Annotated in this window: 393 protein-coding genes, 3 tRNA genes, 25 pseudogenes and 1 riboswitch (2 of these 422 running past the window's edge); of the genes and pseudogenes, 249 read left to right on the top strand and 172 right to left on the bottom strand. The window is 72.0% G+C overall.

Translation table 11 applies throughout. The annotated features are described in order from the left end of the window. The 3 genes from D9753_RS13865 to sucD all read left to right on the top strand — a co-directional run. A protein-coding gene (locus D9753_RS13865) for a vWA domain-containing protein (protein WP_394346706.1) crosses the window boundary here: on the top strand, nt 1–1,266 show its 3' portion. It extends 135 nt beyond the left edge of the window; only the last 1,266 of its 1,401 coding nucleotides appear in the window; the start codon falls outside the window, past its left edge; its stop codon occupies nt 1,264–1,266. Nucleotides 1,267–1,579: 313 nt separating this feature from the next. Continuing rightward, nucleotides 1,580–2,758 (top strand): ADP-forming succinate--CoA ligase subunit beta, encoded by a 1,179-nt coding sequence (gene sucC / locus D9753_RS13860; protein WP_121787309.1) that lies wholly within the window; start codon nt 1,580–1,582, stop codon nt 2,756–2,758. Between the two features lie 25 nt (nt 2,759–2,783). After that, the gene (gene sucD / locus D9753_RS13855) at nt 2,784–3,668 is read left to right on the top strand and encodes a succinate--CoA ligase subunit alpha (RefSeq protein WP_121787308.1); all 885 of its coding nucleotides are present in this window, start codon (nt 2,784–2,786) and stop codon (nt 3,666–3,668) included. A 193-nt stretch (nt 3,669–3,861) separates the two neighbouring features. On the opposite strand, the gene D9753_RS13850 is transcribed toward sucD, so the two are convergent. After that, entirely contained in the window at nt 3,862–4,818 is a 957-nt protein-coding gene (locus D9753_RS13850; RefSeq protein ID WP_205614143.1) for an RNA polymerase sigma factor, read from the bottom strand. A gap of 96 nt (nt 4,819–4,914) precedes the next feature. On the opposite strand from D9753_RS13850, the gene D9753_RS13845 reads away from it, so the two are divergent. Then, nucleotides 4,915–6,714 (top strand): cell division protein PerM, encoded by a 1,800-nt coding sequence (locus D9753_RS13845; RefSeq protein ID WP_240468147.1) that lies wholly within the window; start codon nt 4,915–4,917, stop codon nt 6,712–6,714. Between the two features lie 45 nt (nt 6,715–6,759). Here D9753_RS13845 and D9753_RS36535 read toward each other — a convergent pair whose 3' ends face one another. Beyond that, nucleotides 6,760–7,776 carry a hypothetical protein gene (locus D9753_RS36535; RefSeq protein ID WP_163010698.1) on the bottom strand — a complete coding sequence of 339 codons (1,017 nt, stop codon included), beginning with the start codon at nt 7,774–7,776 and terminating at the stop codon, nt 6,760–6,762. 158 nt (nt 7,777–7,934) lie between these two features. On the opposite strand from D9753_RS36535, the gene purN reads away from it, so the two are divergent. The 14 genes from purN to D9753_RS13770 all read left to right on the top strand — a co-directional run bounded on the left by purN (nt 7,935) and on the right by D9753_RS13770 (nt 22,238). Beyond that, a complete protein-coding gene (gene purN / locus D9753_RS13835) occupies nt 7,935–8,720 on the top strand; it encodes a phosphoribosylglycinamide formyltransferase (protein WP_240468146.1) in 786 nt (261 codons plus the stop codon). Beyond that, nucleotides 8,717–10,279, top strand: coding sequence for a bifunctional phosphoribosylaminoimidazolecarboxamide formyltransferase/IMP cyclohydrolase (gene purH, locus D9753_RS13830; RefSeq protein WP_121787305.1), 1,563 nt, complete (start codon nt 8,717–8,719; stop codon nt 10,277–10,279). The genes purN and purH overlap by 4 nt, the downstream gene beginning before the upstream one ends. 335 nt (nt 10,280–10,614) lie before the next feature. Further along, complete coding sequence (locus D9753_RS13825) at nt 10,615–11,556, top strand: 3-oxoacyl-[acyl-carrier-protein] synthase III C-terminal domain-containing protein (RefSeq protein WP_121787304.1); 942 nt, start codon at nt 10,615–10,617, stop codon at nt 11,554–11,556. Between the two features lie 75 nt (nt 11,557–11,631). Next, entirely contained in the window at nt 11,632–13,041 is a 1,410-nt protein-coding gene (locus tag D9753_RS13820) for a preATP grasp domain-containing protein (RefSeq protein ID WP_121787303.1), read from the top strand. A 2-nt stretch (nt 13,042–13,043) separates the two neighbouring features. Beyond that, complete coding sequence (locus D9753_RS13815; protein ID WP_121787302.1) at nt 13,044–14,327, top strand: type III PLP-dependent enzyme; 1,284 nt, start codon at nt 13,044–13,046, stop codon at nt 14,325–14,327. 27 nt (nt 14,328–14,354) lie between these two features. After that, complete coding sequence (locus D9753_RS13810) at nt 14,355–14,633, top strand: acyl carrier protein (RefSeq protein WP_121787301.1); 279 nt, start codon at nt 14,355–14,357, stop codon at nt 14,631–14,633. Nucleotides 14,634–14,743: 110 nt separating this feature from the next. Next, nucleotides 14,744–15,565 (top strand): hypothetical protein, encoded by an 822-nt coding sequence (locus D9753_RS13805; protein ID WP_240468145.1) that lies wholly within the window; start codon nt 14,744–14,746, stop codon nt 15,563–15,565. 7 nt (nt 15,566–15,572) lie between these two features. Further along, on the top strand, nt 15,573–16,526 hold the full coding sequence (locus D9753_RS37900; RefSeq protein ID WP_240468144.1) for a hypothetical protein: 954 nt from the start codon (nt 15,573–15,575) through the stop codon (nt 16,524–16,526). Beyond that, nucleotides 16,523–17,683, top strand: coding sequence for an acyl-CoA dehydrogenase family protein (locus D9753_RS13795; protein ID WP_121787299.1), 1,161 nt, complete (start codon nt 16,523–16,525; stop codon nt 17,681–17,683). The genes D9753_RS37900 and D9753_RS13795 overlap by 4 nt, the downstream gene beginning before the upstream one ends. Before the next feature lie 32 nt (nt 17,684–17,715). Then, nucleotides 17,716–18,432, top strand: a complete 717-nt coding sequence (locus tag D9753_RS13790; RefSeq protein WP_240468143.1) for a 4'-phosphopantetheinyl transferase family protein — start codon at nt 17,716–17,718, stop codon at nt 18,430–18,432. A gap of 163 nt (nt 18,433–18,595) precedes the next feature. Continuing rightward, nucleotides 18,596–18,982: a hypothetical protein gene (locus D9753_RS37895; RefSeq protein WP_240468142.1), complete on the top strand. Its 387-nt coding sequence runs from the start codon at nt 18,596–18,598 to the stop codon at nt 18,980–18,982. Next, nucleotides 18,960–20,813: an MMPL family transporter gene (locus tag D9753_RS13785; RefSeq protein ID WP_240468141.1), complete on the top strand. Its 1,854-nt coding sequence runs from the start codon at nt 18,960–18,962 to the stop codon at nt 20,811–20,813. The genes D9753_RS37895 and D9753_RS13785 overlap by 23 nt, the downstream gene beginning before the upstream one ends. A gap of 236 nt (nt 20,814–21,049) precedes the next feature. Continuing rightward, entirely contained in the window at nt 21,050–21,340 is a 291-nt protein-coding gene (locus D9753_RS13780; protein WP_121787298.1) for a response regulator transcription factor, read from the top strand. Between the two features lie 136 nt (nt 21,341–21,476). After that, nucleotides 21,477–22,238, top strand: coding sequence for an AfsR/SARP family transcriptional regulator (locus D9753_RS13770; protein ID WP_240468140.1), 762 nt, complete (start codon nt 21,477–21,479; stop codon nt 22,236–22,238). A gap of 66 nt (nt 22,239–22,304) precedes the next feature. Here D9753_RS13770 and D9753_RS37890 read toward each other — a convergent pair whose 3' ends face one another. The 3 genes and pseudogenes from D9753_RS37890 to D9753_RS13765 form a co-directional block, all read right to left on the bottom strand. Continuing rightward, nucleotides 22,305–23,948: an alpha/beta fold hydrolase gene (locus D9753_RS37890; protein ID WP_240468139.1), complete on the bottom strand. Its 1,644-nt coding sequence runs from the start codon at nt 23,946–23,948 to the stop codon at nt 22,305–22,307. A gap of 94 nt (nt 23,949–24,042) precedes the next feature. Beyond that, nucleotides 24,043–24,378: pseudogene (locus tag D9753_RS38685) on the bottom strand (AMP-binding protein); the annotation flags it as partial. A gap of 124 nt (nt 24,379–24,502) precedes the next feature. After that, nucleotides 24,503–29,569 (bottom strand): annotated as a pseudogene (locus D9753_RS13765) (amino acid adenylation domain-containing protein); the annotation flags it as partial. A gap of 184 nt (nt 29,570–29,753) precedes the next feature. Here D9753_RS13765 and sbnA point away from each other — a divergent pair. From sbnA to D9753_RS13685, 15 genes and pseudogenes are all read left to right on the top strand, one after another. Beyond that, nucleotides 29,754–30,819: pseudogene (sbnA, locus tag D9753_RS13760) on the top strand (2,3-diaminopropionate biosynthesis protein SbnA). A gap of 150 nt (nt 30,820–30,969) precedes the next feature. Beyond that, nucleotides 30,970–38,865: a non-ribosomal peptide synthetase gene (locus D9753_RS13755; protein ID WP_121787296.1), complete on the top strand. Its 7,896-nt coding sequence runs from the start codon at nt 30,970–30,972 to the stop codon at nt 38,863–38,865. After that, nucleotides 38,862–46,352, top strand: coding sequence for a non-ribosomal peptide synthetase (locus D9753_RS37885; protein WP_240468137.1), 7,491 nt, complete (start codon nt 38,862–38,864; stop codon nt 46,350–46,352). The genes D9753_RS13755 and D9753_RS37885 overlap by 4 nt, the downstream gene beginning before the upstream one ends. A gap of 48 nt (nt 46,353–46,400) precedes the next feature. Next, nucleotides 46,401–46,607: an MbtH family protein gene (locus tag D9753_RS13740; protein ID WP_121787295.1), complete on the top strand. Its 207-nt coding sequence runs from the start codon at nt 46,401–46,403 to the stop codon at nt 46,605–46,607. 2 nt (nt 46,608–46,609) lie between these two features. Beyond that, complete coding sequence (locus tag D9753_RS13735) at nt 46,610–47,575, top strand: ATP-binding cassette domain-containing protein (RefSeq protein WP_121787294.1); 966 nt, start codon at nt 46,610–46,612, stop codon at nt 47,573–47,575. After that, the gene (locus tag D9753_RS13730) at nt 47,572–48,435 is read left to right on the top strand and encodes an ABC transporter permease (RefSeq protein WP_121787293.1); all 864 of its coding nucleotides are present in this window, start codon (nt 47,572–47,574) and stop codon (nt 48,433–48,435) included. The genes D9753_RS13735 and D9753_RS13730 overlap by 4 nt, the downstream gene beginning before the upstream one ends. Nucleotides 48,436–48,634: 199 nt before the next feature. Further along, complete coding sequence (locus D9753_RS13725) at nt 48,635–48,886, top strand: acyl carrier protein (protein ID WP_121787292.1); 252 nt, start codon at nt 48,635–48,637, stop codon at nt 48,884–48,886. A gap of 5 nt (nt 48,887–48,891) precedes the next feature. After that, nucleotides 48,892–50,148: a beta-ketoacyl-[acyl-carrier-protein] synthase family protein gene (locus tag D9753_RS13720; protein ID WP_121787291.1), complete on the top strand. Its 1,257-nt coding sequence runs from the start codon at nt 48,892–48,894 to the stop codon at nt 50,146–50,148. Next, nucleotides 50,145–51,272 (top strand): beta-ketoacyl synthase N-terminal-like domain-containing protein, encoded by a 1,128-nt coding sequence (locus D9753_RS13715; protein ID WP_121787290.1) that lies wholly within the window; start codon nt 50,145–50,147, stop codon nt 51,270–51,272. Before D9753_RS13720 ends, D9753_RS13715 begins: the two co-directional genes overlap by 4 nt. Next, entirely contained in the window at nt 51,269–51,997 is a 729-nt protein-coding gene (fabG, locus tag D9753_RS13710; RefSeq protein ID WP_121787289.1) for a 3-oxoacyl-ACP reductase FabG, read from the top strand. Before D9753_RS13715 ends, fabG begins: the two co-directional genes overlap by 4 nt. Further along, nucleotides 51,997–53,715, top strand: a complete 1,719-nt coding sequence (locus tag D9753_RS13705; protein WP_121787288.1) for a phytoene desaturase family protein — start codon at nt 51,997–51,999, stop codon at nt 53,713–53,715. Before fabG ends, D9753_RS13705 begins: the two co-directional genes overlap by 1 nt. A 145-nt stretch (nt 53,716–53,860) precedes the next feature. Next, on the top strand, nt 53,861–54,904 hold the full coding sequence (gene sbnB / locus D9753_RS13700) for a 2,3-diaminopropionate biosynthesis protein SbnB (RefSeq protein WP_121787287.1): 1,044 nt from the start codon (nt 53,861–53,863) through the stop codon (nt 54,902–54,904). 128 nt (nt 54,905–55,032) lie between these two features. After that, complete coding sequence (locus D9753_RS13695) at nt 55,033–55,488, top strand: MaoC family dehydratase (protein WP_121787286.1); 456 nt, start codon at nt 55,033–55,035, stop codon at nt 55,486–55,488. Between the two features lie 199 nt (nt 55,489–55,687). Next, a complete protein-coding gene (locus tag D9753_RS13690; protein ID WP_121787285.1) occupies nt 55,688–57,010 on the top strand; it encodes a sensor histidine kinase in 1,323 nt (440 codons plus the stop codon). After that, nucleotides 56,974–57,618 (top strand): LuxR C-terminal-related transcriptional regulator, encoded by a 645-nt coding sequence (locus tag D9753_RS13685; RefSeq protein ID WP_121787284.1) that lies wholly within the window; start codon nt 56,974–56,976, stop codon nt 57,616–57,618. Before D9753_RS13690 ends, D9753_RS13685 begins: the two co-directional genes overlap by 37 nt. 81 nt (nt 57,619–57,699) lie before the next feature. Here the strand turns inward: D9753_RS13685 and D9753_RS13680 are convergent, their stop codons facing one another. Next, entirely contained in the window at nt 57,700–58,305 is a 606-nt protein-coding gene (locus D9753_RS13680; protein WP_121787283.1) for a hypothetical protein, read from the bottom strand. A gap of 240 nt (nt 58,306–58,545) precedes the next feature. Here D9753_RS13680 and D9753_RS13675 point away from each other — a divergent pair, with 240 nt between their 5' ends. The 10 genes and pseudogenes from D9753_RS13675 (at nt 58,546) to D9753_RS13625 (ending at nt 71,081) form a co-directional block, all read left to right on the top strand. Beyond that, nucleotides 58,546–59,400, top strand: coding sequence for a bifunctional methylenetetrahydrofolate dehydrogenase/methenyltetrahydrofolate cyclohydrolase (locus D9753_RS13675; RefSeq protein ID WP_121787282.1), 855 nt, complete (start codon nt 58,546–58,548; stop codon nt 59,398–59,400). Continuing rightward, on the top strand, nt 59,390–59,863 hold the full coding sequence (locus D9753_RS13670; protein WP_121787281.1) for a DUF3017 domain-containing protein: 474 nt from the start codon (nt 59,390–59,392) through the stop codon (nt 59,861–59,863). Before D9753_RS13675 ends, D9753_RS13670 begins: the two co-directional genes overlap by 11 nt. A gap of 141 nt (nt 59,864–60,004) precedes the next feature. Beyond that, on the top strand, nt 60,005–61,732 hold the full coding sequence (locus D9753_RS38680) for a helix-turn-helix domain-containing protein (RefSeq protein ID WP_121787280.1): 1,728 nt from the start codon (nt 60,005–60,007) through the stop codon (nt 61,730–61,732). Nucleotides 61,733–62,068: 336 nt separating this feature from the next. Next, nucleotides 62,069–63,058 (top strand): malate dehydrogenase, encoded by a 990-nt coding sequence (locus D9753_RS13660; protein WP_121787279.1) that lies wholly within the window; start codon nt 62,069–62,071, stop codon nt 63,056–63,058. Nucleotides 63,059–63,135: 77 nt separating this feature from the next. Then, nucleotides 63,136–63,208: transfer RNA gene (locus tag D9753_RS13655), tRNA-Gly, on the top strand. Nucleotides 63,209–63,725: 517 nt separating this feature from the next. Continuing rightward, nucleotides 63,726–65,246 (top strand): aldehyde dehydrogenase family protein, encoded by a 1,521-nt coding sequence (locus D9753_RS13645; RefSeq protein ID WP_121787277.1) that lies wholly within the window; start codon nt 63,726–63,728, stop codon nt 65,244–65,246. A gap of 42 nt (nt 65,247–65,288) precedes the next feature. Further along, on the top strand, nt 65,289–66,821 hold the full coding sequence (locus D9753_RS13640; RefSeq protein WP_121787276.1) for a GMC family oxidoreductase: 1,533 nt from the start codon (nt 65,289–65,291) through the stop codon (nt 66,819–66,821). Further along, nucleotides 66,818–67,895: pseudogene (locus D9753_RS13635) on the top strand (quaternary amine ABC transporter ATP-binding protein); the annotation flags it as partial. The gene D9753_RS13640 and the pseudogene D9753_RS13635, both read left to right, overlap by 4 nt. A 284-nt stretch (nt 67,896–68,179) precedes the next feature. Further along, entirely contained in the window at nt 68,180–70,126 is a 1,947-nt protein-coding gene (locus D9753_RS13630; protein WP_205614142.1) for an ABC transporter permease, read from the top strand. Between the two features lies 1 nt (nt 70,127). Next, nucleotides 70,128–71,081, top strand: coding sequence for an ABC transporter substrate-binding protein (locus tag D9753_RS13625; protein ID WP_121787274.1), 954 nt, complete (start codon nt 70,128–70,130; stop codon nt 71,079–71,081). Nucleotides 71,082–71,087: 6 nt separating this feature from the next. Here D9753_RS13625 and D9753_RS13620 read toward each other — a convergent pair. Beyond that, a pseudogene (locus D9753_RS13620) lies at nt 71,088–71,818 on the bottom strand (isocitrate lyase/PEP mutase family protein). A 65-nt stretch (nt 71,819–71,883) separates the two neighbouring features. After that, the gene (locus D9753_RS13615) at nt 71,884–72,384 is read right to left on the bottom strand and encodes a carboxymuconolactone decarboxylase family protein (protein WP_121787273.1); all 501 of its coding nucleotides are present in this window, start codon (nt 72,382–72,384) and stop codon (nt 71,884–71,886) included. Between the two features lie 46 nt (nt 72,385–72,430). Between D9753_RS13615 and pdxR the strand changes: the two genes are divergently transcribed. Further along, a complete protein-coding gene (gene pdxR / locus D9753_RS13610; protein WP_121787272.1) occupies nt 72,431–73,831 on the top strand; it encodes a MocR-like pyridoxine biosynthesis transcription factor PdxR in 1,401 nt (466 codons plus the stop codon). Between the two features lie 22 nt (nt 73,832–73,853). Here pdxR and D9753_RS13605 read toward each other — a convergent pair whose 3' ends face one another. Beyond that, nucleotides 73,854–74,681 (bottom strand): DMT family protein, encoded by an 828-nt coding sequence (locus D9753_RS13605; protein WP_121787271.1) that lies wholly within the window; start codon nt 74,679–74,681, stop codon nt 73,854–73,856. Between the two features lie 119 nt (nt 74,682–74,800). Between D9753_RS13605 and D9753_RS13600 the strand changes: the two genes are divergently transcribed. The 6 genes from D9753_RS13600 (at nt 74,801) to D9753_RS13575 (ending at nt 80,445) form a co-directional block, all read left to right on the top strand. Next, a complete protein-coding gene (locus D9753_RS13600; RefSeq protein ID WP_121787270.1) occupies nt 74,801–75,205 on the top strand; it encodes a hypothetical protein in 405 nt (134 codons plus the stop codon). Nucleotides 75,206–75,216: 11 nt separating this feature from the next. Beyond that, a complete protein-coding gene (locus tag D9753_RS13595) occupies nt 75,217–76,401 on the top strand; it encodes a glutathionylspermidine synthase family protein (RefSeq protein ID WP_121787269.1) in 1,185 nt (394 codons plus the stop codon). A 79-nt stretch (nt 76,402–76,480) separates the two neighbouring features. After that, nucleotides 76,481–76,942, top strand: a complete 462-nt coding sequence (locus D9753_RS13590; protein WP_121787268.1) for a nuclear transport factor 2 family protein — start codon at nt 76,481–76,483, stop codon at nt 76,940–76,942. 76 nt (nt 76,943–77,018) lie between these two features. After that, nucleotides 77,019–77,108, top strand: a riboswitch (ZMP/ZTP riboswitch). Between the two features lie 32 nt (nt 77,109–77,140). Further along, complete coding sequence (locus tag D9753_RS13585; RefSeq protein WP_121787267.1) at nt 77,141–78,595, top strand: glycine hydroxymethyltransferase; 1,455 nt, start codon at nt 77,141–77,143, stop codon at nt 78,593–78,595. Nucleotides 78,596–78,696: 101 nt separating this feature from the next. After that, nucleotides 78,697–79,710: a tryptophan--tRNA ligase gene (gene trpS / locus D9753_RS13580; protein WP_121787266.1), complete on the top strand. Its 1,014-nt coding sequence runs from the start codon at nt 78,697–78,699 to the stop codon at nt 79,708–79,710. A 150-nt stretch (nt 79,711–79,860) separates the two neighbouring features. Further along, the gene (locus tag D9753_RS13575) at nt 79,861–80,445 is read left to right on the top strand and encodes a 2'-5' RNA ligase family protein (RefSeq protein WP_121787265.1); all 585 of its coding nucleotides are present in this window, start codon (nt 79,861–79,863) and stop codon (nt 80,443–80,445) included. Between the two features lie 26 nt (nt 80,446–80,471). On the opposite strand, the gene D9753_RS13570 is transcribed toward D9753_RS13575, so the two are convergent. Further along, nucleotides 80,472–81,227: a decaprenylphospho-beta-D-erythro-pentofuranosid-2-ulose 2-reductase gene (locus D9753_RS13570; RefSeq protein ID WP_121787264.1), complete on the bottom strand. Its 756-nt coding sequence runs from the start codon at nt 81,225–81,227 to the stop codon at nt 80,472–80,474. Nucleotides 81,228–81,312: 85 nt separating this feature from the next. Here D9753_RS13570 and D9753_RS13565 point away from each other — a divergent pair, with 85 nt between their 5' ends. Next, on the top strand, nt 81,313–82,221 hold the full coding sequence (locus D9753_RS13565) for a YihY/virulence factor BrkB family protein (protein WP_121787263.1): 909 nt from the start codon (nt 81,313–81,315) through the stop codon (nt 82,219–82,221). On the opposite strand, the gene D9753_RS13560 is transcribed toward D9753_RS13565, so the two are convergent. Then, nucleotides 82,169–83,404, bottom strand: coding sequence for a D-alanyl-D-alanine carboxypeptidase family protein (locus D9753_RS13560; RefSeq protein WP_338057977.1), 1,236 nt, complete (start codon nt 83,402–83,404; stop codon nt 82,169–82,171). The genes D9753_RS13565 and D9753_RS13560 overlap by 53 nt on opposite strands. 91 nt (nt 83,405–83,495) lie before the next feature. Between D9753_RS13560 and D9753_RS13555 the strand changes: the two genes are divergently transcribed. Both D9753_RS13555 and D9753_RS13550 read left to right on the top strand, forming a co-directional pair. After that, a complete protein-coding gene (locus D9753_RS13555; RefSeq protein ID WP_121791057.1) occupies nt 83,496–83,735 on the top strand; it encodes an SCO4848 family membrane protein in 240 nt (79 codons plus the stop codon). Nucleotides 83,736–83,910: 175 nt separating this feature from the next. Then, the gene (locus tag D9753_RS13550) at nt 83,911–85,455 is read left to right on the top strand and encodes an ABC transporter substrate-binding protein (protein ID WP_121787261.1); all 1,545 of its coding nucleotides are present in this window, start codon (nt 83,911–83,913) and stop codon (nt 85,453–85,455) included. On the opposite strand, the gene D9753_RS13545 is transcribed toward D9753_RS13550, so the two are convergent. From D9753_RS13545 to D9753_RS13510, 8 genes are all read right to left on the bottom strand, one after another. Beyond that, nucleotides 85,456–86,193, bottom strand: a complete 738-nt coding sequence (locus tag D9753_RS13545; RefSeq protein WP_121787260.1) for a TetR/AcrR family transcriptional regulator — start codon at nt 86,191–86,193, stop codon at nt 85,456–85,458. It lies immediately after the preceding gene. 61 nt (nt 86,194–86,254) lie between these two features. Continuing rightward, nucleotides 86,255–86,701, bottom strand: a complete 447-nt coding sequence (locus D9753_RS13540; RefSeq protein WP_121787259.1) for a VOC family protein — start codon at nt 86,699–86,701, stop codon at nt 86,255–86,257. 88 nt (nt 86,702–86,789) lie between these two features. Next, complete coding sequence (locus D9753_RS13535; RefSeq protein ID WP_121787258.1) at nt 86,790–88,163, bottom strand: FG-GAP and VCBS repeat-containing protein; 1,374 nt, start codon at nt 88,161–88,163, stop codon at nt 86,790–86,792. A gap of 122 nt (nt 88,164–88,285) precedes the next feature. After that, on the bottom strand, nt 88,286–89,065 hold the full coding sequence (locus D9753_RS13530) for a succinate dehydrogenase iron-sulfur subunit (protein WP_121787257.1): 780 nt from the start codon (nt 89,063–89,065) through the stop codon (nt 88,286–88,288). After that, nucleotides 89,065–90,819 carry a succinate dehydrogenase flavoprotein subunit gene (gene sdhA / locus D9753_RS13525; protein ID WP_121787256.1) on the bottom strand — a complete coding sequence of 585 codons (1,755 nt, stop codon included), beginning with the start codon at nt 90,817–90,819 and terminating at the stop codon, nt 89,065–89,067. Before sdhA ends, D9753_RS13530 begins: the two co-directional genes overlap by 1 nt. 19 nt (nt 90,820–90,838) lie before the next feature. Beyond that, nucleotides 90,839–91,333, bottom strand: a complete 495-nt coding sequence (locus D9753_RS13520; RefSeq protein ID WP_121787255.1) for a succinate dehydrogenase hydrophobic membrane anchor subunit — start codon at nt 91,331–91,333, stop codon at nt 90,839–90,841. 8 nt (nt 91,334–91,341) lie between these two features. After that, on the bottom strand, nt 91,342–91,722 hold the full coding sequence (gene sdhC / locus D9753_RS13515) for a succinate dehydrogenase, cytochrome b556 subunit (RefSeq protein ID WP_121787254.1): 381 nt from the start codon (nt 91,720–91,722) through the stop codon (nt 91,342–91,344). Nucleotides 91,723–91,912: 190 nt separating this feature from the next. Beyond that, complete coding sequence (locus D9753_RS13510) at nt 91,913–92,461, bottom strand: 2-oxo-4-hydroxy-4-carboxy-5-ureidoimidazoline decarboxylase (protein WP_121787253.1); 549 nt, start codon at nt 92,459–92,461, stop codon at nt 91,913–91,915. Between the two features lie 208 nt (nt 92,462–92,669). On the opposite strand from D9753_RS13510, the gene D9753_RS13505 reads away from it, so the two are divergent. The 8 genes from D9753_RS13505 (at nt 92,670) to D9753_RS13470 (ending at nt 101,474) form a co-directional block, all read left to right on the top strand. Continuing rightward, nucleotides 92,670–94,292, top strand: coding sequence for a beta-N-acetylhexosaminidase (locus D9753_RS13505; RefSeq protein ID WP_121787252.1), 1,623 nt, complete (start codon nt 92,670–92,672; stop codon nt 94,290–94,292). A 141-nt stretch (nt 94,293–94,433) separates the two neighbouring features. Further along, a complete protein-coding gene (locus tag D9753_RS13500; RefSeq protein ID WP_121787251.1) occupies nt 94,434–95,048 on the top strand; it encodes a hypothetical protein in 615 nt (204 codons plus the stop codon). 131 nt (nt 95,049–95,179) lie between these two features. Beyond that, on the top strand, nt 95,180–95,605 hold the full coding sequence (locus tag D9753_RS13495; protein ID WP_240468136.1) for a hypothetical protein: 426 nt from the start codon (nt 95,180–95,182) through the stop codon (nt 95,603–95,605). 151 nt (nt 95,606–95,756) lie between these two features. Further along, nucleotides 95,757–96,398: an RNA polymerase sigma factor gene (locus D9753_RS13490; RefSeq protein WP_240468135.1), complete on the top strand. Its 642-nt coding sequence runs from the start codon at nt 95,757–95,759 to the stop codon at nt 96,396–96,398. 153 nt (nt 96,399–96,551) lie between these two features. Next, nucleotides 96,552–97,367, top strand: coding sequence for a hypothetical protein (locus D9753_RS13485; protein WP_121787249.1), 816 nt, complete (start codon nt 96,552–96,554; stop codon nt 97,365–97,367). Nucleotides 97,368–97,660: 293 nt separating this feature from the next. Beyond that, entirely contained in the window at nt 97,661–98,323 is a 663-nt protein-coding gene (locus D9753_RS13480; protein WP_121787248.1) for an RNA polymerase sigma factor, read from the top strand. Beyond that, entirely contained in the window at nt 98,323–99,579 is a 1,257-nt protein-coding gene (locus tag D9753_RS13475) for a hypothetical protein (RefSeq protein WP_121787247.1), read from the top strand. The genes D9753_RS13480 and D9753_RS13475 overlap by 1 nt, the downstream gene beginning before the upstream one ends. 314 nt (nt 99,580–99,893) lie before the next feature. Further along, the gene (locus D9753_RS13470; RefSeq protein ID WP_121787246.1) at nt 99,894–101,474 is read left to right on the top strand and encodes an acyl-CoA mutase large subunit family protein; all 1,581 of its coding nucleotides are present in this window, start codon (nt 99,894–99,896) and stop codon (nt 101,472–101,474) included. Between the two features lie 113 nt (nt 101,475–101,587). Here the strand turns inward: D9753_RS13470 and D9753_RS13465 are convergent, their stop codons facing one another. The 3 genes from D9753_RS13465 to D9753_RS13455 form a co-directional block, all read right to left on the bottom strand. Next, nucleotides 101,588–102,778, bottom strand: a complete 1,191-nt coding sequence (locus D9753_RS13465; protein ID WP_121791056.1) for an acyltransferase family protein — start codon at nt 102,776–102,778, stop codon at nt 101,588–101,590. 203 nt (nt 102,779–102,981) lie between these two features. Then, complete coding sequence (locus D9753_RS13460; protein WP_121787245.1) at nt 102,982–104,316, bottom strand: alpha-2,8-polysialyltransferase family protein; 1,335 nt, start codon at nt 104,314–104,316, stop codon at nt 102,982–102,984. Then, nucleotides 104,313–105,290, bottom strand: coding sequence for a glycosyltransferase family 2 protein (locus tag D9753_RS13455; protein ID WP_121787244.1), 978 nt, complete (start codon nt 105,288–105,290; stop codon nt 104,313–104,315). The genes D9753_RS13460 and D9753_RS13455 overlap by 4 nt, the downstream gene beginning before the upstream one ends. A 198-nt stretch (nt 105,291–105,488) precedes the next feature. Between D9753_RS13455 and D9753_RS13450 the strand changes: the two are divergent. The 12 genes and pseudogenes from D9753_RS13450 to D9753_RS13390 all read left to right on the top strand — a co-directional run bounded on the left by D9753_RS13450 (nt 105,489) and on the right by D9753_RS13390 (nt 119,926). Then, a pseudogene (locus D9753_RS13450) lies at nt 105,489–106,827 on the top strand (DUF6716 putative glycosyltransferase). A 23-nt stretch (nt 106,828–106,850) separates the two neighbouring features. Then, nucleotides 106,851–108,122: an acylneuraminate cytidylyltransferase gene (locus tag D9753_RS13445; RefSeq protein WP_121787243.1), complete on the top strand. Its 1,272-nt coding sequence runs from the start codon at nt 106,851–106,853 to the stop codon at nt 108,120–108,122. An 11-nt stretch (nt 108,123–108,133) separates the two neighbouring features. Next, entirely contained in the window at nt 108,134–109,072 is a 939-nt protein-coding gene (locus tag D9753_RS13440) for an N-acetylneuraminate synthase family protein (protein WP_121787242.1), read from the top strand. Between the two features lie 46 nt (nt 109,073–109,118). After that, nucleotides 109,119–110,270, top strand: coding sequence for a hypothetical protein (locus D9753_RS13435; protein ID WP_121787241.1), 1,152 nt, complete (start codon nt 109,119–109,121; stop codon nt 110,268–110,270). 619 nt (nt 110,271–110,889) lie between these two features. After that, entirely contained in the window at nt 110,890–112,125 is a 1,236-nt protein-coding gene (locus tag D9753_RS13425) for an amidohydrolase (protein ID WP_205614141.1), read from the top strand. Nucleotides 112,126–112,417: 292 nt separating this feature from the next. Next, nucleotides 112,418–113,472: pseudogene (locus tag D9753_RS13420) on the top strand (BMP family lipoprotein). Between the two features lie 199 nt (nt 113,473–113,671). After that, complete coding sequence (locus D9753_RS13415) at nt 113,672–115,198, top strand: ABC transporter ATP-binding protein (RefSeq protein WP_394346807.1); 1,527 nt, start codon at nt 113,672–113,674, stop codon at nt 115,196–115,198. Next, nucleotides 115,195–116,319 (top strand): ABC transporter permease, encoded by a 1,125-nt coding sequence (locus D9753_RS13410; protein ID WP_121787238.1) that lies wholly within the window; start codon nt 115,195–115,197, stop codon nt 116,317–116,319. Before D9753_RS13415 ends, D9753_RS13410 begins: the two co-directional genes overlap by 4 nt. Continuing rightward, entirely contained in the window at nt 116,319–117,605 is a 1,287-nt protein-coding gene (locus tag D9753_RS13405) for an ABC transporter permease (RefSeq protein ID WP_121787237.1), read from the top strand. Before D9753_RS13410 ends, D9753_RS13405 begins: the two co-directional genes overlap by 1 nt. Beyond that, nucleotides 117,602–118,009 carry a cytidine deaminase gene (locus D9753_RS13400; protein WP_121787236.1) on the top strand — a complete coding sequence of 136 codons (408 nt, stop codon included), beginning with the start codon at nt 117,602–117,604 and terminating at the stop codon, nt 118,007–118,009. Before D9753_RS13405 ends, D9753_RS13400 begins: the two co-directional genes overlap by 4 nt. Before the next feature lie 77 nt (nt 118,010–118,086). Continuing rightward, nucleotides 118,087–119,366, top strand: a pseudogene (locus tag D9753_RS13395) (thymidine phosphorylase). A gap of 182 nt (nt 119,367–119,548) precedes the next feature. Then, nucleotides 119,549–119,926: an STAS domain-containing protein gene (locus tag D9753_RS13390; protein WP_240468134.1), complete on the top strand. Its 378-nt coding sequence runs from the start codon at nt 119,549–119,551 to the stop codon at nt 119,924–119,926. Here D9753_RS13390 and D9753_RS13385 read toward each other — a convergent pair. Together D9753_RS13385 and D9753_RS13380 are read right to left on the bottom strand one after the other, a co-directional pair. Then, nucleotides 119,810–120,823 carry a sigma-70 family RNA polymerase sigma factor gene (locus D9753_RS13385; RefSeq protein ID WP_121787235.1) on the bottom strand — a complete coding sequence of 338 codons (1,014 nt, stop codon included), beginning with the start codon at nt 120,821–120,823 and terminating at the stop codon, nt 119,810–119,812. The genes D9753_RS13390 and D9753_RS13385 overlap by 117 nt on opposite strands. A gap of 107 nt (nt 120,824–120,930) precedes the next feature. Beyond that, a complete protein-coding gene (locus D9753_RS13380) occupies nt 120,931–122,220 on the bottom strand; it encodes an MFS transporter (protein ID WP_205614140.1) in 1,290 nt (429 codons plus the stop codon). A 62-nt stretch (nt 122,221–122,282) separates the two neighbouring features. Here D9753_RS13380 and D9753_RS13375 point away from each other — a divergent pair. Then, a pseudogene (locus tag D9753_RS13375) lies at nt 122,283–123,245 on the top strand (LysR family transcriptional regulator). Nucleotides 123,246–123,293: 48 nt separating this feature from the next. Here D9753_RS13375 and D9753_RS13370 read toward each other — a convergent pair. Next, on the bottom strand, nt 123,294–124,058 hold the full coding sequence (locus D9753_RS13370) for a prolyl oligopeptidase family serine peptidase (protein WP_163010696.1): 765 nt from the start codon (nt 124,056–124,058) through the stop codon (nt 123,294–123,296). A 134-nt stretch (nt 124,059–124,192) separates the two neighbouring features. On the opposite strand from D9753_RS13370, the gene D9753_RS13365 reads away from it, so the two are divergent. Together D9753_RS13365 and D9753_RS13360 are read left to right on the top strand one after the other, a co-directional pair. Next, nucleotides 124,193–125,380: an adenosine deaminase gene (locus D9753_RS13365; RefSeq protein WP_121787234.1), complete on the top strand. Its 1,188-nt coding sequence runs from the start codon at nt 124,193–124,195 to the stop codon at nt 125,378–125,380. A gap of 150 nt (nt 125,381–125,530) precedes the next feature. Next, nucleotides 125,531–125,914, top strand: coding sequence for an ATP-binding protein (locus tag D9753_RS13360; RefSeq protein ID WP_121787233.1), 384 nt, complete (start codon nt 125,531–125,533; stop codon nt 125,912–125,914). Nucleotides 125,915–125,997: 83 nt separating this feature from the next. Here D9753_RS13360 and D9753_RS13355 read toward each other — a convergent pair whose 3' ends face one another. The 5 genes from D9753_RS13355 to afsQ1 all read right to left on the bottom strand — a co-directional run bounded on the left by D9753_RS13355 (nt 125,998) and on the right by afsQ1 (nt 130,048). After that, entirely contained in the window at nt 125,998–126,198 is a 201-nt protein-coding gene (locus D9753_RS13355) for a PspC domain-containing protein (protein ID WP_121787232.1), read from the bottom strand. Between the two features lie 110 nt (nt 126,199–126,308). Further along, nucleotides 126,309–126,872 (bottom strand): VanZ family protein, encoded by a 564-nt coding sequence (locus D9753_RS13350; protein WP_121787231.1) that lies wholly within the window; start codon nt 126,870–126,872, stop codon nt 126,309–126,311. 319 nt (nt 126,873–127,191) lie between these two features. After that, a complete protein-coding gene (locus D9753_RS13345) occupies nt 127,192–127,794 on the bottom strand; it encodes a hypothetical protein (RefSeq protein WP_121787230.1) in 603 nt (200 codons plus the stop codon). Next, nucleotides 127,791–129,374, bottom strand: a complete 1,584-nt coding sequence (locus tag D9753_RS13340; RefSeq protein WP_163010695.1) for a sensor histidine kinase — start codon at nt 129,372–129,374, stop codon at nt 127,791–127,793. The genes D9753_RS13345 and D9753_RS13340 overlap by 4 nt, the downstream gene beginning before the upstream one ends. Next, on the bottom strand, nt 129,371–130,048 hold the full coding sequence (afsQ1, locus tag D9753_RS13335) for a two-component system response regulator AfsQ1 (protein WP_030830243.1): 678 nt from the start codon (nt 130,046–130,048) through the stop codon (nt 129,371–129,373). The genes D9753_RS13340 and afsQ1 overlap by 4 nt, the downstream gene beginning before the upstream one ends. A 240-nt stretch (nt 130,049–130,288) precedes the next feature. On the opposite strand from afsQ1, the gene D9753_RS13330 reads away from it, so the two are divergent. Next, the gene (locus D9753_RS13330) at nt 130,289–131,083 is read left to right on the top strand and encodes a SigE family RNA polymerase sigma factor (RefSeq protein ID WP_121791050.1); all 795 of its coding nucleotides are present in this window, start codon (nt 130,289–130,291) and stop codon (nt 131,081–131,083) included. 151 nt (nt 131,084–131,234) lie between these two features. Here the strand turns inward: D9753_RS13330 and D9753_RS13325 are convergent, their stop codons facing one another. Then, nucleotides 131,235–131,837: a uridine kinase family protein gene (locus D9753_RS13325; RefSeq protein ID WP_121787229.1), complete on the bottom strand. Its 603-nt coding sequence runs from the start codon at nt 131,835–131,837 to the stop codon at nt 131,235–131,237. Between the two features lie 160 nt (nt 131,838–131,997). On the opposite strand from D9753_RS13325, the gene D9753_RS13320 reads away from it, so the two are divergent. Beyond that, entirely contained in the window at nt 131,998–132,399 is a 402-nt protein-coding gene (locus D9753_RS13320; protein ID WP_121787228.1) for a hypothetical protein, read from the top strand. A gap of 129 nt (nt 132,400–132,528) precedes the next feature. Here D9753_RS13320 and D9753_RS13315 read toward each other — a convergent pair whose 3' ends face one another. The 3 genes from D9753_RS13315 to deoC are packed head-to-tail and all read right to left on the bottom strand — an operon-like array spanning nt 132,529 to nt 135,858. Continuing rightward, complete coding sequence (locus D9753_RS13315; protein WP_121787227.1) at nt 132,529–133,419, bottom strand: aldehyde dehydrogenase family protein; 891 nt, start codon at nt 133,417–133,419, stop codon at nt 132,529–132,531. Beyond that, nucleotides 133,412–134,863, bottom strand: a complete 1,452-nt coding sequence (locus tag D9753_RS13310) for an aldehyde dehydrogenase family protein (RefSeq protein ID WP_121787226.1) — start codon at nt 134,861–134,863, stop codon at nt 133,412–133,414. The genes D9753_RS13315 and D9753_RS13310 overlap by 8 nt, the downstream gene beginning before the upstream one ends. A gap of 5 nt (nt 134,864–134,868) precedes the next feature. Next, nucleotides 134,869–135,858: a deoxyribose-phosphate aldolase gene (deoC, locus tag D9753_RS13305; protein WP_121791049.1), complete on the bottom strand. Its 990-nt coding sequence runs from the start codon at nt 135,856–135,858 to the stop codon at nt 134,869–134,871. Nucleotides 135,859–136,015: 157 nt separating this feature from the next. Here deoC and D9753_RS13300 point away from each other — a divergent pair, with 157 nt between their 5' ends. After that, a complete protein-coding gene (locus D9753_RS13300; protein WP_121787225.1) occupies nt 136,016–136,726 on the top strand; it encodes a PH domain-containing protein in 711 nt (236 codons plus the stop codon). A gap of 273 nt (nt 136,727–136,999) precedes the next feature. Here the strand turns inward: D9753_RS13300 and D9753_RS13295 are convergent, their stop codons facing one another. The 3 genes from D9753_RS13295 to D9753_RS13285 form a co-directional block, all read right to left on the bottom strand. Then, nucleotides 137,000–138,646: a phospho-sugar mutase gene (locus tag D9753_RS13295; RefSeq protein ID WP_121787224.1), complete on the bottom strand. Its 1,647-nt coding sequence runs from the start codon at nt 138,644–138,646 to the stop codon at nt 137,000–137,002. Between the two features lie 262 nt (nt 138,647–138,908). Next, nucleotides 138,909–139,733, bottom strand: coding sequence for a purine-nucleoside phosphorylase (locus tag D9753_RS13290; protein ID WP_121787223.1), 825 nt, complete (start codon nt 139,731–139,733; stop codon nt 138,909–138,911). A 158-nt stretch (nt 139,734–139,891) separates the two neighbouring features. Further along, nucleotides 139,892–140,329 carry a gamma-glutamylcyclotransferase gene (locus D9753_RS13285; protein WP_121791048.1) on the bottom strand — a complete coding sequence of 146 codons (438 nt, stop codon included), beginning with the start codon at nt 140,327–140,329 and terminating at the stop codon, nt 139,892–139,894. A 96-nt stretch (nt 140,330–140,425) separates the two neighbouring features. Here D9753_RS13285 and D9753_RS13280 point away from each other — a divergent pair, with 96 nt between their 5' ends. Then, the gene (locus tag D9753_RS13280) at nt 140,426–141,874 is read left to right on the top strand and encodes an NAD(P)H-quinone dehydrogenase (RefSeq protein WP_121787222.1); all 1,449 of its coding nucleotides are present in this window, start codon (nt 140,426–140,428) and stop codon (nt 141,872–141,874) included. Nucleotides 141,875–142,077: 203 nt separating this feature from the next. Beyond that, nucleotides 142,078–142,974: a DeoR/GlpR family DNA-binding transcription regulator gene (locus D9753_RS13275; protein ID WP_240468132.1), complete on the top strand. Its 897-nt coding sequence runs from the start codon at nt 142,078–142,080 to the stop codon at nt 142,972–142,974. A 154-nt stretch (nt 142,975–143,128) separates the two neighbouring features. Here D9753_RS13275 and D9753_RS13270 read toward each other — a convergent pair whose 3' ends face one another. Continuing rightward, nucleotides 143,129–144,901: an acetyl/propionyl/methylcrotonyl-CoA carboxylase subunit alpha gene (locus tag D9753_RS13270; RefSeq protein ID WP_121787220.1), complete on the bottom strand. Its 1,773-nt coding sequence runs from the start codon at nt 144,899–144,901 to the stop codon at nt 143,129–143,131. Nucleotides 144,902–145,265: 364 nt separating this feature from the next. Between D9753_RS13270 and D9753_RS13265 the strand changes: the two genes are divergently transcribed. Then, nucleotides 145,266–145,850, top strand: coding sequence for a hypothetical protein (locus tag D9753_RS13265; protein WP_240468131.1), 585 nt, complete (start codon nt 145,266–145,268; stop codon nt 145,848–145,850). On the opposite strand, the gene D9753_RS13260 is transcribed toward D9753_RS13265, so the two are convergent. The 4 genes from D9753_RS13260 to D9753_RS13245 all read right to left on the bottom strand — a co-directional run bounded on the left by D9753_RS13260 (nt 145,822) and on the right by D9753_RS13245 (nt 148,517). Then, nucleotides 145,822–146,439 (bottom strand): Maf family protein, encoded by a 618-nt coding sequence (locus D9753_RS13260; protein WP_121787219.1) that lies wholly within the window; start codon nt 146,437–146,439, stop codon nt 145,822–145,824. The two genes, D9753_RS13265 and D9753_RS13260, sit on opposite strands and share 29 nt — an antisense overlap. Nucleotides 146,440–146,471: 32 nt before the next feature. After that, nucleotides 146,472–146,600, bottom strand: coding sequence for a morphogenic membrane protein MmpB (gene mmpB, locus D9753_RS38675; protein ID WP_121787218.1), 129 nt, complete (start codon nt 146,598–146,600; stop codon nt 146,472–146,474). Nucleotides 146,601–146,669: 69 nt separating this feature from the next. Then, a complete protein-coding gene (locus D9753_RS13250) occupies nt 146,670–146,879 on the bottom strand; it encodes an acyl-CoA carboxylase epsilon subunit (RefSeq protein WP_121787217.1) in 210 nt (69 codons plus the stop codon). A gap of 24 nt (nt 146,880–146,903) precedes the next feature. Further along, nucleotides 146,904–148,517 (bottom strand): acyl-CoA carboxylase subunit beta, encoded by a 1,614-nt coding sequence (locus D9753_RS13245; RefSeq protein ID WP_121787216.1) that lies wholly within the window; start codon nt 148,515–148,517, stop codon nt 146,904–146,906. A gap of 110 nt (nt 148,518–148,627) precedes the next feature. Here D9753_RS13245 and D9753_RS13240 point away from each other — a divergent pair, with 110 nt between their 5' ends. From D9753_RS13240 to hutH, 5 genes are all read left to right on the top strand, one after another. Next, nucleotides 148,628–149,488: a biotin--[acetyl-CoA-carboxylase] ligase gene (locus tag D9753_RS13240; protein WP_121787215.1), complete on the top strand. Its 861-nt coding sequence runs from the start codon at nt 148,628–148,630 to the stop codon at nt 149,486–149,488. Between the two features lie 556 nt (nt 149,489–150,044). After that, the gene (locus tag D9753_RS13235) at nt 150,045–151,169 is read left to right on the top strand and encodes an adenylate/guanylate cyclase domain-containing protein (RefSeq protein ID WP_121787214.1); all 1,125 of its coding nucleotides are present in this window, start codon (nt 150,045–150,047) and stop codon (nt 151,167–151,169) included. Between the two features lie 899 nt (nt 151,170–152,068). After that, entirely contained in the window at nt 152,069–152,863 is a 795-nt protein-coding gene (locus D9753_RS13225) for an enoyl-CoA hydratase/isomerase family protein (protein WP_121787213.1), read from the top strand. A 183-nt stretch (nt 152,864–153,046) separates the two neighbouring features. Next, on the top strand, nt 153,047–154,189 hold the full coding sequence (locus D9753_RS13220) for a GGDEF domain-containing protein (RefSeq protein ID WP_121787212.1): 1,143 nt from the start codon (nt 153,047–153,049) through the stop codon (nt 154,187–154,189). An 88-nt stretch (nt 154,190–154,277) separates the two neighbouring features. Then, nucleotides 154,278–155,816: a histidine ammonia-lyase gene (gene hutH, locus D9753_RS13215; protein WP_121787211.1), complete on the top strand. Its 1,539-nt coding sequence runs from the start codon at nt 154,278–154,280 to the stop codon at nt 155,814–155,816. Nucleotides 155,817–155,886: 70 nt separating this feature from the next. Here the strand turns inward: hutH and D9753_RS13210 are convergent, their stop codons facing one another. After that, entirely contained in the window at nt 155,887–156,678 is a 792-nt protein-coding gene (locus D9753_RS13210; RefSeq protein WP_240468130.1) for a hypothetical protein, read from the bottom strand. A 42-nt stretch (nt 156,679–156,720) separates the two neighbouring features. Next, entirely contained in the window at nt 156,721–157,062 is a 342-nt protein-coding gene (locus D9753_RS13205; protein WP_121787209.1) for an LAETG motif-containing sortase-dependent surface protein, read from the bottom strand. Between the two features lie 109 nt (nt 157,063–157,171). Between D9753_RS13205 and D9753_RS13200 the strand changes: the two genes are divergently transcribed. The 5 genes from D9753_RS13200 to D9753_RS13175 all read left to right on the top strand — a co-directional run bounded on the left by D9753_RS13200 (nt 157,172) and on the right by D9753_RS13175 (nt 164,875). Then, nucleotides 157,172–157,516 carry a hypothetical protein gene (locus D9753_RS13200; protein WP_121787208.1) on the top strand — a complete coding sequence of 115 codons (345 nt, stop codon included), beginning with the start codon at nt 157,172–157,174 and terminating at the stop codon, nt 157,514–157,516. A gap of 213 nt (nt 157,517–157,729) precedes the next feature. Next, entirely contained in the window at nt 157,730–158,980 is a 1,251-nt protein-coding gene (locus tag D9753_RS13195) for a L,D-transpeptidase (protein WP_121787207.1), read from the top strand. Between the two features lie 133 nt (nt 158,981–159,113). Next, on the top strand, nt 159,114–160,580 hold the full coding sequence (locus D9753_RS13190) for an ABC transporter permease (protein WP_121787206.1): 1,467 nt from the start codon (nt 159,114–159,116) through the stop codon (nt 160,578–160,580). A gap of 59 nt (nt 160,581–160,639) precedes the next feature. Next, nucleotides 160,640–161,323 (top strand): ABC transporter ATP-binding protein, encoded by a 684-nt coding sequence (locus tag D9753_RS13185; RefSeq protein ID WP_121787205.1) that lies wholly within the window; start codon nt 160,640–160,642, stop codon nt 161,321–161,323. Nucleotides 161,324–161,626: 303 nt separating this feature from the next. Further along, nucleotides 161,627–164,875, top strand: coding sequence for a S8 family peptidase (locus tag D9753_RS13175; RefSeq protein ID WP_121787204.1), 3,249 nt, complete (start codon nt 161,627–161,629; stop codon nt 164,873–164,875). Between the two features lie 84 nt (nt 164,876–164,959). Here the strand turns inward: D9753_RS13175 and D9753_RS13170 are convergent, their stop codons facing one another. After that, nucleotides 164,960–165,871, bottom strand: a complete 912-nt coding sequence (locus D9753_RS13170) for a helix-turn-helix domain-containing protein (RefSeq protein ID WP_121787203.1) — start codon at nt 165,869–165,871, stop codon at nt 164,960–164,962. A gap of 169 nt (nt 165,872–166,040) precedes the next feature. Here D9753_RS13170 and D9753_RS13160 point away from each other — a divergent pair, with 169 nt between their 5' ends. Continuing rightward, on the top strand, nt 166,041–167,081 hold the full coding sequence (locus D9753_RS13160) for an NAD(P)-dependent alcohol dehydrogenase (RefSeq protein WP_121787201.1): 1,041 nt from the start codon (nt 166,041–166,043) through the stop codon (nt 167,079–167,081). Nucleotides 167,082–167,292: 211 nt separating this feature from the next. Continuing rightward, nucleotides 167,293–167,805, top strand: coding sequence for a peptide-methionine (S)-S-oxide reductase MsrA (gene msrA / locus D9753_RS13155; protein WP_121787200.1), 513 nt, complete (start codon nt 167,293–167,295; stop codon nt 167,803–167,805). Nucleotides 167,806–167,869: 64 nt separating this feature from the next. On the opposite strand, the gene D9753_RS13150 is transcribed toward msrA, so the two are convergent. Then, complete coding sequence (locus tag D9753_RS13150; RefSeq protein ID WP_121787199.1) at nt 167,870–168,988, bottom strand: hypothetical protein; 1,119 nt, start codon at nt 168,986–168,988, stop codon at nt 167,870–167,872. Between the two features lie 185 nt (nt 168,989–169,173). Here D9753_RS13150 and D9753_RS13145 point away from each other — a divergent pair, with 185 nt between their 5' ends. Then, on the top strand, nt 169,174–170,328 hold the full coding sequence (locus D9753_RS13145) for a cystathionine gamma-synthase (RefSeq protein ID WP_121787198.1): 1,155 nt from the start codon (nt 169,174–169,176) through the stop codon (nt 170,326–170,328). A 10-nt stretch (nt 170,329–170,338) separates the two neighbouring features. On the opposite strand, the gene D9753_RS13140 is transcribed toward D9753_RS13145, so the two are convergent. The 3 genes from D9753_RS13140 to D9753_RS13130 form a co-directional block, all read right to left on the bottom strand. Beyond that, complete coding sequence (locus D9753_RS13140) at nt 170,339–170,587, bottom strand: hypothetical protein (protein WP_121787197.1); 249 nt, start codon at nt 170,585–170,587, stop codon at nt 170,339–170,341. Nucleotides 170,588–170,612: 25 nt separating this feature from the next. Next, nucleotides 170,613–171,116, bottom strand: coding sequence for a sigma factor-like helix-turn-helix DNA-binding protein (locus D9753_RS13135; RefSeq protein WP_121787196.1), 504 nt, complete (start codon nt 171,114–171,116; stop codon nt 170,613–170,615). A gap of 160 nt (nt 171,117–171,276) precedes the next feature. Beyond that, nucleotides 171,277–171,783 (bottom strand): MarR family winged helix-turn-helix transcriptional regulator, encoded by a 507-nt coding sequence (locus D9753_RS13130; protein WP_205614390.1) that lies wholly within the window; start codon nt 171,781–171,783, stop codon nt 171,277–171,279. A 163-nt stretch (nt 171,784–171,946) separates the two neighbouring features. On the opposite strand from D9753_RS13130, the pseudogene ilvA reads away from it, so the two are divergent. Next, nucleotides 171,947–173,156 (top strand): annotated as a pseudogene (ilvA, locus tag D9753_RS13125) (threonine ammonia-lyase). Nucleotides 173,157–173,302: 146 nt separating this feature from the next. On the opposite strand, the gene greA reads toward ilvA, so the two are convergent. Together greA and D9753_RS13115 are read right to left on the bottom strand one after the other, a co-directional pair. Beyond that, a complete protein-coding gene (gene greA / locus D9753_RS13120; protein WP_121787195.1) occupies nt 173,303–173,800 on the bottom strand; it encodes a transcription elongation factor GreA in 498 nt (165 codons plus the stop codon). A 210-nt stretch (nt 173,801–174,010) separates the two neighbouring features. After that, a complete protein-coding gene (locus D9753_RS13115) occupies nt 174,011–174,409 on the bottom strand; it encodes a DUF4307 domain-containing protein (RefSeq protein ID WP_121787194.1) in 399 nt (132 codons plus the stop codon). Between the two features lie 101 nt (nt 174,410–174,510). On the opposite strand from D9753_RS13115, the gene mca reads away from it, so the two are divergent. Continuing rightward, the gene (gene mca / locus D9753_RS13110; RefSeq protein WP_121787193.1) at nt 174,511–175,392 is read left to right on the top strand and encodes a mycothiol conjugate amidase Mca; all 882 of its coding nucleotides are present in this window, start codon (nt 174,511–174,513) and stop codon (nt 175,390–175,392) included. Continuing rightward, nucleotides 175,385–175,633, top strand: coding sequence for a hypothetical protein (locus tag D9753_RS13105; RefSeq protein ID WP_121787192.1), 249 nt, complete (start codon nt 175,385–175,387; stop codon nt 175,631–175,633). The genes mca and D9753_RS13105 overlap by 8 nt, the downstream gene beginning before the upstream one ends. A 206-nt stretch (nt 175,634–175,839) precedes the next feature. Here D9753_RS13105 and D9753_RS39335 read toward each other — a convergent pair. Beyond that, nucleotides 175,840–175,908, bottom strand: a pseudogene (locus D9753_RS39335) (Uma2 family endonuclease); the annotation flags it as partial. Between the two features lie 179 nt (nt 175,909–176,087). On the opposite strand from D9753_RS39335, the gene D9753_RS13095 reads away from it, so the two are divergent. Further along, the gene (locus tag D9753_RS13095; protein ID WP_121787191.1) at nt 176,088–178,121 is read left to right on the top strand and encodes a thioredoxin domain-containing protein; all 2,034 of its coding nucleotides are present in this window, start codon (nt 176,088–176,090) and stop codon (nt 178,119–178,121) included. A gap of 40 nt (nt 178,122–178,161) precedes the next feature. Here the strand turns inward: D9753_RS13095 and D9753_RS13090 are convergent. From D9753_RS13090 to trhA, 3 genes and pseudogenes are all read right to left on the bottom strand, one after another. Continuing rightward, a pseudogene (locus tag D9753_RS13090) lies at nt 178,162–178,895 on the bottom strand (Mut7-C RNAse domain-containing protein). A 33-nt stretch (nt 178,896–178,928) separates the two neighbouring features. Further along, nucleotides 178,929–179,582 carry a TetR/AcrR family transcriptional regulator gene (locus D9753_RS13085; protein WP_121787190.1) on the bottom strand — a complete coding sequence of 218 codons (654 nt, stop codon included), beginning with the start codon at nt 179,580–179,582 and terminating at the stop codon, nt 178,929–178,931. Nucleotides 179,583–179,712: 130 nt separating this feature from the next. Beyond that, nucleotides 179,713–180,426 carry a PAQR family membrane homeostasis protein TrhA gene (trhA, locus tag D9753_RS13080; protein WP_121791045.1) on the bottom strand — a complete coding sequence of 238 codons (714 nt, stop codon included), beginning with the start codon at nt 180,424–180,426 and terminating at the stop codon, nt 179,713–179,715. A gap of 280 nt (nt 180,427–180,706) precedes the next feature. Here trhA and D9753_RS13075 point away from each other — a divergent pair, with 280 nt between their 5' ends. Beyond that, on the top strand, nt 180,707–182,530 hold the full coding sequence (locus D9753_RS13075; protein WP_121787189.1) for a phosphoenolpyruvate carboxykinase (GTP): 1,824 nt from the start codon (nt 180,707–180,709) through the stop codon (nt 182,528–182,530). Between the two features lie 322 nt (nt 182,531–182,852). Here D9753_RS13075 and D9753_RS13070 read toward each other — a convergent pair whose 3' ends face one another. Both D9753_RS13070 and D9753_RS13065 read right to left on the bottom strand, forming a co-directional pair. After that, the gene (locus D9753_RS13070) at nt 182,853–183,272 is read right to left on the bottom strand and encodes an SCO4983 family protein (RefSeq protein ID WP_121787188.1); all 420 of its coding nucleotides are present in this window, start codon (nt 183,270–183,272) and stop codon (nt 182,853–182,855) included. Nucleotides 183,273–183,386: 114 nt separating this feature from the next. Beyond that, nucleotides 183,387–184,598: a pyridoxal phosphate-dependent aminotransferase gene (locus D9753_RS13065; RefSeq protein ID WP_121787187.1), complete on the bottom strand. Its 1,212-nt coding sequence runs from the start codon at nt 184,596–184,598 to the stop codon at nt 183,387–183,389. Nucleotides 184,599–184,723: 125 nt separating this feature from the next. Here D9753_RS13065 and D9753_RS13060 point away from each other — a divergent pair, with 125 nt between their 5' ends. Together D9753_RS13060 and D9753_RS13055 are read left to right on the top strand one after the other, a co-directional pair. Next, complete coding sequence (locus D9753_RS13060; RefSeq protein WP_121787186.1) at nt 184,724–185,479, top strand: hypothetical protein; 756 nt, start codon at nt 184,724–184,726, stop codon at nt 185,477–185,479. A gap of 221 nt (nt 185,480–185,700) precedes the next feature. After that, a complete protein-coding gene (locus D9753_RS13055) occupies nt 185,701–186,588 on the top strand; it encodes a S1 family peptidase (RefSeq protein ID WP_121787185.1) in 888 nt (295 codons plus the stop codon). 17 nt (nt 186,589–186,605) lie between these two features. On the opposite strand, the gene D9753_RS13050 is transcribed toward D9753_RS13055, so the two are convergent. Together D9753_RS13050 and D9753_RS13045 are read right to left on the bottom strand one after the other, a co-directional pair. Then, entirely contained in the window at nt 186,606–188,216 is a 1,611-nt protein-coding gene (locus D9753_RS13050; protein WP_121787184.1) for an N-acyl-D-amino-acid deacylase family protein, read from the bottom strand. 11 nt (nt 188,217–188,227) lie between these two features. Beyond that, nucleotides 188,228–189,523 (bottom strand): alanine racemase, encoded by a 1,296-nt coding sequence (locus D9753_RS13045; protein WP_121787183.1) that lies wholly within the window; start codon nt 189,521–189,523, stop codon nt 188,228–188,230. 179 nt (nt 189,524–189,702) lie between these two features. On the opposite strand from D9753_RS13045, the gene D9753_RS13040 reads away from it, so the two are divergent. From D9753_RS13040 to D9753_RS13020, 5 genes are all read left to right on the top strand, one after another. After that, nucleotides 189,703–190,704, top strand: a complete 1,002-nt coding sequence (locus D9753_RS13040) for a sugar kinase (RefSeq protein WP_276209461.1) — start codon at nt 189,703–189,705, stop codon at nt 190,702–190,704. Continuing rightward, nucleotides 190,701–191,465, top strand: coding sequence for an IclR family transcriptional regulator (locus D9753_RS13035; RefSeq protein ID WP_121787182.1), 765 nt, complete (start codon nt 190,701–190,703; stop codon nt 191,463–191,465). Before D9753_RS13040 ends, D9753_RS13035 begins: the two co-directional genes overlap by 4 nt. Next, a complete protein-coding gene (locus D9753_RS13030) occupies nt 191,462–191,872 on the top strand; it encodes a RidA family protein (RefSeq protein ID WP_121787181.1) in 411 nt (136 codons plus the stop codon). The genes D9753_RS13035 and D9753_RS13030 overlap by 4 nt, the downstream gene beginning before the upstream one ends. A 115-nt stretch (nt 191,873–191,987) precedes the next feature. Then, entirely contained in the window at nt 191,988–193,466 is a 1,479-nt protein-coding gene (locus tag D9753_RS13025) for a GntP family permease (RefSeq protein ID WP_121787180.1), read from the top strand. A 37-nt stretch (nt 193,467–193,503) separates the two neighbouring features. Beyond that, nucleotides 193,504–194,151: a hypothetical protein gene (locus D9753_RS13020; protein WP_121787179.1), complete on the top strand. Its 648-nt coding sequence runs from the start codon at nt 193,504–193,506 to the stop codon at nt 194,149–194,151. 3 nt (nt 194,152–194,154) lie between these two features. Here D9753_RS13020 and D9753_RS13015 read toward each other — a convergent pair whose 3' ends face one another. From D9753_RS13015 to D9753_RS12990, 6 genes and pseudogenes are all read right to left on the bottom strand, one after another. Beyond that, entirely contained in the window at nt 194,155–195,495 is a 1,341-nt protein-coding gene (locus D9753_RS13015) for a M14 family metallopeptidase (protein WP_121787178.1), read from the bottom strand. Nucleotides 195,496–195,820: 325 nt separating this feature from the next. Further along, nucleotides 195,821–196,390 (bottom strand): lamin tail domain-containing protein, encoded by a 570-nt coding sequence (locus D9753_RS13010; RefSeq protein ID WP_121787177.1) that lies wholly within the window; start codon nt 196,388–196,390, stop codon nt 195,821–195,823. 553 nt (nt 196,391–196,943) lie between these two features. Continuing rightward, nucleotides 196,944–197,399: a hypothetical protein gene (locus D9753_RS36530; protein ID WP_163010694.1), complete on the bottom strand. Its 456-nt coding sequence runs from the start codon at nt 197,397–197,399 to the stop codon at nt 196,944–196,946. A gap of 372 nt (nt 197,400–197,771) precedes the next feature. After that, nucleotides 197,772–202,107 (bottom strand): annotated as a pseudogene (locus D9753_RS39330) (putative T7SS-secreted protein); the annotation flags it as partial. Nucleotides 202,108–202,763: 656 nt separating this feature from the next. Then, on the bottom strand, nt 202,764–203,279 hold the full coding sequence (locus D9753_RS12995; RefSeq protein WP_240468129.1) for a hypothetical protein: 516 nt from the start codon (nt 203,277–203,279) through the stop codon (nt 202,764–202,766). 148 nt (nt 203,280–203,427) lie between these two features. After that, on the bottom strand, nt 203,428–205,149 hold the full coding sequence (locus tag D9753_RS12990; protein WP_121787175.1) for a chitinase: 1,722 nt from the start codon (nt 205,147–205,149) through the stop codon (nt 203,428–203,430). Between the two features lie 283 nt (nt 205,150–205,432). On the opposite strand from D9753_RS12990, the gene D9753_RS12980 reads away from it, so the two are divergent. The 14 genes from D9753_RS12980 to D9753_RS12915 all read left to right on the top strand — a co-directional run bounded on the left by D9753_RS12980 (nt 205,433) and on the right by D9753_RS12915 (nt 216,747). After that, nucleotides 205,433–206,308 (top strand): hypothetical protein, encoded by an 876-nt coding sequence (locus D9753_RS12980; protein WP_121787174.1) that lies wholly within the window; start codon nt 205,433–205,435, stop codon nt 206,306–206,308. Between the two features lie 63 nt (nt 206,309–206,371). After that, a complete protein-coding gene (cpaB, locus tag D9753_RS12975) occupies nt 206,372–207,076 on the top strand; it encodes a Flp pilus assembly protein CpaB (protein ID WP_121787173.1) in 705 nt (234 codons plus the stop codon). A 9-nt stretch (nt 207,077–207,085) separates the two neighbouring features. Then, nucleotides 207,086–208,318: an AAA family ATPase gene (locus D9753_RS12970; protein ID WP_121787172.1), complete on the top strand. Its 1,233-nt coding sequence runs from the start codon at nt 207,086–207,088 to the stop codon at nt 208,316–208,318. A 106-nt stretch (nt 208,319–208,424) separates the two neighbouring features. Continuing rightward, nucleotides 208,425–208,754 carry a pilus assembly protein gene (locus D9753_RS12965; RefSeq protein ID WP_163010693.1) on the top strand — a complete coding sequence of 110 codons (330 nt, stop codon included), beginning with the start codon at nt 208,425–208,427 and terminating at the stop codon, nt 208,752–208,754. Between the two features lies 1 nt (nt 208,755). Beyond that, nucleotides 208,756–209,130: a TadE/TadG family type IV pilus assembly protein gene (locus D9753_RS12960; protein WP_121787170.1), complete on the top strand. Its 375-nt coding sequence runs from the start codon at nt 208,756–208,758 to the stop codon at nt 209,128–209,130. Then, a complete protein-coding gene (locus D9753_RS12955) occupies nt 209,127–210,464 on the top strand; it encodes a CpaF family protein (protein WP_121787169.1) in 1,338 nt (445 codons plus the stop codon). Before D9753_RS12960 ends, D9753_RS12955 begins: the two co-directional genes overlap by 4 nt. A gap of 4 nt (nt 210,465–210,468) precedes the next feature. Beyond that, entirely contained in the window at nt 210,469–211,413 is a 945-nt protein-coding gene (locus tag D9753_RS12950; RefSeq protein WP_121787168.1) for a type II secretion system F family protein, read from the top strand. Between the two features lie 10 nt (nt 211,414–211,423). Further along, nucleotides 211,424–212,311: a DUF5936 domain-containing protein gene (locus tag D9753_RS12945; protein ID WP_121787167.1), complete on the top strand. Its 888-nt coding sequence runs from the start codon at nt 211,424–211,426 to the stop codon at nt 212,309–212,311. 8 nt (nt 212,312–212,319) lie between these two features. Next, nucleotides 212,320–213,813, top strand: coding sequence for a sensor histidine kinase (locus D9753_RS12940; protein WP_121787166.1), 1,494 nt, complete (start codon nt 212,320–212,322; stop codon nt 213,811–213,813). 11 nt (nt 213,814–213,824) lie between these two features. Beyond that, on the top strand, nt 213,825–214,589 hold the full coding sequence (locus D9753_RS12935; protein ID WP_121787165.1) for a response regulator: 765 nt from the start codon (nt 213,825–213,827) through the stop codon (nt 214,587–214,589). Nucleotides 214,590–214,714: 125 nt separating this feature from the next. Next, on the top strand, nt 214,715–214,912 hold the full coding sequence (locus tag D9753_RS12930; protein ID WP_121787164.1) for a Flp family type IVb pilin: 198 nt from the start codon (nt 214,715–214,717) through the stop codon (nt 214,910–214,912). Beyond that, nucleotides 214,909–215,514, top strand: a complete 606-nt coding sequence (locus D9753_RS12925) for a pilus assembly protein TadG-related protein (protein WP_121791042.1) — start codon at nt 214,909–214,911, stop codon at nt 215,512–215,514. Before D9753_RS12930 ends, D9753_RS12925 begins: the two co-directional genes overlap by 4 nt. 20 nt (nt 215,515–215,534) lie before the next feature. After that, nucleotides 215,535–216,116 carry a hypothetical protein gene (locus tag D9753_RS12920; RefSeq protein WP_121787163.1) on the top strand — a complete coding sequence of 194 codons (582 nt, stop codon included), beginning with the start codon at nt 215,535–215,537 and terminating at the stop codon, nt 216,114–216,116. Between the two features lie 7 nt (nt 216,117–216,123). Continuing rightward, nucleotides 216,124–216,747, top strand: a complete 624-nt coding sequence (locus D9753_RS12915; RefSeq protein ID WP_121787162.1) for an OmpA family protein — start codon at nt 216,124–216,126, stop codon at nt 216,745–216,747. 13 nt (nt 216,748–216,760) lie between these two features. Here the strand turns inward: D9753_RS12915 and D9753_RS12910 are convergent. Further along, nucleotides 216,761–217,160: pseudogene (locus D9753_RS12910) on the bottom strand (DUF192 domain-containing protein). Nucleotides 217,161–217,509: 349 nt separating this feature from the next. Here D9753_RS12910 and D9753_RS12905 point away from each other — a divergent pair. The 6 genes from D9753_RS12905 (at nt 217,510) to D9753_RS12880 (ending at nt 224,688) form a co-directional block, all read left to right on the top strand. Beyond that, a complete protein-coding gene (locus tag D9753_RS12905; RefSeq protein ID WP_240468128.1) occupies nt 217,510–218,385 on the top strand; it encodes an LLM class flavin-dependent oxidoreductase in 876 nt (291 codons plus the stop codon). Nucleotides 218,386–218,424: 39 nt separating this feature from the next. Then, complete coding sequence (locus tag D9753_RS12900; protein WP_121787160.1) at nt 218,425–218,904, top strand: GNAT family N-acetyltransferase; 480 nt, start codon at nt 218,425–218,427, stop codon at nt 218,902–218,904. Nucleotides 218,905–219,507: 603 nt separating this feature from the next. Continuing rightward, complete coding sequence (locus D9753_RS12895) at nt 219,508–220,281, top strand: isoprenyl transferase (protein WP_121787159.1); 774 nt, start codon at nt 219,508–219,510, stop codon at nt 220,279–220,281. A 401-nt stretch (nt 220,282–220,682) separates the two neighbouring features. Then, on the top strand, nt 220,683–222,008 hold the full coding sequence (locus D9753_RS12890) for a PhoH family protein (protein ID WP_121787158.1): 1,326 nt from the start codon (nt 220,683–220,685) through the stop codon (nt 222,006–222,008). Nucleotides 222,009–222,405: 397 nt separating this feature from the next. Beyond that, nucleotides 222,406–223,119, top strand: a complete 714-nt coding sequence (locus D9753_RS12885) for an aggregation-promoting factor C-terminal-like domain-containing protein (RefSeq protein WP_205614138.1) — start codon at nt 222,406–222,408, stop codon at nt 223,117–223,119. A 138-nt stretch (nt 223,120–223,257) separates the two neighbouring features. Then, nucleotides 223,258–224,688, top strand: coding sequence for an AI-2E family transporter (locus tag D9753_RS12880; RefSeq protein WP_240468127.1), 1,431 nt, complete (start codon nt 223,258–223,260; stop codon nt 224,686–224,688). Nucleotides 224,689–224,712: 24 nt separating this feature from the next. Here D9753_RS12880 and D9753_RS12870 read toward each other — a convergent pair whose 3' ends face one another. Together D9753_RS12870 and D9753_RS12865 are read right to left on the bottom strand one after the other, a co-directional pair. Beyond that, the gene (locus tag D9753_RS12870) at nt 224,713–225,246 is read right to left on the bottom strand and encodes an alkyl hydroperoxide reductase (protein WP_121787156.1); all 534 of its coding nucleotides are present in this window, start codon (nt 225,244–225,246) and stop codon (nt 224,713–224,715) included. 3 nt (nt 225,247–225,249) lie between these two features. Then, a complete protein-coding gene (locus D9753_RS12865; RefSeq protein WP_121787155.1) occupies nt 225,250–225,804 on the bottom strand; it encodes a peroxiredoxin in 555 nt (184 codons plus the stop codon). A 132-nt stretch (nt 225,805–225,936) separates the two neighbouring features. Here D9753_RS12865 and D9753_RS12860 point away from each other — a divergent pair, with 132 nt between their 5' ends. Continuing rightward, a complete protein-coding gene (locus tag D9753_RS12860; RefSeq protein ID WP_121787154.1) occupies nt 225,937–226,893 on the top strand; it encodes a LysR substrate-binding domain-containing protein in 957 nt (318 codons plus the stop codon). A gap of 68 nt (nt 226,894–226,961) precedes the next feature. Here the strand turns inward: D9753_RS12860 and D9753_RS12855 are convergent, their stop codons facing one another. The 5 genes from D9753_RS12855 to D9753_RS12835 all read right to left on the bottom strand — a co-directional run bounded on the left by D9753_RS12855 (nt 226,962) and on the right by D9753_RS12835 (nt 231,753). Beyond that, complete coding sequence (locus tag D9753_RS12855) at nt 226,962–229,295, bottom strand: ABC transporter permease (RefSeq protein ID WP_121787153.1); 2,334 nt, start codon at nt 229,293–229,295, stop codon at nt 226,962–226,964. Continuing rightward, a complete protein-coding gene (locus D9753_RS12850) occupies nt 229,292–229,981 on the bottom strand; it encodes an ABC transporter ATP-binding protein (protein ID WP_121787152.1) in 690 nt (229 codons plus the stop codon). Before D9753_RS12850 ends, D9753_RS12855 begins: the two co-directional genes overlap by 4 nt. After that, complete coding sequence (locus D9753_RS12845; protein WP_121787151.1) at nt 229,978–230,502, bottom strand: PadR family transcriptional regulator; 525 nt, start codon at nt 230,500–230,502, stop codon at nt 229,978–229,980. The genes D9753_RS12850 and D9753_RS12845 overlap by 4 nt, the downstream gene beginning before the upstream one ends. 94 nt (nt 230,503–230,596) lie before the next feature. Then, entirely contained in the window at nt 230,597–230,863 is a 267-nt protein-coding gene (locus tag D9753_RS12840) for a hypothetical protein (protein ID WP_121787150.1), read from the bottom strand. Then, nucleotides 230,860–231,753, bottom strand: a complete 894-nt coding sequence (locus D9753_RS12835; RefSeq protein ID WP_121791041.1) for an SPFH domain-containing protein — start codon at nt 231,751–231,753, stop codon at nt 230,860–230,862. Before D9753_RS12835 ends, D9753_RS12840 begins: the two co-directional genes overlap by 4 nt. Nucleotides 231,754–232,025: 272 nt before the next feature. On the opposite strand from D9753_RS12835, the gene D9753_RS12830 reads away from it, so the two are divergent. After that, nucleotides 232,026–234,374 carry a transglycosylase domain-containing protein gene (locus tag D9753_RS12830; protein WP_121787149.1) on the top strand — a complete coding sequence of 783 codons (2,349 nt, stop codon included), beginning with the start codon at nt 232,026–232,028 and terminating at the stop codon, nt 234,372–234,374. Nucleotides 234,375–234,452: 78 nt separating this feature from the next. Here the strand turns inward: D9753_RS12830 and D9753_RS12825 are convergent, their stop codons facing one another. The 4 genes from D9753_RS12825 to D9753_RS12810 form a co-directional block, all read right to left on the bottom strand. Next, nucleotides 234,453–236,546 carry an ATP-binding SpoIIE family protein phosphatase gene (locus tag D9753_RS12825; protein WP_121787148.1) on the bottom strand — a complete coding sequence of 698 codons (2,094 nt, stop codon included), beginning with the start codon at nt 236,544–236,546 and terminating at the stop codon, nt 234,453–234,455. Between the two features lie 307 nt (nt 236,547–236,853). Next, complete coding sequence (gene fomD / locus D9753_RS12820) at nt 236,854–237,543, bottom strand: cytidylyl-2-hydroxypropylphosphonate hydrolase (protein ID WP_121787147.1); 690 nt, start codon at nt 237,541–237,543, stop codon at nt 236,854–236,856. An 84-nt stretch (nt 237,544–237,627) separates the two neighbouring features. Beyond that, on the bottom strand, nt 237,628–239,025 hold the full coding sequence (locus tag D9753_RS12815; protein ID WP_121787146.1) for a class II fumarate hydratase: 1,398 nt from the start codon (nt 239,023–239,025) through the stop codon (nt 237,628–237,630). 165 nt (nt 239,026–239,190) lie between these two features. Beyond that, the gene (locus tag D9753_RS12810; RefSeq protein WP_121787145.1) at nt 239,191–240,861 is read right to left on the bottom strand and encodes a fumarate hydratase; all 1,671 of its coding nucleotides are present in this window, start codon (nt 240,859–240,861) and stop codon (nt 239,191–239,193) included. A 213-nt stretch (nt 240,862–241,074) separates the two neighbouring features. Between D9753_RS12810 and D9753_RS12805 the strand changes: the two genes are divergently transcribed. Together D9753_RS12805 and D9753_RS12800 are read left to right on the top strand one after the other, a co-directional pair. After that, on the top strand, nt 241,075–241,776 hold the full coding sequence (locus tag D9753_RS12805) for a DUF1707 SHOCT-like domain-containing protein (protein ID WP_121787144.1): 702 nt from the start codon (nt 241,075–241,077) through the stop codon (nt 241,774–241,776). Nucleotides 241,777–241,899: 123 nt separating this feature from the next. Further along, entirely contained in the window at nt 241,900–242,274 is a 375-nt protein-coding gene (locus D9753_RS12800) for a WhiB family transcriptional regulator (protein ID WP_121787143.1), read from the top strand. Nucleotides 242,275–242,753: 479 nt separating this feature from the next. Here the strand turns inward: D9753_RS12800 and glpX are convergent, their stop codons facing one another. Next, on the bottom strand, nt 242,754–243,788 hold the full coding sequence (glpX, locus tag D9753_RS12795) for a class II fructose-bisphosphatase (RefSeq protein ID WP_121787142.1): 1,035 nt from the start codon (nt 243,786–243,788) through the stop codon (nt 242,754–242,756). 128 nt (nt 243,789–243,916) lie between these two features. On the opposite strand from glpX, the gene D9753_RS12790 reads away from it, so the two are divergent. After that, nucleotides 243,917–244,447 carry a DUF4245 domain-containing protein gene (locus D9753_RS12790; RefSeq protein ID WP_163010692.1) on the top strand — a complete coding sequence of 177 codons (531 nt, stop codon included), beginning with the start codon at nt 243,917–243,919 and terminating at the stop codon, nt 244,445–244,447. Nucleotides 244,448–244,511: 64 nt separating this feature from the next. Here the strand turns inward: D9753_RS12790 and D9753_RS12785 are convergent, their stop codons facing one another. From D9753_RS12785 to xseA, 3 genes are all read right to left on the bottom strand, one after another. Continuing rightward, the gene (locus D9753_RS12785; protein ID WP_121787140.1) at nt 244,512–245,102 is read right to left on the bottom strand and encodes a malonic semialdehyde reductase; all 591 of its coding nucleotides are present in this window, start codon (nt 245,100–245,102) and stop codon (nt 244,512–244,514) included. Between the two features lie 298 nt (nt 245,103–245,400). After that, nucleotides 245,401–245,670 (bottom strand): exodeoxyribonuclease VII small subunit, encoded by a 270-nt coding sequence (locus tag D9753_RS12780; RefSeq protein WP_121787139.1) that lies wholly within the window; start codon nt 245,668–245,670, stop codon nt 245,401–245,403. Then, on the bottom strand, nt 245,667–246,875 hold the full coding sequence (gene xseA, locus D9753_RS12775) for an exodeoxyribonuclease VII large subunit (RefSeq protein WP_121787138.1): 1,209 nt from the start codon (nt 246,873–246,875) through the stop codon (nt 245,667–245,669). The genes D9753_RS12780 and xseA overlap by 4 nt, the downstream gene beginning before the upstream one ends. A gap of 202 nt (nt 246,876–247,077) precedes the next feature. Between xseA and D9753_RS12770 the strand changes: the two genes are divergently transcribed. Next, nucleotides 247,078–248,094 carry a 4-hydroxy-3-methylbut-2-enyl diphosphate reductase gene (locus tag D9753_RS12770; RefSeq protein ID WP_121787137.1) on the top strand — a complete coding sequence of 339 codons (1,017 nt, stop codon included), beginning with the start codon at nt 247,078–247,080 and terminating at the stop codon, nt 248,092–248,094. Nucleotides 248,095–248,123: 29 nt separating this feature from the next. Beyond that, complete coding sequence (gene ppgK / locus D9753_RS12765; protein WP_121787136.1) at nt 248,124–248,870, top strand: polyphosphate--glucose phosphotransferase; 747 nt, start codon at nt 248,124–248,126, stop codon at nt 248,868–248,870. A 42-nt stretch (nt 248,871–248,912) separates the two neighbouring features. Here ppgK and D9753_RS12760 read toward each other — a convergent pair whose 3' ends face one another. Then, nucleotides 248,913–249,479 carry a DUF6542 domain-containing protein gene (locus D9753_RS12760; RefSeq protein WP_205614137.1) on the bottom strand — a complete coding sequence of 189 codons (567 nt, stop codon included), beginning with the start codon at nt 249,477–249,479 and terminating at the stop codon, nt 248,913–248,915. A 183-nt stretch (nt 249,480–249,662) separates the two neighbouring features. Between D9753_RS12760 and ychF the strand changes: the two genes are divergently transcribed. After that, nucleotides 249,663–250,751, top strand: coding sequence for a redox-regulated ATPase YchF (gene ychF / locus D9753_RS12755; protein WP_121787134.1), 1,089 nt, complete (start codon nt 249,663–249,665; stop codon nt 250,749–250,751). 289 nt (nt 250,752–251,040) lie between these two features. Then, nucleotides 251,041–251,856, top strand: a complete 816-nt coding sequence (locus D9753_RS12750) for a sulfite exporter TauE/SafE family protein (protein ID WP_121787133.1) — start codon at nt 251,041–251,043, stop codon at nt 251,854–251,856. A gap of 92 nt (nt 251,857–251,948) precedes the next feature. Here the strand turns inward: D9753_RS12750 and D9753_RS12745 are convergent, their stop codons facing one another. From D9753_RS12745 to D9753_RS12685, 14 genes and pseudogenes are all read right to left on the bottom strand, one after another. Continuing rightward, nucleotides 251,949–252,311: a glutamate ligase domain-containing protein gene (locus D9753_RS12745; RefSeq protein WP_121787132.1), complete on the bottom strand. Its 363-nt coding sequence runs from the start codon at nt 252,309–252,311 to the stop codon at nt 251,949–251,951. Continuing rightward, the gene (locus D9753_RS12740; protein ID WP_240468126.1) at nt 252,311–252,859 is read right to left on the bottom strand and encodes a C39 family peptidase; all 549 of its coding nucleotides are present in this window, start codon (nt 252,857–252,859) and stop codon (nt 252,311–252,313) included. The genes D9753_RS12745 and D9753_RS12740 overlap by 1 nt, the downstream gene beginning before the upstream one ends. 12 nt (nt 252,860–252,871) lie before the next feature. Then, on the bottom strand, nt 252,872–253,963 hold the full coding sequence (locus D9753_RS12735) for a D-alanine--D-alanine ligase family protein (RefSeq protein ID WP_121787131.1): 1,092 nt from the start codon (nt 253,961–253,963) through the stop codon (nt 252,872–252,874). Beyond that, complete coding sequence (gene dapF, locus D9753_RS12730) at nt 253,960–254,760, bottom strand: diaminopimelate epimerase (protein WP_121787130.1); 801 nt, start codon at nt 254,758–254,760, stop codon at nt 253,960–253,962. The genes D9753_RS12735 and dapF overlap by 4 nt, the downstream gene beginning before the upstream one ends. 55 nt (nt 254,761–254,815) lie before the next feature. Next, a complete protein-coding gene (locus tag D9753_RS12725; RefSeq protein WP_121787129.1) occupies nt 254,816–255,061 on the bottom strand; it encodes a hypothetical protein in 246 nt (81 codons plus the stop codon). Between the two features lie 82 nt (nt 255,062–255,143). Beyond that, nucleotides 255,144–255,686 (bottom strand): NUDIX domain-containing protein, encoded by a 543-nt coding sequence (locus tag D9753_RS12720; protein WP_121787128.1) that lies wholly within the window; start codon nt 255,684–255,686, stop codon nt 255,144–255,146. After that, nucleotides 255,683–256,066 carry a hypothetical protein gene (locus D9753_RS12715; protein WP_121787127.1) on the bottom strand — a complete coding sequence of 128 codons (384 nt, stop codon included), beginning with the start codon at nt 256,064–256,066 and terminating at the stop codon, nt 255,683–255,685. Before D9753_RS12715 ends, D9753_RS12720 begins: the two co-directional genes overlap by 4 nt. A gap of 92 nt (nt 256,067–256,158) precedes the next feature. Further along, complete coding sequence (locus D9753_RS12710; protein WP_338058010.1) at nt 256,159–256,749, bottom strand: DUF5753 domain-containing protein; 591 nt, start codon at nt 256,747–256,749, stop codon at nt 256,159–256,161. A gap of 57 nt (nt 256,750–256,806) precedes the next feature. Beyond that, nucleotides 256,807–257,004: pseudogene (locus tag D9753_RS38980) on the bottom strand (helix-turn-helix domain-containing protein); the annotation flags it as partial. 28 nt (nt 257,005–257,032) lie between these two features. Further along, entirely contained in the window at nt 257,033–257,545 is a 513-nt protein-coding gene (locus tag D9753_RS12705) for a DUF6879 family protein (RefSeq protein ID WP_205614136.1), read from the bottom strand. Next, complete coding sequence (locus D9753_RS12700; RefSeq protein ID WP_240468125.1) at nt 257,523–257,792, bottom strand: hypothetical protein; 270 nt, start codon at nt 257,790–257,792, stop codon at nt 257,523–257,525. Before D9753_RS12700 ends, D9753_RS12705 begins: the two co-directional genes overlap by 23 nt. Before the next feature lie 233 nt (nt 257,793–258,025). Further along, complete coding sequence (locus D9753_RS12695; RefSeq protein WP_121787125.1) at nt 258,026–258,412, bottom strand: RNA polymerase sigma factor sigma-70 region 4 domain-containing protein; 387 nt, start codon at nt 258,410–258,412, stop codon at nt 258,026–258,028. Then, nucleotides 258,409–258,756, bottom strand: a complete 348-nt coding sequence (locus D9753_RS12690) for a hypothetical protein (RefSeq protein WP_121787124.1) — start codon at nt 258,754–258,756, stop codon at nt 258,409–258,411. The genes D9753_RS12695 and D9753_RS12690 overlap by 4 nt, the downstream gene beginning before the upstream one ends. After that, entirely contained in the window at nt 258,753–259,646 is an 894-nt protein-coding gene (locus D9753_RS12685; RefSeq protein ID WP_240468124.1) for a hypothetical protein, read from the bottom strand. Before D9753_RS12685 ends, D9753_RS12690 begins: the two co-directional genes overlap by 4 nt. A gap of 125 nt (nt 259,647–259,771) precedes the next feature. On the opposite strand from D9753_RS12685, the pseudogene D9753_RS39325 reads away from it, so the two are divergent. Both D9753_RS39325 and D9753_RS12680 read left to right on the top strand, forming a co-directional pair. Continuing rightward, nucleotides 259,772–259,897 (top strand): annotated as a pseudogene (locus D9753_RS39325) (hypothetical protein); the annotation flags it as partial. An 80-nt stretch (nt 259,898–259,977) separates the two neighbouring features. Next, complete coding sequence (locus D9753_RS12680; RefSeq protein ID WP_240468123.1) at nt 259,978–260,901, top strand: hypothetical protein; 924 nt, start codon at nt 259,978–259,980, stop codon at nt 260,899–260,901. Between the two features lie 13 nt (nt 260,902–260,914). Here the strand turns inward: D9753_RS12680 and D9753_RS12675 are convergent, their stop codons facing one another. The 4 genes from D9753_RS12675 to D9753_RS12660 form a co-directional block, all read right to left on the bottom strand. Continuing rightward, nucleotides 260,915–261,322, bottom strand: coding sequence for a PIN domain-containing protein (locus D9753_RS12675; RefSeq protein WP_121787123.1), 408 nt, complete (start codon nt 261,320–261,322; stop codon nt 260,915–260,917). After that, nucleotides 261,319–261,594 carry a hypothetical protein gene (locus D9753_RS12670; protein WP_014048106.1) on the bottom strand — a complete coding sequence of 92 codons (276 nt, stop codon included), beginning with the start codon at nt 261,592–261,594 and terminating at the stop codon, nt 261,319–261,321. Before D9753_RS12670 ends, D9753_RS12675 begins: the two co-directional genes overlap by 4 nt. A 78-nt stretch (nt 261,595–261,672) precedes the next feature. Further along, entirely contained in the window at nt 261,673–261,942 is a 270-nt protein-coding gene (locus D9753_RS12665; protein ID WP_121787122.1) for a type II toxin-antitoxin system RelE family toxin, read from the bottom strand. Further along, nucleotides 261,935–262,204, bottom strand: coding sequence for a type II toxin-antitoxin system Phd/YefM family antitoxin (locus D9753_RS12660; RefSeq protein ID WP_121787121.1), 270 nt, complete (start codon nt 262,202–262,204; stop codon nt 261,935–261,937). The genes D9753_RS12665 and D9753_RS12660 overlap by 8 nt, the downstream gene beginning before the upstream one ends. 240 nt (nt 262,205–262,444) lie before the next feature. Between D9753_RS12660 and D9753_RS36525 the strand changes: the two genes are divergently transcribed. From D9753_RS36525 to sbnB (D9753_RS12650), 3 genes are all read left to right on the top strand, one after another. Further along, nucleotides 262,445–262,777 carry a hypothetical protein gene (locus D9753_RS36525; RefSeq protein ID WP_163010690.1) on the top strand — a complete coding sequence of 111 codons (333 nt, stop codon included), beginning with the start codon at nt 262,445–262,447 and terminating at the stop codon, nt 262,775–262,777. A 12-nt stretch (nt 262,778–262,789) separates the two neighbouring features. Then, on the top strand, nt 262,790–263,098 hold the full coding sequence (locus D9753_RS12655) for an AzlD domain-containing protein (RefSeq protein WP_121787120.1): 309 nt from the start codon (nt 262,790–262,792) through the stop codon (nt 263,096–263,098). A 189-nt stretch (nt 263,099–263,287) separates the two neighbouring features. Next, complete coding sequence (gene sbnB / locus D9753_RS12650; RefSeq protein WP_121787119.1) at nt 263,288–264,286, top strand: 2,3-diaminopropionate biosynthesis protein SbnB; 999 nt, start codon at nt 263,288–263,290, stop codon at nt 264,284–264,286. A gap of 92 nt (nt 264,287–264,378) precedes the next feature. Here sbnB (D9753_RS12650) and D9753_RS12645 read toward each other — a convergent pair whose 3' ends face one another. Next, a complete protein-coding gene (locus tag D9753_RS12645) occupies nt 264,379–265,605 on the bottom strand; it encodes a serpin family protein (protein WP_121787118.1) in 1,227 nt (408 codons plus the stop codon). 439 nt (nt 265,606–266,044) lie between these two features. On the opposite strand from D9753_RS12645, the gene D9753_RS12640 reads away from it, so the two are divergent. From D9753_RS12640 to D9753_RS12620, 5 genes and pseudogenes are all read left to right on the top strand, one after another. Further along, the gene (locus D9753_RS12640; RefSeq protein ID WP_121787117.1) at nt 266,045–266,797 is read left to right on the top strand and encodes a GntR family transcriptional regulator; all 753 of its coding nucleotides are present in this window, start codon (nt 266,045–266,047) and stop codon (nt 266,795–266,797) included. 453 nt (nt 266,798–267,250) lie between these two features. Continuing rightward, nucleotides 267,251–267,442, top strand: coding sequence for an SPOR domain-containing protein (locus D9753_RS12635; RefSeq protein ID WP_121787116.1), 192 nt, complete (start codon nt 267,251–267,253; stop codon nt 267,440–267,442). 30 nt (nt 267,443–267,472) lie between these two features. Beyond that, nucleotides 267,473–267,871: pseudogene (locus tag D9753_RS12630) on the top strand ((deoxy)nucleoside triphosphate pyrophosphohydrolase); the annotation flags it as partial. Between the two features lie 541 nt (nt 267,872–268,412). After that, the gene (locus tag D9753_RS12625; RefSeq protein ID WP_205614135.1) at nt 268,413–268,820 is read left to right on the top strand and encodes an ATP-binding protein; all 408 of its coding nucleotides are present in this window, start codon (nt 268,413–268,415) and stop codon (nt 268,818–268,820) included. A 268-nt stretch (nt 268,821–269,088) separates the two neighbouring features. Beyond that, nucleotides 269,089–271,677 carry a SpoIIE family protein phosphatase gene (locus tag D9753_RS12620; RefSeq protein WP_121787113.1) on the top strand — a complete coding sequence of 863 codons (2,589 nt, stop codon included), beginning with the start codon at nt 269,089–269,091 and terminating at the stop codon, nt 271,675–271,677. A gap of 65 nt (nt 271,678–271,742) precedes the next feature. Here the strand turns inward: D9753_RS12620 and D9753_RS12615 are convergent, their stop codons facing one another. Further along, on the bottom strand, nt 271,743–273,530 hold the full coding sequence (locus tag D9753_RS12615; RefSeq protein WP_240468122.1) for a serine/threonine-protein kinase: 1,788 nt from the start codon (nt 273,528–273,530) through the stop codon (nt 271,743–271,745). 80 nt (nt 273,531–273,610) lie between these two features. Here D9753_RS12615 and D9753_RS12610 point away from each other — a divergent pair, with 80 nt between their 5' ends. After that, on the top strand, nt 273,611–274,831 hold the full coding sequence (locus D9753_RS12610; RefSeq protein ID WP_240468121.1) for a hypothetical protein: 1,221 nt from the start codon (nt 273,611–273,613) through the stop codon (nt 274,829–274,831). A gap of 31 nt (nt 274,832–274,862) precedes the next feature. Here D9753_RS12610 and D9753_RS12605 read toward each other — a convergent pair whose 3' ends face one another. Genes D9753_RS12605 through D9753_RS12590 form a run of 4 tightly spaced genes read right to left on the bottom strand, consistent with a single transcriptional unit; the run spans nt 274,863 to nt 278,728 of the window. After that, on the bottom strand, nt 274,863–275,633 hold the full coding sequence (locus D9753_RS12605) for a succinate dehydrogenase/fumarate reductase iron-sulfur subunit (RefSeq protein WP_121787112.1): 771 nt from the start codon (nt 275,631–275,633) through the stop codon (nt 274,863–274,865). Continuing rightward, nucleotides 275,630–277,561, bottom strand: coding sequence for a fumarate reductase/succinate dehydrogenase flavoprotein subunit (locus D9753_RS12600; protein ID WP_121787111.1), 1,932 nt, complete (start codon nt 277,559–277,561; stop codon nt 275,630–275,632). The genes D9753_RS12605 and D9753_RS12600 overlap by 4 nt, the downstream gene beginning before the upstream one ends. Nucleotides 277,562–277,586: 25 nt before the next feature. Next, nucleotides 277,587–278,408, bottom strand: a complete 822-nt coding sequence (locus D9753_RS12595) for a hypothetical protein (protein ID WP_121787110.1) — start codon at nt 278,406–278,408, stop codon at nt 277,587–277,589. Between the two features lie 29 nt (nt 278,409–278,437). Beyond that, nucleotides 278,438–278,728: a hypothetical protein gene (locus D9753_RS12590; RefSeq protein WP_121787109.1), complete on the bottom strand. Its 291-nt coding sequence runs from the start codon at nt 278,726–278,728 to the stop codon at nt 278,438–278,440. A 314-nt stretch (nt 278,729–279,042) separates the two neighbouring features. Here D9753_RS12590 and D9753_RS12585 point away from each other — a divergent pair, with 314 nt between their 5' ends. The 7 genes from D9753_RS12585 to D9753_RS12555 all read left to right on the top strand — a co-directional run bounded on the left by D9753_RS12585 (nt 279,043) and on the right by D9753_RS12555 (nt 290,168). Next, nucleotides 279,043–281,271 (top strand): ABC transporter family substrate-binding protein, encoded by a 2,229-nt coding sequence (locus tag D9753_RS12585; RefSeq protein ID WP_121787108.1) that lies wholly within the window; start codon nt 279,043–279,045, stop codon nt 281,269–281,271. Between the two features lie 192 nt (nt 281,272–281,463). After that, on the top strand, nt 281,464–283,371 hold the full coding sequence (gene typA / locus D9753_RS12580) for a translational GTPase TypA (protein ID WP_121787107.1): 1,908 nt from the start codon (nt 281,464–281,466) through the stop codon (nt 283,369–283,371). A gap of 564 nt (nt 283,372–283,935) precedes the next feature. Beyond that, nucleotides 283,936–284,970 carry an ABC transporter permease gene (locus tag D9753_RS12575; protein ID WP_121787106.1) on the top strand — a complete coding sequence of 345 codons (1,035 nt, stop codon included), beginning with the start codon at nt 283,936–283,938 and terminating at the stop codon, nt 284,968–284,970. A gap of 75 nt (nt 284,971–285,045) precedes the next feature. Then, nucleotides 285,046–286,854: an ABC transporter substrate-binding protein gene (locus tag D9753_RS12570; protein WP_121787105.1), complete on the top strand. Its 1,809-nt coding sequence runs from the start codon at nt 285,046–285,048 to the stop codon at nt 286,852–286,854. 86 nt (nt 286,855–286,940) lie between these two features. Then, nucleotides 286,941–287,921: an ABC transporter permease gene (locus D9753_RS12565; protein WP_121787104.1), complete on the top strand. Its 981-nt coding sequence runs from the start codon at nt 286,941–286,943 to the stop codon at nt 287,919–287,921. Between the two features lie 10 nt (nt 287,922–287,931). Beyond that, on the top strand, nt 287,932–288,996 hold the full coding sequence (locus D9753_RS12560) for an ABC transporter ATP-binding protein (protein WP_121787103.1): 1,065 nt from the start codon (nt 287,932–287,934) through the stop codon (nt 288,994–288,996). A gap of 29 nt (nt 288,997–289,025) precedes the next feature. Continuing rightward, nucleotides 289,026–290,168, top strand: a complete 1,143-nt coding sequence (locus D9753_RS12555; protein ID WP_121787102.1) for an ABC transporter ATP-binding protein — start codon at nt 289,026–289,028, stop codon at nt 290,166–290,168. Nucleotides 290,169–290,187: 19 nt separating this feature from the next. On the opposite strand, the pseudogene D9753_RS37865 reads toward D9753_RS12555, so the two are convergent. From D9753_RS37865 to D9753_RS12540, 3 genes and pseudogenes are all read right to left on the bottom strand, one after another. After that, nucleotides 290,188–290,872: pseudogene (locus D9753_RS37865) on the bottom strand (glycosyltransferase family 39 protein); the annotation flags it as partial. A gap of 9 nt (nt 290,873–290,881) precedes the next feature. Next, nucleotides 290,882–291,424, bottom strand: coding sequence for a DUF1707 domain-containing protein (locus tag D9753_RS12545; protein WP_121787101.1), 543 nt, complete (start codon nt 291,422–291,424; stop codon nt 290,882–290,884). Continuing rightward, nucleotides 291,421–292,185 carry a class I SAM-dependent methyltransferase gene (locus D9753_RS12540; RefSeq protein ID WP_121787100.1) on the bottom strand — a complete coding sequence of 255 codons (765 nt, stop codon included), beginning with the start codon at nt 292,183–292,185 and terminating at the stop codon, nt 291,421–291,423. The genes D9753_RS12545 and D9753_RS12540 overlap by 4 nt, the downstream gene beginning before the upstream one ends. A 791-nt stretch (nt 292,186–292,976) precedes the next feature. Between D9753_RS12540 and D9753_RS12535 the strand changes: the two genes are divergently transcribed. The 4 genes from D9753_RS12535 (at nt 292,977) to lepB (ending at nt 296,401) form a co-directional block, all read left to right on the top strand. Continuing rightward, nucleotides 292,977–293,504, top strand: coding sequence for a MauE/DoxX family redox-associated membrane protein (locus D9753_RS12535; RefSeq protein WP_121787099.1), 528 nt, complete (start codon nt 292,977–292,979; stop codon nt 293,502–293,504). A gap of 167 nt (nt 293,505–293,671) precedes the next feature. After that, a complete protein-coding gene (locus tag D9753_RS36520; protein WP_163010688.1) occupies nt 293,672–294,082 on the top strand; it encodes a hypothetical protein in 411 nt (136 codons plus the stop codon). A gap of 1 nt (nt 294,083) precedes the next feature. Continuing rightward, nucleotides 294,084–295,946, top strand: a complete 1,863-nt coding sequence (locus tag D9753_RS12525) for an ABC transporter ATP-binding protein (RefSeq protein WP_121787097.1) — start codon at nt 294,084–294,086, stop codon at nt 295,944–295,946. Beyond that, on the top strand, nt 295,943–296,401 hold the full coding sequence (gene lepB / locus D9753_RS12520; protein ID WP_121787096.1) for a signal peptidase I: 459 nt from the start codon (nt 295,943–295,945) through the stop codon (nt 296,399–296,401). Before D9753_RS12525 ends, lepB begins: the two co-directional genes overlap by 4 nt. Nucleotides 296,402–296,718: 317 nt before the next feature. On the opposite strand, the gene D9753_RS12515 is transcribed toward lepB, so the two are convergent. The 5 genes from D9753_RS12515 to D9753_RS12495 all read right to left on the bottom strand — a co-directional run bounded on the left by D9753_RS12515 (nt 296,719) and on the right by D9753_RS12495 (nt 302,843). Beyond that, the gene (locus D9753_RS12515) at nt 296,719–297,762 is read right to left on the bottom strand and encodes an ABC transporter ATP-binding protein (protein ID WP_121787095.1); all 1,044 of its coding nucleotides are present in this window, start codon (nt 297,760–297,762) and stop codon (nt 296,719–296,721) included. A 26-nt stretch (nt 297,763–297,788) separates the two neighbouring features. Beyond that, on the bottom strand, nt 297,789–298,826 hold the full coding sequence (locus tag D9753_RS12510; protein ID WP_121787094.1) for an ABC transporter ATP-binding protein: 1,038 nt from the start codon (nt 298,824–298,826) through the stop codon (nt 297,789–297,791). A gap of 70 nt (nt 298,827–298,896) precedes the next feature. Further along, nucleotides 298,897–299,877 carry an ABC transporter permease gene (locus D9753_RS12505; RefSeq protein WP_121787093.1) on the bottom strand — a complete coding sequence of 327 codons (981 nt, stop codon included), beginning with the start codon at nt 299,875–299,877 and terminating at the stop codon, nt 298,897–298,899. 101 nt (nt 299,878–299,978) lie between these two features. Then, nucleotides 299,979–301,733 carry an ABC transporter substrate-binding protein gene (locus D9753_RS12500; protein WP_121787092.1) on the bottom strand — a complete coding sequence of 585 codons (1,755 nt, stop codon included), beginning with the start codon at nt 301,731–301,733 and terminating at the stop codon, nt 299,979–299,981. Between the two features lie 81 nt (nt 301,734–301,814). After that, a complete protein-coding gene (locus D9753_RS12495; protein ID WP_205614133.1) occupies nt 301,815–302,843 on the bottom strand; it encodes an ABC transporter permease in 1,029 nt (342 codons plus the stop codon). A gap of 492 nt (nt 302,844–303,335) precedes the next feature. Between D9753_RS12495 and D9753_RS12490 the strand changes: the two genes are divergently transcribed. Genes D9753_RS12490 through D9753_RS12470 form a run of 5 tightly spaced genes read left to right on the top strand, consistent with a single transcriptional unit; the run spans nt 303,336 to nt 308,933 of the window. Beyond that, nucleotides 303,336–304,967 (top strand): peptide ABC transporter substrate-binding protein, encoded by a 1,632-nt coding sequence (locus D9753_RS12490; protein ID WP_121787090.1) that lies wholly within the window; start codon nt 303,336–303,338, stop codon nt 304,965–304,967. Between the two features lie 6 nt (nt 304,968–304,973). Next, nucleotides 304,974–305,900, top strand: a complete 927-nt coding sequence (locus D9753_RS12485) for an ABC transporter permease (RefSeq protein WP_121787089.1) — start codon at nt 304,974–304,976, stop codon at nt 305,898–305,900. Then, a complete protein-coding gene (locus D9753_RS12480) occupies nt 305,893–306,900 on the top strand; it encodes an ABC transporter permease (RefSeq protein ID WP_121787088.1) in 1,008 nt (335 codons plus the stop codon). The genes D9753_RS12485 and D9753_RS12480 overlap by 8 nt, the downstream gene beginning before the upstream one ends. A 7-nt stretch (nt 306,901–306,907) precedes the next feature. Beyond that, nucleotides 306,908–307,882 (top strand): ABC transporter ATP-binding protein, encoded by a 975-nt coding sequence (locus tag D9753_RS12475; protein ID WP_121787087.1) that lies wholly within the window; start codon nt 306,908–306,910, stop codon nt 307,880–307,882. Beyond that, nucleotides 307,875–308,933, top strand: coding sequence for an ABC transporter ATP-binding protein (locus tag D9753_RS12470; protein ID WP_121787086.1), 1,059 nt, complete (start codon nt 307,875–307,877; stop codon nt 308,931–308,933). The genes D9753_RS12475 and D9753_RS12470 overlap by 8 nt, the downstream gene beginning before the upstream one ends. An 84-nt stretch (nt 308,934–309,017) precedes the next feature. On the opposite strand, the gene D9753_RS12465 is transcribed toward D9753_RS12470, so the two are convergent. After that, nucleotides 309,018–311,177 carry a S9 family peptidase gene (locus tag D9753_RS12465; protein ID WP_121787085.1) on the bottom strand — a complete coding sequence of 720 codons (2,160 nt, stop codon included), beginning with the start codon at nt 311,175–311,177 and terminating at the stop codon, nt 309,018–309,020. Nucleotides 311,178–311,343: 166 nt separating this feature from the next. Between D9753_RS12465 and D9753_RS12460 the strand changes: the two genes are divergently transcribed. The 9 genes from D9753_RS12460 (at nt 311,344) to D9753_RS12420 (ending at nt 320,066) form a co-directional block, all read left to right on the top strand. Next, nucleotides 311,344–311,538, top strand: coding sequence for a hypothetical protein (locus tag D9753_RS12460; protein WP_121787084.1), 195 nt, complete (start codon nt 311,344–311,346; stop codon nt 311,536–311,538). A gap of 46 nt (nt 311,539–311,584) precedes the next feature. Next, nucleotides 311,585–312,439, top strand: coding sequence for an N-acetyl-1-D-myo-inositol-2-amino-2-deoxy-alpha-D-glucopyranoside deacetylase (gene mshB / locus D9753_RS12455; RefSeq protein ID WP_121787083.1), 855 nt, complete (start codon nt 311,585–311,587; stop codon nt 312,437–312,439). Then, entirely contained in the window at nt 312,436–312,852 is a 417-nt protein-coding gene (locus D9753_RS12450; RefSeq protein ID WP_121787082.1) for a DUF6113 family protein, read from the top strand. The genes mshB and D9753_RS12450 overlap by 4 nt, the downstream gene beginning before the upstream one ends. Before the next feature lie 198 nt (nt 312,853–313,050). Then, a complete protein-coding gene (locus D9753_RS12445; protein ID WP_121787081.1) occupies nt 313,051–315,549 on the top strand; it encodes a hypothetical protein in 2,499 nt (832 codons plus the stop codon). 67 nt (nt 315,550–315,616) lie between these two features. Further along, nucleotides 315,617–316,446, top strand: a protein-coding gene (locus D9753_RS12440) for an IS5 family transposase (protein ID WP_394346806.1) whose coding sequence is annotated in 2 segments (ribosomal slippage) — nt 315,617–315,952 and nt 315,955–316,446 — 828 coding nt in all. Because the reading frame shifts where the segments join, the coding sequence is not laid out codon by codon here. Between the two features lie 152 nt (nt 316,447–316,598). Then, nucleotides 316,599–317,528 carry an ABC transporter ATP-binding protein gene (locus D9753_RS12435; protein WP_205614132.1) on the top strand — a complete coding sequence of 310 codons (930 nt, stop codon included), beginning with the start codon at nt 316,599–316,601 and terminating at the stop codon, nt 317,526–317,528. Beyond that, nucleotides 317,525–318,265, top strand: coding sequence for an ABC transporter permease (locus tag D9753_RS12430; RefSeq protein ID WP_121787079.1), 741 nt, complete (start codon nt 317,525–317,527; stop codon nt 318,263–318,265). The genes D9753_RS12435 and D9753_RS12430 overlap by 4 nt, the downstream gene beginning before the upstream one ends. Continuing rightward, nucleotides 318,262–319,455 carry a sensor histidine kinase gene (locus D9753_RS12425; protein ID WP_240468120.1) on the top strand — a complete coding sequence of 398 codons (1,194 nt, stop codon included), beginning with the start codon at nt 318,262–318,264 and terminating at the stop codon, nt 319,453–319,455. Before D9753_RS12430 ends, D9753_RS12425 begins: the two co-directional genes overlap by 4 nt. Next, nucleotides 319,452–320,066, top strand: coding sequence for a response regulator transcription factor (locus D9753_RS12420; protein ID WP_121787078.1), 615 nt, complete (start codon nt 319,452–319,454; stop codon nt 320,064–320,066). Before D9753_RS12425 ends, D9753_RS12420 begins: the two co-directional genes overlap by 4 nt. 35 nt (nt 320,067–320,101) lie before the next feature. Here the strand turns inward: D9753_RS12420 and D9753_RS12415 are convergent, their stop codons facing one another. Continuing rightward, entirely contained in the window at nt 320,102–320,968 is an 867-nt protein-coding gene (locus D9753_RS12415) for a transglutaminase family protein (protein WP_121787077.1), read from the bottom strand. Between the two features lie 79 nt (nt 320,969–321,047). After that, on the bottom strand, nt 321,048–322,169 hold the full coding sequence (locus D9753_RS12410; RefSeq protein WP_121787076.1) for a GNAT family N-acetyltransferase: 1,122 nt from the start codon (nt 322,167–322,169) through the stop codon (nt 321,048–321,050). 140 nt (nt 322,170–322,309) lie between these two features. Here D9753_RS12410 and fdxA point away from each other — a divergent pair, with 140 nt between their 5' ends. After that, nucleotides 322,310–322,630 (top strand): ferredoxin, encoded by a 321-nt coding sequence (gene fdxA, locus D9753_RS12405; protein WP_121787075.1) that lies wholly within the window; start codon nt 322,310–322,312, stop codon nt 322,628–322,630. A 151-nt stretch (nt 322,631–322,781) separates the two neighbouring features. Continuing rightward, a complete protein-coding gene (locus tag D9753_RS12400; protein ID WP_121787074.1) occupies nt 322,782–323,879 on the top strand; it encodes a bifunctional succinyldiaminopimelate transaminase/glutamate-prephenate aminotransferase in 1,098 nt (365 codons plus the stop codon). A gap of 197 nt (nt 323,880–324,076) precedes the next feature. On the opposite strand, the pseudogene D9753_RS12395 reads toward D9753_RS12400, so the two are convergent. Beyond that, nucleotides 324,077–324,520, bottom strand: a pseudogene (locus tag D9753_RS12395) (ATP-binding protein); the annotation flags it as partial. A gap of 287 nt (nt 324,521–324,807) precedes the next feature. Continuing rightward, complete coding sequence (locus tag D9753_RS12390) at nt 324,808–325,800, bottom strand: heavy metal transporter (RefSeq protein WP_205614131.1); 993 nt, start codon at nt 325,798–325,800, stop codon at nt 324,808–324,810. 95 nt (nt 325,801–325,895) lie between these two features. Between D9753_RS12390 and dapE the strand changes: the two genes are divergently transcribed. Beyond that, nucleotides 325,896–326,975: a succinyl-diaminopimelate desuccinylase gene (gene dapE, locus D9753_RS12385; RefSeq protein WP_121787072.1), complete on the top strand. Its 1,080-nt coding sequence runs from the start codon at nt 325,896–325,898 to the stop codon at nt 326,973–326,975. Between the two features lie 93 nt (nt 326,976–327,068). Then, entirely contained in the window at nt 327,069–327,827 is a 759-nt protein-coding gene (locus tag D9753_RS12380; protein WP_121787071.1) for an LOG family protein, read from the top strand. Between the two features lie 76 nt (nt 327,828–327,903). Here D9753_RS12380 and folP read toward each other — a convergent pair whose 3' ends face one another. Then, nucleotides 327,904–328,764, bottom strand: coding sequence for a dihydropteroate synthase (gene folP, locus D9753_RS12375; RefSeq protein ID WP_121787070.1), 861 nt, complete (start codon nt 328,762–328,764; stop codon nt 327,904–327,906). Between the two features lie 137 nt (nt 328,765–328,901). On the opposite strand from folP, the gene D9753_RS12370 reads away from it, so the two are divergent. Together D9753_RS12370 and D9753_RS12365 are read left to right on the top strand one after the other, a co-directional pair. Continuing rightward, complete coding sequence (locus tag D9753_RS12370; RefSeq protein WP_121787069.1) at nt 328,902–329,258, top strand: DivIVA domain-containing protein; 357 nt, start codon at nt 328,902–328,904, stop codon at nt 329,256–329,258. Then, on the top strand, nt 329,255–329,842 hold the full coding sequence (locus D9753_RS12365; protein WP_121787068.1) for a DNA-3-methyladenine glycosylase I: 588 nt from the start codon (nt 329,255–329,257) through the stop codon (nt 329,840–329,842). Before D9753_RS12370 ends, D9753_RS12365 begins: the two co-directional genes overlap by 4 nt. 21 nt (nt 329,843–329,863) lie before the next feature. Here the strand turns inward: D9753_RS12365 and chcB are convergent, their stop codons facing one another. Beyond that, complete coding sequence (gene chcB / locus D9753_RS12360) at nt 329,864–330,667, bottom strand: 2-cyclohexenylcarbonyl CoA isomerase (RefSeq protein ID WP_121787067.1); 804 nt, start codon at nt 330,665–330,667, stop codon at nt 329,864–329,866. A gap of 375 nt (nt 330,668–331,042) precedes the next feature. Between chcB and D9753_RS12355 the strand changes: the two genes are divergently transcribed. After that, the gene (locus D9753_RS12355; protein WP_018544333.1) at nt 331,043–331,210 is read left to right on the top strand and encodes a DUF3117 domain-containing protein; all 168 of its coding nucleotides are present in this window, start codon (nt 331,043–331,045) and stop codon (nt 331,208–331,210) included. A 148-nt stretch (nt 331,211–331,358) separates the two neighbouring features. Here D9753_RS12355 and D9753_RS12350 read toward each other — a convergent pair whose 3' ends face one another. Then, nucleotides 331,359–332,054: an O-methyltransferase gene (locus D9753_RS12350; RefSeq protein ID WP_121787066.1), complete on the bottom strand. Its 696-nt coding sequence runs from the start codon at nt 332,052–332,054 to the stop codon at nt 331,359–331,361. Between the two features lie 235 nt (nt 332,055–332,289). Here D9753_RS12350 and sigE point away from each other — a divergent pair, with 235 nt between their 5' ends. The 4 genes and pseudogenes from sigE (at nt 332,290) to D9753_RS12330 (ending at nt 335,519) form a co-directional block, all read left to right on the top strand. Beyond that, nucleotides 332,290–332,994, top strand: coding sequence for an RNA polymerase sigma factor SigE (sigE, locus tag D9753_RS12345; RefSeq protein ID WP_121787065.1), 705 nt, complete (start codon nt 332,290–332,292; stop codon nt 332,992–332,994). Then, a complete protein-coding gene (locus tag D9753_RS12340) occupies nt 332,991–334,040 on the top strand; it encodes a zf-HC2 domain-containing protein (RefSeq protein ID WP_163010687.1) in 1,050 nt (349 codons plus the stop codon). Before sigE ends, D9753_RS12340 begins: the two co-directional genes overlap by 4 nt. Nucleotides 334,041–334,161: 121 nt before the next feature. Further along, complete coding sequence (locus D9753_RS12335; protein WP_121787064.1) at nt 334,162–334,611, top strand: sec-independent translocase; 450 nt, start codon at nt 334,162–334,164, stop codon at nt 334,609–334,611. A gap of 241 nt (nt 334,612–334,852) precedes the next feature. Further along, nucleotides 334,853–335,519: pseudogene (locus tag D9753_RS12330) on the top strand (hypothetical protein). A 260-nt stretch (nt 335,520–335,779) separates the two neighbouring features. Here the strand turns inward: D9753_RS12330 and D9753_RS12325 are convergent. Genes D9753_RS12325 through D9753_RS12315 form a run of 3 tightly spaced genes read right to left on the bottom strand, consistent with a single transcriptional unit; the run spans nt 335,780 to nt 338,841 of the window. Beyond that, entirely contained in the window at nt 335,780–336,913 is a 1,134-nt protein-coding gene (locus D9753_RS12325; protein WP_121787063.1) for an Mrp/NBP35 family ATP-binding protein, read from the bottom strand. A gap of 43 nt (nt 336,914–336,956) precedes the next feature. Further along, nucleotides 336,957–337,562, bottom strand: a complete 606-nt coding sequence (locus D9753_RS12320; protein ID WP_121787062.1) for a DUF1003 domain-containing protein — start codon at nt 337,560–337,562, stop codon at nt 336,957–336,959. Further along, nucleotides 337,552–338,841 (bottom strand): magnesium transporter MgtE N-terminal domain-containing protein, encoded by a 1,290-nt coding sequence (locus D9753_RS12315; protein ID WP_121787061.1) that lies wholly within the window; start codon nt 338,839–338,841, stop codon nt 337,552–337,554. Before D9753_RS12315 ends, D9753_RS12320 begins: the two co-directional genes overlap by 11 nt. Nucleotides 338,842–339,046: 205 nt before the next feature. Between D9753_RS12315 and D9753_RS12310 the strand changes: the two genes are divergently transcribed. Further along, the gene (locus D9753_RS12310) at nt 339,047–339,799 is read left to right on the top strand and encodes a hypothetical protein (protein ID WP_205614130.1); all 753 of its coding nucleotides are present in this window, start codon (nt 339,047–339,049) and stop codon (nt 339,797–339,799) included. Nucleotides 339,800–340,072: 273 nt separating this feature from the next. Here the strand turns inward: D9753_RS12310 and D9753_RS12305 are convergent, their stop codons facing one another. Continuing rightward, complete coding sequence (locus D9753_RS12305) at nt 340,073–340,588, bottom strand: hypothetical protein (protein WP_121787060.1); 516 nt, start codon at nt 340,586–340,588, stop codon at nt 340,073–340,075. A gap of 33 nt (nt 340,589–340,621) precedes the next feature. Further along, on the bottom strand, nt 340,622–341,746 hold the full coding sequence (locus D9753_RS12300) for a magnesium and cobalt transport protein CorA (protein WP_121787059.1): 1,125 nt from the start codon (nt 341,744–341,746) through the stop codon (nt 340,622–340,624). A gap of 489 nt (nt 341,747–342,235) precedes the next feature. Between D9753_RS12300 and D9753_RS12295 the strand changes: the two genes are divergently transcribed. Continuing rightward, a complete protein-coding gene (locus D9753_RS12295) occupies nt 342,236–342,820 on the top strand; it encodes a suppressor of fused domain protein (protein WP_121787058.1) in 585 nt (194 codons plus the stop codon). Nucleotides 342,821–342,899: 79 nt separating this feature from the next. Here the strand turns inward: D9753_RS12295 and D9753_RS12290 are convergent. Then, nucleotides 342,900–343,033: pseudogene (locus tag D9753_RS12290) on the bottom strand (MFS transporter); the annotation flags it as partial. Nucleotides 343,034–343,202: 169 nt separating this feature from the next. Between D9753_RS12290 and D9753_RS12285 the strand changes: the two are divergent. From D9753_RS12285 to D9753_RS12275, 3 genes are all read left to right on the top strand, one after another. Then, entirely contained in the window at nt 343,203–343,844 is a 642-nt protein-coding gene (locus D9753_RS12285; protein WP_121787057.1) for a DUF6758 family protein, read from the top strand. A gap of 240 nt (nt 343,845–344,084) precedes the next feature. After that, complete coding sequence (locus tag D9753_RS12280) at nt 344,085–344,942, top strand: PHP domain-containing protein (protein WP_121787056.1); 858 nt, start codon at nt 344,085–344,087, stop codon at nt 344,940–344,942. A 70-nt stretch (nt 344,943–345,012) separates the two neighbouring features. Beyond that, a complete protein-coding gene (locus D9753_RS12275; RefSeq protein WP_121787055.1) occupies nt 345,013–345,618 on the top strand; it encodes a MarC family protein in 606 nt (201 codons plus the stop codon). 76 nt (nt 345,619–345,694) lie between these two features. Here the strand turns inward: D9753_RS12275 and D9753_RS36515 are convergent, their stop codons facing one another. Further along, on the bottom strand, nt 345,695–345,847 hold the full coding sequence (locus D9753_RS36515; protein ID WP_163010686.1) for a hypothetical protein: 153 nt from the start codon (nt 345,845–345,847) through the stop codon (nt 345,695–345,697). 217 nt (nt 345,848–346,064) lie between these two features. Between D9753_RS36515 and D9753_RS12270 the strand changes: the two genes are divergently transcribed. Beyond that, on the top strand, nt 346,065–346,961 hold the full coding sequence (locus D9753_RS12270; RefSeq protein WP_121787054.1) for an NYN domain-containing protein: 897 nt from the start codon (nt 346,065–346,067) through the stop codon (nt 346,959–346,961). Nucleotides 346,962–346,998: 37 nt separating this feature from the next. On the opposite strand, the gene D9753_RS12265 is transcribed toward D9753_RS12270, so the two are convergent. Beyond that, nucleotides 346,999–347,889: an alpha/beta fold hydrolase gene (locus D9753_RS12265; protein ID WP_121787053.1), complete on the bottom strand. Its 891-nt coding sequence runs from the start codon at nt 347,887–347,889 to the stop codon at nt 346,999–347,001. Nucleotides 347,890–348,270: 381 nt separating this feature from the next. Then, nucleotides 348,271–350,904 (bottom strand): DEAD/DEAH box helicase, encoded by a 2,634-nt coding sequence (locus D9753_RS12260; protein ID WP_240468119.1) that lies wholly within the window; start codon nt 350,902–350,904, stop codon nt 348,271–348,273. Nucleotides 350,905–351,406: 502 nt separating this feature from the next. Between D9753_RS12260 and D9753_RS12255 the strand changes: the two genes are divergently transcribed. Beyond that, the gene (locus D9753_RS12255; protein ID WP_121791033.1) at nt 351,407–352,153 is read left to right on the top strand and encodes a ferritin-like fold-containing protein; all 747 of its coding nucleotides are present in this window, start codon (nt 351,407–351,409) and stop codon (nt 352,151–352,153) included. Between the two features lie 133 nt (nt 352,154–352,286). Here the strand turns inward: D9753_RS12255 and D9753_RS12250 are convergent, their stop codons facing one another. The 4 genes from D9753_RS12250 to D9753_RS12235 form a co-directional block, all read right to left on the bottom strand. After that, on the bottom strand, nt 352,287–352,556 hold the full coding sequence (locus tag D9753_RS12250; protein ID WP_121787051.1) for a hypothetical protein: 270 nt from the start codon (nt 352,554–352,556) through the stop codon (nt 352,287–352,289). 170 nt (nt 352,557–352,726) lie between these two features. Continuing rightward, a complete protein-coding gene (locus D9753_RS12245) occupies nt 352,727–352,954 on the bottom strand; it encodes a DUF3107 domain-containing protein (protein ID WP_163010685.1) in 228 nt (75 codons plus the stop codon). A 149-nt stretch (nt 352,955–353,103) separates the two neighbouring features. Beyond that, a complete protein-coding gene (locus D9753_RS12240) occupies nt 353,104–353,745 on the bottom strand; it encodes a TetR/AcrR family transcriptional regulator (RefSeq protein WP_121787049.1) in 642 nt (213 codons plus the stop codon). Between the two features lie 156 nt (nt 353,746–353,901). Continuing rightward, nucleotides 353,902–354,126: a hypothetical protein gene (locus tag D9753_RS12235; RefSeq protein ID WP_121787048.1), complete on the bottom strand. Its 225-nt coding sequence runs from the start codon at nt 354,124–354,126 to the stop codon at nt 353,902–353,904. A gap of 198 nt (nt 354,127–354,324) precedes the next feature. On the opposite strand from D9753_RS12235, the gene D9753_RS12230 reads away from it, so the two are divergent. The 11 genes from D9753_RS12230 (at nt 354,325) to moeZ (ending at nt 368,823) form a co-directional block, all read left to right on the top strand. Next, nucleotides 354,325–355,380, top strand: coding sequence for an alpha/beta fold hydrolase (locus D9753_RS12230; RefSeq protein WP_121787047.1), 1,056 nt, complete (start codon nt 354,325–354,327; stop codon nt 355,378–355,380). A 698-nt stretch (nt 355,381–356,078) separates the two neighbouring features. Further along, the gene (locus D9753_RS12225; protein WP_394346703.1) at nt 356,079–357,104 is read left to right on the top strand and encodes a DUF3152 domain-containing protein; all 1,026 of its coding nucleotides are present in this window, start codon (nt 356,079–356,081) and stop codon (nt 357,102–357,104) included. A gap of 56 nt (nt 357,105–357,160) precedes the next feature. After that, nucleotides 357,161–357,256: an Ms4533A family Cys-rich leader peptide gene (locus tag D9753_RS38975; protein ID WP_338057974.1), complete on the top strand. Its 96-nt coding sequence runs from the start codon at nt 357,161–357,163 to the stop codon at nt 357,254–357,256. 179 nt (nt 357,257–357,435) lie between these two features. Beyond that, a complete protein-coding gene (locus D9753_RS12220) occupies nt 357,436–359,154 on the top strand; it encodes an ABC transporter substrate-binding protein (protein ID WP_121787046.1) in 1,719 nt (572 codons plus the stop codon). Nucleotides 359,155–359,158: 4 nt separating this feature from the next. Continuing rightward, nucleotides 359,159–360,223: an ABC transporter permease gene (locus tag D9753_RS12215; RefSeq protein ID WP_121787045.1), complete on the top strand. Its 1,065-nt coding sequence runs from the start codon at nt 359,159–359,161 to the stop codon at nt 360,221–360,223. Then, nucleotides 360,220–361,218, top strand: a complete 999-nt coding sequence (locus D9753_RS12210) for an ABC transporter permease (protein WP_121787044.1) — start codon at nt 360,220–360,222, stop codon at nt 361,216–361,218. Before D9753_RS12215 ends, D9753_RS12210 begins: the two co-directional genes overlap by 4 nt. Next, the gene (locus D9753_RS12205) at nt 361,215–362,843 is read left to right on the top strand and encodes a dipeptide ABC transporter ATP-binding protein (RefSeq protein WP_121787043.1); all 1,629 of its coding nucleotides are present in this window, start codon (nt 361,215–361,217) and stop codon (nt 362,841–362,843) included. Before D9753_RS12210 ends, D9753_RS12205 begins: the two co-directional genes overlap by 4 nt. A gap of 254 nt (nt 362,844–363,097) precedes the next feature. Continuing rightward, complete coding sequence (locus tag D9753_RS12200; RefSeq protein WP_121787042.1) at nt 363,098–364,795, top strand: DUF3492 domain-containing protein; 1,698 nt, start codon at nt 363,098–363,100, stop codon at nt 364,793–364,795. Nucleotides 364,796–365,286: 491 nt separating this feature from the next. Beyond that, nucleotides 365,287–366,366, top strand: coding sequence for a hypothetical protein (locus D9753_RS12195; protein WP_121787041.1), 1,080 nt, complete (start codon nt 365,287–365,289; stop codon nt 366,364–366,366). Between the two features lie 169 nt (nt 366,367–366,535). After that, nucleotides 366,536–367,495: an NAD-dependent epimerase/dehydratase family protein gene (locus tag D9753_RS12190; RefSeq protein ID WP_121787040.1), complete on the top strand. Its 960-nt coding sequence runs from the start codon at nt 366,536–366,538 to the stop codon at nt 367,493–367,495. 149 nt (nt 367,496–367,644) lie between these two features. Further along, nucleotides 367,645–368,823, top strand: coding sequence for an adenylyltransferase/sulfurtransferase MoeZ (gene moeZ, locus D9753_RS12185; protein WP_121787039.1), 1,179 nt, complete (start codon nt 367,645–367,647; stop codon nt 368,821–368,823). Nucleotides 368,824–369,104: 281 nt separating this feature from the next. Here the strand turns inward: moeZ and D9753_RS12180 are convergent, their stop codons facing one another. The 3 genes from D9753_RS12180 to D9753_RS12170 all read right to left on the bottom strand — a co-directional run bounded on the left by D9753_RS12180 (nt 369,105) and on the right by D9753_RS12170 (nt 375,479). Then, the gene (locus tag D9753_RS12180; RefSeq protein WP_121787038.1) at nt 369,105–370,658 is read right to left on the bottom strand and encodes an alpha/beta hydrolase; all 1,554 of its coding nucleotides are present in this window, start codon (nt 370,656–370,658) and stop codon (nt 369,105–369,107) included. Between the two features lie 213 nt (nt 370,659–370,871). Next, complete coding sequence (locus D9753_RS12175; protein ID WP_121787037.1) at nt 370,872–372,416, bottom strand: alpha/beta hydrolase; 1,545 nt, start codon at nt 372,414–372,416, stop codon at nt 370,872–370,874. 96 nt (nt 372,417–372,512) lie between these two features. Then, entirely contained in the window at nt 372,513–375,479 is a 2,967-nt protein-coding gene (locus tag D9753_RS12170; RefSeq protein ID WP_121787036.1) for a lysylphosphatidylglycerol synthase domain-containing protein, read from the bottom strand. A gap of 186 nt (nt 375,480–375,665) precedes the next feature. Between D9753_RS12170 and D9753_RS12165 the strand changes: the two genes are divergently transcribed. The 5 genes and pseudogenes from D9753_RS12165 to nudC all read left to right on the top strand — a co-directional run bounded on the left by D9753_RS12165 (nt 375,666) and on the right by nudC (nt 386,138). After that, nucleotides 375,666–376,052: an MGMT family protein gene (locus D9753_RS12165; protein WP_240468117.1), complete on the top strand. Its 387-nt coding sequence runs from the start codon at nt 375,666–375,668 to the stop codon at nt 376,050–376,052. Between the two features lie 257 nt (nt 376,053–376,309). After that, nucleotides 376,310–379,762 (top strand): ATP-dependent helicase, encoded by a 3,453-nt coding sequence (locus tag D9753_RS12160; RefSeq protein WP_121787035.1) that lies wholly within the window; start codon nt 376,310–376,312, stop codon nt 379,760–379,762. Between the two features lie 137 nt (nt 379,763–379,899). Then, a complete protein-coding gene (locus D9753_RS12155; RefSeq protein ID WP_121787034.1) occupies nt 379,900–383,568 on the top strand; it encodes an ATP-dependent DNA helicase in 3,669 nt (1,222 codons plus the stop codon). A 61-nt stretch (nt 383,569–383,629) separates the two neighbouring features. Continuing rightward, complete coding sequence (locus D9753_RS12150; RefSeq protein ID WP_121787033.1) at nt 383,630–385,033, top strand: dipeptidase; 1,404 nt, start codon at nt 383,630–383,632, stop codon at nt 385,031–385,033. A gap of 156 nt (nt 385,034–385,189) precedes the next feature. Continuing rightward, a pseudogene (gene nudC / locus D9753_RS12145) lies at nt 385,190–386,138 on the top strand (NAD(+) diphosphatase). Nucleotides 386,139–386,405: 267 nt separating this feature from the next. Here the strand turns inward: nudC and D9753_RS12135 are convergent. Continuing rightward, a complete protein-coding gene (locus tag D9753_RS12135; protein WP_121787032.1) occupies nt 386,406–386,663 on the bottom strand; it encodes a mycoredoxin in 258 nt (85 codons plus the stop codon). Between the two features lie 345 nt (nt 386,664–387,008). On the opposite strand from D9753_RS12135, the gene D9753_RS12130 reads away from it, so the two are divergent. From D9753_RS12130 to D9753_RS36510, 5 genes are all read left to right on the top strand, one after another. Continuing rightward, on the top strand, nt 387,009–389,204 hold the full coding sequence (locus D9753_RS12130) for an ATP-dependent DNA helicase UvrD2 (RefSeq protein WP_276209432.1): 2,196 nt from the start codon (nt 387,009–387,011) through the stop codon (nt 389,202–389,204). 165 nt (nt 389,205–389,369) lie between these two features. Continuing rightward, nucleotides 389,370–389,693, top strand: coding sequence for a hypothetical protein (locus tag D9753_RS12125; RefSeq protein ID WP_121787030.1), 324 nt, complete (start codon nt 389,370–389,372; stop codon nt 389,691–389,693). A 174-nt stretch (nt 389,694–389,867) separates the two neighbouring features. Next, nucleotides 389,868–390,236, top strand: a complete 369-nt coding sequence (locus D9753_RS12120; RefSeq protein ID WP_121787029.1) for a WhiB family transcriptional regulator — start codon at nt 389,868–389,870, stop codon at nt 390,234–390,236. Further along, the gene (locus D9753_RS12115; RefSeq protein ID WP_121787028.1) at nt 390,233–390,556 is read left to right on the top strand and encodes a hypothetical protein; all 324 of its coding nucleotides are present in this window, start codon (nt 390,233–390,235) and stop codon (nt 390,554–390,556) included. The genes D9753_RS12120 and D9753_RS12115 overlap by 4 nt, the downstream gene beginning before the upstream one ends. Before the next feature lie 138 nt (nt 390,557–390,694). Continuing rightward, nucleotides 390,695–390,907: a hypothetical protein gene (locus D9753_RS36510; protein ID WP_163010546.1), complete on the top strand. Its 213-nt coding sequence runs from the start codon at nt 390,695–390,697 to the stop codon at nt 390,905–390,907. Between the two features lie 206 nt (nt 390,908–391,113). Here D9753_RS36510 and D9753_RS12110 read toward each other — a convergent pair whose 3' ends face one another. Both D9753_RS12110 and D9753_RS12105 read right to left on the bottom strand, forming a co-directional pair. Continuing rightward, the gene (locus D9753_RS12110) at nt 391,114–392,484 is read right to left on the bottom strand and encodes an ABC1 kinase family protein (RefSeq protein WP_121787027.1); all 1,371 of its coding nucleotides are present in this window, start codon (nt 392,482–392,484) and stop codon (nt 391,114–391,116) included. Then, nucleotides 392,477–393,690, bottom strand: a pseudogene (locus D9753_RS12105) (TOMM precursor leader peptide-binding protein). Before D9753_RS12105 ends, D9753_RS12110 begins: the two are co-directional and overlap by 8 nt. 332 nt (nt 393,691–394,022) lie before the next feature. Here D9753_RS12105 and D9753_RS12100 point away from each other — a divergent pair. The 4 genes from D9753_RS12100 to D9753_RS12085 all read left to right on the top strand — a co-directional run bounded on the left by D9753_RS12100 (nt 394,023) and on the right by D9753_RS12085 (nt 397,923). After that, nucleotides 394,023–394,628 (top strand): M48 metallopeptidase family protein, encoded by a 606-nt coding sequence (locus tag D9753_RS12100; RefSeq protein WP_121787026.1) that lies wholly within the window; start codon nt 394,023–394,025, stop codon nt 394,626–394,628. Nucleotides 394,629–394,764: 136 nt separating this feature from the next. Then, nucleotides 394,765–396,456 (top strand): TerD family protein, encoded by a 1,692-nt coding sequence (locus D9753_RS12095; protein WP_121787025.1) that lies wholly within the window; start codon nt 394,765–394,767, stop codon nt 396,454–396,456. A gap of 11 nt (nt 396,457–396,467) precedes the next feature. Beyond that, on the top strand, nt 396,468–397,148 hold the full coding sequence (locus D9753_RS12090) for an AIM24 family protein (protein WP_121787024.1): 681 nt from the start codon (nt 396,468–396,470) through the stop codon (nt 397,146–397,148). A gap of 19 nt (nt 397,149–397,167) precedes the next feature. Further along, nucleotides 397,168–397,923 carry an AIM24 family protein gene (locus D9753_RS12085; RefSeq protein ID WP_121787023.1) on the top strand — a complete coding sequence of 252 codons (756 nt, stop codon included), beginning with the start codon at nt 397,168–397,170 and terminating at the stop codon, nt 397,921–397,923. 51 nt (nt 397,924–397,974) lie between these two features. Here the strand turns inward: D9753_RS12085 and D9753_RS12080 are convergent, their stop codons facing one another. Both D9753_RS12080 and D9753_RS12075 read right to left on the bottom strand, forming a co-directional pair. Then, entirely contained in the window at nt 397,975–398,496 is a 522-nt protein-coding gene (locus D9753_RS12080; protein ID WP_121787022.1) for an NUDIX hydrolase, read from the bottom strand. Then, nucleotides 398,493–399,962 carry a zinc-dependent metalloprotease gene (locus tag D9753_RS12075; protein WP_121787021.1) on the bottom strand — a complete coding sequence of 490 codons (1,470 nt, stop codon included), beginning with the start codon at nt 399,960–399,962 and terminating at the stop codon, nt 398,493–398,495. Before D9753_RS12075 ends, D9753_RS12080 begins: the two co-directional genes overlap by 4 nt. 189 nt (nt 399,963–400,151) lie before the next feature. On the opposite strand from D9753_RS12075, the gene D9753_RS12070 reads away from it, so the two are divergent. The 4 genes from D9753_RS12070 (at nt 400,152) to D9753_RS12060 (ending at nt 403,336) form a co-directional block, all read left to right on the top strand. Next, nucleotides 400,152–401,264: an SDR family oxidoreductase gene (locus tag D9753_RS12070; protein WP_121787020.1), complete on the top strand. Its 1,113-nt coding sequence runs from the start codon at nt 400,152–400,154 to the stop codon at nt 401,262–401,264. Nucleotides 401,265–401,403: 139 nt separating this feature from the next. After that, entirely contained in the window at nt 401,404–401,865 is a 462-nt protein-coding gene (locus D9753_RS12065; RefSeq protein ID WP_121787019.1) for a molybdenum cofactor biosynthesis protein MoaE, read from the top strand. A gap of 149 nt (nt 401,866–402,014) precedes the next feature. After that, nucleotides 402,015–402,182, top strand: a complete 168-nt coding sequence (locus tag D9753_RS36505) for a hypothetical protein (RefSeq protein ID WP_163010683.1) — start codon at nt 402,015–402,017, stop codon at nt 402,180–402,182. 56 nt (nt 402,183–402,238) lie between these two features. Then, entirely contained in the window at nt 402,239–403,336 is a 1,098-nt protein-coding gene (locus D9753_RS12060; RefSeq protein WP_205614129.1) for a YlbL family protein, read from the top strand. A 69-nt stretch (nt 403,337–403,405) separates the two neighbouring features. On the opposite strand, the gene D9753_RS12055 is transcribed toward D9753_RS12060, so the two are convergent. Continuing rightward, the gene (locus D9753_RS12055) at nt 403,406–403,948 is read right to left on the bottom strand and encodes a PPA1309 family protein (protein WP_163010682.1); all 543 of its coding nucleotides are present in this window, start codon (nt 403,946–403,948) and stop codon (nt 403,406–403,408) included. Nucleotides 403,949–404,111: 163 nt separating this feature from the next. On the opposite strand from D9753_RS12055, the gene D9753_RS12050 reads away from it, so the two are divergent. The 4 genes from D9753_RS12050 (at nt 404,112) to D9753_RS12035 (ending at nt 409,817) form a co-directional block, all read left to right on the top strand. Further along, the gene (locus tag D9753_RS12050; protein WP_121787018.1) at nt 404,112–407,018 is read left to right on the top strand and encodes a UPF0182 family membrane protein; all 2,907 of its coding nucleotides are present in this window, start codon (nt 404,112–404,114) and stop codon (nt 407,016–407,018) included. 41 nt (nt 407,019–407,059) lie between these two features. Further along, nucleotides 407,060–407,133, top strand: a tRNA-Met gene (locus D9753_RS12045). A gap of 205 nt (nt 407,134–407,338) precedes the next feature. Beyond that, complete coding sequence (locus D9753_RS12040; protein WP_205614128.1) at nt 407,339–409,177, top strand: tetratricopeptide repeat protein; 1,839 nt, start codon at nt 407,339–407,341, stop codon at nt 409,175–409,177. Nucleotides 409,178–409,743: 566 nt separating this feature from the next. Next, a tRNA-Met gene (locus D9753_RS12035) sits at nt 409,744–409,817 on the top strand. Between the two features lie 118 nt (nt 409,818–409,935). On the opposite strand, the gene D9753_RS12030 is transcribed toward D9753_RS12035, so the two are convergent. Further along, a complete protein-coding gene (locus tag D9753_RS12030) occupies nt 409,936–410,352 on the bottom strand; it encodes a Fur family transcriptional regulator (RefSeq protein WP_121787016.1) in 417 nt (138 codons plus the stop codon). A gap of 145 nt (nt 410,353–410,497) precedes the next feature. On the opposite strand from D9753_RS12030, the gene D9753_RS12025 reads away from it, so the two are divergent. Beyond that, the gene (locus D9753_RS12025; protein WP_121791028.1) at nt 410,498–411,952 is read left to right on the top strand and encodes a catalase; all 1,455 of its coding nucleotides are present in this window, start codon (nt 410,498–410,500) and stop codon (nt 411,950–411,952) included. A 67-nt stretch (nt 411,953–412,019) separates the two neighbouring features. Here D9753_RS12025 and D9753_RS12020 read toward each other — a convergent pair whose 3' ends face one another. Then, the gene (locus tag D9753_RS12020; RefSeq protein WP_121787015.1) at nt 412,020–412,415 is read right to left on the bottom strand and encodes a CBS domain-containing protein; all 396 of its coding nucleotides are present in this window, start codon (nt 412,413–412,415) and stop codon (nt 412,020–412,022) included. Nucleotides 412,416–412,588: 173 nt separating this feature from the next. Further along, nucleotides 412,589–413,392 carry a histidinol-phosphatase gene (gene hisN, locus D9753_RS12015; RefSeq protein ID WP_121787014.1) on the bottom strand — a complete coding sequence of 268 codons (804 nt, stop codon included), beginning with the start codon at nt 413,390–413,392 and terminating at the stop codon, nt 412,589–412,591. Nucleotides 413,393–413,633: 241 nt separating this feature from the next. Between hisN and D9753_RS12010 the strand changes: the two genes are divergently transcribed. Next, the gene (locus tag D9753_RS12010) at nt 413,634–414,239 is read left to right on the top strand and encodes a TetR/AcrR family transcriptional regulator (protein ID WP_121787013.1); all 606 of its coding nucleotides are present in this window, start codon (nt 413,634–413,636) and stop codon (nt 414,237–414,239) included. A 54-nt stretch (nt 414,240–414,293) separates the two neighbouring features. Here D9753_RS12010 and D9753_RS12005 read toward each other — a convergent pair. The 4 genes and pseudogenes from D9753_RS12005 to D9753_RS11990 all read right to left on the bottom strand — a co-directional run bounded on the left by D9753_RS12005 (nt 414,294) and on the right by D9753_RS11990 (nt 417,793). Beyond that, a pseudogene (locus tag D9753_RS12005) lies at nt 414,294–414,618 on the bottom strand (DMT family transporter). Nucleotides 414,619–414,702: 84 nt separating this feature from the next. After that, entirely contained in the window at nt 414,703–415,713 is a 1,011-nt protein-coding gene (rsgA, locus tag D9753_RS12000; RefSeq protein WP_121787012.1) for a ribosome small subunit-dependent GTPase A, read from the bottom strand. Nucleotides 415,714–415,725: 12 nt separating this feature from the next. After that, a complete protein-coding gene (aroA, locus tag D9753_RS11995) occupies nt 415,726–417,042 on the bottom strand; it encodes a 3-phosphoshikimate 1-carboxyvinyltransferase (RefSeq protein WP_121787011.1) in 1,317 nt (438 codons plus the stop codon). 28 nt (nt 417,043–417,070) lie between these two features. After that, nucleotides 417,071–417,793 carry a M50 family metallopeptidase gene (locus D9753_RS11990; protein WP_121787010.1) on the bottom strand — a complete coding sequence of 241 codons (723 nt, stop codon included), beginning with the start codon at nt 417,791–417,793 and terminating at the stop codon, nt 417,071–417,073. A 106-nt stretch (nt 417,794–417,899) separates the two neighbouring features. On the opposite strand from D9753_RS11990, the gene D9753_RS11985 reads away from it, so the two are divergent. The 10 genes and pseudogenes from D9753_RS11985 (at nt 417,900) to D9753_RS11940 (ending at nt 427,851) form a co-directional block, all read left to right on the top strand. Further along, the gene (locus tag D9753_RS11985; RefSeq protein WP_121787009.1) at nt 417,900–418,715 is read left to right on the top strand and encodes an SOS response-associated peptidase; all 816 of its coding nucleotides are present in this window, start codon (nt 417,900–417,902) and stop codon (nt 418,713–418,715) included. A 1-nt stretch (nt 418,716) separates the two neighbouring features. Then, nucleotides 418,717–419,346 carry an alpha/beta hydrolase family protein gene (locus D9753_RS11980; RefSeq protein WP_121787008.1) on the top strand — a complete coding sequence of 210 codons (630 nt, stop codon included), beginning with the start codon at nt 418,717–418,719 and terminating at the stop codon, nt 419,344–419,346. 256 nt (nt 419,347–419,602) lie between these two features. Continuing rightward, nucleotides 419,603–420,298 carry a sigma-70 family RNA polymerase sigma factor gene (locus D9753_RS11975; protein WP_205614127.1) on the top strand — a complete coding sequence of 232 codons (696 nt, stop codon included), beginning with the start codon at nt 419,603–419,605 and terminating at the stop codon, nt 420,296–420,298. Next, nucleotides 420,295–420,606 (top strand): mycothiol system anti-sigma-R factor, encoded by a 312-nt coding sequence (gene rsrA / locus D9753_RS11970; RefSeq protein ID WP_121787006.1) that lies wholly within the window; start codon nt 420,295–420,297, stop codon nt 420,604–420,606. The genes D9753_RS11975 and rsrA overlap by 4 nt, the downstream gene beginning before the upstream one ends. Before the next feature lie 112 nt (nt 420,607–420,718). Beyond that, nucleotides 420,719–422,023 carry an HD-GYP domain-containing protein gene (locus D9753_RS11965; RefSeq protein WP_121787005.1) on the top strand — a complete coding sequence of 435 codons (1,305 nt, stop codon included), beginning with the start codon at nt 420,719–420,721 and terminating at the stop codon, nt 422,021–422,023. Next, a complete protein-coding gene (locus tag D9753_RS11960; RefSeq protein ID WP_121787004.1) occupies nt 422,020–423,312 on the top strand; it encodes an HD-GYP domain-containing protein in 1,293 nt (430 codons plus the stop codon). Before D9753_RS11965 ends, D9753_RS11960 begins: the two co-directional genes overlap by 4 nt. Before the next feature lie 99 nt (nt 423,313–423,411). After that, nucleotides 423,412–424,394 (top strand): annotated as a pseudogene (locus tag D9753_RS11955) (tetratricopeptide repeat protein). Between the two features lie 65 nt (nt 424,395–424,459). Continuing rightward, a complete protein-coding gene (def, locus tag D9753_RS11950; protein WP_121787003.1) occupies nt 424,460–425,110 on the top strand; it encodes a peptide deformylase in 651 nt (216 codons plus the stop codon). Nucleotides 425,111–425,398: 288 nt separating this feature from the next. Next, complete coding sequence (cyc1, locus tag D9753_RS11945; RefSeq protein ID WP_121791027.1) at nt 425,399–426,484, top strand: epi-isozizaene synthase; 1,086 nt, start codon at nt 425,399–425,401, stop codon at nt 426,482–426,484. After that, complete coding sequence (locus D9753_RS11940) at nt 426,481–427,851, top strand: bifunctional albaflavenone monooxygenase/terpene synthase (protein WP_121787002.1); 1,371 nt, start codon at nt 426,481–426,483, stop codon at nt 427,849–427,851. Before cyc1 ends, D9753_RS11940 begins: the two co-directional genes overlap by 4 nt. 21 nt (nt 427,852–427,872) lie before the next feature. Here the strand turns inward: D9753_RS11940 and D9753_RS11935 are convergent, their stop codons facing one another. Further along, the gene (locus D9753_RS11935; protein WP_121791026.1) at nt 427,873–428,835 is read right to left on the bottom strand and encodes a GlxA family transcriptional regulator; all 963 of its coding nucleotides are present in this window, start codon (nt 428,833–428,835) and stop codon (nt 427,873–427,875) included. A 93-nt stretch (nt 428,836–428,928) separates the two neighbouring features. On the opposite strand from D9753_RS11935, the gene D9753_RS36500 reads away from it, so the two are divergent. Beyond that, nucleotides 428,929–429,171: a hypothetical protein gene (locus D9753_RS36500; RefSeq protein ID WP_163010545.1), complete on the top strand. Its 243-nt coding sequence runs from the start codon at nt 428,929–428,931 to the stop codon at nt 429,169–429,171. Here D9753_RS36500 and D9753_RS11930 read toward each other — a convergent pair. The 6 genes from D9753_RS11930 to nagB all read right to left on the bottom strand — a co-directional run bounded on the left by D9753_RS11930 (nt 429,084) and on the right by nagB (nt 436,737). Continuing rightward, nucleotides 429,084–430,097 carry a ribonucleotide-diphosphate reductase subunit beta gene (locus D9753_RS11930; RefSeq protein WP_121787001.1) on the bottom strand — a complete coding sequence of 338 codons (1,014 nt, stop codon included), beginning with the start codon at nt 430,095–430,097 and terminating at the stop codon, nt 429,084–429,086. The two genes, D9753_RS36500 and D9753_RS11930, sit on opposite strands and share 88 nt — an antisense overlap. Continuing rightward, entirely contained in the window at nt 430,097–432,454 is a 2,358-nt protein-coding gene (locus tag D9753_RS11925) for a ribonucleoside-diphosphate reductase subunit alpha (RefSeq protein WP_121787000.1), read from the bottom strand. The genes D9753_RS11930 and D9753_RS11925 overlap by 1 nt, the downstream gene beginning before the upstream one ends. A 490-nt stretch (nt 432,455–432,944) precedes the next feature. Next, the gene (gene mctP, locus D9753_RS11920; RefSeq protein WP_121786999.1) at nt 432,945–434,555 is read right to left on the bottom strand and encodes a monocarboxylate uptake permease MctP; all 1,611 of its coding nucleotides are present in this window, start codon (nt 434,553–434,555) and stop codon (nt 432,945–432,947) included. Continuing rightward, nucleotides 434,552–434,827: a DUF3311 domain-containing protein gene (locus tag D9753_RS11915; RefSeq protein WP_205614126.1), complete on the bottom strand. Its 276-nt coding sequence runs from the start codon at nt 434,825–434,827 to the stop codon at nt 434,552–434,554. Before D9753_RS11915 ends, mctP begins: the two co-directional genes overlap by 4 nt. Nucleotides 434,828–434,951: 124 nt before the next feature. Next, nucleotides 434,952–435,716, bottom strand: a complete 765-nt coding sequence (locus D9753_RS11910) for a GntR family transcriptional regulator (RefSeq protein ID WP_121786997.1) — start codon at nt 435,714–435,716, stop codon at nt 434,952–434,954. Between the two features lie 235 nt (nt 435,717–435,951). Further along, on the bottom strand, nt 435,952–436,737 hold the full coding sequence (gene nagB, locus D9753_RS11905; protein WP_121786996.1) for a glucosamine-6-phosphate deaminase: 786 nt from the start codon (nt 436,735–436,737) through the stop codon (nt 435,952–435,954). 607 nt (nt 436,738–437,344) lie between these two features. Between nagB and D9753_RS11900 the strand changes: the two genes are divergently transcribed. After that, on the top strand, nt 437,345–438,811 hold the full coding sequence (locus D9753_RS11900) for a sensor histidine kinase (protein ID WP_205614381.1): 1,467 nt from the start codon (nt 437,345–437,347) through the stop codon (nt 438,809–438,811). 213 nt (nt 438,812–439,024) lie between these two features. Here D9753_RS11900 and D9753_RS11895 read toward each other — a convergent pair whose 3' ends face one another. Then, nucleotides 439,025–439,282, bottom strand: coding sequence for a WhiB family transcriptional regulator (locus D9753_RS11895; protein WP_003992873.1), 258 nt, complete (start codon nt 439,280–439,282; stop codon nt 439,025–439,027). A gap of 318 nt (nt 439,283–439,600) precedes the next feature. Beyond that, nucleotides 439,601–440,569 carry a diacylglycerol/lipid kinase family protein gene (locus D9753_RS11890; RefSeq protein WP_121786995.1) on the bottom strand — a complete coding sequence of 323 codons (969 nt, stop codon included), beginning with the start codon at nt 440,567–440,569 and terminating at the stop codon, nt 439,601–439,603. Between the two features lie 136 nt (nt 440,570–440,705). Between D9753_RS11890 and D9753_RS11885 the strand changes: the two genes are divergently transcribed. Beyond that, nucleotides 440,706–441,158 (top strand): hypothetical protein, encoded by a 453-nt coding sequence (locus tag D9753_RS11885; protein ID WP_121786994.1) that lies wholly within the window; start codon nt 440,706–440,708, stop codon nt 441,156–441,158. A 45-nt stretch (nt 441,159–441,203) separates the two neighbouring features. On the opposite strand, the gene D9753_RS11880 is transcribed toward D9753_RS11885, so the two are convergent. The 3 genes from D9753_RS11880 to D9753_RS11870 all read right to left on the bottom strand — a co-directional run bounded on the left by D9753_RS11880 (nt 441,204) and on the right by D9753_RS11870 (nt 443,340). After that, nucleotides 441,204–442,352 carry an RNA polymerase sigma factor SigF gene (locus tag D9753_RS11880; RefSeq protein WP_394346701.1) on the bottom strand — a complete coding sequence of 383 codons (1,149 nt, stop codon included), beginning with the start codon at nt 442,350–442,352 and terminating at the stop codon, nt 441,204–441,206. Between the two features lie 17 nt (nt 442,353–442,369). After that, nucleotides 442,370–442,786 (bottom strand): ATP-binding protein, encoded by a 417-nt coding sequence (locus D9753_RS11875; RefSeq protein ID WP_009190566.1) that lies wholly within the window; start codon nt 442,784–442,786, stop codon nt 442,370–442,372. Nucleotides 442,787–443,079: 293 nt separating this feature from the next. Continuing rightward, nucleotides 443,080–443,340: a UBP-type zinc finger domain-containing protein gene (locus D9753_RS11870; protein ID WP_121786992.1), complete on the bottom strand. Its 261-nt coding sequence runs from the start codon at nt 443,338–443,340 to the stop codon at nt 443,080–443,082. Between the two features lie 61 nt (nt 443,341–443,401). Between D9753_RS11870 and D9753_RS11865 the strand changes: the two genes are divergently transcribed. Continuing rightward, entirely contained in the window at nt 443,402–444,985 is a 1,584-nt protein-coding gene (locus D9753_RS11865; RefSeq protein ID WP_121786991.1) for a Na+/H+ antiporter, read from the top strand. Here D9753_RS11865 and D9753_RS11860 read toward each other — a convergent pair. After that, a complete protein-coding gene (locus tag D9753_RS11860; RefSeq protein ID WP_121786990.1) occupies nt 444,982–445,896 on the bottom strand; it encodes a 1-aminocyclopropane-1-carboxylate deaminase/D-cysteine desulfhydrase in 915 nt (304 codons plus the stop codon). The two genes, D9753_RS11865 and D9753_RS11860, sit on opposite strands and share 4 nt — an antisense overlap. 630 nt (nt 445,897–446,526) lie before the next feature. After that, the gene (locus D9753_RS11855) at nt 446,527–447,120 is read right to left on the bottom strand and encodes an N-acetylmuramoyl-L-alanine amidase (RefSeq protein ID WP_121786989.1); all 594 of its coding nucleotides are present in this window, start codon (nt 447,118–447,120) and stop codon (nt 446,527–446,529) included. 305 nt (nt 447,121–447,425) lie between these two features. Here D9753_RS11855 and D9753_RS11845 point away from each other — a divergent pair, with 305 nt between their 5' ends. The 4 genes from D9753_RS11845 (at nt 447,426) to D9753_RS11830 (ending at nt 450,944) form a co-directional block, all read left to right on the top strand. Beyond that, complete coding sequence (locus tag D9753_RS11845) at nt 447,426–448,832, top strand: family 2B encapsulin nanocompartment shell protein (protein ID WP_121786988.1); 1,407 nt, start codon at nt 447,426–447,428, stop codon at nt 448,830–448,832. A 112-nt stretch (nt 448,833–448,944) separates the two neighbouring features. Next, nucleotides 448,945–450,090 (top strand): family 2 encapsulin nanocompartment cargo protein polyprenyl transferase, encoded by a 1,146-nt coding sequence (locus D9753_RS11840; protein WP_121786987.1) that lies wholly within the window; start codon nt 448,945–448,947, stop codon nt 450,088–450,090. Nucleotides 450,091–450,344: 254 nt separating this feature from the next. After that, nucleotides 450,345–450,554 (top strand): hypothetical protein, encoded by a 210-nt coding sequence (locus D9753_RS11835; protein ID WP_121786986.1) that lies wholly within the window; start codon nt 450,345–450,347, stop codon nt 450,552–450,554. 57 nt (nt 450,555–450,611) lie between these two features. Next, nucleotides 450,612–450,944, top strand: coding sequence for a DUF952 domain-containing protein (locus D9753_RS11830; protein WP_121786985.1), 333 nt, complete (start codon nt 450,612–450,614; stop codon nt 450,942–450,944). 58 nt (nt 450,945–451,002) lie between these two features. On the opposite strand, the gene D9753_RS11825 is transcribed toward D9753_RS11830, so the two are convergent. From D9753_RS11825 to D9753_RS38670, 4 genes are all read right to left on the bottom strand, one after another. Beyond that, nucleotides 451,003–451,419 (bottom strand): VOC family protein, encoded by a 417-nt coding sequence (locus tag D9753_RS11825; RefSeq protein WP_121786984.1) that lies wholly within the window; start codon nt 451,417–451,419, stop codon nt 451,003–451,005. Nucleotides 451,420–451,453: 34 nt separating this feature from the next. Continuing rightward, nucleotides 451,454–451,855, bottom strand: a complete 402-nt coding sequence (locus D9753_RS11820; protein WP_121786983.1) for a helix-turn-helix transcriptional regulator — start codon at nt 451,853–451,855, stop codon at nt 451,454–451,456. A gap of 310 nt (nt 451,856–452,165) precedes the next feature. Then, nucleotides 452,166–452,693 (bottom strand): hypothetical protein, encoded by a 528-nt coding sequence (locus tag D9753_RS11815; RefSeq protein ID WP_121786982.1) that lies wholly within the window; start codon nt 452,691–452,693, stop codon nt 452,166–452,168. Nucleotides 452,694–452,712: 19 nt separating this feature from the next. Then, a complete protein-coding gene (locus tag D9753_RS38670) occupies nt 452,713–452,835 on the bottom strand; it encodes a hypothetical protein (RefSeq protein WP_276209431.1) in 123 nt (40 codons plus the stop codon). A gap of 100 nt (nt 452,836–452,935) precedes the next feature. Here D9753_RS38670 and D9753_RS11810 point away from each other — a divergent pair, with 100 nt between their 5' ends. Beyond that, nucleotides 452,936–453,550 carry a hypothetical protein gene (locus D9753_RS11810; RefSeq protein ID WP_121786981.1) on the top strand — a complete coding sequence of 205 codons (615 nt, stop codon included), beginning with the start codon at nt 452,936–452,938 and terminating at the stop codon, nt 453,548–453,550. Nucleotides 453,551–453,617: 67 nt separating this feature from the next. On the opposite strand, the gene D9753_RS11805 is transcribed toward D9753_RS11810, so the two are convergent. From D9753_RS11805 to D9753_RS37100, 3 genes are all read right to left on the bottom strand, one after another. Further along, entirely contained in the window at nt 453,618–454,973 is a 1,356-nt protein-coding gene (locus D9753_RS11805) for a NucA/NucB deoxyribonuclease domain-containing protein (protein WP_121786980.1), read from the bottom strand. Between the two features lie 523 nt (nt 454,974–455,496). Then, on the bottom strand, nt 455,497–456,066 hold the full coding sequence (locus tag D9753_RS37105) for a peptide deformylase (RefSeq protein ID WP_205614125.1): 570 nt from the start codon (nt 456,064–456,066) through the stop codon (nt 455,497–455,499). Further along, nucleotides 456,063–457,037, bottom strand: coding sequence for a helix-turn-helix domain-containing protein (locus D9753_RS37100; protein WP_121786978.1), 975 nt, complete (start codon nt 457,035–457,037; stop codon nt 456,063–456,065). The genes D9753_RS37105 and D9753_RS37100 overlap by 4 nt, the downstream gene beginning before the upstream one ends. Before the next feature lie 148 nt (nt 457,038–457,185). Here D9753_RS37100 and D9753_RS11790 point away from each other — a divergent pair, with 148 nt between their 5' ends. The 5 genes in view from D9753_RS11790 to D9753_RS11770 are tightly spaced (at most 47 nt apart) and all read left to right on the top strand, a layout consistent with a single transcriptional unit that may run on beyond the window. Further along, nucleotides 457,186–458,337 (top strand): glycosyltransferase, encoded by a 1,152-nt coding sequence (locus tag D9753_RS11790; protein WP_121786977.1) that lies wholly within the window; start codon nt 457,186–457,188, stop codon nt 458,335–458,337. After that, nucleotides 458,334–459,038: a hypothetical protein gene (locus D9753_RS11785; RefSeq protein ID WP_121786976.1), complete on the top strand. Its 705-nt coding sequence runs from the start codon at nt 458,334–458,336 to the stop codon at nt 459,036–459,038. Before D9753_RS11790 ends, D9753_RS11785 begins: the two co-directional genes overlap by 4 nt. After that, on the top strand, nt 459,035–460,264 hold the full coding sequence (locus D9753_RS11780; protein ID WP_121786975.1) for a glycosyltransferase: 1,230 nt from the start codon (nt 459,035–459,037) through the stop codon (nt 460,262–460,264). Before D9753_RS11785 ends, D9753_RS11780 begins: the two co-directional genes overlap by 4 nt. Continuing rightward, on the top strand, nt 460,265–461,131 hold the full coding sequence (locus D9753_RS11775) for a glycosyltransferase family 2 protein (RefSeq protein WP_121786974.1): 867 nt from the start codon (nt 460,265–460,267) through the stop codon (nt 461,129–461,131). It begins immediately after the preceding gene. A 47-nt stretch (nt 461,132–461,178) separates the two neighbouring features. Further along, nucleotides 461,179–461,373 carry the beginning of an AAA family ATPase gene (locus D9753_RS11770; protein WP_121786973.1) on the top strand. 333 nt of this gene lie beyond the right edge of the window, so 195 of the gene's 528 nt are visible here — the first part of the coding sequence; it begins with the start codon at nt 461,179–461,181; its stop codon lies beyond the right edge, outside the window.

Below are 461,373 nucleotides of genomic sequence, written 5' to 3'. Positions count from 1 at the left end.
GCGGCGACCGAAGTGGTGACCGGACCCGCGGTGACCGGAGTGGCGGTGACCGGACCCGTGGCGACCGGAGCGGTGGTGACCGGACCCGGGGTGACCGGAGTCGTGGTGGCCGGGCTGTCCGATCCGGTGCGCGAGCGGCTGCGGCGCTGGCGGCTGGTGCTCGGCGGGGGCCAGGCCGACGGCACGGGCTGCGCCCTGTCCGGCCGGGATGCGGCGATGGACGGCACGCTGGCCGCCCTCTACGGCAGGAGCGACACGGCACAGGCGGGCCGGGAGCGGTCGGCGGGACTCGGCGCCTCGGCACCGTCCGTGGCCCGCTGGCTCGGGGACATCCGCACCTACTTCCCGTCCTCCGTCGTCCAGGTCATGCAGCGCGACGCCATCGACCGGCTCGGCCTCGCCTCCCTGCTGCTGGAACCGGAGATGCTGGAGGCGGTGGAGGCCGACGTGCACCTGGTCGGCACGCTGCTGTCGCTCAACAAGGCGATGCCGGAGACCACCCGGGAGACAGCCCGCGCGGTGGTGCGCAAGGTGGTCGAGGACCTGGAGGGACGGCTCGCCACCCGCACCCGGGCCGCCGTCACCGGCGCCCTGGACCGCAGCGCCCGGGTCACCCGCCCGCGCCACCACGACATCGACTGGAACCGCACCATCGCGGCCAACCTCAAGCACTATCTGCCCGAGTACCGCACGGTCGTACCGGAACGGCTCATCGGCTACGGGCGGGCCGCGCGGTCGGTGCAGAAGGAGGTCGTCCTGTGCATCGACCAGTCCGGGTCGATGGCGGCGTCCGTGGTCTACGCGTCCGTGTTCGGGGCGGTCCTCGCCTCCATGCGGTCGGTCAGCACCCGGCTGGTCGTCTTCGACACGGCGGTCGTCGACCTCACCGACCGGCTGGAGGACCCCGTCGACGTGCTCTTCGGTACGCAGCTCGGCGGGGGTACGGACATCAACCGGGCGCTCGCCTACTGCCAGTCGCGGATCACCCGTCCGGCCGAGACCGTGGTCGTGCTGATCAGCGACCTGTACGAGGGCGGCATCCGGGACGAGATGCTCAAGCGGGTCGCGGCGATGAAGGCGTCCGGGGTGCAGTTCGTGACACTGCTCGCGCTGTCGGACGAGGGGGCGCCCGCCTACGACCGTGAGCACGCGGCGGCGCTGGCCGAGCTGGGCGCGCCGGCCTTCGCCTGCACGCCCGACCTGTTCCCGGAGGTGATGGCAGCGGCGCTGGAGAAGCGCCCGCTGCCGATACCCGGCACGGCCTGACGCGTGGGCGCTCGGGGCCTCACCGGGTCGGTCCCGGCCCGGTGAGGCCTGGCGGATCACCTGTCCGGCGCCCATACCGGCCAGCGCTCCGGCACCCCGTGCCAGGAATCCCGGCATCATGTGACAGGTATCACCGCTCAGGTGTGACCCGCGATTTAGAGGGCCCCCGTAAGCAGCGATAACCTGCGAGACGGACATGCCGCGCGCTCGGACACCGTGTGCGCTTCCCTAGTGACAGCGGACGTCACGTTGCCCTTCGCGGCACGCCCACGCATCCAACGAACCGCGAGATCACTGATAGGGACGGAAGCGCGTGGACCTGTTCGAGTACCAGGCGAGGGACCTCTTCGCCAAGCACGATGTACCGGTGCTGGCCGGTGAAGTCATCGACACGCCTGAGGCGGCGCGCGAGATCACCGAGCGGCTGGGCGGCAAGTCCGTCGTCAAGGCGCAGGTGAAGGTCGGTGGTCGTGGAAAGGCCGGCGGCGTCAAGCTGGCCGCCACCCCGGACGAGGCCGTCGCCCGCGCGACGGACATCCTCGGCATGGACATCAAGGGCCACACGGTCCACAAGGTCATGATCGCCGAGACCGCTCCGGAGATCGTCGAGGAGTACTACGTCTCCTTCCTCCTCGACCGTGCCAACCGCACCTTCCTCTCCATCGCGTCCGTCGAGGGCGGCATGGAGATCGAGGAGGTGGCGGCCACCCGTCCGGACGCCGTCGCCAAGATCGCGATCGACGCCATCGACGGCGTGGACGAGGCCAAGGCCCGCGAGATCGTCGAGGCCGCCAAGTTCCCGGCCGAGGTCGCGGACAAGGTCGCGCACGTCCTGATCAAGCTGTGGGACACCTTCATCAAGTCGGACGCCCTCCTCGTCGAGGTCAACCCGCTCGCGAAGGTCGCCTCCGGTGACGTCATCGCCCTCGACGGCAAGGTGTCGCTGGACGAGAACGCCGAGTTCCGTCACCCCGAGTACGAGGAGCTCCACGACAAGGACGCCGCCAACCCGCTCGAGGCGGCCGCCAAGGCGAAGGGCCTCAACTACGTCAAGCTCGAGGGCGAGGTCGGCATCATCGGCAACGGCGCGGGTCTCGTCATGAGCACCCTGGACGTCGTCGCGTACGCCGGTGAGAAGCACGGCGGCGTCAAGCCCGCCAACTTCCTGGACATCGGTGGCGGTGCCTCCGCCCAGGTGATGGCGAACGGCCTGGAGATCATTCTGGGCGACCCGGACGTCAAGTCCGTCTTCGTGAACGTCTTCGGCGGCATCACCGCCTGTGACGAGGTCGCCAACGGCATCGTGCAGGCCCTGAAGCTCCTCGAGGACCGCGGCGAGAAGGTCGAGAAGCCGCTCGTCGTCCGCCTCGACGGCAACAACGCCGAGCTGGGCCGGCAGATCCTCACGGACGCCGACCACCCGCTGGTGCAGCGCGTCGACACCATGGACGGCGCGGCCGACAAGGCCGCCGAGCTGGCCGCCGCCAAGTAAGCACGAGGACGAGGACTCACACACCATGGCTATCTGGCTCAACAAGGACAGCAAGGTCATCGTCCAGGGCATGACCGGCGCCACCGGCATGAAGCACACCAAGCTCATGCTCGGAGACGGCACGAACGTCGTGGGCGGCGTGAACCCGCGCAAGGCGGGTCAGACCGTGGACTTCGAAGGCACCGAGGTACCCGTGTTCGGGACCGTCAAGGAAGCCGTCGAGAAGACCGGCGCCGACGTCTCCGTCATCTTCGTGCCGGAGAAGTTCACCAAGGACGCGGTCGTCGAGGCCATCGACGCCGAGATCCCGCTGGCCGTCGTCATCACCGAGGGCATCGCCGTGCACGACACGGCGTCCTTCTGGGCGTACGCCGGCAAGAAGGGCAACAAGACCCGGATCATCGGCCCGAACTGCCCCGGCATCATCACCCCGGGCCAGTCGAACGTCGGCATCATCCCGGGCGACATCACCAAGCCGGGCCGCATCGGTCTGGTGTCGAAGTCCGGCACGCTGACGTACCAGATGATGTACGAGCTGCGGGACCTCGGCTTCTCGACCGCCGTCGGCATCGGTGGCGACCCGATCATCGGCACCACGCACATCGACGCGCTCGCCGCGTTCCAGGCCGACCCCGACACCGACCTGATCGTGATGATCGGTGAGATCGGCGGCGACGCCGAGGAGCGCGCGGCCGCGTTCATCAAGGAGAACGTGACCAAGCCGGTCGTCGGTTACGTCGCGGGCTTCACGGCGCCCGAGGGCAAGACCATGGGCCACGCGGGTGCCATCGTCTCCGGTTCCTCCGGCACCGCGCAGGCCAAGAAGGAGGCCCTGGAGGCCGCGGGTGTCAAGGTCGGCAAGACGCCGACCGAGACGGCCAAGCTGGCGCGGGAGATCCTCAGCGCCTGAGTCTCCCCGCCGCATGCCGGCAGGCCCGCTCCCGTTGTCCGGGGCGGGCCTGCCGCCGTTCTCCGTCCGACACGCCGCCCGCCCCACGCCATGCCGTCCGCCGGCCCGACGCCATGCCGTCCGCCCCCGGGGCACCCCGCGTGTCCGGCCTCACCCGGCGCGTCGGCGCGTCCCGCCTCACGTCGGCCCGTGTTCAGTGTGGCTCCGGCAGCAATCTCTCCGGGCCGCTCGCCTCCGCCCGGTGCAGCTTCGCCCGCAGGACCAGTTCGGTCCGGGACAGCGGGCCCATCCCCGCCGGTGGCGGGACTCCCTGGACCGCCTGCGCCGGGGCGACCGGTGCCTCGTACCGCGTCGGTGCCGTGCGCAGCGTCAGCGTCGTCGCGCCGATGATCGTCACCGTGAAGGCGATGGCCGCCCGGGTCCAGAACACGTTCCGGCGCTCGCAGCCGGTCCGTACGGTCGTCGGCCGGGGCGCGCGCGGCCGTTCGGTCGAGGCCAGTTCGAGCAGACGGCGGTGGAGTGCGGCCGCGTCGGCCAGTTCGGGCAGCAGCGCGACCACCTCCTGGCGGGCGTGGGTCAGCCGTTTGGCGGCGGCCGGTGTGCTCGCCTCCGTCTCCGCCGCCGTCTCCGGCAGGTCGAGGCCGACACCGTCGTAGAGGACGAGCGTGCGCCGGTAGGACGGCGGGAGCTTGAGCAGGGCGTGCAGCAGCGCGCGGTCGGCGGGGTCGGCGGGCGGTGGTTCCGGATGCCGGTAGCGGGGGCGGAAGCGGTGCCAGGGGGAGAGCGCGCAGTCGTACGCCACCGCCCGCACCCAGCCGGCCGGGTCGCGGTCCCGGGCCACCTCGGACCAGCGCTGCCAGGCCAGATAAAAGGCGCGCTCCACGGCCTCGCGGGCCAGCTCCCGGCGCCCGGTCAGCAGATACGTCTGGCGTACGAGGGCGGGGGCACAGAAGGCGTACAGCGCGTCGAAGGCCTGAGAGGGCGTCAGGGGCTGGGATTCGGGTGTGAGGGACGCGAGGGCGGGCCCGTCCTGGCCCGCCTTTCCGGACGCCTGCACGGTGAGCTGAGCCGGTGTCAGTGACCTGCGCCGGCGCGAGCGTCGGCGTCCGTTCGGCGGTGGCAGCGGGCTGGCAGGGCTCTGCGTCGTCACCGTGCACCCTTTCGTACGAAAAAGAACATAAACGTATATTGAGCGACACAGCGGAGGTTCGCCTGTTACGACCGGAAAGCGCGTGTCGTTGGGAGCATGGCGTGCGTGATCCAGATGACCGCGCGCCGCTCGTCGTCGCCACCCCTGCGCACCCGGATGCGCGACCGCTCACCCGGCCTGGCCGCGAGCCTGCTGGGCGGGGCCGTCGCGGCCGGACTCGGACTCGGTTCGTCCGCCGTACTGGTGACGGTGCTGTGGATCAGCTCGCCGTACCCCGACAGCGGTCCGGACGGTGCGCTGCACATCGCCGCCGCCCTGTGGCTGCTGGCGCACGGCGTGGAACTGGTCCGCACCGGCACCCTCTCCGGCGCGCCCCTGCCCGTCGGCATCACCCCGCTGCTGCTGCTCATGCTGCCGGTATGGCTGGTGTACCGGGCGGCGCGGGACGCCACCGACGCGTCGGCCGAGCCGGACGGGCCGCCACCGGTGCCCGCGCGTACGGCGTGGACCGGCGTGGTCCTCGGCTATCTGACCGTCGGCGCCGCGGCGGCGCTGTACGACGCCGGCGGCGAACTGCGTCCCGAGTGGCCCTGGGTGACGACATGTCTGCCGCTCGTCGTGGCCGGCGCGGCGGGCCTCGGGGTGTGGTCGGCGTACGGCTGTCCGCGCGAACCGGTGCTGCGCGCGCTGGTGGTCGTACCGGCGCCGGTAAGGCGGCTGGTGTTCGGCGGCGACGCGCGGGCGCGGCTGGGAACGGCGCTGCGCGCCGCCGGTGCCGCGACGGCCGTGCTCCTCGGCGGCGGGGCGCTGCTGGTCGGCGTGTCAATGGTGTGGCACGGCGAACCGGCGCGGGCCTCGTTCGTGCAGTTGACGGACGGCTGGACGGGGCGGTTCGCGGTGCTGCTGCTCGGCATCGCGCTGATCCCCAACGCGGCGGTATGGGCCGCGTCGTACGCCCTCGGCCCCGGCTTCGTCCTCGGCACCGGGCACCTGGTCCACCCGTTCCTGTCCGATCCCGCCCCGCTGCTGCCGCCGTTCCCGCTGCTGGCGGCGGTGCCGGACCCGGGTCCGGGGATGCAGCACAACTGGGCGGCCGGGCTGGTCCCGGCGGTGGCCGGGGCGACGGCGGGGTGGTTCGTGGCCCGGGCGGCCGTGGGGTCCCCCAGGCCGGGGGAACCGGCACCGGCTGGCTGGCCGGCCGCCCGGACCACCGGGGTGGTCCTGCTGACGGCGGCGGTCTGCGCGGTGATCCTCGCCCTGTTCGCCGCGCTGTCCGGCGGCCCCCTGGGCGTGGCCGTACTGGCCGGCCTCGGCCCGGTGTGGTGGCAGACCGGGGCGGCGGCCGGGGTCTGGACGCTGACGTTCGCGCTGCCGGTGGCGCTGACCGTGCGGGCCTGGCGGCTGCGGGTGAGGCGCGGGCGGGGCGAGGCGCTCCCGGAGCAGGACACGCGGTCGGGGACCACGGCCGCGACGGGCGGCAAGGGCTCGGGGAATCCGTCGGATGCGGTGCGGGCGGGGGACGCGGCCCACGAGGGCGAGACGTCCGCCCGGGCGGCGGCCACGCCCCGTACGGCCGCAGCCGCCGAGGCGGACCTCTACGACTTCCTCCCCGCCGAGGACCCGTTCCCGACCCCGTTCAGCGAGCCCACGGAATGGCACAACGACGTCGCCCGCGCCTCCCGCTGGGCGGCCCTGAAGGAGGCGGCCACGGCCCGGGAGGCCCCCGAGGACACCGAGGCCGACGGCGACACCGACAGCTACACGGAGGCCGACACCGGCACCGGCACGGAGGCCGCGGAGGTCACGGAGGGCATGGACGGCGCCGACGGCACGGCGGGCACGGACGGCACGGGTGATCTGCCCCCCGCCCGCCGTCCGGACGCCCCCAAGCCGTGAGGTGCCCCGCGCCGGCCCGCCAACGGTGCCGGCGGCGCGACGGACTCAGCCGTTCTCCACGCCCAGGACGCCGCGCAGCCGATGCGGCAGCAGGGTCTCGCAGGACTGCTTGGCCTCGTGGGTAAGGGCGTCACCGACGCAGGTGTAGTAGTCGCGGTAGACCAACTGGACGGTGAAGGTCGAGGCGACCATGACCAGGGCCAGGGACGCCGTGACCAGACCGCTGACGGCCGCTGTCGTCTGGGGCCGGCCGTTGGTGGCCGCCGGGGTGTGCGGCGCGCCCGGGGTGTCCGGCGCCGGTCGGCGCGGCTTGGCGCGCAGGGCGCTGCTGCCCCAGTACAGGGCCAGCACGCCCAGCAGCAGAGCCACGTACGGCCAGCTGAACAGGACGAAGAAGACCGCCCACATGCCGGAGAGCAGGGCGTACCGCGCGCGGCGCTGGGCCGGGTCCGCCGGGTCCCAGCGCTTGCCGGTCCCGGCCGGTCCGCCGGGGCCCTGGGGGCCGCTGCCGGGTCGCTCGCCGAAGTTGCCGGGGGAACGGCCGGGCTGGCGGTCGCTCCAGTGACTCCCCGAGGGAGAGCCGCCCCCGGGCCCCTGCCCCTGCCCAGGACCCGGGCCCTGTCCCTGCCCGGGACCCTGTCCCCAGCCCGGACCATGCCCCGGACCCGCGCCTTGGCCCCAGCCCGGACCCTGCCCCGGACCCGGAGCGTGACCGTGTCCGTGGCCGGACGGGCCCCCGGGGTGCCGGGGCTGCCACGGCCGGTCCGGCGCGCCCTCCGGCGGCGGCGCGAACGGATTGTCGTCCTGCGACCCGCCGTTCCGCCCGGAACCGTCCGGCCCGGAGACGCCGGTGCCGGCACCGGAACCACTCCGGCCGGAACCGCCCTGCCCGGAACCCCACTCCCCGGAGTCGCCGGGGCCCGAGTCGCCGTGGTCGGAACCGTTGCGGGGTGTGCCCGTCGGGGGCGGGGTCGGCCGGTCCCGCAGCAGTGCGGCGCCAGCCACGCCTCCCTGGACCGGGCGCGGCGGGAACGTGAGGAGTCGCAGGCTGCGATCGGGCATCAAAAGAGCGTCTTCCCCTAGATGGCTACGGCTGTCCGACGTGAGCTTCCACCCCGTGAACGCACCGCACGACGACCGCGTTCCCGGGGCTGCTCCTTCGTGGCTCCTGGCGAACGCTACCGTCCGCCCCGCCACCCGTACCGAGGGGCCCTTCCGAAGTGCCGGTATCGTTGCTGACGGTCGGCCGCTTCGTAGACTTCCCCGTATCCGGGGGCGCGATGCATTCGTACGACCGTACAAACCGTCCGGCCGGGAACGGCCGGACCCGTCGCTTCCCGAGAAAGGGCCCCACCGTGGCCGCCACCACTCCCGGCCCAGCTCCCGGCCCAGCGGTCAGGCGCCTCGTCGTGCTGGTCTCCGGTTCCGGTACCAACCTCCAGGCGCTGCTGGACGAGATCGAGCGCACCGGAGCCGAGGCGTACGGTGCCCGGATCGTCGCCGTCGGGGCCGACCGCACCGGCACCGAGGGGCTCGACCGGGCCGAGCGGGCCGGGCTGCCCACCTTCGTGTGCCGGGTGAAGGACTTCGGCTCCCGTGAGGAGTGGGACGCCGCCCTGGCCGGGGTCGTGGCATCGTACGAGCCCGACCTCGTCGTGTCCGCCGGGTTCATGAAGATCGTGGGGAAGGAGTTCCTCGCGAGGTTCGGCGGGCGGTTCGTTAACACCCACCCCGCCCTGCTGCCCAGTTTTCCGGGGGCCCACGGGGTCCGTGACGCACTCGCGTACGGCGCCAGGGTCACCGGCTGCACCGTCCACTTCGTCGACGACGGCGTCGACACCGGGCCGGTCATCGCCCAGGGCGTGGTCGAGATCCGGGACGAGGACGACGAGAGCGCGCTGCACGAGCGCATCAAGGAAGTCGAGCGAAGGCTGCTCGTCGAGGTCGTGGGGCGGATCGCCCGCAACGGCTATCGCATTGAGGGACGAAAGGTAGTTATCCAGTGACCGCGGAGAGCAACAAGCGGGCCATCCGTCGCGCGCTCGTCAGCGTCTACGACAAGACCGGTCTCGAGGACCTCGCGCGCGGGCTGCACGAAGCCGGTGTGGAGCTGGTCTCCACGGGGTCCACGGCCGGCCGGATCGCCGCCGCCGGTGTTCCCGTCACCAAGGTCGAGGAGCTGACCGGCTTCCCCGAGTGCCTGGACGGCCGGGTGAAGACCCTGCACCCGAAGGTGCACGCGGGCATCCTCGCCGACCTGCGGCTGGACAGCCACCGCGAGCAGCTCGCCGAGCTGGGCGTGGAACCGTTCGATCTGGTGGTCGTCAACCTCTACCCGTTCCGTGAGACGGTCGCCTCCGGTGCCTCGCCCGACGAGTGCGTGGAGCAGATCGACATCGGCGGGCCGTCGATGGTCCGCGCCGCCGCCAAGAACCACCCGTCGGTGTCCGTGGTCACCAGCCCGCTGCGGTACGCCGACGTGCTCGCCGCGCTGAAGGACGGCGGCTTCGACCTCGCCGCCCGCAAGCGCCTGGCGGCCGAGGCGTTCCGGCACACGGCGGAGTACGACATCGCCGTCGCGTCCTGGTTCGCGTCCTCCTACGCCCCCGCCGACGACTCGCAGTTCCCCGGCTTCCTCGGCACCACCCTGGAGCGCGCCCACACCCTGCGCTACGGCGAGAACCCGCACCAGCCCGCCGCCCTCTACACCTCCGGCGAGGGCGGGCTCGCGGCGGCCGAGCAACTGCACGGCAAGGAGATGTCGTACAACAACTACACGGACACGGACGCCGCCCGCCGTGCCGCGTACGACCACGACGAGCCGTGCGTCGCGATCATCAAGCACGCCAACCCGTGCGGCATCGCGATCGGCACGGACGTCGCAGAGGCGCACCGCAAGGCCCACGCCTGCGACCCGGTCTCCGCGTACGGCGGTGTGATCGCCGTGAACCGGCCGGTCAGCAAGGAGATGGCCGAGCAGGTCGCGGACATCTTCACCGAGGTCATCATCGCGCCCGACTACGAGGACGGCGCGCTGGAGGCCCTCACCAAGAAGAAGAACATCCGCGTGCTGCGCTGCCCCGACGGCCCCACCCACCCGGTCGAGGTCAAGCCGATCGACGGCGGCGCGCTGCTCCAGGTCGCCGACCGGCTGCAGGCCGACGGCGACGACCCGGCCAACTGGACGCTCGCCAGCGGTGAGGCGCTCTCCGCCGAGGAGCTGCGGGAGCTGGCCTTCGCCTGGAAGGCGTGCCGTGCGGTGAAGTCCAACGCGATCCTGCTCGCCAAGGGCGGCGCCTCGGTCGGCGTCGGCATGGGCCAGGTCAACCGCGTCGACTCCTGCAAGCTGGCCGTGGAACGGGCCGGCGAGGAGCGGGCCCGCGGCGCCTACGCGGCCTCCGACGCCTTCTTCCCCTTCCCCGACGGCCCGGAGATCCTCATCGGCGCCGGCGTCCGGGCGATCGTCCAGCCGGGCGGCTCGATCCGTGACGAGCAGGTCGTGGAGGCCGCCACCAAGGCGGGCGTGACCATGTACTTCACGGGCACGCGCCACTTCTTCCACTGACCCGCCGCCCGGCCCGCTCGCCGCACCGCCCGGCACCCGGCCCGCTCGCCGCGCCGGGCGGCCACCGTGCCGCTCGGTGCGCCGGGCGTCCGCCGTCGCCGTCCGTCCGATCCCGTCCGTCGTCCGACGGGCGGGATCACGCGTATCCAGCCCCTGCCGGCCGGGCCCTGTCCGTCCGTCCCGGACCCGCCCGTCCTGGCCGCCCCGCCGGCCGGATCCCGGCCGTCCGGGCACCGCCCGCCCCGGCCCTGCGCATCGCGGCCCGGACCGTCCGGAGCGGGAGTCGGCGCAACGGTCAGCAATGTTTCAGTCCCTCGTCAGCGCTGGACGCGAGGGTGGTGGGCATGACGTCGATCGTGGCAGTCTCCACCTGTCTTCCCGACACCATCCCGATCGCCGGCTTCCACCGTGAACTCGGCCTCACAGACGTACAGTTGCGCCGCTACCAGCGCTTCTACGGGCTGTCGGAGGTGTGTCGCGACCCGCAGGCCGACGAGACGCGGCTGCTGCTGCGCGCCGTCGCCGAACTCGCCGAGCTGCGCGGGCAGGAACAGCGGGTCAGATACGTGGTGCAGGCGCGCACCATGCCCGCGCCACTGCCGTACCCGCGGACCTCGCTCGGCCCGATCCAGGACGAGCTGGGGCTGCGCCACGCCACCGGATTCGTCGTCTCCCAGCACGCCTGCGCCTCCGGCATGCTCGCCGTCGACCTGGCCGGCACCCTGCTCGCCGCCGACCCCGACCCGGACGCCCTCGCCCTCGTGCTGACCGGCGAGAAGGCCGGCACCAGCCACAACCAGTCGATCCCGGACGTCACCGTCATGGGCGAGGGCACCGCCGCGCTGCTGGTCAGCGCCGACCGCACCGGCCGCAACCGGATGCTCGGCTACGCCGCCCGCACGCACAGCCGCTTCGGTGACCGGTTCATCATGGACGACGAGGCCGCCGCGGACTTCCAGGACCGGTACGGGCCCGGTCTGTGCGAGGTGATCACCGCGGCCCTGGAGGAGGCCGGCTGCGCCCTCGACGACCTGGCCCTCGTCCTGCCGCACAACGTCAACCGGCTGTCCTGGATCGGCGTGTGCCGCACCCTCGGGCTGCCCCTGGACCGGGTCTTCCTCGACCTGGTGCCGCACACCGGGCACTGCTTCTGCGCCGATCCCTTCATCAACCTCCAGCACGCCTGCGAGGCGGGCCGGCTGCGCCCCGGCGACCGCTACCTGATGACCAGTGTCGGTCTGGGCGCGACCTTCGCCGCCATGGTCTTCGAGCACTGAGCCCGCGAGCCCGCGCCGCACCGGGGTGCCCGCCCGACGCCGGCCGGTGCCCACCCGAGAGATCAAGAGGTCGATATGCAATCACCACCCCCCGGCTTCAACGGACGCCTCAAGCGCGCGGTCACCGGTGACGCCGGCACGCCGCTGGTGTTCCTCGGCAACTTCGAGGTGGAGAACCAGTGGGCCCTCGGGGAGCCCGCCCTGCCCCGGGTCGCCGCGCACGCGGGCAGCGCCGTCGTCAACCGCATGGACGAGTTCGCGCTGCTGCTCGGCGGCAAGGACGACCACGTCGTCCTCAAGACCGCCCTGGACGACGGCTACCGCGCCTACCTGGAGGGACTCGGACTCGCCCTGCCCACCGTGCACGTGGCCGCCGGGCAGCGACCGCGGCGCACCGTCAGCGAGGACGCCCTCGCCGACCCGGAGCTGCTGCGCACCCTGACCGCCCTGGCCGCCGACGGCGCCCGGCTCACCGCCCACGGCATCTCCACGGTGGAGGAGGAGCTGGCCGGGCGGACCGGACTGCGGCTCGCGGCGCCGCCCGCCGACCGGTGCAAGCGCGTCAACAGCAAGGTGTACAGTCGCCGGCTCGCCGACGAGCTGGGCATCCGGCAGGCGCGCGGCTGGGCCTGCGAGACCCTGGAGGAGCTGGCGGCGGCCGTCGCCGCGGCCGGTGAGCTGCTGGCCGCCGGGCACCGGGTCGTCGTCAAGGACGCGTTCGGGGTGTCCGGCAAGGGCATCGTCGTCGTCGACAACGAGCGGACGCTGGCCCGGCTGCACCGCATGGCCGCCGCCCAGGCCGAGCGCACCGCCCGGGCCGCCGGCACCGCCGTACGCACCGCGCTGGTCATCGAGGAGTGGGTGGCCAAGCGGGCGGACCTCAACTACCAGTTCACCGTGGGCCGCGACGGTGGTGTGCACTTCGACTTCGTCAAGGAGCTGCTCACCGAGGGCGGTGTGCACAAGGGTCACCGCATGCCCGCCCGGCTCAGCGAGGCCCAGATCACGGGCATCCGGGACAGCGCGCACCGGATCGGTGAACGCCTGTCCGCCGACGGTTACTTCGGCGTCGTCGGCGTCGACGCGATGGTCGACCCCGACGAGGGCCTCTACCCGGTGGTGGAGATCAACGCCCGCAACAACATGTCCACTTACCAGGCCGTGGTGCACGAGGTGCTGGCCGGCCCGGACGCCGTCGCCGTCGCCCGCCACTTCCCGATCCGCCCGCACCGCCCGCTGCCCTTCGCCGAACTGCGCGACGCACTCGGCCCGCTGCTGCTCACGCAGTCCGGCGGACGCCCGTACGGCCTGTTCGTGAACAACTACGCCACGGTCAACGCCGCAGCCGCGGAGGACGCCGGCGCCGGTGAGGGCGGCTTCGAGGGCCGGCTGTACGGCGTGCTGCTCGCCGACTCCGACGAGCGGATCGAGGCCCTCGCCACGGACATCACCCGCCGCCTCGCGGCCCTGACGGAACGGAGCTGAACATGAGCGTCGCCTTCGATGTGCAGGGCCTCGGCGTCACCCGGCTCGCCGAGGAGTTCGGCACCCCGCTGTACGTGTACGACGGCGAGGAGATCACCGGCCGCTTCCGTGACCTGCGCGAGCGCCTGCACCCCGCCCTGGAGGTCTTCTACTCCCTCAAGGCCAACCCCAACGTCTCCGTGTGCGCCCTGCTGCACCGCAGCGGCGCCCGCGCCGAGGTGTCCTCGCTCACCGAACTGGTCACGGCCCGGCGCGCCGGCGTCGCCCCGCACGACATCATCTTCCTCGGCCCCGGCAAGAGCACCGCCGAACTGGCCGCCTGCCTGGACGCGGACATCCACGCCATCGTCTGCGAGAACCTCGGCGAACTCGCCCTCATCGACGAGGCGGCCCGGCAGCGGGGCGTCACCGCGCGGGTGATGCTGCGCGTCAACCCGGCCTTCTCGGTGAAGGGTTCGGGCCTGACGATGGGCGGCAAGCCCCGCCAGTTCGGCATCGACGAGGAGCAGCTCCTCGCCGCGGGACCCGCACTCGCCACCCGGTACGAGGCCGTACGCCTCATGGGTGTGCAGGTGTACCTGGGCACGCGCATCCTCGGCGAGGACACCGTCGTGGACAACACCCGGCGCATCCTCGGCCTCGCCGAGCGGCTCTCCGAGCGGATCGGCTTCCCGCTGGAGACCGTCGACGTCGGCGGCGGCCTCGGCATCGCCTACTTCGACAACGAGAAGGACCTGGACCTCGCCGAGCTGACGGCCCGCCTCAACCCCGTCGTCGGCGCCTTCCACAGCCGCCACCCCGGCACCCGCATGATCATGGAACTGGGCCGGTTCCTGGTCGCCGCGTCCGGCACCTACGTCACCCGGGTGCGCTACACGAAGACCTCGATGGGCGAGAACTTCGCGGTCACCGACGGCGGGACCAACCACCACATGGCGGCGGTCGGCATCGGCTCGTACGTCAAGCGCAACTTCCCGATGGCCGCGCTGGAACGCCTCGACGAGCAGCCCACCGAGCCGTGGAACATCACCGGGCCGCTGTGCACCCCGAACGACGTCATCGGCAAGAAGGTGCCCATGCCGCCGCTGCGCGAAGGTGACCTGGTCGGCGTGCAGCGCTCCGGCGCGTACGGGCCGACCGCCTCGCCCGTGCACTTCCTCAGCCACGGCTACCCGGCCGAGGTCCTCGTCCTGGACGGCACCGCCCATCTGATCCGGGAACGCGACGACTCCGAGACCATGCTGGCCCGCCAGCGGCTGTACGACGCCGCTCCCGGCGTCCGCTGAACTCCCACCACCCACAAGGAGAACGACATGACCGAGAACACCGCGGCCACCCTCACCGACCGCGCCCGCTACCTGGACGCGGTGCGCCAGGGCCTGACGGAGGTGCTGAACAAGGACGTCACCGGCGCCGAGGAGGGCGCCCGCCTCTTCGACGACCTGGGCCTGGACTCCAGCAGCGCCCTGGAACTGCTCATCACCATCGAGGAGATCCTCGACGTGCAGTTCGACGCCGACGAGCTGGAGATGACCCACTTCGAGACGGTCGGCTCCCTCGCCGACTTCGTGGCGGCGGAAGCGGGCGCCTGAGCATGTTCCGCGCGACAGCGCCCGTACGGTCCGCGGCCCCGGCGGCGGACGGGACGACGGGCGACGCGGCGGGTGGCCGGGGGGACGGTCCGGCGGACGGGCCTGCCCGTGTGCCGCGGCTGGTACGGGCCGGCCGGTACGCGCCGGCCGGGCCCGGGACGCCGTACGTACCGGCCGCGGACCGGGAGGGGTTCTACCGGCAGCTCGGCGACCCGCACGGGGTGCCGTTCGACCGGGCGGGGTTCGCCGGCGCGCCCCGCCGCACCTCCGTGGAGCTGGCCCGGTGCGCGCTCGCGGAGCTGGGACCGCTGACCGCCGAGGACAGCCCAGACCTGGTCGTCGTGGCCTACGCGGCCCCGGACTTCGAGCACAGCCAGTTGGTCGCGTCCTGTGTGCAGGAGCTGCTGCCCGGTGAACCGCTGGCGTTCGCCCTGTCCGACCAAGGGGTGCTCGCACCGTTCAGCGCGCTGAGGACGGCGGTGGAGTACGCGCGGCGCTGCGGGTTCCGCCGGCTGCTGATGCTGGCCGTCGACCAGAGCAGCCAGCCGTTCGCCGTGCCGGCGGGGCATCCGGGCGCCGTCCGGGCCGACGCGGCGGTCGCGTTGCTGTTCGAGTGGAGCGGCGCGGCGGCACCGGTGCGCGGCATGGGGCAGCACTCCTGGCCGGCGCCCGGACCGGCCGCGCCGTGGGACGCGGAACTGCCCCTCGTGGCCGGCGCCGGGGTGCGGACCGCCGTACCCGGGGTGTGGCCCTGGGCGACCTGGGCCGGGCCCGGGCAGCCGGCCACCGCGGTGTGGTCGGCGCTGGCGGACCTCGTGGGCGGCGGACCGGCCCGGGTGGTCGTCGCCGACCACGATCCGGAACGCGAGATGCTGGCGCACTGCACGCTCGACCTCGGCGCGCCGGCACCACGGACGAGTACGGGGGAGTGAGGAGACGATGACGGTTCCGCCCGATGTACGCCGGCACTGCCGGCAGGCCCGGACGAGCGCCCGCACGGACGGCCTGGTCCCCGCGCTGACCCTGCTGCTGCGGGCCCTGTCCCCGAAGACCCCGCCCCGTGGCCCACGCGGCCACGCGATCCTGCCCCGTGAACTCCTCGAGGAGTTCGCGGCGGAAGACGCGGCAGCGGCAGCGGCAGCGCACGCCGAAGAATCCCGCCACGCCGGGGACGCGGGGCATGCCGGTGCCGCGGGAGCCGCCGAAGGAGCGGGACCCACTGATCACCCGGAGCACGTCGAGGGCGACACCCCAGCAGGCGCCCCCGGCACTCCGCCGGCCGAGACTGTCACCGGTGCCGGTGCCGGTGCCGGCGGTGCCACCCCCGCCGAGGGCGTGCCCGGTGCCCACGGTGGCGTCCGGGCCGAAGCTGTCACCGGTGTCCACGACGGCGCCCGTGTCGCGGGCGTCGTCCCTGCCGAGGCCGTCGGGCTTCTTCCCGGGCTCGCCCTGTCGCGGTCGGGGGATGGGGAGGGAGCGGCGCCCGAGTGGGGGTGGGCCGTCGCCTGGTTGCGGCTCGGGATGTCGGAGCGGTTGCGGGACGCCTGCCTGGCCCATCTCGCCTCCCGGCACGCCGACGGCGCCCCGCTGCTGATGCAGCAGATGGTGAAGGGCACGCTGGCCGAGGTGCTGCTGGAGCACCTGGAGATCGAGGGTGTCCTCGACGACGTCTGCACCGGCCTGGCCGGGCCGCTCGGCCCGCTGCGGCCCACGGACGACCGTCGGCTGGCCGCCCTCCAGGAGCAGATCACCCGGGCCGACCGCACGCTGCTGCGGCTGCTCGGCGCTCACGGTTTCACGGCGGACGGTCCGGGCGCCGGCGCGCACGCCTCCGAACTGCTCGCCGACGCCTACGGCCCGGCGGCCCCCCTCACCGGAGGGGAGGACGCGTGATCAGCCTGCCCGCCTCGCTGGCCACGGCCCACCGCGTGGTGCGCCACTGGGCCGACGACCTCCGGCAGGGTGCCCTGGAGCTGGACCGGGACCCGGACGCCATCCACCGCTACCTGGACCTGCCCGCCGTACGGTTCCTCGCCGGACACGAGGTGCCGCCCGACTGGGACCGGGCCTGCACGGCGCCGGGCAGCGGGCCCGCGCACGGGCTGCCCACCCTGGAACGGGTGCTGGTGAGCGAGGAACTGGCCCGCGGTGACGCCGGGATGATGCTGGCCTCGCCGGGCCCGTCGATGTGCGGGGTGCTGCTCGGCGTGCTGGGCGGCCCGGAGCAGCGGGAGTGGGTCCACGGCCGGCTCGCGGAGCGGCCCCGCTGGACCTGCTTCGCGCTGACCGAGCCGGAACGGGGTTCGGCCATCGGGGAGATGACGAGCACGCTCACCCCGGTGGGCGACGGCTCCTACGTCCTGGACGGCGAGAAGCGGTACGTCGGCAACGCCGCCCGGGCCGACCTCGGGGCCGTGTTCGCGCGGGTCGCCGGCACCGAGCGGCTCGGCGTGCTGGCGGTGCTCGTGGACACCGCCGACCCCGGCTTCCACGCCGAGCCGTTGCCCACGGTCGGGCTGCGCGGCGCCCAGCTCACCCGGATCCGGCTGGACGGGGTGCGGGTGCCGGCCGAGCGGGTGCTCGGCGCGCATCTGCCGCCCACCCGCCGGGGGATGTGGAGCATCGTCAGTGTCTTCAACCAGCTCCGGCCGAGTGTCGCCGCCATCGCCCTGGGTATCGCGCGGGCCGCCCACGACTACGTCGGCGAGCACCGGCGGCTGCTGCGCGGTCCGGAGCGGGAGACGTACGAGGAGCTGGGCCGCCGGATCGACGCGGCCCGGTCGCTGACGTACCGGGCGGCCCTCGCCGTGGACCGCAGGCCGTCCGCCGGCCATCTGGCGTCGGCGGCCAAGGCCAGGGCCTGCGAGGTCGCCGAGGAGGTGACGCTGCGCGCGCCGGGCTTCTTCGGCCCGGGTGCCCGGCTGGACCAGCCGCTGCTCGACAAGTGGGCGCGCGACGCGCGGGGCGTGGAGTTCATGGAAGGCACCCGGAACATCCAGAAACTCAATCTGTTCCAGGGTTTGCACACGGGAAAGGTGGGCCGGAACTGACGACGCCGATCAGCGCGACGGATGCCGACGAGGTGGAGATCTGGCGAATTCCGCTGGACTCCGGCGCGGAAGCGGATCCGGAGGGATATCCCCCGGAACTCGAGGACATCCTCGACGAGGACGAGAGGGAACGCGCGCGGCGGGGCCGGGAACCCGGAATGCGGCGGCGTTTCGTCGTCGCGCACGCCGCCGTGCGGATCATTCTCGGGGCGCGGCTGGGCCGTGCCCCGGCATCGCTGTGTCTCACGCGGGGCCGCTGGGGAAAACCGCGGCTCGCGCACGTGCCCGGTCCGCACTTCAGCCTGTCGCACTCGGGTGAGCTGGCCCTGCTCGCCCTCGCGCCCCGGCCGGTGGGCGTCGATGTGGAACTCTCCCGCGCCGGACTGGACACGATGCGCCTGGCCACACGGTTCTTCCCGGCCGAGGAGTGCGCCTGGGTGGCCCGGGACGGTCACCGTGCCTTCGCCCGCCTGTGGACCAGGAAGGAGGCGTGTGTGAAGGCGGCCGGCGGGCGGCTCACCCAGGGGATGGCGCTGCCCGTCGCCCGGGGCGCCGGACAGCGCACCGTCCGGGACCCCACGGGATGTCTCGCCGGTCCCTGGCGCGTGCAGGACGTACCGCTTCCCGGTCCGTACGCGGGGGCCGTCGCCCTTCTCGGCGACGGCCCCTTTTCCGTGTCCAGCCGGATGTGGTATCACATCCGGCCAGAAGAACCAGACTCCGTGTGGAACACGCTGGGTGTCAAGTAGAAGAAACTCCCCCCACATCGGAGTACTTGTACCCGTGATCGCGCTCCGGGCCGTCACTAGTTTTCTGTTCGCGAGGAGCGCGCCCATGTACCGGCCGGATGGCGAGAACCCCGGCCCGTTTCCCGTGATCCGGGTATTTTTTTACGAGAAGGGGAGAGCAGACGTGGCAGGCAGGAACCTGATCACCAGGGCCGCCCGGTGGAGCGCCGTCCACCCGTGGTGGGCGATGACGCTCTGGGTGGTGTTCGTGCTCGGCGCCCTGACGGTGGGCGGTATGACGGGCACCCGGTCCGCCACCGACTCGGATCTGGCCATCGGGCAGTCGGGCCGGGCCGCGGCCCTGTCCCGCAGCGGCGGCCTGGAGAGCCGCGCGGTGGAGAACATCCTCGTCACCCCCTACCGGGGCACGCTGGACCGGTCGGCCGCGAACCGGGCGCTGGGCGAGGCCGTCGACGCCGTGAAGGGCGTCGGGGGCGTCGCCGCCGTCGGCCGGCCCGTGCCCGCCCCCCGACGGTTCGGCCCTGCTCGTGCCCGTGACCCTCGCGGGTGACCCGGAGACCGCGGACGCCCGGGTCGGGCCGCTGCTGCGGAAGGTGGCCGCGGTCCGGGACGCGCACACCGACGTCCGCGTGGAGCTGGTCGGCGCCGGCTCCATCAAGGCCGGTCTGAACGACATGCTCGACCGGGACCTGAGCAAGGCCACCGTGCTGAGCCTGCCGGTGACGCTGCTCGTGATGGTCTTCGTGTTCGGGGCGATCGTCGCCGCGAGCGTCCCGGTGCTGCTCGGCATCTCCTCGGTGCTCGCCGGCCTGGGCCTGTGGGGTGTCGCCTCCCAGCTCGTGCCCGACCCCGGTCCGGTGACCCACATCATCGTCCTGATGGGCATGGCCATCGGCGTCGACTACTCGCTGTTCTATCTCAAACGCCAGCGCGAGGAACGGGCGTTGGGGGCGAACAACATCGACGCCATCGAGATCGCCGCCGCCACCTCCGGGCACTCGGTGATGATCTCGGGCCTGGTCGTGATGGCGTCCATGGGTGCCCTCTACCTCGCCGGGCACATCGCCTTCGAGTCGATGGCCACGGGCGCGGTGCTGGTGGTGGGCATCGCGATGCTCGCCTCGCTGACCGTGCTGCCGGCGATGCTCTCCAAGTTCGGCCGCTACCTGGACAAGCCGCGGGTGCCGCTGGTGTGGCGGCTCACCCAGAAGGGCGGCGTCAAGCCCCGGCTGTGGTCGGCGATGCTCAAGCCGGCCCTGCGGCACCCGGCCCTGGCGCTGATCCTCTCCGTCGGCGCCCTGCTGGCCCTCGCGGTGCCCGCCCTCGACCTGCGCCTGAAGGCGACCGGCATCGACGACCTGCCCCGGTCGATCCCCGCGATGCAGGCCAACGAGCGGCTGACGCGGTCCTTCCCGAGCCAGGCGGACACGCACATGGTCGCCGTGCGGGTGCCCGTGGGTCACGGCGGGGAGTTGACGCGGGGGGTCGACGCCCTCGTCGACCGGGTGCGGCACGACGGACTGTTCGTGCACACGCCGCCGCCCGAGGTGCGGACCTCGCGGGACGGGCGGGTCGCGACGATCGCCGTCGGCACCCGTTTCAACAGCAGTTCCCGGCAGGCCCAGGACTCCCTGTTCCGGCTGCGGGACGACATCGCCCCGGCCACGCTCGGCCGGATCGCGGGCGGCGAGTACGCGGTGGGCGGCAGTGACGTCGCGTACGACGTGGACTACCGGGCGAACGTCGTGGACAAGATGCCGTGGGTGCTGCTGGTGGCCCTGGTGTTCACCTTCCTGGTGATGGCCCTGGCCTTCCGGTCGCTGGTGCTCGCCGCGATCACCGTGGTGCTGAACGTGCTGTCCGCGGTGGCCTCCTTCGGTCTGCTGGCGCTGATCTTCCAGCGGACGTGGGCGGAGAGGATCCTGGACTTCGAGTCCACCGGGCGGGTGGTGGCGTGGCTCCCGCTGCTGCTGTTCGTGATCCTGCTGGGCCTGTCGATGGACTACCACGTGTTCGTGATCAGCCGGATCCGGGAGGCGGCGCGCGGCGGGCTGAACATCAGGGAGGCGGTGGAGCAGGGCATCACCCGCACGGCCGGTGTCGTGACGAGCGCGGCGGTGGTGATGGTCTGTGTGTTCGGACTGCTGGCCTCGCTCAACTTCATCGAGATGAAACAGTTGGGCGTGGGCATGGCCTGCGCGGTGCTGCTGGACGCCACTCTCATCCGGATCGTCGTGCTGCCCTCGGTGGTCATGCTGCTGGGCTGGAAGACCTGGTGGCCCTCGCGCCTGGCCCACCAGGACGAGACCCGGCCGGTGCGTGTGCCGGCCCCGCTGGCGGTGGCGGCCGACGACGTGGTGAGGGTGCGCGCCCGCCGGTGATCCCGGGAGGCCGGGGCCGTGAACCCCGCCGGGTGGCGCACCACCCGGCGGGGGTCACGGCCCCTTTCACGTGTCACCGACACCCGTGGGCGGTGAATTCCGGCGAGAAAGTCCATTCTCTGCGACGGCGGTAGTGAGAGCGCTACACTCGGTCCCGCGTTCGACGGAATCAAGCCGACCGAAGGTTTCCGGCGCGCGTTGACGGGGGATGCGGGGCGATCACGGGGAGTGGCCCTATGGACGGTGACGACGGCCTGCCGTCGACTCGTTGGCAGTACCAGCTCACCCAGGTGGAGTTCCTCTCGGAGCGGGAGAGTCAGGTCTTCTCACTGCTCGGCGCAGGCTTATCGAATCGCGCCATCGCGTCCAGGTTGCGGGTGACCGAACGCACGGTGAAGGCGCATGTCGCGAATATCCTGGCGAAGCTGAAAGTGGAATCCCGTCTTCAGGTGGGCCTCGTCGCTCAGGCCCATCTGCTCATGTACGAAGGTACAGTGCCTAACCGGCCAGATGTGATTGATAATTGATCAGTTCTGACTCCCAGATGTTTCCCTGTGTCGGGCGCTGTGCATAGCACACTGCCCACTCACGGTTCCGTGGCCGCCCCGTAGGTCGCGAGGCGGGAGCTTGTGACCGGTTTTTATGAGTAGGGACGGGAATTTGGTGCACATCTCCATACTGGGTCCGCTGCTGATCGGGGACGGACAAAAGACCATCGGTGTGCGGGCCAAGAAGATTCGCGTGATGCTGACCATGCTCGCGCTGAATCCGAGTCAAGTGGTCGCCTTCGACGAACTGATCGACGAACTCTGGGGCGAAGCCCCGCTGAAGAACACCCGGAACGCTCTTCAGGCGAATGTCCGCCGCATGCGGAAGTCGCTGGCGGAGCTGGGTTTCGCGGACGGTGAGGACGGGCTCATCCGCACCGTCGACAACGGCTACACACTGGACGTCGCCGAGGACGCTCTCGACGCCTACCGCTTCCTGCGCCTGGCCGAGCGGGGCGCGAGCCTGGTCAGCCGGGAGCCGCACGAGGCCATCGGGCTGCTGCGGCGGTCCCTCGCCATGTGGCGCGGGCCCGCCCTGCTCGACGTGAGCGACGGACCGCGCTGCCGGGCCGTGGCCCTGCGGCTGGACGAACAGCGCAAAAGTGCACGGGAAGACCTGATCCAGGCGCAGCTCCAGGCCGGCGAGGCGGGGGTCGTCGTTGCCGAGCTGAAGCAGCTGCTGGCTCAGTATCCCGAACGTGAGCGGTTCAGCGAGCAGTTGATGATCGCGCTCTACCGGTGCGGACGCCAGTCCGAGGCCGTCGACATCTTCCACCGCACCCGCAAGTGGCTCGACGACGAGCTGGGACTCAAGCCCAGCCAGCGGCTGCACACGCTCTACCAGGCGATCCTGATGCAGGACCCGTCACTGCTGTGACCCGGTGAGGGACGGTGAAGCGCCGGTGGCCTCCCAGGGCCGCCGGCGCTTCAGCCGTGCCCGCGTTCACGCCTCGCGCAGGGCGCTGTCGGTGAGCGTGCCGATCCGCCGTACCGCCGCGCCGCCCAGCATCTCCTCGTGACCGCAGGCGATGTCGTGCACGGTGAGCGGGCCGTCCAGGTGGGGCCGCCAGCGCGCGGCCAGTTCCGCGGTGGGTGCCGGCTGCCCGTGCGCCGCCACGAACAGTGTCAGCGGGCCCGTGAACCGGCCGGGGGTGAACTTCCGCGCGATGTCGGTGTGATGGCGCATCACCGTCATCAGCCGGTCGAGGTCCTCCGCCGCGATCGCCGTGCCGCGCGCGTGGTGGGCGAGGAAGGCGGACCGGATCTCCTCGTCGGTGGGGTTCGGGTCGCCGGGTGCCACCGGGAAGGCGTCGAGGGCCGCGAGGAACGCCACGCGCTCGCCCGCCGCCTGGAGCCGTACGGCCATCTCGTGGGCGACCAGCCCGCCGAAGGACCAGCCCAGCAGGTGGTACGGCCCGTGCGGCCGCACCTGCCGCAGCCGCTCGACGTACACCGCCGCCAGCGAGGGCACGTCCGCGGGCCGCTCCCAGGTCCCCGGCTCCGCCGCGACGCCGTCGGACTGGAGCGCGTACACCGGCCGGCCGGGGTCGAGGTGCGCGGCCAGTTCCGCGAACGGCAGCCCGAAGCCGACCCCGCCGTGCACACAGAACAGCGGCGCGTCCGTCCCGTGCGGCCGGATCGCCAGCAGTGGCACGGTGGCCGGTGCCCGCGGTCCGGCCGTGGCCGAGGCCGCCGCCAGTGCCGCCGGCGTGCGGTGCGCGAAGACGTCGGACAGGGCCAGCGTCAGCCCGGCCTTGGCGGCCCGGCTCACCACCTCCACCGAGCGCAGACTGTCCCCGCCCAGCGCGAAGAAGTCCCCGTCGGCGTCGACCTCGTCCAGGCCGAGCACCTCGCAGAACACCTCGGCGAGCGCCTGCTCGGCCGGGGTGCGCGGGGCGCGGCCCGCACCGGAGGGCGCCGGGGTGCCGGGCGCGGGCAGGGCCCGCACGTCGAGCTTGCCGTTCGGGGTCAGCGGCAGCGCGGGCAGCGACACCAGCGCCGTGGGCACCATGTGCGCGGGCAGCGACTCGGCGAGATACGCCGTCAGCACGGGCACGTCCACGGCGGCCACCCCCGGTACGGGGACCACGTACCCGGTGAGCCGGCCGCCGCCGTCCGCCGGGGTCAGCACCACGGCGGCCTGCGCGATCACCGGGTGCCGGGTGAGCGCGGACTCGATCTCGCCCGGCTCGATGCGGAAACCCCGCAGCTTGATCTGCTGGTCGGCGCGGCCGGCGTAGTCCAGGGTGCCGTCCGCCCGCCGGCGCACCAGGTCCCCGGTGCGGTACATGCGGGTGCCGGGCGGCCCGTAGGGGTCGGCGACGAACCTCTCGGCGGTGGTGGCCGGACGCCCCCGGTAGCCGTGCGCCAGACCGGCACCGGCGATGTACAGCTCGCCGGTGATGCCGTCCGGCACCGGCGCGAGGGCCGCGTCCAGGACGTACACCCGCACGTTGTCCAGGGGGCCCCCGATCGGCGGCCGGCCGCTGTCCGGGGTGAGCGGGGCGCTGAGGGTGGCGGCCACCGAGATCTCGGTCGGCCCGTAGGCGTTGCGCAGCGTCACATGGCCGGCGGTGCGTTCCACCACGGTGGGGCGGGCAGGCCTCCCCGCCGACCACCAGGCACAGGCCGCCGGGCAGGGCGGCCGGATCCGGGAAGCGGCCGACGACGGTCGGCGGCAGGATCGCGTGGTCGATCCGCTGCCCGGCGAGCAGTCCGGCGAGCAGCGGCGCGGACAGCCGGCTCTCGGCGGTCGCCGGCACGAGGGTGCCGCCGGAGAACAGCGAGGCCGCAAGTTCCCACACGGTCGCGTCGAAGCTGAACGAGGCGAACTGGAGCACCCGCGTGCCCGGCCTGGTCCCCAGGTGCTCCCGGTGGTGGGCGACCAGGTTGGCCGCGCCCCCGTGCGGCACCGCCACCCCCTTGGGCCGGCCGGTCGAGCCGGAGGTGTAGATGACGTACGCGGTGTCCCGCGCCGACAGCGGGGCGGATCCGCTCGGCGTCGGTGAGGTCGGCACCGGACAACGTGCCGGTGAGGTCCGCGGTGGCCGGGTCGTCCAGCACCACCCGTGCCAGGCCGTCCGGCACCCGGCCGGCGGCCTCCCGCGTGGTCAGGACGGCGGCCGGGCCCGCGTCGCCGAGCATGTACGCGATGCGCTCGGCCGGGTAGTCGGGGTCGACGGGCAGATAGGCCGCGCCGGTCTTCAGGACCGCCAGCAGGGCGGTGACCGTGAGTGAGGAGCGGGGAAGGAGGAGGGCGACCACGGCACCCGGCCCGGCCCCGCGGCCGAGCAGCAGCCGGGCGAGCCGGTTGGCGTCCGCGTTCAGCCGCCCGTACGACACCTCGCCCTCTCCGGGCACGTCGAGCGCCGCACGTTCCGGTCCCGCCGCCGCGTGGGCCTCGAACAGCGCCGGGAGCGTACGGGCCGGGCGGGCGCGGACCGTGCCGTGCCGCCCCGTCAGCAGGGTGCGGCGCTCCTGTGGGGTGAGCAGGGCGAGGGCGCTGAGCGGCGCGCCGGGCGTCCGGGCCGCGTCGGCGAGCAGCACCGTCAGCGCGCCGGCGAGCCGGTCGGCCGTCACCCGGGTGAACAGGTCCGCGCTGTACTCCAGGCGGACATCGAGCCCGGCCGGCCGCCCGGCCGCGGTGACGCGCTCCGTCACCTCGAACGCCAGGTCGAACTTGGCCGTGTGCGAGGGCACCGGCTCCAGGCCGGCCGTCAGTCCCGGCAGCGCGGGCAGCGACTCGCCGCCCGGGGTGACGGACAGCACCACCTGCACCAGTGGGTGCCGGGCCAGCGACCGCTCCGGCTTCAGCTCGTCCACGAGATGCTCGAACGGCAGCTCCGCGTGCGCGTACGCGGTCAGGTCCGTCTCGCGCACCCGGTCCAGCAGCGCCGCGAACGACGGGTCGCCGGAGGTGTCGGTGCGCAGCACCAGCGTGTTGACGAAGCAGCCGACCAGATCGCGCACCGCGTGGTCGGTCCGCCCGGCGACCGGGCTGCCCAGCGGCAGGTCGGTGCCCGCGCCGAGCCGGGTCAGTACGGCGGCCAGGCCCGCGTGGACCGCCATGAACAGGCTGGCACCGGCGTCCCGGGCCAGCTCGGCGAGCCGGGCGTGGGCCCCGGCGGGCACCGTACGGGTCACCGCGCCGCCGCGCTGGGAGGAGCGGGCCGGGCGGGGGAAGTCGGCGGGCAGCTCCAGCTCCTGCGGCATTCCCGCCAGCACCTCGCTCCAGTGGGCGAGTTCGGCCGACAGCAGGCTGTCCGGGTCGTCCTTGGCGCCGAGCAGCTCGCGCTGCCAGCGGGCGTGGTCGGCGTAGCGCACGGGCAGCGGCTCCAGGTCCGGTGCGCGGCCCGCCCGGCGTGCCGCGTAGGCCGCGGTGAGGTCACGGGCCAGCGGCCCGAACGACCAGCCGTCGGCAGCGATGTGATGGAGCGTCAGTGCGAGCACGTGTGTCTCGTCCCCGAGCGCGAACAGCCGTGCCCGCAGCGGGACCCGGGCGGACAGGTCGAACGGCTCGGCCGCCTCCGCCGCCAGCGCCGCGGCCAGGGCCGCCTCGTCCGGCACCGGTACGACCTCCAGGCCGGCGCCCGCACCGGCCGCCTCCTCCGGGGAGAGCACCAGCGGCGCCACCCCGGCGCCGGCCGCCACGAACAGCGTCCGCAGCGTCTCGTGCCGGGCGGCCACGTCCGCCACCGCCGCGCCCAGCGCACCGGTGTCGAGCGGGCCGGAGAGCCGCACCGCCAGGGGGATGTTGTAGCCGGCCGCCGCGCCCATGCGGTCCAGGAACCACAGCCGCTCCTGCGCGTACGACAGCACCACCGCCGCGCCGGGTGCCGCCGCCCGCAGCACGGGCCGGGCCGGTCCCCGGGCACCCTCCGGCGCCGTGGCGCCGGCCGTGGTGCCCGCCGTACCGTCCCCCGGTCCGGGCAGGGTGCGGGCCAGCGCCTCGGCGGAGCGGGCGTCGAACAGGGCGCGTACCGGGACCTCCGCGCCCAGCTCGGCCCGCAGCCGGTTGGTGACGCGGATCGCCGACAGCGAGTGCCCGCCGAGCGCGAAGAAGTCGTCGTCGGCACCCACCCGGTCCACCCCGAGGACCTCGGCGAAGACACCGCACAGCAGCTCCTCGCGCGGCCCGGCGGGCGGCCGGCCCGTGCCCGCCCGCCGCTCGGCCGGAGCGGGCAGCGCCTTGCGGTCCACCTTGCCGTTGGGGGTCAGCGGCAGCTCGTCCAGGAGGACGTACACGGCGGGGACCATGTGCGTGGGCAGCACCGCGGACGCGCGCTCCCGCAGCCGGTCGCGGTCGGTCCCCGCCGGTACGACATAGGCGACCAGGCGGGTGTCCCCGCCCTGGTCGGTGCGGGCGGTGACCACCGCCCGCTCGACGCCGGGCTGCGCGCCCAGCACGGACTCGATCTCCCCCAGCTCGATCCGGTGCCCGCGGATCTTCACCTGGTGGTCGGTACGGCCGCCGTACTCCAGGGCCGTGCCGTCCGGCGACCAGCGCACCACGTCGCCGGTGCGGTACATCCGGGTGCCGGGCGGCCCGAACGGGTCCGCGACGAAACGCCCCGAGGTCAGACCCGGGCGGCCCAGATAGCCGCGGGCCAGCCCTGACCCGGCGAGGTACAGCTCGCCGAAGCAGCCGTCGGGCACCGGGCGCAGCGCCGCGTCCAGCACGTACACCCGGGTGTTGGCGATGGGCCGGCCGATCGGCGGGGGACCGGCCGGTACGGCGGGCACGGGCGCCGCCGTCGACCAGATCGTCGTCTCCGTGGGGCCGTAGACATTGGTCACCGACGCGCAGTGCGCGGCCAGCGTACGGGCCAGCGGCTCCGGCAGCGCCTCCCCGCCGACCAGCGCGCGCACGGTGGCGAGGACCGGGGCGTGGCCGGCGGTGAGCGCCTGCCACAGGCTCGGGGTGGCCTGGAGCAGCGTCGCACCGCAGGCCGACACCAGCGCGGCGAGGGCGGCGGGGTCGCGGACGGTCTCCCGGCCGGCGACGACCAGCTCGGCGCCCGCCGCGAGCGGCACGAACAGCTCCAGGTTCGCGATGTCGAACCCGAACGTGGTCACCGCGAGGAACCGGTCCGCCGAGGTCACCGCAGAGCGCCGGACCATGTCGGCGACCAGGTTCACGAGCGCGCCGTGCGGAACGACGACCCCCTTCGGCCGGCCGGTCGAGCCCGAGGTGTGGATGACGTAGGCCGGGTGATCGGCGCACGGAGGAACGGGGACGGGAACGGGCGGTGCGGGCGGTGCGGGCGGTGCGGGCGGTGCGGCGGCGGACGGTGGCGTGGCGAGGCGCCGGGGGGTCTCGTCCAGGACCCACAGGTCACCGGTGAGCGCCGTGCCCATCCCGTCGAGCAGGGGGCGGATCCGGCGGTGGGTGAGCGTGACCACGGGGGTGGCGTCCGCCAGCATGTTCCGCAGCCGCTCGGTCGGGTGGTCGGGGTCAAGAGGGAGGTAGGCCGCGCCCGACTTCAGGACGGCCAGCGCCGCGACCACCAGGTCGGCGGACCGGTCCAGGGCGAGCGCCACCAGCCGCTCCGGGCCCGCGCCCGCCGCGGTCAGCTCCGCCGCCAGTCCGTCCGCCCGGTCGTGCAGCTCCCGGTACGTCAGCCGCTCGGCACCGCAGGTCAGCGCCGGGGCGTCGGGCGTGCGATCCGCCCACCGGGCCAGCAGCGGGGCCAGCCACGGCCCCGGCACCCGCGCTTCCGTGCGGTTGCGGTCCGCCACGACGCGGGCGGCCTCGTCGGCGTCCAGCAGGTCCAGCCGGCCGCACGGCTCGTCCGGCCGGCGCACCGTCTCCGCCAGCAGCCGTACGAGACACCGTCCGACCCGGCGGGCCTCGTCCCGCGCGACCAGCGCCGGCACATGGTCGACGGCCAGTCCGAACGGCTCACCGGGGAACACCGTCACGGTCAGCGGATAGTGCGTGGCGGACCGGATGTCCACGCCGGTCACCCGGGGCTCATCCGTGCCCGGCACCGACTCCGGGCCGCCCATCGGATAGTTCTGGAACAGCAGCACCGTGTCGAACAGCTCCCCGCGCACCGCGGTCCGCTGCTGGATCTCCGCCAGCGGCAGATGCTCGTGCGTCAGCAGCTCCGTGCGGGCCCGCTGCACCCCGGCGAACAACTCCGCCGGGGTCATCCGGGGATCGACGTCGACGCGCACCGGCAGGGTGTTGGCGAACAGGCCCACCATCCGCTCGACGTCCGGTAGCTGGGCGGGCCGCCCGGAGGCGACCGTCCCGAACACCACGGTGTCCTGCCCCGTCAGCCGGGACAGCAGCAGCCCCCAGCAGCCCTGCACCACCGCGCTGACGGTCAGCCCCCGCGCACGCGCGAAGCGGGCCAGGCCGGCGGCCAGCTCGGACCCCACCTCGACCTCGACCCGCCGGGGCAGCGCGGCGCCGGCGGCCACGGCCGGGACCGGAACTTCGTCCGCCGCCGCACCGCCGCCCGCGTCCTTCACCGCGTCCCCGGCCGTACCGACGCCCGTGTCCCCGGCTGCGCCTCCCGTCGCCGGTGCCAGGCGGGTCGGTTCCGTCACTCCGGTCAGTGCGTGGCGCCAGGCCTCGCGCGCGGCCTCCCGGTCCTGGGTCCCGAGCCAGGCGAGGTACGCCTGGTACGGGGGGCCGGCCGGTCCCTCCGGTGTCCTCCCGGCGCGGAAATCGGTGAAGAGGGCGCCCAGTTCACGCGTCAGCGTCGCCATCGACCAGCCGTCGACGAGGATGTGGTGCACCGTCCACAGCAGCCGGGCCCGCCCGTCGTCCGCCCGCAGCAGCGTGAAGCGGTGCAGCGGCGGCCGGGCCAGGTCGAAGCGGTGCAGCCGCTCCTCGCCGGCCACCCGGTCGAACCCGGCAACGGGCAGCCGCAGTTCCTGCCACGGCAGCTCCACGGTGCGGGGCAGCACCTGCACGGCTTCGCCGCTCCTTCGGTGCCGGAAGCACGCCTTCAGGTTCGGGTACCGGTCGAGCAGCGCGCCCGCCGCGTCCCGCAGTGCCACCGCGTCGGCGTCGGTCACGTCCGCGAGGTCGAGCACCAGTTGCAGCGCGTAGACATCCGTGGCGTCCCGGTCGTACGCGGAGAGGAACAGCAGACCCTGTTGCAGCGGCGACAACGGGAGGACTTCACTGATGGCGGATTGCCGGTTCAAGCCGTGCTCCTCACGGAAGAGCGGGACGGGCGCGGGAACTTCCACGGCCCGCGCGATTCCAACCGGACGACGATTTCACGAGCACGCTGACGCACAACTGACCGTCGGCTGACGGTTCTTGCCACGGTGGACGGCGCCGGTGCGCGTCAGCAAACCGTCAGTCCACGGTCAGCGCACGCCGACAGGCTTGCCGGCGACGCCCATTCGCTGCCGTAGGCCAGGAGTGCCAGTGCCGGTCATCACCGCGTCGTCGCATGAATTCGATGTCAGCGACCTCTTCGTGAATCTTCAGCCGCTGTTCGGGCGCCGGCTGTTCCTGAAGGTCGAGGGATTCAACTTCGCCGGATCCATCAAACTGAAAGCCGCCCGGGAGATGGTCGCCCAGGCAGGCGGAGGCCGCGGGCCTGCTCCGCCCGGGTTCCACCCTCGTGGAGTCCTCGTCCGGCAACATGGGCGTCGCCCTCGCCCTGCTCGCGGCGAGCCGCGGCTACCGGTTCCTGTGCGTGACCGACACCCGCTGCAACGCGGTGACCCGGCGCACCATGGAGTCCCTCGGCGCCGAGGTCCACGTCGTCACCGAACCGCACGAGAGCGAGGGGTTCCTCGGCGCGCGGATCCGCCACGTCAGGGCGCTGCTCGCCGCCGACGACTCCCGGGTGTGGCTGAACCAGTACCTCAGCCCCGGCAACTGGATGGCCCACTACCGCACCACGGCCCCCGCCATCGCCCGCCAGTTCCCCGACCTGAACGTGCTGTTCGTCGGCGCCGGCACCACCGGCACCCTGATGGGCTGCGCCCGCTGGTTCCGGGAGCGGCGGCCCTCGGTACGCGTGGTGGCCGTCGACAGCATCGGCTCCGTCACCTTCGGCGGGCCCGCCGGCACCCGGCACATCCCCGGCCTCGGCACCAGCGTGCGGCCGGCGCTGCTCGACGAGGACCTGGTCGACGCCGTGGTCCACGTCCCGGAGGCGGCCACCGTGCGCACCTGCCGGGATCTGATGCGGCACGGCTTCCCGGTCGGCGGTTCCACCGGGACCGCGGTGACCGGCGCCCTGCGCTGGCTGGAGCAGCACTACGGCGACGGCACGGGCGGGGTCCGTGAGCAGGTCACCGCGGTGACCATCTCGCCGGATCTCGGCGACCGCTACATGGAGACCGTCTACCACGACGAGTGGGTGCGCGGCGCCTTCGGCCCCGACGTGCTGGTGGAGCCGGCGGCGGACCGGGCGGACCGGGCGGAGCAGGACGGCGTGAGCGACCCGACGCCGGCCGCGGCAGCCGCCGCCGCTGACTGAACGAGCCAGGCGCGGCAGCCGCCACCGAGAACCGAACGAGCCGGACGCGGCAACCACCGCCGCGGACCGAACGAGCGGGTCGCGGCGACTGCCGCTGAGGACCGAACGAGCCGGGCGCGGCCGAATTCGAGAATGACGGAGAGCAAAGCGATGACGACAAACCGAGGCGCCGTCCTCCCGCTCACCGCGGCGCAGGCCGAGATCTGGTTCGACGAGCAGTTCGCCACCGGTCCCCTCGCCTACAACATGGCCGACTACATCGACCTGCGCGGCCCCCTCGACACCGCGCTGCTGGAGCGGGCGCTGCACCGCCTGGGGCACGAGGCCGAAGGGCTCCGCGTGCAGTTCGTGGAGGAGGCGGGCACCCCGGGCCAGATCATCCGGCCGCTCGCCCGACTGCCGCTCAGGGCGATCGACTTCAGCGCCGAGCCCGACCCGTCGGCCGCCGCCGTACGGTGGATGCGCGCGGACCACGCCGAGCCCCTGACGATCACCGACTTCCCGCTGTTCCGCGGCGCCCTGCTCACTCTCGGCCCCGAGCACCACCTGCTCTACCTCTGCATGCACCACATCCTGGCCGACGGCTTCAGCCGCGCCCTGCTCTACCCCAAGCTCGCCGCCCTCTACGCCCGGCTGGCCGCGGGCCACGACGACGCGGCCCTGGACGCCGACGCCATCCCGGCCTTCCACCACCTGCTCGACGGCGAACGCCGCTACCTGGACTCCCGGCAGGTCGAACGGGACCGCGCCTACTGGACCGGGCGCCTCACCTCCTCCGGGCACGGTGCGGCCCCCGAACTCGTCTCGCTCTCCGACCGCGACCCGGCCCCCGGCCGCAGCGCCCTGCGCCACACCACGCGGCTCACCCCGCAGGCCACCGACGCGCTGCGTGACCTCGCCCGCGCGGGCAAGGTCACCCTGCCGGTCCTCATGGTCGGCGCCATGGCCGCCTACACGCAGCGGGTCACCGGCGTCACCGAGCCGCTGCTCACCCTCCCGGTGACCGGCCGCACCGGTGCCGTCACCCGCGAGATCCCGGGCATGCTCGCCAACTACCTGCCGCTCGCCGTGCGCGTCCGCCCCGAGCTGACCGCCCCGCAACTGCTCCGGCAGGCCTGGAAGGAGGTCTCCGGCGCGCTCCGGCACCAGCGGTACCGCGGTGACCGCATCCGCCGCGACATCGGCCTGCGCACCGACGACCGGCGGGTGTTCGGCCCCTTCATCAACGTCCTCAACCAGGACCCGGCGCTGGTCTTCGGCGACTGCCGGGGCACGGTGGTCAACCTGTCCACCGGCATCGTCAACGACCTCATCGTGACCGTCCTCAACACCGTCGACGGCACCATGGAGATCCACCTCGACGGCAACCCCGAGCTGTACACGGACGTCGAACTCGCCGGCCACCTGGCCCGGTTCGAGGCGTTCCTGGCCGACCTGGCCGCGCTCCCCGCCGACCGGCCCCTCGCCCGCGTCGGCCTGCGCGCCCCCGGCGAGCCGGTCGGCCTGCTGGGCGGCTGGGACCCGCACACCGAGCGCGCCGGGTACGAGGGTCTGGTGGAGCGGGTGCGCTCGGTGGCGGCCCGTACCCCCGACGCCGTCGCCGTGGCCGACGCCACCGACCGCGTCACCTACCGGCAGCTTCTGACCCGGGCCGCCGGTGTCTCCGCCCGTCTGTCGGCGGCCGGTGCCGGGACGGGTGCGGTGGTGGCGATGCTGGCCGATCCGGGGGTGTCGTTCGTGGCGGGGGTGCTGGGTGTGCTGGGTGCGGGCGGGGCGTATCTGCCGCTCGATCCGGCGGCCCCGGCGGCCCGCAACGCCTCCCTGCTGGCCGACAGCGGCGCCCGGTACGTGCTCACCGGGGACGCGTACGAGGCCCCGGCCCACGACGGCCAGGCCGTCCTGCCGCTCACCGACCCCGCCGACCTCACCGCCACCGCCGAACTCCCGAACGCCGGCGGTGGCCTGGATCTGGCGTATGTGATGTTCACGTCGGGGTCGACGGGTCGTCCCAAGGGGGCGATGGTGCAGCGTTCGGGGATGGTGAACCATCTGTGGGCGAAGGTCGGTGACCTGGAGCTGGTGGCGGGGGAGGCGGTGGTGCAGAACGCGCCGCTGACCTTCGATGTGTCGGTGTGGCAGATGCTGGCTCCGTTGCTGGTGGGCGGGACGGTGCGGGTCGCGGGGGAGCTGGCGGCGGATGCGTCGGGGCTGTTCGCGATGGTCGCCGGTGAGCGGGTGGCCGTACTGGAGGTGGTGCCGTCGCTGTTGCGGGCCGCGCTGGACGCCTGGGACATCGAGGGGGATGCGCCGGAGCTGGCGGATCTGCGGTGGCTGATGGTGACGGGTGAGGCGCTGCCCGCGGATCTGTGCCGGCGCTGGCACGAGCGGTATCCGCGTGTGCCGCTGATGAACGCCTATGGTCCGACGGAGTGCTCGGACGACGTGACCCACGCGGTGATCCGGGCGGGTGAGGAGCTGGGGGCCCGCGTCCCGATCGGTTCGGCTGTGCGCAACACGCGGTTGTATGTCCTGTCGGACGAGTTGCAGCCGGTTCCGGTGGGTGTGCCGGGTGAGCTGTATGTGGGTGGCGCGGGTGTCGGCCGGGGGTATCTGCACGATCCGGCGCGTACGGCGGGTACGTTCCTGGCCGATCCGTTCGGTCCCGCGGGGACGCGGATGTACCGGACCGGGGACCGGGTCCTCCAGCGTGCCGACGGGCAGTTGGAGTTCATCGAGCGACGCGACCACCAGGTCAAGATCCGCGGTCGCCGGGTCGAGACGGGCGAGATCGAGGCCGTCATCCGGAACCTGGACGCGGTCACGGACGCCGCGGTCGCCGTCCTGCCCGACGCGTCCGGCAACCCGCGCCTCGTCGGCTACCTCACCGGCCCGGGGGTGGACGCCGCCCGCATCCGTGCCGAGCTGGCCCAGCTACTGCCGGCGTACATGATTCCGGCGTCCTGGCTGGTGCTGGAGGCGCTGCCGCTGACGCCCAACGGCAAGCTGGACCGCAAGGCGCTGCCGCAGCCGGCCCTGGCCGGTCAGGAGACCAGGCGGGCCGCGGCCGATGACCGCGAGCGGGTGCTCACGGACATCTTCGCCGACGTCCTCGGGGTCAGCGAGGTCGGCGTCGACGAGGACTTCTTCGCGCTCGGCGGTGACAGCATCCGGTCGATCCAGGTGGTCAGCCGGGCCCGTGCCGCCGGACTCGCCCTGACCACCCGCGACGTCTTCGAGCACAAGACGGTCACCTCCCTCGCGCGGGCGGCCGGCAGCTCGGACCGGGCCGCCGGGACCGCGCCGACAGCGCAGGACGACGGGGTCGGGCCGTACGAACTCACCCCGATCATGGCCCAGCTTCACGAGGAGACCGGCACGCTGGCCGGGCCCGTCGTCAAGTACAGCCAGCACATCGTCGTCAGCGTCCCCGCCGGACTCGACGCCGCGCTGCTCGACGCCGCCCTGCACGCCGTCGCCGACCACCACGACGCCCTGCGCACCCGGGCCACCGAACCGGCGCCGGGCCTGTGGCACATGGAGGTCCTCCCGCCCGGCGCCCTGACCGGTGTGCCGCTGGCCGGCACCGCGGAACCGGACGCCACGGGCGACCCGGCCCGCGCCGAGCGGCAGGCCGCCGCGGCCCGGGCCCGACTCGATCCGGCCCGTGCCGTCATGATCCAGGCCGTACTGCTCACCGCCCCGCCCGGAGCGGACACCGGCCGGCTGGTGCTGTGCGCCCACCACCTCGTCGTGGACGGTGTGTCCTGGCGCGTCCTGCTGCCCGACCTCGAAGCCGCCTACCGTGCCCTCGCCGAGGGCCGCGCCCCGGCACTCGACCCGGTCGGCACGTCGTACCGCGCCTGGTCCGCGCTCCTCGCCGAACAGGCCCGCACCCAGGTCCGCGGCGCCGAACTCGCCGTCTGGCAGCGGCAGCTCGAGGGGCCGGACCCGTTGGTGGGCACCCGCCGCCCGGACCCCGCCCGCGACGTCCACGGCACCCAGCGCGCCCTCCGCCTGGAACTGGGCCCCGCGGCCACCGCGCCCCTGCTGACCGAGGTGCCCGCCGCCTTCCACGCCGAGATCAACGACGTGCTGCTCACCGGGCTCGCCCTCGCCGTCGCGGACCTGCGCCGCCGGCACGGTCACGCCCAGTACGCGCAGACCCTGATCGAACTGGAGGGACACGGCCGCGAGCAGCTCCGGGACGAACTGGACCTGTCCCGTACCGTCGGCTGGTTCACCAGCGCCTTCCCGGTCCGCCTGGACGTCGGCACCCCCGACTGGGAGGAGCTGTGGGCGGGCGGCCCCGCCCTCGCCGGTGTCCTGAAGCGGATCAAGGAGCAGTTGCACGCCCTGCCCGGCCGCGGTGTCGGCTTCGGCCTGCTGCGCTACCTCAACCCGCACGCCGCCCGCGTCCTGGCCCGCCACCCGCGGCCCCAGATCGGCTTCAACTACATGGGCCGCTTCGACGCCCGCGAGGACCGGCCGTGGCAGCCCGTCGGCGGTGACGGCGTCGTCGGCACCGGAGCCCACCCCGGCATGCCGCTGCCGCACCTCATCGACGTCACCCCGGCGACCGAGGACCGCCACGACGGACCGCACCTGATCGCCAACTGGGCGTGGGCCGGGACCGCGGTCGCCGAGGAGGACGTGCGGGACCTCGCCGAGACCTGGTTCCGCGCGCTGGAGCTGCTCGGCCGGCACGCACCCGGCGCGGGCGGCCTCACCCCCGGCGACCTGCCGCTGGCCGGCCTGGACCAGGAAGAGATCGAGGCGTACGAGGCCGAACTCGCCGGCGCCGGGAGCCGACTGGCCGACGTCCTGCCCATCACCCCGCTCCAGCAGGGCATGCTCTTCCACGCCGACTACGACACGTCGGCCGACGGCGGCACCGACGTCTACACCCTCCAGATCGTCGCCGAGATCGAGGGCGACCTCGACCCCGCCACCCTGCGCGCCGCCGGCCAGGCGCTCCTGGACCGGCACCCGAACCTGCGCGCCTCCTTCCGGGCCCGGCCCGCCGGCGCCCCCGTCCAGCTCGTCCCGGACCGGGCGGAACTGCCCTGGCAGGAGATCGATCTGCGCGACCTGCCGGAACCGGAGCGGAGCGCAGAACTGGACCGGATCACCGAGGCCGAGCGCGGCCACCGCTTCGCCCTGGACCGCCCGCCGCTGCTGCGGTTCACGCTCGTCACCCACGGCGAGGGACGCCACCGCTTCGTCTGGACGAGCCACCACATCCTGGTCGACGGCTGGTCGATGCCGCTGCTGGTGCGGGAGCTGTTCACACTGGGCCGGCCCGGCGCCGACGGCACCGCGCTGCCCGCCCCCGTCCCCTACCGCTCCTACCTCGCCTGGCTGGCCCGGCAGGACGGCCAGGCCGCCCGCGCCGCCTGGCGGGAGGCGCTCGCCGGTCTCGACGGTCCGACGCTCCTCGTGGACGCCGGCCCCGACCGGACGCCGGTGCTGCCCGAGGCCCTGCAGGTCGACCTGCCCCGCGAGCTGACCGAGGCCCTCACCCGCTGGGCCCGCACCCGCGGGCTGACCCTCAACACCGTGCTCCAGGGCTGCTGGGCGCTGCTGCTCGGCCGGCTCACCGGCCGCCAGGACGTCGTCTTCGGCGCCGTCACCTCCGGCCGGCCCGCCGAGGTCCCCGGCGTCGAGTCGATGATCGGCATGTTCCTCACCACCGTGCCCGTACGGGTCCGGCTGCACCCCGGCACCCACCTCGCCGAACTGCTGCGCACCCTCCAGGAGCAGCAGACGGCACTGCTGCCGCACGAGCACCTAGGGCTCTCCGAGATCCACCGGGCCGCCGGCCTGACCGGCGAGGTCTTCGACACCGTCGTCCTCTTCGAGAACTTCCCGCTCGACGCCGCCGACCCGGCCACCGGCACCGGCGGCCCCCGTGTGCTGCGCACCGAGGCCCGGGACGCCCGCCATCACCCGCTCAGCATGGCCGTGTTCCCCGGCGACACCCTGACCCTGCGCTTCGACTACGCGCCCGACCTGTTCACCGGGGCCGACGCCGAGCGGATCGCCGTCATGGTCCGGCATCTGCTGCGGACCGTCGCCGACGGCGGCGACCTGCCGCTCGCCCGCGTCGACGTCACCGCCCCGGCCGTCCTCGGCCGCCCCGGCCGGCCCGGCGAACTCGGCGGCGTGCTCGGCTCCTGGGACCCCGCCCTGCCCGAGGAGAGCCTCGGCGTCGTGGAACGCGTCCGGGCCGTCGCGGCCCGTACCCCCGACGCCGTCGCCGTGGCCGACGCCACCGACCGCGTCACCTACGGCGACCTAGTCGAGCGCGCCGGAGGCCTCTCCGCCCGTCTGTCGGCGGCCGGTGCCGGGACGGGTGCGGTGGTGGCGATGCTGGCCGATCCGGGGGTGTCGTTCGTGGCGGGTGTGCTGGGTGTGCTGGGTGCGGGCGGGGCGTATCTGCCGCTCGATCCGGCGGCCCCGGCGGCCCGCAACGCCTCCCTGCTGGCCGACAGCGGCGCCCGCTGTGTGCTCACCGGGCGCGCGTACGAGGCCGAGGCCCGCGCGCTCGCCGGCGACACCACCGTCCTCTGCCTGGAGGACGCCCTCCACGACCACGCGCTCCCACCCGCCCTCGGCGGTGGCCTGGATCTGGCGTATGTGATGTTCACGTCGGGGTCGACGGGTCGTCCCAAGGGGGCGATGGTGCAGCGTTCGGGGATGGTGAACCATCTGTGGGCGAAGGTCGGTGACCTGGAGCTGGTGGCGGGGGAGGCGGTGGTGCAGAACGCGCCGCTGACCTTCGATGTGTCGGTGTGGCAGATGCTGGCTCCGCTGCTGGTGGGCGGGACGGTGCGGGTCGCGGGGGAGCTGGCGGCGGATGCGTCGGGGCTGTTCGCGATGGTCGCCGGTGAGCGGGTGGCCGTACTGGAGGTGGTGCCGTCGCTGTTGCGGGCCGCGCTGGACGCCTGGGACATCGAGGGGGATGCGCCGGAGCTGGCGGATCTGCGGTGGCTGATGGTGACGGGTGAGGCGCTGCCCGCGGATCTGTGCCGGCGCTGGCACGAGCGGTATCCGCGTGTGCCGCTGATGAACGCCTATGGTCCGACGGAGTGCTCGGACGACGTGACCCACGCGGTGATCCGGGCGGGTGAGGAGCTGGGGGCCCGCGTCCCGATCGGTTCGGCTGTGCGCAACACGCGGTTGTATGTCCTGTCGGACGAGTTGCAGCCGGTTCCGGTGGGTGTGCCGGGTGAGCTGTATGTGGGTGGCGCGGGTGTCGGCCGGGGATATCTGCACGATCCGGCGCGTACGGCGGGTACGTTCCTGGCCGATCCGTTCGGTCCCGCGGGGACGCGGATGTACCGGACCGGGGACCGGGTCCTCCAGCGTCCCGACGGGCAGTTGGAGTTCATCGAGCGACGCGACCACCAGGTCAAGATCCGCGGCAGGCGGGTCGAGACGGGCGAGATCGAGGCCGTCATCCGGAACCTGGACGCGGTCACGGACGCCGCGGTCGCCGTCCTGCCCGACGCGTCCGGCAACCCGCGCCTCGTCGGCTACCTCACCGGCCCGGGGGTGGACGCCGCCCGCATCCGTGCCGAGCTGGCCCAGCTACTGCCGGCGTACATGATTCCGGCGTCGTGGCTGGTGCTGGAGGCGCTGCCGCTGACGCCCAACGGCAAGCTGGACCGCAAGGCGCTGCCGCAGCCGGCCCTGGCCGGTCAGGAGACCAGGCGGGCCGCGGCCGATGACCGCGAGCGGGTGCTCACGGACATCTTCGCCGATGTCCTCGGGGTCAGCGAGGTCGGCGTCGACGAGGACTTCTTCGCGCTCGGCGGTGACAGCATCCGGTCGATCCAGGTGGTCAGCCGGGCCCGTGCCGCCGGACTCGCCCTGACCACCCGCGACGTCTTCGAACAGCGCACCGTCACCGACCTCGCCCGGACCGCGACCGAGGCGTCCGCCGACGAGACCGCCGCCGCACCCGAGGCCGCCGACGCCCTCATCACCCTCTCCGCCGACGAACTCGCCGACCTGGAACTCGAGTTGAGTGAGGACCTGTCGTGACCGACACCAGCACCGGGTCGAGAATCAGTGCGGTCCTGCCGCTCTCGCCGCTGCAGCAGGGGCTGCTCTTCCTGTCCTCGTACGACCGCACGGCGACCGACCACTACGTCCTGCAGTTCACCGCGGACATCGAGGGTGACGGCACGGACCTGGAACGCAGGCTGCGGGCCGCCTCCGCCGCGCTGCTGCGCCGGCACCCGAACCTGCGGGCCTGCTTCCGGCACCGCAAGAACGGCGAGCCGGTGCAGCTCGTCCTGCGCGCGGACGACGTCGAACCCGACTGGGCGCTGCACGACCTCACCCACCTGCCCGCGGGGGAACGGCCGGCCGCGGCGGACCGGCTCGCGCGGGAGGACCGGCGGCGCCGGATCGACCCGGCCCGGCCGCCGCTCATGCGGTTCGCCCTCGTCCGGCTCGGCGAGCGCAGCCACCGGCTGGTGTGGTCCGTGCACCACATCCTCGTCGACGGCTGGTCCCTGCCCCTCGCGGTACGCGAACTGACCCTGCTGGCCGGGGAACCGGGCACTCCCGCCCGGACGGACGCGAGGGACGGCACGGCCGCCGACACCGACACCGGACAGGACCGCGATCCGCTGCCCGCGCCCGCGCCGTTCGGCTCCTTCCTGGCCTGGCTGGGCACCCGCGACAGGACCGCGGCGCGGGCCGCCTGGGCCGAGCTGTTGCGAGGCCTCGACGGCCCCGTCCGGGTCGCCCCGGACGCCACCGGCACCGGGGAGCCGCCCGCCGAGGCCGAGGCCGTGCTGCCCCGCGCGCACACCGCCGCGCTGCTCGGCTGGGGCAGGGCACAGGGACTCACCCTCAACTCCGTCGTACAGGGCTGCTGGGCGCTGTTGCTCGGCCGGCTCACCGGCCGCGAGGACGTCGTCTTCGGCGCCGTCACCTCCGGGCGGCCCGCCGAGGTCCCCGACGTCGAGTCCATGATCGGGCTGTTCGCCAACACGCTGCCCGTACGGGCCGACGTACGGCCGGAACGGCCCGCGAGCGAACTGTTCCGGGGACTCGCCCGGCAGCAGGTCGCGATGATGCCGCACGAGCATCTGCCGCTGGCCGAGGTGCAGGCCGCCTGCGGCATCCAGGGGGAACTCTTCGACGCCGTACTCGCCTTCCAGAACTACCCGCTCGACGAGGAGGAACTGCGCCGGCACTCCGGGGGCACCGTCTCCGCCGCCCGGGTGCACGCGGCCACGCACTACCCCCTGCACCTCACCGTGCTGCCCGGCGACAGCCTGCGGCTGCGGCTGTCGTACCGGGCGTCGCCGCCGGGGGATGGCCTCGGTGCCGCGCGGGGCCTGCTGGACCGGCTGGTGCGCATCCTCGGTGAGGTGGCCGACACCCCGGACGCGCCCCTCGCCCACCTCGGCGCCCTCACCCCGGCCGAGGAGCACCGCATCCTCACCGAGTGGAGCAGCCCGCACCCCACGGCCCCGCTCGCCGACAACCCGACCACCCTCGACGAGACCGGTGGCCGGTCGGACACCATTCCCGGCCTCTTCGCCGGCCAGGTCGCCCGTACGCCCGACGCCGTGGCCGTCACCGGGCCCGGTGGGGTGCGGCTCACCTACCGTGAGCTGGACGAGCGGTCCGACCGGCTGGCCCGGGTGGTCGCCGGGCACGGGGCCGGGCCGGAGTGCCTCGTGGCCGTCGCCCTGCCGCGCGGTGCCGAGCTGATCGTCGCGGTCCTCGCCGTGCTCAAGGCCGGCGCCGCCTATCTGCCGCTGGAGCCCACGCACCCGGCCGAGCGCCTCGCCCACACCCTGCGGGACGCCCGCCCCGCGCTGTTGCTCACCACCACGGACACCCGGCTGCCCGCCCCGGCGGCGGACCACCCCGGCCCGCTCCGCATCGACCTCGACACGGACGCCGTCGACGCCGCGCCGGCCACCGCGCCCCCGCCCGTTCTCACCCCCGACCACCCGGCCTACGTCATCTACACCTCGGGTTCCACCGGCCGGCCCAAGGGCGTCGTCGTCCCGCACCGGAACGTCGTCCGGCTGCTGGACCGTACCGACCGGTGGTTCCGCTTCGGCCCGGACGACGTGTGGACCCTCTTCCACTCCATCGCCTTCGACTTCACCGTGTGGGAGCTGTGGGGCGCACTGCTGTACGGCGGGCGCCTGGTCGTCGTCCCGCACGGCGTCGCCCGCTCACCGGACGCCTTCCTGGACCTGCTGGCGGCCGAGCGGGTCACCGTGCTGAACCAGACGCCGTCCGCCTTCTACCAACTGATGCGCGCCGACGCCGACCGCCCGCGCGAGCTGGCGCTGCGGCACGTCGTGTTCGGCGGCGAGGCGCTGGACGTCGGCCGGCTCACCGACTGGTACGCCCGGCATCCGCACACCCCGCGCCTGGTCAACATGTACGGCATCACGGAGACCACCGTGCACGTGTCGTACCAGGAACTGGACCGGGAGCCGGCCGCGGCCGGCGGGGGCGGTGCCATCGGGCGGGCGATACCCGACCTGCGGGTGTACGTCCTGGACAGCGCGCTGCGGCCGGTGCCCGCCGGGGTGCCCGGTGAGCTGTACGTGGCCGGTCCCGGCCTGGCCCGCGGCTACCTGGGCCGGTCCGCGCTCACCGCCGGACGGTTCGTGGCCTGCCCGTACGGGGCGCCCGGCGAGCGGATGTACCGCACCGGTGACCTCGCCCGCTGGCGGCCCGACGGCACCCTCACCTACCTGGGCCGCGCCGACGAACAGGTCCAGCTACGCGGGTTCCGCATCGAACTCGGGGAGATCGCCACCGTCCTCGGCCGGCACCCCCGGCTCGCCGAGGTGGCCGTGGTGGCCCGCGAGGACCGACCCGGCGACCCACGCCTGGTCGCCTACGTCGTCCCACACGAGCCGGCCACCGTCCCGCACGGACCGGACGCCGTCCCGCAGGGACCGGATGCCACCCCGCACCAGCCGGATGCCACCCCGCACCAGCCGGATGCCACCCCGCACCAGCCGGATGCCGCCCCGCACCAGCCGGACGCCGTCCCGCACCGGTCCGGCGTCGTCCCGCACGAGCCGGACGGCGGGCTGTCCGACCGCGAACTGGGCGCCGAACTGCGGGCGTTCGCCGCCGAGCGGCTGCCCGACTACATGGTGCCCGCCGCCGTCGTACGGCTGCCGGCCCTCCCCCTGACCGCCAACGGCAAGCTCGACCGGCGAGCCCTGCCCGCACCCGCGTACACCACCTCCGCCCGCGCCCCCCGCACCCGCGAGGAGGGCGCCCTGTGCGCGGTGTTCGCCGCGGTCCTCGGGCTCGAACGCGTCGGAGCGGACGACGACTTCTTCGCCCTCGGCGGCCACTCGCTGCTCGCCACCCGCATCGTCAACCGGGTCCGCGCCGAACTCGGCGCGGAACTGGAGGTCCGCGACCTGTTCGAGGCGCCCAGCCCGGCCGCGCTCGCCGGCCGGCTGCGCGCCGCCGCGCCGGACCGGCCCGCGCTGACCGCCCGGCCGCGCCCGGCGGCCGTCCCCCTGTCCTACGCCCAGCAGCGCCTGTGGTTCATCGAGCGGCTCGGCGCGCCCGGCGGGCTCTACGTCATCCCCCTCGCGGTCCGGCTCACCGGCCCGCTCGACGTCCCCGCGCTCCACGCGGCGCTGCGCGACCTCGTCGCCCGCCACGAGGCGCTGCGGACCGTGTTCCCGGCGCGCACCGGCCCCGGTGCCGCCGCCGGCCCCGGTGCCGGTCCGGTGGGGAGCGTCGGCCCGGCCGAGCAGCGCGTGCTCGCGCCGGCCGACGCCCCCGTGCCCCTGCCCGCCGACCGCGTCACGGAGGCCGGGCTGCCCGCGGCCCTGGCCGCGGAGGTGGCCCGCGGTTTCGACCTGGAGACCGAGCTCCCGCTGCGGGCCCGGCTGTTCACGCTCGGCCCCGACGCGCACGTCCTGCTGCTCGTCCTGCACCACATCGCCGGCGACCGCTGGTCCCTCACCCCGCTGGTCCGGGACCTGACCGACGCCTACGCGGCCCGCAGCGCCGGCCACGCGCCCGCGCCGGCGCCGCTGCCGGTGACGTACACCGACTTCACGCTCTGGCAGCGCGACCTCCTCGGCGACGAGGACCGGCCGCACAGTGAACTCACCCGCCAGCTCGCGTACTGGACGGCGGCCCTCGACGGGCTGCCCGAGGAGCTGGCGCTGCCCCGGGACTTCCCGCGCGGCGCCCGCACCAGCCACCGGGGCGGCACCGTGCGCGCCACCCTGTCCGAGCGGCTCACCGCCGGGCTGCGGCGGCGCGCCGCCGAGTGGAACGCCAGCCCGTTCATGGTGCTCCAGGCGGCCCTGGCCGCCCTGCTCACCCGGCTCGGCGCGGGCACCGACATCCCGCTCGGCACGCCCGTGGCGGGCCGCGGCGACGAACGGCTCCACGACGTCGTCGGCATGTTCGTCAACACCCTCGTGCTGCGCACCGACACCTCCGGCGACCCCGGCCTGCGCGACCTCGTGGAGCGGGTGCGCGAGGGGGACCTGGCCGCCTACCGGTACCAGGACGTGCCGTTCGAGAAGCTGGTGGAGGTCCTCGCCCCGGAGCGCTCGATGGCCCGGCACCCGCTGTTCCAGGTGATGTTCGCCTTCCAGCAGGAGACGCCCGCCATGCCCGCCGGCCCCGCCGGGCTCACGGTACGGCCCGAGGAGGTGCCGTCGGCCACCGCCAAATGGGACCTGTTCTTCCAGTTCTCCGAGGCGGGCCCGCGCGTGGAACTGGCCCTGGAGTACAGCGCCGACCTGTTCGCGTCCGGCACCGCCCGGCGCATCGCCGACGCCTGCGTCCGGCTGCTCGGCGCCGCGCTGGCCGACCCCGGGCGCCCGCTGTCCCGGCTGGACCTGCTCGGCGCCGACGAGCGGGACGCCCTCCTGGCCCGCGGCACCCGCCGCACCGGCACCCCGGCCACCACGGTCACCGCACTCGCGGCCCGGCGGGCCGCCGCCACCCCGGACGCCGTCGCCCTGGTCCACCGGGACGCGGCCGGCCGCCTCACCCGCACCGGCCACGGCGAACTGCACCGCGCCGCCGGCCGGCTGGCCCACCTGCTGGCCGCCCGGGGCGTCGGCCGCGGCGACCTGGTCGCGCTCTGCCTGGAACGCGGCCCGGACACCGTGACCGCGCTGCTCGCCATCGCCCAGACCGGCGCCGCCTACCTGCCCCTGGACCCCGCCTACCCGGCCGAGCGGATGCGGGACATGCTCACCGACGCCGGGGCCCGGCTGCTGCTCACCCAGGACTCCCTGGCCGCCCGCTGCGCCGAGGCCGCCGGACCCGGCACCGAGCCGCTCGTCCTGGACGCGCCCGCCACCCGGGCCGCCCTGGCCGCCCTGCCCGGCCACGCGCCGGACGTGCCCGCACCCCGCCCCGACGACCTGCTCTACGTCATCTACACCTCCGGCTCCACCGGCCGCCCCAAGGGCGTCGCCGTCACCCACCGGGCCGCCGTACGCCTCGTGCACGGGCTGCCCGAGCTGGAGTTCACCCCCGACGACACGTTCCTGTACTTCGCGCCGGTCGCGTTCGACGCGTCCACCTTCGAGATCTGGGCGCCGCTCGTGCACGGCGCCCGGCTCGCCGTCTGCCCGCCGGGGCCGGCCGACCCCGAGGCGCTCGGCGCGTTCCTGCGGGAGGCCGGGGTGACCGTCGCCTTCCTCACCACCCAGTTCGTCAACGCCGTCGCCGACACCCGGCCGCGCGCCCTGGCCCCGCTGCGGGCCCTGCTCACCGGCGGCGAGGCACACTCCCGGGACCATCTGGACCGGCTGCGGGCCGCCCTGCCGGACACCACCGTGTACAACGTGTACGGCCCGACGGAGACCACCACCTTCGCCACCCTCCAGGACACCGCGGACGCCACGGACGCCCCGGTGGGCGTCCCCGTCGGCCTGCCCGTCGGCGACACCTGTGCCTACGTCCTCGACGAGGCCCTGCGGCCGGCGCCGCAGGGCGTGGTCGGCGAGCTGTACCTGGCCGGTCCCGGCCTGGCCCGCGGCTATCTGGGCCGGCCCGCACTGACCGCCGAGCGGTTCACCGCCTGCCCGTACGGGGAGCCCGGCGCGCGCATGTACCGCACCGGCGACCTGGTCCGCTGGGACGTCCGCGGCCGGCTCGACTACGTGGGCCGCGCCGACCAGCAGGTGAAGATCCGCGGCTACCGCATCGAACCCGGCGAGATCGAACGCCGCCTCACGGCCCACCCGGCGGTCGCCCGGGCCGCCGTCATCGTCGCCGGTGGCCCCGGCGCCCCCGCCGGCCGGCAGCTCGTCGCCTACGTGGTCCCCGCGCCCGGCGGTTCCGCACCCGGGCCCGAGGAACTGCGCCGGCACCTGTCGCGGGCGCTGCCCCCGTACATGGTCCCGGGCGCGTACGTGCCGCTGCCGGACCTGCCGAGGACCGTCAACGGCAAGCTCGACGTGGCCGCCCTGCCGCCCGCCCCGGACCGCCCCGCCGGTCCCGCCGCCCGTGCGCCCCGTACCGATGCCGAACGACTGCTGTGCGCGGCCGTCACCGAGGTGCTCGGCGTGCCGGCCGGCCCGGACGACGCGTTCTTCACGCTCGGCGGGGACAGCCTGAAGGCGATCCGGCTGGTCAACGCCGCCGCCCGCGCCGGGCTGCGGATCGGCCTCGCCGCCGTCTTCGAACACCGCACGCTGGAGTCGCTGGCCGCGAGCGCCGACGCCGACGGCGGCACCGTCGACCTGCTCGGACCCGTGCTGCCCCTGCGCACCGCCGGCAGCCGGCCGCCGCTGTTCTGCGTGCACGGCGGGCTCGGCTTCGGCATCCCGTTCGCGGCGCTCGCCGAACACCTGGACCCCCAACAGCCCGTGCACGCCCTCCAGGCCCGCGGCCTCGACGGCACCGGCCCGCTGCCCGGCACCGTCACCGAGGTCGCGGCCGACTACCTGACCCGGATCCGGGCCGTCCAGCCGCACGGCCCGTACCACCTGCTGGGCTGGTCCTACGGCGGCATCGTCGCCCACGAGATCGCGGTCCGGCTGCACGCGGCCGGCGAGGAGGTCGCCTACCTCGCCAACCTGGACGCCTATCCCCACGACGGGCGCGGCGTCCACCCCACCGACGCGGAGTTCCTCGCCGACTTCCTCACCGAGGCCGGCGTCGACGCCACCGGCCCGGACCGGCTCGACCCGCCGGCCGTCGCCGCCCACCTCCAGCGCACCGGCGGCCCGCTCGCCGGCCTGGGCCGGGCCACCCTGGAGCGGCTGCTCGCCGTCATGCGCAACCACCTCGACCTGGTCCAGCGGCACACCCCCAGCCGCTTCGACGGCTGCCCGATGACGCTGTTCCTGGCCGCCGACGGGCTCACCGGGGAGGAACGCGCTCTGAAGGCCAAGAGCTGGGAGCCGTACCTGGACCGGCCCGCCGAGATCCACGAGGTGCCCTGCGGCCACCAGCGGATGCTGCGGCCGGCCCCGGCCGCGCTCATCGGCGCCGCCGTGGAACACCGGCTGCGCGCCCTGGCCGCCACCCGCTGACCCTGCCGCCGACCGTCCCACCCACCGTCCGAGATCAGGAGACCCGCCATGGCCAATCCCTTCGACAACGAAGACGGCACCTTCCTCGTCCTCGTCAACGACGAGGGGCAGCACTCCCTGTGGCCGTCCTTCGCCGCGGTGCCCGACGGCTGGCGCGTGGCCCTGGACGCCACCGACCGCGCCACCGCCGTCGCCCACGTGGAGAGCCACTGGACCGACATGCGCCCGCTCAGCCTCCAGCGGCAGGCGGACTGACCGTGGCCGTGTCCGACACCGCGATCCTCGCCGAGGGGCTCAGCAAGACCTACCGCACCCACACCGCGCTGCACGGCATCGACCTGGCGGTGCCCGCCGGCACCGTGCTGGGGGTCCTCGGACCCAACGGCGCGGGCAAGACCACCACCGTCCGCATCCTCGCCACCCTGGACCAGCCGTCCGGCGGGCGGGCCGTCGTCGCCGGGTACGACGTGCTGCGCGAGGGCCGCGAGGTGCGCCGGCGCATCGGCCTGGCCGGGCAGTACGCCGCCGTCGACGAACTCCTCACCGGGCGGGAGAACCTCGTCCTGCTCGCCCGGCTGCTCAGGTTCGGGCGGCGCGGCGCCGTCCGCCGGGCCGCCGAACTGCTGGACCGGTTCGAGCTGACCGAGGCCGCCGACCGGCCCGCGGGCACCTACTCGGGCGGCATGCGCCGCCGGCTCGACCTGGCCACCTGCGTCCTCGGCGACCCCGAGGTGCTGTTCCTGGACGAACCCACCACCGGCCTCGACCCGGCCAGCCGCAACGTCCTGTGGGACGTGGTCCGCGACCTGGCCGCCGGTGGCGTGACCATCCTGCTCACCACCCAGTACCTGGAGGAGGCCGACCAGCTCGCCGACCGCGTCGCCGTCATCGACGCCGGCCGGGTCATCGCCGAAGGCACCCCGGACGCCCTGAAACGGCAGGTCGGCACCGACCGGCTGGAGGTGACCGTGGCCCGCCCCGAGCACCTCGCCGACGCCGCCGCCGCACTGGCCGTGCTCGGCGGCCCGGCCCCCGTCACCGACGAGGCCGCCCGCCGGGTCTCCGTACAGCTCGGCGCGGACGGCCTGGACGACCTGGCCCGCGCCGCGCAGGCCCTGCGCGACAAGGGCGTGCCCACCGTCGACTTCGAACTGCGCAAGCCCACGCTCGACGACGTCTTCTTCGACCTCACGGGTACGGGCCGGAAAGAGGAGCCCCAGTGACGGCCACGGCCACCACCCCGACCGCCACCGAACGGCCGGCCGCCCGCCCCGGGCCGGCCGGCCCCGTCCGCGGCCACCTCGGCGACACGCTCGCCCTGGCCGGCCGCCACCTGACCCACCTGCGCCGCTCACCGGGCCGGCTGGTGCTGGTCACCATGAACCCGCTGGTGATGCTGATCGCCGTCGGCTATCTGTTCCGCAGCTCGATGCACATCCCCGGCGGCGTCGCCTACGAGGACTTCATCATGGCCGGCATCGCCATCCAGGTCGGCCTGACCGGGGTCGGCCCCACCGCCATCGGGGTCGCCCTGGACCTGCGGCACGGACTGGTCGACCGGTTCCGTTCGCTGCCGATCGCCCCGTCGTCCGTGCTCCTCGGCCGCACCCTGTCCGACCTGCTCGTCGGCGCCGTCAGCCTGACCGCGGTCAGCCTCGTCGGGCTCGGCGTGGGCTGGCGCCCGCACGAGGGCCCGCTGCGCACCGCCGCCGGCTTCGGCGTGCTGCTCGCCTTCGTGTACGTGATGACGTGGGTCGGCATCCTGCTCGGCACCACCCAGCGCAACGTCGAGGCCATCGACGGCACCGGCGCCCTGGTGCTGGTCATCCTCAGCTTCCTGTCCAACGCCTACGTGCCCGTCAGCGGCCTGCCCGGCTGGCTGCGCCCCGTCGCCGAGTGGAACCCCGTCACCTCGGTCGTCACCACCTGCCGGCAACTGTGGGGCAACGATCCCGGGGTGGCGGCCTCCGGTGGCTTCCCCACGCACCACCCGGGCCTGGTGAGCGCCGTGACACTGACGGCGCTGCTGCTCGCCGCGGTGTGGGGCAGCGTCCGCGGATTCCGCCGCGCGGGCAGCCGCTGACATCGGCGGATCCGTCGGGCAACCGTCGTCAGCGGTCCGTCAGTTGACGGTCACTGGGCAGTCATCGGCGCTGACTAGGTTTCTGACCGAGCCGCTTCGCTGCCCCTTCTTCCGCGCAGCCGCACCGCTCGTCCGCACCGCTTCTCCCGCCTTCTTCCGGCGTCACCGACCGGCAATTTCGAAAACGGAGGACCGAGCCATGACCACGGCCGCTCCCGAGCGCCTCACCCGTATCCGGGAAATCATCGCCGAGAACATCGACGTCGACCCCGAGCGTCTTTCCGACACGGCGCTCTTCATCGACGAACTCGGCGCCGACAGCCTGAAGCTGATCGACGTCCTCAGCGCGCTGGAGATGGAGTACTCCATCGTCATCGACATGAACGAACTGCCGAACATGGTCAACGTCGAGGCCACCTACCGGGTCGCCGCCGCAGCCGCCGGCTGGTGACGCCGATGTCCACAGAGCAGTCCACGGACCGGCCCGGCCACCGGCGGGTCGTCGTCACCGGCTTCGGGGTGATCTCCAGCATCGGCACCGGGGTCGAGGAGTACACCGCGGGCCTGCGGGCCGGCCGGTCCGGCGCCCGGCCGATCACCCGCTTCGACACCGAGGGCTTCGGGCAGAACACCGCCTGCGAGGTCCCCGACTTCGAGCCGGAGCGCTGGATCCGCAACCTGCCCCTCGACCACGTGGGCCGCGCCGGCCAGTTCGCCGTCGCCGCGGCCCGCATGGCCGTCGAGGACGCCGGGCTGGACGAGGCCGCCCTCGCCGACCGGGCCGCCGTCATCACCGTCGGCACCACCGACGGCGAGTCCCACGACATCGCCGTCCTGCTGGAGCAGGAACTCGCCGCCGGTGACCCGGAGGCGATGGACCCGGTCCGCGCCCGCCGCATCAACGCCGGCCGGCTGTCCACCGCGATCGCCCGGGAACTGCGCATGCCGAACGTGGAGGCGACCACCGTCACCACCGCGTGCGCAGCCGGGAACTACTCGATCGGCTACGGCCTGGACGCCATCCGCTCCGGCGACGTCGACCTGGCGCTGTGCGGCGGCGCGGACGCCGTCAACCGCAAGGCGTTCGCCCTGTTCAAGCGGTTCGGGGCGCTCAGCCCGGACGTGGTGCGGCCCTTCGACAAGGACCGCCAGGGCATCCTCACCGGCGAGGGCGCCGGCATCCTCGTCATGGAGAGCCTGGAGTCGGCCCTGGCCCGCGGCGCGCGCATCCACGCCGAGGTCCTCGGCTACGGCCTGAGCTGCGACGCCGCCCACCCCACCGCACCCGACCGGGAGGGCATCGCCCGGGGCATCCGGCTCGCCCTGGACGACGCGGGCGTCAAGGAGCGGGAGGTCGACTTCATCTCCGCCCACGGCACCGGAACCCGGGCCAACGACAGCACCGAGACCGCGGCCATCCTCGACGTGTACGGGGACGCCCCGCCGCGCACGGTCGCCGTGAAGTCGATGCTGGGCCACTCGATGGGAGCCGCCAGCGCGCTCGGCGCGATCGCCTGCGGCCTCGCCATCGAGCACGGGTTCATCCCGCCCACCATCAACCACCGCGAGACCGACCCGGAGTGCCCCCTCGACGTCGTACCCAACAAGGCGGTCGAGGCCGACGTACGGATCGTGCAGAACAACTCGAGTGCCTTCGCCGGCAACAACGCCGTGCTGATCCTGGGCACCTACGGGGAGAAGGTACGGCCATGAGCAACGCAACTGCCGTCCCGCGGGCCGCGCTGCCCCCGGACACGCCCGTCATCACCGGCTGGTCGGCGGTGTCGCCGTACGGCGTGGGCCGTGCGGCGTTCGCGGCCGGCGTGCGCGCCGGAGCGAAGACGGCGGTGAAGGCGGACGCCGGTCTCGGCACCCTGCCGTCGCCGGAGGTGTGCACCGTGCCCGGCTTCGACATCCAGGAGCTGCTCGGCAAGCGCGGCACCGCCAAGATGGACCGGCTCACCGCGCTCGCCCTGGTCGCCTCCGACGGGCTGCTGCGCGACGCCGACGGCGCGCCCGCGGTCGCCACCGACGACCGCACCGGCGTCGTCCTCGGCATCACCATGGGCAGCCTGGAGAACGTCACCGACTTCCTGCGCCAGTCGTACACCAACGAGCGGCCCTTCTACGTCGACGCGGGCCGCATCCCGTTCGGCAGCCTCAACCACGCCGCCGGCGCCTGCGCCATCCGGCACGGACTGAAGGGCCCCAACACCACCGTCGCGGGCGGCCGGGCCTCCGGACTGCTCGCCCTGAACTACGCCCGCCGGCTGCTCGCCCAGGGCCGGGCCACCAAGTACGTGGCCGGCTCGGCGGAGGAGTTCTCCGCCGCGCACGCCTGGTACGAGGCGACCGCCGCCCCGCCCGGCGACCCGGCGCCGCTGCTCGGCGAGGGCTGCGGACTGTTCCTCGTCGAGCCGGCCGGTCGCGCCGAACGCCCGCCGCTGGCGGCCGTGCTGGCCATCGAGACCCGCGTCGACATCGACGACGACCCGTTCGCCGCGGTCGGCGCCTGCGCCCGCCGCGCCCTGGAGCGGGCCGGGGTCGGCGCCGACGAGGTCTGGGCGGCCGTACCCTGCGCGGCGCCGAGCGCCGCCGGCCGGGCCGAGCACGAGGCGCTCGCCGCGCTGGTGCCGGCCGCGGCACTGGGCCGGGTGCCGTCGATGGAACTGCTCGGCGACACCAGCGCCGCCTCCGCGTCCTTCCAGATCGCGGCGGTGCTGTCCGTCGCCGCGGCCGAACCGGACTCCCGGGGCCGGACCGCGCTGGTGACCGCCGTGGACCGGGACGGCGCCGTGGCCGCGGCCGTGCTGCGACTGCTCGGGGAGGACGCGTGACAGCCCTGGTCAGCGGCGGTTCCCGGGGGATCGGCCGGGCCGTCGTCCTGCGGCTCGCGCAGGACGGTCACGACGTGTCGTTCTGCTACCGCTCCCGGCAGGACGCCGCAGAGGAACTCGCCAAGGAGGCCGCCGAGGCGGGCACCCGGGTGCTCGCCGTGCGCTGCGACGTGGCCGACCCGGCGGACGTACGCGAGTGGTACACGCGCACCGAAGCCGAACTCGGTCCCGTCGACGCCGTCGTCACCTCCGCGGGCATCACCCGCGACCGGCCGCTGGTGCTGATGGGCCAGGACGACTGGGACGGGGTGCTGCGCACCAACCTCGACGGCGTCTACCACGTGTGCCGGTCCGCCGCGTTCTCCATGAGCAAGCGCCGCACCGGCGTCATCGTCAACCTGTCCTCCGTGGCGGGGATCCACGGCAACACGGGCCAGGCCAACTACGCGGCGTCCAAGGCCGGGATCATCGGCTTCACCAAGTCCCTCGCCCGGGAGCTGGGCCCGCGGGGCGTGCGCGCCAACGTCGTCGCCCCGGGCCTGATCGAGACCGACATGGTCGGCGGCATGCCTCAGGCGGCCCGCGAACGCCAACTGAAGAGCGTGCCGCTCGGCCGGCTCGGCCGCGCCCAGGAGGTGGCCGACCTGGTGTCGTTCCTGGTGTCCGACCGGGCCGCGTACATCACCGGGTCGGTCGTGGAGATCCACGGGGGCGGCGTCTTCTGATGGGGGAGCAGCTGCGGGGCACGGGGGCAGGGCCGGCGGAGCAGCGGTACGACGCCGTGGTCGTCGGCAGCGGTGTCGGCGGCCTGGTGACGGCCGGCTATCTGGCCGCCGACGGCCGCCGGGTCCTCGTCCTGGAACAGCACGACGTGGCGGGCGGCAACGCCCACGTCTTCCGCCGCCGGCGCAGGTACGAGTTCGACGTGGGCACGCACTACCTCGGCGACTGCGGCCCGGACGGCCTGCTGCCCTCCGTCCTGTCCGGCCTGGGCGTCGCCGGCCGGGTGCGGTTCCGGCCGCTGGACAACGTGGGCGGCTTCGACCGGATCATCACGCCGACCGCCCTGGTCGACGTGCCGGCCGGCTGGGACCGCTACCGGGACCGCCTCGCCGCGGCCCTGCCCGCCGAGGCCGACGCCGTGCACCGCTTCGTCGACCTCGCCACGGCCGTGGCCGGCGCCGGCCGGGCCAGCCTGCTCGGCACCCCGATGGTCGAGCTGTTCCGCCGGTCGCCGCAGACCATGCGCTGGAACCGGCGCACACTGGGCCAGGCCCTGGACCACTGCGGGCTGTCCGCCCGGGGCCGCACCCTGCTCGCCGCGCAGGCCGGCAACTACGGCGCCATGCCGGACGACGTCGGCCTCGCCGAACACGTCACGATGATGGACCACTACCTGCGCGGCGCCTACTACCCCGAGGGCGGCGGCCAGGCCCTCGTCGCCGCGTTCGTGGAGGCCCTGGAGGCGTACGGCGGCGAACTGCGCACCCGCTGCGAGGCACGGCGCATCCTGATCGAGAAAGGTCGCGCCACCGGGGTCGAACTCACCGACGGCACCCGCGTCCTGGCCCCGCTGGTGGTGTCCAACGCCGACTACCGCAGCACCGTCCTCGACCTGTGCGGCGGCGAGGAGGCCTTCCCCGCCGACCTGGTCGCCCGGACCCGTGCGGCCACCATGCGGGACGCGGTCGTCGCGGTGTACGTCGCCCTGGACACCGAGCTGCCCGACCTGCCCAACGCCAACATCTGGTGGCACGCCACCGACGACATGGAGGGCGCGCACGCCGAGATGCTGGACCACTACGCCCGCACCGGCACCCTGGACCGCATCCCCCAGCTCGCCTTCTCCTTCGCCTCCGTGAAGGACGCCGGCTCGCCCGCGGTGTGCCCGCCGGGGCACAGCAACTTCCAGCTCATGACGATCCTGCCGTCGGGGGAGGGGTTCTGGGGCACCGGTGGCGGCCCCCTCGCGGGCGGGCCGTACCGCCGCCGCCCCGCCTACCTGGCCCGCAAGCGGGAGGTCACCGAGCTGGTCCTGGACGCCGCCGAACAGGTCCTCGGCCCCTTCCGGGACCGCATCACCCACGTCGAGACGGCCACCCCGCTCACCAACGAGCGCTACATCCGCGCCAGCGGCGGGACGCCGTACGGCATGGCGACCTGGGGCGCGGGGCGGCAGCGGCCCGATGTGCGCACCGAGGTCGAGGGGCTGTACGTGGTCGGGCAGAACACCCGGCACGGCAGCGGCATGGCCGGGGTCGCCGCCGGCGGCATGGCCGCGGTCTCCCACATCCTGGGCCGGCCCCTGCTCTCCGAGGTGTTCGCCGGCACGGTGCTCGGCGACCCGGCCCGGCTGCCCCGGCGCGAGGCCGGCTGGGACCCGCTGCGGGTGTCGCGGGGACGGGCCCGGCAGCACGCCAAGGGCCTGGCCCGCATCGGCTGACCGAGCCACGCACCGGCCCGGCCCGCACCGGCCGGGCGTTCCACCACCGGCCCGGCTCGCACCGGCCGGCCGAGCGGCCCGCCACCGCCGGTTCGCGTACCGGCCGGTCCCCACCCTCCCGTACTCGCATCGGAGCAGTGTTCCCATGACCCCACAGGTGTCCCAGGTCCCGTCCTTCTCCGTGATCTCCGGTGCCCAGGTGCACCAGGTGCTCGACGGCGCCGAGGACGAGGTCGTCTCGACGGTCGAGGCCGCCTACCGGCTGCACGGCGAGGCGCGGACCGTCAACCCGGACTCGTATTTCCTGCGCTTCCCGGACCGGCCGTCCTCCCGGATCATCGCGCTGCCCGCCTCGGTGGGCGGCGACGTCGACGTGCACGGCATCAAGTGGATCTCCAGCTTCCCGGAGAACGTGGCCACCGGCCTGCCGCGCGCCTCGGCCGTCCTCGTCCTCAACGACGCGGCGAACGGCTACCCGTTCGCCTGCCTGGAGTCCTCCATCATCAGCGCCGCGCGCACCGCCGCCTCCGCGGCCCTCGCCGCCGACCGGATCAGCCGGGCGCGCGGCACCCGGCCCACCCGGGTCGGCTTCTTCGGCACCGGCCTGATCGCCCGCTATCTGCACACCTACCTGGCGGCCACCGGCTTCGCCTTCGACGCCGTCGGCGTGCACGACCTGTCCGCCGAGCACGCCGAGGGTTTCACCGGGTACCTGCGGCGCGCGGCCGGGGACGGGGTGGAGGTCACCGTGTACGACAAGCCGGAGGACCTGATCCGCTCCAGCGACCTCGTCGTGTTCGCCACCGTCGCCGGCGAGCCCCACGTGAGTGATCCCGGATGGTTCACGCACAACCCGCTGGTGCTGCACGTGTCGCTGCGCGACCTGGCCCCCGAGGTCATCCTGACCGCGTGGAACGCGGTCGACGACATCGACCACTGCCTGAAGGCCGGCACCTCGCCGCATCTGGCCGAACAGCTCACCGGCAGCCGGGAGTTCCTCGCCGGCACCCTGTACGACGTACTGACCGGCGCCATCACCCCGCCCGCCGACCGGCCGGTGGTCTTCTCGCCGTTCGGGCTCGGCGTGCTCGACCTGGCGGTGGCCAAGTACGTCTACGACCGGGTCCGCGACACCGGCGAACTGCACACCGTGCCCGGCTTCTTCCACGAGCTGAAGCGCTACGGCTGACCTCGTGCGCGCCGGAGCCGGCCCGGCCCGGCGCGCACTGACGAACGGATGACGACCCGCTGACCGAACGGCCGCGCGGCGGGCGACCGCCTTGTCCGGCCCTTCGGCAGCCGCACAGAATCGACGCCATGAGATCTTTCGCCACTCTGGACGAGTTCTCCGCCGCCGTCGGCGAACACCTGGGCCACAGCCCGTGGTCGCGGGTGACCCAGGAGCAGGTGGACCAGTTCGCGGGCGCCACCGGCGACCTCCAGTGGATCCACACCGACCCGGAACGCGCGGCGACCGGCCCGTTCGGCGGAACCATCCTGCACGGCTACATGACCCTGGCCCTGCTGCCCACCATGATGCGGGCCATCTTCGACATCGAGAAGATGGAGATGGGCGTCAACTTCGGCCTGGACAAGGTGCGTTTCCCGCACCCGGTGCCGGTCGGCTCCCGGGTGCGCGGCGGCGCGAAGCTCACCGGGGTGCGGGAGACGCCCGTCGGCCATCTGGCCGCCGTCCGGATGACGGTGGAGGTCGAGGGGCAGCCCCGGGCCGCCTGCGTGGCCGACACCCTGTCGTTGTTCGTCGGCCCCTGACGGACGCGGCGTCGAAAAGACCGCACTGAACCGGGGTTCGCGTCGCGAAAGTTCGGACGGAGCGTCAAGAGGGGGGTTTTCACCACCGATTTCGCCACCCCTCCGCCACCACAATGAGGGGGCGGGCGCTTCGGCCCACGACGAACGTACGACACCGGCGCCGCGTACGGCGGAGCAGGGCGAGGAAGGAGCGGGTCGCATGGACGACCGCACGATGCAGCTCGGCGGGGTCCGCCAGCCAGAGGCGATTCAAGGGTTCTCGGTGCCCGCCGGCATGACGGGACTGCGGCGGGCGATGGCGCTGTGCTGGATGTCGACGGCGGCTTTCGGCCGTTCCCTCGCCGTGTCCGGGGCGATCAGCCTGGTCGGTCCGGGCCTCGGCATGGTGCCGCGGGCGATGGAGGGGGTGCGTTCCCTGGCCGCGCACCAGCGTGAACTGGCGCGGCGCTGGGCGGGGGTGGAGATCCCGGGGCCGCCCGGCCCGCTGCCGCCCGCGCCCGCGGGTGCCTCCGGTGCCGTCGCCCGCTACCGCTGGATCATGAGCGACCCGCAGACCCGGCGCGAGTACGTCTGGGTGCTCACCGACCCGCTCGCCGGCGGCTTCCTGGCGTTCTTCCCGCTCGCGCTGATCCTCAGCGGCCTGTGGGGCGTCTTCCTCGCCTTCTTCGGGGTTCCGCTGTCCACCGAGTGGGACGGCCTGTGGTACCAGTTCATCCCGATCGAGGGCCAGGCCACGGCGGTCCTCGCCGGTGTCCTCGGGCTGCTCCAGCTTCCGCTGGCCCTGTGGGCGGCCCCGCGCGCGGTGCGCCGGCACGCCCTGTACACCAGGGCGATGCTCGCGCCGAGCGAGAGCGAGCTGATGGCCAGCAGGATCCAGCACCTGGCCGCCACCCGCTCCGACGCGGTGGATACGCAGATGGCCGAGATCCGCAGGATCGAACGGGACCTGCACGACGGCGCCCAGGCCCGTCTGGTTGCCATGGGCATGACCTTGGATGCGGCCGAGCACCTGCTGGAGACCAACCCCGAGGCCGTCCGCGCCCTGCTCATCGAGGCCCGCCAGTCCTCCTCCGCGGCCCTGGAGGAACTGCGCAACCTGGTCCGCGGCATCCACCCGCCGGTCCTCGCCGACCGCGGACTCACCGACGCCGTAAGGGCCTTGGCCATGGTCTGCCCCGTACGGACCGAGGTCCAGGTCGATCTGCCCGGCCGCCCCGAGATGCCGGTCGAGTCCGCCGCCTACTTCGCCATCTCCGAGATCCTCACCAATGTCGCGAAGCACGCGCGGGCCGACCGGGCCTGGATCGATCTTCGTTACGATCGCGGCATGCTCCACATCACCGTCACCGACGACGGTCACGGCGGCGCCGACGCCTCCCGCGGCACCGGCCTGCGGGGCATCGAGCGGCGGCTCGCCACCTTCGACGGCGTGCTGGCCCTGAGCAGTCCGGTCAACGGGCCGACGATGGTGACGATGGAGATCCCGTGCGTATTGTCCTCGCCGAAGACCACTTCCTCCTGAGAGACGGGCTGATCCGCCTGCTCGGGGCCTACGGCCACGACGTGGTCGCCGCCGTGGACAACGGCACCGACCTGCTCGAGGCACTGGGCAGGGAACAGCCGGACGTCGCCGTCGTCGACGTCCGGCTCCCGCCGAACTTCACCGACGAGGGCCTGCGCGCCGTCCTGGCCGCGCGCAAGGAGAACCCGGACCTCGCGGTGCTCCTGCTCTCCCAGTACGTCGAACCCCTCTACGCCCGCGAGCTGCTCACCAGCGGCGGCCGGGGCGTCGGCTACATGCTCAAGGACCGCGTCACCAACGGCGCCCAGTTCCTGGACTCCATCCAGCGGGTGGCCGCGGGCGGCACGGCCATGGACCCCGAGGTCATCTCCCAGCTACTGGTCCGCAAGGAGCGCGACGAGTCCGTCGGCAGTCTGACCGGACGGGAGCGCGAGGTGCTCGAACTCCTCGCCCAGGGCCGCTCCAACGCGGGCATCGCGGCGGCCCTGTTCGTCACCGAGAAGGCGGTGGCCAAGCACATCAGCAACATCTTCACCAAGCTGGGCCTGCTCCCGACGGACGGCGACAACCGCCGGGTGCTGGCCGTCCTGACCTACCTGGACCAGTGAGCCGGCGGCCCGGGAGACGCAGCGGGCCGCGCCCCGTCCGGCCGGACGGGACACGGCCCCGGGACATCGGGCCCCGGCGGCTCAGTACCGCGGACGGTTGAACCACGCCGAGGCGGCGCCGGTGACCATCGACGCCAGGATGATGCCGGCCATGGCCAGCGAGATCAGCCCGCCGAAGGTCGCGGAGCCGTTCGCGCCGTTGACCATGTTGGTGATGCCGCCGAGGATCATCAGACCCGCGTAGACGATCGTGGTGATGCGGATGCCGCTGCCGCCGTTCTTGAACTTCACGCCCAGGAAGATCGACAGCGCGCCCAGGCCCAGCAGCAGCGCCGCGAAGAGATAGCCCAGACCGGCCAGGCCGTCGGTGCTGTCACCGGAGCCGACACCGTTGGACACGTCCTGGACGGCACCGACCGTCGCTCCGATGATGAAACCGACCAGGATCTGGAAACCGGCCAGGATGAACAGCAGCACCCGGGCGGTCTTCATCAGGCCGGGCATCTCCATCGGGAGGCCGTAGCCGTGCTGCTGGAGCGGCGGCGCGGCCGGGTAGCCGTAACCGGGCTGTCCCTGGGGGGCGGCCGGGTAGCCGTAGCCGGGCTGGCCCTGCGGGGGCGGGGGCGGGTATCCGGGCTGCTGGCCCTGGGGCGCGCCGTAGGGGTTGTTCGGGTCGCCAAAGCTCATGGCGGTCTTTCCTCCGTTTGCTCAAGTGCGGGGACGACGCGTGGCACGGCGCGGAGGAAAGTTCTACAGATGCGGTCCGTCCCCCCGGTACTGCCCGCGGCACTGTGTGCTCATCGTCTTTTAACAGGCTCTTACTTGTCCAGCCGGAAGCCCCGGGCGTTGTGCAAGTGCAACATCGCTGATCAGGGAAACACCCACCGGATTGGTACCGGGGCCGGGTCATCCGCGAGGATGGGACCCATGACCGCCCAGATTCTCGATGGCAAGGCCACCGCAGCCGCGATCAAGTCCGATCTGACCGCCCGCGTGGCGGCGCTGAAGGAGAAGGGCGTCACGCCCGGCCTCGGCACGATCCTGGTCGGGGACGACCCCGGCAGCCAGAAGTACGTCGCCGGCAAGCACCGCGACTGTGCCCAGGTGGGCATCGCCTCCATCCAGCGCGAGCTGCCGGCCACCGCCACCCAGGAGGAGATCGAGGCGGTCGTCCGCGAACTGAACGAGGACCCGGCCTGCACCGGCTACATCGTCCAGCTCCCGCTGCCCAGGGGCATCGACGAGAACCGCGTCCTGGAACTGATGGACCCGGCCAAGGACGCCGACGGCCTGCACCCGACCAACCTCGGCCGCCTCGTCCTGAACGAGCCGGCCCCGCTGCCCTGCACCCCCAACGGCATCCTCACCCTGCTGCGGGCCCACGGCGTGGAGATCAAGGGCGCCGAGGTCGTGGTCGTCGGCCGCGGTGTCACCATCGGCCGCCCGATGCCGCTGCTGCTCACCCGGCGCAGCGAGAACGCCACCGTCACCCAGTGCCACACCGGCACCCGTGACCTCTCCGCCCACCTCAAGCGGGCCGACATCGTCATCGCCGCGGCCGGTTCCCCGCACCTGATCCGCGCCGAGGACGTCAAGCCGGGCGCGGCCGTCCTGGACGTCGGCGTCTCCCGCAACGCCGACGGCAAGATCGTCGGTGACGTCCACCCGGACGTGGCCCGAGTGGCCGCCTGGATCTCCCCCAACCCCGGCGGTGTCGGCCCGATGACCCGGGCGCTCCTGCTGGTCAACGTGGTCGAGGCGGCGGAGCGCAGTGCCGGCTGAGGACACCCGCGAGCCCGCGGAACCGACCGTGCGCGACGCGATCAGCGCCCCCGACTCCGAGGGGCGTCCGCGCCGCGTCACCCGCCGATTCCCGCTGTTCACGCGGGACACCGCACGGCCGGAGGGCGGCGGCCGGGCCGCGCCCCCCGACGCCCCGGCGCCCGCACGCCAGTGGCCCCTGCTCGTGGTGCTGTCGGCAGCCGCGCTCGGCCTGCTGCTGACCGCGCTGGACCTGTTCCGCGTCGGCACCCTGCTGATCGGCGCCGCGCTGCTGGCCGGTGCGTTCATACGCTGGATACTGCCCAGCGTCGGCATGCTCGCCGTCCGCTCCCGCTTCACGGACATCGCCACCTACGGCGTCCTCGGCCTGGCGATCGTGCTGCTGGCGATGATGGCCCAGCCCAGACCGTGGCTGGAGATCCCGTTCCTGAAGGACACCCTGCACTTCACGGTCACCAAGTAGCGCCGGCAGCACGGCAGGTGGCCCGCGTCCCCCCGGGGGCCCGGGCCACCGCCGTGTCCCCTGCCGCCGCCACGGCCCGGGAACTGGGATCCTTGGGACACGCGCACGGAACACGGGGGAAGAGGGGAAGAGGGGGAAGCGATGCCTCGCTGGAAAACCCTGCCGGACGAAATGGATCCGCAGCTCAGGGAGTTCACCGAGCGGATGCGGCGGCTCGTGGACCACAGCGGCCTGAGCGTCGCGGAGCTGGCCGACAGCACGGGGTACAGCAGGACGTCCTGGGAGCGGTACCTGGGCGGCCGGCTCCTCGCACCCAAGGGCGCGGTCGTCGCGCTGGCCGAGGTCACCGGCACCCACACCGTCCACCTGACCACCCTGTGGGAGCTGGCGGAACGCGCCTGGAGCCGGGCGGAGTCGGGACACGACAGCACGATGGAGGCGATCCGCGCCGCCCGGACCCGCGCCCCCCTCCAAGACCGCACCACGACGACCGACCCGGGCCCGGGGCCGGCGACCGACGGCGGCACCGCGAAGGGTGTCGCCGACGGCGGGGCGGGGGGCCGTGGTGGCGCCGCGACGGGCGGCCGTGGTGGCTCCGGTACGAGCGCGGGCGGCGGTCCTGGCAGCGCGGGAGTTCGCGGCGGTTCCGTGGCGGGTGCCGGCGGAGGTGCCGCGACGGGGGGCCGTGGTGGCTCCGGTACGAGCTTCGGCGGCGGCCTCGCTGCCGGGGCTCGCGGCGGTTCCCCGGCGGAGGCGGGCGGCAACGCCGGGACGCGGACCCGTGGCGGCTCCGGCGCGGCGGCTGCAGGCGACTCCCGTCCGGCGGCCGGTGGTGGCTCCGGCGGGGCGGCCGACGGTGCTCCGGTGCCCGGCGGGAACTCCTGGGGGCTGGCCGGTTACCGGGGTCCCTCGAAGGCGACCGTCCGCCCGGGGACCGGCTCCCCGGCCCGCCCGGCCGGCCCCACCGGCCCGTCGGGCACCGCAGCCCTGACCTTGGGCACCGCCGTCCCGGCCCCGGCCACGACCGACGAAGCCCCGGGCACACCGAACGCTGCCCCGACCCGGGTCCCGCCCGACGACAGCCCGGGCACCCCCGCGGGCACCCCCGGCATCGTCGCCGGAACCGCACGCGTCGCCGCCCCGCCCCGGGCCACGCGCACCGGCACCCCGGCCACGCCGGCCTCCACCCCGGGCATCCCCACCGGAACGCCCGGCGCCCCCGGCCGCACCGGGACCCCGACCCCCCGCGGCGGGTGGCCGGTGACCGGGCCCTCGGCGACGGGCTGCTCCGCCCCGGCCGCCCCGGCCGCCCCGGTGAGCGCCGCGAACCCCGTGCCCCCGCGACGGCAGCAAGTGCTGATGTTCTTCGCGGGGATGGCCGGCGTGCTCGTAATCATCGCCGGTGTCTTCCTGTTCACCCACGGGGACGGCGGCGGTGGCCGGGGCAAGGGCGGGGCCGCGTCACCGGCCCCGTCGGGCCGTACCCGGCCGAGTCTGCCGCCGGGCGTGAAGTGCGCCGGCTCCGCCTGCACCGGCAAGGACGCCGAGGCCATGGGGTGCAGCGGCGACCTGGTGACGACCGCCAAGTCCGTCATCCTCGGCACCACCGTCCTGGAGGTCCGCTACAGCAGGACGTGCGGCACGGTCTGGGGCCGGATCACCGGCGGCGCGCCCGGCGACACCGTGCGGCTCACCGTGGGCGGGGTCCGGCAGACGGGTGACATCACCGCGGCCGGGGACACCATCGCGTACACCCCGATGGCCGCCGTGCGGGACCCGGCGCGCTCCCGGGCCTGCGCCACGCTCGCCTCGGGGCGGACGGGCTGCACCGACCAGCCGCGCACCAAGGCGGAGGAGGAGATTCCGTGAAGGTGCGCATGCGGCGGCCGTGACCGGGGCAGGGGTGCCCTACCCCCACGGGAGTCCGGCACACCGGTACCCCCATCGGCGGCCGTCCTCGTTCCCCCTCCCGAACGGACGGCCGCCTTTTTCACGCGCCCGCCGGCCCCGTCACCGTGCCCGTCCCCGGCGACGGGCACGGTGACGGGCACGCCCGTGAACCCTGTGGGCTGAGCCACACGGTCCCGTACGTCTCGCATGCCGGATGCGCGATAGCCTGACCGCTGGATCTCTCTTGATGCCAAGGGATCGATCATCCGCCCGGGGCAGGGACGCCCCACCGCCAGCTGTCATACGGAGAACGCCATGACCCGCACTCCCGTGAACGTCACCGTCACCGGCGCGGCCGGCCAGATCGGTTACGCCCTGCTCTTCCGCATCGCCTCCGGTCAGCTTCTCGGCGCGGACGTGCCGGTCAAGCTGCGCCTGCTGGAGATCACCCCGGCGCTCAAGGCGGCCGAGGGCACGGCCATGGAGCTGGACGACTGCGCCTTCCCGCTGCTCCAGGGCATCGACATCACCGACGACCCGAACGTGGCCTTCGACGGCACCAACGTGGCCCTGCTGGTGGGCGCCCGCCCGCGCACCAAGGGCATGGAGCGCGGCGACCTGCTGGAGGCCAACGGCGGCATCTTCAAGCCGCAGGGCAAGGCCATCAACGACCACGCGGCGGACGACATCAAGGTCCTCGTCGTCGGCAACCCGGCCAACACCAACGCGCTCATCGCGCAGGCCGCCGCGCCGGACGTCCCGGCCGAGCGCTTCACCGCGATGACCCGCCTGGACCACAACCGCGCGCTGACCCAGCTCGCGAAGAAGACGGGCACGGCGGTCGCCGACATCCGGCGCCTGACCATCTGGGGCAACCACTCCGCCACCCAGTACCCGGACATCTTCCACGCCACGGTCGCCGGCAAGAACGCCGCCGAGGCCGTGAACGACGAGAAGTGGCTGGCCGAGGACTTCATCCCGACCGTCGCCAAGCGCGGTGCCGCGATCATCGAGGCCCGGGGCGCGTCCTCCGCCGCCTCGGCCGCCAACGCCGCCATCGACCACGTGCACACCTGGGTCAACGGCACCGCCGAGGGCGACTGGACCTCCATGGGCATCCCGTCGGACGGCTCCTACGGCGTCCCGGAGGGCCTGATCTCCTCCTTCCCGGTCACCACCAAGAACGGCACGTACGAGATCGTCCAGGGCCTGGACATCAACGACTTCTCCCGCGCCCGCATCGACGCCTCCGTCAAGGAGCTGGAGGAGGAGCGCGAGGCGGTACGCGGTCTCGGCCTCATCTGATCCGACATGGTGCGACCCGGCGGCCGTGGGCTATAGTTGATCACGCACCGACCGCCGGGAATCCGGCACCAGGTGATGCGTTGGTGGTCCAAGGAAAGGCGCCCCGCTTCCTGCGGGGAGATGCAGGTGCAAGGCCTGCCCGGCGCTCCACACACGAGGTCCCCTTCCGCGGTGAGCGGGAGGGGACCTCGTCGTTTTGGCGAACACCGACGCGTCCCGGGTGGCGCCGGGAGCCATCGCTCGACGGGGTCGTCGAGGCCGGCCGCGCCGCCTCCGCCATCCGGTTCAGGACCGTGCCGGTCGGCGTCTTCGTCGGCGACGTCATGTTCAGGCCACCGCCTCCCCGGCCACCGGCCTGCGAACGCTCGGCCTGGTCACCTTGGAGATCCCGCTCCCGCTGCCGGCCGTCCCGATCGGCTGCGCCTGGCACCCGCGGCACGACGCCGACTCCGGAGCCCGGCGGACGGGCAGACCCCGTCCGACGCCTTTCGCAGCCCCTTCCAGACCCGCCTTTGTGCCTTTTTCAGCCGGCTTTTCCGTGACGCGGCGCACTTTCGGCCATGGATTGTGCATGCGTGGCAGGCGTTTGGGCAGGCGACCGCGGTCCCCGAGCGTGACCTACGTGTGACAGAGGGGTACCGAACAGGAACGGAAGGCGATACCCATCATGGCGGACAGAACGGAACGACACCCTCAGGCGACCATCCACGCGGGCGGCGAGTGGCTGGAAGCGATCTCCGGCGCGACCCGCGAGATCCTCGACCCCGCGGACGCCCGGCCCTTCGCCGTGGTCGCGGAGGGCGACGAGAAGGACGCCGAACGTGCGGTCGCCGCCGCCCGGCAGGCCTTCGACCACGGCCCCTGGCCGCGCACCCCGGTCGCCGACCGCGCCGCCCTGCTGCGCCGCGTCGCCGACCTCCTCGTCCGCGACCGCGAGGAACTCGGCCTGCTGGAGAGCCGGGACGCGGGCAAGACCGTCGAGGAGGGCCGCGTCGACATCGACTGCGTCGCCGACGCCTTCCGCTACTTCGCCGACCTGGTCGCCGCCGAGGCACCCGGCCGGGTCGTCGACGCGGGCTCGCCCGGCATCCACAGCGTGGTCGTCCACGAGCCGGTCGGCGTCTGCGCGCTGATCACCCCGTGGAACTACCCGCTCCTCCAGGCGAGCTGGAAGATCGCCCCGGCGCTCGCCGCCGGCAACACCTTCGTGATCAAGCCCAGCGAGATCACCCCGATGACCACCGTCGCGCTGGTCGGACTGCTGGCCGAGGCCGGACTGCCGGAGGGCGTCGCCAACCTCGTCACCGGCCCCGGCCACACCGTCGGCGCCCGGCTCGCCGAACACCCCGGCGTCGACCTCGTCTCCTTCACCGGCGGCCTGGCCAGCGGCACCAAGGTCGCCCAGGCCGCGGCGCCCACCGTCAAGAAGGTCGCCCTGGAACTCGGCGGCAAGAACCCCAACGTCGTCTTCGCGGACGCCTGCGCCACCGAGGAGGGCTTCGACACCGCCGTCGACCAGGCCCTCAACGCGGCCTTCATCCACAGTGGCCAGGTCTGCTCGGCCGGCGCCCGCCTCATCGTCGAGGAGTCGGTCCGCGAGCGCTTCGTAGCCGAACTCGCCCGCCGCGCCACGAAAATCCGCCTGGGCCGCGGCACCGAGGACGGCGTCGAGTGCGGCCCGCTCGTCTCCGAGCAGCAGCGCGCCAAGACCGAGTCGTACGTCGCCTCCGCGCTCGCGGAGGGTGCGGTGCTGCGCTGCGGAGGGAAGCGGCCCGCACCGTCGCCGGCCCGCCCGGAGACCGGTTACTTCTACGAGCCGACCGTCCTCGACGCCTGCCACCGCGAGATGAAGGTCGTCCGCGAGGAGGTCTTCGGCCCGGTCCTCACCGTCGAGACCTTCCGGACGGAGGAGGAGGCCGTGTTCCTCGCCAACGACACCGAGTACGGCCTCGCCGGCGCCGTCTGGACCATCGACCCCGGCCGCGCCCGGCGCGTCGCCGCCCGCCTGCGCCACGGCACCGTCTGGATCAACGACTTCCACCCCTACCTGCCGCAGGCGGAGTGGGGCGGCTTCGGCAGGAGCGGCACCGGCCGCGAACTCGGCCCCGCCGGGCTCGCCGAGTACCGCGAGACCAAGCACGTCTACCAGAACCTGGCGCCGAAGCCGGTCCGCTGGTTCGCCGGCTGAGCCCCCGCCCGACTCCTTCCACACCTCCGGAGCAGCACCCCCATGTCCCACACCCCCCACCTCTACGACTACGTCGTCATCGGCGGCGGCACCGCGGGCTCCGTCATCGCCTCCCGCCTCACCGAGAACCCGGACGTCACCGTCGCCGTCATCGAGGGCGGCCCGAGCGACGTCGGCCGCGACGACGTCCTCACGCTGCGCCGCTGGATGGGCCTGCTCGGCGGCGAACTCGACTACGACTACCCGACGGTGGAGCAGCCCCGCGGCAACTCCCACATCCGGCACAGCCGCGCCCGCGTCCTGGGCGGCTGCTCCTCGCACAACACCCTCATCTCGTTCAAGCCCCTGCCCTCCGACTGGGACGAGTGGGAGGCGGCCGGCGCCAAGGGCTGGGGCGCCGTCCCCATGGAGGCCTACTTCACCCGCCTCAAGAACAACATCGTCACCGTCGACGAGAAGGACCGGAACGCCATCGCCCGCGACTTCGTCGACGCCGCCCGGTCGGCACTCGGGGTACCCGGGGTCGAGGGCTTCAACCGCGCGCCGTTCACCGAGGGCGCCGGTTTCTTCGACCTCGCCTACCACCCCGAGGACAACAAGCGCTCCTCCGCCTCCGTGGCCTACCTGCACCCGGTGCTGGACGAGCGCCCGAACCTCCATTTCTTCCTGGAGACCTGGGCGTACCGGCTGGAACTGGACGGCACCCGCGCCGAGGGCGTCCACGTGCGCACCAAGGACGGCGAGGAACTGCTGGTCCGGGCCCGCGAGGAGGTCGTCCTGTGCGCGGGCGCCGTCGACACCCCGCGGCTGCTGCTGCACTCGGGCATCGGCCCCGCCGAGGACCTTCAGGCGCTCGGCATCCCCGTCGCGCACGACCTGCCCGGTGTCGGCGAGAACCTGCTCGACCACCCCGAGTCGGTGATCGTCTGGGAGACCCACGGCCCGATCCCGGAGAACTCCGCGATGGACTCCGACGCGGGCCTTTTCGTGCGCCGCGACCCCCAGCACGCGGGCCCCGACCTGATGTTCCACTTCTACCAGATCCCGTTCACCGACAACCCCGAGCGCCTCGGCTACGAACGCCCGGCGTACGGCGTCTCGATGACCCCGAACATCCCCAAGCCGAAGAGCCGCGGCCGGCTCTACCTCACCAGCGCCGACCCGTCCGTGAAGCCCGCCCTGGACTTCCGGTACTTCACCGACGAGGACGACTACGACGCCCGGACCCTCGTCGACGGCATCCGCATCGCACGCGAGATCGCGAGGACCGAGCCGCTGGCCGGCTGGCTCAAGCGCGAGGTCTGCCCGGGCCCGGAGATCCTCGGCGACGCGGAGCTGAGCGAGTACGCCCGCAAGGTCGCGCACACCGTCTACCACCCGGCCGGCACCTGCAAGATGGGCGCCGCCGACGACGAACTCGCCGTGGTCGACCCGGAGCTGAGGATCCGCGGTCTGTCCGGCATTCGCATCGCCGACGCGTCCGTCTTCCCCACCATGACCGCCGTGAACCCGATGATCGGGGTGCTCATGGTCGGGGAGAAGGCCGTCGACCTGATCGGAGGCGATCCCCGATGACCCCCACCGTGCCCACCCGCAAGCCCCCCACCACCGACGCTCCTTGTCTTCTCGGTCTCCGGCCTGTGGAAGGTGTTCGGACCCAAGTCCGGCCGCGTCCCGGCCGACCCCGAACTCAGGCAGCTCAGCCCGGCCGACCTGCGCGCCCGCACCGGCTGCACGGCCGCCGTCCGCGACGTCTCCTTCGACGTCCGCAAGGGCGAGGTCTTCGTGGTGATGGGCCTGTCCGGCTCCGGCAAGTCCACGTTGGTCCGCTGCCTGACCCGGCTGATCGAACCCACCGCCGGCAGCATCGCCATCGACGGCGAGGACGTCCGCGCGATGGACCGGACCCGGCTGCGCGAACTGCGCCGCCACCGCGCCGCGATGGTCTTCCAGCACTTCGGCCTGCTCCCGCACCGCACGGTCCTCGACAACGTCGCCTACGGCCTGGAGATCCAGGGCGTCAGCAGATCCGAACGCCGGGAGCGCGCCGCCGGGTTCGTCGCCAAGGTCGGCCTCGAAGGCATGGAGAAGCGCCGCCCCGGCCAGCTCTCCGGCGGCCAGCGCCAGCGCGTGGGCCTGGCCCGGGCCTTGGCGGTGGACCCCGAGGTCCTGCTCTTCGACGAGCCGTTCAGCGCCCTCGACCCGCTCATCCGCCGCGACATGCAGGACGAGGTGACCCGCCTGCACCGCGAGGAGGGCCGCACGATGGTCTTCATCACCCACGACCTGAGCGAGGCGCTGAAACTCGGCGACCGCATCGCCCTCATGCGTGACGGCCGGGTGGTCCAGCTCGGCACACCCGAGGAGATCGTGGGCTCACCCGCCGACGACTACGTCCGCGAGTTCGTCCGGGAGGTCCCGCGCGAGCAGGTGATGACGGTGCGTACGGCGATGCGGCCCGCGTCCGCGGAGGAGGCCGGCAGCGGTCCCGCGCTCCGCCCGGAGGCCACGGTGGCGGAGGCGATCGAGGCGGTGGCCAGGGCGGGCAGCCCGGCCCGGGTCATGAACGCGGGCGCGTGCATGGGCGTGGTCGACCACGAGCAGCTCCTCGGTGTCGTCGCCGGCATCCCGACGACAGCCGACACGCCCGGCACCCCGCCGACCGACATGCCCGGCACCCCGGCCGGCAGCGGCACCCCCGGCACCCCGGCCGCCACCGGCGCCCCCGGCTTCGGCGGCACCACGGGAACCGGCACCGGCGTCAGCGCGCCGGGTACCGCCGACGCGGCCCCGGGCCCCCTTGCCGCCGGGCCGGCGTCCGTGCCCGGCAGGACGGCACCCGGCAGGCACCGGCAGACGCTCCAGCGCGGCGCCCGCACCGGTCCGGAGGCCGCGCCCTCACCCGGGGCCCGTACCAGCCCGGAGGCCGTGTGATGGCAACCCTCACCGTCCCCACCTCCCGCACGGGCACCCCCCGCGTCCTCCGGAGCAGAGCCGCGGGCAAGCTCCTCCTGCTCGCCGTCCTCGCCGCCGTCCTCGCGCCCTGGGCGGCCACCCACTGGCCCGGCGCCGCCTGGCCCCACGAACTGACGGTCAGCCTCACCAAGCCCCTCGCCACGGCCGGCGACTGGGTCATGGACAACCGGGACAGCCACCCCCTGTTCCTCTACTTCTTCGGCTACATCAGCAACGCCGTCATCTGGGCCGTCCGCGCCGTCTACCTCACCCTCCTCGCCGCGGGCTGGGCCGGCGTCACCGCGTTCGGCGCGCTCACCGCCTGGCGCCTGGGCGGCGCCCGTCTCGCCGCCGGCACCGCGGCCGCCGTCCTGGCCTGCGGAGCGCTCGGCATGTGGGTGCCGACGATGCAGACCCTCGCCCTGATGGTGGTCGCCGTCCTCGCCTCCGTCGCCGTGGGCACCGTCCTCGGTCTCGGCGCGGGCCTCTCCGACCGGCTCGACCGCGCCCTGCGCCCGGTCCTGGACACCATGCAGGTGCTCCCCGCGTTCGCCTACCTCCTCCCCGTCGTCCTGGTCTTCGGCATCGGCGTCCCCGCGGCCGTCCTCGCCACCGTCGTCTACGCCGCCCCGCCGATGGCCCGCCTCACCTCGCTCGGTCTGCGCGGCGCCGACCCCGAAGTCCTGGAGGCCGTGGAGTCGCTCGGCTCCACCGCGCGGCAGCGGCTGCTGACCGCCCGTGTCCCACTGGCCCGCAAGGAACTCCTCCTCGGCCTCAACCAGACGATCATGATGGCGCTGTCCATGGCCGTCATCGCGGCGGTCATCGGCGCCGGCGGCCTCGGCGACCGCGTCTACCAGGCCCTCGCCTCGGTCGACGTCGGCGCGGCCCTCGCGGCCGGCATCCCGATCGTGCTGCTGGCGGTGGTCCTGGACCGCGTCACCGGCGCCGCCGGCGCCGGCACCCCGGCCACCGGCCGCCCCCGCACGATCGGCCGGCCGTACGCCCTGGCCGTCACCGTCGCCGCCGCCTTCGCCGCCCGCCTCCTCGGCGCGCTCGACTGGCCCTCCGGCTGGACGCTGGCCATCGCCGGACCGGTCAACCGCGCTGTCGACTGGATGACCTCCCACCTGTACTCCGGCGTCCCCGTCATCGGCGGTACGGCCGACTGGGCGGGCCACTTCACCACCTGGGTCCTGGACCCCGTACGCGACGGACTCCAGTGGCTGCCCTGGTGGTCGGTGCTGCTCGTCGTCGCCGCCCTCGCCTGGCTGATCGGCACCTGGCGTACCGCGCTGACCGCCGTCCTCGCCATGGCCGCGATCGGTGTGCTCGGTGTGTGGGAGCCGTCCCTGGACACCCTCTCGCAGGTGCTCGCCGCGGTCGCCGTGACCCTCGTCCTCGGCTTCGCCACCGGTATCGCCGCGGCCCGCAGCGACCGCGTCGAGCGGGTCCTGCGGCCCGTGCTGGACGTGTGCCAGACGATGCCGCAGTTCGTGTACCTCATCCCGGTCGTCGCCCTGTTCGGCGTCGGCCGCGCCCCCGCGGTCGCCGCGGCCGTCGTCTACGCCCTCCCGGCCGTCGTCCGGATCACCGCGCAGGGCCTGCGCCAGGTCGACGAGGCCGCGCTGGAGTCCGCGCGCTCGCTCGGCGCGACCGGCCGCCAGCAGTTGTGGCAGGTCCAGCTCCCACTGGCCCGGCGCTCCCTGCTGCTCGCCGTCAACCAGGGTGTCGTCCTGGTGCTGGCCGTGGTCATCATCGGCGGCCTGGTCGGCGGTGGCGCCCTCGGCTACGACGTCGCCTTCGGCCTCGCCCAGGGCGACCTGGCGACCGGCCTGGTCGCCGGAGCGGCGATCGTCTGCCTGGGCCTGATGCTGGACCGTGTCACCCAGCCGACCGAGCGGCACGCGAGGAAGGGAGCCTGACATGCGACGACGTACGACCGCCCTGGCGGGCGCGCTGACGCTGCTGACCGCGACCGGCTGCGGCGCCGCCGACATGACGAAGCAGGCCAGCCCGTTCGCGAACGCCCAGGGATCGAAGACGGTCACCCTGTCCGTGCAGTCCTGGGTGGGCGCGCAGGCCGACGTGGCCGTCGCCCAGTACCTCCTCGAACACAAGCTGGGCTACCGCGTCGACACCGTCCAGGTCGACGAGGTGCCCGCGTGGGACGCGCTCAGCCAGGGCCGGGTCGACGCCCTGCTGGAGGACTGGGGCCACCCCGACCAGGAGAACCGGTACGTCCACGACAAGAGGACGATCGCCCCCGGCGGCGGCCTCGGGGTGACCGGTCACATCGGCTGGTACGTGCCGACGTACCTGGTGAAGCAGCACCCGGACATCACCGACTGGCGGAACCTGAACAAGTACGCCTCCCTCTTCCGCACCGCGGAGAGCGGCGGCAAGGGCCAGTTGATGGACGGCTCCCCGTCCTATGTCACCAACGACAGGGCGCTGGTGAAGAACCTCCAACTGGACTACCGGGTCGTCTTCGCTGGGTCCGAGGCGGCGCAGATCACGCAGATCAAGCAGTTCGCCAAGGACAAGAAGCCGTTCCTGACCTACTGGTACGCGCCCCAGTGGCTGTTCAAGAAGGTCCCCATGACGGAGGTGAGGCTGCCGCCGTACAAGGAGGGCTGCGACGCGGACGCGGCGAAGGTCGCCTGCGCCTACCCGCACACCCCGCTCCAGAAGTACCTCAACGCCGGCTTCGTGCGGCACGGGGGCCGGGCCGCGGCCTTCCTGAAGAAGTTCCGGTGGACCACCGAGGACCAGAACGAGGTCTCGCTGATGATCGCCGAGCAGAAGCTCGACCCGGCCGAGGCGGCGCGGAAGTGGGTGGACAGCCACCCCGCCGTGTGGAAGCGGTGGCTGTCATGACGGCCCTCACCCGCGCAGACCGTGGGCGATCCCGGCCAGCGCCGCGGACGCCCGTCGCTGGAGTCCCGGACCGAACGTGATCCGGGTGGCCCCGAGTTCGCCGAGCGCGGCGCGGGCGAGGGGCCGTCGTCCCCGTCCAGCCGGGCCAGGGCGTTCAGCGGGCCCTGGATGCCGGAGCGCAGCAGCGGCAGCACGGCGGGCGGGGCCAGGATCGGGTAGACGCAGTCCGCGCCCGCCGCCACGTAGGACGCGGCCCGCTCGATGGCCCGTTCGGGGTCGCCGTCGCCGTGGACGAAGACGTCGACGCGGGCGTTGACGAAGAGCCGGTCCGCGGCGGCCGCACGGACCTCGGCGAGGTACTCGGCGTGCGCGTGCCGGTCCTTGAGGACACCCTCGTCGTCCGAGTCCTCAAGGTTGCACCCCACCGCCCCCGCCTCCAGCAGCCGCTCCACCAGCTCCTTCGGCGCGAGCCCGTACCCGCCCTCGACGTCCGCCGACACCGGCACGTCCACCGCCCGCGTGATCCGGGCGACAGCCGCGAACATCTCGTCGGCCGGGGTGGCCCCGTCCTCGTAGCCGAGGGAGGCCGCCACCCCGGCGCTCGGCGTGGCCAGTGCCGGGAACCCGGCCGCCACGAACACCCGGGCGCTGGCCGCGTCCCAGGGGCCGGGCAGCACCAGCGGCTCGTCCGGCCCCCGCCGGACGTGCAGGGCGCGGAACTGCTCCACCTTGCTCACGGCTGATGACCCCCCGGTGCGACGCGGCGGCTGACCATCCGCCGGTTCCAGTAGCTGTGTACGGCTCACGTGTGCTGCCCCGGCCGGTAGTGGCCCGGGGTCATCCGGGTGGTCACACCGAACCGGTTCCAGGCGTTGATCACCGTGATCGCGGCGATCAACTGGGACAGCTCGGCCTCCTCGAAGTGGCTCGCGGCCCGGTCGTACACCTCGTCGGGCACGAAGCCTTCCGTCAGCACGGTGACCGCCTCGGTCAGCTCGATCGCGGCCAGCTCCTTCTCCGTGTAGAAGTGCCGCGACTCCTGCCACGCGCTGAGCTGCACGATCCGCTCGACGCTCTCCCCGGCCGCAAGCGCGTCCTTGGTGTGCATGTCGAGGCAGAACGCGCAGTGGTTGATCTGCGAGGCGCGGATCTTCACCAGCTCGTACAGCGTCGGGTCCAGGCCCTTCCGGGCGGCGGTCTCCAGTCGGATCATCGCCTTGTAGACCTCGGGTGCGTGCTCGGCCCAGCGCAGCCGCGGGGCCTCCTCTGCGGCGTAGGCGCCGGTTGCCTCAGTAGTGCTCATGCCTCGACCCTAGAAGCCAGGCAGCCCAGGAGTATGGTCCATTTCCATGGCAAGATCCTGGGCCACTCTGGGCGTCGACCTGCACCTCGAACCCACCCGCGCCGGCGGGCTGCGCCGCGGCCTGACCGACGCCCTGCGCGACGCCGTCCGCACCGGCCGCCTCACCCCCGGCACCCGCCTGCCGTCCTCCCGCACCCTCGCCGCCGACCTCGGCATCGCCCGCAACACCGTCGCCGAGACCTACGCCGACCTGGTCGCCGAGGGCTGGCTCACCGCCCGGCAGGGCTCCGGCACCCGGGTGGCCACCGGCGTGCCCCACAGCACCCCGGTGACTCCCGCCGCCCGCCCGGCACCCCGCCGTACCCCCGCGGCGCCGGCCCACGACCTCACCCCCGGCACCCCCGACCTCGCCGCCTTCCCGCGCACCGAATGGCTCCGGGCCGCCCGCCGCGCCCTGGCCACCGCCCCTTTCCACGCCCTCGGCTACGGCGACCCGCACGGCCGGCCCGAACTGCGCACCGCCCTCGCCGGCTACCTCGCCCGCGCCCGGGGCGTCCGCGCAACCCCGGAGACCGTCGTGATCACCGCGGGCTTCTCGCACGCCCTGGTCATCCTCGGCAAGGTGCTGCGGGAGCGCGGCGTACGGACCGTGGCGGTCGAGTCGTACGGCGTGGACGCGTACTGGCGGCTGCTGCGGGACGCCGGCCTCACCACGCCCGCGCTGCCCTACGACGAACTCGGCACGGACCCGCGGGCACCGGGCGACGCGGGCGCGGTACTGCTCACCCCCGCGCACCAGTTCCCCATGGGCACCCCCTTGCACCCCGACCGCCGGGCCGCCGTCGTCGACTGGGCACGCCGCACCGGCGGACTGGTCCTGGAGGACGACTACGACGGCGAGTTCCGCTACGACCGCCAGCCGGTCGGCGCCCTCCAGGGCCTCGACCCCGACCGGGTCGTGCACCTCGGCACCGCCAGCAAGTCCCTCGCACCCGGACTGCGCCTGGGCTGGATGGTGCTGCCGCCGTCCCTGGTCCAGGGGGTGACCGCGGCGAAGGGCCGCATCGACACGGTGGGCGCGCTGGACCAGCTCACCCTCGCCGAGTTCATCACCTCCGGCGCGTACGACCGCCACGTCCGCTCCGCCCGCCTGCGCTACCGGCGCCGCCGCGACGCCCTCGCCGAGGCCGTCGCCGACCACGCGCCCGACGTGCGGGTGACGGGCATCGCGGCCGGCCTGCACGCGGTGCTGCGCCTGCCCCCTGGCACGGAACAGTCGGTGGTCCAGGCCGCCGTCTGGCAGGGCCTGGCCCTGCACGGCCTCGCCTTCCACCGCCACCCCCAGGCCCGCACCACCCCCCTGGACGCCCTGGTCGTCGGCTACGGCACCCCACCGGACAGCACCTGGACCTCCACCCTGCAAGCCCTGTGCCGGGTACTGCCGTAGGCCCCGCGCCGACCCCGCACCCTCAGACCTCCTGCGCCGTCGGTGCCTCGCCGAAGCGGGCCAGCAGGAGGGCTCCCGCCACCGCCACCGCGAAGCCCAGGGCCGCCAACCAGCCCAGGCCCTCCCGCGTCCGGTCGCCGAGCCAGACCACGCCCACCGCGGCGGGGCCGAGCGTCTCGCCGATGACTATGCCGGCGGTGGCGGTCGTCACCGAGCCCCGCTGGAGGGCCGAGGTGAGGAGCAGGAACGCGGCGCCGCCGCCGAGCAGCAGGGCGTACGTCGCCGGGTTGGTGAGCAGGTCGGCCGGGCGCAGCGAGTCGATCAGCCGTACCGCCACCTCCACCACCCCGAACCCGAACCCGGCGCCGAGCCCCAGGAGCAGGGCGCGGGCCCGGCCCGTGAGGCGGCCGCCGGCCGCGCCGAGCAGCAGCACACACACCGCCGTGACCACCATCGCGTACCGCAGCCAGTCCGGTCCCTCCCGCTCGCCCTCCGCGCCCGAGGCCAGTCCCAGCAGGGCGAGGCCCGCGCACACCACGCCCACGGCGGCCCACTCCACCCCGCTCAGCCGGACCCGCAGCAGCCGCGCCGCCACCACCGCCGTCACCGCGAGGCTCGCCGCCAGCGCCGCGCCCACCGCGTAGATGGGCAGTGACCGCAGCGCCACGATCTGGAGCAGGAACCCGAGCCCGTCCAGCGCGAGGCCGGCCAGGTACCGCCACTGCCGCAGCGCCCGCAGCAGCAGCGCCGCGTCCCCGCCGCCCCCGTCGGCGACCGCCGCCCGCGCGGCCACCGCCTGCAACACCGTCGCCGTACCGAAGCAGACCGCCGCGCCGAGGGCGCACACCATTCCGAGAAGCACGGAGTGACTCTAGGCGAGCCCGCGGACCGAGGGGGTGCCTGTACGGCCGCTCACGCCGGTGCCTAGGCTGTCGGCCGGACATCACGGCACACGGGGGAGACACCACCATGGCGGACACACGCCGGCAACTGCGCTCCGGCACGGTCGTCCTCGGCGGCATGGGCCTGCTGGCCGCCGCCCTCACGGCCTGCGGGTCCGAGCCGGACAAGCGCTGCGTCGACCGCGACAGCTACAGCCTCACCAAGGGCTACAAGGTCGTCTCCGACAAGAACTGCAGGACCGGCGGCACGTCGCCGAGGACGGGCGCGAAGAAGAGGACCGCCGGGAAGTCCCTGCGGAAGACGGCCGACGCCGCCTGGTACTACGAGGGCGACGAGAAGCACGGCTGGGTCGACGGCGGCTCCTTCACCAAGCCCGGCAAGGGCGGCGGTGGTTCGTCGGACGACGACCACCACGGCTCCGGAGTGCACCGCGGCGGCTTCGGCGGCGGCAAGGGCAGCTCCGGCGGCTGACGGGGACACGCATGGAACGCCGCACCATCAACCCCCGCCCCGGCTGGCAGCGGACCGTCGAGGCCCAGGGGCTGATCTACCCGCTCACCCGCCACCCCGACGGCTCCCTGCGCCCCTACTGGGACGAGAGCGCCTACTACGTCTTCACCCTGGACGAGGTGGAGGCGCTGGAGGAGACCGTCGGCGAACTGCACCGCATGTGCCTGGCGGCGGCCGGGCACATCGTGGCCGAGGACCGGTTCGCCGACCTCGGCATCACCGACCCGCGGGTGGCCGCGGCCGTCGCCGAGTCCTGGCACCGCCGTGACGAACTCCCCTCCCTCTACGGCCGTTTCGACCTGCGCTACGACGGCACCGGCCCGGCCGTGCTGCTGGAGTACAACGCCGACACCCCGACCTCCCTGGTGGAGGCCGCCTCGTCGCAGTGGTTCTGGATGGAGGACCGCTTCCCCGGCGCCGACCAGTGGAACTCCCTGCACGAACGGCTGGTCGACGCCTGGCGCGCGCAGGCCGCGCTCCTGCCGCCCGGCAGCCCCCTGCACTTCGCGCACTCCGCCGCCGACGAACTCGGCGAGGACCTGATGACGGTCGCCTATCTGAAGGAGACCGCCGAACAGGCCGGTCTCACCACCGACTGGCTCGCCATGGAGGAGATCGGCTGGGACAGCCTCTCCGGCCGTTTCGTCGACAACCGGCTCGGCTTCATCCGCGCCCTCTTCAAGCTCTACCCCTGGGAGTGGCTCACCACCGACGCCTTCGGCCGGCACGTCCTGGACACCCTCGACAACGGCGGCGGGACCGGCAGCACCCTGTGGATCGAACCCGCCTGGAAGATGCTGCTGAGCAACAAGGCCCTGCTGGCGATCCTCTGGGAGCTGTACCCCGGGCACCCCAATCTCCTGCCCGCCCACCTGGACGGCCCCCGCGAGCTGGCCGCGTCCGCCGGCTACGTCGCCAAACCCCTCCTCGGCCGCGAGGGCGAGGGCGTCACCGTGCACAAGCCCGGCGCGCCCGCGGTGCTCCGCGACGAGCCCTGCTGCTACCAGCAGTTCGCCCCCCTCCCCGCCTTCGACGGCAACCACGTCGTCCTCGGCGCCTGGGTCGTCCGGGACGAACCGGCCGGCCTCGGTCTGCGCGAGTCCTCCGGCCTGATCACCGACGAGTACGCCCGTTTCCTGCCCCACGTGATCCTCTGACCGCCGAGCCGTACCGTGGTCGTGCGCCGAGGGGAACGCTCGTCCCCCTCCCGTTCGCCGCCGCCCCGAGGAGGCCGCCGTGTCCGAGACCCGCCCGCCCTGCCCCCCGTTCACCCTGGAGACCGCCCTCCGGAAGGTGCAGGCGGCCGAGGACGCCTGGAACACCCGCGACCCGCAGCGGGTCGCGCTGGCCTACACACCCGACTCGGTCTGGCGCAACCGGGACCTGTTCCTCACCGGCCACGCGGAGATCGTCGCCTTCCTGACCGAGAAGTGGGCCCGGGAACTGGACTACGCGCTGCGCAAGAACCTGTGGAGCTTCCACGGGGACCGGATCGCCGTCCGCTTCCAGTACGAGTGGCACGACGCCGACGGTCAGTGGTGGCGCAGCTACGGCAACGAGCTGTGGGAGTTCGACGAGCACGGTCTGATGCGGCGTCGTGAGGCCGCGATCAACGACGTCGCCATCGCCGAGGCCGACCGGCGCATCCACGGCCCCCGCGCCGCCGGCGACCACGGACCCGACCTCCCGCTCCGCTGACGGCCACCGCGCCATCGCCTCGTCGCTCGCATGGTGGACGCGCGCCCGTCCCCGCCCGGCGCGCCGGGTAGGCTGACGAGCGGGCCGTGACTGGCGCGCTGGGATGGGACGGACCATCGGGGAGCGGCCCGAGCCGGAAAGAGTGCCGTGCGCCTGGGCCGAACGTGAACGCTGTACGCACGCCGTCCGGAGGTCCCGATGCCCGAGAATTCCGCCCCCCTCTCCACCGAGTCCACGGCCTTCCGCGCCGCCCTCGACGTGGTCCGCGCCGTCGAGCCGCGCGTCGCGGACGCCATCGGCCAGGAGGTCGCCGACCAGCGCGAGATGCTCAAACTGATCGCCTCCGAGAACTACGCCTCCCCGGCGACCCTGCTCGCCATGGGCAACTGGTTCAGCGACAAGTACGCCGAGGGCACCGTCGGCCGCCGCTTCTACGCCGGCTGCCGCAACGTCGACACGGTCGAGTCCCTCGCCGCCGAGCACGCCCGCGAACTCTTCGGCGCCCGCCACGCCTACGTCCAGCCGCACTCCGGCATCGACGCCAACCTCGTCGCCTTCTGGGCCGTCCTCGCCGACCGCGTCGAGGCGCCCTTCCTGGAGAAGACCGGCGCCCGCCAGGTCAACGACCTGACCGAGGCCGACTGGGCCGAGCTGCGCCAGGCCTTCGGCAACCAGCGCATGCTCGGCATGTCCCTGGACGCCGGCGGCCACCTCACCCACGGATTCCGCCCGAACATCTCCGGCAAGATGTTCGACCAGCGCTCCTACGGCACCGACCCGGCCACCGGCCTGATCGACTACGACGCCCTGCGCGCCCAGGCCCGCGAGCTCAAGCCGCTGATCATCGTCGCCGGCTACTCCGCCTACCCCCGGCTGGTGAACTTCCGGCTCATGCGGGAGATCGCCGACGAGGTCGGCGCCACCCTCATGGTCGACATGGCGCACTTCGCCGGCCTGGTCGCCGGCAAGGTCCTCACCGGCGAATTCGACCCGGTCCCGCACGCGCAGATCGTCACCACGACCACCCACAAGTCCCTGCGCGGCCCGCGCGGCGGCATGGTCCTGTGCGACGACTCCCTCAAGGACCAGGTCGACCGCGGCTGCCCGATGGTCCTCGGCGGCCCGCTCCCGCACGTCATGGCCGCCAAGGCCGTCGCCCTGGCCGAGGCCCGCAGGCCGTCCTTCCAGGACTACGCCCAGCGCATCGTGGACAACTCCCGCGCGCTCGCCGAGGGCCTGATGCGCCGCGGCGCCACCCTGGTCACGGGCGGCACGGACAACCACCTCAACCTGATCGACGTCGCCACCTCCTACGGCCTCACCGGCCGCCAGGCCGAGGCGGCGCTCCTCGACTCGGGCATCGTCACCAACCGCAACGCCATCCCGGCCGACCCGAACGGCGCCTGGTACACCTCCGGCATCCGGGTCGGCACCCCCGCGCTCACCACCCGCGGCCTGGGCACGGCGGAGATGGACGAGGTGGCGGGTCTGATCGACCGTGTCCTGACCACCACCGAGCCGGGCACCACCAAGTCGGGCGCCCCCTCCCGGGCCGCCCACGTCCTGGACGAGAAGGTCGCGCAGGAGATCGCCGGGCGGGCCACCGACCTGGTGGCGGGCTTCCCGCTGTACCCGGAGGTCGACCTGGGCTGAGACGCCCCGGCACAGGCACGGGGAACCGCGCGGCCGGCCGTCACGGGCCCGCGGTTCCCCACCGCACCGAAGCTCCCGCACTCTCTGCGACAATGAAAAACATGGCCATTGACCGACCCCGCGTGCTCTCCGGAATCCAGCCCACCGCAGGCTCGTTCCACCTCGGCAACTACCTCGGCGCCGTCCGCCAGTGGGTGGCCCTCCAGGAGTCCCACGACGCGTTCTACATGGTCGTCGACCTGCACGCGATCACGGTGGCGCAGGACCCGGCCGAGCTGCGGGCCAACACCCGCCTGGCCGCCGCACAGCTACTGGCCGCCGGCCTGGACCCGGACCGCTGCACGCTGTTCGTGCAGAGCCACGTCGCCGAGCACGCCCAGCTCGCCTGGGTCATGAACTGCCTCACCGGCTTCGGCGAGGCGAGCCGGATGACCCAGTTCAAGGACAAGTCCGCCCGGCAGGGCGCCGACCGCGCCTCCGTCGGCCTGTTCACCTACCCGGTCCTCCAGGTCGCCGACATCCTGCTGTACCAGGCGAACGAGGTGCCGGTCGGCGAGGACCAGCGCCAGCACATCGAGCTGACCCGCGACCTCGCCGAGCGGTTCAACGGCCGCTTCGGCGCGACGTTCACGATCCCGGAGCCGTACATCCTCCGCGAGACGGCGAAGATCTACGATCTCCAGGACCCGACGGTCAAGATGAGCAAGTCGGCGTCCACGCCGAAGGGCCTGATCAACCTCCTCGACGAGCCGAGGGCCACGGCCAAGAAGGTCAAGAGCGCGGTCACCGACACCGACACGGTGATCCGCTACGACACCGAGAACAAGCCGGGCGTGTCGAACCTCCTCACCATCTACTCCACGCTCACCGGCAAGCCGGTCGCCCAGTTGGAGCAGGAGTACGAGGGCAAGATGTACGGCGCGCTCAAGACCGACCTCGCCGAGATCATGGTCGAGTTCGTGACGCCGTTCCGCGAGCGCACCCAGCAGTACCTGGACGACTCCGAGACGCTGGACTCCATCCTGGCCAAGGGTGCCGAGAAGGCGCGCGCCGTCGCCGCCGAGACGCTTGCCCAGGCGTACGACCGCGTGGGCTTCCTCCCGGCCAAGCACTGAGGCGTACGACCGCACACGGGTCCGGGCGGGCGGAGCGCTGCACATCACTTGCGGTGCGCCTGCCGACAGGACTTCCGTGGCCGTACAGTCGATAGCCGACGGCCGGGACGGGACGGCCGAGAAGACGACAGACGCGACGAAGGAGACGACGTGGGGACCGTAACGATCGGCGTGTCGATCGCGGTCCCGGAGCCTCACGGCAGCCTGCTCCAGGAGCGGCGCGCGGGCTTCGGCGACGCCGCGGCTCACGGCATCCCCACGCACGTCACGCTGCTGCCGCCGACCGAGGTGGACGAGGCCGCCCTGCCGGCCGTCGACGCGCACCTCTCCGAGGTCGCCACGGCCGGCCGGCCGTTCCCGATGCGGCTGTCCGGTACGGGCACCTTCCGGCCCCTGTCACCGGTGGTCTACGTCCGGGTCGTCCGGGGCGCCGAGGCCTGCGCCCGGCTGCAGCAGCGGATCCGCGACGCCTCCGGCCCGGTGGCGCGCGAGCTGCAGTTCCCCTACCACCCGCACGTCACCGTGGCCCACGGCATCGACGACGCGGCGATGGACCGCGCCTTCGAGGAACTGGCGGGCTTCGACGCCGAGTGGCCGTGCACCGGCTTCGCGCTCTACGAACAGGGCGCCGACGGGGTGTGGCGCAAGCTGCGCGAGTACCCCTTCGGCGGAGCGGTGGTACCGCCCCAGGCCGGCCACGCGGACGTCGGACGCGGCACGCCGGCGGGCCGCTAGCCGTACGCGACGGGGGGCCGCTCCCGTCAGACGTCCAGCCGGCGGTACACCGCGCGCGGCGCGTGCCGCAGCGCCCACATCACCGGGCGGAGCGCCCCCGGCACCCACACCGTCTCCGAGCGGCGGCGCAGGCCGAGTTCGACGGCGGTGGCGACCGCCTCCGGTGTGGTGGCGAGCGGGGGCCGGTGCCGGCCGGCCGTTCCGCGGGTCCGGACGAACCCGGGGCGTACGACCATGACGTGCGCGCCGGTGCCGTACAGGGCGTCGCCCAGGCCCTGGGCGAAGGTGTCGAGGCCGGCCTTGCTGGAGCCGTAGATGAAGTCGGTGCGGCGGGCGCGTTCGGCGGCGACGGAGGACAGGACGACGAGGGAACCGTGCCCCTGCGCCTGGAGGGCGCGGCCGGTGACCAGCCCCACCGAGACGGCCCCGGTGTAGTTGGTCCGGGCGACCCGCACCGCACGCACCGGGTCGCGTTCGTCGTGGGCCTGGTCGCCGAGGACGCCGAACGCGAGCAGCACCATGTCGACGGCACCCTCGGCGAACACCTTGCCGAGGACGGTCTCGTGGGATGCGGGGTCGAGCGCGTCGAAGCCGAGGGTGTGCACGTCGGCGCCGAGCGCGCGCAGGCTCGCGGCGGCGTTCTCCAGGGCGGCGGAGGGGCGGCCCGCCAGCCACACCGTGCGGGTGCGGCGGGCGATCAGCCGGCGCGCGGTGGCCAGCCCGATCTCGGACGTGCCGCCGAGGACGAGCAGGGAACGCGGCAGTGCGGTGGCATCCTTCATGACAACTGACCGTATCGCCCGTATATGACCGTTCTGGCGAAGAAACGCGGTGTTCACGCTCCCGCGGAGCGGGCATGGTCGGATCATGGACTGGCTGAAGAAGCTCCCCGGCATCGGGCCGGTGGTCACCCGGCTGATGGCCACGCACGCGTGGCGGTCGTACGAACGGCTGGACCGGGTGAAGTGGACCCGGCTGGCCGCCGCCATGACGTTCGTCAGCTTCGTGGCCCTGTTCCCGCTGCTGACCGTGGCCGCCGCGGTCACCGCCGCCACGCTCAGCCCCGCCAGCCAGAAGACCGTCGAACACAAGATCGCCGAGCAGTTCCCGGGCCTCTCCGAGCAACTGGACCTGACCTCCCTGGTGGAGAACGCCGGCACCGTCGGCGTCATCGCGGGCGCGGTGCTGCTGTTCACTGGCGTCGGCTGGGTCGGCCAGGTCCGCGACTGCCTGCGCGCGGTGTGGGAGCTGCCCGACCGCGAGGAGAACCCCCTCGTCACCAAGGCCAAGGACGCCGGCATCCTGTTCGGCTTCGGCGGCGCCCTGCTGGTCACCCTCGCCATCTCCATCCTCGCCTCGGCCGCCGTCGGCCGGCTGTCCCGGCAGATCGGCCTGGCCGAACACGGCTGGGGCAGCGTGCTGCTCCAGGTCGTCGCGTTCGTCGTCGCCGTCCTCGCCGACTTCCTGGTCCTGCTCTACGTCCTGACCCTGCTGCCCGGGGTCGAACCGCCGCGCCGTCGCCTGCTGGTGTCCGCCCTGCTCGGAGCGGTCGGCTTCGAACTGCTGAAGCTGCTGCTCAGCGGCTACGTCCAGGGGGTCGCCGCGAAGAGCATGTACGGCGCCTTCGGCGTCCCCGTGGCCCTGCTGCTGTGGATCAACTTCACGGCCAAGCTCGTGCTGTTCTGCGCCTCCTGGACGGCGACGCCGAGCAAGGACGCCGGACTCAGTGACGTGCCCGGCGCCGCATCAGATCGGGCAGCGGCCACCGGCGGTTGACCAGGAACACCCCGCCGCAGAGCAGCACCAGCAGACCGCCCGCGACGGCCAGGGCGACCCCCGCGCCGCCGGCACCCGAACCGGTGGGGGCGCTCGCCACCGGCCGCGAACCGGATCCGCCGGTCCCGGCGGCCTGCGCGGGGGACGCGCCGGCATCCGGCTGCCCGGAGGCCGGCACGGCGCTCTTCGGCGGCACCAGCTCGCCCACCGCGTTGACCTTGCCGGCTGCCCGGAAACCCCAGTCGAGGAGCTTCGCGCCCTCCTTGTAGACCTCGTTGTGCTCGTGCTTCTCCGGATTCATCACCGTGACCAGCAGCACCTTGCCGCCCCGCTCGGCGACCGCGGTGAGCGTGGCACCCGCGTGCGTGGTGTTGCCGTTCTTCACACCGGCGATCCCCGGGTAGACGGGGACGTCGGTGTCTCCGCTCAGCAGCCGGTTGGTGTTCTGGATCGTGGCGGACCCGAACGTCGCCCGCACGGTCGAGCAGTACTCGCGGAAGTCCTTCTTCTGGAGCCCGGACCGGGCGAACAGCGTCAGGTCGTACGCCGAGGACACCTGCCCCGGCGCGTCGTAGCCGTCGGGGGAGACCACGTGGGTGTCCAGGGCCTGGAGTTCCCCGGCGTGCTCCTGCATGTCCCGCACGGTCTGCGCGACGCCGCCGCTCATCGCGGACAGGGTGCGCACCGCGTCGTTGCCCGAGCGCAGGAACACCCCGAGCCACAGGTCGTGGACGGTGTAGCTGTGCCCTTCCCGCATCCCGACCACACTGGAGCCGACGCCCATGCCCGCGAGGTCCGACGTGACGACCGTGTGACGGGTCCCCTTGGGGAAGCGGGGCAGCACGGTGTCGGCGAACAGCATCTTCAGTGTGCTCGCCGGGGGCAGCCGCCAGTGGGCGTTGTGCGCGGCCAGCACCTCACCCGACTCGGCGTCCGAGACGATCCAGGACCGGGCGGTGAGGTCCTTGGGCAGCACGGGCACGCCCGGGGCGAGGTTGACCTGGGTGCCGGGCTGCCCCAGCCGGACGCCGCCCAGGGTGGACATCCGGGCCGGCGGGGTGGCCGTCGGGCTCGGTCGGGGAACCGGCGCGGCGAGGGCGGCCGGCGCGGTGACGGACAGGGACAGCAGGGTGGCGGAGGTCACCAGCAGGGGTCGCCGGCCGGTCCTCTTCGGTGCGGGCACGGTCGAGAACGTACCCGTACGGAAACGCGAAGTCCCGCTCCGCGCCCCACCCCCGACACGGAACCGGGCACGGGACGGCGATACTGGGGACATGAAGCTCAGCCGCCCGGTCTCCTGGTTCCTGCTCGCCTTCGGGGTGTGGAGCTGGGTCATCTGGGTCACTTTCGTCAAGAACCTCGTCAAGGACAGCAGCGGGCTCGCCTTCGACGACGGTCACCCGACCGCGTACTTCTGGGTGCACCTGCTGCTGGCGGTCGTCTCCTTCGTATTGGGGACGGTCGTCGGAGGCATCGGGTTGCGCGGTCTGCGCGCACTGCGCCGGACGTCATAACGGGAAGCCGCCGCGCTCGGTAAGTTCTTTCCCATCTGGTCAGAAAGCCCTTCCCCAGCCCAAACCCGTGTGATTAGGTGAGCCGCGCCACTTGAGGGGAAGTGGCCGCTTCGTGCTGGGCCAGGGGTAGGGCCCTGTCGGGCCTGGGGAGGGCACCACCATGCGATCTGTTCGCATGCGCATTCTCGTGACGCTGCTCGGGCTCGCCGTCGTGGGGATCGGCGGCTGGCAGCTCCTGCCGTCGCAGCAGTACAAGAACAGGACCATCACCGTCGGCACCACCGACGCCGTCACCGCGCTCGACCCGGCCGGCGCCTACGACGCCGGGTCCTGGGCGCTGTTCAGCAACGTCTTCCAGTCCCTGCTGACGTTCGAGCCGGGCGGCACCGAACCGGTCCCGGACGCCGCCAAGAGCTGCGCCTTCACGGGCAGCGGGCTGCGGACGTACCGGTGCACGCTGCGCTCCGGGATCACCTTCCCGAGCGGACGCGAGATGACGGCCGGGGACGTGAAGTACTCCTTCGACCGGGTCAGGAAGATCAACGCCGCTGTCGGCCCGGCGTCCCTGTTCGCCACGCTCGCCTCGGTGACCGCCGACAGCGCGCACACCGTGACCTTCCATCTGTCGTCCTTTGACGCCACCTTCCCGCTGAAGGTGGCCACCGGCGCCGGATCCATCGTGGACAAGGACAGGTACCCGGCCGGCCGCCTGCGCAGCGACGCCGCCGTCGACGGCACGGGGCCGTACCGGCTGATCGCCTACACCAGGAACCACAAGGCCGACCTCGCGCCGAACACGCACTACGAGGGCTATCTCAGCGGCACCGGCCGCCCGATCGAGCTGCGCTACTACGCCGACTCCGACAAGCTCGACCGCGCCTGGAAGGGCCGCCAGGTCGACGTCGCCACGCGGACCCTGCCCCCGAAGATGCTCTCCGCGCTCAACCCGAGCGACCCCGGACAGCGGGTCACCGAGTCCGACAGCGCCGAGACCCGCAACCTGTACCTCAACACCCGCGCCTCCTCCCCGTTGCACGACGTACGGGTGCGCCGCGCGATGGCCTGGCTGGTCAACCGCGAGGAGCTGGCGGCGATCGTGTACGAGGACACCGTCGACCCGCTGTACTCGCTGATCCCGACCGGTATCACCGGCCACACCACGTCGTTCTTCGACCGGTACCCGGAGCAGAGCACCGAGAAGGCGCGGGAACTGCTCACCGAGGCCGGGGTGAGCCTGCCGGTGCGCTTCACCTTCGGCTACGGCGTCGGCCGGGGCGCGAGCGCGGAAGAGGCCACGGAGCTGAAGAAGCAGCTCGACGCGAGCGGCCTGTTCGAGGTGGACCTCAAGGGCTACGAGTGGACCGACTTCCAGAAGCGCTGGGCCGCCGGGACGATCGACGCCTGGGCGGTCGGCTGGGTCGCCGACTACCCCGACCCGGACACCTTCGGCGCGGCGCTCGTCGGCACCGGTTCCACGATGAGTACCGGCTACAGCAACAAGGCCGTCGACCACCTCGTCCTGGACAGCCAGCAGTTCGCCGACCGCAGCCGCGCCGCCAACGACTTCCGCGACATCCAGACCGACGTGGCCGAGGACGTCCCGCTGATCCCGCTGTGGCAGCGCAAGGAGTACGTGGTCAGCACGGAGGACGTCGGCGGCGGCCAGTACCTGACGGACGGCACGGGCGTGTTCCGGCTGTGGCGGCTGGGATGGATCTGATCAGTCCCGGTCGCGGTCCGGGGCCGGGAGCACCTTCGTCATGCCCGGCAGGAAGTCCGTGAACAGCTCGTGGATCTCCAGGACGAGGGGGCGCAGGACGCGGAAGCGGGCCAGGGACACGCCGCGTGCGGTCAGCCGGGCGCCGCGGCACGCCAGGCGGTAGCTGCGCTCGCGGCCCTCCGTGCGGTCGAAGATCCAGTACAGGACCAGGCCCATCTGGGCGAGCCACATCAGCTCCGGGAGGACGTCCCGCAGTTCGGGCGCCACCTTGGACCGGGAACCGGCCAGCACCTGCCGGTGCACGCTGATCGCCGCCTCGCGCGCGTGCTCGCTCTCCGGGGAGAAGGGGCTGAGCGGGCTGTCGGGATCGGCGGCGTTCTTGAAGAACTGGACCGCGAACTCGTGGTACGGCCGGGCGATGTCCAGCCACACGGTGAGTACGCCCGCGAGCCGCGCCTCCAGATCGGTCTCCCGGTCCAGCACCTGGCGCACCGCCGCCTGGTGCTCGGCGGCGATCCGGTCGTAGAACCCCTGGATCAGGTGTTCCTTGCCCTCGAAGTAGTAGTAGGCGTTGCCGACGGACACCCCGGCCTCCGTGGCGATGGCCCTCATGGTCGTCTTGTCGTACCCGCGCTCCTGGAACAACCGCATCGCGGTCTCCAGGATCAGCGCACGGGTCTGCTCGGACTTGCTGCTCTGGGGGCCGGCCGCACCGGGGCCGTCGTTCTTCTCGGGCACGACAGGAGCCTAACGAGTGGCGTGGGCGGCCCATGGCGGCGGCCGGGGTCTGTCGTTCGGATCATGCCGGGCTCGCGGGTGATCCGAACGAAAGGCCCTGGCCCCGGCGGCCCAGCTCGGGGCGCTTGGTGTAGTCCGTGAAGCCCAGGACGTTGCCCCAGGGGTCGGCGATCTCCACGGTCCAGCCGGTGGCCGCCTGCGCGACCTCGTCCAGCGGCGCGATGCCCGCGGCGGCCAGCTCCCGTGCCGCGGCCCGCGCGTCCGGCACCTCCAGCCAGATCCGCGCCGACGGCCACGGCGGTGACCGGTGCCCTAGCTGCTCCTCGGCCTGGAGCAGGATGCCCGGTGTCTCGGCCCCGACCTTCAGCAGGGCGATCCCGCCCTCGTCGAACCGGAACCCCACGGTGAACCCGGCCCGCTCGTAGAAGGCGACCGCCTCGCCGAGGTCACCGACGGGGAGCAGCACGTTGTCGAAACCGAGCAGTTCGTACGACCCTTCGTCTGACATGTCGTCACATTAGGAGTCCTTCTCCCCGGATGCGAGGAGCCCCACCGCAGCGGACCGCGGTGGGGCTCTCCGGGGGACGGGGCAGCCGTCACTGCGGGAAGTTCGGGTCCAGGTCGGTCTCCGAGGCGCCACCGGTCGTGATGCCGGTGGCGGACGCGCGCAGGAGCACGCTCTTGCGGTACAGGTCGCTCGACATCAGCAGGTCGGCGTCGCCGTCCCGGTCGAGGTCGCGCAGGCGGACGAAGAGGCCGAACATCTCGTCCTGCGTGGCGCTGCCCGGCACACCCGCCGTGGCGCGGGTGAACCACTGGGAGCCGGTGCCGGTCAGGCCCTTGCCGCCACCGCGCAGGACGTGCACGCCGCCGGCGTTGGCGACCGAGCCGGACTCCTCCTCGGGCACGCCCACGGCGAGGTCCGGGTAGCCGTCGCGGTTGGTGTCACCGGCGGAGAGGGAGAAGCCGAAGCGGTCGTCGCGGGTGGCCGCGGTCGCCACACCGGTGGTGGACTGGGACAGGCGGTAGGAGGTGGCCGGGCCGCTCGCGCCGCCGCGCAGGACCACCACGGAACCCGCGCCCTTGGTGTACGGCGTGTCGCTGACGGCCAGGTCCCCGTAGCCGTTCTTGTCGAAGTCGGCGATCACGCCGGTGGCGTTGAAGTCCACCTGTGAGGCGTTGTAGGTGGTGTACTTGCCGCGCTTGATGGTGGAGCCGCCCTGCACGAACCACGCGGCCTGCGTCATCCGGCCGTTCTTGTAGCCCTGGCCCAGCACGTACAGGTCGGTGGCCTTGTCCTTGGTGACCCTGCCGGCGACGATCGCGACCGGCTCCAGCACCTCGCCGCCGCTGGGACTCACCTCCATGCTGGTCACGCTGCCCGTCGTACCGGACGTGGAGAAGCCGCCCCGGTAGACGTAGAGGGTGCCGGTGACGTCGGTGACGGCCAGGTCCGGCTTGCCGTCGCCGTTGAAGTCACCGGAGGCGAGGGCCGCGCCGAACGCCAGCTTGGACCGGGCGGGGATGCGCGTGGCCTTCGTGCCGAGTCCGGACCTGGCACCCCACAGGATGGTGACGGCGCCCGCGCCGGCCGTCGTACCGCTCTTCTCGCTGCGGTCGGCGACGGCGAGGTCGGCGTATCCGTCGCGGTTGAGGTCGGCGTTCGCGAGTTGGTTGCCGAAGGTGTCGGCGTAGCCGCCGGAGTCGCCCGCCGTGCCGGGGATGCCGGGACTGTCCTGGGTGAACCGCACCGTCTTCGGACCCGGCCCGGTCGCCGTGCCGTAGGTGACGGTGACCTCGCCGCCCCAGCCGGACGCGTAGTCCCGGTACCCGTCGCCGTCGAAGTCGTCGGCGTACTTGGCCGGAGTGGCCGCGGCGGCCGGGCCCGCCGAGAGGGCGAGCAGTCCGCCGGTCAGCGAGGCGGCCGTGGCCGTCGCGAGGGCGACGGCCAGCGTTCTGTGCGTGCGCATGTGTCTCCTTGATCGCGTACGCACAGAAGACCCACGGTGGCGCGGAACAGTTGTACGGCGAGGGCCCCGTCCCCGGTGCGTGACGGGGGACGGGGCCCGAGGAGCCGCAGGCGTACGGCGGATCAGTAGCGACGCGTGATCAGCGCGCGCTTGACCTCCTGGATCGCCTTCGTGACCTCGATACCGCGCGGGCAGGCGTCCGTGCAGTTGAAGGTCGTGCGGCAGCGCCACACGCCGTCGCGGTCGTTGAGGATCTCCAGGCGCTGCTCGCCCGCCTCGTCACGGCTGTCGAAGATGAAGCGGTGGGCGTTCACGATCGCGGCCGGACCGAAGTACTGGCCGTCGTTCCAGAACACCGGGCAGGACGACGTGCACGCGGCGCACAGGATGCACTTGGTGGTGTCGTCGAAGCGCTCGCGGTCCTCGGCGGACTGCAGTCGCTCCCGGGTCGGCTCGTTGGTGTCGTTCGTGATCAGGAACGGCATCACGTCCCGGTACGCCTGGAAGAACGGCTCCATGTCCACGACCAGGTCCTTCAGGACCGTGAGGCCCTTGATGGGCTCGACCGTGATCGGCTTCTCGGGGTTGATGTCCTTGATCAGCGTCTTGCAGGCGAGACGGTTCTTGCCGTTGATCCGCATCGCGTCCGAGCCGCAGATGCCGTGCGCGCACGAGCGGCGGAACGTGAGGCTGCCGTCGACGTCCCACTTGATCTTGTGGAGGGCGTCGAGGACACGTTCCTTCGGGTCGATCTCCAGCCGGAAGTCTTCCCAGGTCGCCTCGGCCGAGACCTCCGGGTTGTACCGGCGGACGCGGACGGTGACCGTGATGTAGGGGGAGTCGGCGAAGCCGGGCTCGGGCTGGCCGGCCGCGTCCGCCTTGTCCAGAACAGGGGTAGCCATCAGTACTTACGCTCCATCGGCTGGTAGCGGGTCTGGACGACCGGCTTGTAGTCGAGACGGACGGTTTCCGAGCCGTCGGCGCCGACCTCGCGGTACGCCATGGTGTGACGCATGAAGTTGACGTCGTCGCGGTTCGGGTAGTCCTCGCGGTAGTGACCACCGCGGGACTCCTTGCGGGCCAGGGCCGACACCGCCATGACCTCGGCCAGGTCGAGCAGGTTGCCCAGCTCGATCGCCTCGAGGAGGTCCGTGTTGAACCGCTTGCCCTTGTCCTGGATCGCCACGTTGCGGTAGCGCTCGCGCAGCTCGGCGATCTTCTCGACGGCCGTCTTGATCGTCTGCTCGGTGCGGAAGACCATGACGTTGGCGTCCATGGTCTCCTGCAGCTCGCGGCGGAGCGTGGCCACCCGCTCGTTGCCGGTGGAGTTGCGCAGCCGCTCGATCTGCTCGACGACGAACGACTCCGGGGCCTCCGGCAGCTCGACGTAGTCGGCCTTCGCGGAGTACTCGGCGGCGGCGATGCCCGCGCGGCGGCCGAAGACGTTGATGTCCAGCAGCGAGTTGGTGCCCAGGCGGTTGGCGCCGTGCACGGAGACACAGGCGACCTCGCCGGCCGCGTACAGACCCGGGACGACGGTGGTGTTGTCCGCCAGGACCTCACCCTCGACGTTCGTCGGGATGCCGCCCATCGCGTAGTGCGCGGTCGGCTGGATCGGGATCGGGTCCGTGTAGGGCTCGATGCCGAGGTAGGTCCGCGCGAACTCGGTGATGTCCGGGAGCTTGGCGTCCAGTTGCTCCGGCGGCAGGTGGGTCAGGTCCAGGTAGACGTGGTCGCCCTCGGGACCGCAGCCGCGGCCCTCGCGGATCTCCGTGTAGATGGAGCGCGAGACGACGTCACGGGAGGCGAGGTCCTTCATGACCGGCGCGTACTTCTCCATGAAGCGCTCGCCGTCCTTGTTGCGCAGGATGCCGCCCTCACCACGGGCGCCCTCCGTCAGCAGGATGCCCATGCGCCAGATGCCGGTCGGGTGGAACTGGAAGAACTCCATGTCCTCCAGCGGGAGCCCGCGCCGGTAGACCGCCGCCTGACCGTCACCGGTCAGGGTGTGGGCGTTCGACGTCACCTTGAAGAACTTGCCGGTGCCGCCGGAGGCGTAGATGACGGCCTTGGCCTGGAAGATGTGGATCTCGCCGGTGGCCAGCTCGTACGCCACCACGCCGGCCGACCGCTTGACGCCGTCGACCTCGGTCATGAGCTGGTCGAGGACGTAGAACTCGTTGAAGAACTCCACGCCCTCCTTGACGCAGTTCTGGTACAGCGTCTGGAGGATCATGTGGCCGGTGCGGTCCGCGGCGTAGCAGGACCGGCGGACCGGGGCCTCGCCGTGGTTGCGGCTGTGACCGCCGAAGCGGCGCTGGTCGATGGTCCCGTCCGGGGTCCGGTTGAACGGCAGGCCCATCTTCTCCAGGTCGAGGACGGCGTCGATGGCCTCCTTCGCCAGGATCTCGGCGGCGTCCTGGTCGACCAGGTAGTCACCGCCCTTGACCGTGTCGAAGGTGTGCCACTCCCAGTTGTCCTCCTCCACGTTGGCCAGCGCGGCGGCCATGCCGCCCTGCGCGGCGCCCGTGTGGGAGCGGGTGGGGTAGAGCTTGGTCAGGACCGCGGTGCGGCTGCGCTTCGTCGCCTCGATGGCGGCGCGCATGCCCGCGCCGCCGGCGCCGACGATGACGGTGTCGTACTTGTGGATCTTCATGATTCTCGCAGCCCCGTGCCTAGCGGATGTTCGGGTCGAAGGTGAAGATCACCAGCGTGCCCAGCAGGATGGTGAACACCGTGGCGGTGTAGAGCAGGCCCTTGAGCCACAGGCGGCTGTTCGGCCGCTCGGCGTAGTCGTTGATGACCGTGCGCAGGCCGTTGGCGCCGTGCAGCATCGCCAGCCACAGCATCAGCAGATCCCAGACCTGCCAGAACGGGGACGCCCAGCGGCCGGCCACGAAGGCGAAGCCGATCTTGGACACACCGCCGTCCAGCACGAGCTGGATCAGCAGGTGGCCCAGGACGAGGACCACCAGCACGATGCCGGACAGGCGCATGAAGACCCACGCGGCCAGCTCGAAGTTGCCCCGGGTCGACTTCGGGGACTTCTTGGTCCGCTTGCGCGGCGCCTCGATCAGCGGGGCCGGGTTGTCGACGGTGTAGACGGGGGCACCTTCCACGGGGCCGACTCCGGACGCGGCGGTTTCAGTCGTGACTGAGTTATTCGACATCGGCGGCGTCAGCTCCCAAAGAGGACACGGGCGGCGTGACCGAGGACCGGGCGGAGTGCCCCGGCCATCAGGACGAACCAGACGCCCATCACGGCCCAGAACATCTGCTTCTGGTAGCGCGTGCCCTTCGACCAGAAGTCGACGGCGATGACACGCAGGCCGTTGAGCGCGTGGAAGAGGATGGCGGCGACGAGGCCGTACTCCAGCAGCGCGACGATCGGCGTCTTGTACGTGGCTACGACCTTGTCGTAGTCCTCGGGGGAGACACGCACGAGAGCGGTGTCCAGCACATGAACGAACAGGAAGAAGAAAATGAGGACGCCGGTGACTCGATGAGCCACCCAGGACCACATTCCTTCCCGGCCGCGGTACAGCGTTCCAGCCGGCACGGAAGAACCCTCCGGGAGCGGGGATTAGGGCCGCGCCGGCTTCACTGTCGGTCGGGCCCGGCCGGGTACGGTCCACCGGCCCCCAGCATCGTAGCGAGGCGTCGCGCCGTGGCTGACGGGGGGCCTGGCTGTGTGATCAAACCGGCACGCGGTTGGGCTAGCGGGGCGCCCACCGGGGCGGGTGATGCGGTCATTTGCCGGATACGGGTGTGTTTGTGCTGGTCGCGCAGCTTCCCGTGGTCCCGAGGAGGTGGCCGAGACGCCCCCGGGCGAGGCGTCGCAGCTCCTCCGCCGCGGTGACCCGCTCCTCCTCCGGATCGTTCGCCAATCGTGACCGGATCGCTTCGAGGATGCGGTCGAGCACCTCGTCCGGGGGCGTGTCACCCAGATAGATGGCGAACCCGTGTCCGAAGCGCGCCTCGTAGGCCGCCTGCGCCGCGCTCAGTGCCATGTGGGCCGCCGAGTAGATGCCCTCGGGCAGCTCGGGAAGGGACTCGCCCGCCAGCGCCTGGGCCAGCTCGCCCGGCGACAGGTCGTAGGCCGCCTCGTCCGCCGCTGCCAGCAGCGCGTCCAGGTCGGGGTACGGGCGGTGGTCCGCGATCCGGCGGGACCAGCGCGGGCTGCGCAGGCAGCGCAGCAGAAGGGCATGGACCTCGTCGTCGGCGGCGGTGTTGAAGGCGTCGAGGGGCTTGGGGAGATACGGGAGACGGTGGGCGGGCAGCGTGGGTCCTCGCGTCACAGGTGGTGTGGCAGGGGATGCTGTGAAAGATGTGGTCAGGTTATCGAGAGTGGTCACGGTGTGTCCCCGTGGTGTGTGAATTTCACTCGAACGGGAGAGTTTCCGACTACCTCGATGACCGGTGAGCCGGAGAGAGTCGTACGGTGGCAGGGTGACCCAGCACAGCCGCCGGGGAACGGCGCGGCAGGTGATACCGAAACGGGCGGTGATGGCCGCCGCGTTCGTCGGGACGATCGCGCTCGGCACGGGCGTCGGCGTGTGGGCCTCCGACGGCGGCGGCGGGAAACCGGACGCGAGCGCGCCACGGTCCTCGGCCGGGCGGGTCTCCGGCGCGGACCCCGCCGGCGCCGACCCCGGGGCGGCGGGCACCCCGTCGGCGAGTCCGACGCCCAGCCGGTCCTACCCGCTGTCACAGGCGCCGCGCACGATACCCGCGGTGCGCTCCCACGCCCCGGCGCGCGGGCCCGGCTGGCAGCCGCGGCACGGGGAGCGGGTGGTGGTGAGCGACGCCGGGCTGGCCGACGAGGGCCGGCTCATAGCCGGGGAACTGGGGCTGACGTACGCGGGGCAGAAGGGCGAGGACGACGTGCGGGCCGGGGACGTCCGGCTCGCGCTCGGCGGCGGGGGCGGGAACCAGGAGTCGTACACCCTCACCGTCCGCGGCGGGCGGGTCGGCATCAGCGGGCCCGGTGAGGCCGGGGTCTTCTACGGCACCCGCACCCTGAAGCAGGAGGTCCACGGCGGCGGTACGGCACCGGAGGGCGTCGTCCGGGACCAGCCGGCCAAGCCGGACCGCGGGTTCATGCTCGACATCGCGCGCAAACCGTTCTCCGAGACCTGGATCGAGGACCGGATACGCGAGCTGGGGGACCTGAAGTTCAACGAGCTGGGGCTGCACTTCTCCGACGACCAGGCCTTCCGGATCGAGTCCAGCACCCACCCGGAGATCGTCTCCCCGGACCGTCTGTCCAAGGCGCAGGTCAAACGGATCGTGGACCTGGCGGCCGGCCGGCACATCACCGTCGTGCCGGAGATCGACTCGCCAGGACACCTCGGGGCCGTCATCGCCGCCCACCCCGACCTCACGCTGCGCAACGCGAGCGGGGTGCCCACCAAGGGCGCCGTCGACATCTCCAAGGACGCCTCCGCGCGGATCGTCGACGACCTGCTGAACGAGTACGCGGTGCTGTTCCCCGGCGGCCGGTGGCATCTGGGCGGTGACGAGTACCAGGCGCTCACCGTGAAGGACCCGCAGGCCTCGTATCCGCAACTGGCCGCCGCCGCCCGGCAGGCCCACGGCTCCGGCGGCACGGTCGCCGACCTCGCCACCGACTGGCTCAACGACCGCTACGCCACCGTCCGCGCCCACGACAAGACCGTCCGCGCCTGGAACGACGGCTTCTTCCGCGGCACCTCCGTCCAGCCCGAGCAGGGCCTCCAGGTCGCCTACTGGACCGGCAAGGAGATCGGCGCCCGGCAGCCGGCCGAGTACCTGGGCGCGGGCCGGAAGGTCCTCAACTACAACGACGAGTTCCTCTACTACGTCCTCGGCCAGCCGCAGACCTTCGTCTACCCGACGGGACAGCGGATCTACGAGCAGTGGAACCCGCGGGTGCTGCGCGGCACGACCGCCGTACCGGCCCGCTACGACGCGCAGATCCTCGGCGGCTCGTTCGCGGTGTGGTGCGACATCGCCGGAGCGCAGACGGAGAGCCAGGTCGCCGCGGGCATCCGGATGCCGCTGCGGGCCACCGTGCAGAAGCTGTGGGACCCGGGCACTCCGGCGCTGTCCTGGCCCGACTTCAGGAAGCTGGCCGACCGGCTGGGCTGAGGAGCGGTGTCCGACGTCTCCGGGCACGGGCACGACTGTCTTTGGCTGAAAACCTGCGGATGTGACACTCCCGCGCCGTCGCACGCAGTAAGGGGAAGTGCGGGCTCCGTACCGGTCGGCGCCCTGGCGAGGGAGACATTCATGAGCCTGGTGCAACTGATCGCACAGGCCGACGCCCGCGGACTGGCCGCCAGCGGATTGGCTTGTATGGATCGGTGTCTGCCGCTGCTCGGCGGCGACGACGAACTGCTGCGCCCGCTCTGGGCGAGTCTCGCCGACGACTCCGACTGGGGCGGGGGCCTGGAGAAGGCCCGCGCGGCGCTGGGGTCCGCCGGGTCCGACGGGACCGATGAGCCCGCCGGGTCCGCCGGGTCCGCCGGTGACGAGGCCGTGCGGCTCGCCCGCCGCATGCTGGACGCGGCCCCCGCCGAGCGCACCGCCGACGCCGTACGCCCCTGGGCCGACGTCTGCTCGGCCGCCTCGCTGCGCATCCACCGGCTGCTCGACCCCGCCACGGCCGCCACCACGTCCCCGGACGGAAGCACGCACCCGAGCGCCGGGGCTTCGGGGGACACGGCCGGCCCGTCGCCGCTCGTCGCCGCCGAGCTGCGCCGCCAGACGGTGGTGCTGGAACTCCTCGCCGGGCACGGCGTCAACGGCCTGCGCGGGGCGCTGGAGGTGTCCGTCGAGGGCCGGCGCGTGCTGCGCGCGGTGGTCTCCCGCCGGGCGCGCGGCGCCACCGGACCGGGGGCCTGAGAGGGTTTCGTGCCCGTCCCGCGGCGGACGTGGGGCGGTCCTGCGACGGTTGGCGGAACACCGCGGAACCGGGTGACGGAAATCCCGCCCGGCTCGCTCTTCCCTATGTGACAGCCCATACGACAGACCATGTGACAGGCCAGGTGACAGAGCGGGCGACGGACCCGTACGCGACGACGCGACAGGAGACCAGGCCGCAGGCCGCGGCGAAGCCCGTGCGGTGGGCGGCGGACGCGGTGGCCACGATGCGCGAGGGCGCCCGCGTCCGGCTCGACTACTCGGCGCAGAGCCTGTGGCGCGTCGACCGGATGATCGAGGAGATACGCCGTGAGGAGCCGCCGTACGCGGCCGTCGAGAACGTGCTGCGCGGCCTCGGTGCCTACGCCGGCGAGGTGATCGTCCGCCAGACCGGCGCCGAGTGGTGGGCGAGCGGCGGCGAGCACTGGGTGCGCACCCCCGACGGCCGGCTGTGGGACCCCGTCGACGAGGCCCGCCGCTCCTTCGGGGGCAACGGCTCGCTGCGGCTGCTGTGCCGCGACGCGACCGCCCGCGGCTGACCGGCCCCGCCCCCTGGGGCACCGCCGCGCTGTGACACTTCCGTCCGGGCCGACGCTGATGATCGTGGAGGGCGGTGACACGGCCGGACGTGCCGGACCGTGAGGCAGGCGCCACGCAGTGGCCAGGAACTCGGCACGAACGAGGACGGTCTTGGGCCAGGGAGGGGAACCCCGCCGCCCGCAGCCGCGGGACGGGGAGCTGGGCGCGGCCGTCGCGCGGGCCCAGGACGGCGACGAGAGCGCCTTCGCGGTGGCCTACCGGATCGTGCAGCCCGGCCTGCTGGGTTATCTGCGGGGTCTGGTCGGCGAGGACGCGGAGGACGTCGCCTCCGACGCCTGGCTGGAGATCGCCCGGGACCTCGGCCGGTTCCGCGGCGACGGCGCCGGTTTCCGGGGCTGGACCGCGACCATCGCCCGGCACCGGGCCCTGGACCAGCTACGCCGGCAGCGGGTACGGCCCCGGGCGGCGCAGCTCGGGGACGACGCCCTGGAGCTGCCCGGCCGGCACAGCACCCACGACCAGGCCCTGGAGTCGTTGTCCACCGCACGCGCGCTGGAGCTGGTGCGGGCGCTGCCCCGGGACCAGGCCGAGGCGGTGCTGCTGCGGGTGGTCGTCGGCCTCGACGGCCCGGCCGCCGCCCGCGTCCTGGGCAAGCGTCCCGGCGCGGTCCGCACGGCCGCGTACCGGGGCCTGCGCCGCCTGGCCCGCCAGTTCGACGCGGCCCGCCCGGCGGACGGCCCCGGCGGCGGTGGGACGGATGGCGATGCCCCGGCGCCGGGGGAGTCGGGATGAACGCCACGGCACGCGGGACGTATGAACGCGTACGGCGTGTGTGAACAGGCGTACGGCGTGTGTGGGCCGGTGTGCGCGTCTCCGGGCGGGCCGGGCGAGTGCGGGAACGGCAACGGAACAGCTACGGGAACAGGGACAGGGACAGGAACGGGCATGGGTGAACGGCACAGCGGTGAGGGGCCGCCCGGCCGCCGGTCCGCGCACCCTCGCGCCGGCGCCACCGTCTCCGTGCCCGAGCCGACCGACGTGCCGCGGCCGGACCCCGGGTTCGAGACCCGGTTCAGGGCCGCCCTGCGCACGGACGGCGTCGACCCCGAGGCCGAGCACGGCGCCGTCGCCGCCTTCCGGGCCGCCCGTGCGGCGGGGGCGCACGACGCGCGGACCCGGGCCCGGGACGACTGGCGCCCCGGACGGCCGCGCCGTACCCGCCGCTCCCTGCGGACCACGCTCTCGCTGGCCCTGGCGAGCCTCACGCTGGGCGGGATCGCCGTCGCGGCGATCGGCTCGGCCGGGTCCGGCACGGACGCCGGCCGGGACACCCCCCGCCCCGTCCGGTCGTCGCCGGCCGCCCCGCGCACCCCGGCGGCAACGGCCGCGCCGGCCGACGACCGGGCGACCGGGCGGGCGACCGGGCGGGCGGGCGCCGGGTCCACCGACCCCGCCACGCCATCACCCGGGCACCCGGGCACCGCCCGGGACACCCTGGCCCACTGCCGCGCCTACGCACAGGCCGGGAAGCGGGGCGGTGCCCTGGCGGCGACGGCCTGGCAGCGGCTGGTCACGGCGGCGGGCGGCCCGGAGAAGGTCGCGGCCTACTGCGCCGCCCGGGCGGCACGCCCGCAGCGAGGGACGGCCGGCGAGGCGGGGGGTACGGGCGCCACCGGCAAGGGCCAAGGCCAGAGCCGGAGCAAGGGCGGGAACGGCGGCGGCCAGGGGAAGTCGGGCGGCTCGGCGGGCGGCAAGCGGTAGGCACCGGCCGGCTCCGCGAAGGCAACGGCCGGGGCCGCCACCCCCCACAGGAGAGGCCCCGGCCGTCGCGCGGACGGGCCGCGCACGGCCCGTACTCCCTTCAGCGCCGTGCACACGGTTTCTGTCACACCCCGCCACAGCTCGGGCACAGCCCGCCCCCGCCGAGTCCTCACCCTGCGCACACCGGAACCCGGTCACGAGTTAGTTGCATCTTCTACAGACATGGACGAGAGACGGTTTCACGCCGTAACGTGCCTTTCGCGCCGACCGAAGACAGGCGTAAAGGGAGTGCGGTGCTGGGGGACGACGCGGAGCTGACCGCCGCGGTGCGTGCGGCACAGACCGGTGATGAGACCGCGTTCCGTGCGGTGTACCGCGCGGTGCATCCCCGGCTGCTCGGTTACGTACGCACGCTGGTCGGCGATCCGGACGCAGAGGACGTGGCCTCCGAGGCCTGGCTCCAGATCGCCCGCGACCTGGACCGGTTCAGCGGTGACGCCGACCGGTTCCGCGGCTGGGCCGCCCGGATCGCCCGCAACCGCGCGCTGGACCACATACGCATGCGGGGCCGCCGCCCCGCCATCGGCGGCGACGAGACTGAGCTGACCGGCCGGGCCGCCGAGTCCGACACGGCCGGCGAGGCCATCGAGGCCCTGACCACCGACAGCGCCCTCTCCCTGATCGCCCGCCTCCCGCAGGACCAGGCCGAGGCGGTCGTCCTGCGCGTGGTCGTGGGCCTGGACGCCAAGACCGCCGCCGAGACGCTCGGCAAGCGCGCGGGTGCCGTCCGCACGGCGGCGCACCGCGGTCTGAAGCGGCTCGCGGAGCTGATCGGCGCCGATCCGGAATCGGCGGGCGGGCTCGACGCGCTTCCGCCCCAGCGAGAACCACACCGTGGCGCGGTGACGTCCGCAACTGTGACGCATACGCGTACGCGGACGCAGAAGGACATGTGATGGCCGACGAGCAGTACAGGTGGCTGAACCGTGCGGCGGCGGAACGCCTACTGCGCGGTGAGTCCCCGGAAGCCGTCGACCCTTGCGCCCGTGACCAGGCCGAACGTCTCTCCCAGGCGCTCGGCGCGCTGTCCGGGCTGTCCGCACAGGCCACCCCCGACGCCGACGGGCTGCCCGGCGAGCAGGCCGCCCTGGCCGCGTTCCGCAAGGCCCGCGAGGCTGCCGACGCCGGCCGGACCGCCGCCGCACCCGCGTCCGGCGGTGCCCCCGCGTCCGTGCCCTGCGCCGACGCGGGCCTGGTCCGCATCGGCGCCCGGGGCCGTACCGGAATCCCGTCGAGGCGTCCCCGCTGGGCCCGCCCGGCGCGCCTGGCGATCGCCGCGGCCGTGGTCGCGGGCACGCTCGGCTCAGTCGCCGTGGCCGCGGGCAGTGGAGTGCTGCCCACGCCGTTCGGCGACGGGAAGCCCGGCCCCGCCACGTCCGTCTCCACCGACGAGACCTCCGACCAGCCGCTCCCGTCGGCGTCCGCGCAGACCACACCGGACTACGCGACGGGCACGGGCACGGGTACCGGTCCGGGCACGCTCACGCCCGGCGGCACCCCGGGAGACCGCCGCGCCGACGCCTCCGGCGAGACGCCCGGCCCGGCCGACGGCACCGGCCCGAGCGCCGCTCCCGGCTCCGGGGTGCCCTCCACGGCTTCCGGCACCGGATGGGCCGGCGCCGCCGCGGCCTGCCGGGTGCTCCGGGACGGCCGGGAACTGGACGCCGGCCGCAAGCGCGTGCTGGTGAACCTGGCGGGCGGCTCCGCCCGCGTGACCAGGTACTGCAAGGTCGTGCTGGGCGTCCTTGGCTCCGGCTCCGGCTCCGGCTCCGGTGGCACGGTCGGCGGGGGCCCCACCGGCCACGGCAACGGCAACCGCGACGGCGACGGCGGCGGCACCGCCGGGGGCAACGGCAAGGACAAGGACAAGGGCAAGGACAAGGACAAGGACAAGGGCAAGGGCGAGGGCGGCAAGGGCAAGGACGGCAAGGGCAAGGGTGGGGGCAAGGACAGAGACGGCGGCAAGGGCGACGGCGGCGGCGAGGGCAACGGGAAGGGTGACGGCGGCTCCGGTGGTACGGGCGGCGGCAAGGGCGGCCGGCACCGCGGCGGCGCCGCCCCCGCCCCCTCCGCCTACGCGCCGGAGCACCCCGGCGGGTGGGGCAGCGTCCCGGCGGCCCCGTCACCGACTCCGGCATACACCGCGCTCTGACCGACGCAACCCCACCTGACCTGCGTTTTCTCGGTCTCCGAAAATTTTTCGGCGCGAGGTGTGACGTTTCTGGAGCGACTTACGCAGTACAGAGTGAGCCGACTGGTCATCGGCCGCAGCACTGAGCCGGGGTTCCCCCCGTACCCACGGCTCGTGCACCTGGCGCGGGCGGGACACGTTCCCCCGGTCCCGCCCGCGCCCCGCAGCTCTCCGCCCCGCCCCTCCCTCGTTTCCACCCCTCGATGCTTCCCCGCGTGACCGGCGCCGGGCCACGAGGCATGGTGAGGGGTAGTGGTCGTACCGCGGAGGCATCCATGGCGCGTGAGTCGGAGTCGGGCCTGCCGATCGAGCCGGTCTACGGGCCGGCCGAGCTGACCGGCTGGGACCCGGACGGGAAGCTGGGCGTCCCGGGTGCGTACCCCTTCACCCGCGGGGTGTACCCGACCATGTACACCGGCCGCCCCTGGACCATGCGCCAGTACGCGGGCTTCGGCACGGCCGCGGAGTCCAACGCCCGCTACCGTCGGCTGATCGGCCACGGCACCACCGGCCTCTCCGTCGCCTTCGACCTGCCCACCCAGATGGGCCACGACTCCGACGCGCCTCTCGCGCACGGCGAGGTCGGCAGGGTCGGGGTCGCGATCGACTCGGTCGAGGACATGCGGGTGCTGTTCGACGGCATCCCGCTGGACCGGGTCTCGACGTCCATGACGATCAACGCGCCCGCCGCGCTGCTCCTGCTCATGTACGAGCTGGTGGCCGAGGAACAGGGAATTGCGGCGGACCTGCTGACGGGCACCGTGCAGAACGACGTGCTGAAGGAGTACATCGCGCGGGGCACGTACATCTACCCGCCCCGGCCCTCGCTGCGGCTCACGGCGGACATCTTCCGGTACTGCGCCGCCGAGATCCCGAAGTGGAACACGATCTCGATCTCCGGCTACCACATGGCCGAGGCGGGGGCGAGCCCCGTCCAGGAGATCGCCTTCACCCTCGCCGACGGCATCGAGTACGTCCGTACGGCGATGGCGGCGGGCATGGACGTCGACGACTTCGCGCCCCGCCTGTCCTTCTTCTTCGTGGCCCGCACGACCCTGCTGGAGGAGGTCGCCAAGTTCCGCGCGGCGCGGCGGATCTGGGCGCGGGTGATGAGGGACGACTTCGGCGCGCGCGACCCTAAGTCGCTGATGCTCCGCTTCCACACGCAGACGGCCGGGGTCGAGCTGACGGCCCAGCAGCCGGAGGTGAACCTGGCCCGCGTCACCGTCCAGGCCCTGGCCGCGGTCCTCGGCGGCACCCAGTCCCTCCACACCAACTCCTACGACGAGGCGATCGCCCTGCCCACGGACAGCAGCGCCCGGCTGGCACTGCGCACGCAGCAGGTGCTCGCGTACGAGACGGACGTACCGGCGACGGTGGACCCCTTCGCCGGCTCCTACGCGGTCGAACGGATGACGGACGACGTGGAGGAGGCCGCCCTGGACCTGATGCGGAAGGTGGAGGACCTGGGCGGGGCGGAGGCGGCGATCGTGCGGGGCTTCCAGAAGGCCGAGATCGAACGGAACGCGTACCGCATCGCCCGGGAGACCGAGTCCGGCGAGCGGGTGGTCGTCGGCGTCAACCGCTTCCGGCTGGACGAGGAGGAGCCGTACCAGCCGCTGCGGGTCGACCCGGCGATCGAGGCGCGGCAGGCCGAGCGGCTGGCCGTGCTGCGGGCCGGGCGGGACCGGGGGGCGGTGGATTCGGCGCTGGACGCCCTGAAGAGGGCGGCCGAGGGGGCGGACAACGTGCTCTACCCGATGAAGGAGGCGCTGCGGGGCCGGGCGACGGTCGGCGAGGTGTGCGGGGCGCTCCGCCAGGTCTGGGGAAGCCACACACCCCCCGACACCTTCTGACACTTCCTGAGCCGGACGGTCCCGGACGCCGGACGCGGCGCCCGGCGGTCTCCCGTGACCCTTCCCGGCCGGGGCGTGATCGTCGCACCGGGGCCGGAAGGCCGGGCGTGGGATCAGCCGCGGCGTTCTCCGTCCGCCGGGGCGGTGAGTTCCCGGGGGAACGCCGGTGCGCCGGCCCTCTTCAACGCCCTCTTCAGACGCGGACCGAAAGGTTTCTCCACCCACCGGTGGATCAGCCACGCCAGCAGCAGCATGGCCAGCACGGTCAGGGCGAGCGCCGGCCACGGCGGCAGGCCGAGCCCTCGGTGCAGCACCCGGATGACGAACCAGCCCAGGTGCTCGTGCACCAGGTAGAACGGGTACGTCAGCGCGCCCGCCGTGACCAGCCAGGGCCAGGACGCCCACCGTGTCCAGCCCAGTGCCACGGCGGCCACCGCCCCGAACGCGAGGGTGACGATTCCCAGGATGACGTGCGGGTCGCGGTGGAAGTCGCCGTGCGCGCCGGCGTGCCACAGGCCGCTCGTGGCGGTGCTCTGCCCGAGCAGCCAGGACACCGCCACGATGCCCCACAGCAGCAGGTCGCTGCCGAAGCGGTGGATCAGGTAGAGGGCCAGGCCGCCGATGAAGAAGGGGGCGTACTCCGGCAGGAGCAGTTGGTCCGTGAGCGCGTTGCCGGAGGTGCGGCTGACGGCCGCCGCGAGCGTCCAGACGCAGCAGAACAGCACGACCCGGCGGTAGGTGACACCGCGTACGACGACGAACAGGGCGAACAGCGCGTAGAACCGCACCTCGACCCAGAGCGTCCAGCACACGCCGAGGACGCGGGTGACGCCCATCGGCTGCTGCAGCATCGTCAGGTTGACGAGGAACTCGTCCGTCCGGACCGGGTGGACGACGACGGGCAGGGCGACGGCCGCCGCGGTGACCAGGACCAGGGCGACCCAGTAGGCGGGGTAGAGGCGGGCGACGCGGGAGCGGAAGAAGTCGCCGAGGGTGCGGCCCCAGCTACTCATGCAGATGACGAAGCCGCTGATGACGAAGAAGAACTGCACGCCCAGACAGCCGTAGGTCGCCGCCTGGGACAGGGTCGGGAAGACATGGGCCGGGCTCTGGTGCCAGGACGCCGAGACCGCGCCGCCGCGTCCGGCGTAGTGGTAGAGGCAGACCATCAGGGCGGCCACGAGCCGCAGGCCGTCCAGGGCGAGCAGGCGGCCGCGGTCCTGGCGGCGGCCGGGGGCGGCCGGGGCGGGGGCCGTCCCGGGCACCGGCGGAGCGTCGGTGAGCGTGGTGGGCGAAGAAGGCATGATGCTCGACATTTTCCCGAACAAACGTTGCTCGGTTCGGATTTTCATGTGAATTTCCGTGGCACGTCGAGCGGTATTTCCGCCGACCGGGCATCGTTCGCCCGGCCACCCCCGTCCGTTAACCCGTTCTTCGTCTTTACTTCCTGATTCCGCCACCCGTCCGGCAGTCCGCCCGGCAATGCCGAATGCCGGGCGGGTGGAATTCACCGCCGTACGGACCTGCGCAGGCTGCGCGCCTTGCGTGCCACCCGGCGGACCGTCGCGTTGCGCGGGATGAACGCCAACTGGGCGGGCACCCCGCCGGGCAGGGCCAGCGCGGTCAGCCGTTTGCGCTTGAAGTAGCGCAGTATCCGCTCGTTCAGGTTCCTCCCGAGCCAGCTCTCGGTCTCCGCGCGCAGCCCCGGCAGGATCTTCGGCTGCATCGCGAAGCCCACCGCACGCACCAGCGCGCCCAGCGTCTCCACGTCCATGCCCCGGCGCTGCCCGGCGACGGCCGTCCGGTCGGTCAGCTCGGGCAGCAGCGCGTCCACGACGGTGACCGGGACGCGGTTGCTGTTCTCGTACGGCGTGAGCCGCTCCAGCAGCAGTTCGGTGCCCACCCGGGCGACCGGCAGGCCGTACAGCGCGGAGGCGGTGAGCAGGGCGGTGGAGAAGCAGCCGACGACCAGCGCGGGCCGCATCCGCTGGTACAGCACCTCCGCGAGCACCGGCGTGTCGAGGACGGTCAGCTCGACCTCCAGCCGCTCCGCCTCGGTCTCCAGGGAGCGGGTGAAGCGCGCCGGAGCGGACGGGTGCGGCTTGAACACCACCCGCGTGTGCCCGAGCCCGGCCACGCCCCTCAGCATCCGCACATGCAGGTCCTCCTCCTCCTCGGCGGTGAGGATGTCCAGCGCGGACAGGTACTGGCCGAGCAGCAGCGCGGGCTCCTCGATCTCCGGCAGCTCCTCGCCGGAGGAGGCCAGCGTGGCGAGGACCTTGGTGAAGGCGGGCGACGGCACGATCTCGCCGGGCACGCCGAACTCGGTGAGCAGCAGCGGCTCCAGACCCGGCACCAGGTCCAGGTGCAGGACGCGGTCCACGCGGGTCCCGACCAGCGGGTCGATCTTGTTGCGGGTGGGGCCGTAGCTCATCAGACCGTCGGCGTAGACGGTGACCGGGGCGCCGGTGAAGATCTGCGCGAGCGCCAGCGACGGACTGACCTGGATCGACTCGACCGCCAGCTCGACGTCGTCGGTGCCGAGCCGCCACTCGTGGCGCAGATACCGCTCCCACAGCGGCAGGTCGTCCCCGCGGGGAGCCCAGCCGCCGGGGTGGAACGGGAAGATCGCCGCGTTGTACGACACCACGTCGTCGAACCGGTCGCGCAGCCGCTCGAAGCCCGGCATCTCGTCCAGGGCGGGTGAGGTCTCGGGCGTGGCCGCGTTGTTGCAGACCAGGAGGATGCGCCGGTCGGCCGGGCGGAAGCAGCCGGAGTCCAGGGCGGCGGCGAGCGTGGCCGTGCCGTACAGCGTCGACGCCTGGAAGATCTGGGTGGTCACGCGGCGGCTCCCGCGGGGGCGGGACGGCGGCGCAGCCGGCGCAGCCGGGTGGCGCGCTGGAGGTCCATGGAGTCCAGTGCCTCGTCGAGCACGTCCTGCGGCATGCGCCGCAGGGCGGCGGCGCTCAGGGACTTCAGTTGCTTGGCCACCGCCGGCTCGAACCTTTCGATGGATCCCAGGTGATGGGAGATGATCGCGCAGTAGGTGCGGACGGCCTTCGGCAGCAGCGCGCCGGCCTCCCGGTCGGCCGCGGTCTCCGCGACGACCTGGTCGAACGCGCGGATGAAGTCGAGCTGCCGGACGTCACCGATCTGGGTGAGCGACGAGGCGACCCCGCGCCGGTAGAACACGCCGAGCAGGCTCACCGCGGCGAAGGACTCCGCCTCCCGGTGCAGCTTCCAGATCCACGGCCGGTCCTCGGCCGTGCGCAGCCCGTCGGTGAAGTGCAGCAGCCCCTTGTCCAGGAGCCGGCGGTGGTAGACGCCCGCCCAGGCGTAGGCGTAGTCCACGGAGGTGGAGCGGTCGGCGGGCAGGATCGATTCCCGCGGGTCCAGCACGGTGTTCCGGCGGCCCACCGGCACCCGGTGCACACTGCGCGACCGGGCGGTGCACTGCACATGGTCGGTACGCAGGAAGTCACAGCCCAGTTCCTCGATGGCCGTGACCAGCCGCGGGAGGTAGCCGGCGGCGAGCCAGTCGTCGCCGTCCAGGAACGTCAGGTACTCCCCGCGCGCCCGGTCGATACCGGTGTTGCGCGCGGTCGCCAGACCCCCGTTCCGCTCGTGCCGGACCAGGACCGCGCCCGGCAGCTCGCGCTCCGCGTGCGCGAGGATCTCTGGTGTCCCGTCGCGGGAACAGTCGTCGACGAGAATGAATTCGAAGTCCTCACGCGCGTTCGCCCGGAGGCTCCTGAGCGTGTCGGGCGCATATTGCTGCACGTTGTAGAACGGCACGATGACGGAGAGCTTGACCACGTCAGGGACGTTAGGGTGCGGCCCGTCATTCGTCTTGACCGTCTGCTTGATACCCGGTGAACGGCACATGGCGAAGCTGTGAACCAGGCCTTTTCCCGACCGGATCACGGCCCGATTCCCCATTCGGCGATGTGCTGTTAACCGTTTGTTGTGCCCGGGTTGGGCGGAATCTCGGAATGGCTTTCTAGCGTCTTCGGCGTGCCAGCAAGTGCAATGAAGTCCCTCCGGATCGCCGTCCTCGCGGACTCCGACACCCGGTGGAAGTGGGGCGCGCTCACCGCGCGACGGCTCACTCCGCCGGCTGCCGAGGTCCGGCTCGACGGCTACCTCCTGCGAGGGCGCGCCACTCCCACCGCCCGCCAGCTCGACGAGATCGGCGTCCGGGCGGACTCCCTCCGTGAGGTCACGGCCGTCGAGTTCCTGCGGGCGATGACCGAGGACCCCGACGAGCGGTACGACGTCCTCGTCCTCGCCCTGGTCGGCGGCGGCGTGCAGGCCGTGCTGCACGGACTGCGGAACGCCTGGGGCGCCGGGAGGCGTCCCGTCGTCGTCACCGGCTACGTCGGTGTCGTCTACGAGAAGCTCACCGACGGGCTGCTGCTGCGGCACGGCGCGGACCTCGTCCTCGCCAACTCCCGCCACGACGCGGACCGGTTCCGGGCCGTGTACGAAGGAGTGGGGGCCGACGCCTCAGCCGTCACGGAGGTCGCGCTGCCCTTCCTCGGCGGTGACCCCCACACCGGCGGACACGAGCCGTACACCGTCGTGTTCGCCGCCCAGCCGTCCGTCCCGGACAACCGCCGGGACCGTACCTACCTGCTCGGCCGGCTCATCGAGCACGCCCGGAAGCACCCCGGACGCGAGGTGCTGCTGAAGCTGCGCTCCAAACCCGGCGAACACACAACCCACATCGAGGAACTGCCGTACCGAGAAGCTGGTCCAGGGCATCGACCTGCCGCCCAACCTCAAGCTGGTGTACGGGCACATGGGTGACGTGCTGGACCGTACCGACCTGCTGGTCACGGTCAGTTCCACGGCCGCCCTGGAGGCCTTGCACCGCCGCGTGCCGACAGCCGTCCTCACCGACCTCGGGGTGCGCGAGGCGCTCGGCAACCACCACTTCACCGGCTCCGGGTGCCTCGCCTCCTGGAACCAGCTCGACGCCGGGCACCAGCCGGTGCCGGACGAGGAGTGGGTGGCCCGGCAGGGCGTCGCCGCCGGCGGCACCTCCGGCGGTGCGGGGTCGTACGCCACCGCGTTCGACGCGGCCCGCGCGCGCATCGCCGAGCTGCTGGAGCGGTCCGGGCACCTGCCGCCCCTGAACCCCTACTACACCCCCGAGACCGCGCCCGGCTATCTGCCCGGCATCCTCGCCCGCCACCACCTCGGCCCCGACGGCGCACCGCTGCCCGGCGCGCCCGCCGCCGACAAGGCGCCCGGACCCGTCCGCCAGATCGTGCGCCGGGCCGCGCGCGGCGCCTACCGGCACGGCGTCCAGCGGGTCGCCCCGGTGATCCGGCGGATGGGCGGGCTGTGACCTCTTCCCAAGGAGTGAACCCCATGTCCCACTCGGAAGCGGGCCCGGGCGCCCCGGTCCGCCGGGTCCTCGCGGTGATCCCCGCGCGCGGCGGCTCCAAGGGCGTGCCCGCGAAGAACCTCGCCCCCGTCGGCGGTGTCCCGCTGGTGGCGCGCGCGGTGCGCGAGTGCCGGGCGGCCCGGCTGGTGACCGACGTCGTCGTGTCCACCGACGACCAGGCCATCGCCGCCGTCGCCCGCGAGGCAGGCGCCGAGGTCGTGCTGCGGCCGGCCGTCATCGCCGGCGACACGGCCACCTCGGAGGCCGCCGTCCTGCACGCCATGGACACCCACGAGGCGCTGCACGGCGCGGCCGTCGACGTGGTGCTGCTCGTGCAGTGCACCAGCCCCTTCCTGGTCCGCGAGGACATCGACGGGGTGGCCGCCGCCGTCGCCGAGGACGGCGCCGACACCGCCGTCACCGTGGCGCCCTTCCACGGTTTCGTGTGGCGGGACGCCTCGGACGCCTCGGACGCCTCGGACGCCTCGGACGCCGCGGACACCTCCGGCGGCGCGGGCGGCCACGGCGTCAACCACGACAAGTCCTTCCGCCCCCGCCGTCAGGACCGCCCCCAGGACCTGCTGGAGACCGGCGCCGCCTACGCGATGGACGCGGCCGGCTTCCGCACCCACCACCACCGCTTCTTCGGCCGTACCGAGCTGGTGCGCACCGACCCGGCCCGGGTGCTGGAGATCGACGACCCGCACGACCTGGCCCGCGCCCGCGCCCTCGCCCCGCTCTTCGACGCGGACCGGCCCGGCGCGCTGCCGACCGCCGACGACATCGACGCGGTCGTACTCGACTTCGACGGCACCCAGACCGACGACCGGGTGCTGATCGACTCCGACGGACGGGAGTTCGTCGCCGTGCACCGCGGCGACGGACTCGGCGTCGCGGCCCTCCGCAGGAGCGGCCTGAGACTGCTGATCCTGTCCACGGAACAGAACCCGGTCGTCGCCGCCCGCGCACGCAAGCTGCGGATCCCCGTGCTGCACGGCATCGACCGCAAGGACCTCGCGCTGAAGCAGTGGTGCGAGGAGCAGGGCATCGCGCCGGAGCGCGTGCTCTACGTCGGCAACGACGTCAACGACCTCCCGTGCTTCGCCCTCGTCGGCGGGCCCGTGGCGGTCGCGAGCGCCCACGACGTCGTACGCGGCGCCGCACGCGCGGTCACCACCGTCCCCGGCGGTGACGGCGCGATCCGGGAGATCGCCAGTTGGATCCTCGGCCCCTCTCTCGATTCCCTCCCCAAGTAAGGACATCCCTGATGAGCACCAACTCCCGTCTCCGCACCTTCGGTTCGCGCGAGGCCGGCCCCGGCCGCCCCGTCTACATCACCGGTGAGATCGGCATCAACCACAACGGTGAGCTGGAGAACGCCCTCAAGCTGATCGACGTGGCCGCCGAGGCCGGCTGCGACGCCGTGAAGTTCCAGAAGCGCACCCCGGAGATCTGCACCCCGCGCGACCAGTGGGACATCGAGCGCGACACCCCCTGGGGCCGGATGACCTACATCGACTACCGCCACCGGGTGGAGTTCGGCGAGGACGAGTACCGCCGGATCGACGAGTACTGCAAGGAGAAGGGGATCGACTGGTTCGCCTCCCCGTGGGACACCGAGGCCGTCGCGTTCCTGGAGAAGTTCGACGTCCCCGCCCACAAGGTGGCCAGCGCCTCCCTGACCGACGACGAGCTGCTGCGCGCCCTGCGCGCGACCGGCCGCACCGTCATCCTCTCCACCGGCATGTCCACCCCGAAGCAGATCCGCCACGCGGTGGAGGTCCTTGGCTCGGACAACATCCTCCTCTGCCACGCCACCTCCACCTACCCGGCCAAGGCCGAGGAGCTGAACCTCCGCGTGATCAACACGCTGGAGAAGGAGTACCCGAACGTCCCGATCGGCTACTCCGGCCACGAGACCGGCCTCCAGACCACGCTGGCCGCCGTCGCCCTCGGCGCCGTCTTCGTCGAGCGCCACATCACCCTCGACCGCGCCATGTGGGGCTCCGACCAGGCCGCCTCCGTCGAGCCCCAGGGCCTGACCCGCCTGGTCCGCGACATCCGCACCATCGAGGCCTCCCTCGGCGACGGCGTCAAGAAGGTCTACGACTCCGAGCTGGGCCCCATGAAGAAGCTGCGCCGCGTCGCCGGCGCCGTCGCCGAGGCGGAGATCGCCGCGGCGGCGGGCGAGCCGGTCTCGGTCTGAGCACCGTGACCGCCTTACTGCCCTACGACGGGACGGTCGTACCCAGATGAGCCCCCGCGCCGGTCGCACCGGCCACCCCGCCCACACGCTCGCCTTCGTGGAGAGCCCGGTACAGCTACTGAACGTACTGGAGTGGGCGCACGCCCACGGCCTGCACGGCACCGCCGGGCAGGCCCGGCCGGCCCCGCCCGCCCGGGCCCGCCGGCCCGCGGCCGGAGAACCGGCGCCGCCGGCCGGCGCGCAGCTCACCCTCGTCGTCCTGTCCCCGACCGACCCCATGACCCGGGGCCAACTGCGCCGCATGGCCGACCTGGCCCGGGACGAGGGGTACCGGGTGCGCTGGGAGGAGGCGCGGGGCGGGACGACCGCGCCCTTCCACACCATCGGCGGCCTGGCCGGCTCCCTGCGCCGGGCCGAGCGGATCGTGATGGGCGACCCCTTCTCCCGCTACGTACAGCTCCTGCTGACCATCACCCGCGCCCGCGACCTCGTGGTCGTGGACGACGGCACGGCGACGATGGAGTTCGTCGCCCAGCTCGCCCGCGGGGAACGCCTGGTCCGCTGGCACCGCAAGGGCGGTCGTCCCGGCGCCCGCGACCTGCTCTTCGCGCCGGTGTCCTCCTCGGCGCGCCGCCGGCTCACCCCCAGCGCGCACCGCCGCGTCGAGGTGTTCTCCTCGATGCCGGTGACGGAGACCCCGGACGGCGTCACCGTCACCGCCAACGACTTCGCCTGGACCCGAGCCCGCTTCGGCCCGCCGCGCATCACCAAGGGAGCGGACCTGGTCGGCACCTCCCTGGTGGAGACCGGCGTCGTGGACGGCGACCGCTATCTGACGGCCGTCCGCGACCTGGCCAAGGCCCACGGCGCCACCCGCTATTTCGCCCACCGCCGCGAGAGCGCCGGGAAACTGCACCGGCTGGCCGCCGAGACCGGCCTGGAGGTCGTCCGCCCGGACCTCCCGCTGGAGCTGATCGCCCGCCGCGGCCCGATCGGCCGTACGGTCCTCAGCTTCCCCTCGACGGTCGTCCACACCCTCCCGCTGGCCCTGGCCGGCACCGGTGTCCGCGTGGCGGTCTGCGACATCGACCCGAGCTGGCTGACGGACACCGCCTCCCCCCGGGCCCAGGGCTTCCTGTCCGGCGTCACGGGCACGGCCAGGGACGTCCACCGGCTGACGGCGGTCAGCCCGGCGTAACTGCGGAGCCGGGCGCCCGATCGCGCGGGAGGCCGGCGGAAAGGTGCCCGAGGGCGGCACGGTGTCGCCGTCGTCCGGCACGACCGACCCGACGGCGGCGATCGAGCGCCGAGCCGTGCACACGCACCCGAACCCGGACTTCGGCAGGGCCGTGGGGTTCGCGGAAGAAGGCCGGCGTGCACATCGCCAAGCTGTCGAACAGGGAGCGGCCCGAGCTCAGCCTGACCGTCGTCTCCGGTTGCTACAAGGTGCCCGAAGGCCGGAGGGCCGAATACTGCTGATGCCGGTCCCGGCCTCTCCTTGCGCACCACGGCCGCCCGGCCAGATGCGACCGCCCGGGCGAGGCCCGGGGACGCGGCGGCGACCCGGACGCCCGCCCGGGCAGCGGCGCCGTGGCCCGCCGGGGCCGGGGCGCGTGGGGGTCCGGTTCGTGGACATGGCGCGCGTGACACCGGCGAGGCGTGGTATGCGTGGAAGGAGGAAACAGAGGTTTTACCCAACAGAGTCCGCCGCCATGCGTCCGACGGTCAGATTTTATTCCCCTAACGGGCTGAACTTTTGTTGAACCAGGGGTAGTTGACCGGCCGGGCGTCCTACCCTTCAGAGGGTGAAGCAATTGATGTCCTCAGAGTCCGAGGCCGGCCTCCCGGGCGATGTGCTCCCCGGCGTGCTGAGCGAGTCCCTGCACGCCGAACTCGTCGCGTTCCGACGTGACTTGCACATGCACCCGGAGCTGGGCAACCAGGAGTTCCGCACCACCGCCGCGATCAAGGAGCGGCTGGAGCAAGCCGGTCTCAAGCCCCGCGTCCTCGCCACCGGAACCGGACTCGTCTGTGACATCGGGCTCGCGGAGGGTGAGCAGCCGGCCGTGCCGCTGCTCGCGCTGCGCGCCGACATCGACGCCCTGCCCATCCCGGACACCAAGGCCGACTGCCCGTACCGGTCGACCGTGCCCGACCGGGCGCACGCCTGCGGTCACGACGTCCACACGACCGTCGTCCTCGGCGCCGGCCTCGTCCTCGCCGACCTGCACGCCAAGGGCCTGCTGCCCCGGCCGGTCCGACTGGTCTTCCAGCCCGCCGAGGAGGTCCTGCCCGGCGGCGCCCTGAGCGCCATCGAGGACGGCGCGCTGGACGGCGTGGGCCGGATCCTCGCCGTGCACTGCGACCCCCGGGTGGACGCCGGACGGATCGGCCTGCGGCACGGCGCGATCACCAGCGCCTGCGACCGGCTGGAGATCGCGCTCGACGGGTCCGGCGGCCACACCGCCCGCCCCCACCTGACCACCGACCTGGTCACCGCCGCCGCCCGCGTCGCCGTCGACGTGCCCGCGCTGATCGCCCGCCGCGTCGACACCCGCGCCGGTCTCGCCCTCACCTGGGGCCGGATCGAGTCGGGGCACGCCCCGAACGTGATCCCGCAGCACGCCGAGCTGTCCGGGACCGTGCGCTGCCTGGACCTGGAGGCCTGGCGGCTGGCGCCCGACATCGTGCACGCGGCCATCGACGAGGTCGCCACGCTGCACCGGGCCAAGTCGGAGATCAACTACGTGCGCGGAGTGCCGCCCGTCGTCAACGACCGGGAGTCCACCGAGGTGCTGCGCCGCGCCATGGTCGCCCGGCGCGGCATGAAGTCCGTCGAGAGCACCGAGCAGAGCCTCGGCGGCGAGGACTTCTCCTGGTACCTGGAGCGGGTGCCCGGCGCGATGGCCCGGCTCGGCGTGCGCCGGCCCGGCGAGCGCACGGTGCGTGACCTGCACCAGGGCGATTTCGACGCCGACGAGTACGCGATCACGGTGGGCGTGGAGATGTTCACCGCGGCGGCCTTCCTGGACATCGGCGAGGCCCGCGGCTGAGCCCGGAACCAAGCGGGGCGGCCCCCTCGGAAGGCCGCCTCCCCGCCCGGCGCAACACGGATACAAGCCATTCGTTCACGGTGCGCGACAGCGGCGCGACAAGGCCCGGAGCGCGAGTTCAGGCACTGTTTGCCTCGAATCGATAACGGCTTCGCGAGAGGTGTTTTTCTGACATCTACGCGCGTTACGATGCCGCGAAGCCGACGCCGAACGGGCGTCCCGGCTCGAGTACCGACACGGTGCTCACATCAAGCGCCGACATGGCGCTCAGGTCAGGTGAAGGAGCCTTCCCGTGCGCCGGGTAGCCAAGCTTTCCGCTGCGTGTATCGCGTCCGCAGCACTCGCAATGACTGCCACTGCCTGTGGCAGCACCTCCTCCGACAACGACAGCCCGTCCTCCTCCGGTAACGGCAAGGGCGTCAAGATCGGCCTCGCGTTCGACGTCGGCGGCCGTGGTGACCGCTCCTTCAACGACTCCGCCGCGCGCGGTGCCGACCAGGCCAAGAAGGAGTTCGGCGGTGACATCAAGGAGCTGACCGCCAAGACCTCGGACACCGAGGCCGACCGCGAGCAGCGCCTGTCGGACCTGGCGGAGGCCGGTTACAACCCCGTCGTGGGTGTCGGTTACGCGTACGCCGCCTCCATGGCCAAGGTCGCGGCGAAGTACCCGAAGACCAGCTTCGGCATCGTCGACTCGGTCGTGGACGCCAAGAACGTCGACAGCATCAACTTCACCGAGGAGCAGGGCTCCTACCTGGCCGGTGTCGCCGCCGCGCTGAAGACCAAGTCGAAGCACGTCGGCTTCGTCGGCGGTGTCGACGTCCCGCTGATCAAGAAGTTCGAGGCGGGCTACGTCCAGGGCGTCAAGGACACCAACGCCAAGATCAAGGTCGACACCCAGTACCTGTCCCACGGCTCGGACACCTCCGGCTTCGCCAGCCCCGACAAGGGCAAGGAGGCCGCGCAGGGCATGCTCGACAACGGCGCCGACGTCATCTACACGGCGGCCGGCTCCTCCGGCAACGGCGCGATCGAGGCCGTCAGCGGCAAGAAGGGCGCCTGGGCCATCGGCGTGGACTCGGACCAGTACAACATCCCGGGTCTGGCCAAGTACAAGAACGCGATCCTGACCTCCATGGTCAAGAACGTCGACGTCGGCGTGTACGACTTCATCAAGTCCGTCCACGGTGGCAAGCCGCTGACCGGCACCAACAGCTACTCGCTCGCCAAGGACGGCGTGAAGCTGGCCACCAGCGGTGGCTTCATCGGTGACATCCAGGCCAAGCTGGACGCCGCGAAGAAGAAGAGATCGTCGACGGCTCGATCAAGGTCAAGACCACCCCGTGACCTGACGGGTCCCACCGGACCCAGGCTCGGCGCGGGGGCGCCTCCCGGAGCCCCCGGCCGAGCCATAACAATGTGTCAACTCTACGCGTGTAGCACGGAGTTGCCGCGCTAGCGTCGCCGACGCCTGCCCCCTCCCCGCAGCCCCTTTCCCCGAGGAGAGTGCGCCATCAACGCGTCCAGCCCTCCCGCTGCCGTCGAACTGCGCGGCATCACCAAGCGTTTCCCCGGCGTCGTCGCCAACCGCGACATCGACATCACGGTCCGCACGGGCACCGTCCACGCCCTGTGCGGTGAGAACGGCGCCGGCAAGTCCACCCTGATGAAGATCCTCTACGGCATGCAGCAGCCGGACGAGGGCACCATCACCGTCGGCGGCGAACAGGTCGTCCTCAACAACCCCGGCGACGCCATCGCCCGCGGCATCGGCATGGTGCACCAGCACTTCATGCTCGCCGACAACCTCACCGTGCTGGAGAACGTCGTCCTCGGCGCGGAGAAGCTGCACGGCATCGGAGGCAGGGCGCGGGCCAGGATCATCGAGATCTCCGACGCCTACGGGCTCGGCGTCCGGCCCGACGCCCTCGTCGAGGAACTCGGTGTCGCCGACCGCCAGCGCGTGGAGATCCTCAAGGTCCTCTACCGCGGTGCCCGGACCCTCATCCTGGACGAGCCCACCGCCGTCCTGGTGCCGCAGGAGGTCGACGCCCTCTTCGCCAACCTGCGCGAACTGAAGGCCGAGGGCCTCACCGTCATCTTCATCTCCCACAAGCTGGGCGAGGTGCTCTCCGTCGCCGACGAGATCACCGTCATCCGGCGCGGCACCACCGTCGGCACGGTCGAGCCGAAGGGCACCACTCCCAGGCAGCTCGCCGAGCTGATGGTCGGCAGCGAACTGCCCACGCCGGAGACCGAGGAGTCCACGGTCACCGAGGTGCCCATGCTGACGCTGGACGGCGTGCATCTCACCCAGACCGACCTCGACGGCGTCGAGCGGGTCATCCTGGACGAGATCTCCCTCATCATCCACAAGGGCGAGGTCCTGGGCATCGCCGGCGTGGAGGGCAACGGCCAGTCCGAGCTGGTCGAGGCGATCATGGGCATGCGCCGGCCGGACGCCGGTGTCGTCCGCCTCGACGGCGCCGACATCTCGCAGACGCCCACCCGCAACCGCCGCGAGGCCGGCATCGGCTACATCCCCGAGGACCGCCACCGCCACGGCCTGCTCCTGGAAGCACCGCTGTGGGAGAACCGCATACTCGGCCACGTCACCGAGAAGCCCAACTCGCGCGGCGGACTGCTCGACCCCAAGGCGGCCCGCGCCGACACCCAGCGCATCGTCGAGGCCTACGACGTGCGCACCCCCGGCATCGACGTGACCGCGGCCTCGCTGTCCGGCGGCAACCAGCAGAAGCTGATCGTCGGCCGCGAGATGAGCCACCACCCCAAGCTGCTCATCGCCGCCCACCCCACCCGCGGGGTGGACGTCGGCGCGCAGGCCGCGATCTGGGACCACATCCGCGAGGCCCGCCGCGAGGGCCTGGCCGTGCTGCTCATCTCCGCCGACCTCGACGAGCTGATCGGCCTCTCCGACACCCTGCGAGTGATGTACCGCGGCCGTCTGGTCGCCGACGCGGACCCCGCCACGATCACCCCCGAAGAGCTGGGCTCCGCCATGACGGGTGCGGCCACCGGGCACCTGGAGCACACAGAGGACGACGCGCGATGAAGAAGCTGACCTCACGGATCGACAAGGAGCGGCTGCTCCTCGGGATCGCGGCGCCGCTGCTGGCGGTCGTCGCCGCGCTCGTCGTCACCGCCCTGGTGATCGCCGCGACCGGCAAGAACCCCGGTCCCGCCTTCCACGACATGATGACCTACGGCTTCGCCAGCGACAGCCAGGTCTTCATCCTGAACAAGGCGACGACGTACTACCTGGCGGGTGTCGCGGTGGCCATCGGCTTCCGCATGAACCTGTTCAACATCGGTGTCGACGGCCAGTACCGGCTCGCCGCGTTCGTCGCCGCCGTGCTCGGCGGGGCGCTCACCGTGCCCGGCTGGCTCGCCATCCCGCTGATCATCATCTGCGCCATGGCGACCGGTGCCCTGTGGGCGGCCATCGCCGGCGTCCTGAAGGTGACCCGCGGTGTCAGCGAGGTCATCGCGACCATCATGCTGAACTCGATCGCCACCGCGATCATCGGCTACCTGCTCCAGCCCGGGAAGCTCGGCCAGCTCGACGAGGCGGGCACCCTCGTGTCCACCAAGCCGCTGCCGTCGTCCGCGCACTTCTTCAACATCGACACCGGCCCGGCCGGTGTCCTGGACGGCTTCATCGTCGTCGCCGTGCTCGTCGGTGTCGCGTACTGGTTCGTGCTCGGCCGCACCCGGTTCGGCTTCGACCTGCGCACCGTCGGCCAGTCCGAGAGCGCCGCCTCCGCGAGCGGTGTCTCGGTGAAGAAGATGATCGCCACCAGCATGATCATCTCGGGTGCGGTGGCCGGTCTGATCGGCATGCCGACGCTGCTGAACGAGAGCCACCAGTACGACAACAGCTTCCCCAGCGGGATCGGCTTCACCGGCATCGCCATCGCGCTGCTCGGCCGCAACAACCCGATCGGCATCGCGCTCGGCGCGCTGCTCTGGGGCTTCCTGGAGCGCACCACCAACCACCTGGAGTTCCAGGGCTACGACAAGGAGATCCTCGGCGTCATCCAGGGCGTCATCGTCCTCTGCGTCGTGATCGCCTACGAGGTCGTACGGCGCTACGGCCTCAAGCGCCAGCAGCAGAAGGTGGGCGCCGAACTCGCCGCCCAGGCCGTCGCGACGAAGAAGCAGGAGGTGGCGTGATGACTGCCACGATGACCGACGCGCCGCCGCCCGCGGCGCCCAGGGCACCGGGCGCCCCCCAGCGCTCCGGCCGCTCCCTGGGACTGACCCTCATGATCGTCGCGGGTGCGCTGCTGCTCCTCGCCGCGGTCCGCGTGATCACCGGCGCGAACCAGCTCGACTCCGCCGGACAGGTCGCCGCCGCGCTCGCCCTCGCCGTCCCGATCGGCCTCGCCGGTCTCGCCGGCCTGTGGTCCGAGCGGGCCGGTGTCGTCAACATCGGCCTCGAGGGCATGATGATCCTCGGCACCTTCGGCGCCGGCTGGATCGGCTGGCAGTCCAGCCCCTGGCTCGGCCTGCTGTGCGGCATCGGCTTCGGTGTCCTCGGCGGTCTGGTGCACGCCGTGGCCACCGTCACCTTCGGCGTCGACCACATCGTCTCCGGTGTCGCCGTCAACCTGCTCGCGCTCGGCGCCACCCAGTACCTCGCCAAGCTGTTCTTCGCCGGCGGCACGGCCGCGGAGGCGGGCGGCAACCCCAAGCAGTCCCCGCCCGCGGACTCGCTGCCCGACGTCACCTTCCCCGGCCTCTCGGACGCCCTCGCGTCGGTGGAGAAGCACCACTGGTTCCTGGTCTCCGACCTGGCCGGCATCATCGGCGGTCTGATCACGAACCTGTCCGTGGTGACGATCCTGGCCGTGCTGCTGTTCGTCGGTAGCTGGTGGCTGCTGTGGCGCACGCCGTTCGGGCTGCGGCTGCGCTCCTGCGGCGAGAACCCGACCGCCGCGGAGTCGCTCGGCGTCAACGTCTACCGCTACAAGTACGCGGCCGTGGCCGTCTCCGGCGGTCTGGCCGGCCTCGGCGGCGCGTTCCTCGCGCTGGTCACCTCCCACACCTACCTGGAGGGCCAGACCGGAGGCCGCGGCTACATCGGCCTCGCGGCCATGATCTTCGGCAACTGGCGCCCCGGCGGCCTCGCGATGGGCGCGGGCCTGTTCGGCTACTCCGACGCGCTCCAACTGCGCAACGGTGGTGTCACGGTCCACGCCCTGCTCCTGCTGCTGGTCGTCCTGCTCGCCCTGCTGGCCGGCTGGAAGCTGTACAAGAAGGCCCTGTGGCAGGGCGTGATCAGCGCCGTCATGGCCGCGCTGGTCCTGGTCTGGTACCTGCTCACCGACGAGGTCCCCAGCGACTTCGTCGGCGCCACCCCGTACGTCGTCACGCTGCTCGTGCTGTCGCTGTCCGCGCAGCGCCTGCGGATGCCGAAGGCGGACGGCATGCGCTACCGCAAGGGGCAGGGCAAGTGACGGCGACACCGGCCGACGGGTTCGACTGGGAGGCGCTGCGCGCCGAGGCGCGGGAGGCCATGTCCCACGCCTACGCCCCGTACTCCGGCTACCCGGTCGGCGTGGCGGCCCTGGTGGACGACGGCCGCACGGTCACCGGCTGCAACGTCGAGAACGCCTCCTACGGCCTCGGCCTGTGCGCCGAGTGCGGCCTCGTCTCCCAGCTCCAGCGCACCGGCGGTGGCCGGCTCACGCACTTCACCTGCGTGGACGGCACCGGCGCCCTGCTGGTCCCGTGCGGCCGCTGCCGCCAGCTGCTCTACGAGTTCGGCGGCCCGGACCTGCTGCTGGACACCCCCGCGGGCGTCCTCCCGCTCGCCGAGATGCTGCCCCAGGCCTTCGGCCCGGACCATCTCACCAAGTAACTCCCGTACGGCCCCCCTGATCCGCTCAGGGGGGCCGTGCACTTCGCACCTCCCGGAAGGAAGCCACAGCCATGGCCATGGACGTCATCTCCGTCATCCGCACCAAGCGGGACCGCGGTGAGCTGAGCGACGAGCAGATCGACTGGGTCATCGACGCGTACACCCGCGGCGAGGTCGCCGACGAGCAGATGTCCGCGCTCGCCATGGCGATCCTGCTCAACGGCATGAACCGCCGCGAGATCGCCCGCTGGACCGCGGCCATGATCGCCTCCGGCGAGCGCATGGAGTTCTCGGCGCTGTCCCGCCCGACGGCCGACAAGCACTCCACGGGCGGCGTCGGCGACAAGATCACCCTGCCCCTGGCCCCGCTGGTCGCGGCCTGCGGCGCCGCCGTGCCCCAGCTCTCCGGCCGCGGCCTCGGCCACACCGGCGGCACCCTGGACAAGCTGGAGTCGATCCCCGGCTGGCGCGCCCTGCTCTCCAACGAGGAGATGCTGCACGTCCTCGACACCACCGGCGCGGTGATCTGCGCGGCGGGGGACGGCCTGGCCCCCGCGGACAAGAAGCTGTACGCCCTGCGGGACGTGACCGGCACGGTCGAGGCGATCCCCCTGATCGCTTCGTCGATCATGTCGAAGAAGATCGCGGAGGGCACCGGCAGCCTGGTCCTGGACGTGAAGGTCGGCACGGGCGCCTTCATGAAGACGCTGGCCGACGCCCGCGAGCTGGCGTCCACGATGGTCGGCCTCGGCACGGACCACGGCGTGCGGACGGTCGCGCTCCTCACCGACATGTCCACCCCCCCTCGGCCTCACCGCGGGCAACGCCCTGGAGGTCCGCGAGTCGGTCGAGGTCCTGGCGGGCGGCGGCCCCGCGGACGTCGTGGAGCTGACGGTCGCCCTGGCCCGCGAGATGCTCGACGCGGCCGGCGTCAAGGACGCGGACCCGGCGAAGGCCCTGGCCGACGGCTCCGCGATGGACGTGTGGCGCCGGATGATCGCGGCCCAGGGCGGTGACCCGGACGCCGAGCTGCCCACGTCGAAGGAGCAGCACGTCATCAAGGCACCCTCCTCCGGCGTGCTGACCCGCCTCGACGCCTACGACATCGGCATCGCCGCCTGGCGCCTGGGCGCCGGACGCGCCCGCAAGGAGGACCCGGTGCAGGCGGCGGCGGGCGTGGAACTGCACGCCAAGCCCGGCGACACGGTGACCGAGGGACAGCCCCTCCTCACCCTCCACACGGACACCCCCGAGCGCTTCGACTACGCGCTCCAGGCGGTGACGGGCTCGTACGACATCGCGGCCCCCCGGCACCGACTTCACGGCGACGCCGGTGGTGCTGGAACGTATCGCCTGACCTTTTGTTTCCCTGATCGGGTGAACGGGACCGGTGGACCCACGCCGGTCCCGTTCGGCATGCTGGGATCGGTGACGCACCGATTGGAGGCCGCCCTGAGCGCACTTCCTCCGACGGCCCTCGCCCCCCGACGGACCGGCCCGGCGCCCACCGCTCTCGTCGCCGCGCGATGAGTTCCGTCCGTGCCGTCGGTCTACCCGGACGTGGATGCCCAGACCCCCGCCGTTCTTGTGCTGCCCTGGCCCGTCGGCCCTGACGAGGTGACCGGGCTGTGCGCCGGCGTGCGGGCGCTGCTGGAGGGCGGCGGCGGGGAACGCGCCGTCGTCTGCGACGTCGGCGGACTCGGGCCGCCGGGACTGGCGGCCGTCGACCTGCTGGCGCGGCTGGAGCTGGCCGCCCGCCGGGCCGGCGGGCGGATCCGGCTGCGAGGCGCCGGCCCCCCGCTACACGCCCTGCTGGACCTCGTCGGGCTCCGCTTCCAGGTGGAGGGGCAGCCCGAACAGGGGGAACCAGCGCTGGGTGTCGAGGAAGCAGTGGTAACCGGTGATCCGGCCGTCTGAGATCTCCAGCACCTGCACCGCCCACGGGGTGAACCCGCCGTTCTCCGGGTCCGGCTTGTAGTGCGCGAAGCCCGGCAGGCCGTTGGCCTGCACCGGCAGCAGGCGGGAGCCGGCGCAGGAGGCGCCGATGGTGGTCATGAAACCGGTGATGTCCGCGGTGCCGCGCAGCCACAGGTCGAACGGCGGCATCGTCATGACTGCGTCCTCGTGGAGCAGCGCCGTCAGCGCCGTCATGTCGTACCCCTCGAACGCCTTCACGTAGCGCTCCAGGAGCTTTCGCTGCTCCTCGTCCAGCGGGTCGGACACCGCGCCCTCGGCGCCCGTGTCACCGCGCTCCGCGAGCGTGGCCCGGGCCCGCTGCAACGCGCTGTTGACCGAGGCGACCGTGGTGTCCAGCAGCTCGGCGACCTCGCTCGCCCGCCAGGCCAGCACCTCGCGCAGGATCAGCACCACCCGCTGCTTGGCCGGCAGCCGCTGGAGGGCGGCCATGAAGGCCAGCCGGACGGACTCCTTGGCGACGGCGGCCTCCGCCGGGTCGCCGGCCGTCGGCAGCACGCGCGCGTCGGGCATCGGCTCCAGCCAGGTGTTGTCCGGGCGCGGCGTGAGCGCCGCCTGGGCGAGCGGGGTGGACTCGGTCAGGTCCATGGGCCGTGCCCGTTTGTTGCCCGCCGTCAGCATGTCCAGGCACACGTTCGTCGCGATGCGGTACAGCCACGAGCGCAGGGAGGACCGGCCCTCGAACTTGTCGTGACTGCGCCAGGCCCGCACCAGCGTGTCCTGCACCGCGTCCTCGGCCTCGAAGGAGGAACCGAGCATCCGGTAGCAGTACCCGGTCAGTTCCGTCCGGTACTTCTCCAGTGCGACGTCCAGGTCCGCCGTCGCCGTGCTGTCGCCCATCGTCCACCCACCCCTGTGGCCGTCCTGTCCGCGCGTCTTCGCGCACCAGCACCTGGAAGCTACCGCAGCCCACTGACAATGGCCCCCCGAGTACGGAAAAGGCCTGTTCAGTGCGCGCCCACCGGCTCCCGCCGGGCCGCCACCCGGGCCGCCCGGGTGCCGAGCACGGTGATGGTGACGACGCCGATGACCGCGAGGAGGCCGACACCGACCGTGCCGGACCAGCCGTCCGAGCGGAACGCCACCGCTCCGACCGTGCTGCCGACGCTGGAGCCGATGTAGTACGCGGACTGGTAGAGCGCCGAGGCCTGGGCGCGGCCGTGGACGGCGGTCTTGCTGACCGCCGAGGAGGCGACCGCGTGCCCGGCGAAGAACCCCGCCGTGATCAGCACCAGGCCCAGCAGCACCAGCGGGAGGGACGCGGCCAGGGAGAGCAGCAGACCCGCGGCCGTCGTGCCGCCCGCCAGGTACAGCGCGCCCCGGCGGCCGAACCGGCCCACCAGCCGGCCCGCAGTGGACGCGGAGACCGTGCCCACCAGGTAGACCAGGAAGATCGAGCCCACGATCCCCTGCGGCAGCCCGAACGGCTCCGCCGTCAGCCGGTACCCGATCACCGTGTACACGCCGCCGAACACCGTCATGAACAGCGCGCCGATCGCGTACAGGCGGCGCAGCAGCGGGTCGGCGAGGTGGCCGCGGACCGTGCCGAGCAGGACCCGCGGGCGCAGCGAGCCCGCCGTGAAGTGCCGCGGGGCCGGCAGCAGCAGCCGGAACGCCACCGCGCACCCGACCGCGAGCGCGCCGATCACGCCGACCGAGACCCGCCAGCCCCACTCCTGCGCGACCCAGCCGGTGATCACCCGGCCGCTCATCCCGCCGACGCTGTTGCCCGCCACGAACAGCCCGATGGCCGTGACCAGCGCCTTCGGCCGCACCTCCTCGGCCAGGTACGCCTGCGCCGAGGCCGGGACCCCGGCCAGCGCGGCGCCCTGCACCGCACGCAGCACGACCAGCGCGCCGAGCGACGGCGCGAAGGGCACCAGCATGCCGACCGTGACGGCGACGGCCAGCGAGGCCGTCATCACCGTACGGCGCCCGAACCGCTCCGACAGGGCGCTCATCGGCAGCACGAACAGGGCCAGTCCGCCGGTCGCGGCGGCCACCGTCCAGCTCGCCTCGCTCGCCTGGACCCCGAACTCCCCGGAGATCAGCGGCAGCAGGGCCTGGGTGGAGTAGAGGAGAGCGAAGGTCGCGACTCCGGCGAGGAAGAGGGCGAGGCTCATCCGGCGGTAGCCGGGGCCGCCCGGAGTCAGCCGGGAGTCGGCGTCCGAGGCGGAGGGACGGACGGGGGAGACGGCGCCCACGCTGGTGGACGCCGGGGTACTGGCGGGAGACATGCCTCGACCGTAGGACGACCCCTCTCATGCGTCCAATGCATGGAATCGCCATAATCGTTCCCATGGTGCATCAGCAGAGGTCACAGGGTCGGCTGTCACCGTCCGGTGACACAGAAGACATGACGGAGACGGTACGGCTGCTGGCGCCCCGCCTCGCCCACTTCGCCGGCGTGGCCCGCACGGAGCATGTCACCCGGGCGGCGCAGGAGATGAACGTCCCCCAGTCCACGCTGTCCCGGGCGATGGCCCGCCTGGAGCAGGACCTGGGCGTCGACCTGTTCGCCCGCCACGGCCGCACGGTCTCCCTCACCACCGCCGGCCGCACCTTCCTCGCCGCCGTCGAGCGGGCCCTCGCCGAGGTCGGGCGGGCCGCCGGGGAGATCCGCGCGGACGCCGACCCCGCCACCGGCAAGGTCGCCTTCGGCTTCCTGCACACCATGGGCGCCGAGACCGTACCGGGCCTGCTGCACGCCTTCCGCGCCGACCACCCGCGCATCCGCTTCAGCCTGGTGCAGAACTACGGCGAGGCGATGCTGGAGCGGCTGCGCGCCGGTGAGCTGGACCTCTGCCTCACCTCGCCCGTCCCCGACGCCCCCCGACCTGGTCGCCCGCCGCCTGGACGAGCAGAAACTGCGCCTGGTCGTCCCCGCCGACCACCGGCTGGCCGCCCGCCGCCGCGTCCGCCTGGCCGAGGCGGCCGACGACACCTTCGTCACCCTGGAGCCCGGTTACGGCCTCCGGCGGATCACGGACGACCTGTGCCGCGAGGCCGGCTTCAAACCCCGCGTCGCCTTCGAGGGCGAGGAGGCGGAGACGCTGCGGGGGCTGGTGGCGGCCGGGCTGGGGGTGGCGCTGCTGCCACCGCCGACCGTCCCGCGCCCCGGGGGGTGGTGGAACTGACGGTCACGGCCCCGAGGGCGGCCCGCGAGATCGGCGTGGCCTGGCTGGCGGACCGCCCGGACACGCCTCCCGTGGCGGCCTTCAAGAAGTTCCTGCTCTCCAGGCGGGGCAGCCTGCTTCCCTGAGCCGGGCCGGCGAAGCCCCGGGGCCAGGCACCCCCGGCCCCCGCCGCCTCACCGCCGTTTCAGTGACCTGCCGAACCCCGCCGCCAACGGCATCCGCAGCCCGATCGGCGGCGGCGCGGCCAGCGCGTCCTCCACCGGCCGCGACACCCGGTGGCCGAACAGGGCCCCCAGGACGAAGTCCACGCCCAGGCTGACGACTTCCGCCCGGTGCCCGTGCAACCCGTGCCCGTCGGAGTGCACTTCGAACCGGCACACCTCCCGGTTCGCCTTCTTCGCCCGCGCCGCGAACCGGAACGACAGCTCGGGGTCGGTGCGCTCGTCGTTCGTGCCGTGCACGATCAGCACCCGGCGCCCGGCCAGTTGCTTCACCGGCTCGGCGGGCGCCGCGACATCCTCCTCCGGGAGCCAGGGGGCCAGCGCCACCACGGAGTTGACGGCCTCGTGACCGCCGGCCCGCAGTGCCGCCCGCCCGCCCATGTCCACGCCGACCAGGCAGACCGGCACGTCCCCGTACCGTCGTACGACCTCGTCGGCGGCCCAGTCGGCGTCCGCCGCCAGACGCGCCTCGCTGCCGTTCCACCCCCGGTAGCGGTAGTGCACGGGATGGACGGCCAGGCCCTCGGCCCGGCCCGCGCGAGCCAACGCGCGGCCCAGGGAACGGATCAGGGTCAACGCCCGGACGGGGGACGGCCGGCGGGCGGAGACCTCCTCCCCGCCGGGGAGCAGCAGCACCGCTCCGCCCACCGACATCGGCTCGGGGCCGATCGCCACTCCCAGCCCGGCCGTTCGGACCCCAGTCGCTTGCTGTCCCATGACAGAACAGTGTCAGAAGGCGCGGTGTACGAAACCCGTACGTGCGGTCACCGTTGCGTATCGACGGAAAAGTGCCCGGAACCGGCTGCTGCGCGCCCCGAGCGCTCTACGCGCGTAGGAGTTAGAGTGCGGAAATGACGAGCCAGACTGCACCGACGGGGGCCGTCCCGGCGGCCATCCCGGTCCACGTTCCGACGCCGGACCAGATCCGGCGGGCGCCCAAGGTGGTGCTGCACGATCACCTCGACGGCGGGCTGCGCCCGGGGACCGTCGTCGAACTCGCCCGGGAGACGGGCTACGCCGGCCTTCCCGACACCGACCCCGGCAAGCTCGGGACCTGGTTCCGCGAGGCCGCCGACTCCGGATCGCTGGAACGGTACCTGGAGACCTTCCGGCACACCGTCGGCGTCATGCAGACCCGGGACGCCCTGGTCCGGGTCGCCCGGGAGTGCGCCGAGGATCTCGCCGAGGACGGGGTCGTCTACGCCGAGGTGCGGTACGCGCCCGAGCAGCACCTCGACCGTGGGCTGACCCTGGAGCAGGTCGTGGAGGCCGTGAACGAGGGGTTCCGGCAGGGCGAGCGGCTCGCCCGGGAGAACGGCCACCGGATCCGGGTCGGCGCGCTGCTGACCGCGATGCGGCACGCGGCCCGCTCCCTGGAGATCGCCGAACTCGCCAACCGGCACCGGGACTCGGGCGTCGTCGGCTTCGACATCGCCGGTGCCGAGGCCGGCTACCCGCCCACCCGGCACCTGGACGCGTTCGAGTACCTCAAGCGGGAGAACAACCACTTCACCATCCACGCCGGCGAGGCGTTCGGGCTGCCGTCCATCTGGCAGGCGTTGCAGTGGTGCGGCGCCGACCGGCTCGGGCACGGGGTTCGGATCATCGACGACATCGAGGTCCGCCAGGACGGCTCGATCGTCCTCGGCCGCCTCGCCTCCTACGTGCGGGACAAGCGCATCCCGCTCGAACTGTGCCCCAGCTCCAACCTCCAGACCGGGGCCGCGTCCTCCTACGCCGAGCACCCCATCGGGCTGCTGCGCCGGCTGCACTTCCGGGCCACCGTGAACACCGACAACCGGTTGATGTCGCACACCACGATGAGCCGGGAATTCGAGCATCTCGTCGAGGCGTTCGGTTACACGCTCGACGACCTCCAGTGGTTCTCCGTCAATGCGATGAAATCAGCGTTCATTCCTTTCGATGAACGACTCGCGATGATCAATGACGTGATCAAGCCCGGATATGCCGAGCTGAAATCCGAATGGCTGTTCCAGCAGACCGCTTCCACCAGCGGTTACACCGGTACGGGAGGGTAGCCACGCGACATCCGCCGCCCCGGAATGCGGGCGCACCGTCAGGAAGCGTCCGTATTCCGGTGTTTGCGGCGGGTGGGCCGGCGTGTTTAGGTCGGGGACCGCTCGGATCGTTCGTGATCTCCCGTCTCCGCATTCAAGGACGCATTCACCATGAAGCAGTCTGCTGCCAAGACCCTGGGCGTCGCCGCCCTCGGTGCCGCCGTCGCCGCCGTGGGCGCGGGCGCGGCCAACGCGGCCCCGGCCACCCCGGACGCCGGCCGGACCCTGAACACCGTCACCAAGGCGCTGCCGGCCGAGGGGATCATCGAGGCCCTGCCCGACAGCGGCGCGATGAAGCTGCTCAAGCCCCTGGCCGAGCGCGGTGTCGCCACCGCGGTACCGGCCGTCGGCAAGGGCGTGGCCGCCGCTCAGCCGACCGCCGAGAGTGTCCTCGCCAAGGGTCCGACCGGGCCGGTCGGCGGCCTGCTCGGCGGAATGCCGCTCCAGGGTCTGCCCACGCACGGCGTGCCGGTCAACGGCATCGCGCTCGGCTGAGGCAGGCTTCCGCACGACGCGGGCGGGGCGCTCCGGCAGATCCGGATGCGCCCCCGTGGTGTGGCCGCCCCGCCGCCCCCGGCTCACCAGGCGGTACGGGAACGGTCCTCCGCGGGCAGCAGGATCCACAGCGCTACGTAGAGCACGAACTGCGGACCCGGCAGCAGGCAGGACAGCAGGAAGACCACCCGCATCGTCGTCGCGGAGGTGCCGAAGCGCCGTGCCAGCGCGGCGCACACTCCGCCGATCACACGGCCGTGGGTGGGGCGGGCAAGGGCGCTCATGAGGACTCCTCCGTGGTCGCCGGTCCGTCACCGGGCCGGGGGCGGGGCCGCCCGGATGGCGTCCCCCGCTGTCTTCCACGGTACGCAGACCAAGGGGACGAAGCGTCGCTCTACGGGGCGATCCCGACCCTGGGAATCGTCGGGGTACGCCCCTGAGACAGCTCCTCCTGGACGGTGACCGACGACCCGGCCGCACCCGGCTCCCGCCCGTCGCGCCGCCGCAGCCAGGCGCGGGCCGCCGGTACGACGGCCAGATGGGCCAGGGCGACCCCCGCCGTGTTCAGCAGCAGCGAGTCGACGTCGACGACCCGGCCCGGCACTCCCGTCTGGAGCAGGGCGATGCCGAGGGAGACCAGGGTGCCCGTCGCGGCCGTACGGACCAGGGACGCCGACGGGGACGCGGTCAGCCTGCCGTGCGCCATCGGCAGCAGCACGCCCAGCGGGGCCAGCAGCGCGAGGCCCTCTCCGAGCGGTCGTACGGCCCGCGGCCAGCCCAGCGCGAGGTCGGCACGGATGCCGGCCAGCGGGCGCAGGTTCGGGGGCATCACCCAGGGGACGTCCAGGGGGCGCAGCATCAGCCAGGCGACGAGGGCGAGGTGTGCGACGAGGAGGACACCTCCCGTCACACGGATGCGGATCGCGGCGCTGCCGCCGATGGAGCCTTGACGCTGCACGACCCCCTAGACGCCGGGCCGGGGCCGGTTGGTTCCGCGACGGAAACATCCCGACGCGGACAGGCCGGATCCCGCCCCCGGCCGCGGGCTGTGACCCGTCCGGGTCGGCGTCGTGGCTCCGGTCGCGCACCACCGGCCCCCGGCGGATGCCGAGCCACCACGGACCCCCGCCGGCCCCCGGCCGACCCGCCACGGACCGGTGCCCGTGCCCGGCCGTCCACGGACCCCGGGGCCGCCGCTCGGCCCGTCACGGACCGGTGCCCGTGCCCGTGCCCGGCCGCTACGGACGGCCGGCCCCCGCCGGGTGCCGGCCGGGGCGTCAGTGGTCCGTGATCGGGGTGGACGGGGGCTGGGACGCGCCGGGGTGGTGGCGGACGTCGTCCGTGCACTCGTAGCGGCGCAGCCGGCCCCCGTCCGGGCCGCCCAGGATGACCGAGCCGTCGCCCTCCGTCGCCGCCGAGTCGGACAGGGTGCACACCAGTTGGGCCACCGCGTAGGAGGTGAGCCGCGACGGTGCCGTGCTCAGGCGGAGCGCGTCGTCGGGGTCCTTCGGGCCGGGCCCGCTCACGCCGAGGCCGCCCGGTACCCGTGTCGTGTAGCCGGCGGAGCGTTCCGCGGCCGACGGTGACGCGGCCAGTTGGTCCAGCAGCCCCTGTGCGACCATCACCCGGCGCCGGGCGTCCGGGGTGCCGTCGGGCACCCGTACGGTCCGGTCGACGGCCACCAGGGACGCCCCGCACAGCAGGAAGACCTGCACCGGCACCCCGTGCGAGGACTGCGTGGACAGGTCGGGCCCGGCCAGCGAGCACTGCACCCCGGACGGTGCCGCCCCGAAGTCGGTCGGCACCTCCGTGGCCCGGATGCCGCAGCCGGTGAGCAGCGCGCCCAGGAGGGGCAGCGCCAGCAGGCGTCGTACGGTCATGACCCCTCCGTTCCCGTGTGGTCCGTGCCGGTCCCGGTGCCCTCGGCGCCCTCGCCGTCCTCCTCGGTCAGCCGGTCCTGCGGCAGGTGCAGCGTGAACACGGCGCCGCCCTCGGGGGAGTTGGCCGCGGTGATCCCGCCGCCGTGGATGTGGGCGTTCTCCAGGGCGATGGACAGGCCCAGTCCGCTGCCCTCGGAGCGCGGCCGGGAGGCGCTCGCCTTGTAGAAGCGGTCGAAGACGTGCGGCAGGACGTCCTCCGGGATACCGGGCCCGTGGTCGCGGACCTGGATCTCGACCGCGTCGTCCGCCTTCCGCACCGACACCCGCACCGGCGAGCCGCCGTGTTTGAGGGCGTTGCCGATCAGGTTGGCGAGGATGACGTCCAGGCGGCGCGGGTCGATGCGGGCGTGCAGGCCGCGCTCGGCGTCCAGTTCGACCGCGTCGAGCCAGGCGCGGGCGTCGATGCAGGCGGTGATCTGGTCGGCGAGGTCGACGTCGTCCAGGACCAGCCGGGCGGTGCCCGCGTCGAAGCGGGTGACCTCCATCAGGTTCTCGACCAGGTCGTTCAGCCGCCGGGTCTCGCTGACCACCAGCCGGACGGCGGGCTCGACCATCGGGTCGATGCCCCCGGCCTCCGACTCCAGCTCCTCCTCCAGGACCTCCGTGACGGCGGTGATGGCGGTGAGCGGGGTCCGCAGTTCGTGGCTCATGTCGGCGACGAACCGCCGGGAGGCGTCGTCCCGTGCGGCCATCTCCGCGACGCGTTTCTCCAGCGCCTCGGCGGCCTTGTTGAACGTCCGGGCCAGGTCGGCGAGTTCGTCGGTGCCGGACACCTGGAGCCGTGTGTCCAGCCTGCCCTCCCCGAGCCGCCCCGCGGCCACGCCGAGCCGGTGCACCGGCTTGAGCACGGTCGTCGCGGCGGCCTGCGCGAGCAGCGCGGCGCCGATCAGCGCGAGTCCGGTGGCGATGCCCAGCGACCAGGCCAGCGAGTTGAGGTCCTTGGCCTCGGGTTCCAGGGACTTCGCCATGTAGCCGGTGGTGCCGCCGCCGATGACGCGCGTACCGGCCACCAGATACGGCGTGCCGTGGTCCACGACCCGCTGCCAGTACAGGTGGTAGGGCTCCTTGTTGGTGTCGGTCACCGGCTGGCGCCTGCTCACGGCCGCGCGCAGCGACGCGGGTACGTCCTCCAGCGCGAAGCCGTTGATGCCGCCCGAGGTGCCGTACACCTTCTTGCCACCGGCGTCCCCGGCGACCAGGAGCACGCTGAAGCGCTGGCTGCTGGCCCCCATCTGGCCGGCCGCCCGCTGGAGCTGGTCCTGCGTCGGGTGTTCGGGCAGCGCGCCGGCCCGGTTCTGCATCTCCTGCCGGAAGTCGCGCAGCACCGCGTCCTGGGCGCGGGTGAGGACGGCCTCCCGGTTGAGCCAGTAGGCGATGCCCGACGCCGACACCGCGGCCGTGAGCGCGACCAGGCCGAAGACCAGCACCAGCCGCAGCCGCAGGCTGGTGAACCTCAGCCGGGACAGACTTCCCCTGCGCCCCGCGGCCCAGCCGCGCAGCCCCCCGTGCGTGTCGGTCACTGAGGCGCGTCCAGGCGGTAGCCGACACCGCGGACGGTGCGGATCAGCGTCGGGGACGACGGCACGTCCTCGACCTTGGCCCGCAGCCGCTGCACGCACGCGTCCACCAGGCGCGAGTCGCCCAGGTAGTCGTGCTCCCACACCAGCCGCAGGAGCTGCTGCCGGGACAGCGCCTGACCGGGCCGCCGGCTCAGCTCCAGCAGCAGCCGCAGCTCGGTCGGGGTGAGCTGGAGGTCCTCGCCGTTCTTCGTGACGGTCATCGCCGACCGGTCGATGACGAGACTGCCGAACGTCGCCGAGTCGCTGGACTCGCGTTCCCCGCGCCGCAGCACGGCCCGGATCCGGGCATCCAGCACCCGCCCCTGCACCGGCTTGACGACGTAGTCGTCGGCGCCGGACTCCAGCCCGACCACCACGTCGATGTCGTCGTTGCGCGCCGTGAGCAGGATGATCGGCAGTTGGTCGGTGCGCCGGATGCGCCGGCACACCTCGAACCCGTCGATGCCGGGCAGCATCACGTCCAGCACGATCAGGTCCGGGCGCTGCTCACGCAGCAGCTTCAGACCGTCCTCGCCGCTGGCAGCGGTGGCCACCCGGTGTCCCTGGCGCGTCAGGGACAGCTCCAGGGCCGTACGGATGGCGTCGTCGTCCTCGATCAGCAACAGGGAAGGCACGGGCTCATTCTGGCCCATGGACGGGGTGTCGTACGACCCGTCGGCGCCCCTTCCTCGCTGTCGCCACCACCCGTGCGCACGCTGTAACCGCTGTGGACACGGCCCCTGTGACAGGTCTGTGACAGTCGGCGGACACGGCCATGAAGGTCCCCCGGCAGTCTTTTGGTCACGGGCAAGGCCGTCGGCCGCAACCAGCCCGGTACGACCGAGTCACCGGAAGTCCACCACGGGGAGCGCGAGATGAACACGCTGCACGGCATGAGCACCAGCGCAGTGGTCACGCGTCTGCACGACGTGCACCGGGGACCGGAGAAGGCCGGTGCCGGCACGGGCACCTCCCTGCTCGAGCGGAACCGTGAGCTCGGGGGAGGGCGGGGATGCGCCCGCGGCGGCACCGGGCGTCAGCACACCGGGTTCATGACGGTGGTTGACGCGCACACGGGGGAGGCGCACGGGGGAGCCGCGTACGGGGAGGATCCGGGGGAGCGTCGCCCGGCGACGCAGGACGTGGACGCCGAAGCGGCGTTCACCGCCTACGTCCAGGAGCGCCGCGCCTCCCTGTACGCCACCGCCTACCACCTGACCGGGGACCGCTTCGAGGCCGAGGACCTGCTCCAGAGCGCGCTGTTCTCGACGTACCGGGCGTGGGAACGGATCAGCGACAAGGCGGCCGTCGGCGGATACCTCCGCCGCACCATGACCAACCTGCACATCAGCGCCTGGCGGCGCCGCAAGCTCAACGAGTACCCGACCGAGGAACTGCCGGAGACGCCCGGCGAGACGGACGCGATGCGCGGCACCGAGCTGCGCGCGGTCCTCTGGCAGGCGCTGGCCCGGCTGCCCGAACTCCAGCGCACCATGCTGGTCCTGCGCTACTACGAGGGCCGCACCGACCCGGAGATCGCGGAGATACTCGGCATCAGTGTCGGCACGGTCAAGTCCAGCATCTGGCGGTCGCTGCGCCGGCTGCGCGAGGACGAGGTCCTCAGCTTCGGCCGTGACGAGGAGAGCGCCTTCGGCGAACTGGTCGCCTGAGCACAGGGGCGACGAGGACGACGGGGGAGCACCGGGGACCACTGGGGGGTGGGCCCACGGGGGGTGACACGGGGGAGAAACAGGAGCGGGACCGGTGGGCCAGGGGGGTCCGACCGGTCCCGCTCTTCCGTGCGTCAGGAGCGGGCGGGCGTCACGCCGCCGTCCGCTGCCGCGCCTGCCCGCCCGTCGCCGCTGCCGCGAGCCGGCCGAGCGCCTCGTCCCGGTCACAGGGGTGCGCGCCCAGGGACACCTGGCGGGTGACGATCGAACGTTCCGCGCGCATCAGCCGCCAGCCGCGGCGCAGCAGGAACGGCACCGACTTGCGGCCCTCCCTGAGGTCGCGCAGGAAGCGGCGGCGGAAGGTGGTGAACGGGCCCCGGGTCAGGCACAGGGCGTCCGCGAGCACGCCCCGTTCCCGGCAGTGCTCCACGATCTCCGCGGCGAACACGCCCTCCGCGATGAACAGCGGGGTGCCGCCGATGCTCAGGGTCTCCTCGCCGGTACGGGCGCTCAGCGAGAGGTCGTACACCGGCACCGGCGTCGACCTCGTGGCGCACAGCCGGGCGATGGCCTCGACGGCGACGTCCGCGTCCCAGGAGCCCGGGTGGTCCCAGTCGATGTCGGAACTCCCCGCCACCAGTGGCAGAGTCGGGTCGTCACCCTCCTTGTAGAAGTCGTCCAGGCGCAGGACGGGGAGCCCGGAGCGGGCGGCGACGAGTGACTTGCCCGAGCCCGAGGGGCCGCAGAGCAGCACGACACGGGCGGGGGCCGGAGGATGAATGCTCACGGAAGACCAGTTTGACGCATGGGGAGCGCCGTGCCGACCCCGCGGGTCGGCTTTTGAGCGTGAGACGCACCTCAACTACCCTACGTGTCGACAGCCTTACCCTGCGCACCAGAAGGTGGCACCAGAGATGGCCCGACACACCTCCCACCCGCATTCCGTCGCGCAGCGCGCCCTGATCGCCCTGGCGACCGCCGGAGCGGCCCTGGGCGCGGGGGCGGCGACGGCGTCCGCCGACTCGATCCCGGCCGCGGGTCCCACCCACCGCCCCGTGGATCTCGGCAACGTCGACCCGCAGGCGGGCACGCGCGCCGCGACCGGCATCCTCGGCCCGGTCACCGGTCCGGTCGCCGGCGTCAAGCCCAACCCGCTCGCGGGCACCGGCGTCGACCCGCTGGACAACGGCGTGGAAACCCAGGTCGCGGACTTCCGGCCCGTCTCGTCAAAGGCCCTGACGGGCCCTCTGGCCCAGGCCCCGTCGATCGGCAGCGTGCCGGTGGTGGGCGGGGCGCTGAGCGCGCTGGGCCGCTGAGGGCGCCCTCGGAAGCGGCGCGGGGAACCGTACGGCCCGCCGGGGCCGGCCTGCGGCCGGCCGGACGGGACGCCCGCGGTTTCCCGGCCGCGTCCCGTCGCGTCCCAGCGCCCCGTCACTCCACGTACGTCAGTACGACGAACCGGACGCGCCCAGCGATCCCGTCGGGTGCCAGACGGTCTTGGTCTCCAGGAAGGCGGCCATGCGGTCGGTCCCCGGCGTGCGGGAGTGGTCCACAGGCTGTGGACGGAGCACCCGCTTGAGGTTGTCCGCCGCCGCGATCTCCAGCTCCTTCGCCAGCTCCCCGTCGGCACCCGCGAGGTCGATCGCGTTGACGTCCTGGTGCGCGGCCAGCGGCGCGGCGATCTCCGCCGTACGACCGGACAGGATGTTGACCACACCGCCCGGGACGTCGGAGGTGGCCAGCACCTCGGCCAGGGACAGCGCGGGCAGCGGGGCCTTCTCGGAGGCCACCACGACCGCCGTGTTGCCGGTGGCGATCACCGGCGCCAGCACCGACACCAGACCGAGGAACGACGACTCCTGCGGGGCCACCACGGCGACCACGCCCGTCGGCTCGGGGGAGGAGAGGTTGAAGTAAGGGCCCGCGACCGGGTTGGCGCCCCCGAGCACCTGGGCGATCTTGTCGGTCCAGCCGGCGTACCAGACCCAGCGGTCGATCGTGGCCTCCACCTGCTCGGCGGCCGCCGACTTCGACAGGCCCTCCGCGTCGGCGACCTCGCGGACGAACTGCCCCCTGCGGCCCTCCAGCATCTCCGCCACGCGGTACAGGACCTGGCCGCGGTTGTACGCCGTCGCGCCGGACCAGCCGCCGAACGCCTTGCGCGCGGCCACGACCGCGTCACGGGCGTCCTTGCGGGAGGACTGCGGAGCGTTGGCCAGCCACTTGCCCTTCGAGTCCGTCACCTCGTACACCCGGCCGCTCTCGGAACGCGGGAACTTCCCGCCGACGTACAGCTTGTAGGTCTTGAAGACGCTCAGACGGTTGTGATCAGACATCGAGGTACGCCTCCAGGCCGTGACGGCCGCCCTCGCGGCCGAAGCCCGACTCCTTGTAGCCGCCGAACGGCGAGGCAGGGTCGAACTTGTTGAACGTGTTGGACCAGACGACACCGGCGCGCAGCTTGCCGGCGACGGCCAGGATCCGGGAGCCCTTCTCGGACCAGATGCCCGCCGACAGGCCGTACTGCGTGTTGTTCGCCTTGGCGACCGCCTCGTCGGGGGTGCGGAAGGTGAGCACCGACAGCACCGGGCCGAAGATCTCGTCACGCGCGACGGTGTGCGCCTGGGTGACGTTGGTGAAGAGCGTCGGCGCGAACCAGTAACCGGCCGACGGCAGTTCGCAGGCCGGGGACCAGCGTGTGGCGCCCTCCGCCTCGCCCTGCTCGGTCAGGGTGGTGATCCGCGCGAGCTGCTCGGCGGAGTTGATCGCGCCGATGTCGGTGTTCTTGTCCAGCGGGTCGCCGAGGCGGAGCGTGGACAGGCGGCGCTTGAGGGAGTCCAGCAGCTCGTCCTGGACCGACTCCTGCACGAGCAGGCGGGAGCCCGCGCAGCACACCTGGCCCTGGTTGAAGAAGATGCCGTTCACGATGCCCTCGACGGCCTGGTCGAGCGGGGCGTCGTCGAAGACGATGTTGGCGCCCTTGCCGCCCAGTTCGAGGGTGAGCTTCTTCCGCGTGCCGGCGACGGTCCGCGCGATCTCCTTGCCGACCGCCGTCGAACCGGTGAAGGCGACCTTGTTCACGTCCGGGTGCGCGACGAGCGCGGCGCCCGCGTCGCCGTAGCCCGGAAGGATGTTCACGACGCCCTTGGGCAGGCCCGCCTGGCGGCAGATGTCCGCGAAGAAGAGAGCGGAGAGGGGGGTGGTCTCCGCCGGCTTCAGGACGACCGTGTTGCCGGTCGCGAGTGCCGGGGCGATCTTCCACGCCAGCATCAGCAGCGGGAAGTTCCACGGGATGACCTGGCCGGCCACGCCCAGCGGCTGCGGAGCGGCACCGAACCCGGCGTGCTCCAGCTTGTCGGCCCAGCCCGCGTAGTAGAAGAAGTGCGCGGCGACCAGCGGGAGGTCCGCGTCGCGGGTCTCCCTGATCGGCTTGCCGTTGTCCAGCGTCTCCAGGACCGCCAGCTCGCGGCTGCGCTCCTGGATGATGCGGGCGATGCGGAACAGGTACTTGGCGCGCTCGGAGCCCGGCAGCGCCGACCACTTCCCGAACGCCGCGCGGGCGGCCCGGACGGCACGGTCGACGTCCTCGGCACCGGCCCGGGCGACCTCGGACAGCACCTCCTCGGTGGCCGGCGAGATGCTCTTGAACACCTTGCCGTCGGCCGCCTCCACGAACTCGCCGTCGATGAACAGGCCGTAGGAGGGGGCGATGTCGACGACGGAGCGGGACTCGGGCGCCGGTGCGTACTCGAATGCGGCGGACCGCTTCTCGATGGTCATGGTGATCAGTCCACCGTTACGTAGTCGGGGCCGGAGTAACGGCCGGTGGCCAGCTTCTGCCGCTGCATCAGCAGGTCGTTCAGGAGGGAGGAGGCGCCGAAGCGGAACCAGTGGTTGTCCAGCCAGTCCTCGCCGGCCGTCTCGTTGACGAGGACGAGGAACTTGACGGCGTCCTTGGAGGTGCGGATGCCGCCGGCCGGCTTCACACCGACCTGGACGCCGGTCTGGGCACGGAAGTCCCGCACGGCCTCCAGCATCAGCAGCGTGTTGGCGGGCGTGGCGTTGACCGCGACCTTGCCCGTGGAGGTCTTGATGAAGTCCGCACCCGCGAGCATGCCGAGCCAGGAGGCGCGGCGGATGTTGTCGTACGTGGACAGCTCGCCGGTCTCGAAGATCACCTTCAGCCGGGCGTCCGTCCCGCAGACCTGCTTCACGGCGACGATCTCGTCGTACACCTTCAGATACCGGCCCGCGAGGAACGCGCCCCGGTCGATGACCATGTCGATCTCGTCGGCACCGGCGGCGACGGCGTCCCGCACGTCGGCCAGCTTCACGTCGAGCGCGGCGCGGCCCGCCGGGAAGGCGGTGGCCACCGAGGCGACCTTCACGCCGGAACCGGCGACGGCCTCCTTGGCGACGGCCACCATGTCGGGATAGACGCAGACCGCGGCCGTGGTGGGGGCCGTCCGGTCCGTGGGGTCGGGGTGGACCGCCTTGGCGCCGAGCGCCCGGACCTTGCCCGGGGTGTCCGCGCCTTCCAGCGTCGTCAGGTCGACCATCGAGATGGCGAGGTCGATGGCGTACGCCTTCGAGGCGGCCTTGATCGAACGGGTGCCGAGAGACGCGGCGCGTGCCTCCAGGCCGACCGCGTCCACGCCGGGCAGCCCGTGCAGGAAGCGGCGCAGCGTGCTGTCGGACGCGGTGACGTCAGCGAGAGAGCTACCGCCCACGCGTTCGGCAGTGGGCGACTGTGCGGTGGGTGCAGTACTGGGCATGGTCACCAGACGAGCATATCTACGCGCGTAGCGGCTGTACACCCCCGCTCCCGTCCGGGCTCCCTACCACCGCCCGGCACCGTCGCACACATCACGGATGGGCGCCGGTTGCCGGGCGGTGGCCGCGCCGCCTGCGGTGTCGGGCAGAATCGGGGCCATGACCACCCCCGACCACCCGTCCCCCGCGGCACAGCCGCCGGCACCCGTCGTCAAGGACCGGGTCTACCGCTCGCCCCTGGCGCTCACCGGCGGTGCGCTGCTGCTCGTGGTCGTGCTGTGGCTGGGTTTCGACGCCCTGTTCAAGGGCCACGGCCGCACCCCCTGGCTGGCGCTGGCCGCGATGATCCTGATCCTGCCGCTGCTGATCGCCTTCACGCTGCGCCCGGCGGTCTTCGCCAACGAGGACCGGCTGCGGGTCCGCAACCCCTTCCGCGTGATCACCCTGCCCTGGGGCGAGGTCACCGCCCTGCGCTCCGGCTTCACCAACGAGGTCGTCGCCAGGTCCGGCGCCAAGTACCAGCTATGGGCCGTACCCGTCTCCCTGCGGGCCCGCAAGAAGGCGGCCCGCCGGCAGCAGCGGGCGGCGGCCGACGCGGCGCGCGGCGTCACGCCGGGCGGCTTCGGCGCCGGGGGCGGCGGGCTCGCACCGAGCGGCTTCGGCTTCGGCGGGTTCGGCCTGCGCGGCGGCGAGACCGGGCCGGGCCGGGCGCAGAGCGACCAGATCATGGACCATCTGAGGGAAGTGAGGGACCGGCGCTGCGAGGCCGACCAGGCCCAGGGCGAGCCGACGGTCCGCTGGGCGTACGAGGTGGCCGCACCCGCGGTGGCGGGGGCCGTACTGCTGGCGATCCTGCTGGCTGTGGGCTGAGGCGGCCTACGGGGGGGCAGGCCGGGGTCGCCGGGTGACCGGATGGCCGGGTGGCCGGGTGGCCGGATGGCCGGATGGTCAGACGGCTGGGTGACCCAGTGGCCGGATGGTCAGGTGACGGGGTGTCCAGCCGCCGGGTTGCCGGATGGGCGGGTGGCCGGGTGACGGGGTGTTCGGCCGCCGGGTTGCCGGATGGGCGGGTGGCCGGGTGCGGGACTGGCCGGGCGAGTGCCCGCCGGGGCCCTCGGGGCACACCGGCGGGCGGTCCGGGCGTCAGATGCCGGCAGCCGCCGACAGGTCCCGCCTGACGGCGTCCAGCAGCTCGGCCGCGCGGGCCCGGGCGGCCGGCAGGCCGGCGTGGTCCGCTACCGGTACGACGACCTCCAGGTAGCACTTCAGCTTCGGTTCCGTGCCGCTGGGACGGACGATGACACGGGCGCCGGTGAGGGTGTAGCGCAGGCCGTCGGTGGGCGGCAGCCGGTCCGTGCCCCGGCTGAGGTCCTCGGCCAGGGTGACCGGCAGACCGGCCAGCTCCGCCGGCGGCTGCTCGCGCAGGCGGCGCATCGCGTCGGCGATGAGGGAGAGGTCCTGGACGCGGACCGAAAGCTGGTCGGTGGCGTGCAGGCCGTGCTCGACGGCCAGGTCGTCGAGGAGGTCGAGCAGCGTACGGCCCTCCTCCTTGAGCACGGACGCCAGCTCGGTGATCGCCAGCGCGGCGGTGATGCCGTCCTTGTCGCGCACGCCCTCCGGGTCCACGCAGTAGCCGAGGGCCTCCTCGTAGCCGTAGCGCAGGCCGTCGACACGGGCGATCCACTTGAAGCCGGTCAGCGTCTCCTCGTACGGCAGCCCCGCCTTGCCGGCGATCCGGCCGAGGAGGGAGGAGGAGACGATCGACTCGGCGAAGGTGCCCCGCGCGCCGCGGCGGACCAGGTGGGCGGCGAGCAGGGCGCCGACCTCGTCACCGCGCAGCATGCGCCAGTCGCCGCCGTCCTTCACGGCCACCGCGCAGCGGTCCGCGTCCGGGTCGTTGGCGATGACCAGGTCCGGGTCGGTGGCCCGGGCCCGCGCGAACGCCAGGTCCATCGCGCCCGGCTCCTCCGGGTTCGGGAACGCGACCGTCGGGAAGTCCGGGTCCGGGTCGGCCTGCTCGGCGACCAGCACCGGCTCGGGGAAGCCGGCGCGGGCGAAGGCGGCCAGCAGGACGTCCCTGCCGACGCCGTGCATCGCCGTGTACACCGTGCGGGCGGTACGCGGGGAGCCGGCGCCCAGGACGGCGTCCGTACGGGCCAGATAGGCGTCCAGGACCGCGTCGTCCAGGGTCTCCCAGCCGGACTCCGGGCGCGGTACGTCGTGCAGGGAGGCGATCGCGTCGATCTCGGCGGCGATCTCCGCGTCGGCGGGCGGGACGATCTGGGAGCCGTCGCCGAGGTACACCTTGTAGCCGTTGTCCCGGGGCGGGTTGTGGCTGGCGGTGACCTCCACGCCCGCGACCGCGCCGAGGTGCCGTATGGCGAACGCCAGCACGGGCGTGGGCAGGGGGCGCGGGAGTACGGCCGCGCGCAGGCCGGCGCCGGTCATCACGGCGGCGGTGTCGCGGGCGAAGTCGGCGGACTTGTGGCGGGCGTCGTAGCCGATGACGACGAGCCCGGCGCCCTCGTCCCCGTGGGGGGTCCCGTTCTTCTTCAGGTACGCGGCGAGGCCCGCGGCGGCGCGGATGACGACGCCGCGGTTCATGCGCATGGGGCCGGCGCCGAGTTCGCCGCGCAGGCCGGCGGTGCCGAACTGGAGCGTGCCGGAGAAGCGGGCCGACAGCTCGGGCACGTCCCCGGCGTCGATCAGCTCGGCGAGTTCCTCACGGGTCTCCGCGTCGGGGTCCTCGGCCAGCCATGCCTTGGCCCGGGCGATGAGATCGTCGTGCACCTTGGGATCAACCTCTCCTGTGTTTGCCTGGTCCGCTGGGGGCTGCGCCCCCGGACCCCCGTCCTTGCCCACCCACGACCCGACTCGGTCGGCTGAAAAACGACCGAGCGGCCCCCCGGCCACCGGCGGTACCCGACGCCCCGCTCGACGCAGGACGCGCCTGCCGCGCCCCGCGCGACGCAGAGCGCGGCAGCCGCCTCCCGCTCGACGCAGGACGCGGCAGCCGCGTCTCCTGAACGCGACGCGAGTACCGCGCCGCAGCTCAGATGCGGCCCAGTACCTGGCCCAGTAGCTGGCCCATCCGGGCGGCCGAGTCGCGGCCGGCCTGGAGGACCTCCTCGTGGTTGAGGGGCTCGCCGGTCATGCCCGCGGCGAGGTTGGTGACCAGGGAGATGCCCAGGACCTCGGCGCCGGCCTCGCGGGCGGCGATGGCCTCCAGGACCGTGGACATGCCCACCAGGTCCGCGCCGATGACGCGGGCCATGCGGATCTCGGCCGGGGTCTCGTAGTGCGGGCCGGGGAACTGGGCGTAGACGCCCTCCTCCAGCGTGGGGTCGATCTCCTTGCACAGGGCGCGCAGGCGGGGCGAGTAGAGGTCCGTCAGGTCGACGAAGTTCGCGCCGACGATCGGGGAGGTCGCCGTCAGGTTGATGTGGTCGCTGATCAGCACGGGCTGGCCGGGGCGCATGCCCTCGCGCAGACCGCCGCAGCCGTTGGTGAGCACGATGGTCTTGCAGCCGGCGGCGACGGCGGTACGCACCCCGTGGGCGACGGCGGCGACGCCACGGCCCTCGTAGTAGTGGGTGCGGCCCAGGAAGACCAGGGCCCGCTTGGCACCGAAGGTGTACGAGCGGACCTTGCCGCCGTGCCCCTCGACGGCCGGCGGCGGGAAGCCGGGCAGCTCGGTGACCTGGAACTCGGCGTCGGGGGCGCCCAGGGCGTCGACGGCCGGAGCCCAGCCGGAGCCCATCACGAGGGCGACGTCGTGGGTCTCGGCACCGGTCAGCGCGCGCAGGCGCGCGGCGGCGGCGTCGGCGGCGGCGTAGGGGTCGCCCTGGATGTCGTCCGGAAGGAGAGATGCGTTCACGCCGTCGAGAGTAACCGGTCTTCGCCTACGCGCGTAGATGACAGACCCCACGGGAATCGCTTCGTTGTCTTGTCGTTTTCCACGAAGGGCGGGCGAAAGCGGCGGAAGACGGCGCAAAACCGCTGAACAGGACAGGCGCCGGTCCTGCGGGGGCCGGCTCAGCAGGGGCGCTTGCGCAGCTCCATCACGTAGTCGTGCGGAGCGCCCGCCGACTCCGCGGCGTCGGCGATCTCGCCGAGGTAGCGGGCGGAGGGCAGACCGCCCTCGTATCCGTCGAGGACGTACGCCCACGACGGTTCCTCGCCGTCCAGGGTGTGCGCGCGCACGCGTACGCGCCGGTAGATCCCGAGGCCGACGCCCTCCCACCGGTCGAGCGACTCCTCGTCCATGGGCGCGAGGTCGTACAGGCCGACGAAGACCTGCGCCAGCGGGTCCTCGACGATCGTCGCCAGCGCGCCCTCCCAGCCGAGCTGCTCGCCGCCGAAGGTCAGCCGCCAGCCGTTCAGCCAGCCGGTGGCGCGCAGCGGGGAGTGCGGGGCGCGGCGGGACATCAGCCGCGCGTCGAGGTTGCCGGCGTACGCGGCATAGAGCGCCATGGACAGAGGGTACGGCAGCCGCACCGCACGCCTCCCGCGACCCGGGAGTGCGCCTGTGACGCCCCCGGGCAGTAGCACCTTGAAGCGTGCGGGACAATGGGGTACGTGACTCGGATCGTGATCATCGGTGGCGGACCCGGCGGATACGAGGCGGCCCTGGTGGCCGCCCAGCTCGGCGCGGAGGTGACCGTCGTCGACTGCGACGGTCTGGGCGGGGCGTCGGTGCTGACCGACTGCGTGCCGTCGAAGACCCTAATCGCAACGGCCGAGGTGATGACCACCTTCGACTCCTCCTACGAGGAGCTGGGCATCATCGTCGCCGACGACACCCCGCCCCTGGAGCAGGCGGCCCGGGTGGTCGGTGTGGACCTGGGCAAGGTCAACCGCCGGGTGAAACGCCTCGCGCTCGCCCAGTCCCACGACATCACCGCCTCCGTCACCCGCGCCGGCGCCCGGGTCATGCGCGGACGGGGCCGGCTGGACGGCATGCAGGCCCTCGACGGGTCCCGCAAGGTCGTCGTCAGCACCGCCGACGGCAGCGAGGAGACCCTCGACGCCGACGCCGTCCTCATCGCCACCGGCGGTCACCCGCGCGAGCTGCCGGACGCGCAGCCCGACGGCGAGCGCATCCTGAACTGGACGCAGGTCTACGACCTCACCGAGCTGCCGGAAGAGCTGATCGTGGTCGGTTCCGGTGTGACCGGTGCCGAGTTCGCGGGCGCCTACCAGGCCCTCGGGTCGAAGGTCACCCTGGTGTCGTCCCGGGACCGGGTGCTGCCCGGGGAGGACCCGGACGCCGCCGTCGTCCTGGAGGACGTCTTCCGGCGCCGCGGCATGAACGTCATGGCCCGCTCCCGCGCGCAGTCCGCCAAGCGCGTCGGCGACCGGGTCGAGGTGACGCTGGCCGACGGCCGGGTCATCACCGGCTCCCACTGCCTGATGGCCGTCGGCGCCGTCCCGAACAGCGCGGGGCTGGGCCTGGAGGAGGCCGGCGTCAAGCTGCGCGAGTCGGGGCACATCTGGACCGACAAGGTGTCCAGGACGACCGCTCCCGGTGTCTACGCGGCCGGTGACGTGACGGGTGTGTTCGCCCTCGCGTCCGTCGCCGCCATGCAGGGACGCATCGCCATGTACCACTTCCTCGGCGACGCGGTGACCCCGCTGAACCTGAAGACGGTCTCCTCCAACGTCTTCACCGACCCCGAGATCGCCACCGTCGGCTACACGCAGTCGGACGTCGACGCGGGCAAGATCGACGCCCGGGTCGTGAAGCTGCCCCTCCTGCGCAACCCGCGCGCGAAGATGCAGGGCATCCGGGACGGCTTCGTGAAGATCCTCTGCCGGCCGGGCACGGGCATCGTCGTCGGCGGTGTGGTCGTCGCGCCGCGCGCCTCGGAACTCATCCACCCCATCTCGATCGCCGTCGACAACAATCTGACGGTCGAGCAGATCGCGAAGGCCTTCACGGTGTACCCCTCGCTCTCGGGGTCGATCGCGGAGGTCGCCCGGCAGCTCCACACGCGCAAGGCGGGCGCCGAGGCCTGACCGGCCGGATCCGGCGGCCCGCCGGTCACGAAGAGTCGTGGCGTGTGCGTACGGCATAGTCGGGGCGGATAGGCCCTATATCACCTCCGCCCCCACCATGCGAACAACTTCTGTTATTCGGCGCATACTGCTGAAACCAGACGGTCGCTGGGGTTACTGTCAGTTTCGTGTTCGCTGCTGAACGTCGCCAATTGATCCTCGAAATGGTGCGAGCGAACGGTGCCGTGTCGCTCCGTGAACTCGCCCGCGTCGTCCAGACCTCCGAAGTGACCGTACGGCGGGACGTGCGCGCACTGGAGGCAGAAGGACTCCTCGACCGCCGGCACGGCGGTGCGGTACTGCCGGGCGGGTTCACGCGAGAGTCCGGCTTTCCGCAGAAATCCCATCTCGCGACCGCCGAGAAGACGGCCATCGCCGACCTCGCCGCGGGCCTCGTCGAAGAGGGCGAGGCCATCGTGGTCGGCGCGGGTACCACCACGCAGGAGCTGGCCCGCCGGCTCGCGCGGGTGCCCGGACTGACCGTCGTCACCAACTCCCTGCTGGTGGCCCAGGCCCTCGCCCACGCCAACCGGGTGGAGGTCGTGATGACCGGCGGCACCCTGCGCGGCTCCAACTACGCCCTCGTCGGCTCCGGCGCCGAGCAGTCCCTCCAGGGGCTGCGCGTGTCCCGGGCCTTCCTGTCCGGGAGCGGGCTCACCGCCGAGCGCGGGCTGTCCACGTCCAACATGCTCTCGGCCTCCGTCGACCGGGCACTCGTGCAGGCCGCCGCGGAGGTCGTGGTCCTCGCCGACCACACCAAGCTCGGCACGGACACCATGTTCCAGACCGTGCCGACGGACCTCATCACCCGCCTGGTCACCGACGAGCCGCCGCCGCACGACGACCGCGCCGCCACGGAGTTGCAGGCGCTCGCCGACCAGGGGGTGCAGATCGCCGTGACGGGGGCGAACGGGAACTCGGGGGGTGAACCAGGGCCCGCGGCGCGGCGCGCTCCCCTGCCGGGGCCCAGAAGGGGGCACGTGCCGCTCCGCTCCGCGGGGCTCGGGGAGCAGTCGGCCGGGTCCGACCGGGGTCGGGTGGCCGACCTGCGCCGCCGGTAGCCGCCGTACGCCTCGCCGGCCGCGGCACACCGCCTCCCACGGCCCCCCCCCCCCGGGCCGGCAGGCACCGCCAGGCGCGGCACGGGTGACGGGTGGACGCGAACGCCCGGTGGACCGACGTCGGTCCACCGGGCGTTCGCGCGTGCCCTACGGCTCAGTCCTTGATCTCGCAGATCGCCGCGCCCGACGTGACGGACGCACCGACCTCGGCGCTCAGGCCCTTGACGGTGCCCGCCTTGTGCGCGTTGAGGGGCTGCTCCATCTTCATGGCCTCCAGGACGACGACCAGATCGCCTTCCTGGACCTCCTGGCCCTCCTCTACCGCGATCTTGACGATCGTGCCCTGCATGGGCGAGGCGAGGGTGTCACCGGAGGCGACGGGCCCGGACTTCTTCGCCGCCCGCCGCTTGGGCTTCGCACCGGCCGCCAGACCCGTGCGGGCCAGGCTCATGCCGAGCGAGGAGGGCAGGGACACCTCCAGGCGCTTGCCGCCGACCTCGACGACGACCGTCTCCCGGCCCAGCTCCTCCTCCGCCTCGGCGTCGGCGGGGGCGGTGAAGGGCTTGATGTCGTTGACGAACTCGGTCTCGATCCACCGGGTGTGGACCGTGAAGGGGTCCGTGGAACCGGTGAGCTCCGGGGCGAAGGCGGGGTCGGTGACCACCTTGCGGTGGAAGGGGATCGCGGTGGCCATGCCCTCGACCTGGAACTCCTCCAGGGCACGGGCGGCCCGCTGGAGGGCCTCCGCGCGGGTGCGGCCGGTCACGATCAGCTTGGCCAGCAGCGAGTCCCAGGCCGGGCCGATGACGCTGCCGGACTCCACGCCCGCGTCCAGCCGGACACCGGGACCGGACGGCGCCGCGAACGCGGTGACCGTGCCGGGGGCGGGCAGGAAGTTGCGGCCGGGGTCCTCGCCGTTGATGCGGAACTCGAAGGAGTGTCCCCGCAGGACCGGGTCGTCGTAGCCGAGTTCCTCGCCGTCGGCGATGCGGAACATCTCGCGCACCAGGTCGATGCCGGCGACCTCCTCGGTCACCGGGTGCTCGACCTGGAGGCGGGTGTTGACCTCCAGGAAGGAGATGGTGCCGTCCTGGCCGACGAGGAACTCGCACGTGCCGGCGCCCTCGTAGCGGGCCTCGCGCAGGATCGCCTTCGACGCCCGGTACAGCTCCGCCATCTGCGCCTCGGACAGGAAGGGCGCGGGGGCCTCCTCGACCAGCTTCTGGTGGCGGCGCTGGAGGGAGCAGTCACGCGTGGACACGACGACGACGTTGCCGTGCTTGTCGGCCAGGCACTGGGTCTCCACGTGGCGGGGCCGGTCGAGGTAGCGCTCGACGAAGCACTCGCCGCGGCCGAACGCGGCGACCGCCTCGCGGACGGCCGACTCGTACAGCTCCGGGACCTCCTCCAGCGTCCGGGCGACCTTCAGGCCGCGGCCACCGCCGCCGAACGCCGCCTTGATGGCGATCGGCAGGCCGTTCTCCCGGGCGAAGTCGACGACCTCGTCGGCGCCGCTCACCGGGTCGGGGGTGCCCGCCACCAGGGGGGCACCGGCGCGCTGGGCGATGTGGCGGGCGGCCACCTTGTCGCCGAGGTCGCGGATGGCCTGCGGGGGCGGGCCGATCCAGATCAGACCGGCGTCGAGCACGGCCTGGGCGAATTCGGCGTTCTCCGAGAGGAAGCCGTATCCGGGGTGGACGGCGTCCGCACCGGACTCCCGGGCGGCCCTCAGGACCTTGTCGATGTCCAGATAGCTGGTGGCCGGGGTGTCACCGCCCAGGGCGAACGCCTCATCCGCGGCGCGGACATGCAGAGCGTCCCGGTCCGGGTCGGCGTAGACGGCCACGCTCGCGATCCCGGCGTCCCGGCAGGCCCGGGCCACGCGGACAGCGATTTCGCCACGGTTGGCGATGAGCACCTTGCGCACGATTGAGGCTCCCTCCTTGAAACAAGCCGAGTTTAGGGACTGCCGACACGGCACTTCGACCCGTCCCCACTGGTGAGCTTGCCCACACGGAGCGTGATGCGAGGCTCGCCCTACCCGCGAAAGCCCTTGTCGCACCGCTGTACGCAGGACTCCTGCGGAAAACCCTAGCCCCGCCGTGTGGTCAAGGTCTCTGTGAGAGCGTGCTGCGGCCCACTCCGATTCTTTGTCGAGTCCCTACGAATGGCCCAATGATTCTTTGCTGCCGCCCGAACCCTTGTCCCTGGGTTTACCCGTTAGTAGCGTTCGAGCTGTCCCGAACGTACCTGAGGTAACAGGCTGCTGGTGTGAGAGTGGGTGGGGGCCGGTGGTGCGCAGACCGGTGGCGTGGCTCGTGGCGGTCGTCCTGCTGGCGGAGGCGGTCCTCGTCGCGGCGGTCAACTGGATCATGGGGACGGTCGTCGACCGGCAGCACATGTCCCTGGCCGGCCTCGACCCGTCCGTGATGGCGACGTCCTCGAAGGTCGGCGGCATCGTCTTCGGCGCCTACTTCGCGCTGTGCGCGCTGGTGGCCCTGCTCGTGGCGGTCCGCGACCGCGCCCCGGCCGGTTTCGGCCGGGTCCTGCTGATCAGCGCGGCCGTGGTGCACGGCCTGCTCGGCGCGTTCGCCTGGGGGCTGGTCGGCTGGACGGCGTTCCTGTTCATGGTCGTCGTCCTCGGGCTGATCGTCCTGCTCCTGATGACGTACGACCGCGCGGACGGGTCGCAGGGCGCCGCCCCGGGCCCGGCGCCCGGGGCGGCCGGCGGGCCGGCCACGCGGGCCGGGCCGGGCGCGTCCCCCGCCGGCGCGGACGCGCCGACGGACCGTACGGACCAGCCGCGGGACGGGGACGAGGAGCCGCAGGACTCCGTCCCCGCCCAGTTCACCCGCCCGGCGCCCACAACTCCGTGATGCCCACGCCGAGGCGCGCCAGGAGCTTGCGGACCAGGGGCAGGCTGATGCCGATCACGTTGCCGTGGTCACCCTCGATGCCCTCGATGAACGGCGCCGAACGGCCGTCCAGGGTGAACGCCCCGGCGACGTGGAGGGGCTCGCCGGAGGCCACGTACGCGGCGACCTCCTCGTCGCTCGGGTCGCCGAAGCGGACGACGGTGGAGGCGGTCGCGGACACATAACGCCCGGCCTCGGTGTCCCACACGCAGTGGCCGGTCTGGAGCACGCCGGCCCGCCCGCGCATCGCCTTCCAGCGGGCGGTGGCCTCCTCGGCGTCGGCGGGCTTGCCGAGCGCCCTGCCGTCCAGCTCCAGCACCGAGTCGCAGCCGATCACCAGGGCGCCCCGCACCTCCGGCTTCGCCGCGACGACCGAGGCCTTCGCCTCGGCCAGGGCGAGCGCCAGCTCCGCCGGGGTGGGGGCGGTGACGGCGTCCTCGTCGACGCCGCTCACGATCACCTCGGGGGCGAGGCCGGCCTGCCGGAGCAGACCGAGCCGGGCGGGGGACTGGGAGGCGAGTACGAGTCGCCTGCGGTGCGTGTCAGTCATGCCGTCAGGTTAGTCAGCACCGGCCCGCAGGCTCACCTCAGACCGATGACGACCATGATCAGGACCATGGCCGAGGCCAGGAAGAGGCCGAGCCGCCGCAGCATGTCCTGCGCGTCGCGCAGCTCTTCGGGCGGCTCGTTCTCAGGGTCTGACCACAGCATCCTCCCAGCGTGCGGCGCCGGTGGCCGCGGTGCCTGAGTACCCGTACTCAAGTTGCGCCGGGCCGCCCCTCAGCTCGGCCAGTAGGTGCGGGTCCAGGACGCCGGGCCCGGCGCGGGCACGCGGGCGTCCGCGATCCGCGCCGGGTCGGCCCACGCGTCCCTCGGGCCTTCCGCACCGGACGGCGCGGTCGCCGCCGCGGCGGCGCGGACGCGGACCACCGCCAGGGCGGCGGCCAGCTCCTCGGGGGTCGGGTTGCCTCGTACGACCTTGATGTTCATGACCGCTCCCAGGGTCCGCGGGGCCTAGAGGGGGATGTTGCCGTGCTTCTTCGGAGGCAGGGATTCCCGCTTGGTGCGCAGTTGACGCAGCCCGCGGACGATGTGGGCGCGGGTGTCCGACGGCATGATCACCGCGTCGATGTAGCCGCGCTCGGCCGCGACGTAGGGGTTGAGGAGGGTGTCCTCGTACTCCTGGATCAGCCGGGCGCGCACCACCTCGGCGTCCTCGCCCGTCTCCGCCGCCTCCGCGATGGTCCGCCGGTGCAGGATGTTGACCGCGCCCTGGGCGCCCATGACGGCGATCTGGGCGGTGGGCCAGGCGAGGTTGAGGTCGGCGCCGAGGTGCTTGGAACCCATGACGTCGTAGGCACCGCCGAAGGCCTTGCGGGTGATCACGGTGATCAGCGGGACGGTGGCCTCGGCGTAGGCGTAGATGAGCTTGGCGCCGCGCCGGATGATGCCGTCGTGCTCCTGGCCGACGCCCGGCAGGAAGCCGGGGACGTCCACGAAGGTCAGCACCGGCAGGTTGAAGGCGTCGCAGGTCCGCACGAACCGCGCCGCCTTCTCGCTGGCGGTGATGTCCAGGCAGCCGGCGAACTGCATCGGCTGGTTGGCGACGATGCCGACGGGACGGCCCTCGACCCGGCCGAAGCCGGTGAGGATGTTCGGCGCGAACAGCGCCTGCGTCTCGAAGAACTCGGCGTCGTCCAGGACGTGCTCGATCACCGTGTGCATGTCGTACGGCTGGTTCGCGCTGTCCGGCACGACGGTGTCCAGCTCACGGTCCTCGTCGCCGACGCTGAGGTCCGCCTCCTCGGGGAAGACCGGGGGTTCGGAGAGGTTGTTGGACGGCAGGTACGACAGTAGCTGCTTGACGTACTCGATGGCGTCCTTCTCGTCCCCGGCCATGTGGTGGGCCACGCCCGAGGCGGTGTTGTGGGTCCTGGCCCCGCCCAGCTCCTCGAAGCCGACGTCCTCACCGGTGACGGTCTTGATGACGTCCGGGCCGGTGATGAACATGTGCGAGGTCTGGTCGACCATGACCGTGAAGTCGGTGATGGCCGGCGAGTAGACGGCACCGCCGGCGCACGGGCCGACGACCAGGCTGATCTGCGGGATGACCCCGGAGGCGTGCGTGTTGCGGCGGAAGATCTCGCCGTACGCGCCGAGGGAGGCGACCCCCTCCTGGATCCGGGCGCCGCCGGAGTCGTTGATGCCGATGACCGGGCAGCCGGTCTTCAGCGCGAAGTCCATGACCTTGACGATCTTCTGGCCGTAGACCTCGCCGAGCGCCCCGCCGAAGACGGTGAAGTCCTGCGAGAACACGGCGACCGGCCGGCCGTCCACCGTGCCGTACCCGGTGACGACACCGTCCCCGTACGGCCGGTTGTTCTCCAGCCCGAAGTTGGTCGACCGGTGCCGGGCGAACTCGTCCAGCTCGACGAACGACTCCTCGTCGAGCAGCAGCTCGATCCGCTCACGGGCCGTCAGCTTGCCCTTGGCGTGCTGCTTCTCGACGGCGCGCGCGGAGCCGGCGTGCGTCGCCTCGTGGATGCGCCGCTGGAGATCCGCGAGCTTGCCCGCGGTCGTGTGGATATCGATCTTTTCGATCTCGTGACGCTCTTCCGGCTCGGACATCGGGATGCGGCTCCCTGCCTGCTCAAAAGGGGGGACGGTTACTCATCCGTAGCGTAGTGGCGTGCCTACCGATCAGCACTGCGTCGTTTACCACACCTAGGGTGGCTTGCATGACGCCGCACAATCCATCAGACGACAGCCGCTGGTCCGACCTGGACCGCCCGCCTCTGAACGCCACGGCACTGCGGCGGGGGCTGATCCGGGAGGGCAGCCTGTACCGCGCCGTCGAGGTCGTGCAGCGGACCGGTTCCACCAACTCCGACCTCGCCGCGCGGGCCGCCGCCGGCACCGCCGACGAGGGCACGGTCCTCGTGGCGGAGGAGCAGACCGCCGGCCGGGGCCGGCTGGACCGGCAGTGGACGGCGCCGCCGCGCTCCGGCCTGTTCTTCTCCGTCCTGCTCAAGCCCGCCGAGGTGCCCGTGGCCCGCTGGGGCTGGCTCCCGCTGCTGACCGGGGTCGCCGTCGCGACCGGGCTGTCCCGGGCGGCCGGCGTCGACACGGCACTCAAGTGGCCGAACGACCTGCTGCTGACCGTGGACGGTGAGGAACGCAAGGCCGGCGGCATCCTCGCGGAGCGGGCCGGCACGGACGGCGTCGTCATCGGCGTCGGCATCAACGTCACCCTCCGGGCGGACGAACTCCCGGTCCCGCAGGCGGGCTCCCTCGCCCTGGCCGACGCGATCAGCACGGACCGCGATCCGCTGCTGCGGGCGGTGCTGCGGTCACTGGAGGACTGGTACCGGCGCTGGTGCGCCGCCGGCGGCGATCCCGGGGCGAGCGGCCTCCAGGAGGCGTACACGGCGGGCTGCGCGACCCTCGGCCGGGTCGTGCGCGCGGAGCTGCCGGGCGACCGGTCGCTCGTGGGGGAGGCCGTGGCGCTGGACGGTGACGGCCGGCTGGTCATCGCCACGGAGCAGGGCGTGCAGGAACCGGTGGGAGCGGGGGACATCGTCCATCTGCGGCCCGCGTGACGGCCGGGGGACGCCCAGCGAGGGCCGGGGTGCCGGCCAGGGCCCGTGTGGGCGGGACGAGCCCGGGCCCGCATTGGCGAACAGCCGGGGTCCGTGTCGGCGGCACAGGCCGGGCCCGCGTGGGAGGGACCGTCCGGGTCCGCGGTGGCGAGCCGGCCAGGGGCCGTGTGGGCGAACCGGCCAGGGTGCCTGTCGGCGGGACGAGCCAGGGTCCGGGTGGGCAGGCGCGGGCCGGGTCCGCGTGGGCGGGACGTTCTGGACCCGTGTGGGTGGGAGGGTCCGGGTCCGCGTCGGAAGGGCAGTCCGTACCGCCTTCCGGGAGCGCGGGAAACCGTGCGATCGGCCACGATGGACGGGCGGGCGGCAACGGCGACACGCCGCCCCCCGGCCGGACGCCGGGGCCCGGGGGGAACGCCCGCCGCAGCTCCGGGCACCAATTCACCCCCCAACGACAACCGTGCCGCCGGCCGAACCCGACGGAGTGAGCTGGCGCACACCTGCCGTAGAGTTGAGCGCGGTCGATACCTGACCGCGGCAGATCGGAAGGGCAGCAGGCGTGACCGTCGACGACACGGGCTCCGGCGCGGGCGGGGACGGCCGGTTGGACCCCCACGCCCCCGACACCGGCGAGGACCCGCTGGCCCTGCGGCTCGAACAGCTCATCCTGGGCGCCGAGCGCCGCTACACCCCGTTCCAGGCCGCCCGCAGCGCCGGCGTCTCCATGGAACTGGCCTCTCGTTTCTGGCGGGCCATGGGCTTCGCGGACATAGGCCAGGCCAAGGCCCTCACCGAGGCCGACGTCCTCGCCCTGCGCCGCCTCGCCGGCCTGGTGGAGGCGGGCCTGCTGAGCGAGGCCATGGCGGTACAGGTGGCCCGGTCCACGGGACAGACCACCGCCCGGTTGGCCGAGTGGCAGATCGACTCTTTCCTGGAGGGCCTGACCGAGCCCCCCGAGCCGGGGATGACGCGCACCGAGGTGACGTACCCGATCGTCGAACTGCTCCTGCCCGAGCTGGAGGAGTTCCTGGTCTACGTCTGGCGCCGCCAGCTCGCCGCGTCGGCCGGCCGGGTCGTGCAGACCGCCGACGACGAGGAGATGGTCGACCGCCGGCTCGCCGTCGCCTTCGCCGACCTCGTGGGGTTCACCCGGCTCACCCGCCGGATGGAGGAGGAGGAGCTGGGCGAGCTGGTGGAGGCCTTCGAGACCACCGCCGCGGACCTCGTGGCGGCGCGCGGCGGCCGGCTCATCAAGACCCTCGGCGACGAGGTGCTCTACGCGGCGGACGACGCGGGCACGGCCGCCGACATCGCGCTGCGGCTGGTGGAGACGCTGGCCAACGACGAGACGATGCCGGAGCTGCGGGTGGGCATGGCGTTCGGCACGGTCACCACCCGGATGGGCGATGTGTTCGGTACGACGGTGAACCTGGCGTCCCGGCTGACCTCGATAGCCCCGCGCGACGCCGTCCTCGTCGACAGCGCCTTCGCCGAGGAGCTGATCCGCACCGGCGAGGCGCCCGCCTCGGAGGCGGAGGCGGCCGAGGCCGCGGCAGCCGCGGAGAAGGAGGGCGAGGACCCGCCGGTGTACCGCTTCGCGCTCCAGCCGATGTGGCAGCGTCCGGTGCGCGGGCTCGGCGTGGTCGAACCGTGGCTGCTCACGCGCCGTGACGGCGCCCCTTGACCGACATCCCCTGACCGACACTTCCTGACCACGGCCCGCGCGACCCCCTCGTACCGCTGGCCGCTCGTGTCCACGCACAGGCGGATCACCGGCAGGCAGATCCCGCCCGGACCGTGCCCCGGCGGGCGGTGGCTCGGCGGCGGGCTCGGTGGGGGGCTGGGCGTCGGCGTCACCGGGGCGGGTGCAGTCGGCGAGGGCCGCGGAGTACTGCTGTGCGGGCCGGGGCCGCCGGTCGGGCCGCCGGTCGGGCCGGTGGCCCGACCGGTGGCCGGGACAGCGGTCGGTACGGCGGTGGCGCCGGCCGGCGTGCCGGGCCGTGCCCGGAGCGGCGGGGACCGGCGAGCCCGCTCCGTCGGCCGCCGGCGTCCCACCGGGACCCCCGCCGCCCATGACGGAGGCCGCCGGAGGCAGCGCGCTGGTGGTGGTGCCGATGCTGGCGACGGCCCTCGCCGAGCGGTCCGGCACCCCGCCGCCCGGTCCGGGCCGGGACACGGCCTCCGCCGTCCCCGGCGCCCCGACCCCCGGGTCCGGGGCGACCCGGACCAGACTGAGCACCCCCGCGACCAGCGCGAGACAGCCGACGGCGAGCAGCACCCCGCGGGGCCGCCCCCTGCGGTGCCGCCCACGGCGTACCCCCCACCTGTTCTGCGGCGTCCGGCCCGGCGCGTGTCCCCGCTTCAGCACGGGCCGCGCAGGTATCGGTGTCATGGGTCCCCTCTCCGCCGCGCGCCCGGGGCGCGCCATGGCGGAGCGCACGCTATGCGCTCCCGTGGGCGATACGGGCCGGGACAACCGGGATGTCACTCGAACGGGCGTAGCCCTCTGGGCTTCCCGGGACGGGGCGGGGCTGCGATGATCGAGCGGACGGTCAGTTAACCCGCGTTAACCGGAGGGGTGTCATGAGCGAGGAGCGGTTCGGGGAGTCCGTGCTGGTGCGGCGGCACGGGCACGTCGCGGAGCTGGTGCTGGACCGGCCCAAGGCCATGAACGCCGTCTCGACGGAGATGGCCCGTTCCCTCGCGGGGGCGTGCACCGCGCTCGCCGCCGGCCGGGACGCCCGGGTGGTCGTCCTGACCTCGTCGCACGAACGGGCGTTCTGCGTCGGGGCGGACCTGAAGGAGCGGAACTCCTTCACCGACGCGGATCTCGTACGGCAGCGGCCGGTGGCGCGGGCGGCCTATACCGGGGTGCTGGAGCTGCCGATGCCGACGATCGCCGCCGTGCACGGCTTCGCGCTGGGCGGCGGATTCGAGCTGGCGCTGTCCTGCGACCTGATCGTGGCCGACCGTACGGCCGTGGTGGGGCTGCCGGAGGTGTCCGTGGGCGTGATCCCGGGCGGTGGCGGTACGCAGCTACTGCCGCGGCGGGTCGGGGCGGCGCGCGCGGCCGAGCTGATCTTCTCCGCGCGTCGGGTGGAGGCGGCCGAGGCGGCCGAGCTGGGTCTGGTGGACCGGCTGGTCGGGGAGGGGTGCGACCGCGAGGAGGCGCTGGCACTGGGCGAGCGGATCGCCGGGAACTCCCCGGTGGGCCTGCGTGCGGCGAAGCGCGCCCTGCGGCTGGGACACGGGCTGGACCTGCGGGCCGGCCTGGAGGTGGAGGACGCGGCCTGGCGCTCGGTGGCGTTCTCGGCCGACCGGGCGGAAGGAGTGGCGGCCTTCAACGAGAAGCGCACCCCCCAGTGGCCGGGCGAGTAACGGCCCCGAATCATCCCCGCCCCCGACCAGCGCCCAAAGGGGCGCGGGGAACGGCGCGCCCAGCCACAACCGGACCCGCACCCGACGACGCACCCGACAACGAACCCCCGCTTCACCCCCCCGGCGACCGCCCGCCTCACCCACGGTAGGGCGAATCCCCTGTTTCCTCCCTAACCTGGATGAATGGGTGAGGACAACCGGCTCGTCGCGGTCGTGACGCTGGCGCAGGGCATGGCGGCGGCGCACACCCCACGGGAGTGCTGGCAGGCCGCCGCCGTCGGCGCCTGCCGCGCGCTGGACGGCAGCTTCGCCGCGCTGTCGGTGTGGGAGCGGGGCCTGGGCCGCCTGCGGGTGCTGGTGAACGTGGGGGACCGCGCCCCGGACGAGGAGCAGTTCCCGGAGTCCGAGGCCTACCCGGTGCACCAGTTCCCGGAGATCACCGAGTTCCTGCACGAGCGGTGGGCGGGCGGTGGCGGGCCCAACGCGTGGGTGGAGACGGCCGAGGGCGCCGCCGCCGGCACCCCCGGTTACCTGCACCAGCGGGTCGCCGCCCTGCGCCGCCGGGGCCGCGGCTGCTGCGTCGTCGCCCCTGTCGTCCTGCACGGCAGGGCATGGGGCGAGTTGTATGTGGCCCGCGCGATCGGGGAGCCGCTGTTCGGCCGCCCGGACGCCGACTTCGCCACCGTACTGGCCGCGGTCGTCGCCGCCGGGATCGCGCAGACCGAGCGGCTGGAGGAGGCCCGCCGGCTGGCGTTCACCGACGCGCTGACCGGCCTGGCCAACCGCCGCGCCGTGGACGTGAGCCTGGAGGAGGCCGTCGAGCGGCACCGCAGCGAGGGAGTGGCCGTCAGTCTCGTCGTCTGCGACCTCAACGGGCTCAAGCGGGTCAACGACACCCTGGGCCACGCCGTCGGCGACCGCCTCCTCGAACGGTTCGGCTCGGTGCTGTCGCTGTGCGGGGCGATGGTGCCGGGCGCGCTGGCCGCGCGGCTGGGCGGGGACGAGTTCTGTCTGCTGGCGGTCGGGCAGTCCGCCGACGACGTCGCCAAGGCCGCGGACGAGTTGTGCCGACGGGCGGCCGAGCTGGAACTGGGGGAGGGGGTGGCGTGCGGGGTCGCCTCGACCGAGGACCCGATCGGACAGGTGCGGGACGCCCGCCGGCTGTTCCGGCTCGCCGACGCCGCCCAGTACCGGGCCAAGGCCCTGCGCGCCGACCGGCCGGTGGTGGCGGGCCGGGAGGGGCCGGACGATCCGGTCGTACGGCTGGCGGACGAGCCGCCGCCCGCGCGCGGCGAACGGCGCCGGTTCCGCGGGCGCCGGCCGTGAGGCGAAGCCCACACCCCGCGGTAAGGGTCACACCGGCACTCCACTAGTGACATCGCCACATTCAATGCGTACGCTCCTGAATATGGATATGCACACTGTGGTGGTGGGGACGTCCGGTGTCACGGCGTCCGACGTTCTCGCCGTGGCGCGCGGCGGTGCCCGCATCGAACTGTCGGAGCAGGCGGTGGCGGCCCTCGCGGCGGCCCGGGAGATCGTGGAGGCGCTGGCGGCCAAGCCCGAGCCGGTCTACGGCGTCTCCACCGGCTTCGGCGCGCTGGCGACCCGGCACATCAGCCCGGAACTCCGTGCCCAGTTGCATTGCAACATCGTCCGCTCGCACGCCGCCGGCATGGGCCCGCGGGTGGAGCGCGAGGTCGTACGGGCCCTGATGTTCCTGCGGCTGAAGACCGTCTGCTCCGGGCACACCGGCGTCCGGCCCGAGGTCGCGCAGACCATGGCCGACGTGCTGAACGCCGGGATCACCCCGGTCGTGCACGAGTACGGCTCCCTCGGCTGCTCCGGCGACCTCGCCCCGCTCTCCCACTGCGCCCTGACCCTGATGGGAGAGGGCGACGCGGAGGGCCCCGACGGCACCGTCCGCCCCGCGGGCGAGCTGCTGGCCGAGCACGGCATCCGGCCCGTCGAACTGCGCGAGAAGGAGGGCCTGGCCCTCCTCAACGGCACCGACGGCATGCTCGGCATGCTGGTCATGGCCCTCGCCGACCTCGACACCCTCTACAAGTCCGCCGACATCACCGCCGCCCTCAGCCTGGAGGCGCTGCTCGGCACGGACAAGGTGCTCGCGCCCGAGCTGCACGCCATCCGGCCGCACCCGGGCCAGGGCGCCAGCGCCGCCAACATGCTGGCCGTGCTGGAGGGTTCGCAGCTCACCGGGCACCACCAGGACGACGCGCCGCGCGTCCAGGACGCCTACTCGGTGCGCTGCGCCCCGCAGGTCGCCGGCGCCGGACGCGACACGATCGCGCACGCCCGCCTGGTCGCCGAGCGGGAACTCGCCTCCGCCGTCGACAACCCCGTGGTGCTCCCGGACGGGCGCGTGGAGTCCAACGGCAACTTCCACGGCGCTCCCGTGGCCTACGTCCTGGACTTCCTCGCCGTCGCCGCCGCCGACCTCGGCTCCATCGCCGAGCGCCGCACCGACCGGTTGCTGGACAAGAACCGCAGCCACGGCCTGCCGCCGTTCCTCGCCGACGACGCCGGCGTCGACTCCGGCCTGATGATCGCCCAGTACACGCAGGCCGCGCTGGTCAGCGAGATGAAGCGGCTCGCCGTACCGGCCTCCGCGGACTCCATCCCGTCCTCCGCCATGCAGGAGGACCACGTGTCCATGGGCTGGTCGGCCGCGCGCAAGCTGCGCACCGCCGTGGACAACCTCACCCGGATCATCGCCGTCGAGCTGTACGCGGCCACCCGGGCCGTCGAGCTGCGCGAGGGCCTCACCCCGGCGCCCGCCTCGCGGGCGGTCATCGAGGCCGTACGGGCCGCGGGTGTGCAGGGGCCCGGTCCGGACCGGTTCCTGGCGCCCGACCTGGCCGCCGCCGACGCGTTCGTGCGCAGCGGTGACCTCGTGACGGCCGCGGAGAAGGTCACCGGCCCGCTCCGGTGAACGCGCGGGGGCCCCGGCCGTGGCCGGGGCCCCTTCGCGTCATGTCACGTCACGCGCGCCGGACGAGGCGTCACTTCAGCTTGGCCGCCTGGGCCTTCACGACCGGAGCGGACACCGTGTAGGGCTTCTTGCCCATCATCGCGCCGATGTTGATCGTGGTGTAGGTGGCGAGGGTGGAGCCGTGCCGCACGACCTCGGCGTGCAGCGGCAGGGCGCCGTCCTTGCCCGCGTCGTTGGTCGCGGTGAAGGCCACCGACGCGTCACCCGTGCCGGAGGACTTCTCCTCGGCGACCTTGGTGAACTTGCCCTTCTCGCCGGCCTGCTGGCCGGAGAACCCGCCCGCGCAGGCCTTGACCGCGTCGGAGACCGACGTCAGGGCCTGCTCCGCGCCGCCGCCGTCGTACGAGGCGAGCGTGACGACGGTGACGTCCAGGTCCATGGATTTGCTGATCGCGTCCTCGAACCTGCCGTCGCTCGGGTCGCCCCCGGAGGTGGCGCCGGCCGTGGGGGCCTTCTTGTCCTGCGTGGCCATGCGGCTGGTGTTCGCCGCCGGGTCGCCGGGCGCGATGCCGGTGAACGCGCGCAGCAGCGGCTCGCACTTGGCGTCGTCCGCCGTGACCTTGTCCTTGGTGGGCAGACCGCCCTCGACCGCGCCGACCTTGAACCCGGGCACCCCGCCCTTGGCGATGATCAGTTTCTTCAGCTCGGCGGCGCTCAGCGCCTTCGCGGCCGGGTTCGCCGCGTCCTTGCCCTTGCCGTCCCGGGAGTCCTTCGACCCGTCGGCACAGCCCGTGGCGAGGGCGAGCGACAGCACGCTCACAGCCGCGGTGGCGCACAGCCGCACGCCCGATGATCTCTTCATGTGCGAACTATGTGCGGGCTGTCAAAGATTCGTCAAGGACGGTTAAAACCCCAGGCGTTCCCGGCGTACCGAATACACGACGAAACCGGCGCCCACGGAGAGGAAGAGACTCCCGCCGACGACGTACGGGGTCGTGTCCGGGCTTCCCGTGTCGGCCAGTTCGGTGCCGTCCTCCGCCTCCCGTGCGGTGACCGCCGTGCCGGTGGCGTCGGTGGCCGCCCCGGTCACCGCTCTCGCCTGCGTGACCCGCGTCGGCGCGGACGTGTCCGCCGCCCTGCTCTCCGGGGCGGTCTGCGAGGCGTTCGCGGACGGGACGAACCACAGGGCGCACAGCAGGGTGCCCGCGGCGGTGGCGGTCAGCAGCGGACGGCGAACGGATGACACGGAATATCGATCCCCTTGTGACGCTGGCGAATTGGCCGTGTGGGGCGATGTTAGTGAAAGGCGCGGGTCACGGGAAAGTCACGGGAGGTTTCGGCCGTACGCTCACGCCATGAGCACTGAAGAGACATCACGCTTTGTACGGCTTCGAGTGGAGCTGGTCCTGGAGGTGCAGGACGAGGACGAGGTGACCAAGGCCGCGCTGCGCAGGCTCGCCGCGGATCCCGAGCTGCCGGAGTCCGAGCGGGCCCAGGCCGAGAGTGCTGTGACCGAAGACACCGCGGAGGCCCTGGCGTATCTCGTGGACCCGTTCGACCTGGTCAGTGAGGTACCCGGGGTGGAGCTCCAGCAAGCGTCCTGGTCCAGTGAGCGGGTCGACTACGACCCTGACTCGCCCGAATGGGACCTGGACGAGGATGATGGGCGGGACGACGAGGAAGAGGGCGGCATCGGCTGAGCGTCCCGGGGCACCCAAGACTCCGGACGGCAACCGCCGTCCGGGGTTTCGTCGTCCCAGTGAACGCACGGACCGAATCCCGCCCCACCCGCGGACGTGGTGTGCCCCACAGATCCACCCGATGTGGAACGGGACCGAGCGGCCGTAGCGTTGAAGGTCTTTACGGGGACACTCGGGGTTTTTCGCGACTCGGCAACGATGGAGAAGCTTGTGATGACGGACAGTAAGCGGCGCAGGGGCCTGGTGGCCGCGTCCGCTCTGCTCGGCGGTGTGCTGGTGCTCACGGGGTGTTCCGGCGGCGACGACAAGGCCTCCGGCAGCGGCAGCGGCGACTCCTCGCAGGCCCAGGCCGACGCGGCGGCGGCGAAGAAGTCGTCGGAGGCGCAGATCACGATCACGCCGAAGGACGGCTCCGCCAACGCCTCGATCAACAACTCCGCGTCCGTCAGGGTGAGCAAGGGCACGCTCACCGCCGTCACGATGACCACGCAGGACGGCAAGACCGTCGCCGGTCAGCTTTCCGCCGACAAGAAGAGCTGGAAGCCGGGCGTCCAGTTGGAGCGTTCCACCACCTACCGGCTCGCCGCGGAGGCCAAGGACTCCGAGGGCCGGATAGCCCATGAGAACGCCTCCTTCACCACCGTCTCCCCGGCCAACAGCTTCATCGGCTCCTTCACCCCGGACAACGGCTCCACGGTGGGTGTCGGCATGCCGGTGTCGATCAACTTCGACAAGGCGATCACCAACAAGGCGGCCGTGCAGAAGGGCATCACGGTCAGCTCCAGCAGCGGCCAGGAGGTCGCCTGCCACTGGTTCAACGCCAACCGCATGGACTGCCGCCCCGAGGAGTACTGGAAGGGCGGCTCCACCGTCACCCTGAAGCTGGCCCTCGACGGCGTCCAGGGCGCGGACGGCGTCTACGGCGTCCAGCAGAAGACGGTCACCTTCCACGTCGGCCGCAACCAGGTCACGTACGTGGACGCGAAGACCAAGCAGATGAAGATCACGCAGGACGGAAAGGTCGTCAAGTCCATACCGATCTCCGCCGGTTCGCCCGACAACAAGACGTACGAGGGCCAGATGGTGATCTCCGAGAAGTTCAAGGAGACCCGGATGAACGGCGCGACGGTCGGCTTCACCGACGACGACGGCAAGGGCGAGTACGACATCAAGGACGTGCCGCACGCCATGCGCCTGACCACCTCCGGCACCTTCGTGCACGGCAACTACTGGGGCGCCCCCTCGGTGTTCGGCAACCTCAACACCAGCCACGGCTGTGTCGGCCTCCAGGACAAGAAGGGCGCCGGCGACCCGAGCACGCCGGCCGCGTGGTTCTTCGACCACTCGCTGATCGGTGACGTCGTGGTCGTCCAGAACACCGGCGACAAGACGGTGGCCCCGGACAACGGCCTCAACGGCTGGAACATGGACTGGGCGCAGTGGAAGGCCGGTTCGGCCGTCTGACGCCCCTCCCACACTCTTCCCGGTGCCGCCCCCAGGGGCGGCACCGGTGTTTTACGGGGCCGGCCGCCGCTTCTCATGCTCCTCTTATGGCGGGCTTATGGTCCCATCACGGTCCGTCCCTAGCTTGCGGGCCATGTTCTTCACCTACCTGAGGCGCGAACTGCGCCGCCGCAGAAAGGCGGCCCTCGTCGTCGCCTCCGGGCTCGCGCTGGGCATCGCGCTGGTCATCGTGGTCAACTCCGTGTCCAGCGGCATGGGGAGGGCCCAGGACAAGGTCCTCCAGTCGCTGTACGGCCTGGGTACGGACATGACGGTCACCAAGGCGGCCACGCCCACCGCCGCCGGCTCCCAGCGGCCCCGCTTCCGCTTCGACGCGCGGGGCGACGACGAGGGCTCCACCCAGAGCAGCGACCGGGTCCGCGTCCAGGGCCTCACCACCCTGGCCGCCTCCACCGTCGGCAAGGTGGCCGGCCAGCGGGGCGTCGCCGAGGCCGCCGGCGGGCTGAGCCTCGACGTGGTGAAGGTCAGCGGGCAGTTCACCCGCGGCCGGGTCCAGCAGAACGGGGAGAACGGCGGCTTCCAGCGGAGCGGCGGCACCGGGCAGCCGCAGGGCGAGGTCAAGGGCGGCGGCGCCGACTTCGACATCAACCAGTACACCGTCTACGGCACCGACGTCACGAAGACCGGCCTCGGCCCGCTGACCTCCTCCGAGATCACCGGCGGCCGTACCTTCCGGACCACCGAGACCGACGCCGCGGTGGCCGTGGCCGACTCCGCGTACGCCGAGCAGAAGAAGTACGAGGTCGGCTCCACCGTCACCGTCAAGGGAACGAAGTTCAAGGTGATCGGCATCGCCACCGCCACCAGCGGTGACGCGGCGGCCGACCTGTACATCCCGCTGAAGCGGGCGCAGACCCTCGCCGGCGAGAAGGACAAGATCACCACGATCTACGTCGAGGCGGCCGGCTCCCAGCAGATCGGCACCGTCAAGAGCGCCATCCAGAAGAACGTCCCCGGTACGACCGTCACCACCTCCGCCGACCTCGCCAAGACGGTCTCCGGCTCCCTGTCCACCGCCTCCTCCCTCGCCACCAAGGTCGGCACGTGGCTGTCCATCGCGGTGCTGGTGGCCGCGTTCCTGGTCGCGGGCCTGCTCACCTCCTCGGCGGTCTCCCGCCGCGTCCGCGAGTTCGGCACGCTGAAGGCCCTCGGCTGGAAGTCGGGCCGGGTCACCCGGCAGGTGGTGGGCGAAGCCGTCGTCAACGGCCTGGTCGGCGGCGTCCTCGGTATCGCGCTCGGGCTGGCGGGCGCGTACGCCGTGACCGCCGTCAGCCCCACCCTCCAGGCACAGTTGGGCGGGAGCACGGGAGGCGGCGGGTTCGGTGGCGGCGCCGGCGCGCCCGGTGGCGGCACCGGCTTCGGCGGCCCGGGACGCCAGGCGGCGAGGTCCCTGGAGGTGGCCCTCACCGCACCGGTCAGTCTCACGACGATCGCCCTGGCGGTCGGCCTCGCGGTCGCGGGCGGCCTGATCGCGGGAGCCTTCGGCGGCTGGCGGGCGTCCCGCCTGCGCCCGGCGGACGCGCTGAGGCGGGTGGAGTAGCGGCGGCCCGGCGACACCACGACGCGACCACCCCACGACCTCCCTCAGGAGTCACGCACATGTACGAACTGAAGAACGTCACCAAGCGCTACGCCAGAGGCAAGGACACGGTCGACGCCCTGGACGGCGTCGACCTCACCATCGGCGACGGCGACCGCCTGGTCATCCAGGGCCCCACCGGCGGCGGCAAGTCCACCCTCCTCCAGATGCTCGGGGGCCTCGACCGCCCCACCTCCGGGCAGGTCGTCCTGGACGGCACCGACCTGTCCGCGCTCTCCGAGGCACGCCTGACCAGGGTCCGCAGCGAGAACATCGGCTTCGTCTTCCAGTCCTTCAACCTCATCCCGACCCTCACCGCGCAGGAGAACGTCGAGACCGCCCTCGTCCCCCTCGGCGTCAAGGGCGGCCGGCGGCGCGAACTGGCCGCCGAGGCACTGATCTCCGTCGGCCTGGGCGAACGGCTCGCCCACCTGCCCTCGGAGATGTCCGGCGGGCAGCAGCAGCGCGTCGCCATCGCCCGCGCCCTGGTGAAGAGGCCCAAGGTGCTGCTGGCCGACGAGCCGACCGGCAACCTGGACGAGAGCATGCGGGACGAGATCATGGACGTACTCGAACGCCTGTGGAAGGAGCACGGGCTGACGTTCATCATGGTCACCCACGACTCCGCGCTCGCGAAGAAGGCCCCACGCCTGGCCACCCTGCGCAAGGGAAAGATCACGGTGAGGGAGAACGCCGACGCCTGACGCCGTATAACACCCGTACCGAGAGGCGCACTTCGCGGTTGTGTAACGGTGTCCCGGCCACCGCGTAACAGTTTCTCCCGGGCGCTCTCCCACCCCCCTCCCCTCTCTTGAGCCGTCAGATGCCCCCCCGGCATACTTCGGGATCCGGGGGGCTGACGTGCAGACGTACGAGGCTTCCCCCGGCCGGGCGAACGGGGAATTCGCCCGGCACACCATCTCCAGGGGGAGATCTTGCGCAGACAAGTGAAAAGAGTGGCTGGGGCCACCGTGGCAACGGCCGCAGCAGTCGCCCTCGCAGCGGGTATGACCAGCCCGGCGTCGGCGAAGCCCACAGGGGCCCCGGCGCCCGGCACCGCCGCCCCGACGTCCAGCGCCAAGCACCACGTCACCCTCATCACCGGTGACCGCGTCGCCCTCGACGCCAAGGGCCGCGTCGTCGGCCTGGATCGGGCCGAGGGACGCGAGCACATACCGTTCGAGGTCCGCAGGACCGCCGGACACACGCTGGTCGTCCCGGCCGACGCGGCCCACCTGGTCGCCTCCGGCACGCTGGACCAGCGCCTGTTCGACATCACCGAGCTGAACAAGGCCGCCACCCGCAAGGCCCAGAAGAACGGCCTGAAGGTCATCGTCGGCTACCGCGGCACCGCCGCCACCGCCAAGGCCGGCGTCCGCGACGCGGGCACCCTGCGCCACAGCCTGAAGGCGCTCAACGCGGACGCCGTGCAGACCCCGGTCAAGGACGTCACGGACCTGTGGCACGCGGTCACCGACGGCAGCCGGTCCGCCTCCGGCATCGCGCACGTCTGGCTCGACGGTGTCCGCAGGGCCAGCCTCGACAAGTCCGTGCCGCAGATCGGCGCCCCCACCGCCTGGAAGGCCGGCTACACCGGCAAGGGCGTCAAGGTCGCCGTCCTGGACACCGGTGTGGACGCCACCCACCCCGACCTGAAGAACCAGGTGATCGAGGCCCGGAACTTCACCGCCGCCGCCGACGCCACCGACCACTTCGGGCACGGCACGCACGTCGCGTCCATCGTCGCGGGCACCGGCGCCAAGTCCGGCGGCAAGTACAAGGGCGTCGCCCCCGACGCCAAGATCCTCAACGGCAAGGTCCTGGACGACACCGGCTCCGGTGACGACTCCGGCGTCCTCGCCGGCATGGAGTGGGCGGCCTCCCGGGGCGCCTCCGTCATCAACCTGAGCCTCGGCGGCTACGACACCCCCGAGATCGACCCCCTCGAGGCCGAGGTCAACAAGCTCTCCGCCGAGAAGGGCGTCCTGTTCGCGATCGCCGCGGGCAACGACGGCCCCCAGTCGATCGGTTCGCCGGGCAGCGCGGACGCCGCGCTCACCGTCGGCGCCGTCGACAAGAAGGACAAGCTCGCCGACTTCTCCTCCACCGGCCCCCGCACCGGCGACGGCGCCATCAAGCCGGACGTCACCGCGCCCGGCGTGGACATCACCGCGGCCGCGGCCAAGGGCAGCGTCATCGACGAGGAGGTCGGTGAGAAGCCCGAGGGCTACCTGACCATCTCCGGCACCTCGATGGCCACCCCGCACGTCGCGGGCGCCGCGGCCATCCTGAAGCAGCAGCACCCCGACTGGGGCTACGCCGAGCTGAAGGGCGCCCTCACCGGCTCCGCAAGGGACGACAAGTACACCCCGTTCCAGCAGGGTTCGGGCCGCATCCAGGTCGACAAGGCCATCAAGCAGTCGATCGTCGCCGAGCCCGTGTCGGTGACCTTCGGTGTGCAGCAGTGGCCGCACACCGACGACAAGCCGGCCACCAGGCCGCTGACCTACCGCAACCTCGGTGCCGAGGACGTCACGCTCACCCTCGCCAGCCGTGCCATCGATCCCAAGGGTGCGGCGGCCCCGGCGGGCTTCTTCAAGCTCGCCGCGACGAAGGTCACCGTCCCGGCGCACGGCAAGGCCTCGGTCGGCCTCACCGTCAACACCAAGCTGGGCGGCACCGTCGACGGCGCCTACTCCGCGTACGTGACGGCGACGGGCGGCGGCCAGACGGTTCGCACGGCCGCCGCGGTACAGCGCGAGGTCGAGTCGTACGACGTCACCCTGAAGTTCATCGGCCGCGACGGCAAGCCGGCCCCGTACTACGGCGCCGACCTCAGCGGCGTCGCGGGCCTCGCCAAGGGCGTCTCGCTGAGCCCGTACGACAAGTCCGGCACGGTGAAGGTGCGCGCGCCCAAGGGCACGTACATCCTCAACACGTCGGTCTACGGCGACCCGAAGGACGCCTCCAAGGGCATCGACTGGATCGCACAGCCTAAGCTGACCGTCGGCAAGAAGCAGACGATCACCATCGACGCGCGCAGGGCCAGGCCGGTGGACGTCACCGTCCCCGCCACGGGCCTGAAGTCCCAGTTCGCCTCGCCGGAGTACGACGTCACGATCGGTGACGGCCAGTACGGCTACGGCTGGTTCCTGGACTCGTACAAGAACTTCCGCACCGCCCACCTCGGCCCTGAGCTGCCCGCCGGCTCGCTGTGGCAGCAGTGGGACGCCCACTGGACCAAGGGTGCCCACGAGGAGTACGACGTCACCTCCGGCGGCCCGGTCAAGCAGCTCGCCACCGGCTACACCAAGCACTACAAGGCGGGCGACCTTGCCACGGTGAAGGCCCGCCTCGGCGCGCCGGCCAAGGGCAAGAAGGGGACCATCGACGCGGTGGGCTGGCTGCCCGGCAGCTCCGGTGCCTCCTCCGTCAGCATTCCGCAGCCCCTGCCCGGCACCCGCACCCTGCACCTGTCCGCCAAGGGCGGCGTCAAGTGGGAGCTGGAGTTCGAGCAGAGCGGCGGGACGGACCAGGACGGCTTCCCGGTCACCGACGCCGGCTACGGGCTGGGCCAGTTCGCCTTCAAGGCCGGCCGGACCTACACCAAGACGGTCAACACCGCGGTGTTCGGCCCGCACCTCGACAAGGACTCCGGCCTCTTCCGCGACGGCAACGAGATCTCCGGTGCGCTGTCGCTGGTCGCCGACTCGGCCAAGCACAACGGGTACTCGGGCTTCACCTCGGTGAACACCACCCTGTACCGCAACGGCACCAAGGTCGGGTCCAACGACGACCCGCTGTACGGGGAGAAGACCTTCAAGGTGCCGGCCGGTGACGCGGCCTACCGGCTGACCACCTCGGTCAAGCGCTCCCCGAAGGTGTCCGAGGCCTCGACGCGGATCGACGCGGCCTGGACCTTCCACTCCAAGAGGCTGTCCGACACCTTCACCCGTCTGCCCGCCTCCGCCCTGCACTTCGGCGCCACGACCGGCCTGGACAGCCGGGTCGCGGCCGGGAAGACGGTCACCTTCCCGGTCACCGTGGAAGGCTCGGCCGCCGGCGGCAACCTGAAGTCCCTCGCCGTCTACGTCTCCTACGACGGCAAGAACTTCAAGAGGACCGACGTCCGGAGCGGCAGGATCACGGTCCGGAACCCGGCGAAGGACAAGGCCGTCTCGTTCCGCGCCAAGATCACCGACAAGAAGGGCAACACGTCGGAGATCACGATCTACAACGCGTACTACGGCAAGTGAGCCCTCACTAGCCGCATGACCCGATGACGAACGGCCCGCGGGAAGCTGACGCCTCCCGCGGGCCGTCCGCCGTCCGGCGACGCACTAGACCGCCGGCACCGCGTGGGCCGCGTCCGTGCCCCAGCTAGCCAGGAGGCGCAGGGAGCCGGCGGAGGGGGAGGACGGTTCGGCGTGGTAGGTGATCAGGGCCTGGTCCGAGCCGTCCGTCAGCCGGAACGTCTCGAAGGCCAGCGCCAGCTCGCCCACCAGGGGATGATGCAGGTGCTTGACGCCGTGGCTCTTCTCCTTGACGTCGTGCGTCGCCCACAGCCGGCGGAACTCCTCACTCTTGACGGACAGCTCCCCCACCAGCGCCGACAGTCGGGGATCGTCCGGATAGCAGCCCGCGTCCATACGCAGGGCACAGACGATGTCGATCGCCTTCTGCTCCCAGTCGACGAACAGGTCCCGGTAGCCGGGGCACAGGAAGACCAGCCGGGCCCAGTTGCGTTCACCCGGCGGCAGCTTCGCCCAGTCACCGAAGAGCGCCGCCGCCATCCGGTTCCAGGCGAGGATCTCCGCACGCCGGCCCACCACGTACGCCGGTACGCCCTCCATCGTGTCCAGTAGCTGCCGCAGCGCCGGCCGCACCTGCTGCTGCCGCCCCGCCGGCTTCTTCTTGTGCGCCTTCGGCTTGGCCAGATGGGTCAGATGCGCGTGCTCCGCGTCCGTCAGCCGCAGGGCGCGGGCGATCGAGCCCAGCACCTCCGCCGAGACGTTCTTCCCGTTGCCCTGCTCGAGCCGGGTGTAGTACGCCACCGACACCCCGGCCAGTTGCGCCAGCTCCTCGCGGCGCAGCCCCGGCACCCGGCGGTGCCGTCCGAAGTCGGGCAGACCCACGTCCTCCGGCTTCAGCCGGGCGCGCCGGCTGCGCAGGAACTCGCTCAGCTCCGCCCGCCGGTCCAGCGTCCGGCCGGTGCCGGCTGCTGCGGCCGGCTGCTCGTCCCTGCTGTCCATGCGTCCAGTATTCCTGGTCGTACGCACAGGAGCCTGACCCCGCCGGTGGTAGGCACAGCAGTCGTACGCAAAGGCGTGGCCTGGGTGACCTGCCGTTCGCGGGGCAGGCTGGACACCGTGCCCGGCCAGAAGGCGGCCGGGCACGCGAGACAGCTAGGAGACCCCCTGCATGACCACTGTTGCCGCGTACGCCGCGCCCGCCGCGAAGGCCCCGCTGGAGCGGACGACCATCGAGCGCCGCGCGGTCGGCGAGTACGACGTCCTGATCGACATCAAGTTCGCCGGCATCTGCCACTCCGACATCCACCAGGTCCGCGAGGGCTGGGGTGAGGCGATCTTCCCCATGGTCCCCGGCCACGAGATCGCCGGCGTCGTCGCCGAGGTCGGCCCCGGCGTGACCAGGTTCCGGGCCGGCGACCGGGTGGGCGTCGGCTGCATGGTCGACTCCTGCCGCGAGTGCGAGAACTGCGTCAAGGGCCTGGAGCAGTACTGCCTCAAGGGCATGGTCGGCACCTACAACGCCGTCGGCAAGGACGGCGAGCCCACCTACGGCGGTTACTCCGAGAAGATCGTCGTCGACGAGAACTACGTCGTCCGCATCCCCGACGGCCTGTCCCTGGACGTGGCCGCGCCGCTGCTGTGCGCGGGCATCACCACCTACTCCCCGCTGCGCCACTGGAACGCCGGCCCCGGCAAGAAGGTCGCCGTCGTCGGTCTCGGCGGCCTCGGTCACATGGCCGTCAAGATCGCGCACGCCATGGGCGCCGAGGTCACGGTCCTCTCCCAGTCGCTGCGCAAGAAGGACGACGGTCTCAAGCTCGGCGCCGACCACTACCACGCCACCAGCGACCCGAAGACCTTCGAGGAGCTGGCCGGCAGCCTCGACCTGATCGTCTCGACGGTGTCGGCCCCGATGGACTTCGGCGCGCTGCTGTCGCTGCTGAAGGTGGACGGCGCCCTGGTGAACGTCGGCGCGCCCGAGGAGCCGGTCGCCCTCAACCTGTTCTCGGTGATCGGCGGCCGCAAGACCCTGGCGGGCTCCATGATCGGCGGCATCCAGGAGACCCAGGAGATGCTCGACTTCTGCGCCGAGCACGGCATCGGCGCCGAGATAGAGCTGATCAGCGCCGCCGAGGTCAACGAGGCGTACGAGCGGGTGCTGGCCAGCGACGTCCGCTACCGCTTCGTCATCGACACGGCGACGATCTGACCGACGGGCGTCCGCACCGGTGCGGAGGGGGCCGACGGGGGCATGGTGCACCCGACCGGCCCCGCCCCGCCGGCCCCGCCCAAGCCGGTCCGCGACGAGCAACGAGTCGGGCTCACGGGGGAGCGGGACGGGCAAGGAATCGCTCGGAACCCCCGTGCGTTGAACGGGCGGGGTAACGGACACCGAGCTGACAGATATGGGAGGAGCCGCAATGGCTGCGCAGACGCAGAGGGCCGTGCTGGCGGGTGGATGCTTCTGGGGGATGGAGGAGCTGGTCCGCCGACTGCCGGGCGTGACGGCGACCCGGGTCGGTTACACCGGGGGTGACGTGCCGAACGCGACGTACCGTGATCACGGCACGCACGCGGAGGCCATCGAGATCCTCTTCGACCCCGCGACGACCGACTACCGCGCGATCCTGGAGTTCTTCTTCCAGATCCACGACCCGACCACCAGGAACCGCCAGGGCAACGACATCGGCCTCAGCTACCGCTCGGCGATCTACTACGTGGACGACGAGCAGAAGCGGGTCGCCGAGGACACGATCGCGGATGTGGAGGCCTCCGGACTGTGGCCGGGCGAGGTCGTCACCGAGGTGGAGCCCGTCGGCCCCTTCTGGGAGGCCGAGCCCGAGCATCAGGACTACCTACAGCGCTACCCGGACGGCTACACCTGCCACTTCCCGCGCCCGGGATGGCGGCTGCCCGCCCGAGCGGAGGGCTGACCGCGAGGCGTCCCGGCGGAACGCGGAAGTGACCCAGTCGGGGCTCGGCCCGAGGCCGGCCGGGTCAGCCGGGGAGGCCGGCCGGGCTGCCGCCGTTGGCCTCGTAGCCGGCCACCGCCAGCGCGCGGTAGACGGTGAATTCCGCGGCCGGGTCGGCGCACAGCGTCCAGGGCAGGGCGCCGACGTGACCGTCGACGTGCACGAGCTGGTGCATGGCCTCCGCCCAGCGCTCGGCGCGGACCAGGAAGAAGACCAGCAGGTGCCGGACGTGCGGCAGCGTCGGGTCGTCGGGGCGGGCGGCGTGGACCGCGTGCAGCGCGCCGTGGATCGCCCGGGTGACGACCTCGCTCCGGTAGAAGCCCGCGACCAGGTTCACCTCCGGGAGGTGCTCGAACACCGCGAACAGCGGCAGCGCGGCGAGCAGCGAGCCCCGCGGAGCGCGGGCGGCGGCGGCCTCGGCGAAGGCGTACGCCTGCTCGCGCGAGCCGTGCCACTTCTCGCACCAGTGGTGCAGCGCGGCCAGATGCGCGCCCATATGATGCGGGGCGCGGTCCAGGATCTTCAGCCACAGCCGCTCGAACTCGGCCTCGGGGTAGGCCAGTCCGCGTGCGATGGACAGCTCGACGAGATACGGCACCGGGTCACCGGGGGCCAGCAGGGCCGCCTGGGCGCAGGCGGTCCGGGCCTCCTCCATGATGATCCGGAAGTCGTCCGTGCCCCGCGTCGACGTCCGCCAGGCCTGCTGCACCAGGAACTCCGCGTGGACGGCGGCGCCCCCCGCGTCCTTGGGCTGCTCGGCCCTCCACACCCTGAGCCACTGCCCGCCCGGCGTCGTGTGTATCCCGCCGGGGCGCTGCTGGAGCTCCAGCGCGGCGGCGCCCGCGAAAGCCTGCACCCGCTGCCAGCGCAGCTCGCCCTCGGTCTCGGTGCCGGCCAGAAGCTGGGCGGCGGCCCGGTAGTCCTGCGTGCGCTGCACCAGCTCCAGGACGTCCAGCAGGTCCTGGTCCGGACCCGGCATGCGCACGTCCAGCTCCTCCTGGCGCACGAAGCCGTAGTTCTCCGGGTCGGCGGCGTCCGGGTGTCCCGGGGGAACCTGCTCGATCGCCCCGCGCCTGCGCCGTACGACCGGGAGCAGGACGAAGCCCAGCATGAGCAGCGCCATCAGCAGCCAGAGAATCGCCATGCCCCAAGCGAACCAGACGCCGCCGACAATTGGCGAACCCCGCAGCGCGCCTGTGGAAAACCCTGGACCCGGGCATGACAGGGGCGCGCGGGCGCGGGCCGTCCGCACAGGGATATCCCTAGCGCCGGTGCCGCCGGAGCCGGGCGGGACTCAGGATCCGGCCGGGCGCACTACGCTCGGTGGGCATGAGCGACAGGCACATCAGTCAGCACTTCGAGACCCTCGCGATCCATGCGGGCAACACCGCGGATCCCCTCACCGGCGCGGTCGTCCCGCCGATCTACCAGGTGTCGACCTACAAGCAGGACGGCGTGGGCGGGCTGCGCGGCGGCTACGAGTACAGCCGCAGCGCCAACCCGACCCGGACGGCACTGGAGGAGAACCTCGCCGCGCTGGAGGGGGGCCGCCGCGGTCTCGCCTTCGCGTCCGGCCTGGCGGCCGAGGACACGTTGCTGCGTACGCTGCTCGTCCCCGGCGACCACGTGGTGATCCCGAACGACGCGTACGGCGGCACCTTCCGGCTGTTCGCCAAGGTCGCCACCCGCTGGGGGGTGGAGTGGTCCGTCGCCGACACCAGCGACCCGGCCGCCGTGCGCGCCGCGATCACCCCGAAGACCAAGGCCGTCTGGGTGGAGACCCCCTCCAACCCGCTGCTCGGCATCACCGACATCGCCGCCGTGGCCCAGGTCGCCCACGACGCGGGCGCGCGGCTCGTCGTCGACAACACCTTCGCCACGCCCTATCTGCAGCAGCCGCTCTCGCTCGGCGCCGACGTCGTCGTGCACTCCCTGACCAAGTACATGGGCGGCCACTCCGACGTGGTCGGCGGCGCGCTGATCGTCTCGGACCCGGGGCTGGGCGAGGAACTGGTCTACCACCAGAACGCGATGGGCGCCGTCGCCGGCCCCTTCGACTCCTGGCTGGTGCTGCGCGGCACCAAGACCCTCGCGGTGCGCATGGACCGGCACAGCGAGAACGCCACGCGGATCGCCGACATGCTGACCCGGCACGCGCGCGTGACCAGCGTGCTCTACCCGGGCCTGCCCGAGCACCCCGGCCACGAGGTCGCCGTCAAGCAGATGCGGGCGTTCGGCGGCATGGTGTCGTTCCGGGTGGAGGGCGGCGAGGCGGCGGCCGTCGAGGTGTGCAACCGGGCCCAGGTGTTCACCCTCGGCGAGTCGCTGGGCGGCGTCGAGTCCCTCATCGAGCACCCCGGCCGGATGACCCACGCCTCCGCGGCCGGCTCCGCGCTGGAGGTCCCGGGCGACCTGGTGCGCCTGTCCGTCGGCATCGAGAACGTCGACGACCTGCTGGCGGACCTGAAGCAGGCCCTCGGCTAGGAACCGACGGTCACCAGTCGGTGACCGGCGGAGTCGTCTGCGAGGGCGGCTCCGCCCACGGGTGCGCCTCGGCCGCCCACACGGCGAACGCGACGGCCGCGGCGCACGCCAGCAGCCACAGCACCCGGCGGGCGAGCCGCCGCTGCCGCAGCCGGCGCTCGCCGCGCCGTGCCGCGTCCGCGTACAGCTCGGGCGGTACGGGTGCCGGCGTCCGCTCCATGATCCGCCGTACGGCGGCCTCCCGCTCGGACCGGTTCACCGCGCCCTCCCGCCTCCTTCGTCCCTCATGACGGTGCCGCCTCCGTGCCCGCCGGGTGCGGGGCGGCCGGCCGGGCGGGGTGCAGGAGGGCGGCCGTCGCGCGCTCGCAGACCGTGTGCACGCGCTCCGTCGGCAGCCCGAGCAGGGCCGCCGCCTGTTCCTCGGCGACGCCCTCGTACAGCCGCAGTACGAGGATCAGCCGTTCCCGCGGGGCCAGCGCGGCGAGCGGGCTGCGCGGATCGGGCCGGGCGCGGCCGGGGACGCCGTACCGGTGCCAGACCGTGCGCGCGAAACGCGTGGCGAGGTACTGGCGGGCGCAGTCGTACGGGTCCTCGCCGCGCAGCCGGTCCCAGCGGGCGTAGGTGTGCGCGAGCGCGTGCGTCAGCAGGCGCCGCGCGCGCGGGTTGGCGTCCGGCGCCTCCGCGGTGAGCAGCGTGGCGGCGTGCAGCAGGCGCCCGGCCGCGCCGGCGGCGAACGCCTGGAACTCCCCGGCCCGGCGGGCATCGCGGGCCACCTGCCGATCACGCACCGGGCCTCCCCCTGAAGGGGCCCTGTCCGGTACGGGACAGGTGAACCGCGTACGACGCAGGACCCGGGTCTCATATGAGACCGGCGGCGGCCCGGGGTCAAGGGGTCGGGAGTCCGTCGACCGGCCGGTGCGTCCGGGCCACGGGCGGGCGCGGGACCGCTCAGGCGGTCGGCGGCTGGTCCGGCGCCGGGCCGCCCGGTGCCGCCATCCGCGCGGAGAGCGCGCCGTTGAAGCGCGTGAGGAGCGTGCAGAACTGCTCGCGCTCCTCCGGCGCCCAGTCGTGTGTCAGCTCGGCCATGAGCTGACGTCTGGAGGAGCGGACCTCCTCCAGCCGGGCGGCCCCGCGCGGCGACAACTGGAGCACCACCGCACGGCCGTCCTCCGGGTGGGAGGTGCGCTTGACGAGCCCGGTGTCGACCAGGGGCGCCACCTGCCGGGTGACCGTGGAGGAGTCGATGCCCATGCTCGCCGCGAGCGCCTTGACGCCCATCGGGCCTTCCCTGTCCAGCCGGTTGAGCAGCAGGTACGCGGCGCGGTCCATGGAGTTGCGCACCTGGCCGATGCCGCCGAGCCGGGTCTGTTCGGCACGGCGCGCGAACACCGCCACCTCGTGCTGGAGGGTGTCGAGGAGACCGGTGTCACCGACGGTCGTCATGTCCATCGACATTTCAGGTGTTGTGGGCATGGACGGAGGCTCGCTTCATGAAGGGCTGCTGGGTTGGGGGACAGGGTACGCGGCCCGGCGCCGGGCCGTACCGGCGCTGCGCGAACCCGGTCTCGCAGCTTGGTCACACCCGTCGTGCGCACACGTGAACTGCGATGCTGGAGTCATGAGCTACGGCACGGCCGGCACCTTGCGCTCCGTCACCCTGGACGACGTACGCGGTGCCCAGAAGATGCTCTCGGGCGTGGCGCGCGTGACGGCGATGGAGGGCAGTCGGCACCTGTCCAAGCTGGTCGGCGCGCCGGTTCACCTCAAGTGCGAGAACCTCCAGCGCACCGGCTCGTTCAAGCTGCGCGGTGCCTACGTGCGGATCGCCGGGCTGCTGCCCGAGGAGCGGGCGGCCGGCGTGGTGGCGGCGAGCGCGGGAAACCACGCGCAGGGCGTGGCGCTGGCCTCCGCGCTGCTGGGCGTGCCCGCGACGGTGTTCATGCCGCAGGGCGCGCCGCTGCCGAAGATCAGCGCGACCCGGGAGTACGGCGCCGAGGTGCGCCTGCACGGCCAGGTGGTCGACGAGACGCTGGCCGCCGCCGAGGAGTACGCGGCCGGGACGGGCGCGGTGTTCATCCACCCCTTCGACCACCCGGACGTGATAGCCGGGCAGGGCACGGTCGGTCTGGAGATCCTGGCACAGTGCCCCGAGGTGCGCACGATCGTCGTCGGTGTCGGCGGCGGTGGGCTCGCCGCCGGGATCGCGGTGGCGGTGAAGGCGCTGCGGCCGGAGGTCCGGATCGTGGGCGTGCTACCCGCCCTCGCTGGCCGCGGGCCGTCCGGTGTCGCTGCGCAGTCCGGTGACGATGGCCGACGGCATCAAGGTGGGCCGGCCGGGCGCGGTGCCGTTCGGGATCGTCGAGGACCTGGTCGACGAGGTGCGCACGGTCAGCGAGGACCAGTTGTCGGCCGCGCTGCTGCTGTGCCTGGAGCGGGCCAAGCTGGTCGTGGAGCCGGCCGGGGCGAGCCCGGTCGCCGCGCTGCTGTCCGCGCCGCACGCCTTCGAGGGGCCGGTCGTCGCGGTGCTCTCCGGGGGGAACGTCGACCCGGTGCTGATGCAGCGGGTGCTGCGGCACGGCATGGCCGCGCAGGGCCGGTACCTGGCCGTGCGGCTGCGGCTGACGGACCGGCCGGGTGCCCTCGCCACCCTCCTCGGGGTGCTGTCGGCGGCCGACGCCAACGTCCTCGACGTGAGTCACGTCCGCACCGACCCGCGGCTCGGGCTCGCCGAGGCGGAGGTCGAGCTGCACCTGGAGACGAAGGGCCCGATGCACTGCGCCGAGGTCGGCCAGACGCTGCGGAACGCGGGCTACACGGTCATCGGCTGACCACGGGCGCGCTCGTCGCCCCACCGGGCGGGCGGTCACGGCGCGGGGGCGGTCACGCGGCACCGCGAGGGGACGGACGGGTACGGCGAAGCCCCCGGCGCTCCCGCTGGGGGTGCCGGGGGCTCGAAGCGGGCCGGGGGCCGGGATCAGCCCGTGTACGGCTCGGCCTTCAGGATCCGCACCGAGGCCTTCTTGCCGTTCGGCAGCTCGTACTCCGCGTCCTCGCCGACCGAGTGGCCGGTGACGCCGGAACCGAGCGGGGACTGCGGGGAGTACGTCTCGATGTCCGAGCTGGCGTACTCGCGCGAGGCGAGCAGGAACGTCAGCGTGTCGTCCTCGTCACCGTCGAAGGCGATCGTGACGACCATGCCCGGCGCGACGACGCCGTCCGCGGCCGGTGCCTCGCCGACCTTGGCGTTCTCCAGGAGCTGGGTAAGCTGGCGTACCCGCAGTTCCTGCTTGCCCTGCTCCTCCTTGGCGGCGTGGTACCCGCCGTTCTCACGCAGGTCGCCCTCCTCGCGCGCGGCCGCGATCTTGGCGGCGATCTCCGTGCGCGCAGGACCAGTAAGGTACTCAAGCTCGTCCCTGAGCTTGTTGTACGCCTCCTGGGTCAGCCAGGTGACGTTCTCGCTGGTCTGGGTCACGGGGTGCTCCTCGTCGGTACAGGGAATACAAAGCATCGCCCTACCCAGAAGAATGTTCCTTCTTGGATGGGCGAAACCACGAGCCTAACAATTCATGGGCGAAAGGGGGAGGACATAAGCCATCAGAATCACATCAGCGCAGGTCGGAGACCAGGCATCGCAGGTCGGGGACCACGCGTCCCGGGTGATTCGGGGAGTGTCCGCCCGTCCTCAGCCGGTGTGGCAGCCCAGCAGCTCGGCCGTCGTCCCCCGGGCCGTCGTACGCAGGGTGACGGCCTTGTCGATCCGCGTGGCGGACCCGGAGAAGCGGAAGTCGGCCCGGCCGACCTCGGCGCCGTCGGCCGACTGGGAGCGCACGGTGCAGTAGCCCGAGGCGCCGGCGTCCTTGCGCACCTCCAGATGCACCCGCACGGCGTCGTCGGACGCCTTGAAAGTGATCACCTGGCCGCTGATCTCGTTCTGCGCGACGTAGTGGTAGGCGAAGTAGCCGACCAGGGCGAGCAGGGCCGCGCCCAGCACCGTCGCGGCGATCCTGAGCTTGCGGTCGGCGCGCTCGTCCGAGGAACGGCCGTAGCGGCCCTCGGGCAGCCGCGCGCTCGCCGTACTCATGATCGTCCTCTCCGCGGAATTATTCGCCCCCCGATTCCGTCACTATAGAAGCCGCCGATCGCGCCGAAGACACGGGGCGCCGACTGACCGAGGATTGAGTCTTGACTGACGAGCTGCGACTGATGGCCGTTCACGCGCACCCCGACGACGAGTCGAGCAAGGGCGCGGCCACCATGGCGAAGTACGTGTCCGAGGGGGTGGACGTGCTGGTGGTGACCTGCACCGGCGGGGAGCGCGGGTCCATCCTCAATCCGAAACTCCAGGGTGACCGGTACATCGAGGAGAACATCCACGAGGTCCGCCGCAAGGAGATGGACGAGGCCCGCGAGATCCTGGGCGTCCGGCAGGAGTGGCTCGGCTTCGTCGACTCCGGGCTGCCCGAGGGCGACCCGCTGCCGCCGCTGCCCGAGGGCTGCTTCGCCCTGGAGGACATCGACAAGGCCGCCGGGGAACTGGTGCGCAGCATCCGCTCCTTCCGTCCGCAGGTGATCACCACCTACGACGAGAACGGCGGCTACCCGCACCCCGACCACATCATGACCCACAAGATCTCCATGGTGGCGTTCGAGGGCGCGGCGGACTCCGAGAAGTACCCCGAATCCGAGTTCGGCCCCGCCTACCAGCCGCTGAAGCTCTACTACAACCAGGGCTTCAACCGCCCCCGCACCGAGGCGCTGCACCAGGCGATGCTCGACCGCGGCCTGGAGTCGCCGTACGGGGAGTGGCTCAAGCGGTGGAACGAGATGGTGCGCACCGAGCGCACGCTGACCACCCACGTGCCCTGCGCGGACTTCTTCGAGATCCGCGACAAGGCGCTGATCGCCCACGCCACGCAGATCGACCCGGACGGCGGCTGGTTCAAGGTGCCGCTGGACCTCCAGAAGGAGGTCTGGCCGACCGAGGAGTACGAACTGGCGAAGTCCCTCGTCGACACCTCCCTCCCCGAGGACGACCTCTTCGCGGGCGTCCGGGACAATGCCTGACATGAGCGCAAGCGTGAGCCTGGCAGTGACGCACCTCGTCCCCCTCGCCAAGGAGGTGGACGAGAACAAGGTCACCCCCGGTGTCCTCGGCTTCATCGTCTTCGCGGTGATGGCCCTGGCCGTGTGGGGTCTGATGAAGTCGATGAGCAAGCACATGCGGAAGGTCGACTTCCAGGAGTCCCCGGACGCCGACGCGGACAAGGCCGGACAGCAGGCCGACTCCCCGGCCCGGCAGGGCTGACCCGGGGCCACCGCCCCGCCGGCACCGCCATCCCCTCCCTCACCGAGCGGGCGTGGCGGTCCGGCGCCATGCGCGCACGGCGGACCGCGTCCGGCGTGCGACGCAGAAGGGTGCGGCAGCCTTGATCACGCCGGTGAACACCTCGCCGTCCCGGTACGCCCTGGTGGCGGGATCGAGAGGGCCTGCGGCGGCGTCCCGGGCGTTGGCCAGGAGTCGTACTGCTCCGCGCTGACCTGCGTACGCATCCACGCGGGCGCCACCATCTCGGCGGTCATGATGTACCTCCTGCGAGGAGCCTCGACAGATCCAGCCTGTTTTCCCGGGTACCGGGGCGCCCGGTGCGGAAAAGCGCCCGGAGAGGTCGGCACCGGCCTGTTCCGCCCGTTCGCGCGCAACCCCGGGGCCTGGGGCGGGCTCCGCCGACGGGGTCGGGCGTTGTGAGAGGCTGGATCGTATGAACCGGTTGGCTGGTGTGACCTCGCCGTATCTGCTTCAGCACGCTGACAATCCGGTCGACTGGTGGCCCTGGACACCGGAGGCTTTCGAGGAAGCGCGGCGGCGTGGTGTGCCCGTTCTGCTGTCGGTCGGATACTCCGCGTGCCACTGGTGTCACGTCATGGCGCACGAGTCCTTCGAGGACCGGGCCACCGCCGACTACCTGAACGAGCACTTCGTCAGCGTCAAGGTCGACCGGGAGGAACGCCCGGACGTGGACGCCGTCTACATGGAGGCCGTCCAGGCGGCCACCGGACAGGGCGGCTGGCCCATGACCGTGTTCCTCACCCCGGACGCCGAACCCTTCTACTTCGGCACCTACTTCCCGCCCGCCCCCCGGCACGGCATGCCCTCCTTCCGGCAGGTGCTGGAGGGCGTCCAGCAGGCCTGGACCACCCGCCACGACGAGGTCACCGAGGTCGCCGGGAAGATCGTCCGCGACCTCGCCCAGCGGGAGATCAGCCACCAGGGCGACCGCGTGCCCGGCGAGCAGGAGCAGGCGCAGGCCCTCCTCGGGCTCACCCGCGAGTACGACCCGCAGCGCGGTGGATTCGGCGGCGCGCCCAAGTTCCCGCCGTCCATGGTGCTGGAGTTCCTGCTGCGGCACCACGCCCGGACCGGCGCCGAGGGCGCCCTCCAGATGGCGCGGGACACGTGCGAGCGGATGGCGCGCGGCGGCATCTACGACCAGCTCGCCGGCGGGTTCGCCCGCTACTCCGTCGACCGCGACTGGGTCGTGCCGCACTTCGAGAAGATGCTCTACGACAACGCCCTGCTCTGCCGGGTGTACGCCCACCTGTGGCGGGCCACCGGGTCGGAGCTGGCCCGGCGGGTCGCGCTGGAGACCGCCGATTTCATGGTCCGCGAGCTGCGCACGACCGAGGGCGGGTTCGCCTCCGCCCTCGACGCCGACAGCGACGACGGCAGCGGGCGGCACGTGGAGGGGGCGTACTACGTCTGGACGCCCGAAGAGCTGCGCCGGGTGCTCGGTGACGACGACGCCGGCCTCGCCGTCCGGTACTTCGGCGTGACCGACGAGGGCACGTTCGAGCACGGCCGGTCCGTGCTCCAGCTCCCGCGGACGGAGGACGTCGCCGACGCCGGGCGGATCGCGTCCGTGCGGAGCCGGCTGCTCGCCGAGCGCGCGCGGCGGCCCGCCCCCGGCCGGGACGACAAGGTCGTCGCCGCCTGGAACGGGCTCGCCGTCGCCGCCCTCGCCGAGACCGGCGCCTACTTCGGCCGGCCCGACCTGACCGAGGCCGCCCTCGGCGCCGCCGACCTGCTCGTCCGCGTCCACCTGGACGAACACGCCCGCCTCGCCCGCACCAGCAAGGACGGCCGCGTCGGCCCGAACGCGGGTGTGCTGGAGGACTACGCCGACGTCGTCGAGGGCTTCCTCACGCTGGCCTCCGTCACCGGCGAGGGCGTCTGGCTGGACTTCGCCGGGCTCCTCCTCGACCAGGTGCTGACCCGGTTCACCGACCCGGAGACCGGCGCCCTGTACGACACCGCCGCCGACGCCGAGCAGCTCATCCGCCGGCCCCAGGACCCCACGGACAACGCCACCCCCTCCGGCTGGACCGCCGCGGCCGGCGCGCTGCTCGGGTACGCCGCCCACACCGGCTCCGAGGCCCATCGCACCGGCGCCGAAAGGGCGTTGGGGGTGGTGAAGACGCTCGGGCCGCGGGTGCCCCGGTTCATCGGGTGGGGGCTCGCCGTCGCCGAGGCGCTGCTCGACGGGCCGCGCGAGGTGGCCGTCGTCGGACCGGCCCGGGACGACGAGCGGACGACCGCCCTGCACCGTACGGCTCTCCTGGCGTCCGCTCCGGGTGCCGTGATCGCCCGTGGCGTCCCGGACGGCGACGAGTTCCCGCTCCTCGCCGACCGCGTCCTCATCGACGGAGAACCGACCGCGTACGTCTGCCGGGGCTTCGTCTGCGACCTGCCGGTGACGGACCCGGCGGCCCTGGAGACACGGCTGACCACCCCCTGAACCACCGCCCGCTCGGCACCGCCGGGCCGGGCCGGCGACCTCAGCCGTTCCGGGTACGCATGTTCAACGCCCGCTCCACGACCGCCTCCAACTGTTCGTGGTGGGCGCCCTTCCAGTAGGCCCGGCCGCAGTCGGCGCACCGGGCGAAGACGTCGTACGACCGCTGGGTGCCGTCCTCGAGCTGGCCGGCGACCTCCTCCCTGGTGGCCTCCCTCAGCAGGCCGTTGCAGGCGGTGCAGCGGGTCCAGGGGCTGAGGGCGGGGGCGAAGCGGTCCAGGACGTCATGCAACTGGTCGTCGGGCCGGGGTGCTGCGGACGAAGGCGCCGGCCCACAGTTCGCGGCGGCGCAGCAGCCCCCGGTCACGGCTCAGCAGGACCCGCTTCTCGGCCGCCGAGCGGGCGGCTAGCGCCGGATCGCCGATGTCCGTCGACTCGTACGCCGTGTCCACGCCGAGCAGCCGCAGCCGGCGGGCCAGGGTGCCGAGATGGACGTCGAGGAGGAAGCGGAGGGGCGCGCCGGGGACCCGCTGGGGGCGTGCCACGTCCTGGACCCGCACGGTCTCGCCCGCCGCCGGGGATGTGGGACCGGGCGACCTCGCGGCCGTCCACGACCAGCGCGCCGACCTCGGTCAGCGGCACCCCGAGGGACTCCACGACGTGGCCGAGGGTCGAGACGCCGTCCGTGGCCAGGGCCGTGGCGCCGGCGCGCCGGGCGGGCGGCACGAACAGCCGGAGTGCGGGGGCGATCTCGACGTGGATCCCGGGTCCGTTCACCCTGTCAGGATCGCACGGGCCGCCGTCCGCGCCTCAGCCGTTCTCCCCGGTCAGGCCGTGCGCCAGGACGTCCAGGGCGCGGTCGGCCAGGGACGCGAGGTCGTCCCGGTGGCCCTTCTCCGCCCAGTACAGCGAGGTCTCCATCAGGCCGCCGACCAGGGCCATGGCGTGGACGCGGACCTCCAGGCCGTCCGGGTCGCGGCCGGTGCGCTCGCCGATGGCCCGGCAGAGCATGCGGCCGGTGCCCGCCATGCTCTCGCGCATGCGGGAGCGGACCGCCGGGACCTGGACCATCAGCCGCGTCCGCAGTCGGCAGGTGCGGGCGTCCTCCTCGGCTCCCCGCAGGACGGCCTGGCGCAGGACGTGGCGGACGGTGTCCGGCCAGGGCTCCGCCGGGGGCCGCCGCCGGATCTCGGCCAGGAGGAGCGCGTCGTACGCGTCGGACGCGTCGGTGACGACGATGTCCTCCTTGGCCGGGAAGTACCTGAGGACCGTCGACGGCGACACCTCGGCCCGGGCGGCGATCCGGTCGATCGTCGTGGCCTCCCAGCCCTGCTCCTCGATCAGCGTGTACGTGGCCGCGCGGATCGCCTCCCGGGTCTTGGTCTTCTTGCGTTCGCGCAGGCCGGGGCGGCGCCCGTCGGGGGTGGAGGCGGTGGGCGGGGGTGCGGCCGTCATGCCCGTCATTGTCGGGCATCCGCCGTGGCGGCGGCCACGGCCGGGGCAGCCGCGCGGGCCGGGCACGGCGCCACCGGGGGACGGGAAACGGCCACGGCCGGGGGGAGCCGTGGCCGTGCCGGGTGCGGGACGGACGGGGTCAGGCGTGCTGGTAGGCCACCAGCGAGATGCCGACGTAGTGGACGACGAACGCGGCGAGGGTGAGGGAATGGAAGACCTCGTGGAAGCCGAACCAGCGCGGTGACGGGTTCGGCCGCTTGATGCCGTAGACCACGCCGCCGGCGCTGTAGAGCAGCCCGCCGACGACCACCAGGACCAGGACGGCGATGCCGCCGGTGCGCGCGAAGTCGGGCAGGAAGAAGACGGCCGCCCAGCCCATCGCGATGTAGCAGGGCGTGTAGAGCCAGCGCGGGGCGCCGACCCAGAAGACGCGGAAGGCGATGCCGGCCGCCGCGGCGCCCCAGATCCCCCACAGCAGCCACCGGCCCTTGGTGCCGGGCAGGAGCAGCAGGGTCAGCGGGGTGTAGGTGCCCGCGATGATCAGGAAGATGTTGGCGTGGTCGAGGCGGCGCAGGACGCGGTCCATCCGGGGGCTCCAGTCGCCCCGGTGGTACAGCGCGCTGACGCCGAAGAGCAGGCAGGCCGTGAGGACGTAGATCCCGCAGGCGACGCGGCCCCTGGAGGAGTGGGCGCCGGCGGTGAGCACGAGTCCCGCGATGAGTACGGCCGGAAACATGCCCAGGTGGAGCCAGCCGCGGAGCCGGGGCTTGACCGGGTGCGGCAGGGAGAGTTCGACGGGACCGCGGCCGGCGGCCGGCGTGTCCGTGGGCGTGTCGGGGACGGACGCAGTCATGGACCGCATGGTACCCAGGCCACCGGAAATCGCCCATCAGTGCTGCCCTTCGAAGGCGCCGAGGCAAAAAGTCCTTCAGTTGAACCCAACGCGGACGCAAAGAATCGCGGTAACCGTGGGATTCCTCACGCTGCTCACCTGTGATGCCCTCTGGACAGATGGGCACTAAACTCGGATGATCAAATGAGTGCGGTCGGCACCGGATGAGCGGGCTACGAAGCATCCGGGCCGCGGCCCCCACGGGGCGAACAACACAAAAATCCCTCATTTAGGAGCAATCGTGGCGCGCGACATCGCGGCTCCCACCGTCGTCCCCACCCACCACCAGGAACTGATCTCGTGGGTCAACGAGATCGCCGAACTGACGCAGCCGGACAGTGTGGTCTGGTGCGACGGCTCCGAGGCCGAGTACGAGCGGCTGTGCGAGGAACTGGTAGCGAAGGGCACGTTCCGGAAGCTGGACCCGGTCAAGCGCCCCCACTCCTACTACGCCGCCTCCGACCCGACGGACGTCGCGCGCGTGGAGGACCGCACCTTCATCTGCTCCGAGGAGGAGCAGGACGCGGGCCCGACCAACCACTGGAAGGCCCCCGCCGAGATGCGGGAGATCTTCGCCGGCGAGCAGGGCCTGTTCCGCGGCTCCATGCGCGGCCGCACCATGTACGTCGTGCCCTTCTGCATGGGCCCCCTCGGCTCCCCGCTGTCCGCGATCGGCGTGGAGATCACCGACTCCGCCTACGTCGCCGTCTCCATGCGCACGATGACCCGCATGGGCCGGGCCGTCCTGGACGAGCTGGGCGACGAGGGCTTCTTCGTGCGCGCCGTCCACACCCTCGGCGCCCCCCTGGAGGAGGGCCAGGAGGACGTGCCGTGGCCGTGCAACTCCACCAAGTACATCTCGCACTTCCCCGAGTCGCGCGAGATCTGGTCCTACGGCTCCGGCTACGGCGGCAACGCCCTGCTCGGCAAGAAGTGCTACGCCCTGCGCATCGCCTCCGTCATGGCCCGCGACGAGGGCTGGCTCGCCGAGCACATGCTGATCCTCAAGCTCACCCCGCCGCGGGGCGAGTCCAAGTACGTCGCCGCCGCCTTCCCGAGCGCCTGCGGCAAGACCAACCTCGCCATGCTGGAGCCCACGATCTCCGGCTGGACCGTCGAGACGATCGGCGACGACATCGCCTGGATGCGGTTCGGGGAGGACGGCCGCCTCTACGCGATCAACCCGGAGGCCGGCTTCTTCGGCGTCGCGCCCGGCACCGGTGAGCACACCAACGCCAACGCGATGAAGACCCTGTGGGGCAACGCCGTCTTCACCAACGTCGCGCTCACCGACGACGGCGACGTGTGGTGGGAGGGCATGACCGAGGAGCCCCCGGCCCACCTGACCGACTGGAAGGGCAACGACTGGACGCCGGCCTCCGGCACGCCGGCCGCCCACCCCAACGCCCGCTTCACCGTGCCGGCCTCGCAGTGCCCGATCATCGCGCCCGAATGGGAGGACCCCAAGGGCGTGCCGATCTCGGCGATCCTCTTCGGCGGCCGGCGCGCCAGCGCGGTGCCGCTCGTGACGGAGTCCTTCGACTGGAACCACGGCGTGTTCCTCGGCGCCAACGTGGCCTCCGAGAAGACCGCGGCCGCCGAGGGCAAGGTCGGCGAGCTGCGCCGCGACCCGTTCGCGATGCTGCCGTTCTGCGGCTACAACATGGGCGACTACATGGCCCACTGGGTCGACGTGGCCAAGGACAAGGACCAGTCGAAGCTGCCGAAGATCTACTACGTCAACTGGTTCCGCAAGAACGACGACGGCGCCTTCGTCTGGCCCGGCTTCGGCGAGAACTCCCGCGTTCTGAAGTGGATCGTGGAGCGGCTGGAGGGCACGGCCGAGGGGGTCGAGACGCCGATCGGCATCCTGCCGGCCAGGGGTGCCCTGGACACCGACGGCCTCGACCTGTCCGAGTCCGACCTGGACTTCCTGCTCACCGTCGACACGGACGTGTGGCGCGAGGAGGCCGCCCTGGTCCCCGGTCACCTGGAGACCTTCGGCGAGCACACGCCGAAGGAGCTGTGGGACCAGTACCGCGCGCTGGTGGAGCGCCTGGGCTGACCGCCCCCGACGACTCCACGGCCGGTCGCGTGCCCTGACCAGCGATCGTCACGGCCGGCCGTGGGACCCACCTGACCGGAAGGGCCCCGCACAACGGCGTGCGGGGCCCTTCCGCCGTCCGCACGCCCGCTGCTCGGGCCGACAAGGCTCTGGCCGGGAAGGCTCTGGCCGGGAAGGCTCGGGCCGGGAGGGCGGCCGCAGCGCGGAAGCCGGCCGACAGGCGTGATGCGCCGGCCGGGTACCGCGTGGTGTGTGGCGCCCGGTCCGCGCGTCGCTGCGGGTGCACGCGGACCGGGGCCGATCGGGGGAGCCGGGCAGGGGGTCAGCGGGTGGTGCTGAGTTCCTGCGGCCCGGACAGTGCGGCGCCGTGTGCGTCCATCCGCTCCGCCGTGAGGATCGCCGCGGCCGTGTCCGCGCGCGAGGCGGCGACGAGGAGCGCGCGTGCGGCGAGCGTGTGGGCCCGCCGGTGCAGCGCGCGCGGGTCGCCCCCCGCGGCCGGCGCCGCCCGCAGGGGCGTACGCCCGCCCCGCAGCCGGGTCACCTGCACCGCGAGCCGCTCCGCGGCCGTGTCCAGGTCGGCGGACGGGGCCAGTGCACGCAGCTCGTCGGTGACGGCGAGCAGTGCCGAGAGGTGGCCGGCGAGCTGGATGTCCAGCTCCTCCTCGCGCGAGCGGTGCGGGAAGCCGGAGGCGGTGCCGGCCGTCGTGGTGTGGACCGACTTGGTGCGGATCGGTTCGTACATGGGACGGCCTCCTGTGCTCTGACAGGAAACCATCCTAGCTTGGATTTCGTCTAAAGTTGAGCCGGGTCACGGAATGCGGTCCTCCGCTGTCCCTCCGTCCGCGACGGCGGCCGGCTACGGCTGGCTGTAGCCGTCCAGGAAGGTGCCGATCCTGGTCACGGCGTCCCGCAGGTCGGCGACCGTCGGCAGGGTCACCACCCGGAAGTGGTCCGGTTCGGGCCAGTTGAAGCCCGAACCCTGCACGACCATGATCTTCTCCTGCCGCAGCAGGTCCAGGACCAGTTGCCGGTCGTCCTTGACCTTGAAGACCCGCGGGTCCAGGCGCGGGAACAGGTACAGCGCACCCCTGGGCCGTACGCAGCTCACACCCGGGATCTGCGTCAGCAGCTCGTAGGCGGTGTCCATCTGCTCCCGCAGCCGCCCGCCCGGCAGCACCAGGTCGTTGATCGTCTGCCGTCCGCCGAGCGCGGCGACCACCCCGTGCTGGCCCGGCATGTTGGCGCACAGCCGCATGTTCGCCAGGATCGTCAGACCCTCGATGTAGGAGTCGGCGTGCGCGCGCGGGCCGGAGATGGACATCCAGCCGACGCGGTAGCCCGCCACCCGGTAGGCCTTCGACATGCCGTTGAAGGTCAGGGTGAGCAGGTCGGGGGCGACCTTCGCGGTCGGGGTGTGCGTGGCGCCGTCGTAGAGGATCCGGTCGTAGATCTCGTCGGAGCAGACCAGCAGGTTGTGCCGCCGCGCGATGTCGGTCAGGCCCTTGAGCATCGCCTCGTCGTACACCGCGCCCGTGGGGTTGTTCGGGTTGATGATGACGAGCGCCTTGGTGCGGTCGGTGACCTTGCGCTCGATGTCGGCGAGGTCGGGCATCCAGTCCGCCTGCTCGTCGCAGCGGTAGTGCACGGCCGTGCCGCCGGAGAGGGAGACGGCCGCGGTCCACAGGGGGTAGTCCGGGGCGGGTACGAGGACCTCGTCGCCGTCGTCCAGCAGGCCCTGCATCGCCATCACGATCAGCTCGGAGACCCCGTTGCCGATGAAGACGTGCTCGACGTCCGTCTCGATGCCGATGGTCTGGTTGTGCATGACGACCGCGCGGCGGGCGGCGAGCAGGCCCTTGGCGTCGCCGTAGCCGTGCGCGGTGGAGACGTTGCGGAGGATGTCCTCGAGGATCTCCGGGGGGCACTCGAAGCCGAACGCCGCCGGGTTGCCGGTGTTGAGCTTGAGGATGCGGTGGCCCGCCGCCTCCAGCCGCATGGCCTCCTCGAGAACCGGCCCCCGGATCTCGTAACAGACGTTGGCGAGCTTCGTCGACTGGATCACCTGCATGCCGCGAGCTTACGGCGCGGTAACGCCTCGTGGGTCGTGTTTTCCACCACGCGAGACACCGGGCTTTGCCCGGATATCGCCGTTGGTTGTCTCAGGAGTCACTTGCGTCTCTAGAATCCGCTGACATGTCCACGGAACGGGAGCGCGAGGCGGGGGCGCACGACCCGCGGGGAGCGGGCGGCGCGCCGGGAGTCCGGCCGAACGTCTACCACCCGCGGCCGGCCCCGGCCCCGGCCTACGAGGAGTACGCCGACCCGGCCGCGGCGCACGGCTGGCAGGACGCGTACGGCGGCACGCGCGAGCTGCCCACGGTGCCGGCGGAAGCCGCGCCGGACGGGCCGGGCGGGGGCCGGGCCGGGCGCCGCCGGGCGCGGCGGCGCGGGAGTGACCGCCGCCGGGTGGCCGTGGTCGCCGGGGCCCTCGGGGTGGCCGGAGCTGTCGTGGTGATCGCCGTTCTGACCGGTTCCCACGCCCCGGCCGGACCGCGTCCCGTGGACGGCGGACGGGTCGCGGGCGGTGCCCGTGCCACCGACGGCGGCGGCACGGACACGCCCGCCCCGGCCGCGACGGCACCGGCCGCCACGGCCCCGGTCACCACGGTCCCGGCCGCCGCCGCGGGGTCCGCCGTGGCCGCGCCCTCCCGCCCGGCCGCCGCCCGCCCCGCCGGCGGTACGGCCCCGGGCGTCACCCCCGGCGGGCCGAGTGGGCCGGCCGGGCCGGACGGCAGCCCGGCCGCCACGACCACGACCACGACCACGGCCCCGGCGACGGTCCCGGCCGGCCCTGTGTCCACGGCCCCGACCGCCGGCCCGACGGCGTCCGGGTCCAGCGGTCCGTACGGCCGGGGCCACGGCCACAGATGGCCGAGACGGCCGCGCTGACCCGGGCGGACGCGTCAACGCCGGTGCCCGCACCGGTGGTTGGACGCCGGGTGTGCCCTGGAACCGGCCACGGTCCGAAAGTCGACCTCGCGCACAGGGAAACCCCTATGACCTGACGCGGCTCCTTGTCCCCGAGCCCGCCGGCGCCTGAGAATGCGCATGACAATCGATGGGCGACCGGAGGACCTCCGGTCGCCCAAGTCGTAAGAGGGGACCCCCACATGAACAAGCCTCTCCTTGCCGCGCTCTCCTCCCTGGCGATAGCCGGGCTGGGCGCGACACCGGCGATCGCGGCCCCGTCCGCCGCACCGCACACCACGGCCCCGCACGCCGCCGCGCAGGCCGCCGCCCCGCACTCCGCCAAGGCCGCCGCGGTGACCGTCAACTTCGCCGGCACCGTCTCGCTCAGCAACTGCTCCGGCTCCGTCATCCGCTTCCCCAACTCCGCCGACACCGACCCGGCCCTCGTGCTGACCAACGGTCACTGCCTGGAGACCGGCTTCCCGGCGCCGGGCGAGGTCATCACCGGTCAGTCCTCCAGCCGTACCTTCGGGCTGCTGAACTCCGCCGGCACCAAGGTCGCCACGCTCCGCGCCAACCAGGTCGTCTACTCGACCATGACGGACACCGACGTCACGATCTACCGGACCACCACCACGTACGCGGCGATCCGGAGTTCGTACGGCATCAGCCCGCTCACCGTGCAGGACACGCACCCGGTCGCCGGCACCGCCATCAAGGTGGTCTCCGGCTACTGGAAGCGCATCTACAGTTGCAACATCGACGGGTTCGTGTACCGCCTGAAGGAGGGCGACTGGACCTGGAAGGACTCGGTCCGTTACACCTCGGCCTGCAACACCATCGGCGGCACCTCCGGCTCCCCGGTCATCGACACCGCCACCGGCAAGGTCGTCGCCGTGAACAACACCGGCAACGAGGACGGTGAGCGCTGCACGGAGAACAACCCGTGCGAGGTGGACGCGAACGGCAACGTCACCGTCCGCCAGGGCATCAACTACGCCGAGGAGATCTACAACATCCCGGCCTGCTTCACGACGGGCAACAAGCTCAACCTGAGCGCGTCCGGCTGCACGCTGCCCAAGCCGTAGCCACCGGCGGCGGGCGGTCACACCGGAGTACGGCGGACCGCCCGCCCCGCCAGCACGTCCGTCCGCCTGCCGTCCTCGATGACGAACCGGCCGTCGACCAGGACGTACGGGATGCCCTCGGGCAGCCGGCGCGGCTCGGCGAAGGTTGCGCCCGGCGCGACCGCCCCCGGGTCGAACAGCACCAGGTCGGCCCGGTACCCCTCGCGCACCAGCCCCCGGTCGGGCAGCCGCAGCCGGGCCGCGGGCCGCCCGGTGAGCCGGGCCACGCACTCCTCCAGCGTCAGCACGCCCGACTCCCGCACGTAGTGCCCGAGATAGCGCGGGAAGGTGCCGTACGCGCGCGGGTGCGGCTTGCTGCCCCGCAGGATGCCGTCGGAACCGCCGGTGTGCGCCCGGTGCCGCATGATCGCGCGGACGTTCTCCTCGTGGCCCACGTGCTGGAGGACCGTCGTACCCAGCCGGTCCCGCAGCAGCAGTTCGCGGGCCGTGGCCCAGGGCGTCTCGCCGCGCAGGTCCGCCGCCTGCCGCACCGTGCGGCCCACGAGATCGCCCAGCGCCGGGTCGGTGACCCCGGAGATCTCGACCGTCTCCCACTCCACGGGCACGCCGTGGCAGCCGTCGGAGCCGGTGACCTCCAGGTCGTGCCGGATGCGCTCGGCCGCCGCCGGATCGGCGAGCCGGGCCAGGACCTCCCGCGGGCCGCCCTCGCTCGCCCAGCCCGGCAGCAGCGCGGCCAGGGTGGTGCAGCCGGGGGTGTAGGGGTAGGTGTCCAGCGTGATGTCGGCGCCCTCGTCCAGGGCCCGGTCGAGCAGGGCCAGCAGCTCGGGCGCCCGGCCCCGGTTCACGCCGAAGTTCATCGTCGCGTGGGCCAGGTGCAGCGGGCAGCCGGCCTCCCGGGTCAGGGCGATCATCTCGGCGTAGGCCGCCAGGGCGCCGGCGCCGTAGGAGCGGTGGTGGGGGCAGTAGTAGCCGCCGTACGCCGCCACCACCCGGCACAGCTCGGTCAGTTCGCCGTCCGGGGCGTACATGCCGGGGGTGTAGGTCAGGCCGGAGGACAGCCCGACCGCGCCCTGCTCCAGCCCCTCGGCCACCAGCCGCCGCATCCGGTCCAGTTCCCCGGGGGTGGCCGCGCGGTCCTCCCAGCCGACGACGAGGGCCCGGACCGTGCCCTGCGGGACGAGGTAGGCCGCGTTCACGGCGATGCCGCGGTCCAGCCGGTCGAGGTACTCGCCCACCGACCGCCAGTCGAAGTCGATGTCGTCGCCGTACCCGTTCCAGCCGGTGATCGCCCGGCGCACCTCGGCCAGGGTGCGGTCGTCCACCGGCGCGTACGACAGCCCGTCCTGGCCGATCACCTCCAGCGTGACCCCCTGCGCGGCCTTCGCGCTGTGGTCGGGGTCGCGCAGCAGGGCCAGGTCGGAGTGGGCGTGCATGTCGATGAAGCCGGGGGAGAGGACCAGGCCCTCGGCGTCCAGCTCCCGCACGGCCCCCGGCCGCTGGCAGCCCGCCGCGGCGGCCTCCTTCACGATCGAGACGATCCGGCCGGCGTCGACCACGACGTCGGCGCGGTAGGAGTCCGCGCCGCTGCCGTCGACGACGTCGGCGTCGCGGATGACCAGATCCTCCACGCGGGGGCCTCCTAGAAGAACGTGCGGACGTAGTCGACGACCGTGCCGTCGGCCTCGGCCACCGGGATGAGCTGCCACTTGTCGAAGACCGTGCACGGGTGGGACAGCCCGAAGCCGATCCAGTCCCCGACCCGGACGTCCGCGCCGGGCGCGGTGCGCAGCCACAGGTGCTGGTCGGACAGGGCGCTCACCTCGATGCCGGCCGCCGGACGCTCGGTACCGTCCCGGCGTACCACGTGGGCCACCGGCAGGTCGAGGTCGTGGGCGGCGTCGCGCTTGCCCGCGTTGACGAACGCCTCCGTGGGCGACGGCCGGGACACCACCTGGGCCCACAGCCGGAACGCGGGCTCCAGCGCGCCCTCCTCGGGCACCCGGTTGAACGGCGTCAGCCGGTCGTAGTGCACGTCGTCGTGCGAGACGTAGGCGCCGGAGCGCAGCAGCCGCAGCACCGGCAGGGAGAGCGCGGGGACGGTGGCGAAGACATCGGCGACCGCGTCGAACCACTCGCTGCCGCCGGCGCTCACCACGACGGTGTCCGCCCCGGCGAAGCGCCCGGCCCGGTCGAACTCCACCGCGAGGCCCACCAGCCGCTCCAGCCACTGCCGCACCCGCTCCGGGGAGGCGTCCGGCACCTGGGCCTCGTACCCCGCCACGCCGACGAGCCGCAGCGTGCCGGTGCCGGCCACCGCGTCGGCGACCGCCGCGGCCTCCGCCCCGGTCCGCACACCGGTCCGGGCCCCCTCGCCCGCGCCCAGCTCCACCACCACGTCCACCGGACGGGCCGCGCCCCGCAGCGCCGCGTCCATCAGCTCCACCCCGCGCACGGAGTCGACGTAGCAGACGAACCGGAACTCCGGGTCGGCGGCCAGCTCGGCGGCGATCCAGCGCAGCGCGGAGGCGTCCACCAGCTCGTTGGCGAGGAAGACCCGCCGGACGCCGAACGCACGGGCGACCCGCACCTGGTGGGGGACGGCCAGCGTGATCCCCCAGGCGCCGTGGGCGAGCTGGCGGTGGAAGAGCTGCGGAGCCATGGATGTCTTGCCGTGCGGGGCGAACGCCAGGCCGTGCCGGGCGGTGTACGTCTCCATCAGCGCGAGGTTGTGCGCGAGGCGCTCGGCGGACAGCGCGAGCACGGGGGTGGTGAAGCCGTCGTCCACCCGGAACAGATTGCGGCGCTGGGCCGTCAGTTCGCCGACGGTCAGGCCGTCGGCGTCCGGCGGAAGGCCCTTGAAGCGGTGGTCGACACGCTCCGCGGACAGACGGGCGAGCCGTTCCCCGGCCAGGCGGGCGAGCGCTTCGGTGCTCATGGAGCCCCTTCCTCGGTCCGTGCATCATTGCAATATGTGCAACAGCCATTGCATACAGTGCTGACTGGTGTCTAGCATCTCGCCGAACACCGGGTCAACGGAAGACCGTCACCCGGCAATCGACAGGAGTCATCATCGACGACGCTGCTTACGCCTCGGCCGTTGCGCAACCGTGGAACATCGTCGACGTGGTGACGCTCGGCGAGTCCATGGTCACCTTCCTGCCCAGCCGGCCCGGCCGCCTCGCCGACGTGCCCTCCTTCGACCGGGCCATCGGCGGCGCCGAGTCCAACGTGGCCTGCGCGCTGGCCGCGTTCGGCCACACGGCGCGCTGGGTCGGCCGGGTCGGCGCCGACGGCTTCGGCGACCACCTGGTGGAGCGGATCGCCGGACACGGGGTCGACGTCTCCGCCGTACGCCGGGACACCCGCCGGCCCACCGGCGTGTACTTCCGCACCGCCGGCGACCGCGGAACGGGCGCCCACGAGGTGGCGTACTACCGGGAGGGCTCGGCCGCCTCCGCGATGAGCACCGGGAACGTGAACCTGGCGGCCGTCCGGGCGGGGCGCGTGCTGCACCTGTCGGGCATCACGGCCGCACTGTCCGCCGACTGCCTGGCGCTGATGCGCGCGCTGACGGCCCCCGGCCCCGGCCGCCCCCTGCTCTCCTTCGACCTCAACCACCGCCCGGGCCTCGCGGGAACCGACCCGGCGGCCCTCCTGGAGCTGGCCCGCGGGGCCGACCTCGCCTTCGTGGGGGAGGACGAGGCGGAGCAGGCCTGGGGCGTCACCGGGGGACCGGCGGCGATCCGCGAGGCCCTGCCCGAGCCGGCGGTGCTGGTCGTCAAGCAGGGGGCGGGGGGAGCGACGGCGTTCGACGGCGGGCCCGCCTTCGAACGGGCCCCGCACACGAGCGTCGTCGCGCCCACCGGCGCCGGGGACGCCTTCGCCGCAGGCTTCCTCTCCGCCACCCTGCGCGGACTCCCCGTCCGCGACCGCCTCCGCCACGGCCACCTGATGGCCGCCGCCGCCCTCACCACCCCCGGCGACCTCGCCACACCCCCCGCCCGCGGCCACGCCGACCGCCTCGCCGCCCTGGACGACGACGCATGGGGGAGACTTCGACTCGGCCCCGGCTGGACACAGGCCGACCGGGCCCCGGAGGAGGCGAACACCCCATGAGTCAGACCGTCGACCGCGCCCTGAGCATCCTGCCGCTGCTCGCCGAGGGCCCCGCAGACCTCGGGCAGGTCGCCGACCGCCTGGGCGTCCACAAGTCCACGGCGCTGCGTCTCCTGCGCACCCTGCACGAGCACGGCATGGTCTACCGCCAGTCCGACCAGCGCTACCGCCTCGGCGCCCGCCTCTTCGCCCTCGCACAGGAGGCGATGGAGAACCTCGACGTCCGCGAGATCGCCCACCCGCACCTCGCGCGCCTGAACGAGAGTTGCGGACACACCGTCCACCTCGCCGTGTACGAGGAGAACGAGGTCCTGTACATCGACAAGGTCGACAGCCGCTATCCGGTCCGCATGTACTCGCGGATCGGCAAGCCCGTCGCCATCACGGTCGCCGCCGTGGCCAAGCTGCTCCTCGCCGACCTCCCCGAACCCGAGCGCCGCGCCCTCGCGGACAAGCTCGACTACCCCCTGTACACCTCCCGCTCCACCCCCGACGCCGCGGCGTTCCTGCGCGAGTTGGAGCAGGTACGCGAACAGGGCTGGGCCACCGACCTCGGTGGCCACGAGGAGTCCATCAACTGCGTCGCCGCACCGATCCGCGGCGCCGACGGACGCGTCGTCGCCGCCATGTCGGTCTCCGCGCCCAACGTCGTCGTCACCGCCGACGAACTCCTCACCCTGCTCCCGCAGGTGCGCCGTACCGCGGAGGCGATCAGCGGCGAGTACTCCGGAAGAACGCCAGTGAAGGGCAGCCCCGCATGACCGAGAAGACCGCGCTCACCCCGAAGACCCACACCGCCCCGCCCGCCGCGTTCTCGCACGGCGTCAGGAAGGGCAACATCCTCCAGGTCGCCGGCCAGGTCGGCTTCCTGCCCACCGAGGAGGGCCGGCCCCCGACACCGGCGGGCCCCACCCTGCGCGAGCAGACCCTCCAGACCCTCGCCAACGTACGGGCGATCCTCCAAGAGGGCGGCGCGAGCTGGGACGACGTCATGATGATCCGCGTCTACCTCACCGACGTCGGCCACTTCGCCGAGATGAACGAGATCTACAACGCCTACTTCGCGGAGCAGGGCCTCACCCAGCCGCCCGCCGCCCGCACGACGGTCTACGTCGGCCTGCCCGCCGGCCTGCTCATCGAGATCGACGCACTGGCCGTCCTCGGCTGAGCCCCTGACGCCCCCTCACCTCCCGCACGTCCCGCACGGCACGGCACCCTCCGGGGCGCCGTGCCGCGCTCCCCCCTGCCCGAAAGCAGCATGCCTTCACGAAGAGGACCCCCGTATGTCCGTTCCGCTCACCGCACCGGCACCCGCCACCCCACCCCACACCGGGGGCCTGCTCCTCCTCGTCGACGGCACCCCCGGCCTGCTCACGGTCGCCGCCCTCGGCATCGCCCTGCTCCTGCTGCTGATCATCAAGGTCAGGCTCCAGCCGTTCGTCGCCCTCCTCGCCGTGTCCATAACCGTCGGCCTGCTGGCCGGCCTCTCGGTCACCGAACTCTTCGGCACGGTCCAGCGTTCCGACGCCGTATCGACCATCGAGTCCGGCATGGGCGGCATCCTCGGCCACGTCGCGATCATCATCGGCCTCGGCACGATGCTCGGTGCGATCCTGGAGGTCAGCGGCGGCGCGGAGGTGCTCGCCGGCCGCCTCCTGGGCCTGTTCGGCGAACGCCGCGCCCCCCTCGCCATGGGCCTGACGGGCCTGCTCTTCGGCATCCCCGTCTTCTTCGACGTCGGCATCTTCGTCCTGGCCCCGATCGTCTACGCCGCCGCCAGGCGCTCGGGCAGGTCGGTCCTGCTCTACTGCCTGCCGCTCCTCGCCGGCCTGTCCATGACCCACGCCTTCCTGCCGCCGCACCCCGGCCCGGTCGCCGCCGCCGGACTGCTCCACGTCCAGCTCGGCTGGATCATCCTCATGGGCGCCGTCTGCGGCCTCCCCGCCGTCCTGGCGGCCTGGGCGTACGCCGCCTGGATCGGGCAGCGGATCCACGTCGCCGTACCGCAGGACATGGCCGACGCGGCGGAGGAGGCGAAACGTACCGTCCTGGCCGGACAGCGTGCCCAGGGCGTGGCCCCGCAGGAGCGGCCGGTGCCGCTCGGCACGGTCCTCGCCGTCATCGGCACGCCCCTGCTGCTGATCCTCGCCGCGACCTTCTCCTCCATCGCCCTGGACCCGTCCCCCGGCCGCTCGGTGCTGGAGTTCGCCGGCAACCCCTTCGTCGCCCTGACCGTCGCCCTGCTCCTGGCCTGCTACCTCCTCGGCATCCGGCGCGGCTGGTCCCGCACGTCCCTGGAGGCGGTGGCGACGTCGTCCCTGAAGCCCGTCGGCAACATCCTGCTGGTGGTCGGCGCCGGCGGGGTCTTCGGCGCCGTACTGAAGGCCAGCGGGGTCGCGCAGGCCCTCTCGGACACCTTCCACGACGTGGGACTGCCGGTGATCGCCCTCTCCTACCTGGTCTCGCTCGTGCTGCGGGTCGCCCAGGGCTCGGCGACGGTGGCCATCGTGACGACGGCGGGAATCGTGGCACCCCTGCTGTCGGCGGACCACCACTCCCAGGCCTTCACCGCCCTCGTCATCATGGCGATCTCCGCCGGGTCCATCTTCGCCTCGCACGTCAACGACGGCGGCTTCTGGATGGTGGCGAAGTACTTCGGCATCAGCGAACGCGACACCCTGCGGACATGGACGGTTCTGGAGTCGGTGCTGTCGGTGGCGGGGTTCGCGGTGGCCGGTGTGGTCAGCGTATTCGTGGTCTGACTGGTTACGGCACAGGGAAGTCGTCCATACTGCCGCCGTGGAGCAGCGCACAGGAGCGAGCAGCAAGCCGTCGGAGGGCGAGCCGTTGGACGCCGAGCCGTTGAAGGTCGAGCCCGTGACGGGCGCCGGTTTCGACCCCGCCTTCATCCCGGGCCTCACGGGCCCGCCGCCCACGGGTCCGGTGACGAAGGGTCCGGGAGCGAAGGGACCGGCGGCCGGGAAGCCGGCGGCCGAGGATCCGGCGTCGGACGATCCCGTGGCGGACGACCCAGCCGCCGGGAGGACGACGGCCGACACGGCCATTACCCCGGCGGCAGCGGCGCCGGCCGGGGACGCGGACCTCTCGTCGGACCCTCGGTCGGACGCCTCGCCGTCATCCGGTCCGGCGGACGACGAAGCGTCCGAGGGGCCGGTGTTCGAGGCCTCCGACCGCCGCGCCCGGATCGTCGCCGACCACCGGGGGGTCCGCCTCCGCCTGGACGAGGAGGCCTGCGAGTTCTCCTGGGAGGAGATCGCCGCGGTGGAGACGGAGTCGCCCCGCTTCGGCAAGCGCTTCACGATCACCGTGCACACCCCTGACCGCCGCTGGTACCCGATCGAGATCGAGGCGGCGGCCAGGGCGCGCTTCACGGAGTGGGAGTCGGCACTGGACGCGGTGCTCGACGCCTACTTCGAGGAGGCCTAGCCGCTAACCGCAGTACTGGGCCGCCTTGCCGATGGCCCGGTACATGCAGTCCGCGTTCTCCAGTAGCTGCAACACGGCGTCCTTGTTCCGGGAGGTCTCCCGCTCGATCACCTCGTCGGGCGGGTAGAACCCGCCTCCACCGGACGCCGGATACATCTCGAAGGTGTAGTCGAAGATCTTCTGCGTACCCCACAGATAGTCGTCGATCGACCCGTCGGTGATGTACAGGTCACTGGACTGCTCCGGCGTGTACCCGTTGCTCGCCGCCATCTTCTCCCCCACGGCCTTGTACGCGGCGGCGTCGTCCGCGGTCATCCCGGACGCCGTGTCCGCGTACGTGTACCCGAACGGCCACAGCACCAGTTCGCTGTAGGTGTGGAAGTCGATGCCGGCCCTGATCTGCTGCCGTCCGCCGACGACCCGGCTGCGCACGAAGTCGGCGACGACCCGCACCTCGGGCGCGGACTCGGCGGCGGACCCGCGGTAGGTCTCCGAGGACGTCGACCCGGACGAACCGCCGCAGCAGCCCCACTTGTAGTCCCAGTTCCGGTTGAGGTCCGTACCGACGTACGAGGAACCGGAGTTGGGCTGCCGGTTCTTCCGCCAGGACCGGTAGGACCCGCTGGCGATGTCGTACTCGCCCCCGTCCGGGTTCAGATCCGGGACGATCCATATCTCCCGGCTGTTGACGAGGTTCGTGATCCGGGAGTCGGTCCCGTACCCCGCGCCCAGCTCGCGCAGCAGGTACAGCGCCATCTCCACGGTCAGGTGCTCCCGCGCGTGCTGGTGGGCGGTGAACAACACCTCGGGCTCGTCCTCGTCGGTACCGACGTTGTCACTGACCTTGATGGCGACGATGTCCCGCCCCTGGTACGACTTCCCGATCACCCGCCGGCTCATGATGCCCGGGTAGGCGGCGAGCCGCTGGTCGATCTCGGCGTTCATCTCGGCGAAGTTGTGGTACTTCGAGTCGGCGCTCGGGAAGTCGTACAGCCGGGCTCCGGCCCGCTGCGGGGCGGCGCCCAGGGGCTGGACGTCGTAGCCCAGCCGGCGCAGCCGCCGGATCTGCTCCGCCCGCCCGGAGACGACGACGGTCTCCTCGTCGGCCTCGTCGACGGTGACCCCGGTCGCCTGAATGGCCGTACGGGTCACGGGAGTCGTGCTCCGGTGGATCTCGTACTGCCGGATGTCGTCGTCGGAGGGAGCGGCCCGGTGGACACTGTCGGCACTGGCCCGGCCGACGGTGGCCGAGACCGGGGCGGCGAGGGCCAGGGCCAGCAGGGCGCCGAGGGCGGCGGTACGTCTGCCGCCGCGCGCGCCGGAGCCGCGGATACGAAGTCGCATGAACTCTCCTTGGGTCTCCAGGGGTTCCGGGATCGCCGGAAGTGGGGGTGGAGCTGGGGAGCTGGGGGTGCGCCAGTGCGACGTGCTGATGCGGACCCGCCGTGAGGCATTGCTGTGAGTCCGCTGTGCGGGCTGGCGCTCATGGTGAGGCGTTGGCATGCCTGGGTCAAGTACGCGCACGGCTCGTGCGGCCGGGGGCACCGCGAACCGGCCGACCCCGCCGACGCGCGCCGCGGGCACGCGGACAGCGCGCCGCTCCCCGGGGGGGAAGGGCGCGCTGCCGGTGGGCGAGGTCAGTGCTCACCGCCGCACGGACGGGTGAGGATCAGTGACGCCCGCCACGCCGTCCGCCGTCGCGGTGGTCGCGGTCGCCGTCGCGGTGGCCACGGCGGTCGCGGTCGCCGTCGCGGTGGCCACGGCGGTCGCGGTCGCCGTCGCCCCAGGAGATGGAGTCGATGAATCGGCCGCGGTCGTTGCGGAGGGTCGCGGTGTCGTGGTCGTCGCCCCACACGGAATGGCGGCGGTCCTGGTAGAGGTCGTTCCGGTTGTCCCGGCCGAAACCGGTGTGCACGCGGACGGTCGCCTCGCCTCCCAGCCGGTAGTGCCGGAAGGTGTAGGTGTGGCCGTCCTCGTCGGACAGCGTCCACCCGTCGAGGTTCACGCCTCGGCGGCTCTCGTTGGTCAGCTCCACCCACTCCCGGTTCAGGGGACGCTCGAAGCGGTCGTGACGGGTCGACGGGTGCTGCACGCCGCTGATGACCACCTCGGTGCGGTACGAGCGGCCGTGGTCACGGTCGGCGGCCGAGGCCGGCAGTGCCACCGCACCCACGACGGCGGTCGCCGCCAGGGCGGCGGCAGCGACACGGCGGGCGGTGACGGAAACGGAAACGGACACGAAGTCCCCCTTCGCAAGGGTTGTACACACCCCGCCGGCGACGGCCCAGGGCGCGTGCGGCGGCGAAGTGCGGTGTACGGGTGGCGGCCGGTCGGCCGCACATCCACACCATGCAGCGGCATGCGGGGACGACGACGCAGACCCGGACCACCGTTACAATCCGGGCACGCATCTGTGACTCACGGCTGCAATGTCCATGTATGCACCCCATTGCCACTGAGCGCCCAACTCGAGAACACGCCGCGACACCCCTCACCCGAAAGTGGGTAACAGCGGGGGCGGGTGATGCGACGTCAGGCAAACCAGAAGAGGGCCGGCCGAAGACCTGGGCTCAGCAGAGGGGGTGCCACCGGCGAAGGTCCGCCGATGCGGAAGGCGTCCAACCGCAGCAACCGCCCCCGAACGGGCGCCGGTACTTCACCTGGCGTGAGCGGCATGCCCCACGGACTAGACCCGATCCGTACCGGAGCAGTGGAACCCGCGTCCACCGGGACGACGCGCGGGCCCGCGTTTCACTAAATCTGAGATCCGCCCGCTTCGCTCCTGCCGTGGCTCATTGCTGTTGGAGGGTGGACTGGTCCGGAAGGTGCACAGTTACGCCACGATCGGAAAATTCCGCGAAATCTTCGACTGACAGAATGAGGCGGTCTTGATCCAGGTCGGCGCCGCAGAAATATCTTGCCCCGGGTGCGCCGACATAAAGCAAGTCCAGATCGGCCAGTACTTCGTCCCTATCGCCCAGAAGTGCTTCTTTGTCCGGGGCGTAGGCGACCATGATGAATTTGTGACGCCCGAGTGGAGTGCTAGAAAAATTGTCGACCCACTCCGGTTGAGGATCCCCTTCTTCGAAAGGGATGTGAAGGCCCGGTGTATCTGCCCAATCGATCTGACTAGTCCCCCACGATAGAGTGTTGAGGTAGTCAAACAGTTGCATTACCTCTCTGGGGCTCACAATTTTACACTCATGGCTTTTCCGCCATGCCTTCACGTACTGATTCTCGATTTCCATCACATCTCCCTAAGTGTGCGGCAGGTGAGCCAGCACCTCGTAGTATGCCTGCTTGGCCGCCTCGGGGTCATTCTTCCTGACCATGCTCGCCCCGTAATCCCAACCGTCGCTTCTCTTTGGTCCATTCCTCACCCACCAGTTCACGTGGAAGCCCTTCTCTGGATCCTTGGGATCGAAGTCGACGCGCCAGCCCCGCATGCCGTCCGGGCTTTGCATACCCGTTACTCGACCGGCATGCGGGCCGATCTCTTGAACGAACGGGACGGCGTCCTCCCCGAGTCCCGCTCGGTGACGAGCATGCTCCCGGGCATCATTGTAGGTATCGAAGTAATCCTTCTTCTCCTTCGAAGCGCCGGTTCCGCTCTTGCACTCAGGGGAAAGGCCAAGCGGGTCTGCCCAGAGATGCGGATTCGGTGCGTAGGTCGTCGGGTTCGGTGCGGGAGTGAGACCGAGAGGGTCGGGGGAGATGTAGCGAGCTGTTTCTGGGTCGTAGTGGCGGAAGTAGTTGTAGTGGAGGCCCGTTTCTGGGTCGTAGTACTGGCCTGGGAAGCGTAGGGGGGGTGTATGTCGTGCTGCTTGTCGACCAAGCCGTTGTGCCCCACAGGGTGCTTCGGGTGTGCCAGGCGATGTCGCCCTGTTCGTCGATGAGTTCGCTCGGGGTGCCGACCAGGTCCGTGACGATGGCGAAGAAGCGGGAGTCGATCTCCCGCTGCGGGGCGTCGGCCGCTGTGATGCGTTCCGTCTGGGACAGCGGACGCAGGCCCTGGTGGTCCCAGGTGAGGGTGACCGGGTGGGGGAGGGCGACGGAGGTGGTCGTCTGTTCGCACAGGGTCGTGCCGTCCCAGGTGAAGTCCACCCTCTCCAGCACCGTTTCCCCGTCGTCCGCCAGCCGGAGTTTCGCCGTGCGGCGGCCGAGGGGGTCGTAGGTGTAGCGCCAGCGGGTGCCGTCCGGGGTCACCACCGACGTCAGGCGGTCCTCCGCGTCCCACGCGTAGCGCCAGGTGTCCGGCTTGCGGGACAGGCGGGTCTTCCGGCGCAGGACGATGCGGCCCAGGGCGTCGTGTTCGTAGCGGACGTCGCCGGCTCGGGTGATGCGGGTGCCCACGTACGAGCGGGAGCCGACCGCCTCCGCGCCCGGGTGGTCCGGTGGCCAGGACGCCCGGGTCTGGTTGCCCGCCTCGTCGTACGCGTACCGTTCCGTCCACCCCGCCGCGTGGACCGCCGTCACTCTGCCCGTCGCGTCCAGATCGAAGTGCCGGGAGCCGGAGAGGTGGTCCTCGATGCCGGTCAGGCCGCCGTCGGCACGGTAGGTGTACCTCCGGTGCTGGACTCTGTGGCCGTGTGTGCCGGTCACCGACTGGGTCGTCAGGCGGCCCAGGGCGTCGAAGGTGTGTGCTCCAGTGTGACCGCCGCACCGACCTGGCGGGTCAGTTCGCGGCCCGCCTCGTCGTACGTGAAGTCGATGGCCCGGCCCGAGGCCACCATGCCCGTGCGGCGGCCTGCCGCGTCGTAGGACCAGGTGGAGACGGCGCCGGTCGGGGTCGTGCGGCCCGTGCGGCGGCCCAGGGTGTCGTACGTGTACGTCAGCGTCCTGCCGTCGACCGTCTCGGAGCGCAGGCGGCCGTGGCGGTCGCGCAGCAGCGTCAGCGTCGTGCCGTCCGGGCCGGTCGCCGCGGCGAGCCGGTCGGTCAGGTCGTAGGCGTAGGTCGTGACCCGGCCCGCCGCGTTCTTGGTGAGGACCTGGCCGAGTTCGTTGCGTTCGAACGTCACCTCCTGGCCGAGCGCGTCACGGCGGGAGGCCAGGTGTCCCGTCGGGTCGTAGGAGTACGTCAGGACACGGTCGTCGAAGTCCGTCTCCGCGCGCAGGCGTCCGGCCGCGTCGTACTCGTACGTCCAGGTCAGGCCCTGTGGGTTCGTGACCCGGGTGAGGCGTAGTTCCGTGTCGTGGTCGAACTCGTAGCGGATGCCGTCGGGGCCGGTGCGGGCGGTCAGCAGGTCGAAGTGGGTGTACTCGAAGCGCGAGACGCCGCCGAGCGGGTCCGTGTGGCTCGTGCAGTTGCCCTCGCCGTCGTACGTCCATGTCTGAGTCGTGCCGTCGGGGGCCGTGCGGCGCGTCAGGTTGCCCTCGACCGACCACGCGAGCAGTGTCGTGGCGCCGGCGGGGTCCGTGATCGCGGTCGGGAGGCCGAGCACGTTCCGTGCGTAGTGGACGGTCGCGCCCAGTGGGTCGGTCACCTCCGCCGGAAGGCCCGAGCGGTCGCAGACCACCCGTGTCATGTTGCCCAGCGGGTCCGTCACCGAGGTCAGGTGGCCGGCCGCGGTGTAGGTGAAGCGGGTCGTCCGGCCCGCCGGGTCCGTCACCGACGTGCGGTTGCCCCGCTCGTCGTACGTCTGGTGGATCACCGTGCCCGCCGGGTCCACGACCTTCACCGGCAGGCCCAGCTCGTTGTACTCCGCCCTTGCCTCGCGGCCGTCCGGGCGGACGACGCGGGTGAGGTTGCCGGTCCCGTCGTACTCGAACGTCGTGGTGCGGCCCAGCGCGTCCGTCGTGGAGCGCAACCGGTGGTGGCGGTCGCGGACGTGGTGGACGGTCGCGCCCAGCGGGTCGGTCTCCGCCACCACCTGCCAGGTCTCGTTGATCAGGTAGCGGTGCGCGTGGCCCTCGGCCGTCGTCGCCGTCGTCGTGCGCAGCCCCGTCCGCGGATCCGGGCCCTCGTACGTCAGGCGCACGGTCATGTGGCCTGCCGCGCCGCTCTGGGCGGTGCAGCGGTCCCGGTCGTCGTACTCGTACGCGTAGCCGCGGTCGTTGGTGTCCGTCCAGGACGTGATGCGGCCCCGCTCGTCGTACGTGAAGCGCAGGGGCAGGCCCGAGGAGTTGACGACCTCGGTGAGGTTGCCGTCCGTGTAGCCGAAGCGCTTCAGTTCCTCGCCGGTCGCGGTCAGGTGGTACGCCGTGACGCGGCCCGCGTCCGTGGTGATGCGGACGCCTTGTCCGGCGCTCGTGAGGACGCCCAGGGGCGTGCCCTCGGCGTCGTACTCGAAGGTGGTCCAGTTGCCGTTGCGGTCGTCCACCTGTTCCAGGACCGCGAGGCCGGGGCCCCGGTCGGCGAAGTGCCAGGTGCGGTGGGTACGGGGGTCGGTGACCGTGTAGCCGCCGTCCACCCGGTCCAGGGGGAGGCGGGGGCCGTGGCTCGCCAGGGTGGGCAGGCCCGGGGCCGGGTGGGGGTACGACAGGAGCCGGCCGTCCTCTGTGACGAACACGACGCCCTCCGCGTCGATCTCCAGGCGCTGGTCCAGCGTCGAGGACCAGGACGGGCCGAACCACCGGCCCAGGCGGTAGCCGGACTCGGCCCGCCGGGTGAGGAGGAGCGGCAGCACGCCGGGGAGGGCGACGTCCGTCTGCGGCAGGTACATCTTGCCGGTGGCCACGTCGACCGGGTCGCCGCAGCTCTTGGTGCTGTTCTCGTCGTGCGAGTGCCGCGCCGGGTTGCGATTGACCGTGGCGCGGGCCGACTTCCCCGCCGCGCCCTCCGCTCCCGCCCGCGCCTCCCGGGCCGCCGCGGCCTGTGCCGCCTGGCGGGCCAGGCCCGCTTCCGCGGCGTCCTTCGCCAGCCCCGCCTCCATGCCGATGCCGTCGGTGCCGAAGAACTGGGGAATCATGCGGCCGCCGAACTCCGACGGGTCCTTGCGGAACTCGTCGTACATGGTCTTCGCGGTGCGTTCGGGGGTGGGCACCGCTGGAGACCAGGCCGGAGAGCGTCATGCTGACGTTCTGGAGGTAGGCGGCCGGGTGGGTGACGTTGTAGGGGTCGGCGGGGTCCAGGCCGCGGACGAAGTCGACCAGGCCGGCCGTGCCCTTGAGGGCGCCGCCCGTGACGTGGGTGAGTTCGGTGGCGGTGGACCGGAAACCGTCGCTGAGGTCGTGCTCGACGCGTTGCAGGGGCGGTGGTTCGGCGGGGGCGTGGGCCAGGGCCGCCCTGACCTTGCCCTGGGCTTCGGAGGCAGCGGTGTTGCGCTGCTTGCGGGCCTCGGCGAGCTTGTGGTGCGCGGCCCGGACATCCGCCTTGCCCGGGTCGTGGAACGGGCCGGGTCCGGGGCCGGGATCCCCGTCCGTCTCAGCCTTGGCCTTGTACGACTCGGCCTTGTGCCGGTAGGTCTCGAACGCCGCCCTGGACGCCTTCACGCCCTTGTCGTAGAGCTCTACGGCCTCCCTGGCCTGCCCCTGCGCCCACTGGACGGTGTCGGCGTACGCCTCCAGCGCCCCGGCCGCCGCCTTGCACGCCTCGGCGGCCCGCGCCCACTTGGCGGGGTGGACGCCGAACTTCTCGCGGAAGGCGTCGCCGCCCTCGCCCTTCCAGCCGGAGGAGTCGACCTTCCTCAGTCCCCGGCCGACCTTGTCGAACGCGCCATGGAAGTCCCGCAGGTGCTTGGCGCTCCCGCGGATCTTCGCCGGGCTGCCGTGGACGAGTTCGTTCGCCTCGTCGCTCTCGCCGAGCCGCTGCTCACCCGGGGTCGCGCCCAGGCCGGAGGCGATGCCGTCGCCCCAGTCCTCCACCACGTCGGCCCACTTGTGCGCACCGAGGCGGTCCAGGCCCTCACCGACCTTGTCGGTGGTGTAGTCGACGCCCTTGCCGAGGAGCTTCTTGCCGTCGTCGACGAGGTGCTCGCCGCCGCTGAGCAGTGAGTCGGTGATGTCTCCGATGCCCATCAGCCCGCACCGCCCCGCTGTTCGGCGGCGGCCTCGGCACGGGCCTCGGGGGAAGGGGCCGAGGGTGTCGTCCAGGATCCGGTCGTACCGGTCGTCCGGGATGCCGAACGTCTCGTGCAGGTCGGCCGGGTTCAGGCCCGGCGGAGCGACGGTGTGCGAGGTCATCACGTCGCGTCCGGCGTCCTTCCAGCCCTGCGCGCTGTTGATCCCGGCCCGTACGAAGGACTCCTTGCTGTAGTCGACGTCACCGCCGAACGCACCGGATTGGACGATGTCACCCCAGCCCGTCTTCTCCACGTCCTCCTCGGAGGCGTACGGATTGCCGACGGCCGCGTTGGCGACGACCTTGAAGGCGCCCTCGACGTACCGGTCGTTCTCGTAGTACGTGCCCGCCGCCAGGCCCGTCTTCATCGCGAAGCCGTTCCCCTCGTCGACCAGCGAGCGCACGCCCCACTCCCAGCGCTCGCAGAACGACTTGAAATCCCCCGTCAGCCCCTCGTGCCCCAGTTCCAGCCCGGTCAGCGCGATCTCGCAGAAGCCGCGTCCGGCCCCGGCCTGCCCGACCATGCCCAGCTCCTTCAGCTCGCCCAGGGCGTCGGTCAGCCCCTTGGCGATCAGGTCGAGGCCGTCGGCCCTCAGGTCCTTGCCGCTGTCGGTCACTGTCCGTCCCCCGTCCCGCCGTCCACGTCCACCGCCACCCTGTCCGGCACGACCCCGCGGACCGGGGGGAACACCGTCCCGTCCGCACCGTCCGCGCAGTCCAGCGCCACCCCGCACGGAACCCCCGTCGCCGGCACGGCCGCGTCCAGCAGGCGGGCGCCCAGCCACCGCTGGTACGGCCACTCCCGGTCGCCCTCGCCCCGGGCCAGCGCGAAGCGGGCCAGGGCCCGTTCGTCCGAGAAGGCGTAGAACCAGCGGACACCGCCGAGGTCCGCGGTCAGCGGGCTTCCGTCCGCGGCGTCGAGGGGGACGAGTACGGCCGTACGCCGGAACTCGCCCAGCAGGGCGGCGAACGCGCGGCGCCCGCGCGCGACGGCTTCGGCGGCAGGCCCCTCGGACGCCTCCGGGGCTGTGGTCCGCTCCTGGTCGGAAGCGGTCGGTTCCGCGTAGTCGTACAGCCGTGACCTGCGGGCATGCGCCGCCGCGTCGGCGTCTCCCCCGTGCTCAGCCATGTCCGGGATCATCACATTCGGACATCGGCGACCGCAACGCGATACGGGCCCGACCGGTCAGGTCCGGCCAGCCGCAGCGTGCCTCCCGGTACGCGACAGCGCCCGGACCGTGGGGGGTCCGGGCGCCGGTCTCGTCGTGCGGGTCAGGTCACGGCATGGCGTGCACGTGCGCCCCCACCGAGTTGGACCAGGCGTTGCCGGACGCCGCGTCCCAGTTCGTGGACCAGGTCATCGCGCCGCGCAGGTCGGGGTAGGTCCTGGACGGCTTGAAGGTGCCGCAGCCCGTGCCCTTGGCCAGGCAGTCCAGGGCGTTGTCGACCACCGTCGGGGAGACGTAGCCGCTGCCCGCGCCACTCGGTGACGCAGGCAGACCGAGGCCCACCTGGGACGGGGCGAGGCCGCCCTGCAGTTGGATGCAGGCCAGCGCGGTGAGGAAGTCGACGGAACCCTGGCTGTAGACCTTGCCGTCGCAGCCCAGCATGGAACCGCTGTTGTAGTACTGCATGTTGACGACCGTGAGGATGTCCTTCACGTTCAGGGCCGTCTGGAAGTAGGCCGCGGACGTCGACTGCATGTCGATCGTCTGCGGGGCCATCGTGAGGATCAGGGACGAGCCCGCCTTCGACGACAGGGCGCGCAGCGCCTGCGTCATGTAGGTCGCGTTGAGGCCGTTCTCCAGGTCGATGTCGACGCCGTCGAAGCCGTACGTCTGCATCAGCGAGTGGACGGAGTTGGCGAAGTTCGTCGCCGAGGCGGCGTCGCTCACCGACACGGAGCCCTTCTCGCCGCCGATCGAGATGATGACCTTCTTGCCGGCCGCCTGCTTGGCCTTGATGTCCGCCTTGAACTGGTCGACCGTGTAGCCGCCGAGGCCGGCCGAGTCCAGGCTGAAGGACACGGCTCCCGGCGTCGAGGTCGCGTCCGCGAAGGCGACGGCGATGATGTCGTAGGCGGAGGGCACGTCGGACAGCTTCTGGACGGTCGCGCCGTTGTTGAAGTTCTGCCAGTAGCCGGTGACCGCGTGCTTGGGGAGGGTGCCGCCTCCGCCACCGCCCGTGCCGGCGGACGTCGTGCCCGTGACCGACGCCGACTTGGCGGACTCGCCCGCCGCGTTGGTCGCCGTGACCTGGAAGGTGTGGGCCGTCGAGGCGGACAGGCCGGTGATCACCGCGGACGTGCCGGTCACCGCCGTCACCTTGGTGCCGTTGCGGTAGACGTTGTAGCCCGTCGCGCCCGACACCGTGGACCAGGACAGCGACACCGAGGAGGACGTCGTGCCGGTCACGGAGAGGCCGCCCGGCGCCGCCGGGACCGTCGGAGCGGGGTCGCTGCCGCCGCCACCGCCGCCGTCGGGGCCGTACACCGAGACGTCGTCGGCGTAGTAGGCCGCCTGGCCGTACCAGCCGTGGGTGTAGACGGTGACGGACGTCGTCGACGCGCCGGTCGTGAACGTCGTCGAAAGCTGCTTCCAGGAGGAGGAGTCGGGGGTCCAGGTGGAGACGTCCGTGGTGCCCGTGCCCGTCACGCCCAGGTAGGAGTAGCCGCCCTGCACCCATGCGCTCAGCGTGTACGTCGAGTCGGGCTTCACCGCCACCGGCTGGGTGCACTGCGCGTTGTCCTGGCCGGCCGGGCTCGCCTTGAGGGCTGCGGAACCGCCGTGGGCGGGGGAGGCGACGGTCGTACCGCTGCCCGCCGTACAGGTCCAGTTGGTCAGGCCCGACTCGAAGCCGGCGTTCTTGACGTTGTTGACGTCCGCCGCGGAGGCCGGGGTGGCGGCGAGGCCCGCGACCGAGAGGGCGAGGGCGGTGGCGGCGGACCACGTCGCGAGCCGCCGTCCGCGGGGTCTGGGTATGCCTGGTGCGCGGTCCACAGGGAGCCTCCGGTGGGGAGTTGGCGGGGAGAGGGGGAGAGCACGGTGGCCACCGCTCGCCACCAAGTTGGTCCAGACCAATCCGGGTGTCAAGGGGTCGAGGCTGAACCCGTTTCCGGCCGGGGGCTCAACCTGTACCGGTTTGATCGGACTTGCGCCGGGAGACTTCCACACCGGCTCCACAAACGCTGTTCTCCGGCCATACGCCCGTGGATACAGTGCTCAGGTAGTCACGCAATGAAGTCGTCCGGCGCACGGGAGTCACACCGGTGGGCCGGAGGGTGTGAAGAGCGGGGAGCTGCGCGTGCCAACTGCCATCGCCGTGACCAGTGCCGACATGGCACTGCCGGCGCAGGACGAACGGACCATGCCCGCCGCCGTGCTCAGCGGCCTCGACGACAAGCCGCTGGACCACGCGCTCACCGAACTCCACACCCTCACCGAGCAGTACGGCCATGTCGTCGTCGTCTGCTCGCAGGCCACCCCGGAACCGGTCGTACGGCGGCTGTACACCCTGCGCTCGCTGCTGGAGAGCGACCGCATCGCCCTGTTCCGGCCCGGGCTGCCGCCCCTCGGGGTCGCCGTCCTGGCCCGGCAGCTACGCCAGCTCGCCTCCTGCGACCTGAGCCCGGGCGTGCTCGCCTCCGCCGGACGGCTGCTCACCCACTACCTCCACGCCGGCGCCGTCCTCGGCTCCGTCGCCAAGCTGGACCGGGTGCCCGTCGGACTCAAGGCGCACGCCCGGTCCTGGATGCCCGGAAGCCAGTTCGCGGTCGTCGCCCACCCCGAGCCCCAGCTCGTCAAGGTCGCCCCCGGCGCCACCCTCGACGGACCCGAGTTCGGCACCTGGATGCTGCTCGCCAAGGGGCAGTTGCAGAGCGACTGGGCCGCCGGGCTCGGCACGGCGTGGAACGTGCACGGGCTGCGCGAGACCCCGCTGCCCGCCGAGTCCCCGGTGTGGTGGGGGACCGGCCGCCTGGTCGAGTTCTGCAGCTACCTGGCCGACCTCTCCGTCCTCTACCAACTCGTCACCTCCGTGCGCCGGACGAGCTGCCACTGGTGCGGCATGGACGTCATCGGCGACCGCTGCGTCTTCTGCTCCGCCACCCCGCCCGCCCACGAGCCGCCCCGCGCACCGGACCGGCGGACGCCCGCCTGACCGGCCCGGACACCGCCCTCACATCCCGCTCGACCGATTCCCCCCAATGAGGTTGCACGGTTCATGAACTCCCGTCAGCGCCGCGGCGTGATACTCCTGATCCTGTCGGTCCTGTGCGCTCTCGGCGCGTTCGCCGGCGTGCTCTCCGTCGTCCACGACGCGAACTCCAAGGTCGGGCCCGAGGTCACCGCCTACCGGGTCAGGTCCGAGGTGAAGCCGTACACCACGCTGGACACGGGCCAGTTCCAGCGGATCCGGATGCCCAGGCGGTGGCTGTCCGACAACGCCGTCACCGACCTCCGCGGGCTCCGCGGCAAGATCGCCGTGACCACGCTGCACCCCGGCTCGCTGCTCCAGACCGACATGATCGTGGACCGGCCCGCCCTCCGGCCCGGCCAGCAGGAGGTCGCCATCATGATCGACGCGGCGACCGGCGTCGCCGGCAAGATCACCCCCGGGTCACGCGTCAACGTCTACGCCACCTTCGAGGGCAAGAAGGAGGGCGATCCCGACCAGTCGAAGATCATCGTCACGAACGCGCGGGTCCTCGACGTCGGCCAGATCACCGCCCTCGACCCCGACCGCGACAAGAACCAGCAGCCCACCGAAGCCGTCCCCATCACCTTCGCGCTGTCCACCGTCGACGCCCAGCGCGTCACCTACGCCGAGTCCTTCGCCCAGCGCGTCCGGCTCGCGCTCGTGGCACCCGGCAGCGAGACGAGCGTCCCCGACAAGGACCGCACCTACGAACTCGCGACGGACAAGTGAGAGGCGGCCATGCCCACCAGGATCCTCCCGGCCGGCGCGGACCCGGACGCCGTCCGCTCCCTCACCACCCTGCTCAGCCAGCTCCCCGACGCCGAACCACAGCCCCCGGCCGGTGACTCCACCGAGCTGGTCGACACCCTCGCCCGGCTCGCCGCCGAATCGGTCGGGGAACTCCCGGAAGTCGTCGTCGTCCACGAACGCATCGGCCCGGTACCGGCTCTGGAGCTGGTCCGGGAGATCGCCCTGCGCTTCCCGGCCGTCGGCGTCGTCCTCGTCACCACCGACGCGAGCCCCGGCCTGTTCGCCGCCGCCATGGACGCCGGCGCCCGCGGCCTGGTCGCGCTCCCGCTGTCGTACGAGGAACTCGCCGGCCGCGTCCAGGCCGTCGCCCAGTGGTCGACGGGCGTACGCCGTCATCTCGGCCACGGCGCCGACGTGACCGGCGGGGCCGGCGGCACGGTCGTGACGGTCAGCGGCGCCAAGGGCGGCACCGGCGCCACCCTCACCGCCGTCCAGCTCGCCCTCGCCGCCCAGGCCTCCGGCCGTGCCACCGTGCTCGTCGACCTCGACCTCCAGACCGGCGACATCGCCTCCTACCTGGACATCCAGTTCCGGCGCTCCGTGGTCGACCTGGCCGCCATCACCGACATCTCGCCGCGCGTCCTCGCCGACGCCGTCTTCCGCCACGACACCGGCCTAACCCTGCTCCTCGCCCCCGGCGAGGGCGAACGCGGCGAGGAGGTCACCGACCGCGCCGCCCGCCAGATCGTCAGCGCCCTGCGCGCCCGCTACGAGATCGTCGTGGTCGACTGCGGCTCCCAGCTCAGCGGCGCGGGCGCGGTGGCCGTCGAGACGGCCGACACCGCGCTGCTGGTGACCACCCCGGACGTCATCGCCGTACGCGCCGCCAAACGGACCGTACGGATGTGGGACCGGCTCCAGATCCGCAAGGCCGAGGAGACGACCGTCGTCGTCAACCGGAACGCGCGGACCACGGAGATCCAGCCCGCCCTGATCCAGCGCATCACCGGCACGGCCCTCGCCCGCACCGCCGTCCCCGCCAACTTCAGGGAACTGCAAGGGGTCGTGGACGCCGGACGGCTCCACGAGCTGGACGGCAGAAGCACGGTGAAGCAGGCGCTGTGGGCGCTCGCGGGGGAGCTGGGGCTGGTGAAGGCGGGCGAGGGCACCCACCGCGGCACGGGCCGCGGGGCGGCCGGACTACGGCGGCGGAAGGAGTGAGCGGCCCATGAGACGGGGTGGAGACCGCGGGGACCGGCGGGGTCGAGATCGCGCAGGTCCCAAAGGCCGCGGGGACCGCGGACAGGTCAGTGTCGAGTTCCTGGGGATGACGCCGCTGATCGTCCTGACGCTGGTGCTCGTGTGGCAGGCCGTGCTCGTGGGGTACACCTTCACGCTCGCCGGGAATGCTGCGGACGAGGCGGCGCGGGCGGGAACGGCGGCACCGCGGGGCGGCGCGCGGCAGGCGGCCTGCTCGGCGGCTGGGCTGAAGCACCTGTCGGCGGCATGGAAGGGGAGTGCCGAAGTGGACTGCAACCCGAGCGGCTATGTGACGGCCCGGGTCACGCTGCACGTACCCGTCCTCTTCCCCGGCCTGATCGACTTCCCGGTCGAGGTCAGGGGCCACGCCGGGGCCGTCGAGGAGGTGAAGCGCTGAGATGTCGTACCGGCGCACACGACGGGACGCGGGCCAAGTGGCCATCGAGTACCTGGGGTTCGTCCCGGTCCTGCTGATCGTGGCCATGGCGGGCATCCAGATCGGAGCCGTCGCCTACGCCGCCGAGCAGGCCGGTACGGCCGCCCGGGCCGGGGCGCGGGCGGCGTCCCTGGGGCAGGACGCCCAGCAGGCGTGCGCGCAGGCGGTCAGCGGCGCGCTCTCGGTGGCGTGCGGCCCGGACGGTGGCGGCGCCGGCTCGGTGACGGTCACCGCCACCGTGTCCGTCCCGCAGATCGTCCCCGGCTGGCACTTCGACCCCGCCCGGAAGTCCGCCACCATGCCGCTCGACCACCAGGCGAGGAGCAGCACCCCATGAGCCTGCGGGCACGCATCAACACTCCCGAGGACCACGGCAGCCGGGGCGGGGACGGGCACCTGGTCGCCTCCTACCGGGCCAAACTCCTGGAGGAGATCGACCTCGCCGAGATGAGTTCGCTGGCCGCCGCCGAACGCCGGGCCCGGCTGGAACGCGTCCTCGGGCACATCATCAGCCGCGAGGGCCCGGTCCTGTCGACCGTCGAGCGAACCCAGCTCATCCGCCGGGTCGTGGACGAGGCGCTCGGCCTCGGCATCCTCGAACCGCTCCTGGAGGACACGTCGGTCACCGAGATCATGGTCAACGGCCCCGACGCGATCTTCGTGGAACGCGGCGGCCGGGTCGAACAGCTTCCGCTCCGCTTCGTCTCCACCGACCAGTTGATGCAGACCATCGAACGGATCGTGTCGACGGTCAACCGCCGCGTGGACGAGTCCAACCCGATGGTGGACGCCCGTCTGCCCTCCGGCGAACGCGTCAACGTCATCATCCCGCCGCTGTCCCTGACCGGCCCCATCCTCACCATCCGCCGCTTCCCCCGTTCGTTCACCCTCCAGGAGCTGATCGGCTTCGGCTCGCTCGACGAACACATGGTGTACCTGCTGGCCGGGCTGGTGCAGGCCAAGTTCAACATCATCGTCTCCGGCGCGACCGGCACCGGGAAGACCACCCTGCTCAACTCCCTGTCCGGGCTGATCCCGCCGCACGAACGCATCATCACCATCGAGGACTCCGCCGAACTGCAGCTCCAGCAGACCCACGTGGTCCGTCTGGAGTCCCGCCCGCCGAACGTGGAGGGCAAGGGGCAGATCACCATCCGCGACCTGGTCCGCAACTCCCTGCGCATGCGCCCCGACCGGATCGTGGTCGGCGAGGTCCGCGGCGGCGAGTCCCTGGACATGCTCCAGGCGATGTCGACGGGCCACGACGGCTCCCTGGCCACCGTGCACGCGAACAGCGCCGAGGACGCCCTCACCCGGCTCCAGACCCTGGCCTCCATGTCCGACGTCGAGGTCCCCTTCGTCGCCCTGCACGACCAGATCAACAGCGCCGTCGACGTCATCGTCCAGCTCACCCGGTTCGCCGACGGCGCCCGCCGCATCACCGAGATCGCGCTGCTCGACAGCCACGGCGGAGAGCCGTACCGGCTGGCCACGGTCGCCCGGTTCGACGCCCGGCCCATGACGTCCGACGGCCGTGTCCACGGCACCTTCCAGTACTTCCCGCTGCCCCGCCGCACCGCCGACCGCCTCTACATGGCGAGCCAGCCCGTCCCGCAGGCCTTCGGCGTCGCCCACCGCGCGGACCAGCTCGCGACCCGAGAAGCCAGGTAGGACCATGGAACTGCACACCCTCGTCCAGCTCACCACCGGCGTGACGCTGCTGACCTGCGTCCTGGCGGTGGCCGGCGTCTACACGTACGCCTCGGGCCGGGCCCGGCGCGCCGCCCTCGCCGACCGCCTCGCCCACACCGGCGCGCCCCCGGCGACCGGCCGCCGGCGCCACTTCCGCGACCTGGACCGGCGGCTGCGCCGCACCCGCCCCGGCCGCCGGCTCGAACTGCGCCTCGCGGCGACCGGCCTCGACGTCACACCGGGCGAGTTCTTCGTCGGCGTCCTCTTCACGGTCGCCGCGCTCTGGCTGCTCGGCCAGGCCACCCTGGCCCCCTTCTTCGGCCCCCTCGCCGGACTCCTCGGCATCTGGGCGGCCGTCCAGTTCCTCAACTGGCAGCGCCGCAAACGCATCGAACGCTTCATCGGCCAACTCCCCGAACTCGCCCGCATCCTGGCCAACGCCACCCAGGCCGGCCTCGCCCTGCGCACCGCGATCGGCATGGCGGCGGAGGAACTGGAGGCCCCGGCGGGCGAGGAACTCGCCAAGGTCGCCGACCAGCTAGCCATCGGCCACTCGCTCGACGACGCCCTCGGTGAACTCGCCGACCGGCTGCCCTCGCGCGAACTGGTCGTCCTGGTCACCACCCTCGTCCTGTCCAACCGGGCGGGCGGGCAGGTGGTCTCCGCCCTGCGCAACCTCACCGACACCCTGGAGGAACGCAAGGAGACCCGGCGCGAGATCCGCACCCAGCTCTCCCAGGTGACCATGACCTCGTACGCCGTCCCCGTCCTCGGGATCGGCGCGCTGTTCCTGATGAACGGCGTCAAGGACGGCGCCCTGGACCGCATGACCGGCTCACCGCTCGGCCAGGCCAGTGTGGTCATCGCGTTCGCCATGTACGCCGTCGGTTTCGTCCTCATCCGGCGCATGAGCCGGATCGACGTGTGAGGAAGGCACCATGGCACTCCTGCTCGCCCTGCTGACGGGCCTCGGCGTCTGGGGCGCCTTCGCGGGCCTGCGCATGTACCGCGCCGACGCCCGGCTGCCCGCCGACCTCGCCGTCGCCCTCGAGGTCGGCGCCACCCGCACCGGCGCGGTGGGTTCGGCCGTCGACCGGATGGGCATGCGCTACGCCCCCACGGTCCTGCGGCTCATGGGCCCGCGACGCGTGGCCGGATACCGCCGCAGGATCGACCTGGCGGGCAACCCCGGCGGCCTGACCATCGACCGCTACGCCGCCCGCCGCGCGGTCTACGGCGCCCTGGGCGGCGTGGGCTTCCTGGTCTTCCTCCTGCGCGGCCAGTGGTTCGTGGCCCTGCTCCTGCTGGCCTTCGGCGCGTTCTGGACGGAGGTCGGCATCTGGTCGGCGATCCGGGTCCGCCGGGACGTCATCGAGCGCACGCTGCCCGACTTCCTGGACGTCCTCGCGGTGGTGGTCAGCGCGGGGCTCGGCTTCCGCCAGGCCCTGGAGCGGGTCGCCGCCCGCTACGAGGGCCCGTGGGCCGACGAACTGCGCATCACCCTGCGCCAGATGGACCTCGGCATGAGCCGCCGCCAGGCCTTCACGGAACTGCGGCGCAGGAACGACTCCGAACAGGTGGCCATGTTCGTCACCGCACTCCAGCAGGGCGAGGAACTGGGCGCCCCGATCGTGGACACCCTGGTCTCCCTGGCCAGGGACATGCGCCGCACCGACGCCCAGAACGCCCGCCGCAAGGCCGCGCGCGCGGTGCCCAAGGCCACGCTGATGATCACCACGTTCATGGTCCCGGCCACGATGCTCCTGCTGGGCGCGGGCCTGCTGCTGGGCTCCGGGGTGGACTTCGGCTCACTCACGGGGAAGTGAGGCCGGCCATGACGGTGACACTGCCCGGCCGCAGCGGCCGCACCGGCACAGGCGCCGCCGCAACCTGGCGCCGCTTCACCCACCGCGCCAAGGGGACGACCGGGGGAGCGGGGGCCCCAGGGGGTGGGGCGGCGCCGGACGAGGGGCTCGGGGGCGCGGCGTCGGGAGGTGCGGCGTTCGAGGGTGCGGCGTCGGAAGGTGCGGCGTTCGAGGGTGCGGTGGGGGGCTCGCCGGGGCCGGCAGTCGTACCCGCCGAGCCGTCCGAGAAGCTTCAGATCCGTGCCCTGCAAGCCCTGTGCCGGCAGGTCTTCGGCTTCCGCCTGGCGATGACCGTCCTGTCGGCCCCCGCCGCCCTCCTCAACGCCGCCCCCGGCCTGGGCGCCCGCCTGGTCGGCGCGGCCGTCGTCGTCACCTTCATGGTGTCCTACGTCCTCTTCCGCGACTGGGAACGCTTCGGCCCCCTCCTCCTGCGCCACCCCAGCCTCCTCGCCGCCGACACCCTCTGCGGCGCCTTCCTCCTCGTCTCGGCTGGCCCGGACACCACCCTCGCCTACGTCAGCGTCTGCACCCCGCTCCTGGCCGGCCTGGTCTACGGCTGGCGCGGCGCGGCCGGCTTCGCCTCCCTCGAAGCCCTGATCCTGCTCCTGGTCCACACCACCCTGAAGGCCGGCCGGCACGCCCCCGTCGCCGAGGCACTCCTCCTGCCCGGCCTGTGCGTCATCACCGGTGCGATGGGCTCCACCCTGCGCGGCCTGATGCTCCGCTTCGGCGCCGCGACCCAGGCCCTGACGACGGTGCAGGCCCGCCTCGCGGCGACGGAGGCGGTGAGCGCGGAACGCGCCCGGCTGGCCCGCGAGATGCACGACTCCGTGGCGAAGACCCTGTACGGCGTGGCCCTCGCGGCGGACGGCCTGGCGGTCACGGCCGCGACGCGGACGCCCGACCCGGCCCGCATCAGGGAACAGGCGGACCTGGTGTCCCGCTCGGCGCGCAGAGCGGCGGCCGAATCCCGGGAACTGCTGACGGACCTGCGGCGGCACCAGCCGGACCCGACGGTCCCCCTCCTCCTGTGGCACGCCCTGTCCGACCACGCGCGGGCCTTCACCACCCGCACCGGCCTGCGGGTGACATGCCACTGGTCCGAGGACGCCGCCGCCCTGCCGTCCCTGCCCACCGCGCTCACCCGGCCCGTCCTCGCCATCGCCACGGAAGCCCTGGAGAACGCCCACCGCCATGCGTCCGCGACCCGGGTGGACATCCGGGCCACGGTCCACGACGGTCTGCTGCGCCTCACGATTCATGACGACGGCACCGGCCTCCCGCCCGGCACGACCCTGCAACGGCTGCGGGACGGCGGCCACTTCGGCCTCCTCGGGATGGTCGAACGGGCCGCGCAGGCGGGTGCCCGCATCCGGATCGGGCGGGGCGGCCACGAAGGCGGCACGGAGGTACGCCTGGACCTCCGCCTGCCGGCAGCCGACCCCGTACCCCAGGAAGCCTGAGAGGAGGCACCATGCGGGCCTCGCACAGCGAACCCCGGCCGGGCTTCCCGCCGTCGGCGCCGGCCCCACCGCCGCTGCGGCTGCTGATCGCCGACGACAACCCCGTGGTCCGCGCGGGACTGACGGCCCTGCTGTCGGACCGCCCGGACACGACGGTGGTGGCGGAGGCGACGGACGGCCGCGAGGCGTACGAGGCGGCGCTGCGGCACCGGCCGGACGTCATCCTCCTCGACGTCCGGATGCCCGGAGTCGACGGAATCTCGGCGTTGCCCCACCTGGCACGGCTGGCCCCCGTCATGATGCTCACCTACAGCCACGAGACGGAGACCGTACGGGAGGCGCTGCGGCTGGGAGCGGGGGGATACCTGGTGCACGGCGAGTTCACGACGGAGCAGTTGGTGCGGGCGGTACGGGACGTACGGGAGGGACGGCCGCATGTCACACCGGGTGCGGCACGCGCCCTCCTTACCGGCCTCAGCGAAGATGCACCAGCACATCACACCGGGCAACCTCCCCCGGAACTAACCAATTTCTCGACCGAATCGCTTTCGCAGTTGCAATGCCCTGTGGGACAGTCGTTCCGACCGCGGTTCCGGCTGAGTACGAGGGAGGCGGAGATCATGGACCTCATCGCGTCCGGCATGACCAACCAGCAGATCGCCGCCGCCTGCTTCATCAGCGAGAAGACGGTCAAGAACCACATCAACCACATCTTCGCCAAGCTCCACAGCACCACGCGCTCCCAGGCGACGGCGAAGTGGCTGGGGGTGTCCTGACATGACCAGCCGGCCGAACACCCCCCACGGCAATTGGGCCCACCCCTGGGCCCTGGGACCCTCCGACCGGCCGGGCGTCGCACCGTACGCTGCCGGCATCCGAGGCCCAGTTGGAGGGGAAAACCGTGAGCAGATGGTTCCACACCACCGTCGCGTACCTGCGCTCCCGTGCGGCCCGCGACGACCGGGGGCAGACCGCGGTGGAGTACCTCGGCATCATCGCCGTGGTCGTGGCGATCGTGCTGGCGATCACGGGTACGAGCATCGGTCAGTCGATCTACGACGCGATCACCCAGAAGATCGCCCAGGTCACCGGCGGCTGACTCCTCCACGACACGACGCAGGGCAGGCCTTCCCCATCTACCTCACGGTGGTGGCAGGCCTGCTCTTTCTTGCTCTGGCCTACCTCGCGGTCGGTCAGGGCGCGGTCAACCGGAGCGGTGCCCAGACGGCCGCCGACGCGGCAGCGCTCGCGGCGGCCCAGAACGCCCGTGCCCAGCTCACGGACGACTGGGTGCAGGTGCTGTCCGACCCGGCGAAGTGGCAGGACGTCTTCGACGGCAGGGCAGCGATCGACGACCCGTGCTGGCGGGCCGGACAGCTCGCCGCGCAGAACGATGCCCGTCTGAGCGCCTGTCAGTCACCGGAGTCGCTGACGTACGAGGTCGACGTGGAGACCAACAGGTCCGTCGGCCGTTCCGTCGTACCCGGAACCGAGGACTTCAGGTCCACGGCGTCCGCAACCGCCGTGGTGGATCCGCTCTGTACCTTCGAACCTCCCGACAAGGGGGGCAAGGGTGACGCGCTGCCCCGGCTCAGTTGCGACGGCAGAACCTGGGATCCGGACCCGGACGACCCAGCGGGACTCCCGAAGCCCGAAGACCTCTTCGACGTCCATCTGGGCCGACTGACAAGCGAACGATGAGTGACGAAGGAAGCGGAGCGATGAGCATTCGGTTGACTGCGAAGGTCCGCAGGGGGATGGTCGCATGGTCGGTCGCGGCCGGTCTGGCCGTCGGTGCGACCGGCTGCGGGGGAAGCGGCGGTCACGACGAGAAGCCGCACAGTTCGGCGTCCGCCTCCCAGGCGACCGGTTCCGGTCCGAGTGCCCAGGAGGGACAGTCGGACGAGCCGCTGGCCGAAGTGAAGGGTTCGGACGGTCTCCTTCTGCGCATCACCTCCGCACAACGTGACACGGGGGGCTTCGTCACCGTCAACGGCACTCTGAAGAACGACGGTGCCGGCAGCGTCGTCGTCCCCTCCGCCCTGAGCGGCAACGAGACCGAGATCCTCAGGAACGGCAGGTCTCTGGGCGGGGCCACGCTCATCGATCCCCGGGGCAAGAAGCGGTACTACGTCCTACGGGACACCGAGGGCCGTCCGCTGACGACCACAGGTTTCTCGACACTGAGGGCAGGCGACAGCCTGGCGGTCTTCATGCAGTTCCCGGCACCCCCCGCGAACGCGACCGAGGTGGACTTCCAGTTGCCGACCTTCTCCTCCGCCACCATCAAGATCTCCGGGTGAGGCAGAAGTGACCACCACACCCCGTCTCGCGCTCACCGCCGCTGTCCTCCTGCTCACCGTGTATACGCACGGCGCGACAGCGGTCGCCGACGACGCCGGTCCCAGCACCCCTCCCGGCACCGCCCCCTCCCCCGCCGCCCCCGTGAAAGTCGACCCCACCGATCCGGATCTGAAGCTTCCGGAGGGGGCCACGCTGGCGCAGGCCAAGGTGCTGGACATCAAGTCGGTCGTGGAGGACCAGAGCGGGGACGAGCGGCGGGAGGACACCAACGCCGACGTGACCTTCGCCCTCCAGGCGGAGGTGCTGTTCGGCAAGGACAGCTCCGAACTCGGCGGTGAGGCGAAGGCCCGCGTCTCCGTCATCGTCGAGGAGATCAGGAAGCAGCACGCGACCCGCGTCCGAGTGTTCGGCTTCACCGACGACCTCGGCTCCTCGGCCCACGGCGACACCCTCTCCAGGCAGCGCGCCAACGCCGTACAGGCCGTCCTCGACCAGGACCTGAACGACCCGGCGGTCACCTTCGACGTCCGCGGCTACGGCGAGCAGTACCCCATCGCCGACAACTCCACCGAGGCCGGCCGGAAGAAGAACCGCCGGGTCGAGGTGTCCTTCCCGCGCACCCAGCAGTGAGCCCGCCCGTCCCTCAGAGCGCCTCCTCCGGCCCCCTCCCAAGCCCCCTCTCGCTCTCGCTCTCCACCTCCCTCTCCCTCTCCACCTCCACCCGCACCCCGGCCCGCAGCCCCCACCCCGCCATCGCCCCGGCCGCCGCCTCCAGCACGTGCCCGTGCCCGCAGGCGGGGCAGGCCCAGGCGGCCCGGGGGCATCGTGCGCACGGCCAGGACCGTCAGTCGGCGGTCCAGGTAGGCGACGTCGATCGGGATCCGCATCCCGAACGTGTGCACCCCGCTCGCCGGTGACAGCAGCAACGCCCCGTCGACCGAGTCCCGGCCCAGGAGACCCCGCGTCCGCGCCCGGTAGGAGGCTGCGATCTCCAGGGGGACGGGCGCGGCGAGTGCCTCCCCGGTCTCCGACCGCGGGACCAGCCACCCGCCCCCGTCCCGCCGCCACCCTGCCCGATCCCGGCCCCTGCCCCCGTCCGCGTCCCTGCCCCGCGCCTCACCCCTCGCCCTCTCGATGCCCCCGGCTCCCTCCCCGCTCTCGGCCCCGTCCGAGATGCCGGCCCGCTGCGCGTCCCCGGCCCCCTGAACGTCCCCGCCCATGTCCATGTCCCCACCCAAGCCCAGATCCCTGTCCATGCCCAGATCCCTGTCCATGCCCCGTCCTTCCCCCTCCGTCCTTCCCCCTCCGTTCTCCGCCCTCCGCGGGGAGCGGCGAGTCCCCCGGTGCGTAATTGCGTTGTCCTTTCCCGTCCTCCCCACTAGGAAGGGCCTCATGACTGCACTCGGTGTCGTGTTCCGTCCCCAGCTCCCGCCCGAGCGGTTGCGGGCCGTCGCCCGCCTCGCGGACGAGGTGGGGCTGGAGGAGGAGCTGTGGCTGTGGGAGGACTGTTTCCTGGAGGGCGGGGTGTCCATGGCCGCCGCCGCGCTCGCCTGGACCGAGCGGGTGCGGATCGGCATCGGCCTGTTGCCCGTGCCGCTCAGGAACGTGGCCGTCACCGCGATGGAGGCCGCAACCCTGGAGCGCCTGTTCCCCGGCCGGGCCGTCCTGACCGTGGGCCACGGGGTGCAGGACTGGATGGGGCAGGTCGGGGCCCGGGCCGACTCGCCGCTCGGTCTGCTCGGTGAACATCTCGACGCGCTGCGCGCCCTGTTGCGCGGGGAACGGGTGAGTGTGCGCGGCCGGTACGTCCGACTGGACGACGTCGCCCTCGACTGGCCCCCGCGGCGCCCGGTCGACGTACTCGCCGGCGGTACCGGCCCCCGTACGCTCCGGCTCTCCGGTGCGAAGGCCGACGGCACCCTCCTGACGGCCGCCACCTCCGTGGACGGCGTACGGCGGGCCCGACGGCTCGCCGAGGAGGGGCGGCGGGAGGCCGGGCGCGACGGCCACCACCGGGTCGTCGTCTACCTCCTGGCCGCCACGGGGGCGGGCGCCGACGCCCGGCTGCGCGCCGAACTCGCCGCCGAGGGGGTGGCGTCGGTACCGGACGTGGGGGTGGCGGGGGACGCCGCCGCGGTGGCCGGGGCCGTGCGGCGCCTCGCGGAGGCCGGAGCGGACACCGTCGTCCTCCAGCCGACCGCGGACGAGCCCGACCCGGAGGGCTTCGTGCGCTTCGCCGCCGAGGAGGTCCGGCCGCTGCTGCCGTGAACGGGAGCGTTGTCAGTGGCGGCTGTCACACTGCGCCGTATGAGCGACGTACACGACACGGTGGTCCTGCGCGACGTCCTGGACGAGGACCTGGAGGTCCTCTTCGCCTATGAGCACGACCCGGAAGCCGTCCGGCGTTCGACGTTCACCCCCCGGCCGCGGGACGACTTCCTCCGGCACTGGCGGGAGCGGGTGCTCCCGGACCCGGACTGCCTGGTGCGGACGGTCACGGCCGGCGGGGAGGTCGCCGGGAGCGTCGTGTCGTGGACCGTCGGCGGGCGCCGGTTCCTCGGGTACTGGCTCGGGCGGCCCTACTGGGGCCGCGGCATCGGCACCCGTGCCCTCGGCCTCTTCCTGGAGCTGGAGCGCGTACGTCCGCTGTACGCCGACCCGTTCTCCGGCAACGCCGCCTCCGTCCGGCTGCTGGAGAGACACGGCTTCGAGCGGGTCGGCACGGTCCGGCACGGGGAGCGGGAACACACGCTGCTGGCCCTCGGGGCGGCCGCCCCGACGACCTGAGGGACACCGCCGGCGGTTCGGATCTCGCAAGCCGGTCCGCCGGTGAGCCGGCACGCGGACCCGCGGCGGAACCGTCGGCTGACGGCGTCGCCCGGCGGGGGGATCCCCGGACGACGCACGGACACACCTCAAGATGGCGCAATCCTTACGAATGCACGTGCATTCGGCCGGATTCACCTGGGATTCCGTCGCGAATCGGCCTTACGTCACTGCTGAATGCAGCATTCCGTGGGCGCCGGGGCGTTGCCAGGTGATTCCGGAGAGTAGTTGTGGCGCGCCGATGCCCCACCATCACTTACGAAGGGTTTATGGTGGAAACCCCCCCTCGGGCCGGTCCGTCTCCCCCCCACGGACCGGCCCGTTCTTTCGTCCCCGTGCCGGAACCTCCCGGCGCGGGTCCGGCGTCCTCACCGACGGGGACCGCGCCGCGCGGCAGCGGCCCGCCCCGGCGGCCCCGCCCCGGCCCAGCCGCTCCGGCGGACGCGCCCGGCGGCGAAACCGTACGAACCCCACCCCCCAAGCCCCGGGCCGGAACCAGGCCTTCGGCAGGGGTAGGCTACGGCTCCGGCACCCCTGCTCCGCGCCCAACCCCCGGAGGGTCACGTGAACCTGCGCGACAAGCTGCGCGGCCTGCTCGTCAGGCTCTACGCACGCCGGGTGGAAGGCCACCTGGACCACGCTCAGGTGCCCAAGCACATCGGCGTCATCATGGACGGCAACCGCCGCTGGGCGAAGGCGAGCGGCTCCAGCACCGTCCACGGGCACCGGGCCGGTGCCGAGAAGATCGAGGAGTTCCTCGGCTGGTGCTCCGAGACCGACGTCGAGGTCGTCACCCTGTGGCTGCTGTCGACCGACAACTTCGACCGGCCGCGGGACGAGCTGGTCCCCCTGCTCGGCATCATCGAGGACGTCGTCCGCACCCTCGCCGCCGACGGCCGCTGGCGCGTCCACCACGTCGGCACCCTGGACCTGCTGCCCGCGGGCATGCAGCGCACCCTGAAGGAGGCCGAGGAGGCCACCGCCCACATCGACGGCATAGTCGTCAACGTGGCCATCGGCTACGGCGGCCGGCAGGAGATCGCCGACGCCGTGCGCTCCATGCTGCTCGACGCCCACGACAAGGGCGTGCCGATGGCGGAACTCGCCGACTCCGTCGACGTCGACATGATCGGCCGGCACCTGTACACCCGCGCCCAGCCCGACCCCGACCTGGTGATCCGCACCAGCGGTGAGCAGCGGCTGTCCGGATTCATGCTCTGGCAGACGGCGCACTCCGAGTACTACTTCTGCGAGGTCTTCTGGCCGGCCTTCCGCAAGGTCGACTTCCTGCGCGCCATGCGCGACTACGCCGCACGTCACCGCCGCTACGGCGGCTGACCCCCGGCCCCGCCCCGCCACCCGCCGGTGACGGGGCGTCGTCGTGTGCCCCGGTTGGGGCCGGCGTAAGCAGGAGTTCACCGTCGCGCTGTTGGCCGCATTTGCATGGCGGCGCGCGTTCGAGGGCATAGTCCAGACAGGTCGACACCCGAACCACGGGTGTCGGATCTCAGCGGGCGGCTCGGGGCCGTCCGCCCGGGAGGCCCCTTGCACCAGCCCGATCGTGCCCTGACGGCACGGACGAAGAGGCGGAGGGCCGGTCGCCGGCCCCACGCGGGGCGGTCATCGACCGGCATGGATCACTCCGCCCTGCCGGGCCGTATCTCCCCACCCTCCCCGCCTTCCCGGCACTGCTCCCACTCCGTCGCTCCCCGACCTCATCCGAGGGGGTACGTCCTTCCGTGGTGACCAGCACAAAGCGCCACAAGCCAGACCGGCGCACCTATGTCCTCGACACCAGCGTCCTGCTGGCCGACCCGAACGCTCTGACCCGCTTCGACGAGCACGAGGTCGTGCTCCCCATCGTGGTGGTCACGGAACTGGAGGCCAAGCGGCACCATCCCGAACTCGGCTACTTCGCCCGCCAGGCCCTGCGCCTGCTGGACGACTACCGGGTGAAGCACGGCCGCCTCGACGCCCCCATCCCGATCGGGGAACTCGGCGGGACGATCCGTGTCGAGCTGAACCACTCGGACCCCAGCGTGCTGCCCAGCGGCTACCGCCTGGGGGACAACGACTCCCGCATCCTCGCGGTCGCCCGCAACCTCCAGGCCGAGGGGTACGACGTCACCGTCGTGTCGAAGGACCTGCCGCTCAGGATCAAGGCATCCTCGGTCGGCCTCCTCGCCGAGGAGTACCGGGCCGAACTCGCCATCACGGAGAACTCCGGCTGGACCGGCATGTCCGAACTCACCCTCCCCGGTGAGCAGGTGGACATCCTCTTCGAGGAAGGGCACGTGTACGTCCCGGAGGCCGCCGACCTCCCCGTGCACACCGGACTGACCATCCAGTCCGAGCGCGGCAAGGCGCTCGGCAGGGTCACCGCCGACGGCAACATCCGCCTGGTGCGCGGGGACCGGGAGGCGTTCGGCATCAAGGGCCGCAGCGCCGAGCAGCGCATCGCGCTCGACCTGCTGCTCGACCCGGACGTCGGCATCCTGTCGATGGGCGGCCGGGCCGGCACCGGCAAGTCGGCGCTGGCGCTGTGCGCGGGCCTGGAGGCGGTCCTGGAGCGCCGCCAGCACCAGAAGGTGATGGTCTTCCGCCCGCTGTACGCGGTCGGCGGGCAGGAGCTGGGCTATCTGCCGGGCTCCGAGTCCGAGAAGATGAGCCCCTGGGCGCAGGCCGTCTTCGACACCCTCTCCGCGGTCACCAGCCGCGAGGTCATCGAGGAGGTCACCGCGCGCGGGATGCTCGAGGTGCTCCCGCTCACCCACATCCGCGGACGCTCGCTGCACGACGCGTTCGTGATCGTGGACGAGGCGCAGTCGCTCGAACGGAACGTGCTGCTGACCGTCCTGTCCCGGATCGGCGCCAACTCGCGGGTGGTGCTGACCCACGACGTGGCACAGCGGGACAACCTGCGCGTCGGCCGTTACGACGGTGTGGTCGCCGTGGTCGAGAAGCTGAAGGGGCACCCCCTCTTCGCGCACGTCACCCTCACGCGTTCCGAGAGGTCCCAGATCGCGGCGCTCGTGACCGAAATGCTGGAGGACGGTCACATCTGATCCGGTAACGCCCACTTGGCGCCGTCCGGCAAAGGCATAGGAGCCTAGCCGGGCGGCGCCTTCGTGTGTGGGGGTTTCCTGAAATCCCCGGGCGCAAACGGGATGTGAGCTTTCACACGCAGCACAGAATTGCCACCCGCCGTCGGGTTACGGCAGAGTCTCAGTCCTGTCAGGCCCCGCATACGGCACACGTGTACCCCCAGCGGTATGGCACAACAGCAGCACTTTCAACTCCATAACGACGCCGTATGCCGCCCGAGCACCACGCGGCGCTCCCTTCCGGGGAGTTGCCCACCGGGTCCGCGCCTCCCGTGACCCCGTAGTTGGGAGGCCAGTGTCAGGGGCACGATCGCGTCCGCCAGGGTCACCGAAGCGGACGGTGCTGGAAGGAAACCGTGTGAGCCGGATTTCGGTCCGGGGATTCGCAGTGGCCTCGGCCACCGCGGTCACCGCCGTCGGAAGCGTCGTCGGAGTTGCCTCGGGCAGCACCGCGCAGACCAACGACGCCGAGGCGACGGCAGCCGACGCGACGCTCCTCGCGGACATCCCCGCGTCTCAGCAGGCGCAGGTGCAGACCGCGTCCCTCACTCAGCAGGCCGACGCGCAGGCCATCGCCGCGGACACGAGCGCCAAGAAGGACGCCGAGGAAGCGGCCCGCAAGGCCGCCGCCGAGACGGCGATCGCGAAGAAGGAGGCCGCCGAGCAGGCGGTCAAGGCCGCCGAGAAGGAGGCCAAGGAGCGCGCCGAGACGAAGGCCGCGGCGGCGAGCCGCGACGACGTCCGCGACACTTCCTCCTTCCCGGTCCAGACCAGCTACAGCGCCGCGCAGATCCAGGCGATGGCGCGTCAGATGGTGGCCGGCGATCAGTTCCAGTGCTTCAGCAACATCGTGGACCACGAGTCGAGCTGGAACTACCAGGCGGTGAACGCCTCCTCCGGTGCCTACGGTCTCTTCCAGGCCCTGCCCGCCGGCAAGTACGCCTCCGCCGGTGCCGACTGGCGCACCAACCCGGCCACCCAGATCAAGTGGGGCCTCAACTACATGAACAGCAGCCGGTACGGCAGCCCTTGTGCGGCCTGGTCATTCTGGCAGGCCAATCACTGGTACTAGGCCGACCGGTACACGTTTGACCTCGCGCAGCCCCTCCCCGTCCTCGGGGGAGGGGCTTTCGCCCTGTACGGTCGTAGCGGAACGACTCCAGGCGGGAGTGGTGGCTAACACCCGGGGACGCGGGGGAAGAGGACGGGCATGTCGCGAGTACCAGGGTGGCTCGGCCGGCTCGGAGCCGGCCTCACCGAGATGAGCGAGCGCCTCGACGAGCGCCGCGCGGAGGTGGAGAAGGACGGCACCGGGCCCGCCCGGCGCAGGCGGGCCGAGGCGCCCGCCGAGGAGCCGGTTCCGCCCCCGCGCCGGCCCGTACCCCCGCCGGGCCCGCGCCCCGACCCGGCGCAGGCCGTGCCCTGGGGCGTGCGGGTCGCCGCCGAGGCCGGCTGGCGGCTGCTGGTGCTGGCCGGCACCCTGTGGGTGCTGATGCGGGTCATCAGCGCCATCCAGCTCGTGGTGTTCGCCTTCGTCATCGCCCTGCTGGTCACCGCGTTGCTCCAGCCGACGGTCGCCCGGCTCAGACGGCGCGGGGTGCCGCGCGGCCCGGCCACCGCGATGACCGCCGTCGCCGGCTTCGTCGTGATCGGCCTCATGGGCTGGTTCGTGACCTGGCAGGTCATGGAGAACATCGACACGCTCTCCACCCAGATACAGAGCGGCATCGACGACCTGCGCAACTGGCTGCTGAAGAGCCCGTTCCACGTCACCGACAAGCAGATCAACCAGATCGCCAAGAACCTCCGTGAGGCGATCGGCGCCAACGCCGACCAGATCACGTCCGCGGGCCTCGAGGGCGTCCAGGTCATCGTGGAGGCCCTCACCGGCATCCTGCTGGTGTTCTTCTCGACGCTGTTCCTGCTCTACGACGGCGAGCGCATCTGGCAGTGGTTCCTGAAGCTGGTGCCGTCCGCCGCCCGCCCGGGTGTGGCCGGCGCCGGCCCGCGCGCCTGGCGCACCCTGACCGCCTACGTGCGCGGCACGGTCCTGGTCGCCCTCATCGACGCCATCTTCATCGGCATCGGCATCTACTTCCTTAACGTGCCGATGGCCGTCCCGCTGGCCGTCTTCATCTTCCTGTTCTCGTTCATTCCGCTGGTGGGCGCGGTGGCCTCCGGCGCGCTCGCGGTGATCGTGGCGCTGGTGACCCAGGGTGTCTTCGCCGCCGTCATGACCCTCGTCGTGGTCCTCGCGGTCCAGCAGATCGAGGGGCACGTCCTCCAGCCGTTCATCCTCGGCCGCGCGGTCCGGGTCCATCCGCTGGCGGTCGTGCTGACCGTGGCGGCGGGCGGCATGGTGGCCGGCATCGGCGGCGCCGTGGTGGCCGTACCGCTGGTGGCGGTGACGAACGCGGTGGTCGGCTACCTGCGGACCTACGCCCAGGAGGTCCGGGACGGCCCGGCACCCGAGGACCGGCCCGACCGGCACGACCGGCACGACCGGCACGACGGGGTCGACGGGGCCCACGGGCCGGACGCGGCCCACGCGGCCGACGGGGAGCCCGGCGACGGGGTCGCCGATGTCACCCCCGAGGACATCGTCCTCGAAGACGCGGAGAACCCCGCCCACCGAGGGTGAGCGGGGTTCCGGTGAGCGGCTGTCCTACTCGGACAGCACCGCTTCCGCGTCGAGGGTGACGCCGACGGCCTGCACCACGGAGGCGATCTTGAACGCCTCCTGGATGGCCTCGCGCTCCACGCCGGCCTTGCGCAGCACCTGCTCGTGCGAGTCCAGGCACATGCCGCAGCCGTTGATCGCGGAGACCGCGAACGACCACAGCTCGAAGTCGACCTTCTCCACGCCCGGGTTGCCGATGACGTTCATCCGCAGGCCCGCGCGCAGGGTGCCGTACTCGTGGTCGGACAGCAGGTGCCGGGTGCGGTAGAAGACGTTGTTCATCGCCATCACCGCGGCGGCGGCCTTGGCGGCCGTGTACGCCTCGGGCGACAGGTTGGCCTTCGCCTCGGGCTCCAGCTCACGCAGCACGATCGGGGAGCGGGAGGCGATGGCGGTGGCCAGCACCGTGCCCCACAACTGCTGCGCGGGCAGGTCGGAGTTGCCGATGACCGAGCCCAGGTTCAGCTTCAGGTCCTTGGCGTAGTCCGGTACCCGGGACTTCAGGGAGTCGAGCGACATGGGTCACTCACCAGCCAGCAGCGCGACCGGGTCAAGGGTCTCCTCGCCCTTGCTCCAGTTGCACGGGCACAGCTCGTCGGTCTGGAGGGCGTCCAGGACCCGCAGGACCTCCTTGGGGTTACGCCCCACGGAACCGGCGGTGACCATCGTGAACTGGATCTCGTGGTTCGGGTCGACGATGAAGACGGCACGCTGCGCGAAGCCGTCCTCGCCCTCGATGCCCAGCGCGCGCATCAGTTCGTGCTTGGAGTCGGCCATCATCGGGAACGGCAGGTCGGTCAGGTCCGGGTGGTCCTTGCGCCACGCGTGGTGGACGAACTCGGAGTCACCGGAGAAGCCGAGGATCTGGGTGTCGCGGTCGGCGAACTCGTCGTTCAGCTTCCCGAACGCGGCGATCTCGGTCGGGCACACGAACGTGAAGTCCTTGGGCCACGCGAAGACGACCAGCCACTTGCCCTCGTAGGACTTGTGGTGGATCTGCTCGAACTCCTGACCCTTCTCCAGCGAGACGCAGGAGGTCAGTTCGAACTCGGGGAACTTGTCACCGACAGTGAGCACACGCTCTCCTTGCAGCGAAGAAACTTCCCTTTTGGGGCGTTTCTCATGGGTTGGACGCTATTGATGTTGGCACAGGGTGCATTGATTAGGGAAATAGCTACACTCGGTCGTGTTGATCGGAGGCGGCTATCAGTGACCATCAGTAACGGAACCAAGCGGAGGCAGCCCAGCCTGGCGCAGCTTCGGGCCTTCGCCGCCGTGGCGGAGCACCTGCACTTCCGGGACGCCGCGGCGGCCATCGGGATGAGCCAGCCCGCTCTGTCCGGCGCGGTCTCGGCGCTCGAGGAGACCCTCGGCGTGACCCTCCTCGAGCGTACGACCCGCAAGGTGCTGCTCTCACCGGCGGGGGAGCGACTCGCCGTACGGGCCAGGGCGGTGCTGGACGCGGTCGGGGCGCTGCTGGAGGAGGCCGAGGCGGTCCGGGCGCCGTTCACGGGGGTGCTGCGGCTCGGGGTGATCCCCACCGTCGCGCCGTACCTGCTGCCGGCCGTGCTGCGGCTCGTCCACGAGCGCTACCCGCACCTCGACCTCCAGGTGCACGAGGAGCAGACCGCCAGCCTCCTCGACGGCCTGCACTCCGGCCGGCTCGACCTGCTGCTGCTGGCCGTGCCGCTCGGCGTCCCCGGAGTCGTCGAACTGCCCCTCTTCGACGAGGACTTCGTGCTCGTCACCCCGCTCGACCACGCGCTCGGCGGCCGGGAGGGCATCCCGCGCGAGGCGCTGAGGGAGCTGAATCTGCTGCTCCTGGACGAGGGCCACTGCCTGCGTGACCAGGCCCTGGACATCTGCCGGGAGGCCGGCCGCGCGGACGCGCCGGTCACCACCACCGCGGCCGGACTGTCCACGCTGGTCCAGCTCGTGGCGGGCGGCCTGGGCTGCACCCTGCTGCCGCGCACCGCGCAGAAGCTGGAGACCACCCGCAGCAGCCAACTGCTGACCGGCTACTTCGCCGAGCCCGCCCCCAGCCGCCGCGTCGCCTTCGCGATGCGGGCCGGCGCGGCCCGCGCCGCCGAGTACGAGGAGCTGGCGGCGGCCCTGCGCGAGGCGCTGCGCGCCCTGCCGGTGCGGGTCGTGGACGGCGACGCCTGACACGCGTCAGGGCTCCTTACCGGGGAGGCGATTCCCCCGGGAAGGAGCTCTGACGCGTTCCGGTCCGCCTACTCCGTCCGCAGCCCCTCCGGCCGCATCAGCCGCACCAGCGGCGGCAGGCTCAGCACGGTGACCGTGAGGACCACGGCCGCGCCGACCCCGGTCATCGACAGCACGCTCGCCCAGTCGACGGACACCGGGGTGGCCGTCATCCTCAGCAGCACCGCGCCGAGGGCCAGGCCCACCCCCGAGGCCAGCAGCAGGCCCAGTGTGATGGGCACCGCCGTCTGCCACAGCACCGACAGGCCCAGCGTGCGGCGCCGGGTGCCGAAGGCGACCAGGGACGACAGCAGCTTGCGCCGCTCGCGCAACTGCTCCAACTGGGAGACCAGCAGGCTGGCCCCGATCAGCGCCAGCACACCGACCGCGCCGACGAACAGGCCGGTGCGCAGCGAGGTGTACTTCCGGGACTGCTGGGTCGAGGACCAGTGCCACGCGGTGCCGAGCGGGTCCACCCGCGCGGTCGTGTTCCGCACGTACTCCTCCGCGTCCGGCACAGAGGGGTCGATGCGGACGTAGACCTGGCTGTACAGCGTCGGCGTGGCCGAGGCGGGCAGGGCGGAGGGGGTGGCCAGCAGGCCGCCGACGCCCTGGTGCAGTGCGTCCTTGCGGACGGTGACCTGCGGCAGCCCGGCCGGCACCGTCCAGGGGATCTCGCGTCCGCGGTCGGCGTCCGAGTAGGTGGGGTCGAGGAAGCCGTGCCCGCCCGACCGCCGCAGGGCGCGCAGGCCTTCGTCGCCGTTGCCGCCGTGCACGGCGAACACGTCGCCGTCCCGGCAGGACGGCAGGTGGGCCAGCTCGCGCAGCGCCGCGCAGTCGCCGACGGTCACGGCCGTGGTGTGCTCGGGGTCGCGGCGCCGGTCGCCGAGCCCGCCGGTGGAGATCGCCACCGCCGCCCTGACGCCCTTGGTGTGCTCGAACTCCCGTCCAGCGGCCCGCACCGGCGCCCGGCCGGAGAGGTCGACCTCCATCTGCACCCGCCCGGGGTCGCGGCCGGTCTCCTTCGTGTACTGGCTCTCCACGCCCGCGAACAGCATCTGGAGCGCGATCGCCCCGGCCACCGCCACGGCGATGCCGTTGACCATGCGGGCCGCCGAACCGCTGCTCACCTGGAGCCGGCGGACGGCGAGCTGCCAGGACACCGAGCCCGGGCCGAGCCGGGCCACGACCGCCTCCACGAGCCAGGGCAGCAGCGCGGTCACGCCGACGAGCAGCAGCATCACCCCGCCGATGACCAGGTACTGGTTGAAGTCGCCGTGGGAGCGGCCGTTCCCGATCATCGGGTACAGCATCGCCAGGCCGGCCAGCGGCAGCAGCAGCCGCCACCACAGGCGCCGCCGGGCCGGCCTGGCCGCCCTTACCACGCCGAGCGGTTCGACGACCACCCCGCGCATCGCCAGCAGCGTCACCAGCACGGCGGACGCCGGGACCGCGACCGCGACCAGCGCGACCAGCGCGGGCGAGGGATTCAGGTAGCTCGGGAAGAAGCTCTCGCCCAGCACCTCGACGGAGCCCGCCACCTGACGTCCGATCAGGAAGAACACCGTACCGACGACGAGTCCGAGCAGTGCTCCGGCCAGCGCCTCGCCGGCCGCGATCCGGCGGGTCATCCGGCTGTCGGAGCCCACCAGCCGCAGCGCGGCCAGCCGGCGGTCGCGCCGTTCGCCGCCGAACCGTACGGCGGCGGCGATGAACACGGCGACCGGCATCAGCAGCGCCACGAACACGACCAGCATCATGAGGATGAGCACGGGGTCGGCCCGTTCGGCCGTCGGGTGCGGGTCCCCGAACGCGGTCAGCCGCAGCACCCGTGAACTGTCCGCCTTCACCGTCAGGCCCTTCGCGCCGGCGTAATAGGCCAGTTCGTGCGACCCGATCAGCCCGGGCTCACCGATCGTGCCGGTGATCCGGTACGGGATGCGCTCCCGCAGCAGCTTCGCCCCGTCCGAGGAGAGCAGCTCCTTCAGGGCGGGCGAGGCGACCATCTCGCCCTTCGCCGGGAAGCGGTCCACCCCCGGGGGCAGCGGCGCCCGCGGTCCCTCGGCCTCCAGCAGCCGGCCCCGGACGTCCTTGGCGTGCCACTCGGTGTCGGTGGTGGCGACCAGGACGGTGTGCTCGCTCCTGGGCGGGACGGCCGCGTTGTAGGTGAGGTCCTGGCGGGCCTCCTCGCGCTGGTGGCGCACGGTCAGCACGTTCGGCAGCGCGGTCGTCAGCAGCAGCAGGGCCACGCCCAGGCCGACGCCGACCGCCGTCAGCAGCATCCGGACCCATCCCTCGCGCCCGCCGGTGCAGGCGAACCGGACGCCCATGCCGAGGTCCCGGCCCCACTGCCGCACGTTCATACGGCACGCTCCATGTCGCGGGACTTCCCGTCGCGTACGACGATCTCCCGGTCGGAGTAGGCGGCCACCCGGGCCTCGTGCGTGACCAGCACCACGGCCGCGTTGGTGGAGCGGGCGGCGTCGGTCAGCAGTTCCATGACGCGTTCGCCGTTGAGGGAGTCCAGCGCGCCGGTCGGTTCGTCGGCGAACAGCACCCGCGGCTGGGTGACCAGGGCCCGCGCGACCGCGACCCGCTGGCCCTGGCCGCCGGAGACCTCGCCGGGCCGCTTGCCCCGAAGGTCGTCGACCTCCAGGCGCTGCATCCAGGTCAGCGCGGCCCGCTCGGCGGCCTTGCGGGAGGCGCCGTTCAGGCGCAGCGGCAGCGCCACGTTCTCCACGCAGGTCAGCTCGGGCACGAGCTGGCCGAACTGGAAGACGAAGCCGAACTCGCTGCGGCGCAGCGCGCTGCGCCGGGCGTCGCTCATGCCGGCCAGTTCACGGCCGTCGTAGGTGATGGAGCCGGAGTCGGGGGGCACGATGCCGGCGAGGCAGTGCAGCAGCGTCGACTTGCCGGACCCGGACGGGCCCATGACGGCGACGACCTCGCCGGGGTGGATGGAGAACTCGGCGCCGTCGAGGGCGACCGTGGGGCCGTAGGCCTTGCACAGGTTCTCGGCGGCGAGCAGGGAGCCGGGCGGCGGGGTCATCGGGCCACCGCTTCCCGGAGCTTGTCCAGGCGTGCCGCGGTCAGCTCCAGCCAGCGCAGGTCGGCCTCCAGGTGGAACAGGGCGTGGTCGCAGATCAGTTGGTCGGCGAGGTCGCCCCGGCGTTTGCGGTCGGTCAGGATCCGCATGCTGCGCAGGTGCTCGGCACGCTGGGTGTCGAGGATGGTGGAGGCGTCCCGGTGGGTGAGGAGGGCGAGGACGACCTTGGTGTAGAGGGTCGACTGGAGGTACTCCTCCGGCTTCTCCGGAGTGGCGAGCCAGTGCTCCACGTCGGTGACGCCGGCGTCGGTGACGGCGTACCGCTTGCGCTCGGGCCCGCCGCCCGCCTCGATGCCGTCGACTTCCACGAGGCCGTGCTTCAGGAGCCGGGACATCGTGGAGTAGACCTGGCCGTAGTGCAGCGGCCGGTCGTGACCGAACTTCTCGTCGAAGGCCCGCTTGAGGTCGTAACCGTGGCGCGGGCCGGACTCCAGGAGTCCCAGGAGGGTGTGACCGATGGACATGCGGAGAACTCTACACACGGTGTATACGCGGGATGTATACACCGCGTGGATACGTCGTGGCGGGCAGTACGGCCCCGCAGGTGGGGGCCGATTGTCACGGTTCTGACACAGGCGGCCGGCCCCGCCGGGGCAGCGGCCCGGTGTTCCTGGGCAGCCGCCCCGCGTCGGCCAGCGCCTGGCGCAGCAGGAACTCGATCTGCGCGTTGGCCGACCGCAGCTCGTCCCCGGCCCACCGGGCCAGTGCCTCGTACACCGCCGGGTCCAGCCGCAGCAGCACCTGCTTGCGCTGCTGCGGCCGGCGCTTCGGGGTCTCCGGCGGATGCGGGGGTTCCTGGGAGCCCGGGTCCGTCGGGTCCGTCACTGGTAGAGCGTTCCGGTGTTGAGAACCGGCTGCGGGGCCCGGTCGCCGCACAGCACCACCATCAGGTTCGACACCATCGCCGCCTTCCGCTCGTCGTCCAGCTCCACGATGTCCGCCTCCGCGATGCGGGCCAGCGCCGCCTCGACCATGCCCACCGCGCCGTCGACGATCTGCCGCCGGGCCGCGACGACCGCCCCCGCCTGCTGCCGCTGGAGCATCGCCGAGGCGATCTCGGGAGCGTACGCGAGGTGCGTGAAGCGCGACTCGATGACCTTCACCCCGGCCGCCTCCACCCGCGCCTGGAGTTCGACGGCCAGCTTCTCGGTGATCTCCTCGGCGTTGCCGCGCAGCGACAGGCCGTCCTCCTCATGGGCGTCGTAGGGGTACTCGATCGCGATGTGCCGCACGGCCGTCTCGGTCTGCGTGGCGACGAACTCGGCGAAGTCGTCGACCTCGAAGGTGGCCTGCGCGGTGTCCTGGACCTTCCAGACCACGACCGCGGCCAGCTCGATCGGGTTGCCGTAGGCGTCGTTGACCTTCAGGACGGCGGTCTCGTGATTGCGCACCCGGGTGGAGATCCGGATCCGGGAGGTGAAGGGGTTCACCCAGCGCAGGCCGTCCTGCCGGATCGTGCCCCGGTAACGCCCGAAGAGCTGGACGACCCGGGCCTGGCCCGGCTCGACCGTGTTCAGGCCCCGGATCGCGACGAGGGCCGCCAGGAGGACGAGGATCCCGGCGGTGACCAGGCCGCCCCGGGTGCCGGCGGAGGAGGTCGCTCCGGAGGCGGCGAACAGGGCGACCGCGGCGCCGAGGCCGAGCAGCCCGAACAGCAGGGCGAGCCCGCCGCCGATGCTGTGGGCGGCGAACTCCCGCACCTTCGGGGTGGGCATCTCGGGGATGTCGGCGGTGGCGGCCGGCTCGGATATGGACACAGGGGACCCCCGGGTTCTGGTGAGGCCAGGCAGCGTGCGCCTAGCTCTGTTCTAGCTAAGTGATATCACTTTATGCCGTCAGGCAACCCAGCGCCATCATCTGTCGTCGGTTCCTTGGGGGCGGGTGCTGATTGTCACGTCCGTAAAAGAACGGATCAGACGCCCTTTGTCATATAGAGGGGTGTTAGCTTTCGGAGCTGACCCCGAGACGGAAGCGAGCGTAGGGACTCATGGGACGAGCGGAAGAGAGACGAGCGCGACAGGGCGGCCACCGCGCGGCGCCCCGGCGCCGCCGCCCCACGCCCGACCCCGCGCCCACGGACCCGACCGGTATCGGGCCCGCCGGCGGCAAGCCCCCCCGCCGCCTCATACGCCGAATATTCACCTGGAAGAAGATCCTCGGGACCTTCTTCGGGTTCTGTCTGCTGTTGGTCCTGGGCTTCATCGGGCTGTACCTGTACGTGGACATCCCCGAGGGCAATGCCGCCGCGCGGCAGCAGAGCAACGTCTACAAGTTCAGTGACGGCACGGTCCTGGCCCGCGACGGCAAGACCAACCGCGAGATCGTGGACCTCTCCAAGGTGCCCCGCAAGGTCCAGCTCACCTTCGTCGCCGCCGAGAACAAGAGCTTCTACCACGACCCCGGTGTCGACCTGAAGGGGACGGCCCGCGGTCTGATCAACACGCTCTCCGGCAAGGGCAAGCAGGGTGGTTCCACGATCACCCAGCAGTACGTCAAGAACTACTACCTCGACCAGGACCAGACCGTCACCCGCAAGCTGAAGGAACTGGTCATCTCGTTGAAGGTGGAGCGGGAGACGTCGAAGGACGACATCCTCGCGGGCTACATCAACACCAGTTACTACGGCCGCGGCGCCTACGGCATACAGGCCGCCGCCCAGGCCTACTACCACATCGACGCGCAGAAACTCAGCGTCCGGCAGGGCGCCTACCTCGCCGCGCTGCTCCAGGCACCGAGCCAGTACGACTGGGCGGTCGCCACGCCCGCCGGCAAGCGGCTGGTCACCGAGCGCTGGAACTACGTCCTGGACAACATGGTCGAGGAGGGCTGGCTGCCCAAGGCCAAGCGCGCCGCCATGCACTTCCCCCGGCCGAAGGAACCCAAGGGCGCCCCGGGCCTCGGCGGGCAGAAGGGCTACCTCGTCGAGCTGGCCAACCAGCAGTTGGAGCAGCAGCTCATGGCGCAGCAGGGACTCACCCAGTCACAGGCGGAGAACGCGGTCGTCCACAAGGGCTGGACCATCACCCTCAACGTCGACCGCAAGAAGCAGGCCGCGCTGGAGAGGGCCGTCAAGACCCAACTGACCAGCAGGCTCGACAAGAAGAAGCGCAAGGTCGACGGCGCCATCCAGGCCGGCGCCGTCTCCGTCGACCCCAGGACGGGCAGGATCGTCGCCCTGTACGGCGGCAAGAACTACTACGAGCACTACTTCGACAACGCCACCCGCCGGGACTACCAGCCCGCCTCGACGTTCAAGCCGGTCATCCTCGCCGCGGCCCTGGACGGCGCCGCCACCACCCAGGACGGCACCCGGATCAACGCCGACACCCTCTACGACGGCACCAGCCGCCGCCCGGTCGTGGACCACGGCTCCCGGGTCGGCTTCGCCCCGCCCAACGAGGACGACGTCAATTACGGCAAGATCGCCGTCCAGCAGGCCATGAACAAGTCCGTCAACTCCGTCTTCGCGCAGATGGGCGTGGACGTGGGCATGGACAAGGTCATGAACACGGCCGGCAGGCTCGGCATGGACACCAAGGGCATGCAGGCGGTGCCCGCGCAGACGCTGGGCTCGATGGGCGCCAGTCCGGTGGAGATGGCCGGTATCTACGCCACCTTCGCCAACCACGGCCACAAGGTGACGCCGACGGTCATCAAGGCGGCCGAGAACAGGGGCCGCCCGGTCCCGGTGCCGGACCCGCTCGGAGGCCAGGTGATCAGCCGTACGACCGCCGACACGGTCACCTCGGTGCTCACCGGCGTGGTGGACGACGGCACGGCCAAGACCTCCGTGGCGGACAACCCGCTGCGCGACGGCCAGCAGGTGGCGGGCAAGACCGGCACCTCCGACGAGAACAAGTCGGCCTGGTTCACCGGCTACACCCCCGACCTGGTCACCTCCGTCGGCCTGTTCGGCGAGGACCTGAAGACCCAGGCCCATGTGTCGATGACGGGTGCCACCGGCCTGATCGCGCCGCCCGGCCGGATCAACGGCGGCGGCTACCCGGCGCAGATCTGGGCCGCGTACACCTTCGGCGTGACGGACAAGGCCTCGTTCGACCTGGACACCGTCCAGGGCGCGGCCGTCGAACCGACCCGGACGCCGACGTGGACGCCCACCACGCCGACCCGGACGCCGTCGCGGACGCCGAGCAGCGCGCCCCCGACGTCCCCGACACCGTCGAAGAGCCCGTCCCGGACGCCGTCCCAGACCCCGTCCCAGACGCCGTCCGAGACACCGTCCCAGACGCCGACGAGCCGGCCCCCGACGACACCCGCCACGGAGGACCCGGTCGACCCCGCCGCCCCCGACACCGGCCTCGGCCTCGAACGGTAGCGGCGCGGGCGGAACGCGGGACGGCGAGGGGCGCCCGGAGAACCGGGCGCCCCTCGCCGTCGGCCGTGCCCTCGGGGCTCAGCTCCGGTTCAGCTCGAACCACACCACCTTGCCGGTGCTCAGCCGGGTCGCTCCCCAGCGCCGGGCCAGCCTGTTGACCAGATACAGGCCGCGCCCGTCCTCGTCGGTGGCCCGCGCCTGCCTGAGCCGCGGCAACTGCGGCACGTCGTCGCCGACCTCGCAGCGCAGCACGTCCGTGCGCAGCAGCCGCAGCGTCACCGGCCGGGACGCGTACCGTACGGCGTTCGTCACGACCTCGCTGACCAGCAGTTCCACCGAGTCCGTCAGGTCCTCCAGGTCCCAGCGGGACAGCGCGCGCCGGGCCAGCCGGCGGGCCTGCCCGGGAGCGGAGTCCTCCGGCTGCAACGTCCAGTACGCGACATCGCTCGGCGCGATCCCGTCGAAGCGGGCGGCGAGCAGCGCGATGTCGTCGTCCCGGTCGCCCGGGCCGAGCATGTCGAGCACCTCGTCGCACAGCGCTTCCAGCGGCGGCGGATGGTCCGGGCCGGTCAACTGAGCGGTCGCGGCCAGCTTCTCCCGAAGCTGCTCTATGCCGGTCCACACGTCCCGCAGCCGGGACTCCACCAGCCCGTCGGTGTACAGCAGCAGGGTCGCGCCCGCCGGCGCATCCAGCTCGACCGCCTCGAAGTCCACCCCGCCGACACCGATCGGCGCGCCCGGCGGCACCCGCAGCACCTCGGCGCGCCCGCCCAGGTGCAGCAGCACGGGCGGCGGATGACCGGCGTTGGCGATGGTGATGCGGTGCGTGACCGGGTCGTAGACCGCGTACAGACAGGTCGCCATGCGGTCGGTGCCCAGCCGCTGCGCCTGTTCGTCCAGGTGGTGCAGCACCTCCTGCGGGGGCAGGTCGAGACCGGCCAGGGTCTGCGCCGTCGTCCGGAGCTGGCCCATGATCGCCGCCGAGGTCATGGAGTGCCCCATCACGTCGCCGACGACCAGCGCGACCCGGCTGCCGGGCAGCGGGATCGCGTCGTACCAGTCGCCGCCGACCCGCGCGGTCTCCGCCGCCGGCAGATACCGGGAGGCCAGCCGCACGCCGGTCGGGCGGGGCAGGGTCTCGGGCAGCATGGTGCGCTGGAGCTCGTCGGCGATGTACGCCTCACGGCCGTACAGCACCGCCTTGTCGATGCCGAGCGCGCTGTGGGTGGCCAACTGCGCCGCCACCAGCAGGTCGTCCGCCTCGAACGCGAACCGGTCCGGGCGGCGCAGGAACAGGGCCGCGCCGATCACCCGGCGCCGGCCGCGCAGCGGCGCGAGGATCGCGCGCTGCCCGCCCGGCACGATCGCCTCGCCGCCCTCACCGAGCAGCTCCGGCAGCGCGGCCCGGGCGGCGGGCGCGTCCGCGAACACCGGGCGCACCCCGCGCAGCACCTCGTTCAGCGCACCGCCCGGCCGCACCTCGCACAGCTCGGTCGTCAGCGACGACAGCTCCGCCAGCGCGGTCGGCTCCGGCTCCGGATCGAACGCGGGCGGCAGCAGCGCCCCCTCGGTGTCCCGCTCCTCCGGGATCCGGTCGGTACGGCGCAGCCGCAGCACCACCGGGCCCGTGGGCCGCTCGTCACCGACCGGCAGCGGGTCGCGCAGATAGACCAGGATGGCGTCGGAGAACGTCGGCACGGTGGCCCGGCACAGGCCCATCACGATCTCGTCCAGGTCGAGTCCGCGGGCGATCCGCCGGGTGGCCGCGCCCACGAAGCGCAGCCGGTCCCCGTCCCGCCGCATCGGCATCGGCCGCCCCGGCGGCAGTCCCCGTCCGGTACGACGCTCCTCAGCGGCCGGTGTCCGCTCCTGCTCGGCGCCGGGCTGCGCCGGGATGGCCTCCGGCGCGGGCCGCGGGCGATGGGCGCCGGGCTCGGCGGTGGCGGGCTGGGAATGCTCGGGGCCGTTGACTGGGGGCTCCTTCCCCTTGCCGTCCTGTCCCTTGCCGCAGGGCGTGGCCGTGCCCGCGGCGGACGGCGATCCGTCGGCCCGGGCCTGCACCGGTAACGCCGGGGCGCCGAGGGGCTCCGGGGAACGCAGGAGTGCCCCGCGGCGCTCCGCGGGGTCGACGCCCGGCTGGGGGCGTTCGAAGGAGGTGGGCTGCTCCGTCACGCGTGTCGCATCCATCCGTCCGGGGCCAAGGGCAGTTGGACCCGCCGAAATTCCGATACCCGCAATACGTGCCCCAGGAACGGAATTCCCGCGTGGTCGGGGGTGGTACCTGTGCCGGCGGCGAGGTCTGCGCGGCCCGCGGCGGTGTCGCCGCAGGTCCTCGCCGTGGTGCCGTGGTGCCCCTCGCTCACGTCCTGCCGCCCCTCGGTGACGTTCGGTCAGACCCGGCGATTGCTCCGGGAGTTGCTGTCGTGCGCCCTTGCGGAGGACGATCCTACGTTTCTTGCCGGGGGGCGCATCAAGGGTCTCATGAGGACACGTGCGCGGGTGTACGGTCCCAGTCCTCGGGGAGAGAAGGTACCGCCCAGGACGGGTCCGGGCGCCAGTGCTCCCAGCCGTCCGAGAACGGCGCCCCCCAGGCTCGGATCACCTCGACCGCCTGCCGGCCGGCCGCCCGCACCCGCTCGGCGGTCTCCGCGTCCATCAGCCCGTCGCGCTGGGCCTGCGCGAACTCGTCCTCGTCCCGCCAGTGCCAATCGCGGTCCGCGTGCACGGAGATGTCCAGGAAGTGGTCCTCGGAGTCCACCCCGCGCGCCCAGCGGGCCAGCGGCTGCTCCAGGTTCACGTACCAGTTCTTGAACCGCCAGCCCGGATCCCAGAACAGCCACACCGACCACGGCCGGCCGGGCTGGGCCAGCTTGAGCACGCCCGTGCCGAACCAGCGGTCGCGCTGGACCGTACGCGCCTTGGTGTAGCGGGATTCCAGCGGCTCCAGGTGCACGGGCGTACCGTCCGCCAGCACCGGCTTCACGCACTCGGTGCCGGGGGCCAGCCACACCGCGAGGAGTTCCGCGTCGTCCCGTACGACGGTGACGGGCCGGGCGATGTGCACGTGCTCGCCGGCGTTCTCCCGGTAACGCCACAGGATCTGCGTCCCGGGCGCCCAGTACGCCGCAGGTTCCGCCGCCGCTCGTGTCATCGCTCCGTCGTCCGCCATGCACAGATATTAGGTGCCGCGGTCACGGGACGCTGCGGTGCATGTCACGGTGGTACGGCCGTGGCCGGAAACGTTCGCCCGCGGTCACGGGCGCGTCATCCGCAGGACGTCCAGCGCCTCGTCGAGCTGCTCCAGCGTGAGGTCGCCGCGCTCCACGTACCCGCCATCCAGGACGACTTCGCGGATCGTCCTGCGTTCGGCGAGGGACCTCTTGGCGACCTTCGCGGCCTCCTCGTAGCCGATGTACTTGTTCAGCGGGGTCACCACGGACGGCGAGGACTCGGCGTACTCGCGGGTGCGTTCGCGGTCCGCGGTGATGCCGTCGACCGTACGGTCGGCCAGCAGCCGCGACGCGTTGGCGAGCAGCCGGATCGACTCCAGGACGTTCTTGGCGATGACCGGGAGCATCACGTTCAACTCGAAGTTCCCGGCGGCCCCGGCGGTCGTGATGGTGACGTCGTTGCCGATGACCTGCGCGGCGACCATCAGCACGGCCTCGGGGACGACCGGGTTGACCTTCCCCGGCATGATCGAGGAGCCGGGCTGGAGGTCGGGCAGCCGGATCTCGGCCAGACCGGTGCGCGGCCCGGACGACATCCAGCGCAGATCGTTGGCGATCTTCGTCAGGCCGACCGCGATCGTCCGCAACTGCCCGCTGGTCTCCACGACCCCGTCCCGGGCGCCCTGCGCCTCGAAGTGATCGCGCGCCTCGGTCAGCGGCAGCCCGGTGACCCGGGCCACCTCCTCGATGACCGCGGCGGAGAACCCGGGCGGGGTGTTGATGCCGGTGCCGACCGCCGTGCCGCCCAGCGGCAGTTCCGCCAGCCGGGGCAGCGAGGCCCGCAGCCGCTCGACGCCGTACCGCACCTGGGCCGCGTACCCGCCGAACTCCTGACCGAGCGTCACCGGCGTCGCGTCCATGAGATGGGTGCGCCCCGACTTCACCACGTCCGCGAACTCCCCGGACTTGCGCTCCAGGGACGCGGCGAGGTGCTCCAGGGCCGGGATCAGGTCGCGGGTGACGGCCGAGGTGGCGGCGATGTGCAGGGAGGACGGGAAGACGTCGTTGGACGACTGCGAGGCGTTCACGTGGTCGTTGGGATGCACGTCCCGGCCGAGCCGTTCGGTCGCCAGCGTCGCGACGACCTCGTTGGTGTTCATGTTGGACGAGGTCCCCGAGCCCGTCTGGAAGACGTCCACCGGGAAGTGCTCGTCCCAGCGGCCCTCGGCGACCTCCCCGGCCGCCTCCTGGATCGCCTCCGCGACCTCCTTGTCCAGCACGCCCAGCTCGGCGTTCACCTTCGCCGCGGCCGCCTTGATGCGGGCCAGCGCCTCGATGTGCGCCCGCTCGATGCGCTGCCCGGAGACCGGGAAGTTCTCGACGGCACGCTGGGTCTGCGCCCGCCACTTGGCATGCGCCGGGACCCGGACCTCACCCATCGAGTCGTGCTCGATCCGGTACTGCGGCTCTTCGCTCGTCATCGTCCTACCTCCGCACACGTGAGCAGTCGACGCGGAACCCGTATTCCCCGTCGGACCCCCACGAGTACACCCCGCCGGCGGCGTCCGCTCCCGTGGGACGCCGTACGGGACGCGGGAAGCCCCCGGCCGGCGGCCGCGGGCTCCCTCAGACGTCGCGGTACCGGGTCAGCCGAGGCCGGGCCCGCGCACCGGGATGGACGTGAAGGTCGGCTGCGGCGCCGGGTCCTGGAAGAAGTCGTTGCCCTTGTCGTCCACCACGATGAACGCCGGGAAGTCCTCGACCTCGATCTTCCAGACGGCCTCCATGCCCAGCTCCTCGTACTCCAGGACCTCCACCTTCTTGATGCAGTCCTGGGCGAGGCGGGCGGCGGGGCCGCCGATGGAGCCGAGGTAGAAGCCGCCGTGGGCGTGGCAGGCGTCGGTGACCTGCTTGCTCCGGTTGCCCTTGGCGAGCATCACCTTCGAGCCGCCCGCCGCCTGGAACTGCTCGACGTAGGAGTCCATGCGGCCGGCCGTCGTCGGGCCGAAGGAACCGGAGGCGTAACCCTCGGGGGTCTTCGCCGGACCGGCGTAGTACACCGGATGGTCCTTCAGGTACTGCGGCATCTCCTCGCCCGCGTCCAGCCGCTCCTTGATCTTGGCGTGCGCGATGTCACGGGCCACGACCAGCGGGCCGGTCAGGGACAGCCGGGTCTTCACCGGGTACTTCGACAGCTCGGCGAGGACCGTGTCCATCGGCTGGTTCAGGTCGATCCTGACGACGTCACCGGCCTCGTCGAGGTGCTCGTCCGTCGTCTCCGGCAGGAAGCGCGCCGGGTCGGTCTCCAACTGCTCCAGGAAGACGCCCTCGGCGGTGATCTTCGCGACGGCCTGGCGGTCGGCCGAGCAGGAGACGGCGATCGCGACCGGGCAGGACGCGCCGTGGCGGGGCAGCCGGACCACCCGCACGTCGTGGCAGAAGTACTTGCCGCCGAACTGCGCGCCGATGCCGATCTTCTGGGTCAGCTCGAAGACCTTCTCCTCCAGCTCCTTGTCCCGGAAGCCGTGGCCGAGCGGCGAGCCCTCGGTGGGCGCGTTGTCCAGGTAGTGCGCGGAGGCGTACTTCGCGGTCTTCAGCGCGTACTCGGCGCTGGTACCGCCGACGACGATCGCCAGGTGGTACGGCGGGCAGGCGGCCGTGCCGAGCGAACGGATCTTCTCCTCCAGGAACTTCATCATGGAGGCCTCGTTCAGGACGGCCTTCGTCTCCTGGTACAGGAAGGACTTGTTGGCCGAGCCGCCGCCCTTCGCCATGATCAGGAACTTGTAGGCGCCGCCGTCCGTCGCGTACAGCTCGATCTGGGCGGGCAGGTTGGAGCCGGTGTTCTTCTCCTCCCACATGGTGAGCGGAGCCATCTGCGAGTAGCGCAGGTTCAGCTTCGTGTAGGCGTCGTAGATGCCGTGCGAGAGGTGCTTCTCGTCCTCGCCCCGGGTGAGGACGTTCTGCCCGCGCTTGCCCATGACGATCGCCGTGCCGGTGTCCTGGCACATCGGCAGCACGCCGGCCGCCGCGATGTTCGCGTTCTTGAGCAGGTCCAGCGCCACGAACTTGTCGTTGCCCGACGCCTCGGGGTCGTCGATGATGCGGCGAAGCTGCGCGAGGTGGGCCGGGCGCAGGTAGTGCTGGATGTCGTGGATCGCCTCCTCGGCCAGCTTGCGCAGCGCCTGCGGCTCCACCTTGAGGAACGTCCGCCCGTCGGGCCCCTCCACCGTGGAGACGCCCTCGGACGTCACCAGCCGGTACGGAGTGGTGTCCTCTCCTTGCGGGAGCAGATCGGTGTACGCGAACTCAGGCATCTCTCAGCCCATTCCTCACTCTGACGGACGGCCGCCCGCCGACGCTGGCGGGCCTCACCAGCCTAGGACCTGCCGCCGTCACGGAACCCGTGAGGTGCGGCTCGGCGGCTGTGACGTAAGGCTCAGCCGCTGTCACGCGGGGCCCGGTCGCGACACGCCCAGGATCGTCCACACCCCTAGTCGCGATCTATCGCGTTTCGGTACGCTGCTGCCGTGGACCTTCAGAAGCAGGCTCAGCCCCGGGACGCCGCGCCGCGCGTCGCCGAACTGCGCGCCTCGGACGCCGACCGTGACCGCACCGCCGACATCCTCCGCGAGGGTCTCGCCGAGGGCCGGCTGACCGCCGAGGAGCACGCCGAGCGCGTGGACGGCGTGCTGCACGCCAAGACGGTGGGTGAACTGGAGGTCTTCGTCCGGGACCTGCCCGCCGCCCATCAGCGGCCCGCCACCCCCGCCTACATGCCCGTCCCGGCCCGCCCCGCGCCGGGCGCGATACCGGAGGAGGCCGACGCCAGTGTGGTGGCGGTGTTCAGCAGCGCCGTGCGGCGGGGCCGCTGGCGCGCGGGGCGCCGGCTGCACGCGTACGCGGTCTTCGGCAGCGTCGAGATCGACCTCAGCGAGGCGATCTTCGAGTACCAACAGGTGGTGATCAAGGCGGTCTCCGTCTTCGGCGACGTCCAGATCCGCGTCCCGGAGAACGTCTCGCTGCGCGGCACCGGCGGCGGTGTCCTCGGCAACTTCGAGGTGAGCCCGCTCGACTCGGTCGACTCCCGGGCGCCGGTGGTCTACGTGGACGGCTGGGCCGTCCTCGGCAACGTCGAGGCGCGGCCCCGGCGGGGCAGGAGCGTGGCGGACATCCTGGAGCGCGTCCAGGACAAGGTCGACCGCAAGCTCCGCAAGCACCTGGGGCGTTGACGCGGGGGGCGTGAAGGAGACGCCACGCGCCCGCGGTCGGGAACTCTGTGCATAGGCGCGCGCACAGCGGGTAGGCCTTGCTGCATCGTCTCTCGCTCGCGAAGCCGTCGTCAGGAGTAGACCGTGCTGCAACCGCCGCATTCGTCGCTGCAAGTAGCTGCCGTTCCTGCGCAGCGGCTGCCGGCGCGGGACAGGGACCAAGACGCCGCCTGGCACACCGAGGCGGTGTGTCGGCGCGACGAGGCCGGCCTGTTCTTCGCCCCGTCGAAGGAGCCGACCGCCGCCCGGCTCTCCCGCGAGGACGCGGCCAAGCGCGTCTGTTCCCGCTGCCCGGTCATGGTCGAGTGCCGCGAACACGCACTCCTCCAGCCCGAGCCCTACGGCGTCTGGGGCGGCCTCACGGCGGCCGAACGCCGCGTGGTCCTGGCCCGGCGCCGCCGCCGCGAGATGGACCTGAAGAAGGCGTCCCGCCCCACGGCGAACCGCATAGCGGGCTGACCGACACCCCGGGTCGCCCCCTCCGCACAGGGGGCGCCTTGTCGTTCCCGCCGCTGGGGCCGATTTCGGCACGGGGCGGTGCGTGATGCGCGGTCGCGCGCGGGGGCTGTGCCGGCACGCGATTGGGCGTGGGGCCGTGGGCGGGCGCCCGCATCCGCGGGCCGGTTCGCGGCCTCTCCGGCCGCGGCGTGACCGTCCCGGTCGGCGCGCGGTCCCGCCGGCCGAGGTGAGCCGATACCCGGTCGTGCGCCGGGCTGCGTCGGCACGCGGCTGGGCCCGGCCCGTGGCCAGGCGGCGGACGGACCACACCCGCCGCGCCGGGCCATGTCCGCCGGGCCGCACCCGCCGGCCGACGCCCGCACGCGTCGGCCGGGGTGGGGCTGTCCCGGTCGGGGCGGCTGTCCCGGTCGGGGCACACCCCGCAGGCCGGGGCGCGGCTGCACCCGGCCGGAGTACGGGCCGGTCCTTCGGTCCCGGCTCTACTTCGCCCGGTCGAAGTCGATCGCGCTGTAGGCCCGCAGCTTGCGCAGGCGGTGTTCGGAGTCGATCCTGCGCACCGTCCCGGACTTCGACCGCATGACGATCGACTCGGTCAGCGCGGTCTCCGACCGGTACCGCACGCCCCGCAGCAGCTCACCGTCGGTGATGCCGGTCGCCACGAAGAAGACGTTCTCCCCGGAGACCAGGTCGTCGGTCGTGAGCACCCGGTCCAGGTCGTGCCCGGCGTCGATGGCCCGCTGCCGCTCCTCGTCGTCCTTGGGCCACAGCTTGCCCTGGATCGTCCCGCCCAGGCACTTCACGGCGCAGGCCGAGATGATGCCCTCGGGGGTGCCGCCGATGCCGAGCAGCAGGTCGACGCCGGTGCCCTCGCGCAGCGCGTACACCGAGCCCGCGACATCGCCGTCGGAGATGAGCTTGATACGGGCGCCGGCCTCCCGGACCTCCCGGATCAGGCCCTCGTGCCGCGGCCGGTCCAGGATGACGACGGTGACGTCCTCCGGCGCGGACCGCTTGGCCTTGGCGATCCGCCGGATGTTCACGGCCACGGGCGCGTCGATGTCGACGAAGTCCGCCGCCTCGGGCCCGGTGACCAGCTTGTCCATGTAGAACACGGCGGACGGGTCGAACATGCCGCCGCGCTCGGCGGCTGCGAGGACGGCGATCGCGTTCGGCATGCCCTTGGCCGTCAGCGTGGTGCCGTCGATGGGGTCGACGGCGATGTCGACCTCCGGGCCGGTGCCGTCACCCACGTGCTCCCCGTTGAAGAGCATCGGGGCCTCGTCCTTCTCACCCTCGCCGATGACGACGACGCCGTTCATCGACACGGTGGAGACGAGGGTCCGCATGGCACGCACCGCGGCGCCGTCGGCGCCGTTCTTGTCGCCGCGCCCCACCCAGCGGCCCGCCGCCATCGCGGCGGCTTCGGTCACCCTGACGAGTTCCAGGGCGAGGTTGCGGTCGGGAGCCTCCGAAGGAACATCGAGTTCGGACGGCAGTTGATGATTTTCGGTCATCGGAGCGCACCTTTCTGATACGACGACGGCCGGATGAGGGTATTGGACCCTGACTCTATCGCTGACCAGACAAAATGAGCAGGGGACCCCACGGATGAGCGCTTGGGGCACCTGCGACGATGGTGGACGTGGCAGGTTCGAACGGCAAGCAGAAGACGGCCCGGGACATGATCGTCTCCCTGGCCCTGATCGGTATCGCGGCGGCGGTCGTCTACTTCCTCGCCCTCCCGCACAACGATCACTCTCCCGACCTCAAGCGGGTCGACTACCGGGTCGAGCTGATCACGGCCCGGCGCGCGGTCAGCTATCCGGTGGCCGCCCCCGAGGGCCTGCCGGACACCTGGAAGGCGACCTCCGTGCGCTTCCAGGGCCAGAACTCCGACCGCTGGCACCTCGGCTTCCAGACCCCGGACGGCCAGTACGTGCAGGTCGAGCAGTCGTCCACGCAGAAGCCCGCCGAGTTCATCGAGCAGGCCAGTCAGGGCGCGTCGGCGACACGGCGGACCGAGAAGGCCGGCGGCCGTACCTGGACCCGTTACACCGGTGGCCGCTACGACGCCCTCGTGCTCCAGGGCGCCCCGGGCTCCACGACGGTGGTGGCCGGCACCGCCTCGTTCGAGGAGCTGACGGCGATGGCGGCGGCGCTGCGCATGGAGTGACCCTGACCGCGTGCGAAAGAGGCCCCCGGCGATGCCGGGGGCCTCTTTCGCTTGGGCGGGCCGCTCAGACGGTCGTGACGACGTCCTCGTACGCCAGGCGCGGGGAGCGCGGGTACCAGGCGTCCGGGCCGGGCCGGCCGATGTTGACGATCATCAGCGGGGTGTGGTCGTCGTCCAGGAACTCCTTGCGGACGCCCTCGAAGTCGAAGCCGGTCATCGGGCCGGCGGCCAGGCCGGCGGCGCGGACACCGACGACGAAGTAGGCGGCCTGCAGTGCGGCGTTGAGCGCGGCGGCGCTCTCGCGGGCCGGACGCTCGGCGAAGAAGAGGTCCTTTGCCTGCGGGAAGGCCGGGAAGAGGGCCGGCAGCTCCTCGTGGAACTCGTTGTCCGCGGCGAGGATCGCGACCAGCGGGGCGGCGGCGGTCTTCGCCCGGTTGCCCTCGGCCATGTGCGGCAGCAGGCGCTCGCGGGCCTCAGCGGAGCGGACCAGGGTGATGCGCAGCGGGGTCTGGTTGAAGGCGGTGGGGCCGTACTTGACCAGGTCGTAGATCGCCTGGACCTGCTCGTCGGTCACCGGCTCGTCGGTGAAGGTGTTCGCGGTGCGGGCCTCGCGGAACAGCAGGTCCTGGGCGGCGGGGTCAAGAACGAGAGACATACGTGCCTTCCTCGGGTGCGCGTCGATCCGAGGGCCGGACCGGCTGACGTCACGACCCTACGACAAGTGAGGTTTAATGTTCAACAAAATCGGGGGTGTGGTGATCCGCCTCACAGCACCACGAGACCGCTTGCCTGCCGACGCCCCCATCCACCCGAAGCGGCCCCCGGGTCCCCGGCCCCCGGCCCCCGACCTCCAGGGCCCCAGCCTCCAGCCTCCAGGGCCCCCGGCCCCCAGCCTCTCGGGCCCCCGGCCCCCGCCCCCCGGGGCCCTCCCAGGGCTCCTCGGGCCCCCGCGCCTACCCGGCCCGCTCCCCGTCCTTCGCGGGCCCGGCCTCCCCCTCCCCCTCCCCCTCCCCCTCGTCCTCCTCCTCGGCCAGCGCCGCGTCCAGTCGGGCCCGGGCGCCCTCCAGCCAGCGCCGGCACACCCTGGCCAGCTCCTCGCCGCGCTCCCACAGCGCCAACGACTCCTCCAGCGTCGTACCGCCCGCCTCCAGCCGTCGTACGACCTCGATCAGCTCGTCGCGCGCCTGCTCGTACGAGAGCGCCTCGTCCACCTTGTCCGTCATTCGCCCACCTTCACCGTGAATTCACCGTCGGCGACGCGAGCGCGCAGCGTCTCGCCCTCCGCCACTTCCGCCGCGTCCCGCACCACATGTCCGTCGGCCCGCTGGAGCACCGCGTAACCGCGGTGGAGCGTCGCCGCGGGGGAGAGGGCCACCACGCGCGCGTGCGTGTGCGTCAGCTCCGAGTCCGCGCGGTCCAGCAGGTGCCCCACGGTCCGCCGGCTGCGGTCGGCCAGCGAGCCGACCTGGTCCGCGCGCACGTCGATCATCCGGTGCGGATCCTCCATCGAGGGCCGCGCCAGCGCATGCGCCAGCCCGCGCTCCTCCCGCTCCACGGACGCGTTCACGCAGCGCCGCGCCCGGTCCCGCAGCATCCGCACCCGCTCCAACTCCTCACCCACGTCCGGTACGACCTTCTTGGCCGCGTCCGTCGGTGTCGAGGCGCGCAGGTCGGCGACGTGGTCGAGGAGCGGATTGTCCGGCTCGTGCCCGATCGCGGACACGACCGGAGTACGGCACCCGGCCACGGCCCGCACGAGCTGCTCGTCGGAGAACGGCAGCAGGTCCTCCACGCTGCCGCCGCCGCGGGCGACGATGATGACGTCCACCTCGTCGACCGCGTCCAGTTCCTTGACGGCCTGCACGACCTGCGGGACGGCGTGCACGCCCTGCACGGGGACGTTGCGCACCTCGAAGCGGACGGCGGGCCAGCGGTGCCGGGCGTTCTCCAGCACGTCCCGCTCCGCGGCGGAGGCCCGGCCGCACACCAGCCCGATCAGTTGCGGCAGGAACGGCAGCGGCTTCTTCCGCTCCGGCGCGAACAGGCCCTCGGCCGCGAGCGCCTTCTTCAGCTGCTCCAGCCGGGCCAGCAGCTCACCGACGCCCACGGGTCTTATCTCGGCGGCGCGCAGGGACAGCTGGCCCCGGGGGGCGTACCACTCGGGTTTCGCCAGTGCGACGACGCGGGCGCCCTCGCCGACGACGTCCGCCACCGCGTCGAACACCTGGCGGTAGCAGGTCACGCCGACGGAGATGTCGTGCGAGGGGTCGCGCAGCGTGAGGAACACGACGCCGGCGCCCGGGCGGCGCGAGAGCTGGGTGATCTGCCCCTCGACCCACACGGCGCCCAGTCGGTCGATCCAGCCCCCGATCATGCGGGACACCGCGCCGACGGGGAGCGGGGCCTCGGGGGACGTGTTCACAGCCATGCGCCCGAGCGTAACGTTCGGTACCGACAACGCCGACGATGCCGACAGCACCCGAGGACGCCGGTGACGCCGATGGCGCAGACGATCCCGGTGACGCCGGGACGCCTTCCGCCCGCTGAACCGGTGCGCGGCCGCCCGGTCGCCGGTTCTCCGCGCGTGGCCCCGGGCGCGTGATCTCCGGGCCGCCGGACGCGGCCTTACGATGGGTCGCATGACCGCTTCGCCTGGCCGCCGTGTCCTGCTCGCCGCCCCCCGGGGCTACTGCGCCGGTGTGGACCGCGCCGTGATCGCCGTCGAGAAGGCCCTGGAGCAGTACGGGGCCCCGATCTACGTCCGGCACGAGATCGTCCACAACAAGTACGTCGTGCAGACCCTGGAGAAGAAGGGCGCCGTCTTCGTCGAGCGCACGGACGAGGTGCCGCCGGGCAACATCGTGATGTTCTCGGCGCACGGAGTCGCCCCCGTCGTGCACGACGAGGCCCGGCAGGGCCGGCTCGCCACGATCGACGCCACCTGCCCCCTGGTCACCAAGGTCCACAAGGAAGCCGTCCGGTACGCCAACGACGACTACGACATCCTCCTGATCGGGCACGAGGGCCACGAGGAGGTCATCGGCACCTCCGGCGAGGCCCCCGACCACATCCAGCTCGTCGACGGCCCCGAGGACGTCGCCAAGGTCGAGGTCCGCGACCCCTCGAAGGTCGTCTGGCTCTCCCAGACCACCCTCTCCGTGGACGAGACCATGGAGACCGTCGACGCCCTGACGGCGAAGTTCCCGGGTCTGGTCTCCCCGCCCAGCGACGACATCTGCTACGCCACGCAGAACCGCCAGCTCGCCGTGAAGCAGATGGGTGCCGAGGCCGAGCTGGTCATCGTCGTCGGCTCGCGCAACTCCTCCAACTCCAAGCGGCTGGTCGAGGTCGCCAAGCTGGCCGGCGCCCGCGAGGCCTACCTGGTGGACTTCGCCGGCGAGATCGACGAGGCCTGGCTGGAGGGTGTCCGCACCGTCGGTGTCACCTCCGGCGCCTCCGTTCCCGAGGTCCTCGTCGAGCAGGTCCTGGAGTGGCTCGCCGAGCGCGGCTACGCCGATGTGGAGATCGTCAAGGCCGCCGAGGAGTCGATCACCTTCTCGCTGCCCAAGGAACTCCGCCGCGACCTGCGCGAGGAGGCGGCCGCGCTGGCCGCCGAGCGCGGCGGGACCGGTACACCCGGGGCCTGACCGTCAGTGGTCCGTCGTAACGTGGAGCCATGCAGATCTTCGGCGTGGACATCGGCGGATCCGGCATCAAGGGTGCCCCTGTGGACCTGGACCGGGGCGACCTGGCCCAGGAGCGCTGCAAGGTGCTCACCCCGCATCCGGCGACACCCGACGGCGTGGCCGACGGGGTCAAGCAGGTCATCGACCACTTCGGCTGGACCGGCCCGGTCGGCCTGACCTTCCCCGGGGTGGTCACCGGCGGCGCCACGATCCGTACGGCGGCGAACGTCGACAAGAGCTGGATCGACACGGACGCGCGCGCGTTGTTCAGCGGCAGACTCGGCGGCCTCCCGGTGACCGTGGTCAACGACGCGGACGCGGCGGGCGTCGCCGAGATGCAGTTCGGCGCCGGACGGGGCCGCCGGGGCACGGTCATCCTGCTCACCTTCGGCACCGGCATCGGCAGCGCCCTCTTCGTGGACGGCGTCCTCGTCCCCAACACGGAGCTGGGCCACCTGGAGCTGCACGGCCACGACGCCGAGAAGCGTGCCTCCAGCAAGGTCAAGGAGGACCACGACCTCAGCTGGGAGCAGTGGGCGCAGCGCGTGCAGCAGTATCTGGCGCACGTGGAGATGCTGTTCTCGCCGGAGCTGTTCGTCATCGGCGGCGGGGTCAGCCGCAAGGCGCACAAGTTCCTGCACCTGATCGAGGGCGTCAAGGCGGAGATCGTCCCCGCGCAGCTCCAGAACAACGCGGGGATCGTGGGAGCGGCGATGAGAGCGGCCCCGCGGGGGTGACCGTCCGGGCCGCCCGGGTCCGGTCCCGGGCGGCCCGCACGCTCAGCTCCGTCGGCGGCGCTGTTCCGCCCACCGCGTCCGGCGTACGAGCACGGTCACGCCGGCGGCGAGCGTCCCCGCGTACAGCCAGCCCGCCTGCGTGGCCAGCCCGGTGAACAGCCCCATCATCCGGCCGGCGAGCCCTCCGGCGCCGTCGGCGAGGGGCAGCAGCCCCAGGGTGAACGCGATCGGTGCGACCACCGGGGCGGTCAGCACGTCCCCGTCGCGTACCCACAGGGCCGTGAGCAGGCACACCGGCAGGAACAGCAGCCCGTACACCGTGCCGGAGGCTCCCAGGAGCAGTTGGTCCAGGTAGCCGAGCAGGAACATCGCCACGACGCAGAACAGCCCGCTGCCGAGCCCGGTGAGCTTCATGTCCGCCGGCCGTCCGCCCGCCCCCGCCGGCCGCGCGGGGCGCACCGTCCGGCGCGGCCGCGCCGCGCGGGCGGTCCCCGGTGCGGGCCCGCGCTCACCGGCCGGCCCGCGCCGGGCCTGCGGTGGCAGCGGGGCGGGCGGCTGTGCGCCACGTCGCCGTCCGTTGTTCGGATGTCGCGTCCTGCGTTGCTCCATTGGACCAACTTAGGTCTGCTTATGTGCCCGATCAGCCCTCAGACACGCCGACGGGGAAACGGCCGGCCACCCGTCCCCCGCTCCAGCGAGCCGGGCGCCCCGGACGCCGTAAACTGGTGGATCGGCCAGTATCGGTCTCTGGTCTGGCAGCCCCTGGCCCACTCATCAACGGGAAGTCGCAACGTGTCGCTCACGATCGGAATCGTCGGCCTGCCCAACGTCGGCAAGTCGACCCTGTTCAACGCCCTGACCAAGAACGACGTGCTGGCGGCCAACTACCCGTTCGCCACGATCGAGCCGAACGTCGGCGTGGTCGGCGTGCCCGACGCCCGTCTCGCGCAACTGGCGTCGATCTTCAAGTCGGAGCGCATCCTTCCGGCCACGGTCGACTTCGTCGACATCGCCGGCATCGTGCGCGGTGCCTCCGAGGGCGAGGGCCTCGGCAACAAGTTCCTCGCGAACATCCGCGAGTCGGACGCGATCTGCCAGGTCATCCGCGCCTTCAAGGACGAGAACGTCGTCCACGTCGACGGCAAGGTCTCGCCGAAGGACGACATCGAGACGATCAACACCGAGCTGATCCTCGCCGACCTCCAGACCATCGAGAAGGTCCTGCCCCGCCTCCAGAAGGAGTCGCGGATCAAGAAGGACATCGCGCCCAAGGTCAGGGCGGTCGAGGAGGCCAAGGAGATCCTGGAGAAGGGCGACACGCTCTTCGCGCACGGCATCGTCCAGGGCAGCGAGCGGGCGGAGCTCCTCCACGACCTGCACCTGCTCACCACGAAGCCGTTCCTCTACGTCTTCAACGTCGACGAGGACGAGCTGGTCGACGAGGAGTTCAAGAACGAGCAGCGCGCCCTGGTCGCCCCGGCCGAGGCGATCTTCCTGAACGCCAAGCTGGAGGCCGACCTCGCCGAGCTGGACGAGGAGGAGGCCCTCGAACTCCTCCAGTCCGTCGGCCAGGACGAGCCCGGCCTCGCCACCCTCGCCCGCGTCGGCTTCGCCACCCTCGGCCTGCAGACCTACCTGACGGCCGGCCCCAAGGAGTCCCGCGCCTGGACGATCAAGAAGGGCGCCACCGCCCCCGAGGCCGCCGGTGTCATCCACACCGACTTCCAGAAGGGCTTCATCAAGGCCGAGGTCATCTCCTTCGACGACCTCGTCGAGACCGGCTCGGTCACCGAGGCCCGCGCCAAGGGCAAGGCCCGCATGGAGGGCAAGGACTACGTCATGCAGGACGGGGACGTGGTGGAGTTCCGCTTCAACGTGTAGTGGGTCACATAGCACCACATCGCTGATCTGACAAATGCGCAGGTCAGAGGGGGTCCACCTCTCCGGGGGTGGGCCCCTAGATTTTTACCGTGCTGGATAGGTGCTGGATAATCTGACACCTCGTCACCCGTCATCACCCCCCATCACCCGCACCGTGCTGGATCGGTGCTGGATGCTCCGAGCTGCTTCATAGGACCGGACGAATCTCGGGGTGGGCGCCCGGTGCTTTGCCCCCAATGTGGGGCTGCGGCGTAGCGGGCGGAGGCGGCTACCAGCGAGGATGCCAGTTATGGCCTTTGACCAGAACGTCGTTCCCCTCCGCTCGACGCATGCAACGCCTGTGGTTTTCGGCGCCGGGGCGGCCATCGGCGTTCTGGGCGGGATGATCGGGCTGGGCGGCGCGGAGTTCCGCCTGCCACTGCTGATCAGCCTCTTCGGCTTCGCCGCGCTCTCGGCCGTCATCCTGAACAAGGCGATGAGCCTCGTCGTGGTCTTGGTCGCGCTGCCTGCCCGTCTGGCGGCGGTCCCGGCCGTCGAGCTGGCCGCACGCTGGCCCGTCGCGGTCAACCTGCTGGCCGGCAGCCTGCTGGGTGCCTGGGCCGGAGCGTCCTGGGCGGTACGCATGCGCTCCGCCACCCTTTACAAGGTGCTGGCCGCACTGATGGTGCTCATGGCCGCGGCCCTGATGGTCACGCACACAACAACCCTGGGCACCCTCGATCTGCCGCTGTGGGCGCAGGTGCCGTGTGGGGTCGTGGCCGGCTTCGGTATTGGGGTGGTCGCGGCGATCATGGGCGTGGCCGGCGGCGAGCTGCTGATCCCGACGATCGTGTTGCTGTTCGGGGAGGGCATCAAGACGGCGGGAAGCATCTCCCTGCTGGTCTCGCTGCCGACCATGCTGGTGGCCTTCGCCCGGTACAGCCGTGACGGCAGCTTCGCCGTCCTCGGTGCGAACCTCCGCTTCGCCATGATCATGGCCGCAGGCTCCATCGTCGGCGCCGTACTGGGCGGGCTGTTGCTCGGCGTGTTCCCGGACCTGGTGCTCATCCCTGCGCTGGCCGTGATCCTGCTCATTTCCGCAGTCAAGCTCGCCCGTCACGATTGACGTCGCCGAGGTGACTGGGAGACCGATGCCGGTCCGGCCGCCGAACCCAAGAATCTTGGAGCGGCCCGGGTACGGGCCGAGAACGCGCCTCGCTAGAGCCCAGTGACGGGCTGTCCGTTAAGAGCTTGGGCGATCTGCCAGAGCTGGCCGCCCCGTGACGCCTTCACGAGCACAACGTCACCGGGCTGAAGGATCGAGTCGAGATACGCTGCGGCGGTCGCGTTGTCGCCAACGAACGCAATGTCTGGGACGCCGGCCGCGCCCGCTGCGAGGGCGAGCTGTTTCGCGAGGTCTCCGCCGACCGCCACGACGAGATCGACGCCGCTTTCGGCTGCGAAGCGGCCAATCTCGCGATGGGCCTCGACTGCTTCCTCGCCCAGCTCCAGCATCTCGCCCAGTACGGCGATCCTTCGGCCGCCTACGGCCTCGGTCGCGTCGCCGTCAGTCTCGGGCATCAGGAGTCTCCGTTGTTGGTCAGGGGCGCGAAGGTGATCGCGCGCCCCGTGTAGGAAGCGGACAGGCGGCTGAGGGGAACTCGATCATGTGACTGGCCCCAAGCTGACGGATCTCGGAAGCGGATCACCGGCTCGGGGCCGTCGTCGTAGCCGCGCAGAATCACGAGGTGCCCGCCCGTGCGGCCGTCGTCGGGGAACTGCTCGGTCACGGACACGATGAGGGGGGCGTCATCGAGGCGGCCGAGCAGGTTTTCGGCGGGGATGGGTTCCGCCAGGGAAGGCACTCCCAGTTCGGTCGCCAGGTTCGCGATCCCCGCGTGAAGCGCTCCACGCGGGGTCAGCACCTCGTGCTTCACGGCGAGCTTCAGGAGTTCCGTCACCGTGGGCGCCTCGCGCCCGTAGGCGAGCAGGATCGCTCGCAGCGATGCCAGGCCGCACGCCCGGTTGGACCATTCGATCCTGTCCCCGAGTGCCCATCCGCCGTGTAGATCCCATTCGGCGGGGGCGATGAGCTGTCGGCACAGGGGGACATCGTGGACGCGCGGCACAGTGGCGTGCTCCTACAGGGAGACGGCAGCCTCCCGCGTCGCCGTGGTGCTGGAGAACACGGGAGTGGGCAGGGGGACATCGTACGGCGGCCGGGCCAGGGCCTCGTGAAGCATCGCCAGTACGACGTCCGTGTGCGTGAGCCCGACCATCGCCGCCCCGACCGCGAAGTTGCTGTCACGGGACATGCCCGGCGTGCTGTTGACCTCCAGCACGTAGGCGTCGCCGTCCTCGGTGACGATGAAGTCGATGCGGGCCGAACCGCGCAGCCCGATCCCGTCCCACAGGGTCCGGGCGTCCCTGGCGATCCGGTTCAGTGCTACGGGCTCCAGCTCGGCGGCGCGGACGGTGACGGCGCCCTTGGAGTCCACGTCGAGTTTGGTGTCGGCGTCGTAGAACTCGGCATCGGTCGCCTCGGTGGTCAGCGGCGGGAAGACGATGACCGAGCCGCCGGGAAGCTCCAGCATGCCCACGGTCACGGGGGTGCCGATCACGTAGTCCTCGACGAGTACCTCTTCCCCGCTTTCGCCAGCGGCCTCCGCCAGGGCGCGGGGCAGGTCGGCCGCGTCGCGGACGAGGCTCATGCCCACGCTGGACCCGCCGAAGGGCGGCTTCACCATGACGGCCTGGCTGGCCCAGTTCACCGGGCCGCCGGACCAGACGCGCCAGCCGGGCGTCGGGACGCCGAGGGTCAGCATGACCCGCTTGCAAAGGATCTTGTCCGCGGCCACCGCAGAGGCCGCGACTCCGCTGCCGCAGTACGGCACGCGAAGGTAGTCGAGCAGACCCTGAAGGCGGCCGTCTTCGCCGTAGGGACCGTGCAGGTTCGAGAGGGCCACGTCGTACGAGACCAGCTCGCTGATGAAGTCAGGCTGGGTGGGGTCCAGCACGTCCCACCGCGCGCCGATCTCTTCCAGCGCCTCGCCCAGGGCGGTCACGGACCGCTGCTCGACGGGGCACTTGGAGTGGTAGAGCCTGTCTTCAGCGGACACCGGCCCGTAGATGAGGGCGACGCTCAGGCCCCGCCGGCTCTGCCTCCACGCACGGAGTTCCTCGGTGGCCTTGTGCGCCGCCTGCTTCGAGCTGGAGTCGAGAAAGAGGGTCATGCGAGTACCCCTTCGAAGGTTTGGGTTACCGGCCCGCCAACCCAGGCGGCCCGATTCGGGTGGTCGTCGTGCGGACGGACGGTGAGAGGCTCACCGGCCTCGTTGTGGACGGTGACCTCGCGCCTGGCGACGAGGCCACGCATGGTGGCGATGACGACGGCGGCGACGGCTCCGCTGCCGCAGGAGAGGGTCTCGGCCTCGACGCCCCGTTCGTAGGTGCGGATCTTGAGCGCCTGGCCGCCGAGGTGCTGGACGAAGTTGACGTTCGTACCCAGCGGCGCCACGTTCTTGTGGTGCCGGACGACTCGGCCGACCACTTCGGTGTGGATGGCGTCCACGTTCTCCACGACGGCGACGACGTGTTCCGTGCCGGTGTGCGCGCTGTCGAACCACGTCGGCCTGCCGTTGATGACCGTCTGTAAGACTCGGGGCTGGATGGCGCCCACGTCAGCCGTGACCCAGACAGAGTCGGCGTCGACGGTGGCCTCGTGCATGACGCCGGCCATGCGGAGCTGCATGGTTCGGAAGCCCTGGTCGCACTGGGCCGCCCAGGCCGCGCAGCGCAGCGCATTGCCGCACATCGTTGCGGTCGAGCCGTCCGCGTTGAAGCAGTCGACATCGAGCACCGTGGAGGTGGGGCTGACGAAGCGGCTGACGACCAGGCCATCCGCACCCACTCCGGTCCGTCTGGCGCAGAGGCGTTCCGCCTCCTTGGCCCAGTCCGTGCCAGCTCGCGGGCCGGGGTCCGTGAAGAGGATGAAGTCGTTGCCCGCTCCGTGGATCTTGCGAAAGCGCATGGCAAAGCTCCTCGCGTGATGAGATGGGATGGGTGGTGCGGTGCCGAACGGCTGCTCAGCGCGATGAGATCGGCCGGCAAACGGTCTGCGGTTTGCGCATGATCAGCGGTGCATGTCCGACGAAGTGCAGAACACGGTGGGCCGAGGTGCCCGCGGCCCTCATGTCCCGGACCCGCTGATAGCTGCCGTCGATGAGGATGAAGTCGCCTATGCGGACATCGGTCGGCGTCCTGGTGGCTTTCATGGTTCCGACCGGCGGCGGGGGCTCAGAGGGCTGCTCTTCGCTTCTGGGCTGGTACATCAGCCCCTCCAGATGCCGAGGAGGAGGGAGCCGCCGATCGCGATAAGACTGAGAACGTAGGAGATCTGCTGGTTTCGAGGGCTCATCGGGTTCCGATCAGGTGGTGCTCCACGCGCCTGCGCACTGACGGGATGCCGATCTCGGGAAGAGGCACCCAAGCTGCCGCACCGGCTTCGATCATGGAGGGGAAGACAGCGCCCGAGTGGGCCCGGAAGAGGTAGCGCATGCCGACCCGGAGGCGGCGTCCGTACCCGTGCTGCCCCGGCCTCGTCACGTCGACCAGGAACGGGCCCTCGGCGCCGGGCTCGGTCCACACATCCCAGACGCCGACTTCCTCGGCCAGAAGGCGTAAGGCGGCCTCGCTGAGGGAGTTGTCCTGATCCTCGGGCTCGGCCTCGGCGAGCGCGTAGCCGCCTTCGTGTCGCAGGCACAGGACGCGAGCCTGTTCATCGACGACGACGGCCCCTGCCATTACGAGCGGGCAGCGCTGGTCGTGGGTGCAGCCCCGGTTCCGCGAGTGATCAACGGCTGCGTCATAGACCGGCATCAGCGCCATCTTCTCGTCGGGGTGTTCGTGTATGTAGTGGGACAGCTCTCGGATGATCTGGTCTTCTCTGACACTCACGGCGCACCCAGCCCATGCCGGTCCGTGTAGAGCCACAGCAGGCGGCGCGACAGGTTGGCAATGTCGCGGAGATAGAAGAAGGTGCCGAACGTGGGGGTCTCGGCGGTGGGACGGGCCGAGAGTTCAACCAGCCGCGTCGCCCTGCGGACGAGTTCCTGTGCGTCGGGGTCGTCCTCGGCCCCTAAGTCCTTGCCAAGGAGGCCGTTCAACTCCTTGGCAAGGCGCGGCACGTAGTGGTCCAACTGCGCGCGGGTCGTGGTTCCCAGCCGAAATCCGAGAACGGTATCGGTCAGCGAAGTGATCTCCGTGACGCTAATCCCGCCGTTCTCCTCTGAAACTTCGGCCAACTCCCTTGCCTTGCCCGTACTTGCCACCTTCATTGGCCCCTCCGGTGCACGCCTTATGCCGTGCCAACAAAGTTAGAGAGGGGGGTGGCAAGTACTCCAGGAATGTGCCGGAACTTGCCAGACGTTCACCCTTGAGATTCGATGGCGCGGGTGATGAGTTCACGCGCAGCGCTGCCAATGACGGCATGTTCGTGCAGCTCCGTGAACGTTCTGGCATACATGGCAAGTTCGTGCTTCTGTACGACCGTTAGATGCGCCGACACCAGTTCGACCTTGACGGTGTGGTCGTCGAACATGAAAAAGCCCTCGACGGGCATGAGTGGGCGGTCGATGTCGCGGGGAATGATGCCGATGCTCACCGTGGGCAAGGCCATAGCGCTGATCAGATAGCCGAGTTGGCCGGCCATCACGTCCGTCCCGCCGATGCGGTTATAGAGGGCGCTCTCCTCCAGAAGGATGACGAACGTGCGCGGCGTATAGACGATCTTCTGCTTCTCTAGGCGGACCTCGACAGCCGCGTCTACGTCGTCGATCAAGCCGCGACGGTTACGGATGGAGGTTAGCAACGCCTTGATGTAGGAAGCAGTTTGCACGGGCCCAGGGATGAGCGACGGCGAATAGAACCGGAAGTGCTGTGTTCGCTCCCAGAGGGGGAGGGCGGACTCCTGTGCCCACTTGAGCCCGTCGCCCTCCATCTTGTGCCACTCGACGTACATGCCCTCGATTCCGCGGGCCGTCTTGACGAGATCGTCCGCCAGGCTGTCTGCCTCGCAGACTCTGCACCAAGCACGAAGGTCGCGCTCCGAGGGCGCGCGTGTTCCGCTCTCGAAGCGCGAAGCCTTCGACTCATGCCAGTCCAGTTTTGCGGAAAGTGCTCGCTTTGTGAGTCCGGCTGCTTCCCGGATCTCTGCGAGACGTTTCCCGAGCGCCTTTCGGGCTTCTTGTGCGCTCGAAGATGCTGGCGGTTTCATTTTGGGGTGACGGTCCTATGCGGAGTGTTCAGTACGCTGCGAACTCTGCGTGTGGCGTTGCCCGATTCCATACGGCCTCGAAAGCCGTATCGCAGAGTTTCGCGATCTCCGGGTCTTCGGTGATCTCGGGCTCTGTGGGCTCGCCTTCGCCGTCAAAGTGGTTCAGGTACAGCAGCCGGGAATCGAACAGCCAGAAGTCGTTCCCCGGAAGAAGCAGATCCGAGGCGTTTCGCCGGGGAAGCCATCGCACCTGCTCACCCGCCGCGACGTTCAGCCCCTCGGTCACCTCGTGCTCGAAGCGGATGTACTCGCTCACGGGCGTCGACACGATGCGGGCTCGACGCACCTCGACACCTCGCGAGACAGCCTCCGAGACGATGGCGTGCCAGGCGGCCCAGCGCTTGGCCGGGTCGATGGACTTGCCGGCCTTCCAGTCAACGAAGGCGGAGTCCGTCTTGCTGTAGGCGTCGCGGGCTTCCAGGTGAACAGCCGTCCGCTGGCAGTCGCGGAACAGCTCCTTAAACGTCGGGGGACTCGACAACCTTCTCCTCCTCCGGCTCGGCGTCCTTGGTGGCGGTCTCCCTGTCCTCTGCCAGGAAGAACTGCACCATATAGCGGGGGATCTCAACCGCCCCCTCGTGCGCGGGGAGGTTCAACTGCTTGAGCCGCCCCTCGTCCAGAACCTTGTACCCCTGGACGAGGTACCTGTCCGTCTCCTCGTCCACGTAGATGGTGGGCGAGTTGCCGTCAGGGCTGTTCGGGTCCTTACCGAGCATGCGCAGGGCCATGATGTCCTCCTCCGTCGCCGGTTACGCTTCCCGTGCCAGAGCTTGCCTGCGCCCTCGCTGGAGAGCGAGGAACTTGCCCAAACTTGCCAGCACTTCGTGAGGCGAACCTACGCGCCGTGGATCAAGGTGACGAGGAGCGGGTCAGCCACAGCTTTCCGGCGGTGGCTGGATGCAATCGCTGGCCTGACCCGCGCCCTCACCTCGCTCTCGGGAGCCCTCTTACCCCTCCCTACCTACGCATCGTCATGGCCGAGCGAGTCGTATCCGTCCACGTACTCGCGCCCGTTGAGGTGTGCCGCGATCTTCCCGACCCCGCGTTCGAGCCGGTAGCGGACGGCCCGGTCCGTCACTCCTTGGAGGGTGCCGGCCTCGGTGTCCGGGAGGTCGACGCCGTAGCGCAGGACGAGGGCCTGGCGCTCTTCGAGAGTGAGCGGCGCCGTAACCCAGCCTCGCCGTATGTCGGCCAAATGAGCGAACAGCAGGGTCGCCGTCTTGGGGTCGACGCTGCCCTTGGGCATGTCTGCGTCCGGGGCCGTGGGGTTGCGGATTCCGTACGCCGCCTCGTCGTCCCACACCGCCGGGAGCAGGTGCTCGACCAGGGCCCGGTCGTACAGGGTCACCCGCCACCCCTTTCGGCAGCGTTGCGCGCGGCCTCGTACGACACGTGAGCGGAGCGGTGCTTCGCCTCGGTCAGCCACCGGTCGCGGAGCCTCTGCGAGAGCCAGCGGTGCAGCAGGCCGGCCCCGCCATCGGTGAGGAGCTGGCGCACGTAGGAGGCACGCTCGGCGGCGACGATGACGGCCTCCTGCAAGGCGTCCTCGTACTCCAGCGTCAGCCCGTAGTCCCGCGAGAAGCCGCGCGCCACTGCGCGGCACACGCTCTCCACCTGCGGCTCGGCCAGGATGGTCCAGTCGGCCGTGGCAGGTCGCTGCGGCTGGTCGATGTCCACGAGCGAGATCGTCATCGGACGACCTCCTTCACCGGGACCTCGCCGTCCTTGGTGACCATGACCATCAGGCCCGGAGCGCCCCGGGTGCCGGTGCGGTGCCGCCACCAGGTCGATTCGGACTCCATGGCGGGAATCTGAATGAACGTGCGCGGCCCGTCGGTGTCCACGTGTTCGTGATGCAGATGGCCGGCCAGCAGGACGTCGGCCTGGTGCATGGCCGAGGTCTTGTCGAAGCTCTGCCCCTTCCGCCATTCGAAGTGCTTTCCGCTGCGCCACTGATGGCCATGAGCATGGGCGATCACGGTTCCCGAGCACTCGACGACCACGGTCAGCTCGTCCGAGTCGGGGACGAACACCTCGACGTGCGCGTACTCCTCGCCCGCGAGGGTGAGGGCCTCGGCGACCGAGATCAGGGCGTCGGTGTCGTGGCTGTCGTCGTAGCGGGTGACGCCCCGGCCGTTCGGGCGGACGGCTTCACCGTGGTTGCCGGGGACAGCGACGACCGTCAGCCGGGAGGCGAGCGGGGCGAGCTTCAGCACCGCGTGCGCCATCAGGCGCCGGGTCAGCCGGATCTGCTCGGTGAGGGTGAGCTGCGTTCTCCAGGTGTTCGCTCCGCCCTGGGAGACGAAGCCCTCGACATGGTCACCCAGCCAGGCCAGGTGAACGTGGTCGATGGTGAAGCGCATGCGGTACTCGGACAGCAGGTCGGCAGCCTTGTCGATGCAGTCCATCGCCCGGCGCAGCGTGCCTTCGGGGCCGTCGCCGTCGAGCTTGCCGAGCTGCATGTCCCCAAGGGCGACCACGAAGGTCCATTCGCCCTCCGTGTCCAGCGCGGTGCGGACGGGAGGGGTGTGCCGGTCGAAGACGGCCAGCAGCTCGTCGACGCTGGGCCGCTCGGCCGGCATGCCCTTGCGGCGACTGAAGGAGAAGCGGGCCGAGACGCCCGGCTCTCCGTTGGGCCGAGGGCGAGACGTGGCACAGCGACTGGGGGCCGCAGCCGTCGAAGGACGACGAGTTCACCGAGGCCGACATGAACCCCGGCTCCGGAGCTGATCCGGCGGCTGCCTTCAAGGGTGATACGTACAAGATCATGCTGGTCGCCAACAATTTCCAGACCGGCTTCGATCAGCCCCTGCTCTCGGCGATGTACGTCGACAAGAAGCTGTCAGGGGTCGCTGCGGTGCAGACGCTTTCGCGGCTCAACCGCACTCACCGCACTGCTGGTGGAGAGTGGAAGTGCAAGACGTTCGTCATCGACTTCGCCAACAAGCCCGAGGACATCAAGGCCGCCTCGAGCCGTACTCCAAGAACGCGACCCTGGAGACCGAGACCGATCCGTACGTCGTCGTCCACCTGGCCAACAAGCTTGCCCAGGCCGGAATCTACACCGAGGACGATGTCCGTAAGGTCGCCGGGCTGTGGGTGACCCGGAAGGGCAACAACGCGCTCTCGGCGGCGATCAGCCCGGCGCAGCACGACTTCCGGCGCCGCTATGCGCGAGCGATCGAGGATGAGGACAAGGTCGCGCTCCAGGCGCTCGACCTGTTCCGCAAGGACGTCTCCACCTACGTACGGCTCTATGACTTCATGTCCCAGATCGTCGACTACGGCGATCCCTGCATGGAGATGCTGTCGATCTTCCCGCGCCTGCTGGAGAAGGTCATCGCCGAGTCCGCCTGGGCGGCCGACGTGGACCTCTCCGACGTGGTGCTGGTCGGGGTCAAGCACAACAAGGCGATCTCGGTCGACATCTCGCTCGTGGGCGACGGGCAACTGAAGGGCATCAGCGCTGCCGGCACGGGCACGAAGAAGGATCCGAAGTACGTCGCGCTCCAGGTCGTCATAGACAAGATGAACGACCTCTTCGGCGCCGAGTCGTTCACCGCATCGCAGATCAGGGAGTTCGTGCAGGTTCTCGTCGAGCGGTTGCTCGATGACCCGAACCTGGTCAAGCAGACCAAGGCGAACTCCAAGAAGGAGTTCCTGGAGTCACCAGACTTCCAAGCGGCCGTTACGGAGGCAGTCGCAGACAACCAGGACGCCCACAACACGATGGCCGACTACTTCTTCACCGATGGGCCGGCCATCAACTCGATCATCATCGCCCTCGCGGACGCCTTCTACGAAGCAGCAGTCGATCAGCAGGTGGATTCAAGCTGAGTAAACGCCGAGGTCAGACGTCCTTGATCTGCACTTGGTCGCCGCACAGTTTCGACCAGTCGTCGCGATCCGAGGTCAGTACGAGGACGGGTGCCGGGGAGCGAAGCGCCATCGCGGCGACGAGGGCGTCGATGGCGTACTTGTGCCCGTGTAGGCCGCCTGCGTCGCTCAGCAGCTGCACCGCGGTGAGACTGTCCGCCTGGGTGACGTCTTGGACCTGAAGGCGGGAGAGAAGCCAGCGCAGCCGGGCGGTATCCGTCTTCCCGTAGACGGCCTCCACCACCGTCAGGGCCGACACGAGGACGGGCACACCTACGCGCCGGGCGGCCTCGATCCGGGTGATCATCTGGCGGTCGTTGCGCAGCAGTAGTGACAGTGCCTGGGAGTCGAGCACCAGGGACCTGGCCGCAGGCTCCTTCATGCGGCGCTGTCGTTCGATGCGTAGGGCGCCGGTGCGTCACCAAACAGTTCGCTCTGCGCGGCCTGGACCTCGGCCTCGCTCAGCGGCTCGTGCTCGGCTTCGTAGGCGGCCACGATCTCGGCGAGGCCGTCCATGGCGAGCTGATGCCGGACCGCCGCTGTCACGTACGCGGACACGCCGCGCTTACCGGTACGGGTGCGCAGAGCACCGAGGAGTTCCGAGGGCATCGAGACGGAGATGTTCTCCGTGCCGCCGGGGCGAGGTGACTTCATGGCCGCAAGTCTAGTACAGAAACTATTACAGCACCGAGGTTCTGTACGGCTGCATCCCTGGCGCATAGTCTTGGCGTTCTAGATCTTCTTGTACTTTGCCGAGAATCCCGTGCTGACGTGGACGACCCACACCACGAGCTCTCCGTTGTCGATCGTGTAGACGACCCGGTAGTCGCCGCCCCGCAGTCGACGGCGTTCTGGCTGTGACACGAGCGCGGTGGTGTTGAAGCCGAGGGGGTCGCTCTCCAGCTCGGTCAGTTTGGCCAGGATGCGCAAGGCCATGTCGCGACGGATCTTCCGGAGCTCGGCCTGCGCCTCCGGTCGGAAGACGGTTCGGTACTCACTCACCGCGCGCCAGCGTCTCCCTCATGATGTCCTCGATCGGGATGCCGGGTACAGGGTTGGCCATGCGCTCGTCGATGATCCGGTTGATCTCGCGCTCTTCCCACTCCTGGTACTTGCGCAGCACCTCGATGGAGACGACGGCGGCGACCTGCTTGCCCCGTCGGGTGATCACGGTGGGCACGTCGTCTCGATCGGCGCGCTCCACGACCTCGGCTAGGTGCGCGCGTACGTCGCGGATGGACTCTATGGGTAGGGGCTGCGTCATGCGCTCAAGTGTACCGAGTGTGCCATGTGTACACCGCCCTCGGGGTGGAGCGGGTTGTGTCGTGCTGGATGTGCTGGATGACTTCCCACGGTGCTGGATGGGTGCTGGATGGCCACGTGTAGCGGATGGCACGATCACATCGATGATCTGGCAAATGTGCTGGTCAGAAGGGGCCCGATCTTTCGAGGTCAGGCCCCTTCCGACGACTCTTTCGAGACGGGGAAGGGCTCCCCTGTCGCGGTGTGCGGCTCCAGGACTCCGTCGGCGGTTGGGAGAACACCGCCCCCCAGCCCAGGAACAGGTCCGGCCACGGCCGTACGACACCGTGGAGGCGACACGGGCCTTCCACCGTGCGCCCTGACCGCGCTGCCCGAGGGCCGGCTCGACTGCCCGCTCACGGCCCTGTTCGCACCGGACGACCCGCTGGCACGGGGCCACGAGGAAACGGCACGCAACTGGAAGCTGTTCAGCGACACCGTCCGTTTCGAGATGAGCGACGACGGCGGCCACTACCTCAACGCCACACACCCGGAGCGCATCGCCGCGGTGCTCCGCGCGGACCTGGGGCTGTGAGCCTTGACCACGATGACGATCGTGTTGATGGGCGCGGCGACCTTCGCTCTGAGGTTCTGCTTCTTCGGACCGCTGAATGCGGAGCGGATGCCGGCCCGCGTCGAGCAGGCACTGCCCTACGTGATGCCCGCCGTCCTGATGGCGATCATCGTTCCCTCCGTGATCCTGGCCCCCTCGCCGGGCGACGGACCGGGCTGGCTCTCTCCGTACCTGGTGGGCGCCGGGGTCGGGTTCGGTGTGGGCGCGGTCAAGAAGGACAACTTCTTCCTCGTCTTCGCGTCCGCCGTCGTCGCCTTCGCCCTGGCCAAGTTCCTGCTGTGACGGAGAGTCCACGATGAGCGCTTCCGCTGCCCCCACCCGACCGCTGAGCCGCAGGCAGGAGGTCCGTACCGGTCTCCGCGACGTCCTGCCGCTCGCGCTCGGCGCCCTCCCCTTCGGGCTGCTGTTCGGCGCGGTCGCCCAGCAGGCGAACCTCAGCCTGTTCGACACGCCACCCCGCAGTTCTCGGTCATCAGCGGAGCGACCGTGCATGACGTCCTCGACGGCCGGGAGAACGAGGTCGTCGATCTCGTCGCCCGGGCCTACACCGCGCACGGCCGGCAGCAGACCGTCAATCCGCCCAGCTACTTCCTGCGCTTCCCGGACCGCCCCGACTCCCGGATCATCGCCCTGCCCGCCTCCCTGGGCGGGGAGTTCGGTGTCGACGGCATCAAGTGGATCTCCAGCTTCCCCGCGAACATCACCTCGGGCCTGCCGCGGGCGTCCGCCGTCCTCATCCTCAACGACCACGAGACCGGCTATCCCTTCGCGTGCCTGGAAAGCTCCATCATCAGCGCCACGCGCACCGCGGCCTCCGCAGCACTCGCCGCGGACCGGCTGCACGCCGGCCGGCCGCGCCCGCGCCGCATCACGTTCTTCGGCACCGGCCTCATCGCCTGCTCCACGCACCGCTACCTCACCGGCACCGGCTGGGACTTCGACACGGTCACCATCCACGACCACAGCGCCGAGTACGCCCGTGGATTCGCCGACTACGTCTCCGGCACGGGTCACGAAGGGACGGTGACCGTCTCCGACGACGCCGAGACCGCCGTCCGCGGCTCCGACCTGATCGTCTTCGCCACCACGGCCGGCGAGCCGCACGTCCATGAACCGGACTGGTTCTCGCACAACCCGACCGTGCTCCACATCTCCCTGCGTGACCTCTCTCCCGCGATCATCCTGGGCTCCACCAACGTCGTCGACGACGTGGAGCACAGCCTCAAGGCGAACACCTCACCCCACTTGGCCGAACAGGCCACGGGCAACAGGTCGTTCATCAACGGAACGCTCAGTGACGTCCTCGACGGCACGGCCGAGCTTCCCACCGACCGCCCCCTGGTCTTCTCCCCGTTCGGCCTGGGCGTCCTGGACCTCGCCGTGGGCGTACACGTCTACGGCGAAGCGCTCCGCCGCGGCCTGGCGACACCGGTCCCCGGCTTCTTCCACGTCCTGAGCCGGTACGCGTAGCACCCCGCCCTGTGGGGGATGCCCCCTGCCTCCGTGAGACGCCCGCGGTGCGGGCGGCACCACGCGCACGCCGGCGGCCGGCCGGCCCGGCGTCACCGTCCGGCCGGTCCGAAGCCCGGTGCCGGGTACGGTGCCGGGTCCGTCACCCAGCCCGCCATCAGCACCAGGCGGGACTCGCGGTGGGTGGCGAGGAAGCCGAAGGGGCGGTCGAAGGCGGCGCGGACGACCGTCGTCTCGTAGCGGTACGACGGGACCCCGCCGGCCGGTGCGGGCATGACCGCCGTGACCGCCGCCGCCCGGAAACCGAGCGCGCCGAACCGGGCCACCGCCGACTGGCGGGCCTCGCCGACGGCCAGCGGGTGGGGACTCACCCCGGGGAAGTGGCCGGCCCGGGTGTCCGCCGCCGTCGTGAGGCCGAACAGGGCGGGCCGGGCGAGCAGGTCGTGGTCGGCCCGCACCTCGTACGACACGGTCGTCACGTCCAGCGTCCTCGGTTCCGGCTCGGCGGCCGGCTGCTGCTCCACGTGCAGGCCGGGGCCAACGTGCCCGTGCGGCAGCCCGCCGCCCCCGGTGAGCGGCAGGCCGCGCTCCACCACGCCCACGCCGGCCGCCAGCACCTGACCGGGCGTCATCCGTTCCTCGCCGAGTACCAGGTGGACGTCGATGCCGTGGTCCCCGGGCACCGTCAGCGCGGTGACGAAGCCGTCCGGGGTGCCCGCCACCCCGACGCGGTCCGGCCGGACGCTGCGCCGGTGCAGTCCGCGCAGGGTACGGCCCTGCCAGGGCCCGGCGGCGGGCCGCAGCGGCAGCTCCGTGAACGGCTGGCGCCAGTTCGTGCGCAGCGTGAGCGCGGCGGCCAGCACCATCCGCGCCTCCCGGGTCAGCGTCACCGGCATGCGCTCGACCAGCCCGCCGGTCCGCTCGGCCGCCCAGCCGTCCAGCCGCTCCTGCGCGGTGACCAGGTCGTCCCCGAAGACGCCGTGGGTTCCGGCGGGCAGGCCGGCCCGCCACTCCTCGCGCAGGGCCAGGCCGTGGTGGGTCCACAGGCCGAGCGCCGCCTCCAGACCGGACACCGACGCGAGCCCGGCCAGCAGTTCCCGCGCGGCGACGGCGGCCTGTCCCGCGGGGACGCCCAGCGCCCCGGCCAGCTCCGCCCGCGCCGGGCCGGCCGCGCCGTCGGTGAGGAAGGCCAGCAGGGGCCAGACCCCGGTCGCGGAGAGGACCGTGCCGTCGTGCGCGGTCGCCGCCCATCGGGCCGTGAGCCCGTTCACCGCGCGGACGACCTCGTCGCCCACCCGGCTGTCCGGCCTGGTCTCCACCCTCGTCCCGCCCCCGTTCGTGTCCTGCTCACCGTGCGGCCGGCCACCGGTCCCGCGCTGTCGCCGCCCCGCCCCAGGAGCACCGTACCGGTGTCCCTGCCCGCGCCTCCCGGCCCCCGCCGGCCACGCCGTCCGCACGAGCGGACCCGGACGTCCCCGTGTCGGCCATCAACTACCGCACAAGAAACGATAAATGACTGTCCATCAGGTGTACATGCGGGCGCTGGGTCACCGGCTCCGGCCCCGTCCGTCCGTCCCGGGTGGTCGCCGCGCGGCCCGGCCTCCGGGTGTGGGTCCCTCTGTACGGGGGAGGAAGTGCCCGGGTGAAGCGCTCCCCAACGCCTGTCATCACATCGAGTGATTCTCTGGCCTTTGCTTGCACGGCGGAACCCGGGGTTGCCAGGCTCTTGCCGTCTGTACAACCTGATGGGAGCGGCCAGTGACTTTCGGTGAGCAGCCGGCGTACCTGCGTGTCGCGGGTGATCTCCGCAAGAAGATCGTCGACGGTTCACTCCCGCCCCACACCCGGCTCCCCTCCCAGGCCCGCATCCGCGAGGAGTACGGCGTCTCGGACACGGTCGCGCTGGAGGCCCGCAAGGTGCTGATGGCCGAGGGACTGGTCGAGGGCCGTTCCGGCTCGGGGACGTACGTGCGCGAGCGGCCCGTGCCCCGGCAGGTGGCCCGCTCCGGGTTCCGTCCGGCCGGCGGGGCCACGCCGTTTCGGCAGGAGCAGGCCGACGCCGCCGTGCGCGGCACCTGGGAATCCAGGAGCGAACAGGCCGAGGCCGGCGCGGCGCTCGCCGAGCGGCTCGCGATCCACCCCGGCGACCGGGTCATGCGCACCAAGTACCTCTTCCGGCAGGCCGGTGAGCCGATGATGCTCTCCACCTCCTGGGAGCCCCTCGCCGTCACCGGCCGCACTCCGGTGATGCTGCCCGAGGAAGGGCCGCTGGGCGGGATGGGCGTGGTCGAGCGCATGCGGGCCATCGACGTCATCGTGGACAACGTCACCGAGGAGGTCGGCGCCCGCCCCGGCCTCGCCGAGGAGCTGCACCTGCTCGGCGGTGTCCCCGGCCATGTGGTCCTGGTCGTCCAGCGCACCTACTACGCCTCGGGCCGGCCGGTCGAGACGGCCGACGTGGTGATCCCGGCCGACCGCTACCGGGTCGCGTACCACCTGCCCGTGAAGTGACCGCCGTGGTACGGCCGTTCCGGCGCCGGGTCGCTGCGGCGCCGGGTCGCTGTGGTGACGGGCCTCCGGGCGTACGGCGCGTGCGCCTCCGCGTGAGGTAGCGCACACTCCGGCGCACCGGGCGGGCGGATACCGCGCCCTCCCTGGCCGCCGCCGACCTCCGGGAGCCGCAGCGATCCGGCCGTTCTCGCAGATGGCCCGGGTCGGCCCGGCGCGCGCCCGATCCGGGGCGGCGGTGTTCACGACGGCGTGTTCGGTCCCGTGCGCCCCCGGCGGTCTGGCTGGTTGCGTACCTCTTTGTGAAAAGTCGTATGCGCAGCGTGAAGGTTGGGCGTACGCTCGGGCATATGCGGATTGCGGTTTCCTTAGGCGGTGCGCGACGGGGGCCCGAGAGCGCAGCCGAGTGTGGGGGAGGGCGGTGCGGTGCGGGAAGGAACGCGGGCGGTGGGGGCCATGAGTGAGGGCACGGTCTCACTGCCCTGGATCGTGATACGGCAGGACGACAACGGCAACCGCTACCGCGTCGGCCGGTATGCGACCCGCGCGGAGGCGCAGAAGATCGCCGACAGCTTCGACGACCGGGGGCACAAGCAGATGTACTGGGTCGAGCGCATCGGCCAGAACGGGGACGGCGCGCGCAACTGACCGGCTGCGCGCTGACGTAGGCTCCCGTCCATGACGCGCACGCCGTCCGGCACGGAACCGATCGTCGTGGTGGGAGCCGCCCTGTTCGACGGTGATCGGCTGCTCGCCGCGCGCCGCAGCGCGCCCGCCGACCTGGCCGGGCGCTGGGAGCTGCCCGGCGGCAAGGTGGAGCCGGGTGAGCGGCCCGAGGACGCCCTGGTGCGTGAACTGCGCGAGGAACTGGGCGTCGACGCCGAGGTCGTCCGGCGGGTGCCGGGGGAGTGGCCGCTGCGAGCGCCGTACGTCCTGTGGGTCTGGACCGCCCGGCTGCGTCCCGGCTCGCCCGGGCCGAGGCCCCTCCAGGACCACGACGAACTGCGCTGGCTGACCCCGGCGCGGCTCTGGGACGTCCCGTGGCTGGACCAGGACGTCCCGGCGGTCCGGGAGGCCGGAAGGCTCCGTCCCCCGGAGCCCACCTCCCGGCCGACGGAGCCCACCGACGGGTCCACCTCCCGGCCGGCCGAGCCCACCGACGCGGCCACCCTCGGGTCGGCGGAGTCCGCCGGCGGGGCCGACTCCCGGCCGACGGATATCACCCGGCCTTGAGGCGGCCTTCCCACCGGCCGGGTCCACGGATGAGCCTCCGGGCCGAACAGGTCCACGGTCGGAACAACAACCCCCAGCCGACCGCTTCCACGGGGGTCCCGCCGATCGGGTCGCCTCCCCGCCGGGCAGGTCCGCGGAGGGAGAGCCGTCTCCCGCCGCGCCGTAGGTCGGGTCAGGACTGTGCCGTAGGGGGCGGAGCACCCGCGCGGGGTGCCGAACCGTCGCCGTCCTCGACGCACGCGGCGCTCGCGCCGGTCCCACGGAGCGCCGCATACGCCGTTCGTGCCACAGTGCGCCCTCGCGCGCGGTACTGCCCGCCGGATATCGGGTATGTGCCCATTAACCCCATGAAAACGGACATGGGCGGGCTCTGTTGGCCGGGGAAGTGATCGGCGTGATCGACACCGATGGTGACCGCGCCGAGTGGTCCTTCCCCGCGGAACCGGGCGCCGTGCGCAACGCCCGCGCGGCCGTCCGGCGCCAGCTACGCGGCTGGGACCTCGACTGCGTGGCCGACCTCGCCGCACTCCTGGTCAGCGAGCTGGTCACCAACTCCCTGCGGCACGCCACCGGCCCCATCGGCGTACGGCTGCTCCGTCCCGCCGCACTCGGCGACACCCTGCGGGTGGAGGTCTCCGACCCGCTCCCGGACCCGCCGCGCGAGCGCGTCGCCCGGCCCGAGGACGAGAGCGGGCGTGGCCTGCAGCTCGTCGCCGGGTCCTCACGCCGCTGGGGCACCAGGCCCGGCGCCGGCGGAAAGACCGTCTGGTTCGAACTGGCGGTGCCCGGGTGAGGCGGCGGCCGTGGGCGCACGGGGGTGTACAGCCGCCGGTGCGCCGTCCAGGTGCGCGCCGGGCACGCGCCCGGTCCAGCAGTGGGTGATTCGGCGGTGTGTTCCCTGGTTAGAAGAGTGGGAGTGTTGTCACGGACCGGTCCGAAAAACACCTGGACCGTGCTGTGATCGTGAACACCGTGTCGTGCGGCGCCGTAGTGCTGGATACTGCGGGCAGCCGCCCCCGGTGACCGGTGCCGGGTGCGGTGAGCTGGAGGGGACGGTTCGCGTGAGCGAGATACCAGCGAAGGCCACGGAGTCCGAGGACCCGTCGGACGGCGCGAGGAACCAGGCCGCGGAGGCGGCCGCGGCACCCGGCGACGCCATGTGGCAGAGCAGTCCGCCCGGTTCGATCTACGACTACATCAAGGTCGCGTCCTTCTCCATCAGTCCCGGCGGGCTGGTCGAACAGTGGAGCCTGCGCGCCGAACAGCTCTTCGGCATCCCCGCCGCACGCGCCGTCGGCATGGATCCCATCGAGGCGTTCATCGACCCCGACCTGCGCGACCGCGGCCAACGGAAGATGGCCGAAATTCTCGACGGGCGCGAGTGGACCGGTGTGGTGCCCTTCCGGATGCCTGACCTGCCGGACGGCACCCGCGGCGAGGAGGGCCTCGCCGAGGTCTACGTCATGCCCACCCGCACCGCCGAGGGCGACAAGGCCGCCGTCTGTATCGTCGTGGACGTCCGCACGCTCCGCAGCATCGAGACCGACCTCGCCGCCTCTCAGGCGATTTTCGGTCAGTCTCCGTTCGGTTTCCTGTTGATCGACGACGACCTGAGGGTCCGTCGGGCCAACCACCGCTTCGCCTCCATCTTCGGCGGAGCCCCGGACGACCACCGGGGCAGGGAAGTCCACGACTACCTGCCGCGCGGCGAGGCCGAGCGGGTCTCGGCCACCCTGCGGCGGGTGCTGGAGAGCGGTGAGTCGATCACCGACATGCACGTCACCGGGTTCGTCCCGGGCTCCGAGGAGCGCCGGCACTGGTCCATCAACCTCTACCGCGTGCACAGCGGCACCGGCCGGCCCATCGGCATCGCCTGGCTCGGCACCGACATCACCGCCCGCCGCGAGGCCGCCCGTGAGGCCGCCGCCGCGCGGCGCAATCTCGCCCTGCTCAACGACGCCGGCGCGCGCATAGGGAACTCCCTCGATCTGGAGACCACGGCCCGCGAACTCCTCGACGTCGTCGTCCCCGGCTTCTGCGACCTCGCCACCGTCGACCTCTACCAGGGTCTGCTGACCGGTGACGAGGCCCCGCCCGGCCTGGCCGACGGCAGCGCCGAACTGCGGCGCGTCGCCTTCGCCAGCGCTGTCTCCGGCGCCCCCTTCAGCAGCTCCGGGAAACCCGTCGAGGTCGGCGCGGTCCACCACTTCCCCTTCAGCTCGCCCTGCGCGGACGCCCTGCGCACCGCCCGCCCGCAGCGTGTGCCCGCCGAGGAGGGTGGCCTCGTGCAGTCCACGCTGGCCGTGCCGATGGTCGCCCACGACACGGTCGTCGGACTCGCCCAGTTCGCCCGGACCAAGGGCAGCGAGCCGTTCGGCGACCGGGACCGGGACCTGGCGGTCGAGCTGGCCGCACGGGCCGCGGTCTGCATCGACAACGCGCGCCTGTACCGGCGGGAGCACGAACGGGCGTTGATACTGCAACGGTCCCTGCTCCCGCCCGGCGACCCCGAGGCGTCCGGCCTGGACATCGCCTGCCGTTATCTGCCCGGCAACGCGGCCACCGAGGTCGGCGGCGACTGGTTCGACGTCATCGAACTGCCCGGTCACCGTACGGCGCTGGTCGTCGGGGACGTGATGGGGCGGGGTCTGCGCGCGGCCGTGGCCATGGGCGAACTCCGTACGGCCGTACGCACCCTGGCCCTGCTGGACCTCGAACCGGCCGAGGTGCTCTCGGCGTTGGACGAGATCGCGCGGGGGCTCGGCACGCCGGGCGGGGTCCAGCAGGCCACCCGCACCGCCCGTCAGCCCCGGGACGCCGACCTGTCCGAGGTGTACCTCGCGACCTGCGTGTACGCCGTCTACGACTCCGTGACCAGGCGCTGCACCTTCGCCAACGCCGGCCATCTGCCGCCGGTCCTGGTCGAGCCCGGCGAGACGGCCCTGATGCTGGACGTGCCGCCCGGGATGCCGCTCGGCGTGGGCGGCGAGCCCTTCGAGGAGGTCGAGGTCGAACTCCCCGAGGGCGCGCTCCTCGCGCTGTACACCGACGGCCTCGTCGAGTCCCGCCACCACCCCCTGGACGAGGGCCTTCAGGCCTTCGTCGGTGCGCTCACCGACCCCTCCCGCCCCCTGGAGGACGTCTGCGACCACGTCCTGAACACCCTCGACACCCACCACGGCGAGGACGACATCGCGCTGCTGATGGCCCGGGTGCAGGGGCTGCCCGAGGAGTCCGTCGGCGACTGGACGCTGCCGCGCGAACCGCGCAGTGTCGGGCGGGCCCGGGAGTACGCCCGCGCGCAGCTCGCCGGCTGGGGCCTGGAACCGCTGATCGACACGACGGAACTCCTGGTGAGCGAGCTGGTGACCAACGCGCTGCGATACGGCGAGGGGGACATCAGGCTGCGGCTGCTGCTGGACCGCACGCTGGTCTGCGAGGTCTGGGACTCCGGGTTGGTCCAGCCACGGCGACGGCGGGCCCGGGACACCGATGAGGGCGGACGGGGACTGCAGCTCGTCGGGCTGCTCAGCGCGGCCTGGGGGTCGCGCCGGACGCCACGCGGCAAGACGGTGTGGTTCGAGCTACCCCTGCCGGGCGGCGAGGGAACCCTCACGGACCCGGCGGAGGCCCTGCTGAGCCTGTTCTGACATCACCCCGGCCCGCCCCGCGGGGTTGTGCCGGGTGGGATGCGGACAGGTGCGGCGCCGGGCGGTCAGAGGTGGTGACGGGACCGGGTGAGGGGCCCGCCGAAGCTCGCCGGGGGGCCGCCGTCCGGGTCCTCGGCCAGGAGAACGCCGCCCAGCCCCCCTCCGACACCGGCCGCCTCCCCTTCAGCCCCGGCGACACCGGCTGCCTCCCTTCCGGCCCCGGCCGCATCCCCTGCAGCACCGGCGACACCGGCTGCCTCCCCTCCGACGCCGGCCGCGTCCTCTCCGGCCCCTCCGGCACCGGCGGCACCGGCCGTCTCTCTGCCGGCCCCTCCGGCACCGGCCGCCTTTCCTCCGGCACCGGCGTACGGGTTGCTGTACGCCCGGACATCCCGCTCGCCCAGCTCCCGCGCCTCCCGGGCCACCGAGTCGGCCCGGCCGGGGTGGCCCGCACCCAGCTCCCGCACCGCCTCCGCCAGCCTGGCCCGGGTCTGCGTGCCCACCGCTCCCCGGTGCGCCCCCACGAACGCCTCCGCCCCCGCGACGGAACCGCGCGCCACGAGCAGTGCGGCGGTGCCCAGCACACCGGACCGCGCCCCGCCCAGCCACTCCACCGTCCGGCTGATCCGGCGCAGGGCGTCCAGCGGGTCGTACGGCCCACCGGTCAGCTCCTCGCGGACCGCCGCCAGCACGCCGTCCGCGTGGGCGAGGCGGGTACGCGGCCCGTCCGGGGCCGGCGAGCCCCGCTCACCGCCCCGGACCGCCGCCAGCTCCGCCTCCGCACCGGTCAGCGCGGCCGGCACCAGTCCGGCCGCCTCCCGCAGCAACGCCGCGAGCCGCTCCACCGCGCCCACCAGGATCTCGGCCTGGGCGACCGCGCCCTCCCCGGCACGCAGGTGCCGGGCGGTCCGTTCCCCGTCGTCCACGTCGGCGGCCCGGCGGGCCTCGTTGAGCCGGGCCGTGGCGAACACCAGCCGGTCCGTGGCCTGTTCGACGTAGCCGGCGACGGGCGCCGAGGCGGTCGACGTGTACCGCTCGGGGAGCGCGGCCAGGGTCTCCTGCGCGGTCACCGTCCGGGCCGCGACGTCCCGGAACCGGCCCTCGGCCACCTCCAGCGCCGCACCGGCACCACCGCGCCCGCCGGCCCCCCGCCCGTCCGCCCCCGGCCCACGCGCCGCCCCCGCATCCGCCCCGGCGCCGCCGAGCCCGCGCAGTCCGTCCAGCGCCACCGCCTCCGCGTCCAGGCGGCGGCCGGCCTCCGCGCAGCGGCCGATCACGCCCACCAGAGCCTGCCGCCGGGCGCCCGCGTCCTCCGGGGCGCCCTCCTCGTACCGCCGCCAGATCGCGAACGCGGCCGACAGCTCGGTCTCGGCGGCCCGCAGCGCATGCGTGAACGGTTCCGTCCGCTCCTCCCCGAACAGGCCCCGGACGAAGGACAGTTCCTCCCGGCTGGTCCGCACGCACTCGTCGGCCAGCAGCAGTGCCGCCCGGGCCTGCCGTTCGGAGTCGGCCCGGGTGGGTGCGGGCGGTCGCGCGGAGACCGTCCCCGGGGTCGTCCGGGTGCGGGCGCGCCGGGTGCGGCGCAGATAGCCGTATCCGGCCAGGGACACGGCCGCGACCCCGGCGACGAGCGGCAGCACGAGGTCGGCCGAGGACGTCTCGTCCTGCCGTTGGGCGGCACCGGCCACCGTGCCTGCCGGGGCCACGGGAACCGGATCATGCGCCGCCACCGTCATCACCGGCAACACCAGCCACCCGGCTCCGGCCAGGCCGCCCAGCACCGCACGCGCCACCCGCGCCCTTGTGTGCACCGCGGTACGCCGGGACCGGCCCCGGATCAGGGAGGACGTCACCTTCCGGAGCGTATGGGCAGGTCGGCGGCTCCGCGACCGGGACGGGGGCGGGTGGGGGACCAGGCGGACAGGGGGACGCGATGGACGACCACCGGGACGGTCGCGGCGGCGAGGACCGTCGGAATCAGGTCACGGGCGACGTTCTCCGGGCCGGTGCACGCCGGACGGACGAACCTCGGACCGACGAAACCGATAGCCCCGACAACCCTGACGGCACCGGCACCCGCGATATCCCCGACGGCACCGGCACCCCCGGCACCGCGCACCCCCCGGCGGCCCCGCGGAGGCCGTCCCGGTCGTGGCGGCGCCGGGTGGTCCGCCACGTCTGCGCCGCCCTCGTCCTTCTCCTGCTCCCGGTCCTCACCGCCGAGACGGCCCTGCGGCTCAACTACACCGGCGACCCGGCCCCCGGCACCCGCACCCGGCACCGGGACGCCCTGTGGCTGGGGCACGCCTGGGTGGACGGGCGCAAGGGCGGGAAGGACGTCACGGCGCTCGCCCGGCGGTTGCGGGGCAGCGGGATCCGGGACCTGTACGTGCACTCGGGACCGCTGGAGCACGACGGCACGCTGCCCCCGTCCGTCTACCGGAACGCCCGCTGGCTGATCGGGGCCCTGCACCGGGAGCTGCCCGGCGTCCGGGTCCAGGCCTGGCTCGGCGACACGCTGGCCGGAGAGAGCCCGGACGGGCTGCGGCTGGAGCGGCCGGCGACGCGGGCCGCGATCGCCGGCTCCACCCGCCGGATCCTCGACGCCGGGTTCGAGGGCGCCCACTTCGATCTGGAGCCCGTCCACTCGGGCGACCTTGACTATCTGCGCCTCCTCGACGACCTGCGGGCCCTCACCCGCTCCCGGCACGCACTGCTCTCCGTCGCCGCCCACCAGATCGACCCGCTGCCCGCCTTCCACTCCTTCTGGGGTGCGACCACCGGCCACCCCAAGTGGTGGTCGCAGTCGTACTTCGGGCAGGTGGCACGCCGGGTGGACCAGATCGCCGTGATGTCGTACGACACCATGCAGCCGCTGGCGAGCCTGTACGGGGGTTACGTCGCCCAGCAGACCGGCCTCGCCCTGGAGGTCACCCCGGACACCACCGACCTCCTGATGGGCCTGCCCTTCTACCACGAGAACCGTTTCGGCCACCGGGCCCGCGCGGAGACGGTCCCGGCCGCCGTGCGCGGCGTCCGGCTCGGCCTGTCCCGCGGCGACGCCGGCCGCACCCGGTTCGGCGTCGCCCTGTATGTCGACTTCGCGGCGACGGAGGCGGACTGGCGGGCCTACGAGGAGGACTGGGCCGGCTGACCGGGGCCGCGCGGTGTCCGGCTCCCGGGCGCTAGGGAGACCGCCTCCTGATCTTCGAACCCAGCCACACCAGCGGGTCGTACTTGCGGTCGGCCGCCCGTTCCTTCAGCGGGATCAGGGCGTTGTCCGTGATCCGGATGCCCTCGGGGCAGACCTCCGTGCAGCACTTGGTGATGTTGCAGTAGCCGAGGCCGTGGTCGTCCTGGGCCGTGCGCGCGCGGTCCAGGCCGGTGTCGGCCGCCGCGTCCAGGGGATGCATGTCGAGTTCGGCGACGCGCATCAGGAAGCGCGGGCCCGCGAACGCCGTCTTGTTCTCCTCGTGGTCGCGCACGACGTGACAGGTGTTCTGGCACAGGAAGCACTCGATGCACTTGCGGAACTCCTGCGAGCGGTCCACGTCCTCCTGCATCATGCGGTACTCGCCGGGTGCCACCCCGGCGGGCGGCACGAACGCCGGGACCTCCCGCGCCTTCTGGTAGTTGAAGCCGACGTCGGTCACCAGGTCCCGGACCACCGGGAACGCGCGGAGCGGGGTGACCGTGATCGTCTCCGAGCGGTCGAAGACCGACATGCGGGTCATGCACAGCAGCCGCGGGCGGCCGTTGATCTCCGCGGAGCACGAACCGCACTTACCCGCCTTGCAGTTCCAGCGCACGGCCAGGTCGGGTGCCTGGGTGGCCTGCAGCCGGTGGACGATGTCCAGGACCACCTCGCCGTCGTTCACCTCGACCGTGTAGTCCGTCAGGCCGCCGCCCTGTGCGTCGCCCCGCCACACCCTGAAGCGGGCCTCGTAGCTGCTCACTCGTACAGCTCCTCCTCGGCGAGGTACTTGACCAGCTCCTCCTTCTCGAAGAGGGCGAGCAGGTCCGGGCGGACGGGTTCGGTTCTCTCGCGGGTCAGCCGGATCTGGCCCCGGGCGGGGTCGGCCGCCGCGAGGGCGCCGGTGGGGTCGGCGAGGGCGCACAGCAGGTTCACGTTGCGCCAGGCGCGGTCCATCGCCGGGTGGTCCTCGCGGGTGTGCCCGCCGCGTGACTCGGTGCGCTCCAGCGCGGACCGGGCCACGCACTCGCTGACCAGCAGCATGTTCCTGAGGTCCAGGGCGAGGTGCCAGCCGGGGTTGAACTGGCGGTGGCCCTCGACGCCGGCCCGCCGGGCGCGGGCCCGCAGCGCGGCCAGCCGGTGCAGGGCCTGTTCCATCTCGCCCTCGCGGCGGATGATGCCGACCAGGTCGTTCATGGTCTGCTGGAGTTCCTGGTGCAGGGCGTACGGGTTCTCCGGCGCGTCCGTGCCGCCCTGCGTCTCCGCGGAGAAGGGGCGCAGGGCCTCCGCCGCGGCCGTGTCGACCTGGGCGTCGTCCACCGGCGGACGGCGGTGGGCGAGCACCTGAGCGTACTGCGCCGCGTGCCGGCCCGCCCGGCGGCCGAACACCAGCAGGTCGGAGAGGGAGTTGCCGCCGAGCCGGTTGGAGCCGTGCATGCCGCCGGCCACCTCACCGGCCGCGTACAGTCCCGGCACCCCGCGGGCCGCCGCCGTGTCGGAGTCGACGGCGATGCCGCCCATCACGTAGTGGCAGGTCGGCCCGACCTCCATCGCCTCGGCCGTGATGTCGACGTCGGCCAGCTCCTTGAACTGGTGGTACATCGACGGCAGCCGGCGCCGGATCACCTCGGCGGGCATCCGGGTCGACACGTCCAGGAACACCCCGCCGTGCGGGGAGCCCCGGCCCGCCTTCACCTCGGCGTTGATCGCCCGGGCCACCTCGTCGCGCGGGAGCAGCTCGGGGGGCCGGCGGTTGTCGTCCGGGTCGTCGTACCAGCGGTCGGCCTCGTCCTCCGCCTCGGCGTACTTGTCCTTGAAGACGTCCGGGACGTAGTCGAACATGAACCGCCTGCCGTCGGAGTTCCTGAGCACCCCGCCGTCCCCGCGCACCGACTCGGTGACGAGGATGCCCTTCACCGACGGCGGCCAGACCATGCCCGTCGGGTGGAACTGCACGAACTCCATGTTCAGCAGGGGGGCGCCCGCCAGGAGTGCCAGCGCGTGGCCGTCGCCGGTGTACTCCCAGGAGTTCGACGTGACCTTGAAGGACTTGCCGATGCCGCCGGTCGCGAGGACCACGGCGGGTGCCTGGAGGACGAGGAAACGGCCGGTCTCCCGCTCGTACGCGAACACTCCCGAGACCCGGTCGCCGTTCTTGAGGATCCGGGTGACGGTGCACTCCTGGAACACCTTGAGCCGCGACTCGTGGTCCCCGGTCTCCGCGAAGTCCTCCTGTTGCAGCGCGACGGTCCTCTGCTGGAGCGTGCGGATCAGTTCCAGGCCGGTGCGGTCGCCGACGTGCGCCAGCCGCGGGTACTCGTGCCCGCCGAAGTTGCGCTGCGAGATGCGGCCGTCCTTCGTCCGGTCGAACAGCGCGCCCCAGGTCTCCAGCTCCCACACCCGGTCCGGGGCCTCCTGCGCGTGCAGCTCGGCCATCCGCCACTGGTTGAGGAACTTGCCGCCGCGCATGGTGTCGCGGAAGTGGACCTGCCAGGTGTCGTGCTCGTTGGCGTTGGCCATGGCCGCCGCGATGCCGCCCTCGGCCATCACCGTGTGCGCCTTGCCGAACAGGGATTTGCAGATCACGGCCGTGCGGGCGCCCCGCTCGCGTGCCTCGATCGCGGCCCGCAGTCCCGCGCCGCCGGCACCGACCACGACGACGTCCCACTCCTGCCGGTCCACCACGGACATCAGTTCAGTTCCCTCACTGGAGTCTCTAGAAGAAGCGCGGGTCGTCGAAGACGCCGGACGCGACGAGATAGACGTAGAAGTCGGCGAGCGCCACGCTCAGCAGCGACGCCCAGGCGAGCTGCATGTGGCGGGCGTTGAGCCTGCCGACGAACTGCCATGCCCGGTAGCGCACGGGGTGCCGGGAGAAGTGTCTGAGCTTGCCGCCGACGATGTGCCGGCAGGAGTGGCAGGAGAGGGTGTACGCCCAGATCAGTACGATGTTGGCCAGGAAGACCAGGGTGCCCAGGCCCATGTGGCCCCAGCGGTAGTGCGTGTCCCGGAAGGTCAGCGCGGTGTCGTAGGTCAGCACCCCGGCGACCAGCAGGGCGGCGTAGAAGAAGTACCGGTGGATGTTCTGGAGGACCAGCGGGAAACGGGTCTCGCCGGTGTACGTCCGGTGCGGCTCGGCCACCGCGCAGGCGGGCGGGGACGCCCAGAACGCACGGTAGTACGCCTTGCGGTAGTAGTAGCAGGTCAGGCGGAAGCCGAGCGGGAAGATGAGGATGACGAGCGCGGGGGACAGGCCCCACCAGCCACCGAGGAGGCCGGCGTTCGGTCCGGCGCGCATGGTTTGGCAGTTCTCCGCCAGACACGGCGAGTAGAACGGCGAGACGTAGGGCGCCGCGTAGTAGTGGGCGTTGGCGAAGGCCCGCCAGGTCGAGTAGACGACGAAGGCGAACAGGCCGGCCGCGGTGACGGCGGGCGCCAGCCACCAGCGGTCGGTCCGCAGGTGCGGGGCGGTGATCGCGGCGCGCGGACGGGCCCGCACGCCGCGACTGTCCGGTCGGGGTTCCGTACCAGTGGCCAAGTCAGGACTCCGGTTCGGGTAGGGGTTCCTCAGGGGGCGCGGCGGTCGCGGGCGCCCAGGCCCTCGTCGTCCGAGTCCGTCCACAGGCTGATGTCGTAGGGCGTGTCGGAGATGGTCACGAGGTCCGGCCGGCGGGCCGCGTCCGGTGCGGCGGCCGCCGCCCTCAGCAGTGCCAGGCTCTCCCGCAGATGATCGGCGTCCAGCCGGACCCGGCGCATCTCGAGGCTGCCGCGGTCGAGCTGGTGCTCCAGGCGTGCCAGCGACCGGTGCAGGTCGTCGAGGGAACGCTGGGCCGAGGTGATGTCGTCGTGCACGGTCATGACTTGCCCCTCAATGTGACGGGCCCGTGGGCCCTGGGCGGCAACGTTCATGCGCCTTGGAGTCTCGCGCGTCACACGTGCCGGTGGGAAGGCATGTGCGGCGATTGGCGGAGGCGCACGGATGCATCTAGGGGGGTGTTGCGCCGCACGGGTGGGGTTACCGCCCGTCATCGCCGTGTCGCCCTCTGTGGCTGGAACCTTTCCTCTTCAGTGGCCGCATAGATCTGATCAGCTCCATATACCGCCAAAAGTGATCAGTTCCATATAGCCACAAAAGTGAGCATAAGCCCCGCGGCTTCCCGGAGGTAGCAGAGATGTCCCACCACGGCGTCGGCCCGCGCGCGGTCATGCGCTCGGCCGTCTTCCTCACCGCGGGCGCGCTCGCGGTGCCGCTCCTGGCCGGCTGCGGCTCCGACGACAAACCCGCGGGCCCCCTCGCCGGGCAGGACATCGTCCCCGTCGCCCGCGCGCAGGTCGCCGACGGGGGCACCCTGAAGTGGGCCGTGGACGCCGTCCCGGAGACCCTCAACACCTTCCAGGCCGACGCCGACGCCGGCACCAGCCGCATCGCCCAGGCCGTACTGCCGTCGATGTTCCGGCTGGACGTGAACGGCCGCCCGGTGGCCGATCCCGCCTATCTGGAATCGGCCAAGGTCATCGAGACCGAGCCGCGCCAGGTCGTGCTGTACAAGCTGAACCAGCAGGCCGTCTGGAGCGACGGCCGGGAGATCGGCGCGGCCGACTTCGCCGCCCAGTGGCGCGCCCTGTCCGGCAAGGACAGCGCCTACTGGACCGCCCGCAACGCCGGCTACGACCGCATCGCCAAGATCGAGCGCGGCGCCAACGACCTCCAGGTCCGGGTCACCTTCTCCCGCCCCTACGCCGACTGGAAATCGCTGTTCTCCCCGCTCTACCCGAAGGACGTCATGGGCACCCCCGACGCCTTCAACGACGGCGCCCGCCGCAAGCTGAAGGTCACCGCCGGGCCGTTCCGGGTGGAGAAGGTCGACACCGCAGAGAAGGACGTCGTCCTCGGCCGCAACCCGCGCTGGTGGGGCAAGCCGGCCAAGCTGAACCAGATCGTGCTGCACGCGGTGGCCCGCGACAAGCGGGCCGCCGCGCTCGCCGACGGCAGCGTGGACCTCGCCGAGGTCGACTCCACCGAGGCCCAGCGGATCGGCCTCGCGGGCCGGCAGAAGGGCACCGGCACCCCGCTCCAGGGCTCGGGCCGGACGTCGGTGAAGAAACTGCGCTCCTGGGCGCTCGCGCACGGCTTCGACTCCGACGAGGTGCCCAGGGCGAAGAAGAAGCTGCGCACGGTCATCAAGCGGTACCTGGAGCAGCAGCAGGCACTGCGCGATCTCGACGTCCGCAAGTCCCTGGAACCCGCCTACACCCAGCTCGCCCTCAACGGCTCCTCGGGCCCTCTCGCCGACGAACGCGTCCGCCGGGCCGTCGCCCGCGCCCTGGACCGCGCCGAACTGGCCCGGCTGGTCCTCACCCCGCTGGGACTGCCCGCCGTACCGGTCGGCAGCCACCTCGCCCTGTCCGGGCAGATCGCCTACGCCGACAGCAGCGGCGCGATCGGCGACCAGGACACCAAGGAGGCGCAGGCGCTGCTCGCCGACGCCGGGTGGGTGGCCGGCGGCCCGGTCCGGGCGGAGAAGAAGGGCGAGAAGGCGGCCGGTCCCCAGAAGCCCTCCGAGGACGTCCCGGACGGCGGCCAGGACGGCCAGTACATCGTCGGCGAGGACGACAAGGGCCACGACGGCGAGCACGGCGGCGACGAGCGCGGCGACGACGAGGGTCAGCACCGGGACGGCAAGGACAAGCGGCGGGCGCCCGCCGACGACAAGCGCGAGCACGGCGACAAGGACCTCGCGCAGGAGGGCAGGCACGGCGGCGCGCCCGGCGCGTACGCCCCCCGGGGCACGGCCGCCCCGGCCGCCGCCCCCGCCGGACCGCTCGCCAAGGACGGCAAGGCGCTCGCGCTCCGCTTCGTGCTGCCCTCCGGGCCCGGCTCGGACATCCTCGGCTCGGTCGCCGCACGCATCTCCGCGATGCTGGGGCAGGTCGGCATCCGCACGACGATCACCAAGGTGTCGGACGACAGCTACTTCAAGGACCACATCGCCTCCGGCGACTACGACCTCGCCCTGTACTCCTGGCCGTCCTCGGCCTTCCCCGCCACCGACGCCCGGCCGGTCTACGCCAAGCCGGTCCCGGCGGCCGACGGCTCGGTGAACGTCGAGCAGAACTTCACCCGGGTCGGCACCGACCAGGTCGACCAGCTCTTCGACCGGGCCGCGACCACGCTGGACGAGGACGAGGAGCGCGACCTGATCAGGAAGGCCGACGCGCGCATCTGGGCCGCCGCCGGCTCGATCCCGCTCTACCAGCGGCCGGAGCTGGTGGGGGTGCGCAAGAACCTGGTCAACGCGGGCGCGTTCGGATTCCAGACGCCGGTGTACGAGGACATGGGCTTCCTGAAGAAGGGTGTGCGGGTCTCCGCGAGCCCCGCGAGCGGCAGCCCGGACAAGTGACGGCGCGGGTGGGTGACGGCCCGCTGATGTAGGGGAACGGCGGTGTCCCGGGCCTCTTACGTCGGCCCGGCGCGCCCCCGCCGCGAAGGACACGTACGATGGGGTGAGGCCGTGGCGTGTCAAGCCCGGCAGGCCCGCGTCACACGGACGTCAGAGCAGGGCCTTCTCACCACTCCGGGAGTACGCCGCAATATGGCCACGCGCCACGACATCCGCAACGTCGCTATCGTCGCCCACGTCGACCACGGCAAGACCACCATCGTCGACGGCATGCTGAAGCAGGCCGGCGCGTTCGCCGCCCACCAGCTCGAGGGCGTCGACGACCGCATGATGGACTCGAACGACCTGGAGCGTGAGAAGGGCATCACGATCCTCGCCAAGAACACGGCGGTCAAGTACCACCCGAAGGACGGCGGGGACCCGATCACCATCAACATCATCGACACCCCCGGCCACGCCGACTTCGGTGGCGAGGTCGAGCGTGGTCTGTCGATGGTCGACGGTGTCGTGCTGCTGGTGGACGCGTCCGAGGGTCCGCTGCCGCAGACCCGCTTCGTGCTGCGCAAGGCCCTCCAGGCCCGGCTGCCCGTCATCCTCTGCATCAACAAGACGGACCGCCCCGACGCCCGGATCGACGAGGTCGTCAACGAGACCTACGACCTCTTCCTCGACCTGGACGCCGACGAGGAGCAGATCGAGTTCCCGATCGTCTACGCCTGCGGCCGTGACGGCATCGCCTCGCTGACCAAGCCGGAGAACGGCACGGTCCCGGCCGACAGCGACAGCCTGGAGCCGTTCTTCTCCACGATCCTGGACCACATCCCGGCCCCGACGTACGAGGAGGACGCGCCGCTCCAGGCCCACGTCACCAACCTCGACGCCGACAACTTCCTCGGCCGTATCGCGCTGCTCCGCGTCGAGCAGGGCGAACTGCGCAAGGGCCAGACGGTCGCCTGGATCAAGCGCGACGGGACGATCAGCAACGTCCGCATCTCCGAGCTGATGATGACCGAGGCGCTCACCCGCAAGCCCGCCGAGAAGGCCGCCCCGGGTGACATCTGCGCGGTCGCCGGTATCCCCGACATCATGATCGGTGAGACCCTCGCCGACACCGAGAACCCGATCCCGCTGCCGCTGATCACGGTCGACGAGCCCGCGATCTCGATGACGATCGGGACGAACACCTCGCCGCTGGTCGGCCGCGGCGGCACCGGCAAGGGCGCCGACGCCAAGGCCGCCGTCAAGGACCGCAAGGTCACCGCCCGCCAGGTCAAGGACCGGCTGGACCGCGAGCTGATCGGCAACGTCTCCCTGCGGGTTCTCGACACCGAGCGTCCAGACGCCTGGGAGGTGCAGGGCCGTGGTGAGCTGGCGCTGGCCATCCTGGTCGAGCAGATGCGCCGCGAGGGCTACGAACTGACCGTCGGCAAGCCGCAGGTGGTCACCAAGGACGTCGACGGCAAGGTCTACGAGCCGGTCGAGCGCATGACGATCGACGTGCCCGAGGAGCACATGGGCGCCGTCACGCAGCTCATGGGCGTCCGCAAGGGCCGCATGGACAACATGTCGAACCACGGTTCCGGCTGGGTCCGCATGGAGTTCGTCGTGCCCTCGCGCGGTCTCATCGGCTTCCGTACCGAGTTCCTGACCCAGACCCGGGGCACGGGCATCGGCCACTCCATCCACGAGGGCTTCGAGCCCTGGTTCGGCAACCTGACGACCCGTAACAACGGCTCTCTGGTCGCCGACCGCTCCGGCGCCGTCACCGCGTTCGCGATGACGAACCTTCAGGAGCGCGGCGTGCTCTTCGTGGATCCGGGCACCGAGGTGTACGAGGGCATGATCGTCGGGGAGAACTCCCGCGCCGACGACATGGACGTCAACATCACCAAGGAGAAGAAGCTCACGAACATGCGGTCCTCGTCGGCCGACTCGTTCGAGGCGATCGTGCCGCCGCGCAAGCTGTCGCTGGAGCAGTCGCTGGAGTTCTGCCGCGACGACGAGTGCGTCGAGGTGACCCCGGAGGCCGTTCGCATCCGCAAGGTCAACCTCGACCAGCGTGAGCGCGCCCGCGCCGCGAGCCGCGCCAAGCACGGCTGATCGCAGGACGGTTGAGCCCGGGCACCCCCATGACGGGGGTGCCCGGGCTTTTTGCAACCCGTTTTTCGGGGGCCGGCGGGCGGTGCCGGGCCCCCGGTGTCCGGATTGCGGAGATCCTGGACCGATACCCATGTAACACGTCCGTTTCGCGGCCTTCTCCTGGCGAACAGTTTGTCCAGTTTTTGGAAGTTCTCCGCGTCAGCCGTGACTGAATTGAGATTTAAAGACGGTGGTCGCCACCTGCCTCATGCCAGATAGTTAGCCGCGTAGCGCTCGGGTCAATGGGTCACGCGCTGTGGGGACAGCGCCGACTCGCGAGCACCAGAGGGTGTCTGACTCTCCGTCAGGGGTGTCGGAGGGAAGACGGAAACCCTCTCCTGTTGGTGAACACGTGGAGTCATGAGGAGGAACCCCCATGCGCGGTGTCACGAACACCAAGTGGGTCAGTTCGTCGCTTCCAGCGGTGTGATTCGGCTGTAGAACTACGCGCGTCCGACTGCGGTCCCGCGCGTCCTCGGAGTACCCGGGCACCTCTCACACTCATACCTGTGAAACGGACGAACCGTGACAAGTCCTATCGACATCGAGGACGGCGGGACTTCGGTCGTCGTCGACGGCGAACCAGGGCCGCCGGCGAAGAACGAACCCGTCAGGCTCGAAGGCCGGTCCCCCGGCAAGCTGATGTGGACGCGCTTCAAGCGCGACCGCACGGGAATCATCTCGGCCTACGTCGTGGGCTTCTTCTTCCTGATCGGACTGCTCGCCCCGCTGATCTCCAAGGCGTACGGCAAGGACCCGTACACCGTGTACGCGGACGAGCGCCCCGAACTCTTCGACAGCGCCGGCGTACCGGTGCAGCCGAACGGCGGCATCAGCGGCGATTTCTGGTTCGGCCTCGAACCCGGCAACGGCTACGACGTCTTCACCAAGCTGATCTACGGCATCCGCACCTCGCTGATGATCTCGGTCGCCGTCACCGTCGCGGTCGTCGTGACCGGCATCCTGCTCGGGGTCACCGCCGGCTACCTCGGCGGCAAGGCCGACTACGCCATCGGGCGGCTCACCGACTTCCTGCTCGCCTTTCCGGCCCAGTTGTTCTTCATCGCGAGCATGCCGGTCGTGGTCTCCTTGTTCGTCAGCCCGCGCGACGAGACGCCCACGTACGTCCGCGTGGTGGCGCTGATCCTCGTCCAGTGGCTCCTGGGCTGGATGGGCCTCGGCCGCATCCTGCGCGGCACCGCACTCTCCCTGCGGGAACGGGAGTTCATCGAGGCGGCCAGGGTCAGCGGGGCCTCGCCGTGGCGGATCATCCGCAAGGAGATCCTGCCGAACATCGTCACCCCGCTGCTGGTGCAGTCGACGTATCTGCTGCCCGGCTTCGTGACCGCCGAGGCCGGTCTGTCCTTCCTCGGCGTGGGCATCGTCGAACCGACGCCGGACTGGGGGCAGATGTTCTCCAAGGCGTCCACCGAACTGGTGATGCAGAACGACATCACCTACATGTTCTTCCCCGGCATCTCGATGATCATATTCGTCGTCGCGTTCAACCTGCTCGGGGACTCGGTCAGAGACGCGTTCGATCCCAAGACAGCGCGCTGACCCAAGCTGGCTCTCTTTCGCACTGGTGACACACAGATCGCACTGGTGACACACAGATGGGTGGGAATCTTCGTGATGAGTAGGGGCGGACGCCACGCCTACGGCGCACTCTCCGTGCTCGCGGCCGGGGCTCTTGTGCTCACCGGTTGCAGCAAGGGCGGCAGCGACGGCGGCGGCGACGAGAAGAAGCAGCAGGAGAACGCCAAACGCCAGCAGGCGTCCATCGAGTTCGGCGACGCGGCCGCCTCCACGGGTCCCGCGGCCGAGGTGCCCGGCGCCAAGCCCGGCGGCACCATGGAGGTGCTCCAGCGCGACAGCTACGCCCACCTCGACCCGGGCCAGATCTACGTCTCCGACGAAGGCTCCCTCTCCTCGCTGATCCACCGGGGCCTGACGGGTTACAAGGCCACGAGCAACGACGGCAGCAAGCACGAGGTGGTCGGCGACCTCGCCACCGACTCCGGCACCACCACCGACGGCGGCAAGACCTGGAAGTACACCCTCAAGGACGGCGTCAAGTTCCAGGACGGGTCCCCGATCACCTCCAAGGACGTCCGGCACAGCGTCGAGCGGCTCTTCGCGCCGTTCATCAACCAGGGCCCCACCTACCTCCAGCAGTGGCTCGCCGACAAGCCGGGCACCGCCTACCGCAACCTGCTCAAGGACGGCCCGTACAAGGGCAAGCACCTGCCCTCCTCCGTCCTGGAGACGCCGGACCCGAAGACGGTCGTCTTCCACTTCAAGACCCCGCACCCCGACCTGCCCTACGCGCTCGCGATGGCCGGCTACGCCGTCGTCTCCCAGAAGGGCGACACCAAGCAGCGCTACGACAAGGCGCCCGTGGTGACCGGCCCGTACAAGATCCAGTCGTTCAAGTCCGGCAAGTCGATGGTGCTGGTCAAGAACACCGACTGGGACCCGAAGACGGACCCGATCCGCCACCAGTACGTGGACCGGTTCACCATCACGTTCAACCAGCAGTACGAGACCTCCACCAAGGCCCTGCTCGCCGACAGCGGCGCGGACAGGACCGGCCTCAGCCTCAACAACCAGGTCGACGCCGGCAACCTGTCCAAGGTGCTCAAGGACCCGGGCCTGAAGTCCCGTACGGTCTCCGGCTACCAGCCGTACGTGGGCCAGATGAACATCAACATGAGCCACCCGGCGCTGAAGGACAAGACGGTCCGCGAGGCCATCGCCTACGCCCTGCCCATCACCCCCTTCGTCCGTGCCTACGGAGGCGACGACGCCATGGAGGTCGCGGGCGGCGCGATCTCCCCGACCGTCTCCGGCTACGACGCCGCCTTCGACCCGCACGGCAAGAAGAAGAAGCCCGCCGGTGACCCGGACAAGGCCAGGGAGCTGCTGAAGAAGGCCGGCAAGCTCAACCTGAAACTGACCTTCGGCTACATCAACACGCCCGAGGGACAGCAGTACTCCACCGCCATGGCGGCGGGCCTGAAGAAGGCCGGCTTCAACGTCCAGCGCCAGGAGATCCCGGCCGAGAACTACTACGACCAGGTCTCCAAGCTGAACAACAACTACGACATCTTCCACACCGCCTGGGGCGCCGACTGGCCGTCCGCCTCGACCGTGATCCCGCCGCTGTACGACGGCCGCCTGATCGCCGAGGGCGCGCAGAACTACTCGCAGGTCAACGACCCGAAGGTCAACAGCGAGATCGACCGGATCAACAAGATCACCGACCCGGTCAGGTCCGCGGCCGCGTGGGAGAAGCTGGACCAGTACCTCATCAAGGACGTCGTCAACGTCGTCCCCACCGGGTACTACAAGCAGACCCAGATCGCCGGCTCCAAGGTCGGCGGCCTCGTCTACGACGACGTGCTGGGCGGCATCGACCCGCGTCGCCTCTACATCAAGTAACCGTCCCTGCCCGGTACCCGGCGCGCCGCAACAGCGGTTGCGCCGGGTACCGCCCGGACCGCCGACGTCAGAGAGCTGCCCCTGCCATGCTGCGCTTCCTCCTGCGCCGGACCCTCGGTGCCGTCGTCATCCTCTTCCTGCTGAGCATCGTCGCGTTCCTGCTGTTCTTCGGGGTGCCCCGGGACCCGGCGCTGCTGATGTGCGGCAAGACCTGCAACCCGGACAGCATCGCGAACATCCACCACGTGCTCGGCCTGGACAAGTCCATCCCCGAGCAGTACTGGATCTTCCTGCACAACCTCCTGCTGGGCAGCGACCGGTTCGACCAGGGCCCCTGCCCGGCCCCCTGCTTCGGTTACTCGTACCACACCAACGAACTGGTCTGGGCCACCCTGATGGACCGCCTGCCCACCACCGTCTCGCTCACCCTCGGCGCGGCCGTGTGCTTCCTGATCGTCGGCCTCGGCACCGGCCTGCTCGCCGCCTGGCGACGCGGCACGCTGATCGACAAGGCGGCCACCGGCGGTGCCATGATCGTCAGTTCGCTGCAGATCTACTTCCTGGGTCCGCTGGCCCTGGCGATCCTCGTCTACCAGACGCACTGGTTCGACAAGCCGGCCTACAACGAGTTCACCCAGGACCCGGGCACCTGGTTCTCGGGCCTGATCATCCCCTGGGTGGTCCTCTCCACGATCTTCGCGGCGCAGTACACCCGTATGTCGCGGTCCTCGATGATCGAACAGCTTCAGGAGGAACACGTCCGCACCGCCCGCGCCAAGGGCATGTCCCGGCGGTACGTCTTCTTCCGCTACGCCTGGCGCGGTTCGCTGATCCCGATCGTCACCATCTTCGGCATCGACCTCGGCTCGCTGCTCGGCGGCGCCATCATCACCGAGTTCACCTTCTCCCTGCCGGGGCTCGGACAACTCGCCGTGCAGGCCGTCAGCTTCAGCGATCTGCCGCTCCTGCTCGGCGTGATGCTGTTCTCCGCCAGCATGATCCTGCTCTTCAACATCGTCGTCGACGCCGCGTACGCCTTCATCGACCCGCGCGTGCGGCTGTCCTAGGAGCACTGTCGTGACCACTGTGACCAAGGAGGCCGGCGCTCCGACCCCGGCCGGTGCCGGTCCCCTGCTCTCGGTCCGGGACCTGCACGTCAGCTTCAGGACCGAGGACGGCGTCGTACGGGCCGTGGACGGGCTCTCCTTCGACGTGGAGCGCGGCAGGACGCTCGGCATCGTGGGGGAGTCCGGCTCCGGCAAGTCGGTGACGAACCTGACCATCCTCGGCCTGCACAACCCGATGTTCACCACGGTCGAGGGGGAGATCCTCCTGGACGGCCGCGAGTTGACCGCGGCCCGGGAGTCGGAGCTGGAGAAGCTGCGCGGCAACAAGGTGGCCATGATCTTCCAGGACCCGCTCACCGCACTGTCCCCGTACTACACCGTCGGCCGGCAGATCGCCGAACCGTACAGGAAGCACACCGGCGCCTCGAAGAAGGCGGCCTGGGAACGGGCCGTGGAGATGCTCGGCAAGGTCGGCATCCCCCACCCCCGGGAGCGGGCGAAGGACTATCCGCACCAGTTCTCCGGCGGGATGCGCCAGCGCGCGATGATCGCCATGGCGCTGATCTGCGATCCCGACCTGCTGATCGCCGACGAGCCGACCACCGCCCTGGACGTGACGGTGCAGGCGCAGATCCTCGACCTGCTGAAGAACCTCCAGCACGAGTTCGGCTCGGGCATCGTCTTCATCACCCACGACCTGGGGGTGATCGCCGACATGGCCGACGACATCATGGTGATGTACGCGGGCGGCGCGGTGGAGCGGGGTACCACCGAGGAGGTGCTGCGGGCGCCCCAGCACCCTTACACCTGGGGCCTGCTGAACTCGATGCCGCGGCTCGACTCCGACCTGGGCGCCCAGCTTTCCCCGATCCCGGGCGCCCCGCCCTCGCTGCTCACCCCGCCGTCCGGCTGCCGCTTCCATCCCCGCTGCACCTTCCAGGACCGGGTGGAGGGGACGGGACGCTGTGTGAACGAGCGGCCGCCGATGGCTCCCGGCCGGGCGTCGGCCTGCCACCTCAGCGCCGACCGGAAGCGGACCATCTTCATCGAGGAGATCAAGCCCCGACTGGGCTAGGTCGTCAGTCGTCCTAGGAGGACACCGTCATGAAAGAGGACCTGGTCCTCCCGGCCCCGGCCGAGAAGAGCACCGGCCCGGAGGGGGAACCGCTGCTCCAGGTCTCGGGGCTGACCAAGCACTTCCCCGTCAAGGGCGGCTTCCCGATCCGGCGCACGATCGGCGCGGTACAGGCCGTCGACGGCGTCGACCTCACCGTGTACGAGGGCGAGAGCTTCGGCCTGGTCGGCGAGTCGGGCTGCGGCAAGTCGACGACGGGCCGGCTGATCACCCGCCTGATGGAGCCCACCAGCGGCACGATCACCTACCGCGGCCGGGACATCAGCCGTGCGACGCGCAGGCAACTGGCGCCGATCCGCTCCGAGATACAGATGATCTTCCAGGATCCGTACTCGTCGCTGAACCCGCGGCAGACGGTCGGCAAGATCATCGCCGGTCCGATGGAGATCAACGGCATCAACCCGGCCGGCGGACGGGAGAACCGCGTCCGCGAGCTGCTGGAGACCGTCGGACTCAACCCCGAGCACTACAACCGCTTCCCGCACGAGTTCTCCGGCGGCCAGCGCCAGCGCATCGGCGTCGCCCGCGCGCTCGCCCTGGAACCCAAGCTGATCGTCGCCGACGAACCGGTCTCCGCCCTGGACGTCTCCATCCAGGCCCAGGTCGTCAACCTGCTCCAGAAGGTGCAGCGGGAACTGGGCATCGCGTTCGTCTTCATCGCCCACGACCTGGCCGTCGTACGCCACTTCTCGCAGCGCGTCGCGGTCATGTACCTGGGCAAGATCATCGAGGTGGGCGACCGGGACTCCATCTACGCCCGCCCGCGCCACCCCTACACCCATGCCCTGCTGTCCGCAGTCCCCGAGGTCAGCCTCACGGAGGGAGGGGCGCCCTCGCGCGAGCGCATCCGCCTCGCCGGTGACGTGCCGTCCCCCCTCTCCCCGCCCTCCGGCTGCCGCTTCCGCACCCGGTGCTGGAAGGCGCAGGACAAGTGCGCCACCGAGGAACCCCCGCTCGTCCAGATCCCCGGCAACCACGACGGCCACCTGACGGCCTGCCACTTCCCGGAGGAGCCGACCATCGAGGCCCGGGACGAGGACATCATCCTGGACCCGGCACTGGCGGCGCTGGAGGAGGGGACCTCCAGGACGGAGCCGACCGAGAAGCCGTAGGGGTGGCCCGTATCCGGCGCTACGGGCGAGGCTCGTACACCGTGACCCGCCGACCACGGACCCGCTCGTCCGCCACCGCGGTGAAGTACCGCCTCAGAACGGCGGTCTTCACCCTGTCCCGCTCGGCTGACACCGGCGGGGCCACCTCCGGCGCGTCCGTGACCAGCAGGATGCGGCGCCGCGTCAGCATCGTGGCACGTATCCGGTACGGCGCGGCCTCCTCGCCCTTGAGGTTCCCGGCCGCCACGGGGTCCGTCACCAGGGCGATGTCCCGCAGGCCAGCGAACTCACCGGCGGAGACCTGGGCGGTGTCACGCCGGTCCGCCGGCAGGGAGACGACGGCGTCCCCGGTCCTCTTCAGCCTCCGGACATCCCCGGCCACCGCCAGGATGTCGTCCACGCGGCTGGCCGGGGACCGCTTGGCCGGCGACTGGGGCAAGCCATCGTGCGGCGCGCGGGTGTCGCCGGCCCACCGACCGGACCACCGCTGCCAGAGCCGCGACGATCAGCAGGGCCAGGCCCAGCATCCCGAACAGGACACAGCGGTCCAGGAACAGGGGCCGGACCAGGGAGACCCCGATCAGGCCGACGTAGGGCACGGCCAGCAGGGGCAGGCCGACGGCCGCCACCGAGAGACGACCCGCCCGCGGCTGGTCCATCAGGGCTCCGAGACCGCCGAGCGGCAGCAGGAGAGCCGGGCCGATCGGGGGGCCTCAATGCCGCGCGTGGCGGATCTTCAGTCGTCCGAAGCCCATGGTGCCGGATATCCGGATCTTTGGCCCGCCGGAGCGGGGATGCGGGTGGGGCTTGTAGAGCGATTCCTTCCACCCCGCCTGGAGACGCTCGACGTTGACGCTCGCGTCGCGTGGCAGCGTGATCCTGGCTCTGCCGGTGCCGAGTTGCAGCTCGATGTCGACGACCGCGTGCTCGATGACCGCCCGGGACAGGTCCAGATGCACCCTGCCGAACGCGGACTCGACCTTCAGGGTCCGGGGTACCCGCCATACGCCGCGCCGGCGGATCCGTCCACCGGCGGCGGCGATCGTGGACGTGGTGCCCGCATTCTCCCCCGGGAGCGAGGCCAGCGCCGTCGCCAGCTCGCTGTGCGTCCTGACGGTGAGCACCTGGTGGAGACGTCCGTCCAAGTCCTCGTGCGTGATGTGCCCTTCGGCGTACGCCTCCTGTAGGCGCCGCACGGCCGTGTCGCGGTCGTCCTCGCTGATCGGCGGTGTGTGGTCTTCCGGCAGAGGGCTCACCGTTTCACTCCACTGCCGGGCTGGGCGCGGTGGGCCACGGTGATGACTTCCGGGGCGGTGCGGGTGAGCGGTCCCCGCTCCCAGTCGCCGTACCGCTCGGCCACCGTCAGGCCCGCCTCCGCGAGGAAGCCGTCCAGGGTTCCGGTGTCCAGGAAGCGCAGGACGCTGTGGTGGGTCCGGGGGGCCGGCCAGTGGGGGCCGGCGTAGGTCTCGGTGAAGTGCACCCGGTCCCGCCGGAGTCCGTCACCCTGAACCTCGTGCCACACCCGTACGGGCGCGCCGTCGGCGGTGGTGATCTCGCGGACCCGGTCCGGGGTCCACCGCTCCCAGGCGCGGGCACCGGGATTGCGGGTCTCGAACACGAACCGCCCGCCCTCCCGCAGGGCCGCGCGCACGGCCCGCAGGCAGTGCCGGATCTCCTCGTCGCTGACCAGCTCCTGGAAGGCGTGCCCGGTCATGACGACGAGGTCGAACTCCTCCCGCCACTGCCGCACCCGTACATCGCCGAGGACCCACTCGACGTCGGGCCGGGCCCGCCGCGCCTGGACGAGCATGGCGGCGGTCGGATCGAGCCCCATCAGCCGGCCCCGGTGCCCCTCGTCCCGGGCCCGCCGCAGTAACTGCCCGGTGCCGCAGCCGATGTCCAGCACGGACCCGGCCTCCCGCACCAGGGCGAGGTAGAAGTCGTCACCCGGTCCCCAGGGGTTGAGGCTGTCGTACAGCGCGGCGAGCGAGAGATCGGCAAAGACGTGATCCACCACCGCGGCAGTGTGCCACACGATGCTGAACGGTGCGTCAGTTTTCGGGACTCTTTCTGGGCGAACGCACGGAGGGCAGCACTCTTCAGGGCGGCCGGCAAGCGCAGAGCCGTAGGCGGCGCCTGAAGTGGACCGAATAATTCCGACGCTCTATAACGCTGCCAATCCCACTATTTCGGGTGACTGGCTTCTTCTCGGGCCGAGGGTGTCGCGGTTGCCATAGGGGTAGCTCCGGCAGTTTGGCAAGGGAATTGATCACGTCCTGAGGTGGGGTTCGCTGGTGACTGGAGGAATCAAGCCGTTCCAGTTTCTGTGCCTGATTTCGCTTGACTCGGGAGGTGAGGCTTCACCTAAGATCCAATCGCAACGACGGCGTCATATGCGAGTCAGGTGGATCGCCGTCATCTACCAGCTGAGCCCTCGCAGAAGCGGGGCGCTGGAAAAAGGAGCGGAAAACTATGTCGGCCATGCTTCGAGGTCTCGTGGGACGGGTTGCCGGGAAAGTTCTACCGCAGACGGCTGCGGCGGCCATGTGCCCCACCAACTGCTGGAGGGAGTGGGACGAGATTTCCCATCAGTACACCACGAAGACCTGCTGCAACATGAGCAACTGCACGACGCGCTGTTATTAGTCAAAACCTGGCTGCGGAATGATTGACCGCACCGAGGTATACATCTAGGAACTGAGCGGCCGCCAGAAGCCTGGGTTTCTGGCGGCCCTCCTCTGCGTATGAAGACATCCGCCGGCCGAGACGAACAACGCCGGGCTATGGAACTCACGAGAGGTCAGAGGTTTGGGACCGGCGGCAGCTTTCGGGCAAGTCATACTCGCAGTGATCTTCGGCTGGTCGGCGATCCTGAAATTTCGGGGATTCGATGTCTTCCGCCGGCACCTGCGCGACACTGCTCCCGTTCTTCCTGCGTTGGCAGCGTATATGGCTCCAGTGGTCATCGGTGGAGAGCTCTGCATCACTGCTTCACTCCTGATCCCTCCGTTCTACTGGATCGGACTCCTACTTGCCGAGGTCTCTCTCGCAGGATTCACGGGTTACCTCATCTACCTCATGAGGACACGGCCCACAGTGTCCTGTGGCTGCTCGGGGACAAAGGGCGATCCGGTTTCTTGGGTGCATGTTGTTCGAAACGTGACACTGATGCTCGTGGGTGGGGTCAGCGGGTGGGCCATGATGCAGGCGCATTCTCTATCACTTGCCTACTACCTTGTTCTTGTGCCTCCGGGCACTGCTATCGGTGTCATGCTGTTCAATCTCAATGCAGTCACGATGTTTTTCTTCGGCACCGGAAATATCAGAAGGGTCTGACAATGGGTACTGGTATAGCAGTACTTGCCCTGCTCGTCTCGTCAGTTGGGGTAGCGCTTTCTCTCGCCGTCGCACTGCGAGTCAAGAAACTACTTGACCCATTGGTTGAGGAGGGAGTACTCGCTCGGCGTGAGCGAGGAGTGGCTGCTGCGGGCACCCGGATACCGATGCCGGCGCCGTTGATGGATTTCGCGGATTCCCCGGTCAGTCTTCCTACGGAAGAACAGGGGCCATGGATTCTTGTCTTTCTGTCAGTTGGTTGCAGCGGTTGTAAGATGCAGATGCCTTCCTTCCTGCGGTTCGTCAGGGCATCGAAAATTCCTGCCGATAGAGTGATCTCTGTTATCAACGGTGACCGGAACGGTATCGAATTCTATTCTGACCAACTGCGCGCCGTGAGTAAGTTGGTCCCGAGTGGCGAGAATACCGCGCCTCTCGAAGCCGAACTGGCTGTCTCGTCCTTCCCGAGTTACTTCATCGTCTCGGAAGGACGCGTCCTCTTCGCAGCTCAAAGCTCCGCACGCCTCCTGGACGAGGGTCTGCATCTCCTTGAAGCACCGCTCGAGGCGGCCCACTAACGTGACCATTACCGAGTCGGGACCTGTCGGCGGCAAGACAAACAGCTTGCTGGCTGTTGTGAAGATTGTTTGGGCGGCTGCCCCCGGGAAAGCGGTCGCGCACTTGTCACTCAACATCCTTGGCGGCGTCCTCCCCGTCCTGACCGGGTGGCTTGTGAAGGTGGCCCTGGACCGCCTCAGTGACCGGATATCCATGGGGGAACTACTCGTACCGGCTGTTGCGCTGGCGGTGGTGGGCGTGGTTCAAGCGTTCTCCCAGCATGCGATCAATTACTTCAGGGCCGACCTGAGTCGGGTCACCAGTATTATCGCGCAAGGGAACCTATTCACCTCTGTCAACGGATTCGTGGGACTGGCACGACTGGAGGATCCTTCTTTCCTGGATCGGTTGAGGCTTGCCAGCATGTCCGGGCGAAGGTCCACCAACGAAGTGCTGGAGGGTTCCCTGGGCTTTGCCAGGGCAGTCATCACCTCCATCGGCTTCCTGACGTCCCTGACCGTGATCGCCCCGGTCATGGCCGCATTCCTGCTTATCTTTGCTGTTCCGGTTCTCATGGCCGAGCTCGCCCTCTCTCGGCGACGAGCCGACATGCTGTTGCGTATCAGCTCTCATGAACGACGCGAGATATTCTACGACCAACTGCTCACCAGCCCGGAGGCTGCTAAGGAAGTACGTCTGTTCGGTATCGGGAGTTTCCTCCTCAGACGGATGCAGACGGAGCGGCGACACGCCGACCGAGAACGACGAGTTGTGGATCGCCGGGAATTTCGTACGCAGTCGACCCTGGCGGCACTATCGGCATCGATATCGGGCGCTGGTTTGGTGTGGGCCCTCTATGCATCGGCTCACGGTTCGCTTTCGCTCGGCGACGTGTCAATTTTTATCGCCGCTGTGGCCGGAGTGCAAGCGGCGGCCGCTGCTCTGGCAGCGGAGGGCGCCAGAGTTCATCACGCTTTGGCCCTCTTCCAGCATTATCGGGAAATCGCGTGTATGGCGTCGGACTTGCCGCGCTCGGCAGAACCCGCGGCTGTTCTGCCGCTTCGTCGGGGTATCGAATTTCAGAATGTATGGTTCCGGTACACGGAAGACCAGCCGTGGGTGTTGAGGGGGCTGAACCTCTGTATTCCTGAGGGGGCCGCCATCGGTATCGTCGGAGTCAATGGAGCCGGCAAGTCGACTCTGGTGAAGCTGCTTTGCAGGTTCTATGATCCCGGCAAGGGCGCCATCCTCTGGGATGGCGTCGATCTTCGGCACATGTCTCCCGAGGATTTGCGGCAACGTATTGGCGCAGTTTTCCAGGACTACATGAGTTATGACCTGTCAGTCCGTGAAAACATCGGTATCGGTGACCTGTCGAGGCTCGATGATATGCCGGCCATCATGGAAGCAGCGAAGCTGGCGGACGCGCATGAAACTATCGTCCAGCTTCCACACGGGTATGACACGGCGATCACTCGCATCTTCTTCCACGGTCCGGAAGACGACTCGGACGAGTCTAGCGGTGTATGCCTGTCCGGAGGGCAGGCCCAGCGCGTGGCGCTGGCGCGGGCGCTCCTGCGTAACGACCGGGACCTGCTCATCCTGGACGAGCCGTCATCCGGGATGGACGCCGAAGCCGAGCATGAGATGCAGGCTACGCTCAGGGTCTTGAGAAAGGGCAAGACAAGCTTGTTGATTTCTCATCGACTCGGGACGCTGCGTGAGGCGGATAAGATCGTCGTGCTCGCGGACGGCGTGATCGCAGAGGACGGGACGCACAAGGAGCTGCTCGGAAGAGCTGGTCTGTACGCGCGCCTCTTCACTCTGCAATCAGCCGGATATCAGGAGTCCGATGACGCCTTGAGCGGCAGGGTGGGGCCGTGATCCTCGCGGTCTCACTCCTGATACCCGCATCAGCGGCCGTGGCGGTCGTACTGATGGTCGTCGCTCGACGGCGATTGATCGTCGTAGACGTCGAGGGACTGAGCATGCAGCCGGAATATGAGCCAGGTGATCGGGTGTTGGTGCGGCGCGGTGTCATTCCCCGCCGCGGACAAGTGGTGGTCGTGAAACGACCCGCTGTCGACCTGCCCGAGTGGGCGAAACCTCTGGCTGTTCCGGAGGAGAGACGATCGGTCACTGCGCAGGGATGGATGATCAAACGGGTCGCCGGCACTTCGGGTGATTCATGGTGGTCTCAGGAGACAGGAACCGAACATCTGATACCGGAGGGGCACCTCTACCTCTTGGGGGACAACCCGGAGCGGAGTCTCGACTCCCGTCTTATCGGGTTGATCCCGGTGGATCAGCTACTCGGCACGGTGTGGAAGCGCCTGTGAGTATGACGTGCGCATCCAGCAGCCGCCGGGTCCGCTGTCGGGAGACTGAGAGCCACGCTGGTTCAGCTGACGCGGGTCGTTCCACGAAAGCGGCCGCTCGCCTGCGCGCGGGGGAGGCCGAGGCCGCTGCGGTACAGCCCTCCTGTCAAGGAGTAGTGCGAAGCAGGGTTCCCTTGGAGCCGCTCCGGTGCAGGTATGGAAAGGCCCGCGTCTGGGGAGACGCGGGCCTTCTTCCCTGGAGCGGACGTTCATGGGCTCGGGTCAATGGGCCGGTGAAAGTCCGTTCCGCAAGGGGGCGGCTGACGGAAAGGGGTGTGTCAGGCCGCCGCCTCGGGGTCCTTGGAGAGGCGCGGGGCGGGGACGGTGTCCACCGTCTCCGGGTAGTGGCACGCCGTCAGGTGGCCCGGCTTGTTGCCCTCCACCTGCACCAGCGGCGGTGCCTCCGTGGCGCACTTCTCGGTCGCCTTCCAGCACCGGGTGCGGAAGCGGCAGCCGGAGGGCGGGTTGATCGGAGAGGGGACGTCCCCGGTCAGGCGGATGCGCTCACGCGGCTCCTCGTCCACCGTCGCCTCTGGGACGGCGGAGAGCAGGGCCCGCGTGTAGGGGTGGCGCGGGTTGTCGTACAGGTCCTCGCGGTCGGCGATCTCGACGATCTTACCCAGGTACATGACCGCGACGCGCTGCGAGAAGTGCCGCACGATCGCGAGGTCGTGGGCGATGAAGAGGAACGCGATGCCCAGTTCCCGCTGCACCTTCTGGAGCAGGTTGACGACCTGGGCCTGGATGGAGACGTCCAGGGCGGAGACCGGTTCGTCGGCGACGATCAGCTTGGGTTCGAGAGCGAGCGCGCGGGCGACGCCGATGCGCTGGCGCTGGCCGCCGGAGAACTCGTGCGGGAAGCGGTTGTAGTGCTCGGGGTTGAGTCCGACGGTCTCCAGCAGCTCGCGGACGCGGTTCTCCCGGCCGCCGGCCGGGTTGATGTCGTTGATCTCCATCGGGCCCGAGATGATCTTGCCGACCGTCTGCCGCGGGTTCAGCGAGGCGTACGGGTCCTGGAAGATCATCTGGATCTCGGAGCGGATCGGCGCCAGGCCCTTGCGGCCCGCGTGCGTGATGTCCTGGCCGCGGTAGGTGATCTTGCCGCTGGTCGGTTCCAGCAGGCGGGTGATCAGCCGGCCCGTCGTCGACTTGCCGCAGCCCGACTCGCCGACCAGGCCCAGGCTCTCGCCCTCGCCGACCTGGAAGTCCAGCCCGTCGACGGCCTGCACCGCGCCGACCGTGCGCCGGATCGGGAAACCGCCCTTGATCGGGAAGTGCTTCGTCAGCCCCGAGACGTCCAGGAGGGGGTTCGTGTTGCTCATGTTCGTGAAGTCCGCTCTCGTGTCCGTCAGTTGTGCCGGGTCGCGGCGTAGTCGGGGAAGAGTTCCCGCTTCTGCTCCGTGGTGAGGTGGCAGGCCGAACCGCGGCCGTCGACCACTTCCAGCAGCGGGCGTTCACCCGAGCACCGCTCGCCGGCGACCTTGTCGGTGAAGGTGCACCGCGGATGGAAGCGGCAGCCCGACGGCGGGTTGAGCAGCGAGGGCGGCGAACCGGGGATCGGCGTCAGCGGCACGTCCACCGGCCCGGTCAGGCTCGGCATCGAGTTGAGCAGGCCCACGGTGTAGGGGTGTTGCGGGTCGCGCAGCACCTCCTCCTTGGTGCCGCGCTCCACGCACCGGCCGCCGTACATCACCAGCACGTCGTCCGCGATGTCGGCGATGACGCCGAGGTCGTGGGTGATGAAGATGATGGCCGTGCCGAACTCCTGCTGGAGGTCCTTCAGCAGGTCCATGATCTGGGCCTGGACCGTCACGTCGAGCGCGGTGGTCGGCTCGTCGGCGACCAGCAGCTCGGGGTCGCAGACCAGCGCCATCGCGATCATCGCGCGCTGGCGCATACCGCCGGAGAACTGGTGCGGGTAGTCGTCCACCCGCATGTCCGGCTGGGGGATGCCCACCCGGCGCAGCATCTCCACCGCACGCTTGCGGGCCTCGGACTTGGAGGCACCGGTGTGCTTGCGGTACGTCTCGCTGATCTGCGTGCCGACGGTGTGGTATGGCGACAACGACGCCAGGGCGTCCTGGAAGATCATGGACATCTTGTTGCCGCGCAGCCGCTCCAGCTCCCTTTCGGAGGCGGTGAGCAGCTCCTTGCCGTCCAGCTCGATCTCACCCTCGATCGCGGTGCGCTCGCGGTCGTGGAGGCCCAGGATCGTCAGGTTCGTGACGGACTTGCCGGAGCCCGACTCGCCGACGATGCCGAGCGTCTGGCCCTTGGCGAGGTCGAAGCTGAGTCCGTCGACGGCCTTGACGATGCCGTCCTCGGTGGAGAAGTGGACCTTGAGGTCCCTGATGGAGAGGAACGGCTGCTGATCGGTGCTCGTCACGGGGACGCTCCTGGGGGGTGTTACGCGGTCGCCGGGTGGGGCGGGTGGGAAAGGACGGCCGGGGCGGAGGTCAGGCGAGCCGGATCCGCGGGTCGATGAGGGCGTAGACGGCGTCCACGATGATGTTGAAGAAGACGATGGCGCCGGCCGACAGGACGGTGACGCCGAGCAGCATGGGCAGGTCGCTCTTGTTCACCGAGTCCACCGCGAGGCGGCCGATGCCCTGGATGCTGAAGGTCGACTCGGTGATGATCGCGCCGCCGATCAGTGTGCCCAGGTCGATGCCGAAGACCGTGACGATCGGACCCATGGCACCGCGCCAGGCGAACCGGAAGAAGACATTCGCACGGGACAAGCCCTTGGCGCGGGCGGTGCGGACGTAGTCCTCGTTGAGCTGCTCGACCAGTTGGGAGCGGGTCATACGGGTGTAGTTGGCGGTGAAGATGATCGCCAGGGTCAGCCAGGGCAGCAGCAGCCCGGAGAACCACGCCCCCGGGTCCTCGGTGAGGGGCGTGTACGACGGCTGCGAGAACAGGTTCAGCTTCGAGACCAGGAAGAACATGGCGACGTAGCCGACGAAGTAGATCTGGAGCGAGGAGCCGAACAGCGAGGCCGAGCTGGCGAACTTGTCCAGGAACTTGCCCTGCTTCAGGGCGGCCACCATGCCCGCGCCGACGCCGAAGATCAGGAAGACGATGGCCGCGCCGAAGGCGAGCGAGAGAGTCGTCGGCAGCCGGTCCATGATCGTGCCGAGGACCGGTTCGCGGTTGGCGAAGGAGTAGCCGAGGCAGGGCGCGTTGCAGTTCCCGAAGCCCGCGTAGTCACGCCCGACGAAGACGCCCTTGAGCCAGTACCAGTACTGCACCGGGAGCGAGTGGTCGATGCCCAGGTTGTGCCGGATCTGCGCGAGCATGTCGGGCGTGCAGTTCTTGCCGCAGGACATCATCGCCGGGTCACGCGGGATGGCGTAGAAGAGGCCGAAGGTGATGGCACTGATGATCAGCAGGATGACCAGTGCGCCGAGGACTCGGCGGATGAGGAAGCGGGGCATGGGGGCGTGACTTTCCGGACGGGGCGCCGTCGCCGGGGGCGTGAAGGGGAGAGGGCCGGAGGGGGCGGCCGGGCGAAACGGCCGCCCCCTGGTCGTACGGCTTACTTCATTGCGTAGAGCTTGCAGAGCGCGACGCACGTGTTGCCGCTGTCGTACACGACGTTGCCGACCTTGGATCCGTACATCCAGTTGCGGATCTTGTGGTAGTCGGGGACGACCGGCGCCAGCTCCATGATCTGGCGGTCGACGTTGCCCCAGGCCTTGTTGGCCGCGGCCGTGTCCGCGATCTTGGCGGCCGCGTCGATGGCCCTGTTGATGCTCGGGTCGTCCAGCTGGGCGTAGTTGCTGCGGCCGTCGCCGATGTTCTTGCCACTCCAGCAGGGGTAGAAGACGGAGTAGCCGTTCGGCCAGTCCGGGCTCCAGCCCGCACCGAAGAGGTCGAAGTCGTTGTCGATCTTACCGATCTGGGTGTAGAAGGTCGACTTGTCGACCTGCTTGGTGACGACCTCGAAGCCGGCCGCCTCCAGGGCGTTCTTGACGGCGACGGCGACCTTCTGCTGTGTGTCCGACGACTGGAAGGCGATGACCAGCTTCTGGCCGATCTTGCCGGCCTCCTTCAGCAGGGCCTTGGCCTTGACCGGGTCGCCACCGGGCTTCTTGGTGGTGCCGTAGAGGTCGAACTTCTGGTAACCCGGGGTCACCGGGGCGAGGATGGTGGTGGCGATCTCGGTGGTCGCGGTGCCGCCGTTGATGGTCTGGATCTGCTGGTGCGGCCACGCGTAGTTGATGGCCTGACGGACCTTGACGTCCTTGATGCGGGTCATGTTGATCGGCCAGTAATAGGTGACCGTGTCGACCTCGGTGAGGACGCGCTTCTTGAGCGTGGGGTTGGTGAGGACCTGGGCGATGCGCTCGGGGGCGACCTCGTTGAAGATCGACATCGCGTACTGGTCGTTGCCCCGGTCCGAGACGTAGCGGTCGGTCGAGGCCAGCAGCTCGAAGCCGAACTGGAAGACGTACTTGTCCGGGTAGTTGTTCCGGATCGAGTCGGTCTTCGGGTCCCAGTGCTCGTTGCGCACGTAGGTCAGCGACTTGCCGATGCTACGGGCACCGATCTTGTACGGCCCGCAGGCGAACGGACGCTTGTCGTACTTCTCCTTGGTGTCGTGCTTCTTGTTCACCAGGGCGTAGCCGCGCATGGCGAGCGTGAAGTTGAAGTCCGTCCGCGCCTCGTTGAGGTGGAAGGTGATGGTCTTGCCGTCGACCTCGATGGAGGCGAGCTTCTTGCCGTCGTAGGGGCCCTTGTACTTGTCGCCGCCGACCAGCCACTGCTGGACGTAGCGGGGGCCCTCGGTGATGAACGGGGCGAAGAGGCGCTCGAAGGTGTGGCGGAGGTCCTCAGAGGAGATCTCCGAGCCGTCTTCCCACTTCAGGCCCTCCTTCAGAGTGAAGGACCAGGTCCGGCCGCCGTCCTTCATGGTGCCCGCGTCCGTGGCCGCGTCGCCGACCAACGTGGCGCCGCCCTTGTCGTCGATCTTGTAGCCGGTGAGGCCACGCAGGATCGGTACGGTGATGGCGGCCTCGGTGGAGACGTAGATCTGCGCCGGGTCCAGGTGGTCCATGTCGAACTGGTCGAGCGAGTAGATCGTCCCGCCCTTGACCGCTCCCTTGACCTCCGGCGCCGGGCCGGTCGAGTCGGCCTTGGTGCCGACCAGGATCTCCTGGGTCTTGGAACCGCTGACCGAAGGGCCCTTGCTGTTCGACTTGCTGTCACTGCCGCCGCACGCGGTCAGCACCGATGCCGAGGCCGCGGCCACGCCAGTGGCGATCACAAAGTTTCTACGGGAGAAAGACACGGATGAACCTGCCTTACAAGGACGATCGGGACGGATGAGGCCGGCCGCGCGACACTGAACGGGCCGGGTGGAACGTGGTGGCTACCGCCTGGACTTCGGGTCGAGCGCGTCGCGCACCGAGTCGCCGAGCAGGTTGAAGGCGAGAACGAAGATCACCATGGACAGGCCCGGGAAGAGCATGAAGGTGATGTCCTCGGTGTAGAACTTGGCGCCGCTCTGGATCATCACGCCCCAGTCCGGGGTCGGGTCGATGATGCCGACGCCGAGGAAGGCCAGACCGGCCTCCGCGGTCACATAGGCCGGAAGCATCAGCGTGGACTGGATGATGATCGGCGTCCACAGGTTGGGCAGCAGTTCCTTGAACACGATGCGCCGCGACGACGCACCGGTGACCTTGGCCGCCTCGATGTACTCCCGCTCACGCAGGCCGAGTACCTGACCGCGCAGCAGACGGGCGATGGAGGCCCAACCGAAGGACGAGAGCACCAGGATCAGGGAGATGGCCCGCAGGGAGGTGGGGATGTTGTCGTCGGGGGCGACGAACAGTCCGTAGACGACCGGCATGAAGGCGATGAAGAAGAGCGTGGACGGGAACGACAGCAGGATGTCGATGACCCGGCCGACGAGGTAGTCGGCCTTGCCCCCCAGGTAGCCGGCGGTGACGCCGATGACCACGCCGACGACGGTGGTCAGCAGGGTGGCGGCCACGGCGATGCCCAGCGAGGTGCGGATGCCGTACAGCAGGAAGGTGAAGACGTCCCGGCCCAGCAGCGGCTCGACGCCGAACCAGAACTCCGAGTTCATCCCGCCGTTCGGACCGGACGGGTACGAGAAGGCGTCCAGGAGCTCCGGGCGCTGGCTGGCGTAGGTGGTGTACGGGTCCTTGCCGTAGAGCTTGGCTATCAGGGGTGCGGCTATCGCTACCACGAAGAAGAAAATGACGACGCAAGCGGATACAACGCCCGTCCTGTCACGCTTGAAGCGCTTCCAGGCAAGCCGTCCCGGAGAGCGGCCCTCGCTGCCCTTCGAGGCGTCCGAAGTGGTCGACTTCGTGACGGTCTCGTCGGTCACCTCAAGCGGGGCAGCCGCGGATGGAGTTGGGGGGGGCATGGTGCTCCTGGCCCAAGCGAGGGTCTGATGACTCCGCAGGGCGCTCCCCTACGGGCTACGCCGGACTTTTTCAACGCAATTCATTCAAGGTCAATAAATTCTCGGTCGGCTTGGGTTTCTCTTTACTTTCTTTACCTCTACTTGGTCGATCCGTAGCTACGCGGGTAGCGCGCCGTAATCAATCCGTGCTTCACATCGGACTATTCGGGCTAAACGGTCAATGAGTTCGATATGCGGACGGTGGAGTGTCGAAATGCGTACATCGCCGCGTGCGAATCCAACGTTTCCGCATCGTTGCGCAGCGATCCGTTGCACTCCACACGCAAGATCCTCAAGGTGGCGGACCGGGCGTGCCTGCATTCGGATGACGTGTCCCCCAAAAGGTCCTCAACCGGACTTCGGGTGTGCAATACATGTCATATCGGCTGATATTGGTTTTTATCGGATCGGTGTTGATCGGTGTTGATCGGTGTTCATGGAGGAGGCACGCCCATGCGGGGAACCGCCCACACCCGACGGGCCGCCGGTGCGGTGGCGGCGGTGGTGGCGCTCGCCGCCGCGGGCTGCGGGGGCGGCGGCTCGGCCGGCGGCACCGGCGGTGCGGTGCTCAGCTCCTCCTGGGGAGACCCGCAGAACCCGCTGGAGCCGGCCAACACCAACGAGGTGCAGGGCGGCAAGGTGCTCGACATGATCTTCCGGGGCCTGAAGAAGTACGACCCGAGGACCGGCAGGGCCACCGACATGCTCGCCGAGTCCATCGACACCAGCGACTCGCGGAACTTCACCATCAGGGTGAAGGACGGCTGGACCTTCTCCGACGGCGAGAAGGTGACCGCCCGCTCCTTCGTCGACGCCTGGAACTACGGGGCGAGCCTGCGCAACAGCCAGAAGAACGCCTTCTTCTTCGCCTACATCGACGGGTACGACAAGGTCCACCCCGCCCACGGCAAGCAGAGCGCCGACACCCTGCCGGGCCTGAAGGTCGTGGACGAGCGCACCTTCACCGTCCGGCTCAACCAGAAGTTCTCCGCCTTCCCCGACACCTTCGGCTACCCGGCCTTCGCCCCGCTGCCCCGCGCCTTCTTCACCGACCACGCGGCCTGGCTGGCGAAGCCGGTCGGCAACGGCCCCTACGCCGTCGAGTCCTACACGAAGGGCTCGCAGATGTTCCTGCGGAAGTGGGACGGCTACCCCGGCGACGACAAGGCGCTCAACGGCGGGGTGACCCTCAAGGTGTACACGGACAACAACACCGCCTACACCGACCTGATGGCCGGCAACCTCGACCTCGTGGACGACGTGCCCGCCGCCCAGCTGAAGAACGTCGCCGGCGACCTCGGCGACCGCTACCTCAACACCCCGGCCGGCATCATCCAGACCCTGTCCTTCCCCTACTACGACAAGGCGTGGAACCGGCCGGGGACGGAGAAGGTCCGCACGGGCCTGTCCATGGCGATCGACCGCCGGCAGATCACCGAGACGATCTTCAACCGGACCCGCACCCCGGCCACCGACTGGACCTCCCCGGTGCTCGGCCCGGCCGGCGGCTACAAGGCCGGGCTGTGCGGCAGGGCCTGCGAGTACCACCCGGACGAGGCCAGGAAGCTGGTCAAGGAGGGCGGTGGCATCCCCGGCGGCCAGGTCCGGATCACCTACAACGCGGACACGGGCTCGCACAGGCAGTGGGTGGACGCCGTGTGCAACTCCATCAACAACGCCCTCGGCAACGGCAGGGCCTGCGTCGGCAACCCGGTCGGCACCTTCGCCGACTTCCGCAACCGGATCGGCCGGCACGAGATGACCGGCCCCTTCCGCGCGGGCTGGCAGATGGACTACCCGCTGATCCAGGACTTCCTGCAGCCGATGTACTACACCGACGCCCCCTCCAACGACGGCAAGTGGTCCGACGGGGACTTCGACAAGCTCGTCGACCGGGCCAACGCCGAGACGGACCAGGCCAGGTCCGTCCAGTTGTTCCAGCGGGCCGAGGAGGTCGTCCGGGACCACATGGCCGCCATCCCGCTCTGGTACCAGAACGGCAGCGCCGGCTACGCCGAGCGGCTGTCCGGTGTGGCGCTGAACCCCTTCAGCGTCCCCGTCTACAACGAGATCAAGGTCCGCTGAGCCGCCATGGGACGCTACGTCCTCCGGCGACTGCTCCAGATGATCCCGGTGTTCGTCGGCTCCACCCTGCTGATCTTCCTCATGGTGAACGTGATGGGCGACCCCGTCGCCGGACTGTGCGGCGAACGGCAGTGCGATCCGGCGACGGCCGCCCGACTGAAGCAGGAGTTCGGGCTCGACCAGCCGGTCTTCCCGCAGCAGTACCTCGCCTACATGGGCAGGGTCTTCACCGGCGACTTCGGTACGGCGTTCAACGGGCAGAAGGTCACCGAGCTGATGGCGACGGCGTTCCCCGTCACCATCCGGCTCACCGTCGTGGCCATCCTGCTCGAGATCGTCGTCGGCATCACCCTCGGCGTGCTCAGCGGCCTGCGACGCGGCCGGCCCGTCGACACCGCCGTACTCCTGCTGACCCTGGTGGTGATCTCCGTCCCCACCTTCGTCACCGGTCTGGTGCTCCAACTGCTCCTCGGCGTCAAGTGGGGCTGGATCAGACCCTCCGTCTCCCCGGACGCCGGCTTCGGCGAGCTGCTCGTGCCCGGCCTGGTCCTCGCCTCCGTCTCGCTCGCCTACGTCACCCGGCTGACCCGCACCTCCATCGCCGAGAACAAGCGCTCCGACTACGTCCGCACCGCCGTCGCCAAGGGACTGCCCCGGCGCCGCGTCATCACCCGGCACCTGCTGCGCAACTCGCTGATCCCCGTGGTGACCTTCATCGGCTTCGACATCGGCGCGCTGATGGGCGGGGCGATCGTCACCGAGCGGATCTTCAACATCCACGGCGTCGGCTACCAGCTCTACCAGGGCATCCTGCGGCAGAACACCCAGACGGTCGTCGGCTTCGTGACCGTGCTCGTCCTGATCTTCCTGGTGGCCAACCTCCTCGTCGACCTGCTCTACGCCGTACTCGACCCGAGGATCCGCTATGCCTGAGCAGCCGTACGAGCCCGAGCGCGCCATCGCCGGCACCGGCATGGGCGGCGCGATGGACCTGGGCGCGAGCGAGGCCGTCACGCTGGAGAAGGCCCCGGGCGCCCCGGGCGCCCCCGGCGGTCCCGGCGGCCCGGACAGCGCCGGACCGGTCGGCCGGCCGCGCTCGCTGTGGTCCGACGCGCGGCGCGACCTGCGCCGCAACCCCGTCTTCCTGCTCTCCGCCCTGGTCATCGTCTTCCTGGTCGTCATCTCCGTGTGGCCCTCGGCGATCACCTCCGGCAACCCCCTGCGGTGCGACCTCGCCAAGGCCCAGGAGGGCGCACAGCCCGGCCATCCCTTCGGCTACGACGGCCAGGGCTGCGACGTCTACACGCGCACCGTCTACGGCGCCCGTACGTCCGTCACGGTCGGCGTGTGCGCCACGCTCGGCGTCTGTCTGCTCGGCTCGGTGCTCGGCGGACTCGCGGGCTACTTCGGCGGGAGATGGGACGCGGTACTGTCCCGGATCACCGACGTCTTCTTCGCCATCCCGGTCGTCCTCGGCGGTCTCGTCCTCCTCTCCGTGGTGACCAGCAATACGGTCTGGCCGGTCATCGGGTTCATGGTGCTGCTCGGCTGGCCGCAGATCTCCCGCATCGCGCGCGGTTCGGTCCTCACCGCCCGGCACCACGACTACGTCCAGGCCGCCCGCGCCCTCGGCGCCTCCGACGCGCGCATCCTGCTCCGGCACATCGCGCCCAACGCGGTGGCCCCGGTCATCGTCGTCGCGACCATCGCGCTCGGCACCTACATCTCCCTGGAGGCGACCCTGTCCTACCTCGGCGTCGGCCTCAAACCGCCCAGCGTCTCCTGGGGCATCGACATCTCCGCCGCGTCCCCCTACATCCGCAACGCCCCGCACGCCCTGCTGTGGCCCTCGGGCGCCCTCGCCGTCACGGTGCTGGCCTTCATCATGCTCGGCGACGCGGTCCGCGACGCCCTCGACCCGAAGCTGAGGTGACGCCGTCGTGCTGCTCGAAGTGCGGGACCTGCACGTGGAGTTCCGGACCCGGGACGGGGTCGCCCACGCCGTCAACGGCGTCGGCTGCCACGTGGACGCCGGTCGGACGCTCGCGGTGCTCGGCGAGTCCGGGTCGGGCAAGTCCGTCACCGCGCAGGCCGTGATGGGCATCCTGGACACACCGCCGGGGCGGATCACCGGCGGGCAAATCCTCTTCCAGGGGCGGGACCTGCTGACGCTCAAGGGGGAGGAGCGGCGCAGGGTCCGGGGCAGCGCGATGGCGATGATCTTCCAGGACGCGTTGTCCGCCCTCAACCCGGTCATGACGGTGGGGGACCAGCTCGGGGAGATGTTCGTCGTCCACCGCGGGATGTCGAAGAAGGCCGCCCGGGCGAAGGCGGTCGGGCTGATGGACCGGGTGCGGATCCCGGCCGCCGCCCAGCGCGCGCGGGACTACCCCCACCAGTTCTCCGGCGGGATGCGCCAGCGCGTCATGATCGCCATGGCGCTGGCGCTGGAACCGGCGCTCGTCATCGCCGACGAGCCGACGACCGCCCTGGACGTCACCGTCCAGGCCCAGATCATGGACCTGCTGGCCGAGCTGCGGCGCGAGTACCGCATGGGGCTGATCCTGATCACCCACGACCTGGGCGTGGTCGCGGACGTCGCCGACCGGATCGCGGTCATGTACGCCGGGCGGATCGTCGAGTCGGCGCCCGTGCACGACCTGTACAAGGCCCCGGCCCACCCCTACACCCGCGGCCTGCTGGACTCCGTGCCCCGCCTGGACCAGAAGGGCCGGGAGCTGTACGCCATCAAGGGCCTCCCGCCGAACCTGACGCGCATCCCGTCGGGCTGCTCCTTCCATCCGCGCTGTCCGATGGCGCGGGACATGTGCCGCACCGAGGTGCCTCCGCTGTACGAGGTGTCCGACGAGCGGGGCAGCGCGTGCCATTTCTGGCGGGAGTGCCTGCATGGCTGAGCCGATCCTGGAGGTCGCCGGCCTCGTCAAGCACTACCCGCTCACCCGGGGCGTCCTGTTCCACAAGCAGGTCGGCGCGGTGAAGGCCGTCGACGGTGTCGACTTCACCCTCGGCAGGGGCGAGACGCTGGGCATCGTCGGGGAGTCGGGCTGCGGCAAGTCGACGGTGGCGAAGATGCTCTGCAACCTCGAACGGCCGACGGCCGGGTCGATCCGGTTCAAGGGCGAGGAGATCACCCGGCTGTCCGGCAGGGCCCTGAAAGCGGTCCGCCGCAACATCCAGATGGTCTTCCAGGACCCCTACACCTCCCTCAACCCCCGGATGACGGTGGGCGACATCATCGGGGAGCCCTACGACATCCATCCCGAGGCGGCCCCCAAGGGCGACCGGCGCCGCCGGGTGCGGGACCTGCTGGACGTGGTCGGCCTCGACCCGGACTACGCCAACCGCTATCCGCACCAGTTCTCCGGCGGCCAGCGCCAGCGCATCGGCATCGCGCGCGGGCTGGCGCTGCGTCCGGAGGTGATCGTCGCCGACGAGCCGGTGTCCGCGCTGGACGTCTCGGTGCAGGCCCAGGTGATCAATCTTCTGGACCGGCTCCAGTCGGAGTTCGACCTCAGTTACGTCTTCATCGCGCATGACCTGTCGATCGTCCGGCACATCTCGGACCGGGTCGGGGTCATGTATCTGGGCCGGATCGTGGAGACCGGACGGGATACCGAGATCTACGACCATCCGACCCACCCCTACACCCAGGCCCTGCTGTCCGCCGTGCCCGTGCCCGACCCCGAGGCCCGTGCGCACCGGGCGCGGATCATCCTCACCGGTGACGTGCCCTCGCCGACGGACATCCCCTCCGGCTGCCGCTTCCGCACCCGCTGCTGGAAGGCCCGGGACCGCTGCGCGCGGGAGGTCCCGGTCCTCGCGGTGCCCGCCGCCTTCCGGGACGTCCGTGGTGCCGCCGCCCACGCCTCGGCGTGCCACTTCGCGGAGGAGGCCGTGCCGGGGGGAGTGGTGGAGCCGGGGGCGAACGGCGACGGGCCGGGGTGACATCGCGCACCCCGGCCCGCTTACGGCACCCGCACGGCCGTACGCTGTTCAGCCTCCCGTGTCCGTATATCGGTGCCGCTTCCGTCAAGTTGCCTTCTTGTTAACCCCGTTCACGAGGGCCGGCCCGGCTGCGGGGAGGGAGCGCCGCAGGAAGTCGAGCTGGAGCCGGAGCAGGTTCTCCGCGACCGTCTCCTGCGGCGTCATGTGGGTCACGCCGGACAGCGGAAGCACCTCGTGCGCGCGGCCCGCGGCCAGGAGCGCGGAGGACAGGCGCAGGGAATGGGCGACGACCACGTTGTCGTCCGCCAGCCCGTGGATGATCATCATCGGGCGGTGCGGCTCGGCCGGCCCGACCAGACCCGCGTCGTCGATCAGCGAGTTGTGGCGGTAGACCTCCGGCTGCTCGTCCGGGTGGCCGAGGTAGCGCTCCTGGTAGTGGGTGTCGTACAGCCGCAGGTCGGTGACGGGGGCGCCGACCACCGCCGCGTGGAACACGTCCGGGCGGCGCAGCACCGCGAGGGCCGCCAGATAGCCGCCGAAGGACCAGCCCCGGATCGCCACCCGGCCCAGGTCCAGCGGGTACCGCTCGGCGAGGGCGTGCAGCGCGTCCACCTGGTCCTGGAGCACCACGTCCGCCAGGTCGTCACGGACCGCCTTCTCCCAGGCCGGCGAGCGGCCCGGAGTCCCCCGGCCGTCGGCGACGACCACCGCGAAACCCTGGTCGGCGAACCACTGGGAGGTCAGGTGGGCGTTGTGCGCGGCGACGACCCGCTGGCCGTGCGGGCCGCCGTACGGGTCCATGAGCACCGGCAGGGGAGTGTCACCGTGGTAGTCCCGTGGCATAAGCACGGCGCACGGAATTCGGCGTGCGCCCCCCTCGGTGAGGGACACCCGCGGGGACAGACCGGGATCTTCCGCGTACGACCGGACAGACACCGCCGGTTTCCCGTCAGCCAGCACCTGGACCCGGGTGCCCGGCCGGTCCAGCGCCGCGGACACCAGGACGGTCACACCCCCGGAGCGCACCGCCCCGTGCACGCCGGACTCCTGGGACAGCCGTTCCACGCCGAGTTCGTTCACCCGGTACACATGGACTTCGCCAATTTCCGGTGCCTGAGCCTCCGGACCGGAAGAGGCGGAAACCAGTACGTCGTCCGCACCCACGTCCAGTACCGCACGGATGTGCAACTGGCCGCTGGTCAGCGGGCGTTCGCCGACCGCCAGCACCCGCGCACCGCCCTCGTCGGCGATCCGGACAAGATGCCCGGACGGGCTCCAGCAGGGCACTCCGGCGAACAGTTCCAGCCAACTTGGATCTTCATCGGCGTGCACCATCCGCGTGGCACCCGTGTCCGGGTCCACCGCCAGATAGAGCTGGCTGCGCTGGTCCCGCGCCTGCACGAGCAACAGCGGCGCACCCGCCTCTGACCAGTGCACACGCGCCAGATACGGATAGCGCGACCGGTCCCAGGCGACCTCCGTGCGGGCCCCGTCCAGCCCGTACACGAACAGGCGCACATCGGCGTTGGCCGTGCCCGCCGCCGGGTACCTGACGTGTAGTGGCTCACGCTCCGGGTGGGCCGGATCCGCGATCCACCACCGCCGTACCGGCGTGTCGTCCACGCGCGCCACGAGCAGCCGGTCCGACCCCGGCGCCCACCAGAACCCCCGCGAGCGCGTCATCTCCTCGGCCGCCACGAACTCCGCGAGGCCGTAGGAGACGTCCTCCGACTCCGGCTCGGCCAGCGCCCGGTCGGCGTCGCCCTGAGCGCCCACCACCCGCAGCGCGCCCCGGGCGACGTACGCGATGTGCCGTCCGTCGGGCGAGGGGCGGGGGTCGATCACCGGTCCCGGAACGACCAGTTCACGTGTCCCACCGGTCCGCAGCCCGGCCGTGAAAAGCCGCCCTGACAAGGTGAAAGACGCCAACTCCAGGGCGCCGTCGGTGGCGTACCCGACGATGCCGGCGCCCCCCTCCCGGCTGCGTTCGCGGCGGGCCCGCTCCTCGGCGGACAGCTCCTCGGACGCGCCGCGCAGGAGGGCGGGCGGGTCGGCCGCGAGGCGCTCCGCGCCCTCCGGAAGATCCAGGACCCACAGGGAACCGGCCCGGTCGGTGCCGGAGCCGGAGCGCAGGAACGCGACACGTGAACCGTCGGGCGCCACGCTGAAGGCACGCGGCGCGCCGAGCGTGAACCGCTGGGTCCTGGCGTGCCGACGGGGGAAGGAGTCAGCCTCGGTCGTCATACCCCGACCATATTGGCCATGCGCCCCCTTGTGCGGCCGTGCGCCGAGCGATGCGCGAGTACGGATAGTTATGATCACTACCGCTGTGTGGGTATGAACCTGCTGGCGTCTGCATGGAGTTGCTCTACACCCCCCGCGTCCCTGGGATCTTTGGAGGTGAGCCGCCGTGGCACTCTCGATTTCGGCGGTGGTGCTGCTGGCGATCATCGTCTTCCTGCTGGTCAAGAAGTCAGGGCTGAAGGGCGGCCACGCGGTCGTCTGTGTCCTGCTCGGCTTCTATCTCGCCTCCTCGACCATCGCGCCGACGATCAGCGAGCTGACCACCAACGTCGCCAGCATGATCGGCAGTATCAAGTTCTGACGGCGGCTGTCGCGGGCACCGGTGCGGAGCCTCGTAGGGTGGTCCCATGACGGAACTGCCAGCGCGGCGTCTGCTGCTGGTGCACGCGCACCCGGACGACGAGTCGATCAACAACGGCGCGACCATGGCCCGGTACGCCGCCGAGGGTGCCCGCGTGACTCTGGTCACATGCACCCTCGGGGAGCGCGGCGAGGTCATCCCGCCGGAGCTGCGGCAGCTAACGGGTCCCGCGCTGGGCGCGCACCGGCGCGGCGAGCTGACCGCCGCCCTGCGTGCGCTCGGGGTCACGGACGCCCGGCTGCTCGGCGGCGCCGGGCGCTACGGCGACTCCGGGATGATGGGCACCGCCGACAACGACGACCCCGACTGCTTCTGGCAGGCCGACGTGGACGAGGCCGCCGGTCACCTCGCCGAGGTGATCCTGGAGGTCCGCCCGCAGGTCCTCGTCACCTACGACGACAACGGCGGCTACGGCCACCCGGACCACATCCAGGCCCACCGTGTCGCCATGCGCGCCGTCGAACTGGCGGACGAGCGAGGACACCGGGTGGCGAAGGTGTACTGGAACCGCGTCCCCCGCTCCGTCGCCGAGGCCGCCTTCGCCCGCCTCCGGGGCGAGCTGCCCGTCCTCCCGTTCGACGAGGGCGCGTCCGTGGGCGACGTACCCGGCGTCGTGGACGACGAGCGGATCACCACCACGGTCGACGGCACCGCGCACGCCGCCGCCAAGGCCGCCGCGATGCGTGCCCACGCCACCCAGATCGAGGTGGCCGAGCCGTACTTCGCGCTCTCCAACGCACTCGCCCAGCCCCTGTTCACCACCGAGTACTACGAGTTGGTACGCGGAACCGGGCAGCGCGGCGAGACCGACCTGTTCGCCGGCGTCGAGGAGGCGGCATGAGCGGCACCGGACCGGGCTCCCTGCTCGCCCAGCCGCTGCGCCCGCCGTCCGCCGGGCGGGCCGCCGCCCACGCCGGCCTCTTCCTGCTCGGCGCGGTCGTGGGCCTCGCCGGCGCCCTCGTCCAGGCCGGCTGGTTCCCCGGCGGACTGCTGCTCGCCCTCGCGGGTGCCGGCGGACTCTTCCTCGGCGGGGCGCACGCCACCGGCGGCCGGGGCGGGGCGGTCGCGCCGGCGGCCGGCTGGATGGTCGCCGTCATCCTGCTCACCACCTCGCGCCCCGAGGGCGACTTCCTGTTCGGCGCCGGCGTCGGCTCCTACCTCTTCCTGCTCGGCGGCATGGCACTCGCTGTGATCTGTGCCACCGTCGGCGTCGGACGGCAACCCGGCGGCGGCTCCGCCCGACTTGACAAGTGACGTACCGCTTCGCCGTGCGCCGCGGGTGCGGGTCCGGTGGGGGTTTAGTCAGCGGTCATGGGATACGCGCCAGAAGTGGCCAGTATGGTGGTGCGCGCCGCCGAGCCTCCCCCAAGCGCTCGACTTCGTTCGGGCCGGGGGACCCTCACCGCGCAGTGAGGTCGTAACGGGCGGCGGAGCCAACCGGGAGAACCTGCCTTGAGTCGTGAAACTGACACTCCGTCCTCCGGGCCCAGCGGGCGCGGCGGAGCCGCATACCCCTCCGGCACGCCGCCGTACGGGACCCCCTTGGCTTCCGACGACGCTACGGGCGCGGGCCGTTCGGGCACGCGGCCGGAGGAGAAGAAGACCGAGACCACGCTGACGACCCGGATCCGGATCAACATCCCCGGATCGCGGCCCATCCCACCGGTCGTCATGCGCAAGCCCGTCGGGGACGCCGAGAGCGCCGGCGAGGAGCAGCCCGCCGCCGAGCCCGTCCCCGCGGCCGAGCGAGCCCCCGCCGGTCCCGCCGAGGCCCCCGCCGACCCGGCGGCCCCCGGTGACGACAAGCCCAGCGACTGGTTCGCGCCCCGCAAGTCCTCGCCCGGCAAGGGCGCTCCGGGCGGCGGCGGCACGAACGGCGCCGGGATGCCCGGCGGTTCCGCCGCCACCCCCGCCACCCCCGGCGTACCGGGGGCTCGTACAGGTGGCCCGGGAGCGTCCGGCGCGGCCGGTAGCACCGGCGCACGTGCCGGTGGCGGCCGTCCCGGCGGTGTGGTCGGCTCCATGAGCGTGCCGGGCGCCCGCTCCGGCGGCACCAACGGCAAGGGCCTGCCCGGCGGCGCCACCGGCGGCCCCGTCGCCCCCGGCCACGGCGGTGGCACCGGCTCCTTCGACGTCACCGAGGCGCTGACCGGGGGCCAGCCCGGCGGCGGCCCCCGCCCCCGCCCCTCCGGCCCCTCCGGCCCCTCCGGCCCCGGCGAGCCCCGCCGCGACGCCCTGCCGTACTTCTCGGAGAACGGCACCCAGGACGGCTACGGCGGCGGTACGGCGGGCACGGGCGGCCAGGACGGCCTCGGCGCCGGTACGCCGGGCACGGGCGGCGCGAGCGGTCGCGACGGCTACGCCGGCGCCGGTGCGGCCGGTGCGGCCGGTCAGGGCGGCTTCGGCGCCGGCACCGCGGGCGCGGCCGGGCGGGACGGCTTCGGCGGGACCCCGGGTGCGGGCGGTGCGGGCGGTCCCGGCGGTCCCAGCGGCTTCAGCGGTCCCGGCGGGCACGGCGGCCCCGGTGGCCCGCAGGGCCCGGCCGGCCCCACCAGCGGCCCGGCCACCGGTGACGGCCCCCTCGTGCCGCCGGCCGGCGAGCCCTTCGACGCCCCCGGCGGCCCCGCCGGTTACGGCACGCCGGGCGGTCAGGGCACCCCGCCCGCCCGCAGCGCCCTCGCCGGCCCGGCCGGGCCCACCGGTCCGGGCGGCCCCGGCGGCCCGCGGGCCACCCCCGGTGGCGGTCCCGCCGGGCGCGGGCCCGGTGGGCTCAGCGACGACACCGCGATCCTCACCCCGCAGAAGCCGGCCCCGGAACCGGGCACGCCCGGCTACCGTTCCCCGGCCGCCGACAACGTCTCCGGACACACCGTCACCAGCGGCATCCCGGTCGTGCCCAGCACCGGGAAGTCCCCGTTCGGCACCCACACCGACGGCGCCCCCGCGGCGCCCGCCGCGCCCCGGCCGGAGCCGGCCCCCGCGCCCAAGGCGGCGGCCAGGCCGAAGAAGAAGGGCCGCAGCAAGCTGGTGCTGCTCGCCGTCGGCGTGGTCGTCGTCGCGGGCGGTGCCTACGGCGCCGGACTGCTGATGAACCACACCGATGTGCCCAAGGGCACCACCGTGCTCGGTGTCGACATCGGCGGCGGCACCCGCGACGAGGCCGTCAAGAAGCTGGACGACGCCTTCGGCAGCCGGGTGAACAAGCCGCTGAAGCTGGCGGTGGGCGGCCGGACGGTCACCCTCACCCCGGAGAACGCCGGACTCCAGTTCGACTACCAGGCCACGGTGAGCGAGGCCGCCAAGAGCGACTACAACCCGGTCCACGTGGTCGGCTCGCTGTTCGGGCAGAAGCGCGTCGTCCAGCCGGCCATGCCGGTGGACGAGGAGAAGCTCCAGGCCGCCCTCCAGCAGGCCGGCGGCGGCTCCGGCTCGGTCACCGACGGCACCATCAGGTTCGACCACGGCCGGGCGGTCGCCGTCTACGGCAAGCCGGGCAAGGCCATCGACGCAGCCCGGTCGACCCAGGCGGCCGAACAGGCCTACCGCACCCTGGTGGAGACGGGCACCGCGTCGTCGGTCGGCGTGCCGACGACCACCAAGGAGCCGACGGTCTCGAACGCCGAGGTCGACCGGATGATGAAGGACTTCGCGAAGCCGGCGATGTCCGGGAACGTGACCGTGCAGACGGACGCGGCCCACGTGGTCCCGATGAGCCCGCAGAACTCGCTGTGGAAGTTCCTCAGGGTCACCGCCGTCGACGGCAAGCTGGTCGACAAGCCCGACCTGGCCGCCCTCAAGCAGCTCTACGGGCAGGCCTTCGACGGGGTGCTCATCACCCGCGGCAACGGCAAGAAGACGGCCGTCACCCCCGAGGACGTCTACGCCGCCCTGCGGCAGGCCCTGATGAGCAAGAGCAACCGGGTCGCGGTGATCGACACCAACCCCAGCTAGAGCGTGTCTCTTTGATGGATTGGTCAGTTGATCGGATGTGTCTGTCCGATTAGTGATCACCGATGCGATGTGGGACCGGATCGAGCCGCTGCTGCCGGCCGATCCGGTCCGCGGGCGGCGTTGGGCCGATCACCGCCGAACGCTCGAGGCCATCGCGTGGAAGTACCGCACCAACTCGCCCTGGCGAGACCTTCCCGACGAGCTCGGCTCATTCCAGACCGCTCACAAACGGCTGATCAGATGGGCCGTCGACGGCACCTGGGAGATGATCCTCGCCGCTGTCCTGGCGGCAGCGGACGCCGATGACGACCTCGACTGGACGGTGTCGGTGGACTCCACGGTCGTGCGGGCCCACCAGCACGCTGCCGGAGCACGCAAAAGGGGGCGACGCGCCCGGGAGAGCCCGCCGATCACGGGCTGGGACGCTCGCGCGGCGGGCTGAGCACCAAGGTCCACCTGGCCGCAGACGGCCACGCACGACCCCTGGCCTTCACCGTCACCGCAGGCCAAGCAGGTGACGCACCCGCCTTCGAGACGGTGATGTCCCGCATCCGCGTACCTCGTCCCGGCCCGGGAAGGCCCAGGACCCGGCCCCTGGCCGTCCTGGCCGACCGCGCGTACTCCTCACGCGCCATCCGCGCCCACCTGCGGCGCCGGGGCATCCGTGCTGTCATCCCGCAGCCGTCCGACCAAGTCGGCCACCGTCTACGGCGAGGCCGACTCGGTGGCCGTCCGCCCGGCTTCGACAGCGAGGCATACAAGCAGCGCAACAGTGTCGAGCGGTGCATCAACCGCCTCAAGCAGTGGCGCGGCCTGGCCACACGAACCGACAAGCTCGCGATCGCCTACCAGGCCGCACTCCACCTCGCGGGCATCCTCATCTGGAGCCGACGCTGACCAAAGAGACAGGCCCTAGCCGCCGTCACCGCGGGGCGCCCCTCCCGGGCGCCCCGGGGGACGTGTCACCCCGTGCGCATGACATCTGTCATCCGGCACACAGGACCGCCGGCACTGCCGGGTCCGGTTCCCTCTCCGCCAGCATGGACGGCATGACGACAACAGCGGCACCGGCCACCACCACCCCGGTGGTCGGGTTCGACCAGGTGACCAAGACGTACGGGAGTGTGCGGGCCGTCGACGGCCTCTCGCTCCAGCTCTATCCGGGCGAGACCGTCGCCCTCCTCGGCCCGAACGGAGCCGGCAAGTCCACCACCCTGGACCTGCTCCTCGGCCTCAAGCAGGCCGACAGCGGCGCGGTGCGCCTGTTCGGCACCAGCCCGCGCGAGGCGATCGTCGCGGGACGGGTCGGGGCCATGCTCCAGAGCGGCGGGCTGATGGACGAGGTCACCGTCGCCGAGCTGGTGAAGCTGGCCTGCTCGCTGCACCCGAGGCCGTACCCGGTGGCCGACGTGCTCGCCCGCGCGGGCGTCACGCAGATCGCCGGCCGCAAGGTCGACAAGCTCTCCGGCGGCCAGGCCCAGCGCGTCCGCTTCGCCCTCGCCACCGCCGGTGACAGCGACCTCATCGTGCTGGACGAACCGACCACCGGCATGGACGTCTCCGCCCGGCAGGCGTTCTGGGCCACCATGCGGGAACAGGCCGACCAGGGCCGTACGGTCCTCTTCGCCACCCACTACCTGGAAGAGGCCGACGCCATCGCCGACCGGGTGCTGGTGCTGCACCGGGGCCGGCTCCTCGCCGACGGGACCGCCGCCGAGATCAAGGCCAGGGCCGGTGCGCGGCGGATCTCCTTCGACCTGACGGGCGAGATCGACGAGAGCGCCCTGCGCGCCCTGCCGCACCTCACGTCCCTGGACGTGTCGGGGCAGACCGTCCGCATCCAGTCCGCCGACGCCGACGCGACCGTCCACGCCCTGTACGGCCTCGGCCTCTACCCCCGCAACCTGGAGGTCGCCGGCCTCGGCCTGGAGCAGGCCTTCGTCGCCATCACCGCCGCCGAGGAGGCGAAGCAGTCGTGAACAGCCTGATCAGACTGGAACTCACCCGCGCCCTGCGCAACCGCAAGTTCCTGTTCTTCTCCGTGATCTACCCCTCGGGCCTGTTCCTGCTGATCGCGGGCAACGCCGACAGCCACACCAGGATCGACGGCACGGGCCTGACCCTGCCGACGTACATGATGGTCTCCATGGCCTCCTTCGGCGCGCTGACGGCCGTCCTGATGGGCAACAGCGAGCGCATCGCCAAGGAGCGCGAGAACGGCTGGGTACGGCAGCTTCGGCTGACCACCCTGCCCGGGCGCGGGTACGTCTTCGCCAAGACCGCCGGCGCGGCCGTGGTCAGCCTGCCGTCCATCGTGATCGTGTTCGTGGTCGCCGCGGCGGTGAAGGACGTACGCCTGGACGCCTGGCAGTGGCTGGCCCTGAGCGGCGCGATCTGGGCCGGCAGCCTGGTCTTCGCCGCGCTCGGCGTCGCCCTCGGCTACCTCGCCAGCGGGGACGCGGTCCGCCCGATCACCATGATCACCTACTTCGGGCTGTCCATGCTGGGCGGCCTCTGGATGCCGACCACCACCTTCCCGCAGTGGCTCCAGGACATCGCCGAGTGGCTGCCCACGCACGCGTACGCTTCCCTCGGGCGGGCGATCGAACAGAGCCAGGCCCCGCACACCCGCGACATCGCCGTCCTCGCCGTTTCCTTCGCAGTCTTCGCGGGTGGCGCGGCCTGGCTGTACCGGAAGGACACGCTGAAGGCGTGAGCGCCATGACGGAAGACCGGCAGGCAGAAGACGTGCGGCCCGCACCCGTGGGATGGCCGCCCCGCAACCTGCGCGAGATGCTGGTCAAGACGCTCTGGATCGGGGTCTGGCTGATCTTCCTCAGCTCCCCGGTCGGCGACCTGGTCCAGGGCGGCCACACCACCGGCGCCACCGTGGCCGGGGCCCTGGGCCTCACCGCGTTCGTGGGGGTCTATCTGACGCTGGTCTTCCGCAACATCGGCCGCCCGTTCGCCCCGCGCGTCGTGCTCACGCTGGGCGGGGTCCTCGGTGTCCTCGCCCCCGTGCTGGCCCTCACGCTCGGCAGCGCCTGGCTGGGGCTCTTCGTCTACCTGTCGGTCGCCTGGGGGGCCACCCTGCCGCTGCGGGCGGCCTACTGGGCCATCCCGGCCTCCGCTCTGGTGATGTACCTGATCGGCCTGCGCACCGACGAGAACGAGGCGCGGGGGCTGCTCCTGCTGGTGCTGCTCATCGGGTTCGCGATGACCGGCGTCGGCCAGTTGGTGCGCACCACGGTCGAGTTGCGCAAGGCGCGGGCGACCGTCGCCCAGCTCGCCGCCAACGAGGAGCGCCTCCGCCTCGCCCGCGACCTGCACGACCTGCTCGGCCACTCGCTGTCGCTGATCACGCTGAAGAGCGAGCTGGCAGGCCGCATGCTGCCCGGCCGGCCCGACCAGGCCGCCCAGCAGGTCGCCGACATCGAACAGGTCAGCCGGCAGGCCCTGGTCGACGTCCGGGAGGCCGTCACCGGCTACCGGCGGCCCCGGATCGCCGCCGAACTCGCCGGCGTCCAGGTCGCCCTGACCACGGCCGGAGTCGCCGCCGACCTGCCCGCCGAACCCGACCTGACCGCAGTCGCCGAGGAGGCCGAGTCCGCGCTGGCCTGGGCGCTGCGCGAGGCGGTCACCAACGTGGTCCGGCACAGCGGCGCCGACCGCTGCGCCGTCCGGCTGCTGCGCCGCCAGACCCTGGACGGGCCGGTGCTCGAACTCTCCGTCGAGGACAACGGGAAGGGCGGTCCCGGTGGGGGCCCCGGCAACGGCCTGACCGGACTGACCGAGCGTCTGGAGAAGGTCGGCGGCAGCCTGGAGGCGGGCCGGGTCAGGCACGGGTTCCGGCTGATCGCCCGCGTGCCCACGGCCGCCGCGGCGGACGTAGGATCCGGGGCATGACGAGCATGATCAGAGTCCTGCTGGCCGAGGATCAGTCGATGGTCCGCGAGGCGCTGGCGGCACTGCTCGGCCTGGAGGACGACATCGAGGTCGTCGCCCAGGTCGCGCGCGGTGACGAGGTGCTCGCGGCCGTCGGCGCGAGCGGCGTGGACGTCGCCCTGCTCGACATCGAGATGCCCGGCTGCACCGGCATCGAGGCCGCCGCCCAGGTCCACCGCACGTTTCCGCAGGTCAAACTGGTTGTCCTCACCACCTTCGGGCGGCCCGGCTATCTGCGCAGCGCCATGGAGGCGGGCGCCGACGCCTTCCTCGTCAAGGACGCCCCGGCCGCCCAGCTCGCCGAGGCGGTCCGCCGGGTACTGGCCGGGGAACGGGTGATCGACCCGACCCTGGCCGCCGCCGCGCTCGCCGAGGGCGCCAACCCGCTCACCGAGCGGGAACGCGAGGTGCTGCGCGCGGCGGCCGACGGCTCCACCAACGCCGAACTGGCGCAGGCCCTGCACCTGTCCCAGGGCACCGTCCGCAACTACCTGTCCACCGCCATACAGAAGCTGGCGGTGCGCAACCGCGCGGAGGCCGTGCGGATCGCCCGGGAGAAGGGCTGGCTGTGAGGGCGCCCGCCGCGTGACGGCGGCGCGGGCAGGCCTCAGTTGAGCTTGGACCGCGCGATGCGTGCCTCCTGCCGCACCTTCTCGGCGGCCGGCTCGTCGACCACCTCGATCAGACCGGCGTACGTGTCCAGTTCATCCGCGCCCGCGGTGAACTGACCGCGCTGTACCAGGAGCTGGCCGCGTTCGTAGCGCAGCCGCGCCGGATGCGCGGGGATGAGCAGCCCCAGTTCCACGGCCCGCAGGGCGACGTCCGAGCGTTCCGGCCGGGCCGCCGCCCACGCCCGGATGTTGTTCAGGATGCGCTGGACGACCTCCAGGGGCGCGGCCGGTTCCAGCATGGACGGTTGCAGCGACGCCCCCGCGGCGCCCGCCACCAGCAGCTCCGCGTCCGCCCCGGTCAGCACCCGGCCCTCGTCGAACGGATCGGCCAGCACCTGTTCCCCCGCCGCCCCGAACCCGACCACGAAGTGCCCCGGCAGCGCGACGCCGTACACCGGGGCCCCGGCCCGGCGCGCGACCTCCAGCCACACCACCGACAGCAGGATCGGCAGCCCGCGCCGCCGCCGCAGCACCTCGTGCAGCAGGGAGGACTCCAGCCGCTGGTAGTCGCCGGGCGTGCCACGGAACCCGTAACGGGCACCGAGCAGCCGCCGCACGGCCTCCGCCCACGCCCGCGGGCCGCCCGGCCGGTACGGCAGCTCGCCCGCCAGCCGGTCCAGTTCCGCCTGCGCGGCGTCGATGCCGGCCTCGTCCAGCGAGCCGTCCGCCTCCGCGCCGATCAGCAGGCACAGGGCGGACAGGTCCGGCCGCTCGGACCGTGCCTCCTCGGCGAACCGCTGCCGCAGTGCGGCGGAGCGTTCCGGCGGCGGGGGATACGGGGGCGGCAGATACGGGTGATGCATGGCAGGCTCATGCCCTTCCCACGGCGGTTCTACGACCGTCGTCCCACGGCAGTTCCACGACCGTCCTTCCACGGCGGTTCTACGGCCGTCCGGGACCGGAGGGCGTCTCCGGCTCGGACGGCGCGCGGTAGTGGTGGTACGCGTGGTGCGGGGTGAAGCCGAGCGCGGCGTACAGCGCCCGCGCGGCCTCGTTGTCCGTCTCGACCTGGAGCCAGGCCGCCGACGCGCCCTCGTCCAGCGCGCGCCGGGCCAGCGCGGCCATCACCTCGGTGGCCAGCCCCTGCCGCCGCCGGCCGGGGTCCACCTCGACCGCCGCGAACCCGGCCCACCGCCCGTCCACGGCACACCGCCCGATCGCCGCCAAAGGCTCACCGGCCGTCGTACCCGGCACGGACGCGAACCACACCGACGGCCCTCCCTCACTCTCGGCTCCGCTCGTGCGGGGGGACCTCGACCCGAGCACCCGGAGGGCCACCTCGCCCACCCCCGTGCGCCGGTACCGCGCGAGCCACGCCTCGTCCACCGTCCGGGACAGCGCCACATCCGCGCCCCCGGCCCGGTCCGCGACCGGCGCCAGGGCGGCGGTCCACAGCTCGGCGGTGACCTCCCGCGTCCAGCCGCGCCGCTCCAGCTCCGCGCCGAGCAGCTCCTGCGTGCCTTCGGCGCCGGTCGCGGTCTGCACGTAGGCGGGCAGGCCGCGCTCGCCGTACCAGCGTCGTACGGCGTCCAGGGCGGCGTCGAGCGGGAGGCCGGGGTCGCCGAGCGGCAGCACGCTGTTGGCCCGCCGGGTGAAGCCGGTCCGCGGACCGGGCGCCGGGCCCGGCCGGCCCGGTCCGCGCGGCACGTCGTCGACCGCCGCCCGCAGCTCCCACTCGCCGAGCCGCTCGCTCTCCACCGGCCGCCACGCGCGCGCGGCGACGTGCGCCAGCTCCCGGTAGGAGGCGGCGGGTCCCCGGCGGCGCGCCGGTGCGGCCGGTACGACCTTCCCGGCCACCAGCGCGGATTGCGGGATTCGGACCCGTTCCCCGTCGCGCCGTGTGATCATGAGCACGCCATTGTCCCATGATGTGAGAACACCGACCGTGTCGGTGAACTTCTCAGGCGCCGCACCGGGCTCGCCCAGGCGCCTGACGGAAACTCGTTTTCCCACGTCATCTGGGGTGATACGGACTTCGAGGCGTCCACTCGCCGAGATTTCCACTGGTCAGTTCACCCCTCCTGTTCGGATCATGCTCCGGAACGGAGATACTAGGGGCGGGCATCGACGACGCCGCGCTCCCGCGCGCCAGGCGGCGGAGCCTGAGGAGGCCCGCCGGCGCCCTATCGAGGAGGAACGACAGCGTGACCTACGTCATCGCGCAGCCTTGTGTCGACGTCAAGGACAAGGCGTGCATCGAGGAGTGCCCGGTCGACTGCATCTACGAGGGCCAACGGTCCTTGTACATCCACCCGGACGAATGCGTCGACTGTGGTGCCTGTGAGCCGGTCTGCCCGGTCGAGGCGATCTTCTACGAGGACGACACTCCGGAGGAGTGGAAGGACTACTACAAGGCGAACGTCGAGTTCTTCGACGACCTGGGCTCGCCGGGCGGTGCCAGCAAGCTGGGGCTGATCGAGCGCGACCACCCCTTCGTCGCCGCGCTGCCGCCGCAGGGCGAGTGACCGTCTGAGCGCCTAGCGGCCGTCCCCCGGCCCCCGCCCGGACCGGGGAGACCTCCGGCGCCGCCTCGGTCCCGTACGGCCCCGATCGTCCCGATCGCCGCCGCACGGGACCGAGGCGTTCGGCCGCCCCGACGAAAGTGAGCCACCCATCGTGTCCGCAGTCACCGACCGCCTCCCCGCCTTCCCGTGGGACCGGCTGGCCCCGTACAAGCAGACGGCCGCGGCCCATCCGGACGGCATCGTCGACCTCTCCGTCGGCACCCCCGTCGACCCGGTCCCCGAGCTGATCCGCAAGGCCCTCGTCGACGCGGCCGACTCCCCGGGCTATCCGACGGTCTGGGGCACCCCCGCGCTGCGCGACGCGATCACCGGCTGGCTGGAGCGCCGCCTGGGCGCCCGTGACCTCACCCACCGCCATGTGCTGCCGGTCGTCGGCTCCAAGGAACTGGTCGCCTGGCTGCCCACCCAGCTCGGGCTCGGCCCCGGCGACACGGTCGCCCACCCGCGCCTGGCCTACCCGACCTACGAGGTCGGCGCCCGCCTGGCCCGCGCGGACCACGAGGTCTACGACGACCCCACCGAGCTGGACCCGTCGCGGCTGCGGCTGCTGTGGCTCAACTCCCCGTCCAACCCGACCGGCAAGGTCATCCCCCGGCAGGAGCTGACCCGGATCGTCGCCTGGGCCCGCGAGCACGGTGTCCTGCTGGTCGCGGACGAGTGCTACCTGGAACTGGGCTGGGAGGCCGACCCGGTCTCGGTGCTGCACCCCGACGTCAACGGCGGCTCCTACGACGGCATCCTCGCCGTCCACTCCCTGTCCAAGCGCTCCAACCTCGCCGGCTACCGGGCGGCGTTCGTCGCCGGCGACCCGGCCGTGCTCGGCCCGCTGCTGGAGATCCGCAAGCACGGCGGCCTGATGACCTCCGCGCCGACGCAGGCGGCGGTCGTGGCCGCCCTCGGTGACGACGCCCACGTCCAGGAGCAGCGCGAGCGCTACGCGGCCCGCCGCGAGGTCCTCCGGGCGGCCCTGCTGTCCCACGGCTTCCGCATCGAACACAGCGAGGCGAGCCTCTACCTCTGGGCCACCCGGGACGAGTCCTGCTGGACCACGGTGTCCCACCTGGCCGACCTGGGCATCCTGGTGGCCCCGGGCGACTTCTACGGCACGGCGGGCGAGAACTTCGTCCGCGTGGCCCTGACGGCGACGGACGAACGCGTCCGGGCGGCGGTGGCCCGCCTGACGGCATAGCCGCCGCGGCCACGCCCTTCCCGGCCACCGCACGGACCGAAGGGGCCCAGGAGGAACCCTGGACCCCTTCGGTGCCGGAGCGGGACCGCTCAGCCGAGCGGCAGGCCCTTGGCCGGCAGGGCCGACGCCGGCAGGGACGAGGTCGGCAGCCCGCCCTTGGCGAGGGACGAGGTCGGCAGCCCGCCCTTGGCGAGGGACCCGGTCGGCAGCCCGCCCTGGGTGAGGGACGACGTCGGCATGCCGCCCTTGGCGAGCGAGTCCGCCGGCAGCCCGCCCTTCGTCGCGCCGGCCGCGGCGTTCCCGAGGACACCGCCCGCGCTCCCGGTCACGTCCCCCGCGGCCTGCTGCACCGCGGGCGCCGCCTTCGTCACGGCACCGCCGCCGGTCAGGCCCGCGGCCGGCACCGCCTGCCCGGCGGCCTTTGTGTCGGTCCGGCCCACGAGCGAGGTGGTGCCCTGTGCGGCACTGTCGACGGTCTTGCCGACGTGCGCCCCGTCCAGGGCGGTCAGGCCGCCCAGGTGCGGGGTGGCCGGCAGGTCCGTGGCCGCACCGGCGGAGCCGGCCGCACCGACCCCGGCAGCCGCTCCCGCTGCGACGAGCAGCGCGGCACGGGCGATCCGGCGGGTCAGGGGGAGGGACATGATGCTCCATTCGACGGGAGGAAAACGGTGTGTCCGGGACGGATGTGCCCGGGTCCGGACGCCGTGACTACCGCTTGAGGGCCGCGAAGGTTGCGGACGGCCCGGGTAAAGAATGGATAACGCATCGCATTATCAGGTGTGGATAAAAACGGGCAAACAGCGTGGGTCGCGCGGCCCGCAGAATCCTTCCGCCCCTTGCGTCCCAAGGGCTCCCCGGCCACGCACACCCCCTGGTCGGCCCACCGGGCGGCCCGGCGCCGCACAACCCGCCGGAGTGACCCGCCGTACTACTGTCCGGTCTCGATCCGCACGGCCCCCACGGACCGCTCCGCGCCGCCGACCCCGTCCGAACGGGCCCTGCCCCACCCGTCGCCGCCGCTCCCCGCGGTCCACACCCGCCCCGCGTACGACACCCGCCGGATGTGCAGCGCCGAGGAGTTGGCGACCGCCCACTGCGCCAGTTGCCAGCCCCGCGCCAGCTCGCCGCGCCCGCCCGCGTCCCGCTTCGCGCCCTGCGGCACCGGAACGGTCACCGTCCGCCCGTGCGCGCTCGCCGTCACGCTCGGCGAGGGGGACGGCGACGGCACGGGTGTCCCGCCCACCTCCGCCCCGGTCTCCTGGAGCGCGTCCCGCCCGAAGTCCCGTACCAGCGCCGCCCGTACCGCGTCGGGCCCGGTCGCCGAGGCCGTGCGCTCCGGGCGCCCGTCACAGGTCAGCGTGGCCGCCGCCCGCCCGGTCAGGGCCGCCGCCAGCAGCGCGGCGTCCGGCTCGTGCTTGGCGTACGCCTCCGGGTAGCCGCTGCGCTGCACCCGCTGCGCGGCCACCGTCAGCGGCAGGCCGGCGTAGCCCGGCACCTTCGCCAGGTGCGCGTAGAAGATGCCCGCCGCGTACGCCGGGTCCATGATCTGCCGCTCGGTCCCCCAGCCCTGCGAGGGCCGCTGCTGGAACAGGCCCAGCGAATCCCGGTCACCGTGCCCGATGTTCCGCAGCCCCGACTCCTGGAGGGCGGTCGCCAGCGCGATCGTCACGGCCCGCTCGGGCATCCCGCGCCCGGTGCCGACGGCCGCGATCGTCGCCGCGTTCACCGCCTGCTCCGGCGTGAACTCGTACGACGCCCCGTCACCCGCGGCCGGGACCACCTCGCAGCCGCGCGCCCCGCCGCCTCCGGTGACGTACTGCACGACGAGGTACGCGACGACACCGCACAGGACCGACAGGGCCGCCACGACACGCAGGAGGCGGCCGCGACGCTGGGGACGGGAGGGGGACGGCTCTGACACGCGTACAAGGTACTGGAGCCCGCGACCGGCCCGACCGGTGGTCCGCACCGCGCGGTCCGTCCGGCCCCCGCGGCCGGCGCGCTAGGGTCGTCGCCATGGCCGACACCTCGCTTGACCTCACGCTGGACGCCGCCGCGCTCACCGCGCGGCTCGTGGACCTCCCCTCGGAGAGCGGCACCGAGAAGCCGCTCGCGGACGCGATCGAGGCCGCCCTGCGCGCGCTGCCGCACCTGACGGTCGACCGCCACGGCAACAACGTGATCGCCCGTACGGACCTGGGCCGGGCCGAGCGAGTCGTCCTGGCCGGCCACATCGACACCGTCCCGATCGCCGGCAACGTGCCCTCGCGGCTCGACGAGGACGGCGTGCTGTGGGGCTGCGGCACCTGCGACATGAAGTCGGGCGTGGCGGTCCAGCTCCGCATCGCGGCCACCGTCCCCGCCCCCAACCGCGACCTGACCTTCGTCTTCTACGACAACGAGGAGGTCGCCGCCGACCTCAACGGCCTCAAGCACGTCGCCGAGGCCCGACCCGAGTGGCTGGAGGGCGACTTCGCGGTCCTGCTGGAGCCCTCCGACGGGGAGGTCGAGGGCGGCTGCCAGGGCACGCTGCGGGTGCGCTTGAGGACCCGGGGCGAGCGGGCGCACTCCGCGCGCGGCTGGATGGGCTCCAACGCCATCCACGCGGCGGCCCCGATCCTGGCCCGGCTGGCGTCCTACGAGCCCCGCCGGCCGGTGATCGACGGCCTGGAGTACCGCGAGGGCCTGAACGCCGTGGGGATCGGCGGGGGAGTGGCCGGCAACGTCATCCCCGACGAGTGCGTGGTGACCGTCAACTTCCGCTACGCCCCCGACCGCACCGAGGAGGAGGCGATCGCCCACGTCCGCGAGGTGTTCGCGGACTGCGGTGTCGAGGAGTTCGTGGTGGACGACCACAGCGGCGCCGCGCTGCCCGGCCTCTCCCACCCGGCCGCGGCGGCCTTCATCGAGGCGGTGGGCGGCACCCCGAAGCCCAAGTACGGCTGGACCGATGTCTCCCGCTTCTCCGCGCTCGGCATCCCGGCGGTCAACTACGGCCCCGGAAACCCCCACTTGGCGCACAAGCGGGACGAGCGGGTCGAGACGGCCAAGATCCTCGCGGGTGAGGAACGGCTGCGGAACTGGCTCACCGCGTAGCGGGCACGCGTGCCGGACATACGCATGTCCCCCCGCCGTAACCGGTGTGGATCTACGCTGGGACCGAACTACCCGCAAGCGGAGGGAGCCCACATGCCTACCGGTAACCCCGAGGGGAAGAAGGTGCCGCCGGACGAGCAGCGGCTCGGACCGGTCCTCCGCCGGCGCGGACAGGTGACGGCCAGCACGACCGACCAGCGCCTGCTGGACGAGCGCGCTCCGACGGACTGGGTGCACACCGACCCCTGGCGGGTGCTGCGCATCCAGTCGGAGTTCATCGAGGGCTTCGGCACGCTGGCCGAACTGCCGCCCGCCATCAGCGTCTTCGGCTCCGCCCGTACGCCGGTGGACTCGCCGGAGTACGACGCCGGGGTGCGCCTCGGCAGGGGCCTGGTGGAGGCCGGCTGGGCGGTGATCACCGGAGGCGGCCCGGGGGCGATGGAGGCCGCCAACAAGGGCGCGTGCGAGGCGGGTGGCGTCTCGGTCGGCCTCGGCATCGAACTGCCCTTCGAGCAGGGGCTGAACCCCTACGTCGACATCGGCCTGAACTTCCGCTACTTCTTCGTCCGCAAGATGATGTTCGTGAAGTACGCGCAGGGCTTCGTGGTCCTCCCCGGCGGCCTCGGCACCCTCGACGAACTCTTCGAGGCCCTCACCCTCGTCCAGACCCAGAAGGTCACCCGCTTCCCGATCGTCCTCTTCGGCAGCGCGTACTGGGGCGGCCTGCTCGACTGGCTGAACAACACCCTGGTCGCCCAGGGCAAGGCCGCGGAGAAGGACCTGATGCTGTTCCACGTGACGGACGACGTGGAGGAAGCGGTGGCCCTCGTCTCGAAGGAGGCGGGCCGCTGAGCGCGGAACTCCGTCCGGCGCCCCGCCCCGGCCCCCGCCCTCCCCGGCGGGGCCGGGCGGCGCGGCGTCCCCGGCCCTAGGCCAGGCCGCGGCGGGCCACCGCGGGAGGCCGGTGGCCGGCGATGGACGCCACCATGTCCAGTACCTGACGGGTCTCGGCGACCTCGTGGACCCGGTACACCCGCGCCCCGAGCCACGCGGACACCGCGGTCGTCGCCAGCGTGCCGATCAGACGTTCCTTCACCGGCCGGTCCAGGGACTCCCCGACGAAGTCCTTGTTGGACAGCGACACCAGCACCGGCCACCCCGTGGCGACCATCTCGTCCAACCGCCGCGTCGCCTCCAGACTGTGCCGCGTGTTCTTGCCGAAGTCGTGCCCGGGATCGATCAGCACGGACTCCCGCGGCACCCCCAGCGCCACCGCCCGCTCGGCCAGCCCCAGCGTCACCCTCAGGATGTCGGCCACGACGTCGTCATAGGTCACCCGGTGCGGACGCGTCCGCGGCTCCGCCCCGCCCGCGTGCGTGCACACCAGCCCGGCCCCGTACCGCGCCGCGACCCGCGCGAGGTCCGGGTCGACCCCGCCCCACGCGTCGTTCAGCAGATCCGCGCCCGCCTCGCACACCGCCTCGCCGACCTCGGCCCGCCAGGTGTCGACGCTGATGACCACGTCCGGGAAACGGCGCCGTACCTCCCCGACGAAACCGACCGTGCGCCGCGCCTCCTCCTCGGCCGTGACCTCCTCGCCGGGCCCCGCCTTGACCCCGCCGATGTCGATGATCGCGGCGCCCTCGGCCACCGCCTGCTCCACGCGCGCGAGGGCCGGTTCGTCGCGGAAGGTCGCTCCCCGGTCGTAGAAGGAATCCGGTGTCCGGTTCACGATCGCCATGATCACCGGCTCGTGCGGTCCGAATTCCCGCCTGCCCAGCCTGAGCATCCGCTGTGCCCTCTCCTAGTACGTCCCGCAGTACGGCCGCCTGCGACCCTAACCGCCGGACGCGCATGGCACGATCGGACCCTGACACATTCAGCTTCCGGCACAGCGTCCGGTAACGAGCGTGGGGACCCCTCGCGATGGTGATGTTCTTGTTCCTGGTCGTCGCGCTGGCCGTCGTGGTCGCCGCGGTGTCCCTGGCCGTGGTGGGCGGCGGAGAGAGCGGCCCGCTGCCCGAGGCGGCGCCGGAACGGCTGCGGGACCCGCTGCCCGCGGACCGCCCGGTGCGCCGCGCGGACGTGGAGACCCTGCGCTTCCCGGTCACCCCGCGCGGCTACCGCATGGCGGACGTCGACGACGCGCTCGGCCGTCTCGCCGCCGAACTGGCCGAGCGGGACGCCCGCATCGCCGACCTGGAGTCCGCGCTGGCCGGCGCGAGAGCCGCCGCCGCGCACGCCCGCACCGACAAGAGCGACGAGGGGAACGAGCAGCGATGACCGCCGGAGCCGCCCTGGCCGGGCCGGACGGCGCGCTGCGCTGCCCCTGGGCCCTGTCCACCGAGGACTACGTGTCGTACCACGACGAGGAGTGGGGCCGCCCGGTCCACGGCGACGACGCCCTCTTCGAGCGGATCAGCCTGGAGGCCTTCCAGTCGGGCCTGTCCTGGATCACGATCCTGCGCCGCCGCCCGGGCTTCCGCGCGGCCTTCGCCGGCTTCCACATCGAGAAGGTCGCCGCCTTCACCGACGAGGACCGCGCGCGGCTGCTGGCCGACCCCGGCATCATCCGCAACCGCGCCAAGGTCGACGCGACCCTCGCCAACGCGCGCGTCCTCGCCGACTGGCCGGAGGGCGAGCTGGACGACCTCGTCTGGTCCCACGCCCCGGACCCGGCGGACCGCCCGGCCCCGAGGACCCTCGCCGACGTCCCCGCGATCACCCCAGAGTCCACGGCCCTGTCCAAGGCCCTGAAGAAGCGCGGCCTGCGGTTCGTCGGCCCGACGACGGCGTACGCCCTGATGCAGGCGTGCGGCCTGGTCGACGACCACCTGGAGACATGCGTGGCCAGGAGCGCCCGCTGAGGGGCGCGGGACCGCCTCCCGCTACCGGCCCAGGTACTTCGGGCGCTCCTTGTCCACGAACGCCTGCACGGCGATGCTGTGGTCCTCGGAGCGCCCGGCCCGGGTCTGCAGCTCGTCCTCCTTCTCCAGCGTCTCGGTCAGCGAGTGCGTCAGCCCGTACGCCACCGCCTCCTTGATCGCCGCGTACGCCACCGTCGGTCCCGCGGCCAGCGCCCGCGCCGTCCGCTCCGCCTCGGCGCGCAGCTCGGCGGCGGGGACGACCCGGTTGGCGATGCCCAGCTCCAGCGCCTCCTGGGCGCTGATGCTGCGCGGGAAGAGCAGCAGGTCGGCGGCGCGGCTCGGGCCGATCACCCGGGGCAGGGTCCAGGAGATCCCGGAGTCGGCGGTCAGCGCCACGCCGGCGAACGACGTGTTGAACGCGGCCGTGTCGGCCACCACCCGGTGGTCCGCGGCGAGCGCGAAACCGAACCCGGCGCCGGCGGCGACGCCGTTCACCGCCGCGACCACCGGCTTCGGCGCCCCGGCCAGGGCCCGCACGATCGGGTTGTAGTGCTCCCTGACCGTGCTCATCGTCTGCCCCGCCCCGGTCTCCCGGTCGCCGGCCAGCAGCCCGATGTGCTCCTTGAGGTCCTGGCCCACGCAGAACGCCCGGTCCCCGGCGGCGGTCAGCAGGATCGCCCGTACGGCCGTGTCCGAGGCCGCGGATTCCGCCGCCTCCCTGAGGGCGGTCTTCGTCGCGATGTTCAGCGCGTTCATCGCCTCCGGGCGGTTCAGCGTGATCGTCGCGAGTCCGTCGCTCACCTCGTAGAGCACGGTGTCGGCCATGGGGGTCCCCTCCGGTGTCGCGGCTGGTGACGTACCGCTCAGTACGCCCACGTCTGAGGACAGCATGACGGAGATCGCCACCCGGGAGCCGGACCGGACGTGTGACCTGCGTCAAAGAAAACCACGGTGGAGGCGGCCGGTGGAGGTCCGTGCGGTGGCGCAGTATCGCAGTCACATCGCCGAATTGAGTGGTTTTGCTCGCGCGCGTTGCCCAAGCGATGCCGACCGATGTTGGTCATCGGGTCCTGCGATGCGGGATAATGGCCTGGAAGCAATGTGTTCGATGCCGGTGTCGCGTGTCCGTTCCGGACGGCGGGTGCCTCCCTCCGGGAGGTGCCGGCAGACGATGAGCTGGTTTCAGGAAGGGGAACGAGCATGGCGGCCATGAAGCCGCGGACGGGTGATGGCCCGCTCGAGGTGACCAAGGAGGGGCGGGGCATCGTCATGCGCGTTCCGCTCGAAGGCGGCGGTCGACTCGTCGTCGAGCTGACCCCTGACGAGGCCGAGGCGCTTGGCGACGCCCTCAAGAAGGTCGTCGTCTGAGGTCCCAGCGATCAGTCCTTCCGGCTGCCCCGGCATCGTACGCGGTGTCGGGGCAGCCGCGTTCCGGGGTTCCCGCCTGCGGATCCACCGTGTGGGGCGGCTGCGGCGGCGCCCGCCGCGGGAGGCCCGGAGCGCCGGGCCGCGCCGCTCACCGCTTGACGGCGCAGAGCAGCCCGTCGCCCACCGGCAGCAGCGAGGGGATCAGCTCCGGGCTCTCCCGCACCGCGCGCAGCAGCTCCCGCAGCCGCAGCACCTCGGTCGGCTGCGGCCCCGAGTCGACGGTACGGCCGTTGGCGAAGACGCCCTCGAAGACCACCAGACCGCCGGGGCGCAGCAGACGCAACGATTCAGCGAGGTAGTCCAGGTACTCCAGCCGGTCCCCGTCGCAGAAGACGAGGTCGTAGCCGGCGTCCGCGAGACGCGGCAGGACGTCCAGGGCGGGCCCGGGGATGAAGCGGGCCCGGTTGCTGGCGAAGCCGCAGATGCGGAAGGCCTGCCGCGCGAACTGCTGGTGCTCCGGCTCCGGGTCCACCGTGGTGAGCACCCCGTCCGGCCGCATCCCGTGCAGCAGGTGCAGCCCGGACACCCCGCAGCCCGTGCCGATCTCCGCGACCGCCTTGGCGTCCACGGAGGCGGCGAGCAGTCCGAGCGCGGCGCCCGTGCCGGGCGACACCGAGCGCAGCCCTGCCTCGCGGGCCCGGTCACGGGCCCAGCGCAGCGCTTCGTCCTCGGCGACAAAGGCGTCGGCGAACGCCCAGCTCGTCTGCCGGTTGCCGGTAATGACCCTCTCCTGTCCCCTGGTTGCCTGGGCGTGACTGTATCCGTTGGCGTCGGGAACCCGCAGATGGGACCGGGCGTTTACAGGGAGGGACCGGTGGTCGGGGAAACGACGGGGGGCAGAGGTGGCACAGGAGGCCCAGCAACTGCTGACGCAGCAGTATGAGCCGTATCAGCGTGTATCAAATTCTCGTAAAACCGCTTATCCGGAGCTAACGGGCGAGGTGGCTATGGTAGGGGCTCCACTGGACACCACCAGAGCCGACAGGGGAGGTGCGGCCACACCCGGGGACCGGGGCGGAGTGCTGCGGCGCTTCCTCGGGTCGGCGGGCAGGCCGAGACCCGTGACCGACACCGCTGACAGCCCCGCCGCCTCTGCGGGCGGGACCCAGACCGCGACCTTCGCCACCGACGCGGACGGGCAGGCGTGGACCCCGCCCACGTGGGACGAGATCGTCAGCACCCACAGCGGCCGCGTCTACCGGCTGGCATACCGTCTGACGGGCAATCAGCACGACGCCGAGGACCTCACCCAGGAGGTCTTCGTCCGCGTCTTCCGCTCCCTGTCGACGTACTCGCCGGGCACCTTCGAGGGCTGGCTGCACCGCATCACCACGAACCTGTTCCTCGACATGGTGCGGCGCAAGCAGCGCATCCGCTTCGACGCCCTCGGCGAGGACGCGGCCGAGCGCCTGGCCAGCCGCGAGCCCAACCCGCAGCAGCTCTTCAACGACGCCCACTTCGACGCCGACGTCCAGCAGGCCCTGGACACCCTCGCACCCGAGTTCCGGGCCGCCGTCGTCCTGTGCGACATCGAGGGGCTGTCCTACGAGGAGATCGCCGCCACCCTGGGCGTCAAGCTCGGCACGGTCCGCTCCCGTATCCACCGCGGCCGGTCCCAGCTCCGCAAGGCCCTGGCGCACCGCTCCCCGGAGGCCCGCGCGGCCGAGCGGCGCTCCTTCCGGGCCCGGGTCCCCGCTCTGGGAGGAGGGGGCGCGACCGCGTGAGTGGATCTCGGCCGAAACCTGTCGAGGAGCCGCACCTCGCAGAGCAGCACCTGGGAGACCGGCTCTCCGCCCTGGTGGACGGCGAGCTGGGTCATGAGACGCGTGAACGGGTCCTCGCCCACCTGGCCACCTGCGCCCGCTGCAAGGCGGAGGCGGACGCCCAGCGCGCCCTGAAGAACGTGTTCGCGGAGGCGGCCCCGCCCCCGCCCTCGGCGAGCTTCCTGGCCCGTCTCCAGGGCCTCCCCGGGGGAGGTGACCCGGACGACGGCGGCACGCCGTCCCCCCGGGGCGGACTCCTCGGCGGAAGCCGCGACGCCACCACCGGCGGCGCCTTCGGCGTGAGGCGCGGCGGACACCTCCCGTTCGGATACGTCCCCGCCGGCGCCCACGGCTGGCCACCCACCCCCGAGGACCGTGCCGGAGCACCCGGGGACCGCGGCTTCCGCATCCATCCCGTCGGCCGCCCCGACGACGGCCGCCCGGCCTCGCGCGGCCTGCGGTTCGCGTTCGCCGCCGCCGGCGCCGTGTCGCTGGCCGCCGTCGCCCTCGGCGGCGTGACCACCGCCATCCCCGGCGACCTGGCCACGGACGCCCGCGGCGGCCCCGGCACCGGCAGCAACGTGACCCCGGCCCGTCCGGCGAGCGCCGGTGCGGGTGCGGGCGAGGCCACGCCGGACAGCCAGCGCCGCCGCCCGGTCGGACCGCTGCTCGCCCAGGGCGGTGCCCTGCTCGCTCCGGCCCCGGCGGCCCCGACCTCCCTGTCCGCTCCGCTGCTGCCCGGACTGCCGTCCGCCGGCGCGGCGCAGGCCCGGACCGGCACGGCGGGCGACCTGACGGCGCCGGTGCTGGCCGGCGTGGCCGCAGTGTCCCCGCTGATACGCCCGCTGGACCGGACCACGGCCTTCCCCGGCCTCCCGCTCGTCGACCGGACCGCACCCCTCGCGGCCACCGGCTCCGGTCTGCTGTCCACCGCCGACACCGACGCCACCCCCGCGGCCCCCACCACGTCCTCCGCCTCCCCCGTCGGGCCCCACCCGTCGCCCTGACCGGCCTCCGCGCCCCGGCGGCGCCGGCACGGAACTGACGGAAGTCTCACCTCGAAGCGGTACCGGTCGGACAGGAACGCCGGGTACCGTTGAGCGACCGAGGACTCGCAAGGAGCGTCAGGTGTTCAATGGCATAGGACCACTCGAGCTGGTGACGATCATCGTGCTCGCCGTGCTCGTCTTCGGTCCGGACAAGCTCCCGAAGGTGATCCAGGACGTGACGCGCACGATCCGGAAGATCCGCGAGTTCTCGGAGAGCGCCAAGCACGACATCCGCCAGGAACTGGGCCCCGAATTCAAGGACTTCGAGTTCGAGGACCTCAACCCCAAGACCTACCTCCGCAAGCAACTGGACAACGAGGACCTGGGGCTGAAGGAGATCCGCAACGGCTTCGACCTGAAGAAGGAGATGGCCGAGGTCACGGACGCGGTCAACGGCCGCGACGGCGAGTCGTCCGCCGCGTCGTCGTCCTCATCGGCCTCCTCGTCCGGTGGGCGCATCGACATGACCAAGAAGCCCGAGGCGCCCGGCGGGGACGAACGCCCGGTCTTCGACGCGGACGCCACCTGACGACCGCCGCCCCACGCCGACACGCGCATGCGGGCGCATCCCGCGCACGTGACGCGTTTCATAACGCACACCCGTCTCACTCGGCCTGAACAGGCCGTTCGCGTGACCCACGCAGCCGGCGCCTGCCCTGCCGCTCTCAGCGGTGTGGATATGCTGCCGAGTTGTTGTGCGGACCGGACACGTACGCCCGAAGGGGGGCGGGCGACCCCGGTCCGACGAGAGCGAGGAGGCGTCCGGGCAGATGGAGACGACGAGTCGGGTGGGCGCGCAGCCGCCGGCCGCGGAGGGTGGACAGCAGCTCCCCTCCGCCCGGCGTACGGTCGACGGTTACCTGCGGGCGCCCTTCCCGTGGTACGGCCTCGACGAGGCGTTCACGGGGCCGCGCTGGCTGATGCAGGTCGGCGCGGCGGCCGACGGCGCCGTCGAGCACGGTTCGATCGGGCACGGTGACGAGCCGTCCGTGCGCGGTGATTCCGGTTCCGCCGGTGAACCGCGGGAGAAGTTCGCGGTCGTGGTGACCGTCGCCGCGCAGCCGTCCCGGCGCAGCGCCGACGGTACGGGGCTGCTGGAGGCGACGTCGGTGTCCTCGGCGGCGTGGCTGGCCCGGGGTGGGGCTGCTGTCCTTCACCTGGCCCGGGCAGATGGACCACAGCCTGCGGGACGACTGGCTGGACCAGCAGACCGAGACCGCGTGGGCTCTGGCCGACGACCTCGACGGACCGGAGTGGTCCAGACTCTCCCTGCCGGTGGACGGGGTCGCGGCCTCGTTCTGTTACCGGGAGTCGGAGTTCGGCTGGGTGCTGGCCGGCACGACCGGGGCGGGCGTGCATCTGGGCGCGTACGGGCGGGGGATGAGCGCGTACGGGCTCGGGTTCGCCGTGGTGAAGGACATCGGCGCCTACGCATGACGAAGGGGCGCCGACCGCAACCGGCGCCCCCCTGCACCACAGGACACGTGCGGGTCAGGGCACTTGACGATGCGGCGGGCGACTCGCCGCCACCCGCCGCCGAGGGACTGCCGTCCGGCGAGGGAGTCGGCCGCCCGTCGGTGGGACGCCGCCCGTCGAGGAGCCGGCCGCCCGTCGGTGGGACGCCGCCCGCCGAAGGGACGTCGTCCGACGAGGAGCGCGGCGCCCTCCCGAGGGAGCCCGGCGCCCTCCTGGGGTCGTCAGAACTTGTTCTTCGGTGTGATCCCCAGGGACAGACCCGACAGCCCCCGCTGCCTGCCGCCCAGCTTCCCGGCGATGGCCCGCAGCGCGCTGCCCGCCGGGGAGGCCGGGTCGGTCAGGACCACCGGCTTGCCCTCGTCGCCGCCCTCGCGGAGGCGGACGTCGATCGGGATGCTGCCGAGGACCGGGACGGTCGTACCCGTCGTCCGGGTGAGGCCGTCGGCGACCCGCTGGCCGCCGCCCGTGCCGAAGACGTCGACCATCTCGCCGCAGTGCGGGCAGGGCAGGCCGGACATGTTCTCGACCACGCCGACGATCTTCTGGTGGGTCTGCACGGCGATGGAGCCCGCGCGCTCGGCCACCTCGGCCGCCGCCTGCTGCGGGGTCGTCACCACCAGGATCTCGGCGTTCGGGACGAGCTGGGCCACCGAGATCGCGATGTCACCGGTGCCCGGCGGGAGGTCGAGCAGGAGCACGTCGAGATCGCCCCAGTAGACGTCCGCGAGGAACTGCTGGAGCGCGCGGTGCAGCATCGGGCCGCGCCAGACGACGGGGGCGTTGCCCGGGGTGAACATGCCGATCGAGATGACCTTCACGCCGTGCGCGGACGGCGGCATGATCATGTTCTCGACCTGGGTGGGACGACCGTCGGCGCCCAGCATGCGCGGCACGCTGTGGCCGTAGATGTCGGCGTCGACCACGCCCACCTTGAGGCCGTCGGCCGCCATCGCCGCGGCCAGGTTGACCGTCACGGAGGACTTGCCGACGCCACCCTTGCCGGAGGCGACCGCGTAGACCCGGGTGAGGCTGCCCGGCTTGGCGAAGGGCACCTCGCGCTCGGTCTGGCCGCCGCGCAGGGCGTTCGCAAGCTCCTTGCGCTGCTCGTCGCTCATCACGTCGAGGGTGACGTCGACACGGGTGACGCCCTCGACCCGCGAGACCGCGTCGGTGACGCGCTGCGTGATGGTCTCGCGCATCGGGCAGCCGGACACGGTCAGGTACACGGTGACCGCGACCGCTCCGTCCGCGCCGATCTCCACCGACTTGACCATCCCCAGTTCGGTGATCGGGCGGTTGATCTCGGGGTCGTTCACCGTCGCCAGTGCCTCGCGCACCGCGTCTTCCGTAGCCATAAGGACGATGGTACGGCGCGCCGAGGGGCCCGCGGGTAGCCCCTCAGCGGTCGTCTGCGTCACGTCCCGGTGACCGTTCCGCCCGCTCTGCCGGGAATACGACGTGACCGTCGTGGCGTCTGCGCTCCTCCAGCTCCTTCACCACGTCCTGAAGCTCCGAGCGGATCCAGTCACGGGTGGCGACCTCGCCGAGGCCCATGCGCAGCGCGGCCACCTCCCGGGTCAGGTACTCGGTATCGGCGATGGACCGCTCGTTCTGCTTGCGGTCCTGCTCCAGGTTGACCCGGTCGCGGTCGTCCTGCCGGTTCTGCGCCAGCAGGATCAGCGGGGCCGCGTAGGACGCCTGGAGCGACAGCATCAGCGTCAGGAAGATGAACGGGTAGTTGTCGAACCGCAGATGGGCGGGCGCGGCGATGTTCCACACCACCCAGGCGATGATGACGATCGTCATCCAGACGATGAAGCGTCCCGTGCCCAGGAACCGGGCGATCCGCTCCGACAGCCGGCCGAAGGCCTCCGGGTCCCACTCGGGCAGCATCCGGTGGCGCGGCGTGCGGGGCTGGTCCAGCCGGGCACCGCGGGGCCGGCCGGCGGCCGTGGCGCCCGCCGGATGACGCTCCCGGGTCCCGGTCTCGCGCTCAGGAGCCATGCGTGGGCGCCTCCTTTCCCTCGTCCAGGTGGAACTCCGTCTCCCGCCAGTCGTCGGGCAGCATGTGGTCCAGTACGTCGTCCACGGTCACCGCGCCGAGCAGCGACCCGGACTCGTCGACGACGGGCGCCGCCACCATGTCGTACGTGGCGAAGAACCCGGCGATGACCGGCAGCGCGGCGCCCGGGGCCAGCGGCTGGAGGTCGTCGTCGACCAGCGAGCTGACCAGCGTGTACGGGGGGTCGCGCAGCAGCCGCTGGAAGTGCACCGTGCCCAGGTACTTGCCGGTCGGGGTCTCGTCCGGCGGGCGGCAGACGTAGACCTGGGCGGCGAGGGCGGGGGACAGGTCCGGGTTGCGGACCCGGGCGAGCGCGTCGGCGACGGTGGCGTCCGGGCGCAGCACGATCGGTTCGGTGGTCATCAGACCGCCGGCCGTGTGCTCCTCGTACGACATCAGGCGCCGCACGTCGGCCGCGTCGGCGGGCTTCATCAGGCTCAGCAGCCGCTCCTTGTCCTCCTCGGGCAGCTCCGAGAGCAGGTCGGCCGCGTCGTCGGGGTCCATCGCCTCCAGCACGTCCGCCGCGCGCTCCTCCTTCAGCTTGCCGAGGATCTCGATCTGGTCATCCTCGGGCAGCTCCTCCAGGACGTCCGCGAGCCGGTCGTCGTCCAGGGCGGCGGCGACCTCGGCGCGCCGCTTGGCGGAGAGGTGGTGCAGGACGTTGGCGAGGTCGGCGGGGCGCAACTGCTCGAAGGTGGCGAGCAGGCTCTCGGCGCCCTGCCCGTGCTCCTCCAGGGAGAACCCGGTGACGGCCGACCACTCGGCGGTCAGCGTCTCGCCCTTGGCCCGCCGGAACGCCCCGGCCTTGCGTCCCTTGCGCAGGAAGACCCGGTCGACCTCCCAGTCCCGGCGGGCGGGCAACTGCTGCACGGACACGTCGAGGACGCTGACCTCCTCACCGGTCTCCACCAGGGTCACGCGCCGGTCCAGCAGTTCGCCGAAGACCAGCCGCTCGGTGGGCCGCTGCTCGAAACGGCGGACGTTGAGCACGCCGGTGGTGATGACCTGGCCGGACTCGATGCCGGTGATCCGGGTCATGGGCAGGAAGATCCGGCGCCGGGTGGACAGCTCGACGACCAGCCCGAGGACGCGCGGGGGCCGTCTGCCCACACGCAGCATGACGACCAGGTCGCGGACGCGGCCCACCTGGTCGCCTGCCGGATCGAAGACGGGGACCCCGGCGATGTGCGAGACGAAGATCCGGGGGGCGCCGGCTGCCATGGCTCTGCTTCCTTTGCCTGGGACAGGAGGGATTGCTGGGTGTGTGATCTGCTCGGATCTACCCGCTCGGGTGCGCTTCAGGCTAGCTCCTACCGGTCGGATACGCCCTGGTGGGCGGTCCGGACGGTCCGGCTCCATGGGGTGGACGGGGCACCGGTACGCTGCGGTACGCCGCTCAGGAACCGTCAGAAAGGCAGCTCCACCTGTGACTGCGATTCCCCGGGGCCGTACCCGCCGCACCGCGCTGGTGACCGTGACCTGCGCGCTGGCCCTGACAGGGGCGATGGTGCTGGCAGGGTGCGGCGGCGGCGACGATCCGGACGCGGGGACCAACGGGGTGGGCAAGCTGCCCGCCGGCAAGATCCAGTCCAGGACGCGGGCGGCGGCGGAGGGTGCGGCGGCGGTACGGCTGTCGGGGACCGTGGTGACCAGCGGCCGTACGTACCGGCTGGACATGCGGCTCAAGGCCGGCGGCGGGACCGGCTCGGTGACCTCGCAGGGGGCGGCCTTCAGGCTGCTGCGCATCGGGCAGGAGCTGTATCTGAAGGCCGGCCCGGACTTCTGGGACCACGCCGACGGCGACGGTGGCGGCGACGGCGCGGTCGGCAAGCTCGACGGCAAGTACGTGAAGGTGCCGCAGGGGGACCCCGCGTACAGGAAGTTCAGCGGCTTCACGGACAAGGACGTCCTCCTCGACGGTCTGCTGACGCTGCACGGCACGCTGGCGACGGAAGGCCACCACGACCAGGCGGGCACCCCCACGATCCGCATCACCGGCGACAAGGGCTCCGGCGGCACGCTCGACGTGTCCCTCCAGGGCACGCCGTACCCGCTGCGCCTGGTCCGCGCCGGCGGCGCGGGCACACTCCGCTTCTCCGACTGGGGCGAGAACTTCGCCCTCACGAAGCCGTCCGCGTCGGACACGGTGGACTACGGCAAGCAGCTACCGGCGTCCTGAGCGGCCGGAGGCGGACTCATGGCCGGTCCGGGCGGGGCCCCGCGGCACCGGTGACCACCGACGCCCTGCGGCGCCCGGCGGCCGGCCGTCCCACCCGGGCGGCCCGGACCGGGCAGCAGCGCACCCGGGACCGGCCGTCCGGATCCTCGCGGGATCGCGAGCGCGGCGACCGGACCCGGCCCGGTCCGGCCGAAGGCCCCGCACGCGGCGCCGGCCGAGCGGTCCCGCGGTCCCGGACGCGGTTCGCGGTGCGCACGGGCCGTCGCCCGCGCCTCACTTCCTCTTCCGCCGCTTGAGCAGCAGCTTCGGCAGGGCCGCCGGGACCGGTCTGCGGGTCGTCGCCGGCGTCGGGACCGGACGTTCCGCCAGACTGCCGGAGGGCAACGGCTGCCCGGCCCCCGCCGGCGCCAGACGCAGCACCCGGCATTCACGGGCCCAGCGGGCCGGCATCCGCTCGCCGTCGGAGGCGTTGAGCCGCTTGCCCTTCAGCTCGGCGACGGCCGCCTCCCACTCCGGGGACCCGGACGCCAGCTCGGTCACGGTCACCGGGAACGTCACCAGCCGGCCGCCCTTGTCCTTGCTGCGCACGGTCACCTCGGCGGAGCCCCCGTCGGCCAGCGCCTCCAGCGGCTGCTCACCGGGCCCGTCGCCGACCAGGCACACGGCGCCCTCGTGCCACACGTGCCACAGCGCACGCGCGGCCGGCGCACCGGCGCCCCTGACCCAGACGAGGCCGGACTTCTTCGCGGCCTCCTCGATGAGGGCCCGGTCGAGCAGCTCACTAGTCATGCGCCCCAGCCTATCCAGGCCGCCCAGGCCCGCTCACAGCCAGCCGTTGCGCTTCAGCGTGCGGTGGATGCCCAGACACAGGACGACCGTGACTCCCATGATCGCCGGGTACCCGTACTTCCAGTGCAGCTCGGGCATGTGGTCGAAGTTCATGCCGTAGACGCCGCAGACCATCGTCGGTACGGCGATGATGGCCGCCCACGCGGTGATCTTGCGCATGTCCTCGTTCTGCGCGACGGACGCCTGGGCGAGGTTGGCCTGGAGGATGGAGTTGAGGAGTTCGTCGAAGCCCATGACCTGCTCCTGCACCCGGGCCAGGTGGTCGGCGACGTCCCGGAAGTACTTCTGGATGTCGGGGTCGATCAGCCGCATGGGCCGCTCGCTCAGCAGTTGCATCGGCCGCAGCAGTGGTGCCACCGCACGCTTGAACTCCAGCACCTCGCGCTTGAGTTGGTAGATCCGCGCCGAGTCCACACCGCGGGAGACGCCGCCCTTGCGACCCGGTGAGAAGACCTCGGTCTCGACCTCGTCGATGTCGTCCTGCACCGCGTCGGCGACGGCGATGTAACCGTCCACGACATGGTCGGCGATGGCGTGCAGCACGGCCGACGGGCCCTTGGCGAGCAGCTCCGGGTCGTCCTGGAGCCGGTGCCGCAGGGCCCGCAGGGAGCCCTGGCCGCCGTGCCGGACGGTGATGAAGAAGTCCCGGCCGGTGAAGCACATGACCTCACCGGTCTCGACGACCTCGCTGTTGGCGGTGAGCCGGTCGTGCTCGACGTAGTGGATGGTCTTGAAGACGGTGAACAGCGAGTCGTCGTACCGCTCGAGCTTGGGCCGCTGGTGGGCCTGCACGGCGTCCTCGACGGCCAGCGGGTGCAGCCCGAACTCGCCCGCGATACCGGCGAATTCGGCCTCGGTCGGCTCGTGCAGACCGATCCAGACGAAGCCGCCGTCACGGCGCACCAGCCGCATCGCCTCGTGCGGGGTCAGCGGCGTGGGGGTCGGCACCCGGGCGCCGTCGCGGTAGACCGCGCAGTCGACGACGGCCGAGGGCGTGCCCGGGTCGCGTGTGGTGTCGTACGAGGTGCTCGCGTCCTTGCGCAGCGAGACACGGGACGACGGGCGGACCACGGCGCGCAGGTCGCGGATCATCGACATGGGCGGGCTCCTTCGCGGGCGGGAGCGAAAGCGCGCGGCGACGGGTGGAACTGCCCGGAATGGGGACGTCCTGACTGCGGATGTTTGGCACGTCCACAAAGCGGGGAGCACCGCACCGTCGCGGTGGCGGCTTCGCTACTGATGCAGAACTGATTCAGGTCAGACAGATCAGGCAAAGCGAGACGAAGTGCTCTTCCGAACGACGACGCGAAAGGGAAGGCGACGGCCAGCCGGTAATTCAGATCAGCAGCCGGAAGAGCGAGTGGTACTGCACGGTCGACTTCGATCCATGACAGCCCCACCTCCTCCGGCCGGTCCCTCGTAAGGGAGTCTCAACGGCGCCGGGACTCGACAGCGAGTCCGCCGGCGCCTGGAGGGCCTGGGGCACCCCTGACGGCGTGCTGCCCCGAACCACCGGCTCAGAGTACCAGCCGCCCGTACTGTCAAGGCGCCGCTTTGCCCGCGGCTGACGAGTTCTATGCTCGGCGCATGGCTGATGTTCTCCCCTTGGTCGAGGCCCGGTTGAGCAGCGCGCTGGGCGAGCCGGACGCCCGGGCCGCGGTCACCTTCCTCGGCACCGACCGCATCGAGGTGCTCCGCTTCCACGAGGGGGACGTCGTCCGGTACGCCACCTGTGGCATGTCCGCACACCCCATGACCGATCCCACGGCGATGCTCGCCGACCCGGTCGCGGGGCCCCGCGCCGAACTGGTCCTGTCCGTCCGCGCGGGCCGCGCCGACACCGACAAGGCGCTCCGCCCGCTCGCCGTGCTGGCCGCCTCCCCCCAGGTGGAGGGTCTGGTGGTGGCGCCGGGTGCCTCGCTGGACGTGGGCGGGCCGCTGTGGCCCGGCGCCCCCTTCACCTCGGTGCTGGTGGGCGAGTCCGGCGGGCTGGTCGAGGACCTGGAGCTGGATGCCCCGATGGATCCCGTACGGTTCCTGCCGCTGCTGCCGATGACCCCGAACGAGGCCGCCTGGAAGCGGGTGCACGGCGCCCAGGCCCTCCAGGAACGCTGGCTCGCGCACGGGACGGACCTGAGGGATCCCGCCCGCCGGTCCGTCCCGCTCGACTGACGCCGCGCGCGCCGGTCCCGCCGGCGCGAGGGCGGGATCCGGTCGGTCGGCGAAGACGGCGACGCCGTCCTCGGCGGCGGAGCAGGGACACCTGGCCGGCGGTGGCGTGCAGGCCCTGCGCGATGGAGGGCAGGATCGGGTCGACGAGGCCGATGCCCACACCGCCTTGGGCTGCCGCAGGAGGTCACCGGCTCCCGCGTCGAAGGGGTCCATGTGCTTCTCCCGTCCTCGGCAGATGGTTGGTATATGCACGCGGTAAGTTAGGGCGGCTAATTAATGCAAATTACATCTATAAGCTTCCGGCCGGTCCGCGGCCGGCTCTTCCGCCCGGACGGGTGATCGTCCTTGACGCGGGCGGGCAGGGGTAGGACCGTGGAGCCCTATGAGGGGCGAACCCAGTTGCCCGAGGTGTGGTGGCCGGGTCAGGGCTCCCGGCCTCTTCGCCGATTCGTGGCAGTGCTCCGTGCACGGCACGGTCCATCCGCTACAGCCCGTGATCCCGCCCAGCGTCGAGGCGCTCAACGTCGTCGTGCACCGCACGCAGGTGCCGGTCTGGATGCCGTGGCCGCTGCCGGTCGGATGGCTGTTCACCGGCGTCACGTATGCCGGGGACGACCGCAGCGGCGGCCGTGCGACCGCCGTGGCCTGCTCGGGTCCCGGTCCGCTCGGCGGGCCGGGCGAGATGATCCTGATCGCCGAGGAACTCGGTGTCGGCCTCGGCGCGCGCTACGCCGGCATCGACGGCCCGGACCCGGGGTCGTACATGAACGTGGAGAAGCCGCCACAGGCCAAGGTCCTGGCAGCGGGCCGCCCCACCCCCCTCTGGCACGTCTTCCGCACCCCCGACGATCGTGCCGTCTTCGCCGGCGAGGCGCTCGGCATGTGGCTGTGGGCGGTGATGTGGCCGGAGCAGTCGGGTCTGCTCATGTACGACGAGCTGGTGCTGACCGATCTGCGGGACGCGGGCGCGGAGATCGACCTGGTGCCGTGCGGGGCGTTGTCGCCGCGCTTGCTCCGGCCGTAGCGGCCCGGTCTCCGTTCGAGGGCGGCTGCGGGTCCACGGTGAGGGATCTCCGTCCGTGGGGCGACTGCGGGCCGTGGTGGGCCGGTCGCGCGGTTCTCCGCGCCCCTCGGGGAGTTGGCGTGGTGTCCCTCAGGAGGGCGGCGTAGGGGGCGCTGGGGGCCTGCGGGTGTGACAGGCAGGTCCGGAAACCCGGCTATCCTTAGGCGTCCCGTTCCCTTCCGTCACCCGCCTGGAGTCGTCGTGCGCATCGATCTGCACTGTCACTCCACGGCCTCCGACGGTACGGACACGCCGGCCGAGCTGGTGCGGGCCGCCGCCGCGGCCGGACTGGACGTCGTCGCACTGACCGATCACGACACCACCCGTGGGTACGGCGAGGCGATCGCCGCGCTGCCCGAGGGGCTCACCCTGGTCACCGGCGCCGAGCTGTCCTGCCGGATCGACGGCGTCTCGATGCACCTGCTGGCCTACCTCTTCGACCCCGAGGAGCCCGCCCTGCTCGCCGAGCGCGAACTGGTCCGGGACGACCGGGTGCCGCGGGCCCAGGGCATGGTCGCCAAGCTGAACGCGCTGGGCGTGCCGGTCACCTGGGAACAGGTCGAGCGGATCGCCGCCGGCGGCTCGGTGGGCCGTCCGCACGTGGCGTCCGCACTGGTCGAGCTGGGAGTCGTGCCGACGGTGAGCGACGCGTTCACCGAAGAATGGCTGGCCGACGGCGGACGGGCGTTCGTGGCGAAGCACGAGACCGACCCGTTCGAGGCGATCCAACTGGTCAAGGCCGCGGGCGGAGTCTGCGTGTTCGCGCACCCCGCCGCCGCCAAGCGCGGCCGTACCGTGCCGGAGGCCCGCATCGCGGAGCTGGCCGAGGCCGGTCTGGACGGCGTCGAGGTCGACCACATGGACCACGACCAGGACGCCCGGACCCGGCTGCGGGACCTCGCCAAGGACCTCGGACTGCTGGTCACGGGCTCCTCGGACTACCACGGCAGCCGCAAGACCGTGACGCTCGGCGCGTACACGACCGACCCCGAGGTGTACGGGGAGATCACGCGGCGGGCGACGGGCGCCTTCCCGGTGCCGGGCACCGGCGGAGCCTGACGGCCCCAAGGGCCCGCCCGCACCACCTCACGCCCGTACTCCCTCTTCCCGCAAGGCCTGTACTTCCCCCATGTTCGACGTCGCCGTCTTCGGCTCCCTGTTCCTGACCCTTTTCGTCATCATGGATCCCCCCGGGATCACCCCGATCTTCCTCGCCCTGACCGCCGGCCGGCCGGCCAAGGTGCAGAAGCGGATGGCCTTCCAGGCCGTCTGCGTGGCGGGCGGGGTCATCGCCGTCTTCGGCGTCCTCGGCCATCAGATCCTGGACTACCTGCACGTCTCCGTCCCGGCACTGATGATCGCGGGCGGACTGCTGCTCCTGCTGATCGCGCTGGACCTGCTCACCGGCAAGACCGACGAGCCGAAGCAGACCAAGGACGTGAACGTCGCGCTCGTACCGCTGGGCATGCCGCTGCTGGCGGGGCCCGGTGCCATCGTGTCCGTGATCCTGGCCGTGCAGAAGGCCGGCAGTGTGACCACGCAGATCTCGGTGTGGTCCGCGATCCTCGCGATCCACTTCGTGCTGTGGCTGGTGATGCGCTACTCGCTGCTGATCATCCGGGTCATCAAGGACGGCGGTGTCGTCCTCGTGACGCGGCTCGCCGGCATGATGCTGTCCGCGATCGCCGTGCAGCAGATCATCAACGGGGTCACTCAGGTGATCCGGGGGAGCTGAGCCGTCGTCGGCTCAGCTCCCCCGGAAAGCTTGAGTGGCGAACACCCGTGAACCCTGGCGAACGCCGGCGTGCGCGTTACGAGGCCTGGGTGTCGGCCGGACGGATCCACAGGCGCTGTCCGATGGCGGCGGCCTGCTGCACGATCCGGTTGACGGAGGCGGCGTCCACGACGGTGCTGTCCACGGTGGTGCCGTCAACCTCGTCGAGACGCCTGATTTCGAAGCGCATGGGCTTCTCCCTTCGTCTGGTCATCCTCCTGCGGAGAACTACTCGAGAGCACCGGATGTGTATCCGGTCTCGTGCTCAGTCAACATGCTGCGTGTAACAAACATTCCCTACGCTAAAGAAATTCTTCGAACAACTAATTACTGACCGGTAAGCGGCACTCGTGGGACCGACCGGGACCAGTTGTGTTCGCAGCGTGACCACCGGGACAATGGGGGCGATGAACGACGACCTGGCGGCCCTCGGCGCCCACATCAACCGCACGAACGAGCTGCTGGAACGCATGCTCGCCGAGGTGGCGAAGACGCCCTCCACCCACGCGATCTTCGTGGACGCCGGCTATCTGTACGCGGCCGCCGGCCGGCTGGTCGCCGGGACCGAGGACCGCCGGGCCTTCGACGTGGACGCCGAGGGCCTGATCGACGCGCTCATCGACAAGGCCCGCACGATCTTCGCGGACAGCCGGCTGCTGCGCGTGTACTGGTACGACGGCGCCCGCCGCCGCATCCACACCGCCGAACAGCAGACCATCGCCGAGCTGCCCGACGTCAAGGTCCGGCTCGGCAACCTCAACGCCAACAACCAGCAGAAGGGCGTCGACTCCCTGATCCGCACGGACCTGGAGTCACTGGCGCGGCACCGCGCCATCAGCGACGCGGCCCTCCTCGGCGGCGACGAGGACCTGGTCTCGGCGGTCGAGGCGGCCCAGGGCTACGGCGCCCGCGTGCATCTGTGGGGCATCGAGGCCCCCGAGGGACGCAACCAGGCCGAGCCGCTGCTCTGGGAGGTCGACAGCCAGCGCACGTTCGACCTGGAGTTCTTCAAGCCGTACGTCTCCCGGCGCACGGCCGCCGCCTACGACGCCACCGCCGGCACCCGCCCCACCCGCGAGGACGTCCGCTTCGTCGGCGCCCAGATCGCGGCGAAGTGGCTCGTCTCCCGGGGCCGTGAGGCACTGGTCGAACTGTTCCCCGGCCATCCCTATCTGCCGGGCTCCGTCGACCAGGACCTGCTGGTCGAGGCCGAGGCACTGCTCCAGTACTCCCTGCGCGGCCAGGCCGACCTCCGCCGCGCCCTGCGGGACGGGTTCTGGGACCACCTCCAGGGACAGTACTGACCCCGCGCGGCCGTACCGCCGCCGGTCCGCGCGGGGCCTACGGCCGCCTGCGCGCCCTCGCGGCGCCGTCCCAGAAACCGGCGAGCGCGCGGGCCGTCTCCAGCGGACGGTCGGTGTTGGGGGAGTGCTCTGCGTCCTCGACGACGGTGCGCCGGGCCCCCAGCCGCACCGCCATGTCGTCGAGCAACGGCAGCGGCCAGGTGTCGTCCCGGGAACCCGACAGGACGTGGAACGGCAGCCCGACGGCCGCGAGTTCCGCGACCCGGTCCGGCTCCGTGCACAACTGGCGGCCGGTGGCGAGCAACTGCGCCGGCTTGGTGCCCAGCCAGCGGCGCCGCAGGTCGTCCCGGTCGTCCAGCCCGCCGTCGAGCGCGTGCGTCCCGGTCTCCTCCGGCGGCTCCATCCCCTGCATCGCCTGCCACACCTCCGGCATGCCCAGCACGGCCAGCGCGTCCCGCAGCAGCTTCACGCGCTCCTGCTGGGCAGTCGAGATCTGTGCCGGTCCGGAGGCCATCAGGGTGAGCGACAGGAAGGGCGTGCGGTCGAGCAGCACGGCCGCGCGCGCGATCTGGCCGCCGAGAGAATGCCCCAGCAGATGCACCGGGCCGCCGACCGCCTCCACCTGCGCCAGCACGTCCCGCGCCAACTCCTCCTGCGCGTAGGCGGACTCGTCCGTCTCGGGGCCGTCCGACTCGAACTGGCCCCGCCCGTCCACGGCGACGGTCCGGTACCCGCGCTCGGCGAGCGGCACGTGCAGCGGATTGAAGTCCTCCTTGCTGCCGGTGAACCCCGGCAGCAGCAACGCCACGCCCCTGGGCTCCACCCCACCGGCCGCGGGAGCGTCCACCACGGCGAAGTCACCACGAGCCGTACGAAGCGAGTACGCGCGCGCCCCACGAGGCGGGACGAAGGAGGGAGGCCTGCTCATGGGGAGAGGTTATCCGGGCGGGCCAGGGAGGGGAGATGGCGGCGGTGGGGGAGGGTGCGGCACCGGGGGAGAGGCAGCGGCCGGGCGGTAGCGACGCGGGGGCGGGCCTCTGGGGCGGGCAGCGGGTGGGGGAGGGCGGGCTGTTCCGGCAGTGGGGCACGCGGGGGCGCGGGGGCGCGGGGAGGGCGTGGAACGGCGGTGGGGTGGGGTGACGGCGTGTGTGTGGCGGCGTTTGTGGGGGGTGACCTGGCAGTGGGCTGAGCGGGAATCCTGGGACACCGGCGAGTCCCGGCGCAGGGGGGAACGCCGATGGCCGGGTCCACCTTGGTGAACCCGGCCATCGGACCGGCTGACGCTGCCGCGGGGCACGCGGCGCCCGGGTCAGGCCTCGGGGGCCTCCACGGCCGCCGTGGCCTTGCGGGTCCGGCGCGGCTTGGGCGTCGTCCCGGCACTCTCACCGGCCGCCTCGGCGGCGGACGCCGCGGTCTTGCGGGTCCGACGCGGCTTGACTACCGGCTCCTCGGTGGCCTGCGCCGGAATCCCCGTATCCGGAGCGGCCGTCTCGGTGGCGGCCGCGGTCTTGCGGGTGCGGCGCGGCTTGGCCTCGGCCTCGGTTTCGGCCTGGGGGGCCTCCGGTGCGGCTGCGGCGGTCCTGCGGGTGCGCCGGGCCTTGGGGGCGGTGGCTTCGGCCGTGTCGGTCGCGTCGACGGCAGTGGCTGCGGTCTTGCGGGTGCGGCGCGGCTTGGCCTCGGCCTCGGTTTCGGCCTGGGGGGCCTCCGGTGCGGCTGCGGCGGTCCTGCGGGTGCGCCGGGCCTTGGGGGTGGTGGCTTCGGCCGTGTCGGTCGCGTCGACGGCAGTGGCCGCGGTCTTGCGGGTGCGGCGCGGCTTGGCCTCGGGGGCTTCGGCGGTGTCGACGGCCGTCTCGGTGGCAGCCGCGGTCTTGCGGGTGCGCCGGGCCTTGGGAGCAGCGACCGCGGCCTCGGGGGCCTCCGCCGTGACCGGCTCCGCCGCCTTACGGGTACGGCGGCGCGGCTTGGCCTCGGTGGTGTCGACGGCCGTCTCGGCGGGCGCCTCGGTGGCGGCCGCGGTCTTGCGGGTGCGCCGGGGCTTCGCCTCGGTGGGCTCCGCGGTGATCTGCGTCGGCTCCGCCTCGACGGCCGGCTCGGCCGTCTTGCGGGTGCGGCGGCGCGGCTTGGTCTCCACGGCCGGAGCGGCCTCGGACGTCAGCTCGGCCACCGGGCTGTCCGCGACCACGGGCTCGGTCACGGGTGCGGGCGCGCTCACGGCCTCGGTCGTCGGCGCCGCCTCGGTCGTCACCGCTTCCACCGTCGCCGGCTTGCGGGTGCGGCGGCGACGCGGCTTGTCCGAGGTCGTGGGGGCGTCCAGGACGGCGGGGCCCTCCGCCGTGGCCACCGTCCCGGCGGCGACATCGGCGACATCGGCGACGTCTGCGGTCTCGGCGGTCGACGCGGAAGCCACGGTGGCCGGCGCCGCCTCCGCGACCGCTCCACCGCGGGTACGGCGACGGCGGCGCGGGGTACGGTCCCCCGCCGGGATCTCCTCCGTGGGCGCGGCCGAGGACGTGGCCGTGGACTCGGTCACCGGGGTGCTCTGGGCGCCCGGGGCGGTGTCCAGCGGTGCGCCGTTGCGCGTGCGGCGACGACGGCGCGGCGTACGGGCCGGACGCTCGCGCTCGGCCGGGGCCTGCTCGGCACGGCCGCCGCGGTCTCCGCGGTCGGAACGGTCTCCGCGGTCGGAACGGTCTCCGCGGTCGGAACGGTCTCCGCGGTCGGTGCGGCCTCGGCCGCGCGCGTTCCTGCCGCCGGTCTCGCCGAGGTCCTCCAGGACCTCCGCCTCCAGGCCGGCGCGGGTCCGCTCCGAGCGCGGCAGGGTGCCCTTCGTGCCTGTGGGGATACCGAGGTCGGAGAACAGGTGCGGGGAGCTGGAGTACGTCTCGACCGGGTCGTTGAAGTCCAGCTCCAGCGCCTTGTTGATGAGCTGCCAGCGCGGGATGTCGTCCCAGTCGACGAACGTGATCGCCGTACCCTTGGCGCCCGCGCGGCCGGTGCGGCCGACGCGGTGCAGGTACGTCTTCTCGTCCTCGGGAGACTGGTAGTTGATGACGTGGGTCACGCCCTCGACGTCGATGCCGCGCGCGGCGACGTCGGTGCAGACGAGGACGTCGACCTTGCCGTTGCGGAAGGCGCGCAGGGCCTGCTCCCGCGCGCCCTGGCCGAGGTCGCCGTGGACCGCGCCGGAGGCGAACCCGCGGCGCTGGAGCTGCTCGGCGATGTCGGCGGCCGTGCGCTTCGTACGGCAGAAGATCATCACCAGTCCGCGGCCGTCGGCCTGGAGGATGCGGGCGATCATCTCCGGCTTGTCCATGGAGTGCGCGCGGTAGATGTGCTGCTTGATGTTCGCGACCGTCATGCCCTCGTCGTCCGGCGCGGTGGCGCGGATGTGCGTGGGCTGCGTCATGTACCGGCGCGCGAGGCCGATGACCGCGCCGGGCATGGTCGCGGAGAACAGCATGGTCTGGCGCTTGGCCGGCAGCAGCTTGATGATCTTCTCGACGTCGGGCAGGAAGCCCAGGTCGAGCATCTCGTCGGCCTCGTCGAGGACCAGGCTCTTGATGTGGCTCAGGTCCAGCTTCTTCTGGCCCGCGAGGTCCAGCAGCCGGCCGGGGGTGCCGACGATGACGTCGACGCCCTTCTTGAGGGCCTCGACCTGGGGCTCGTAGGCCCGGCCGCCGTAGATCGCCAGGACGCGCACGTTGCGGACCTTGCCGGCCGTCAGCAGGTCGTTGGTGACCTGCGTGCACAGCTCGCGCGTGGGGACGACGACGAGGGCCTGGGGAGCGTCGGTGAGGGCGCCGGGGGCGGCGCGTCCGGCCTCCACGTCGGCGGGGACGGTGACGCGCTCCAGGAGCGGCAGACCGAAGCCCAGCGTCTTGCCGGTGCCCGTCTTGGCCTGGCCGATGACGTCCGTGCCGGTCAGGGCTACGGGGAGCGTCATCTCCTGGATGGGGAAGGGGGTGATGATACCGACGGCTTCGAGGGCCTCGGCGGTCTCGGGAAGGATTCCGAGATCTCGGAAGGTCGTAGTCAGGGCTATGCCTCTTCTGTGTGCGCGGTGCGAGGCGAGCGCGGGGGTCATGTCTGACCGTGCCGGGGACGTCGGCCGCCGTACGGGCGACCCACTCGGGCAAGCCGTAAGACACGGGACCTCTGCCGACGCTCTAGCGCTCGTACCGCTGAGGGTGTCCCTCCTGTCGTCGTACGATCACTGCCGTACGGTCAGGGAGGGCTGTCGGGTCGGAGCCGATCGGGCCACCGACCGGGCATCCTCATGCGTGCGGCCTGTCGGGACACGTCGAGCACCGTCGACGCGCTCAGCAGGCGCATTACCACCATACCCCGGATTCCCGCACATGTGATGGCCGATTCGGTCACTTGGTTGTGGTCACGGTGGTTGACCAGGGCTCGAACGGCGCGACGAGCGGGCTATTGTGCGCCTCATGACTAGCTCTGACAAGCCTGAGAACGCGTCCGCCGCACCCGCCGGACCCACCGGTGTCGCCGCCCAGGACTGGGCGCAGGCGTCCGCCGACCCGCAGTACCGCGCCGCGGTCGTGGACCTGCTCGGCGCCCTCGCGTACGGGGAGCTGGCGGCGTTCGAACGCCTCGCTGAGGACGCCAAGCTGGCGCCGACCCTCGGGGACAAGGCGGAGTTGGCGAAGATGGCCTCGGCCGAGTTCCACCACTTCGAGCGGCTGCGCGACCGGCTGACCGAGGTCGGCGAGGAGCCGACGGCCGCGATGGACCCGTTCGTCGCCGCACTGGACGGCTTCCACCGGCAGACCGCGCCGTCGGACTGGCTGGAAGGCCTGGTCAAGGCCTATGTCGGCGACTCGATCGCGAGTGACTTCTATCGGGAGGTCGCGGCCCGGCTCGACTCCGACACGCGTGAGCTGGTGCTCGCCGTCCTCGACGACACCGGGCACGCCGAGTTCGCGGTGGAGAAGGTGCGCGCCGCCATCGACGCCGACCCGCGCGTCGGGGGGCGGCTGGCGCTGTGGGCGCGGCGGCTGATGGGGGAGGCGCTGTCGCAGTCCCAGCGGGTCGTCGCCGACCGGGACGCGCTGTCCACGATGCTCGTGGGCGGGGTGGCCGACGGGTTCGATCTCGCCGAGGTCGGGCGGATGTTCTCGCGGATCACGGAGGCGCACACGAAGCGGATGGCCGCCTTGGGCCTGGCCGCGTAGCACACCCTGTGAGGGTCAGCAGACTGTGGGGGCCCGTCGTCCTGCGTCGTCCCGGGGCTGCGCGAGCGTCGTGGTTGCTCGCCCGGCTCCCCGCCCGACGGCGCCCGGCTGCGCCGTCGCCGCGCCGGCCCCCTCAGGCCGTCGCTGATCGCCGGTGGAGGCGGCCCGCGGGGCGCAGCAGCAGGGACAGCGACGCCACCGCGATGATCGCGGCGCCCAGGAGGCTGAGCAGGCCGGCGCCCGGGCCCAGGGCGGTGTGGGTGACGAAGTCGCCGAAGAGGGCGCCCGCGACGCCCGTCGAGTACACCAGCGGGCGGGTCGGCAGCCGGTGTCCGAGGCGGTGCGCCGCCGCCCAGGCGAGGATCAGACCGAGTGCGGCGGAGCCCAGTGCTTCCAGGATCATGTCGGGGGTCCCTCCCACGGCTGGTCTGGCTCGACGGTCCTAGCCCGTCATACCCGTGACCTGCGGATGGCAATCATCGGCTGGGGCGGACGTGTGCTCCCTCTGGGGGCGCATCCCACGGAGAAGGGCCCGGCGGCACACGGCCGCCGGGCCCTTCTCACGACTTCGGCCTACAGCGTGCCGAACCCCACCTTGCGCACGGTGGGCTCGCCGATCTCCACGTACGCCAGACGGTCCGTCGGCACCAGGACCTTGCGGCCCTTCTCGTCCTGGAGGCTCAGCAACTGCGTCTTCCCGGACAGCGCCTCACTCACAAGGCGCTCGACCTCCTCGACGCTCTGACCGCTCTCCAGAACGATCTCGCGGGGCGCGTGCTGCACGCCGATCTTGACCTCCACGGCTATGTCCCTCCGACGGTCAGTGATTGCGCGATCTCCCGCGCCGTACCAGCACACATTAGCCCGGTGAGGGGACGGACACGCTGCGGGCCCGAACGCCAGGAGCGAACACCGCGCGGGAACAGACCGGCGTCAGCGGGGTAGTGGTGTCAGTGATGATCGATGCCGTGCAGCGGGAAACCGGCGATGCCCCGCCAGGCCAGCGAGGTCAGCAACTGCACCGCCTGGTCGCGCGGGACGCTGCGGTCGCTGTGCAGCCAGGACCGGGCCACCACCTGAGCGAGCCCGCCGAGGCCGGAGGCGAGCAGCATCGACTCGGCGCGCGAGAGGCCCGTGTCCTCGGCGATGACCTCGCAGATGGCCTCGGCGCACTCGGTGGTGACCTTGTCGACGCGCTCGCGCACCGCGGGCTCGTTCGTCAGGTCCGACTCGAAGACCAGCCGGAACGCGCCGCCGTCGTCCTCCACGTACGCGAAGTAGGCGTCCATCGTCGCCCGTACGCGCTGCTTGTTGTCGCTCGTCGACGCCAGTGCGCTGCGCACGGACTGGATCAGCGACTCGCAGTGCTGGTCCAGCAGGGCGAGGTACAGATCCAGCTTGCCGGGAAAGTGCTGGTAGAGCACCGGCTTGCTCACGCCGGCCCGCTCGGCGATGTCGTCCATCGCCGCAGCGTGGTAGCCCTGCGCGACGAAAACCTCCTGGGCGGCGCCCAGCAACTGGTTCCGCCGGGCGCGGCGCGGCAGACGGGTGCCACGCGGGCGTACCGCCTCAGTTTGCTCGATGGCTGTCACGCCGCCTCCCAAAGTCGTCCACATGCGGTGTCGGCCGCGCGGCCATCGTACTTTTCGGTAACCCTGGTGTGCGCGGTGCGAGCGCAGAATTTCACGTACCGGACGACGGCGAAAGCCGTGCGGCGCCCCCGGTGCGGCCCGGCGGGTCCCGCGAGGTCAGCGGTAGTCGTCCTCGTCGAGCGAGACCACGCGCGCCTGTTCGACCAGATCGGCCTCGTTCGCGCGGTCCGGGTCGAGCGCCGTCAGCGGGTCGTCGCGGTCCGGCCTGACGGGGGCGTGCTGCTCGACGGCGTCCGCGTCGGGCGCCTCCACGTCGATCTCCGGCCCCGCTTCGGCTTCGAGGTCCTCGACCGCGTCGGGTTCGGTGGGGTCATAGGCCATTGCTGGGCTCCCTTCCTACGAACGTCCCTGATGACAGCAGGGGCCACACGAGGGTGCCCTCTGTACGAGCCTAGGAGACACCTGATGGGGACGCCATGCCATCAGGCCGGCCCGCTGTCCGGTTCTCCGGCCGCCTCCGGTTCACGCTGTGACGGCGAACACACGGACCCCGACGTGATCACCTCGTAACATTGCCGCATGTCTTCGACCGAGTCGCCGTCCGTGCCGGCCGCCAGTGTGCTTCCCAGGGTGGCGCCCGTCCGGCTCGGCGAGGGCGAGCGACTGCGGTCCGTGTGTCTGCCCGGCGTCACCCTGACGGTCCGTTCCCGGCCCGCCACGCGCGAGGGGCTGGCGCCCGCGCTGTACGTCCACGGGCTCGGCGGCTCCTCGCAGAACTGGTCGCTCCTCATGGCCGAGCTGGACGGTGTCGTCGACGGCGAGGCGGTGGACCTGCCGGGCTTCGGCGACTCCCCGCCCCCGGACGACGGTGACTACTCCGTCACCGGGCACGCGCGCGCGGTGATCCGCCATCTCGACGCGGCCGGCCGCGGTCCGGTCCACCTCTTCGGCAACTCGCTCGGCGGCGCGGTCGCCACGCGCGTGGCCGCCGTACGGCCCGACCTGGTCCGCACACTCACCCTCGTCTCGCCCGCCCTGCCCGAGTTGCGCGTGCAGCGCTCGGCGGTGCCGACGGGACTCCTCGGCGTGCCCGGCGTCGCCGCCCTCTTCACCCGGCTCACCCAGGAGTGGACGGCCGAGCAGCGGGTGCGCGGGGTCATGGCGCTCTGCTACGGCGACCCCGGGCGGGTCTCGCCCGAGGCGTTCCAGCAGGCCGTCGAGGAACTGGAGCGGCGGCAGCGGCTGCCGTACTTCTGGGACGCGATGGCCCGCTCCGCGCGCGGGATCGTCAACGCCTACACGCTCGGCGGACAGCACGGGCTGTGGCGCCAGGCCGAGCGGGTGCTCGCCCCCACCCTGCTGGTCTACGGCGCACGGGACCAACTGGTCGGCTTCCGCATGGCCCGCAAGGCCGCCCGCGCCTTCCGCGACTCCCGCCTGCTGACCCTGCCCGACGCCGGCCATGTCGCGATGATGGAGTACCCGGACATCGTCGCCGGAGCGTTCCGGGACCTCCTGGCCCACACGGGCACGGACACGGGCGCGTCCGCCGAGGCCGCGGCCCCGCGCGGCGACGCGGGCGACACCGGCAACACCGGCGGCGGCAGTGCCGCCGTTGTGGACGCGAGGAGCTGAGGGGCAGGGTGGGACGCCACAGCCGCCGCGGACCGGCCCCGAAGAGCGACTCCGCGGACATAGCCGCCAGGCCAGGGCCCGAGCGGAACGAAGGCCGGGACCGAGACTCCGACGACCACGGGGACGCACACCCGGACGACCGCAGGGACGTACACCAGGAGGACCGTCGGGCCTCAGGTTCCGACGGCCGCAGGGACGCACACCCGGACGGCCGTAGGGACGTACACCAGGACGACCGCAGGGCCCCGGGTTTCGACGGCCGCAGGGACGTACACCCGGACGACCGCAGCGACGTACGCAGCGACAACCGCAGCGACGCACACCCGGACGTGCACCAGGACGACCGTCGGGACGCGCGGACCGACGGCCGCCGGAACGCGCACCCCGACGGCCGCCGGGGCGACGCGCCACGCCCCCGGGCCGCGACGCCCGCGCGGGATGCGTCCCGTCTCCCCGACGGCATCCCCGCGCGCGGTGTGCCCCGGCACCCGGACGCCGCTTCCGGCCGGGGCGTGCCGGGACGCGCGGGCGGTGGTGAGGCGCGCGGCGGGCCGCGGTCCGCCGAAGGCACCCCCGCGCGCGGTGCGCCCCCCTTGCCGGACGGTGCGTCCGCGCGGGGTGGGCATCCTGAGCAGCGGGAAGCCGGGGGTGGCTGGGGCGGATTCGGGAGCCGGCCGGCCGGCGCCGACGGGGCCGGCGTGGTGCTGCCGCGGCAGCGGCAGGCGGGGCCGGACGGGCCGGGACGCGGTCCCGGGCCCCGGCCGGAGTACCTCCGAGCCTTCGAGGGACCCGCCGACGCCTCCGAGGACGCCGAGGGCGACGGCGTCTCCGGCGTGCGCGCCGGGCGGACCCGTCGCACGGGGCCGCAGCGGCCGGCCGGCGAGCCGCGGGCGGACGCCTCGGCGGCCGACGGCGTCGTGCTGCCCGCCCAGCGCGGCGGGAGCAGGGGACGGGCCCTCACCGGCATCGCGGCGGCTGCCGTCACCACCGTGCTCGCCGTCGTCGTCGCCGGGCAGGTGACGAAGGGACGGGACGACGACGCGAAGTCCCCGTCCGCCGGGCGGACCGCCGAGGCGAACGCCTCCGGCGCACCGGCGCCGTCCACCGCGCCGGGCGGGGTGGCGCTGTCCTACGACCAGAAGATGAACCGGACGTACCCGCTCGGCGCCACGCTGAAGGGCCCCGGGAAGTTCGACGCCGTGCCCGGTTCCGCCGAGGCGCCCGGTGCCGGCCGGAAGTACCGCTACCGCGTGGACGTGGAGCGGGGACTGGGGCTGGACGGTGAGCTGTTCGCCGAGGCCGTGCAGAAGACGCTGAACGACGACCGGAGCTGGGCCCACGACGGCGCCCGCACCTTCGAGCGCGTGTCCTCCGGCGAGCCCGACTTCGTGATCACGCTGGCCAGCCCCGGCACCACCGCCACATGGTGTGCCAAGTCCGGCCTGGACACCACGGAGGACAACGTCTCCTGCGACTCGGCCGCCACCGAACGAGTGATGATCAACGCGTACCGGTGGGCCCAGGGAAGCCGGACGTACGGCAGCGCCATCCACGCGTACCGGCAGATGCTGATCAACCACGAGGTCGGCCACCGGCTCGGGCACGGGCACGTGACCTGCCAGAAGGACAACGAGTTGGCGCCGGTCATGCAGCAGCAGACCAAGTTCCTCGACCACGACGGGATCCACTGCCGGCCCAACCCGTGGCCCTACCCCAGGAGTTGACGGCACTCACTTATGTCACATTGACATGAGTCGCAAGTTCGTTCATATTTCTGCCCATGTGGTCCAGTCACGCCGTCTCTCACAGCGCAGCCATCGAGCTGGCGCTGATCGGCGTGACCGCGCTCTGCGTGGCCGACATCGACTGTCGCTGACGCCGCCTCCCTGGCGTTCGCGTCGCGACCTTTCTCTCCCTCTCGTCCGTGACCGTGTCACGGACGTTTCGACGACCCGGCGCCGGGGCTGACGTCTGCCCACAGTCGTCTCACTCCTCGTCCGCATGTCTCACTCTTCGAGAATCCCTCGATCAGTTCCCCGAGAGGTCGTCATTCCGATGCATCAACCGTCCGTCATAGCGCGCCGCGTGGCAGCGGCATCCGTCAGCCTGGTCGTGGCAGCGGGCGCCGCCGCCTGCGGACCGAAGGACAGCGATGCCAAGGGCTCCGGTGGCGACTCCACGCCCCACAAGGGCGGCACGCTCACGGTTCTGAACTCCCAGCCGCAGAGCGACTTCGACCCCGCGCGCCTCTACACCTCCGGCGGCGGCAACGTCCCCTCGCTCGTCTTCCGCACGCTGACCACGCGCAACCGGGAGAACGGCGCGGCCGGCGCCAAGGTCGTCCCGGACCTCGCCACCGACACCGGGCGCCCCAACAAGGACGCGACCGTGTGGACGTACACCCTGAAGAAGGGCCTGCGCTACGAGGACGGCACGCCGATCACCTCGGCCGACATCAAGTACGGCGTCGAACGTTCCTTCGCCCCCGAACTCTCCGGCGGAGCCCCCTATCTGCGGGACTGGCTGGTCGGCGCCGCCGACTACCAGGGCCCGTACAAGGACAAGAAGGGCCTGTCCGCGATCGGGACGCCGGACGCCCGGACCATCGTCTTCCATCTGAACAAGCCCGAGGGCGAGTTCCCGTTCCTCGCCACCCAGACGCAGTTCACCCCGGTGCCCAAGGGCAAGGACACGGGCACCAAGTATGAGGCGCACCCCGTCTCCTCCGGCCCCTACAAGGTGGTCCGCAACGAGAACGACGGCGAGCACCTCGTCCTGCAGCGCAACACGAACTGGTCGGCGGCGACGGACCCCGAGCGCAAGGCCTACCCGGACAGGATCGACGTCCGCTCCGGACTCGACTCCTCGGTGATCAACCAGCGGCTGTCCGCGTCCCAGGGAGCGGACTCCACCGCAGTCACCACCGACACCAACCTCGGCCCGGCCGAACTCGCCAAGGTGACCGGTGACAAGAAGCTGGCCGCGCGCGTGGGCACCGGCCACTTCGGCTACACCGACTACATCGCGTTCAACCCGAAGGTCAAGCCGTTCGACGACCCCAAGGTGCGCCAGGCGATCTCGTACGCCATCGACCGGTCGTCGGTGGTCAACGCGGCCGGCGGCAGCGCCCTCGCCGAGCCCGCCACCACCTTCCTGCCGAACCAGAAGTCCTTCGGCTACACGCCGTACGACCCGTTCCCGGCCGGTGAGACCGGCAACCCGGCCAAGGCCAGGGAACTGCTCGCGCAGGCGGGTCACAAGAACGGGCTCACCGTCACGCTGACCCACTCCAACGACAAGGACTTCGAGACCAGCCCGGAGATCGCCACCGCCCTCCAGGACGCGCTCAAGAAGGCCGGCATCACGGTCAGGTTGCAGGGCCTGGAGGACAACGACTACCGGGACAAGATCCACAGCGTGCGGGCCGAGCCCGGCTTCTTCCTCGCCCACTGGGGTGCCGACTGGCCCTCCGGCGGCCCCTTCCTCGCCCCGATCTTCGACGGCCGGCAGATCGTCAAGGACGGCGCGAACTTCAACACGGGCCTGCTCGACGACAAGTCGGTCAATGACGAGATCGACCGGATCAACAAGCTGACCGACCTCGCCGCCGCCGCCCAGCGGTGGGGCGCCCTCGACAAGAAGATCGGCGAGAAGGCCCTCGTCGTGCCGCTGTTCCACCCGGTCTACAAGCGTCTGTACGGCTCGGACGTCAAGAACATCGTCATCAGCGACTGGACCGGCGTCCTGGACATCTCCCAGGTCGCGGTGAAGTAGCACCGTGAGCGAGGCACTTGCCGCCGTCGGGGCCGCCGGGACGGACACCTCCGTCCCGGCGGCCCCGGGGGCACATCAGTTCTGGCGGCGGCTGCGGGCGCAGCGCGCCGCCCTGGTCGCCGCGGCCGTCGTCGCGCTGCTCGTCCTGGTGGCGCTCGCCGCGCCCCTGCTCACCGCCCTGGAGGGCCAGGACCCCACCACCTACCACCCCTCGCTGATCGACTCCGCACGCGGAGGCGTGCCCATCGGCTCCTTCGGCGGCGTCGGCGCCGACCACTGGCTGGGCGTCGAACCGCAGACCGGACGCGACATGTTCGCCCGGCTCGTGTACGGGGCGCGGGTGTCGCTCGGCGTGTCGCTGGGCGCCACGGTGGTGCAGGTGGCCCTCGGGGTCGCCGTGGGCGTGGCATCCGGGCTCGGCAACCGCTGGGTCGACGCGGTCCTGAGCCGCGTCACCGACATCTTCGTCTCACTTCCGCTGATGGTCATGGCGCTCGCGCTGCTGGCCATCGTGCCCAGCGGTTTCCCGCGGCCCGTCCTCGTCGCCGTGATCATCGCCCTGGTCTCCGGCTGGAGCACCACGGCCAAGATGGTGCGCGCGCAGACGCTCACCCTGAAGAACCTCGACTACGTCGCCGCGTCCCGGCTCAGCGGCTGGAGCATCGGGCGCACCGCCGTACGCGAGCTGCTCCCGGGCCTGGCCGCACCGGTCATCACGTACGCCGCGCTGCTGATCCCGCAGAACATCAGCGCCGAGGCGGCCCTGTCCTTCCTCGGCGTCGGCGTGAAGCCGCCCACGCCGTCCTGGGGGCAGATGCTCACCTCCGCCGACGTCTGGTACCAGGCGGCCCCCCAGTACCTGCTGCTGCCGGCCCTCGCCCTGTTCGTCACCGTGTTCGCGATGACCGTCCTCGGCGACGGCGTCCGCGTGGCCCTCGACCCGCGCGCGGCCTCACGCCTGCGCGTCGGCACCGGCCGCAAGCGGGAGGCCCGCGCGGAGACGGCCGCACCGGGCCCCGCTCCGGACGCCGTACCGGCTCCCGCACCGAAGGAGGAGGAGCGCGCGTGAACGGCTTCGCCGGCTTCGTCCTGCGCCGGGCCGTCGGCGCACTGGTCACCCTGTTCGTACTTTCGGTGATCATCTACGTCGTCTTCTACGTCACCCCCGGCAACGTCGCCCAGATCACCTGCGGCCCGCGCTGCTCCCCGGCCCAGGTCCACCAGGTCGCCGAGCAACTCCACCTCGACGACCCGCTGTACGTGCGCTACTGGCACTTCCTGCAAGGACTCCTCGCGGGCCAGGACTTCTCGACGGGCACCTCCGTGGAGCACTGCCCGGCACCCTGCCTGGGCCAGTCGTACCAGACCGACCAGCAGGTCACCGACATCATCCTGACCAAGCTGCCCGTGAGCCTCTCGCTCGTGTCCGGCGCGATGGTGATCTGGCTGTTCCTCGGCATCGGCACCGGCGTGCTGTCCGCCTGGCGGCGCGGCCGGCTCTCCGAGCGCGTCCTGACCGCGCTCACCCTGGCGGGCACGGCCACCCCCGTCTTCGTCATCGGCCTCGTCCTGATGATCGTCGTCTGCGGCGAGCTGCAACTGCTGCCCTTCCCGCAGTACGTGCACTTCACCGACGACCCCGAGCAGTGGGCCTGGAACCTGCTGCTGCCCTGGTTCTCCCTCGCCCTCGTCGAGGCGGCCAACTTCGCCCGGCTGACCCGGGCGTCGATGCTGGAGACGCTGGCCGAGGACCACATCCGCACGTTCCGCGCCTACGGCGTCAGCGAGCGCGCGGTCATCGCCCGGCACGCCCTGCGCGGGGCGACGGCATCCGTCATCGCGCTCAACGCGGTCACCTTCGGCTCCGCCGTCGGCGGCGCCGTCCTCACCGAGACGCTCTTCGGTCTGCCGGGCATCGGCCAGGAGCTGGTGCACGCGGTGAAGGTCGTCGACCTGCCGGTGGTCGTCGGCATGGTGCTGGTCACCGGCTTCTTCGTGATCCTCGCCAATGCCGTCGCGGACGTGCTGTACGCGGTGGCCGACCGACGGGTGGTGCTCGCATGAGCCTGGTGGACGTCAGGGACCTGACCGTGGACTTCGGCTCCCTGCGAGCCGTCGACGGGCTCTCCTTCAGCCTGGCCGAGGGCGCCGCCCTGGCCCTCGTCGGCGAGTCCGGCTCCGGCAAGTCCACGGTCGCCGGCGCCCTGCTGGGCCTGCACCGGGGCACCGGGGCCCGCGTCGGCGGTTCCGTCCGGGTGGCCGGCACCGACGTACAGGCCACTTCCGACGAGGAGCTGCGGCGGCTGCGCGGCGCCAAGGCCGCCATGGTCTTCCAGGACCCGCTGTCCTCGCTCGACCCGTACTACGCCGTCGGCGACCAGATCGCCGAGGTGTACCGCGTCCACGCGCGCGTGCCGCGCCGAGCCGCACGGGCGCGTGCCGTCGAGGTACTGGACCGGGTGGGCATCGCGGACGCGGCACGCCGGTCGCGGTCCCGCCCGCACGAGTTCAGCGGAGGCATGCGCCAGCGCGCCCTCATCGCCATGGCCCTCGCCTGCGAACCGAGCCTGCTCATCGCCGACGAGCCGACCACCGCGCTCGACGTCACCGTCCAGGCCCAGATCCTCGACCTGCTGCACACGCTGCGCGAGGAGACCGGCATGGGCCTGCTGCTCGTCACCCACGACGTCGGCGTCGCCGCCGAAAGCGTGGACGACGTCCTCGTCATGCGGCACGGCAGGGCCGTCGAGCACGGACCGGTCGGCGCGGTCCTCGCGGCGCCCGCCGAGGCGTACACCCGCGCACTCCTCGACGCCGTCCCGCGCGTGGACGCCCGCCGGACCGGCTCCCCGGCCACCGACGAGGTCGTGCTGGAGGCCACCGGCGTGCGCCGCGAGTTCGGGCGCGGCAGGAACGCGGTCGCGGCCGTCGACGACGTCTCGCTGACGGTGCGTCGCGGGGAGACCCTCGGCGTCGTCGGGGAGAGCGGCAGCGGCAAGACCACGCTCGGCCGCATGCTCGTCGGGCTGCTGGAGCCGACGGCCGGCGCGATCCGCTACGAAGGTCGCCCGCACACCGGCGTGAACCCGTCCGTCCAGATGGTCTTCCAGGACCCCGTCTCCTCCCTCAACCCCCGCCGCAGCGTGGGCGAGTCCATCGCCGATCCGCTCCGCGCGCGCGGGACGGGGGGACTCTCGCGCGAGCGGGGCCGGGCGTGGGGCGGGGACGAGGCCCGCATCCGGGGGCGCGTGACGGAACTGCTGGAGCGCGTGGGGCTCGAAGGGGCGCATTACGACCGCTACCCGCACGAGTTCAGCGGCGGACAGCGCCAGCGCATCGGCATCGCCCGGGCGCTCGCCGCCGAGCCGCGCGTCATCGTCTGCGACGAGCCGGTCTCCGCGCTGGACGTCACCACGCAGGCCCAGGTGGTCGCCCTCCTGGGCGAACTCCAGCGGGAACTGGGCCTCGCCCTGGTCTTCATCGCGCACGACCTCGCCGTGGTCCGCCAGGTCAGCGACCGGGTCGCGGTGATGCGACGCGGCCGGCTCGTCGAGTACGGGCCCGCCGACGAGGTGTACGACACCCCGCGCGACCCGTACACCAGGCAGCTCCTGGCCGCCGTACCCGTGCTCGACCCCGAACTGGCGGCCCGGCGCCGCGCGGCCCGGTGCGAACCGGCGGCTGCGTAGCGCCGACGCGCTCGGCGGGATGCGGGATGCGGGGCGGCCGGGTTCCGGATCATCGGGCGACCGCTCGGTGATCACCGCCCGCTTCCTTAGCGCGACGTAACGCGATCCGCACGCGAAAGTCACGACCGTTCACCCCTTCTGGTGGTGCGACGGACAACCGTCCGTCGCACCACCGCCTTGTCCGCTTACGTTCGTCCCGCCGCGAGCCGCCGGGACAACGGCGGCTCCCCAGAGGGGAGATCGGGGGTGCACACGTGCGCGTAGGACTGCTTACGGAGGGTGGCTATCCGTATGTGGGCGGTGACGCCGCGCTCTGGTGCGACCGGCTCGTGCGTGGGCTCGGACAGCACGAGTTCGATCTCTACGCGCTCGGCTGCGGCCCGTGCCCGGAGGAGGGCGAGCACCCCGTTGCGCTGCCCCCGCAGGTCAACCGGGTGCGTACCGCACCGCCGCGGGCGGCCGAGGCCGACGGGGTCGCGTACGGACGGCGCGCGCGCCGGCGCTTCACCGAGCGCTACGGCGAACTGGCGCTGGCGGTCTCCGCCGGGACCCTCGGCACCGACGCCGACAGCACGTCCGATGAGCAGGCGGACCGTTTCCGCAGCGCGCTGTACGGGCTCGCCGAACTCGCCCGCGAGGACGGCGGACTCGTCGGCGCGCTGCGTTCCGACACCGCCGTGAGCGCCCTCGAACGCGCCTGCCGAGCGCCCGGCGCCCTGCGCACGGCGCGCGAGGCGCGCGTACCCGAGCTGCTCGCCGTCGCCGCACACCTCGAACGCGCCCTGCGCCCCCTCTCCCTCGACTGGTACGACGACGACGGTCTCGGCGCGGCCGACCTCTGCCACGCCACCACCGGCGGCCCCGCCGCCCTCGCCGGGCTGCTCGCCCGGCACTTCTGCGGCGTACCGCTCCTCGTCACCGAGTACGGCGTCCGACTGCGCTCGCACTACCTGGGCGCCGGCCCCGGCACCGCCACCCCCGCCGTACGCGCCCTGCTCGCCGCCTTCCACGGCCGGCTCGCCGCCGAGGTGTACCGCGCGGCGGCCCTCCTCACCCCGGGCAACGCGCACGCCCGCCGCTGGCAGGAACGGTGCGGCGCCGACCGCGCCCGCATCCGCACGGTGTACCCGGGCATGGACGCCACCCGCTTCGCCGAGGCCGGCGAGTCCCCGGACCGCGCCGGCCCGCACACCCTGGTCTGGGTCGGGGGCGTCGAACCCGCCAAGGACCTCGTCTCACTGCTGCACGCCTTCGCCGAGATCCGCAAGGAGAGACCGGAGGCCCGCCTGCGTATCGTCGGCGCGCCCCTGGGCGCTCAGGGGGCGGCCTACCTCGGACACTGCCGGGTGCTCGCCGCACAGCTCTTCCCGGACGAGGCCGACGGTGTGCACGCCGTCGGCGACAACCCCGTCTCCTTCGAGGAGATCGGCGGCCCCGAGGCACCCACCCTGGCCGACGCGTACGCCGCCGGCGCGGTCGTCATCCTCTCCAGCGTCGTGGAGGGCTTCCCGATCAGCCTCGTGGAGGCCATGCTGTGCGGCCGGGCCACGGTGTCCACGGACGTGGGCGCGGTCGTGGAGGTCATCGGGGGCACGGGACTCGTCGTGCCCCCGCGCAATCCCAGGGCGCTCGCCGAGGCATGCGTGGGGCTGCTGCGCGACCCCGAGCGCCGTGCGCGCCTCGGTGCCGCGGCGCGCGCCCGCGCACTCGAACTGTTCACCGTCGAGCAGAACGTCGCGGCGTTTCACGGCATCTACCTGGAGATCGTCTCGCACAGCCCGGTCCGCCGGGTCGTCCTCGACGCGGCCGGCGCCCCTCTGCCGTTCGCCACGCCCGCCGAGTCCCGCGTCCCCGGCCACTGGACCGGCCCCGCACCCCGCGCCCTGCCCGGCTGGGCCACGACCGCCCCCGTACGGGCCACCTCACCGGTGGCCCCGGGGGGAGCGCGATGAGCGACGTGCACAGCCGGCCACCGGGCACCGGCCCAACTCTCCCAGCACCACGCAACAGCTTGCTGTGCCGAGCGACGGGGCCCTGGGTACGACGGGGGGCTGGGGGGCCGGTTCGGCGGCCGGGCTCGGAGGGGTGGGCTGCGGTTCGGCGGCCGGGCTGAGGGGCTTGGGCTCCGGTTCGGTGGACGCACTTGAGGGGTTGGGATCGGGTTCCTCGGCGGGCGGGGCCGGCGGTTCGGGCTCCGGTTCGGTGGGTGGGCGGGCGGGCGAGTGGGGCGGGCCGGGTTCCGCCGCTGTGCGCGGGGCCGTTGTGGAGGATGCCCGGAGCGGAGGGGGTGCGGACCGGGGCGGACCGCCCGGGTATGCCCGGCGGAGCCGATCCGAGGGACGCGCGGTCGGGGGAGTGGCCGGCGAACGAGCTGCCCGGCCTGACGGACCCGGCGTCGAACGGGAGCCATACGCCTAAGACTCGCCAGGGGCCGGTCGACCCGGTGAAAGTCCTGCTGCACCGGCACCGTGAGCTGTGTGAGCAGGCCGTGGACCCGTTGGAGATCGCTGCCGGGCTGGAGGCGCACGGGGTGACCGGACGGACCGCCGCCCGCCTCCACCACCGTGACGTCTTCTCGCTCGCAGAGGAGATGTACGCGCGCGTGCCACGTACCGGCGAACCGCACCCGGCGCCCACCTGCCTGCCGGTGCCCCGCGCCCGTGCGAGCTGGGCACTGCTCAGCCTCCTGCCCGGGACGCTCGGCGCGGCCACCGTGATCGCGCTGGGCCTCGCCCACGGACACCCCCGCCCACTGGTGGCCCTTGGCGGCCTCCTGGCCATAGCCCTCGCCACGCGCGCGGCGCTGCGCCACGGGCCCCTCGCCGGTCCGCCCGGCACGCGCGCGTGGCGTCCCACGTACGCCGCGCGGGCATGGACCGTGTGGCTGCTCGCGTACGCCCTCGTCGGCGACGGCCTCCTCCACAACGTCATGACGGGCGGCCCCGACGCCCCGCCCACCCTCACCGGAGACGGCCCCTGGCCAACGGCCGGCGCCCCCGTCCTCGCCCTGCTGCTGGCCTGCGCCCCCGCCGCCTGGTGCGCCCACCTCCTCACCGCCGTCGCCCGCCGCAGACTGGCCGGCAGCCGTGGTCTCGGAGACTTCACGGCCGCCGCCAAGCCGCTGCTGCTCGGCACGCTGGCCCTGTTCCTCGGCGCCCTCGCCGGTCTGCTCCAGCTATGTGCCACGGTCCTGCACGCACCCGCGGCCCGCCCGCAGGCCCTCACCCTGGGCGCCCTGCTCCTGCTGGCCCGCCTGCTCACCACGCACCGCCACCGGCACGCCCCCGTGCTCGCGCTCGGCGCCGCGGCGGCGACGGAAGCGGCGGCCCTGGCACTGCCGCTGGCCGGCCGGCTGCCCGGCTGCGCCTTTCTCGCGGTCCCCGTGCGGACCCTCGTCGGCGCCGCGGGGGAGGCCGCCGTACCGGCCCTCGCCTGCGGCACCGCGGCCCTGGCCCTGCTGCTGCACGCCGGCCGCACCCTCACCCAGGCCTCGGCCCACGCGCCCACGGGAGCAGCCGAGTGACTCTTTCGCCCACCGGTCCGACCCACAGCCGGAGGCACCCGCATCACCCCTTTGAAGGAGAACACCAGATGACCACCTCCCGACCCGGAGCATCCGGAGCGGCCGGAGCAGCCGCAGGAACCCTCGAGACAGCCGGTACCACCGGCGCGCACACCCCGGGAGCCGCCCGATGAGGATCCTGCTGATCGGCGCCAACGGATTCATCGGCCGCTTCGTCGCCGACCGCCTCCTCGCCGACCCGGCCGTCCAGCTCACCGCGCTCGGCCGTGGCGACGACGCCGACGTCCGCTTCGACCTCGCCACCGGCAGTCCGGGGGCCCTCACCCGCTTCCTGGACGCGGTCCACCCCGGCGTCGTCGTCAACTGCGCGGGCGCCACCCGCGGCGGCGCCCGCGAACTCACCCGGCACAACACCGTCGCCGTGGCCACCGTCTGCGAGGCCCTGCGCCGCAGCGGCTGCGGCGCCCGGCTGGTGCAGATCGGGTGCGGTTCGGAGTACGGCCCGAGCCAGCACGGCTCCTCCACGGCCGAGGACGCCGTACCGCGCCCCGGCGGCCCGTACGGCGTCAGCAAACTCGCCGCGACCGAACTGGTCCTCGGCTCCGGTCTGGACGCCGTCGTCCTGCGCGTCTTCTCACCGGCCGGCCCCGGCACCCCGGCCGGTTCCCCGCTCGGCCGGCTCGCCGAGGCGATGCGCCGGGCCATGCAGTCCGGCGACGGCGAACTCAAACTCGGCGGCCTCGGCGCGCAACGCGACTTCATCGACGTCCGCGACGTCGCCCGGGCCGTGCACGCCGCCTCGCTCTCCGCCGCGCAGGGCGTGATCAACATCGGCTCCGGCCGTGCCGTCCGCCTGAGAGATGCCGCCGCCGTCCTGGCGCGCGTGGCCGGGTACGGCGGTGCCCTCCACGAACTCGACGTCCCGCCCGGGCCCCTGCGCGGCGCCATCGGCCACCCGCGCCCGGACTCCGACCACACGGCCCCGACGGCCTACCCGTACCCGGACGGCTGCGGCAGTTGGCAGCAGGCCGACGTGCGCACCGCGCGCGACCGGCTCGGCTGGCGGCCCCGTATCGCCCTCGAGGAGTCCCTGGCCGACATCTGGATGGAGGCGGCATGCCGCATCTGACCTGGCACCGCCGCGCCGGTGCACGGAGGATGACCGGCTACCGGGACGACATCGTCTCGCCCGTCGGAACAGGTGTCTCGGAATGAAGAAGGCCGTGGCAGTGTTACGTGGAGAACAACTGTAGTGATTGACCGATCAACGGAGCCCCCGTGTCGCTGCCACCCCTGGTCGAGCCAGCTACTGAGCTCACCGTAGACGAGGTCCGCAGGTACTCCCGCCACCTGATCATTCCCGACGTGGGCATGGACGGGCAGAAGCGGCTGAAGAACGCCAAGGTGCTCTGTGTCGGCGCCGGCGGCCTGGGCTCGCCGGCGCTGATGTACCTGGCCGCCGCGGGCGTGGGCACCCTCGGCATCGTGGAGTTCGACGAGGTCGACGAGTCGAACCTCCAGCGTCAGATCATCCACAGTCAGGCCGACATCGGCCGCTCCAAGGCCCAGTCCGCGCGCGACAGCGTCAAGGGCATCAATCCGTACGTGAACGTGATCCTTCACGAGGAGCGGCTCGAAGCCGACAACGTGATGGACATCTTCGGCCAGTACGACCTGATCGTCGACGGCACCGACAACTTCGCGACCCGTTACCTGGTCAACGACGCGTGCGTGCTCCTCAACAAGCCCTACGTGTGGGGCTCGATCTACCGCTTCGACGGCCAGGCCTCCGTCTTCTGGTCGGAGCACGGTCCCTGCTACCGCTGCCTCTACCCGGAGCCCCCGCCCCCCGGCATGGTCCCCTCCTGCGCCGAGGGCGGCGTCCTGGGCGTGCTGTGCGCGTCCATCGGCTCCATCCAGGTCAACGAGGCGATCAAGCTCCTCGCCGGCATCGGTGAGCCGCTCGTCGGCCGCCTGATGATCTACGACGCCCTGGAGATGCAGTACCGCCAGGTCAAGGTCCGCAAGGACCCCGACTGCGCGGTCTGCGGCGAGAACCCGACCGTCACCGAACTCATCGACTACGAGGCCTTCTGCGGCGTCGTCTCCGAAGAGGCCCAGCAGGCCGCCGCCGGCTCGACTATCACTCCGAAGCAGCTCAAGGAGTGGATCGACGAGGGCGAGAACATTGAGATCATCGATGTTCGCGAGCCGAACGAGTACGAGATCGTCTCCATCCCCGGCGCCAAGCTGATCCCGAAGAACGAGTTCCTCATGGGCTCCGCCCTGGGAGGTCTCCCGCAGGACAGGAAGATCGTCCTGCACTGCAAGACGGGTGTCCGCAGTGCGGAAGTCCTGGCGGTCCTGAAGTCCGCGGGCTTCGCCGACGCGGTCCACGTCGGCGGCGGCGTCATCGGCTGGGTCAACCAGATCGAACCGGACAAGCCGGTCTACTGATCAACCCCAGGCCGACCGACAAGGCGGAACAGGCCCACGGCTCCGACCGGTTCAGGTGCCGTGGGCAGTCCGCCCCGGGTCCGTCAGGCGACGCAGTGGTGGTTTCTCCAACCCGCCGCGTAGCCGGAGCTGTAGCCCGCCCGGAAGGTATGTGAGCCGTGAACCCTGGGCACGTGCAGGTAGCAGCCGTAGTCCCCCGACCCGTCGTCGTAGCCCGCACGGAAGCCTTCCGCGGCTCTTCCAGATCGGCAAGGGCCCACAGCATTAGGCTGGTTGTGCCCTCAGGAGCAGACCTTGCCGTCCTTCGGCACCGTGCCGTGCAGCAGATACGCGTTCACCGTCGAGTCGACGCAGTCGCTGCCGTTGCCGTACGCCCCATGGCCCTCGCCCTTCCAGGTCAGTTCGACGCCCACGCCCCTGCCCAGTTCGTCGGCCATTCTGCGGGCGCCTTCGTAGGGAGTGGCCGGATCGCCGGTGTTGCCGACCAGCAGGATCGGCGCCGCACCGGGCGCGCTCACCTCCGGCGTGTCGAACTGGCCCGGTACCGGCCAGGCATGGCACCAGCCGGCCGTGTCCCATCCGAGGAAGTCCCCGAACACCGGGGAGATCCGCTCGAACTCCGGCAGCCGTCGTCTTGTCTCGGCGGGCGTCGGCCGTTGGCGGTCGTCCAGGCACGATATGGCCCGCTGGGAGTGGGACGTCGTGCCGTAGTGGCCCGAGGAGTCACGGTCGTCGTACGCGTCGGCGAGCGCCAGCAGCTCCGAACCGTCGCCCTTCTCCGCCGACTTCAGGGCACTGGTCAGCCGCGGCCAGCTCGACTCGCTGTACAGCGGCAGGATGATTCCGGTGGTCGCGAGCGTCTGGTTCAGCTTCCGCCCGGACGACGTCGGCAACGGCTCGGCGTCCAGCCGCTTCAGCAGGTCCGCGATCTTCCTCGAACCCCGCGCCGGGTCCTGCCCGGTGGACTTCAGATAGTCGTCCAGTGCCCGCTGGAAGCCGCGGGCCTGGTTCTGCGCGTGGCCCACTGTGCCGGCGGCCGGGTCGACCACGGCGTCGAGCACCAGCCGTCCCACCCGCTTCGGGAACAGATGGGCGTAGACGCCGCCCAGTTCGGTGCCGTAGGAGATGCCGAAGTAGTGCATCCTCTCGTCGCCGAGGACCTGGCGCATCAGGTCCATGTCGCGGGCGGTGTCGGTGGTCGACACATGGGCCAGCAGCGGGCCGGCGGCCTTCTGGCAGCCCTTGCCGAAGCCGGCGGCGTCCTGGAGGTACGCGTTCTCCTCGGCCGGGCTGTCCGGTGTGGTGTCCACGGCCTCGGCGGCCTCGGTCGCCCGGTCGTCACGGCAGCGGACACCCTCGCTCGCGCCGACCCCGCGCGGATCCCAGCTCACCAGGTCGTAACGCGCGTGGAGTGCGGAGACGGTCGCCGAGAAGTACGGCATCGTCGAGACTCCCGAGCCGCCGGGGCCACCGAAGTTGAACAGCATCGAGCCTATGCGGTCACCGCCGGTCGCCCGCGCGCGGATCAGGGCGAGGCCGATCGTCTCGCCGCCCGGCTCCGACCAGTCCAGCGGTGCCCTGAGCGTCGCGCACCGCCAGTCGTCGCCGGGTGCGGCGGAACGCCCGGTGGCGTTGCAGCGTCGCCAGTCCAGGTGCTGCGCGGTGAGTGAGGAGGGAAGGGCCGCCGGGGAGACCGGCGTGGAGGACCCCGGCGCAGGCGGGGCGGGCGAACCGGACCCCTTGCCCTCGTTCCCGCTTCGGCCGGACGAGCCGCCGCAGCCGGCCACCAGCAGCGCCACGGCCACCGCGACCGCCCCTCGCGGAAATCGCCTCATACGCACCCCCCTCACAGGCCCTTCGCGTCGTGCCGCGCCGGGCGTTCAGGCCATGGTAGGCGTCCCCGGCCCGGCCCGTGACAGCCTGTGGATAACCTTCTGACCTGCGGGTTCTGCGGTCTTCGGATCGCGTCGGGACGAGACCGGTCCCGTCAGGAGCAAACCCGTCCCGTCAGGAGCAGACCCGTTCCGTCAGGAGCAGGCCCGGTCCCGTCAGGAGCAGACCGTGCCGGCCTTCGGCACCTTCCCGTCCAGCAGGTAGCCGTTCACCGCGCTCTGCACGCACCTGTTCTTGCTGTCGTACGCGCCGTGCCCCTGGCCCTTGTACGTCAGCTCGACGGCGACGCCCTTGCCGAGCGCGTCGACCATCTTCTTCGCGCCCTCGTACGGGGTGGCCGGGTCGCCGGTGTTGCCGACGACGAGGATCGGTGCCGATCCGGGTGCGCTGACGTCCGGATGGTCGGCGGCACCGGGCACCGCCCAGTCGGTGCAGCCCACCATGCTCCAGGCCAGGTAGTGCCCGAACAGCGGGGAGGCGGCCCGGAACTCGGGCAGCTTCCGCTGGATGTACTCGGTGGAGTACCGCGGCTTCTCGTCGGAGCAGTTGATGGCGATGTTGGCCGCGGTGATGTTGCTGTACTCGCCGTTCTCGCTGCGGCCGTTCATCAGGTCGGACAGCAGCATGAGGGTCCTGCCGTCGCCGTCGTACGCCTCCTCCAGCCCTTCGGTGAGGTACTCCCAGAAGTCCTTCGAGTACAGGGATTGCGCGATGCCGTTGGTGGCGGCGGTCTGGGTCAGCCGGCGCGGGAAGATCCCGGTGATCGGCTTCTTCTCCAGGTCGGTCAGCAGCTTCGCGATGCGGTCCTTCACCTCCTGCTCGGTGTCCCCGACCGGACATTCCGTGGTCTTGGAGGTGCAGTCCTTCGCGAAGTTGTCGAGGGCGAGCTGGAAGCCCCGGGCCTGGCCGAGCGCACTCTGTTCGGGGTCCTGGGTGGGATCCACGACACCGTCGAGGACGGCCCGGCCGACGTTCCTCGGGTAGAGGTGGGCGTAGACGCCGCCGAGTTCCGTGCCGTAGGAGATGCCGAAGTAGTACAGCTTGCGGTCGCCGAGGACCTGGCGCATCAACTCCATGTCACGGGCCGCGTCCGTGGTGCGCACATGCGGAAGGACCTTCCTGGAGTTCTTCTCGCAGGCCGCGTTGAACTGCTGGGTGCGCTGCAGCAGCTCGGCGCGTTCGGCGCTGTCGTCCGGGGTCGCGTCCTGCTGGAAGTACGCGTCCAGCCGGGCGTCGCTCTCGCACTCCACCGGCGCGCTGCGGCCGACCCCGCGCGGGTCGAAGCTGACCAGGTCGTAGCGGGTGCGCAGGGCGGTGTAGTCCTCACCGAACGACGGCAGCGCGGTCACCCCACTGCCGCCCGGGCCGCCGAAGTTGAACACGAGCGAGCCGATCCGACTGCTCGCGGGGCCACTGGCCTCGGCCCGGATCAGGGCGATGCCGATCGTGTCGCCCTTGGGCCTGTCCCAGTCCAGGGGAGCCTTCATGGTGGCGCACTGCCACATGGTGCCGTTCGGCAACGGTGAGGGAGCGCCGCCGCCGCCCTCCGCCTCCGACGGGGCCGGACAGTCCTTCCAGTCCAGCTTCTGCGCCGTGAGATCCCCGTCCTCGGCGTGGCCGCCGCATCCGGCCAGTACGGCGGTGAGCAGCACGGCGGTCGTGGTCAGGGCGCCGGCGCGCAGCCGGAGAGGGTTCGCCATACTCCCATCCTGGGGGCGCGCACGCCGGGGCGCGCGGGGCGCGGGCCGTCCGGGGTACCGCACCACAGGGGCGGCGGCAGCCACCCGGCGGGGGCCTTACAGGGCTCCCTTGCGGCTGAGATGACTGAAGGCGAACCAGCCCGGCAGCACCGGCAGCCACAGGGTCAGCAGCCGGAACAGCAGGACGGCCGGGGCGGCGACCTCCTTGGGCAGACCCACGGCGATCAGACCGACGGTCAGCGTCGCCTCCACCGCGCCGACGCCACCGGGGGTCGGCGCCGCCGAGCCGAGCGCGTTGCCGGCGAGGAAGACGACGGCGACGCTGGCGATGCTCAGCGACACCGAGCCGTCACCGAAGGCCCGGATGGAGGCGTCCAGGCACATCACGAAGCAGGCGGTCAGCAGGAGCATGCCGCCGATGCCGGTGACGAGCTTCTGGGGCCGCTGGAGGACGTCGAGCATGCGGGGCACGACGCCGGCGAACAGCGACCTCACGCGCGTGACGACGAACTTCCGCAGGAACGGCACCGAGGTGACCACGAGGACCAGGACGGCCACGGTCAGCAGGCCAGCGATGACCGTGCGGGACGGCGACAACGACGGCGTCTTCTCGGTGCCCGTCAGATAGCCGAAGGACAGCAGCATCAGGATGTGACAGCCGAGCCCGAACAACTGGGAGGCGCCGACGCTCGCGACCGCGAGTCCCGGGCGTACACCGGCGCGTTGCAGGAAGCGCGTGTTGAGGGCCACGCCGCCGACCGCCGCCGGTGCCACGATCTTCACGAACGATCCGGCGACCTGCGCCGCCACCGTCCGCGGGAACGGCACCCGTTCCGGTACGAAGCCCAGCAGGGCCATCGCGGCGGCGACGTAACTGAGCGCGGAGAAGAGCACCGCGGCGGCCACCCAGCCCCACTGGGCCTGCGCGAACAGCGTGCCGAACTCGATGTGGGTGAGCTGCGTCAGCAGGTAGTACGCGCCGATCGCACCCGCGATGAAACTGATCAGCGTGCGCGGCCTGACCCGTTCCAGCCGGGCCGGCTCCACGGGCGCCTGCGGCCTGATGAGCAGCACCTGGTGCCGGATCTGGGTGAGCAGATCCTCCTCGCGGGCCTCGTCGAGGGCTTCGTCGATGGCCCGCTTCTCCGCGCGCTGCTCGGCGCGGACGGTCCTCTTGTCGGGCTTCTCCAGGGCGACCGCAGCCGTCTCGGACGCCTCCTCCGGGCGGGCCGGCTTGCTCTGCCGGGAGGCCTCGAGCACCGCCTCGCGTTCGCGCTGTGCCCGCTCGCGCGCCAGCCGGCGCAGCGTCGCGCGCGTGGAGCGCGTCAGCGCGATCGGTTGCAGCATCGGCAGACAGTCGGCGACCGCGTCCGGACCGAGCACGCCGACGGCGGAGGCCACCGCCCGCTGGGCGCCGACCCGCAGGCCGAGCGTGGTGACCAGTTGGGCGACGTCCATGCGCAGCAGCAGCTCGCCGGCCGCGATCTCGCCGCCGCGCAGCTCGGTGAGGATCACCCTGCCGGAACGATCCACCAGGATGGCCTCACCGGCCAGCCTGCGGTGCGCGATGCGCCGCGACTGGAGCGCCTGCACCTGGTGCCAGGTGTTGCGCAGCAGCTCGTCGGTGATGTCCTCGTCGGCCAGCGAGTCCAGCGTGCGCCCACCGGTGTGCTCGTAGACGAGCATGACCGCGTCGGGGCCGAGCTCGGAGGTGGCGATCAGCTTGGGCGCGTTGGCGCCCGCCGCGATCGCCGCGTAGGCCAGCAGCGCCTCCTGCTCCAGTGCCTGGCGCAGTGACTGGAGGCTGGAACGGGTGGCGAAGCCGCGCAGGGTCAGATTGCGCCACGCGCGGTAGAAGAAGCCCTGCGCCTGCTGCTCCCGGTCGACGACCGTGACGTCCAGCGGCGGGCCGTTCTCCAGGGTGACGAAGTAGCGCCGGCCCCGGTCGCCGTTCTCCGTCTCCACGGCCTCCTCACGGGCCGCGGAGACGGGATGGAAGCCGACGTGGGTGAGGCCCGCCATCAGTGTCTGCCCCGTCGGACGGACGTTGGGGGAGCCGACCGCGTACAGGGTGCCGTAGGCGATGGTCCAGCCGATCAGCACCGTGAGGATGATCGAGAACGGCGTCGTGTAGCCCGTGACCAGCATCGAGAACGCGTCCAGCATCAGCACGATCCACAGCACCGCGCGCCATCTGGGTCTGCGGGACATGCCGACGGCCGTCATATAGGCAATGACGGGGGCCAGATAGCCGTGCACCGGGTCGGTCAGGGCGTGGATGTCACCCGGCGAGGGCTGGGTCAGCGCCTCCTGGATGGAGTCGGGGGCGGCTCGGGCGACCCACAGGTCGGTGGCGAGGGTCACTCCGTGGGCGAGGACGGCCGCGAGGACACCGTCGGCGATGCGCAGCCCGTCCCGTTTGATCAGCCGTTCGATGGCGAAGGCGACCGGGACGAGGAGGATCGCGATGCTGGATCCCAGGCCCGCGATCTTGATGAGCAGGTCCGGGGCCTGCCCCGTGCCCTTGTTGATGTCCTGTTCGAGGCCCGAGGTGGTGCCGTGCGCGAACGCGGCGATCGAGAGGAGCACCGCGATGGCCAGCACGCCCACCAGGAGCCGTACGAGATCCGAGGGGCGGTGCACGCGCGCGGGGAGCAGCGGTTCGTCGCCCTCCACCTGCTCCGCGTGCGGGTCGTCGTCGGCACAGGCGCGGCGGTCACCGGGCACGTCCGCGCAGGCGTGCGCGCCGCCGTTCTCAGCGTCACCGGCGCCGGTGGCGTTCACGCGCACGCGCGGGCCGTCGCCGGCGGCAACAGCGGCGCCGTCCTGCCGCGCGCCAGCGATGTCGTCGCCGGAGGCTTCGGCCGCGGATCCGCCCGCGCATGCGGTGTCGTCCGGGCCATCGGCCTCGTGTCCGCCCGCGCGCGTGCCGTCGTCCGTGTGCGGACCGCTGTCCTCCCGCCGCGCGTCGGTGCCGCCCTCGTCCGCCTGGGCGGTGTCGGGGCGCGCGGAGGCGTCAGGGGTGCCCGCCGCTCCTTCGGGGTGCACGCCCTGCTCCTTCATGGTCTCTTCTTGGTCTCGTATCACCAGTCACCGCCCGCACGATGGTGGCATGCCCCACCGGCACACACGGGCATCAGGGTGCGCATGCGCGGGCGCACAGTCTGCCCGAAGGACCGCGTCGGGGCGAGAGGAGCGCTCCCCGCGGACCGCGCCGGGACGCCCGGGGAGTGCGGCAGGATGGGACGAATGAGCGAGCAGAGCCCGGCCGACGAGGCCCGCGAGGAGTACGCGGACGCACTGCCCGACTACGCCGAGCGGGTCCTCGAGGTCGCCGAGCGGATCCCGCCGGGCCGGGTCATGACGTACGGCGATGTCGCCGAGTGGCTCGAGGAGGGCGGCCCGCGCCAGGTCGGCCGGGTGATGGCCCTCTACGGAAGTGCTGTCCCGTGGTGGCGGGTCGTACGGTCCGACGGCGTGCTGCTGCCCGGTCACGAGCTGCGTGCGCTCGCGCACTACCGCGCGGAGGGCACGCCGCTGAAGCAGGCGGGCAGGAGCGCGGCGGGCCATGTGCCGAGGCTCGACATGCGGCGGGCCCGCTGGGACGGCGGCGCGGACGCGGAGGGTCACATCTGACAGCTTCGGCCATCGGCTGCCGGCAGGGGGGGCCTGTGGCCCGTACGGGTGACACGGGGGACGTCCGTGGCATGCCGTACGTTCGTGGGATGAGGGACGCACGTGGCCCGAGCGCCGCGAGGGAAGAATCGGAAGTTCTGCTTCCGTCCGGAGCGGCGGCGTAGCGTCGGCAGCACGTGTCCCCCTCATCCCGCGGTCACCGCCTCGCACGCGTGATCGCCCGCCCATCAGTACAACCACCAGGACCGGCCGAACACGTGAGCTCCTCTTCCTCCACCAGGCACCTGCCGCACCCCTCGGTGCGGCAGGGGAGCCGTGGCGCTTACCGACTGGTGCGTACGCCGCCGGCCACCGTGGCTCCCCCTCTCCTGGACGCGGCGCAGCGCGCAGTGGTTGACCACCGGAGCGGACCGCTGCTCGTCCTCGCCGGCCCCGGCACCGGCAAGACCACCACCCTGGTCGAGTCCGTGGCCGCGCGGATCGCCCGGGGCGCCGACCCCGAGCGGATCCTGGTACTGACGTTCAGCCGCAAGGCCGCCGTCGACCTGCGAGACCGCATGGCCCTGCGCATGGGCGCGGCCCGCGCGCCGAGGGCGACCACGTTCCACTCTTACTGCTACGCGCTGGTCCGCGCCCACCAGGACAGCGGCCGGTTCACCGACCCGCTGCGCCTGCTCTCCGGACCCGAGCAGGACGTCACCGTCCGCGAGCTGCTCGCCGGGCAGCCCGAGCTGGAGCGGCTCGGGCTGACCCATGTGCGCTGGCCCGACGAACTGCGCGCCTGCCTCACCACGCGCGGCTTCGCCGACGAGGTCCGTGCCGTCCTCGCCCGCAGCCGCGAGCTGGGTCTCGGCCCGGACGCCCTGGACGCCTTCGCGCGCCGCACCGGCCGCCCCGACTGGCGCGCGGCAGCCGCGTTCCTCGCCGACTACCTCGACACACTCGACCTCCAGGGCGTGCTCGACTACGCGGAACTGGTCCACCGGGCCGTCCTGCTCGCCCACCGCCCCGACACCGCCGCGCGGCTCGCCGCCCAGTACGACGCCGTGTACGTCGACGAGTACCAGGACACCGATCCCGCCCAGGTGCGGCTCCTGCACGCCCTGGCCGGCGGCGGGCGGACCCTGGTCGCGTTCGGCGACCCCGACCAGTCGATCTACGCCTTCCGCGGCGCCGACGTGAACGGCATCCTCGACTTCCCGGCCGCCTTCACCCGCGCGGACGGCCGCCCCGCCCCCGTCCAGGTGCTGCGCACCTCCCGCCGCTCCGGCGCCGCGCTGCTGGCCGCGACCCGCCTGATCACCCAGCGGATGCCGCTGCCCCGGTTGCCCGCCGACAAGGTCCGCGCCCACCGGGAACCGGCCGCGGTGCGGGACGGCGGCCGGGTCGAGGTCTACACCTACCCGACGCCCGGCACCGAACTGGACAACATCGCGGACATCCTGCGCCGCGCGCATCTGGAGGACGGTCTCCCCTGGAGCGACATGGCCGTCCTGGTACGTGCCGGATCGCGCTCCCTGCCGACCCTGCGCCGCGCCCTCACCTCGGCCGGCGTCCCGCTGGACATCGACGGCGACGACCTGCCCCTGCGGCACGAGCCGGCGGTGGCACCGCTGCTCACGGCCCTGCGCGCGGTCGCCACGGCGGAGACCCGACGCCGTGAGGAGGACCCCACCGCACCGGCCCCGGCGCGGCCCGCCGAGCCCCCCACGGACGAGGAACCCGTCACCGCACCCGAGCTGTCGGCGGCCGAGCCGGTGGCGACGGCCGATGACGGTGAGCAGTCCGCCGGGCACACGGCCGTCGAGGATGCGCCGACACCGGCCCCGGACACCTGCTGGCTCGACACCGAGACCGCCCTCACCCTGCTCGCCTCCCCCCTCGCCGGCATGGACGCCGCCGACCTGCGCCGCCTCGGGCGTGCCCTGCGTGAGGAGGAGCGGGCCGCCGGCAACCCGCTGCCGCCGCCGTCCGACGAGCTGCTCACGCGGGCACTCGCCGAGCCGGAGCGCCTGGTGGTGCACGACCCGGCGTACGCCCGCGGGGCGCAGCGCCTCGGCGCGCTGCTCCACAAGGCCCGCGAGCGCCTCGCGGGCGGCGGTACGGCCGAGGAAGCGCTGTGGGACCTGTGGGAGGGCACGCCGTGGCCCGCGCGCCTGGAGCGGGCCGCCCGGCGCGGTGGCGCGGCCGGCCGCAACGCCGACCGGGACCTGGACGCCGTGTGCGCGCTGTTCGCCACCGCCGCGCGCGCGGAGGAGCGCACCGGCGGCCGTGGCGCCCTGAACTTCCTGGCCGAGATCGAGGCCGAGGACATCGCCGCCGACACGCTCACCCGCCGCGCGGTACGCCCCGACGCCGTCCGCCTGATGACCGCGCACCGCTCCAAGGGCCTGGAGTGGCGGCTGGTCGTCGTCGCCGGCGTCCAGGAGGGCCTGTGGCCCGACCTGCGCCGCCGCGGCTCGCTGCTGGAGGCCGACCGCATCGGCCGCGACGGACTCGCCGAGCCGCTCACCCCGGGCGCGCTGCTCGCCGAGGAGCGCCGCCTGTTCTACGTCGCCGCCACGCGCGCGCGTGAACGGCTCGTCGTCACCGCCGTGAACGCGCCGGCCGACGACGGTGACCAGCCCTCCCGGTTCCTGACCGAACTGGGTGTCGAGCCCAAGGACGTCACCGGCCGCCCCCGGCGCCCGCTGGCCGTCGCCGCGCTCGTCGCCGAGCTGCGCGCCACCACGGTCGACCCGCGCGCGTCCGCCACGCTGCGGGAAGCCGCCGCCCGCCGGCTGGCCCGGCTGGCCGCGCTCGCCGACGAGGACGGCCGCCCGCTGGTGCCGTCCGCACACCCCTACCGCTGGTGGGGCATGTTCGAGCCGACCGAGAGCAAGGTGCCGCTGCGCGACCGCGACCAGCCCGTCGTGCTCTCCGGCAGCGCCCTCGACCAGCTCGCCAACACCTGCGCACTCCAGTGGTTCCTGGGCCGCGAGGTGAAGGCCGACGCGCCCGCGACCACCGCACAGGGCTTCGGCAACGTCGTTCACGTCCTCGCCGACGAGGTCGCCTCCGGTCGTACCCCGGCCGACCTCGACGTCCTCATGGAACGCCTGGACTCCGTGTGGAACGCGCTCGCCTTCGACGCGCCCTGGAAGTCGCAGCAGGAGAAGGACAACGCGCGCGTGGCGCTCGAACGCTTCCTGAACTGGCACGTCCTGGCCCGCGCCGGCCGCACCGCCGTGGCCAGCGAGCAGGACTTCGACGTCACCCTCGGAGCGGGCGACTACGAGGTCCGCATCCGTGGCCAGATGGACCGCGTCGAAACCGACGGCGACGGCCGGGCCTACGTGGTCGACTTCAAAACCGGCAAAAACGCACCCACCGCGCGCGAGGTGGAGCACCACCCGCAGCTCGCCGTCTACCAGCTCGCCGTCCGCGAAGGCGCCGTCGACGCGGCCTTCGACGGGGCCCGCCCCGAACCGGGCGGCGCGGAACTGGTCCATCTCAGGCAGGGCGCCGCCAAGCGTGACGGGGGAGACGGCCTGCCCCGGGTGCAGGGTCAGGAACCGCTGGCGGGGGAGTGGGTCGGCGAGCTGCTGGCGACCGCCGCCGGCAAGGTCCTCGACGAGCGGTTCACACCGAGCACCGGCCAGCACTGCACGCACTGCGCCTTCCGCGCCTCGTGCAGCGCCCGTCCCGAGGGGCGCCACGTGGTGGAGTGAGCGGCGGCCCGGGCGGGGGCGAACACGGCGGCCGGGCGGGGGTGACGCACAGCACTCCGCGTGCTGACCTGCCCTTTCTCGCCCCCGGCGGTCGATTCGTCCTCGACTGTCAGTGGCCGCCGCTAGCCTCTTTCGACATGCCAGCCCGTATCACCGACCCCGAGCAGCTCAAGCAGCTCCTCGGCATCCCGTTCACCCCGGAGCAGATGGCCTGCATCACCGCGCCGCCCGCCCCGCAGGTGATCGTGGCCGGCGCCGGGTCCGGCAAGACCACCGTGATGGCGGCCCGCGTGGTCTGGCTGGTCGGCACGGGGCAGGTCGCCCCCGAACAGGTCCTCGGCCTGACCTTCACCAACAAGGCCGCCGGCGAGCTGGCCGAACGCGTCCGCAAGGCGCTGATCGCGGCCGGCGTCACCGACCCGGACGTCATCGACCCGGACGACCCGCCGGGCGAGCCGGTCATCTCGACGTACCACGCCTTCGCGGGCCGCCTGCTCACCGATCACGGCCTGCGCATCGGCCTGGAGCCCACCTCCCGCCTCCTCGCCGACGCCACCCGCTACCAGCTCGCCGCGCGCGTGCTGCGCGAGGCGCCCGGCCCCTACCCGGCGCTGACCCGCTCCTTCGCCGACCTGGTCAGCGATCTGCTCACCCTCGACTCCGAGCTGGCCGAACACCTCGTCGACCCGGAGAGGGCGCGCGCCTGGGACGCCGATCTGCTGCGCGCCCTGGACGGCGCCAAGCTCACCAACGCCGACCTGCGCAAGGTCCCCGACACGGCCGCGGCCCGCCGGGAACTCGCCGACCTCGTCCGGCGCTACCGAGCCGCCAAGCGCGAGCGTGACCTGCTCGACTTCGGCGACCAGATCGCCCTGTCGGCCCGCCTCGCCGGCATCCCCGGGGTGGGCCGCCTGCTGCGCGAGGAGTTCCGCGTCGTGCTCCTGGACGAGTACCAGGACACCTCCGTCGCCCAGCGCGTCCTGCTGGCGGGCCTCTTCGGCGGCGGCACCGGCCACCCGGTGACCGCGGTCGGCGACCCCTGCCAGGCCATCTACGGCTGGCGCGGCGCCTCCGTCGCCAACCTGGACGACTTCCCCGAACACTTCGCCCACGCCGACGGGCGGCCCGCCACCCGGCAGGCGCTCAGCGAGAACCGCCGCAGCGGCGGGCACCTCCTCGACCTCGCCAACGACCTCGCCGAGCCACTGCGCGCCCTGCACGCGGGCGTGGAGGCACTCCGCCCGGCCCCCGGCGCCGAGTACGACGGCACGGTCCGCTGCGCCCTGCTGCCCACGCACGCCGAGGAGATCGACTGGATCGCCGACTCCCTCGCCCACCTCGTCCGCACCGGCACGCCTCCCGGTGAGATCGCCGTACTGTGCCGGACCGCGACCGACTTCGCCGAGATCCAGGGCGCCCTCGTCGCCCGTGACATCCCCGTCGAGGTGGTCGGGCTGTCCGGGCTGCTGCACCTGCCCGAGATCGCCGACCTCGTCGCCGTCTGCGAGGTCCTCCAGGACCCCGGCGCCAACGCCTCCCTGGTGCGCCTGCTGACCGGGCCGCGCTGGCGCATCGGCCCCCGCGACCTCGCCCTGCTGGGCCGCCGCGCCCGCCTGCTGGTCGCTCACGCGCGCGTGGAAGGCGCCGACGACCCCGACCGCCGGCTCGCCGCCGCCGTGGAGGGTATCGACCCGGCCGAGGTGATATCGCTCGCGGACGCCCTGGACACCTTCCTCGAGACGCCGGCGGCCGGTGCCTTCGGCGAGCGTGCCGACGACGGGCTGCCGTTCTCGCCGGACGCGCGCGTGCGCTTCGCCCGGCTGGCCACCGAACTGCGCGACCTGCGCCGCTCGCTGTCCGACCCGCTGATGGACGTCCTGCACCGCGTGCTGGCCGTCACCGGCCTGGAGGTGGAGCTGTCCGCGTCCCCGCACGCGCTGGCCGCCCGCCGCCGCGAGACCCTGTCCAACTTCCTGGACATCGCCGCCTCCTTCGCCGCGAGCGACGGCGAGGCCACCCTCCTCGCCTTCCTGGGCTTCCTGCGCACCGCCGCCCAGTACGAGAAGGGCCTGGACAACGCCCTGCCCGGCGGCGAGAACACCGTCAAGGTGCTCACCGCGCACAAGTCCAAGGGCCTGGAGTGGGACGTCGTGGCCGTCCCCGGACTGGTGACCGGTACCTTCCCCAGCGCCCAGGGCCGGGAGAAGTGGACCGCCCAGGCCAAGGTGCTCCCGCACGCGCTGCGCGGCGACCGCGACACCCTGCCCGACATCGACTCCTGGGACTCCCGGGGCATGAAGGCCTTCCACGAGGCCATGAAGGACCACCAGCACACCGAGGAACTCCGCCTCGGCTACGTCACCTTCACGCGCCCCCGTTCCCTCCTGCTCGGTTCCGGCCACTGGTGGGGGCCGAGCCAGAAGAAGCCGCGCGGCCCGTCCGTCTTCCTCCAGGCCCTGTACGACCACTGCGCCGCCGGACACGGCGAGATCGAGGCGTGGGCGGACGAGCCCGCCGAGGGCGAGGAGAACCCGGCCCTGCACGCGGCCACCGCCGACCAGGTGTGGCCGCTCCCGCTCGACGCCGGCGCCCTGGCCCGCCGCCGAGCCGCCGCCGAGACCGTCCTGGCCCACCTGGACACCCTCGCCGCCGAGCCCGCGAGCCGCCGGCCGGCCCCGCACGATCCCGCGGACGCCGAGGACCCCGACTGGCCCGCCCCACCGGCCGACCCGCACGGCGAGGAACCCGGCGGCGGGCACCGGTCCGACGAAGAGCCCTACGGCCGAGGCGGAGCGCCCTACGAGCAGGAGCCCTACGAGCAAGGGCCGTACGAGCAGGAGCCCTACGAGGAAGGGCCCTGCGACGAAGAGCCGTACGAGGGTGCCCTGGGCGATGCGGCCTTCCCCCCTGAGGACGACTTCCTCCACGAGCCGGACTTCCCGTACGACGTATCCGTCCCGGACGAACCCGTCCCCGGCCAGGCCTCCTCGGCCGGCACCGGCTGGGACTCCTGGAGCGCCGAGCGGCCGACGGTGCCGCACCAGGCGTCCGCCCCGCCGGACCACCCCCGCGCGCGCCTGCGTGAGTCGCCGCGCGCCGCGTCGCTCACGCCGGAGGAGGCCCGCACCATCGCCTCCTGGGACCGCGACCTGGACGCACTCGCCGGAGAGCTTCTGCGCGCCCGGCAGGCCGTCACGGACGTCCCCCTGCCCGCCACGCTCACCGCCACCCAGTTGCTGCGGCTCGCCGAGGACCCGGACGGGCTCGCACAGGAGCTCGCGCGCCCCATGCCGCGCCCCCCGCAACCGGCCGCGCGCCGGGGCACCCGGTTCCACGCCCGGGTGGAAGCCCGCTTCGAGGAGCTGACGCTGCCCCTGCTGGAACCGGAGGAGCTGCCCGGCAGCGACGCCGAGATCGCCGACGAACGCGACCTCGAAGCCCTGAAGGAGGCCTTCGAACGCACCGGGTACGCCCGGCGCACCCCCTACCGGGTCGAGGCGCCCTTCCAGCTCACCCTGGCCGGCCGCGTCGTGCGGGGCCGCATCGACGCCGTCTACAAGAACGGCGAAGGCGAAGGGACGACGTACGAGATCGTGGACTGGAAGACCAGCCGCACCCGTACCGCCGACCCGCTACAGCTCGCCGTCTACCGGCTCGCCTGGGCCGAGCAGCAGGGCGTGCCGCCCGAGTCCGTCACGGCGGCCTTCCTGTACGTGCGCGGCGGCGAGGTCGTACGCCCCGAGGGCCTGCCGGACCGGGCCGCGCTGGAGCGGCTGCTCACCGGGGAGACGGAGAGCACACCGTAGGCGAGCTGAGTGTGACGAACCCCCGCCGACGATGTCGGTGCGGGCGGATAGGCTCGTGAGCATGAGCCAGACCCCGGACAGCGCCGTCCGCGCGTACATCGAGCAGCAGCGCGTCGCCTTCCTCGACGACCTCACCGCATGGCTGCGCATCCCCTCCGTGTCGGCCCAGCCCGATCACGCGCCCGACGTACGGCTCAGCGCCGACTGGCTCGCCGCCAAGCTCCTGGAGACCGGCTTCCCGACCGCCGAGGTCTGGCAGACCCCGGGCGCGCCGGCCGTCTTCGCCGAGTGGCCCTCGGACGACCCGGAAGCGCCCACGGTCCTCGTCTACGGCCACCACGACGTGCAGCCCGCCGCCCGCGAGGACGGCTGGGACAGCGACCCCTTCGAGCCGGTCGTCCGCGGAAACCGCCTCTACGCGCGCGGGGCCGCCGACGACAAGGGCCAGGTGTTCTTCCACACACTCGGTGTCCGCGCCCATCTCGCCGCCACCGGCCGCACCGCCCCCGCCGTCCACCTCAAGCTGCTCATCGAGGGCGAGGAGGAGTCCGGCTCCCCGCACTTCCGGGCGCTGGTGGAGGAGCGGGCCGGGCGGCTCGCCGCCGACGCCGTGATCGTCTCCGACACCGGCATGTGGTCGGAGGACACCCCGACCGTCTGCACCGGAATGCGCGGCCTCGCCGAGTGCGAGATCCGGCTGTACGGCCCCGACCAGGACATCCACTCCGGCTCCTTCGGCGGTGCCGTGCCCAACCCGGCCACCGCCGCCGCCCGCCTGGTCGCCGCCCTCCACGACGAGCACGCGCGCGTGGCGATACCCGGCTTCTACGACGGCATGGTGGAACTGACCGACCGCGAGCGCGAACTCTTCGCCGAGCTGCCCTTCGACGAGGAGCGCTGGCTGCGCACCGCCAGGTCCCACGCGGCTCACGGCGAGGCCGGTCACACCACCCTGGAGCGCATCTGGGCCCGCCCGACCGCGGAGGTCAACGGCATCGGCGGCGGCTACCAGGGCCCCGGCAGCAAGACGATCATCCCATCCGCGGCCATGGTGAAGCTGTCCTTCCGGCTGGTCGCCGGCCAGGATCCCGGCCGCATCGAGAAGATCGTCCGGGACTGGGCCGCCGGACAGGTGCCCGCCGGGATCCGGTGCGAGATCGAGTTCGGCTCGGGCACACGCCCGTGCCTGACCCCGCTCGGCCACCCCGCGCTGCGGTCCCTGGCCCGTGCCATGGGCCGCGCCTTCCAGCAACCGGTCCGCTTCACCCGCGAGGGCGGCTCCGGGCCCGCCGCCGACCTCCAGGAAGTCCTCGGCGCCCCCGTGCTCTTCCTGGGCATCTCCGTCCCCTCCGACGGCTGGCACGCACCCAACGAGAAGGTGGAGCTGGACCTTCTCCTCAAAGGCGTCGAGACCAGCGCGTACCTGTGGGGTGACCTCGCCGAGAACTGGCGTCCCGCACCCTGACCGGCCGGGGCCGCACGGCAGGCCACCGCGTGCGGGGCACACTGGAAGGACTGCCCCGCCCGCCCCGCCCGCGCCCGGCCCGGTGCCCTCCGCCCTACGTCCCGCCGAACCGCCCGCCGAACGAACCGCTGCTGCTCTGGGGGAGTGGAACCACCCGTGACCACCTGGACCGACCACACAGCCGACCGACCCATCTCGCTGACCGCCCCGAGCGGCATCGACCGCGCCGCCCACCACCGGCTGGACGAGGCCTGGCTCGCGGCGGCGTGGAGCCACCCCACGACCCGGTGTTTCGTGGTCTCCGGCGGCCAGGTACTCATCGACGAGACCCCGGACGGCCGGACCGAACTCGTCATGACGCCCTCCTTCGAGGCGCCGCTCACCGAGGCGCACCGCTACTTCCTGGGCAACGACGAGGACGGCGTCAGCTACTTCGCCCTCCAGAAGGACGCGCTGCCCGGCCGCATCGACCAGTCGGCGCGCCCCGCGGGGCTGCGCGCGAGGCCGGCCTGCTGCTGTCGCCGCGGGACGCCGGGCTCATGGTGCACGCGGTCGGCCTGGAGAACTGGCAGCGCACCCACCGCTTCTGCTCCCGCTGCGGTGAGCGCACGGTCATCGCAGCCGCCGGCCACATCCGGCGCTGCCAGGCCTGTGGTGCCGAGCACTACCCGCGCACCGACCCCGCCGTGATCATGGCCGTGATCGACGAGGACGACCGCATACTGCTCGGCCGCCAGGTCCACTGGCCCGAGGGCCGCTTCTCCACGCTCGCCGGCTTCGTCGAGCCCGGTGAGTCGATCGAGCAGAGACGGTACGCCGTGAGGTGTTCGAGGAGGCCGGCATCACCGTCGGCCCGGTCGAGTACGTCGCCAGCCAGCCCTGGCCGTTCCCGTCCAGCCTGATGCTCGGCTTCATGGCCCGCGCCACGTCCACCGAGATCGAGGTGGACGGGGACGAGATCCACGAGGCCCGCTGGTTCTCCCGCGAGGAGCTGCACGCGGCCTTCGAGTCCGGCGAGGTGCTGCCGCCCTACGGCATCTCGATCGCGGCCCGCCTGATCGAGATGTGGTACGGCAGGCCCCTGCCGACGCGCGGCTTCGTCTGAGCCGCGCCACCCGGTGAGGGACGACACACGACAGGGCGGCCCCGGAGCGATCGGGGCCGCCCTGTCGGGCGTGCCGGGCGTTCCACCGACGCACCCCGGCGGAAGACCGCCCCCGCGTTCACCATGCCTCCGACCAGCGCCTCGCAGTCCGCGTCGTCCTCGGCCGTCATGTCGATCACGCTACCGCCAAGCCGCCTCATACGGGCTGGGCATACGAAACCCCCGATCCGGCGCCAGGCCGGTCGGGGGTCGTGTGCGTCAGGTGAGTCAGACGCCAAGCGCCTGCTTCACCTGGGCAAGGCTCGGGTTCGTCATGACGACCTCGGAGCCGCCCTGTGCGGGAACCACCAGAACCGTCGGGACCGTCTGGTTGCCGCCGTTCGCCTTCTCCACGAAAGCGGCGGACTTGGGGTCCTGCTCGATGTTGATCTCGCTGTACGCGATGCCCTCGCGGTCCATCTGGCTCTTCAGCCGCCGGCAGTAACCGCACCACGTCGTGCTGTACATCGTCACAGTGCCCTGCATGTCTCGCGCTCCTCAGGCCGCTCGGAAAACGTCGTCGGGAGGGAGAACGCACCGGCCCGGGCCGCCATTCCCGCCCGGGTACGCGCGCCTACCGCACGGATACAAGCACAGAACCCGTCCGCCGCTTCCGTCGTCCTCCGTCCCACGCGTCGCGCGTCCACCGCCGGTGAGGCCCGCCACACCCGGCCGCGCCGGCCGCACAGCCCGCCGCGCCCCCGGCCGTGCCGACTGCCAGGCCCGCAGCCCCGGGACACCCGCGATGACGCCTGCGTATCAGTACGACTGCCTGCCCACGCCTGTGGACAACCGGCACAGCCGTCCCGGGCGACCTGGCAGCATGGCGGTGTGACAGCAGCAACGCACTCCACCTTTTTCCCGCAGGTACCGGACTCGGCCGACGCGGTGCTCGAAGGGCTCGACCCCGAGCAGCGGGAGGTCGCCATGGCCCTGCACGGACCGGTGTGCGTGCTGGCCGGGGCGGGCACGGGCAAGACCCGCGCGATCACCCACCGCATCGCCTACGGGGTGCGCGCCGGCATCCTGCCGCCGTCCAGCGTGCTCGCCGTCACCTTCACCAACCGCGCCGCCGGAGAGATGCGCGGCCGGCTGCGCCAGCTCGGCGCCCAGGGGGTCCAGGCCCGCACCTTCCACTCCGCCGCCCTGCGTCAGCTCCAGTACTTCTGGCCGAAAGCGATCGGTGGTTCCCTGCCGCGGCTCGTCGACCGCAAGGTCCAGCTCGTCGCCGACGCGGCCGCCGCCCTGGGCACCCGGCTCGACCGGAACGAGCTGCGGGACGTGACCGGCGAGATCGAATGGTCGAAGGTCACCCAGACCGTGCCCACCGACTATCCGTACGCGGCTGCCAAGGCCGGCCGCGAGGCCCCCCGCGACCCCGCCGAGATCGCCCACCTCTACGCGGCCTACGAGGACCTCAAACGCGACCGCTCGCTGATCGACTTCGAGGACGTCCTGCTGCTGACGGTCGCCGTCCTCCAGGACCGTCGCGACATCGCCGAACAGGTCCGCGCGCAGTACCAGCACTTCGTCGTGGACGAGTACCAGGACGTCAGCCCCCTCCAGCAGCGGCTGCTGGACCTGTGGCTCGGCGACCGCGACAACCTGTGCGTCGTCGGCGACGCCAGTCAGACGATCTACTCGTTCACAGGTGCAACGCCCGACCACCTCCTCGACTTCCGCACCCGGCACCCCGGCGCCACCGTCGTGAAACTGGTCCGCGACTACCGCTCCACCCCCCAGGTGGTCCGCCTCGCCAACGGCCTGCTCGCCCAGGCCCGCGGTCGCGCCGCCGACCACCGGCTGGAACTCGTCTCCCAGCGCCCCCCGGGACCCGAGCCCGTCCACACCGAGTACACGGACGAGCCCGCCGAGGCCGAGGGCGCCGCCCGCCGCATCCGCGAGCTGATCGACGCGGGCGTCCCGGCCGCCGAGATCGCCGTCCTGTTCCGCACGAACTCCCAGTCCGAGACCTACGAACAGGCTCTCGCCGACGCCGGCGTCCCCTACCAGCTACGCGGCGCCGAGCGTTTCTTCGACCGGCCCGAGGTGCGCAAGGCCGGCATCGCGCTGCGCGGCGCGGCCCGCTTCGGCGGCAACGACTCCCTCCTGGACGATGTCGTGGACCTGCCCTCCCAGGTGCGCGCCGTCCTCTCGGGCGAGGGCTGGAGCAGCGAGCCCCCGGCCGGCTCCGGCGCCGTCAGGGAGCGCTGGGAATCCCTGGCCGCCCTGGTCAGCCTCGCCCACGACCTCGCCGCCGCCAGACCGGGCGCCGCCCTCGCCGACTTCGTCGCGGAACTGGACGAGCGGGCGAACGCCCAGCACGCCCCGACCGTCCAGGGCGTCACCCTCGCCTCCCTGCACGCCGCCAAGGGCCTGGAGTGGGATGTCGTCTTCCTGGTCGGCGTCGCCGAGGGCATGCTCCCCATCACCTACGCCAGAACCGACGAGCAGGTAGAGGAGGAACGCCGCCTCCTCTACGTCGGCGTCACCCGCGCCCGGGAGCGGCTCCACATCTCCTGGTCTCTGTCCCGCTCACCCGGTGGACGCCCCCACCGCAGACCGAGCCGCTTCCTCGACGGGCTGCGCCCCGGCACCACCGCCACCGTCGGCCCCGCGGGCACCGGTGCCGGCGGAAGTGTCGAGCGGGGAGCCGGAGGCGGCGCCGCCCCGGTTCAGCGCCGCGCCCAGCGCACCCCGGCCCGCTGCCGGGTCTGCGGCCGCACACTCACCGACGCCGGCGAGATGAAGCTGATGCGCTGCGAGGACTGTCCCTCGGACATGGACGAGGGGCTCTACGAGCGGCTCCGGGAATGGCGCGCCGTCCAGGCCGGGCGCAGCGGGCAGCCGGACTTCTGCGTCTTCACCGACCGGACCCTGATGGCCATCGCCGAGGCATGCCCGAAGAGCCCGGCCGAGCTGTCCCGCATCCCCGGCGTCCTCAGCCGCAAGCTGCGCAGCTACGGGGCCGATGTTCTGGCGATCTGCGCAGGCCAGGAGCCCGGCGAGGGCGGTCCGGACGACTGATGCGAACTCGTCGGAAAAATAGTTTGCACATGCCCCGGCAATCCCCATAGGTTCTAGGCACGGAAACCGCGGCCTTTTCGAAGGCGCCGGCTCCGTGCTGTACTTGCATACCCCAACGGACTGGTTCATCCCAGTCCCAGAGACGCCGAGAGGAGGCGAGTCGAAGTGATCAGCATCAACATCAGCACCACCGTCAGCGCGGCCAAACTGACCGATCGCTCGGCCGTCTCCACGTGCATGCTCGGCGCCTCGGACCAGGGCACCGGTCTGTCCGGCATCCGTGCCGCGCGTCCGGCGTCCTCCTCTGCCCTCACGGGACTTCCCGTCCGTGAGCGCAATGAGCGACCGACCAAGGCACTGGAAGCGGTAACGGCACAGGCGCATGCCTATGCCTTTGCGGCGGCCGGTGCCGGACTGCGGAAGCAGACGAAGCAGTACCACCTGATGTGGGCCTTCCGTGGGCCAGAACCCTGGAGTGATCCAGCCTGATCGTCGATCAGGCCGGCGCCTTCAGGGCCGCGGAACCCCATCAGGGATCCGCGGCCCTTCTGTTTGCCCCGAACGGGGAGGACGGAGCGAAGGGGCCTCGGGGCAAGGAAAGAACCCGGTACCCAGCCGACACCCGGTCAACAGGCCGGACCGACCAGACGAGGAAGACCAATCGTGCAACTCGAAGCGCACGCCCCGTCCGTACCGCCTTCGCAAACGATCCCCCCGCCCGGCCTCACGGAGGACTCCGCCTTGATCCCCCTCACCGCGCTCACCGCGCTCGACGACGCCATCGAGAACCTCGGCGTACCCGTTCCCTGCCGTTCGTACGACCCGGAGGTCTTCTTCGCCGAGTCGCCGGCCGATGTCGAGTACGCCAAGTCCCTCTGCCGCACCTGCCCGCTGATGGAGGCCTGCCTCGCCGGCGCCAAGGAGCGGCGTGAGCCCTGGGGCGTCTGGGGTGGCGAGCTGTTCGTCCAGGGCGTCGTCGTCGCCCGGAAGCGCCCGCGTGGCCGCCCGCGGAAGAACCCGGTCACAGCATGAACATCGCAGGAACGATCGACCGTCCCCTCACGCACGACCCCAAGAAGCAGGCCCCGATGAAGCCGTCCACCAGCGAGCGCACAGGCTCCGCGACCCCAGACTTCACCACCACCGGCGCGACCGAAGCGCGCCAGAACAGGAACCGCGAGATGCAACTCATGCAAGAAGCCCTGGCTCGTGCGCATATGCACGAGCGGCTTCATGACGCCGCACAGGAACGCCGGGCCATCCGCCTGGCCACCGCCAGGCGGATGCAGCGCCGGGCCGAGCGCGCCTCGATGCGCGCCCGCCGCGCGCTCGCCATGGCCGTCATGCAGTAACGAGCACAGCTCCAGAAGCGGCGGCCTCCCGGTGCGGGGAGGCGAAGCCTTCCCGCGGGGGCCGGTCCGGCCGAACGGACCGGCCCCCGCGGTGCGCTCCGCACGGCGTCGTCCCGGTAGCGGGGTTATCGTCGCCGGGTGACGAGTCTTCCCGGAGCAAGTGATCAGGGCGGCTCCATCGCGGAGCGCAGCCCCCTCGTGTGCGCCCGCTGCGGCATCCCGTCCGACGGCCCCCAGCCGGCGACCTGGACCTGCTCCGTGGAGAACGGCGTCCGGCAGTACTTCTGCGACGCCTGCTCCCGCGAGAACCTGCGGGCCATCGAGGGACGGCTGGACTCGGCCTGGTGGTGACCAGACGCGCAGGAGCCGTACGGGCGCGCGCGGGAGCCGTACGGGGGTGAGCATGCCGGCGCCGACGAGACCGACCACACTCGTCGGCCCGGCCGAGCCCCGCCACGCCCGGCCCGACCCAGCCCCTGCCCCGACGCCGTGTGACGGGGTGCGTCAGCGCGGGACCGGGGTCCGGGGGTTCGTGCCGAGGCCGATGGGCTCGGGGCTCACGCCCCGGCTGCCGGCTTCTCCTCCTCGGACGGGTCGTCGGCCACGAAGCCCGGCAGCCACTCCACCAGTTCCTGCCGCAGCCGTACCGTGGCGCCCAGTTGGCACAGCACGCCGATCGTGCTCAGGGTCACCCGGTGTATCAGCAGATAGGCCGGCGGCAGGTTGAGCTGCTTGCCGAGCTGGTAGGCCGGGGAGCGCGGGTCGGCGATGCGCGCGGCCTGGCCGCGCATCCACGAGCGGGTGAAGGTGAACGCATCGACCCGGGCCGGTTCGATGATCGGCAGCAGGTAGTCGAGGACCGCGTCGGGGTCCAGGTCTATGGTCTCCTTCACGAACCCTTCCGCGCGCAGCAGTTCGTAGACCGACTCGGCGTCGCCGTCCAGCGTGAACCGCAACGAGACCCCGATCGTCAGCGGCAGACCACCGGGGAGCCGGTCGACCGTGCCGAAGTCCAGGACCCCGAGGCGCCAGTCGTCCTCGCCTGCGGGGCCGCCGGGCAGCAGCCGGAAGTTGCCGGGGTGCGGGTCGGCGTGCAGCAGCCCGGTGCGGGCCGGACCGGAGAACAGGAAGCGGGCCAGGAGCTGGCCGGCCCGGTCGCGCTGCTCCGGGGTGCCGTCCGTGATGATCTCCGACAGGGGGATGCCGTCGATCCACTCGGTCACCAGGACCTGCTCGCACTGGTGCACCACCGCAGGGACCACCACGTCCGGGTCGTCCGCGAACTCCTCGGCGTGCGCGGTCTGGGCCTGGGCCTCCAGCCCGTAGTCCAGTTCCTCGGAGACGCGGTCCCTCAGCTCCGCGATCAGCGGCTTGATGTCCATGCCCGGGATGAGCGGGCCCAGCAGCCGGGCGAAACGGCTGAGCTGCCCCAGGTCGGACAGCAGGGCCTCGCCGGCGCCGGGGTACTGCACCTTGACCGCGACCTCGCGGCCGTCGTGCCACACCGCCCGGTGCACCTGCCCGATGGACGCCGCGGCGGCGGGCTTGTCCTCGAACTCCTCGAACAGGTCGCGCCAGTCCGGTCCCAGCCGCTCCTGGAGCACCGCGTGCACCGTGCGGGTCGGCATCGGCGGCGCGGCCTCCTGGAGCTTGGTGAGGGCCGTGCGGTAGGGGCCGGCGATCTCCTCGGGCAGCGCCGACTCGAAGACGGACATGGCCTGCCCGAACTTCATGGCGCCGCCCTTCAGCTCACCGAGCACCTTGAAGAGCTGGTCCGCCGTCCGCTGCTGCAGCTCACGGCCGACGATCTCCGCGGACTCGCCCACGATCCGTTTGCCCAGCCCCCAGGTCGCCCGGCCGGCGAAGCCGAGCGGGAGCGCGGCGAGCTTGGCGGTCCGGGTGACCGCCTTGCGGGGAAGATCAGACATGCGCCCTCCAGGTCCCAGTCGGCCGCGCCGCGCCTGCCACGCGTCGGTGTTCCGTCGACGGCCGTTGCACCGCCATTGTCGCGCGTGGTGCCTCGATGGTTGAGGAGTCCTCCCTTTTTGCGCTCTCCGCGGCTCCGCAGCCGCATGCGGAATGTGGCCGCACCGGTCGGGCGTGCCAGTTCAGGCCGGGTACGGAGACCTCCCAGCGGGCTCCCACGCAGGACGGCGACTCCCCGTCGAGGAAGGCCAGGGCGTGCGATGCGGCGAGGCCGGCGACCGTCGTGGCCAGCGCCAGATCACAGGCCCCGACCCGGCGGGCCCTGCCCGAGCGCCACTGGGCGACCAACCGGGGCCAGACGGGGTCCCGGTCCGTGCGGTCCTCGTGCAGACAGCGGGCGCAGCCCGACTCGCCGGGCAGCACGAGCGGACCGACGACGCCCGTGCCCTCCACCACGCCCGCGTACAGATGAGGGGTGCCGGAGGCCATGAGCGGTTCGGCGGTGAACGGGTCCGGTGCGTGCACGGCGACGTCGTCCCTCGGCGCGAGGATCACCAGGGAGAGACCGGGCTCCTCGGCGCCGGACCCTGGGGAGGGAGTACGGCGCGGCGGATGGTCCGGTGCCGCGCGGCGGACGGCGGCGCGCGCCGCCGCGTCCCGGCGGGTGCCGAGCGACTCGGCGGGCAGCCCGCCCGGCGACACGTCCCACGGCTCCACGCGCCCCACGTCCCGCACGTCGACCTCGCCGACGCCGGCCCCCGACAGCACCGACGCCAGCAGGGCGCCGACCCGGCCGGCGCCCCGCACCTGTACCCGCCGGGCCCGCCGGGCGGCGAGACGGGCCAGCGCGCCGCCCGGTTCGGGTGTGGTCAGGGACAGCGAGGCGAGGTCGGGCCGCAGGCGCTCCAGGACGTCCGTCCTCTCCCGCAGGGCGTCCGCTCCGGCCCGCCACCGCGCGCGTCGTCGACGAGGCCCGCGCGGGTCAGCCGCTCCACCAGCGCGTCGACATGGCCGTCCGGCACGTCCATGCGTCGGCCCTCCTCGCGCAGCAGTGGCAGGCCCCGGGTGCCGTCGAGCAGTTCCAGGAAGCTGCCCGTCGCCGTGGCCACCGGGCCGAGCGTCAGCGCGTGCGCCGGGGTCATCCCGAACTGCACCGTGTTGAGATCACGCCAGCCGCGCCGCAGCGCGGGCTTCATCACCGGATGCATGCCCGGCCCCCCGTTCCCGTTCTGACACCCACGGGACTTCCGCGGTGTCCGTCCTGCCGGCGGAACCGGTCGCGCTCCGCCGACGCCTGTCAGCATGCCCGGCCCGGCGCACCGGGCGCCGACGGTTGTCCACAGGCCGAGGAGTTCGTCGTACAAATCAGGAACATGCCAACAGGCTGGGACGAGCGGCACGTCCGGCAGCCGGCCGAACCGGTGCGAGCCGGACCGGCGGACCGGCGGACCGGTCGTACGAATCAAACACATGGTGGGGATCGGCAGCGAACCGTCCCGGAGCCGGGACTTTGCCCCTGTGCACCGGGTAACGTCGGGGCGTGTCCGCCGACCCCCTGCACACCGCCGGAACGCCACCGCGCAGCACGACGAGCCAGCCGCCCGGTGGCCCGGGGGCGAACGCGATCGAGGTCCGCAGGAGTGCCCGGCGCCGCCGGACCGTCTCCGCGTACCGCGAGGGCGATCGGACCATCGTGCTGATCCCCGCCCGGATGTCGAAGGCGGAGGAGCAGCGCTGGGTGACCGTCATGCTCGACAAACTCGCTGCTCAGGAAAGCAAGCGGGTGTTCGGCGACGCCGAGCTGGGCGAGCGTGCGGAACGGCTGTCGGCCCAGTTCTTCGCCGGCCGCGCCCGGCCCGCCTCCGTGCGCTGGGTCACCAACCAGAACACCCGCTGGGGCTCGTGCACCCCCGCCGAGGGCAGTATCCGGCTCTCGCACCGCTTGCAGGGGATGCCGGACTACGTCGTCGACTACGTGCTCTGCCACGAGCTGGCGCACCTGCTCGTCCCCGGTCACGGGCCCGACTTCTGGCGGCTGCTGGAGGCCTATCCGCGTACCGAGCGGGCCCGCGGCTACCTCGAAGGGGTCGTCGCCGCCGGACGGCTGCCGCACGTGCCCGGCGCGCTGGGCGAGCGGGAGGACTGAGCCCGGACGTGTGAGCGGCCGGGCCGCGGTTGTGTACCGGGTTCGTACCGACGACGGCCGCCCGGAGCCGTTGTCGGTCTTTGCCGTTAGCCTGGCGCGACGCACTCACATTCGGGATGGGGGACGGTCGTAACGCATGGCCAGGGAATTCCAACGCGGCCACAAGGCCAGGATCAGTGACCTCACGGCGGGCACCGATCTGTACGTAGGCGTGCAGATCTCCGCCCCGGGGCTGTCCTTCGACATCAGCTGCTTCGGCCTGGACGCCGACGAGCGTCTCTCGGACGACCGGTACTTCGTCTTCTTCAACCAGCCGAAGTCGCCGGAGGAGTCCGTTCAACTGCTGGGCACCCAGGCGGGCGACACGGAGTCGTTCCGGGTCACGCTCGACCGTGTCCCCGCGCACATCCGGAAGCTGTCCTTCACGGCGACCATCGACGGTGCCGGGCAGATGTCGCAGGTCGCGCCCGGTTATCTGCGGATCGTGGCGGGCGGCGAGGAGGTCGCGCGGTACTCCTTCAGCGGCGCGGAGTTCTCCACCGAGCGGGCCGTGATGCTCGGTGACTTCTACTTCAAGGACGGATGGCGGTTCGCCGCCGTCGGGCAGGGCTTCGACGGCGGTCTGGAGGCGCTGCTGAAGAACTTCGGCGGCGAGGTGGCCGAGGAGGAGGCTCCCGCCGCCCCGCAGCAGCCGCAGCCCGGCGCGACCCCCGGTTTCGCCCCGCCCGCCCAGGCCACGGCCCCGCCCGCGTTCGGCGCCCCGGCCGCACCCGCCCCCGGCCAGGCCCCCGCACCGGCCTTCGAGCCCGCCCCGGCGCCCGCCCCGCAGGGCTTCGCCCCACCGCCCGGCCACACTCCGGCACCGGCACCGGCGCCCGCCCCGAACATGCACGGCGCGCCGACGGTCATCGCCCCGATGACCCCGCCCGCCGTCGGCACCGTGCCACCGCCGGCCCCCGCACCCGGACCGGCCCCCGCGTCCTACGGCCAGCCGTCCCAGCAGCCGTCGTACGGCGGCGGGCCCGGCGCGCCGTTGCCCCCGGGCTACGGCGGCCAGCCGGGTCCCCACGCCGGCCGGCCGGCCCCGCCCATGCCGCCCGGCTACGGCCAGGTCCCCGGACAGCAGGCCGCCCCCTACGGAGTGCCGCAGGGCGCCCCCCAGGGCGGCGCCGGGGTGACGGCCGCGCTCCAGGCGTTCAAGGAGACGCCGACCGGGCAGCGCTGGACGCAGCAGAACAAGAAGCTGATCCGCGTCGACCTCGGCATCGGCGGCCAGCCCGTGCTGGCCCGGCAGGGCAGCATGGTGCTCTACCAGGGCAAGGTCGACTTCGGCTACAAGGGCGCCGGTTTCGCCGGGCGGATCGTCGGCAACGCCACCGGCCAGGAGATGCAGTTGATGCGCTGCACCGGCCAGGGCCAGGTGTTCCTCGCCGACAACTCCACCCATCTGCACCCCGTCGAACTGCAGGGCGACGCCATCTGCGTGTCGGCCGAGAACGTCCTCGCCTTCGACGAGAGCCTCCAGTACGAGGTCCGTCGCGTCGAGGGCCACGGCATCCCGGGCGGCGCGCTGTTCACGATGCAGTTCCAGGGCACCGGCACGATCGTCGTCAAGACGCACGGCACGCCCGTGGTGCTGCCGGTCACGCCGACCACCTTCGCCGACTGCAACGCCGTCGTCGCCTGGTCGGCCGCCTCCCAGGTCATCGTCTCCAGCCAGGTCCGGATGCGCCGCAACGCCTACCCGGGCGACACCGGTGAGGGCGTCAACCTCCAGTTCCGGGGCGCGCCCGGCAACTTCATCGTCGTCCAGCCGTACGAGGTCTGAGGGAGCCCGTCATGAACCAGCCGCTCGCGGGCTTCGCCCCCGCACCCGTCACCGCCCGCATGGAGAACCACGGCAGTCACATGCTGAAGGTCGCCCTGCAGACCGGGAACGACCTCCTCGCGCGCGTGGGGTCGATGGTCGCCTACGAGGGGTTCGTCCAGTACGAGCCCAACCCGCCGGCCGTCCGCCAGATCGCCCGTGACTGGGTAACCGGTGAGGGCGCGCCGCTGATGAAGTGCTCCGGCGACGGCCTCCTCTATCTCGCCGACTACGGCGCCGACGTCGTCGTGATCAATCTCAACGGTGACGGCATCTCCGTCAACGCCACCAACCTCCTCGCCTTCGACGCGCACCTCACCTGGGGCGTCGAGCGGGTGAAGGGGCTCGCCAAGTTCGCCGGGCAGGGCCTGTGGAACACCAGGATCTCCGGGCAGGGCTGGGTCGCGCTGACCTCCCGCGGCAAGCCGATCGTCGTGGACTGCGGTGGCGGAGAGGACGAGACGTACGTCGACCCGGACGCGCTCGTCGCCTGGTCGCCGAACCTGAAGGTGAAGGGCAAGCGCAGCTTCAAGGCGCAGTCGCTGATCGGCCGGGGCAGCGGTGAGGCCTATCAGATGGCCTTCTCCGGCCAGGGCATCGTCGTCGTCCAGCCCAGCGAGGACAGCACCGACCGGCTTCGGTTCCGGGGCTGAGGGGGAGTCAGAGAACGCCATGCAGAGTCCGCTTTTCGCGCACAACGATTCCCAGACGCAGGAACGCTGGAGCCTACAGAACACACAGATGCTCCGGCTCACCCTGGAGGGCCACGACGACATCCTCGCCCGCAAGGGCACCATGGTCGCCTACCAGGGCCTGGTCGAGTTCGACGCCGAGTACCGCGCCAACGGCCAGGCACGCGCGCGTGCGTACACCGGCGAGGGCCTGGACCTGATGCGCTGCCACGGGCAGGGCACCGTCTACCTGGCCAACCTCGCCCAACGCGTGCACATCATGGACGTCGAGCAGGACGGGCTGACCGTCGACAGCTCCTACGTCCTCGCCATGGACTCCTCGCTGCACCACGAGGTCATCGCCGTCGACAGCCTCTACGGCATCTCCGGCTCCGGGAAGTACCAGCTCAACATCACCGGGCGCGGCAAGGTGGCCCTGATGACGTCGGGGGCGCCCCTGCTGATGCGGGTCACGCCCGAGACGTACGTCAACTGTGACGCCGACGCGATCGTGGCCTGGTCGACCGGGCTGCGGGTGCAGATGCAGGCCCAGACGCACTCCTCCGGGGTGTGGCGCCGGCGCGGCGGCACGGGTGAGGGCTGGGAGCTGAGCTTCATGGGGTCCGGGTTCGCGCTCGTCCAGCCCAGCGAGTTGCTGCCGCCGCAGAACGCCCAGATCGGACAGGGTCTCGCCGCCCAGTTCGGCATGGGGCAGCAGGGGGCGCGCGGCCAGAACCAGGGGAACGCCTGGAGCTGAGCCGCGACGGGCACGGGGGGCGACCGCCACGGCGGTCACCCCCGCACCACGTCAGAGCCTGGCGCGGGCGGCGTCCAGCAGGCGCACGACCGACTCGTCCGCCACGCCCGCCACCTCGTCGTAGGCGTACCAGCGCAGGTCGAGCGACTCGTCGCTGATCTCGTGCACCGCGCCGGGCGGGGCCAGCACCGCGTACTGCACGTCGAAGTGCCAGTGGCACGGCGCGGGGATCGGATGCCGGTCCAGGCGCACCGGGCCGCCGGGCAGCGGCGTCAGCCCGGCGATGCCGGACTCCTCGGCCGCCTCCCGCAGGGCCGCCTCCCGCAGCGTGGCGTCGCCCGGTTCGCAGTGGCCGCCCATCTGGAGCCACATCCGCAGCTTCCGGTGCAGGGTGAGCAGCACCCGGCCGTGCTCGGAGTCGATCACCAGGGCGCTGGCCGTGACGTGGCCCGCGTGGCAGGCCTTCCACATGCCGTCCGGATGCGCCGCCAGATGCGCCAGATAGGCCTGGCGCAGCTCGGGCTGGCCCTCGTACCCCTTCAGGACGAGGACCGCGTCGTCGTACAGGCTCACTCCGCGTCGTCGCCCTTGCCCTCGTCGCCCTTGCCGTCGTCCTTCGCGTCGTGGTCCTTCTTGCGCAGGTCGGGGCCGGCCGCCGAGCCGTGCGCGGCCTCGCCGAGCATCTTGTCCAGCTCGGAGAAGTCCAGCTGCTCGCGGTGCACGAAGCCGTCCGGGTCGTCCAGGTCGGTCGCGGTCGGCAGCATGTCCGGGTGGGCCCACAGGCCGTCCCGGCCGTCGACCCCGCGCGCGTCCGTGAGCGAGGCCCACAGGCGGGAGGCGTCCCGCAGCCGGCGCGGGCGCAGCTCCAGGCCGATCAGCGTCGCGAACGTCTGCTCCGCCGGACCACCGGTGGCGCGGCGGCGGCGCAGCGTCTCGCGCAGGGCGTCGGCGGACGACAGACGCGGTTTCGCGGCCGCGTGGACCACCGCGTCCACCCAGCCCTCCACGAGCGCCAGAGCGGTCTCCAGACGGGCCAGCGCGGCCTTCTGCTCGGGCGTGTCCTCGGGCTGGAACATGCCCTGCTGGAGCGCGTCCTGCAACTGCTCGGGGTTCTGCGGGTCGAACTGGCCGACCACGTCCTCCAGCTTGGCCGTGTCGACCTTGATCCCGCGCGCGTAGCCGTCGACCGCGCCGAACAGGTGCGAGCGCAGCCACGGCACGTGCGCGAACAGGCGCTGGTGGGCGGCCTCCCGCAGGGCCAGGTACAGCCGCACCTCCTCCTGCGGCACGCCCAGGTCCTTGCCGAACGCCTCCACGTTGGCCGGGAGCAGGGCGGCCCGGCCGGACGGGCCCAGCGGCAGGCCGACGTCGGTCGAACCGACGACCTCGCCCGCGAGCACGCCGACGGCCTGCCCGATCTGCGTGCCGAACATGGCGCCGCCCATCGAGCGCATCATGCCGATCAGCGGGCCCGCCATGGCCTGCATCTCCTCCGGCAGGACGTCGCCCATGGCCGCGCCGACGCGCTCGGCGACCGGGTCCACCAGCTCCTTCCAGGCGGGCAGGGTCGCCTCGACCCACTCCGCGCGCGACCAGGCCACCGCCGAGGCGGAGCCCGACGGCAGGGACGTGGCGTCGTCCAGCCACAGGTCGGCCAGGCGGACGGCTTCCTCGACCGCCCTGCGCTCGGCCGGGCCGACGCTGGCGTCCTTCGTGCCGTCCGGCGTGCCCTGGGAGACCGTCTGGCGGGCGATCTGCTTGGCCATGTCCCAGTTCACCGGGCCGCCCTCGTACGAGAGCATCTGGCCGAGCTGCTGGAAGGCCGCGCCCAGGTCGGTGGGGTTCAGGGAACCGAACATGGCCGCGAGCGGGTTGTCGGCGCCGGGGCCGCCAAAGCCTCCGGCTCCGGGCAGGTCGCCGAAACCGAACGGATTGGCCGGTCCCTGCCCACCACCGCTCTGCTGGTCCTTCTTCTCGCCCTCGTCGCCGTCCTCCGGCTCCTCCGGCGGAAGGCCGAAACCGAATGGGGTGTCACTCACAGGATTCCTCGGCTGGTAAGGCCGCCGGTTTCGCTCCGGCGGCGCGGCTGCCCGACACCACCCAGCGTAGACACCCGAACCCGATCGGGCCTCGGTGCTCGGCCCACGGAAGGCCTGCGGCAGGATGGATGCACCTGGTACGTACGCGTCAGTCGCGCCCGTACTGAAGACAACCGCTGGAGACGCCCGGTGAGTTCCCCAGATCCACAGGTTCGCGCAGCGCGAAACCCCTCAACCCCTCCCGCCGTGCGCGGGCCCGTCGTCGCGGTGACCGGCGCCGCCGGCGGGGTCGGCGCCCTGCTCACCGAGCGGCTCGCCGCGTCCGCGGAGATCAGACAGGTCCTCGCCATCGACGAGCGGCGCGGCGAGTGCGCCGACGCGCAGTGGCACATCCTCGACGTCCGCGATCCCGCGATCGCGGACAAGCTGCGGGGCGCCGACGTGGTCGTCCACCTCGCGCTCGACATCGATCTGGAGACCGATGCGGCGGCGCGCACGGCTTACAACGTCCGGGGGACGCAGACCGTCCTGACCGCCGCCGCGGCGGCCGGGGTGCACCGGGTGGTGCTGTGCACCTCGGCGATGGTCTACGGCGCGCTGCCGGACAACGAGCTGCCGCTGTCGGAGGACGCCGAGCTGCGGGCCACCGCGGAGGCGACCGGGGTCGGGGACCTGCTGGAGATCGAACGGCTGGCCCGGCGTGCTCCGCGCGCGCATCCGGGACTGAACGTCACCGTGGTGCGGCCGGCCGTCCTCGTCGGCGGCACGGACACCGCGCTGACCAGGTATTTCGAGTCGCCGAGGCTGCTCGTCGTCGCCGGGTCGCGGCCCGCGTGGCAGTTCTGCCATGTCGAGGATCTGTGCAGCGCCCTGGAGTACGCCGTCCTGGAGAAGGTCGACGGGGAGCTGGCCGTCGGCTGCGACGGGTGGCTGGAGCAGGAGGAGGTCGAGGAGCTGAGCGGGATCCGGCGGATGGAGCTGCCGTCGGCGGTCGCGCTCGGCGCGGCGGCCCGGCTGCACCGGATCGGACTCACCCCGTCCCCGGCGGGGGACCTGGCGTACACGATGTATCCCTGGGTGGTCAGCGGGAGCCGGCTGCACGACGCCGGGTGGCGGCCGAAATGGAACAACGAGGAGGTGCTCGCGCAGCTCCTGGAGGAGGTGTCCGGGCGGCACACGGTGGCCGGACGGCGGCTGGGGCGCAAGGACGCGACGGCCGCGGGCGCCGCGGGCGCGACGGTGGCCCTGCTCGGCGCGGCGGCTGTCGTACGGCGGGCCCGGAAGGCACGGCGGCGGGTGTGAGCGTGGGGCGAACCGCCCCGCGGACCCCGCCGGAGGGATGCGCCCCCTGAGCACCCTGTAGGAGCATCCAAGGGGCCCGCGCGTGTGACGGGTGAATCTCGCATTCCCCGATGTCCGGTGTGTGCGGCACGATGGGGGCATGGCGCACACGAACGACCATCCCGGTGAGCAGGCCGCCCCGGATCCCATCAGGCTGATCGGCATCCGGGAGACCGCGCTCTCCGTGGACGAGGTCTTCCGGGCCGTCGGGGACGACGCGGCCGGGGGTGTCGCGCTGTTCGTGGGAACCGTGCGCAACCACGACGGCGGCGCCGACGTCGACGCCCTCGGCTACTCGTGCCATCCCAGCGCGGAAGCCGAGATGCGGCGGATCGCCGAGAAGGTCGTCGCCGGCCACCCCGTGCGGGCGCTGGCCGCAGTCCACCGGGTGGGCGACCTCAGGGTCGGGGACCTCGCCGTCGTCGTCGCCGTGGCCTGCCCGCACCGCGCGGAGGCCTTCGACGCCTGCCGGGAGCTGATCGACGACCTCAAGCACGAGGTGCCGATCTGGAAGCACCAGAGTTTCTCGGACGGCACCGAGGAGTGGGTCGGCGCCTGCTGACCCCCGTTCGGCGGCGGCCGGTCCCCCGATCGCCGTCACGTCCGGCGCATCCTGTTGCGTAACCGGCACCCTCGCGTGAGCGTTGTCCCTGCGGATGGTTAATCTGCTGATCAGTCAGTTGCGGACGCTCATGGGTACGGGAGGTCGGCGTGGCGGTCCTTGTCTGGCTGCTGATCCCGCTGGTGGCCGCGGTCGGCGGCGGCCTGTGGGGCAGTTGGGCCAATCGGACGCGCAAGGCGCGCAGTGACGGGCCTGAGCTGGACGGTTACGCTCGGTTCCGCGAGGCGATGGAGCGCTCCCACACGGGCGCGGGCTAGGCGTGACAGGGGTGCCCTGACGGTGCGCTGACAGGGCCGTCCCGTACTGTCGTGCCATGCCACGCCGCACCGCGACGATGCTCGCCTCCACCCTGATGCTGATCGCGCTCCTGTGCGCGGGAGTGCTCATCCCCGTGCCGTACGCGGAGATGTCTCCCGGCCCGACCGTGAACACGCTCGGGGAGCACGACGGCGAGCCGGTGCTCCAGATCTCCGGGCACACGACCTATCCGACGGACGGTCACCTGAACATGACCACCGTCCGGGTCACCAGCGCCGACTTCCGGATGAACCTGGTGGAAGCCGTCCACGGCTGGCTGGCGCGCGACAGCAAGATCGTCCCGCACGACACGCTCTACCCGGACGGCAAGACGGAGGAGCAGTCGACCCAGGAGAACGCCGAGGAGTTCAGCCAGTCCCAGGAGAGCGCCAAGGTGGCCGCTCTGAAGAAGCTGGGCGTCCCGGTGAAGTCCTGGGTGATCGTCTCCACCGTCGTCAAGGGCTCCCCGGCGGAGGGCAGGCTGCACGCCGGTGACGTGATCAAGGCCGTCGACGGCACGGCGGTGAAGCAGCCGGCCGACGTCGCCAAGCTCGTGACCAAGCACAAGCCCGGTCAGGACGTCGTCTTCACCGTCGTCCCGGCCAAGGAGAAGGCCGCCGCGGAGAAGGCGCACAGGACGGCGAGCGGGACGAAGGACGTCTCCCTCACGACCGCGAGCTCCGCAGACGGCGGCGCCAAGCGGGCCATCGTCGGGATCTCCGCCGGGACCGACCACACCTTCCCCTTCACCATCGACATCAAGCTCGCCGACGTCGGCGGCCCGAGTGCCGGACTGATGTTCGCCCTGGGGATCTACGACAAGCTCACCCCGGGCAGCCTCACCGGCGGCACGTTCGTCGCCGGCACCGGCACCATCGACGACAACGGCACGGTCGGTCCGATCGGCGGCGTAGAGATGAAGACCGTCGGCGCGCGCAGCAGGGGCGCGCGGTACTTCCTGACGCCCGCCGACAACTGCGCGGCCGCCGCCAAGGACACCCCGAGCGGGCTCACCCTGGTCAAGGTCAAAACGATCGGGGACGCGCTGGAGGCGCTGAAGGACATCCGAGGCAAGGACACCGCCGCGCTGCCCACGTGCACCAGCAAGGGCTGAGCGGGCCCGGTACGCGGAGGGGGGCACCCGTGAGCACACGGGTGCCCCCCTCGCCGCACCCGCGGGACGTCAGTCCGCGAACGTCGCCGCCAGGGCCTCCGCCAGGCCCGGCACCAGGTCGGGGCCGGTGAGGACCTCCGTCGGGGAGTCCTTCTCGCGCAGACGCAGCGCCGACTCGCGGCTGCCGTCGCGCTGCACCGCCACCGTCATGCGGACCTCCTGACGCTCGGGGTGCTGGGCCACCCACCTGGTCAGCCCGGCCTCGTCCAGACCGGACGGGACCTGGGCCTCGGCGGACGGCGGCAGCATCAGGCGCTCCACCGTGAGCGCGCAGCCGACGACGGCGTCGGGCCAGGCGATGGTGCCGAGGAACTCGTCCAGCGGCTTGCCGGACGGGATCTCGTCCTGCTCGATCGGGGTGAGACCGGTGGTCTGGGGCTCGTCCTGGAGGCCGAGCTGGGCCGCGAGCGCGGGTTCCTGGACCCGCAGTCGTGCGGTGTCGACGAGGGCGAAGAGGCGGGCGGGCTGGTCCCAGCCGAGGCCGGAGGCGTACTCGTCGATCTCGAGTACGGCCCGGGTGAGCGGGCTCGCTGCCATGGGAGTGTTGGACATGGTCACAATCCTCTCTCGTTCCCGGCCGGAATCGGGAACCGAGTAAACCGTGAGTAAGTTGCATAGGTGTGGGCCCACGATCACGGGGGGCCACGGCGGGCCCGCGAACACGGGGGCCTGACGGATCGACAGCGACTTCGAGGTGCGCACCTTGGCTTTCCAGATGCCGGACCGTGGCGGAGGCCCGACGGGGCCGCGGATGAGAGCGGGCCGCCCGTCCCGGCGCGTCCGGACCCTGCTCATGACCTTGGGCGTCCTCGCCGTCCTCGGCATGGCGTTCACCATGTTCGCGGGCTTCTGGACGGACTGGCTGTGGTACCGGTCGGTGCACTACTCGTCCGTGTTCACCACCACCCTGTGGACCAAGATCGGGCTGTTCTTCGTCTTCGGCCTGCTGATGGCGGTCGCGGTCGGGGTGAACAGCTGGCTCGCGCACCGGCTGCGGCCCCCGCTCAGCGCGATGTCGATGGAGCAGCAGAGCCTCGACCGCTACCGGATGGGCATCGCGCCGTACAAGAAGTGGCTGCTGCTCGCCGTCACCGCCCTCGTCGGGCTGATCGCCGGCGCGTCGGCGGCGGGCCAGTGGCGGACCTGGCTGATGTGGGTCAACGGCGTGCCCTTCCACCAGAAGGACCCGCAGTTCCACCTCGACGTGTCCTTCTACGCCTTCGACCTGCCCTGGTACCGGTTCCTGCTGGGCTTCGGCTTCGCCGCGGCCGTCCTGTGCCTGATCGCCGCCGCGTTGACCCACTACCTGTACGGCGGGCTGCGCGTCACCAGCCCCGGCGCGCGGGCCACCGCCGCCGCGACCGGGCACCTGTCGGTGCTGCTCGGCATCTTCGTGGCACTGAAGGCGGTCGCCTACTGGCTCGACCGGTACGGCCTCGCCGTGAAGTCGAGCGACTTCAAGGCGACCGACAACTGGACGGGCCTGCGCTACGTCGACGCCAACGCCTACCTGCCGGCCAAGACCATTCTGTTCTGCATCGCGGTCATCTGCGCGCTGCTGTTCTTCGCCACCCTGTGGCGGCGCACCTGGCAGCTACCGGTCATCGGCTTCGGTCTGATGGTCCTGTCGGCGATCCTGATCGGCGGGCTGTACCCGGCCATCGTGCAGAAGTTCCAGGTCCAGCCGAACGAGCAGGCCAAGGAAGCGCCGTACGTCCAGAAGAACCTGAAGGCGACCCGCGAGGCGTACGACATCGACGACACCCAGGTCACCGAGTACCCGGGCAAGTCCAGCACCGAGGACCCGACCAGGCTGCGCGACGACGCCAACGACGCGGCCAGCATCCGCATCGTGGACCCGAACATCGTCTCGCCGACGTTCCAGGTCCTCCAGCAGATGAAGAACTACTACGGTTTCCCGACCAACCTGGACGTCGACCGGTACCCCAGCAAGGACGGCAAGAACGGCAAGGACCAGGACACCGTCCTCGGTCTGCGTGAACTGAACCTCGACGGCATCCCGAAGAACAACTGGATCAACGACCACTTCCGCTACACGCACGGCTTCGGCGCGGTCGCCGCCAAGGGCACCGAGGCGAACCCCAACGGCGAGCCGGTCTTCACCGAGTACGACCTGCCCTCCCGAGGTGACCTCGGCACGTACGAGCAGCGGGTCTACTACGGCGAGAAGACCACCACCTACTCCATCGTCGGCGGTCCCCAGAAGGAGATCGACTACTCCGACAACGACGGTGAGAAGACCACCAGCTACCGGGGCGGCAGCGGGGTCAACCTCGACAACCCGGTCAACCGGGCCGCGTACGCGGTGGCGTTCAACGAGCCGCAGATCCTGTACTCGGGCGCGATCGGCAAGGGTTCGCGAATCCTGTACAACCGCACCCCCAAGGAACGCGTCGAGGCGGTCGCTCCCTGGCTGACCATCGACGGCGACGCCTACCCGGCGGTCGTCAACCACCGCATCCAGTGGATCGTCGACGCGTACACCACCACGAACGGCTACCCGTACGCCTCCCGTACGACCCTCGGTGACACGACGGCCGACTCGCTGACCGCGACGAACAACTCGCGTGCGGTGGTGGCCCAGCAGAACCAGGTCAACTACATCCGTAACTCGGTGAAGGCGACCGTCGACGCGTACACGGGCGACGTCAAGCTCTACGAGTGGGACACCAAGGACCCCGTGCTGAAGACCTGGATGAAGGCCTTCCCCGGCACGGTGAAGGCGAAGAGCGCCATCTCCCCGGACCTGCTGGACCACCTGCGTTACCCGCAGGACCTGTTCAAGGTCCAGCGCGAGCTGCTCACCCGCTACCACGTGACGGACGCGCAGACGTTCCTCACCGGCAGCGAGGTGTGGCAGGTGCCGGACGACCCGACCAACAAGTCGGGCGACGCGGTGCCGCCGTACTACCTCAGCATGAAGATGCCCGACCAGGCCCAGCAGGCGTTCTCGCTGTCCACGACGTTCACGCCCAACGGGCGGTACAACCTGAGCGCGTTCATGTCGGTCGACGCGGAGGCGGGCAGCAGCGAGTACGGCAAGATCAGACTGCTGAAACTGCCGACCAGTACGACCGTGGACGGCCCCAAACAGGTGCAGAGCCAGTTCAACTCCGAACAGGACATCGCCGCCGCGATCAAACTCCTCAAGGGCGGCGACTCCGACATCGAGTACGGCAACCTGCTGACCGTCCCGCTGGACGGCGGACTGCTCTACGTCGAGCCCGTCTACGTACGCGGTGGGGGACTGAAGTACCCGCTGCTGCGCAAGGTGTTGGTCACCTACGAGGGCAAGACCGCGTTCGAGAACACGCTCGAAGGGGCGCTCGACAAGGTCTTCGGTACGAAGAGCTCGGCGACCAGGCCACCGGACACCGGCACCACCAACCCGCCCGACACCGGCAACCCGACGGTGAAGCAGGCGCTCCAGGACGCCCAGAAGGCCTTCGACGCCGGACAGCGGGCGCTGAAGGACGGGCCGGACTGGGACGCGTACGCCACGGCGCAGAAGGACCTGAAGGACGCGCTGAAGCGGGCCGAGGAGGCGCAGTCCAAGGCCGGCGGGACCAGTGGGAAGAACGGCGGCCGATCAAAGGGCTGATCAAGCGCCCCCCGCGCCGTGGTACGGTTGACCTGCAACGGCGCGGGGTGGAGCAGCTCGGTAGCTCGCTGGGCTCATAACCCAGAGGTCGCAGGTTCAAATCCTGTCCCCGCTACTGCATCGAAGGCCCGGATCCCATCAGGGATCCGGGCCTTCGTGGTGTGCGAACTCAAGTCCGGGGCAGAGAAACTGCCGCACCGCCGTGGCGAGTTGGGCGGTATGTGTTTGACTTGTCTCCCTGTGGGCATGTCGACAAAACGCTGAAGTGACCTTACGGGTTGCGGTATACCGGGTGTACCCAGGTTGCAGGTGGTGCGACGATGGACGTTATGGGGGACAAGGGAACTCTGTTCGAGACAGGGCGATTTGTGCAGCCATCCGGTGTGGAGCCGGTCCGTGACGAGCTGGGCGACATGGGGGAAGTCGCCGAGGAGACCCGCCTCGCGCTCGCCGCGCAGAGCGGCGACGCCGAGGCCTCGAGCGTCCTCGGAGCCATGCTGCTGCGCCGCGGCGACCTCGACGCGGCCGAACCCCACCTGCGTGCGGCCACCGCGGCCGGTGACCGTGCCGCCGCCAACAACCTGGGCGTCCTGCTGCACCAGCGCGGTTACGCCGACGAGGCGGCCGGCTGGTGGCGGATCGCCGCCGTGGCCGGCTCCGCGGCCGCCGCGCACGCGCTCGGCCGCCACCACCGCGAGCGCGGCGACGAACCGGCCGCCGAGTACTGGCTGCGCCAGTCCGCCGAGCAGGGCCATGTCCTCGGCGCGTACGCGCTGGCCGACCTGCTGGAGCACCGCGGGGACGTCGGCGCCGGGCACTGGATGCGCGCCGCCGCGGAACGCGGACACCGGGAAGCCGCCTACCGGCTGGCGCGCGCGCTGGACCGCACGTCCGGGCACGGAGAGCTGGACCGCACGTCCGGGCACGGGGAGGAGACCCCCGCCGACAACGCTGTCGCGGAAGCCGAGCAGTGGTACCGGCAGGCCGCCGCGCGCGGACACCGGCGGGCCGCGCTGCACCTCGGGGCGATCCTGGAGAAGCGCGGGGAACTGAAGGAGGCCGGGCGCTGGTACCTGACCTCCGCCAAGGACGGCGAGCCGCAGGCCGCCTGCGCGCTCGGATTCCTGCTGCGGGACGCCGGGGACACCGAGAGCGCGGCCGTGTGGTGGCTGCGTGCCGCCCAGGACGGCGACGGCAACGCCGCCAACGCGCTCGGCGCGCTGCACGCCGAGCGCGGCGAGACACAGACCGCGGAGCGCTGGTACCGGGCCGCGCTCGACGCCGGCGACGACAACGGCGCGTACAACCTGGGGCTGCTCTGCGCCGAGCAGGGGCGCACCGCGCAGGCCGAGCAGTGGTACCGGCGGGCCGCCTACGCCGGGCACCGGGAGGCCGCGAACGCCCTCGCCATCCTGCTGCTGCGGGGCGGCGACACGACCGGGGCCGAACCGTGGTTCTCCAAGGCCGCCGAGGCCGGCAGCGTCGACGCCGCGTTCAACCTCGGCATCCTCTACGCCGGGCGCGACGAGGACGAGATGGCACTGCGCTGGTACGAGCGGGCGGCTGCCGCCGGCCACTCCGAGGCCGCGCTCCAGGTGGGGATCGCCCGGCTGCGCGAGGGCGACGAGCAGGAGGCCGAGCGGCACCTGCGCTGCGCGGCGGGCGGCGGCAGCGCGGAGGGCGCGTACCGGCTGGCCGCCCTGCTCGACGCGCGCCGGCCGCCCGAGCCCGCGCACGAGCTGGGGGAGACCGTGCACGAGAAGACCGAGTGCGAGGAGTGGTACGAGCGCGCCGCGTCCCAGGGGCACCGGCGGGCGCAGGTGCGGGTCGGCATGCTCGCCGCGGCGCGGGGCGACGTGGTGGAGGCGGCGCGGTGGTACCGGGCGGCGGCCGAGGCCGGGTCGCGCAACGGCGCGTTCAACCTGGGGCTGCTGCTGGCCCGGGAGGGCAGTGAGCCCGAGGCCGCCGTGTGGTGGACCCGCGCCGCGAACGCCGGGCACGGACGGGCGGCTCTTCGGCTGGCCCTTGTCTACGCGCGTCGCGGAGAGCTGGCGGAGGGCCAGGGGTGGGCCGACAGGGCCGTCGCCCTGGGTCCGACGGAGGTCGCCGAACGAGCGGGCCGACTGCGGGACGCCCTGAGAGAAGAACTCTCCGCCTGACCGCACCACGGGCTGCGCCTTCCGGCACCGCCCGGGGTTGCCGGCTCGGCGGGCGCCGGAGTGCCGGGGTGCCGGTGTGCGGGGGCCCCGGGGTGCACGGTGCCGGGGGCTCGGCGCCGGGATGCCGGAGTTGGGGCGCGGGGCGCCTGGACGTCCTGCGGGTGTCCGGGTGCCCGAGTGGTGGCGCGGGTCGTCCCGGCCGGGGCCCGCTGGATGCCGACCGCATTCCCCCGCGGGGTGGGGGTGCCGACACGGCAGCGTGAGCCACCTACGACCTACGAGATCCGCGGCGTCGGGCGCCCGCGGCAGCGCTGTCCCGCCGCGGCGCCGACCGTCCGCAGTCTGCCTGGATCGCCTGTGGCGCCGACACCCGCGGCACCATGTGGTCCGCCGATGCCAATCCCGGTTCCGGGGCGTGGCCGGCCTCGAGGGTGGGTGGCGGGCGGTGCGGGGGCGGGTGAGGTGGGGTCGTTGCTGGGGGAGGGGGTGTCGGAGTGGCCTGGTGGGTGGGGTGGGGGAGGGATTTGCTTCGTGGGGGTGAGGTCGCGTAGTGTCGTGTTTACCGACGCGGGGTGGAGCAGCTCGGTAGCTCGCTGGGCTCATAACCCAGAGGTCGCAGGTTCAAATCCTGTCCCCGCTACTGAAGGCCGAGGGCCGGAATCCAGAAATGGGTTCCGGCCCTCGGTGTTTCCCCAGGCAGCCGGGCAGCGAGAAGCCCCGGTGCCGGGACGGCATCGGGGCTTTCGGCCGGCGTCCTGTCAGGCGCTCGCGCAGTCCGGGCACAGGCCCCGGTACGTCACCTCTACGTCCGACACCGTGAAGCCGAAGCGCTCGGAGTCGGGGAGGTCGGTGAGGGGGTTGCCCGTCGGGTGGACGTCACGGATCGAGCCGCACCGCGCGCAGACCAGGTGATGGTGCGGCTGGTGCGCGTTCGGGTCGTACCGCTTGGCGCGCTTGTCCGTCGTGACTTCCAGCACCTCGCCGAGGCTGACCAGCTCACCCAGCGTGTTGTACACGGTCGCCCGGGAGATCTCGGGCAGCTTCGCGACGGCCCGCGCATGGACCTCGTCGGCCGTCAGATGGACGTGCTCGCCGTTCAGGACCTCGGCCACCACGCGCCGCTGCGCGGTCATCCGCCATCCGCGTCCACGCAGCCGTTCCAGTAGGTCGCTCATAGCCACCAGCCTAACAGGAACCAGGACCAGGTCGGGAATAGGTGTGACTTTGGAATCTAGCTTGACTTAGACAAAGTCCATTGTAGGATCGACCCCGGGTTTGACGACAGGACAGGACGAGTCAGTGATGACGCAGGAGGCACACGTGACGCAGGGACCGCTCACCACGGAGGCCGGTGCCCCGGTCGCCGACAACCAGAACAGCGAGACGGCGGGCGTCGGCGGGCCGGTTCTCGTCCAGGACCAGTTGCTGCTGGAGAAGCTGGCGCACTTCAACCGGGAGCGCATCCCGGAGCGCGTGGTGCACGCCCGCGGCGCCGGCGCCTACGGCACCTTCACGGTGACCGCAGACGTCACGCCGTACACCCGCGCCGCGTTCCTCTCCGAGCCCGGCAAGCAGACCGAGGTCTTCCTGCGTTTCTCGACCGTGGCCGGCAACCTCGGCGCGGCGGACGCCGTCCGCGACCCGCGCGGCTTCTCGCTGAAGTTCTACACCGAGGAGGGCAACTACGACCTCGTCGGCAACAACACCCCGGTGTTCTTCATCCGGGACGCGATCAAGTTCCCCGACTTCATCCACACCCAGAAGCGCGACCCGTACACCGGTTCCACGGAACCGGACAACGTCTGGGACTTCTGGAGCCTCTCGCCGGAGTCCACGCACCAGGTGACCTGGCTGTTCGGTGACCGCGGCATCCCGGCGTCGTACCGCCACATGGACGGTTTCGGTTCGCACACCTTCCAGTGGAACAACGAGGCCGGAGAGGCCTTCTGGGTCAAGTACCACTTCAAGACCGACCAGGGCATCAAGTGCCTGACCGCCGAGGAGGCGGACGTCCTGGCCGGCAAGGACCCCGACTCCCACCAGCGCGACCTGCGCGAGGCGATCGAGCGCGGCGAGTTCCCGAGCTGGACCGTGGGCGTGCAGATCATGCCGGCGGCGGACGCGGCGACCTACCGCTTCAACCCGTTCGACCTGACCAAGGTGTGGCCGCACGCGGACTACCCGGTCATCGAGGTCGGCAAGCTGGAGCTGAACCGCAACCCGCGGAACGTCTTCGCAGAGGTCGAGCAGTCGGTCTTCTCGCCGGCGCACTTCGTGCCGGGCATCGGCCCCTCGCCCGACAAGATGCTCCAGGGCCGGCTCTTCGCGTACGGCGACGCCCACCGCTACCGCGTCGGCATCAACGCCGACCACCTGCCGGTGAACCGCCCGCACGCCACCGAGGCACGCACCAACTCCCGCGACGGCCTCCTGTACGACGGCCGGCACGGCGGTGCGAAGAACTACGAGCCGAACAGCTTCGGCGGGCCCCACCAGACCGGCCGGCCGCTGTGGCAGCCGTTCGACGGCTTCACGGCCGGCACCGGTGACCACCCGACGCCGGCGCACGCCGAGGACGACGACTTCGTGCAGGCCGGCAGCCTCTACCGGCTGATGACGGAGGAGGAGAAGGAGCGACTGGTCGCCAACCTGGCGGGCGCGGTCTCCCAGGTCTCGCGCGCGGACATCGCTGAGCGCGCGATCGGCAACTTCCGCAACGCGGATGCCGACTTCGGCAAGCGGCTGGAGGCGGCGGTGCAGGCGCTGCGCGGCTGAGCCGGCCGCCCTCGCGGCCGGGCGGGCCGGACCCCACGGTGCTCGGGGTCCGGCCCGCTTCGCGTGCTCAGAGGGCGGGTGTGGGCTCGCGGGCCGGTACCCAGCGGCGGATGATGTCGCGGACCGAGACGATGCCGGCCACCTCGCCGCGGTCCAGGACCACGAGGTGCCGGAAGCCGCCGTGGGCCATGGCGCGGGCCGCCTCCTCCAGGGTCCAGGTCGGGGCGGCGAAGACGACGTCGGTGGTGGTGTGGGCGTGGATGCGTTCGGTGTCCGGGTCCTGGCCGAGGCCGACGGAGTTGAGGATGTCGCGTTCGGTGAGGATGCCGACGCCGCCGGCGTCCGGGTCGAGGACCACGGCGGCGCCTATGCGGCGCGCCGACATCAGGGCTGCTGCCTGGCGGAGGGTGTGGGCGGGGCCGAGGGTGAGTATCACCGTGCTCATGGCGTCACGGACGAGCATGAAGGGGCCACCTCCTGAGGGTTTCCCGCCTGTTTCCAGGCCCGGCGCCGGAGGCGCCTGTACGGCGCTGCACAAGTTCACAAGCGGGGGTGGACTCAGGGTGCCAGGCAAAGGGAGGGTCAACAAGGGGGCGCGCGACGCCCGTCGACGGCGTGCGCGCGCTTTCCCGTGCGTCAGCCGCGCTCGGCGAGATACCCCAGCAGCTCGTCGTGGAGCAGGCCGTTGGACGCCGCCGCGTTGCCGCTGTGCGGGCCCGGGCGGCCGTCGAGGCCGGTGAAGGAGCCGCCCGCCTCCGTCACGATGATCGCGGTGGCGGCCATGTCCCACAGGGACAGCTCCGGCTCGGCACAGATGTCGACGGACCCCTCGGCGACCATCATGTACGGCCAGAAGTCGCCGTACGCGCGCGTGCGCCACACCTGGCGGCTGAGGTCCAGGAAGCCGCCCAGGCGGCCCTGCTCCTCCCAGCCGGAGAGCGAGGAGTACGCGAAGGAGGCGTCCGCCAGCCCGCCGACGCGGGAGACGTGGATACGGGACGCGGAGGTGAGGTTGCGGCCGGTGAAGGCGCCGTGGCCCTTCGCGGCCCACCAGCGGCGGCCGAGGGCGGGGGCGGAGACGACACCGACGACCGGTTCGTAGCCGCCCTCGCCCGCTTCCATCAGGGCGATGAGCGTCGCCCACACCGGGACCCCCCGGATGTAGTTCTTGGTCCCGTCGATCGGGTCGATCACCCAGCGGCGGGGGCCGGTGCCCTCGATGACGCCGTACTCCTCGCCGAGAACGGCGTCCCTGGGGCGGGCACGCTGGAGCCGGCTGCGGATCACTTCCTCCGCCTCCTTGTCGGCTTCGCTCACCGGGGTCATGTCCGGCTTCGTCTCCACCTTGAGGTCGAGGGCCTTGAAACGGGCCTTGGTGGCGGCGTCGGCCGCGTCCGCGAGGACGTGGGCGAGTCCGAGGTCGTCGAGGTAGTCCGGCATGTGGGGAACGGTATCTGCCGGGTGGGCACAGGGGCTACCAGGGACGCGGGTGACAGCGGCGCGCCGCACGGCTGTCAGCCGGATGCGCGTGCGCCCGCCCCCGCCGCCGCGGCCCGCCTCACACCGCCGTAGCCGCCCGCCCCCGGCGGCCGAAGCTCGCCCCCTGTCCTCGCGGACCCTTGACAGTGCCCACAGGCGCGTCAAATCTGGGGCACAGTCGCTGTGCCCCAGGGAGGCGAGGATGCCTGCTGCCCGGGAGTCCCTGCTGGACGCCGCCTACGCGGCGCTCATGCGCCGGCCGTGGTCCGCGGTGCGGATGGTCGACGTCGCCGTGTCGGCCGGGGTGTCCCGGCAGACCCTGTACAACGAGTTCGGCAGCAAGGACGGGCTGGCCCGGGCGCTGGTGCGGCGGGAGGCCGACGGATATCTGGCCGGGGTGGAACGGGCGCTCGGCAGTGCGGCCGGGCCGCGGGACCGGCTCACCGCCACCGCCGAGTGGACGGCCGGCGCGGCGCGGGAGAACGTGCTGGTCCGGGCCATGCTCACCGGCTGCTGGACGGAGCGGCTGCCCGCCCCGCCGCTCGCGCCCGTCCCCTCCTGCACCGCGGTGCCGGCGCAGCGCCGGGCGGACGGGCCGCTTCCGACGCCCCGCGACTTCGTGCGGATGGTCCGGGACCGAGCGGTGACCGTGCTGGCCGGTCCCGGCGCCTCCCCGGCCGACACCGCCGAACTGCTGCGCACCTGCGAACTGGTGGTGCGCCTCGCCCTGTCCTGCGTGGCGGCCCCGCCCGGGGAGGGCGGCATGGCGGAGCTGGTCCGGGCGGTGCTCCCCCGGCATCTGGTGTGAGGGCGGTGCCGCCCCGGCGCCGGGGAGCCGCTGCGGCCGGTCGGCGCCCCGCGCCTAGTGCGCCGATCCCGACAGTTGGAGGCCGATCACGCCGAGGATGACGAGGCTGATCGAGACGATCTTCAGGGTGGACACCAGGTCGCCGAGGAAGACCATGCCGTAGATGGGCGGTGCCGGCCGCGCCGATGCCGGTCCACACGGCGTACGCGGGGCCGACGTCCAGCTTCCGCAGGGAGAGGGTCAGCAGGCCGAAGCTGCCCAGGGCGAACGAGGCGAAGGCGATCGTCGGCCACAGACGGGTGAACCCGTGGGAGAGTTTCAGGCACACGGCGAAGCCGGTCTCCAGGAAACCGGCCACTATGACCAGCAGCCACGCCATGTGCGGTCCTCCCGTTGGTCCGGATCTCCGGCTCGGTGTGATTATGCACTTACCGGCCGCCCGTCCGGGCGCACAACGCGGTGCTCAGTCGCCCTCCGTGGCCTCCCGCGTGGCCAGCAGCCGGCGCAGCGAGTACAGCCGTGCCGCGTCCGCGTGACCGTCCTCGACCCACTTGTCCAGCGCGCAGTCCCGCTCGTCGTGGCTGCACGCCCGCGGACAGCCCTCCGTACCGGGTACGAGATCCGGGAAGGCGAGGATCACCCGCGAGGGGTCGACGTGCGCGAGCCCGAAGGAACGGATGCCCGGGGTGTCGACGACCCAGCCGTCCGCACCGCCCAGCGGCAGGGCGAGGGCCGACGTCGTGGTGTGCCGGCCGCGCCCCGTCACCGCGTTGACGTGTCCCGTCGTACGCCGGCGGTCCTCGGGGACCAGCGCGTTGACCAGCGTCGTCTTGCCGACGCCCGAGTGGCCCACGAACGCGGTGATCTTGCCGTTCAGGTGTGCGCGCACCCGGTCCGCCGCGTCCCCGCTCTCCAGCTCCTCACGGCTGGTGACGACGTGGGGGATGTCCAGGGCGCCGTACAGCTCCAGCAGCGCGTCCGGCGGGGCCAGGTCCGACTTGGTCATCACCAGCAGCGGTGTCAGACCGCCGTCGAAGGCCGCGACGAGACAGCGGTCGATCAGCCGGGGCCGGGGTTCCGGGTCGGCCAGCGCCGTCACGATCGCCAGTTGGTCGGCGTTGGCGACGACCACCCGCTCGTAGGGGTCGTCGTCGTCGGCCGTGCGGCGCAGCACCGACGTGCGCCCCGCGATCCGCACGATCCGCGCGAGTGAGTCCTTCTTCCCCGACAGGTCGCCCACCAGGGCCACCTGGTCGCCGACGACGGCGGCCTTGCGGCCCAGCTCGCGGGCTTTCATCGCCAGGACGACCCGGTCGCCCACCAGGCAGGTCAGCCGCCCCCGGTCGACGGTGAGGACCATGCCCTCGGCCGCGTCCTCGTGCTTGGGGCGGATGCTGGTCCGCGGCCGGTTGCCCTTGCGGTTGGGGCGGCTGCGGATGTCGTCCTCGTCGGTGTGCTTGCCATAGCGGCGCATGCTGTTACGTCCTTACTGCCCGAGCATCCCGGTCCACAACGCGGGGAAGTCCGGCAGGGTCTTCGCGGTCGTCGCCACGTTCTCGATCCGCACCCCCTCGACGGCCAGGCCGATGACCGCGCCGGCCGTCGCCATCCGGTGATCCTCGTAGGTGTGGAACACCCCGCCGCGCAGCGGGCGCGGGCGGATGTGCAGGCCGTCGGCCGTCTCCGTGACGTCACCGCCGAGTTCGTTGATCTCCTTGGTGAGCGCGGCCAGCCGGTCCGTCTCGTGCAGCCGCAGATGGGCCACGCCCCGCAGGGTGGACGGCGAGTCGGCGAGCGCCGCGACCGCCGCGATGCCCGGGGTCAGCTCGCCGACGTCGCCCAGGTCCACGTCGATGCCGTGGACCGCGCCCGAACCGGTGAACACGAGCCCGTAATCGGTGAGTTCACAGGAGCCTCCCATCTCGGTGAAGATCTCCCGCAGCCGGTCCCCCGGCTGGGTGGTGCGGGCCGGCCAGTCCGGGACGAGCACCTTGCCGCCGGTGACGAGGGCCGCCGCCAGGAACGGCTGCGCGTTGGACAGGTCCGGCTCGACGGTCAGGTCCCGGCCGAGCAGCGCCCCCGGCGTCACCCGCCACACGTCGGGCTCGCCGCCCGACTCCGGGGTGTCCACCTGGGCGCCCACCGCGCGCAGCATGTCGACCGTCATCCGGATGTGCGGCAGGGACGGCAGGGTGGCACCGGTGTGCCGGACCTCGACGCCCTGGTTGAAGCGCGGGCCGGACAGCAGCAGCGCGGAGACGAACTGGGAGGACGAGGAGGCGTCGACCGAGACCGGGCCGCCGTCCAGGGCGCCGCCGCCGTGCACGGTCAGCGGCAGCGCGCCCCGGCCGTCGTCGTCGATCCGGGCGCCGAGCGCCCGCAGCGCGTCGATCACCCCGTGGAGGGGACGCTCGTACGACCGCGGGTCCCCGTCGAACCGGATCGGACCGTCGGCCAGCGCGGCCACCGGCGGCAGGAAGCGCATCACCGTGCCCGCGTTGCCGACGTCGACCGTGGCCGGGCCGCGCAGGCCCGTGGGCAGCACCCGCCAGGCCTCACCGGTGCCGTCGGGGCCCACCCCCTCCTCGATCTCCACGCCCATCGCGCGCAGCGCGCCGGCCATCAGCAGGGTGTCCCGCGAGCGCAGCGGGCGGCGCAGCCAGCCGGGTTCGGAGGCCAGGGAGGCGAGGACCAGGGCGCGGTTGGTGACCGACTTGGACCCCGGTACGTGGACCGTGGCGTCGACGGCCCCGCTCGCGTGCGGGGCGGGCCAGGGGGCGGTGGGGGCGGGGTTCGGGGCCATGGGGTCACTTTATAAGCAGGGCCCGGCGTCAACCTTCCAGCAGCCAGCGGCCTCCGCCGATCAGCGAGGACAGGGACACCGCGTGGAACAGGAAGAGCCAGAGCCCCGCCGGTACGTGCGCCAGCCGGGACAACTGGTCCGCGTCCGAGTCGCCCGCGCCCGCCCGCGCCCGCTTGGCCTGCAGTTCGAACGGCGGCCGTACCCCGCCGGCCAGCAGGAACCAGACCACCGCGTACGCGAACGCCGCCTGCACCTGCGGCCCCGCCAGCCAGGACACCAACAGGAACGCGCCCCCGGCCAGCACCACGGTGAGGACGCCGTAGGCGTTGCGGATCATCAACAGCATCGCGAGCAGCAGGGCCGTGGCCACCCACAGCAGGAGGGTGATGCGCCCCGTGGCCAGCAGCGCGGCCCCGCCGAGCCCCAGCAGGGAAGGCGCCGTGTACCCGGCCGCGGCCGTGAGGATCATGCCCAGTCCGTACGGCTTGCCCCGGCTGAGGGTGAGCCCGCTGGTGTCGGAGTGCAGCCGGATGCCGGTGAGCTGCCGGCCGGTGAGCAGGGCGACCAGGCCGTGGCCGCCCTCGTGCGCGATGGTGATCGCGTTGCGGGATATCCGCCACACCGGGTGCGGGACGACGACGGCGAGCGCCGCGGCCAGGGTGGCCAGGATCACCCACAGGCCGGGATCGGGCTGGGTGCCGGTGAGGCGGTCCCAGAGGCCGGGCAGCGCGGTGGCGGCGAGGCTGTCCATGTGTCCGAGTGGCTCCCTGTCCTGGTGATCGTCGGGGGTCGGCGCGGGGGCGCCGTCGTGGTGGGGTGGTGGTCGGGTGACGGGTCGGCCTGGCAGTGTGGCACGTATGTGCGGACGGTATGCATCGAGTCGTGGGCCCGAGGATCTCGCGGGAGTCTTCGAGGTCGAACACTGGGATCCCGAGGAGACCCTGGAGCCGGACTACAACGTGGCCCCCACCAAGGAGGTCCACGCCGTACTGGACCGCCCCCTGAAAGACGCGGACTCCCCGCGTCCGGTTCGTCAGCTACGCAGGCTCAAGTGGGGCCTGGTCCCGTCCTGGGCTAAGACCCCCGAGGGCGGCGCGCGGATGATCAACGCCCGCGCGGAGACCGTGCACGAGAAGCCCGCCTACCGGCGTGCCTTCGCCGCCCGCCGCTGCCTCCTGCCCGCCGACGGCTACTACGAGTGGGTCACCGGCAGCCAGGAACGCGAGCTGGAGGTGGAGGGCAGGAAGAAGCGCCCGCGCAAGCAGCCGTACTTCGTGCTCCCCGCCGACGGCTCGGTGTTCGCGATGGCCGGCCTGTACGAGTTCTGGCGCGACCGGACGCTGCCCGACGACCACCCGCGGGCCTGGTGGGCCACCTGCTCGGTGATCACCACCGAGGCGGAGCGGGACCCGCTGGCCGTCGCCCCCGCCGAGGGCCCGCGCTCCCTCGCCGACATCCACCCCCGGATGCCGCTGATGCTCACCCCGGACCGCTGGGACGCCTGGCTCGACCCCTCCCGCACCGACCCCGACGAGCTGCGCGCCCTGCTGGCCCCGCCCCCGCCCGGCCTGATGCGCGCCTACCCGGTCTCCACCGCCGTCAGCAACGTCCGCAACAACGGCCCGGAGCTGCTGAAGGAGCTTCAGGCACCGGAAGAGGGCACACTCTTCTGACGTGAACACAGAGACCGTCGACACGGACGCCGGACCGGCCCGGATCACCTGGCACCCGGCGCGCGAGGCCCGCCTGGTGCTGGCCGTCAGCCATGGCGCGGGCGGCGGCATCGAGGCCCGGGACCTGCACGTACTGGCCGGGACACTGCCCGCGCGGGGTGTCACCGTCGCCCTCGTCGAGCAGCCCTGGCGGGTCGCGGGCAAGAAGGTCGCGCCCGCCCCGAAGACCCTGGACACCGGATGGCGCGGGGTGTGGCCCGCGCTCGCCCGGCCCGGCCTGCCGGTGATCTCCGGCGGGCGCAGCGCCGGTGCCCGCGTCGCCTGCCGTACGGCCGCCGAGCTGGGCGCGCACGCCGTGCTCGCGCTGAGCTTCCCGCTGCACCCGCCGGGCAGGCCGGAGCGCTCCCGCGCCGGGGAGCTGCTGGGCACCGGGGTGCCCACGCTGGTCGTGCAGGGCGGGAACGACCCCTTCGGCAGGCCGGAGGAGTTCCCGGCGGGCGATTTCGACCTGGTCGAGGTGCCCCACGCCGATCACGGTCTCGCGGTACCCCGGCGCGCGGACCTCACACAGGAACAGGCCCTGGACCTCGTCGGAGCCCGGGTCGCCGAGTGGACCCTGTCACTCGGGTGACGGCAGGGAATGCCGCGCGGCAACCCGCTGTTGTGGGGGACAGAAGTGCTGACGCCTCGGCACCGATGTCGTGGGAAAGGAAGTCCGCCGCATGGGTTCGACCATCTGCCCGGGCCGCAGCAGCCGTACTGACCTGGACTGGACGGTGCTGCACGCGGCCAGGACCGCTCCTATTCGAGCGGCGGCAGGCACGGGTCGTGTTCTATCCTCCGAAACGAGTGGGACCGTTTCCGGTCCCGCCCGGAACTTCGAGGAGGTGGGTCCGGTCACTGGGACCGACGCAGGGACCGACAACGGCCAGGCGGGGCCGCCCGAGGACCAGGGCGTCAGCGCGGAGGCGTCCGGTGAGACGACCGTGGAGCGCAGCGCGCGCTTCGAGCGGGACGCGCTCGAGTTCCTCGACCAGATGTACTCGGCCGCGCTGCGCATGACGCGCAACCCGGCCGATGCCGAGGACCTGGTGCAGGAGACGTACGCGAAGGCGTACGCGTCCTTCCACCAGTTCCGCGAGGGCACCAACCTCAAGGCGTGGCTGTACCGCATCCTCACCAACACCTTCATCAACTCCTACCGCAAGAAGCAGCGCGAACCCCAGCGCAGCGCGGCCGAGGAGATCGAGGACTGGCAGCTCGCGCGCGCCGAGTCGCACATGTCGACGGGCCTGCGCTCCGCCGAGTCGCAGGCGCTCGACCACCTGCCCGACTCGGACGTGAAGTCGGCGCTCCAGGCGATCCCCGAGGAGTTCCGCATCGCCGTGTATCTCGCGGACGTCGAGGGCTTTGCGTACAAGGAGATCGCGGACATCATGGGGACACCCATCGGAACGGTGATGTCCCGGCTGCACCGGGGCCGCCGTCAACTGCGCGGCATGCTGGAGGACTACGCCCGTGAGCGGGGTCTGGTCCCGGCCGGTGCCGGAGAGTCGAACGAAGCGAAAGGCTCGGGCTCATGAGCTGCGGAGAGCCGCACGAGACGGACTGCAGTGAGGTTCTGGACCACCTGTACGAGTTCCTCGACAGCGAGATGCCGGACGTCGACCGCGACAAGTTCCAGCACCACTTCGAGGAATGCTCGCCGTGCCTGGAGAAGTACGGCCTGGAGCAGGCCGTGAAGAAGCTGGTCAAGCGGTGCTGCGGCCATGACGACGTGCCCGCCGACCTGCGCGCCAAGGTCATGGGGCGGATCGACCTGATCCGCTCCGGCCAGACCGTGCCCGGGCACGACGTGACCCGGACCCCGACGGCGCCCCAGGAATCCTGACACGCCGGGTCGTATCACCCGAACGTGCTAATCCTCAGGTCATAAGCCCCCGCACCCCCCGACCTCCGCCCTAGGCTCCCAGCCGGGACGGGCAGGGTCGGGGAGGGGCGTGATGGACGCGGTACCGGCGAGAGCACGCGGCTGTGTTGCCGCCGCCGCCCTGCTCGCCGCCCTCTGCCTGCTGCGCCTGCCGACCAGCCATGTCCCATGGTGGGAGCCGTGTCTCCTCGCCGCCCTCTACGCGGCCTGTGAGCACGTCGTGCGCCGGCGTCTCGATGGCACCTTCTACCCCGTGCTGCTCGCCGGGGCCTTCCTGCTGCCCCCGCCGGCCGCCGCGCTCGTCCCGCTGCCCGCCCTCCTGCTCCCCCCGGCCGGGCACCGGGCCGCCCTGTCCCGGCGCGTGTGGCGGGCCGTGCGGCCCGCGCTCGCCGTGTGCGGCGCCGCCCACGTGCACCGGGCGCTCGGCGGCCGGGACGCCGTCGTCGGCTCCGACTTCCCCTACGCCCTGCTGCCCGCCGGTGCCGCCGTCCTCGTCCTCTGCCTCGTGCTGACCCTGCTCGACGGCGGCCTGCGGGCGGCGGCCGGGCTGGTGCCGCCGCGGCGCGCCTGGCGCGGGCTGCTGGCCCGCTCCCTCGCGCCCGTCGCCGTGCACGGCCTCGCCGGACTGATGATGGCCGTGCTCTGGCGAAGTCCGTACGGTCCGTCCGCCGCGCTGCTCGTCCTGCTCCCGATGTGCGTCTCCTGCTGGGTGTTCGCCCAGTACCACCGTGAACGCGCGGCCCACCAGGCCACCATCCGCGCCCTCGTCCAGGCCGTCGACATCAAGGACGGCTACACCCGCGGCCACAGCGAACGCGTCGGCCAGGCCTCCGTGCTGATCGCCCGCGAACTCGGCATGGACGACGACCGCGTCGAGACGCTGCGCTTCGCCGGCATCCTGCACGACGTCGGCAAGCTCGGCGTGCCCACCCGGCTGCTGCGCAAGGACGGACCGCTCACCCCCGAGGAACGGCGGATCATCGAGCTGCATCCCGAGTACGGCCACGAGATGGTCCGCGGGATCTCCTTCCTCGGTGAGGCCCGCGCGGCGATCCTCCACCACCACGAGCGGCTCGACGGCAGCGGCTACCCGTACGGCCTGGCCGGTGACCAGATCCCCGAGTGCGCCCGGATCGTCGCCGTCGCCGACGCTTTCGACGCGATGACCTCGACCCGCTCCTACAGCAGGGCCCGGCCGGTCGAGGCGGCCGTCACCGAGCTGGAGCGCTGCGCGGGCGCCCACTTCGACCCCCGGATGGTCGGCGCCCTCGTCCGCGCCGTGCGCCGCTGCGGCTGGCGGCCCACGGTCACCGCCGACGAACCCGCGTACGTCATGACACCCGCCGAGCGGGCCCCCCGCACCGGGGCAGCCCGGTGAGTCCCCTGCGGCTCATCCACGGCGCCGCCGTCCTCGTCGCGGCCGGCTCCCTCGCCGTCACCCTGTGGACCGGTCTGGAGGACCGGGGCGTCGCGCTCGCCTTCGGCACGCTCATCGCCGTCGGCGAGCTGACCCGGTGGAGCGACGCCCAGGAACGGCAGGCCGCGCCCCTGGGCGCCGCGGGCTCCCTGTCGTACGCGCTGCTGGGCGCCGACGCCGGGCGGCCCGCCCAGCACGGCGCGGCCCAGGTCGTCACCGTGGTCCTCGTCGCCGCCCTCCTCGGTGCCGTCCCGCACATCTGGTCCGGCGGCACCCCGACCGCCGACCACCTGGCCCGCCGCGTCCTCACCGTCGGCTTCGCCGCCCTCTGCTTCCAACCCCCTTACGACAACCGGGTGTTCGCCTCCTGGACCGGCCCCGCCTACCCCCTGCTGCTCCTCACCCTGCTCGCCCTCACCTCCCTGTGCGGGGCCGTCCTGGCCGCCACGCTCGCCCACTGCCGCAGCGGCCGGCCGTTCGGTCCGCTGCTGCGCGAGGAACTGCGCGGACTGCTCGGCATCGGCTCCGCGGTCTGTGCCACCGGCGCCGTGATGGCGCTCGCGGTCGCCGTCGCCGGGCTGTGGGCACTGCCCGTGTTCTGTCTGCCGCTGCTCCTCGTCCAGGTGTCCCTCCGCCGGTACGCGGCCGTCCGCGCCACCTACCGGCAGACCATCGCCTCCCTGGCCCGCGCCACCGAGATCGCCGGCTGCACCCCCGCCGGGCACGCCCACCGGGTCGCCGCGCTCAGCCTCGCCGTCGGCCGCGACCTCGGCCTGACCGGACCCGAGCTGACCGTCCTGGAGTACGCGGCGCTCATGCACGACATCGGTCAGCTCAGCCTGGTCGACCCGGTCCCGGCGGGCGCCACCGCCGTCCTGCCCGCCGCCGAGCAACGCCGCATCGCCCTGCTCGGCGGGGCCGTCGTCCGGCAGACCGGCGTGGACGCGGCCGTCGCCGTCGTCGTGGAGCGGCAGGCCGACCCCTGCCCGGAGCAGCCGCTCGCCGCCCGGATCGTGCGCACCGTGAACGCCTACGAGGAGAAGGCCCGGGACGCCGGTCCCGAGGGCCCGCTGCACGCGCTGGAGGAGCTGCGGCTGGGCACCGCCGACGACTACGCTCCGGAGGTCGTGGAATCGCTCGCCCGGGTCCTGGCCCGGCCCCGCGGCTGGCGCGCGACCGTCCCGGCCGACGCCGGTGCGAGACGAACGGGACTGTCTGACCCCGCTCCCGGCTGGGTAACCCATGGGTAATGAGCGACTCTCCCGCCGTACGTGGTTGGATGCGAGGGAGAGGGTGTCCGGGGGCACAAGCCAGCCCACAGCGGGAAATGGAACTGGCAGGCGGGAATCGTGAGGATCTTCGGCAAGGCACGGCACCGGCCCTCCGCCTCCTGGCGGCAGGCCACAGACCGCGCGTTCACACTTATCGGCGACGGCCGGTACGAGGACGCGGGCGAGCTGCTGACACGCGCCGCCGACCTGGAGCCCTGGCTGGCGGAGTCCTGGTTCAACCTGGCCCTGCTGCACAAGTTCCGGCACGACTGGGAGCAGGCCCGCGCCGCCGGTCTGCGCGCGGTCGCCCTGCTCGACCGGGAGGCCGGCGCCCCGGACTGGTGGAACGTGGGGATCGCCGCGACCGCCCTTCAGGACTGGCCGCTGGCCCGCCGCGCCTGGCAGGCGTACGGGCTGAAGGTGCCCGGCGGTGCCGCCGTCTCCGGTGAGCCGCTCGGCATGGAGCTGGGCAGCGCGGCCGTACGGCTGTCCCCGGAGGGCGAGGCCGAGGTCGTGTGGGGCCGCAGGCTGGACCCGGCGCGGATGGAGGTGCTGTCCATCCCGCTGCCCTCGTCCGGGCGGCGCTGGGGCGAGGTCGTGCTGCACGACGGCGTCTCCCGCACGGCGAGCGCACGACGTCCGCCGGGCACACCTACCCGGTCTTCGACGAGATCGAGCTGTGGGCACCGTCACCCGTCCCCACCTGGGTGGTCCTGCTGGAGGCGGCCACGGAGGCGGACCGGGACGCGTTGGAGCGGCTCGCCGCCGACGCCGGGTTCGCCGCGGAGGACTGGTCGTCGTCGGTGCGGCTGCTGTGCCGGACGTGCTCGGAGTCGCGGATGCCGTCCGACGAGGGCGAGGGGGTGCACCTGGACCCGCACGACCACAGCGAGCCGGGGCATCCCGGGCCGCTGGGGCACCGGACGGACGGGCAGTTGTGGGTGCCCGAGCGGGAGTGCGGGGTCGCGGCGCCGGCCTCGCTCGTGCGCGGGCTGCTGGACGGATGGGTCCAGGACAGCCCGGACTCGCGGGACTGGCGGGATCTGGAAGAGGTCTGCTGACCGGTCGCCGTACCCTGTATCAGCAACATCTCCCCCCTGTTCTTTGAGGAAGGCGTACGTCGGTCATGGCGCACCAGGACACCGATCAGCAGCACGCGGGCGTGCTCCCCGTCGACGACGAGGGGTACGTCGTCGACACGGAGGACTGCGAGGAGCGCGAGCAGGCCTGGCGCGAGCGCGGGACCTCGCGGCCGATCACGGTCGTCGGCAACCCGGTGCTGCACAAGGAGTGCAGGGACGTCACCGAGTTCGGCGAGGAGCTGCAGCAGTTGGCCGCCGACATGTTCGCCAGCCAGCGCACCGCCGAGGGCGTGGGCCTGGCCGCCAACCAGATCGGTGTCGACCTGAAGGTCTTCGTCTACGACTGCCAGGACGACGAGGGCGCCCGCCACGTCGGCGTGATCTGCAACCCGAAGCTGGTCGACCTGCCCGCCGAGCAGCGCCGGCTGGACGACAGCAACGAGGGCTGCCTGTCCGTGCCGACGGCCTACGCGTCGCTCGCGCGCCCCGACTACGCCGAGGTGACCGGCCAGGACGAGCAGGGCAACCCGGTCAAGGTCCGCGGCACCGGCTACTTCGCACGCTGTTTGCAGCACGAGACCGACCACCTCTACGGCCACCTGTACATCGACCGGCTGTCGAAGCGGGACCGCAAGGACGCGCTGCGGCAGATGGCCGAGAACGAGCCGCGCTACCCCGTGGTCGCCAACGACTGACCAGCGCAGGGCACATGGGCGCCCGGCCGGGATCCGTCCCGGCCGGGCGCCTTCGCGTTGCCGCTCCTCGTTCGCCCGTGCGTCGTACACCCGATCCCTTGCGGGACCCTGGTGATCCTTAATCAGTCACACAAGGGGGATTCTCGGCACCGTGGGGTAGTGAATGGTGCAAATCCGTTCCCATGGCGGTCACTTGTGGTGCTGAATGGAAGTACGGGGATACGCAACGGCGCACGCCCGGCACAGCAGGAGGGGCGTGCGCTCCTGGCGGCTGGAAGGGGTTTGTACGTGCAGGCTTTCCCACGCAGCACCACAGTGACCCGGACGGCGGTCGTGGTCCCGCCCTCACTGGCCCTCCCGGTGATCGAGTCCGCTTTTCCCCGGCGACTGCATCCGTATTGGCCGCGGCTCCAGGAGAACACGCGGCTGTGGCTGCTGGAAAAGCGGCTGATGCCGGCGGACAAGGTCCATGAATATGCCGATGGACTGTGCTACACGGACCTCATGGCCGGCTACTACACCAGCGCCGCCGACGAGGTCCTCCAGGCCATAGCCGACTACAGCGCGTGGTTCTTCGTCTGGGACGACCGCCACGACCGTGACATCGTGCACGGCCGGGCGGGCGACTGGCGGCGGCTGAGACACCGGCTGCACGCGGCACTCGACGCGCCCGGGCACCACGTGCACCACCCGGACCCACTGGTCGCCGGCTTCGCCGACACCGTGCTGCGGCTGTACGGCCTCCTGTCACGCACCTGGAACCTGCGGTTCGCCAGGCATTTCCACGCGGTGATCGAGGCCTATGACCGCGAATTCCGCAACCGCACCGAAGGATACGTGCCCGGCGTCGAGGAATATCTCGCCCTGCGCCGCCTGACCTTCGCCCACCGGATATGGACGGATCTGCTCGAACCCAGTGCCGGATGCGAACTCCCGGACGCCGTACGGAAAAACCCGGCCTATCGCCGGGCGGCCCTCCTCAGTCAGGAATTCGCCGCCTGGTACAACGACCTTTGCTCGCTGCCGAAGGAAATAGCCGGCGACGAGGTCCACAATCTCGGGATCAGCCTCATCACCCATGAGGGGCTGACCCTCGAAGAAGCGGTGGACGACGTCAGGCGGCGCGTCGAGGAATGCGCCGGTGAATTTCTGGACGCCGAACAGGACGCCCTGCGGCTCGCCCACGACATCGACGACGGAACCGCCCGCGGCGCGGAGCTCGGCGCCGCCGTCCGCACGTGCGTCGACGCCATGCGCAACTGGTTCAGCTCCGTCTACTGGTTCCACCACGAGTCCGGCCGGTACATGGTCGACAACTGGGACGACCGGTCCACGCCCCCGTACGTGACGAACGAAGCGGCAGGTGAGAAATGACCGTCGAGTCGGTGAAGCCCGCGACCCCCAGAACGACCGCACTGCGTGAACCGCCCCTGGCCCCGGGTGCCGTACCGGTCCTCGGACACGGCCTGAAACTGGTCCGCGACCCGCTCGCCTTCATGTCCGGGCTGCGCGACCACGGCGACATCGTGCGCCTGCGGCTCGGCCCCAAGACGGTGTACGCCGTCACCGCGCCGGCGCTCACCGGAGCCCTGGCCCTCAGCCCCGGCTTCAGCATCGCCGGCCCCCTGTGGGAGTCCCTCGAGGGCCTGCTCGGCAAGGAGGGCGTGGCCACCGCCAACGGCTCCCGGCACCGCCGCCAGCGGCGCACCATCCAGCCCGCGTTCCGGCTCGACGCGATACCGCAGTACGGGCCGGTCATGGAGGAGGAGGCGCACCGGCTCACCGAGCGCTGGAAACCCGGGGAGACCATCGACTGCACCTCCGAGTCCTTCCGGGTCGCCGTCCGTATCGCCGCCCGCTGCCTGCTGCGCGGCGACTACATGGACGAGCGCGCGGAACGGCTCAGCACCGATCTCGCCACCGTCTTCCGCGGTATGTACCGCAGGATGGTGATCCCGCTGGGTCCGCTCTACCGGCTGCCGTTTCCGGCCAACCGGGAATTCAACCGGGCGTTGGCCGATCTGCATCTGCTGGTGGACGAGATCGTCGCCGAGAGAAGGGCATCTGGTCAAAAGCCGGACGATTTGCTGACGGCATTGCTGGAGGCGAAGGACGACAATGGCGAGCCCATCGGGGAACAGGAGATCCACGACCAGGTCGTCGCGATCCTCACCCCCGGCAGCGAAACAGTGGCGTCCACGGTCATGTGGCTGCTCCAGGCCCTCGCCGCGCATCCGGAACACGCCGAGAGGGTACGGGCCGAGGTCGAATCCGTGACCGGTGGCCGGCCGGTCGGATTCGAGCACGTGCGTGCCCTGAAGCACACCAGCAATGTCGTCGTCGAGGCCATGCGGCTCAGGCCCGCCGTATGGATTCTGACGCGCCGCGCGACGACGGACGCCGTACTCGGCGGCTATCGCATTCCGGCCGGGGCGGACATCGTCCACAGCCCGTACGCCATCCAGCGCGACGCCCGTTCCTACGCCCGCCACCTCGACTTCGACCCCGACCGCTGGCTGCCCGAGCGCGCCGGTGAGGTGCCGAAGTACGCCATGAGCCCGTTCAGCGTGGGCAACCGCAAGTGCCCCAGCGACCACTTCTCCATGACCCAACTGAGCCTGATCACCGCGGCGGTCTCGGCGAAGTACCGCTTCGAGCGGGCCGCCGGGTCCGACGAGAGCACCCGCGTGGGCATCACGCTCCGCCCGCAGAACCTGCTGCTGCGGGCGATGCCCTGGTAGGCCGCCGGTACCGGCGCGTGCTCAGGCGGCCTGCGGGCCGCGGAACGCGCGCCGGTAGGCCTGGGGGGTCGTCCCCAGCGCCCGCACGAACTGATGACGCAGCGCCGCGGCCGTACCGAACCCCGTCCGCCCGGCGATGGCGTCCATGGTCTCGTCCGTGCCCTCCAGCAACTCCTGGGCCAGCAGCACGCGCTGGCGCAGGATCCACCGGTACGGAGTGGTCCCCGTCTCCTGCTGGAAGCGGCGGGCGAAGGTGCGCGGCGCCAGGTGGGCACGGGCGGCGAGCTGTTCGACGGTCACCTCCTGGTCGAGGTGCGCCTCCATCCACGCCAGCACCTCCCCGACCGTGTCGCAGGGAGCCTTCGGCAGGGGGCGCTCGATGAACTGCGCCTGCCCGCCGTCCCGGTGCGGCGGCACCACCATCCGGCGGGCGATCTTGTTGGCCACCTCCGGGCCCTGCTCCTTGCGCACGATGTGCAGACAGGCGTCGATGCCCGCGGCCGTGCCGGCGGAGGTGATGACCGGGTCCTCGTCCACGTAGAGCATGTCCGGCTCGGCCTCGAGCCGGGGATAGCGCCGGGCGAGCTGCTCGGCGTGGTGCCAGTGCACCGCACACCGCCGTCCGTCCAGCAGCCCCGCCGCGGCCAGCACGAACACGCCGGAGCAGACGCTGAGCACCCGGGTGCCCCGGTCGACGGCCCGCCGCAGCGCCGTCAGCAGCTCCTCGGGGAACGCGCGCTCCGCGTAGGCCTGCCCGGCCGGTACGGCGATCAGGTCGGCTTCTTCCAGCCGCTCCAGCCCGTACGGCGTGGACACGGTGAACCCGCAGTGGGTGCCGAGCGAGGGCCCCTCCGCAGAGACCACGGCGAAGTCGTACACAGGCAGTCCGTCGTCACTGCGGTCGATGCCGAACACCTCGCACACGACACCCAGCTCGAAGGGCTGCACCCCGTCCAGCAGCACGACGGCCACGTTCTTCAGCATGCTGCCAGTGTGCCCCACCATTGGCAGTAATTCGAGGGTCTACGGCAGTCCTGCCACTCCCGGTCAGGAGTGTCCGGCGCGAGAGTGGTGTCCATGAACGGAAACCAGATCGAAGGTCTCATCGGAATGGGCACCACCCTCGGGATCCTGGTCCTCCTGGTCCTCCCGTCCGTGCTCGGCGTCGTGCGCGAGCGGCGCATCGACCGGCAGCTCAGGCAGGCCCAGGAGGCCCGGGGAGACAGCAGGGATCAGAAGTCCTCGTCCAGGTCGACCGTGCCCTCCACCGCCACCTGGTACGCCGACGGGCGGCGCTCGAAGAAGTTCGTCAGCTCCTGAACACCCTGGAGCTCCATGAAGGAGAAGGGGTTCTGCGAGCCGTACACCGGGGCGAAACCGAGGCGCGTGAGGCGCTGGTCGGCGACGCACTCGAGGTACTGGCGCATGGATTCGGTGTTCATGCCGGGGAGGCCGTCACCGCACAGGTCGCGGGCGAACTGCAGCTCGGCCTCGACGGCCTCCCCGAGCATGTCCGTGACCTCCTGCCGCAGCGCGTCGTCGAACAGCTCCGGCTCCTCCTTGCGGACGGTGTCGACGACTTCGAACGCGAAGGACATGTGCATCGTCTCGTCGCGGAACACCCAGTTGGTGCCGGTGGCCAGGCCGTGCAGCAGACCGCGGCTGCGGAACCAGTAGACGTAGGCGAAGGCGCCGTAGAAGAACAGCCCCTCGATGCAGGCGGCGAAACAGATCAGGTTCAGCAGGAAGCGGCGGCGGTCGGCCTGGGTCTCCAGCCGGTCGATCTTCTCCACCTCGTTGATCCACTTGAAGCAGAACCCGGCCTTCTCCCGGATGGAGGGGATGTTCTCGACGGCGGCGAAGGCGGCGGCGCGGTCGTCCGGGTCGGGGAGGTAGGTGTCCAGCAGGGTCAGATAGAACTGGACGTGGACGGCCTCCTCGAAGAGCTGCCGGCTCAGGTAGAGCCGCGCCTCGGGGGAGTTGATGTGCTTGTAGAGCGTCAGCACCAGGTTGTTCGCGACGATGGAGTCGCCGGTCGCGAAGAAGGCGACCAGCCGGCCGATGAGGTGCTGCTCCTCCGGCGTCAGCCGGGCGAGGTCGGTGACGTCGGAATGGAGGTCGACCTCCTCCACGGTCCAGGTGTTCTTGATGGCGTCCCGGTAGCGCTCGTAGAAGTCGGGGTAGCGCATCGGGCGCAGCGTCAGCTCGAAGCCCGGGTCGAGGAGCCGGGTGGTACGGGTGGTCATTACTGGCAGGCCTCGCAGGACTCGGGGTTCTCCAGGGAGCAGGCGACCGCGTCGGGGTCGGCGGCCTGCTGCACGGGGATGGCGGGCTGCGCCTGGGCGGCGCGGGCGATGCGCGTCGCGGGGCGCGAGCGCAGGTAGTACGTCGTCTTCAGCCCGGACTTCCAGGCGTAGGCGTACATCGAGGAGAGCTTGCCGATGGTCGGCGTCTCCAGGAAGAGGTTCAGCGACTGGGCCTGGTCGAGGAACGGCGTGCGGGCGGCGGCCATGTCGATGAGGCCGCGCTGGGGGATCTCCCAGGCCGTGCGGTACAGCCTGCGCACCTCCTCGGGGATCCAGGCGAAGCCCTGCACCGAGCCGTTGGCGTCACGCAGCGCCTCACGGGTACGGGCGTCCCACACGCCGAGGTCCTTCAGCTCCCGCACCAGGTAGGAGTTGACCTGGAGGAACTCACCGGAGAGCGTCTCGCGCTTGAACAGGTTCGACACCTGCGGCTCGATGCACTCGTACACCCCCGCGATCGAGGCGATCGTGGCCGTCGGAGCGATGGCCAGCAGCAGGGAGTTGCGCATGCCCGTCGACGCGATGCGCTCGCGCAGCGCGTCCCACCGCTCCGGCCAGGTGAGGTCGACGTCGTAGTGGTCGGGGTGGAGCACCCCGCGGGCGGCGCGGGTGCGCTCCCAGGCGGGCAGCGGGCCGTTGCGCTCGGCGAGGTCGGCGGAGGCCTCGTACGCGGCGAGCATGATGCGCTCGGCGATCCGCGTGGACAGGGCCCCGGCCTCGGGTGAGTCGAAGGGCAGGCGCAGCTTGAAGAAGACGTCCTGCAGGCCCATCGCGCCCAGACCGACCGGGCGCCATCTGGCGTTGGAGCGGCCCGCCTGCTCGGTCGGGTAGAAGTTGATGTCCACCACGCGGTCGAGGAAGGTGACGGCCGTCCGGACCGTCTCGTCCAGCCGCTCCCAGTCGATGTCCCCGTCGCGCACGAAGGCGCCGAGGTTGACCGAACCGAGGTTGCAGACGGCCGTCTCGCCGTCGTCGGTGACCTCCAGGATCTCCGTGCAGAGGTTGGAGGAGTGGATGACGCTGCCCGGCTCGGCGGTCTGGTTGGCGGTGCGGTTGGCGGCGTCCTTGAACGTCATCCAGCCGTTGCCGGTCTGGGCGAGCGTGCGCATCATCCGGCCGTACAGGTCACGCGCCGGGATCGTCTTCCTGGCCAGCCCGGCCGCCTCGGCCCGGCGGTAGGCGGCGTCGAACTCCTCGCCCCACAGGTCGACCAGCTCGGGCACCTCGGCGGGGGAGAACAGCGACCACTGCTCGTCGGCGTTGACCCGGCGCATGAACTCGTCCGGCACCCAGTGCGCGAGGTTGAGGTTGTGGGTGCGGCGGGCGTCCTCGCCGGTGTTGTCGCGCAGCTCCAGGAACTCCTCGATGTCGGAGTGCCAGGTCTCCAGGTAGACCGCCGCCGCCCCCTTGCGCCGGCCGCCCTGGTTCACCGCGGCCACCGAGGCGTCCAGCGTCTTCAGGAACGGCACGATGCCGTTGGAGTGCCCGTTGGTCCCCCGGATCAGCGAACCGCGCGAACGGATGCGGGAGTACGACAGACCGATGCCGCCGGCGTGCTTGGACAGGCGGGCGACCTGGTGGTAGCGGTCGTAGATGGAGTCCAGCTCGTCCAGCGGGGAGTCGAGCAGATAGCAGGACGACATCTGCGGGTGCCGGGTGCCGGAGTTGAACAGGGTGGGGGAGGAGGGCAGGTAGTCCAGGCGGCTCATCAGCCGGTACAGCGCCGCGACCTCGTCCACGGCCCGGCTCGTGTCGTCCTCGGCCAGGCCGCTCGCCACGCGCAGCATGAAGTGCTGGGGCGTCTCGACGACCTTGCGGGTGATCGGGTGCCGCAGCAGGTAGCGGCTGTACAGGGTGCGCAGGCCGAAGTAGCCGAACCGGTCGTCCGCCGCGCCGTCGACCAGCGCGTCGAGCCGCTCGGCGTGGAGCCGGACGAACGCGGCGGTGCGGTCGGCGACGAGGCCCTCGCGGTGCCCGACCGCGACGGACCCGGTGAAGGACGTCACGCCCTGCGAGGCGGCCTCGTCCCGGATCGCGAGGGTCAGCAGCCGGGCGGCCAGCTTCGAGTACGCGGGGTCCTCGGAGATCAGGCCGGCGGCGGCCTCCGTGGCCAGCTCCCGCAGCTCCGCCTCGTCGGCCCGCGCGGACCGGCCGCGCAGTGCGGCGGCGGCGACCCGGCCGGGGTCGGCGTCGGGCAGGTCGGCGGTCAGCTCGGTCAGGGTCCGCAGCAGCGCGGTACCGGGACCGTCGGTCTTCAGCTCGGTGACTGAAGCCGGGTCGGCTGGCGCGATGGTCACGTGGGGCTCTCCCTCGCTCGGTGAGGGGGCCTGGCGGAGGGCAGGGGCAGCCACGAGCGCACACGGCGTCGCGTCCACCGGCCCACTCCACGAGGCCCGGACGTCACAGGCACCCGGACCGGACGGCCGGGTGCGCTGTCGGCAGGACCTCGGACTGGAACAGGCGTGCGGATGCACGCGAGTACACCGTTGCGGGACAGTTCCGGACTCACACCGGATTCCCCTGCGGCGACAGCGAGCATGAGCATACATCTGGTGCCGGGCTGTCGTCTCACCCCCAGATGTTGTGTCGGCCCGGCGTCGGAGGCCGACTCACGCCGGTGGGGGGTGGTCCTGCCGGGACCGGTCGCCGAGGGCGGACGCGCACGGCGGCGGCCCGCCGGGGGAGGGCGTGCGGCGGTGGCCCGCGAGGGGTACGGGTACGGCGGCGGGCCGCCGGAAGGTGACCTCCGGCGGCCCCCTGGGGTGTGCCGTGCTCTGCGCGGGATGCTCAGTGACTGGCGCCCGCGGTGGCCGGCGGCAGCTCCACCTGTACGCCCGGGTCGCCCGCGTCGGACGTGTAGTCCTCGGGCCTGGTCTCGTCGATGCCCTCGGGAGCCTTGACGGCCTTCAGGACGAAGGTCAGGACCACGGTCACCAGGACGTTGAGGACGAACGCCGTGAGGCCGATGTAGCCGATCTCGCCGATGCCGGGGATCTCCTTGGCGCTGCCGCCGAAGTGCTTCTGCGTCGGTGAGGCGATCCCGTACGCGGCCACCGTGCCGTAGACCATGCCGACCGCCCAGCCGGCGAGCAGCGCCCAGCGGTGGAACCAGCGGGTGAACAGGCCGCCGACCATGGCCGGGAACGTCTGGAGGATCCAGATGCCGCCCAGGAGCTGGAAGTTGATGGCCACCGTCTTGTCCATCGTGAGGACGAAGACCAGGGCGCCCACCTTCACCAGCAGCGACACGATCTTGGAGACCCGGGTCTCCTGCTCCGGCGTGGCGTCCGGCTTGATGAAGTCCTTGTAGATGTTGCGGGTGAACAGGTTCGCCGCCGCGATGGACATGATCGCCGCGGGCACCAGCGCCCCGATCCCGATCGCCGCGAAGGCCACGCCCGCGAACCAGTCCGGGAACATGTCCTCGAACAACTGCGGGATCGCGAGCTGCCCGTTGGTGACCTTCACCCCGGCCGCGATCGCCATGAAGCCCAGCAGCGCCAGCAGGCCCAGCATGAGGGAGTACAGCGGCAGGATCGTGGTGTTGCGGCGGATCACCTCACGGCTCCGGGACGACAGGGTCGCGGTGATCGAGTGCGGGTACATGAACAGCGCCAGCGCGGAGCCGAGGGCCAGCGTGGCGTACGTCCACTGGCCCGCGGGGGCCGGCACGACACCGCCCACGCCCGTGGTGGAGAACTTCTCGCCGGCCTTGGCGAAGATGTCGTCGAACCCGCCCAGCTTGACCGGGATGTAGATGATGGCCACCGCGATGACGATGTAGATCAGCGTGTCTTTCACGAACGCGATCAGGGCCGGGGCGCGCAGGCCGGAGGAGTAGGTGTACGCCGCCAGCACGCCGAAGGCGATCAGCAGCGGCAGGTCCTTCACGAACCAGTTGGTGTTCTCGCCGCCGCCGACGCCCATCACGTCCAGCACGGCCTGGATGCCGACGAGCTGGAGCGCGATGTACGGCATCGTCGCCAGGATGCCGGTCACGGCCACCGCCAGCGACAGGCCCTTCGACCCGAACCGGCCGCGCACGAAGTCGGAGGTCGTGACGTACCCGTGGCGGTGCGAGACCGACCACAGGCGGGGCAGGAAGGTGAAGATCAGCGGGTACACCAGGATCGTGTACGGCACCGCGAAGAAACCGGACGCGCCCGCCGCGTAGATCGCCGCCGGTACGGCCACGAAGGTGTACGCCGTGTACAGGTCGCCGCCGAGCAGGAACCAGGTGACCCAGGTGCCGAAGGACCGGCCGCCCAGACCCCACTCGTCCAGGGACTGCTCGTTGTCGGTCCTGCGCCAGCGCGCGGCCAGGAAGCCCATGACCGTGACGGCCAGGAAGAAGAAGATGAAGACGCCGAGTGCGACGCCGTTGACGCCGTCCTTCACTTCGCCGCCTCCTCGTCCCGGCCGGCGGCGGACCTGCTGCGGGCACGCTGGTCGCGCTGCCAAAGCTGGTACGCGAGGACCGTGAGCGCCGTCGAGATCAGCACCCAGAGCATCTGGTACCAGTAGAAGAACGGGATCCCGACGAACGTGGGATCCGTCTCGGCGTACGAGCCGACCCACAGCATCGCCACGAAGGGCGCGACGAGACACAGGGCGATGACCACCCTGACCGGTGTCACCACCGGTGGCCTCACTTCAGGCGTTTCGGACATGCCACGGCTCCGTCCCCTCACTGATCACCTGGGTAATGCGCAGGCAATCTAGGTGACGTCGTCGTACCAGTGGAAGACCTCGTCCGCATATCGGTATATCGATTCAGCGAACGTACCCCGGCTCCTAGTCCACGGGCCGCTTCAGCCGCGCCACGAACTTGTACCGGTCCCCGCGGTACACCGAGCGCACCCACTCCACCGGATCGCCGCCACGGTCCAGGGAGTGCCGGGAGAGCATCAGCATCGGCAGGCCCACGTCGGTGCCGAGCAGCCCGGCCTCGCGCGGGGTGGCCAGGGAGGTCTCGATGGTCTCCTCGGCCTCGGCGAGGTGCACGTCGTAGACCTCGGCGAGCGCGGTGTACAGCGAGGTGTACTTCGCCAGCGACCGCCGCAGGGCCGGGAAGCGCTTGGCCGACAGATGAGTGGTCTCGATCGCCATCGGCTCGGCGTTGGCCATGCGCAGCCGCTCGATGCGCAGCACCCGACCGCCGGCGGTGATGTCGAGCAGCCCGGCGAGCCGGTCGTCGGCCGTGACGTACCCGATGTCCAGGAGCTGCGAGGTCGGCTCCAGACCCTGGGCCCGCATGTCCTCGGTGTAGGAGGTGAGCTGGAGCGCCTGGGAGACCTTGGGCTTGGCCACGAAGGTGCCCTTGCCCTGGATGCGTTCGAGCCGGCCCTCCACGACGAGTTCCTGGAGTGCCTGGCGGACCGTGGTGCGGGAGGTGTCGAACTCGGCGGCCAGGGTGCGCTCGGGCGGGACCGGCGTGCCCGGCGCCTGCGTCTCCGTCATGTCGAGCAGGTGCTTCTTCAAGCGGTAGTACTTGGGCACGCGCGCGGTACGGACGGTCGTGCCTGTTTCGTTCTCCGCACTGCTGACGTCGGTGCTCATGCTCTGCCTTCCCGGCTCCGAGTGCCGAAAGCGACCGACATCCCATCGGCCACGGCTCACATCGTGGCACGGGTTGCCGTGTCGGGACTCCCCCCGCACGCTCCGTGATCCCCTCTGTATACCGTCGCGCCCCCCGTTGGTCTAGTCCATCAGGGACGCCGGAGGCCGCGGGCGACGACGCGCCCGCCCCCGCGTCGGGACGTCTCTCCGCATCCCGTACACCCCTGTTCCCCGGCTAGATCCCCTGCCACTGAGGCTTGTTGGCGTACGTGTGCCGGAAGTAGTCGGCCAGCTTCAGCTTGGCGGCGGCGGCCTCGTCGACGACCACCGTGGCATGCGGGTGGAGCTGGAGCGCGGAGGCCGGGCAGACCGCGGCGACCGGGCCCTCGACGGTCGCGGCGACCGCGTCCGCCTTGCCCTCGCCGGTGGCCAGCAGCACCAGGTGCCGGGCCTCCAGGATGGTCCCGATGCCCTGGGTGATGACGTGGTGCGGAACCTGCTCGATGTCGCCGTCGAAGAAGCGGGCGTTGTCGATCCGGGTCTGCTCGGTCAGGGTCTTGATCCGGGTGCGCGAGGCGAGCGAGGAGCACGGCTCGTTGAACCCGATGTGCCCGTCGGTGCCGATGCCGAGCAGTTGCAGGTCCACCCCGCCGGCCTCGACGAGCGCGCGGTCGTACGCCTCGCACGCCGCCTGGACGTCCTCGGCCGTGCCGTCCGGCCCCACGAACGCGTCCATGTCTATGCCGAGCGGTTCGAGCACCTCGCGGCGCAGCACCGAGCGATAGGACTCCGGGTGCTCGGCGGGCAGGCCCACGTACTCGTCGAGCTGCGCTATCCGCGCGTGGGAGGCGTCCACGGCACCGGAGCGCACCCTGGCGGTCAGTGCCTGGTAGACGGGCAGCGGGGTCGAGCCGGTGGCCACACCGAGCAGGGCGTCGGGCTTGCGTCGCAGAAGCTGCGCCATGGCCTCGGCGATCAGCTCGCCGCCCGCCGCGGCGTCCGGAACGATGACAACTTCCACGCTGGGCCTGCCGTTCTGAAGGGGGCGGTATGCGTCTCCATGTGGTTTAGACCAATCTAGCAGAACCGGTGTCCCCGGGCGCGGGGAAAGGGGTGGGGGACGAGGGGAGGACGAAGGGTGCGGAGGGCGGGAGGCTGGGGGCGCGAGGTGGTGGCGGGGGATGGGGCACGAGGTGCCGGGGGTGTGCCGTCCCGGTCCCGCCGAGGAGGCGGCGTCGGCCGGATCCGCGAGGAGCTCCAGGCCCTCGCGGAAATTGCCATGGCCATCTGGCCCCACGAGTGACCCGGGCGGGCTAGGCTCTCTGGCATCGCGTGCCAGTGGTCAACGGCGTTCGCCCCCACCATGGACACGCCCTCATGGTCTAGTCCACAATCCAAGAGAACAGGTCTCCGTCTTCCCCGCACAGGAAGGCGGACCGAGGAACCGGGCTCTCTGCCCTGACTGCCCCGGCTCCTCGACCTTCGGCCGACCGGGACCGCACACCCCACGGCCGATGATGCTCCGGGCTGCGGTGCCGGGAGGGTTGAGGGTCCCTTCCAGGCGCCGCGGCCCGCGGGTGTTTTTCGGCCCCCGCGAGGCCCCGGGTACGCTCGCACACGTGCCCTCCATGAACGAACTCGTACGCCAGCACACCGCCCTCGACGACTCCGATCTCGAGTGGCTCCACCTGCTGGTCTCGGAGTGGCAGTTGCTCTCCGACCTCTCCTTCGCCGACCTCGTCCTATGGGTCCCCACCAGTGACGGCACCCGGTACGTGTCGGTCGCCCAGATGCGCCCCAACACCGGCCCCACCTCCTACCAGGACGACATGGTCGGGCACCTGGTCCCGCGCGGCCGGCGGCCCATGCTGGACGCGGCGCTCGACGAGGGCCGGATCGTGCGCGAGGGCGACCCGGAGTGGCGCGAAGAGGTCCCCGTACGGGTCGAGTCCATCCCCGTACGCCGTGAGGGCCGCGTCCTCGGTGTGATCGCCCGCAACACCAACCTGCTCACCGTCCGCACCCCGAGCCGGCTGGAGCTGACCTACCTCCAGAGCGCCTCCGACCTCGCGCAGATGATCGCCGCCGGTTCCTTCCCGTTCCCCGACCAGCAGGTCGACATGGACGCCTCCCCGCGCGTCGGCGACGGCCTGATCCGGCTGGACGCGGACGGCACCGTCCAGTACGCCTCCCCGAACGCCCTGTCCGCCTACCACCGCCTCGGCCTCGCCGCCGATCTGGTCGGTCACCACCTCGGCCGGACCACCGCCGAACTCGCCCCCACGCGCGGTCCGGTGGACGAGGCGCTCGCGAAGGCGGCCAGCGGCTGGGCGCCGCGGGAGTTCGAGATCGAGGCCCATGACGGTGTCATCCAGTTCCGGGCCATCCCGCTCAAGCCCAAGGGAACCCGTATCGGTTCACTGGTGCTGTGCCGGGACGTCACCGAACTCCGCCGCCGCGAACGCGAGCTGATCACCAAGGACGCGACCATCCGGGAGATCCACCACCGGGTGAAGAACAACCTCCAGACGGTCGCCGCCCTGCTCCGGCTCCAGGCCCGGCGCATCGATTCCGAGAGCGGCCGGGAGGCGCTGGAGGAGGCGGTCCGCCGGGTCGGTTCCATCGCCATCGTCCATGAGACGTTGTCTCAGACCCTGGACGAGCGGGTGGAGTTCGACGACATCGCCGACCGGGTGCTCGCCATGGTCGCCGAGATCTCCCCGGGCAAGGTGGCCGGCCGGCGCACGGGACGGTTCGGCGTACTCGACGCCGAGGTCGCCACCCCGCTGTCCATGGTGCTCACCGAGGTGCTGCAGAACGCGCTGGAGCACGGCTTCCGCGAGGGCGACACCGGCACGGTCGAGGTCTCCGCGGTGCGCGGCGGGACCACCAAGGAGGCTCGTCTCCTGGTCACGGTCCAGGACGACGGCGTCGGTCTGCCCGCGGGCTTCGACCCGCACCGCTCGGGCAACCTCGGGCTCCAGATCGTGCGGACGCTCGTCGAGGGCGAGTTGGGCGGCACCTTCGACATGGTGCCGGCGCCCGAGCGGGGGACCCGGGTGATCCTGGACGTTCCGGTGCGCGCGGACAAGTGAGCCCGGTCGCCCCACCGGCCGGCGTACCGGCCGCGCCGGGGACCGGGCACAGCAAAAAGCCCCGGACCGCCATTGGTCCGAGGCTGATGCTCGTTGCTGCTCCGCTGTGTCGCTAAGCGCATCGGGGGATACTGCGCGCTGCGGCTCGGGGGCGGGAGATGCGTGCGTGCTGCACGCGCCGCCAACCTCAGGCTGTCAAGAGGGGTGGGAGTGTCAGGCGGAGGCCTGACGGGCCCGGTTGCGGGCGGCGCGGCGCTTCATGGCACGGCGCTCGTCCTCGCTGAGACCACCCCAGACGCCGGAGTCCTGACCGGACTCGAGCGCCCACTGCAGACACTGCTCGATCACCGGGCAGCGGCGGCAGACGGCCTTGGCTTCCTCGATCTGCAGCAGCGCAGGACCGGTGTTGCCGATGGGGAAGAAGAGCTCGGGGTCTTCCTCGCGGCAAACGGCGTTGTGACGCCAGTCCATGGCTGCTACCTCTCCTTGGTATTACGTGCGGATTGCTTGTGAATGTGAACGCTTTCACGAATCCCTCAACAAGTGAAGGGCCGATCGCCGAGTCTCCCCGGCGTGGTCCTGGATTGAAGAGGGGTTCTGGTGATCAGTGGAGGCCGATGTCGCGGGCCGTCCCGATCGCCACGTAGAGACTCGCAAACCTCAGCGGCGGATACAACCCCTTCCCGAAGATTTTTTTTGATTCCTCGGTGTCGACTAGGTCACAGCCGTACTTCCATGGGGTGGATCCTGGCCTAAACGTTCGAGTGAAAGGACTTTCGCCCGTTCCGCTCACACAATCACACGCAGTGCACGGCGTACGCCTGTGAACGTCACGCTCGTTCGCAGCCCGAGGTGGTCGCCGTCCATCTGAAGGGGCAGGGGCGCCTTCGAATGCAAGGTGAACTGGTCCTGATCGTGCAGCGCGACGGCGTGCTTGCCATGGGGTCCGCGCTCGGGGGACGAAGTGAGCAACTGGGTGCCATACCGGGCAACCGCGGCCGTCGACAGACGGCTGAGACCGAGCACATCGATACCGGCGTCGAACGACGCCATGGGGGACGTGTACATCGGGCGATTGCCGAGATACGTCCACGGGGACGTGTTCGAGACTATGGCGACCACGAGGTCCTCGACCGGGTCCGCACCGGGCCGCTCGAGCGTGATCGTGCCGTGCCGGCGGTTCGAGTCACCGAGGAACTGCCGGATCACCTGGCGGACGTAGAGCGCGTGCGTCGACTTCTTCCCGCGCTCGCGCTGCTGCTCGACCCGCCCCACCACGCCCGCGTCGAACCCCAGCCCGGCGTTGAAGGTGAACCAGCGGGCCGGCACCGCCTCGTCCTCGGTGCCCGGCGGGCCCGAGGTCAAGCCGAGGCCGACGATGCGCTCACTGCCCTCGCGCAGCGCGTCCAGCAGCGCACCGGTGGCCTCGACCGGGTCGTTGGGCAGACCCAGGGCGCGCGCGAAGACGTTCGTGGAGCCGCCGGGGACGACCGCAAGACCGGGCAGCCGCTCCGGGTCGGGGCCCGCGTGCAGCAGACCGTTGACGACCTCGTTGACCGTGCCGTCACCGCCGAGCGCCACCACCAGGTCGATGTCGTCGCTCTCCGCCGCCTGCCGGCCGAGGTCGCGCGCATGGCCGCGGTACTCGGTGGTGACCGCCTCCAGCTTCATCTCGCTCGCCAGCGCGTGGATCAGGACATCACGCCTGCGTGCGCTTGTGGTGGTTGCCGCCGGATTGACCACGAGAAGTGCACGCATGCATGGCAGCGTACCTACTGGGGGGTATTCATCCCAGACCGAGGTAGGGAACCGGTAAGAAGCCGGGGGGTGAGCCTGGACACTCGGCGGTGCCGGGCACCGCCGGGCGGGTGAGCGGGCGGGCTACCCTGCTGGGGTGAGCAGTCAGCAGAACCCCGTCCCGGACACCGCCGAAGCCGCCGCAGCCGCGGAGCCGCGCCCGCGCCGGCTGACGTACGCGGCGGCACTGGCCGGGCTGGAGGGGGCCGCCCTGGTGGGCGGCGGTCTGTGGGTGCTCGTCCGCGCGCTCACCGGTGATCCGGACGGCCGGCAGCAGGCCGTGACCCTCGGCATCACCCTGGTCGTCCTCGCGCTGCTGCCGCTGCTCGCCGCGCGCGGTCTGCTGCTGCGACGCGGCTGGAGCCGGGGCCCCGCCGTGATCACGCAGCTGATGGCGCTCCCGGTGGCCTACAACCTGCTCCAGGCCGACAGCATGGCCATCCCGGTCGGCATCGTCCTCGCGGTGGTCGCCGTGGCGGCGCTGGTGCTCCTGGTCAACAGCGAGACGACCCGGGCCCTCGGGATCAAGGGACCGGGCCGGGCCGAGTAGGGCTCACCCAGGGCTCACCCCCCCGGGGGGACCACTCCGTGGCGTTCACTCCTCGACGAGGAGCTTCTCCCGTAGCTGGGCCAGGGTGCGGGCCAGCAGCCGGGAGACGTGCATCTGGGAGATGCCGACCTCCTGCGCGATCTGCGACTGGGTCATGTTCCCGAAGAAGCGCAGCAGCAGGATCCGCTTCTCGCGCGGCGGCAGGTCCTCCAGCAGCGGCTTGAGGGACTCGCGGTACTCCACGCCCTCCAGCGCCTCGTCCTCCGCGCCCAGGGTGTCGGCGACCGCCGGGGACTCGTCGTCCGTGTCGGGGACGTCCAGGGACAGCGTGGAGTACGCGTTCGCCGACTCCAGGCCCTCCAGGACCTCCTCCTCGGAGATGGCGAGCTTCTCGGCCAGCTCGTGCACCGTCGGGGAGCGGCCGTGTAGCTGGGACAGCTCGGCCGTCGCGGTCGTCAGCGACAGCCGCAGCTCCTGGAGCCGGCGCGGCACCCGCACCGCCCAGCCCTTGTCGCGGAAGTGCCGTTTGATCTCGCCGACCACGGTCGGAGTGGCGTACGTGGAGAACTCCACGCCGCGCTCCGGGTCGAACCGGTCGACGGACTTGATCAGACCGATCGTGGCGACCTGGGTGAGGTCGTCCAGCGGCTCGCCGCGGTTGCGGAACCGGCGCGCCAGGTGCTCCACGAGCGGCAGGTGCATGCGGACGAGCTGGTTGCGCAGTTCCGCGTACTCCGCGCTGCCCGCGTTCAGCTTGCGCAGCTCCACGAACATCGCGCGTGCCCCGCTGCGGTCGTGCGGGGTGTGGTGCGCGGCATGCACGGCCTCCGCGGCCGGCGCGTCGTCATCGGCGTGTCGCCCGTGCTCGCTCATCGTCCCGCCCGTAGCCCTTCCCCGAGCCCTCGCCCCCGCGCGGCCTGCGGAGCCGGCATCACCGGGTGCCTCCGGCGGCGCGGCCGGTGCGGCACCGTCGTCACCGGCCGGCGCGGAGCCGTCCTCCGGGTGCGGTCTGGCCTGCTCGGGGATGCCGTCGATGCCGTCCGCCATGCGCCGGGAGCCGTCCCGGGGACCCTGCCCCGGGGTCTCGGCCCCTGTGCCACTCTCGACTGCGCCCGAGCGGGGGGACTCCCATGACCAGGGGGCGCCCTCGTCCCCGGTCGGCCGCTCCCGCGTGCCGCGCTCTTCGTCCCGCACCGGCCCGTCCCCGTTCCTCACGCCGGCCCGGGACCCGCGCCGCGCTGTTTGTAGAGGCTGATCGACACCGTCTTGTCCTCGTCGACGGCGGACGAGACCTTCCCCGCGAGGGCCGACAGCACGGTCCAGGCGAAGGTGTCCCGCGAGGGAGCGTGGCCGTCGGTGGTCGGCGCCGACACCGTGACCTCCAGCGAGTCGTCCACGAGCCGGAAGACACAGCTCAGCACCGAGCCCGGCACGGCTTGCTGGAGCAGGATCGCGCAGGCCTCGTCCACGGCGATGCGCAGGTCCTCGATCTCGTCCAGGGTGAAGTCCAAGCGGGCCGCCAGACCGGCCGTGGCCGTCCGCAGCACCGACAGGTAGGCACCCGCCGCCGGCAGCCGGACTTCCACGAAGTCCTGGTTCGCCGCGGGCTCGCCTGCGATCTGGGACACCCTCACCTCCATGGTGGTACAAGCTTTACGGGGCCGAGGGTCGCCCCCCGGGGTAACGCGTACGAGTTCAAGCGGTGACGCTATCGCGCTCCGAACATTCCTGTCCCCGGGACCCCAACCCCCTGGCGTCACTCACAGTAAAGCTGTGGATACGCTCCGTGTCTAGAGGGTCTGCGGGCCCAAATGGAAAGAGCGCGCGCCGGGTTGACGTACCCAGGCGTCACATGCTCGAACCGTCGTGCGGCGACCGCCGCATGCAGTGTCACACGAGAACGCCCCCGGACGGGAAACGCTCACACGAGGACGTGGTCCACGAAGCACCACCGCCAGTCCTCGCCGGGCTCGAACGTCCGCATCACCGGATGACCGGTCCGCTCATGGTGCTCCGTCGCGTGACGTCCGGCCGAGGAGTCGCAGCAGCCGACGTGGCCGCAGGTGAGGCACAGCCTCAACTGCACCGGGTGTGTGCCGTTGCGCAGGCACTCCGGGCAGGTCTCGCCGAGCGGTTCCGGCTCCGGGTGCGGCAGCGCGTCGGCGTGCGTGCACTGTTTCATGATTGCCAGATTACGACGGGCGTGCGGGTGACCGCGCGGAATACGAGGGTGGGCGAGGACCATGGACGTGATGCCGCTGCTGTTGCTGGTGGCGGGCAGTGCCGCGGTGGCCGCGGCGGCCCGGCGCACTCCCGCGCCGGCGCCCCTGCTGCTGGTCGCGGTGGGGCTGGTGGTCTCGGGCATCCCCGGCGTGCCGTCCTACACCCTCGATCCGCACATCGTCCTGCCGTTGCTGCTGCCCCCGCTGCTGTACACCTCCGCCAGCGACAGCTCCTACCTCAGCCTGCGTGCCCAGTTGCGGCCGGTGGCGCTGCTGTCGGTCGGCTACGTGCTCTTCGCGACCCTGGTCGTCGGCTGGGCCGCCTACCTGATCGTGCCCGGGCTGCCGCTGCCCGCCGCCCTGGTGCTGGGCGCGGTGGTGGCACCGCCGGACGCGGTGGCCGCCACGGCGGTCGCGCGCCGGGCCGGCCTGCCCTCCCGGATCACCACCATCCTCCAGGGCGAGTCCCTGCTGAACGACGCCACCGCGATCACCGCCTACAAGGTGGCGCTCGGCGCGGCGGTCGGCGCGGGGGCCACCTGGGCGGGCGGGATCCGGGACTTCCTGCTCGCCTCGGTCGGCGGCGTGGGGATCGGCCTCGTCCTCATGGCGCCCCTGCACTGGCTGCGCACGCACCTGACCGAACCGCTCCTGCAGAACACGCTCTCCCTGCTGATCCCGTTCGTCGCCTACGGAGTCGCCGAGCAGGCCCACGCCTCGGGGGTGCTCGCGGTCGTGGTCGTCGCCCTCTACCTCGGCCACCGCGCGTGGGAGGTCGACTTCGCCACCCGGCTCCAGGAGGAGGCGGTGTGGAAGATGGTCGCCTTCGTGCTGGAGTCCGCGGTCTTCGCCCTGATCGGTCTCCAGTTGCCGATCGTCCTCAAACGGCTCGGGGAGTACGAGGGCGCCGCCGCCGTGGGGTACGCCGTCGCCGTCTTCCTGGTCGTCGTCGTGGCCCGGTTCGTCTGGGTCTATCCGGCCGCCTTCCTGCCCCGGATGCTGTCGGCGCGCATCAGGGAGCGGGAGGAGAACCCCACCTGGCGGGGCGCGATGGTCACCGCGTGGGCCGGCATGCGCGGTGTCGTCTCCCTGGCGATCGCCTTCGCCATCCCGCCGACCATGGCCGACGGCCCCCGCAACCTGGTCCTCTTCCTGACCTTCACCACCGTCATCGGCACCCTGGTCGTCCAGGGCGTGACCCTGCCCCCGCTGATCCGGCTGCTGCGGTTCCCCGCCCGCGACCGGCAGGCCGAGACCCTCGCCGAGGCCAACGCCCAGGCGCAGGCGTCCCGGGCCGCCGACGGCCGGCTGGACGAACTCCTCGAAGACGAGCGCAACGCCCTGCCGCCGCCGCTCGCCGACCGGCTGCGCACGGTCCTGGAGCGCCGCCGCAACGCCGTCTGGGAGCGGCTCGGCCAGGTCAACCCCGTCACCGGCGAGTCCGTGGACGACACCTACCGCCGGCTGTCCCGCGAGATGATCAGTGCCGAACGCGACGTCTTCGTCAAGCTCCGCGACCGTCGCCACATCGACGACGAGATGCTGCGCGCCCTGCTCAGACGCCTGGACCTGGAGGAGGCGGCGGCCTTCCGGGAGGCCGGTTAGCGCCCGCCCTCCGGGTCCGGCCGCCCGGTCACCACGGCGGCGATCGTCGTCCCGCGCGCGAAGGCGCCCTCCTCCGCCAGGGTGAGGAGTCCGTACAGCAACTTGGCGACATAGAGACGCTCCACGGGCAGTCCGTGCCGCTGCTCGAAGTCCTGTGCGAAGGCAAGCAGGTCCGGTGTCGTACGGGCGTAACCCCCGCAGTGGAAGCGGTCGGCCAGGGACCAGGTGCCGCTGCGGGCACCGAAGGCCTCTTCCTGGAGGGTCTGTACGGCGGCTTCCAGGAAGCCGCCCCTGAGAACCGGCACGCCGAGCGCGCGCTGAGCGGGCGCCAGCCCGGCGGCCAGGCCGGCGAGGGTGCCGCCGGTGCCGCAGGCGACCGCGACGAGGTCCGCGTGGCCGCGCAGTTCCTCGCCGAGGGCGCGACAGCCGCGTACCGCCTCGACGTTGCTGCCGCCTTCGGGAACGACGTACGCCCCTTCGGCGCCGGCCGCGCGCAGGATGGCGGCCAGGGTCGCAGGCTCGTTCTTGCGCCGGTACGTCGTTCTGTCCACGAAGTGCAGGCGCATGCCGTCGGCCGCGCACCGGGCCAGGGACGGGTTGAGCGGGCGGTCGGCCAGCTCCTGGCCGCGGACCACGCCGGTGGTCGGCAGACCGAGCAGCCGGCCTGCCGCGGCGGTGGCCCGCAGGTGGTTGGAGTACGCCCCGCCGAAGGTGACCAACGGGCGGCCGCGCGCCGCGGCGATGTTGGGCGCGAGCTTGCGCCACTTGTTGCCGACCAGCTCCGGGTGGACGAGGTCGTCCCGCTTGAGCAGCAACCGCACTCCGCGCCGGGCGAAACGGTCGTCACGTATCCCGTGCAGCGGGGAGGGGAGGCGGGGGGCGAGCGGGTCAGGGCTGGTCACGGACCCCATTGTCACCGGGAAGGGGGGCCGGCGGGGGCTGGTAGGGGCTGATGGGCCGCCCTCCACGGGGCGGGGCCGCCCTCCGCGGGGCGGGGCCGCCCTCCGCGGGGCGGGGCCACCCTCCACGGGGCGGGGCCGGTTCCGCGTGGGCGCCGCCGCGACCCGTGCCCTGCGACCCGCGCCCTCCGAACTGCGACCCGCGCCCTGGGACCTGCGACCCGTGTCCCGGCGAGCCGCGACCTGCGTGCTGCGACCCCGCGAGCCGCGCCCCTGCGAGCCGCACCCCGTGCCCTGGGACCCGTGTCCCCGCGAGCCGCGAGCCGTGACCTGCGACCCCGCGAGCCGCGCCCCGTGCCCCGCCCCCCCGTGCCCCGTGCCCTGCGACCCCGCGAGCCGCGCCCCTGCGAGCCGCGCCCCGCCCCCCCGTGCCCCGTGCCCTGCGACCCCGCGAGCCGCGCCCCGTGCCCCTGCGAGCCGCGCCCCGTGCCCTGCGACCCCGCGAGCCGCGCCCCGTGCCCCTGCGAGCCGCCCCCCGTGCCCCGCCCCCCGCGACCCGCGCCCCGCGCCCCGCACCCCGTGCCCTGCGAGGCGGCCCGCGGCCGGCAGGGCGCCCGCCTCCCTCCCACGGCCTCAGCGGCCTCAGTCCTTCAGCCGTTCCCGCACCCGCTCCCTCAGCCACGCCATCGTGAACCCCCGGGGATCCACCTTGCCCGGCTGCCACTCCAGGTGCCCGATGACCGACCGTTCCGTCCACCCGTGGTGCCGGCACACCGCCGCTGCGGCCCGTTCGATCGCGTCTAGCTGGGCCTGCGGCCAGGGGTCCTCCCCGTCGCCGAGGTTCTCGCACTCGAAGCCGTAGAAGTGCCGGTTGCCGTCGGTGTTCGCCTCGTTGTCCGGCGGCAGCCCCCTCTCGGCGATCACCGCGCGCAGCACCTCGTCGTCGCCGAGCCCGGCGTGATTGGCGCGGCCGTAGCCGACCAGGTGGACCGTGCCGTCCTTCGTGATCACGCCGTGGCACAGGGGCCCGGGCAGCGCCGGGTAGCCGTCGCGGCACAGTTCCACCGTTTCCGCGCTGCCCTCGGTGACGGTGTGGTGGATCATCACGCCGTGGACGGGACCCCAGGGTCCCTTGTGGTTGCGGTTGTGGTGCCGCCAGTCGCCGACCTCGACGACGCTGACGCCCTCGGCCCGTAGCGCGTCCAGGAATCCGCTCGCCGACATGGGTGGGGCCATGACCGACTCCTTCGTGCCGTGCCCGTCCGGCCACCGGTCGCGGCCGATTGGTTCTGCCTGCTTCTACCGAAACCGGACGTCCGGGGACACATCGTTCGTACGCTGTGCGAGCCGATCCGGACAGGCGGCACATCCAGGGTCATCGGGGAGGGCTGAGACAAGTCCCTCTTTCTGCCCAGTAATGCGATGATCCATTCCCCCTCTTTCGGGTAATGGTGCGAGCGCGGACGGTGATGGAAAGCTCGGACCCGAGACCGGTGCTCCGTGCGACAGGGCACCGGGCATACATGGGAGGGCATTTCTCTATGTCGGTAGGCGAAGAGGTCCGCACGGAGCAGGGCAGGCCGCAGCAGTCCCTCGGGACAGCGGCAGCGCGGAACCTGGCCACCACCACCAAGTCCGTTCCGCAGATGCAGGAGATCAGCTCCCGTTGGGTGCTGCGCACGCTGCCCTGGGTGGACGTCCAAGGTGGTACGTACCGGGTGAACCGGCGGCTGACCTATGCCGTCGGCGACGGCCGCGTCACCTTCGTGAAAACCGGTGACCAGGTGGAGGTCATCCCGGCCGAACTGGGTGAGTTGCCGGTCCTGCGGTCCTTCGAGGACGAGGAGGTGCTCACCGAGCTGGCCCGGCGCTGCCGCCGGCGCGACTTCGCGGCGGGCGAGGTGATCGCCGACTTCGGGAACCGGGCGGAAGAGGTCTACCTGCTCGCCCACGGCAGGGTGTCGAAGGTCGGCACGGGTCCGTACGGTGACGACGCCGTCCTCGGTGTCCTCGCCGACGGCGCCTACTTCGGCGACCAGGCACTGATCGACCCGGACGCCATCTGGGAGTACACGGCCCGCGCGGACACCGCGACCACCGTGCTGATCCTCAGCCGCCAGGACTTCGAGCAGGTCGCCGAGCGCTCGGACACCCTGCGGGAACACCTTGACCAGGTCCGCTCGCTCCCGCGGCAGCGGACCAACAAGTACGGCGAGAAGGAGGTCGAGCTGGCGGCCGGACACTCCGGTGAGCCCGACATCCCGCACACCTTCGTCGACTACGAACCCAGGCCGCGCGAGTACGAGCTGAGCATCGCCCAGACAGTGCTGCGTATCCACACGCGCGTGGCCGACCTGTACAACCAGCCGATGAACCAGACCGAGCAGCAGTTGCGGCTCACGGTCGAGGCGCTCAGGGAGCGCCAGGAGCACGAGCTGATCAACAACCCGGAGTTCGGTCTGCTCAGCAACTGCGAGTACGACCAGCGGATCCAGCCGCACGACGGCGGCCCGACCCCGGACGACATGGACGAGCTGCTCAGCCGCCGCCGCAGCACCAAGCTGTTCCTCGCCCACCCGCGCGCCATCGCCGCGTTCGGGCGCGAGCTGAACAAGCGGGGCCTGGTCCCGGAGACCATCGACATCGGCGGCAACCGCATCCCCACCTGGCGCGGGGTGCCGGTCTACCCGTGCAACAAGATCCCGATCAGTGAGGCCCGTACGACTTCCATCCTCGCGATGCGGACGGGCGAGGCCGACCAGGGCGTCATCGGCCTGAGGCAGTCCGGCATCCCGGACGAGATCGAACCGAGCCTGTCCGTGCGGTTCATGGGCATCAACGAGCAGGCGGTCATCAAGTACCTGGTGACGGCGTACTACTCGGCCGCCGTCCTGGTGCCCGACGCGCTCGGTGTGCTGGAGAACGTCGAGATCGGCCGGTGGGGGTGACGTCTGCGCACGTCGCGGCCGTGTCCCCGCCGACGCGGGCGGGTAGGCCCTCGGGGTACGCGTCCGGCCGGGCCGGCGACACCGGCCCGCGCGGACCTGGCGAGGGGGATGCATGGCCGAGTTCATGACGGAGACCGAACAGCGTGCCCCCGGTGTGCCGCGTCCCGGCACACCGGGGGAGCCGCGGGAGCGGACCGGCGAAGCCGCCGCCGGTCCGTCCGACGGGCACGAGGCGACGGCGCTGCTGGAGCGTACCCGCGCGCTCGTCGACCCGGAGCTGCGCGCGGCCCTCGAGTCGCTGCCCGGCTCCATGCGCCGCATCGCGCTCTACCACTTCGGCTGGCAACAGGCGGACGGCACACCGGCGGCGGGCAACGCGGGCAAGGCGATGCGGCCCGCACTCGTCCTCGCGGCTGCCGCCGCGCTCGGTGGACCGGCGGCCCGGGCGGCGGCCGTCCGCGCGGCGGTCGCGGTCGAACTGGTGCACAACTTCACGCTGTTGCACGACGACGTGATGGACCGGGACGCCTCCCGGCGGCACCGCCCCACCGCCTGGGCCGTGTTCGGCGACGCCGACGCGATCCTCGCCGGGGACGCGCTCCAGGCGCTGGCGCTACGGCTGCTCGCCGAGGACCCGCACCCGGCCGCCGTCCCGGCCATGGCCCGGCTCGCGGGCTGTGTCGTGGAGCTGTGCGCCGGCCAGCACACCGACACCGCGCTGGAGCGCCGCGCCCCGGACGCGGTCACCCTGGACGAGGTCCTCGTCATGGCCGAGGCCAAGACCGGTGCCCTGCTGGGCTGTGCCTGCGCGCTCGGCGCGCTGTACGCGGGCGCCGGTGAGGACGAGGTGGGCGCGTTGGACGGTTTCGGCCGCCAGGCCGGACTCGCGTTCCAGCTCATCGACGACGTCATCGGCATATGGGGAGACCCGGAGCGCACCGGCAAGCCGGCCGGCGCCGATCTCGCGGCCCGCAAGAAGTCGCTGCCGGTGGTGGCGGCGCTCACCTCCGGCACCCCCGCGGGGGCCGAACTCGCCGCGCTGTACGCGAAGCCGTACGTCGAGGCGGAGGCCGAGGCCGGGGAGATCGCGCGGACGGCGCTGGCGGTGGAGCGGGCCGGCGGCCGGGACTGGGCGCAGGCCGAGGCGGCCGACCGGATGGCCCGCGCGATGCAGGAACTGGCCCGCGCGGTTCCCGTCCCCGAGGCGGCGGGCGGGCTGCTGGCGCTCGCCGAGTTCGTCACCCGGCGGAACAGCTAGGCTGCCGTCCCGGCAACCCCCGTGGAAACCGGAGCCTTCCGGACCCGTGCGGCTCCAGACCCCGCGCGGTCGCCGGACCTCCGGCCAGGCGGGCCCCGCACGCTCCCACAGCGCGCGGGGCCCGCCGCCCTGCGGGGCACCGGACCGGGCCTGGAGGAGTTCGCCCTGGACTCCCTGAACACCTTCGGCAACAGCGCGCTCGTGCGGACGTACGGCAGGAAGCGCGGAGGCCGACACCGTCCTACCCTGAGGGCATGGACAGCGAACAACAAGTCTGTCCCGTCTGCGGACAGCCCGTCGACATGGTCGTCAGGCGGCACAAGACCCTGGGTGCCTGGGTGCCGGTCTGGTCCCCCGGCCCGTGCCACAGCCCCGACTGCGCGTCCCGCCCCGACCTCGCCCGGCCCGCCGGTGCCCCGGCCCGGCCGAGGAGCAGCGGTCCCGGAGGCCCGGCGGCGGTCTGAGCGGGGAAGAGCGCCGTCCGAGCACGAGACGGCTCGGGGGCGCCGTAGCGTGGGCGCATGCCGAAACTTCCGTACATCCTGCACGTGACCGAGCGCTCCCTGTGGGAAGCGGCGCGCGAGAGCGGCACCTACGAGATGTCGACCCGCGGCCGCACCCTCCAGGAGGAGGGCTTCATCCACTTCTCCACCCGCGCCCAGCTCCCGCGCATCGCCGGTTTCCTCTACGGCGACCACGACGGCCCGGACGACCTGGTCGTCCTGGTCGTGGACCCCGCCCTGGTCGGGGCGCCCGTGCGGTACGAGGCCGCCGAACCGGGCGGGGAGGAGTTCCCGCACGTGTACGGGCCGCTGCCGGTCGCGGCCGTGGTGGACGTCGAGCCCTGGGGGTGAACCGGCAGGGGGGTGCGCGCAGAGCCGGGCCACGTCGGTGCCGCACCGGGGTGGGGGTTCAGCGCGTCGGGCGCTCGATGAAGCGGAGCTGGTTGCCGGCCGGGTCGCGGAACGCGCAGTCGCGGACCCCGTACGCCTGGTCCGTCGGCTCCTGGAGGACGTCACCGCCGGACGCCCGTACCCGCTCGTACAGCGCGTCGCAGTCGGGGGTGGTGAAGATGACCCCGCGCAGCAGTCCCTTGGCGAGGAGTTCGTTCAGCGCCTGCTTGTCGGCGGGGGAGGCGTCGGGGCTCGCGTCCGGCGGCTCCAGGACGATCTCCACATCAGGCTGGAGCGGGGAACCCAGGGTCACCCAGCGCATCCCCTCGAAGCCCACGTCGTTGCGGATATTTAGGCCGAGCACGTCACGGTAGAAGGCGATGGCCTTGTCGTGGTCGTCGACGGCGATGAAGCACTGCGCGAGTTTCACGTCCATGGGGTCACCCTAGAACCGCGCGGTGCGCCGTGCCTCAGTACAGGCGGCGCCGGGGCCGGGTCAGCCGGCGTGCCACGCAGGACGGGATCACGGCGCTCTCCTGGTGGTCGCGGGCCCGGTAGGCGCTCGGCGTCTCGCCGACCAGCTCGGTGAACCGGGAGCTGAACGAGCCGAGCGAGGTGCAGCCGACGGCGAGGCACACCTCGGTCACGGTGAGGTCGCCCCGGCGCAGCAGTGTCTTGGCCCGCTCGATGCGACGGGTCATCAGATAGCTGTACGGCGTCTCCCCGAACGCCTTGCGGAAGCTGCGCTGGAAGTGGCCCGGGGACATCAGCGCGTCGCGGGCCAGCCCGGTCATGTCGAGCGGCTCGGCGTATTCACGGTCCATCCGGTCGCGCACCCGGCGCAGCCGTCTGAGGTCCTCCAGAGCGGTCATCCCCTCAGCCTCCCACAGCCCCGCCTCCGCTCTCCAGGGCGCGGAAAGGACCGCACCCGGTCCGTCGCGGACGCCGTGTTCGGCGCGCTGCGGACCGGGTGCGGACGGGAGGACCGGGCAGGCGAGGAGATCGCGGGCCGGTCGGCGTGATCGGAGATCAGGCCTTCTTGGTCTCCTAGTAATGGGGCGGGTCGGTGACCTGCGGGGATCTCCCCTGTGGGTCGCTGACCTGGCCTTTTGCCGTTTGCTGGCGATGGGGTGTGACGGTCTCGATCGGGTGTCCTGCGGACTGTGTGCGGACTGGCTCGGCTTACAGATCATCGTCGTCGACGGGTTTAGGTTCGCGGGTGAACGCGAGGTCCAGCACGTAGCACTCGGTGACCGGGGGGTTGTTCCACGCCTGACTGAGGTGGTCTTCGAATGTGTCGTCGGTGGGGTGGTCGAGCGTCGTCGCGTAGTACTCGGCCGTCGCCTGCCGGTTCTCCCACCAGGCGTGGCCTTCGTACATGCCCGGGCGGGGCAGGGCCATCTCTCCTGCGGGGCCGTACTCCCGTTGGTTGACGACGAGGACGCCGGTCTCCGACTCGATGCTGACAGGGACGTGGCCTTCGGCCTCGGCGGGCGGGTCGGGGGCGATGTCCCACACGCGCAGGGCGACCTCGACCTCGATGTCGGGTTGCAGGCTGCGGATGTACAGGTGGTAGCCGTTGCCGGCCACCACCTGCCTGCGGGCAGCGGCCATGGCGTCGTCATCGCTGAGATAGGCATCGGCGTCGTACACCTCTACGACCCGGCGAGCCGGTGTGGCCTTGCAACGGTATTCAGCCAGGAGCGCCATGGTGCCGCTGCCCTTTCTGCTAACTGGTGATCTTCATGTAGAAGGCGTCGCCGTCCAGCATGCGGTTGAGGGTGTACATCTGGTCGAGCCTGCGACCGCCGGCCCCATATCGTCGTCGATCACCGGGCGGAGAACCGGTCACCTTTGGCGGAACCTTCCTGCAGGGCGAGGGAGTGTCGGTCGTACGGAAGGTGGCCGACCGAGTTACTGCGTGACCGCGTCACTCCTGACAGGCTCGTGACATGCGAGAGATCAGCGGCGTTGGAGCGGTCAACATCGAGCACGGCCACTTTCCCATCGGTGAGATGTGGGAGCCGGGGTTCGAGCGCAGGGATGGCGAGCCGGATTTCGAGACGGAACGGCCGGTGGTCGTTGTTCCTGGCCAGGTCGTCGTAATGTCACGGGTCCAGGAGCACACTGCACCAGTGGCCTTGGCCGTCAGCAACCGGGAGGACGAAGCACCGGGACCAGACTGGGCCTTGGTCGGGGTCGTGGACTACAAGCCGGTCTACGGCGGCAGGATGGCGGCCATGGACACACTGAACGGGCCGGCCGTGCCCGCTCAGGAGTCCATTGAAGCGTTCGGCCAACAGGTTGGACCAGGTCAGGCATGCGTGGCTTTGGATCCCTCCCACACCTACCGTGCTCGGGTGTGGTCGCAGGGCCGCGGTGATTCCCGTGAGCGATTCGACGCGGGTAACCAGCGCCATGAGGGGGGTAGCAGCGACGGGTTCGAAGCGTACTTGATCGTATTCGTTCCCTCGGGAACGCAGGAGCCACCGGTTGCCGCTGCTGAGGAGAGTCGACGGGATCGCCTGATCCGCAAGCACGGGAAGCCCCCGCTCAATATGCGCTGATCAGCTATTAGTCCCAAGGGTGGGGGAGCGACCTCGTAGGCCGCTCCCCCCTTCGGACGTGTGGCGGTTACTTCACGTAGATGCCGTAGGCGTTGTTGTGCAGGATCCGGTCGCTGCCGTACCAGTCGGCCAGCTCGCTGCCCGCCTTGCTGTTCTCCGCGCCCGGTACGTAGCGGACGGAGAAGTTGCCGTCCCCGAGGCCGGCCCCTTCCTTGGTGGAAGCGAAGGGGAACTCGTCGCACTGGTAGCTGTCGCTGGGTCGGCTCAGGCCGCGGCATGCGGCGTCCTTGGCGTTGCGGTTCTTCCGCGCCACCTCGGCCGCCGCAGCATCGTAGTTGGTCCAGTTGCGATGCAGGGGGCGCCAGTTGCCGTTCCAGATGTCGCCGGGAATCACCTTGCCGGCCTTCGACGGGTATGTCGTCTGGGGCTTGTACAGCGCGTCGTAGATGTGGTTGGCGACGCCCGCGGTGTCGCTCTGGGCACGGTCGTAGTGGAACGATGGGGTGACCCGGTCGAAGATCACGCCGGCGTCGTAGTACTTGCTGCCCAGAGACTTGGACGAGTCGAAGCGCACACCGTTCTCGGGTCCGCTGCTCCACGGGGTGGTGGCGCCCCCACCGGTGACCTTCCACTGGTGGTTGTAGATGCAGGTCGCGATGTCGTCGGGGCCGGTGCCGCTGCCCTTGTCGGAGACCAGGCCGTAGGCGATGTACTCCTCGCGCCAGTCACCGACGGTCGTGGTGAACGGGTTCGCCGATATGTCGGTCACCCGGCAGGAGCTCGCGGACGGCCAGCCCGCATGGCCGACGTAAAAGCTCATCATGGCGGAGTCGTTGAACTTGCCGGAGGCCACCACTTGGTCGGTGTGCACTTCGATGGTCGCGTCCCGCCCGGCTTCCACGCTGGTACCGATCTCCGTCTCGCGGAACCGGACCATGCCTTCGACGCCGCCCTGGCCGTTCAGCTTGACGGCCGTGTTGTAGCCCCAGCGGCAGAAGCTGAAGTGGTTGATGATCTTGCCGGCGGCGTCGTGCGCGTCAGGCATCGCGCGACACTGCTCCTTGGTGAGGGCTGCGGCGACGCGTATTCGGTTCTTGCCGGCGGCGTCACCCGGTTCGGCGACGTAGGTCTCGCCGTTCTCCTGGGCGATTCTCTGCTCGTCGGCTTCGCTGGACGGCTTCGGGGGCGTGGGCGCCTCGTTGGTCTGCAGCGTCTCGGCGGCGATGGCCGAGCGCTGCTTGGTGAGGCTCTGCCGGTAGTTCGCGCCCAGCGGCAGATCGATGGGCTTGCTGGAGCGCAGCCAGACGATCTGTCCTTCACTGCTGCCCGCGTTGTCGGCGGCCTGGGCACTGGTTCCGGTGAGCGTCGCGGTGAGGGTGGCGATACCGAGGGCTATGGCGGCTAAGCGTCTTTTCGCACGCAATGCGAGTATCCTCCCACTTTTGAACGGGAAGATCACTCCATCAGAGCTAGAACAGGTGAGCTATGGCCAACGCCACTGTTTAGGAGGGCTCCTGTCAGGTTCGGCCAACCCTCAGATACAAAACGGGCGCCACTATGGCGACTTCTAGCCCGTTCCGGACGTTTCAACTCACATGCCGGGGCTCCGCCTCACGACCACTGGTCCCGCCAGCTCTTCTCTACCTGCTTCAAGGGGCGAGAGGAAAGCAAAGGTGGCCATCTGGACGACAGCTTGAGGCTGCCTGGCAGGTAAGACCGGTCAGCCCGCATCCGGCGCAAACTCGTTTCACTGGCACCTGGGCCTGCGTCTGCAAGCGCAGAACGCCCGGAGCATGCCCGCTGCCTGCCCAAGCGCGGTGTCCGGCTTGGCGCCTCGCCCGCTCGACCTGGTGAGCACACGGCCGCTCCGAGGAGAAGTCATCGACTGGAGCTGCGCAAGCGGACCCTGCCTGACCGGCGCTCGATCGGATGCGGAGCTCGGGTGGTCAGGCGCTGTCGTATGCCCAGGCCCGTCCGGTCTGCCTGTACTCCTCCACGGGAATCGGTTCGACGCCGGCGCGCATGCGGGCGGTGTACAGCAGGCCGTCGAGGTGGTCGATCTCGTGGTGGACGAGGCGGGCGAGGCCGCGTTCGTACACGGTGGTGACGGTCTCGCCGGTCAGGGCCGTGGTCTCGACGGTGATCTTCAGGGGGCGGGGGACGAGGCCGCGGACGTCGAAGAAGCTGAGGCAGCCCTCGTACTGCTCGTCCATCTCCTCGGAGTGGTCGGTGATCTTCGGGTTGAGCAGGATGATGGCGGGTGCGGCGCCGGGCGGCTGGACGACTGCGGCGGCCCGGCCGATGCCGATCTGCGGGGCGGCGATGCCCATGCCTTTGGCGAAGGGGTGGACCTGACCGATCCGCTCCATGGCGGCGAACAGTTCGTCGGTGATGCGCTCGGCCTCGTCGCGCTCGGCGGGCAGGTCGAAGGCGCGGGCCGGTTCGGCGAGGATGCCGGCGCCGTGCTGGACGACTCCGAGGTCTCGCATCTGCTGGCTGGGCCGCACGTCAATCACCTGAACTCCCCTTGATCCGTTTCGCGTTCGGGCCGTGCCCTGAACCGCCACTCAAGACGGTACCGAGCGTGCAGAGCGGGTGTGGCCGTGATCCACGTGAATTGCCGTAGGTCACCGTCGTCGGTGCGGACGGGCGGGGTCCGCAGCGGAGAGGCTTCGGCGGTCATCGAGGTCTCGGTGCCCCAGACCACCGGGTCGAGATGGGCGGGGAAGGCGAGCTGGACTTCGAGTTGTTCGGTGGGCAGACGGACGGCGCGCTGGAACCAGTTGCCCCACTTGTCGTCGCCGACGGTGTAGGCGTACTCGATCCACACGGATTCGCCGGGGTAGAGCGGGAAGCGGCCGTGTTCGTTGTCGAACAGCAACCAGACTTCCTTGAAGGCGTCGCGGTCGTGCTTGGCCTGCCAGCGCATGGCCTCGCCCCGGCAGGTAGCCGTGAGGTCGAGTTCATTCCAGGTCAGCGGGTGTGCCCGGTAGTGCGCGTTGGACCGCTCCGGGTCGCCGGGGTAGCGGTCGACGCTGATGCGGATCAGGTAGCGAGTCACCGGTTCGGCGCCGGTGTTCCGCAGTAGCCGGCGCATGGTGAGCCGGTACGAGCGGCCGTCGTACTTCAGGTGGGCGGCGTCGTGGTTGACCACGAGGGCGGAGCCGGTGGCGTACGGCTGCTCGGGCCTGCGCGGGGCCGGCGGGGCCGCAGGCGGGCGCCTGTCGCGGGTGCGGGCCTGCTCGTAGTCGCACCAGCGGCGCCAGATCGCCTTCCCGGCGTTCAGGGCTTCGTCGGCGAGCCGGGCGAATTCCTCGGTGGGCTTGGTGCGGCCGGACTCCATGTGGCTGACGTAGGACGGGTCGAAGCCCATGGCCTTGGCTAACGCCCGCTTGGACATGCCGCGCACCTCCCGCCACCTGGCCACCTCGGCCGCGAAGCCCTCGGCCGCCTGCTCGACGGTGATCTCCTCGCTGTGCGCGTCCATCGAAGCCCCGCCCCGCGTCACTTGTTGGTGAGCATGAATGAACCGTGAGTGATCCAAGTTCATCATCTCGTCACGGCTCACGTCACCGGTTTCCTTCCCTCACCGACCCGGATCGACCCGTCCGGGCAGATGAGGGAGGCGACGCCCCATGCGCGTGCTGTACCTGCTGAACATCTCCAACCCCGACCGGCTGTCGGCGGACTCGGGCTGGATCTTCGCGGACCTGCTGGCCCCGGCCCTGGTGGACGCCGGCGCCGAGGTGACCGTCGCCGCCCCGGCGGCGGCTGGGGACGCCCGCTGCGGCTTCCACCGGACGAAGGTGCCGGGAACGAAGTACCGGGCCCGGTTCTCGGCCGACATCGACGAGCTTGTGGCGCTGATCCGGGCCGAGCGGCCGGATGTGGTGGTGGCCAACCAGGTCGAGGAGGCTCCGGCGATCCGCACGGCCATGCTGGAGGCCGGATCGGATGCCCTGCTCGCCGGGTACTGCCACTACCTGCCGTTTTCCTTCACCGACGGCGGTCAGCTCCTGCTGGACCCGTCTCTGAATGACACGGGGCTCGGCAGGCCGGTGCTGCTGGCGTTCGCCGCCGGTCTGGCCGCCTGCGACCGCGTGATGGTCCACTCCTCCACGGCCGCCTCCTGGGTGTCGGCCGCCGCCGCCCGGATGACCGTGGACCTGGGCGACCGGTTGCGGGTGGTGCCCGCCCCGCGCGATGAGCGCCTGGTCCGCGACCCCGCCGCCCGGCCCGCGGCCGGCGGTGCGATCGGCGTCTACAACCACCGGCTGTACGCGCACTACGGCACCGAGCAGTTCGTGGATCTGGCCCGCGACCTGGTCGCCTCCGGCACCGTCCGGCTGCGGGTGATGGACCTGTTCGGCCAGCGCCGGGCCGAACGCAAGGGGCTGGACGACAGCCCGGAGAAGATGCGCGACAAGCTCGCCGCCCTGCCGCACGTCCAGGTCGTCTCCGACCGGGGCGACCGCGTCCGCTACAAGAATCTGCTGGCCGGCGCCCGTTTCGGCATCGCCCCGTTCAGGCCCGGCTGCCCCTGGTCGATGAGCGTGATCGACTGCCAGGGCATGGGCCTGCCGGTCATCTCGCCCCGGCTGGGCTGGCTGGCCGAGCACATCGATCCCGAGCTGTGCTTCACCACCCCGGCCGAGGCCGTCGCTCTGGCCGAACGCCTCGCCACCGACGACGAGTTCCACGCCGTGCACGCCAAACGGGCCCACGCCTCCACCGCCGACTTCACCCCCGCTCTGGTCGCCGCCCGCTACCTGGAGGCCATCTCGTGACCGGCTTCGACGCGGTGCTCCTCTCATACGACGAGCCGATGGCCAACTCCCTGCACTCCCGGCTCCAGCGGACGCTGGGCGGGACCGTCAAGCGCCTGCACGGCGTGCACGGGATGCGCCGGGCCTACCGGCTGTGCGCCGAGGTCGTCGACCGCGAGCAGTTCTTCCTCGCCGACGGCGACTTCGCCATCGACGCCGCCTTCGACCCGGCCACGGTGGAGCCGCTGGACGACGGGGTGTCCATGCGGGTGTGGCGGGCGGTCAACCCGGTCAACGGCCTGACCTACGGCTACGGCGGGCTGAAGCTGATCCGCCGCAGTGCCCTGCGGGAGATGGGCGAGGCCGTGGACGTGCTCGCCGCCCTGCCCGGCCGGATCGAGTTCGCCCAGCACACCGCCGGGATCACGAGGTTCAACCAGAGCCCCTTTCACGCCTGGAAGGCTGGCTTCCGCGAGTGCGCGATGCTGGCCCGCGGCAGCGAGTACGGGATGGCCGACGACGACGCCTGCCAGCGCCTTCAGGCATGGACGACGAGCCGCAGCGGCGAGTTCGCCGCCTACGCCGCCGCCGGGGCCCGGGAAGGCGTCACCTTCGCCCGCGAAGCCGCCCGCGATCCGCAGCGGTTCGACCACCTCAACGACCCCGCATGGCTGCGCGAGAGGTTCACCGCCGCCCACGGGGATCAGGCGGTGTCCGGATGACGGGTCCGCTCGTGCTCATCGAGCCGTACGCGAACCGCCTGGGCGGGCACCACCAGCGCACGCTGGTGGCCCTCGCCCAGGCCCGGCCCGGCACTCTGGTCATCGCCCCGCACGGGATCGGCGCCGAGTTGGTCCGTTCCCTGCGCGAGGCGGGTTCCCGGCTGGTCACCGGATCGGCCGGGCGTGCGGCGGGCGGTTTGCTGGCCGCCGCCCGGTTGACCGCCGCGCTCTCCGCGGCCGGACAGCGGGTCTTCCAGTCGCGCCGCTGGCCCCGCCTCTTGCGGCGGCTGCCGCAGCAGGTCACCCTCCTCGCCCGCTGCCTCACTGAGGGGGCGGCCCTGCGAGCCGCCCGCCGGCTGGAGCCCGGCGCCGACGCGGTGGTGATCCTGACCGCGAGCGAGGCCCTACACGGCGCCGCCGCCCTCCTGGGCGGCCAGCCGCACCTGCGGTTCGTCCACGAGGCGGTCACCACCGAGGACGCCGCCGTACGGCTGCTCGGCCGGCTCGCCCGCCGGGGCGAGGGGCGGGTGATCGCGGTGTATCCGACGCAGGCCGTAGCCGACCAGTTCGCCGCGGCCTTCCCCGAGCTGCCCGCGGTGGTCGGCGGCTTCGCGGTCGACGACGGCCGCCGCCTGTCCGCCGCTGAACGCGAGGGCGGCCGGGCCGCGTTCGACATCCCCGCCGCCGAGGCCGTGGTCTGCCTGGTGGGCGGCTGGTGGCCCTACAAGGACATCGACACCCTCGACGCCGCCCTGGCCCGGCTGAAGGAGCCGATGCACCTGGTGGTCACCGGCTCCCCGCTCGACGAAGCCGTCCTGAAGCGGTGGCGGGACCTGCCCGGCCTGCGGGTGCACACCGTGCCCGGCCCGGTCAGCGAAGCCGTGCTGCGGCTGGTGTATGCCGCCGCCGACGCCGCTCTGGTCACCCGCCGCCCCGGGACCGGCAAGGAATCCGGGCTCGTCATGGATGCCGCCCGCCTCGGCGTCCCCCTGATCGTCTCCGACCACGATCCGGCCCTCACCGCCCGCCTGCACGGCCAGCCATGGGCTCTGACGTTCGCTGCCGGCGACCCGGACGCGCTCGCCGACGCACTGCACACCGTCATCCGCCAGCCGCCCCCGCTGCCCGGGCCCGACGCCCCCGGCCTGCTGGGCATGCGGTCGGCCGCCGGGCAGGCCGACTTCCTCACCCGCACCTTCGCCTGTCTGCGCACGAAGGAGTCCTGAATGCTGAGCACGCCTCCCGCGCTGATCGCCGTCGTCGGCCCCGTCGAGCCGCCCCTGCTGGCCGCCTGGGTCCGCCACTACCGGTGGCTGGGCGTCGAGCGGTTCCTGATCGCCTTCCACTTCCCCGACGACGTCCCCGACATCCGCCGGCACGAGCTCCAGGCCGCCGTCCGCGAGCTGGGCATCATCCCCACCGGCACCAGCACCGGCCCGTGGCACGAGCACACCAACACCCAGCTCAGGGACGCCCTGCGGCACCGGGCCGGGCCCGGCTGGCACCTGCTCGCCGACGCTGATGAATTCCAGCAGTACCCCGCCCCGCTCGCTGAGGTGATCGCCCAGGCCGACAAGTCCGGGCACCGCGTGGTGGGCGGGCTGATGCTCGACCGGGTCGCCGCGAGCGGACGCCTGACCGGCTGGCGGCCCGAAGGCGGACTCGACCTCGCCTACCCCCTCGGCGGCCACCTCACCCACCGGCTTCTGCACGGCGACCCCCGAAAGATCGTCCTCGCCCGCCACGACGTGGCCGTAGCTTCCGGCAACCACCGGGCTTCCGGCCACCGGCCCGATGCGGATCGCATCTGCACGGTCCACCACTTCAAGTGGCGCGCCGGCGTTCTGGACGATCTCCGCCGCCGGGTCCAGCGCTTCTCTTCCGGCACCTGGGAGGAACACACCCCCGCCGTCCGTGACGAGGCCGGCCGCCTGCTGGCCCACGTCGGCCGACACGGCGGCGTGATCAACATCAGTGACCCTCGGTTCGCCTTCCGCCGCGTGAGCCTGGACCGAATGCCCTTCGACTGGCCCGCGGAGGCCCGCGGCATCTTCACCACCTGGCGGCCCTACGCGCACACGAGTCAGGACTGAGACAATGTCCGCTGCTCGCGCACGCTAGTCGCGGAAGGGATGACCACGTGCCCCTCGCCATTCTCTTGGCCGGCCTGACCGGCTCGGGGAAGACCACCGTCGCACAAACCCTGGCCGGCCACGGCTTCACGCGGCTGTCCGTCGATGAGGAAGTCCACCGCCTCCACGGCCGCTACGGCGTGGACTACCCCGAGCACACCTACTTCGAGCGCGAGCGGCCCGTCGTCGAAGCGATCCGCACG

It is taken from the genome of Streptomyces dangxiongensis, from assembly GCF_003675325.1.
GTDB classification, from domain to species: Bacteria; Actinomycetota; Actinomycetes; order Streptomycetales; family Streptomycetaceae; genus Streptomyces; species Streptomyces dangxiongensis.
The sequence above is the reverse complement of the archived record's forward strand: the minus strand, read 5'-3'. Positions and strand labels throughout refer to the sequence as shown.

Coding starts and splice junctions, on each gene's coding strand:
- sucD (WP_121787308.1), top strand. CDS start 2,784: ATGGCTATCTGGCTCAACAAGGACAGCAAGGTCATCGTCCAGGGCATG.
- D9753_RS13845 (WP_240468147.1), top strand. CDS start 4,915: ATGGCGTGCGTGATCCAGATGACCGCGCGCCGCTCGTCGTCGCCACCC.
- D9753_RS36535 (WP_163010698.1), bottom strand. CDS start 7,776: ATGCCCGATCGCAGCCTGCGACTCCTCACGTTCCCGCCGCGCCCGGTC.
- D9753_RS13820 (WP_121787303.1), top strand. CDS start 11,632: ATGCAATCACCACCCCCCGGCTTCAACGGACGCCTCAAGCGCGCGGTC.
- D9753_RS13815 (WP_121787302.1), top strand. CDS start 13,044: ATGAGCGTCGCCTTCGATGTGCAGGGCCTCGGCGTCACCCGGCTCGCC.
- D9753_RS13810 (WP_121787301.1), top strand. CDS start 14,355: ATGACCGAGAACACCGCGGCCACCCTCACCGACCGCGCCCGCTACCTG.
- D9753_RS37900 (WP_240468144.1), top strand. CDS start 15,573: ATGACGGTTCCGCCCGATGTACGCCGGCACTGCCGGCAGGCCCGGACG.
- D9753_RS13780 (WP_121787298.1), top strand. CDS start 21,050: ATGGACGGTGACGACGGCCTGCCGTCGACTCGTTGGCAGTACCAGCTC.
- D9753_RS13755 (WP_121787296.1), top strand. CDS start 30,970: ATGACGACAAACCGAGGCGCCGTCCTCCCGCTCACCGCGGCGCAGGCC.
- D9753_RS13740 (WP_121787295.1), top strand. CDS start 46,401: ATGGCCAATCCCTTCGACAACGAAGACGGCACCTTCCTCGTCCTCGTC.
- D9753_RS13725 (WP_121787292.1), top strand. CDS start 48,635: ATGACCACGGCCGCTCCCGAGCGCCTCACCCGTATCCGGGAAATCATC.
- D9753_RS13720 (WP_121787291.1), top strand. CDS start 48,892: ATGTCCACAGAGCAGTCCACGGACCGGCCCGGCCACCGGCGGGTCGTC.
- D9753_RS13715 (WP_121787290.1), top strand. CDS start 50,145: ATGAGCAACGCAACTGCCGTCCCGCGGGCCGCGCTGCCCCCGGACACG.
- D9753_RS13705 (WP_121787288.1), top strand. CDS start 51,997: ATGGGGGAGCAGCTGCGGGGCACGGGGGCAGGGCCGGCGGAGCAGCGG.
- sbnB (WP_121787287.1), top strand. CDS start 53,861: ATGACCCCACAGGTGTCCCAGGTCCCGTCCTTCTCCGTGATCTCCGGT.
- D9753_RS13695 (WP_121787286.1), top strand. CDS start 55,033: ATGAGATCTTTCGCCACTCTGGACGAGTTCTCCGCCGCCGTCGGCGAA.
- D9753_RS13690 (WP_121787285.1), top strand. CDS start 55,688: ATGGACGACCGCACGATGCAGCTCGGCGGGGTCCGCCAGCCAGAGGCG.
- D9753_RS13680 (WP_121787283.1), bottom strand. CDS start 58,305: ATGAGCTTTGGCGACCCGAACAACCCCTACGGCGCGCCCCAGGGCCAG.
- D9753_RS13675 (WP_121787282.1), top strand. CDS start 58,546: ATGACCGCCCAGATTCTCGATGGCAAGGCCACCGCAGCCGCGATCAAG.
- D9753_RS38680 (WP_121787280.1), top strand. CDS start 60,005: ATGCCTCGCTGGAAAACCCTGCCGGACGAAATGGATCCGCAGCTCAGG.
- D9753_RS13660 (WP_121787279.1), top strand. CDS start 62,069: ATGACCCGCACTCCCGTGAACGTCACCGTCACCGGCGCGGCCGGCCAG.
- D9753_RS13645 (WP_121787277.1), top strand. CDS start 63,726: ATGGCGGACAGAACGGAACGACACCCTCAGGCGACCATCCACGCGGGC.
- D9753_RS13640 (WP_121787276.1), top strand. CDS start 65,289: ATGTCCCACACCCCCCACCTCTACGACTACGTCGTCATCGGCGGCGGC.
- D9753_RS13630 (WP_205614142.1), top strand. CDS start 68,180: ATGGCAACCCTCACCGTCCCCACCTCCCGCACGGGCACCCCCCGCGTC.
- D9753_RS13625 (WP_121787274.1), top strand. CDS start 70,128: ATGCGACGACGTACGACCGCCCTGGCGGGCGCGCTGACGCTGCTGACC.
- D9753_RS13615 (WP_121787273.1), bottom strand. CDS start 72,384: ATGAGCACTACTGAGGCAACCGGCGCCTACGCCGCAGAGGAGGCCCCG.
- pdxR (WP_121787272.1), top strand. CDS start 72,431: ATGGCAAGATCCTGGGCCACTCTGGGCGTCGACCTGCACCTCGAACCC.
- D9753_RS13605 (WP_121787271.1), bottom strand. CDS start 74,681: ATGGTGTGCGCCCTCGGCGCGGCGGTCTGCTTCGGTACGGCGACGGTG.
- D9753_RS13600 (WP_121787270.1), top strand. CDS start 74,801: ATGGCGGACACACGCCGGCAACTGCGCTCCGGCACGGTCGTCCTCGGC.
- D9753_RS13595 (WP_121787269.1), top strand. CDS start 75,217: ATGGAACGCCGCACCATCAACCCCCGCCCCGGCTGGCAGCGGACCGTC.
- D9753_RS13585 (WP_121787267.1), top strand. CDS start 77,141: ATGCCCGAGAATTCCGCCCCCCTCTCCACCGAGTCCACGGCCTTCCGC.
- trpS (WP_121787266.1), top strand. CDS start 78,697: ATGGCCATTGACCGACCCCGCGTGCTCTCCGGAATCCAGCCCACCGCA.
- D9753_RS13570 (WP_121787264.1), bottom strand. CDS start 81,227: ATGAAGGATGCCACCGCACTGCCGCGTTCCCTGCTCGTCCTCGGCGGC.
- D9753_RS13565 (WP_121787263.1), top strand. CDS start 81,313: ATGGACTGGCTGAAGAAGCTCCCCGGCATCGGGCCGGTGGTCACCCGG.
- D9753_RS13555 (WP_121791057.1), top strand. CDS start 83,496: ATGAAGCTCAGCCGCCCGGTCTCCTGGTTCCTGCTCGCCTTCGGGGTG.
- D9753_RS13550 (WP_121787261.1), top strand. CDS start 83,911: ATGCGCATTCTCGTGACGCTGCTCGGGCTCGCCGTCGTGGGGATCGGC.
- D9753_RS13540 (WP_121787259.1), bottom strand. CDS start 86,701: ATGTCAGACGAAGGGTCGTACGAACTGCTCGGTTTCGACAACGTGCTG.
- D9753_RS13535 (WP_121787258.1), bottom strand. CDS start 88,163: ATGCGCACGCACAGAACGCTGGCCGTCGCCCTCGCGACGGCCACGGCC.
- D9753_RS13530 (WP_121787257.1), bottom strand. CDS start 89,065: ATGGCTACCCCTGTTCTGGACAAGGCGGACGCGGCCGGCCAGCCCGAG.
- sdhA (WP_121787256.1), bottom strand. CDS start 90,819: ATGAAGATCCACAAGTACGACACCGTCATCGTCGGCGCCGGCGGCGCG.
- D9753_RS13520 (WP_121787255.1), bottom strand. CDS start 91,333: ATGTCGAATAACTCAGTCACGACTGAAACCGCCGCGTCCGGAGTCGGC.
- D9753_RS13505 (WP_121787252.1), top strand. CDS start 92,670: ATGGCCGCCGCGTTCGTCGGGACGATCGCGCTCGGCACGGGCGTCGGC.
- D9753_RS13500 (WP_121787251.1), top strand. CDS start 94,434: ATGAGCCTGGTGCAACTGATCGCACAGGCCGACGCCCGCGGACTGGCC.
- D9753_RS13485 (WP_121787249.1), top strand. CDS start 96,552: ATGGGTGAACGGCACAGCGGTGAGGGGCCGCCCGGCCGCCGGTCCGCG.
- D9753_RS13475 (WP_121787247.1), top strand. CDS start 98,323: ATGGCCGACGAGCAGTACAGGTGGCTGAACCGTGCGGCGGCGGAACGC.
- D9753_RS13470 (WP_121787246.1), top strand. CDS start 99,894: ATGGCGCGTGAGTCGGAGTCGGGCCTGCCGATCGAGCCGGTCTACGGG.
- D9753_RS13465 (WP_121791056.1), bottom strand. CDS start 102,778: ATGCCTTCTTCGCCCACCACGCTCACCGACGCTCCGCCGGTGCCCGGG.
- D9753_RS13445 (WP_121787243.1), top strand. CDS start 106,851: ATGTCCCACTCGGAAGCGGGCCCGGGCGCCCCGGTCCGCCGGGTCCTC.
- D9753_RS13440 (WP_121787242.1), top strand. CDS start 108,134: ATGAGCACCAACTCCCGTCTCCGCACCTTCGGTTCGCGCGAGGCCGGC.
- D9753_RS13435 (WP_121787241.1), top strand. CDS start 109,119: ATGAGCCCCCGCGCCGGTCGCACCGGCCACCCCGCCCACACGCTCGCC.
- D9753_RS13425 (WP_205614141.1), top strand. CDS start 110,890: ATGTCCTCAGAGTCCGAGGCCGGCCTCCCGGGCGATGTGCTCCCCGGC.
- D9753_RS13410 (WP_121787238.1), top strand. CDS start 115,195: ATGAAGAAGCTGACCTCACGGATCGACAAGGAGCGGCTGCTCCTCGGG.
- D9753_RS13405 (WP_121787237.1), top strand. CDS start 116,319: ATGACTGCCACGATGACCGACGCGCCGCCGCCCGCGGCGCCCAGGGCA.
- D9753_RS13385 (WP_121787235.1), bottom strand. CDS start 120,823: ATGGGCGACAGCACGGCGACGGCGGACCTGGACGTCGCACTGGAGAAG.
- D9753_RS13380 (WP_205614140.1), bottom strand. CDS start 122,220: ATGTCTCCCGCCAGTACCCCGGCGTCCACCAGCGTGGGCGCCGTCTCC.
- D9753_RS13370 (WP_163010696.1), bottom strand. CDS start 124,058: ATGGGACAGCAAGCGACTGGGGTCCGAACGGCCGGGCTGGGAGTGGCG.
- D9753_RS13365 (WP_121787234.1), top strand. CDS start 124,193: ATGACGAGCCAGACTGCACCGACGGGGGCCGTCCCGGCGGCCATCCCG.
- D9753_RS13360 (WP_121787233.1), top strand. CDS start 125,531: ATGAAGCAGTCTGCTGCCAAGACCCTGGGCGTCGCCGCCCTCGGTGCC.
- D9753_RS13355 (WP_121787232.1), bottom strand. CDS start 126,198: ATGAGCGCCCTTGCCCGCCCCACCCACGGCCGTGTGATCGGCGGAGTG.
- D9753_RS13345 (WP_121787230.1), bottom strand. CDS start 127,794: ATGACCGTACGACGCCTGCTGGCGCTGCCCCTCCTGGGCGCGCTGCTC.
- D9753_RS13330 (WP_121791050.1), top strand. CDS start 130,289: ATGAACACGCTGCACGGCATGAGCACCAGCGCAGTGGTCACGCGTCTG.
- D9753_RS13320 (WP_121787228.1), top strand. CDS start 131,998: ATGGCCCGACACACCTCCCACCCGCATTCCGTCGCGCAGCGCGCCCTG.
- D9753_RS13315 (WP_121787227.1), bottom strand. CDS start 133,419: ATGTCTGATCACAACCGTCTGAGCGTCTTCAAGACCTACAAGCTGTAC.
- D9753_RS13310 (WP_121787226.1), bottom strand. CDS start 134,863: ATGACCATCGAGAAGCGGTCCGCCGCATTCGAGTACGCACCGGCGCCC.
- deoC (WP_121791049.1), bottom strand. CDS start 135,858: ATGCCCAGTACTGCACCCACCGCACAGTCGCCCACTGCCGAACGCGTG.
- D9753_RS13300 (WP_121787225.1), top strand. CDS start 136,016: ATGACCACCCCCGACCACCCGTCCCCCGCGGCACAGCCGCCGGCACCC.
- D9753_RS13285 (WP_121791048.1), bottom strand. CDS start 140,329: ATGGCGCTCTATGCCGCGTACGCCGGCAACCTCGACGCGCGGCTGATG.
- D9753_RS13280 (WP_121787222.1), top strand. CDS start 140,426: ATGGGGTACGTGACTCGGATCGTGATCATCGGTGGCGGACCCGGCGGA.
- D9753_RS13275 (WP_240468132.1), top strand. CDS start 142,078: ATGGTGCGAGCGAACGGTGCCGTGTCGCTCCGTGAACTCGCCCGCGTC.
- D9753_RS13260 (WP_121787219.1), bottom strand. CDS start 146,439: ATGACTGACACGCACCGCAGGCGACTCGTACTCGCCTCCCAGTCCCCC.
- mmpB (WP_121787218.1), bottom strand. CDS start 146,600: ATGCTGTGGTCAGACCCTGAGAACGAGCCGCCCGAAGAGCTGCGCGAC.
- D9753_RS13250 (WP_121787217.1), bottom strand. CDS start 146,879: ATGAACATCAAGGTCGTACGAGGCAACCCGACCCCCGAGGAGCTGGCC.
- D9753_RS13245 (WP_121787216.1), bottom strand. CDS start 148,517: ATGTCCGAGCCGGAAGAGCGTCACGAGATCGAAAAGATCGATATCCAC.
- D9753_RS13240 (WP_121787215.1), top strand. CDS start 148,628: ATGACGCCGCACAATCCATCAGACGACAGCCGCTGGTCCGACCTGGAC.
- D9753_RS13225 (WP_121787213.1), top strand. CDS start 152,069: ATGAGCGAGGAGCGGTTCGGGGAGTCCGTGCTGGTGCGGCGGCACGGG.
- D9753_RS13220 (WP_121787212.1), top strand. CDS start 153,047: ATGGGTGAGGACAACCGGCTCGTCGCGGTCGTGACGCTGGCGCAGGGC.
- hutH (WP_121787211.1), top strand. CDS start 154,278: ATGCACACTGTGGTGGTGGGGACGTCCGGTGTCACGGCGTCCGACGTT.
- D9753_RS13210 (WP_240468130.1), bottom strand. CDS start 156,678: ATGAAGAGATCATCGGGCGTGCGGCTGTGCGCCACCGCGGCTGTGAGC.
- D9753_RS13200 (WP_121787208.1), top strand. CDS start 157,172: ATGAGCACTGAAGAGACATCACGCTTTGTACGGCTTCGAGTGGAGCTG.
- D9753_RS13195 (WP_121787207.1), top strand. CDS start 157,730: ATGACGGACAGTAAGCGGCGCAGGGGCCTGGTGGCCGCGTCCGCTCTG.
- D9753_RS13190 (WP_121787206.1), top strand. CDS start 159,114: ATGTTCTTCACCTACCTGAGGCGCGAACTGCGCCGCCGCAGAAAGGCG.
- D9753_RS13185 (WP_121787205.1), top strand. CDS start 160,640: ATGTACGAACTGAAGAACGTCACCAAGCGCTACGCCAGAGGCAAGGAC.
- D9753_RS13175 (WP_121787204.1), top strand. CDS start 161,627: ATGACCAGCCCGGCGTCGGCGAAGCCCACAGGGGCCCCGGCGCCCGGC.
- D9753_RS13170 (WP_121787203.1), bottom strand. CDS start 165,871: ATGGACAGCAGGGACGAGCAGCCGGCCGCAGCAGCCGGCACCGGCCGG.
- D9753_RS13160 (WP_121787201.1), top strand. CDS start 166,041: ATGACCACTGTTGCCGCGTACGCCGCGCCCGCCGCGAAGGCCCCGCTG.
- msrA (WP_121787200.1), top strand. CDS start 167,293: ATGGCTGCGCAGACGCAGAGGGCCGTGCTGGCGGGTGGATGCTTCTGG.
- D9753_RS13150 (WP_121787199.1), bottom strand. CDS start 168,988: ATGGCGATTCTCTGGCTGCTGATGGCGCTGCTCATGCTGGGCTTCGTC.
- D9753_RS13145 (WP_121787198.1), top strand. CDS start 169,174: ATGAGCGACAGGCACATCAGTCAGCACTTCGAGACCCTCGCGATCCAT.
- D9753_RS13130 (WP_205614390.1), bottom strand. CDS start 171,783: ATGTCGATGGACATGACGACCGTCGGTGACACCGGTCTCCTCGACACC.
- D9753_RS13115 (WP_121787194.1), bottom strand. CDS start 174,409: ATGAGTACGGCGAGCGCGCGGCTGCCCGAGGGCCGCTACGGCCGTTCC.
- D9753_RS13105 (WP_121787192.1), top strand. CDS start 175,385: ATGCCTGACATGAGCGCAAGCGTGAGCCTGGCAGTGACGCACCTCGTC.
- D9753_RS13095 (WP_121787191.1), top strand. CDS start 176,088: ATGAACCGGTTGGCTGGTGTGACCTCGCCGTATCTGCTTCAGCACGCT.
- D9753_RS13085 (WP_121787190.1), bottom strand. CDS start 179,582: ATGACGGGCATGACGGCCGCACCCCCGCCCACCGCCTCCACCCCCGAC.
- trhA (WP_121791045.1), bottom strand. CDS start 180,426: ATGACTGCGTCCGTCCCCGACACGCCCACGGACACGCCGGCCGCCGGC.
- D9753_RS13070 (WP_121787188.1), bottom strand. CDS start 183,272: ATGTACGAACCGATCCGCACCAAGTCGGTCCACACCACGACGGCCGGC.
- D9753_RS13065 (WP_121787187.1), bottom strand. CDS start 184,598: ATGCAGGTGATCCAGTCGACGAAGCTCGCCAACGTCTGTTACGAGATC.
- D9753_RS13060 (WP_121787186.1), top strand. CDS start 184,724: ATGTCCACGGAACGGGAGCGCGAGGCGGGGGCGCACGACCCGCGGGGA.
- D9753_RS13055 (WP_121787185.1), top strand. CDS start 185,701: ATGAACAAGCCTCTCCTTGCCGCGCTCTCCTCCCTGGCGATAGCCGGG.
- D9753_RS13045 (WP_121787183.1), bottom strand. CDS start 189,523: ATGAGCACCGAAGCGCTCGCCCGCCTGGCCGGGGAACGGCTCGCCCGT.
- D9753_RS13035 (WP_121787182.1), top strand. CDS start 190,701: ATGAGTCAGACCGTCGACCGCGCCCTGAGCATCCTGCCGCTGCTCGCC.
- D9753_RS13030 (WP_121787181.1), top strand. CDS start 191,462: ATGACCGAGAAGACCGCGCTCACCCCGAAGACCCACACCGCCCCGCCC.
- D9753_RS13025 (WP_121787180.1), top strand. CDS start 191,988: ATGTCCGTTCCGCTCACCGCACCGGCACCCGCCACCCCACCCCACACC.
- D9753_RS13015 (WP_121787178.1), bottom strand. CDS start 195,495: ATGCGACTTCGTATCCGCGGCTCCGGCGCGCGCGGCGGCAGACGTACC.
- D9753_RS36530 (WP_163010694.1), bottom strand. CDS start 197,399: ATGGAAATCGAGAATCAGTACGTGAAGGCATGGCGGAAAAGCCATGAG.
- D9753_RS12995 (WP_240468129.1), bottom strand. CDS start 203,279: ATGGCTGAGCACGGGGGAGACGCCGACGCGGCGGCGCATGCCCGCAGG.
- cpaB (WP_121787173.1), top strand. CDS start 206,372: ATGAACTCCCGTCAGCGCCGCGGCGTGATACTCCTGATCCTGTCGGTC.
- D9753_RS12970 (WP_121787172.1), top strand. CDS start 207,086: ATGCCCACCAGGATCCTCCCGGCCGGCGCGGACCCGGACGCCGTCCGC.
- D9753_RS12965 (WP_163010693.1), top strand. CDS start 208,425: ATGACGCCGCTGATCGTCCTGACGCTGGTGCTCGTGTGGCAGGCCGTG.
- D9753_RS12960 (WP_121787170.1), top strand. CDS start 208,756: ATGTCGTACCGGCGCACACGACGGGACGCGGGCCAAGTGGCCATCGAG.
- D9753_RS12955 (WP_121787169.1), top strand. CDS start 209,127: ATGAGCCTGCGGGCACGCATCAACACTCCCGAGGACCACGGCAGCCGG.
- D9753_RS12950 (WP_121787168.1), top strand. CDS start 210,469: ATGGAACTGCACACCCTCGTCCAGCTCACCACCGGCGTGACGCTGCTG.
- D9753_RS12945 (WP_121787167.1), top strand. CDS start 211,424: ATGGCACTCCTGCTCGCCCTGCTGACGGGCCTCGGCGTCTGGGGCGCC.
- D9753_RS12940 (WP_121787166.1), top strand. CDS start 212,320: ATGACGGTGACACTGCCCGGCCGCAGCGGCCGCACCGGCACAGGCGCC.
- D9753_RS12935 (WP_121787165.1), top strand. CDS start 213,825: ATGCGGGCCTCGCACAGCGAACCCCGGCCGGGCTTCCCGCCGTCGGCG.
- D9753_RS12920 (WP_121787163.1), top strand. CDS start 215,535: ATGAGCATTCGGTTGACTGCGAAGGTCCGCAGGGGGATGGTCGCATGG.
- D9753_RS12905 (WP_240468128.1), top strand. CDS start 217,510: ATGACTGCACTCGGTGTCGTGTTCCGTCCCCAGCTCCCGCCCGAGCGG.
- D9753_RS12900 (WP_121787160.1), top strand. CDS start 218,425: ATGAGCGACGTACACGACACGGTGGTCCTGCGCGACGTCCTGGACGAG.
- D9753_RS12880 (WP_240468127.1), top strand. CDS start 223,258: ATGTCGCGAGTACCAGGGTGGCTCGGCCGGCTCGGAGCCGGCCTCACC.
- D9753_RS12870 (WP_121787156.1), bottom strand. CDS start 225,246: ATGTCGCTCGACTCCCTGAAGTCCCGGGTACCGGACTACGCCAAGGAC.
- D9753_RS12855 (WP_121787153.1), bottom strand. CDS start 229,295: ATGAACGTGCGGCAGTGGGGCCGGGACCTCGGCATGGGCGTCCGGTTC.
- D9753_RS12850 (WP_121787152.1), bottom strand. CDS start 229,981: ATGACCCCGCCGCCCGGCTCCCTGCTCGCCGCCGAGAACCTGTGCAAG.
- D9753_RS12845 (WP_121787151.1), bottom strand. CDS start 230,502: ATGTCCATCGGTCACACCCTCCTGGGACTCCTGGAGTCCGGCCCGCGC.
- D9753_RS12835 (WP_121791041.1), bottom strand. CDS start 231,753: ATGCCCACCCCGAAGGTGCGGGAGTTCGCCGCCCACAGCATCGGCGGC.
- D9753_RS12830 (WP_121787149.1), top strand. CDS start 232,026: ATGGGACGAGCGGAAGAGAGACGAGCGCGACAGGGCGGCCACCGCGCG.
- fomD (WP_121787147.1), bottom strand. CDS start 237,543: ATGGCGGACGACGGAGCGATGACACGAGCGGCGGCGGAACCTGCGGCG.
- D9753_RS12815 (WP_121787146.1), bottom strand. CDS start 239,025: ATGACGAGCGAAGAGCCGCAGTACCGGATCGAGCACGACTCGATGGGT.
- D9753_RS12810 (WP_121787145.1), bottom strand. CDS start 240,861: ATGCCTGAGTTCGCGTACACCGATCTGCTCCCGCAAGGAGAGGACACC.
- glpX (WP_121787142.1), bottom strand. CDS start 243,788: ATGACCGAAAATCATCAACTGCCGTCCGAACTCGATGTTCCTTCGGAG.
- D9753_RS12785 (WP_121787140.1), bottom strand. CDS start 245,102: ATGTCTCTCGTTCTTGACCCCGCCGCCCAGGACCTGCTGTTCCGCGAG.
- D9753_RS12780 (WP_121787139.1), bottom strand. CDS start 245,670: ATGACGGACAAGGTGGACGAGGCGCTCTCGTACGAGCAGGCGCGCGAC.
- xseA (WP_121787138.1), bottom strand. CDS start 246,875: ATGGCTGTGAACACGTCCCCCGAGGCCCCGCTCCCCGTCGGCGCGGTG.
- D9753_RS12770 (WP_121787137.1), top strand. CDS start 247,078: ATGGGTCGCATGACCGCTTCGCCTGGCCGCCGTGTCCTGCTCGCCGCC.
- ppgK (WP_121787136.1), top strand. CDS start 248,124: ATGCAGATCTTCGGCGTGGACATCGGCGGATCCGGCATCAAGGGTGCC.
- D9753_RS12760 (WP_205614137.1), bottom strand. CDS start 249,479: ATGGAGCAACGCAGGACGCGACATCCGAACAACGGACGGCGACGTGGC.
- D9753_RS12750 (WP_121787133.1), top strand. CDS start 251,041: ATGGCCTTTGACCAGAACGTCGTTCCCCTCCGCTCGACGCATGCAACG.
- D9753_RS12745 (WP_121787132.1), bottom strand. CDS start 252,311: ATGCCCGAGACTGACGGCGACGCGACCGAGGCCGTAGGCGGCCGAAGG.
- D9753_RS12735 (WP_121787131.1), bottom strand. CDS start 253,963: ATGACCCTCTTTCTCGACTCCAGCTCGAAGCAGGCGGCGCACAAGGCC.
- dapF (WP_121787130.1), bottom strand. CDS start 254,760: ATGCGCTTTCGCAAGATCCACGGAGCGGGCAACGACTTCATCCTCTTC.
- D9753_RS12725 (WP_121787129.1), bottom strand. CDS start 255,061: ATGTACCAGCCCAGAAGCGAAGAGCAGCCCTCTGAGCCCCCGCCGCCG.
- D9753_RS12715 (WP_121787127.1), bottom strand. CDS start 256,066: ATGAAGGTGGCAAGTACGGGCAAGGCAAGGGAGTTGGCCGAAGTTTCA.
- D9753_RS12710 (WP_338058010.1), bottom strand. CDS start 256,749: ATGTACGTCGAGTGGCACAAGATGGAGGGCGACGGGCTCAAGTGGGCA.
- D9753_RS12700 (WP_240468125.1), bottom strand. CDS start 257,792: ATGGCCCTGCGCATGCTCGGTAAGGACCCGAACAGCCCTGACGGCAAC.
- D9753_RS12690 (WP_121787124.1), bottom strand. CDS start 258,756: ATGACGATCTCGCTCGTGGACATCGACCAGCCGCAGCGACCTGCCACG.
- D9753_RS12685 (WP_240468124.1), bottom strand. CDS start 259,646: ATGCCGGCCGAGCGGCCCAGCGTCGACGAGCTGCTGGCCGTCTTCGAC.
- D9753_RS12675 (WP_121787123.1), bottom strand. CDS start 261,322: ATGAAGGAGCCTGCGGCCAGGTCCCTGGTGCTCGACTCCCAGGCACTG.
- D9753_RS12670 (WP_014048106.1), bottom strand. CDS start 261,594: ATGAAGTCACCTCGCCCCGGCGGCACGGAGAACATCTCCGTCTCGATG.
- D9753_RS12660 (WP_121787121.1), bottom strand. CDS start 262,204: ATGACGCAGCCCCTACCCATAGAGTCCATCCGCGACGTACGCGCGCAC.
- D9753_RS12655 (WP_121787120.1), top strand. CDS start 262,790: ATGACGATCGTGTTGATGGGCGCGGCGACCTTCGCTCTGAGGTTCTGC.
- D9753_RS12635 (WP_121787116.1), top strand. CDS start 267,251: ATGAGTGAGGGCACGGTCTCACTGCCCTGGATCGTGATACGGCAGGAC.
- D9753_RS12610 (WP_240468121.1), top strand. CDS start 273,611: ATGGACGACCACCGGGACGGTCGCGGCGGCGAGGACCGTCGGAATCAG.
- D9753_RS12600 (WP_121787111.1), bottom strand. CDS start 277,561: ATGTCCGTGGTGGACCGGCAGGAGTGGGACGTCGTCGTGGTCGGTGCC.
- D9753_RS12590 (WP_121787109.1), bottom strand. CDS start 278,728: ATGACCGTGCACGACGACATCACCTCGGCCCAGCGTTCCCTCGACGAC.
- D9753_RS12585 (WP_121787108.1), top strand. CDS start 279,043: ATGTCCCACCACGGCGTCGGCCCGCGCGCGGTCATGCGCTCGGCCGTC.
- typA (WP_121787107.1), top strand. CDS start 281,464: ATGGCCACGCGCCACGACATCCGCAACGTCGCTATCGTCGCCCACGTC.
- D9753_RS12570 (WP_121787105.1), top strand. CDS start 285,046: ATGAGTAGGGGCGGACGCCACGCCTACGGCGCACTCTCCGTGCTCGCG.
- D9753_RS12565 (WP_121787104.1), top strand. CDS start 286,941: ATGCTGCGCTTCCTCCTGCGCCGGACCCTCGGTGCCGTCGTCATCCTC.
- D9753_RS12555 (WP_121787102.1), top strand. CDS start 289,026: ATGAAAGAGGACCTGGTCCTCCCGGCCCCGGCCGAGAAGAGCACCGGC.
- D9753_RS36520 (WP_163010688.1), top strand. CDS start 293,672: ATGCCGGCGCCGTTGATGGATTTCGCGGATTCCCCGGTCAGTCTTCCT.
- D9753_RS12515 (WP_121787095.1), bottom strand. CDS start 297,762: ATGAGCAACACGAACCCCCTCCTGGACGTCTCGGGGCTGACGAAGCAC.
- D9753_RS12505 (WP_121787093.1), bottom strand. CDS start 299,877: ATGCCCCGCTTCCTCATCCGCCGAGTCCTCGGCGCACTGGTCATCCTG.
- D9753_RS12495 (WP_205614133.1), bottom strand. CDS start 302,843: ATGCCCCCCCCAACTCCATCCGCGGCTGCCCCGCTTGAGGTGACCGAC.
- D9753_RS12490 (WP_121787090.1), top strand. CDS start 303,336: ATGCGGGGAACCGCCCACACCCGACGGGCCGCCGGTGCGGTGGCGGCG.
- D9753_RS12485 (WP_121787089.1), top strand. CDS start 304,974: ATGGGACGCTACGTCCTCCGGCGACTGCTCCAGATGATCCCGGTGTTC.
- D9753_RS12480 (WP_121787088.1), top strand. CDS start 305,893: ATGCCTGAGCAGCCGTACGAGCCCGAGCGCGCCATCGCCGGCACCGGC.
- D9753_RS12470 (WP_121787086.1), top strand. CDS start 307,875: ATGGCTGAGCCGATCCTGGAGGTCGCCGGCCTCGTCAAGCACTACCCG.
- D9753_RS12465 (WP_121787085.1), bottom strand. CDS start 311,177: ATGACGACCGAGGCTGACTCCTTCCCCCGTCGGCACGCCAGGACCCAG.
- mshB (WP_121787083.1), top strand. CDS start 311,585: ATGACGGAACTGCCAGCGCGGCGTCTGCTGCTGGTGCACGCGCACCCG.
- D9753_RS12450 (WP_121787082.1), top strand. CDS start 312,436: ATGAGCGGCACCGGACCGGGCTCCCTGCTCGCCCAGCCGCTGCGCCCG.
- D9753_RS12435 (WP_205614132.1), top strand. CDS start 316,599: ATGACGACAACAGCGGCACCGGCCACCACCACCCCGGTGGTCGGGTTC.
- D9753_RS12420 (WP_121787078.1), top strand. CDS start 319,452: ATGACGAGCATGATCAGAGTCCTGCTGGCCGAGGATCAGTCGATGGTC.
- D9753_RS12415 (WP_121787077.1), bottom strand. CDS start 320,968: ATGCATCACCCGTATCTGCCGCCCCCGTATCCCCCGCCGCCGGAACGC.
- dapE (WP_121787072.1), top strand. CDS start 325,896: ATGGCCGACACCTCGCTTGACCTCACGCTGGACGCCGCCGCGCTCACC.
- D9753_RS12380 (WP_121787071.1), top strand. CDS start 327,069: ATGCCTACCGGTAACCCCGAGGGGAAGAAGGTGCCGCCGGACGAGCAG.
- folP (WP_121787070.1), bottom strand. CDS start 328,764: ATGCTCAGGCTGGGCAGGCGGGAATTCGGACCGCACGAGCCGGTGATC.
- D9753_RS12370 (WP_121787069.1), top strand. CDS start 328,902: ATGGTGATGTTCTTGTTCCTGGTCGTCGCGCTGGCCGTCGTGGTCGCC.
- D9753_RS12365 (WP_121787068.1), top strand. CDS start 329,255: ATGACCGCCGGAGCCGCCCTGGCCGGGCCGGACGGCGCGCTGCGCTGC.
- chcB (WP_121787067.1), bottom strand. CDS start 330,667: ATGGCCGACACCGTGCTCTACGAGGTGAGCGACGGACTCGCGACGATC.
- D9753_RS12355 (WP_018544333.1), top strand. CDS start 331,043: ATGGCGGCCATGAAGCCGCGGACGGGTGATGGCCCGCTCGAGGTGACC.
- D9753_RS12325 (WP_121787063.1), bottom strand. CDS start 336,913: ATGGCTACGGAAGACGCGGTGCGCGAGGCACTGGCGACGGTGAACGAC.
- D9753_RS12320 (WP_121787062.1), bottom strand. CDS start 337,562: ATGGCTCCTGAGCGCGAGACCGGGACCCGGGAGCGTCATCCGGCGGGC.
- D9753_RS12315 (WP_121787061.1), bottom strand. CDS start 338,841: ATGGCAGCCGGCGCCCCCCGGATCTTCGTCTCGCACATCGCCGGGGTC.
- D9753_RS12305 (WP_121787060.1), bottom strand. CDS start 340,588: ATGACTAGTGAGCTGCTCGACCGGGCCCTCATCGAGGAGGCCGCGAAG.
- D9753_RS12300 (WP_121787059.1), bottom strand. CDS start 341,746: ATGTCGATGATCCGCGACCTGCGCGCCGTGGTCCGCCCGTCGTCCCGT.
- D9753_RS12295 (WP_121787058.1), top strand. CDS start 342,236: ATGGCTGATGTTCTCCCCTTGGTCGAGGCCCGGTTGAGCAGCGCGCTG.
- D9753_RS12285 (WP_121787057.1), top strand. CDS start 343,203: ATGAGGGGCGAACCCAGTTGCCCGAGGTGTGGTGGCCGGGTCAGGGCT.
- D9753_RS12275 (WP_121787055.1), top strand. CDS start 345,013: ATGTTCGACGTCGCCGTCTTCGGCTCCCTGTTCCTGACCCTTTTCGTC.
- D9753_RS36515 (WP_163010686.1), bottom strand. CDS start 345,847: ATGCGCTTCGAAATCAGGCGTCTCGACGAGGTTGACGGCACCACCGTG.
- D9753_RS12270 (WP_121787054.1), top strand. CDS start 346,065: ATGAACGACGACCTGGCGGCCCTCGGCGCCCACATCAACCGCACGAAC.
- D9753_RS12265 (WP_121787053.1), bottom strand. CDS start 347,889: ATGAGCAGGCCTCCCTCCTTCGTCCCGCCTCGTGGGGCGCGCGCGTAC.
- D9753_RS12260 (WP_240468119.1), bottom strand. CDS start 350,904: ATGACGCTCCCCGTAGCCCTGACCGGCACGGACGTCATCGGCCAGGCC.
- D9753_RS12255 (WP_121791033.1), top strand. CDS start 351,407: ATGACTAGCTCTGACAAGCCTGAGAACGCGTCCGCCGCACCCGCCGGA.
- D9753_RS12250 (WP_121787051.1), bottom strand. CDS start 352,556: ATGATCCTGGAAGCACTGGGCTCCGCCGCACTCGGTCTGATCCTCGCC.
- D9753_RS12235 (WP_121787048.1), bottom strand. CDS start 354,126: ATGGCCTATGACCCCACCGAACCCGACGCGGTCGAGGACCTCGAAGCC.
- D9753_RS12230 (WP_121787047.1), top strand. CDS start 354,325: ATGTCTTCGACCGAGTCGCCGTCCGTGCCGGCCGCCAGTGTGCTTCCC.
- D9753_RS38975 (WP_338057974.1), top strand. CDS start 357,161: ATGTGGTCCAGTCACGCCGTCTCTCACAGCGCAGCCATCGAGCTGGCG.
- D9753_RS12220 (WP_121787046.1), top strand. CDS start 357,436: ATGCATCAACCGTCCGTCATAGCGCGCCGCGTGGCAGCGGCATCCGTC.
- D9753_RS12205 (WP_121787043.1), top strand. CDS start 361,215: ATGAGCCTGGTGGACGTCAGGGACCTGACCGTGGACTTCGGCTCCCTG.
- D9753_RS12190 (WP_121787040.1), top strand. CDS start 366,536: ATGAGGATCCTGCTGATCGGCGCCAACGGATTCATCGGCCGCTTCGTC.
- D9753_RS12180 (WP_121787038.1), bottom strand. CDS start 370,658: ATGAGGCGATTTCCGCGAGGGGCGGTCGCGGTGGCCGTGGCGCTGCTG.
- D9753_RS12175 (WP_121787037.1), bottom strand. CDS start 372,416: ATGGCGAACCCTCTCCGGCTGCGCGCCGGCGCCCTGACCACGACCGCC.
- D9753_RS12170 (WP_121787036.1), bottom strand. CDS start 375,479: ATGAAGGAGCAGGGCGTGCACCCCGAAGGAGCGGCGGGCACCCCTGAC.
- D9753_RS12165 (WP_240468117.1), top strand. CDS start 375,666: ATGAGCGAGCAGAGCCCGGCCGACGAGGCCCGCGAGGAGTACGCGGAC.
- D9753_RS12155 (WP_121787034.1), top strand. CDS start 379,900: ATGCCAGCCCGTATCACCGACCCCGAGCAGCTCAAGCAGCTCCTCGGC.
- D9753_RS12150 (WP_121787033.1), top strand. CDS start 383,630: ATGAGCCAGACCCCGGACAGCGCCGTCCGCGCGTACATCGAGCAGCAG.
- D9753_RS12135 (WP_121787032.1), bottom strand. CDS start 386,663: ATGCAGGGCACTGTGACGATGTACAGCACGACGTGGTGCGGTTACTGC.
- D9753_RS12115 (WP_121787028.1), top strand. CDS start 390,233: ATGAACATCGCAGGAACGATCGACCGTCCCCTCACGCACGACCCCAAG.
- D9753_RS12110 (WP_121787027.1), bottom strand. CDS start 392,484: ATGTCTGATCTTCCCCGCAAGGCGGTCACCCGGACCGCCAAGCTCGCC.
- D9753_RS12095 (WP_121787025.1), top strand. CDS start 394,765: ATGGCCAGGGAATTCCAACGCGGCCACAAGGCCAGGATCAGTGACCTC.
- D9753_RS12090 (WP_121787024.1), top strand. CDS start 396,468: ATGAACCAGCCGCTCGCGGGCTTCGCCCCCGCACCCGTCACCGCCCGC.
- D9753_RS12085 (WP_121787023.1), top strand. CDS start 397,168: ATGCAGAGTCCGCTTTTCGCGCACAACGATTCCCAGACGCAGGAACGC.
- D9753_RS12065 (WP_121787019.1), top strand. CDS start 401,404: ATGGCGCACACGAACGACCATCCCGGTGAGCAGGCCGCCCCGGATCCC.
- D9753_RS12060 (WP_205614129.1), top strand. CDS start 402,239: ATGCCACGCCGCACCGCGACGATGCTCGCCTCCACCCTGATGCTGATC.
- D9753_RS12055 (WP_163010682.1), bottom strand. CDS start 403,948: ATGTCCAACACTCCCATGGCAGCGAGCCCGCTCACCCGGGCCGTACTC.
- D9753_RS12050 (WP_121787018.1), top strand. CDS start 404,112: ATGCCGGACCGTGGCGGAGGCCCGACGGGGCCGCGGATGAGAGCGGGC.
- D9753_RS12040 (WP_205614128.1), top strand. CDS start 407,339: ATGGACGTTATGGGGGACAAGGGAACTCTGTTCGAGACAGGGCGATTT.
- D9753_RS12030 (WP_121787016.1), bottom strand. CDS start 410,352: ATGAGCGACCTACTGGAACGGCTGCGTGGACGCGGATGGCGGATGACC.
- D9753_RS12020 (WP_121787015.1), bottom strand. CDS start 412,415: ATGCTCGTCCGTGACGCCATGAGCACGGTGATACTCACCCTCGGCCCC.
- hisN (WP_121787014.1), bottom strand. CDS start 413,392: ATGCCGGACTACCTCGACGACCTCGGACTCGCCCACGTCCTCGCGGAC.
- D9753_RS12010 (WP_121787013.1), top strand. CDS start 413,634: ATGCCTGCTGCCCGGGAGTCCCTGCTGGACGCCGCCTACGCGGCGCTC.
- rsgA (WP_121787012.1), bottom strand. CDS start 415,713: ATGCGCCGCTATGGCAAGCACACCGACGAGGACGACATCCGCAGCCGC.
- aroA (WP_121787011.1), bottom strand. CDS start 417,042: ATGGCCCCGAACCCCGCCCCCACCGCCCCCTGGCCCGCCCCGCACGCG.
- D9753_RS11990 (WP_121787010.1), bottom strand. CDS start 417,793: ATGGACAGCCTCGCCGCCACCGCGCTGCCCGGCCTCTGGGACCGCCTC.
- D9753_RS11985 (WP_121787009.1), top strand. CDS start 417,900: ATGTGCGGACGGTATGCATCGAGTCGTGGGCCCGAGGATCTCGCGGGA.
- rsrA (WP_121787006.1), top strand. CDS start 420,295: ATGAGCTGCGGAGAGCCGCACGAGACGGACTGCAGTGAGGTTCTGGAC.
- D9753_RS11965 (WP_121787005.1), top strand. CDS start 420,719: ATGGACGCGGTACCGGCGAGAGCACGCGGCTGTGTTGCCGCCGCCGCC.
- def (WP_121787003.1), top strand. CDS start 424,460: ATGGCGCACCAGGACACCGATCAGCAGCACGCGGGCGTGCTCCCCGTC.
- D9753_RS11940 (WP_121787002.1), top strand. CDS start 426,481: ATGACCGTCGAGTCGGTGAAGCCCGCGACCCCCAGAACGACCGCACTG.
- D9753_RS11935 (WP_121791026.1), bottom strand. CDS start 428,835: ATGCTGAAGAACGTGGCCGTCGTGCTGCTGGACGGGGTGCAGCCCTTC.
- D9753_RS36500 (WP_163010545.1), top strand. CDS start 428,929: ATGAACGGAAACCAGATCGAAGGTCTCATCGGAATGGGCACCACCCTC.
- D9753_RS11930 (WP_121787001.1), bottom strand. CDS start 430,097: ATGACCACCCGTACCACCCGGCTCCTCGACCCGGGCTTCGAGCTGACG.
- D9753_RS11915 (WP_205614126.1), bottom strand. CDS start 434,827: ATGTCCGAAACGCCTGAAGTGAGGCCACCGGTGGTGACACCGGTCAGG.
- D9753_RS11910 (WP_121786997.1), bottom strand. CDS start 435,716: ATGAGCACCGACGTCAGCAGTGCGGAGAACGAAACAGGCACGACCGTC.
- D9753_RS11900 (WP_205614381.1), top strand. CDS start 437,345: ATGAACGAACTCGTACGCCAGCACACCGCCCTCGACGACTCCGATCTC.
- D9753_RS11895 (WP_003992873.1), bottom strand. CDS start 439,282: ATGGACTGGCGTCACAACGCCGTTTGCCGCGAGGAAGACCCCGAGCTC.
- D9753_RS11890 (WP_121786995.1), bottom strand. CDS start 440,569: ATGCGTGCACTTCTCGTGGTCAATCCGGCGGCAACCACCACAAGCGCA.
- D9753_RS11870 (WP_121786992.1), bottom strand. CDS start 443,340: ATGAAACAGTGCACGCACGCCGACGCGCTGCCGCACCCGGAGCCGGAA.
- D9753_RS11865 (WP_121786991.1), top strand. CDS start 443,402: ATGGACGTGATGCCGCTGCTGTTGCTGGTGGCGGGCAGTGCCGCGGTG.
- D9753_RS11860 (WP_121786990.1), bottom strand. CDS start 445,896: ATGGGGTCCGTGACCAGCCCTGACCCGCTCGCCCCCCGCCTCCCCTCC.
- D9753_RS11855 (WP_121786989.1), bottom strand. CDS start 447,120: ATGGCCCCACCCATGTCGGCGAGCGGATTCCTGGACGCGCTACGGGCC.
- D9753_RS11845 (WP_121786988.1), top strand. CDS start 447,426: ATGTCGGTAGGCGAAGAGGTCCGCACGGAGCAGGGCAGGCCGCAGCAG.
- D9753_RS11840 (WP_121786987.1), top strand. CDS start 448,945: ATGGCCGAGTTCATGACGGAGACCGAACAGCGTGCCCCCGGTGTGCCG.
- D9753_RS11835 (WP_121786986.1), top strand. CDS start 450,345: ATGGACAGCGAACAACAAGTCTGTCCCGTCTGCGGACAGCCCGTCGAC.
- D9753_RS11830 (WP_121786985.1), top strand. CDS start 450,612: ATGCCGAAACTTCCGTACATCCTGCACGTGACCGAGCGCTCCCTGTGG.
- D9753_RS11825 (WP_121786984.1), bottom strand. CDS start 451,419: ATGGACGTGAAACTCGCGCAGTGCTTCATCGCCGTCGACGACCACGAC.
- D9753_RS11820 (WP_121786983.1), bottom strand. CDS start 451,855: ATGACCGCTCTGGAGGACCTCAGACGGCTGCGCCGGGTGCGCGACCGG.
- D9753_RS11815 (WP_121786982.1), bottom strand. CDS start 452,693: ATGGCGCTCCTGGCTGAATACCGTTGCAAGGCCACACCGGCTCGCCGG.
- D9753_RS11810 (WP_121786981.1), top strand. CDS start 452,936: ATGCGAGAGATCAGCGGCGTTGGAGCGGTCAACATCGAGCACGGCCAC.
- D9753_RS37100 (WP_121786978.1), bottom strand. CDS start 457,037: ATGGACGCGCACAGCGAGGAGATCACCGTCGAGCAGGCGGCCGAGGGC.
- D9753_RS11790 (WP_121786977.1), top strand. CDS start 457,186: ATGCGCGTGCTGTACCTGCTGAACATCTCCAACCCCGACCGGCTGTCG.
- D9753_RS11780 (WP_121786975.1), top strand. CDS start 459,035: ATGACGGGTCCGCTCGTGCTCATCGAGCCGTACGCGAACCGCCTGGGC.
- D9753_RS11775 (WP_121786974.1), top strand. CDS start 460,265: ATGCTGAGCACGCCTCCCGCGCTGATCGCCGTCGTCGGCCCCGTCGAG.